Source organism: Glutamicibacter soli, assembly GCF_003309065.1.
Classification (GTDB): domain Bacteria; phylum Actinomycetota; class Actinomycetes; order Actinomycetales; family Micrococcaceae; genus Glutamicibacter; species Glutamicibacter soli.
Genome location: NZ_POAF01000003.1, coordinates 168,773 through 563,821, shown reverse-complemented (window position 1 = coordinate 563,821; position 395,049 = coordinate 168,773). Strand labels below are relative to the sequence as shown.

Here is a 395,049-nt window from a genome sequence, read left to right as displayed (position 1 = left end):
GCAGCATGCCTGCCACGGTGCCCGCCAGCAACGCGGCAAGCACGATGCCGATGCCCAGGTAATGCCCGGGCCGGCGCCGGATCAGCCCGGCATCGCCGACCAGTTTCTTGACGTGGAAAAAGCTTTGAGGATCACCGGGTTTCACGGTGGGAGCTGGAGATACCAGCAGAGAACTACGAGGCAAATAATGTCCTTGTTTGAAAGTGCTCGCTATGTCGTGGAGGTGTGCTACCAGACCGAGCCTGTAGTTCAAAAGTCTACTCGGCTTTACAGTGCCTTCAACGACAGCTCCAAAGTTTTCATTCTTCCTCGGGAAAGTGCTTGGTAGAAGTGGTTAGTTGCTAACCGAATCACTATCCACGGCAGGTGCTTACGCTCGTTTCTCTTTTGATGTCAGAGCATGTCCGGCCACCTGGTTCTTCGGAATCTATTCAGCGTTGAGTGCGAGGGATGCTGCAATGCGCGTGAGGGCTTCCTCATTGCTAACTTGGAGCAACTCAGCGATCATTCCGACCATTGCTTCTCCGAGTCGTGCAAGGATAGCCACGGCTTGTGCATTACCGCCTTTGAGCTCGGAAGCGATGATCAGGAATGCTTCTCGGTCTTGGCGAACGAGAGAGGTGAGTAAGGCGATGCCTAATGCTGCTTCAGGGCTGTTGCCCATGCGATATTCCTGTCAGTGAAGATGAAACCGGATGATTCTTCAGTACTTGCGGCGTAACGTCAGCGGCTACTTGAGCCTAACAGGGTATTGAGGATTGCAAATCCTCGTGTTTTCCCCGCGGCGGACCTGTGTGGTGCCTCCGTGGTGCAGTCGAATATTTGCTTTTGGGTCTAAAGTTCCAGAAGTGAGTGAATCAAAGAAGCCGCCCCCTACTAAAGACCCCTCAGGTCGCAAGTTCAATTACCGCGGAGCCACCTACGATGTGTTGCGGTTCAACCCAAACAGGAACGCTAAAACGGTCTACTACTCACCCTCCAAGCAAGTTTCAGCAACTCTGCCGATATTGGGAGCCAATGTATGTTTGGAAGCAAGAGCGACCAAACGTGCCCAGGGATTGGTTTATGTCCTTACGACAGACGACAAGGATGAGTTCTTTGGCATCTGGTGCTTCGCCGAGGACGTCATCTACCATGAATGAATCCACGCCAGCACTGCATCACTCCTGTAAGAGATCGAGACAGAGGTAGGGCATCGCTGCATTCTGAAGTTTGCAATGGAGCTGCCAGTCGTCTTGAGGCCGCCATTCGGGTCTCTCGGACCGGCTTGAGAAGAACCATGACACGAATGGCGGACCTGATCGTTCCATCAATCATTCGAGCCTTGTTTTCGCCGGTGCAAATGAACAGCTCATGAAGCCGCGGCCATGACGTGACTTCTTGCGCTCCGCTATTCAACGAAGGCCAGCTGGCAGAACTCGGCCTTGGTCCTGATATCCAAGTTCGTGACTAGCTCGGATAGCTAGTCCCGTGCCTTGGGAAGTTCGTAGTATGCATTCGAAGGGTCCTCGATCTGCACTGCTCATTGGTAGCTGAGATGGAGCGGCACTTCAAGACCGGGAGACCTGTGCTGGTTCGGTCAGGCGATGATACAGCCAACGTCGACGCCTTTTCGCTCTACTGGGCGGCCCGAGAAGACAGTGATGGGCGCAATCCCCGCGGAATGTAGGAATTGATATCCAGCAAACTTCTAGCTGCACACATAATTGGCCATATCTACCGTTCAATTCGCGGATCGCTCCGATTGGAGGGATTGCCCGGTGGGGTTAGGTTGGACTTGGAAACCCGCACATCGTGACAATTGCGCGTTGATTTCTTTTATCTGTTAGTGCTGACGTGAAGAGATCCCCGCTGCATCAGCAGCGGGGATCTCCATGTCATCACTCGCACTTTCATGAGGTACTTACGAGTCTAGGACGGGATTCTGTGCGGCAACTAGGCTGGGACTCCCTGTTTGCTAGGCGCGCGTCCCGGCGTCGGCCGGCTGGCGGGTGATGGGCCAGCCGGTGATCTGCTTGGGACGCGGCGGGGCGTAGGTGCGTACCTTGGAGGTGCTCAGCCCCATGCGGACAAGTGATTCGGCGATGGTGACCGCGGCGCGGACTCCGTCGACGATCGGCACGCCCGTGGCCGCAGCGACCTGCTCCTCCAGCTCGGCCATGCCGCCGCAGCCCAGGCAGATGACCTCGGCCTTGTCCTGCTCCACGGCGGCGCGGGATTGCTCGACGATGGCTTCCACCGCGCGCTGCGGGTCGGATTCCAGCTCCAGCACCCCCAGCCCGCTGGCGCGCACCGAGGCCAGCCGGTCGGTGAGCCCGGCCAGCTTCAGCCGGTCCTCGATCAGCGGCACCGCGCGGTCCAGGGTGGTGACCACAGAGTACTTGTGGCCCAGGAATTGGGCGGTGGACGCGGCGGCCTCGGTGATGTCCACCACCGGAACGTCCAGCAGCTCCTGCAGGCCCTCGCGCCCGTGCTCGCCGTAGCCGGCCTGGATGACCGCGTCGAAGGGCTCGGTGTAGTTCGCGACCTTGTCCATGACGGCCAGCGCGGCCAGGTAGCTTTCGAAGTTGCCCTCGCAGCTGTCGGCGCCAAAGTCAGGGGTCAGCTCCACGATTTCGGTGCCGGGGGAGGCGACCTGGCGGGCGGAGTCGCCGATGGCGTGGGTCATGGATGCGGTGGTGTTCACGTTCAGTACAAGAATGCGCATGGTCGGCTCCTAGTGCTTCGGGGTGACGGCGATGGCTTCGCCGTCCAGGTCGACGAGGTTCTGGTGGCGCTTGGCCAAGGCCAGGTAGGTCAGCGCGCCGGCGCCCGATCCCAGGAACCAGGCGAAGGCGCCGAGAACGTGCAGGGCCGGGACGAACGCGAGCAGCAACGCGATCACGGAGCTGATGGCCAGGGCGGCAATCGCGCGGAAGTTGAAGCCGCGGGTGAAGTAGTAGGTGCCGTCCGGCTCGGAGCGGTACAGGTCCATGACGTTGATGCGCGCACGGCGCACCAGCCAGTAGTCCGCCATGATGATGCCGAACAGTGGGCCGAGCAGCGCGCCCAGGCCGCCCAGGAAGTAGTTGATGATCTCGGGCGAGTTGTACAGGTTCCACGGCAGGATGGCCAGGCCGATCGCGCCGGAGATCAGCGCCGCCTTCCGGAAGTCCAGGTGCTTGGGGAACAGGTTGGTCAGCGCGTAGGTCGGGGCGACGAAGTTCGCCATCAGATTCACCGCGATGGTCAGCACCAGCAGCGCGCCGGAGGCCAGCAGCAGCAGGAAGGTGTTCGGGATCGCCTCGACCACGTCGGACGGCGAGCTGATGATGTCCCCGTTGATGGAGAACTGCGTGCCGGTCAGAACCACGACGATGGCGCCGAAGAACAGCATGTTCAGCGGGATGCCGAAGAAGTTGCCGCGCACGATTGCCTTCTTGGAGACCGCGCCGCGGGTGAAGTCGCAGAAGTTCAGCACGAAGGTGCCGTAGATGGAGACCCACAGGGCGGCGGCGCCGAACATGCCGACCCACATGTCCAGCCCGGACTTGGGGGTGCTGGTGTGCATGGAGACGTTGAATCCGGATTCGAAGAGCATCCAGATCGCCAGCGCCAGGAAGGTGACAAGGATGATCGGGCCGGCGAATGCCTCGTACTTGCGGATCATCTCCATGCCGTAGCTGACGATGACCAGCTGGATGCCCCACAGGGCCACGAAGCAGATCCAGCCCAGCGTGTTCAGGCCGAGGAAGCTGGTCTCGGTCAGGCCTGCGGCGCCGGGCGCCAGGGCGATGACCATGACGGACAGCACCTGGGAGGCCAGAAAGGTCTGGATGCCGAACCAGGCGATGGCAACAGCCCCGCGCAGCAGCGCAGGGATCTGGGCGCCGTTGATGCCGAAGGCGATGCGGCTCATGACCGGGAACGGGACGCCGGTCTTCTCGCCCATGAACCCCGAGAGGGTCAGCAGCGCGAAGAGCAGGACCGCGCCGATGCCCAGCGCGCCCAGGATCTGCCAGCCGCTCATGCCCAGGGCGAAGAGCCCGATGGCGAAGGCGTAGTTGCCCAGCGAGTGAACGTCGTTGGCCCACAGGGTGAAGATGCTGTAGGCGCTCCAGGTGCGTCCGGACCGGGTGGTCGGGGCGAGATCCTGGTTGTAGAGCGAGGGGCTGAGCTCATAGGGGTTGGCGGGATCGATTCCCGACCGGTTGTGCCCGGTTTCTGCCGCAAGGGCAGGCGAAGCTTGAGGCGTATTCTGCGCCATGATGGACATCCTTTAACAGGGGCCGCGGCCGGAAGGCGGGAAGTGCCTGGATGATGGCGGGGCGGCGGGATCTACTGGTAGGCGTGCGCGGCGGGTCTGAACGCGTGGGTTCGACGGCGGCGGGAGGGGCGCTACGGGTAGATCGGCATGCCGAAGTTCGAATAGAACTCTGCCGGCGTGCCGGAGAACGGCAGGACCGGAAGCGAAGTTTCGCCGACCGGGTTCATGCTGTGCTCCGTGCTGAAGTGATTCTGCATGGCTGCTCCTGAGTATTGAATCTGACTCCGAGATATGTGCCAATCGTGCTTGGTGAATTAACTGTATGTGATGGGTCACATTACCGCAATAAAAAATACAGATTCCGCAATGCGAGATAACTGGACGCGGGTGAAATATTTCGTTTCGCACTAGTGGGGCGCGGGGGCGCGGCGCCCTGATGCAAGAAATTCATCAGGTCGGGCTGAGGGGTGCCATCGGCCCCCTCGTGCTGCGGGCCAAATTTGGAAAAATCTCGGAGAAATTTGTTCGCCTCGTGGAAAAAAATCAGTTTTTTCGCGCGTCGGCCCGGGCGGTTCGGAGGTGCACGGAGACTTATTTAGCGCCGGCTGCCCGCGATGTTTCGCGGGGTTCCGGGTAGCGCTTGACAGTGACGCGGATCTCGCCCTACAGTTTTCATAAAGCAAAACCCAAATTCCATAAAGCGGAATCTTGGGGCACGGTCTCGAAGGGAAAAACCAGTGTCGTACACTCTGAACTGCTCGATCCTGCTCACCGAACTCCCAGTCCTGGAGCGCGCCGACGCAGCCAAGGCTGCCGGCTTCGACAGCGTCGAGTTCTGGTGGCCCTTCGCAGAGGCCGTGCCGACCGATAAGCAGGTCGACGAATTCGTTGCTTCCATCAAGAACGCCGGCGTGCAGCTGGACGGACTGAACTTCTTCGCCGGCGACATGCCTGCCGGCGACCGCGGCCTGGTCTCCTGGAAGGGACGTTGCGGCGAGTTCAAGGACAATGTGGAAGTGGTCGCCGCCATCGGCGAAGCCACCGGCTGCACCTCCTTCAACGCCCTGTACGGCAACCGCCTGGACGGCTTCACCGCGGCGGAGCAGGACGAGCTGGCAGTGAAGAACCTGCTCGCCGCCACCTCGGGAGTCGCCAAGATCGGCGGCACCGTGCTGATCGAGCCGGTCTCCGGCACCGAGGCCTACCCGCTGAAGACCGCCGCGGACGCACTCGCTGTGGTGGACGCGGTCAAGGTGGCAGGCAGCCAGAACATCGCCCTGCTGGCCGACTTCTACCACCTGGCGGTTAACGGCGACGACGTGGCAGCCGTCATCGAGGCGCACGCCAAGGACTTCGGCCACATCCAGATCGCCGACGCCCCGGGCCGCGGAGCTCCGGGCACCGGCAATCTGCCTCTGCTGGACTGGATCAGCCGCTCCCGCGAGCTGGGCTACGCGGGCAAGGTCTCCCTGGAATACAAGCAGGACGCCGCCACCGCCTTCGACTGGCTGAAGACCGCTTCCGCCAGCGCCTAAGCACCCATCGCACCACCGCAAATTTTTTGGAGTAGAAACATGTCGCAGAACGTAGCATTCATCGGCCTGGGAATCATGGGCCTGCCAATGGCGAAGAACCTGGTCAACGCCGGCTTCACCGTCACCGGCTTCAACCGCAGCCAGGGGGCCATCGACGCCCTGGTCGCCGCCGGCGGCAAGGGCGCCGGATCCGTCGCCGAGGCCGTGGAGGACGCTGACGTGGTGATCACCATGGTGCCGGACTCCCCGGACGTGGAAGCCGTTGTCTCCGGCAAGGACGGCGTCTTCGCCAACGCGAAGGCCGGCGCACTGTGGATCGACACCTCCTCGATCCGCCCTGACGTCTCGGCCAGCCTGGCCGCAGACGCCCGCGCCGCGGGTCTGCGTCCGCTGGATGCCCCGGTCTCCGGTGGCGAAGCCGGCGCGATCGGCGGCGTGCTGTCCATCATGGTCGGCGGCGAGCAGGCTGACTTCGATGCCGCCGCGGCGGTGCTGGACGCGGTGGGCAAGACCATCGTGCTGGTCGGCCCGTCGGGCTCCGGCCAGACCGTGAAGGCCGCCAACCAGCTGATCGTCGCCGCTAACATCCAGGCGCTGAGCGAGGCAGTGGTCTTCCTCGAGGCCTACGGCGTGGACGCCGACGCGGCCATCAAGGTCCTCGGCGGCGGCCTGGCCGGCTCGGCCGTGCTCGACCAGAAGGCCCAGAAGATCCTGGACCGCGAATTCGCCCCGGGTTTCCGCCTGGCCCTGCACAACAAGGACATGGGCATCGTCACCTCCGCCGCCCGCGAGGCCGGCGTGGTGCTTCCGCTCGGCGCACTCGTCGCCCAGCTGGTGACCTCCACCGTGGCCAGCGGCGACGGTGCGCTGGACCACTCGGGCCTCTTCCGCGGCGTACAGCGCCTGTCGGGCAAGGTCGAGGAAACCGTCGGCGCCTAGCCGACCGAAAAACTTCCTGCGGCGGACTCGCCGGGCACCTTCAATCCCTCGGATATCCGGCCGCGCGCCGATCCCACAGATGCTGCTGACTTGCTGCCGGTGATGACACGGCACCGCACGAGAAAACATCAGCGGCGCGCACTGAGCTCTGTTCCAGTTCAGTGCCGGATTCCGATGCTCAAGGGCGCGAAGTCATGGTGACTCATGCGCCCGGGTGTCCGCCGCAGGACACTACCTCTCCCTCTCTCCAAGACCCGCCGCCGGCGTTCCCGCTCAGTTCCGCCGGCACCGGGCACCCGAAAATTCTTAGGACGTGAAACCCATGGCAAAAATGCGCGCTGTAGACGCCATTGTGCTGATTCTGGAAAAGGAAGGCGCTACCGAGGCCTTCGGCCTGCCAGGCGCCGCCATCAACCCGCTGTACTCGGCGATGAAGCAGCATGGCGGCATCCGCCACACTCTGCACCGCCACGTCGAGGGCGCCAGCCACGCGGCTGACGGCTACTCGCGGGCCACCGGCAAGATCGGTTTGTGCCTGGGCACCTCCGGCCCTGCCGGCACCGACATGATCACCGGCCTGTACGCCGCGATCGCCGACTCCATCCCGATGCTGTGCATCACCGGACAGGCGCCGACCAGCGTGCTGCACAAGGAAGACTTCCAGGCAGTGGATATCGAGTCCATTGCCAAGCCGGTCACCAAGTACGCCTCCACCATCCTGGAGCCCGGACTGGTCCCGGGGACCTTCGCCAAGGCCTTCCAGGTCATGCGCTCCTCGCGTCCCGGCCCGGTGCTGCTGGATTTGCCGATCAACGTGCAGCTGGCGGAGATCGACTTCGACATCGACGCCTACGAGCCGCTGCCGGTTGAGAAGCCCAAGGCCACGCGCGGCCAGGCGGAGAAGATCGTCGACCTGCTGACCAGCGGCACCAAGCCGATCATCATCGCCGGCGGCGGCGTGATCAACGCCAACGCCTCCGAGAAGCTGGTCGAGCTGGCTGAAGAGCTGAACATCCCGGTGTCCCCGACGCTGATGGGCTGGGGCGCGATTCCGGACGACCACCGCCTGCAGTCGGGCATGGTCGGCATCCAGACCCACACCAAGTACGGCAACGCCACCTTCCTGGAATCCGACGTGGTCCTGGGCCTGGGCAACCGCTGGGCCAACCGCCACACCGGCGCGCTGGACACCTACCGCGCGGGACGCAAGTTCATCCACGTGGACATCGAGTCCACCCAGATCGGACGCGTGTTCTCCCCGGACCTGGGCATCACCTCGGACGCCGGCGCGGCGATCGACGCGATCCTGGAGGTCGTGCGCGAGCGCAAGGCCGCCGGATTGATCCCGGACTACTCGCAGTGGGCCGATGCGGCCACCGCGCGCAAGGGCACCGGCCACCGCAAGACCAACTTCGAGAACATCCCGATCAAGCCGCAGCGCGTGTACCAGGAGATGAACGCGGCCTTCGGCCAGGACACCACCTACGTGTCCACCATCGGCCTGAGCCAGATCGCCGGCGCGCAGATGCTGCACGTCTACGGTCCGCGCAAGTGGATCAACGCCGGACAGGCCGGCCCGCTGGGCTGGACCGGACCGGCCGCCCTGGGCGTCGTGCGCGGCAAGCCTGGCGAGCGCGTGGTCGCCCTTTCCGGAGACTACGACTTCCAGTTCATGATCGAGGAGCTGGCCGTGGGCGCGCAGTTCAAGCTGCCGTACGTGCACGTGGTCGTGAACAACTCCTACCTGGGCCTGATCCGCCAGTCGCAGCGACCGTTCGAGATGGACTACCACGTCTCGCTGGGCTTCGACAACATCAATTCCCCCGAGACCAACGGCTACGGCGTGGACCACGTCAAGGTCGCCGAGGGCCTGGGCTGCAAGGCAGTGCGCGTTCAGGACCCTGCCAAGCTGGCCGAGGGCTTCGCCCAGGCCAAGGCCCTGGCCGACGAGCACCAGGTGCCGGTGGTGGTGGAAGTGATCCTGGAAAAGGTCACCAACATCGCGATGGGCGCGCAGCTGGATGCCGTCAATGAATTCGAGGACCTGGCATTGGAGCCTGGCGATGCGCCAACCGCGTTGGTGCCGCTGGGCGGCAGTGTCACCGTGGATGCCTGAAGGCCAGTCGTCACTGCCTAGTCACCACGAAGTTTGGCGCGGGACACCGGTTCACTAAAAGGGTGTGTCCCGCGCCACAACCAATTAGACTCATTTAGAGCCTGAATCACGAAGTACAGATTTCAAACGAGTAGGAACGCCTCATGAGCATCAACGAAGCTGTTGAACACGACGCACGTTCATCCGCACAGGCCCAGTACGATCTGGTGCTGCGCGGAGAACGCATCTTGACCACCGCGGGGATTTCCGCGCGGGAAATCGGCGTGCGCGACGGCAAGATCGTCGCGATCGAACCCCTGGGCAACAACCTGCAGGGCGAACGCGTGATCGATGTTGGAGCCGATGAGGTGCTGCTCCCGGGCCTGGTCGATACCCACGTGCACGTGAACGAGCCGGGCCGCACCGAGTGGGAGGGCTTCGAGTCCGCCACCAAGGCCGCCGCCGCGGGCGGTGTCACCACCATCATCGACATGCCGCTGAACACCATCCCGCCGACGGTGAATCTGGAAGCGCTGGAGATCAAGAAGGCCGCGGCGCAGCCGAAGGCCTACGTGAACATCGGCTTCTGGGGCGGGGCGATCCCTGGCAACAAGGAGAACCTCCGCGAGCTGCACGACGCCGGCGTCTTCGGCTTCAAGTGCTTCCTGCTGCACTCGGGCGTCGACGAGTTCCCGTCGCTGACCGTCGACGAGATGGAAGAGGACATGGAGGTCCTGAAGTCCTTCGACTCGCTGATGATCGTGCACGCCGAGGACTCCAGCGCCATCGACCACGCCCCGGAAGCCCAGGGCGACCAGTACGACCGGTTCCTGAAGTCGCGCCCGCGCGGTGCGGAGAACGTGGCGATCGCCCAGGTGATCGAGCGTGCCCGCTGGACCGGGGTGCGCGCCCACGTGCTGCACCTGTCCAGCTCGGATGCGCTGGCGATGATCAAGACCGCGAAGTCGGACGGCGTGAAGATCACCGTGGAAACCTGCCCGCACTACCTGACGCTGCTGGCCGAGGAGATCCCGAACGGCGCCACCGCCTACAAGTGCTGCCCGCCGATCCGCGAGGCCTCCAATCGTGAGCTGCTGTGGAAGGGCCTGGAAGAAGGCATCATCGACTGCATCGTCTCGGACCATTCGCCCTCGACCATCGACCTGAAGGACGTGGAGAACGGCGACTTCGGCGTGGCCTGGGGCGGCGTCGCCTCGCTGCAGCTGGGCCTGCCGCTCATCTGGACCGAAGCGCAGAAGCGTGGCATCGCCCTGGAACAGGTTGTGCAGTGGATGGCGGTGAAGCCTGCCGAGCTGGCGGGCCTGAAGCACAAGGGCTCCATCGCCCTGGGCAATGACGCGGACTTCGCGCTGTTCGCCCCGGAGGACGCCTTCGTGGTCGACGTGAAGAAGCTGCACCACAAGAACCCGATCTCGCCGTACCACGGTAAGACCCTGGCCGGCGTGGTGCGCCGCTCGATCATCGCCGGCAACGACGTGGACTTCGCGACCCCCAACGGGAAGCTGATCCGCCGCGGCGAAGCCTAGAACCGCAGAGAGTCGCAACACCCCAGGATGCCGCCGGTGGCCGGCGGCATCCTGGGGTGTTTTTGCTGGAAACCGGCTGGAATTCCGGGCCGCGTTATCGCGCCCGGGCTGGCCGCACCGCTACTGTGTTGGGGAAAGGAAGGATCATACAGTGGCTGCAAAAGAGGACATTGAACACCACCGACGCACCGTGGATCGCATGTCGCGGCCGGGCGAGGCGCTGGCGCAGGACTCCGAGAACATCACGGTGTGCAATCCCGACTGGTTCTACCAGGACGGGGGCGAATCCATGAAGCCCAAGCCCGAGCGCCGCAAGCTGCACGAACGGCTGAAATCCGAATATCGCCGGAAGTGGTCGGAAGCCAAGCAGGAGCGGCGTGCTGTCATCCTGGCTGGCGCTCCGGGGGCCGGGAAGAGCACCTTGCTCAAGGAGTTGCTCGGCGAGCATCTGGAGGATTACCTGGTGCTGGACGCCGATGAATTCAAGGAGCTTCTGCTGCGCCAAGCCGTAGCCGACGGCAGCTACGAGAGCGCGATCAAGCCCGAAGAAGTCCAGCTGCGCGAAGCCGCCGGGGAAGAGTTCTTCCCGTTGGAGCTGGCGACCTTGGTGCATGAGGAATCCTCCCAGCTCTCCACCCAGTTGCGCAGCCAGTGCATTGCCGAGGGAGTGAATATCGTGGTGGACAAGGTGCTGCACTCGGCGGATGGAGCGAAGCAGCTGATGGCCGAGCTGGACGAGGCAGGCTACCGTGTCGAGATCGTGGAGGTGCGCGTGCCGTTCGAGGTCTCGCAGCAACGCATCACCCAGCGCTGGGAGGAAGCCTACGAGGCCTCGCTGCACGGCGAGGATGACTTGGGCGCCCGCTGGGTTCCCTACCAGTTTGCGCGCAAGGTCTTCGACGCCCCGGGGGACAAGTCCAAGCCCGAGATCATTGCCGAGAAACTGGCCTTCCAGTCGCCTGCGGTGCTGCGCTACCGCGCGTACCGCACTGCCGACAGCGACACGGCAGATGCTGATGACTTCGGCTCACTGGAAGTGGACATGTCCAGATCCGGTTACGGAGCGGAACTGGCAGCCACGCCGCAACCCTAGCCGCGCGCCACTCTTCCTGAGTATTTCGGCAATGCCATTGATGCGCTTCACCGGATCCTGCTTCAATGTCGGCAAAAGGACACGAGCAGTCGAAGATCTCGCGGAGGTTTGGAAATGGTCAAGTCAACCGGGGCATCTGGTCACCCGTTTGAAGGTCGCCCGGACGTGGATGAAGGAACGGCCACGGATACGCGGCGCAAGTACAAGAATGCCCCTGAACCGGAGGACGACTCGAAACCGGATTCGCCGGTCCAGCTTCACGGCAATTCGTGGAAGTACATTTTCAAGCGTTCGCTGAGCGAGTTCTCCCGCAACAAGTGCACGGACCTGGCCGCCTCACTGACCTACTTCGCGATGCTCTCCATCTTCCCCGGCCTGCTGGCTTTGGTCTCGCTGCTGGGATTGGTGGGTCAAGCCGAAACCACCACCAAGACCATGATCGATATTCTCGATCGGTTTGCCAGCGACCAAGTGGTTGAGACGCTCCGGCAACCGATTGAGCAACTGTCCGCGGCGCCGTCGGCAGGACTGGCTTTTGCCGTCGGTTTGATCGGTGCGCTGTGGAGCGCCTCGGGCTATGTGGGGGCATTTGGCCGTTCCATCAACCAGATCTACGACGTGCAAGAGGGCCGCCCGGCGTACAAGCTGAAGCCGATCATGCTGCTGGTGACCTTGGTCTTGCTCCTGTGCGCGGCGTTGCTGATCATCTTGCTCGTCGTCTCGGGACCAGTGGCCCAGACCATCGGAGATGTCGTCGGGCTCGGGGAAACCACGATCATGGTCTGGAATATCGCCAAATGGCCGGTGATTGTGCTGGCGGCGGTGCTCATGATCGCCTTGCTCTACTACGGCACGCCGAACGTGCGGCAACCAAAATTCCGCTGGATCAGCCTCGGATCGGCTATTGCACTGCTGATCCTGGCCATTGCCACCCTTGGATTCTTCTTCTACGTCGCCAACTTCTCGAACTACAACAAAACCTACGGCGCCATTGGCGGCGTAATCGTGCTCCTGTTGTGGATCTGGATCGGCAATCTGTCGTTGCTCTTCGGCGTCGTGTTCGATTCGGAAGTGGAGCGCGCCCGGCAGCTTCAGTCCGGGATTGCCGCAGAGAGCTCAATCCAGCTTCCTCCGCGGGACATCAAGGCCAGCGAGAAGCAGCTGTCCAAGGAGGAGAAGGACATCCGCGAGGGCAAGCAGCTGCGGATCGCTGCAGAGCTGGAACGCGAGGAAGACCTGGACGAGACCTCCGGTGGCTCGAAGCCGGATACCGGCACCCCCCGGGAGTGAGCGCCGATGGATCTTCCCATCACAGCGCGTGGCCGAAACCTGTCCACCGGAGTGTTCCTGGGGCTCGGAAGCATAGCGTTCCTGGACGAAGTGGTGTTCCACCAGCTGTTGCACTGGCACCACTTCTACGACAAGTCCAACAGTTCCATGGGTCTGGTATCCGACGGGCTATTCCATGCGTTCAGTTAGTTTGCTACCGTCGCGGGCTTGCTGATGGTGGTGGGGCTGATCCGAGATGCCACGTTCGCCAAGCTGACATTTGCCGCCTGCATGCTCACCGGAGCGGGATTCTTACAGCTCGGTATAGGTTAGGCGCGAGTGGTCATCCACCGCGTTGTGCAGGTAGGCGTAGCCAGGCCTCCGGTTGGCCTCGGTCCGGGTTTTGTTCCGCTTCCCGGCCGCCCGGCCCAGTGCTTGGTGGCCGCCGCCGTCGGGGATCCGCCCGAGTTTCTTGATGTCCACGTGGATCATGTCCCCGGGCGCCTTGTGCTCGTAGCGGCGGATGCACCGGCCGGTAGCCCGGTCCTGGAAGGACAGGCGGGAGCACCCGTACCGGGAGAGGACCTTGTGCACGGTGGAAGGGTGGATGCCCAGGTGGTAGCTGATGCGGGCCGGTCCCCAGCGGCGGTTCACGCGCAGGGCGATGATCCGTCGTTCGGTGCGGGTGCAGGTGCGGTGCGGGCTGGTGTGTGGCTGGCTGGAGCGGTCGTGCATGCCTGCTGCGCCGTGCTCGCGGTAGCGGGTGGCCCAGCGGTTGGCGGTGCCGGTGGAGACTTGGAAGCGTTCGGCGGCGCGGCGCAGGGACCAGCCGTCCTCGACGATGCAGCGGGCGAGTAGGGTGCGGCCTTTGGGCGTGAGGGTGGCGTTAGGATGGGACATGGAGAAGACCTCTGGGTTGTCGTGAATGTTGTCGCAAACACCACTTCACTCAGGGGTCTTCTCTTTGTCACTTTGCCGCGCCGTGTGTTCTTAACCTATGTGGGTATTACAGCTAGTTCTTGATTGATGCGGGCCCATTATTTTGGGGAACGAATATGCGGCTGGGAGAGGTAGGCTGCGGTCTTGCGCAGCACCTCGTTCTCCATTTCCAGTTCCCGGATGCGTTTGAGCGCTTGGGACATTTCTTTGCGTTCGTCAGCATCGGAGGACGGTGTCATTCCGTGGGATTGGTAACGGGCATCACGGACCCACATTTGCAGGGCTGTCTTTGAGACGCCCAGATCCGCAGCGACTTGCTTCTGGGACATTCCCGATTCGACGAGAGCAACTGCGTCCTTCTTGAAATCTTCGGTGAAGATTCTTGGCATGGTTTTTGTTCCTTCGTTTGAGCATAACCATCGCTGGGTTATGCGGTCGAAGTGTCAACTAAACCTTCAGCAGACCCGCCGTCCTGCGGCTGAACCTGATCCATGTGCACTACGGCCAGAGGATCCGGTTCCTGACGCCGTCCAACCCCAATTTCTACAGGGAATTTGAGCTGGAAGACTAGTACGATTGTCCAATGAGCGAACTGCCCGAGCTGAACCTGGAAGCCGCCGAGAAGATGTGGCGCGCGTACCTGTCCGCCCGCTCCATCGCGCCCGAGGACGCTCCGGGCTATGTGGTCGAATGCTACGGGGACAGCGCCGAGCTGGCCGAAGAGCTGCTGCATGAGGTCATGTACGGAACCAAGCGTGCCACCTCATCGCTGGCCAAGGAATACAGGCAGCACGGCGAAGCCGAACCCAAGGCGGGAGACCACTGGGTGGTATGCGACGGCTCGGGAGAACCTAGGATCATCCAGCGTGTGGTTTCTGTGCAGCGATCCAGCTTCTTCGACGTACCCGCCGAGTTCGCCGCCGCCGAAGGCGAAGGGAACCTCTCGCTGGAATATTGGCGCCGGGTGCACCGGGGGTACTGGACGCGCACCCAGGCGGAGATCGGCTGCGACTGGACGCCGGAGCAGACCACGCAGCCGGGCGAGGAGCTGCTGCTGGAGCGCGATGAAATCTGCTGGCCGCCGGAATTCGCGGATGCGCCGGGCGTATGACAACCAGTTAACACGGCAAGCCCGGCCCGGGCGCGTGCAAGGAGGTACACGCAGCCGGACCGGGCTCGCCGGGTCCGGCTAGGCAGGAGTACGGATCAGCTTCTTGTTGGAGAATTCCGCGATGCCGGCGCTGCCCAGTTCGCGCCCAAAGCCCGAGCGCTTGGTGCCGCCGAAGGGCAGATCGGCCTGGCTGCCGGCCATGCCGTTGATGACCACCATGCCAGCCTCCAGCCGGTCCGCGACGGCGTTGGCCTGGGCGGTGTCGGAGCTGAAGACGGTGGCGCCGAGGCCGTAGACGCTGCTGTTTGCCAGTTCCACGGCGTGGTCGGCGTCCCGGGCCCGCAGCAGCACGGCCACGGGGCCGAAGATCTCCTCATGGAATGCGCGCATCTGCTCGGTGACTCCCACCAGCACCATTGGCTCCAGGAATGCATCATCCGTGCGTGCGGACGCTGTGCCCACGAGCAGTTCGGCGCCCTGGGCCAGGGCGTCGTCGACAACCTCCAGGATCTCGTCCTTGGCGGAGGCCGAGTACAGCGGACCCATGAAGGTGGCCGGATCCGTGGGATCTCCGAAACTGATGTTGGAGACCGCCTGGGCGAACGAGGTGGAAAAGTCCTCGTAGGCTTCGTCCAGCACGATCAGGCGCTTGGCGGAGATGCAGGCCTGGCCCGCGTTGGCGAAGCGGCCGAGCACGGCCGCTTTGACGCTGTGCTCCAGGATGCCCGAATCCAGCACCAGTAGGGGATCGGAGCCGCCGAGTTCAAGGACCACCTTCTTCAGATGCTTTCCTGCCTGGGAGGCCACCGAGGCCCCTGCCTTTTCCGAACCAGTCAGCGAAACACCCTGAACGTGCGGCGAGGCAACCAGCGCGTCGATATCCTTCGAGGAGGCCAGCAGGTTGATGTAGGCATCGGCCGGGACGCCTGCCCCGTGGACCACGCGCTCGAAGGCGAGCGCCGACTGCGGGCAATTGCTGGCGTGCTTGAGCAGGATGGTGTTGCCCAGCAGCAGGTTCGGGATGGCGAAGCGGGCCACCTGGTAGAACGGGAAGTTCCACGGCATGACCCCGAGCACCGGGCCGATGGCGCTGGTGCGCACCACGGCGCTGTCCCCGCTGGCCGGGTCCAGGACCTCGTCGGCCAGCAGCGTCTCGGCGTTCCCGCCGTAGTAGCGGCAGATCGAGGCAACCAGCGCGATCTCCCCGCGGGCCTGGGAGATGGGTTTGCCCATTTCCGCGGTGATCAGCTTCGCGAACTCGTCGCGGCGGGACTCGAAGATCGCAGCGATGCGCAGCACCGCGTCCGCGCGTTCGGCACGGGGCACGGCCTGCCACTGGACGTAGGCCTGCGCGGAGCGCTGCGCTGCCTGTGCGATCTCATCGGCGGTGAGCAGAGGGAACTCGGCCTCGACGAGTCCTGTCATCGGGTTGGTGGAGCGGTACATGACGTGGTGATTCCTGTCGTGGGAAGGCGGTCAGATAAATGCACAATGCATTGTTTCTAAGCTAAAAAATCAGCGGGCCTCAAGGACAACGCGTCCGGAGATCTGCCGGTTTTCCAGGGCATCCAGGGTGTCGCGCACGCCGTCGGCATCCAACACTCCGGAACCCACCGCGGTGCGTGGCAGCTGTCCGGACTTCGCCAGCTCGACCAGGGCGCGCAGCTCGACAAGGTTGCCCACGAAGCTGCCGCGGATGGTCGCCATCTTCATGGCCAGCAAGGTGGTCGGGACAACCAATTCGCCGCCGAACAGGCCGACCTGGATCATGGTGCCGCCCTTGGTCAGCCAGTCGAAGCCGATGGTCGCGGTCTGCGAGTTGTTCACGAAGTCGATGATCGCTTCCGGCTTCACACCCAGTTCCTTGCGCACGGATTCCGCGGTGCTGTCCGTGGTGATCTGCAGCGTGCGGGTGGCTCCGTTTTCCGCGGCGAGGGTGAGGTTGGCCGGGTTCAGGTCCAGCGCGATCGTGTTCTTGTGGCCCAGCGCGGCGAGGATCGCGATGGCGCTCAGGCCCACGCCGCCGGCGCCGATGACCGCCACGGGGGCGTCGGCCGGCAGCGGGAGGATCTTGTTGATGGCGGAGTAGGAGGTGACTCCGGAACAGGCCAGCGTGGCCGCCCAAGCAGGGTCCAGCCCGTCGATGTCCAAGGTGTACTTCTCGTGCGGCACCAGCACGTGGTCCGCGTAGCCGCCGGGCAGCTGGACGCCGATGGAGCGCGGGGTGGCGCAGGAGTTCTCCGCGTCCCTGAGGCACTGGACGCATTCGCCGCAGCCGAGCCATGGGTAGACCAGCACGCGCTCGCCCACGGCGCGGTCGGTGACCTCCGAGCCCACCGCGATGACCTCTCCCACGACCTCGTGGCCCATAACGAGGCTGTCTCCCATGCCGCGGGAGGCCAGAGAGAGCTTTCCGCGGCTTCCGAGGTCGAAGTGCCCGTCCCGCGCATGGATGTCGGAATGGCAGACACCGCTGTGGGTGGTGCGCAGCAGGACTTCCTTCCCCGTCGGCACAGGGGTCTCGGACTCGACTTCGCGGATCGAACGGTCGGAAATGAACGCGGTAAATGACCTCAATGGAGCTCCTCGGGGCGATAGCGTGACTTGTGCCACGCAACCGACCATGCCATGAAGCCCGCAATCCTGTCCACAGTCACAGTGAAAGCCGCAAGCTATCGCCCGGCCTATCGCTGGGGCGAGACCACTTGGTCGCGGTGGCGGTCGTGGGACATGGCCTCGACCAGGCGGTCGAAGAATTCAGTGATCAGCTCCGCGGCGGCCTGGGTGTCGGGCAGGGTGGCCGCGATCCGGGTGAAAGCCTCGTCCCACAGCCGCGCATGGTGCCGGTACGGGTAGAGCGAAAGGCGTCCGCTGATGCGCGTGGACAATTGCTGCACCAGGAACTTGAGTTCGCTGTTGCCTGCCAAGGTGAAGATCTCGTCGACCATCTGGGCCACCGGGCCGCCTTCGACCGGGCGGCGCTCGGGGTGCTCGATGCCCTGGCCTACGGTCAGCATGATCGCGCGCAGCCGACTGGTGTCCTGCGTGGCGCCGTCGATGCGGGCCATGCCGAGGCTCATCAGCGCGCCGAGTGCATCCATGAGCTCCTCGGCCTGGTGCTGGGTCATGCTCATGACCCGGCGGCGCTTGTTCGGCAGCAGGTCAACAAGCCCCTCGGAGATGAGCACGGCGATGGATTCGCGCACCGGGGTGATGCTCACGCCCAGGCGGGCGGCGATCTCGGCATCCCGGATCGGGGCACCGGGGGCCAGTACGCCGCTGGCAATTTCCTTGCGCAGCTGGGTCGCCACCGCCTCGGCCCGTGTGGTGGGCGCCGTGAAATTGTTGGGTCCGGTGGTCATCGGGGCCTCCTTTCTGGGAAATTCGCCGACAGATGTTACTTAAAGCTTATGCGACGCGCTCCGCAGGGAAGCTCAGGAAAATTTTTTGCCCGGAGGGGTGGAAAGAATGCATTATGCATTCTATGCTGGTGTGACGCCTCTCACTTCACGTGTTTTTGGGGGCGCCAACCCACCAACTTTTCGACCAGAGGACGGCGAAGTGGCTCTCGACGAAGCGACGCTGCAACTGCTGCGCGTCATGTCATCCGACCCGAATGCGGTCCCGCTGACCGAGCTGGAACCGCAGCAGGCCCGGGCGGTCAGCGCTACTCGAGCCCAGCTGTTTGCGCCGGGGCCGGAACTGCCTGAAAGCCGGGACTTCAGGCTTCCGGTAGCCGGCGGCGACGGCATCCAGATGCGCATCCACGTCCCGAAGGCGCGGGCGCACTCGGTGGTCCTGTACCTCCACGGCGGGGGATGGGTCCTGGGCAGCATCGACGCCTACGATGCCATGGCCCGCCACCTCGCCGTGGACTCGGGCGCAACGGTAGTGCTTGCCGAATACCGCAAGGCCCCCGAGCACCCGTTCCCGATTCCCGTCGACGACTGCTGGGAAGCCTGGCAGTGGGTGCTGGAGAACGCGCAGCAGCTGGCAGCCCCGGACGCCAAGCTGTATCTCGCCGGGGACAGCGCCGGCGGCAACCTCGCAGCGGTCACCGCCCGCAAGGCCCGCGACAGCGGCGGGGCCAAGCCCGACGGGCAGATCCTCATCTACCCGGTGACGGACCACGACTTAGGCCGCGGGAGCTACCTCGAACCCGAGAACCAGACCCTGCTGCCGGTGGAGGCCATGGAGTACTTCTGGGGCTACTACGTGCCCGACCCGGGCGAACGCTCCCACCCGGACGCCTCGCCCATCCGCTGCGGGGATTTCTCCGGATTGGCGCCGGCGCTGGTCATCACCGCCGAGCACGACGTGCTGCGCGACGAGGGCGAGCACTACGCCAGCGAACTCTCCCGTGCAGGGGTTCCGGTCCAGCAGGTGTGCTGGCCGGGCCAGATGCACGGTTTCATCCAAATGACCGGCGTGCTGCCGGCCAGCCTGGAGGCGACAGGATACATCGCCAACTACATCAGCAACCTCAGCACGATTGAAAGCGAGTAAGACAATGCGCATGCCACATGAAGTCGACGCCCTGGTGGTCGGCGCCGGATTCTCCGGACTGTATTCAATGCACAAGCTGCGCGGGCTGGGCCTGAGCACGGTCATCCTGGAAAAGGGCGATGGCGTGGGCGGCACCTGGTACTGGAACCGCTATCCGGGCGCCCGCTGCGACGTGGAAAGCCCGTACTACTCCTACTCCTTCGACGAGGACCTGCAGCAGGACTGGGAATGGACCGAACGCTACCCGGCCCAGCCCGAGCTGCTCAAGTACATCAACCACGTCGCCGACCGCTTCGATCTGCGCAAGGACATCTTCTTCGAGACCACCGTGGTCTCCGCGGTGTTCGATGAGAGCACCGAGCGCTGGACCGTCACCAGCATCGGCCCCGACGGCGGCTCGGTGATCAGCGCGAAGTACTGCATCATGGCTACCGGCTGCCTGTCCTCCGCCCGCATGCCGGACATCCCCGGCATCAACTCCTTCACCGGGCGCCTGCTGCACACCGGCATGTGGCCGCACGAGGAGGTGGACTTCACCGGCCAGCGCGTGGGCGTGATCGGCACCGGCTCCTCCGGCATCCAGGCCATCCCGATGATCGCCAAGCAGGCGAAGAACCTGCAGGTCTTCCAGCGCACGGCCAACTTCTCGGTTCCTGCCTTCAACGGCCCGATCGACCAAGAATGGTTCGCCAAGATCAAGGCGAACTACCCCGAACTGCGCGAACGCTCCCGCCACACCGCCATGGGCATCCCGTACCAGCGCCGCAACCAGGCCGCGGTGGACATCTCCGAGGACGAGCGCCGCGCGGTCTTCGAGGAGCACTGGCCCAAGGGCGGGTTCCGCATCTCCTCCTGCTTCAACGACCTGATGCGCAACAAGGAATCCAACGACTCGCTCTCCGACTTCGTGCGCGCCAAGATCGAGCAGACCGTCACGGACCCGAAGACCGCCGAGCTGCTCAAGCCCTACGGCTACCCGATCACCGGCAAGCGCATCTGCGTGGACACCGACTACTACGCCACCTTCAATCGCGAGAACGTGCAGCTGATCGACGTGAAGAGCGACCCGATCGTGGAGATCACGCCAACCGGCGTGCGCACCGAGTCGAACTTCTACGAACTGGACGCGCTGGTGGTGGCCACCGGCTTCGACGCGATGACCGGCGCGATGCTGCGCATGGACATCCGCGGCCGCGACGGGGCCTCGCTGCGCGAGCACTGGGACGCAGGAGCGCGCACCTACCTGGGCGTGGCGATCGCCGGCTTCCCGAACCTGTTCACCATCGCCGGACCGGGCAGCCCGAGCGTGCTGAGCAACATGCTCACCTCGATCGAGCAGCACGTCGAGTGGATCACCGACCACCTGGCCTACCTGCAGGCCAAGGGCTACGAAACCTCGGAAGCCACCACCGCCTCGGAGGCCGGATGGGTTGAGCATGTGCGCGAGCTTGCCGACCAGACCCTGTTCCCGACCGCGAACTCCTGGTACCTGGGAGCCAACGTGCCGGGCAAGCCGCGGGTGTTCATGCCGTACGTGGGCGGGGTGGGAACCTACCGTGCGCACTGCGAGGGCGTCGCCGCCCGCGAATACGAGGGCTTCGCCCTGAAATAAACCGGTTGGCCGCCCGGCGGGCGCCCGCGCTCCTTGGGGGAGGGGATGCGGGCGCCCAGCCGGGGGCCGACCGCCTTCCCGTGACGATTCATGCCGCGGGACCCATGGCAGGGGCCAAGCCCCTGCCCCGCCGCGAGACTCATCGGGGAGCCGTTTTCATGAATCAGCACAACATCAACTACGCGGAGCATTCGCTGGCCACCGTTCCGCTGCCGCGCAAGCTGCGCCGCGACCGGCTGACCTCCACCATCGGGGCCACCTGCCTGACCTTCTGCGTTTCGTTCGTCATCGCCTTCGGGCTGCTGGTGCCCTCGGGCACCGCGCACTTCAACGTCAACGTCAGCGCCTACCTGATCCAGTACACGCTGCTGGCCGGGGTCAGCGGCCTGTGCTTCGCCCTGGTCGGCAAGCTGGTGCCGCGGTTCGGCATCCGCCGGCTGATCATCATCGGCGGAACCATCACCACGCTGAGCATCTTCGCGATGTCGCTGACCACCAACCTGTACCTCTTCTACGTCTTCGCCGCCGTGCACGGCGTGGGCTGGTCCGCCTGCACCCTGGTCGCCGCCACCGTGGTGGTCAACGGCTGGCATGTGCACCGGCGCAAGGGCACCGTGCTGGGCCTGGTGCTGGCCGGCAACGCCGTGGGCGGCATGGTGTGGGGCTTCGTTCTGCCGCCGGTGATCCGCTCCTTCGGCTGGAGCGGCGGCATGCAACTGCTGGCGATCATCGCCGCGGTGATGATGGTGCTGCCTGGCATCTTCCTGATCAAGAACCCGCCGCGTGCCATCAACACCGGCAACCCGGACGCGCCGGTGAAGCTCCCGACGCTGCGCAAGGCCGAGCTGGTCGGGGTCATGGCGCTGCTGACCCTTGGCACCTTCTGCATCTGCCTGGAGGGCGGCGCGATCCAGATCCTGCCCACGCTGCTGGAGCACCGCGGCATCGACACCGCCAAGGCCGGCGCGCTGGTCTCCATGTACGCCATCGGCGGCATCTTCGCCAAGCCGCTGTTCGGCTACCTCTACGACAAGATCGGCCCGCTGCGCTCGGTATGGGTGGCCTCGCTGGCCTATGTCGTGGCGTTCCCGGGGATCGCGCTGACGCAGAGCGTGGCCAGCTACTACCTGTTCATCCCGCTGATGGCGCTGGCGCTGGCCACCTTCACTGTGCTGGTGCCGCTGATTGTGGCCGACGCGGTGGGCCAGGCGCGCTTCCCGGACGCCTACGGCAAGGTCATGACCGTCGGCTCGCTGGGCTTGGCGATCGCCACCCCGCTGTGGGGGCTTGCCTTCGATATCACCGGCAGCTTCACCCCGGCGCTCTACGCCGCCGCCGTGCTGGGCGTGCTGGGTCTGGTGCTGCTGCACCTGGGCCGCACTCGCGGCCGCGCGGTCGCGCTGCGCACCACGCGGCAGGCCCAGGCCGCCATGGCCTCCGAGTCAACCGCACCCGACGCCACCGAGGCCGCCGCCGGCCGCTGAAGAGCAGGCGTCCGGAACGAAAACCAACACCGCGCAGCAGACCGAAGGGGCGCACATGCCGAAATTCGAGGGACAGACCGCACTGGTCACGGGCGCCGGCAGCGGCATCGGGCGCAGCCTGGCGCTGGCCCTGGCGCAGCAGGGCGCCAACGTGGTCGTCACCGACATCAATGAAAAGGCCGCCGCGCAAAGCGTGGAGCTGATCTCCTCCGCCGGCGGGCAGGCGCTGGCGCTCACCCAGGACGCCCGCAACGCGGACGACGCCCAGCGGGTGGTGGACGCGGCGATCGCCTGCTTCGGCGGGCTGCACCTGGCGGTGAACAACGCCGGGGTCACCTCCGCGATCGCCCCACTGGGCGGTTACCCGGTGGACGAGTGGACCCGCGCCATCGACACCAACCTGAACGGCGTCTTCTACGGGCTGCGCACCCAGCTGCCGGCCATCGCGGCCTCCGGCGGAGGCGCGGTGGTGAACATGGCCTCGGTGCTCGGCTCCGTGGCCCGGCCCAACAACGCCGCCTACGTGGCGGCAAAGCATGCGGTGGTGGGCTTGACCAAGGTCGCCGCGCTGGACTACGCCACGCAGGGCGTGCGGGTCAACGCGGTCGCCCCGGGCTACATCGACACCCCGCTGCTGGCCTCCATGGACGAGCCGGTGCGCGCGGAGCTGATCGGCCGCCATCCGATGGGCCGGCTGGGAACCAGCGACGAGGTGGTCGCCCTGGTGCTGTTCCTGCTCTCCGGCGGGGCCTCGTTCATCACCGGCAGCTGCCACCTGGTGGACGGCGGCTACACCGCGCTCTGAGCCATGCCGCGGCAGTGGCATTTCGCATCCCCCTATTAATATGTCTGCGCGGCGCGGCAACGACAGGCTGCGCCGCATCGCTAGTCGAAAGGAAAACAATGGCCAACGACGGCACCGCACCGCGCACCATGAAGGCGCTGAGGTATCTGGAACACGGGCGCCGGCCCGAACTGGTGGACATCGAGGTCCCGACGCCGGGACCCGGCCAGGTGCTGCTGAAGGTCACCGCCGCCGGCGTCTGCCACTCGGACGAGGTGGTCATGGCGATGCCCGAGGAGCAGTTCCTGGCCCGCGGCTACAGCTACCCGCTGACCCTGGGCCATGAGGGCGCCGGCATCATCGAGGCCTTCGGCCCCGGGGTGAATACCTCGTTCAGCCTCGGCGACGCGGTGGCAGTCTACGGGCCGTGGGGCTGCGGGCGCTGCCACAGCTGCAGCACCGGGGCGGAGAACTACTGCACCAACGCCGCCGCAGAGGGCATCCGCCCGCCGGGCCTGGGCGCGCAGGGGGCCATGGCCGAATACATGATCGTGGATGACGTGCGCCACCTGCTCCCGCTGGGGGACCTGGACCCGGTGCAAAACGTGTCGCTCACCGACGCGGGGCTCACCCCGTACCACGCGGTCAAGCAGTCGCTGCCCAAGCTCGTGGCCGGCAGCTGGGCCGTGGTGATCGGCGCCGGCGGGCTGGGGCATGTGGGCATCCAGCTACTCAAGGAGCTGTCCGGCGCCACCGTGATCGCGCTGGATGTCACCGAGGAAAAGCTGGAGGTGGCGCGGCACGCCGGCGCGGACTACGTGCTGCCCAGCGACGCTGACGCGGCGGGCAAGATCCGCGAGCTGACCCGGGGACTGGGCGCCAATGCGGTATTCGACTTCGTCGGCGCGCAGCCCACCATGGCGCTGTCCCAGTCGGTGGCCGCCACCGGCGCTGACGTGACCATCGTCGGGCTGGCCGGGGGAACCATGACCGTAGGCTTCGGCCTGATCGCCTTCGACGCCGCGGTGCGCATCCCCTATTGGGGCACCCGCGGGGAAATGATCGAGGTCTTCGAACTGGCCCGGGCCGGCAGGGTCGGGGTCCAGGTGCAGGAATACTCCCTGGGCCAGGCGCCGCAGGCCTACGAGGACCTGCACGCGGGCGCCGTCCGCGGCCGGGCGGTCATCGTCCCCTGATCCGCGACGAATCCTCCCAGCGCACATATTCCGGGACCCGGGCCATGCTCTGGCCCGGGTCCCGGTTTTTGCGCCGCCATCATAGGTTGGGGCAGCGGGCCTGTCGAGAAAATGCATCACGTATTAAGGCGGTTTCGGCGCCCTGCACGGCCGCGCCGCCCGGCGCGGAAACCGCGGAGTTGCGCCGATCTTCCCCCATGGATGGCAGTGCGGCAGTGGGTCCTGAGTGATAGCCGATGGCTATCGGTATGAGCAGGGAATTTGCCTACCGAAAACGTGAGCTACCTAACAGTATTGATTCCACGCGCAAATCACGCGCATCTTTCGGCAAGGCCCTCCGCCTCGGGCGGACGCATGCCGGAGACCCAGGCGAAGGCGTTGATGCGATGCTGACGCCAGATCGGGCCCGCCGCTGCGGGGTCGATCGGAGCTTCGAGGACTTCTCGGGAGCGGACCGCACCATGCGGTCCGGGCTTCCGGTGCCGACAGCGCAGTCGGACCCGGCGCACGCTCCACCGAAGCCGCGGAAGCTGCTCGGCCTGCAAGCGCCGTCCCGCGGTCCAAGGAATCGCGGCACGGCAAAACATCGCACCACCGAACTTTTGACGACGTAAAGGCATGGGGACATGAACCGCTCAGGACAGCTTGGCTCGCAAGGCAAACTCCTACTTCCGCAGAACGACATTTCACGCCGGTCAATCCTGAGGTTCGCCGGCCTCGGCGCCGCCGTACTGGGCACCGCGCCGCTGCTGGCAGCCTGCGGCGGATCCACCACCGCCGCGCCGGGCGAGGAGACTATCAAGTTCAACATCTCGACAGTTCCCGGCGACGGGTTCGTGATCGACGCGATCAACGCGCAGAACAAGGACTACGCCAAGCGCCACCTGGATGTTCCCAAGCACATCGTGCCCTCCAGCGGCGTCCAGGGGTTCCAGCTGCTGGCCGCCGGAGCGGTCGAGGGCATGGCCGCGGACACGCTGAACCTCATGGTGACGCACGCGAACAGCCAGAAGGGGCAGAAGCCGCAGCTGATCGGCTTCCGCACCATGGAAACCACCTACGGCATCGCCCGGTCCAAGAGCGGCAGCTGGCCGTCGGCGGATGCGAGCTTCGTGGAGAAGATCAAGTCCCTGAAGGGCAAGAAGGTCGGCGTGCCGGCCATCGGTTCGGGCGGCGACCTGCAGCTGAAGCTCGCGCTGGAAGAAGCCGGACTGAAGTACAGCGACGTCACCGTGCTGGCAGTGGGCCTGGGCGCCCAGGCGATCCCGAACATGAAGGCCAACCGCATCGACGCCTACGTGGGTGTGCAGTGGACCACCGCCCGCTACGTGGCGCAGGAAACCGGCGGCGAGGTGCTGGTGGACTTCGCGGAGGCCAGCTCGCCTGACGTGATCCGCAACCAGGCGGTAGTCTCCATCATCGCCAACGAGAAGACCATCGCCGAGAAGCCGCAGGCAGTGAACAACTGGCTGCTGGCCCAGAACGACGCCCACGAGTTCATGCTCAACGACAAGGCCGGAGCCGCGAAGATCCTGAACGACACCGCCCTGGGCGGCAGCGGATTGGAAATCGCCAGCGCCTACATGGACCACTACGCCGCCGACGTGGCACCGAAGCTGCAGCCGATGTTCAAGGTGCCCAAGGACGTTGTGGAGCGCATGGCCGAAGTCGGGCTGCGTTTCGGCAGCATCAAGAAGGGCGACATCACCTACGAGTCGCTGGTGCCCGAGTTCGCCCGCCGCCATTTTCCCGCAGCAGGATCGATCACGAAGGAGCAGTTGCATGAGCGTCACCTCACGTTGTCCCATGGCCGAAGGAACGGTCCCGATCATCGATGACGATCCGTTCAGCGCCGAAGTCCTGGAAGATCCGCTGCCGTTCCAAGAGCGGCTGCGCGAGGCAGGGCCGGTGGCGTTCCTCTCGCGCTACGGCGTCTACGCGATCGGCCGCTTCGCCGAGCTGTCCGATGCGTTGTGCGCGTGGCAGGACCTGAAGTCGGGGGACGGGGTGAGTATCCGCGAGCTCGACTCGCCCAAGGGGCTGCTGCAGACCGATCCGCCGTTGCATGACGCTCCGCGCGAAGTGCTGCAGGAGATCCTCTCCGCCCGGGCCCTGCGCGGCCTGCGCGAAACCTGCATGGCCCGCGTGGACACCCTGGTGGACGGCCTGCTGGCCGATAGCAGCTCCGGGGACAGCCTGGCCGTCGACGGGCATGCGCAGATCGCCGCGATGCTACCGGTGGATTTCTTCCCCGACGCGTCCGGGGTCGATGAATGCGCGAGGGACAAGTTCGTCGAGTTCGCGGACCACAACTTCAATACCGCCGGCCCCTACAACGACCTGGTCAAGGCGGGGGAGCGCAGGGCCCCGGAGCTGGCGGCGTGGCTGTACCAGAAGTGCCAGCGCGAGGAACTGAAGTCCGAGGGCTTCGGCGCGGACATCTGGGCCGCCGCGGATCGCGGGGACATTCTGCATGAGAACGCGGCGCTGCTGGGCAGCTCGCTGATCACCGCCGGGGTGGACACCACCATCTACGGAATCTCCGGGTTGCTCTACGCGCTGGCCACCAACCCCGAGCAGTGGGAGAAGCTGAAGGCCAACCCGTCCCTGGCCCGGGTTGCCTTCGACGAGGCGCTGCGCTGGGTGTCCCCGGTGCAGGCCATGTTCCGCACCGCGGCCAGGGACTTCGAGGTCGGCGGGATCACCATCCCCGAGGGCAGCAAGGTGCTCATGTGCTATCCGGCGGCCAACCGGGACCCGCGCCGCTGGGAGGACCCGGACAAGTTCGACCTGTCCCGGGACCCCTCGGGCCACCTGGCCTTCGGCATGGGGGTGCACCAGTGCGTGGGCCAGCACGCGGCCCGGCTGCAGGCGGCCTGCCTGCTGGAGAAGCTGCTGGATACCGTGGATTCCATCGAGCTGGCCGGCGAGGTCGGCTACCACCACAACAACGTGCTGCGCGGCTGGTCCTCGGTGCCGCTGCGCTTCACCCTGAAGTAGGGGAACTCAGGAAACAGGCATCACACAGCCGCGGCCGGGAGGAAAATTCTCCCGGCCGCGGCTGTGTGGTGCCACTGTGAATCGCGTGTGGCGCAATGCCCCAGCCTGATCCGGATTCCGGGACTGCTTCGCGGTGAAACCGGCCGGTCTGCAGCCAAAAGCAAACGGATCCACAGCGGCCTTTTCCGGCCGCTGTGGATCCGCCTGGCGTGCAGATTTACATCGGGCTGTAGAGCAGCGCGCCGACCACGGCGATGACCAGGATGACCAGTGTGGACAGCAGTGCCAGCACCAGCGAGCGCCCGCCGGACTTCACGATCGACTTCAGGTGCACTCCCAGGCCCAGTGCGAACATGGCGGCGGCCAGCAGGATGGTCTGCGCGGTGGAAGCCAGCGACAGGAACGACTCGGGCAGGATGCCGGTGGTGCGGATCAGCATGGCGACCAGGAACAGCGCCACGAACAGCGGGACCAGCGGCGGCTTCTTGCCGCCTTCAATGTTGTGCTTGCGGCTCATGTAGAGGGACAGCCCGGCCATGATCGGGGCGAGCATCACCACACGGGCCAGCTTCACCGTGACTGCCACGCTCAGTGCGGTGGCGCCCACGGCGCCGCCGGCGGCGACCACCTGGGCCACCTCGTGGGTGGAGGCACCGATGAGCACACCGATGTTCGTCTCGCTCAGGCCCAGCAGCGCACCCAGCGCGGGGGTCAGCGGGATCATCAGGGTGCCGAAGAGCACCACCAGGCCGATGGCGGTGGCCACCTGGTCCTGCTTGGCCCGGGTGGCGCCCTCGGCGCCGGCCACGGCGGCCGCGCCGCAGATGGAGAATCCGGCGGCAATCAGCAGGCGCTGGGGCAGCTCAATGCCCATGCGTCCGCCGATCCATACGGTAGCCAGGAAGGTGACGCCCACGCAGAGGACCACGATGACCAGCACGCCCGGGCCGAGGGCCAGGATGGCGCCCAGCGAGAGCTGGAAGCCCAGCAGCACGATGCCGGTGCGCAGCAGCTTTTTCCCGGAGAAGGTGACGCCGGGGGCGAAGACAGCCGGCACGGGCGCCAGGTTGCGCCACAGTGCGCCGAGGAGGATCGCGATCAGCAGCGCGCTCATGCCCGGCACCAGCCGGGCCGCGGCCAGCGACACGCCGCCCATTGCCAGGCACAGAATGATACCGGGAAGGAATCCGCTGACCCGTGTCATGACGGAAGGTTTCGGCTGCGCATCATCGCGTGCCGGGGCGGGAGCGGGGTCCGCCGACATATTTGTTCGCTTCGGTTCATCAAGTGCCATGTCATTGACTTTGCCATGATTCGGCTCCTGCCTGTGATGCCTATATCGCTATCACGGTCATATCGCACTCATATGGGTGCTTAAAAGCCGGTGGCGGGCGCCGAGGAACTCTCGACACCCGCCGTCTGGGCAGGGGAAATCAGCGGCGGATGGATCCGCCGTCAACCACCAGGGTCTGCCCGGAAACGAACCCGGCTCCCTCGGAGAGGAAGAAACGGGTCGGGCCCACGTAGTCCTGGACCACGGACGGGCGCTTGATGGCGCGGGTGGCGATATTCGCCTCCTCGCCCTTGGCCAGGTCGGCCGCCAGCGGCGTGATGACAAGCCCTGGGGCGATTACGTTGACGGTGATGTCCCGTGCGCCCATCTCCACGGCGAAGCTGCGCGCAAAACCGATGATGCCTGCCTTGGACGCGGCGTAGGCGGCCGAGCCGCCCGGAGCCTTGAACACGGTGCCCGAGGAATACAGCAGCACGCGGCCCGAATCCTGCACCAGATCTGCCAAGCCCTGCACGAAGTTCAGGGTGCCGTGCAGGTTCAGCATCAGCGTGCGTTCCCAATCCGCCTTGGTGGTTTCAAGGAACGGGCCGAACAGGCCCACGCCGGCGCAGTGGATCAGCGAGTGGATGCTCGTGTGGCCTGCGGCCGCCAGGGCCTCGCGGACATTTGAGGCCGCGTCGCCGGCGACATCCCCGGCGACGTAGTGCACACCCTCCAGCGGGTTCTTGGGCAGCGAACGGGAGACCGAGAAGACGTCCCAGTCCTTGCGCAGGTCCTCGACCAGCGCTTCGCCGATGCCGGAGGAACCGCCGGAAATCACCAGTGCCGGCTTGCTCATGCCTTGCCTCCTGCAACCTGTGCGGACAGGAACTCGTTGATGATCTCCCAGGTCTGCTCGGGATGGGTGATGTTCGGGCAGTGCTTGGCCTCGATGGTCTTGGCCACGCCGCCAGGCAGCAGCTCGGCCAGCTTCTGGTTCCAGCCGGATTCCAGCAGGGTGTCGTTGGCGCCCTCGAGCAGCAGCGCCGGGGTGGTGATGCCGCGCAGGTTTTCCGGGAACGGATCTGCAGGGCGCTCGGCCTTCAGCGCGTCAGGGATCGGGAAGTGCGGGGCGCGCATGCAGGTGAAGTGGCCGGGGGTGCGGGCCCAGGCGAAGCGGGCGTCGACGAGCTCCTGGCGGTCCTCGGACTCGTCACACAGGATCTCAACGATGGCTTCCATGGATTCGCGCTCTCCGTCGAAGGCGCCGATCTTGGCCATGTCCTCGGTCTTCCAAGGGCCGCCGGTGCCGTTGATGGTGGTCACGGACGCAATGCGGTCGCGGTAGGCCGGGTCGCTCAGGGCGCGCAGGCCCATGGAGCCGCCGAAGGAGTTGCCCACCAGGTGCACCGGTTCGGTGATGCCCAGCTGGTCCAGCAGCGAAAAGACGTGGCGGATGCGGAAGGCGAACGGGGAGACGTCCACGCGCACCGACTTGGCGGTGCCGCCGTAGCCCAGGAAGTCCGGGGCGATCACGCGGTAGGTCTCGGCCGCCAGCGGCAGCACCTTGCCCCAGGTGATATCGGTGGCGCCGCCCCAGGCGCCGTCGTGCATGAAGACCACGGGGGTCCCGATTTCAGGCCCGCCGGTGAAGTAGCGGGTTTCCAAGTTGGCGACCACCGCAGTGGTCTCGGTGATAGTTGCCGTGTTCGTAGGCATTGGTTCCTCCAGTGTTGTTCACGTAGGTGACGGGGGAAGGCGGCGCCGGCGCGCCGCCTTCCAGCTAGCTCAGTTCGTATTCTGCGGGGTCGACCTGCGCGGTGCGCCGGTAGTACTCGATGGCCGGCAGCGGCCACATGATGGTGGAGCGTCCCTCGGCGTTCATGTACCAGGAGTGGGTCTTGGACCAGCCCCAGGTGCGCTTGGCGCTTTCGGAGACGATCAGCTTGTCGTAGGCGTCGAACACGTCGTCGCGCAGGTTCATCGACTTGCTGCCGGTTTCGGCCAGGGTCTTGATAGCGCTGAGGATGTAGTTCGCCTGGCATTCGAGGAAGAAGACCAGGTTGCCGTGGATCACAGTGTTGGTGTTCGGGCCGTACATGCAGAAGAAGTTCGGGAAGCCCGGCAGCGCGGTGCCCAGGTAGGCGCTCGCGTCGATGCCCCACTTCTCATGCAGGTCTTGGCCGTTCAGGCCCTCGACCTTCATCGGCAGCAGGAAGTCTGCTGCCTTGAAGCCGGTGCCGAACAGGATGATGTCCGCGTCGAAGTGCTCGTCGCCGGCCCAGACGCCGGTCTCGTCGATCTTCTGCACCGCGTGGGAGACCAGCTGGACGTTCTCGCGCTTCAGGGTGGAGACCCAGGTGCCGTCGTCGCAGATGATGCGCTTGGCTGCCGGCGGGTAGTTCGGGATGATCTGCTCGCGCAGGTCCTCGCGGTCCCCGGCCTGCTCGACCAGGTACTCGGTCAGTTCCTGACGCAGCGCGTCGTTGGCTGCCGAGACCGCTCGCTCGGTGGGCGGGTAGTCCGGATCCACGGTGGCTGCCGGCAGGTTGCCGATCAGGCGGGGCAGGAAGATGGAGAAGCGGTAGAACGCGCGGTACTGGTTCAGGTGGTCCATCATCCAGCGCTCGCCGGCGGGGACTTCCTGGCGCAGCACCGGAGTCTTGCGCAGCCATGGGGCCGAACGCTGGAAGATCGTGACCTTGGAAGCGACCTTGGCGACCTCCGGGGCGAACTGCAGCGCGGAGGCGCCGGTGCCGATGACGGCCACCTTCTTGCCGGTGAAGTCCAGCTCGTGGTCCCACAGCGCCGAGTGAACCTTGGGTCCGGTGAAGCTGTCCAGTCCCGGGAGGTTCGGGATGGACGGACGGTTCAACTGGCCGACGGCGCTGATCACGATGCTGGTCTCGTGGGTGGCGACGTTGCCGTTCAGGTCCTTGGTCTCCAGGCTCCAGGTCTGGGTGTCTTCGTTGAAGACGGCCTTGGTGACCTCGACGCCGAATGCGACGTGCTCCAGCAGGCCGTTGTCGGCTGCGAAGTCGTGCAGGTAGTCGTGGATCCTGTCCTGGCGGCCGAAGTGGGTTTCCCAGTTGAGCTGGCGGAAGGAGTAGGTGTAGATGTGGCTGCGCACGTCGGTGCGGCAGCTCGGGTAGGTGTTCTCCCACCAGGTGCCGCCCACGCCGGTGTTCTTCTCGATGATGGTGAACGGGACGCCGGCCTGCTTCAGGCGCAGCGCGGCCATCAGACCGGAGAAGCCTGTGCCGATCACGGTCGCGGTCAGCTCGCTGCCCGGAGCGATGTCGTCCAGGGTCCACTGCGGTGCGCGCGGATCGCCGGTGTTGGAGGTGAAGGCGACCTTCGACAGGGTCAGCGCATCCTCGTTGACCGCGCCCATCAGCCAGTTGCTGATGGCGATGCGCACCGAATCGTCCAGGGTTTCGGCCCAAGTGTGCTGCTGCGGCAGGAACGGCTCCAGCAGGCTCAGGCACAGCTCGCGCGCCGCGGCATCGGCTTCCGGGCTCAGCCCGCTGGAAGGCAGGGTGCGCAGGTTCGGGCGCCATTCATCCTTGAGCACCGAGGTGTCGGAGGTGACGTGGGCGGTGAGCATGATCAGGGCCGGGGTCTGGGCCGAATCGATATTCGCGCGAAGATCCTCGATGTTGAGCGTTTCGGCCAGGGTGCCGGTGGTGATTTGCATGATTTCTCCGTTGAAACAGTTGTGTCGTGTCAAGTGGGGACGGGCGCGCGTCAGCCGCGGTCCCAGGAAAGGCGGTCAAGAAAGGGGCTCAGGCGTTCGGCGACGATCTCCGGGTTTTCGAAGGCCACCAGGTGGCCGCCGGTGGCGAAGTCCAGCTCGGCGCCCGGGATCGAGGCCGCGAGCGCTTCAAGGACGGCGCGCGAGGTGCTGCGGTCATCGTCCCCGCCGAGCACCAGGGTCGGAGGCGGGGTGTCCACGGCAAAGTCGCCGACCCGGGTCATCGCCTCGAAGTAGGAGCCGATGACTTCTCCGCCGGCGTTCAGGAACTGGGCGCGGGCGCGCTTGACCAGCTCGTCGGCCGGGTTGTTGGACTTCTCGCCGAACCAGCGGAACATGGTGGCGTCTTGGACAGCCTCCATGCCTCCCTCGGCGCGGACCTCCGCGCTGCGCGCCGTCGTGGCAGTGGCGGCGGCCTGGTCATAGGCGCCGCGGGTCGCCATGAGGATCTGGGCGCGGACCTTGTCCGGGTAGGATCCGGTCACTGCCTGGGCGACCATGCCGCCCAGCGAGATGCCCATGATCACGCTGTGTTCCACGTTTTCGGCTTCCCACATGGCGTTGACGTCCCGGGCGACCTGGGCCAGGGAGATCTCGGCGCCGCCAACCAGGCTTTCGCCGTGGCCGCGGAAATCAGGAGCCAGCACCGTGTACTGCTCGCCCAGCGCGGCGGCCAAGGGCTGGTACCAGGTGCCGTCCAAAGCCAGCGAGTGCAATGCGGTGAGGACACGGGGTCCGTTGCCGTAGCGGTGATAGACCACGGTGCCGCCATCGGCATCTCGGAGGATGTTTTTCGTCTGAAGCAAAATTTGTGCCGTTCGTTAGTGCAGGACCGCAGGTCCCTAGGAATTCTTGTTCTCTTCGCGCATGCGCTGCTCAGCCAGATCAACTTCGTGGCGCAGACGGTCGGACATTTCGTGGAAGTAGGCCTTGAATTCGTCGGAGTCGCGGCGCATGTCCTGGCGGCGCGGGCGCTCCAGGTCGATCTTCATGTCGACAACCATGCGGCCGGGCCGGCTTGCCATCAGGATGACACGGTCACTGAGCAGGATAGCTTCCTCCAGGTCGTGGGTCACAAAGATGACGGTGGGACGCTCGGCCTCCCACAATCCGGTGAATTCTTCCTGCTGGATGGCGCGGGTCTGCGCATCCAAGGCGGCGAAGGGCTCGTCCATGAGCAGGACCTTGGGGTTCTGCACCAAGGTGCGGGCGATGGCCACGCGCTGGCGCATGCCCTGGGAGAGGTGGAGGACATCTGATTCGGCGAACTGCTGCAGGCGCACCTTGCGCAGCCATGCTTCGGCGCGGACCTTGCGCTCCTCCTTGGGAACTCCGCGCACCTCCATGCCCAGCTCGACATTCGAGCGGACGCGGCGCCAAGGCAGCAGGGCGTCGCGGGCGAAGAGGAATGCGGCGTCGTTGCCGCCGGGGCGGATTTCCTTGCCGTCGATCAGCACTTCGCCGGCGCGCGGCTTCAGCAGGTTGCCCACCATACCCAGCGCAGTGGTCTTGCCGCAGCCCGAAGGGCCGACGATGCTGACGAACTCCGATGGCTCGATGCGCAGGTTGAAGTTGTCCAGCACACGAACTGGGGTGTCGCCATGCAGGAAGCTGTGATTCACGTTCTTGAATTCAACGGAAACACCCTGCACCTTCTTGGTTTCGGTTGTGGTTTCAGCAATCTGGCTCACGGGAACCTCACTCTTACTCTCGGTCTTGAGCGATGCGCTGTCATCGGGTCGCATTCGCTCCAAGGGCTGGGTAGTTGTCGGGACCTGCCGACATGCTCTTTGCGCTTGTCAGCGAGTTTTAGCGGTGCAATGACGACCCTGTTCACGAGAACGGAAATGCTGTGGTCTGCATCACTTGCCGGTGTAGGAATCGTTTCAACACCCGTCAAACGAGTCAAGGAAAACCGGGGCGTTCAAGCCCTATCGCGACGATAGCTGGATTCTTGTTGCCCGCGATTGAAAACGATTAGAAGCTTTCACAAACGCATCGCTTGCGGTTTCGATCACTCCGACTGGAGCCCGCAATGCCATCCCAAGACCCATCACCTGGAGGATCAACATGACCACATCTGCGACTGCCGTGGGCACCCAGAAACACGGCAAGGCCACTTTCGATTTCGAGGGCCAGGTCGTCATCATCACCGGCGCCACAGGCGGCATCGGCACCGCGCTGGCCGAGAAGTACTCTGAAGCCGGAGCAAAGCTGGTGCTGCACGGCCGCAAGGAAGAAACGTTGCAGGAGCGCGTCAAGCACATTCAAGAGCTGGGCGGCGAAGCCGTCATGGTGACCGGCAACATCAAGGAGCCGGACACCGCGCAGACGCTGGTTCGCGCTGCCTTGGAGAACTACGGCCGCATCGATGTCCTGATCAACAACGCCGGAGGCAATTTCGCCGCGCGTCTGGAGGACATGTCGGTCAACGCCTGGAATGCCACCATCGGCACCAACCTGTCAGGCGCCTTCCACGCCGCCTGCGCGGTGCTGCCGGTCTTCGAAAAGCAGGGCGGCGGCGTCATCATCAACGTCGGTTCGGGCTCGGCGAACTACGCCCACCCGATGCGCGGTGCCTACGCGGCAGCCAAGGCCGGCCTGGCCTCGCTGACCAAGACGATGGGTTGGGAATGGGCAGACCGCGGCGTGCGCGTGAACTGCGTGGAGCCAGGAGCGACGTTGACCCCGAACTCGCGCTTCGCGGACAAGAAGACCGAAGCCACCTATGGTGAATTCCTGGCCCTGGGCCGTGTGGGTCTGCCGGAGGAAGTCGCCGATGCCTGCATCTACCTGTCCACCGATGCGGCCAGCTTCATCACCGGAACTGTCCTGTCCGTCACCGGCGGCCCCCACACGTCCTCGCCGTTGGACGTGCGCTTGATCCGCAAGCCGGTCGAAGCCTAGAAATCCTTAACTCAGACGAGTCCAGAAAAGGTGTACCCATGACAACCGCAACGCAAGCAAACGGGCCGGCTGTAGGCCAGTCCGCGAATGCCTACGATGACAGCACGATCCTCATTGAGCGCCGCAAGAACCGCATCAACCGGAACCTTACCGTCTGGGCCCTGCGCATTGGCGTGCTGGCCGCGTTCGTGGTGCTGTGGTCGCTCGTCGTCAGCCAGGGGCTGATGGACGAAACCCTGATCTCCACTCCGCTGGATGTGGCGACGTCCTTCGTGACCCAGCTGGCGGATAGCACGTTCTGGGTGGATGTCATGGCGACCTTCTCGGGAGCCATGGTCGGCCTGATCGCCGGTGCCGTGCTCGGCATCCTGGCGGGCGTGGTGTTCGTCCGCGTGGATGTCCTGCACGTCGCGGCGAAGCCGTTCCTGACCCTGATGAACTCGTTGCCTCGCCCGGCGCTGGCTCCGATCTTCATCCTGTGGTTCGGGCTGGGCTTTGGACCGAAGGCGCTGGTGGCCTTCTCCGTGGTCTTCTTCGTGCTGATGACCAGCACCATGGGTGCACTGCAGGCGCTGGATCACGATATTAAGCAGCTGACCACGTCCCTGGGCATGACCAAGGCGCAGCGCTTCTTCAAGATCGAACTTCCCGCCGCGCTGCCCTCCATCATCGGCGGCCTGCGCCTGGGCGCGGTCTACTCGGTGCTTGGCGCGGTGGTCTCCGAAATGGTCGGAGCCTACACCGGCCTGGGCCAGCGACTGGTGATCGTAACCAACAACTTCCAGGTCTCCGAGACCTTCGCCATCCTGCTGGCCATGGGCCTGCTGTCCATGGCGCTGGATGCCTCGATCTCCGGAGTCCAGAAGCTTGTCACCAAGTGGACCCGCTAACCGCCCGCTGAATGCCTGAAGGCTCGGCCCCGACACCTCGTGCGTCGGGGCCGAGCCCTTTGCCGAATTTGAAGGAGAATCATGCGCAACTTGCCAGTACACCGTGCGGTGCCGGCCAACGAGGTGCCCCATGGGCAGTTGTTCCGGCTGGAGGGGCGGAGCTTCATCGTGCTCGGCGCAGCGGCCGGCGTCGGGGAGCATATCGTGCGCACCATCGTGGCCCTGGGCGGTGCGGTGTTGTGCGTGGACCGCAGCGCCGAAGCCGTCGATCTGCTGGCCGACGAGCTGGGCCAGCCTGCGCTGGCTGTGGACTTTTCGACCGAGGCGGGCATGGCGCGCGTGGCGGGTGCGGCGTCGCTGCACTTCGGCGAACTTGCCGGCTATGTGGACGTGGCCGGCCAGATGCATCCGCAACGGATTGCGGACTACGGGTTGGAGCACTGGCAACAGGATTTCGCGGTGAATCTGGGGCATGCGGTGCTGGCCGCCAAGTACCTGAACCCGCTGGTGGTCCAGGGATCCATCGTCTTCATTTCCTCGACGGTCGCCGCGCGCGGGGGATTGATGGCGCCGGGCTACGGGCCTGCGAAGGCGGCACTGGAAGTGTGGGTGAAGCAGTGGGCCAATGCGCTGGGGACCTCCGGCACCCGGGTGAACGCGGTGGCCCCGGGGCTGTTCCTATCGCCACGGGTGGAAGCGAAGGGCTATCCGGACTCGGAGTGGGAAGTCCTCGACTCCCGGCCGGCGCTGGGCCGTCTGGGCCAACCTGCGGAGATCGCCTCCGCGGTGGCGTTCCTGCTGACAAATGCCGCCGGGTACATTACCGGGAGCACGATTCCCGTGGAAGGCGGCGCACTGAGCCGGGATTCGACCGGCATCGACCAGCTGCGGATCGCGCAGGCCAAGCGTCCTGAGGATGACTGAAATATTGCGGCGGAAACTCCCGTAAAAAATGTGATCAAGGTAACGTATGTTGCCAGTGGAATCATGCATTCTGCATTTAATTTGGTTAGAGGAGTTCGGAAAATATGAGATTTGCACAACTGCGCTATCTGGAGGCAGCGTTGCGGACAGGATCCTTCAGGCAGGCGGCCAAGGAGCTGGATATCTCTCAGCCAACCATCACGAATCAGGTGCAGCGCCTCGAGGAGGACCTGGGGGTCATTCTGGTGACCCGCGGAGCTAAGGGCGTCAAGCCCACCTATGCCGCCGAGCGCATCCTGCCGCACGTCATCGCGGCGGTGCAGGCTGAACGCATGCTGCGCGAAGAAGCCAGCGCGATCAGCGGACTGAAGCTGGGCACCGTGCGACTGGGCACGGTCCCCGCCGCATCGCAGACGGTGCTGCCGCGCGTGGTGCAGCGACTGCTTTCCGAATTTCCCAACGTCCGCTTCGACGTGGAGGAAGGCCCCTCCCGCATGGTGGCGCGCGGGGTGGTCAGCGGCCAGTTCGACGTGGGCTTGGTGACCCGTTTGCCTGGCATCGATGCCACCCAGGCGGACAACACCCTGTTGCACCACATCGACCTGCTGGCTGGGCGGCTGGTGCTTTCGGTGCCAGAAGGCCATCCGATGGCTGACAAGGATGAATTCGATCCGGCAGACTTGGAGGGCGAGTCGCTGATCTTCCCCGCGGAATCCAGCATCCTCGGCTCGGCCTGGGAAAAATTGCTGGAAGGCATCGAGGCGCGGATTGTCTACAAGACCCCGAACGCCGAAGCCTCGCAGTCGCTGGTGCGTGCCGGAGTCGGCATCTGCATGGCCAACACCCTGCTGGACAGCACCGTCAGCGGCAACGGGGTTTCGCTCGTGCCGCTGCCCTACAGCTGGGCGCATGCCAAGGTCTCCGCCGTGGTGCGCAAGGACGAGGCGCGCTCCTCGGCGGTTCAGGCGCTGATCCGGCTGCTGCGCGAGTCCTCGAAGAACTACGGCACCGGCAAGAACTAGTTTTCCACGTCGCGGACCCCGGTGTCCGGCCCAGGAGGGCCGGGGCCCGGGGTCCGTGTTGCGCACTCTGCCCAGTTGCCAGAAAAAGCGCGTTTGACCAGTCGCTACTTCACCGTGATAGCGCCCTCCGATAGCGCAGGGGTATCACCGTGCCAGAGCAAATAAGCTTCCAAACCCCCTTGCGTTTCTAGAGACTTATCTCACATGCAGGGCGCGACATCAGCGCCACCCCTTTTTCTCCAGTGAGGTGCAACGTTGTCCATCGCAACCGCCCAACACAACAGCTCCGAGTTCCTCGCCAAGCTGGTCGCCCAGGCCGCGGCCCGGGAGTCGGCCATGTTCACCGAGACAGAAGGCAAGGCCTTGCTTTCCAACTTCGGCATCGACACCCCGCGGGGCGTCGCGCTTGAGCTCGGTGCGCCGGTTCCGACCGAACTGCGCGAGCCGCTGGTCGTCAAGGCAGTCTCCGCGACGCTGGTGCACAAATCCGATGCCGGCGGCGTGAAGGTCAACGTCACCGCCGCGCAGCTTCCCGAGGTCACCGAGGCCATGCGCGCTTCGCTGGCCGCCGCCGGCCACGAGCTCGAGGGCGTGCTGGTCGAGGAAATGATCCCGGCGGGCCACGAGGTCATCGTCGGCGCCGTGCGCACCCCCGGCCTGGGCTGGACCGTCATGGTCGGCCTGGGCGGCGTGCTGGTAGAGGTCTTCGAGGATGTCAGCTTCGGTCTGGCCCCGCTGACCGAGGCCCAGATCTCCGCCATGCTCGGCGAGCTCAAGGGCCTGAAGGTGCTCAACGGCGCCCGCGGCGGCCTGAAGGCCGACATCCCGGCGCTTATCGGCCTCATCGGCCGCCTGGCCGGCCCCGAGGGACTGCTCGCGCAGCTGCCCGACGAGGTGCTGGAAATCGACCTGAACCCGGTCATCGTCTCCGCGGACCGCGCGGTCGCCGTGGACGCCCGATTCGTGGTCGGCGCCCCCCAGGAAGCCCCGCGCAGCCTGGAAACCCAGCAGCCTACCGACTTCTCCGCGCTGATCCGCCCGAAGCGCATCGCGGTGCTCGGCGCCAGCGGCAAGAAGCCGAACATGGCCAACCGCTTCATCCGCAACATCACCGACGGCGGCTTCGACGGAGAGATCATCCCGGTCAACCCGACCGCCGACACCATCGAAGGCCTGCCGGCCATCAACTCCCTGGCCGAGCTCACCGAACCGGCCGACTACGCCTTCGTGGCGCTGCCCGCCTCCCGCGTGGCCAGCTCGCTGGCCGAAGGCGCCGGCAAGCTGCGCTTCGCTCAGGTCATCTCCAGCGGCTTCTCCGAGGTCGCCGAAGGCCGCGAACTGGAAGCCGAGCTGATCCGCACCGTGAAGGACGCCGGCATCCGCCTGATCGGCCCGAACTGCCTGGGCACCCACTCCTCGCCCGGACGCTACTCGTTCCTCCCGCAGGCTCCGCTGCGCCAGGGCGGGACCGCCGTGGTCTCGCAGTCCGGCGGGCTGAGCGTGGACATCCTGCGCATGGGCGCCGCCAACGGCATCGCCTTCCACTCGGTGGTTTCGGTGGGCAACAGCGCGGACATCACCGCCGGCGAGCTGCTGCGCTCCCACCTGGCCGACGACGAGGTCTCGGTCATCGGCCTGTACCTGGAGTCGCTGGGCATCGCCCGCGAGGTGCTGGACGTGCTGGCCCAGGCCCCGGTCCGCAAGCCGGTGGTCCTGCTGGCCGGCGGCCGCACCTCCGGCGGTTCCCGCGCGGCCACCAGCCACACCGGCGCCCTGGCCGGCAACCACCGCCTGTGGCCTGCCATCGCCCGCCAAGCCGGCATCACCTTGGTCGACTCGCTGGCCGACTTCACCAGCGCGCTGCACGCCCTGTCCACCCTTGACCTGTCGGTCAAGCCGCAGAACACCGAAGCCGTGCTCTTCGGCAACGGCGGCGGCGCCTCGGTGCTCGGCGCTGACGCGCTCTCCCGCCAGAAAGTGGGCACCGCACCGCTGCCCCAGGCGGTCATCGAGAAGCTCGAATCCCTGGACGTGCCGCCGGGCAACGGCTTCCACAACCCGATCGACGTCCCGGCCGGCACCCTGGCCGTAAAGAAGGGGCACATCGCGCAGGACATCCTGGGCACCGTGCTCGCCGGAGCCGAACCCGCAGTACTGATCACCCACCTGAATGTGGGCATCATCCAGCGCAACCTCGGCGCCACCCTCGGGGACGTCACCGGCAACATCATCGACTCCATCGCCGCGGCCCGCGACGCCGCGCAGACCAACACCCACCAGATCCTGGTGCTCAAGACCGACGGCAGCGTGGAGACCGAGGACATGATCTCCGGCTACGCCCAGCGCGCCCGCGCCATCGGCATCCCCGTCTTCGACGCCTTCGAAGACGCCGCGCTGGCCACCCGCGCGGTCCTGGAACAAAGCGAACACATCCACCAGCTGGCTGACGCCTCAGAAGGAAAGTAAGAACATGACACAGGAAGCAGTCAAGGAAGCAGAAGCCGCCGTGGAACTGACCCGCGAGCAGGAGCACGAAGCACGCCGCAACGCGGCTCTGGCCATGGGCGGAACCCGCAAGCTGGAGGCGCGCCGCGCCGAGGGCAAGCTCAACGCCCGCGAACGCCTGGCCCTGCTGCTGGACCCGGGAACGTTCCGCGAATCCGGCCTGTTCACCACCTCCGCCGTGGAGGCGGACCGCGACAAGACCCCGGCCGACGGCAAGATCACCGGCACCGGCGACATCGAGGGACGCCGCGCCGCGGTCTGCGCCTACGACTTCACCGTCAAGGGATCCTCCTCCTCGCCGGTCTCCAACAAGAAGATGAGCCACTTCAAGGCGCTGTCCGCGAAGAAAGGCGTGCCGCTGGTCTACCTGAACGAATCCACCGGCATCCGCATGCCCGACGCCATGGGCGGCACCGGCATGGGCAACTCGAACTCCAAGACCCGCTTCCTGCGCAAGCGCGAAGCCCCGTGGGCCGCTGCGGCCTTCGGCTACTGCTTCGGCTCGGCCGCATGGCACACCGTCTCCTCGGACTTCGCGGTCTTCCGCAAAGGCAGCGTGCTGGCGGTCTCCAGCCCGAACCTGGTCTCCCGCGCCACCGGCCAGAAGGTCGACGCCCAGGAGCTGGGCGGCTGGAAGGTCCACTCGGACATCACCGGCTACGCCGATGCAGTGGCCGACACCGACGAGGAAGCCATCGAGCTGATCCGCCGCTTCCTGTCCTACCTGCCAAGCCACAACGGCGAACTGCCGCCGACCGCGCCGATCCCTTCCGGCTCGGGGGAGAACCAGGACCGCATCAAGGATATCGTCCCGGAATCACGCACCCAGACCTACGACGTGCGCCAGGTCATCGAGGTCATCGCGGACACCGGCTCGGTCTTCCCGCTCAAGGCCCGCTACGGCAAGTCCCTGGTCACGGCCCTGGCCCGCATCGGCGGTCAGAGCGTGGGCATCATCGCCAACAACCCGAAGTTCAAGGGCGGCGCCCTGGACGGCCAGGCCTGCGACAAGGCCACCAGCTTCCTGGTGCTGTGCGACTCGTACAACATCCCGGTGGTGCACCTGGTCGACCAGCCCGGCTTCCTGATCGGCCTGGAGGCCGAGCGTAGCAAGGTCGCCGGCAAGATCATTAACTGGATGAACGCGCTGTCCCTGGTCACCGTCCCGAAGATCGCGGTCACCATGCGCAAGAACTACGGCCAGGCATTCATCAACATGGGCGGCGGCGGCACCGCCGACGCGACCGCCGGCTGGTGGAGCACCGAGGTTTCCTTCATGGATCCGACCAGCGCCGTCTCCGTGGTGCACGGCGTGGACCCGCAGGAGAACCCGGAGGAGTACGCGCAGCGCCTGGCCGAGATGAGCAAGGGCACCTCCGCCTACGACGTGGGACGCGTGTTCGGTTTCGAGCAGGTCATCGACCCGGCCGAGACCCGCGAGTTCATCCTCGGATCCCTGTCCGACCAGTTCAACGCCCGCACCGGCGGCATCAGCGAACACAACCTCAGCATGTGGCCAACCAGCTTCTAAGGAGAAACGCATGAGTCAGTATCCAGAATCAGTCCTGGTGGCCAACCGCGGCGAAATCGCCCGGCGCATCATCCGCACCGCCAACCAGCTCGGCGTGCGCACCATCGCCGTCTACCACGAGGTCGACGCGAACCTGCCGTACGTGGCGGAGGCCTCCGAGGCAGTGCAGCTGACCGGGGAGATCCCGGTGAAGTCCTATCTGGACTCCGCCCAGCTGCTGGAGGTTGCCAAGGCCGTCAACGCGGCCTCCATCCACCCGGGCTACGGCTTCCTGGCTGAGTCCGCGACCTTCGCCCGCGCCGTCCAGGCCGCGGGAGTCAAGTGGATCGGCCCGAGCGCCGAGGTCATCGAGGTCATGGGCGACAAGGTCGAATCCCGCCGCACCGTGGCAGCCGCCGGGGTCCCCATCTCGGGAGACGCCGGAGCCGCCCTGGAAACCGCCGACGAGGCGGTCGCCGCGGCGCAGGAAGTCGGCTACCCGGTCATGGTCAAGGCTTCGGCCGGCGGCGGCGGCATCGGCATGGCAGTGGCCCACGACGCCGAGCAGCTGCGCAAGGCCTTCGAGAACACCAAGTCCATGGCCGGCCGCAGCTTCGACTCGGACCGCGTGTTCATCGAGCGCTTCGTGGCCTCGGCCCGCCACGTGGAGGTCCAGGTCCTGGGCTTGGCCGACGGCACCGTGATCGCCCTGGGCGAGCGCGACTGCTCCACCCAGCGCCGCCACCAGAAGCTCATCGAGGAGTCCCCGGCTCCGCACCTGGATCCGGCGGTACGCGAACGCCTGATCCAGTGCGCCATCGATTCCGCGGCCTCCGTGGGCTACGAAAACGCCGGCACCGTGGAATTCCTGCTGGACACCGTCACCGGGGACTTCGTGTTCCTGGAGATGAACACCCGCATCCAGGTCGAGCACCCGATCACCGAGATGACCCACGGGGTGGACCTGGTGCAGCAGCAGCTGTCCATCGCCCAGACCGGCACCACCACCGAGGACTTCGCGCCGGCCCAGAACGGCCACGCCTTCGAACTGCGCATCTGCGCCGAGGACCCGAAGAAGTTCTTCCCGCGCCCGGGCCCGGTGAACACCTTCACGGTTCCGGCCGGCGAGGGAATCCGCGTGGATTCGGGCTACACCGCAGGCACCGAGGTCTCCCAGCACTTCGATTCCCTGGTGGCCAAGGTCTGCGTCTGGGGACGCGACCGCGGCGATGCCCTGCAGCGGGCCATCAACGCCCTGGATGAGCTGGAGATCGACGGCTTGATCACCAACAAGCCGTTCCTCGACGAGATCCTGCGCAGCGCCGAGTTCGACTCGGGTCACTACGACACCTCCCTGGTGGAACGTATCCAAAAACGACTTAAAGAAGAAGCCAAACTGGCAAAGAGGAGTGCATGACAATGGCCGAGAACATCGCATCGGACATGGCCGCGAACGTCTGGAAGATCCTGGTCTCCCCGGGCGACGTGGTCGAGGAAGACGACACCCTGCTGATCCTGGAAGCCATGAAGATGGAGATCCCGGTGACCGCGGACGACGCCGGAACCGTCCTGGAAGTCCTGGTCGCCGAGGGCGACTCGGTGGGTCCGGGCCAGAACCTGTTCACCTTCGAATCGGAGTAAGACATGCCAGTGGCAACCAGTGAAGAACTGCAGCTGCCGACCATGCTCAAGGCCTGGTCGGTCATGGAACTGGGCGACCCAGCCGATGCGCTGAAATTCGCTGAATACGTGGTGCCGTCCATCGGCGACGAGCAGGTGCTCGTCAAGGTCCTGGCCTCGGCCGCGAACTTCCCCGACGTGCTGATGTGCCGCGGTGAATACCAGGTCAAGCCCGACCTGCCCTTCACCCCGGGCCGCGAGGTCTGCGCCACGGTGATCGCCGCCGGCAAGAACGTCACCCGTGCCAAGGTGGGGGACCGCGTGCTGGGCCTGACCACCCTGCCCTACGGCGGGTTCGCCGACTACGCGGTGATGGACCAGAACGTGGTGCACCAGGCGCCGGATTCCCTGGACAATGCGCAGGCCGCCAGCCTGTTCATCGGCTACCAGACCGGCTGGGTGGGCCTGCACCGGCTGGCCCGCATCCAGCCCGGCGAGGTGCTGCTGGTGCATGCCGCCGCCGGCGGCGTGGGCTCGGCAGCCATCCAGTTGGGCAAGGCCGCCGGGGCCACGGTCATCGGCGTGGTGGGCGGCGAGGCCAAGGCCGACTACGCCCGCAAGCTCGGCGCGGACCTGGTCATCGACCGCCGCAAGGAGGACTTCGTGGCCGTGGTCAACGAGTTCACCGACGGCCGCGGCGCCGACGTGGTCTACGACCCGGTGGGCGGCGAGGTCTACCAGAAGTCCACCAAGTGCATCGCCTTCGAAGGACGCATCATCGTGGTCGGCTTCGCCGGCGGCGAGATCCAGAGCGCCAAGCTGAACCACGCGCTGGTGAAGAACTACGCGATCCTCGGCATCCACTGGGGCCTGTACAACAAGAAGAACCCGCAGGTCGTGGACGACTGCCATGCAGAGCTGACCAAGCTGGCCGACGCCGGGAAGATCAACCCGTTCGTCTCGGAGCGCTTCGGCATCGACGGCGTACCGGCCGGGCTGCAGCGCCTGGCCGACGGCAAAACCGTGGGGCGTGTGGTCATGGAGCACACCGCATAGCACCATCTGGGCAATGGCGCCCGGGAAAGAACCATCAGCAGTACCTTCAATGCACCGACTCGCCGTGGACTTTGCGGCCACCTTCAAGGAGTGACAATGACGTACCACCAGAACCAGCTGGCGGCAGCACCTGCCGGCGGACTGTCCCGCCGGTCCCTGCTCAAGTACTTGGGCGCCGGGTCGGCCGCGCTGGGTGCAGCTTCGCTGCTGTCCGCGTGCGGTGCCGGGGGCAATGCCTCCGCCGGAGACCTGCAGCCGTTCAACGTGGCTTCTTTCCCGGGCGACGCCTACTTCCTGGACACGCTCAACCTGGAAAACAAGGACTATGCGAACCACGGGCTGAAGGTGGACAAGCACCTGAACCCGCAGAGCGGCGTCCAGGCCTTCCAGCTGCTGACCGCCGGGGCGATTGACGGCTACGCCGCCGACACCCTGCTGCTGCTGGCGACCCACGCGAACTCCACCAAGGGCAAGCGTCCGCTGCTGCTGGGCTTCCGCATGGTCGAGACCACCTACGGCATCGTGGGCGCATCCAAGCACCAGTGGCCGTCGAAGGACGCGAGCTTCGAGGAGAAGATGGCCTCGCTGAAGGGCAAGCGCGTGGGTGTGACCAGCGTGGGCGCCGGCGGCGACCTGCAGCTGAAGCTGGCCCTGGAACTTGCCGGCATGAAGTACTCGGACGTCACCGCGCTGGCCGTCGGGCCTACCGCGCAGGCGATTCCGAACCTGAAGGCCGACCGCATCGACGCCTACGTGACGGTGCAGTGGACCGCGACCCGCTACGTGTCCCAGGAATCCGGCGGCACCGTGCTGATCGACTTCGCGGAGCCGAACGTCCCGGACATGATGCGCAACCAGGCCGTGGTGGCCATCGGCATGCGCGAGGAAATGGTCGAGAAGGATCCGGGCATCGCCCAGAAGTGGCTGGCCGCGCAGGACGATGCGAAGAACTGGATCCTGCAGAACAAGGAAGCCGCCGCCAAGATCATGAACGACACCGCGCTGGGCGGCAAGGGCATGAACATCGCTACCGAATACGTGGAGCACTACTCCAACGACATCGCCCCGAAACTGCAGCCGATGTTCAAGGCGGACCGCAAGACCGTCGAGCACATGGCCGACCTGGCCTTGCGCTTCGGCAGCGTCAAGAAGGGCGACATCACCTATGAATCCCTCGTACCCGAATTCGCAAGGGCGTGAACCAACCCATGACTTCAGCTGAGAAGACCCAGACGGCGCAGGTGTCCTCGCCGGCGGGCCTGGACCTGCCGGCCTTGAAAAGCTGGCTGGACACGAACCACCCCGGCCTGGTCGCCGGCGACCTGTCCGCCACGCTGATCACCGGCGGCAAGTCCAACCTGACCTATCTGCTGGGCGACGGGAGCAGTGAGTGGATCATCCGCCGCCCGCCGCTGGGCAACGTCATGGCCACGGCCCATGACATGCGCCGCGAATACGACATGGCGCATGCGCTGGCCGGAACCGAGGTCCCGGTCCCGCAGATGATCGCCTACTGCGCGGACAAGGAGGTGCTGGGCGCCGAGTTCTACCTGATGGAAAAGGTCAACGGCGTCCCGTACCGCTACAAGCAGGAACTGGAGCCGCTGGGCGCCCGGCGTGCCCGCGAGATCTCCATCGAGTTGGTGCGCACCCTGGTCAAGCTGCACCAGGTGGATTTCGAAGCGGTGGGCCTGGGCGGCTTCGGCCGCCCGCAGGGCTACCTGGAACGCCAGGTCAAGCGCTGGAAAACCCAGATGGAAAATTCCAAGACCCGGGAACTGCCCGGCGCGGACGAGCTCTACGAGCTGCTGGCGGCCAATGTGCCGCAGGACTCCGTGCCCGGCATCGTGCACGGCGACTTCCGCCTGGACAACGTGCTGATGGGCCCGGACGATAAGCCGGCCGCCGTCATCGACTGGGAAATGGCCACGCTGGGCGACCCGCTGCTGGACTTGGCCCTGATGCTGGTCTACCAGCGCCGCGCGAAGATCGTCGCGGACTGGGACAGCACCAACAAGGACGAACTCGATGTCACCCTGGCCGAGGGCTACCTGGACGAAGAAGAGATCATCTCGCTCTATGAACAGGAAAGCGGCCGCAAGCTCACCGGCTTCGGCTTCTACCTGGGGCTGGCCTGCTTCAAGCTGGCCGGCATCTCCGAAGGCGTGCGCTTCAGGCACCTGAACCGCCAGACGCTGGGCGAGGGATTTGAAAACGCGGGCTATGCAGTCCCGCTGCTATTGGAACTTGGACTGGACGCAATGAAGGAGTACAAGTAAATGGAATTCGCAATGGATGCACGCACCGAAGCCCTCAAGGCAGAACTTGAGGACTTCATGGAGAAGTTCGTTTACCCGAACGAGGAAGCGTACGAGGCAGAGCTGGAAGCCATGCCTGAGCCGTATGCCTTCACCCGCTCGAAGATCCTGAACGAGCTGCGCGACGAGGCCCGCCGCCGCGGCCTGTGGAACCTGTTCCTGCCCGGCGAGCGGGGCGCTGGCCTGACCAATGTGCAGTACGCGACCTTGTGCGAGATCACCGGCCGTGCCCGCACGCTGGCTCCGGCGGCGCTGAACTGCGCCGCCCCGGACACCGGCAACATGGAGCTGCTGAACGAATTCGGCACCGAAGAGCAGAAGGAGAAGTGGCTGACGCCGCTGCTGAACGGCGAGATCCGCTCCGCCTTCGCCATGACCGAACCGGCGGTGGCTTCCTCGGACGCCACCAACGTGGAGACCAGCATCCGCCGCGAGGGCGACGAGTATGTCATCAACGGCCGCAAGTGGTTCATCACCGGCGCGCTGAACCCGGATGCCGCGTTCTTCATCGTGATGGGCAAGACCGATCCGACCGAGGCACGCCACCGCCAGCAGTCGCAGATCATCGTCCCGCGCGACACCCCGGGCCTGAAGGTCCTGCGTTCAATGGACGTGATGGGCTTCAAGGACCACTACAACGGCGGCCACGGCGAGATCGAGTTCGACAACGTGCGTGTCCCGGTCTCCAACCTTATCGGCGAGGAAGGCGGCGGCTTCGGCATCGCCCAGGCCCGACTGGGTCCTGGCCGCATCCACCACTGCATGCGCGCCATCGGCATGGCCGAGCGCGCCATCGAGATGATGTGCGCCCGCGCCGACTCCCGCACCGCCTTCGGCAAGACCCTCAGCGAGCAGGGCGTGATCCGCGACTGGATCGCCGAATCCCGCGTGCGGGTCGAGCAGCTGCGGCTGATGGTGCTGAAGACCGCTTGGCTGATGGACACCGTGGGCAACAAGGGTGCCCACACCGAAATCCAGACGATCAAGATCGCCACCCCGCAGGCCATCGAGTGGATCTTCGACAAGGCCATCCAGGTGCACGGCGCCGGAGGCCTGTCCCAGGACTTCAACCTGGCGGAGGGCTTCGCCTACATCCGCACCCTGCGCTTCGCCGACGGCCCGGACGAGGTGCACAAGAACGCCCTGGCCCGCAATGAGCTCAAGCGCCAGCGTGCGCTGCGCGAGGAGAAGGTCCCGGCCAACGCCTAGGCCTCGCGGCGCCCCGAAAAGAGAGAATCTCTCCTTTCGGGGCGCCGCGCGCCGTTAACCCGGAGGATCGCATCATCAGCGATCAACGAATCTTTTCGCAGTCTGCAAGCACTGGGCTATCACCTCGATACGGCATGTGAGATTGCTTACACGCCCGCGACCCTAGGATGATCGAAACATGTCAACAAATGCCATGACCACAGGTGAGAAAGACGCGGCACAGGCCGCGCCCCACAGCGTTGCGGGCCACCCGGGGATCCAGTCCCTGAGGGTCGCCCGGAAGGAAGAACTGGCCGAGGGCGTCGTCCGCCTGCGGCTGGAGGAGCCCAACGGCTTCCGGGTCCCTGACTGGACCCCCGGCGCGCATATCGAACTGGTACTGCCCACCGCCACCCAGGGCGCCCTCTCGCGGCACTACTCGCTGTGCGGCGACCGCTGGGAGGCTTCTTCCTACGAGGTGGCGGTGCTGCGCGAACCCAATTCCAAGGGCGGCTCGCACTACATCCACGACGAGCTGGTCGAAGGCCAGATGCTCAACGTGGGCACCCCGCGCAACAACTTCTCCCTGTCCCAGGCCAAGCGCTACGAATTCATTGCCGGCGGCATCGGCATCACCCCGATCATGACCATGATCGCCGCGGCGGAGCAGCTGGGCATCGACTGGCACCTGCACTACGGCGGACGCTCCCGCGCCTCCATGGCCTTCCTGCCCGAGCTGGAAGCCTACGGCGACAAGGTGACCATCTGGCCGCAGGACGAAATGGGGCACCTGAACCTCACCTTCCTGGCCGAGACAGTGGAGCACGGGCGCGTGTACTGCTGCGGCCCGGAGCCGCTGCTGAACGCGGTGGCCGGCGCGGCTGAGGCCTGGCCTGCGGGCACCGTGCGCTTCGAGCGCTTCGTCCCGGCGCAGCTGCCGGAGCCGGTGCGCACCGAACCCTTCGAGCTGGAGCTGGCGATCTCCAAGAAGGTCGTCACCGTCGGCACGCAGCAGACAGTGCTCGGCGCCCTGAACGACGCCGGCGTGCCGGTGCTTTCCTCCTGCAACGAGGGCGTCTGCGGCACCTGCGAGGTCGGCGTGCTGCGCGGCACCCCGGAGCATCGCGACTCCCTGCTCAACGATGCCGAACGCGCCAAGAACGACCGGATGTTCGTTTGCGTATCCCGTGCAATTTCAGACCGCCTGGTCCTCGACCTCTAGGAGAACACTCTCATGACTGCAATGACCAAGTGCCCGGTGGCCGGCGGCAAGATCCCGGTGCTGGACGGCGACCCGTTTTCCCCGGAATCGCTGGAAAACCCGCTGCCGTTCCAGGAAGCCCTGCGCGAGGCAGGCCCGGTGGCCTACCTGAGCAAGTACGGCGCCTACGCCATCGGCCGCTACGAACACATGTCCCAAGCCGTCTCCAACTGGCAGGAACTGACCAGTGGCGAAGGCGTCGGGCTGCTGCCGCCGAACCGCGCCCGCGGCCTGCTGCAGATGGATCCGCCGGAGCACGATGCTCCGCGCGAGGTGCTGCAGGAAATCCTCTCCGCCCGCGTGCTGCGCTCCATGAAGGACAACTGCATGTCGCGCGCCGAAGCGCTCTTCGACGAGCTGCTGGACGAGGTCCCCGCCGGCGGCGAGGTGCTGGTGGACGGTGCGCAGCAGATCGCCGCGGTGTTCCCGGTGAACTTCTTCCCGGACGCCTCCGGCATCGACCCTGACGGGCGCGAAAAGCTGGTGCCGTACGCGGACCACATCTTCAACAGCCTGGGGCCGCGCAACGAGCTGTTCGAGAAGGGCGCCGGCCAGGCCAAGGAACTGAACGAATGGGCTACCGGGAAGTGCCAGCGCGACGCGCTGGCCCCCGAAGGCTTCGGCGCGGACATCTGGGCCGCCGCCGACCGCGGCGACATCCTGCACGAGCATGCCCCGCTGCTGACCCGTTCGCTGCTTTCAGCGGGCGTGGACACCACGGTGTACAGCATCTCCGGTCTGATGCACGCGCTGGCCACCAACCCGGACCAGTACGAAGCGCTGAAGCAGAACCCGGGTCTGGCCCGCGTTGCATTCGACGAGTCGCTGCGTGTGGTTTCCCCGGTGCAGCAGATCTTCCGTGTGGCATCTACCGAAGTGGAAATCGATGGCTTCGTGATCCCGAAGGGAAGCCGTGTGTTGCTCTCCTTCCAGTCCGCGAACCACGATCCGCGCCGTTGGGAGAACCCAAAAAAGTTTGATCTGACCCGTGACCCGTCGGGCCACCTGGCCTTCGGCATGGGCATGCACCAGTGTGTGGGACAACACGCGGCCCGCCTGCAGTCCGCCTGCCTGCTGGAAGTCATGCTCCAGCGCGTGGCCAAGGTGGAAATGGCTGCACCGGTGGAGTACTACCACAACAACGTGCTGCGCGGCTGGGGCAAGGTCCCGATGCGTTTCACGCTGGTCTAGGCGGAAGACTTAAGTAGATACAGAGAATTCCGGCGTCGTATCCCTGCCAGCCAATGGGTGGGGAACGGCGCCGGTTCTTCTTGCCGTGATGGGGACGGGAGCGACCAGGGGGCCGGACAATAGTCCGGCCCCCTGGTCGTCTGCATTCAGCCGTGGCTCGGTTGGCCTGCAACCTCGAACAGGCCCGCGGCGCCCACGCCGCCGCCCACGCACATGGACACGACAACGAACTGGGTGTCGTGGCGCTTGCCCTCCAGCACGGAAGCACTTCCGCTGATTCCAGAATCCTGTAAATTTTGCGGGCCAGATACCGCTTGATCCACCTGCGGATTTCTTTCAGCGTCTTGGCTTCCGCAACGGGTCATTGACGATAAGAAACCGACAGCGTTGCGGGGCGCGACGACGACATGGCGATCGAGCTGAACCTCGTGCTTCCGGTGTTCGTCCGGAAGTTCGCGAACCCCTACCATGCTCTGTGCTTGGCGTACTCTGCGGCGCAGTTGTGGCAGTTCGTCTGCCCGTCGAACTCGCTCGCTTGGCTGCGAAGCCGGACCGTGAAGTAGCCGGGGCAGCGTAGCGCCAAAAGAGTAGTAGGCCCTCCATCCGTCAACGGTGCTGGTTGCGCAGCCATAACCCGAGCTGCCGCGCGTTCCTGGAGGAAGGTCTCGCGTAGCGAGACAGTTCGTCTGTCCCCGCGCAGTTGTCGACAAGCTCCCCACCCGTGCATGCCACGCTGCATCGAAGGCTGCATTCTGTCGGTCCTCCGCCGGCCCATGAAGCTGACTGAAAAGACTGATTTTGGAGATGCTAGTTATGCCCGGTGGTATGCACGCTGCTGATCAACCAGCCGTCGTTGAAGCCGCTGCACTTCGGTGTCCCCGGAAGCTGCCGACATCCACTGATACTCATGGGAAAATTCGAGGTTCTTGGCCTATGCCGCGCGCCAGCGGGTCGAGAAGCCGGCTGGCCTGCCCTGGGGAACGCCGGAACAGCTCCTGAGTTTCCACTGACGTGGAGTGGCGGGCATTGGTTACACGGTGGGGCGAAATAGAACGTTGGGATGATACGTTTCTTGGCCTGCCAAGTAATAATTAATCTCATCAACACTCGCACAGAAAGAGGCACCGTGAAGAAGGAATTTACTAAACCAGCTCTAGCATTGGGAATGGCTTGCGCGCTGCTCCTCACTGGTTGCTCCGCTGCAGCAAATGAAGCTGGTGGAACTTCTTCGGAGAAGAACGCCAGCGCGTCGCCAGCCGTCAAGGAGCTGAGCGCCATCGAGAAGGTGCGCGAGGCCAACCCGGACAACATCGACCCCACATTGATCTACAAGTCGATCGGCGAGAACTCGAACGGCAAGTACGTGGTTCTGGGCGCGAACCCGAATTCCAAGTTCGCAAAGTTTGACCCCAAATTGTGGAATCAGACGGGCGACAACTGGACAGAAGCTGAGATGGCCAAGATGCAGGTGGCTGCCATTGATTTCCTTGCCGCCACCATGCTTTCGGGGCCAGGCGTCGGCGGTAACGATGCCGACCGTAGCAAGCAGGCTGACGAAACCCTCAAGAAGATGGACAAGGCTTCCTTGGCCGATGGCGGAGAGAAGGTCGTCCGCGACGTATTCAAGGGGCCGGATGCCAATAACCCGTTCCTGATCGTTACGGATCCCAAGGAGTCCAAATCGATGGGTTATCAGGTTTTCCAGGAGGCAACCTCCAGCCGGTACCTCGACGCGAAGGTTATCGTGAACCATGCCGAGTCCTATGACAAGGGGTACAAGGGGCCACTGGGCACCGCCACCGCAGACATTGCCTCCGTAGACGTGGCTGCGCTGGTGAAGAAAAAGCTGGTCAAGGACGGTGAAACCTATGCCCAGCCGGTGTACATCAACTACGACATTAGCTTCGTCAAGGACGGTAAAGACGTCAGCATCACCGGGGTCAACATTATGGGAACTGACTTCAGTGACGCTCCGACGAAGGCTGAATTCTAACCCCTCAAGCCAATCAGTAGCGTCAGCCAGCGTGGACGAAGTTACCACGACCTGTCTTGGATGCGTGACCAAGCGTGGCTTGTTGTCGTATGCCAAGGAATGGTAGATAAATACATGCTGACACGTGGAGACATGATCAAGCGCATGATCGAGTTGAGGTAACGAGACTCAGCTCGTTCGTTTTGCGGTGTAGAACAAAGTGGGCCCTCAGTGCGAGGGTCCACTTTGTATTGCTCTACCCGGTTCGCCAGAAAGCTGCCATGTTGAAGCAGCGCTCGCCCAGGTTCATCGCCATATTTCTTGACGGAATCGATTAGCCCCTGAACACCCTGAATCTGGGCATCCAACCGATCCGCCATTTCACTGAGGTCCGTACCCGCGCCCACATTTTTCCGTATGCGCTCTGCGTACCTGACTTGGCACCTGCTCACCGCCCTGCCCCACCATCACCCAGCACCGGGCCATGGAACTGATCGCCGAGCACCTGGAGCAGCTGAAAAGCACGTCAGCGTAGCCCGACACGAGAAAGGAGAAAACGCTGGAAACCTTGTGATTCCGCGGTTCCCAGCGTTTTCCCTAACGACTCTTCGGGTTAGCGTGCAACCTCGAACAGGCCCGCGGCGCCCATGCCGCCGCCCACGCACATGGACACGACAACGAACTGGGAGTCGCGGCGCTTGCCTTCCAGCAGTGCTGAACCCACGGCGCGGGCGCCGGTCATGCCGTACGGGTGGCCCAGGGCGATGGCCCCGCCGTTGGGGTTCATCTTCTCGGGGTCGATGCCCAGGAAGTCACGGCAGTAGACTGCCTGCGCGCCGAAAGCCTCATTCAGTTCCCAGACACCGATGTCCTCGATGCGCAGTCCATGCAGGCGCAGCAGCTTCGGGATCGCGGTCACCGGGCCAATGCCCATCTCTTCCGGTGCGCAGCCGGTGACTGTCATGCCGCGGTAGTAGCCCAGCGGGGCCAGCCCTAAGGACTTGGCGTACTGTTCATCCATCAGCACGTTCGCGCTGGCGCCGTCGGATAGCTGCGAAGCATTGCCGGCGGTGACGGTGGGGTTCTCGGTGAACTCGCCAGGCTGCAGCACGGTGCGCAGGCCGGCCAGGCCCTCCGCGGTGGTGCCGGCGCGGATGCCTTCATCCGTGTCGACGAGCTGCTCGAATTCGCTGACTTCACCGGTCTCCTTGTCGGTGCGCAGCGTGGTCACCTGGATCGGTGCGATTTCTTGTGCGAAGGTGCCGTCGGTGGAAGCACGCAGCGCCCGGGCCTGCGACTCCACTCCCATGGCATCCTGGCGCTCCCGGCTGACGTCGTAGCGCTCGGCGACAACTTCGGCGGTGCGCAGCATCGGCATGTAGAGCCCCGGAACGTTCTCGGACAGCCACTGGTCCTCGCGGCGGTAGGTGTTAAGCTGCTTGTTCTGCACCAACGAGATGGACTCCACGCCCCCGCCCACGGCGACCCGCATGCCGTCGTGCAGGATCTGCTTGGCGGCGGTAGCCACAGCCATCAGCCCGGAAGCGCACTGCCGGTCGATGCTCTGCCCTGCTACGGTGACCGGCAACCCGGCCCGGAGAGCGGCCTGCCGCCCGATATTCGAGCCGGTTGTTCCCTGCTGCACGGCGCAGCCCATCACCACGTCTTCCACGGTGGCAGGGTCCACCCCGGCCTTGGCCAGGGCTGCGGCAATCGCATGCCCGCCAAGCTGCTGGGCCGACGTGTTGTTGAATGCTCCGCGATAAGCCTTGCCTATCGGAGTGCGAGCGGTTGAGACTATAACTGCCTGGGTCATGCTGGCTCCTTCACGAGCGGACAGTGGGATTTATCCTTGCCAGCACAAAATCAGCGCGTGGAAAGGGCGTCCCCTCCAGCTTTCCATTCCCTGTTGATCTGGGGCTATGGGGGTGGCCCTCGACTTGGTGGGGCACCTCCCTACAACAATGCCGTGCAGCGGCGGCTGTCAAGAGGTCCGATTGCCTACTGACTGGTGCAAAGATGAGGCAACAGCGGCCAGAGGGGAGGCTCGCTAGACTCCATTCATGGACATCGAGTGCGACCCCTGGACCACGCTGCGCTCCGCCATGGGCAGGGCCGAAGACTCCCCGGCTGCCACCTATGCGCTGCTCGGGGATCCGGGCATCGGCAAAACGCACCTGCTCGGACGCCTGCACGAGCACGCCGCCGGGCAGGGATGGATCAGCCTGAGGGTGTGCGCCTACGAGCATGACCGGGACATGCCCTATGCCTTGCTGCGCACCCTGCTCGGGGTGCTGGACGGCACGGACTCCCAGCCCATGGTCCGCGCCGCGACGGACCAGCTGCACAGCTTGCTGGACGAACTGGTGTTCGCCGGTTCGGGCGAATCGGCGCCTGCGGTCAATTATCTGCCGGTGCACGTGTTCACCGGATTGCTGCGCACGCTCACCCGGTGCGCGCCCCTGCTGCTCACCGTGGACGACGCCCACCTGGCGGACGTGGAAAGCCTCATCGCGCTGAGCATGGCCGCCCGCCATCTGGCCGGCAGCCGCTTGCTGCTGATCTGTGCCTCCCGCACCCAGCCCTGGCAGCAGTCGACGGAGCTGGCCTCCACCGTGGGCAACCTGGTCAGCGCGCAGGATGGCACGATTTGCGAATTGGAACCGCAGCGCGGAACCCGGCTGGTCGAGCTGGTGGTCTCCCTGCTGGGTGCGACCCCGGAAGCCCGGCTGTGCGGCTACTTGTCCGAACGCACCCGGGGCAATGCCCTGCTGGTGCGCGAAACGCTCAATGCGCTCAAGGCCGCCGGAGCGGTGCGCCTGGAACAGGGCCACGCCTACCTGGTTGACGACGTACCGCCCATGTTCACCCGGCGTGAGGCGCTGCTGCACCAGGTGTTCGCCGAAGACGTGGACGGACGCGAACTCGCGCAGCTGATCTCCGTGTTCGGCCGAGTCGACCTGGATTACCTGCCGTTGCTTGCGCGGCTGCATGATGCACCGGAGGAACAAGTACGGCAGGCATTCGATTCGCTGGTCTCCGGCGGGGTGCTGGTTCCCGGACAGGCTGGATGGTACGAGTTCAACCACCCGCTCATTGGGGAATTGCTCTACGAGGACATCGGCCCGGCCGAGCGGCGCAGCATCCACGCAAAAATCGCCGGCTACTTCAACGGGGCTTCGACCAGCCTGCGCATGCCCCAGCCCGAAAGGGTGCGGCACCAGATCGAGGGAGCCAGCCGCGGGGACGAGCAGGCAATCGCGGCCGCGCTGCGCACCGCGGAGCAGACGCTGGGGACCTCCCCGCTGACCGCGGCCCGCTGGTACGAGCGCGCCCTGCAGATCATGCCCATTGGCCACGAGGCGCGGGCTGAGGTGTTCAGCCGGCAGGCTTCGGCCTGCTGGAAGGGCGCCCGTCCTGCGCAAGCGCTGGAGCCAGGCTTGCGTTCGCTGCAGCTGCTGGGACCCGGCAGGATGCTTGACCGCACGGTGGCCACCTTGGTCAACTGCTACAACTCCATGAGCCGGTTGGAGGAAGCCGAAACCCTGCTGGCCGAAAAAATGCCGGAGCTGCGGGACCGTGCGCCCTTCATCGCCCAGCGGGCCGCGGTGGCATCGCGCCTGGGGAATACGAAGGCCGCCCGCCGCCTGCTAGCCCAGGCCTGGGAACTGGTTGCGGAATCGGAACCGGCGAGCCAAGTCATCGCCTATACCTTCTTGTGGCAGGTGGAGTACTGCCTGGGCGATTATGCCCGGATGCTCGAAGCGCGGAAACAACTAGAAGAACTGGCAAACAGCGAATCGCTGCAGGAAGGAAGCCGCGCCAGCGCCCTGGAATCTGCCGCGCATTTGGCTGCGCTCGCCGGGGACACGCAGGCCGCGCACGCATACTGGTGCCGTTCCCAGAACCATTCCTGCAGGGCGGGATTCGCGGACCTGGGGGGACAGGCGGTGGTCGCCCAGGTGCTCGCCGACTTCGGGCAGGGACGTTGGGATGAAGCCGAACGGCTGATTGCCCGCGAGGCAGTGCAGCTTGAATTCTCGGACCTGCACAGCAACCTGTTCCGGCTGCGGTTGATCGAGGTGCAGATCCTGATGGCACGCACCGACTTCAGGCGGGCATCCGAGGTCCTGCAGCAGATCCGTCCGGAATCTGCCGGGCATGTCGAGTACGCCATCTGGCAGGCGGTCGGTGCACAGCTTGAGGTGGCCATGGCCAACCCGATCCAAGCCGTCGCAGAGCTGCACGACCTGTTGGCGAAAGCGCGGCACACCGGGTGGCATGAGGTGGCCACCCTTGCGCTGGTTGGGTTGCTTGAGGCCGCGCTGGCCGCCGAGGACCGCGGCCAGACAGAACTTCTGGCACAGCAATTGGCCGAGCATGCGCGACGCACCGGGCTGCCCCGCGATATCCAGCTTTCAGCGCTCTACCTGGCCCTGGCCGGCGTGGCCTCCGATTCGTTGTACGCACTGGCCGACACCGAGCTGTGGGAGGGGGAGTACTTCATCGCCCAGGCGCGCTGCGCACTGGGACTATGGGGAATCGATCCGCAGGAAAACCTCGCGGCCGCCAGGAAGGCTTTCGAACGGATGCGCGCCACCGTGTGGACCAAGCGGGTTGAAAACGCCGCACGCCGGCAGTCGGTGGTGCTTGAACGGCCGGCCACTGCTCGGTCATCCGCGGCGCAGACGCTGAACGACACCGAGTTGAAGCTGGTCCAGCTGTTGTGCGAGGGAATGAGCAATCGCCAGATTGCCGAGGTGCTCAGTTACAGCGCCAAGACCATCGAGTCCTACCTGACCAAGCTCTACCGCAAGAGCGGATGCGCTTCGCGGGTGGAGCTGATCGTGGCTTTCGAACGCGGGGACCTCGTGCTGGCGTAGTCTGCCCGTTACCTTGTTGATAGCTCCCTCACCCGAGGATGATGGGAGCTGTCGGCCGGCCAATCCCGGCATGGTGTCTTGCCCCTGCTTATCCAATAGTCCGGGGGGTGTTGCCACCGGGATTGGAGGGCAGCGAGGTGATTGCTAATCAGGGGCACGGCGCCAGGACCACTGGACGCCAGTCGTAACGTGGATGTAAGGCTTTGCTACCGACGGTCGGCCGACCAAATGGCGAACCATGCGCAAAGGAGCAATCCTCATGAAAACCGATGACATCCAGATCTTCCTCGGGCTCGACGTAGGGAAAACCGACCACTGGGCCTGTGCCGTCACCACCGACGGCACCACCATCTGGAACAAAACCCTGCCCAACGACGAAACCAAACTCACCAAGGTCTATCAGGATCTCAGCGCCAAAGGCACCGTCCTGGTAGTCGTGGACCAGCCAGCCACCATCGGCGCCCTCGCCGTTGCCGTGGCCCAGCACCTGGGCATCATGGTGGCCTACCTGCCCGGGCTGACCATGCGGCGCATCGCGGACATGTATCCGGGCACGGCGAAAACCGACGAAAAAGACGCGTATATTATCGCTGACGCGGCCCGCACCATGCCGCACACACTGCGCAGCATCCAGGTCTCGGACGAGGAAGAAGCCGCCCTAGGCATGCTCACCGGCTTCGACCTGGACCTCTCCCGCCAGATCACCCAGACCAGCAACCGGATCCGCGGGCCATTCACCCAGATCCACCCCCGCCTGGAGCGCGTGATTGGCCCCTGGCTGGAGCATGATGCGGTGCTCGAAGTCCTCGCCGCCTGGCCCACCCCGGCCCAGCTGAAGCATGCCGGCAAGGCCAGGATCGACGCGAAACTCACAAAGCATGGAGCCCGCCGGCACACCGCCTGGGCTGGTTCGATCCTGGATGCCGTGGATGAGCAAACGGTGGTCGTGGTCGGCACCGAAGCCGCCGGGCTGGTCATCCCGCACCTAGCCCGGCAGCTGATCGACCTGCACGCCCAGCGGGCGGACGTAGCCAAGCATCTTGAAGCCATGGTGGAGGCCCACCCTCTTTGCCCGGTCCTGACTTCCATGCCCGGGGTCGCCGTCAGGACTGCCTCGATCTTCATCGCCGAGACCTCCGGCAAGACCTTCACTAGCCCTGCCGCGTTAGCGTCTTATGCCGGGCTGGCTCCCGTCACCCGGCAGTCGGGCACCTCGATCAAGTCCGAACGCGTCAGCCACTCAGGCAACAAGCGACTGAAACGAGCGTTGTTCCTTTCGGCGTTCGCCTCTATCCGTTTCGATCCGGTTAGCCGCGCCTAATATGACCGGAAACGGGCCCAGGGAAAACGCCACAACCAGGCGCTCATCGCGTTGGCTCATCGACGGCTGACGGTCCTGTTCGCCATGATCCGGGACGGGTCGCTTTACGATGCTCCGGTGCTGGAAGTTGCTTGACAAAATACATAGGGGCACCCCCCGGGCGGGGCCGGCCGTTGTGTCTGCCCCGTCTGGAAAGCTTGCAGTTGAGAACTTGAGCGGGGCGAGTAAAACGAAATCTATTGATCACCCAAAAGAGCGAGGAGCCGCAACTTGGACGGCTCCTCGCACGAAGAGAAACTAGAGAAACCGGAAGATACTACTGAGCGATTCCTTCGAACACGCTGTCGTCAGTAAATTCCTCGATGAGACTCTTATGGTCCTGAACAGTGCAAACTCCAGCATAAATCCCAGTTTGGCGGTGTTCAGGAACAAGTACGGTGTAAGCCGCAGTTTCAGTTAACTGCGTCTGGTCATCGTAGATTACCTGCTGATCACCCTCCGTATGCGTAGGGTCGAAAATGACAATTGCCATCTTCAATCCCCTTTCCCTGAATCATCGTATTGATACTGCGTGGGTCTCCTGTGCTTCGCCTCATTATATCGCAACCAGGCCGCGATGATACAGCAAGTTGCAACAAATAGCCAAATCAGATTCCACACCCAAGGCTGCCAGAGTGTAGAGAGGGCGGCTGCCATGAGTAGCATCGTGACCGCCAAGAGAATGTTGATCAAACGTAGCCGATAATACGATCGCGCAACACCCATTGTTTCCGGCGTTCGGGCCAGCCAAGAAAAAAGCAACGCTGGTAATGCCAGTATGACTGCGGCGGTTGTGTGTTTTCGCCAGTCTTAGAGGAGAAACCAGTCGGCGCTAGTTAGTCGTATAATCGTTGCAATTATTATCAGTATTATCACAGAGAAGAGGGCCACGTCCGTGAATTTTCGGATACCGTAGGCGATGGGTCTTAGTCGAAATTGAAGTTCAGCACCACCAAATCGAGGTATGTAAATTTCATTTTGAAGATGAGCTACGCAACGCACGTTCTTGACGTCGGCCAGAACTCGATCCCTCGACTGTTTTGCATTCAGATGCCTTAAGCTAAAGTCGTAAATTTCTAGTTCTGGCGCTGAGATGACTTCGAAATGTAGGCTGCGAGAAAATCCTGGATCTTCCACGGGGAGATTGTAGCTATCGTTGTCTCGTCTAATTCCTACTGGCTCCATCGTTATCTGCAAGTCGTAGCCATATTTAATGATGCAGCGCCTGCCAGCCATTGAGTCTGGAACTTCGATTAGGACGATCCAGGATCGCTCCAGAATGTCAATCAAATCTTCGACCAGACCGATCTTCTTTTTCTCGCCTATCATGCTCGATGTTTTGAGTAGCTCAAGGACTTCTTTCGAAGTGCGTTTGTTTGTGGTCACGCCATTGTTATCCCGATTTTCAATGAAGCCTAAAATGCGATCCTGGTCAGTGGATGAAGTGGGAACGTCTACTCCGGCAATCTTGAGCGAACTCTCGAGCATGACTCGCACAAGTTTGTTGCTCGTGGTGTGGTTGAGAACTGTAAGCGGTTTTCCTGAACTGTCTGCAACCCACCAAGAAAGCATGACTCTCTTGGGTAGGAGCGCGATCGGAATGATGACATGTCCAAGTGACCCTTGGATTGTTTTGTTTTTCGGTACCGTAAGGTCAAGTGAGGTCGTAATCTTCGTCCTACCGGGAACAGTGTCATCAATTGTTTGGATTCTTCTATGTACCCATTTGTCTGAAGACATGAAGAGTGAGCGCAATACTTGGCCATCGTCATTCATTGTTCCCTCCAATGTGCATAAATAGATACCTACAAAAATACTGATTTTTGGGGAAAATGCAACGATTTCTGATTTTCCTGAAAAGCTTATTGATGAATTAGCATCAGACGGAACTTCCGCGATACTGATTCGGACTCCAGATGCGCCATCTCAAAATCTCCGGCTAGCCGACGTACCAATGTATATGTTGGATCCTGATGCATTTTCTGTGCGACAGCATGCCATGTCGGACGCCGACACCAGCTAAGGCGCCCGTTCCGGTTACGGGTGAATTATGCATCTTTCTCTTCTGAAAAAACCTGTCACTCGGTTTGTTTCTGTCAGTCAACGCAGGGATCTCATGCAGATGTGCTGATGAGCAAAATTGTGCACCTGTGAATTGAAACATCCTGAGTACAAGCCAATCTGTTAAGCAGTGGTTTCCTCGCTGGCTACCTTCGGGTAGTACAGGCGGGAAACCACCTCGGCCACGCAACCGGGCTTGAGCAGCTTGCCGTCGCGTTCCTGCTCCACGGTGACCTGCACGGTGGACTGCGCCCACAACTCCGAGCGCTCCAGCGACAGCAGCTTTACGCGCCCGCGGACCCGCGAATTCACCAGCACCGGGGCGGGGTAGCGGACCTTGTTTGATCCGTAGTTCACGCCCATTGCCACGCCGTCCACCCGGTAGGTGGAGAACATGAAGCCGGAGACCAGCGAGAGGGTCATATAACCGTGCACCAGGGTGGTGCCGAACGGGCCCTTCGCGGCCCGCTGTTCGTCGACATGGATCCATTGGTGGTCGTTAGTGACCCTGGCGAAGTCGTTGATGTCTTCCTGGGTGATGGTCCGCCATTCGGTGACACCCAGTTCTTGGCCGGCGACCTGCTCGAAATCGGAGATGCTGTCGAAGATCCTCACGCCTTCGGACCCCCGGCGACATACAGCACCTGGCCCGAAACGAACCCGGAGTTCTCGCTGGCGAAGAAGGAGACCGCATTGGCGATATCAGCCGGCTTGCCGGTGCGCTGCACCGGGATCTTGGCGGCGCTGGCGGCCACGAAGTCCTCGAAGCTTAGACCCAAGCGCTCGGCGGTGGCCGCGGTCATCTCGGTCTCGATGAATCCCGGGGCAATCGCGTTGGCAGTGACGCCGTAGCGTCCCAGCTCCAGGGCCAGGGTCTTGGTGAAGCCCTGCATGCCGGCCTTCGCCGCGGCGTAGTTGGCCTGGCCGCGGTTGCCCAGCGCGGAGGTGCTGGACAGGTTGATGATGCGACCCCACTTGGCCTGGACCATGTGCTTCTGGGCTTCCCGGGAGACCAGGAACGCGCCGCGCAGGTGCACTCCCATGACCAGGTCCCAGTCCGAGACGGACATCTTGAACAGCAGGTTGTCGCGGATGATGCCGGCGTTGTTGACCACCACGGTGGGAGCGCCGAGCTCGTCGGCCACGCGCTGCACGGCGGCGGCGACAGATTCCTCGTTGGAGACGTCCGCGCTGATGGTCAGCACGTTGTGCCCCTTGGCCTTCAGCTCTGCGCCGATGGAATCCAGGCCGGCCTGGTCCAGGTCGAAGATGGCGATGTTCATGCCGTCCTCGGCCAGCTTGCGTGCCACCTCGGCGCCGATGCCGCGGCCGCCGCCGGTGATGATTGCGGTACGTTGTGTTTCACCCATGACGGGATCCTTTCGTCGGGGCTGCCGCGAAGCCTCGGGGCAGCCCAATCCTTGAATTCTTCGTGTCGGAAATCTAGCGGTAGGTCACCATGTCGTTGGCCAGGTGCGAGTGGTCGTTGAAGCTGACCAGGGTGATGCCTTGCGGTCCGCCAACGATCTTGGTGACCCCGGTGTTGACGGTGACCCTGTTCAGCCGCAGCCACAGGTCGAAACCGCCGCCCAGCAAGTGGGCCGCGGTCCAAGCGATGGCTCCGGAGCTTGAAACCACTGCCGCGCTTTCACCCTTGCCCAGCGAAGCCATGGCATCTTTCAATGCATTTTCCACCCGCGAGGTGAACTCGTTGAAGGTCTCCACATAGTCGGAGTCGTGGTCTCCCGAGGCCCAACGGGCCGATGACTTCTCCAGCAGCCGCTGGAAGGCGCGGGTATCGGTTTTGGCCAGCGGATCCTGCTCGGGATAGGCGGCGGTGATGTTGCTGGCGCTGAACTCGTCCCATCCGGTGTGGGTCACGGGTTCTTGCTCCAGCCCGCCCTTGGCGGCCAGGCCGGAGAGGGTCTGGCGCTGGCGGAGCATCTGCCCGGCGATCAGCCGGTTCGGGGCGATGCCCCGCGCGGCGAAATGCTCGCCGAGGATGTCGGCCTGCGCCAGCCCCTTGGGGGACAAGCGGTCGTAGTCGTCGGTTCCGAAGGATGCCTGCGCATGGCGAACCAGATAAATAACACTCACGGTAGCGACGCTATGGGCAAAGCAGGATGCCTGAAACCCTTAAGCCGAAGATCGCTTGAAGTGCAGGGGATCCCCTACAAGTGTCCAGCAGGCGGCCCGGAAGCTTACTCCCGGGCCGCCTGCTGGGCAGTTGACGCACGAAGATCAGACGCGGATCGCGTCTACGATCCGCACGCGTGCCGCTACGAGGGCTGGAAGCACACCTGTCAGCGCGCCCACCGCAACTGAAACCCCCAGGCCCAGCAGGGCGGCGTTGACCGGGAAGCCAGGCATTTCGTCAAGGCCGGTGGCCAGCACCGCGTTGATCAGCTTCGGGTTGCTGACGATGGCCACCGAGATCAGCACCCCGAGCCCGCCGGCCACCGCCGTGGCGACCACGCTTTCCATCATCACGGAGAAGAACACGCGTCCGGTGGTGGCGCCGAAGCTGCGCCGGATGCCCACCTCTCGGATGCGCTGCTTCATGGTCACCATCGCCACGTTCAACAGGCTCAGCGAACCGAGCAGCAGGATGATGCCCGCGATGCCGGCGACCACCAGAGCGACCTGCTTCAGGCCTTCATCCTGACCCCACGCAAGATAGTCCTGGCGGCTGGCATCGACATAGTATCCGGGAAGCTCCGCCTGCAGCTGGCGGGCGAACTGGCTTGCCAATTCCTCGGCGCCTTCGACGGGCACCCACATGGCGTAGGTGACTTCGTTCAGCGGGGTCCCTGCGGAGAACCACCGCTCGTAGGTTTCAGGCAGCATCCACAGCTGTCCCTCCATCCCGAAGTCCTTGGTCGAGGTGGCGCCGATGACTGTCACCGAGACGCTGTCGGCCCCGTTTTTCAGCTCGATGGTCGCCGGAAGCCGGGTATCGGCAAGCCCTAGCTGGGTCATCGTGGTTTTGTCCACCACCACCGCGGGGGAGAGGTTCGCGGCGTCCTCGGCCTCCAGCCAGCGCCCGTGCTGGGCGAAGATCCGGTGCATCGGGCCGTACTCCGGGTCAACCACCTGGATCTGGGTGCCGACGGAGAGCCCTTGATGGGTGGCACGCGCACCGTAGCTGCTGCCGACCACCGAGGTGTAGTTGATCTTGAAACGCTCGGCGGTTTTTTCGAAGGCCGCGGAGATCTGGGCGGAGTTCTGCGAGGGCCCCAGGTTCTCCGGGCTCGAGACATAGGTGCTGATCATGGCCGGGCGCCCGTAGCGTTCAAGCTGCTCGGTCATCAGCTGCTGCGCCATCGCGGCGCCGGCCACCGCGGTGGTCAGCGAGGCCACCGCAATGGTGACGCCGATGAGCGAAAGCAGCACCCGCAGCCGGTGGATGCGCAGTTCCTGCCAGGCTTCGACCAGCGCGGCGACAAATCCGGTCCCCAGACGCGACAGGTTGTTCATCTCGCCACCTCCTGGACCAGCGGGTGCAGGCGCCCGCCCTCCAGGCGGAAGCGCTCGCGGGCCAGCGCCGCGACATTCGAGTCGTGGGTGATGGTGATCAGCGCGGCCCCGGATTCCACCGTGGCCTCATCCAGCAGCTGCATCACCGCAAGCCCCGTGGCGACGTCCAGCGCGCCGGTGGGTTCATCGGCCAGCACCACCCGCGGGCGGCGGACCAGGGCGCGGGCAATGGCCACGCGCTGCTGCTCGCCGCCGGAAAGGGTCTGCGGCAGCGAATCCAGCCGGGAACCCAGGCCAACGCGCTCCAGGGCTTCGCTGGCCAGCCGGCGCCGCTGCCAGAAGTCGCGGCCGCTGGAGTACATCAGCGGTGCCATCACGTTCTCCAAGGCGGTGCGGCCGGGCAACAGGTTGAACTGCTGGAAGACGAAGCCCAGGTCCCTGCCGCGGGCGGCGGCCGCGCGGCGGGAGCTGAGCCTGGCCGCGTCCGTGCCGCGCCAGGCCAAGGTGCCGGAGGTCGGACGGTCCAGCAGTCCGAGGATATTGAGCAGCGTCGACTTTCCGGTACCCGAACGGCCCACGATCGCGATGTGGTCGCCCTCGGAAACACTCAAATCGATGCCGGTGAGGATCTGCAGTTCACTGTCATCGGGCAGCAGCACGCTGCGGGTGACGTTTTCAAGCTCCAGGAGCTGTGCGCCGCTCATCAGGGGTAGAACTCCATGCCCGGCTCCGTTTCCGGCACGGGGTTGGAACCCGGCACGTAGCGCAGCACCTCAGCGCCGGACTTCACGCCGGAGACCACCTCGACGACCTTGCCGTCGGTGACTCCGAGTTCGACCTCGGTGCGGATTTCCTTGCCCTTGTCATTGAGCACCCAGATGGCGCCCTGGCCTACCAGTCCGCGCACAGCGGTGACCGGTACGGTCAGCACGTTCTCGGCCGACCCGGCATCGATGTCCATGCGCATGGACAGGCCGTCGAAGACCACCACATCCTCGGGGACGACGCAGGAGATTTCGCTGCCTGACGCGCCGCCGGGCTGTTCCTGCCCTGGTTCGGAACCCAAACCGGTGATGGTCTCCTCGTTCGCCGCCTCGGAACCCTGCTCCTGGTCGATGCTTTCCGACGCCGAATCCGCCACGGAAAGGTTCTTGCAGACGAAGGGTTCGGGGCCTCCGTCGATGGTGATCTCGGCTTCGCGGGCGCCTTCCATGAGCCGGTAGCGGTCCAGCGGGTTGATGGTTCCGACGGCCTTGAAATTCTGTGGCTGTACCTTGCCCAGGGCGGCGCCCTTGGTGACCTCGTCATTGAGCTCGATGGCGAATTTGCCGACCTTGCCGGTGGCCGTGGCGCGGACGTCATGGTAGGCCACCACGGCTTTGGCCGGCTGCTGGACTTGTTCCGCGGCGTCCGACTCGTTGTCCGCAGAGCTGGTGGTGTTCGTGGCCTCGGGCTGGGTTTCGGCGCGGATCTGGAAGATCCGGTCGCCCTTGCTCACATTGTCGCCGGGTTTGACGAAGGCCCAGTTCACCACACCGTCCACCGGGGCGTTAAGGGTTTGGGCATCATCGAGCTTGATGGTTCCGGTAATAGCCAGGGTGTTCTCCACCGTGGACTTTTCCACCGTGACGGTTTCCGCCGGCACCTCGCCGGTGGGATACAGCTGGTCATCGTTTGCCGAGCTGCTGCCGGTGAAGGCGATGCTGACGAGGCTGACGGCGATCACGGCGCCAATCAGCAGCCAGGCGATTGGCAGGACAAAGCGCCGGAAGACGCGGCGTTGGCTCATAGGGAACTTCTTTCAATTCTGCAGTGAATAGTTCAGCGTGCCATGATTCCCGGGAGTTTGCGCGTGAATTGCTCAACTTTAATCGTAGATTCTGGATTATTACCGCAGTAGTCAAAATCGAAAAGTAGCGACTTGAGACCACTCGACGTAGCGGCGGGTCTGCCCTGGAAGCCTGCAGGGCGACGGAGGGCTTGGCGCGCCGTGTTTCCGCAGGGGCCGGAGCCGCCTGGCGGCGGAATTCCGTTGCGTGGATCCCTAGGCGGCGAACGGCCCGAAGTGCAGGGGAACCCCTACATGTTCTCGACGCCCCGCGCGCCCCGGCGGCCGTTAGATTGGACTGACTTGTATTCAGTACCCTCCTAAGGAGTCGCCCATGAACGCAGCAATCCGTGACCAGGTGATGCTGAGCAGCCGGAATGACAGGGTGCTCCAGCTGAGGATCCATTCACCGGCAACCCGCAATTCCATCGGCCCGGCGTTTTTCGAGGCCGCCGGCCAAGCGCTCCGCGAGGCCCAGGGCGATCCTCAGATCGGGGCGATCGTGATCGCGGGACACGGAGATTTCTTCTCTTCGGGAGGCAACCTGCATCAGCTGGCGGCCATGGCGGGGAAGACCGAACCCGAGCGCCTGGCGCGCCTGGAAATTTTCCACGGGCTCATTCGGCAGATCCGCAGGAGCGGCAAGCCGGTGATCATGGCGGTGGAAGGCGGGGCGGCCGGAGCGGGAATGTCCCTGGCATTGTCCGGCGACCTGCTGATCGCCTCTCAGGGCGCATTCTTCACCGCCGCCTACGTCAAGGCAGGGCTGACCCCGGATGGAGGCCTGACCGCGTTGCTGTCGGAGTCGCTGCCGCGGCAACTGGTAACCCACCTCTGCCTGACCGGGGCGCGGATCACCGCCGAGCGACTCCATGAACTGGGGGTCGTCAACGAATTGAGCAATCCCGGAGAAGCGGTGGACCGGGCGATGGAGCTGGGCCGTCGATTGGCCGCGGGGCCCCCGCGGGCCACCGCAAGAATTCTGCAGTTGTGCGATTCGGCCGTCACCGCAGACCTTGATACGCAGCTGGGCTGTGAAGCGGAACTGATGGTCCAGTCGCTCGGCGACCCGGAAGCCGGCGAAGGCATCGCGCGGGTGCTGAAGCCACGCGCCGGCTGAAGCCCGGCGCCGCAGCGGCATACCCGGTTATCACTGTGATTAGCGGGCCCGCCAGCGGAAATTGCCAGTGACTCGCGTCACGGACGGCGGGGAACCGGTGCCCCGCGGTAGTCGAGGACCCAGCGGAAATCGCTTAGACCCAAGTTGGATACCGTATTGGGGGTGCCTGAGGGGCCTTGGAGTCGGACTGTCTCATTCCTCACAAGAGGTGTCAAGAGGTCGGGGTGAGCGGTCGTTATTCGAATACCGGCGGGCGTAATCCGCCAGTGTGACCGGCGCAGCCCCGTTGCTACTGTGGTGTGCATTACACGAAGTTCTTCGACGTTTAGCTGTCAATTTGCCCATACCCAACCGTGCCCCATTCCCTTCCGGAAGATCTGGGAGAGAACGCCCGTGCGGTGTAGAAGTATCACGCAAGGTTGCACAACAGCGGCGGGTGCCAGATCTCCCACCACGCTCAGCGCCGGATAAAGAAGCAGAAGAAGGAAGGCACGATGGCACGACCCGCTCTGATCTCTCCGACAATCGAAATAACCAGTGACGCCCAGCGCAAGAAGAGCTGGGGACTGGTAGTCCTGCTGCTGATTTTCTTCACCATGAACTTCGCCGACAAGGCCGCTATTGGCCTGGCCAGCGAACAGATCCGCGAAAGCATGAACCTCAGCGCCGCGCAGTACGGACTGCTCTCCAGTGCGTTCTTCTGGTTGTTCGCCGTCGGTGCGGTGGGCCTGTCTGCTGTGTTCAAGAAGATTTCCTACAACTGGGCCGCCGGCATCCTCATGTTCACCTGGATCCTGAGCATGCTGCCCGTCACGGTCCCCACCACCTTCTCGGTGCTGCTGGTCAGCCGCATGCTGCTGGGCTTCTTTGAAAGCCCCGCCCACGCGCTGGTCCAGTCGATCCTCCACGAACGCTTCCCGCCGGACAAGCGCGCCCTGGCCGGCGCCATCGTCAACTCCGGCTCCTCGCTTGGCCCGTTGCTCGCGGCCCCGGCGCTGACCTGGGTCATCCTGACCTGGGACTGGCATGCATCCTTTATCGTGCTGTGCGCGGTCAGCGTCCTGTGGCTGATCGTCTGGTTCGCCTACGCCGACAAGCTCCCATTCAAGAAGCCGACGCTTGATGCCCACGCCAAGCAGGACGCCTTCGACACGAACGCGGACATCAACGTGCCGTTCCGCTACCTGCTGATGTCCCGCAGCTTCTGGGGACTGGCCATGCTGTCCTTCTCCGGATACCTGATCAGCTCGCTGAAGGTGACCTGGCTTCCGGCCTTTCTGAGCGAAGGGCTCGGCTACTCAATGGAGACCGTGGGACTGCTGGTTCCGATCCCGTACACCATCGCCATTGTGGTGCTGCTGGTGGCCGGTTTGATCTCCGGCCGCATGCTGCGCAAGGGCTACACCTCCCGCGCCGCCCGTTCCTTCCTCACCGCAGGATTCCTGATCTTCTCCGGTGTCTGCATGATGGCGTTTTCGCAGCTGCCGGCCGGACCGCTCCAGCTGTTCGCAGTGGTCGCCGCATTCTCCATCAACTCGGTTGCCTTCACGGTGGCTTTCGCCGGGGCCTCGGACTTCCTGCCCTCGCGCCAGCGCACCGCGTTCTTCGGCTGCATCATCGCCGTGTACTCGGTAGCCGGCATGATCGCCCCGTTGGGGTTGGGCATCATTGTCGAGCTGGCGCCGACGCCGGTTGACGGATATGCCAACGGCTTCCTGCTGGTCGGCATCCTGATCTGCCTGTTCGCAGTGGCCGGCGGACTGATGCTCAATCCCGAGCGCGAGCGCCTGCGCCTGCTGGGCCTGACCGCCCACTTCGAGAAGGCCAACGCCGCAAAATAAGGCTCCACCCTCGGCCACGCGCCGCCAACCACACACCAGATGGCACCAATGCGGTGCCATCTGGTCATCGGAATTAATAAAGAAGAAAAGAAAGAGACAGTGCGATGAGTTCTGTAATCGACCACCCGGACTACTTCATGCTGGATGCGGACCTCACCGACGCGGACCGCGCCCTGCGCGACAGGGTCCGCGCTTTCGGGCAGGCCACCATTGAGCCGATCATCAACAACTACTGGGAGCGCGCGGAATTCCCGCGCGAAGTCATCCCGGGGCTGGCCAAGCTGGGCATCATCGGCACCTTCATCCAGGGCTACGACTGCCCGGGCTTCACCCGCCAGGCCGCCGGCCTGGTGGCCCGCGAAATGGGGCGCATCGACGGATCGGTCAATACCTTCCTGGGCGTCCACTCGAACCTGTGCATGGGGTCCATCTACATGCTGGGCAACGAGGAACAGCGCCAGCGCTGGCTGCCGTCCATGGCGCGCCTGGAGAAGACCGGCGCCTTCGCCCTGACCGAACCGGACCACGGCTCGGACTCCGTGTCGCTGGAAACCTCCGCCCGCCGCGAGGGCGACACCTGGGTGCTCAACGGCCACAAGCGCTGGATCGGCAACGGCCACGAAGCCGACGTCATTGTCCTCTACGCCCGCGACGAGGCGGACGGCAACGTCAAGGCCTTCATCGTCGAGCGCCAGCCGGACGGCCAGTACCCCGACGGCTACCGCCCGACCCCGATTGCCGGCAAGATGGCCAAGCGCGCCATCCTGCAGGCCGACATCATCATCGAGAACCTGCGCGTCCCGGCCGAGAACCGCTTGGAGCACTGCGAGTCCTTCGCCGGGGTGAATCGAGTGCTGAAGGCCACCCGCGGCGGCGCCTCCTGGGAGGCCGTGGGCCACGGCATGGCGGCCTTCGAGATGGCGGCCACCTACGCCCTGCAGCGCGAGCAGTTCGGCGCCCCGATCGCCAGCTACCAGCTGGTGCAGGAAAAGCTGGCCACCATGCTCTCGGACCTGACCAGCATGCAGCTGATGTGCACCCGCATGGCGCAGCTGCAGGAACGCGACGAGCTGACCGCGCCGATGGCCTCCATGATCAAGATGACCACCTCGCGCAAGGCCCTGGCGATGTGCCGCGAAGCCCGTGACATGATGGCCGGAAACGGCCTGCTGCTGGAGAACCACGTGGCCCGCCACCTGACCGACATGGAAGTGGTCTCCACCTATGAGGGCACCGATTCCATGCAGGCGCTGATCGTGGGCCGCGACATCACCGGCATCTCGGCCTTCACCCGCAAGGCGTCCGCACCGAAGCCGGTGCCAAGCCGCGTCTAACGCGAACCGCTCCCTCAAGTACAAGCGACGGCATGGCCCTCAGGACTCTGCGGGCCATGCCGTCGCTTGGCGCCGCCCGGCCCCCTAACGCCGCGCGGGGTTCGAATCCTTGGCCGGTGCCCCGGGAGCCCGGAGCGTGAGCTCCACCCGGGCGCCGCCGTGGTTGGACAGTTTCATCGTGGCGCCCAGGGCCTGCGCCTGTCCGCTGGCGATGGTCAGCCCCAACCCGATGCCGCCACCCTTGGAGACGAAGCGTTCAGGACCGGTGTCGAGGATGCTGCGCGGAAAACCCGGCCCGTGGTCCAGCACGCTGACGCTCGTGCCCCGGGTGCCGACCAGGATTGCCCCGGAGCCATGGGTCGAGGCGTTGCTGATGAGGTTTTCCAGGATGCGCTCAAGACGCCTGGGTTCCACCAGCACCGTGCTGCCGCCGGATTGCAGCTGAAGCTCGAGATGTGCGCACTGCTCGGGCCGCCGTTCGCAGATGCGCCCGATGAGTTCGGCAACGCAGGAATCAAGGTCCAGCTCTGAGAGCTGGGCGGTTTCAACGCCTGACTCCAGCCGCGAGACCTGGAGCAGGTCCTCGACGAGGTTGCGCAGCTTGGCAACCCGGTCCTGGACAAGCTGCGTGGGACGCGATTCGGGAAGCAGGCTGGCGGCGGTGACCAGCCCGGTCAACGGGGTGCGCAGCTCATGGGCGAGATCAGCGGAGAAACGCTGCTCGGCCGCGAGCTTCGCGTTCAGCTTCTGGGCCATGGCGTCCACTGCCTCGGCGAACTGGTCGACTTCGTCCTTGCCTCCGAAGGGTTTGCCGATTGCGTCTTCCACCAGCACCCGGCGCTCGCCGGAGGCGATGGCGCGCGCCGCCTGGGAGCCCTTGGACAGCCTTTGGACGAGGCGGGAAACGATGAGCGTGCCCAATGCCGAGACCAGAACCAGCGTCGCGACACCTGCCCAGAGCAGGGCGGTGTCAACGCTGTGCCGCATCTGCTGGCTGTTGGCCCAGGACACCGACAGGGACAGGATTGCCGGCTGCGTGCCCAGGCTGACCGGGGCTGCCGCGTAGATGATGTCCTGGCCGTCGAGCCTCGCGCGGTAGGTGATGTACTGGCCTGCCTTGGCGGCATCCCGGGCCTCGGCCGGCAGCTGCGGATCGTTGACCTTGGCTCCTAGGATGCTGATTCCCGTCTCATCCAGGATCCGCACCGCCTGCTTCAGCGAACTGGTTGCTTCGTCGCGCAGCCGCTGTTCCTCGGAAATCGTGATCATCTGGCGCACCAGCAGCGCCGAGATCACCAGGGTCAGCAGGACCGACAGGATGGTCATCCCGGTAATTTTCCACCGAAGGCTCATGGGGCTTCATCCTGCAGCCGGTAGCCGAAACCGCGGACGGTATCGATGCGGGATGCGCCGATCTTCCTGCGCAGCCGCTGGACATGGACATCGATGACGCGGTGGTCGGCATCCCAGGTGTAGCCCCAGACCTCGGAGAGGATATCGCTGCGCGAGACGACCACCCCCGGATCCTCGCTGAGCATCAGCAGGATCTTCAGCTCGGTGGGAGTCAGGTGGATCTCCCGCGCATCCAGCGTCACCACCAACCGGTGCGGGTCGATGTCCAGCCCCTTCGCGTCCGGCACCGGTTCTCCATGGGCAACGGTGTTGGCCTGCGGCATCGCGGTGCGCCGCAGCACCGCCCGCAACCGGGCGTCGAGCACCTGCAGGTCGAACGGCTTGGCCAGATAGTCGTCCGCCCCGGCGTCCAGCCCGGTGACCATGTCCAGGCCTTCGCCGCGGGCCGAGAGCATGATCACCGGTATGTTGCTGAAGCCGCGCATCTGGCGGCAGACCTGGGTTCCGTTCATGGTCGGCAGCATGACATCCAGCAGTACCGCGTCCACCGGGTCTTCTTTCTGCAGGCGTCGGAAGAGCTCAAGGCCTTCCAAGCCGTCCTCGGCCCCGAGGACGTGATAGCCCAGGCGCTCAAGTCCGATGCTCGTTGCCTCCCGGATGACCGCGTCGTCCTCGATCATCAGCACGCGGACGCCATCGGCCCTCACTGCTCCGTCCCCTGGTCCTCGGCCGGATCGACCGGGCTGGCGAAGGAGTCGCCTTGGATGAACTGCCCATCCTGGTAGCGGAACATGCGTACCGACCAGCCCGAGGGGCAGCACATGGGGTCATCGGGTTTGTAGACAGCTTCCTGTGCGACAAGGCTGCCTTCCTTGCCCGCGCTCAGGTACACGTCCGAGCCTCCGACGGCGAGCGCGACCTCCGGTGTGCCCTTGGCATCACGGATGGCGAAGGAAGCGAAGCTGTAGGCGTCCCCGGCGGTGCTCACGGAGTAGATCTGGAACTTTTCGCCTGCAGTTTCGTAGGCGGGCAGCGCGACCAGGCATTTGTCGCATTCGGTCAGGTACTCGCGGATGTCCGCTTCGGAGTTCTCCCGGGTGCTCACGGCGTCCAGGTCGGTGGCCAGCAGGACCTGCCTGACCTGCGCGGGAGAGAAAGGCTGTTCCCAGGCCCTTTCATCGTTGATTGATGGTGCGGAGGACTGCGCGGCAGGCGTGGTCGGGAGCGCCGGAGATTCGATCCGCAGCGGATCGTTGGTGCTGCAGGCACTGGTTCCACAACATAGCAGCAGTGCGCAGAGCATGCCGAGTGCACGCCGTAAAGCCACGGGATCCCTTTCGATTGTCTGCCGGAAGTGTGCGGAGCGCTGACCGGCACTGCCAATTATGCCCGCGGCAGTCCGTGAAAACGCCTGAAACTGCCGTCGAGCAATCTGTCGATTGTGTAACAAAACCGATGGATTGCCGATAGGTGGTCGGGAGCTGGCAGTCGGTGCGTGTTGGAAGCATCTTAACCGTGAATCATCAAGTCTCCCTCGCAGCTCCACCACCGGGTGCAGCCACGCCCGTCCGCGAAACACCGACCCGCAATTTCGCCCTGGACGGACTGCGCGGCATCGCGGTGCTTGCCGTGCTCGTTTACCATTTCTGGCCTGCGGCCTTGCCCGGAGGTTTCCTCGGAGTGGACCTGTTTTTCGTCCTGAGCGGGTACCTCATTACCGGCGGCCTGCTTCGGAGCACGGAAGTCGGACGATTCCCCGACCTGCGCGCCTTCTGGAGCCGACGAGCCAGGCGCCTGCTGCCGGCCATGGCTCTGGTGCTGGTGGTTTCAACGGCGCTGGCACTGCTGGCTGCGGGGCAGCTTCCAGCCGGGCTGCGCTGGCAGTGGGCCGGCGCGTTGACCTACACCAGCAACTGGATGCAGATTGCCCACGGCAACAGCTATTTCGCGTCGATGGAACCGGCGTATTTCCAGCACTTCTGGTCACTTGCAGTTGAGGAGCAGTTCTACCTGCTGTGGCCGCTGGTGTTGGCCGCGCTGGCGTGGCTGCTGCGAAGCCGCCGGGCCTTGATGTGCGGAATCCTGGTCCTGGCCATTGCCTCCGCGGCGAGTATGGCCTGGGGCTTCGACCCGTCCAAGGATTCAAGCGTGCTGTATTTCGGAACCTGGACGCACGGTTTCGGCTTGTTGCTCGGATCCGCGGGCGCCGCAGCCAGCGCGAGCAGAAAACCTGCGGACGCGACGGTGCCGCGCCGGAAGCTGATGTTCATCCAGCTGTCCCAGGTCCTGATGCTCCTGGCCATGCTGGGCGGATTCTTTTTCCTTCCGGACACTTCTGCCGCGGCTTATCAGGGCGGCATGGCGCTGTTCAGCCTGCTCGGAACGCTGCTGGTCCTCACGCTGACGATATCCGGGACCTCCACGCGGGCGATGCTGGGCCTGAAAGGCTTGCGCTGGTTGGGCAACCGGAGTTACGGGCTGTACCTGTGGCACTGGCCGCTGCTGCTGCTGGCTCAAACGGTATTCCCGCCCCAGGCGGCCACGGCAGCGGTGCTGTGCACAATCCCGCTGGTGATTCTGGCCGCCGAACTGTCCTGGCGGTTCGTCGAGGAGCCGATTCTGCGTTACGGTTTCAAAACCGCCGTGGCTGGCTGGTCCGGGCGCATCGCCGAGCGGGTCAAACGGGTGTGGAACGGAACGAGGGGAAGCTTCGCCTCGGTGTTGCCGCTGCTGGCCTTGGTGCTGGTCCCGGCATGCGCTGTGTCCGTGCTCCTTGCGTCTCCGGAGCAAAGCCAGCTGGAACAGCAGCTGGCCCAAGCCCAAGATGTTTTGGCGGAACAGCAAGAATCCGCCCGGGTTCCGGAATCAAACGACGCGACGCCTCCTGGCGCAATTGCCCATGAATCGACGAATGATTCGCGAAAACCTGCGCGCAGCCCACGGAACTTCACTGGAAGCGATGTCACGGCGTTGGGGGATTCGGTGATGCTCGCCTCCTCACAGCAGCTGTTGAAGAGGCTGCCGGGGATTTCTATTGATGCCTCGGTCGGAGCGCAGATCTGGGACGCGCCTGCACAATTGCGGGAGTTGAAAAGCGCTGGTAAGTTGCGCCAAGTGGTGGTGCTTGGCCTTGGAACCAATGGGGACCTGCCGGCGGGAACCCTGGACGAAGTCCGGCGGATCCTCGGACCGAAGCGCGAACTGCTGCTGGTCACGGCGTACGCTCCGCGGCAGTGGATCGGCAGCGTCAACGGCAAACTCCACGCGGCCGCCGAAGCCGATTCCAGAACCCATCTGGTCGACTGGGCCGGAACCGCGGAGGGTATTGACGACATCGCCCGGGACAAGATCCATCCCGGACCGCATGGCAGCGCCGCCTACGGAAAACTGCTCGCTCAGGCGGTAGCGAGGCTCTGAGACCGCAGTGCGCTGGCCTGTTGCGGCGTCATACGCCGCCGGGATCAGGGTGCTCGCGCGTAGGCTGGGAAATGTAGCATTCATACCCGGAATCTGCCGGGTCACGAAAGGTGAGACATGTCGATTGTTGTCATTAATGCCCTGTCGATTCCCGGCGAAGCAGGACCGGAGCTGGAAAAGCGCTTCGCTGCCCGCAAGCACTCGGTTGACCAGGAGCCTGGCTTCGAAGGCTTCCAGCTGCTGCGTCCGGTGAATGGCGAGGACCGCTACTTCGTCTACACCCAGTGGGCCACCCGCGATGACTTCGAGAACTGGCGCAACAAGCGTTCCGAAGCTGCCCACGCGCCCAACGACGGCAAGAAGCCGGTAGCCAGCGGCGCGGACCTGATGGAGTTCGAGGTCGTGGAACTGTAGGCACGGCATCCCCTGACTGCGCCCCGGCACCTGATGGTGCTGGGGCGTTTGCCGTCTCAAGTACGGGATCCTTGGCGCGGGCTGGGTTGGTTTGCATGGGAGGTGACGTGGGAACGGCCCGTGGATACCCTTGGAGCAACCGCGGGGCCGTTGCTGCTCCGCGCAGGGTGGCAGTACGGGTCGTTTGGCAAGGGAGATGCGCGTGAAGCTGATAGTTGTCGGGGCGGGGCTCGCCGGATTGCAGGCAGCCCGCGTGGCGCTCGAGCAGGGGCACGACGTCACCGTGCTTGAAGCGGCTGAGACGTTCGGTGGCCGGGTGGCCACCGACATCATTGACGGGTTCCGCTGCGACCGCGGTTTCCAGCTGCTCAACCCCAGCTATCCGGAAGCCAGACGCACTGCGTCCCTGCGAAGTTTGGATTTGCATCCTTTCGGCAAAGGGGTAGCGGTCCGCGGCGAATCCTCGCTGGAGGTTCTGGCCGATCCCTTGCACCACCCCGTACGCGCCGCGCATCTGTTCGGCGGATCCGTGGGGGCACCGGATCTGGCGGCTGCCTGGCGCTGGGTCCGCCTGGCCGGCAACTCTTCGCTGACGCTGCGCGAATCCATTGAGCGGTCAGGGTTCTCCGCCCAGTTCCGGAAGGTCGTCGAGAAATTCTTCTCCGGGGTCGTTGCCGATTCCCAGTTGCAGGTGCCAGCCGCGCTGGCCCGCACGCTCTCGTGGTACTTCGCCATTGGGCGTCCTGCGCTCCCGGCCCAGGGTATGGCGGCTCTTGCCCACCAGCTCGCCGAACCCCTGCGCGAGCGCATCCAGCTGTCTGCACCCGTGGATTCCGTTGCCGTGGATGCGGCCGGCCAGGTGCAGGTGCGCTGCGAGTCGGGTCGCGACCTCGTGGCGGACCACGTGATCATTGCCGCCGGTCCACGCCACAGCGCCAGGCTCTCCGGGCAACCGGAACCACCCACGAATTCGCTGAGCACCTGGTGGTTTGCCACGCCGCACCGTCCCTCGGAACTTCCGTTCCTGCACGTGGACGTCCGGGAGGGCGCGGCACTCGCGCATGCCGCGGTGATCTCCAATGTTGCGCCCTCCTACGCCCCGGCAGGTTGGCACCTGGTGGAGGCGACGGCCGTAGGGGACCACGGGCTGGATGACGAGGCGGCGCTGGACCAGGCCTCCGACCTGCTCGGCGAGACCCGCAGGGACTGGCGGTTGCTGGTCCGCCACGACATTTCCGACGCATTGCCGTCCCTGGCTCCGGGACAGGAACCGCTGGATACCAAGCTTCCCGGGATCACTCTGGCCGGGGACTTTGCCCAGCCATCGATCCAGGGCGCCCTGGCCAGCGGCAGGCTCGCGGCAGGAAGAGCGGTTCGCCGCTAGACCCGGAGCACAGCCTTCACTGCGCCCCGTTGGCGCGTTCCAGCTCCCCGGCAGGGAACGAAGTTTTGAGATTCCTGTGAGCGGGCAGGGGATCTGGCAAACTCTTCGGAATTCGGTCTTTTCGGGGCCCATAGACCCCGCATAATTAATATTCACATGATGTGGATCGGAGGAAGATACTCCGATCGGAAGGGAACGATGGACGCTTCAGGCGACAGTAGATGTCACAGGCCTAACCCTCTGCCCGGTAGGAATGCCGTTCAGACGCATTGCGGCAGGGGGTGTAAATAATGGAGTGGATATCGTTGCTGCTGGCCATCGTCCTGATCGCGGGATGCGGCCTGTTCGTGGCCGCAGAATTCTCCCTGATCACGGTTAACCGCAATCAGGTCAAGCAGGCCGCGGAATCCGGTGACCGCCGCGCGTCCGGCGTGCTGAAGGGCATGAGCACCCTGTCCACGCAGCTGTCCGGAGCCCAGCTTGGAATCACCCTGACCAACCTGGGTATCGGCTTTCTGGCCGAGCCGGCCATCGCCGCCCTGGTGGTGGGGCCGCTGCAGGACGCCGGGCTGGATCCGACGCTTGCGCGTTCGGTCTCCGTGGCCATCGCCCTGGTGCTGGCCACCATCCTGACCATGGTCTTCGGCGAGCTGGTTCCCAAGAACCTCGCCATCGCCAAGCCTTTCGCTACCGCCAAGGCAGTGGTGGGCTTCCAGCGCGGATTCAGCGCCGTGACCAAGCCGCTACTGGTGTTCTTCAACGGCAACGCCAACTGGATCGTGCGCCGCTTCGGTATCGAACCGCAGGAAGAGCTGGCCTCGACGCGCTCCTCCGAGGAACTGGTGGCGCTCGTGGGCCACTCGGCCCGCGAAGGCGTGCTGCCCTCGCAGACCGCGGAACTGATGCGCCGCACCGTGGCCTTCGGCAACCGCCGCGGCCACGACGCCATGACCCCGCGCTCGCGCATGGTCAGCATCGCCGCCGAGCAGAGCGTGCAGGAAGTGCTTGCGCTGGCCGCCGACACCGGCCACTCGCGATTCCCGATTCTCAGCGACGACGGCCGCCAGGTCGACGGCCTGGTGCGCATCCGCACCCTGCTGGCCGTGCCCTATGAGCGGCGGGAGACCACCGCGGTGGGCACCCTGGCCGAGGAAGCCACGCTGGTTCCCGACACCGTGGAGCTGGACGAGCTGATGGACCAGCTGCGCCGCGAGGACCTGCAGATGGCAGTGCTGATCGACGAAACCGGAGACGTCGCCGGGCTGCTGACCCTTGAGGACCTGGTGGAGGAAATCGTCGGAGAAGTGCGCGACGAGCACGACCCGGAAGACGGCACCGTGCAGGTGCTAGGCGAGAACTCGTGGATCCTCGATGCGGCATTGCGGCCGGACGAAGCCAATGAACTGGTCGGCTGCCAGATCCCGCGCGACGCTGACTACGAAACCCTGGCAGGCCTGGTGACCCTGCAGCTGGGCAAGCTCGGCGAAGTCGGAGACCAGGCGACGCTGGTGGTCCCTGGCCTCCCGGGGCAGCCCGAGAAGGAACTGCGCTTTACGGTCATTGAAATGGACGGCTCGCGGATCGCCACGGTGGAACTGACCGCGGTGGAACTGGATGAACAGGAGCAGAACCGATGAGCGATTTAACCGGAATCATCCTGACAGTCCTGCTGCTGGCCGCCAACTTCTACTTTGTCGGCGCGGAGTTCGCGCTGATCTCCGCCCGCCGCAGCATCATCGAGCCCAAGGCGCAGGCGGGCAGCCGCAGTGCCAAGATGACGCTGTGGGCCATCGAGAATGTCTCCCTGGTGATGGCCGGCGCGCAGCTGGGCATCACCGTCTGCTCCTTGGCGCTGGGCTACGTGACCAAGCCGCTGGTGAAGTACGCGGTGGCCGAGCCGTTCGAGGCAATGGGCATCCCGGTGTCGTGGATCGATCCGCTGTCCTATGCCATCGCCCTGATCCTGGTGACCTACCTGCACGTGGTGCTGGCTGAAATGGTGCCGAAGAACATGGCCCTGGCCGGACCGGAACGCATGGCGCTGATCCTCGGCCCGAGCATGGTCGTGCTGGTGAAGATCCTGCGCCCGGTGCTGTGGACCATGAACGCGCTGGGCAACCTGTTCCTGCGCTTGATGGGTGTGACCCCGAAGAACGAGGTGGCCAGCGCGTTCACCCGCAACGAGGTGGCGGACATGGTGGCCGAGTCGCGCTCCGGTGGACTGCTTGACCACCATGACGAGCAGCTGCTGATGGGCGCGCTGAACTTCGACGCGCACAGCATCGACTCGGTGGCCATCGACTTCGGCAAGGTCCGCACCCTGCCGCGCAGCAGCACGGTGGCCCAAGTGGAGCAGGCCGCCTCGCAGGGCTTCTCCCGCTTCCCGCTGATCCAGGACGGCAAGCCGGTGGGCTACGTGCACATCAAGGACGTGCTGGGACGCGGGGCCGCCGAGCGCTCCCAGACGCTGGAGCAGGCTGCGGTGCGCGCCTTGCCCGAGTTCACCGCGCAGCAGCCGGTGCGCACCGCTTTGCAGCAGATGCAGAGCAGCGGTGCTCACCTGGCGCTGGTGAAGGACGCTGGCACCGGCCAGGTCACCGGCATCGTGACCCTGGAAGACCTGCTCGCCGAGTTGGTCGGCCAGATCCGCGACCAGACCACGGTGCCGGACGCCGAAGGCTAGCAAGACGGCTCAACGGAGAATGCGCTTGGGTCCGCGTCATGACGCGGGCCCAAGCGCATTCTTGTATTCCGCGGCAGGTTGGCCGCGGCGTCCTTGAGCCTCAGCCCTTACCGTAGGGGTCTCGATCCCCGATGTGTCCTTCGGCCGTGACATCCAAGACGCGCTGCACGAAAGCCCCGTATTCGCTCATGTAGTGGGCCAGGAAGTCGGAGGTGGACTGGTCGTTGACGGTGCCGTTAGCTTCGAAGAGTCCGGGCTTGAAGGTGATGTAGCCTTCGGGGGAGTTCAGCTGCGGGGCGTCCAGGAAGCTGAGCACGCTGCGCATGTTCGACTGCATGACCGCGGTGCCGATGGCGCCCGGGGATGCGCCGATGATCCCGGTGGGCTTGCGGGCGAAGGAATTGGTGCCCCACGGGCGGGAAGCCCAGTCGATGGCGTTCTTCAGCGCGCCCGGGATGGAGCGGTTGTATTCAGGCGAAACGATGAGCAGGCCGTCGGATGCCTCGATGGCGCTCTTGAGATCCAGACCAGCCTGCGGGTAGTCCGCGTCGTAGTCGTGGTTGTACAACGGAAGGTCCTTGATGGAGATCTCGTTGAATGACAGGCACTCGGGAGCCAGCTTGATGAGCGCCTTGGACAACGTGCGGTTGATGGAGCCGGCTGCTAGTGAACCGACAATATATCCAATGTTGTAGGTAGCCATGATGCTAGCTAAACACCCGGGTCTGCATCAGTCCAGAGCGATTGGATGGCTAATTTTCGAACCGGTTCGCGGCTGGATGAACGCCGGAACCAAGGTCGCGCGTTTGGCCTATTCAGGGGGTTTCCGGGTAGGTCCCGTCGCCGAGGTCCGGATTGGCCAGAACCTGCAGAGGGTCGTTGAGGAATACCCTGCGTCCATCCAGACGCAGCCGGCGCAGTCCTTCCAAGGCCATCCGGCGGGCCACCGTGGTGAAGGAATAGACCCGGGAGATGTCCACCAGCACCGCGGTGCGCGAGGTGGAGGCGGCCATCAAATCCAGCAGTTCGGAGGCGGCGGTGAACTGCACGTTGCCCTGCAGGACAAAGATCTCGCGGGTGGCTTCCTGATGGACGTCCACCACGTCCAGCTGGCCGCTGCTGGGTGCGAACAGGTGCAGGCCCATGTCGGTGGACAGCCGCTCGAAGGCCCGGCCCGCGCGCTGGCTGTTGCCGTGGGCGTCGAGCCGTGGCGAGAACGCTCCGATGCCCACCTGGTCGGGAAGCACCCCGACCAAACCTCCGGCCACGCCGCTCTTGGCGGGGATTCCCACCCGGGTGAGCCAGTCACCGGCCCCGTCGTACATGCCAGCCACCGCCATGACCGACATGACCTGCTGGGCGATGCCCTCGCTCAGCACCCTTTCGAGGGTGCGTGGCTGCACGCCGCCGTTGGCCAGTGTTGCCGACATGAGCGACAGGTCCTCGACGGTGACCAGGATGGAGCACTGGCGGGTGTAACCGGAGACCACCTCATGCGCGTCGGTGCCGAGAATCCCGTAGCTGCGCAGCATATGGGCTGTAGCCAAGTTGCGGTCAGCCGTTTCCATTTCGGAGGCGTACACGCTCTCGTCGATGCGCAGTTCGCGTCCGGCCAACTGGGAGAACAGTTCCAGCACGCGGGCCACGCGGTCCTCGGTGCTGGCATCCTCGGCGACCAGCAGGCCGTGGGTCATGATGGCTCCGGCATTGATCATCGGGTTCTTCGGCCGGTGGGTCCCTTCTTCCAGTGACAGTTCGTTGAAGGCCTCGCCCGAGGCTTCGACCCCGACGGACCGCAGCACCCGGTCCAGGCCCCGGTCCATGATGGCCGCCGCGTAGGCGAACGGCTTGGAGATGGATTGGATGGTGAATTCTTCGAGGTGGTCCCCGGCGGAATAGGTGCTTCCGGTGGCCGTGGTGACAGAGAGGGCGAAGAGATCCGGGTTGGCCTGCGCCAGTTCGGGAATGTACTGAGCGGTGTTTCCGCTGGTGTCGTTCCGGAGGCTGTCGAGCACCTCGTCGAGGTAGTCAGGAATCGGGGTTTTCATGGATTGTTCCTCGTCGCTGTTGTTCCACGTCACTGGTGCGTTGGCGCCCTGCCGGACGATTATTGGCTCGCACTTCCAACCTAGGCGTTCGCGCGCAGGTCTGTACAGCGGGACATGACGAAGGCGTCCATCCGGCCACAACTCCGGATGGACGCCTTCAGGCATTTTCTGCTTCCCCTACCGCGCCTGGCGGTGGATCGACTTATAGCTTAAGTACGCAGCCAGGCCTTCTGGCCCGTACTCGGTGCCGAGCCCCGAATCATGGCGTCCGCCGAAGGGGGCTGCATGGTTGGAGGCGAAGAAGTTCACCCCGACGCTGCCGGTGTCCATGCGTTCGGCCACCGACAGGGCACGCTCCTCGTCCGCGCCGAAGACCAGGCCACCCAAGCCGAATTCGGTGTTGTTGGCCAGTGACACCGCCTCGTCCTCGGAGGAGTACTTCAGCACCGTGATGACCGGGCCGAAGATTTCCTCGCGCGAAATGGTCATGTCCGGGGTGACATCAGCGAAAACCGTGGGCTGGATGAAGAACCCGTCAGCTAGGTCCCCGTCCAGCTGCGCCGTGGCGCCGCCGGTGACCGCGCGGGCACCTTCGGCGTGACCTGCCTCCAAGTAGCCGAGCACCGTCTGGTACTGGCTGCGGTTGGCCGAAGGACCGAAGACCGTGGCGGGATCCAACGGGTCGCCCTGCGGCGCGGAAGCGATGGTCGCGGCCACCACGTCCACCACCTCGTCGTAGCGTTCAGCCGGGGCCAGGATGCGGGTGGAGATGTAGCAGGTCTGTCCGGTGTTGCGCATGCAGGAACGGATCAGCCTCGAACCCAACAGGTCTAGGTCCGCGTCCGGAAGCACCAGCGCGCTGGACTTGCCGCCCAGCTCCAGGGTGACCGGGCGCAGCAGCTCGCCGCAGGCCGCGGCGATCGTGCGGCCCACCGGGGTGGAGCCGGTGAACGCCACCTTGGACACCAGCGGGTGGCGCACCAGTTCGTCGCCCATCCGTCCCGGGCCGGTGACCAGGTTTGCAACGCCCGCCGGGACCCCGGCGGCGTCCAGCGCATCCATGATGATGCGGAAGGACAACGGGGTGGGGGATGCAGGCTTCATGACCACGGTGCAGCCCGCCAGCAGCGCCGGGGCCAGCTTGATAACCATCAGGTTGATCGGGAAGTTCCACGGGGCAATCAGCGCGCAGATACCCACCGGGTCGCGGCGGACCAGCGTTTCGCCGGCGCCGTTGGGGAACGGGCGCAGGTCCTCCTGCTCCAGCAGCGGTGCCAGGGATGCGAAGTAGCGGAAGATGCCGGCGGCGTTGGCGGCGGCCCCGCCGGTCTCGGAGACCGGCGAGCCGTTCTCCAGCGTATTGGTCAGCGACAGTTCACCGGCCCGGTTTTCGATCTGATGCGCGATGCGCAGCAGTAATGCCGCCCGCTCGGAGGGTGTGGTGTTCTTCCACGGGGATGAATGCAGCGCGTGGTGGGCCGAGCGGACCGCGGTGTCCACGTCCTGGCTGGTGCCGGCCGGGACCGAACCCCACACGGCGCCGGTGGCGGGGTCGGTGACCTCGATGCGTCCGGTGCCCTGCGAACGCGTCCACCCGCCGTCGATGAAGTGCGTGTCCACGTGGCGGTAGGGCAGCATCAGTTCCTCGCGCCGGGCCGCGGCTCCGGTCAGCGTGCTCATCGCAGCACCGCCGTGCGCAGCAGGGCGCGGGAGCGGGCCAGGTCCGCGGTGGCCATGTCCACCGCTGCCTGCGTGATCAGCTCCGGGATGATCTCGGTTTCCAGCCGGTCGGTGTACATGGCGGGGTTCTGGCCGAACCAGCCCGAGGCCAGCGCGATGCCGGCGTGGTCGAAGCGCCACAGCCGGTCCGCGTCGCGCATCAGCGCATCTTCCAGGGTGTAGGCGTTCGGGCGGGTGTCATGCCCGTCGATGATCTTGCAGACCTCGTCGATGAACTGCGCGTCGTAGCCCAGGGCGGGCAGCACGCGGCGGGCCACCAGGCAGCCCTCGCGTTCGTGCTCGTAGCGGATGTCAGCGGTGCGCCACTCGCCGCGGAAGCCGTCGGAGATGATCTTCTCCTGGTCCACATGCGCCCAGCCGGTGTCGTGCAGCAGCGTGGCGACCAGCACCAGGGTGCGGTCCGCTTCCGGGTGCGCGTCGCACAGCCGGCGGGCGAAGGACAGGGAGATGGGCAGGTGGATGTCGTTGCCGCGGGCGCGGGTCTCGGGGACCACCGCCGCCCACAGGGCCTCCAGCTCGCCGTCCGCGTGTACTCCCAGGGAGATGGGGCTGGTGTTGATGGTGCCGGTGGCCGGCAGCGGCCGGGCGTCGTTCAGGGTTGTCATGGTGTCCTCAGGCCTTTGCAATCAATGTCTTAGGAAATCAGTGTCTTAAGCATGGTGTCCGTGTCGGCTGCCGCGGCCGGGTCGATGTTCTTCCCCGCCGCCAGCGCCGACTTGACCGCCATGAAATCCAGCGGCGCGTTCACGCAGTCCGCCGCGATGATTTGCCCTGCGCGGTAGTACAGCACGGTGAACTTGCCCTTCTCCGGGACTTCGCGCGTGACGGTTGAGTCGAATCCCATGGACAGGCCGGCGATCTGCAGCTTCATGTCAGCTTGGTTGGACCAGAACCACGGGATGCCGGCATAGGCTTCGCGCTGGCCCATCAGGGCGTAGGCGGCGACCTTGGCGTGCTCCACCGCGTTGTTTACCGATTCCAGGCGGATCCGCTCACCTTTCGGGGCGCCGGGGACCGGGTTGGGCATGTTCGCCACGTCCCCGACCACCAGGGTGTGCCCGTCGGAGGCGATCGCCGCCTCGTCGACCACGATGCCGTTGCTGATTTCCAGGCCCAGCTGTTCGCCCAGCTGGGTGTTCGGGATGACCCCGATGCCCACCAGCACAATCTGCGCGGGGATGATTTCCCCGGATTCCAGGTGCACGGAGGAGACCGCGCCGTCCCCGGCGATGCGCGAAACCCGGGCGTTCAGGTGGATGTCCAGGCCGCGGGCGCGGTGCTGCTCAAGGAAGTAGGCGCTGGTGTCCTCGCCGACGGCGCGCCCCACCAGGCGCGGGCCGTATTCGATCACGGTGACCTTCTTGCCCATGGCCTGCAGCGAGCTGGCCGCCTCGAGGCCGATGAACCCGCCGCCGATCACCACCACGTCGGTGGCGGCCGGGGCGATGGCCTTGAGCTTGAGCGCGTCGTCGGCGTTGCGCAGGTAGACGACGCCGTCCAGATCGCTGCCCGGGACCTCGAAGCGGCGTGGACGGGCGCCAACGGTCAGCGCCAGCCGGGTGTAGGGGTACCGCGCTCCGCTGCGGCCGGTGGCGATCCCGGAGCCGTCCGGGTTGGAGTCGATGTCCTCGATGCGTTCGCCCTTGACCAGGGTGATATCGTGCTCCACCCAGTAGTCGTTGGAGCGGAAGATCAGCGACTCGCTGCCCACCTTGCCTTGCAGGAATTCCTTGGACAGCGCCGGGCGTTGATAGGGGCGGTGGTCCTCGTCCCCGAGCAGCGTGATGTGCCCGGTGTAGCCCAGGGCGCGCAGCGAGATGGCCAGCTGTACCCCGGACTGCGAGGCGCCGATGATCAGCAGCCCGGTGGCGGTGCCCGCCGCGGGGGCCGGGGCGCCGCCGGTGGAAGGTAACGTTGCGGTGTTCATGGCTAGACCTGGGTTTCCGGGGTGGCGACGTTGAGGGTCTGGCCCTCGCACATCTTGATTTGGCAGGAAAGGCGGGAATTCTCCTCGCGGTCCACGGCGGTGCCGTAGAGCATCTCGTCCTCCATCTCGCCCATCGGATCCAGCGACTCGAAGTCCTCCGGGGCCACGAACACGTGGCAGGTGGCGCAGGACAGGGAGCCGCCGCACTCGCCCACGATGCCGGTGACACCGTTGCGGACCGCTGTTTCCATGACGGAGTCGCCGACGGTGGCGTCCACGGTGCGGGTCTGGCCCTCGAAGTCGGTGAAGTTGATAGTCGCCATGATGGTTCCTCCTGAACGGTTAGGCGTAAAGCTGGGTTAGATGAACTGGCGTCCGCCGTCGACGACGAGCGTCTGACCGGTGATGAACGAGGAGTCCTCGCTGGCCAGGAACAGCGCGGCGCCCACGATGTCCTCCGGCTGGCTGGCGCGCTTGAGCGCCCCGCGGTCCACCCCGTAGCTGGAGGCGTTCTCCATGAGCCCCAGGCTGGCCTCGGTCAGCGTGAAGCCCGGGGCGATGGTGTTCACGGTGATTTCCCGGCGTCCCAGCTCCTTGGCCATGACGCGGGTCAGCGCAATGACCCCGCCCTTGGAAGCCACGTAGTGGGCCCACTGCTCGGAGCCGGAGTAGACGGTGGCGCTGGCCAGGTTGATGACCCGGGAGCCCGCTCCAAGAAAGGGGGAGACGGCGCGGGAAACCATCCACGGGCCCTTGAGGTTCACATTCATGACCTTGTCCCACTCGTCCGGGTCGATCTCCTCGAATGGGGTGCGGGTGACGGTGGCGTAGATGGCGGCGTTGTTGATCAGCACCGCGATGCTGCCGCCGGCGAACTCCGCCGCGTCCTTGGCCAGCGCGTCGGTGGATGCGGTGTCGGTGACATCCACCGTGAAGGCCGCCGCCTCGGCTCCGGCCTGGCGCACCAGGCGGACCGTTTCCTGCGTGCCGGCCGCGTCGATGTCAGCGGCGGCGATGGCGTAGCCGCGGGCCGCGAAGCCCAGGGCGAAGGCCCGTCCCAGGCCGCCGGCGGCGCCGGTGATGAGCACCGTAGGAGAGCTGTTCATGGAATGTGCCTTTCAAGTGGTGGAGAACTGTGGTGTTGCGGGTGCCGGCCGGGGATCGGGGGAAAGGAACCGGCCGGCACCCTTGCGGTTCCGGAAGCTTGGGGGAACCTCCGGAACCGGTCTGCGGCGCCCGGGGATCAGGCGTGCGAGTGGCTGTGGGCTCCCGGCCCGGTCAGGGCCGGCTGCGTGCCCAGGATTTCCACGGTGCCCTTGGTGCCGTCAACCCGCAGCAGGTCTCCGGTCTTGATGGTGGTGGAGGCGCTGCCGGTGCCGGTGACCGCCGGCAGGTCGTATTCGCGGCAGACGATGGCCGCGTGGGACATCATGCCGCCGATATCCGTGACGGTGGCCTTGATCTTGCCGAAGATCGGGCCCCAGCTCGGCGCGGTGACCGGAGCCACCAGGATTTCGCCGGGTTGCACCTGCGTGAGCTCGTCCGCGTGCATGATGACGCGGGCCGGGCCCTCGACCTGGCCGGGGGAGGCCGCCATGCCCTTGAGCGTGCTGCCGTCCTGGGTCTCGTCCGCGCCCAGCCACTGCTGCACCTGTTCGGTGGTGATGCCCCAGAGCATGCGGGTGAACGGTTCGGTGATCGACTGCGGCGGGGTGTTCAGCGCCGGGGCCGGGCGGGCGGTTTGCAGCGCGTCCACGATGCCCTTGCGGTGGGCGATCTTCTCCGGGAGCACCACCGCGCCGATCGGCGCGCCGGAGCCGACGCCACAGCTGGTGACCAGGTCGAAGAGCACGTCGCGGACCTCGTTGCGGCTCAGGTAGAGCATGTCCTCGGCCTCGGTGAACAGCCCGGCATCGCTGAGCATGCGGCCGAGCTCGCGGACCTTGCGCCAGAAGACGCCCATGGTCCAGTGCTCGATGTAGAAGTTGTGGTTCTCCACGTACGGGTAGGCGGTGGCCGCCAGCGTGCGCTTGGCGTCGAAGACCGCGGCGACCTCCGGATCCAGCAGCTCGCGGTACTCCTCCACGATGCGTTCCTTCTCCGCGATGAGCTTCTGCGTGGGGCGCAGGATCTGCGCCCCGCCGCGGGCCCGGCGGATGTAGTCCGCGATGAAGCCCAGCGGAATCTCCTGGTGCACGTTCCAGTACTTGTCATGCGCGTAGAAGCCGTTGCCGATGGTGAAGTTGAACCACGGGTCCTGGGCCTGCTCCCACTGCGCCATCCAGCGCTCGCCGCCGGCGGCTGCGGCGATGGACGCCAGGGTGGCGGCCGGGTCATCGGTGTTGGCGAAGTGCTCGTCCAAATCCAGTTCGATGGCCAGCAGCGCCAGCGCCTTGAGCTCGTCGTCCGGGCGGAAGAGCTCCATGTCCACGCCCTGCACCATGGTGGCGATGGACTGGTCCGGGATGTTCGGGAAAACTTCCTTGCAGAAGTTGAAGAAATCCAGGTAGGCGATGTAGCCCAGGTTCAGGAACTCGAAGTGGTACTGCCAGTTCTGGTAGGCCAGCTGGATCAGCCGGTCGTAGTTCTCCAGCAGGACTTCCGAGCCGTCCTTGCCCACGCCGTTCTCGATGTCCTCGAAGGGGACCTTCTCGGGCAGCGGCGCGAAGGACAGCGCCTCCATGTCCGCAATGGTGCCCTTGACCTTCACATGCCAGTTGGCCAGCTTGCTCTCCCAGTTGGCGAAGTAGTGGCCGATGCGCGCCTCGAAGTCCGGCACGCGGGCGGCGATCTGCTCCTCGGGGACCGGGATTGGGGACATGTACAGGTAGCCCAGGTGGATGCGGAAGTCGATGCCGTTGGCGTTGGGGATCATCAGGTGCCTGGCGTTGTACTGGCCCAGGCACTTCACGGCGAATTCGCCGCCGATGGTTTCGAAGGGCTTGAAGACGGTGGGCCAGTGCTGCGAATCGCAGAACCAGAACTTGGCGTCTTCCTGCTCCTTCAGTGCGTCCTGGAACACCAGGTAGTACGGGTAGATCTCTTCCCATCCTTCGGCGCCGGCGGGCACCGGCAGGTCGGATGGCTTGGGGAAGGACTTCATTGTCATGGTCGTGCACCCTTTCTCAGAAGGTTCGGCACTTTGCGAGTGGCCGAGGTGTGGGGTGGAGCGTGGAAACAGCGTGGATACGTGGGTCAGCTGACGATCTTCGACAGGGAGGCGGTGATCGAGGAGACGCCGCCGAATCCCAGCGAAGAGGCGTAGCCTCCGGCGGAGGCCTTGGGCGCCACGGGCTTGGAGGAGTGCACGGTTTCCGGGCGGGCCTGGAGCAGCAGCAGGTTCTCCCCGTCGGGCAGGTCGGCGTCGATGGCCCACTCGATGTCCTGCGGGGACTTGTAATGCTTCTCCGCCCGCTTGGCCAGCTGGGCCACGGCGGACAGCTCGTCGTTGCTCAGGCAGCGCACCGTGCGGCGCTCTTCCGGGACATCCCTTTCCACCAGGGTGTTGGTGGCCGGGTCGGGGATCATTTCGGCATGCTTGTCGCCGATGTGCTCGGTGATTACCGCGAGGGTGACCTTGTCCAGCTGGATGTTGTCCGGCGTGACGGTTCCGGAGACCACCATCTCGCCCACGCCCCAGGAGGCGTCAACGGTGATCTTGGAGCGGTCGCCGTTGGTGGGATCCAGGGTCATGGCCACGCCGGCGGTCTTGGCGTTGACCATCTTCTGCACCACCACTGCCATGCACAGCCCGTCATCCGGGATGTTGTTCTTCAGCCGGTAGAGGATGGCGCGGCTGGTGTACAACGAGGCCCAGCAGGCGCGGATGTGCTCGCCGACCGAATCGAACCCGGTCAGCCACAGGTAGGTGTCCTGCTGTCCGGCGAAGGAAGCGTCGGGCAGGTCCTCTGCGGTGGCGGAGGAACGTACGGCCAACGGAGCCTCGGAATCGAAGCGGGCCTGCAAGGCGTCGTACGCGGCCCGGGTGACCTCGCGCAGGTCGGCGGGAACCGGGCGGGAAGTGATCAGCTCGCGGATGGCGGCGCTGGCGGCGTCCACCGCGGCGATGTCCTCCGGGTCCAGGCCGTCCAGCTGGGTGTTGATGCTGTCTTCCAGTCCGGTGCCCATGAAGGCGCGGAAGGCGGCGGTGTTCACCACGAATCCGGGAGGGACCGGCATGCCGGCGGCGGTCATGGTGACCAGCGAGGCGCCCTTGCCGCCCAGGCTGTCCAAGGTGGGTTCCTTGCCGCCGTCGAAGAATTCAATGAAGTCGTTGTTGCTCATCGTTAAGCCTCAGATCGGGAAGTGGAGTCGGCATTCAGCTCGACGTTGACGAAGTCGGGAACGCGGAAGGACAGATTCTTCCGGAAGGTGATGGCGCCGCCGTCGACCAGTTCAAGGTTCGGCAGCGCGGAGGCCAGTTCCTCCAGCGCGATCTTGGCCTGGAGCTTGGCCAGCATGTTGCCCAGGCAGTAGTGGATGCCGAAGCCGAAGGACAGGTGGTCGCGGGCATTGGGCCGGGTGATGTCGAAATCCTCGCCGTTCTCGAAGCGGGATTCATCGCGATTGGCGGAGCCCATGAGCAGCAGCAGCTCGGCGCCCTGCGGGATCTGCACGCCGCCCACCTCGGTGTCCGCCAGCGCCTTGCGGCGCCAGCCCACGATGGAGCCCGAGTAGCGCAGCACCTCGTCGATGGCCTTGGGGATCTGCTTGGGGTCCGCCACGACGGCTTCCCAGGCTTCGCGGTGCTCCAGCAGCACGCGCACGCAGTTGGAGATCAGCGTGGTGGTGGTTTCATGGCCGGCGAAGAGCAGCGAGTAGAGCAGCGAGGCGATCTCGTGGTCGGTGATGTCCGCCCCGTCGCGCTGGGCAGCGACCAGGTCCGCGGTGAGGTTGTCGCCGCCGGCAGCATGGGCCTGGGCCACCTGGGCCTGGCAGCGGTTCCAGTACTCGACCAGGTTGTGCGCGTGGGGGATCTGCTCCTCGTCACTGAGGTCTCCCCAGGTCATGGCAGCGCGGGAGTCGCTCCAGCGCTTATAGGTGTCGACCATTGTCACGTCTTCGCCGATCAGGGTGAGGATGGTGATGGTCGGCAGGGAGTAGGCCAGCTCGGCCACGATATCCGCGTGGCTGGTGCCCTTGGTGGTCATGGCGGAAATGGAGTCCTTGACGTTCTGCCGGATCATCGGTTCCAGGGCCTTGAAACGGCGCGGGGTGAAAGCCTTCTGCGCCACGGCGCGGATGCGGGTGTGCTCCGGCGGGCGGCGGGCGGACAGGCCCGAATAGGTGGTGAATCCGCCCTCGGTCATGATGGCGGTGGCCTGCGGTCCGCGCTTGCGCACCGGGGCCTGGGCGTTCTCGGAGGAGAAGGTCCCCCAATCTTCGAAAACCGACTTCACGTCGTCATAGCGGGTGATGACATACAGCCCGGTGCGTTCGTCAAACATCACCGGCTGTTCGCTGCGCATCTTTGCGTAAGCGGGGAAAGGGTTCTCCATAGCGAACGGCTCATACCCGTGGTGGTCTGCCGGGGCTTCTGCTCCGAAGCCCATTGGGCATCCGCCGGATACGGCTGGGGTGCTGGTCATGGAATCTGCTCCTTGGGAAGTCGATGAGTCACGGTGTGATCCGTGCAACATTGATCGATCCCTAGTGTTGTCCATGGCACAACAGGATGGGAAGCTAACGCTTCCATCCAGTGGAAGGCTAATTTTCAGCCGTGATTAGTTCTCCCTCCCGGGCACATTCATGTCAGGCCCGGAAATGATGCCCAGCAGCGTTTCCAGCGGAATATGCGCGGTGGCTGCTTCGATGCGCTTGGAGATGCCGTAAAGCACCGGAAGGTGGCGTTCCATGTTCGCTGCATGGGAAGTGGGAATGACCAGGCCGATGGAACAGCCCAAACGGCCGGTGTGATAGACCGGAACGGCAATCGAACAGGTTCCCAGACGGACTTCTTCCCGGGTGATGGCGTACCCGTTGTGGCGTGCCCGGCTCAGCTCATTGCGCAGCTGCACGGGGTTGCTGCGGGTGTGCGGGGTCAGCGGTTCCAAGTGCTGTTCGAGGTAGGCGTCCATGACCCAGTCTTCCGAGAACGCGAGGATGGCCTTGCCCACGGCGGTGGCATGCAGGGGGAGGCGGCCGCCCACCCGGGAAGCCCGCGCGATGCGCTTGGTGCCGTAGACGCGGTCGATGTACAAGGCCATGTTGCCGTCGCGGATGGCCAGCTGGCTGGTCTCCCCGGTCAGTGAAAAGAGGTCTTGGACAAAGGGTCGAGCGGTGTCGCGCAGCTGGCGTCCGGTGTTCTGGGCGATGGCCCACAGCCGCAGTCCGAGCTGGATTCCGCCGTTGCCGGTGCGGCTGAGGATCCCCTCATCCACCAGTTCCCCGACCAACCGGTGCGTGGTGGACAGCGGAAGATCCGCGGCCTTCGAGATCTCCGTGAGGTTCAGCGCCCGGCGCGAGGTTTCGAAGGCGGAGAGTATCGCCAGGATCTTGGATGTGACGCTGCGTCCGGGCTGCGAGCTTCCTCCGGCCATGTGTTCTCCCAAATCTCGGTGTTCTTGCCAGCTGAGGACAAGGGTATCCGGTTCAAGGGCGAGCGGCGCGGCTCCGGCACAGCCGGAACTGTGACGCTGCACCTACAACCCAGGGCTGAGGTCGGGGCCAGGGGATTTACGCCGACGGGGCGAGGGCTGGAATTGGGGGAAACAGTAGGCTGGAGACAACAAGAACGGAGTCACCGCATGACAACAGCTACTTGAGGAGCAACATCTAATGTCGGCAGCAGCCACCGGAATCCGCGCATCTTTTGCCAAGAAAATGATCCTGGGCGGTGCTGCGCTGGCACTGGCGGCAGGGGCAACCGGTTGCAGCGCGGTTGAAGACTTCAACAAGTCAACCTCGGATTCCTGGGCTGTCACCTACGAGGTATCGGTCACCGGTGGGGATACCAGCAAGATCACCGACATCAAGTACCTTGAGTCGGAAAAGCGCGGCGAAGCCGGCACCGAACTTTCGCTGCCTTCGGGAAAGACGACGGCCGAGGGCAAGGGCACGGCAGTCTGGAGCCTTGAGAGCATTGTGACCGCTGAAAAGGACGCAGCTATTTCAGCGGTTCCTGGCAAGGGCTCCACCGCCACCTGCCGAATCCTGCTTGACGGCGTCAAGGAAATTGCCGCTGAAACCTCGAAGCCGGGTGAACGCGTAGACTGCGCAGTCACCACCCCAGCCTTCTCCAAGTAGCAGCCTAAGATCAGTCTGAAAGCGCCAGCCTCTGCTCGAAGAGGTTGGCGCTTTCTACTGCAACCAAGGCGCTGGCCATGAACCGCGCGGCGTCGGTGAACAGATGGTTGCTGACCCGGGACTCGACCAGCTGGAAGGCTTCGGAGCGGGTGAGGCCGAACCAATCCATCACGGTGTCCACGCCATGCGGGGTCAGGCGCCACAATTTGTCGGCGTCCTTCACTAGCGAATCTTCCAAGCTGGTGGAATCCTTGCGTGAATCATGGCCATCGATAATGTAAGTGATGCGCTCGTTGCGTTTGTTATCGAATTCCTCTGCCTGCAGCAGTTCCCGGGCGAGTTCCGCCCCCAACTTCTCGTGCTGCAGCACCAACTCCTTGTCGCCGGCTCCCGGCGCGATGGCAGACAGCACCAGCTGCGGATCCACCTGCGACCAGCCGATGTCATGAAGCAGAATGGCCGGCAACACCACCAGCGGATCCGCCTGCGGGTGGTGCTTGAGCAGCGACTGAGCGAGCGAAAGCGAATACAGGGTGTGGGCGTCATTGCTGCGCACCGCAAGATAGGTCTTGGCCTTCTCCCAGAGCCTTTCCAGCACGGGGAACTGTTCAAAGACGCCGGGTTCTGCTGGCGGAATGAATCCGCTGACGTCGTGGCCGTAGTGGTTTGCCAGGGGCTGCAGCTTGGTCATGGGGCTCATCGTGCCAGCAGAAACCGTGAGGGGGAAGAATATCCTTCCATCCAGTGGATGCCCGATGCAAGGCGTTTCAGCCGATCAGGCGGTCTGCCAACAGCCGGTAGGCGTTCAGCCGATCTTTCGGGTTGCTCACGAGCGTGTTGAGCATCAGCTCGTCGGCCCTATGGGATTCGGCCAAGGCCAGAAGCCGGGCGCAAACCTTGTCCGGAGTTCCGACGATCAGTGCTTGGCTGCGTTCCTGGGCCCGGGCTCGTTCCGGGGCGCTCCACTGGTAGCTCCCGGCGCCGGCGGTCGAGGGGATCGGACCGTCGTGCCCGAAATCCTTGCGCACCCGCCAGAGCAGCAGGGCCTCGGCCAGTTCCTGGGCCCGTTCCTCTGTTTCAGCCGTGACGAAGCGGACCGCCAGGACGGTGTGGGCAGCATGTCCGGATTGCGCGGCCGCTTCCTGATAGGCGCGGGTAGCAACCTCCCCGCCGGTAGGACGCAGGAAATGGCCATGGACGTATCCGGCGCCCAGCGTGCCGGGCAGCGGTGCGGACGAGCCGCCGGCTCCCAGCACCCACACGCCTCCAACAGGTTCGCTGTCCGGCTGCGGGTGGTTCGTGCCGAATTCCTGCACCAGCGCAGCGATCTTTGCGGCATAGTTCGGGTCTGGCAGCGCCGCCCGTCCCAAGCCGGTGTCGACCCTGTTCGGATGCACTGCCGAGAGCAGTCCCATCGTTTCGGCGACCTTTTGGGCCGGGTAGTACGGCAAGAGGATCGCACCGGTACCGACCCTGATCCTGCTTGTACGTTCAAGCGCCAGCGCAGTCATCATTTCAGGTGCGGCGCTGGCGAATGAGCGGGAATTGTGGTGCTCGGCAAACCAGATGCGGTGGTATCCCAGCGCATCGGCATCTTGGGCCAGAGCTAAGCCGCTCGTCAGCGCGGCAGGGCGATCAGGGGCATGCTCGGTGAGCGGAACTTGATCGAGGATTGAAAGTCTCATACCGCGCTGTGTCCTGCCAATTTCTTCGTTGTATTCGACAGCCGTATTAAGGGTCATTGCACGGCCGCCCGGTCCGTGGATGAGCATACCTGTGTCTCCCTGTTGCCACCGCATCCACGGCAGGGACACCACAGTCAGGCACCCGCCACCACGCCATGACAGCACCTGCAGCCCCAGTGATGATAGCTTGAAGATTAATCGAGGATACCCAAGGAACTTGGCCTTCCTCAGCTGCCGGACTATTGGAAGACAGACAGGCTGGACACGATGTCAGAGACGACAGAAATCGATATGAGCGATCTTGCCATCGCCTCGCGTGCGGTGCTCAAGCCAATTGCGCAGATTGCCGAAGCCGCAGGGATCCCGGAAGAAGCTGTCGAGTCCTACGGCAGGTACAAGGCCAAGATCGACCCATCCCATCTTCCTGCCCGCAATGCCGCGCTCGGCAAGGTGGTCCTGGTCAGCGGAATCTCCCCGACCCCGGCCGGCGAGGGAAAGTCCACCGTGGTGGTGGGACTTGGAGACGCCTTGTCCTTGGCAGGAGCCAAGACGCTTATTGCGCTGCGCGAGCCATCGCTGGGTCCGATCTTCGGCATGAAGGGCGGTGCCACCGGCGGCGGGTATTCGCAGGTGCTGCCGATGGACGAGATCAATATGCACTTCACCGGCGACTTCCATGCGATCACCAGCGCGAATAACCTGCTGATGGCGTTGATCGACAACCACCTGCACCGCGGCAACGCCCTGGGGATCGACCCTCGGAGGATCACCTTCAAGCGCGTGATCGACATGAACGACCGCGCCCTGCGCAATATCGTCATCGGCCTGGGCGGCCCGACCGAGGGCGTTCCGCGCGAGGCAGGATTCGAGATCACCGTGGCCTCGGAGGTCATGGCGGTGTTCTGCCTGGCCACTGGGCTGGAAGACCTGCGCACCCGGCTGGGACGCATGACCATCGGGTACACCTATGAGAAGAAGCCGGTGACCGTGGACGACCTGGGCGCGGCCGGCGCCATGACCATGCTGCTCAAGGATGCCATCAAGCCGAACTTGGTGCAGACCATCGGCGGCACCCCGGCGTTCATCCACGGCGGACCGTTCGCCAATATCGCCCACGGCTGCAACTCGGCCATCGCCACCAACACCGCCCGCTCGCTGGCGGACGTCGTGGTCACCGAAGCAGGGTTCGGCGCGGACCTGGGCGCGGAGAAATTCATGGACATCAAGGCCCGCTACGCCGGGTGCGAGCCATCCGCCGTGGTGATCGTGGCGACCATCCGCGCCTTGAAAATGCACGGGGGAGTAGCCAAAGACCAGCTCAAGGGCGAGAACGTGCAGGCGGTGCGCGACGGCATGGTGAACCTGGCCCGGCACGCCTCCAACGTCAGGAAGTTCGGGATCCATCCGGTCATCGCCGTCAACAAGTTCACGGACGACACCGCGGACGAGCTGGCCGTGGTCACCGAGTGGGCCGCGGAAAACAACATTGAATGTGCCCTGGCGGATGTCTGGGGCCAAGGCGGCGCCGGAGCCGGGGACCTGGCCGCGGCGGTGCTGCGCGCCATCGAAGAGCCGAGCGACTTCGCCCCGCTGTATGAGCTGGAGAAGCCGGTGGAGGAGAAGATCCTCACTGTGGTGAAGGAGATCTACGGAGGGGCGGAAGTGGACTACACTCCCGCTGCAAAGCGGGTGCTGGAACAGATCCATGCCAACGGCTGGGACAACCTGCCGGTGTGCATGGCCAAGACGCAGTACTCCTTCTCGGATGACCCAACGCTGCTGGGCGCACCCGAGGGCTTCACGCTGCTGGTGCGCGACCTTATTCCGAAGACCGGAGCCGGGTTCATCGTGGCGATCACCGGCGCGATCATGACCATGCCCGGCCTACCCAAGGTGCCCGCCGCGATGCACATGGACGTGGACGAGGACGGAAACGCGGTCGGCCTGTCCTAAACCGATGCTGGCAAAGCCCACCCTGTGCAGGGGTGGGCTGCCATCCTGCACCAGCTGGCTGTGCCGGTACAGGACCTTAGCGCCTGTTGATCGAGTGCTGAAGGCTTGCTTCCCGACTTGGCCTTCCGAAACTTCCACTCCAGCACCTTGGCATTTGTGAGGAGCTGTTCATTGAAGACACCTTGAGCAGTGGTTCGGCTGGCGCCAATAGCTAGCTAACGCGTAGAGAGTCGAACGCCATTCACGCCGTTCCCGTTTGCGGATTCCGGGCCCGACGTGCAGGCATCCAACGCTTCACGGATGGATCACTTCTCTGAAGTACCGCGGCGGCGCGCCTGTGAAGGCCGCCGCGGTTTCCATTCGCGCATTCAAGATCCAGCGGATTGGCCGAGGACTGGCCTCCGGGGCCCTTCTGATTCCCGTACACCACGCAGAATCTGCGGCAGCCTGCGACGGACTAATCGGTGGAATCGCGCTCGATAATCCCGGTACGCGGATTCACTTGAGGCCTCTGGTAGGCCAGTTCTCCGCCATTGCGCCCGCCATAAGGCCGTCCGTGATCGGCGTACTCTTCCCGGTAAAAAACCAGCCGCCAGCCTCCAAGCTCGATTCTCGCCCCGCTTCGCAGGACGTACTCTTGACCAGCATTCAACCCTGCGCTTCCCCCAACCCTATGGACTGCTTGGAGGACGTATTCGTCGAGGTCGTCCCTGACGATTCGTGCATGGACAGGTTCCAGGCCTTCTAATATCAGTCCGCTATCCTGGGCACTGCCAATAACCACGACGTCGTCAACGAGGTTGAGCACTTTCGGCGCCTTCCCATCCCACGACTCGCTGTCCTTGACGAAGATGAGCCTCGGCCTGCCGCCACGATCGGCATAATGCGTGGTGGTAGGCCGCATGCGCTGGTTCCTCTGGAAGGTGGGAAACAGCGGAAACAGGGTGCTCGGAATGCCCAGACTTCCATTCCTTCGATCCTTCTGCAGCAGCCCTTTGACGTTTTTCAACGAACCAATCCGTACGGCGTTCGATTTCATCGCGAGTCGACCAGACAAATTGGGCTTGACGTCACCGAGCGTGACGATATTCCCCTTCGGCCCATCAATCACAATCTGGATTCCAGAGCTCTTGAGGCGATGCGCAAGCTGGTCTAGGGCAGGGCGGCTGGCACCTCTAGAGACTCGGAATATTGAGTCTGAATCGGTTTGGATATGGATGGTCCGGCCTTCGGCCGTGACAGTTCCATGTACTAGTTCTGAGTCATCAGTGCCCTCGAGTGGCTGGTCGACCGTGAAATTCAGGTCAATGTCGAAGCGCATCAGGCTGCCCGTTCACTCGCGGTACTGATCTGAACCCAGTGAGTGGTCATCGCTCGTAGTGACCCTCAGGGTGCCGTTGAACTTCCATGTAGCCCGGGGTGCATCTGGACCGATGTCCCTCGGTACTTCAACCATCATGTCCACAAGTGTGTAGTTCACAGCTGCACCACGCCCGGTCAGGTAGGACCACAATTGTTGGCCGAGATCCGACCAATCGGCAATCTGCAGATCCTCCACTGGCAAATCTTTATTCGTATTAAAATTGTCCACTCTAACCACATTCCTCTGCTATCGAGAATGATCATAAAAACTGGATGAAGCTGCGGGACGCAGGTTCTGTGTGACATAGATTACCCGCTGCTTGCGCTCAGGTAAATGATTAATTCAAATCTCAAGGTTGCCGGTTCCATTGGTGTTTTTATTGCATTCCATCCAGGGCGTCGATTCTTAGATTTTGCCATATAGTCACAAGTCAAGTAGGGAAATCACGGCGCCGGTGACATGGCTCTATTCGGGTCAACTGAAGGTTGGCAGCCACTCGATGAAGTGGGGAGGGCATTTTCGGAAATTATCTTGAATAACAAGATTCACGATTTTAGGTGTTTAGTATAACTAAATTCTCGGTAAGTGAAATATTAGAAATGTGGCTATTTTTTCGATTTCTGAGGCGCGAAGATGGGCGACTCGCTTCGTGCGAGGAATGGCCACGATTCTTTGAAAACCGAGCTATCCTCCATCCCGGAGAGCTTAATTACCAGCCAAGCATCCCAACTAAAGCACCGTTGGCAAAGTTTCCATGGGGAGGAAGTGCCGTTTGTGGGCGCGCCGATTTTTAGTAACTAGGGACCGTCGAAGAATCTAGACATCTTGCTGCCAGAGCAATTATTCTGCGAACCGCGGCAGGTGCCGATATCTGTGCCTACCCGGTATAAGTGGCAAAGGAGCTGGATCGAGAACGACAACTATTGCGCGTAAATTTCTGTACATATAGATTGCTACGCAGACGGGCACGGGATGACCAAGTGCTCTTTCACCTTTCATGTAACGATCAGTTGGGATATTGAGTAATTCACCCGGGCGGATCCATACCTATAAAGTCAGGCGGTGGTGAACCGGTAAAAACCGATGCGCCACCGCCTGATGCCTGATGGTACTGGTTAAGATTTATTCATCATTTGCCTTGCCGGGCAGGTATTCCTGTTCAGGCAGGGAATCCCAAAATGACGTGTCGGCGGTATCCACCGAGCCATCGGAGATTGCCTTAATGACGCTTTCCAATGTCAGGATGGTTTGTTGGCGGAGGTAGCCATTGGATTTCTGTCCTAGGACGGATCCCGGATTAAAGTGATCGCTCATTCCCCGCATTTCAAAGAGCAGGGTTGAGATATCGTACTCAGCAGCAATTCCGTTGCGGGCGATGGTGTTGGCTGTTCCGCCGACGTACTTACCCAAATGGCCCCATCCGGTGGCATCAACATTCTGGTAGACAATGGAGCCCAAACGTTTGGACCCTTCTAGTACCTCGGGCTTCACGTCCGGAGTGGTGGGGTAGAGGATCGACCCGGAAACCAGTTTTCCATCCACTGCCGAGCGAGTGCCCTGGTGATGCAAATCGATCATGTAGTCGACGTCGTAGGTCGAGAGTACGTTGTTGTGTAGGGCTTTGATCTCAGGCTGGGTCTTCGCAACGTGGTCGCGGTTGATATCGATATTGTTCGCATTGTAGCGAGTCAAATGACGGCCGCCTGAGGCGATGTAATCGCTGAGATCAAAATTCACGTCACCCATGGCTCCGTCGGGATTGAGCATCGGAACGATGAGGATGTTAATGTTCTTCAGCGTGTTCTTCATCCGACCGGTGCCCAAATGCTTGATGACTTCCAAAGCACCTTCCGTGGTCAGCTGCTCGTTGCCGTGCTGCTGAGTCAGGAACAAAACGGTCGGATTGGCAGGATTGGAGAGGTATTTGGCTACGAACAAATCGCGGCCCTTGACCGATTGGCCGATTACCTCCAACTCCAGGGCCGGTTGCTTGGCATCCTGTTTGCGGAGCTCCGCCACCATCGAGTCATAGGTGTGCAGAATGGAAGTATTGATGGTTTCGTTGCCACCATAGTCCGGTCCGTTGCCCGTGGCTGATGCAGGCGTACCTGAGACTCCGACCAGCAATGCTGCTGCTGCGGCACCGCAGGTGAGCTTTTTGAGCAGGGGGTTGGTTGAGCCTGTGTGCTTTGTAGTCATGAAATCGCTTTCTGATTATGGCGCTGCAGATCCCCATCGCATACGTGATGTAGATCACTCAATCATGACTCCGTCATTGTGGCAACCAATGTCGCGTATGTTTCACGAATCATTCGTCTCTAGAACCCCAGGTGAGGGGGCGCAAGACCTCCTTCTAGCTGAAGAAACCTGACGGCTCGGGGCGCTATTGACTGTTGAACAGATATAGGACCGAAGCGCTCAAACATGACGTAGGGTGACTCTGATGCAAAATAGGACTCAAAATCAAAAACAGATCCGCCTGTTAATCGACAATGACACGGGAATCGATGATGCGTTGGCGCTGGCGTACCTTTGCGCCTGTGACCACGTGGACATTGTTGCGGTCACCAGCACCCCGGGCAATGTGAACGCTGACCAAGTTGCTGCCAACAATCGTGCACTGCTGACCCTCTGTGGCAATCCGGAAGTGCCGGTGCTGATCGGCGCGCGGAAGCCTTTGGAAATTCCGCTAGTCACCACGGAGGAGACCCATGGGCTCCAGGGCGTCGGTTATGCGACGTTGCCAGACGCCGGAGCGAGGGAAGGCGAAGACCGAGACGCTGTGGACTTCTGGAACGACGCTGCCCGGGCGAACCCTGGCGAACTCACGGTGCTGTTGTGCGCACCATTGACTAATTTCGCCTTGGCGCTGCGTCGAGAACCTCGCTTGCCATGGTTGCTACGCAAGGTCGTGATCATGGGTGGGGCGTTCTACTACCAAGGAAATACAACCCCAACCGCCGAATGGAATACGCATGTGGACCCGCATGCCGCGAAGGAAGTTTTTGCAGCCTACACCGCAGCGGCGGAGGCGGGGCTTCCCGAAGAACAGCTGCCGATTGTGTGTGCATTGGAAACAACCGAGCGATTTGAGATGCGACCGGGATTTGTCAATGACTTGGCCATGACCGCCGAGCTTGACGAAGAACATGTTCGGGAAACAGATCCAGAGGGTACCCGGAGTAAAGCGGAAAACCTGTTGCTCCGGTATGTCTCCGATGCTTTGCGATTCTATTTCGAGTTTCATAGAAACTACGACCAAGGCTACATCGCCCACGTTCACGATTACTTCGCAGCAGGTGTTGCCGCAGGTACGTTGGAGTATCAAACCAAGCTTGCGACGTTGGATGTGGAAACCGAGTCCACGTTACTTTTTGGAACAACGGTCGCTGACTTCCGCGGACTGTGGGGAAAACCTGCAAACGCGAAGGTGGTCACGGAAAATAATCCGGCACGGGGGTTCGACGAGTTGCGCGAGAAGCTGGCCGATTTGGCCCGCCGAATGTAAAGAGAATCTTCGAGAAGACACTTCGTGAGCTAAACTCATGAACCGGGCCAAGGTGACATAGGTCCGGTAATCGGGCGTCCAGCAGTATCTGCGGGACGCGATCCATGCACTGTATCTGAGGATTCTCTTCACCATGTCACCCAATTTGCTCCTTGCCGACGAATCGACCGGCAGCAAGCTCCGTCGTAACCTCTTGGCGGTTGCGGGCACGCTTCTGCTCATGACGACCTATACGGTCCTCGTGATTACCCAACCGACAGATCTCACCGGGGGGCTGGGCCAAGGAGTCGCACTGGCAACATTCGCGGCCTATCTGCTGTCTGCCTTGTTGCTCCTGGCTGCTGTCCTTCGGGACCTGCCAGTGTCGACATTGACCTTGATTCCCGTGGCGCTCGGTCTGAATATCCTCTTGGGGCAGTTCGTCGGCTCGGTGATGGTGCCCCTGTATCTGGACTCTATCGGCACGGTGCTGGTCGGATTCCTCGCAGGCCGTCGTGCCGGTGCGGCAACAGGAGTCTTGGGAACCCTGATCTGGTCCCTGTTCGCCCCGACAGTACTCCCGTTCGCCGCCGGAGCGGCGCTTATTGGCTTCCTTGCAGGCACGGCAGCTCGCTTCGGTGCTGTCCGACGTGTGTATCTGGCTCCCATCGCTGGTCTTGTTTCCGGTGTTCTCGTTGGAACGATTTCTGCACCGGTAGCGGCATTCGTCTTCGGTGGGACTTCTGGGGTCGGAACCGGAGCGGTAGTGGCGGCATTCCGCTCCATGGGCGACTCGCTGCTGTCCGCGGTCACCAAACAAGCGTTGATATCCGACCCAGGGGACAAGGCAATCGTTTTCCTCATTGCTGCGATGCTCGTTTACGCTCTCCCCAGCCGGATGTACCAGAGTTATGAGTTCGTGCGTCGTTATCGGGTGCTTGGCAACCTAAGCGGAGAACGAGACTAAGGGAATGGACCGATTTCAACGGCTGCATCCGTTCACCGTTCTGGCGGTGGCTGCTGCAGTAGTGACAACGACGACGGCTGCGGGACGCTGGTGGCTTAGCTGCACGGTGCTTGCTTGCGCGTTGATTGTGGCATGGAGCGTTGGCAAGAGCGTAAAACTTGTTGGCTTATCGAGTGCGATCGTGCTGCCAACTTTTGCCTCGCAGCTGATGATCCATGGGCTGGCCTCCAACGGAAAATTTGGGCTGACGCAAGTAGGCTTGCAGACAGCCGCAGAACTTGGCCTGCGAACGGCTGTGCTGGTCGTGGTCGGGTTGCTGTGCGCCTTGATCGTAGACCGCCATCAACTGGTGGCGGCGATTGATTTGTCGAAGGCGCCTGCTCAACTTGGATATCTGGTCGCTGCGACACTCCTCCTGATTCCGCAATTAGCCGATCGTCAGCGGGCCATCAGCGAAGCACAAATGCTGCGACAGGTGAAGTTTCGCCGTGGGCCACGAGGCTGGTTTCAGAAGATCCGTTTGCAGGCGGTTCCCTTGGTGCTTTCGACTTTGGAAGAATCAGCTAATCGCGCACCGCATTTAGCTGCCAGAGGCTTTCCGGCAGCTCAGAGTGTGACACGCCTTCGAGAAATTCCAGATTCCAAGGCGCAACGTGGGATTCGCCGTGTTTCAGGGCTTTGTGCGTTGCTACTGCCAGCTCTGCTGCTGGTTCCAAACTGGATGGATTTCGCATGACCAGGGAATTGAGAATGGGAAACCTGAAAATGGGGTTGGACCTAGACCTTGACCTCAAGCGTTTCAGATATGCGCGAGCAGAGACCGACGTTCTCCAAGACATCAAGATCAACATTCGTCCTGGGACCGTGACTGCTATTAGCGGTGATTCAGGATCAGGGAAATCGACGCTGGGCGCAATCTTGGGCGGAATACTGCCCCGAACCGGATTAGACCAGTTCGAAGGCGCAATAACCGTTGGCGGCAAGCACATTGCATTCTCAGAGAACGAAAGTCCTCGAATTGATCCTTCTGGCTGGGCACAGCACATTGCGTTCCTGCCTCAGGACGCCAATGACTATCTCTCAGGAATCAGGGAAACTGTTGCCGAAGAGATGGCTTTCTCGCTGGAGAATCGCGGGGTGCCACGTAAGGACATTCTGACCCGTATTCGTGCAGTCGCCGACATGCTGGATATCAAGCATCTCCTTGCACAGTATGCTGGCACCCTATCCGGTGGGCAAACACGAATCGTTGCATTGGGTGCCCTTATGGTCGATAACCCTCAGGTGCTCGTCTTGGACGAGCCGCTGGCAGGATTGGATAAGAACGCCCAAAACATGGTGTTATCCGCCATCCAGCAACTGAAATTGCTAGGCAAAGCAATCGTCGTCATAACCCGGAACTACGTCCATGGTGCGGACCTTGTTGACGAGGTCCTCAAACTGGAAGACGGCGAACTCTCACGGTTCGAGCGAAAATCTCTCCCATCGAATCAAGAATCAAATCTAGACAAGAAGCCAGCTCAACTCACTGGGAGAAATTGCTCGCGGGTTCTTCTGGAGTTTGCCGGAACAAATCTCGGCTACCAACCATCGGCACCCCAGATTGTTAGTGGATTCAACCTCAAGATCCATGCGGGCGAATGCGTGGCATTACTGGGACCCAACGGTATAGGCAAAACGACCATTCTCAAAGCTGCAGCTGGATTGCTCAAACCCACAACAGGAAAAATACGCACGAGTACTTTTCCGGGCCTATTGCTACAGAACCCTAACGACCAACTTATCGAACGAACGGTGTTCAAAGAAGTTGGCTACGGCCTTCGGCCTGGCACCGAATCCCGGCGGCAAGTAGCGGAAGTACTTGACCGGCTAGATCTGAGGGGCAAGGCAGAAATGCACCCCTACGAACTGTCCATCTCGGAACGCAAATTAGTGGCCCTTGCGAGCGTTCTTGTGCATGAACCGGAGATCTTGCTGCTGGATGAACCAACAGAAGGATTGGACGAAAACGCAATAGGGGTACTTCGAGAAATACTCGACGTGTGCACTTCCAAGGGCCATGGCGTTTTGTTTACGAGTCACGACGATTCGTTCGTTGCTCACGCAGCGAACAGGACAGTGCAGTTGAACGCCGTTGAAAACGCGAGATAGACCAGCCCAACCTTCTCTGCCCCATTCAGCATGAAGTCCAGAATCCTGCAGGAAATCATTCTGGACAGTCTGGCCGGATTTCCTCAAGATGCAGGTGAGCTCTGCTTAGCCTTGGTGGGAGTTCATCGCCTCGAACGCTGAGTTCCTGCGCGAAAGCCCGATGGTCAGTAGGATGCCAACCAGTGCGAAACCGCAGGTGATCCACAAGGTAGAGTTCCATCCACCGGTAAGCGTTGCTACGCCTGCCAGCAACATGGGGCCGGTGAAGTTGCCGATGTTGAAGATCTGCTGGATCAGGCCCATTGACGCTGGCGCGGAACCGCCGGCAGGTGCCAGGTCTACGGCTACGCGGGTCATGGCGGTGGGAATTGTTGCCCCACTGATGGAGAACAAACCGACGGCGATCATCTGGATCCACAGCAGATGTGGCGGGTAGGTGAAGACGAACGTCATGGTTGAGGTCACTGCCATCAGGACAAAACCAACCAAGAGCATGGTCCTGCCGTTGGCACCCCTGTGCAGCAGCAAGCCGCTGATGATTGCTCCGACCGCATTCAGCCCGCCGACCACTGCGGTGATCAGCCCGCCGGAGACAGGGGAGAGACCGAAACCTTCATAGATGGTGGGGAGGAATCCCACGACTGCCATCCACTGAACGGTGTAGCAGCCGAAGATCAGGCCGCTGACCCAGACGCGTCCGGACTTGGCGGTGATGCCGATGCGACGGGCGGCTTCGCGCATTCCAGCGGCGCCTGCTGGGGCATCGGGACCTACGAATTTCAGCACCAGCGGAATTGGCAGTAGCGTCAGGGCCGCCAGAATCCACCACCAGGTGCTCCATGACATGTGCTGAAGGACCAGAGCCGTGCTGAAGACTCCGAGGAACGTCGCCATGCCCATATAAGCTGCCCACCAGCCGACAGCCATGTTCAGGTTCTTCAACGGCGCGTGCAAACGAACCAGTCCTGGACCCATCACGGTTGTCATGATGACGCCGGCACCTTCGATGATGCGGGTTGCCAGAAGAACGTAGGCGTCTTGGGACGAGCCGCCGAGGGCCGAACCGAGGACGAGCAATAACAGCCCGAGCAGCAACGTCCTGCGCTGGGAAATGACTTCTGAAAGCAGCGATACCGCCAAACCACCGAGCATGCCAGCCACCTGGACCACACCGAGAAGGGTTCCAGCGAATAGCAGGGAGAATCCTAGCTGCTCCTGGATGACGGGCAAGGCCGGTGCCAGCTTCCAGATATGGAGACCGGCCACCACTCCGGAAGCCACGATGATGATTCAGGCGATATTGGTTCGCTGCTGAACTGGCTGCGACGCTGCAGACACCTGCGGCACTCCTTCTCTGTTCGGGTCCGATATCAGGTTTCACGGTGTGAGGACCTCATGGGATTGTTCCACGCTATAACCCATACGCCTACCTATGTGTCATTGAATGAGAAACTGTATTTAAGGGATAAAAGTAATCCTTCCTCGATGCCGCAGACAGACAATACGCACGAAATGCTCAGGGAGGGGCAACCGCTGAACCTGCAATCTAAGTCAATGGAAATTACTCCAGGACGCTGACTCTGTGCAGAATCTAGTCGTCTTTTTCGTTATCCGGCAGGTATTCCTACTCCGGTAGCGTTTCTCGGAATGGGGTCAGCGGTTTCCACCGAACTTTCGGAGATCGGATCGCCTTGATGAGGGACACTCTCTAGAGCCAAGATCGTTTGCGATCGCAAGTAGTCACTGGACTTCTGTCTCATCACAGCTTCGGGGTTGCTGTGATCATTCAACCCTATATCTAGAAGAATAGGGTGGAGATTTGGTTCGGTCCGGCAAGGTAGTCAGCGGCGTGGCGTTCATGGTCTACAACTCGTTGGAGGAGGTTTGGTCACGGGCATGCACGTCTTTGTTCAGCGCCTCTCCGATGGCCACTTTGGCGGTTCTCGACTCGTCGAAATGTACCCGCCGCGTTATTGGAATTTTGACGTCTTCGACGCCATCGACAAGCTGGCGCAGATCGCCGATTGTCTCCGCTGCATTTCAACAGGTGCGAAATGCCATGGAATTTGGGACAGCCGCACCTCCTCGTAGTCATACGTCGGTGGTTTTAGTGGAATTCATACTAATGTAGGGGAAAGCGTGCGGTAACGGTTGCCGCGTCTTTCGTGATTCGGGGGGACTCGGACGAAATGCAGCAGGCCATTGACACGGGAAATACTTATAGATCCACTGTTTTCCCACACCCAGGCAACGGCGCGCGCCATGCACTTAAGGAGCTTGTCTGATGTCTGGTTGGAACGAAATTCTCCGTTACTCGCGACTCTTCCTAGACCATGTCGATCTATACTCAGAAGAGCGCAATTACAAGCTTGAGTTCGCCAAAGGCGCCAAGGTCGCTCGACAACAACTGATGAATGGTCAACAACAGTGGTTCGAAACCCTGCGCCGCGAGATCTCCAAGACCAACCTCGTCAACCAGTACTTCATGATGGCGCTCATCAGAGCCTCCACTGAAAAGCCTGACGCGTTGCGCACTGCCGTTCTCGAATTCTGGGCTGATCCTGTTTCGCCGGCCAAGCTCGACAAACTGGAAAAAAATCTTAGAACACTGAATCCGGAGCGGCTTTCGGCCGGTGGAGCCATAGGTTTCGGGGCATTGCTGCTCATGGCCGTGTACCCAACTGAGTACGTTCCGTTTCGTGCGCGGCGGACGGCCGAGTTTATTCGGCTATTGGGACGAGAGCCACTCAAATCAAGTGCACCGGCCAGCGCCCGGTATGTGCAGGTACTTGACACCTTGGACGAGCTGCTCGAACATTCCCAGTCCGCTGGCTTGCCCATTCAGGATCGGCTGGACGCCCAAGGGCTCATGTGGACGCTCACCAACTCGGACCCCGATTCCACCTGGCCCCGAGAAGAAGCACAAGCCTTCCGCATCTGGCGAGGAGACAAAAATTCTTCAGGGCCAACTTATGCCCGCGGCCCTGGGAAATCACCCGCCACCGAGACTGCGGCTTGGAAGATCCTGGAACCGGGCTTGCTAGGCAGCGTTTCCCCGATTGACGGTCAAACACCAACATGGACGGAGACCGCTTCGTCCAGTCTCCTTCAGACACGTGAGAGCCAAGACGCAGCTGACGCTGGCGGCTTCCTTAATCGGCTTGAAGTCCAGTTGGCGGAGTCATCCAACGATGTTTATCTGCTCGCGGCAGAAATGACCTACTTGCAATGCATCGCACTTTCCAACATAGGGTCGGTCAAGAAGGCCGAACGGATCAACACGATCTTGAGTTGGTCCCCGGAAGGCCCCGCAGAGCTCCCGCATGACCTCAAGGAGGCACTGGAAACACCTGGCTCTTTCCACGGCGGCATGGGCTTCAACATGCATATCGCCGCACATATCGGGTGGCTGCTGCGATTCGTCAAACATATCCGGAGCCTCTCACAGACGGAGCTCGACGCTGCCTTGACAAGCCCGTGGGAGTGGATGAACCTGACGGCTGCCGTTCCGGACGATGTTCCCGCCATCCGCTATGCTATCGATTACCTCGTGTGGCCAAATTACCTCCAGCCGATCGTCGCCAAGGAAGATCGCAAGAAGATCCGTGATGCCTTCGTGCACCTTCTCGGAGGAGCACGCGGCAACACCGAGCTCGATATCGCCCAGGACCTTTACGACATCCGCCAGATCCATGACGGAGAATCGGGTCAGTACACCGAATGGTACGGCGAACCCTACAAGTCACAATGGCAAAACTTCGCAGGAACCGTACGGAAGGCGTGGCTTGTCCGACAGGCCCAGGCTGGCAACCCCATGGCTGAGACCTGGCAAGCCGAAGGGATTGTTACCCTGCCGGCTCAGACGCCGGGACAGGACATCATTGGCCAGGACTTCGAAACTGTCCTCGCCGCTGTTAAGGACGTTTACGGCCATATCAACCTGGCGGATCAGAAGGATAAGGCCAAGGAGCTGCATCGCTTCGCCAGCCAGATGGATGACGGGGATCTGGTCATCGCCCCATGGGAAGAAGTGCTGCTCGTCGGCACTATCGACAGCGAAGCCTACGTCGGAGATTTCCACGGCAACAAGCTGTGCCGCGCCGTCGACTGGCATCCGGATGCTGTTCCCAACGCGGATCTCCCGGATCCGCTTCCCCGTCTGCTTGGCGAACCCGGTGGAATCGTGGATGTCACAGAGGCCCTGCTTGCTATCGACACTTGGCGAAAACGCTCCATCACGAACAACGGGGAAAATCCCGACTCTTCGGGAGGGGGAACACTCACGCCGCGCCTCGACGTTATGCCCCAGCTGAAGAACGCTAGCGATGAGTTGGCAACAAAGCTGTATGTCGAGCGGCCCGACCTTCAGGAAATGATTGATCTTCTCCGAACCCGCCGGCAGATCGTCTTATATGGCCCACCGGGGACGGGCAAGACGTTCATTGGCAAACACCTGGCCCGCTATCTGGCTGGAACGGAGCACGCCGAGCACGTCCAAATCGTGCAATTCCACCCGTCATATTCCTACGAAGACTTCTTCGAAGGCTTCCGGCCTAGCGCACCGGCTAATGGGCAGGTCGGGTTCGAGCTCCAGCCCGGACCTCTGCGCCGGCTCGCCAAACTGGCCAGCCAGCCAGGCAATGAAGACAAGCCGTTCTTCTTGCTAATCGATGAGATGAACCGTGGAAATTTGGCCAAGGTGTTCGGCGAGCTGTACTTCCTGTTGGAGTACCGCAAAGACAGCATCCGGTTGCAGTACAGCCCGGACGAAGAGTTCACGCTGCCGCCGAATCTGTTCATCATTGGCACGATGAACACTGCAGACCGTTCCATCGCCATGGTGGACGCGGCTATCCGCCGGCGCTTTGCTTTCGTTGAATTGCATCCGCAGGATGGGATGGTCAAGGACGTCCTCGGTCGCTTCTTGGCCGCTAACGGAAGGCCAGCTTTGGCAGCGGATCTACTAGATGCCCTCAATGAGGAGCTTGGTTCGGACAAACGTGATCTGGCGGTGGGGCCGTCCTACTTCATGAAAGATGATGCATTGGATGCTCCAGGCCTGCGGCGGGTATGGAAGTACGAGTTGCTGCCCTTGCTCGAGGAGTATCATTTCGGCGAACTCGACCGAGAACAAGTCCACGAACGTTTCTCCCTGGACGCACTGCTCCTCGGCATGGATCGTTCCCTTGACGAGCTGCAATTTCTGGATGACGTGGACGCCGACTAATGCTGAAGGCGCCCACCCGCCACATCGTTCTCGATGAACTGGCGTTTGATTCCCATCCGCTGGAGCTCGATGAGGATACGCGATTGGCACTGGAAAGCACCAAGCTGGTCGTGGCACGAGGCGTTGGTCGCGGCAAGTGGAAGCTATTACCGAACGGATTCGTCGGGGCCGTCCAGATAGATGATCTGCTCGTCGAAGTGAAACCCAAAGGCAAGGTCAGCATCTCGCAGATCCTATTCCTCCTCAGCTATGCCAAGTCTCCTGGGTTCCGGCCGCAGAACGTCGAGGCGGAAGCCACGGATGACCTGTGGGCGGCATTGGGTGAGACCTTGGCGCGGCTTGGCGAACGGGCGACTTCGCGCGGCGTTCTTCAGGGATATGTGTCGAGGGATGAGGCTTTACGGACTGTGCGTGGCCGGATCCGTATGTCGGATCAGGTGACGCGCAGGCCGGGTTTGATGTTCCCGATCGAGGTGACCCATGACGAGTACACGATCGACATTCCGGAGAACCGGATCCTTCGTGCGGCGGTGCGTCGCATGTTGGCCGTGCCTAGACTCAATGCGGAAGTGCGCCGGCGGCTGCTGCACCTTGATCAGAAGTTAGCGGATGTTTCGTCGTTGGTCCGAGGTGACCGGCTTCCGCAATGGGCCCCATCGCGTTTGAACGCCGCTTACGTACCTGCGCTACGTATCGCCGAGGTGGTGCTGCAGAACATGGTGGCCGAGGCCGACGCAGGGAAATTTCACGTTGCTTCATTCGTGGTCAACATGGCCAAGGTATTCGAGGACTTCGTGACCGTGGCGCTGACCGAAGCGTTGCGGAAGTACCCGGGGCGCACCGTAGCGCAATACAAGACGTATCTGGATGAGCCTTGTTCTGATGGTGTACCGCGCGTTGTTTTGCGGCCGGATATCGTCCATTTCGTTGACGGGGAGCCGACGCTAATCTTTGATGCCAAGTACAAGGCAGCATCGGCGAGCGGACAATATCCTAACGCTGACCACTACCAAATGTTGGCCTACGCAACCGCGATTGGAAGGGCCGAAGCTTGGCTTATCTACGCCGATTCAGGAACGCCGACTCGACGTAGAGTCCGCAATTCTGAGATCTCTGTGCATGAGTACCCCATAGATCTTTCCGGAAATCCCGCTGAAATAATTACCAGAGTAGAGTCCTTGGCTGAGCGCTCATTCATAACGGTGTCCGTTGGAATTCGACTAGAAGAATGACAGCCGTCTCGTCATCGAGCGGTTGGAGTCCACGGGGTATCCAAAGTCGAATGTGGAGGACGTCCATTTGGGATATACCCCAACCCGACGGCATGAAATGAGCGAAGAATGTCGGGTTAGGATCTTGGTTTCGTTTTTGCTGACGCTTATCTTGCACGCTTTCGGAAGCTAACCGGACATGTTCCCATTGACACAAACCTGAAGTGACCAGGTCGTAATGCCTCTCGCAAAACGGCGGTATGATTCTCAGAACGGTTCGGCGATGCATTGTCTTGGACTATAGGATTAGTGAGATGAAGATACCCACTTTCCTGTCTGAGTTCGATCCCGCAGATCTGCCTGCTATAGCTAAGGAAAGCAAACCATTGGAGAACGCACCGCTGGATGCGGCGGTGCAGGCGCTTCCAGCTGAGAAGCGAATTGAGGAGGCCTACGCTCTGATACTGGATGCGGTTTACAGCTACTACTTCGCCAAGGAGCTATACGCAAAGCTGGATCGATTGATCCTCAGCAAGAGCGGACCGCTCTCCTCCGGATTGAGAATGATGCGAGACGCCGTTGTCAAAAGCGCTGTGATCGGGATAGCGAAGACTATCGACGAGACGACTGGTCGGACCCGATCTTTACCTCATTCGCTCGGGGCCCTCAAGCGAAGTCTTGAAGATTCACCGGCCGGCTCCAATGAGGCCGACGCCGCGGCGACCATCCAGCTCATCGAACATATCGTGAGCAGTACGAACCCAGACAAGGTGAAGTCCCTCCTATATGTCCGCCACATTCGGAACAAGTGGGCAGGGCACTCATCCTGGGATCTGAGTGTCGACACCTGGCCAACCGGGGATGGAAAGCTCAACTTTCCTCTTCTCGAAGACGGGCTCGTACGCATGGTAAATGCATTCGAGGAGTTTGGCATGCTCCTTAGTATGAGTCCCTATCTGCAAACACTTGAGGAAGCAGCCACACGAGATTCGGATAATCTGGACGGGACTGAGACATTCCGAGTCGCCATCTCCTGGAAGGCGGCAGTTCCGATGGCGCACACTATGCGTGACGCGGGACAAAATAGTGCCCGACAAATCCTCAGTCAACTGCAGTAAAAACAACCTCACCCGCGCCGCCGGGGTCCTCGCTGGAGGAACTTTCACCAAGGCCCGGACCGCAACGGTGTGCCGCAAGCCCATCCACGTCCCGGCACGCATCGCACACAGTGCCAGGAAAATCAGATTCCGACTACCGCTGGACTGGCCCTGGCAATCCGCATGGGAACGACTCTTCACCATCGTGCACGCCCCACCCCCAAACAAGCCTAGGAAACCCTCCGCCAGCCGTCACGAGGGGAGGGTGAGATTGGATGGGCTGTACCCTGCCAGATTCCTAGCAGAGGAAACGAGTGGATCTTCAAAAAACCCATGGGAAGGCCGTTTCCGGCGTTTTAGAGTACGACAACGCTACAGAACATCTAAATGGTGCAGTTCTTGCTGAGTACACAAGCGGTTTGGAAAGATGACCATCTCGCGGCAGCCATAGGTTGGCTTAGATTCTCTCCTGGTCTAGAGCCCCTTCTAATCCGTATGCAGCCGTCTCGGCCAATCGATCTATGATGTCAAGACATCGTCTTCGCGTTGTCGTATCGCCTTGTTTATAGAGTCTTAAGACAGTAGCGATTAGATGGGTACTCAGTAGAGCGTCGGACGTCCTGATATCTCCCAATGCCAGATCTTGTGTTTCCACGCACCGTTCGCAGGCAACGATGGTTGACGGAGGAAGGACAAAGGTTGCCCTGTCTAGCGATACAAACAAATTCTCCATATTCTTGGCGAAGGCTAGACTGCTGATGAACTCCTGGATCAGGTTTTCGGCCGCGGCTGGTTCGAGTTCGTGAGTGTGCCGAAGAGCCCGTGCTGCCGTGTCATGAACTTCGCTGTCATCGTCGTTGAGGAGAAACGCCAATACCTCTGGTGCGACTCCGGAGGAGTTCGCCAGCACTTTCGCGACACCCGCGCGGGCACCTGAATTTAGCTCAGATATGGCTCTGGGAGCGGGGTCTTCGAGAGCCCCATTGATGTACGCAACGATCCATGGATATCCGGCCCGTTTCGCTCCGGGTCCATCTGTCTGGAGCGCTCGTGCCAGGTGGGTCGAGAAAATCCGGGGTGCCCTTAGGCACGCGTGCTTCAGCAATTCAGCGGTTTCGCGGGAATCGAATATATCTAGCGTGGCGCTAGTGAACATATCATTGGCAATTTCTAAAGCCTGGTCGGGATGTGTGTTTAGTAAAGCGAGAATGGCTTCGGACGTTCGTACCCGCACGGCCATTATTGGATCGACCGATAGTTTTCGTACTAATTCCAAGATCTGACCGGAGCGCTCCGGCTGAGCGAAAATGATGCTCGCTGCGGCGTTGGCGGCCGCTCCACGGGTACAGTTCAGCCCGGCCGTGGACAAATCTCCCCCGTAATAGGGGTCTTCGCCCTCAGCACGAGTTCGCGCCTGCTCTTCTGCAGGGTCATCATCGGACGCGCAAGAAATGAGGATCTCGATGAGTTCGTCAGTAGCGTCGGCCGCAACTTCTTGAATTGCCCAGCAGATCTCGCGGCCCAGGTCTTGTCCGGCCAGTTCTCGGCCGTGGACACACAACTCTGTTAGAAGAGTAACCTGAATTTTGTCTGCGACGGCACGGATAATGGATCCCACGTGAGCCGCGTAAGTCCGGTCGTCCAAGGCCATCCCGATCCGCACGAATCGTTTTGGTTCAGCTGTTGCGCACTGGCCGAGTAAAGATGACAATTCCCGTAGGCCTCCCCGTGGGCCGTCCTCGTGCGACCATTCGACTTTGTCGCTGTCGTGAGTCCTAATCGCTTCCAACCACTGCGCATCGCTCATGTGTTTGACCGCCTCTTGGGGGACGGGGGCACCTACTGTTCCGGAAGTCACGCCCTGCGGTGCTTCTAGCGATTGGTACCCGAATTTGCGCTCGAGTTCCTGGATCCGGCGAACGACGGTGGAGCTACGGCGTTCCGGGACGATGCCCGTAAGAAGCTCAAGCTGAGCGCGTCCGAATGATTTCCATCCCCATGTGCTTCTTTCGTAGGAGGGATAGTACTCGAGGAGGATGCGACTGATGGTGACAAGTAGGTCGGAGGCGCATGTCGCGGTAGCTGCGATTAGCAGGTCACGGGTCGCCCATCGCGGTCCGGATGCATAGCCCAATTCGAGGTTTCTCTGGTCTGAGACCAGCCACCTGATGGCGTCGTCCGCTAGTGAGTATGAAGTTAGAGCACGACATGCCAGAAACCTGATTTCTTCGAAATCACTTGTCATCAGCGGATATAAGATTTTAAGCAGATCAGCAGCATTGCGATCGTTGAGGGATTGGAGAGCTGTCTCAACACCAAAGAATAGGACTCCGTCTATCCCATGCGGTTCTCCCGGCCACCGATAGCGCCAGCACGATCCAGAGCGGAACTCATCACTGGCGGCCTGATCTGCCGTGTCTTCTGATACACGGATAATGAATGGTAGTACTTCGTCAATGAACCTTTCGGGCGCGCCGGATGCGATGTTCAGGATGATTTCTTCTCCGCCAGAAGAAGAATAGCTGGGTAGATATTCACTCTCGAACGGGTTAGCGACGCCATCCTTCGAAGATAGGAAAAGCACGCGGCGAAGATACGCACCCGTCACCGTAGCAGCATCAGCAGGTGACTCCTTGGACATCGTGTAGAGGACGGACCAAAAATCACTGTTCACAGCTATTGGCCCGCGCAAACCGTCGGAGTGCCCCCCCTCTAGAATTTCTACAGCCAATGGAACGAGTTCGGGGCGCAAGGACCAACCGAGAAGGGACGAAGCTACGGAATCCCAAAACGCTGATTCACCCAAATGGGGTCGCACCAGCTGAGAAACTCTTATTGGTCTCTCTCTGGCCGCAGAAATGAATTGATTAGCAACTCTTTTAGAGCTGCTCTCGTCCGCTAGCATCCCTTCCCAGTCGCCAAGCGCATCGGCTGCATCGAACCACGTTGGCAGTGCCAAAAGCGACAACAGATGCTCAGACTTCCATGAGGTACCAAACGCGATTGCTTTGAGGGGTTCCCAATCATCTGGACTCGCTTCCAGCTGGCGTAGCAGCGTGATCGGAATGTCCAAAAGATGGGAACGAACAGAATCATCCGAAAACAAGCTAACCACTGTCTCTCGAAACTCCGTGCGGTTAGTCCGAACAAGATACTCAAGGACTTGCCTGGTCTGAGCACGTCGGAACAAAGTCTGCCCTGATTCCACCAGAAATGCTCTAAGGTCTCTTCCTTCAGCTACAAAAGACTCTGCAAACAAGTAATCAAAATATGTTTCGTGGAAAAATGAAACGGACGATTTTTCCTTGAACAGCACTCCTGCTGAGATCAATGCTTCCACCTCAGCCTGATCAGCGGAGCGCAGAATGGATGATGGGGCTGCCAAAACTTCATTCTTGCTCATATGCGAAATCAATGGTCCTGTGATGGAAATCCAATTAAGGGAGCCGACGCGAGCTCGCAAGTTACGGATAGTTTGGTCAGTGAAGCGCTCGTAGAGATCTGGCAAAGTAGCGAAGGATTTCATTCGGTTCTCTTCACCAAGTTGGCTGAAAATCGCATAGTGGAGGGGTGCTTCTAACAGTTTCAGCGTTACGGGTTGCACGGAGCGGGGATCGATTCCGGACCGCTCCAAGGCTTCGAGAACTTGTGCTGGCGTGTAGGGCCCTAGCTTCAATTCGCCTACGCGTTCCTTGTCGGCACGCAGTTGCCTCAGACGGGGATCAAATTCGAGATCAACAGTGCGGACAACAAGGACTATCCGCAGGTTGGGATTCGCCGCTGCCTCCGCAAGCACATCGCTGACTGCGTCAAAATTGTCCTGCATTCGACCGCTGTAGGTGGCAACCGCATCCAACTGATCGATGAACAGTACGGCCGGAGAACCATCGGCGACCCCCGACAAGAGCACTGCCGGGGAAGCCGCTAGATCTTCAGAATTTCCCAGCGCATTCGATGTGTGGACATGTTGCGCTGTTCTATCCATGCTCAGGACAGCGCAGAACCAACCCTCAGTGGAGAGCTTTCCGAGTATTGATTCAGTGAGTGTTGACTTTCCCGATCCGGCTGCTCCATGGAGCAGCAAAATTTGTCGACCTTCGGACTCTGCCGAAACGAGCCACTTGAATACTGCGTCGACACGTGACTGGTCGATCAAAGCCGAATTGGGTTTGAATGGTGAAAGTCGAGAACTATGCCGCTTAATTGTTCGCCCGAGAGCAACAAGAGTTCCTTGGTCTCCAACGAGATATCGCCTGGAGAAACCACGCTCGTCCAGATGCGACCACACCTCTGGGCCCGTTATTGTCTGGTGCATCCGTGTAGTCAGCCACCCGGAGAGTTCATTCATGACGATCTCCGGGTCGTCGCTAAAGAGCTGCTGATACTTGGATCGGACCAGAGGCTCTAGATCATGTTCTGTGTGCAGCTCCACGAAAGTACGCCGAAGGAGGCTCCACACAGTTTCCTCAGGAACGGACCAATACGCAACCAGGTCTCTGAAGTGAGGTATAGATTTATCAGTGAGATTCGCGTGAAACTCTCCAAGGTTTTCGGTATCGCGCGACCGCTTAACTAGGTCCGCCAGATCAGGAGCAGGAGTCGACAGTACTAGTCGCACGATATGTCCGTTTTCTAAATGCCCTAAGACTCGGGCGAGGACCCTGCGCTCCTTCAACGTTCCCATCGTCCAGTTTCTTGTGGAAGGGGAAAGCTTGACCTGCTCACAGGAGCGGACATTGTTTTCCTCGATCCAGAACTCGATTCCTTCGCCCTCATCACCGGGGGGTTCGAGACGCATCCGTGAAGCGTTTCCGCGAAGCAAAGATTCCAGTCGGTTGAGCGTCCACCATACTTCGAATTGGTTTCCAAGCTTGTCCGCAGCTCCGCCGGGTAGAGCGGTCACTTAACCAGCTCCTGGACATCATTGTTGCGGCGGCCTGGACGCAGGTTTTTGTCCTCTTCGAATGTGCATCTCTGTATAATCCGGTACACCGTACTCCGTACCACCTCGAAGAGTTCGGTGATTTCGGCGCTGGTGTGCTGGCCGCCGCGGTGGAGGGCGACGAGGTGCTTTTCCTGGGCGGGGGGGAGCTTGGGTTGCTTGCCGCGGAGCTTGCCCTTGGCCTTGGCGATCTGCATGCCTTCGCTGGTTCGGGCGCGGATGAGGTCGGATTCGAATTCGGCGACCATCGCGAGCACGTTGAAGAGGAGTTTACCGACGGGGCCGGTGGGGTCGTGGATGGATCCGCCGAGGCTGAGCTTGATGTTGCGTTTGGTGAGGTCCTCGACGATGTCCCTTGCGTCGGATAGGGAGCGGGCGAGACGGTCGAGCTTGGTGACCACGAGGGTGCCGCTGGCGCGGCACGCGGCGAGGGCCTGGCTCAGTCCGGGGCGTTCGCGGTTGCGTCCGGTAAGTCCGTGGTCGACATAGAGCAACTCATCCGGGACTCCGAGTGCCCTGAGGCCGGCTTGTTGCGAGCTGAGGTCCTGTTGGTTGGTGGAGACGCGGGCGTAGCCGACCAGGTGCGGTGACATGTCTCGAGTGTAGCGTTTCTGTCACCTAACCGAGACAGTTTATCGGGCGGGGAATACGCGAATTTGGGTTCCTTGGATTTTCAACGTATTTAACCGTCTGGTTCTTGGTGCTCCGGTGTCGCGGTGGGGGATCCTTCATAATGAACCTGACAGGGGTCCGATTGCGAAAAAACTAAATTCGAAGATGAGCGCCTGCACACAACGATTGATTCCTCAAAAATCGAGGAATACTGGACTGTCAGTCCCTCGTTGCGGGACCGCGAGCTGGTGCCTATTTCTAGTAGCCTGGCAGAATGGACACTCCCGGAGTAAAAAGCGAGTTCGACTTAGGTGAAGGAATTTTTGAGAGCTTGCTGACCAATCGGCTGGCTGAGAGGCTTCAGCCCCTTGACGGCTATAGGTCGTCGGTGGAGCCGGTCACGACCGAAAATGCACCGGGCGAACTGGCTCGTTTCCTCGGACGTGCGATCGAAGCACGCTTACATGTACTCGACGTGGATCATATGATTGCGCTGGCCAATCAGCTTCTTGCCCTCATCGGGCATGCCGAAGACGTGCTTCCTGGGCCTCAGCAGCTCATGGAGCTTCAACGCGACAATGGTGTTCGTGCTCGGCCGTTCAAACGCCCGCAAACCTCATTGAGTTCTGCAGCCTTGCTTACAAATAGTCGCGAAGATCCGCAGCTCGCCGTTGAACTGCGAGCCGAGCTTTCCTCCGCAGATCGTGTCGATCTTTTGTGCGCTTTTATCAAGTGGGAAGGACTGCGACTGCTGTCGGACTCGCTCGAGTCGCTCAAGGACCACGACATCCCGATACGTGTCATCACCACGACTTACATGGGCGCCACCCAACGTCATGCTATCGATGAATTGGTGCGTCGATTCGGTGCAGAAGTCCGCATCAACTACGAGACAAACGCGACGAGACTCCATGCCAAAGCCTGGATGTTCCACCGAAATTCGGGATTCGATACCGCCTACGTCGGAAGTTCCAATCTCAGCAGGCCGGCACTTTTGGACGGGCTCGAATGGAACGTCCGGCTCTCGGGTGTGGCAACCCCTGGACTGTTGCAAAAGTTCGCACTGACCTTCGATAGCTATTGGGAAGACGATGCCTTCGTTCCCTATGATCCCGACACGGATGCCGAACGCTTGGACGCGGCGTTGAAACTTGCCGGCGGAACGACGGCGGAACGCATGTTCGGCTCCACGGGGTTGGAAGTGACCCCGCTGTTGCATCAGAAGGAAATGCTTGAAGAGCTTGACGCGGCCCGCACCAACCGCAACGAGCATCAGAACCTGGTGGTTTCTGCGACGGGAACCGGCAAGACCGTCCTGGCAGCTCTGGACTACAAACGACTTTGCGAATCGGCAGGCAAGGAACTCACGCTCTTGTTTGTCGCACATCGCAAAGAAATTCTCGAACAATCGCTGAAAACATACCGTAAGGTCTTGGGCAAGGGATCCTTTGGTGAATTGTTTGTCGATGGGAAAAAGCCGGTTGCATGGAAACACGTATTTGCCAGTGTCCAATCACTGGCTGCACTCGGACTCGACAAGATCGACTCTCGTGCATTCGACGTCGTAGTGATCGACGAATTCCACCATGCTGAGGCTTCCTCGTACCGCAATCTCATTGAACACTTGGAACCTGTTGAGCTATTGGGGCTGACAGCGACACCCGAACGTGGTGACGGTGTCAATGTTGCGGACACTTACTTCGACGGGCGGATAGCTTCCGAGCTGCGCTTGTGGGATGCTCTGGACGCAGACCTTTTAGTTCCCTTCCACTACTTTGGAGTAGCGGATGATGTTGACCTCAGTGCGATCGAATGGAAGCGCGGCTCGTATGACCTGGATCAGCTGAGCAACATCTACACGGGCAACGACATGCGTGCATTGAAGATTATTAACGAGCTTCGCGATAAGGTGCTCAGTACTTCAACGATGCGCGCGCTGGGCTTCTGCGTCTCGGTACAACACGCGCAGTACATGGCGAAGGTGTTCAACGAGGCAGGCATTCCCTCGGTAGCGGTTTCCGGAAACTCAGGAACCGACGAACGTGAGGGAGCGTTGGCCAAGTTGCGTGCCCGCGAACTGAACTGTATCTTCGCCGTCGACCTTTTCAACGAAGGACTGGATGTGCCAGAGATCGACACAATCCTGCTTCTACGCCCAACTCAGAGCTCAACTATCTTCCTTCAGCAACTAGGCCGGGGACTACGCCGAGTCGACGACAAAGCCGTGCTTACTGTGCTGGACTTCATTGGCCAGCAACGCAGGGAGTTCCGCTTCGACGTCAAATACCGTGCCCTATTGGACGTTACGCGCAAGAAGTTGGAACGTGTCATTGACGATGGTGCACCGGGACTGCCCTCGGGGTGTCAGCTCATGCTTGATAGGGTCGCTCGCACCATCGTGCTGGATAACGTTCGCTCCCAACTCAAGCTCAATAAGCCAGCGCTGGTTCGAGAAATCAAGTCTTACGGACTGCTCGAGGTAGACGACTACCTCGAAGCATCGGGCCGGGATCTCAAAGATGTCTACCGTAAGACGGGGGATTCATGGACGGACCTAATCCGCCGAGCTGGACTGGTGTCGGGACGCTCACCGTCGGCTGAGAAGCTAGGCGCCATGGGTAGCGCTCAGCAGGAAGAAGAAAAAGAGTTGCTCAAACGGGTAACTCGTTTCCTCCACGTTGATGATTTTGAACGGGCCGAAGCGTATTCCGAACTGTTGTCGGTAGAAACTCCACGCTATGAAGATATGAGTGAACGGACGAAAATCTTTGCCAGAATGCTTTTCTTCACGTTTTGGGACAACGGCGGAGGATATACCTCTTATGACGAGGGTCTGGACCGAATCCGCGCCTATGGATATCTCGTTCAAGAACTGCGTGCGGCGTTTAAGCGTGGCGTCGCCCGGAGCCCACATGCACCGAAAGGATTGCCGATGGGATTACAGCAGATTCCAATCTACTCCCATGCAACGTATTGGCGCTCGGAGGTGCTCGCCGCACTTGAATATGGATCCTTGGAACAGGGTAAAGGTGTCAATCACCGTGAAGGTGTTGCCTGGTGTTCTCAATCGAGCACCGACGCCTTATTCGTGACGTTGAACAAGGATGAAGCGGTCCATAACCCTAATACGCTGTACAAGGACTACGCGATAAGTCCACGCCTCTTCCATTGGGAATCGCAGAATGCGACGGCACCCACCAGCCCGACGGGTAAGCGCTACTTGGACCGAAAGTCGCATGGATCGCACATTCTGCTGTTTACCCGTGTCGTTGCGGAGGAAGATGGGCGGGTGGTCCCATTCACTTGCTTGGGCAGCGTTGACTACGTCAATCATCAAGGGAGCAAGCCGATAGCCATCACCTGGAAACTACAGCGAGAAATGCCGGTCAGCGTGTTCACAGCGGCAAACGCGGTCGCACGTTGATGACCAAACTATTGCGTTAGAACCAAAACGGTGCTGTGGGGTGCGTTCATGGAACGCGCCCCACGGCACCGCGTTTTTCGACTCGTGTGTTTCCTACAGCTGTTTCACCGACGCCAGCGCGTCGTGGTGCCGCTTGGCGCGGGCACCCGGGTTCCAGATCGCGTAGATGGTGGCGGCAAGGATCGGTGTGATGAAGACGCCGAGGTTTGCGCCCCATGCGCTGCCCGACTGGACCATAGCGATGCCTACCGCTGCGGAGATGACCCAGGCGCTGACGCCTGCGGCATTGAATGCCGGGAACGTGCGGTCGGGCAGGTTCGGGCTGTCCGGCTGGAGCGAGAACTTCTTCTCGTAGCGGATGTGCACCAGGGCAATGGCGACCCAGCCGGTGACCAGCGCGCCTTGCCAGGACAGCGCCAGCAGCAAGTACTGAACCACTGGCAGCAGCATGAGCAGGTAGATGATGACTGCGCCGATGAATACCCAGGCCAGGCTCGGCAGCTTCAGCCCCAGTGCCCGGATGCCGAATTCCTTCAGGTTGGAGATACCCAGGGCGTAGTTCGCGGTGTTGATGCGGGTCTGGGAAACGAAGATGACCAGCAGGCCTAACGGGCCCATGAGCTGGACCAGTGCTCCGGCGACGCCGGTTTCGGTGGCTTCGGCACCTGGGATAGTGAAGGTCAGGTAGATGCCGATCAGGGAGTTTGCGCCGAAGGCCAGGGTGTAGAACAGCCAGCCGAAGGTGTAGCGCTGGTGGACCTTGATGTCCTTGGCGCGTCCCAGCGAGGCGAAGTCCACGGTGTACATCATCAGGATCCACACGCCCATGAAGGCTGCGCAGGTGGCCAACCAGCCGGGGCCGCCGGCGGTGAAGGGCAGGGGACCGGTGGAGTGAGTCAGCCAAGAGCTGCCGCCCGGGTGGGCAATCGACGCCCAGATGACCGCAGTGAGCAGGCCGCCCCAATAGATCGGCAGCAGCCAGCCGTTGATCTTGTCCAGCCAGCGCTGGATGCCTCCGGCAATCAGCGGCAAGGTGTAAAGCACTACGAGCGCGTACCAGAGCTGGATCGGGCCGCCGAACTGCGCCTGGAAGGCGTAGCCCAGGATGGCTCCTTCGAAGACCGCGTAGTAGATGGCGGTGGCGGCGAAGATCAGGGTGGCCAGGACCGCGCCCTTGCGGCCCAGCAGCGTGCGGGAGAACTGCGCGACGGTCAGCCCGCTGCGCAGCGCGTAGCCGGCCAGGATCCGGTTGATGGCGCCGTAGATGACAATGGTGATGGCCAGGCCGATGAGTGTATCGATGGTGCCGTAGGCCTGGGCGAGCGATGCCCCGATGTAGATGAAGAACATGGCCGATACCAGGCCGTACCAGGCCATGGACAGCGAGCCTGCGCTCATCTTTGCCGAGGCGGATTGCTCCATCTCGGGAAGATCCGTGGACGAGTTTGCTGACATAGAACTTCTCCTTTGAATATGGCGTGAGCCATCACATCCCGTAGCGAGTGCGCGGGTATGGCCTGGGCCTGATGTGGGTGGTGCAAGGAAAAACTGCCGGGGCCGCGGGGAACCAGGAATGTCCGGGCGGGCTTGCCGGGTGAAGCGTGTCCAACAAAAGCCGCAGGTGGCGGCGGGTGAAACAGGGCGGTGCGGGAAATGATCTTCGTGGGATCTTCCCCGCACCGCCCGGGCTGCACCTCACGGTGCAATGGGTGGTGCAATAGTTCGTGCTCTGCCGGGACTAGGCGTCCCAGTGGGCGGCCGAGCGGCGCTGCATCAGCTGGCGGTACTGGGTGGTGGAGTTCTCCAGCAGTTCGCCGGTGCCCCAGTGCAGGATCACGCCGTGGCGGCGGATGACATCCAGCATGTCCACGGTGCCTTCGCGGTAGCGGGCGGCCACCGCTTCGGCGTCCTCTTCCAGCCAGCCGCGGCGGCTGGCGCGGATCTGGGTGCGCAGCGCCTCGGTGTCCTCGGCCAGGATGCGGTAGTCGTCCAGTTCGGCGTCGACTTCCTCGATGACCACGCCGTAGTCGGCCGCGGCGCGGTCGATGGAGACATAGCCGTCAATGATGTCCTCCAGCACTTCCTCCGGGGTGCGCTCCAGCGGGTCGCCGAAGCCTCCGCCGCCGGCGGACGGGCGGGTGAACACGTCCCCTGGCTGGATCGGGACCGAGGAGAAGATGGAGCCCAGGAAGCGCTCGTCCTCGGTGCCCTGGTTCAGCCACACGCCGTGCGGGATGGAAGGCAGGCCGCCCTCGATGCCCCAGGTGATGGAGCGCGAACGGTCGCAGCAGTAGCTCATGACGGTGGAGTGCGCATCGGTGAGCATGCCGCCCTTTTCGATGCCCAGTCCGCCGCGGAAGCGTCCCGGTCCGGCCGAGTCGATGGCGATCTCGTGCTTGGTGGTCAGCACGGGGGACAGGCGCTCCTGGCCTTCCACCGGCTGCACCGCCAGGCCCGGGCCGAAGACCGGCGCGGTGGCGGACGAGCCGTCCTTGGAGGAGCGTCCGCCCCAGCCTCCGGCCATCCAGTCGTACCACATGAAGTAGTTCTCCTCGCTGGTGCGGGCATCGCGGCCGCCCACCAGCAGGTATTCCAGGTTGAACGCGCAGGCCATGGCGCGCTCCGGCATGATCTGGCTCCACAGCTCGAAGATGCCGTTCATGATCTTCTCGTACGGGCCGGAGCAGAAGCCGGTCACCGCGTGCGGCCAGCCGGCGTTCACCACCGAGCCCTCCTCGCCGATCTCCGCCTGCACCGCGGCGTAGAAGCCGGAGTTCAGCGGCACCTCGGGGAAGAAGGTCTTGGTTCCCGCATAGATGGCCGAGTGGCTGGTGCCGTAGCCGGAGTTCAGGAAGGTCGCCACCGCCGGGGCGGATTCGGACAGGTCGTAGTGGATGCCCGTGCCGTCCAGGGTCAGCTTGATCTTGATCGGCACCAGGCCTTCGCCCTTGCCCGGGTCCACGTCCAGGTAGTCGGTGGTCTCCCAGGTGCCGCGCGGCAGGTCCTCCAGCTGGCGCAGCACGATGCGCTCCACGTAGTCCTGGGTTTCCTGCATCGCGGTGACCACGGTGTCCTTGCCGTACTTCTCCACCAGGCGCAGGATCTCGCGCTCGCAGACCGCGGTGGCCTCCGACTGCGCGTGCAGGTCTCCCATGGCCTGTTCCGGGGCGCGGGTGTTGGAGACCAGCAGCTGCGCGACATCGTGCAGGAACACGTGCTTGGAGTAGACGCGCACCGGGGTGATGCGCAGGCCCTCGCCGAAGTGCTCGGAGGCGTTCACGTCGAAGGAACCGGGCACATTGCCGCCGATATCCGCCCAGTGGCCCTTGTTCTGGGCGAAGCCGATGATTTCCCCGCCGGAGAAGATCGGGCGGATGAAGGACACGTCGTTGAAGTGGGTGCCGCCGCGGTACGGGTCGTTGATCGCGAAGACGTCGCCGTCGTGGATGTCGGTGCCGAACTGTTCCAGCACCGCCTTGCACTGGAAGTGCAAGGTGCCCACGTGCACCGCGATGTCGCCCGAGCCCTGCATCACCGTGTTGCCCGCCGCGTCGCACAGGGCGGAGGAGAAATCGCGGGAGTAGATGACGAACGAGTAGCAGGTGCGCAGGATCTGTTCGCTCATCAGGTCCACGGAGGTGGCGAACGCGTTCTTCAGCACCTCGAAGGTGACCGGGTCCAGCGCTGGGCCGGAACTGCGGACAGCTGGGGTCTGGATAATCTGAGTCACTTTAACCCTCCGAAGAATTCTCTAGGTTGTGCAGGTGGATGCGGATGTTGCCCCAGCCGTCGATTTCGGCGGTGGTGTGCGGCGGGACCACGGTGGTGGAGTCCAGCTGGTCGATGATCGCAGGGCCTTCGAAGGTGGCGCCGGCCGGAAGCAGGCTGCGCTCGTAGACCGGGGTGTCCACCCAGCCGTCGGCGCCGAAGTACACCTCGCGGCGGGAGGCCGGTGCGCCCGGATCCGCGGTGAGCTCGGTGGCAGGCACGAAGCCCGGCTTCGGGGTCTTGCCGATGGCGCTCAGGCCCAGCTGGTAGATCTCCACCGGCTGGTCTTCCTGGCTGAAGGCGAATTCCTTCTCATGCTGCTGGTGGAAGGTCTGAACCGCCTGCTGCAGGGCGCCCGGGCCCTGGCCCATCGGCACCGCCAGCGAACGCCACTGGCCGGCGTAGCGCATGGAGATCTCGCGCTGCAGCATGGCGTCCTCGTCCGCCACGCCCTCGTGGCGCAGGCGGGCGGTGGCTTCCTTTTCCAGGGCGGCGAATTCGGCTTCCACGTCCTTCGGGTCGACCTGGTTGGCCGGGGCGTTGTACATCAGCGAGAGGTCGTGGCGGATGTCCACCAGCAGGCAGCCCAGCGCCGAGGTGACACCCGGGTTGGCGGGGACCACCACGGTCGGGATGGACAGCTCGCGGGCCACTTCCGCGCCGTGCAGGGCTCCGGCGCCGCCGAAGGCGATCAGGGCGAAGTCGCGCGGGTCGTAGCCGCGGCGGATGGAGACCAGGCGGACAGCGTCGGCCATGTTGGCGTTGGCGACCTGGACGATTGCGTGCGCCGCCTGCTCGGTGCTCATGCCCAGCGGCTTGCCGATGACCCGGTCGATGGCTTCCAGCGACAGCGAGCGGTCCAGCTCGCGGGCGCCGCCGGCCAGGGTGGTGCCCAGGCGGTTCATCGCGACGTTGGCGTCGCAGTTGGTCGGCGCCTCGCCACCGGTGTTGTAGCAGGCGGGGCCCGGGGCCGCGCCCGCGGACTGGGGTCCGTTGCGCAGCGAGCCGGCGATGTCCAGGTGGGCCAGCGAGCCGCCGCCGGCGCCGATGGTCAGCACCTCGATGGATGGGAAGACGATCGGGTGGCCGTATTCGACCTGCCATTCCTTGGTGATGCGCAGCTCGCCGCCGGAGACCAGGCAGATGTCGGTGGAGGTGCCTCCCATGTCCAGGCCCACCGCGTTCTCGAAGCCGCACTGGGCGGCGACGTGCTTGGCGGCGATGGCGCCGGCCGCGATGCCGGAGGCCGCCAGGCGGACCGGGTAGCGCTTGACCATGCGCGGGGTCATGGAGCCGCCGCCGGAGTGCAGCAGCAGCAGGTCGCCGGCGTAGCCGCCGGCCTTCAGCTCAGTGGCCAGGCGGTCCACGTAGCCGGTGACCAGCGGGGCGAGCACCGCGTTGGAGACGGTGGTGTTGAAGCGGTCATGCTCGAAGATCTCGGGCAGGATTTCCGCGGAGGCGGAGATCGCGGTGTCCGGCAGCTCCTCCTCGAGGATCTCGCGCATGCGGATCTCGTTGGCCGGGTTGGCGTAGGAGTTCAGGAAGCAGACCGCCACGGTGGTGACCCCGCGCTTGCGCAGCAGGGCTGCGAGCTGGCGGGCCTCGGTCTCATCCAGTTCGGTAATGATATTGCCGGCGTAGTCGGTGCGCTCGGTGACCTCGAAGCGGTCGCGGCGGCGGATGTACGGGCCGGAGACGTCATTGTAGGCGTCCCACAAATCGTCCTTGGTGCCGTCGCCGATTTCAATGGCGTCGCGGAAGCCGCGGGTGGTGACCATGGCGGCCTTCGGGAAGCGGCGGGTGATCAGCGCGTTGGTGGCAACGGTGGTGCCGTGCGAGAACAGCGAGACGTCGGCCAGGTTGACCTCGGCGCGGCGCACGCCGCTCATCACCGCTTCCATCGGATCATGCGGGGTGGAGGGAACCTTGGTGACGCGCATGCTCTGGGTTTCATCATCAAAGATGCAGACGTCGGTGAAGGTTCCTCCAACATCTACGGCGACTCTTAGGTTGGCCATGATCTCTCCTCGTGGTGACGCTTGGAACTTGTGGTATCCACTGTGATGTGTGACCCACATCTCTGTCATTGGTGGAATTCAAAGCTCGGCGCGCGTAGATTGTAGTTTCTACAACGGCCCCGGAGTTCCGCGGGAATCGGGGCCGGCCGGGACAAGAAAGTTGGTGCGGTGGGCGAGCGCGAGCCATTGACGGTGCAGGAATTGCTTCACGTGAGGTCACTGGGATTGCACGCGGAAGTGCTGCCGCACCCCGAAATCGAGGTCAGCGGGGCGCACACCTCCGAGATCCACGACCCCGGGCGCTGGTTCGATCCGGGGAACATCATGCTCACCACCGGGCTGCGCCTGCAGGGCGAGCAGGACCTGGAGTCGGCCGCCGCGGACCTGGCCGCCGCGCTGCGCCGGGCGCGGGTCTCCGCGTTGTGCTTCGGGCTGGGCATCTACTTCGAGTCTGTTCCCGTGGAACTCATCGAGGCCTGCCAGCGGGCGGAGGTGAACCTGCTGACCGTGGCCCGGGACGTGCCGTTCGGCCACGTGGAGAAGTACGTCAATTCGCTGGGTCCGGTGGCCGAGGACTACGGCATGAAGCGCGCCATGTGGTTGACCAACGACCTGCTCGATTCCATCGCCTCCGACCAGCCGATCGCCTCGCTGATCCAGCGCGTTGCGGCCAACTGCCGCGGCGCGGCGATGCTCTACGAGGACACCGGCAAGCTGGTCGAGTCCAGCGGCGACGGGCCGGTGCACCTGGTGCTGCAGGCCATCACCAACCACGGGGTGCACTACGAGAAGATCAGCATCGGCCGCTGGCAGGTCATGTACCGCACCATCGTGATGCGCGGGCGCGGCTACCACCTGGCCGTTGCCAGCCGGAACGAGCAGGTGCTGGGCGAGGTGGGGGACATCCTGCTGGACACCACGCAGAAAATGCTCGGCGCCATCAAGGGGCTGCAGCACCTGGACGCCTCGCGGCGCCGCCACGAGAATTCGCAGCTGCTCACCAGCCTGCAGGACGGCATCGAGGTCTCCCGCGAACTGCGCTACTGGGAGCTGCTGCAGCCTTTCGGCTTCGAGGCCTACCAGCCGGTGCGCAGCGTCGCGGCGGTGGTGCTGCATGAGGGCAGCCTGGGCCCGCGCCGGGTGGAAACCCTGCTCAGCTCCGCGCAGCGCGCCGGGGTGCCGTTGCTGTTCGCGGAAAACGGGCGCAGCAATGACATCCGCGCGGGATTCAACGCGCTGATCCCTGACACCAAGCTGGCGGTCGGGTGGCTGGCTGAGCAGCGGGAGAACCTGGCCATCGGACTGGGCGAGGCCTCCGGGTCGCTCTCGCGGATCCCGGAGCTGCTGCGCGGGGCGGAGCTCGCGGCCAAGGTGGCGCTGCGCGACACCGAGCACGAGCCGGGCACCGAAGGCCTGCTGCTGCGTGCGGATGACCTGGACCCGGCCACCTGGATGCTGGCCCGCGTGGACAGCCCGCTGGATCGGCAGCGGCTGGTGCGTTTCATCGCCCCGCTGCGCGAAGAGCCGGAGCTGGAGGAGACGCTTATCGCCTATCTGGCGCTGGACCAGGACATTTCCCGGGCGGCGGCGGCGCTGTTCGTGCACCAGAACACCGTGCGCTACCGGATCAAGAAGGCCGCCGAGCTGCTCGGCGGCAGCATGGCCGAGGTGCGCTTGGTGGCAAGCCTGTACCTGTCCTATGAGCGGCAGATTACCGAGACCCGCAATCGGCAGCGCACGGACAAGTATAAGTAAACCTGCAAGTTGGTTCCTTCCGACCGGCTCCTAATCCTTGGAGGTTATGGGCGGATTCCCTGAAGCAAGGGAAGTAATGAAGGGTTGTGAAGGTACGCCAGCGATCATTGGGCCCCTGCATGCGTAGCTTAGAGACAATTCTGGTACTAGGTCATCTGAGGGTGCGAACCATATTGCTGAAGGTAGATATTCCTGTAGGACTATCCGGCATCGCACAGGGAGCGCTGCCGCCGTGCGAGCCTTGTGACGATGGGTGAAAGTTCATGCGAACTAAAGATCCGCAGGGTCCGTCCAGACCGGGGTGTTGGACAGTTGAAGGATCACGATTAGTGCGCAAGTTAGAAGTGCTCGGAAAGCCATTTGGGTGTGGGTGCATCCCAGGGTGGCCGTCTAGCAGATCCATGCCATGGCCCTCTCCGATTTCGTGGCCCGCTACCGAAATCGGAGTTAGGGATTTCGCAGCGCCAGAAGCAGATCACCTCGGCATGCTGCCAGCTCCAGAAACCTGTTGTTCCCACCAAAGCCCGCAATTCCGCGGCCACTCGCTCGTTTTCTGGATGTCCACATCACGCGTCTACCAAGTACGCGTTGTGTTCGAGGAACTTCTTGATGTCTTTCAAAACCCCAAGGTTGGCAGTGGTCGTGCCGGTTCGAGCACCACGGCCATGGTGCGCTTTCGCCACCGTCCTTTGCCCTCGGGTCGGTGCGTTCATGGTCCTGTTTATGGGGCGGCCACTCGACGCGTTCGGGTGAGCTTGCAGGGTGTTGGCCCACATCTATCCAGTTGTCACAACTTCCAGCGAGCATTGGCAAAGGACGGCTCTACCACGACGCGGATGTGGTGGTGGAGCCGCCCTGATTTTTTGACAGGTCCCGGATTCCCCGGGACTAGGAGGAGGTTGGCACCTGTGCGGCGCGGGCATCGCGCGCACTCATCTTGCGGTGCAGGCCCCAGACGCCGCCAATGGTGACCAGCGCGATGATCGCGTAGAACCCGGCCACGCCCCACGGACCCAGCGAGCCGAGGACCGCCTGGGCGATCAGCGGGGTCGAGCCGCCGATCAGCGAAGCGCACAGGCCGTTGGCCAAGGCCACGCCGGTGAAGCGCACGTTGACCGGGAAGGCCTGGGACAGGAAGGAGGAGAGCATGGCGTAGTAGCCGGTGCCGCCGAGGATCGAGACGCCCAGCACCAGGGAGATGGCCACGGCGTTGGCGCTCATGATGGCCAGGAACAGCGGCACGATGATCAGCAGGTTCAGGAAGAGGCCCCAGAGCATGACCGGCACCCCGCCGATGCGTTCGGCGATCTTGGCCGCAATGGGCTGCCAGATGAACTGCAAGATGGCCATGGCCAGCAGGATGTTCAGGATGACCTGGCGGTTCATGCCCATGCCGCCGTTTTCCACGGACGTGGTGGTCCAGGACAGCAGGAAGGTGTTGTTGAAGAAGGCAATCGCGATGCCCAGTACCGAGGCGGCCACGCCCAACCAGACGTAGGAGGAAGCGGTCTTGAAGACCTGCACCAGCGGCACCTTGACCACTTCGTGGGCGGCGCGGGACTCGGTGAAGTCGGCGGACTCCTCGACCTTGGCGCGGATCACCAGGCCCACGATGACCAGCACCGCGGAGAAGAGGAACGGCACGCGCCAGCCCCAGGACAGGAAGGCCGCGTCATCGAGCGTACCCACTAGCAGGAACATCAGCGTGGCCATGATGGCGCCGGCGGGGGAGCCCTGCTGGACCCAGGCGCCGGCCATGCCGCGCTTCTTCTCGCTGGCGGACTCCGTGGCCATCAGCGTGGCACCGGCCCATTCGCCGCCCACCGCCAGGCCCTGCAGCGCACGCAGCACGACCAGGGCGACTGGGGCGAAGACCCCGATGGTTGCATAGCCCGGAAGCAGGCCGATCAGCGTAGTGGCGCTGCCCATGAGGAACAGGGTGGCCACCAAGACGTTCTTGCGCCCAAAACGGTCGCCCAGGTGTCCGAAGAGCACCCCGCCCAGCGGACGGGCCAGGAAGCCGACCCAGAAGGTCGCGAAGGAGGCCATGATGCCGGCGCCCGGGGCGATGTCCGGGTAGAACACCTTTCCGAAGACCAGTGCTGCGGCGGTGCCGAAAATGAAGAAGTCGTACCACTCGATGGCGGTGCCCACGAAGGCGCCGGCGGTGGCCCGGGTTTGACGCTGTTGGGGCGTCAGGGAGCGAGATGTTTTCATGCGGTTGTCCTTGGGTGATGCGCGTTCTTGTTCAAGTGAGCCGCGCCATAGATTTGCGTCACTTTCAGTATTGCCGGGCCGTGCTGTCTGCGTCTAAGACCAGATAGGAAGTGAAATCATGCCGTTTGGTTATGGATTGTCGGATTCTCGATTGCACTGGTCGCCATGTTGCTATCTTCTTAAGCATGAACATTCGCCGACTGCAGTATTTCATCGCCGTTGTCGAGCACGGTACCGTGACGGCCGCCGCGGAGGTCCTCCATATCGCCCAACCGGCCCTGAGCCGACAGCTGAAGACCCTGGAGCGCGAATTGCGCATCGAGCTTTTCCAGTCTGCGGGCAACCGGCTCGTGCTGACCAACAGCGGGAGGGCCTTCGTCCCCATGGCGCGCAAGCTGCTGGCCGAATCCCGTGACTTGGACGCGGCCGTTCAGGTTCTGCGTACGGGCCAGGTTCAGCGTCTCTCTTGCGCGGCAACGACGGCCTCTCTGCGTGGATTCTTGTCGAACTTCATTGCCGAGCTCGGGCCGGACCAGCCGACAATTGTGGCCCGGGAAACGGGGCACTTCGAGCTGGAATCGGCCCTGCTCGATGACCTCGACTTCATCATCACCCCGACTATTCCCACTGGCGATCTGGCAACCGTCATGCTGGGAGATGTGCCGATCCGCGCCCAAGTGCCAGCAGGGCACCGCTGGCTGGGGGAAAGCCGCCGAGGGATCGAACTCTCGGAGCTGGTTGACCAGCCGCTGATCCTCTCTCCGGAACACTCGGTCAGTCGCCGGATTTTTTCTGAAGCGCTCGAACGCCAAGGGCTGCGGATTGAGCGCGCAGAGGTGTGCGACGACGGGTTGGTTTCCCACGCCTTGGTCGCCTCCGGCCGCGGCATCGCGGTCAATACCGAATATCCTGCCTTCGGGGTGCGCGGAATACCCCTTTTCGAGCAACTAGGCGTGCCAGATGCCAGTCCGTTGACGCTTCACATGTACATGGCCTGGCGTCGAGGCCACTACGCGGAAGCGAAGCTTCGCGAACTGGCCTCAGGGCTGATGGAAATGGTGGGAGGGCGGCAGGAGTCCTGGGATGTTCCAGGGCGCGATGCATAACTTTTGAGCATGTTAAATAGATCTTTTATGCATTAGACAGCATGGACTTTGCGTGCGGATACTTGAGGCAGATCACTTCAAGCTCGACGCAGGAGGACCCATGTTCGACGTGCTCTACACCAACGGAACCATCCACACTCAAGACCCGCGACGTCCGATGGCAAAGGCACTGGGGGTGCATCAAGGACGCATCATCTGCCTGGATGACCAAGTGGAGACCCGCCACTTCGCGCAGGTGGTCGACCTCGGCGGCGCGTCAGTCGTTCCCGGCTTCAACGACGCCCACCTGCATCTGACCTTCATCGGGGATGCCCTGCGCCAGGTCGACCTTCGTCCGCAGGCAGTGAAGACCATGGACGAGTTGCTGGCCGCTGTGGATTCCGCGGCTCGTGAGGCCTCCGATGGTGCCTGGGTCATCGGCACTGGCTACGACCAGAACTTCCTTGGCGATGCACACCCCACCGCGCTGGCGCTGGACGCGGTCAGCCACGGCCACCCGGTCTTCCTGTGGCACGTATCACGCCACATGGCCGTGGCCAACACCCACGCCTTCGAGCTCTCCGGCTACCCGGAACGCCGCAACGTGCCGGTGCCCGACGGTGGTGCGGTGCCCAAGGATTCCGCCGGACTGGCTCTGGGCTTGCTGCAGGAAACCGCCCGCGCCTTGGTACTGGATCACATCCCGGCTAAGACAATTGAGGACGTGGCCGAGCTGGTGGCCGCCGGTTCGCAGGAAATGCTCAAGCTGGGCGTTACCTCCATCACCGAGCCCGGCGTCGGCGCCCCGGACCACATCGGGCAGAGCACCGTGGATTTGGCCGGCTACCAGCTGGCCCGCGAGCGCGGCCAGCTGGGCGTGCGCGCCACCCTGATGCCCTACCTGACCACCCTGCACCCGCTGGACACCGACAAGGTTGACGGACACACCCGTTACGGCCTGGATTTGGGCCTGCGCAGTGGCTTGGGCGACGACTTCTTGCGACTGGGCCCCACCAAGGTGCTCTCCGACGGTTCGCTGATCGGGCGCAGCGCATTCATGTGCTGCGACTACGCCATCGACGAAGGCAACCGCGGGCTGCTGCAGTTTCCCGAGGACACGCTGCGCGAAAAGCTGATCGGCGCCCACCTGGCCGGCTGGCAGCTGGCCGTGCACGCCATCGGCGACGCCGCGCTGGACGTGGTGATGGACATTGTCGCCGAGGCGCAGTCGCTGCTTCCGCGCACCGACGCCCGCCACCGCATCGAGCACGCCTCGATGGCCTCCGACGCGCAGATCGCCCGCATGGTCCAGCTGGGACTGGTCCCGGTCCCGCAGGGCCGGTTCATCCACGAGCTGGGCGACGGGGTGGCCACCGCGCTGGGAGCCGAACGCCAGCCGCTGGCCTACCGAGTGAAGTCCTTCCTGGACGCCGGCCTGGTCATCCCCGGCTCCACCGACGCCCCGGTGGTCAGCGCGGATCCGATCCTGAACATCGCCTCGCTGGTGCAGCGCACCACGCAGGGCGGTGCCCCCTTCACCGATTCAGAGAAGCTCACCGTGGCCCAGGCGGTGCATGCCTACACCGTGGGCAGCGCCTACGCGGTGCACGAGGAGCACTACAAGGGCAAGCTGGTCCCCGGACAGCTGGCAGACTTCGTAGTGCTCTCCCAGGACCTCTACGAGATCGACGCCGAGCAGATTGCCGAAACCCGCGTGCAAGCCACCGTGGTGGGCGGGGCGCTGGTTTATGGCGACCTCTAGCTCGGCCGCGGCCGCACCGGCCGCCCCGCACATCCCACCGATTCCATCCCCGCACACCGCACAGCAGCACACAGGAGCAACCCCATGAGCAACTCCCCGAGCAACCCCACCCACGCCGGACAGGCCATCGTCGACTCGCTGGCCCTCCACGGGGTCGACCGCGTCTTCACCGTCCCGGGCGAGTCCTACCTGGCCGTGCTCGACGGCCTGCACGGGGCGAACATCGAGAACGTGATCGCCCGCCAGGAAGGCGGCGCCTCCTACATGGCCGAGGCCTACGGCAAGTTCACCGGACGTCCCGGCGTGGCCATGGTCACCCGCGGCCCCGGCGCCTCCAACGCCTACGTGGGCATCCACACCGCCTGGCAGGACGGCACCCCGATGGTGCTGTTCGTGGGCCTGATCCCGGTGGCGGACCGCATGCGCGAATCCTTCCAGGAATTCGACCCCTACGCCTGGTTCGGCACCCAGACCAAGCGCGTCTTCGTGCTCGACGAGCCGAACCGCGCCTCCGATGTCGTGGCCGAGGCCTTCTTCGCCGCCTCCTCGGGGCGCCCCGGCCCGGTGGTCGTGGGCCTGCCCGAAGACGTAATCACCAAGGAATTCACCGCCGCGCTCACCGCGCCGATCCCGGTTGCCGAGGGCGCAGTGGACGCCGCGCAGCTCGAGGCGATCACCCAGGCGCTGGACGGCGCGCAGCGTCCGCTGCTGATGGTCGGCGGGCAGCGCTGGAGCGCACAGGCCGCCGCCCAGGTCACCGCCTTCGCCGAGAAGAACAACATCCCGGTGGTGCAGGACTGGCACGCCGCGGACCGCATCCCGTTCGGCTCCCCGGTCAACATGGGCTCGCTGGGCTACGGACGCTCGGCCGCCGCGGCCACCATGCTCGCCGACGCCGACGTGCTAGTAAGCATCGGTTGCGTGCTGGGTGATGTCTCCTCCGACGGCTACACCCTGCGCCAGGACCCGGACGCCGTGAACTACGTGATCAGCCCCGACACCACGCTGCGCGGACGCTCGGGCAACCTCAGCGCCCACGTGCTGGCCTCCCCGGTGGCCTTCGCCGCCGCGCTGGAAGGCATCGAGCTGGGCGCCGGTGAACGCTGGGAGGATTGGCGCGCCGCCGGCCGCGAGGCCCAGGTGAAGGTTTCCACCATCCCGGGCGACGAGCAGCTTCCGGCCACCGCCCCGGGCACCGCCCGCATGTCCGTGGTGATGCGCGAACTGATCTCGCGCCTGCCCGATGACGTGGTGAACTCCGTGGGCGCCGGCAACCACACCGCCTGGGCCCAGTGGTACATGCCGACCAACGTCTTCCCTTCGGCGCTGTCCACCCGCAACGGCTCCATGGGCTACTCCATCCCGGCCGCCGTGGTGGCCGCCAAGCAGGCCCCGGCGCGCCTGTCGGTGGCCGTGTGCGGCGACGGCGAGTTCCTGATGAACGGCCAGGAGTTCGCCACCGCGGCGCAGTTCGGCGCCCCGATCCTGGCCGTGGTCATGGACAACCGCCAGTTTGCCACGATCCGCGACCACCAGGAGCACCACTTCCCGGGCCGCGTCTCCGGCACCCAGCTGCAGAACCCTGACTTCGCCGCCTTTGCCCGTGCCTTCGGCGGGCATGGCGAATACGTTGACGACGATGCCCAGGCCGCCGAGGCCGTGCAGCGTGCGCTGGCCGCCGTGGCCGAAGGCCGCCCGGCCCTGATCCACGTGGTCACCGACCAGGCCATCGCCCTGCCCTAGCGCAGTCCGGTCCGCCGAGAACATCCCAACTTTTCCAAGGAGCACGTCAATGAGCACCTATGCAGTCACCAATCCCGCCACCGGGCGCGTGGAGGCCAGCTACGATACGGCCACCGATGCGCAGGTCGCCCAGGCCGTCGCGCAGGCCGATGCGGCCTTCCGCACCTGGTCGAAGTCCGCCATCCAGGACCGCGTGGACCTGCTGAACCGCGTCGCGGACCTGTATGCCGAACGCCGCGAGCAGCTGGCCGCGATCATCACCCGCGAGATGGGCAAGCCGATCTTCCAGTCTGGAATTGAGATCGATATCGTTGTCTCGATCTACCGCTACTACGCGGCGAACGGCCCGAAATTCCTGGAAGACGAGGAACTGGAAGTCGCCGCCGGGGGCAGGGCTGTCATCCGCAAGGAGGCGGTCGGCGCGCTGCTGGGCATCATGCCGTGGAACTTCCCGTACTACCAGGTGGCCCGCTTCGCCGCGCCGAACCTGATGAACGGCAACACCATCGTGCTCAAGCATGCCCCGCAGTGCCCGGAATCCGCGCTGGCCATGGAACAGATCTTCCTAGACGCAGGAGCCCCACAGGGCGCTTACGTCAACATCTTCGCGACCAACGAGCAGGTCGCGGACGTCATAGCCGACGCCCGCATCCAGGGTGTCTCGCTGACCGGCTCGGAGCGTGCCGGTTCCGCGGTGGCGGAGATCGCCGGACGCAACCTGAAGAAGGTGGTGCTGGAACTGGGCGGCTCGGATCCGTTCCTGGTGCTGGAAGACGCCGACGTGCCGGCCGCCGCGAAGCAGGGCCTATTCGGCCGCTTCGGCAACACAGGCCAGGCCTGCAACGCGGCCAAGCGCTTCATCGTCGACGAGTCGGTGTACTCCGAGTTCGCCGCGAACTTCGCCGACGCGGTGGCCGGGATCATCGTGGGCGACCCCACCGACCCGAACACCTTCATGGGCCCGCTGTCCTCGATTGCGGCCCGTGACGGCCTGGCCGCGCAGGTGCAGGATGCCATCGACAAAGGCGCTACGGTTCTCGCCGGCGGAGCCAAGATCGAAGGCACAGGCGCATACTACGCTCCGACTATCTTGGCCGACGTCACCCCGGACATGCGTGCGTATTCGGAAGAGCTGTTCGGCCCGGTGGCAGTGCTCTACAAGGTCTCCGGCGACGACGCCGCGGTTCAGTTGGCCAACAGCTCGGACTACGGGCTGGGCGCCTCGGTGCAGACCCAGGATCCTGCGCGTGCGCAGGCCATTGCCGCCCGCCTGGAAACCGGCATGGTTTCCATCAACGAGCCGTCCGGCACCGCCGCGGAGCTGCCCTTCGGCGGCGTGAAGCGCTCTGGAGTGGGTCGTGAGCTGGGCAAGTTCGGGATGGCCGAATTCGTGAACCACAAGCTGGTGAAATTTCCAGGCTAGCGCGCACGATCATGCGCCCGCGGTTGCCTAGAGATAGTTCCGCTCCCGCCTACTTCCCGAATTCCTTGGAAGTAGGCGGGGGTCTGCAGTAGAGAGGCATGTGGCACGTTCCCTTGCTATACATGCTCGTTGGCGTAGGCTCATATATGTCCTTTCTGAACTTGAGGTCTAGCTGGGCCACTCCTAAACTTGGTACGTTCCCGACTGTGCAGTGTTGAACGCTCCAACAGACGTGACTCTTATTGCTTCATGTCGAGGTTGCATTCAATCTCTTGACTAGTTGACTCACGCGTCACTAGTCGGCGCGCGCGAATTTAAAGGTCAACCACCCCAGAATCGCCGGGGTGCGCCTGCTCTCCGGTCAGCTTGTGCTTGACCCAGCTGGCGGCCAGGCTGACCGGCCCTCCCGGATTTTCCCAGTACTCGGCGGATTCGGAACTCACATGCAGCAGCGCGACATTCGGCGATTTGGCTCCGCCGCGGGCGAATGCCTCGACCGCAGGGTTCCAAAGTTCCTCCTTCTTGCCGACATCGCGCACGATCTCAGCGGTGCCGCGGACGGAGACCCAGCTCGTCTTGTCGGAGAACGAGATGTTGATGTTGCGATCCTTCGCCACTTCCTGGGCGATTTCGGATTCTGTCGCGATGAAGAACCAGAGGTCGCCGTCGTCGGTGACTTGAACTGCTGTCAAGGGCCGGCTGAGCAGGTTCTCTCCCGACCGGGTGGTCAGCATGCCCACCTTGATGTCCTCGATGATCTTGACGACTTTTTCTACGTCATTGGTGCTCATGTGTTCCTCCAAAAAGAAGTATTGGATTTGCTTGGGCTGTTTTAGTTGGTTGGGATGCGCTTTGAGACGAGATGCCAACTTGTGAGTTTCAGTTAAAACCCTGGCAACCCCCATGCGGCAGGAGCGGCAGGCGTAAGGTCGAACCCACGTGGAGCCAATGAACCTACAGAAATTGCCGATGAACCGCCGACCTCGCAAGCACCTGCATCTGAATCTCAACGATGACCAATTCGACGATCTCATCAGCGCCTTGGAGAGCCACCGGGATTGTCTCCGACGCTTGAGCGAGGAAGCGGCGAACGGTTTTGGCCTTGGCATCCCCTATTGGGATGGACGGGTGAATGAGATCCAAGAGCTGATCGACGCGGTCCGGCATTGTGCTCGTGGCGATGGGGCGGAATAACCCGTTGCGGGTGTTCCTCCGTCCCTGCGGGATTCCAGGCTCCCGATGACATCACTTGTATGCCTGCCCCACAGAACGTTCTTCGGCGGCCCGGCCGCTGGGCGACCGATTACTGGTCTTTGCCCAGCAGCCAAGCGCCGGAATACGTACCGTGCAAAATCCTCGTCAACTATTGAAATGCTGGGCGTAGCTCTTCACTTCGGGTGCACCGTGGAAAACGGGGACTGGGTGCGTGACCGTGCTGCATTCCCAGTACTTCGAGCGAAAAGTCACCAAGCCCTGCAACTCGGCGCGCTCGAAGAGATCCGAAATCGGGGTTGAATCTTTTTCGCATCCCACGGTCTCCAAGGCCGGATTAGGCGTAGCCACATAGAGGAATTTCAGCTCGTCCGTCCGGGGATCGAGCATTGCGACCAGAACTGAGCGGCCATGCATGCTTACTAGTCCCATCACGTCGTTGACGGATTCCGTTGACACCGTCATCACGATTGGCATGCCCTGGGCCCATCCGTACTCGGACAAGTGCTTGCGGCCTTCACGTGACCCGAGAAGTTCCGAGACTCGCTCGGCCGTTTTCGTCCTGACTATACGTCCTGGCATCTGTTTGACCTCCACCTTGTTCGTAACTGTCCGGGTGATCCCGTTGTTCTTGGAACTTCGTGCAGCTCTGGCTTGAGCTTGCGAACTGCACGAAATCCACTGCATTTACGTCACTTAAGGAGTTCTATCTTAATTGGACTTGGTTGTCTCGAAACATGAAGGAAAGTCCAGTTCGCCAGGGAGCGAGCTCAGAAATTTCCATGTCAGATTGCGTTTTAGATGAATTATTATCACCGTGGGTAGTTAAAAACGGCCTAGTCAATTAATGAAATATGGTTATATTTCAGCAAGCGACCACCTGAATTACCAAGTGCCCAGCAAAGCAAGACTTCTCGGGGAACTTTGAGGTTTTGTGTAGCCGGGGTCACTTTAGTTGCACTTGCATGTTTTGCCGCCCGGGGATTCGAGGGCATCGAATCGCGCCGTGTGCGGCTGCCTGACCCGATGTCGCCATGCAGGTCATTCCGGCAGTTGCGGAACTGCCGCGCGCGGCGGTCAATGGGGTTTCGGTGCGGGAAGGCAGTTGGCGGAACTCAGGGGCCACTCAGGAAGCGCTGGCCTGCGGCGGTCTGCGCGCACACTGGTGGCATGGAAAAACCGGAATCCGTATCCACGCAGCAGCTGACGGTCGCGCAATGGACCGAGAAGCTTTCGCAGACCACCGGAGTGCCTGGTGGGGGAGCGGGAAGCGGAGTGATGCTGTCCGTGGCAGCGGCGTTGATCTGCATGGCCGCCGGCTACAGCGAGGATGCCGAGGCTGAGGGAGAAGCGGGGCGCATTAGGCGACGAGGGCAAATCTTGCGCAACGAATCCCTCCAGCTGGCGGATGAGGACGCTGCTTGCTCTGCATCCTTCGGCGCGGCTTTCCATGCTCCGGCAGGCGCCGCCCGGTCGGCGGCGATTTGTGGTGCGGCACTGCAAGCTGCCCGGTCCTCGGCCGCCATCGGGAAGCGGGCCGCGGCGGCGGTTGACGACATCCGATGGCTGGCCGAATATGGAAACCAGGCCCTGGTTGCCGACGTGGTCGTCGCCTTGGGAGCGCTGCGGGCCTCGATCTCCGGGTGCCGTGCCAACGTCTGCTTTGATTTGTCGACGCTGCAAGCGCACCGGGACTCTGGGCGACCCGAGGGTGAAGACGCGCCTCTGCATGGCACCCTTGAACAGTTGGACCGCGCGCTGGCGAGCATCGATAAACTGTCCGCCGTCATCGACGCCCGGATCAGGGACCGCCTGTCAGGCGACTAGCCCTTGTGGCGGGCTTTCATATGGTCGTAGGCTTCAAGGGCCTGGGCTCGCGAGGATTTCAGATCCACAATGGGCTCGTGGGCCACCGGGGCGAACCGCGCCACGTAGGATCCCTGCGGATCAAATTTCTTCGCCTGAAGCTCGGGGTTGAACACCCGGAAATATGGGGCAGCATCTGCGCCGCTGCCGGCAACCCACTGCCAATTGGCGCTGTTGCTGGCCAGGTCGGCGTCCACCAGGGTGTCCCAGAACCACTGCTCGCCGACCTTCCAGTGCACTCCTAGATTCTTGACCAGCAGGCTGGCCGTCACCATGCGGACGCGGTTATGCATCCAGCCGGTTTCCCAGAGCTGCCGCATGCCCGCGTCGACCAGGCGGAAGCCTGTCTCGCCGTGCTGCCAGGCGGCAACGTGGGCCGCGGCCTGCGGATCGTCGTCCGGCCACGCCCAGTCGAAGGCGTCGAATTCGCCGCGCAGGTTCTGCGTGGGCAGTGAAGGGTGGTGGTAGAGCAAATGCCAGCAGAAATCGCGCCACGCCAGCTGGCGCCGGACCGCGGCGACGCCCTCGGACGCGCCAGGATTCGACGCTGACTGCCGGCCCAGAGCTTCCCAGGCCTGGTGCGGACTGAGGTGCCCCCAGCGCAGGGCGGGGGACAGCGCGCTGGTCCCGTCCAGGTCCGGCCGGTCATGATGCTGCGGGTAGTCGGCGGCGATGGATTCGGCGACCTCCTCCAATCTTGAGTGCGCCTCGGCTTCTCCAGGGACCCACCTTGCGGCCAGCCCACCGGACCAGTCGGGGTTGGTGGGAAGCAGGTCCCAGCTCTCCAGGTCCTCGCTGTCTGGAAGGCTGTTCACGGTTTCCTGCGGTTCAGGGACTGGCAGGACCGGGCGCAGCTCGGCATCGCGCAGCTTGTTGTAGAACGGGGTGAAGACCTTGTAGGAGTTGCCCTCCTGGGTCTGGAGTTGCCAAGGCTCGTGCAGCAATGAGCCTGCGTAGCTGTGCGCTTCGCGTCCCGCGCCGCGAAGCTTCGCCTTGGCCAGCGCATCGACCTCTCGTTCGGCTTCCGAGTATCGGCGGGTCCAATGGATGCCCTGCGCTCCGCAGTCCTCGGCCAGCGTGTTGATGATTTCCGCTGCCTGTCCGCTACGCAGAACCAGTGGAACACCCAGCTCGGCCAGTGATTCGCGGAGGCTGAGCAAAGCGTGGTGGAGCCACCAGCGCGCGGCGCCGCCAAGCGCCCGCAGTCCGGGGGATTGCTCGTCGAAGACGTAGACGGCGATGGCCGGACCTGCAGCCATGGCGGCGGTCAGCGCCGGATGGTCTGCGGTGCGCAGGTCGTCGCGGAACCAGACAAGCTGGAGCGGGGCGGTTGTGCGGGGCATGCAGTTCCTTTGGCTTGGGAATAATGCTAGCTTAGCTAACTTTTAGCCCGGCAAAAGTCCACTATGGTGCGGAGTATCAGATGGCGACTGTGTGGACGCAAAAGGATGGGTGCGGGAACCTTCGGTTCCTGCGCCCATCCTCGGCCGAATTCAGGAGGGCCGCCTGGGCCCAAGGGCTTTAGATACCCAGCTCATCACGCAGGCGGGCCACGTGGCCCTTGGCATCCACGCTGTACTCCACATGACTGATCTTCCCTTCAGGGTCCACCACTGCCGTTGAGCGCAGCGTGCCCACGAAGGTCTTGTCCCCAAAGGTCTTTTCGCCGAAAGATCCGTAGGCTTTCGCCACGGCATTGTCCGGATCGGAGAGCAGCGGGAAGTTCAAGGACTCATCCGAAGCGAACTGGCTATTGGCTTCCGGCTCGTCGGGAGAGATGCCCAAAACCGAATAACCAGCAGCGTGCAGCGAATTCAGGTTGTCGCGGAAGTCGCAGGCTTCGGTCGTGCAGCCCGGGGTTGCCGCCTTTGGGTAGAAGTAGACGATGACATTCTTGCCAGCGTAGTCGGAAAGCGAAACAACCTCGGATTCGGTGTTGCGCAGGGAGAATGCGGGGGCCTGCTGGCCCACGGCCAGGGGAGCGGAATGTTCAGCCACGATCTCAACTTTCGTATTACGGTAATTTCTTTTCATTCTAGGTGTTTCCGGTCTCCCCTGCTAGGGGGAAGCCCGAAAAGAACTCGAGCGCTTCAGCAATAGTGCACAGCACCTCAAGGGCATGTAGGGACTGCCGCACCGAGTTCGTTTTGTGGAAATTTTCAGATTGCCTGGGGGCTCCATGCCGCTGACTTACACTGAGTGGCAACGACAGAGAGGAGCCCCAGTGGAATCGACACCAGTTATGTTTTCGCGTGGCGATAGGGCTGATGCCGCAGATCAAGAGGGCACATGGTGGGCCAGCGCGCCTCATCTGCTGGATGTGGCCGCCGGGTGCAAAGGCCACGCCACCCCCATCCTGCATGCGCTGAAACAGATCGAAGGAGAGCTGCCGGTGCCGGGCAACGGCTCGACGCGGCAGTTGTGGGAATTTTTCGCCTCGGTCGCGGCCCTGGATCTCGTCGCAGCGCGCACGCTCGAACCGCATTTTGATGCCGCCGCAATACTGCACCAGGCTGACATGCCGTGGCCCCAAGCGACCACGTGGGGTGTTTTTGCCGCGGAGGCACCTGGCCAGCGGCTCGAAGCCAGCCGTTTCTCAGGGCAATGGACGCTGACTGGAATCAAGCCTTGGTGTTCCCTGGCGGGAGAATTGACTCATGCCTTGATCAGCGCGCACACCTCGCAGGGCCGGCAATTGTTCATGATCGAGCTGGGTGGGCCGGAAACGGAACTTGCCGATAGCAGCTGGGTCAGCCGGGGATTGCAAGATGTCCCGAGCGGATCGCTTCGGTGCATGGATACTCCGGCGCAACCGGTGGGGGAAGCCGGCTGGTATCTTGAACGCTCCGGCTTCGCCGTGGGAGGCGTTGGCGTCGCGGCGTGCTGGTTCGGCGGGGCCGTCGGGTTGTTCCGGCACCTGCTGGGCACGGCGCGCACGCGCGAACCAGACCAGCTGGCCTTGGCTTGGCTGGGGGAGGCCGACAGGCTCCTCGCCTCCGGGGCCGCCATGCTCGAACGCGCTGCGGAGCTTGCGGATCGAGAACAGCTCGGCCCGCGTCAAGCCGCGCAGACCAGAGGAGAAATCGCCCGGATCTGTGAACGCATGATCCACATCAGCGGCCATGCCACTGGGCCCGGGCCGTTGGCCTTGGATGAAGAGCATGCCCGCCGGGTTGCAGATCTCTCGATATACATTCGCCAGCACCATGCCACACGCGATGATGCCGCGCTGGGACGGATGCTTCTGGAGGACCGGAGTAAGGAACAAGAACCATGGTGACGTTCAGCCATCTGCAGCAAGGAACCTCTGCCCAAGCTTGGCGTGACTGCGGAATCGAGGATCTGGAGGTTCTGCCGTTGGACCAGGTCTTCGAATCAGCGCAACGGCTGCTGGTTCTCGCAGCCCACCCCGACGACGAAACGCTCGGCGCCAGCGGTTTGATGCAGGAAGCCCTGCGGCGCAACATCACCGTGGAGGTGCTCCTCTGCACCGACGGGGAAGCTTCCCATCCTGGCTCCTCGACCCACTCCGCACAGCAGCTGGCCCGCTTGCGTGCAGGGGAAGTCTCCCAAGCCATGATGCAGCTTGGCCGGGACAGCGGCACCGGCCCCGGGATCACGGTTCGCAGGCTGGGTCTTCCCGACGGACAGCTGGCCGCACATCGCGCAGAACTCCACGAAGCCCTGCTTGACCGTGCACAGGAAGCACCGTGCGTGCTGGCCAGCACCTACCGGGCAGATGCCCATACGGATCATGATGTCCTCGGACTCGTCGCCGCGGGCATCGCGCAGCAACTGTCGCTCTTCCACCTGGAGTTCCCCATTTGGTACTGGCATTGGGCCTCACCGCTCGAGGACGGCCGATGGTGGCATTGGAACAGGCTCGAACTGGATTCGGCAGCGCTGGATGCCAAGCGAAAAGCCTTATCCGCGCACCAGTCGCAAACGCAGCCCCTGTCCGACCAGCCCGGGGACGAGGCAATGCTCAGTGCCGAAGTCATGGAGCACTTCCTGCAGTCCCAGGAGATCTTCCGGCTGACCCGTTCCGGAGAGAAAGATACCGCCATGACCTCTTCGGTTTTCGAAGATCTCTATCTGGATCAACCTGATCCGTGGAACTACAGGGACAGCGGGTACGAGGAAAGGAAACGCGGAATACTGCTCAGCTCCCTGCCCCGGAAGCACTACGGCACGGTGCTGGAACTTGGGTGCTCCATTGGAATCCAAACCTCGGCATTGGCTGAACGCTGTACGTCTCTGGTGGCGATTGACTCAAGCCGAACCGCGCTGGAGCAAGCGCAGCGCGAAACCGCGCGCTTCGAGCACGTGCGATTGGAACAGCGTCTGCTTCCCGAGCAATGGCCGGAACTCGCCCATGGCACGGTCGATCTGGTCGTCATCAGCGAGATCGGCTACTTCTTGGCCGCCGACGAGCTTGAAGAACTCCTCGGCCTGTGCGAATCTGTCTTGGCCCCCGGCGGTGAACTGCTGCTCTGCCACTGGCTCCACCCCATCGAGGGATGGCCTCTGGACGGGCAGGCTGTTCACCGGATTGCCCACCGCCGGCGGTGGGACCGTCTGGTGATGCATGAAGAGCGGGACTTCTTGCTGGAAATCCTTCGCAAACCCGGGCAGTTGGATGGCTAGAAGACTGCGGACAATACTGGTTGTCATTCCCGCCCATAACGAAGAGCGGTACATCCTCGACTGCCTGGAAGCCGTGGACCGGTCGAAGTTGAACCTGCAAGCGGTTTGCCCAGGCATCGCCGTGCACACCATGGTGGTGCTGGACACCTGCACGGACAGCACTGCGCAGCGTGCCAGCGACTTCGCGGCCACACACCCGGGCTATTTTGCCCACCACGTGAACTTCGGTAATGTCGGAGCGACCCGCGCCTTCGGTATTGCCCAAGGGCTCAACCGACTGCCGGGGCCGCACGGGACATCAGAAACCTGGATTGCCTGCACCGATGCCGACACGAGGGTTCCAGAGAACTGGCTGAAGGAATTCGCCGTGGCCTATCTCGGGGGAGCTGATGCGGTGACCGGCACTGTGGAACCCGACCGGGTCGAATTGGCCCCGCAACTGTACCGGCAGTGGCGGGAACGCTACGTGCTGGCGCCCCACCATCCGCATATCCACGGGGCAAACCTCGGGGTCAGCGCCACGGCGTACTTGCAGGTCGGGGGTTTCAAGACCTTGGCAGCCCATGAGGACGTTGAGCTCGTGGCCAGACTCAGGCGTCGCGGATACCGCGTGGTCGCCACGGACCAATTGCATGCGGTCACCTCAGGCCGCTTGGAAGGGCGGCTGAAATCCGGTTTCGCGGATTATCTTTCCGCGCTCGCCGGCGAAACTGGAACCTGCGCTGACAACTCCTTGGATACCATCAGAGCCGGTTGAAGCGGCAGCGGGATTTCATTGGCTGCGAACAGAGATGATGATTTGCTTCAAGCGCTGTCTCTTCCTGCCCGAACATGGAACGCTGGATGTGGAACATCGCGCAGAAATCCGAGCGCAGCCGAACGTCAGCAAGGAGCATCATGAGCCAGTACGCAGTGACCAACCCCGCGACCGGAGTTGTCGAGGCAACCTACCCTACTGCCACCGATGAACAGATCCAAGAAGCGCTGGCCACCGCAGATGCCGCCTATGCGGACTGGTCCCGCACCACGCTGGACGAACGCGTGGCGCTGCTGGAGAAAGTCGCGGACATCTACGAGGAGCGCGCCGAGGAGCTGACCGCCATCATCACCCGTGAAATGGGCAAGCCCATCAGCCAGTCCCTGGGCGAGATCGGGCTGGTCGTTTCCATCTACCGCTATTACGCCAAGAACGGGCCGAAGTTCCTGGAAGACGAGGAACTGGAGGTCGCCAGCGGCGGCACCGCAGTAGTCCGCAAGGAAGCGGTGGGCGTGCTGCTGGGCATCATGCCGTGGAACTTCCCGTACTATCAGGTGGCCCGGCTCGCGGCTCCGAACCTGATGATCGGCAACACGATCCTGCTCAAGCACGCCCCGCAGTGCCCGGAATCGGCCCTGGCCATGGAGCAGATCTTCAAGGACGCAGGTGCCGCCCAGGGGCTGTACGTGAACATTTTCGCCACGAATGACCAGGTTGCAGACGTCATTGCCGACCGCCGCGTCCAGGGCGTCTCGCTGACCGGCTCCGAGCGTGCAGGCTCTGCGGTGGCGGAAATTGCCGGCCGCAACCTGAAGAAAGTCGTGCTGGAGCTCGGCGGCTCCGATCCCTTCGTGGTGCTTCCGGACGCGGACATCAACCGCACCGCGAAGCTCGGGATGCGGGCGCGCTTCGGCAATACCGGCCAAGCCTGCAACGCGGCCAAGCGCTTCATTGTTGATTCCTCGGTCTACGACCAGTTCGCCCAGGCCCTGACCGAGCAGGTCGCCGGCATCAAGTCCGGGGACCCCACGCAGAAGGAAACCTTCCTCGGCCCGCTGTCCTCGGCCTCTGCGCAGTCGGGGCTGGCTTCCCAGGTGGAAGACGCCATTTCCAAGGGTGCGACAGTGCTGGCTGGCGGCAAGCCGGTGGCTGGCGACGGCGCCTACTTCGAACCGACCATCCTTGCCGATGTGACCCCGGATATGCGTGCGTTCTCCGAGGAGCTGTTCGGCCCGGTGGCAGTGCTGTACAAGGTGGACGGGGAAGAAGAAGCCATCGCCTTGGCCAACAACAGCGACTACGGGCTGGGTGCGTCCGTCCACACCCAGGATCTGGAGCGTGCGCACCGCATCGCCGCGCAGCTGCAGGCGGGCATGGTTTCCATCAATGAGCCCTCCGGCTCGGCCGCAGAGCTGCCGTTCGGCGGCGTGAAGCGCTCGGGCATCGGACGCGAGCTAGGCAAGTACGGCATGGAAGAATTCATCAACCGCAAGCTCGTGAAGGTCTCCAGCCGCTGACCCGGACTGTGCATCTTAAGCGCATGGCGGCGCTCCCGGAGGGGAACGCCGCCATGAGTCTGCCGCCGCTAGTGCGAGCGGACCTTGGCTTCCAAGCCGCGCGTCCAGCGCTTGGTGACTGCCTGGATTACCGCAGCGCTGGCTCCGGAGATCACGGCAAAGGAGAGCACCTTGCCCAGCTTTTCCTGTTGTTGCTGCTCGGGGTTGGTCAGCGTGGGAGGGAGGTCGCCGGTAGTTTTCTTCCACACCGTGCTGACCAGCTTGGTTCCGACCCACCCGGCAGCCAGGGAAACCACCGTACCGAAGAGCTTGACCAGAATTTTCATTGTTCATACCTTCCGTTGACGTGCATTGCTCGTTGGATTACTTCATGAGGCTGCCGGGGTGTTCCCAGCGCACCTCAGCGGGCTCCTTGTCATCTCGCCAACCGCGCCAGACCGGATGCCGCAGCCGCCCGTCCTTTGTCAGTTCGCTGTAACGGACCTCCGCCACATATTTCGGGGTTACCCAGTGCGCATCGCGCTGGAACTGCGCCGGGATGTGCTTGACCGGTGGGGTCTTGCGCGCGATCTTCTCCAGACGTTCGCGGATCTCCTTCAACTGCAGATCCGAGAACCCCGTGCCGACCCGACCGATGAACTCCAACTCATCGCCGGCGGGGACGGCCAGCAGCAGCGAGCCGATACTTGACGCGCGGTTTCCCTGTCCCTTGGTCCATCCGATAACCAGGGCCTCCTGATCCAGCAGGTGCTTGATCTTCACCCAGCTGCCGCTGCGCCGGCCCGGTTCATAGTCGCCGGTGCATTCCTTGGCCAGCACCCCTTCCAATCCCAGCTCGAGGCTTGTCTTCAACGCGGCCTTCAAGGTGGGTCCGGTATGAGCAGGAGGTACCTTAATGTACTGTCCGTCGGAGACCGCATGTTCAAGGTATTTGCGGCGATCCACATATTGTTCACCGATCAGGTTCTCGGGCTTTCCGCCCTTGCTCCGGGGAAGCTGCAGGGCATCGAAAAGCATGAAGTTGAGCTTAATGGCCTGCGCTTGCCGGAGCCGGTTCTTGCGCCGATGCGAGATGCGCTGCTGCAACAGGGAAAAGCTCGGGCGCGCTGAACCGTCCAGGGCGACGATTTCGCCGTCCACGATCGCGCCCTCGGGTGCAAGCACCGCAAGTTCCTGTAGCTCGGGAAAATCTTCGGTCATGTCGTTGCCGTTGCGGCTGAGCAGTTTCACCTTCCCGTTCTCGACCTTGGCCAAGGCGCGGTACCCGTCCCATTTCATTTCGAAGCACCAGTCGTCGCCTTCGATGATGTCCTCCGGCACCCCGGAGCTGGCCAGCATGGGTTTGGGAACCTCGTCCAGCAGGCTGGATTCAGGGATGTCTTCCGGAACCGTCGAATCCTCGGAAGGCTGCTCCTTGGTGAGCTGCAGCAGCCAATTGTCCTGGTCTCCCATGCCGCGAGCCTGGATCAGCACGAAGCGGCGCGGAATGCCGCCGAGCCCTCCGTCTTCGCGTCCGGACAGCACCGCGATGATCTCCTTGCCATCCCGCCATTTCTCAATGGTGCATTCACCGGCATCCCAGATCGACACCTCTCCGGCGCCATACTGGCCCTTGGGAATCGTTCCTTCGAAGGTTCCGTAGTCCAAGGGGTGGTCTTCGGTCATTACAGCCAGCCGCTGGATTCCCCTCTGGAGCGGGGGCCCCTTCGGGACGGCCCAGGAGACCAGGACCCCCTCGTGTTCCAGCCTGAAATCCCAGTGCAGCCTGCGGGCATGGTGCTCTTGGATCACGAAAGACACGGGTTTTGCCGAATCCGGAGCCGCAGCCCGCGCGGTTTTCCCGACCGCGGGCGGGTGGGGCACGGGTTCTGGAGTGAGCTTTGCATCGCGCTTGGAGCGGTAGACCGCGAGCCGATCCGTGCCCTGCGCAGCCGAAGGCGCCAGGGCCGCCAAGGGATCAAGGCCGTCGGACAGCCGGTCCAATACTTCGTGGAAGTCTAGGTGCTCCAGACCGGGGGACTCGATTTCTTCCCATGTGCGAGGCGCGGCCACCATGGGACGCGAACGCCCGCGCAGCGAATACGGGCATACCGTGGTTTTCGCGGCGTTATTCTGGCTCCAATCCACCAGCACCTTGTTCTCGCGCAGGGATTTCTTCATATTTGCCACCACAAGCCGGGGGTGCTTGCGTTCCAGCGAGGCGGCGAGTTCCTTGGCCACCTCATTGACCTGGTCGGAGGTTGCCGTGCCGTCAAGACCGGCGTAAAGGTGGATTCCCTTGGATCCGGAGGTCACCGGAAAAGGCCGCAGGTCCATGCCTTCAAGGATTTCGCGGCATAGCAAAGCCACTTCGGCGCACTGGGCCAAGCCTGCGCCGGGACCGGGATCCAGATCCAGCACGAGCCGGTCGGGATGCTGTTGTTCCAGGCTCGCATTGAAACGCCATTGGGGAACGTGGATCTCCAACGCTGCGACTTGCCCGAACCATGCCAGTACTGCCGCATCGTTGGCCAGGGGATATGTATTGGAATGGGTTTTGTGCTCCAGACGGGCTGTGGGAATCCAGCTTGGGGCCGAATCCTCCAGATCCTTGCGGAAGAACACGGTTCCCGGGTTCTGTGCCGTGCCGATCCCGTCCACCCAGCGTTTTCTGGTTGCCGGGCGCCATGCCGCATGCGGCAGCAGCGCCGGGGCCACCCGCTGCAGGTAGTCGATGACTTCGCCCTTGGTCGTCCCGGTTTCCGGGTACAGCACCTTATCCAGATTGCTGACCTTCAGGGTGCGGCCATCAACGGTGACCGTTTGTTCCCTGCGAGCCATATCCACCCCTTTCCGTAGGCTTTGACCAACACTCTCCCTGCCTGTGCCCGGCAAATCCACCTTTCCTAGGGACTTTTGCGATTGGGCTGCAGGGGCACCATCGATGACCTTGAAACGGGCTGGCAAGCATGGTTTCGCTCTATGCCTGTGGCGGAAGCGGTGCTTCACTGGGCCTATGAGAGCTATATGGACTGGATCAATCGCCTTCGGGCTGGTCAATGTACCGGTGAAAGCCTACGGCGCGACCGAGGACCACGATATTTCCCTGCACCAGGTCCACTCCGCGGACGGCGGCCGGATCAAATACGAACGCCGCTGCGAGATCTGCGGCAAGAAGATCAAATACAAGGACATCGACAAGGCCTACGATGACGGCGAGCGCACCGTGGTGCTGACGGACGAAGATATGGACGCGTTGCCCGCGGAGAGAAGCCGCGAGATCGAGGTAGTGCAGTTCATCCCGGCTGACCAATTGGACCCGCTGATGCTGGAGAAAAGCTACTATCTCCAGCCCGATTCCAAATCGCCCAAAGCCTATGAGCTGCTGCGGCGGACCTTGGAGGATACCGACAAGTTGGCCGTGGTGCGTTTCGCCTTGCGCCAGAAGACCCGGCTGGGCGTGCTGCGGGTGCGGTCGAAGGCCATGGTGCTCCAGTCGATCATGTGGGCCGATGAATTGCGGGATGCCGGGTTTGCCGAACCGGAGAAGACCGCCCGGATCAGCGCGCAGGAGTTGAAGATGTCCGCCACGCTGGTGGAATCCTACAGCGGGGACTTCACGCCCGAGGACTTCAGCGACGACTACCAGATCCAGCTGCAGCAGCTGATCGATGCCAAAATCGAGCAGGGTGAAGACCTTGATACCGAAGCGACTTTCGGAGCGGCCTCCTCGCAGGATGGCGAGGAAGGTGTCCTTGATCTGATGGAAGCGCTCAAGCGCAGCATTGCAGGCAACGGCAAGTCCGCCGGCAAGGGATCTGCGGGCAAGCCATCCGGGCGTGCTTCCGGGACCAGGACACCCAAGAAATCCACGGCTTCCGCCAACAAAGCCGGGAAATCCGGGACAGCGAAAAAGAAGAAAGCCTCCTCCTCGGCGAGCAAGAAGAAGGCTTCCTCGGACGCCGAGAAGTCCGCCTGAGTCGGCTTTAGGGCTGCAGGACCACCTTGATGCAGCCGTCCTGCTTCTTCTGGAAGGTGCTGTACATCTCGGGCCCTTCGGACAGGGGCTTGGTATGCGTTACCAAGTCATCCAGGCCGATCGGATCCTTGGAGTCCTCGGTCAGCGGCAGCAGCTCATCGGTCCACGACCTCACGTTGCACTGTCCTTGGCGGATCTGGATCTGCTTGTCGAACAGCTTGACCATCGGCATCGGTGTGGCCGCACCGGCGTATACGCCGCTGATGGAGATCGTGCCTCCGCGCCGCACCGCGTCCGTGGCGGCGGTCAGCACGATATTGCGATCCATGGAGGCTGTTTGCATGACCTGCTGGGCGGCAGGATCCGGCAGCAGGCCGGTGGCTTGCTGGAGCAAGGCCGCGGTAGGGGAGCCATGCGCTTCCATCCCCACGGCATCGAGCACCGCGTCCGGGCCGCGGGAGGTCAGATCCCGCAGGGCAGTGGCTGTCTCCTTGGTGAAGTCCAGGGTCTCAATGCCATGGCGGGCAGCCATGGCGCGGCGCTCGGGGACCGGATCGATGCCGAGGACGCGATACCCCAGATGCCTGCCGATGCGTGCCGCGAGCTGGCCTACCGGGCCCAAGCCGAAGACGGCCAACGATCCTTCCTCGGGGACGTCGGCATACCGTACGCCTTGCCATGCGGTAGGCAGGATGTCGGAGAGGAACAGATAGCGGTGGTCCGGCAGGTCCGAACCCACCTTGATCGCACCATAGTCCCCGTGCGGGACCCGGAGGTATTCAGCCTGCCCGCCGGGAACCTGGCCATACAGTTCCGAGTAGCCGAGGAACGCCGCGCCTTTGCCATGGCTGCGCACCTGGGTGGTTTCGCACTGCGATTGCAGCCCACGAGTGCACATCCAGCAGTGCCCGCAGGAGATGTTGAACGGGATGACAACCCGGTCTCCGGGTTGCACGGAGGTGACTGCGGAGCCGACCTCTTGGACGATGCCCATGGTTTCATGCCCCAGGACGTCGCCTGCGTGCATGAAAGGACCTAAGAGCTCATACAAATGCAGGTCGGAACCGCAAATCGCGGTTGAGGTGACTTTGATGACGATGTCGGTCGGTTCCTGGATCCGGGGATCCGGGACCTCGCTGACCTCGACTTTCCGCTTGCCCTGCCAAGTGAGTGCCTTCATTTTCCCTCCAGTCTTCGTTGTTTCCGAGTGCGTCCCAATGCTTGGTGCGCTGATGTCAGTCCGTGTTGAACTGGGCGGTCTCTTCCTGGTCCGGATCCTGCTCCTTGGCTTTTTCCCTCCGGGAGCGCTGCTGCGATGCGGACTGCGTATCCTCCTGCTCGGGCAGCTGCTGATCCTGCGATGGTTCGTTGGCATCTTGCGAAGGCTCTGAGTGGTTCATAGATGTATTCCTTACCTGGAAATGGGGCGGGGAGCATTGCGATCCTGACCATTCCACATGCGTTGCGGGTCTTCAAGAGATTGCGCATAAGCGTTTGCTGGGAATGCCGAACCCCGGAATTCCGCGGATTTCCAGCATTTGTTGGTCCGGGAACCTGCAAGCAAGCTGGACACAGCTTGGAAGGGCTTTCGTGACTGCCTACGGTGATGCGAAAGGCCGGATTCCAAGTGATAGGGAGGGATTTTGCGTGGAAGATCATCGGGAGGCGCAGCCCAGACCTTCCAGGGTGGTTGGACTTATTGCCGACCCGGGGATCGCCCAGGGCATGGCGAACAAGGTCCACCAGAAGCTGGAGAAGAAGCTCAACAGCGACGCGGAGCGGCAGTTCAACTGGGAAATCATGATCGATCCGCTCAGCCTTCCCCTGAGCGAGTCGGGAAGCGTGATCTTGAACGAGAATGTCCCTCGATTGAGGGAGAAATACACGTGGGACTACATCATCTACCTCACCGACGCACCCCACTACGAACAGGGGCGGCCGGTGCGATCGGTGCTCAGCCCGGAACAGGGCACGGCGACGCTGAGCCTGCCCAGTCTCGGACTGGTGACCGCGGGGAGCGTTGCCCGAGCGCTTGAGGAGGTTCTGGCCGAGCTTGCCACCGGGAATCTGCCGGAGCCGTCCCCGTCTCCCCTCGGTAAAGCCCTGAGCGTGCGCGGCAGCATGCGCAGCGACGAGGACACCCCCTCGCGCATCGACAGCATCGAGGGTTTTCGCGGCCGGGTGCTGCTGACCATGGGGATGATCCGCATCAACCGGCCGTGGCGCTTGGTGCCGCAATTGTCTTCCGCGATGGCCGGCGCAGCGGCGACCGGTGCCTTCGGCGTCTTCTACACGAGCATTTGGTCGATGGCCGACTACCTGGCCAGTTCGAGGCTTGCGTTCATCACGCTCGCCAGCATCCTCATGCTTTCGCTGTGGTTGCTTTTCCATAACAGGCTGTGGGAAAAACCGCGCGGACACCGGCGCAAGGAGCGCTTGCTCATCTACAACGTAGCCACGGTGCTCACGGTGGCCTCGGCCGCAGCCGCCATGTACCTCCTGCTGTTCCTGGCGCTGCTCGTGGCGTCGCTGGTGGTTATCGACCAGGAGTTCCTCGCCTCCCAGCTGGGCCACGAGGTGTCGATGGCCGAATACCTGAACCTTGCCTGGCTCGCGGCGTCGCTCGGCACGTTGGGCGGTGCCATCGGTTCGAGCTTCGATGACGTGCAATCTGTGCAGCGAGCGACCTTCAGCCAACGCGAATACGAGCGTCGCAATCTCAGCTTGGATGACGCGGACGAGTTGTAGGACGCGCAAACAGTGCGGGTGCCAGCTCATTGGCTGGCACCCGCACCTTGTCTTCAGCCGGTATGGCCTACGGCTGGTTCTTGCCGCCGTTGACATGCACGGTGGACCCGACCACGTAGGAGGCGTCGTCGCTGGCGAGGAAAACGTACGCCGGGGCGACCTCGACCGGCTGGCCAGCGCGCCCCAGCCAGGTGTCGTGCCCGAACTCGGGCAGCGCCTCGATGGGCTGGCCGTCCGAAGGCTGCAAAGGGGTCCAGATGGGCCCGGGTGCTACTGCGTTAACCCTGATGCCGCGCGATGCGGCCTGTTCGGCCAGCGACTTCGTGAAGTTGCTGATGGCCGCCTTGGTGGCCGCGTAGTCCATGAGGTGCGCCGAGGGATCGAACGCCTGGATGGAGGTCGTGTTAATGATCGCGCCTCCCTCTCCGATCACCTGCAGCGCGGCCCGGCTGAGGGCGAACATCGCAAAGATATTCACGTCGAAGGTGGCCTCGACCTGGTCATCGCTCAATTCCTCCAGCGAGTCCACGCTGATCTGCTTGCCCGCATTGTTCACCAGGATGTCCAGGCCGCCCAGCGCGGAGGCGGCTTCGTGGACCAGCTTGTCGCGGTATTCGCGGTCGCGCAGGTCGCCGGGCAGATGATGCACTTGGACCCCGGCGTCCTCCAGAACCGAGGCAATGGTCACGGCATCGCTTTTCTCTGCCGGCAAATAAGCCAGGGCCACATCGGCGCCTTCACGGGCGAAGGCGATGGCCACGGCGGCGCCGATCCCGGAATCGCCGCCGGTGATCAGCGCGCGCTTGCCCTCCAGCCGGCCGCGACCCTGATAGCTGCGCTCGCCGTGATCGGCCTGCGGCTTCAGCTTGCTGTCCAGCCCCGGCTCGGGCTGACGCTGCTCGGGAGGACTGATGCGTTCCTTGTTCACGGGTTCAGTGTGTTCTGGCTGAGATTTCTCGGTCATGAAGATTCCTTCCAGAGTTCCAAGACACCCGGACCGGTCTAGGTCGGGCGTCGCGCGGTACAAGCCCAGTGTTCGACCAGGCGCACCGTCGATAAACCTTTGCAGAGGGTTTAGCGGTGGGAACCAGCATTTTCACGGATTCGACTCAGCAACCGCCGATGCTGGCGGGATATGTGCTAGGGGTCGAAGTCTGGGTTTTCCCGCAAAGCGGGAACCAGTTCCTTTCGGTCCTCGGCCCAGGCGGCTAGCGTGGGCTGAACAGCCGGATGCCATCCGCAACGCATCTGGGGATCGAGGCTCGGAAACGGAGGATTTTCATGGCCGAGAAATCTAGCAGTCGTATCAAGGACGAAGAACTGTACGAAGAGCTCCGCGAAGAAGGCAATTCCAAGCAGAAGTCCGCACGGATCGCCAACGCGGCAGCCAGGGATGGACGCAAGGCTGTTGGAAAGCGCGGCGGCAAGTCGGGCAGCTATGAGGACTGGAGCGTCAGCGAACTGATGGAAAAAGCCCGTGAAGTCGGTATCAATGGGCGCTCCAAGATGCGCAAGAGCGAGCTCATCGAAGCCCTGCGCAATTCATAGTCTCTCAAGGAGATCAAGATGACCCAGAAACGAAGCCGGGACGAATCGGCACGCACTACTCAACCGGACCATGAAACGGAGCCCCGGGAGCATACCGAGGACGAGCAGGTAGCCCAGCGGGGCCGGATTTCGCAGACCACCTCGACCTCGGAAAGCCACGACGAGGATGACGAACGATTCGACGCAGGGTAACTAGCAGGTATCAAGGATCAACAAGGAGGTCCCCATGTCCTACGGTCAAGCAGCACCACGAAAGAAACGGCCAGGAATCTGGCTCATGCTCATCGGCGGATTGCTAGCGGTGGGATTCGCCATCTTCGCACTTCTCGCCTCTCCCGACAGTTCACCCGGTCCCTTGTGGATCGTTGTGGGCTGGGGTGTCCTGGTTTTCCTTTACGGACTGTACCGGGCCGTGAAGGGACCCAGCAGCCTGGACCACCGGCGCGGTGGAACGGACGCCAACGGGCGCTAGCAAGGTTTTCCGCGCGAGATGCGCAATGGCCGCCTCCGGCAAGGAGGCGGCCATCTGCTGGGTGCACGGCAAGCGGTTAGGGCTCGGAAATTTCCGAGACCATCTCGCCGGTGCGGTGCTCGTCGGCGTGCCGGGCGGTGTCGGCCTGCGACAGCATTCCCACGAGCCTGTGGCCGCCGATCACGGGCAGGCGGTGAACCTGATGCTGTTGCGTAATTCGGGTTGGCTCTTCGAGGGTATCGTCCGCGCCGATGGTGATCGGCTTGCCTTGGGCATGCTACGCGACCTTGGCCTTGGACGTTTCCACGCCGCTGGCCACCGCGCCCACGACGATTCGGGCCCTTTCCCCGCTGTCTGCATTGCCGCTGGCGCTCAAGCGTTCCCAGCGACCTCAAAGGCCCGGTGGCAAGCATCCTGACAGGTCCCGATTAATCCTGTACTCACGTTGGCGCCAAGTGATAATCGGTAGAACCGAGGACGTTGCCAACCGGCGACGGCAACCGAAAGGAGCAGCACCATGGGTTTTCTAGACAAGGCCAAGGATGCCATCAGCCACGCCGCCGAGCGCATCAAGGACCCGGACAAGGACGTAGTTGAGAACAACTGGCCGGCTGGGGAAACACCCGAGGACCTGGGGATCGGAGAAGAGGCTGTCACCGATCCAGAGCTGGATCTCGATCCCATCCAGGGCACCGATCCGGAGCTGGATAACTCAACCGACGACCAATACGACAAGGACTAGGCAGCACAACTTAGCGCGCAGGCCATCGAGCGGAAGGAAGTCGAACAATGCAGAACTGCAATACTTGCGGAGCACCGGCGCAACGCCCTATCAGCGTGGACTTCGAAGGCAAGTCGGGAATCTATGACAGCTTCGAGTGCGCCATTCATGATGTGGCCGAGCGTTGCTCGCACTGCGACTGCGTGATCCTGGGCCATGCCGTATATGCGGGAGAAGCGCCGTACTGCTGCGAACACTGCTCGGGACGCAGCTGAGCCATGGACGCGACGGGATCCCTTCAAAGCCCGGCGCTGTTGCTGATCGACATGCAGGAGGGATTTTTTGAAACCGAGGACTTGGCGCAGCACCGCGCTCGGCTGGCGTCCGCGTGCAACAAGCTCGCCGCCGCGGCGCGCAAGGCCGGGCTGCCGGTCATTGCGGTGCGCACCGTGCACAAGAAAGACAAGTCCACCTGGACGTTGAAGATGCTGGAGGACGACCAGGGTTACCTTTTCGAGGGGACCGGCCAAGCGCGGATCCTTCCAGAGCTGGATCTGGCGGGAAGCATCGAGCTGATCAAGCGGCGCGACAGCGCCTTCTGGGCCACGGAGCTGCTGACGCTGCTCTTGCAGCACCGGGTTGCCTCCCTCATCCTGGCCGGGGTCTCCTCGGAAACCTGCATTGCCGCCACCGCGACCGACGCCTTCAGCGCCAATTTGCCGGTGTTTCTTGCCCGAGACGCCCTGGCTTCCACGGACCCGGACTTCGAGGATGTGACCTTGAAGTTTCTGGAGGAGCACTACCGCCAGCGGATCCTCAGCAGTGAACAACTGATAGCACAGCTTCCTGGCGGTGCCGCCGCCACGAAGAATTAAGGAGAAGGACATGACCTTGAATAATGCCGAATTCGACGATGTGCGACGCGACGAGGACGCGGATGAGCCATTCGACGGCCGCGACAGCCAGCCTGCCGCAGGTTCCTCGGACGCCCCGCAGTCGCTGGACGCCGAGGATCCGTTGCGCGGGCCGGACCGGATCCTGGATGAAAGCGACGCTGATCCCCTGCAGCTGAACCCGGAAACGCTGCTTCCCGAGCCGCTGGATGAAGATCGCGCGGTCGAGCCCGACGACGAAGCCGATGATGCAGCGGATATCGGTCTCGACGACGAGCGCCGGGTGAACCTCCCCGACCAGCGTGAGAGTCCCGACCAGCTCTGAACATTGACCTCAAGCGGCCGCGGGCCTTGCGGATGGCAATCCATCCGCAAGGCCCGCGGCTTTCCTCGACGTTCCGCGAGGCCGCCGCCCGTGGCTGCGACGCGGCCTAAGAGGGGCGCTTCGTAGACCGGGAGGTGATCCAGCGGGTTGCGAAATACAGGACCGCACCCAAGGCGAGCAACGCGAGCCCGCGTAGCCAGATCCCGCCATCCTGCTGGACGAGCAGCACAGCGCAGGAAGCCAGCGCGAGATACGGAATGATGATCGGAGCCCGGAAATGCCGGTGCTCCACGCGGTCCCGCCGCAGCACGATGACGGCAAGATTGGTGCTGGTGAACACGAAGAGCAGCAGCAGCACGACGGTCTTGGCCAAGGTCGCCAGATCACCGGTCAGCGTCAATAGCATGGCGATCGCCGTGGTTCCGATGATCGCCACCCACGGGGTGCGGCGATGCGGCAGGACGCGCCTCAGGACAGGCGGCAGCAGCCCCTGCTCCGCCATCCCGAACGCCAGCCGGCTGGACATGATCATGGTCAGCAAAGCGCCATTGGCCACCGCCACCAGGGCTACCAGGCTGAACAGCCAGCTGGGGATCCCGACCCCGGTGGCCTGCACGACATCCAGCAGGGGGCTGGAAGATCCTGCCAGCTCCTTGGGATCCATGGCGATCGAGGTGAGCACGCCAAGCGCCAAGTAGACCACTCCGGCGGTGAGCAGTGCGGCGAACAGCGCCCGGGGGTAGACTCGCGGCACGTCCACGACTTCCTCCGCGACGTTGGCGGAGACCTCGAATCCGACAAAAGAGTAGTAGGCCAACAGCGAGCCCGCGAAGATCGCGGCAACCGGCGTGGTGTCTTCGGGGAACTGGGCCAGACGTGACGCGTCCCCGTTGCCGTCGCCCAGGAATATGGCCGCCACGACGATCACCAGCAGCAATCCCGACAGTTCGATTGCCGTCATCCCGACATTCGCCCGCACCGATTCCTTGATGCCGCGTGCATTCAATAGCGCGACCAAACCCAGGAAGGCTATTGCGACAGGAATGGCGGGTGCATCGAAGAACACCGAAAGATAGTCCCCGGCAAATGCAATGCTCAAGCCCGCCGCACTGGTGACGCCGGCCGCCAGCATGGAGAAGCCCACAAGGAAGGACACCACAGGTTTTTTGAAGGCCCGCTCGGCGAAAATGGCCGCACCGCCTGCCCTGGGATATTTCGTGACCAGCTCCGCATAGGAGGTGGCCGTGAGCAGCGCCAGGATCAAGGCGACGAGCAACGGGGCCCAAATGGCTCCGCCTGCTTCCGCGGCCACCTCGCCCACCAGCGCGTACACGCCGGCTCCCAGGATGTCGCCGAGGATGAACAGGTACAGCAGGGGGCCGGTGATGCCCTTCTTCAGCTTGCTTTCGGTAGTGACGCTCATGGCTTGGCCTCCGCTTCCTTGGTGAAGAAGGAGACCTTTCCGCTGGACTCCAGGATGGCGAGCCTGATCGAGCTGTATTCCTCGATCCCCGCCTGGCGTGCCAGCATGCTCAGCTCGTCGAGGCCGATGCGTTCCCCGCTCAATGCCCGCCGGTCGATCACGCCGTCACGCACGAGCACGATGGGCCGGCCTAGGGTGAGTTTTCCGATCCTGGGCCAGCGCATATTGGCATAGGACAGGACCACTGCCAGGACGATCATGGTGAGGGCGGCCAATAGGCTCCCGGTCAACGACCGGTCCTCCATGGTGATGCCCTGCTGCACCAGGTCCCCGAGGACGACGAAAAGTATCAACTCGAACGAGCTCAGCTCGCCCAGGGTTGAACGGCCCGCGGCGCGGGTCACCAGCCACAGGACCACGAAGGCGACGGCGGCGCGAATGACAATTTCCATTAGGGAGCCCTCCAAGTGGTGAACGGAACGTGGACGGTGGAAGCACCGACTTCGACCTCGAGGTTCCCGTCGGTGCGCAAGTCCCACTGGTCAGAGGCCCTGCCGGTGATGCGAACCAGCATTTGCGTGGCCCCGGGCTGGGGAGCAACCTCGAATTCCACCGCACCGGCCGCGTCGGAACTTTGCGATTCCGGGTCCGGGAAGACCGCCAAGTCCTCGAAGAACAACAGGTAGTCCTCGGCGAGGCGCAGCTTACAGGTATCGGGCAGCGGTTCGTCGGAACTGACAAGTATTTCCAGCTCGACCTCATTGCCTGCCCGCGCCACCAACGGGTGGCGCACGTGGACTTGCACACCATCCTCGGACCGGTCGGTGCTGGATTCCACATCGAACGCTCCAAGCGCCGCGGCCGCTACGATGGCTGCGACGATGAGGATGATGATCCGGCTCACGATGCGTCGCGTGCGGTGAACAGTCTCGTCAATGACATCGTCCAACGTTGAATCAGAGACCTTGGCGTTGTGAATATTAGTCATCAAAACTCCTTGTGCCCATATTTGCCGAGATTAGCCGCGGCCGGTGCCGCTCTCCACGGAAGACCGATGTTCACAGCAGTTATCCAGTACGCCGCAACCGTCCGTTGTTTCTGGCAGTCTGCGCAGGTCCATTGAACTTCGCCCCCTCGGGTGGGAAGGTTGCCGGAGAAAGGAGAAACGCATGCCTGCACAGGACGTAATTGCCCAAGACCAGCTCAACGAATACCTCCAGGGGATGCCGCAGTGGCGCCAGATCCCCGGAGCCATTGCCGCGGTTTTCGAGACCAAGACCTCCGCGGCCGCGATCGAGCTTTTCAGCGATATCGCAAGCGCCGCAGAGATGGACAACCACCACCCCGACGTGGACTGGCGCTACAACCGCGTGTTCGTGACAACCACCTCCCATGACGCCGGCGGCCAGGTCACCACCCGCGACATTGCGCTGGCCAGCAAGATCTCCGAGCGGGCCGCGGCCCTCGGGGCCAAACCCCGCGTCGACCTGATCCGCGCAGTGGAGATTGCCATCGACACCGACAAGCCCCAGGAGATCGCGGAGCAATGGGCCGCCGGGCTTGGGTACAAGTCGCTGGAGGACGGCAGCATCGCCGATCCCCACGGTCGCGGCCCGGCGATCTGGTTCCAGAAAACCGACACTCCCAATACGAACCGGCTGCACTTGGACGTGTGGGTTCCGTATTCGGAAAGCGGTCCGGTGCTCACGAAGCTGGAAGAAGTTGGCGCCCACTCCGACGGCGATGCCGCGCCGTCCTTCACCGTCATCACCGACGCCCAGGGCAATCGCTTCTGCATCTGCACCGAGGTCGACCGCTAGCACCGAGCGAACTGCAGTCAAAGGTGGACTTGTCCACCAGAGTCGATGGCTGATCCGGTGTCCGTACCTGTGAAGGCATGGGCACCGGATCTGCTGTATCCGGCGCCGCGGCCATACTGTCGGTAGCTGCGGGTTAGGCTGGATTCCAAGTTCAAGAGCTGCGACGCAAAGTACCTGGCTGGTCGCACGGCAACCCTCCTCATCGAGCGGGGTGCCCCAGGGGAAGAACCGACCCGGACAAGAGTCCCGGGTAAGTCGGTGGGCCAGTCCGGCACAATAGGTGCTCGGCCGGCTCCCTGAGCAGGAGCGAACAACAATGCAGAACCCAGAATTCTCGATCAATCACCCAGAAGGCACCCTGCAGGAACGGCTGTGGAACAGCGTGGTCATGGACTACCCATTTTTCGGAGAACGTCCGGTCGAGCAGTCGGCTTACCGGCAGGCAACCCGCAGCGGGGAATTCGCCAGCGGCAAGCTCAGCGAGACGCCGGAACACCTGCAGAACTACATCCTCCGCTGGATCGCCGCAGGCTTCACACCTGAACTGTATTGGGCCGTCAGTTTGGGAATCAGGGAAGCAGCAGCGCACGCACGTCGGCGTTGCAAGAGTCCGGAGGACCTGCTTCGCCTCGAAGATCGGATGAGACGGCTGGGCATCTTGGCGCCCAACCCGAGGGCAGGGCAGCTCTACAAGGAACTGCAACGCGATGAGCGGGGTGGGGCGGTTCTGGTGGACCGCTGCTACCCGGCGCATGTTGTGCAGCTGGAACCGGAGGAATGGGCGGAGTTTCCGCAACGGTTGCTCTTCGGCCGGCCATCTGCCGCGCTTCAGCAGTTTATTTACGGTGACCCGCTCCATCAAGGGATCACCAACTGAATCGCCCCACGGCAGGAACGCCTTCAAGCGGCAACGATGCGGTGCGCTGGCGCAGCAGGGGGATATTCCTCCCCGGCAAGGAGGAAGGCGCGGCCTACAACCCCTTGCTGCCGCCGTCCTGTTCAGCTTCCGGATCTTGTCCAAATCCGCTGGGCGCTTCGTAGCTCCCTGCCACCCCGGGGAACCATCCGAAGGATGCGTCTTCGCTGAATTCTTCCGGCTCGTCAAGATCCGGGTCGTTGGTTCCCCCGAGGAAGTTTCGCGTGAGAGTGGCCGCATCGCCCATAAGCTCCGCGGCGGCTTCGAGCAGATGGGCGTCACCCGGAGCCTGGTTCGCGACTGCCGCGTTGAGGATGGATCGGCGAACCAATTCCCTGGTGAACGAGGCAGTCGTTCCATCGACAAGGTGCGCAAGCTGTTGCACGGTGTCGGAGCTGGGCTTCAGCTTGGCTGCATATAGTTCGAGCAGGGCAATACGTCCTTCGAGATCCGGGCGTGGAATCTCCACTGCAAGATCGATGCGCCCGGGGCGCTGCACCAAGGCGCGCTCCAGGGAATCCACGCGGTTCGTGGTCAGCAGGAAGGTGACGTCCGCGTCCGGTTCCAGGCCGTCCATGGTGTCGAGGACTTCGAAAAGCAGCGGCTGGGGGCCGTGGCTGAAGCTGCGGTCTTCGGCGATCAGGTCACAATCTTCCAGTACGACGATCGATGGCTGCAGCGCCCGCGCCATGGCGGCGGCTTGGGAGATGTAGGCCAACGAATCGCCGTTGAGCAGGATGACAGTGTGGTCTTCAGCCGCCGAGGCCAGATACCTGACGGTGTGGGTTTTCCCGGTGCCCGGCGGGCCGTAGAGCAGGACACCGCGTTTGAGATGCGCACCGAGCGCAGTCAGGACATCGCGGTGGGTTCCGACGCCGAGGACTTGTTCCTCAATGCGTTCACGCAGGCCGTCGGGCAGCACGAGCTGTTCGCGCGGGAAGGGTTCGCGCCGGTGGAAGGCGACTCCGGCGTTCGATTCCTGGTACTCGTTGCCCTTGAACGAGATGACCTGGCCCTTGAAGATGCTCGAGGTGCGCAACCCGTTGCGAAATTCCTTGAGGAATGCGTCGGTCACCTGTTCGTCGGGGGACAGGATCTCCAATGCAGCTTCGGGCTTCCCGTACTCCGGATTGGCCTTCCGGATCAAAACTGCCAGCGGGCTGGAGTGGTAATGGAAGAGGTGGATTCCCAGTGTCAGGAATCGACGCTGCTGGTCCGGGCCCACAGCAAGTGAAGCGTAGGAAGGCTCACCCACAATACCCATGTGGTTCTCCGGCATCAGCAGATCGGCCAGATCCGCATGGTACCTTTGCTGCCCGGCGATACCGACGATCTTGGCGGAGGGATCACTGCCGGCAATGCGGTCGAGAACGATATTCGCATCCGCGAGCCGGTGGGAGCCGAAAGCCTCGGTGATCAGCGGAAGCGAGCTAGGCGAAACTTTCAGATGTTTTTCCAACACGGGTGCCAGCTGAGCACCATTGGGCTTCTGGCCGAATTCTTCAGCGAGGTCCGCCAGCTTGTTGAAGGACATCATAAAGGCACGTAATTCTGCATCCATGAGCAGAGCCTAGCAGTGAAAGTCTCCTAGTGGGTACGAAAATTACAGGCAGTCAGCCAGCCGGCTCGGAGTGCTTGGCCAGAGCGGGTGCCTGCGCCTAGCGCACCGAGTCGCGGCGAATCGTGGCCCCATAGTCATCCAGAATCTTTAGGATTCGGTCGTGCTGCCAGACGCGGTTTCTGCGCAAACCAGACTTCTCTTTCAGGACCCCGCGATCGCTCAAGGTTGCGATGGCGCGATGAGCGACTGCGTCGGTAACGCTCAGGGCGTTCTTCAAGTAGCTGGCGTTGACGACGGGTTGCGCTATCAGCAGCGGTAGTACCTTGAACGCAGTCGAATTCGACCGGAGTCCATCCAGCTGCCTACGTGAATCTTCCAATGCATCTGCCAGAGCCAGCAACAGCACTTGCCCCGTTGTCGCTGCGTAGATCGAAGCATCGATGAAGATCTTGATGATTCCGTAGGCGTTTCCCTGCCGATAGGCGGTGAGTGCATCGAAATAACCGGTGGTATCCCGCAGGATGCCTGCTGAAATGGGCGCGGTCGAATGAGTGGTTACCTTGCGATGGCGGAGCATTGCGTGGGCAAGGGCCCGTCCAGTTCTGCCGTTCCCGTCGACAAAGGGATGGATGCTCTCGAAATGGGCGTGCGCGATGGCAACCTGGATGAGGGCAGGCAGGTCTTGACGGTGAATGAACGTTTCAAGATCAGCCAATGCCCCCGCGATCAGTTCATGCTGGGGCGCGATATAGCTGGCGCCACGGGGGCCGGCGGAATCTTTGCCACCGATCCATACGAGTTCTTGCCGGAATTTTCCTGCTTCTTCGACAAGGTCGTCTTGATGCCGCAACAATTCGTGATGCATGGACAAGATGCTGGTGACGTTGAGTTCTTCCGAGAGCTGTAATGCGGCTTCCATTGCGCGTACGTTGCCGATTACCGTGCGAGCATTGGATTTTTCACTTTCGTTGATTTCCCAGAGCGCAAGTTGCCGGGCGGAGGTGGAAAGCTGCTCGATCTGGCTGCTGGAGGCACTTTCCGTGCGCAAGAGAATGCTCGACATGGGTCCGAGCGCAGGGTTCTCTTGCCCCAGCAATAAGAACGCATAGGCATCGAAGAGACGCAATGCATCGTTTGCTTCCTCGAGTTCGGACATCAGGGATGATGAAAAATCGGGTGACCAGTTGGCGATCGATGGAACCACTGCCGATTGGTATTCGCCTGTCTGCCTGGAGACTTGTGCATTTGAAAAGATTTGGGGTTGTTGCGGCCGCCAGTGATGTGTTTCCGAGCCAAGCGCAGGAATCTCCACGAAGCTGTTGCTCTCTTTGGACTCCATGGTTTCGCACTTCCTAAGTGATAGTTACTGATCCACCTTACTATCACTTAACCGCTAAGTGATAGTAAGGAAATTCCTTACTATCACTTAGTTCCATGCGTTCGCGGCCGCTGGCTACTTCTTCAGCGAGACCTGGTCGATGGACCAGAATGCCGAATTGGTGCCGGTGTAGCGGAAGGAGACCTGTGCTTTCTTCGCTTTCTTCGGAACATCGATGGCGATGCTCTCCACGCCGTTGTAGTTCTTGTCGTAGGACTTCACCAATACCGGCTCGCCCCCGTCGAAGCTGACGAAGACTTCGCCGGACTGCGGGCCGTCGATCTTGTAGTTCGAAGCGAAGCTCAGGGTGGCGCTCTGGCCGCCCTTGACCTTGTACTCCGGACTGATCAGGGTGGAGTCGAACTGGCCGGGATCGTGCGCCTTGTCGTCCCACTCGTCCGAGTCGGCAACGGCGAAGACGTTGCGGTTGTGGACGCTGGTTTCGCGGCCCTGGTTCAGATCCGTGTTGGTCCAGAACTCGTCGGTGGTGAAGGACCAGCCGCGCCACTCGCGCACGCCGCCCTTGGGCATGGCAGAGTTGTCGATGGTCCAACCGCTCGGTGCGGTCGTGGTCCAGCCCTTGGTCTGGGCGCTGAGCTTGGCCTCGTCCTTGGCCTTCTTCAGGTGCGGGCGCAGGGTATCGAAGTCGTCGGCGGCGATGGAGTTGATGTTCTTGCCGTCGAGGTTCCACTCGTCCTCGACGCGCACGCCCTGGTGCTTCAGCACGGTAGGGGCGATGTCGGTGATCTTGACATCGTGGCGCTCGGTGCCGGCCTTGAACTGCTTGCCGTTGGCAATGACGAAGGTCGCGCGCTCGCGGATGCTGCTGCCTCCGTGGCCGCCGCCCGGGGTGTGGCCATGGTCGGAGGTGACCATGACGACCCAGTCTTCCTTGTGGTAGGTCTTGCGTTGCTCGATGGCTTCTAGCATCTGGCCAATCTGCTGGTCGGCGGTCTTGTGGCCGCGGGTGTAGGCGATCGAGTCGCTGCCGTTGCTGTGCCCGGCGCCGTCGATCTCGTCCAGATGCACGAAGGTGCTGTCCGGGTTGCCGTTCAACAGATAGTCCACGGCCTTGGCGGTGGTGCCTGCATCATTGCCGCCGCGCAGCTTGAGGTCCGCTCCCTTGGCGAAGACCTTGTCTGGAATCGGGGACCAGGTGCCGACCACGAGGGTCGAGCTCTGGGCGCGGGCATTCTCGATGCGGGTCAGGTAATCCGGGTACTGGTCGTAGTTCGGGTTGGAGAAGGAATTGTCCGGCACCTTGTGCTTGTCGGGCCAGACACCGGTGGCGATGCTGGACCAGCCTGCACCCGAGACGGTTGGGGCCATCGGGTTCGCGTACAGGTTCGATTCCGAAACCATGCCTTCGCTGATCAGCTTGGCCATGTTCGGGGTGTTCTTCTTGTTGATCTGCGCCATGGCGGCGCCGTCCAGGCCGATGACGAGAGTCTTCTTCTTGTTGACACCCGGCGGCAGGCCTTCGTAGACCGGGGTCGACTTCTTTGCCGCCGCCGGGGCAGGCTCCGGTGCAGGCGAAGGCGAGGCAGTGGCCGCGGTGGGAATGACAACTGCCAGGGCAAGTACCGAAGCGGTGATTGCAGCACGGACGCGCGCGGATGACTTCACTGTGATGTTCTCCAGATTTTATGAAAATGGGGATTTGACCGCCGGCATCCCGGCGAGCCAAAACCATAGTGAAGCCACTTCAAGCTCGGTGACAACGTGAAATGGGGCTTGTTCTAACAAGTTCCGTTTAAGTTAAGACCTTGTCCATTCAAGGCGCTTTGAATCTACCTGCCGTTTCCCGATTGTCCTTGTGAGCGGTGGTTAACCTTATATGAACAGGTTGCCTACCAGCAGCCTTGGAGCAGTGCTTGGAGGTAGGGGGTGCAGATGGCCAGCCATGCGGCGCCGAGCAGCGCGAAGCAGAGCGTCAGTGCGAGCGCGGGCCGAAAATTCGTCTTCCCAGCGTGCGCGCCGACTAGCTGCTGGATGCGTCCGGATCCTGCAGCGTTAAGCACTGCCACGCCTTGCCGTTCAGCTGGCATGGAGGGAGCGGAACCGCCACCCATTTTCAGCAGTGCCGAAGCCAAGGTGGCGGTGTCGACCTCACGCTGGGCGGCGTTGTCAGCGGCGATCTCCTGCAGTTCCGCAATGCTTTGAAGCGTGGCTGAAACCAGCGGGATGCGACGTACCAGCAGCGGCAATGCCTCGAGGATCTGGCTGGTGAGATGGTGCCGCTGGGACAGGTGCGCTTTTTCATGGGCAAGCACCCCGGCAAGTTCGTTCTCGTTGAGCTGATGCAACGTCTGCGTGGAGAGGACTATTCCACCCCTGCGTGCAGGAAAGGTGAAGGCCAGCGGGCGGGAATCCGGGACGACGAGCACCGTGGCTCCGGCAATGGTTCGGGGCTCTCCCTGGGCGTGTAGATCCCGAGATAACTGTTCGGTGCTGCGCTCGGTGCGGACCAAGCGCACCAAACCGATGGCGATCAAGCCAGCCAAGGCCAGCAGCGAGAAAGAAATGGTCAGCAACGCCGGCGGGGCCCAAGGCAGCTGGGCGGATGCGAACGGGTTGGTTGCCTGCAGGCAGCTAACGCAGATCTGCGAAGCTCGGTCCGAGAGGATCTGCGGGCCGGTGCCTGCCCAGACCAGCAGCTGCGCCAGTGACAGGGCGGCGGCGATCCAGAGGAATATTCCGGTTCCCAGCAGCCCGACGGCGATCCGGGGTCGGCGCCTGAACGACGGTCCGGCGGCGTGAACGAGCTTCGGTCCCCATGCGCCAAGCGCAATCAGACCGGCGGCCAGGACCAGGGCGATGACCAGCGCCGTCATGCGTCGGTCCCCGGCTGGGGCGAGTCGAGGAATCCCCGGAGCAGCTCGATTTCCTCGGCGGACATCGACTGAACGAAAAAGCGCATGGAGGCTGCACGATCCCCGCCGGTCTCCAGCGCATGGGACATCACGCTCGCCGCATGCTCTTCACGGCCTACAACGGCCCGGTAGCTCACGGATTTGCCCTGGCCACGCAGCGGCGCGACCAGTTCCTTGCGTTCAAGGTTTCCCAGCACGGTGGCGATCGTGGTGTACGCCAGGTCGCGTTCAAGGTGATTGATGATCTGCCGAATGGTGCACGAGCCTGCCTGCCACAGGACGTTCAGAACCTGGGATTCAAGTGGTCCCAGCCGCTGGGGCTCGCTAGTCATTGCGCTCCGATCCGAGAGACTTTCACGTTGTCCTGAGGGTTGACGATAGCACCCATTGATCGGTGCGACTGGCCGCCGTTTCTTTACTATGACACATAGTCGACTATGCTTCATAGTAAATTATGGCAGATGCAGGCTTCGCGGGACCTAGACATCAAGGAGAGCTCATGGAAAACCAGACTGAGGCAAAGCCGAAACGCCGGTGGGCCGGCTTGGTCCTGGCCTTGGTGGCCATCGCCGCACTGGTCTTCGTGGCCTTGAATCTGGGAAATATCAATTCCGACGGACACGCCGCACCGAATGACCAGTCGGCCGTCCAGCAGCCGGGGGAGCAGACCGGCGCAACGGAGGAGATGCCGGACCTGACCCAGTTCGAGCTGCGTGCAGCTGACGATTTGCTGGCCGCCGGACCGGTAGACGCGCCGGTGGGGATCGTGGTCTTCTCCGACTACCAGTGCAAGTTCTGCGCCAAGTGGTCGACCGAAACCCTCCCGCAGGTCCTGGACTACGCCAAGGACGGCAAGGTCCGCATCGAATGGCGCGACGTCAACATCTTCGGCGAGGATTCCGAACGGGCATCGCTGGCTTCCTACGCCGCGGCCAAACAGGGCAAGTTCTGGGAATACCACGACGAACTGTTTGCCGGAAGCGCCATCCGCAAGGGCGCGGACCTGAGCGAAAAGTCGCTGACCGAGCTCGCAACCGAACTCGGCCTGGACACGGAACAATTCGCCAAGGACCTGAAGTCGGAACAAGCCGCAACCGTGATCGAGGGCAATGCGCAGCTCGGGTTGCAGCTGGGCGTCTACTCGACCCCTGCATTCCTGATTGACGGTGAGCCGGTCATGGGTGCCCAGCCCAAGGACGTGTTCATCGACAAGATCGAGTCCGCGCTGGCTGCCCAGGACGCCAACTAATGGATATCGGCCTGCTCTCGGCGTTCCTCGGGGGGATGCTGGCGCTGCTCAGCCCATGCAGTGCGCTGTTGCTGCCGGCGTTCTTCGCTTCCACCGTCGGCAGCGGGGCGCGCCTGTATATTCACGGGCTTGTTTTCTACCTCGGCCTCGCAGGGGTGCTGGTTCCCGCAGGCCTGGGCATGGGCGCGGTGGGGCTGTTCCTCGCGACCCAACGAGATCTGATTGTCCTCATTGCCTCGCTGATGCTCATCATCATGGGTGTCCTGTACTTTTTCGGCGTTGGTTTCGACCTGGCCCGCTGGATTCCGGGCATGTCCAAGCTCCAGCAGCGGGCCAGCGGGGGCAAGGGCCTGCTGAAGACGTTGGCCTTGGGCGCCGTCGGCGGCGTCTCCGGTTTTTGCGCAGGACCGATCCTCGGGGCAATGCTCACCCTCGCCGCGGTCCAGGGCGATGCGGTTTCCGGTGGCGTGCTGCTGGCCGTTTATGGTGCGGGCATGGTGGTGCCGATGTTCATCCTGGCGCGGATCTGGAACCGGCTCGACGCGAGCGGCCGCAGCAAATTGCGCGGACGCACCGTGAAGATCTTCGGGCGTGAACTGCACGTGATCTCGATGGCCACCGGCATCCTGCTGATTGTGGTCGGGGTGGTCTTCTGGCTGACCAATGGCCTGATATCCGCTCCCCAGCTGGTGCCGCTCGAGGTGCAGGACTGGCTTCAGCAAAACAGCGCCGCGCTGTCGAGCCCGCTGGTGGATGTCGCGGCCTTGGCGGTCCTGGCCGCCGTCGTATTCTGGCTGTGGCTTCGACGCGGCAGGAGCCCTGAACGGGAGACTGCCGAGCAGGCAAATTCCGCACTCGACGAAGCCGAACGGGAAGGTCGACAGGGGTAATTCCCGTGACCCAACGCACGGCAAATTCTGGTGTGATTTTTCCCGGAATTCCGCGGGATTTCACTAATTGGTAAAAATCAATCGCAAGGATGACTTCACATGTCGATTGCGGGGGTTAGACTAGCAATCGCTCTTATTTCGCCATGCCCCTAACCCGGAGGGAGATGGCGTCATGGAGCCCGATGCTAGCGAGGACAAACCCGATGCTTCTGAAGCTCATCCTGAAACATTCAAAACCTTATTCGGCATGGATTACAGCGGTCGTAATCCTGCAGTTGGCCACCACCATGGCCACGCTTTACCTTCCAAGCCTTAACGCCAAGATCATCGACGTCGGCGTGGTCAACGCAGATATCGACTACATCTGGCGCACCGGCGGCCTGATGCTGATCGTGGCCTTGGTCCAGGTGGCCACCGCCGTGGCCGCCGTGTACTTCGGCGCCAAGACCTCGATGAGTATCGGGCGAGATATCCGCCAGGCGGTGTTCGAGAAGGTCTCCACGTTCTCCGCCCAGGACGTCAACAAGTTCGGTGCGGCAACCCTGATCACCCGCGGCACCAACGACGTCCAGCAGATCCAGATGCTGACCTTGATGGCGTTGAATTTCATGATCAATGCTCCGATCATGTCCGTGGGCGGCGTCATCATGGCGATCCGGGAAGATCCGGGGCTGTCCTGGCTGGTCTGGGTCTCGGTGCCGGTGGTGCTGATTGTCGTCGGCCTGCTGGTCATCAAGCTCATGCCGTTGTTCCGCGACATGCAGGTTCGCATCGACGGGATCAACGGCGTGCTGCGCGAGCAGATCACCGGCATCCGCGTGGTGCGCGCCTTCGTCCGCGAGAAGCATGAAACCGAACGCTACGCCGACGCCAACCAGAAGCTGACCGACCTCGGCGTGAAGGTCGGAAACCTGTTTGTGCTGATGTTCCCGGCGATCACCATGATCCTGCACCTGTCCACCGCCGCGGTGCTGTGGTTCGGCGGACACCGCTTAGACAACGGCGACGTGGAAATCGGCGCGCTGACCGCATTCCTGCAGTACCTGCTCCAGATCCTGATGGCCGTCATGATGGGTACCTTCATGGCCATGATGGTTCCTCGCGCCATGGTTTCGGCAGACCGCATCAGCGAAGTGCTGGATACCGATCCGAGCATGCGCGACGCCCAGGAACACAACACCCTGCTGCCTGAGCCGGGCACCGTCGAGTTCCGCAACGTGACCTTCGGATACCCGGGTGCCGAAGCGCCGGTGCTGTCCAACATCTCCTTCACCGCGAAGCCGGGACAGACCACCGCGATCATCGGATCCACCGGCTCCGGGAAAACCACCTTGCTGAACCTGATTCCGCGGCTCTACGACACCACCGAGGGTGAAATCCTGGTGGGCGGCATGCCGCTGAAGCAGCTGGGACGCGAGACCATCTCGCAGAACATCTCCGCGGTGCCGCAGCGCCCGTACCTGTTCTCCGGAACCATCGCCAGCAACCTGCGCTTCGGCGCGCAGGACGCCAGCGAAGACGACCTGTGGGATGCGCTGCGCGTGGCCCAGGCCGAGGACTTCGTGCTCGAACGCGAAGGCCAGCTGGAATCCGGCGTATCCCAGGGCGGAACCAACGTTTCCGGCGGCCAGCGCCAGCGCCTGTGCATCGCCCGCGCCCTGGCCGCCAAGCCGAAGACCTATCTCTTCGACGACTCGTTCTCCGCGTTGGACGTCAACACCGATGCCAAGCTGCGCGCGGCACTGGTCGAGCCGACCAAGGACGCGGCGGTCATCATCGTCGCCCAGCGCGTCTCCACGATCACCGGCGCGGACCAGATCCTGGTTCTCGACCACGGCGAGATCGTGGCGCGGGGAACCCACGAGGAACTGCTTGAATCCTCGGAAACCTATCAGGAAATCGTGACGTCCCAGCTCAGCGTGGAGGAGGTGGCCTAAATGGCGAAGAAGCAGAACAAGAGCGGATCCGCTGCCAACAGCACCGACACCATGGCGGACCTGGACGCCGAGCTGGCGGCAGTCGATGAGTTCGACGCCGCAGCCGGCTCGGACGACTGGAGCGGCGGCGCGCCGGTCCGCAAGGCGCAGCACTTCTGGCCGTCGGCCAAGCGCCTGATCGGGCTGATGTCTCCGTACAAGCTCGGCATGGTGGTCGTGTTCGCGCTGATCGCGGTGTACGTCGTGCTCTCCGTGGTTGCCCCGCGAGTACTCGGCAAGGCCATGGACGTGATCTTCGCCGGCATGATCGGCAAGAACATCCCGGCCGGGACTCCAGCTGATGTGATCATCCAGCAGCTGCGCGACTCCGGCCAAGGGACCCAGGCTGACATGCTGTCCAAGGTGGACTTCGTGCCTGGCCAAGGCATCGACTTCACCCAGCTGTCGCAGTACATCCTGATCGTGCTGTCCATGTACTTCATCGCCTCGGTCTTCTCCTGGGCCTCGGGCTGGTTGCTGAACCGCCTGGTGATGCGCGTGGTCTACAAGCTGCGCAAGGATGTGGAGGACAAGCTCAACCGGCTGCCGCTGAACTACTTCGACACCCGCCAGCGCGGCGACCTGCTTTCGCGCGTGACCAACGACGTGGACAATATCCAGAATGCGTTGCAGCAGGCGTTGAGCCAACTGGTGCAGTCTGTCATGACCGTGATCGGCATCGTGATCATGATGTTCGTGGTCTCCTGGCAGATGGCGCTGATCGCCCTGGTGGCGCTGCCGCTGTCCGCCGCGGCCGCCGGCATCATCGGCAGCCGGGCGCAGAAGTTGTTCACCGCGCAGTGGAAGAACACCGGCGCGCTGAACGGCCAGATCGAGGAGTCCTTCTCCGGCCACGAGCTGATGAAGGTCTTCGGCCGCGAGGACGACATGGTCGACCGCTTCACCGCACGCAATGAGGAGCTGTACAAGGCGAGCTTCGGCGCCCAGTTTGTCTCCGGCATGATCATGCCGGTCATGAACTTCGTGTCCTACCTGGCCTATGTCGGCATCGCTGTGGTCGGCGGCCTGCGTGTGGCTTCGGGCAGCATGAGCCTGGGCGACGCCACCGCGTTCATCCAGTACTCGCGCGAGTTCACCCAGCCGCTGGGCCAGATCGCCGGCGTGGCGAACATGCTGCAGTCCGGCGTGGCTTCGGCCGAGCGCACCTTCGAGCTGCTGGACGCCGAGGAGCAGGAGCCGGACCAGGCGTCTGCCACGCTGCCAGAACGCACCGACGGGCACGTTGCTTTCGAGAACGTGACCTTCTCCTACACCCCGGAAAAGCCGCTGATTGAGAACCTGTCCTTCGAGGCCGACCCGGGGCACACTGTCGCCATCGTGGGGCCGACGGGCGCAGGCAAGACCACGCTGGTGAACCTGGTGATGCGTTTCTACGAGCTGAACTCCGGGCGCATCCTCCTGGACGACCGCGACGTGACCGAGCTTTCCCGCGCGGACCTTCGCTCGAAGGTCGGCATGGTGCTCCAGGACGCGTGGCTGTTCGGCGGATCCATCATGGAGAATATCCGCTACGGCCGGCTGGACGCGACGGACGAGGAGGTCATCCAGGCCGCCAAGGCGACCTTCGTGGACCGCTTCGTGCGCGCGTTGCCCGACGGGTACGACACAGTGATCGACGAGGAAGGCACGAATGTCTCGGCCGGCGAGAAGCAGCTGATCACGATCGCCCGCGCGTTCGTGGCCAACCCGTCGCTGCTGATCCTGGACGAGGCAACCAGCTCCGTGGATACGCGCACCGAGCTGCTGGTGCAGCAGGCCATGGCTGCGCTGCGCAGCGACCGCACCAGCTTCGTGATCGCCCACCGCCTCTCCACGATCCGTGACGCCGACACCATCTTGGTGATGGAAGCCGGCCGCATCGTGGAGCAGGGCAACCACGAGCAACTGTTGGCGGCCAAGGGCGCGTACTACAACCTGTACCAGTCGCAGTTCGCCGGCCCGGCCGGGGACGTCGACGCCAACCCGGACGCGTTGGCGATCCCCGCCACCGGAGGAATTCCAGTGGTCGGCGCGCCGGCTCCGGAAGCCGGCCAAGGCCTGGATTCGTAGCAACCCGGCATAAATGGAAGCCGTGGTTGCGGAGGATTTTCGTCCTCCGCAACCACGGCTTCCGCTATTCCTCCGGGTGCTTGGACTCAAATCCCGGCAGGGAAAATGGTTGACATAAAAATTTTTTCGAGGGCGCGCAGTGATCAAAATTTTTGTTCACTTTTCCTCGCTCAGGGTGTTGCCTGACTCACAAACGTAAACTAGAGTCTAGTTTCAGTTATTAGCAATAGGTAATCCCGATCACATTGATTCCGGGGTTATGCAGTTCCCTGATTGGAGCACCGGACATGGCCTTATCGTTGACCGAGGAACAGATTGATCTCGCGTCGGCAGTGGTTGACTTTACCCGCCGCAGCGTAGACACGATGACCACTCGGGACGAGCACGAGAAGCTAGCCACCGGTGCCCTTCCAAGCTTCTGGACCGAAATGCTGGAGACCGGGCTGCACGCCCTGCACATCCCTGAGGAGCTCGGCGGCCAGGGCGGAACGCTGGTGGAAACCGCCATCGTCATCGAGGAATTCGGCCACCGCTATGTCTCCGGCCCTTTCCTGCCGACCATGCTGGCCAGCGCCGCCGTCACCCTGGCCGAACCGAACGGCTGCAACCAGCCAATCCTCGCGGACTTCGCCGAAGGCGCCACCGGAACCCTGGTGCTGGCCTCCGAACAGCTCAAGGTCGTGCAGATCGCCGAAGGCTGGGCCGTTGCCGGCCAGCTGCAGGTCATCGGCGCACTTGCCGCCAAGTACCTGGTGCTGGGATTCACCGTCGCGGATACCGCGCGCTACGCGGTGATCGAAGCTCAGGCCGCCGGGGTCTCCCTAGTCCCGGCCGAAGGCACCGACCTGGGCCGCGACGCAGCCACCCTGGTCCTGGACAACGTGGTCATCCCCGCTGATGCGGTGCTGGGCAACGCCACCGCCAGCAAGATCGCCGCGCTGCACGCAGGCTTCACCGGATCGGAAGCCGCCGGCATCATGCGCTGGGCCAGCCAGGTAAGCACCGAATACGCCAAGATCCGTGAACAGTTCAACACCCCGATCGGATCCTTCCAGGCCATCAAGCACAAGTGCGCCAACCTGGCGATCGCCGCCGAAATGGCCACCTCCGCCGCCTGGTCCGCCGTCGTGTCGGTCGGCCAGGACGAAGCCCAGCAGCACCTGGCCGCCGCCGGCGCGCTGGAAGCAGCGATTGTCCCATCCATTGAAGCAGTTACCGAAGCGATCACCATCCTCGGCGGCATCGGCTTCACCTGGGAGCACGACGCCCACCTGTACTGGCGCCGCGCCATCAGCCTGAACGCGCTGAACGCGCCGCTGTCCGGCGAACTGGCGGCGGCCGGCGAAGCCGCGCTGCACACCGAACGCAAGATCGAGGTGGAGCTGGACGAGCCGGACCCCGAATTTCGCACCCGCATCGCCGCCCTGCTGGACACCGCGGCAGGCCTGCGCAACGAGCACGAAGCAGGACGCTGGTACTCCCGCGGCTCGCGCCGCAGCTTCCTGGCAGAGAACGGCCTGGCCGCTCCGCACTGGCCGGCCCCCTACGGACTGGGCGCCAGCCCGGCCGAACAGGTCATCATCTCCCAGGAATACGCCCGCCGCGACATGCTGCAGCCATCCTCGGTCATCGGCGAATGGGCCATGCCCACGATCCTCGCCTACGGCTCCGAAGAGATCAAGGAGAAGTTCGCGCTGCCCACGCTGAAGGGCGAACTGATCTGGTGCCAGCTGTTCTCCGAGCCCGGAGCCGGCAGCGACCTGGCAGGCCTGTCCACCCGCGCCGTCAAGGTCGACGGCGGCTGGAAGCTGACCGGCCAGAAGGTCTGGACCTCCGGAGCCCACGAAGCCCACTGGGGCATCTGCCTGGCCCGCACCGACGCCGAGGTCGCCAAGCACAAGGGCCTGAGCTACTTCTTGGTGGACATGTCAGCTCCCGGCCTGGACGTGCGCCCGCTGCACCAGTCCAACGGAGAAGCCGAATTCAACGAGGTCTTCCTTGACGACGTGTTCGTCGCGGACGACTACCTGCTGGGGGAGCCTGGCCAGGGCTGGCGCATCACCGCCACCACCTTGCAGAACGAGCGCACCCAGATTTCCTCCGGCGTCTCGGTCGGCACCGAGGACGGGCTGCGCGAACTGATCTCCGGCGACAATTTCGTTGGAACCCGCGAGAACGCGCTGGAGGTGCTGGGCCGCGCCGCCGCGATCAGCACCGCCATCGGCGCGATGAACCTGCGCGAAACCCTGCGCCAGGTCAACGGCCTGCAGCCGGGGGCCGGCTCCTCGCTGGCCAAGGTGGCCCACGGCCGCCTGGCCCGCCAAGCCGCCGGGGACCTGCTGAAGCTTGCCGGCCCCGCGGCGCTCTTCGCCCACGCGCCGGCCGCCGCCGTCAATTCGCAGCTGACCATTCCGGCGGCGCTGATCGGCGGAGGCACCATCGAAATCCAACTCAACGTGATTGCCGAGCGGATCCTGGGGCTGCCGCGCAGCTAACCCGCCCTTGCAGTACCCAGAGCTCGACCCTCCAGTATTCCTCCGGGCCCCCAGCCCGAAATGCGCCCGCCGACGATGACGGAGCGCGCCGTGAAAGGACAACTAAGGCATGACCGCTGTGACCAATGAAATCAACACCGCAGGCCCCGTCACCCCGGGCCGTTTGCGGGAACTGCTTGAACCGCGCTCGATTGTGATCATCGGGGCGAACAGCAAGTCCACCTGGTCCCACTTCGCCCACTCGAACCTCCTGGCCGCCGGCTTCACCGGGCAGCTGTACCTGGTCAACCGCCGCGCCGAAGAATGCCACGGCCAGGCCTCCTACGCAAGCACCGCCGAGCTTCCCGAAGCCCCGGAACTTGCCATCGTGCTCACCGGCACCAACTCGCTGCCGGATATCCAGGAGCAGTGCATCGCCCGCGGCATCCGCAACCTGATCGTGCTGGCCTCCGGGCTGGGCGAGGCAGGGGCCGAAGGCCAGGCGCTGCAGCAGCAGCTGGTGGACCGCGCCCGCGAAGCCGACCAGCTGATCCTGGGCCCGAACAACCTGGGATTCATCAACGCGCATGCAAAGGTCGCGTCCTTCGCCCATATGACCGAGCTGCCGCTGGTGGCCGGCGGGGTCGGCGTGGCAAGCCAGTCCGGCGCACTGGCCATCTACCTGCTGCCGTACATGGCAAGCCGCGGGGTGGGCACCTCGATTTCCGTAACCGTGGGCAACGAAGCCATGATCTCCGCCATCGACGTCATGTCGCTGCTGGTGGATGACGAGAACACCAAGGTCATCGCCGCCTACCTGGAACAGGTCACGGACACCAAGCAGTTCCTGGACGTGGCCCGTCGCGCCCGCGAGGCCGGCAAGCCGATCGTGCTATTCAAGGCCGGCGCCTCCGAGGCCTCCGCCAAGGCCGCCGCCGCGCACACCGGCTCGCTGGCCGGGGACGACAAGATCTTCGACGCGGTCTGCAAGCAATTCGGCGTGATCCGGGTGGCGAACATCGAGGACCTGGTGGCCACCGCAGGCATCCTCGAATCCTACGGCGCGCTGCCCGGCCCGCGCTTCGGCGTGGTCACCGGCTCCGGCGCGATGTGCGCGCTGGTGGCGGACAAGGCCGAGGCCGCCGGCCTGCAGCTGCCCGCCCCCGCGGAGTCCACCGTGCGCCAGCTGCGCGAAGACGGCCTGCCTGAATTCGCCGCCGTGAACAACCCGATGGACACCACAGGCTACATTTCCGTGGACCCGTCCATCCTCACCAAGGCCGGGGACGCGTTCATCAACGACGAGAACTTCGACTTCGTGGTGCTGAACACCTCCTGGCCGAACAACCAGTTCATGGTGGACCTGGGCAAGCCGACCCAGGAGGGCCTGCACCGCCAGCTCAAGGGCTCGGCCAAGCCGGTGGTGGCCATGAGCTTCCTGCCCACCGAGGTCAACGAGTTCGCGCGCAGCTTCGCCGCCAAGCACGGTCTGCCGCACGCCTCGGACTCCTTCGACCGCGGCATCGAAGCCGCCGGGCACAGCTTCTGGTGGGGGCAGCGCACCGCGCAGCTGTCCGCCGAGCCGAAGCTGGAGGCTCCGGCCGCCATCGCCAAGCCAGAAGGCGCCGAGCACTGGACCGAAATCGAGACCGGCGACTTCCTGCGCGAACAGGGTGTGCCCTACGTGCCGGGACGTGTTGTCACCTCCGCCGCGGACGCCGTGGCTACCGCACAGGAGATCGGCTACCCGGTGGTGCTGAAGGTCGCCAGCGAGGACATCGCCCACAAGACCGAGGTCGGGGGCGTGCGCCTGATGCTCAAGGACGCCGAAGAGGTGTCCGAGGCCTATGAATTCATCGTGGACTCCGTGGCCAGGCTGGCTCCGGACGCGCAGGTCCAGGGTGTGGCGGTTTCGCCGATGCGCCCTGCCGGCAACGAGCTGCTGGTCGGCATCATCACCGACCCGCAGTGGGGCAAGATGCTGGCCGTCGGCTTCGGCGGCGTGCTGGTGGAGATCCTGAAGGATTCCGCGCTGCGCCTGCTGCCGGTCAGCCCGGCGGAGATCCGCCGCATGCTCGAATCGCTGCGCGGCATCGACCTGCTCAAGGGCTTCCGCGGCAGCGAACCCACCGACCTGGACGAGCTCGCCCAGGTGATCTTCCAGATCACCCAGGTCGCCCAGGGGCTGGGTGAGGATCTTGAAGAACTTGAAATCAATCCGCTGCGGGTTGCCGGAAACCAGATCGAGGCGCTGGACGCCCTGATCCGCTGGAAGGACCGGTAAATGAATACCGGCGATAGGCAATTCGCCCAAAACTTGGTGATACCGTGGGAATCCACGGCACACACCACTTACGAGGCACATCATGGCAGGAACCATTTCCACGGAGCAGGCAGAGCTTCCGGCCTACCAGGTCGTCAGGCGCCAGCGCATCATCGATGCGGGCAAGGACCTGCTGCGAGTGCAGGACTACGACTCGATCCAGATCCGCGACGTGGCCTCCGAAGCGAACGTCGCGCTGGGCACGCTGTACCGGTACTTCAATTCCAAGGAACACCTGTACGCGAACGTGGTCTACGACTGGGCGCTGCCCTTCGCCCAGCGGACGGTGCCAGCGGGCGCCGGGCTGAGCACCACGGAAGTGATCTCCCGCAGGCTGCGCAATGCCTTGAGCAGCTTCGAGAAGCACCCGTACTTCTACAAGGCGATCCTGCAGCTGCGCAGCAGCACCGCGGAGGACGTCGCCCCGGTCATGGCCCGGCTCGGCGAGGTGCTGGAAGCACCGATCCGCGAGGCAATGAGCGCTCTGGACGATGCGGAAGCCGCGGACATCACCGTGATGGTGTGGGCGCTGCTGCTGGACGTCGTCTCGCGGGTGATTCTGAAGGACAAGACCATGGAACAGGCCTACGGGGTGCTCGACCGCTTCGTGGCGCTGATCCAGCACCGTCTGGAGCAGGCCGAAGCCTAGGGGCCAGTCCTTTTCCTTCCCATTCCATCTCCCGTCTCGGGGGTGTCTCATGAGCGCCCACGAACTGGACCATGTGGCCTTCGCCGTGCCTTCCTGGCGCACTGCCGGGGATAGCGTGCACCGCGCGCTCGGCGCCCGCTGGGTCTCGGGATTCCACCAGGGTGCCTTCAGCCCCTGCCAGCTGGAACTGGCCGAGGGCATGCGCCTGGAACTGCTGCAGCCTCCCGCCGACGGCGGCGGTTTCGTCGCCGAGCACCTGGCCCGCAGCCACGGCGCAGCCAACCCGCACCACATCACCTTCAAGGTGGCGGACATCCATGCCTCGATGACCCTCGCCCGCGCGGCCGGGGTGCGCACCATCCTTGAAAACCTGGACAACCAGTGGTGGAAGGAGCTGTTCCTCCACCCCAAGGACACCGGACTGGGGTTCCTGGTGCAGCTGGTGCAGACCGAACTGACACTTGACGGGCAGGACGAGTTTACCGCGCCCGGCGCGGTCGACTGCCCCTGGGACGAACAGCCCCGGGCGCAGAATCCGCCGCAGCGGCTGGACTTCATCGCCGGCCGCATCCGTTCCGCGGCCCAGGCCCGGCTGGTGCTGGGCACGGTGCTCGGCGCCCAGGTGATGAACCTGGAAGACGACCCGCAGACCCTCATGTTCTCCTGGCCGCTGGGCTCCAGCCTGGTGCTCCAGGTCGACGAGCAGGCCGAACCGGGACTGCAGGCCCTGTCCTTCACCGACCCCGTGCTGCCCGCACCGATCATGGATGCCGGCCTGCTGCAGGCGCTGCGCGAATCCGGGAGCAGGTTCGAGGCCCTGGGTCTGGACATCCTCGCCGGCCAGCACGCGCCGGCCGCCTGACACACGAACTTCACCATCAAAGAATTAGCACTAAGGAGTCACCCCATGGGACTGAGAGGCGAAGCAGCCATCCTCGGCTACTGCGAACTTCCACCGCAGCGAAAGCTCACCCGCGAACCGTCGTTCAACCTGGAGCAGTGGGCCCGGCTGTCCAAGGCCGCGCTGGATGACGCCGGACTGTCCGCCACGGACGTCAACGGCGTGATCACCCCGCTGATCGGCGAGGCGGACATGTTCGTTCCATCCACCGTCACCGAATACCTGGGCATCTACGCGAACTTCGCGGAGATCGTCGATCTGGGTGGCGCGGGATCCGCGGCCGGCATCTGGCGCGCCGCGGCCGCCGTGGAGCTGGGCCTGTGCGACGCGGTGCTGGTGACCTTCCCCGGCACCCACCACTTCCCGATGGACGACCGCAAGCCGTTCGTGATGGACGACAAGATGCACTTCGGGGCTTCCTCCAACGCCTTCGGCTCCCCACAGGCCGAGTTCGAGATCCCCTACGGCAACCTGGGCCAGAACGGCCCCTACGGGCAGATCGCCAAGCGCTACGGCTACGAGTTCGGCTACGACGAGCGGGCCATGGCCAAGATCGCCGTGGACCAGCGCACCAACGCCTGTGCCACCCCGGAGGCGGTATTCCACGGCCAGCCGATCACCGTGGCCGACGTGTTGAACTCGCCGATGATCGCCGACCCGCTGCACATGCTTGAAATCGTCATGCCCTGCCAGGGCGGCGCGGCAGTGGTGGTGGGCAACGCGGATCTGGCCCGCAAGTCCAAGAACCGCCCGGTGTGGATCACCGGCTTCGGTGAACGCGTGCCCTACAAGACCCCGACCTACGCCCGCGACCTGATGACCTCGCCGATGGTGCACGCCGCCGAGCAGGCGTTCTCCATGGCAGGCATCACCCGCTCCGAGGTGGACATGGTCTCCATCTACGACTGCTACTCCATCACCGTGCTGATGAGCCTGGAAGACGCGGGCTTCGCGGAAAAGGGCAAGGGCATGGACTTCGTGACCAACCACGATCTGACCTTCCGCGGGGACTTCCCGATGAACACCGCCGGCGGGCAGCTGTCCTTCGGCCAGGCCGGTGTGGCAGGCGGCATGCACCACGTCATCGACGGGGCGCGCCAGATCATGGGCCGCGCCAACGCCGCCCAGGTGGCCGACTGCAACCGCGCGTTCGTCAGCGGCAACGGCGGCATCATGAGCGAGCAGACCGCGCTGATCCTGCAGGGCGACTAGAAAGGGAAAACCAGAAAATGACCACCTACACCCCGGAAACCCTGTCCCGGCCGCTGCCGGTTCCGACCCCGTTGACCCGCCCGTTCTGGGACGCCCTTGCCGAGCGCAAGATCCGCATCCAGTACTCGCCGTCCCTGGGGGAGTACATCTTCTACCCGCGCCCGCTGGCCCCGCGCACCCTAGCCGACGACCTTGAATGGCGCGAGATCTCCGGTGCCGGCACGCTGTACACCTACACCGTGGCCACCCGCCCGCCGGCCGCCCATTTCGCCTCGGCCGGGGAAATGATCCTGGCCATCGTCCAGTGGGACGAGGGACCGAAGTTCTCCACCGAAATCGTCAACGCCGACCCGGCGCAGCTGGAGATCGGCATGCGCGTCCGCCCGGTCTTCTGCGACCACCCCGAGGGAGACATCACCATGCTTCGCTACGAACCGGAGACCAACTCATGAGCGTCGAAACTGGCATCCAGCTGCCTGCCCCGTCCCTGCGCATCGGTGCGCAGGTGATCCTTCAGGGCGACACCACCCACGAGCACATCGACCCTGCCACCGGGAAGGTCAACGGCCTGGTGCCCATGGCCTCCACGGAACAGATCGACCAGGCCGTGCTGTCAGCCCGCGCCGCCTTCCTGGAATGGCGAGCGCTGCCCGCCAGCCAGCGCTCGCGCAAGCTGATGAAGCTCGCCGAACTCATGGAGCAGAACACCGAGCTGCTGGCCGCCGCAGGCATGGCGGACAACGGCGCCCCGCGCATCACCGCGGGGAACATGGTCGGCGCCGCAGTGGAATGGACCCGCTACTACGCAGGCTGGGCGGACAAGCTGCCGCTGGGCCGCATCACCAGCAACGGCGGGGCCGGCGGATCCTTCGGCCACACGCTGCGCCAGCCCTACGGCGTCATCGGCGCCATCATCACCTGGAACGCGCCGCTGATGTCCCTGGCCATGAAGGTCCCGGCGGCCCTGGCCGCCGGCAACACCGTGGTCATCAAGCCCAGCGAGCTGACCCCGTTCACCCCGACCGTCTTCGCGGACCTGGCCCGCGAGGCGGGGATCCCGGACGGCGTGATCAACATCGTTCCCGGCGGCCCGCAGGCCGGCGCCGCACTGGTCGAGCACCGCCTGGTCAAGAAGATCACCTTCACCGGGGGACCGGCCACCGCGCAAATCATCGCCGCCTCCTGCGCCAAGACCTTCAAGCCGATGATCCTGGAACTGGGCGGCAAGTCCGCCAACCTGGTCTTCGAAGACGCCGATCTGGACAAGGCCGCCGGCCACGCGGCATTCTTCGCCTTCGGCATGATGAGCGGCCAAGCCTGCGCGCTGCCGACCCGCCTGCTGGTGCAGGAATCGGTGTACGAGCAGTTCATCGAAAAGGTCGCGCAGGCCGCGGCGCAGTTCCCCATCGGGGATCCGGCCGGCGAATACACCATGTGCGGACCGGTCATCAACCAGGCCGCGATCGACCGCATCGACTCGATGCTCGGCGACGCGCTGGAAGAAGGTGGACGCCTGGTCACCGGCGGGCAGCGCCTGGGCGGGGATCTGGCCGAGGGCTTCTACTACCCGCCGACCATCGTGGCCGACGTGGAGCCGGATGGATCGCTGGCGCAGAACGAGGTATTCGGCCCGGTGCTGGCGGTGATTCCGTTCCGCGATGAAGCGCATGCGCTGGACATCGCGAACGGCACGGATTACGGACTTTCGGGGTACATCTGGACCTCTGATCTGGGACGCGGGCTGCGGCTGGCCGAGTCGATGGAGACCGGCGAGATCGCAGTCAACGGCGCCTTCAATGCCACGGCCGAACGCCCCTTCGGCGGCATCGGCCACTCAGGCATCGGAAACGAAGGCGGACTTGAAGGTCTGGAAGAGTTCTTCTGGACCAAGTCGGTGGGTATCGCAACCCACTAAAACAGCTGCCCGCTCGGGCAAGAACATCACCGCATGGCCTTGCCCGGGCGTCCTGTCCGGAGGGTGCCTAGGTGACCCCTCAGAGCGCCGAAACGGCGCGGTAAGGCAGGACAAAGATGTCTCAGGCTAGACCCCCAAAGCTGAGTGCGACGCGTGCATCGGCTCCGGGATTCGTGGCGGTAGTCGCGGTCTTGGTGCTGACAGAGATTGTTTCAGCGTTCGAGCTTTCAATGATGTACGTAACCCTCCCGACGCTCATGGCGGACTTCCACGTGGATGCGAATGCCGTGGCCTGGGTGGTCACCATCTACCTTCTGGTGTCCGCGTCGGCGGCGCTGCTCGGCGGACGCTTCGGCGACCTGTACGGCAGGCGCCGGGTCATGGTGGTGGTGCTAGCCCTGGCCGCCATCGGCTCGCTGATCTCCCTGGTCGGCAGCAGCCTTGAAATGATCATCCTCGGCCGCGGCATCCAAGGTGCGGCCGGTGCCGTCATGGGTCTGGCATTCGGCCTGGCCCGCGAGCACCTCGACGAGAAGCGCCTGCCCGTGGGCGTCTCCATGATCGGCGCCTCCGCGCTGATCGCCGGCGCCGGCGGCGCCCTGATTGCCGGCCTGATGATCGACTCCTTCTCCTGGCATGGAATCTTCCTATTCGCCGGCGTGCTGGCAGTGCTGGCGGTCATCGCCGTGCTCGTGGTGCTTCCGAAGGACAAGCCCCGCGAAACCACTTCCGGCCGGCTGGATATCGCCGGCGCGCTGCTGCTGCCGCTGGGTGCTTCCGGCATCCTGCTGGGCCTGTCCAACAGCGCCAAGGCCGGCTGGGCCTCGCTGGGCGGCGGCGGACTGCTGATCGCCGGTCTGGTAATCGTCGCCGTATGGGTCTGGTGGGAACTGCATTCCCAACGCCCGATCGTGAACCTGAAGATGTTCAAGAACCGCCAGATCGCCCTGGTCATGACCGCCACCTTCCTGGCTGCGGTCGGGCCTATCGGCGGCATGTCGGTGCCGAGCCAGTACGTGCTGCAGTACCCGGTGGAAATGGGCTTCGGCCTGGGCTTCTCCGCCGCGGCCGCAGGCCTGTTCAGCGGGGGCACCGCGCTGCTTGGCTACTTCTTCTCCCCGCTGGGCGGCAAGCTCGCCCAGGTGTTCAACGCGCGCTTCGTGTTCATCACCGGCCTGCTGCTGATGCTCGCCGCTGTCGCAACAATCATGTTCACCCTGGGCAACATGCTGGTCTTCCTGGTGGCCATGTCGGTCAACGCGGTGGGCATCGCCCTGACCTTCGGCGCCCTGCCGAACGTGCTGATCGAGGCGGTTCCCGAGACGCATACCTCGGAGAGCGCCGGAACCAACACCATGGTGCGCAATATCGGCCAGTCCGTGGCCACCGCCGTGGGCGCATACCTGCTGGCCCGCCACCAGGACCCGGTCACCACCGCGGTGGGGGAGCAGGGCGTCTTCGAGGCCTTCGGCTTCGTCGCGGTCTTCGGCCTCGCCGCGCTGGTGATCGCATTCATGCTCAGCCGCACCCCGAAGGTCTGGGTACCGCAGGATGCCGCCATGGTGATGCCGGTCAAGGCCGAACCGGCTGGCGACTTGATTTAGGGCAACACGCCAAAGGGCGCAGCACTCCCCGGAGCCCGCCGGGGGGGGGTGCTGCGCCCTTTGGCATGTGAACTGTCCCTGCGGACATCCTGCGCAAACTCCCCTCGAATCGTCCCTGGGCAAGAATCATTTCCAAGAAAAGCTGGCTCAGGTTCGCGTGCCCGCGCGGACAAGCCGCGGGATGCAGCAAGGAAGCATCCCGCCAGCGGCGTTACCTTCTTGCGCATTTGGATTCCTGATGTCGTGCGATTACGCCATTGCCGGGAACCCACCAGTATCACGTCCCACGGCGGAACAGCTCAAGAATTATCCAGGGCATCTCAGTGCCCCCGCGCGGAGGCACCTGCAGGTTCTGGTCGGCAAAGGGCTCCTCCCGCCCAGCGGAAGGGTACGGGATGCGTAGGAGCCCAGAGCCGCTGGGACAAACCGGGGCTTCCCCTGAACCGGGTGCACCGATATCACGACGCCTGGTTGCCGAGGCCCGGTGGACAGCGGGGAACTATGCTCCAGGAACATCGACGCCTCGGAGCCGGTGGTGAAGCAGCTGCCTGCATTCCGTGAAGCTTGAACTCCAGTGCCGCTGCTTTGCCGGATGGCAACGGATGCGGCTTCTACTATTCACTGTGGGGTCATAAGCGCGCATGCAAGCCGCGCCGGCTGTGCGCTCATGCCGGGGCATCGGCAGCCGTCGAGGGCGAGGCATGCGCCTGCACAGGTTTGTCCGCTTTTCCCGAAAAACACTCCCCGAGGCATCTTGCGTACCGCCACGAGGCCGTGTTATAAAATCTACATCGTCAGACATAGATCTGGCGGGATGTGAATTGCACCATCACCGTATGTCAGCTTCGAAAGGAATGAGTTTCGATGATGCAAACCGACGTTCTTCGTGATTTCGACCGCTTGGTCCAACGCGCTTTCAACACCCAGCTCAGCTCCGAGCCAGTCCACGCCATGCCGATGGAGGCGTGGCGGGACGAGGAGGGCTTCCACGCGGAGTTCGACCTCCCGGGCATGGATGCCCAGCAAATCGAGATGGTTGTGGAAAAAAGCATTCTCACGATTCGTGCCGAACGCGCCAAGCCGGAAGGCCGTCAATATATCGCGGGCTCCGAGCGCCTTTGGGGCCAGTTCAGCCGAGAGCTGGTGCTTGGCGACCATCTCGATCCGGCATCCATCCAAGCTCGTTACGCAGACGGTGTCCTGCGCCTTGACATCGCGGTGGCTGAGGCCGCGAAGCCGCGTCGCATCAAGATTTCAACGGCGGCAAAGGGCGAGGCTCCCAAGGAACTAGCGAGTTGACCCTAGCCACAGCAATTGGGACGAGAGCCGAGGCGAGCGGCCATCGCAGTGCCGCTGGCCTGATTCATGAACCGCTGGTTGTCGATGGCGCGTTGTTCTCGGTAATGTGCGGGCTTGGATTGGCCGCTGAGGCATGTCGAGATCAGGCACTTTCCCCACACGGGTCCATTTCGCCGCGGTAAGCTTCGAGGCTCGGTATGCGCTGCCAAGAAGCACAAGGTGCTTCGCAGTTGCGCGAAACAGCGAAGCGGAGAGATATGCAGTGGCGGCCTTATTCACGATTTCCGCTGTCGTAGCGGGAAATTTCTGGTAGGGCCTAAGTAGTTGTTCGAAGTGTGTGCCTGGCAAAGCCGTCAGGCCCACCCCGGGATGCAAGGAAGGTCTGAAATGTCAGGGTCGTTATTGAACATCCACCTCGACGATGATCAAATCGCCGAGCTGAATGCTGCGCTTTGCGCTTATCGCGATCACTTTGTTGAGCTGATTGAGTCGAATGACGGGTACGAGGGATTCCGGGCTCGGGAGAATGATGCGTTCTGGCGCGGGAAAGTCGCATCGCTCCAAGATCTCATCGACCAGATCAATCGATCGTTATACGGGATCCAACCCCATGCGCCCAGCGTATCGGAGCAGACCCTGCCCGCTCAGCAGGGGACGCCGATGCTCCTGTCGTGACTCGCTCGCGTCGCGCACCAGGGCCGGCATCCTGTGAGGGATGCCGGCCCTGGCGCTAATCGGTTTTCGTCAGGCTTGGTCCTTGTAGTCCTGGACGCTGCTCTTGGCTTCTTGCTTCAGATGCTGGGATTCGCTCACGGCCTCCGCTTTCACCCGATCCACGGACTGCTGAGCGGTGTCCTTGAGGTCATCCACTACGGCCGACACCGGCTCTTTCATGTCTTCAGCCACCTGCTTGGCCGCATCGCTAAGCTCAGTCGTCAACGGCTCGGCCTTGTCCTTCAAGCGTTGAACCATCTCTTCCTCCTGGCGGCTTCCCGGAATAAGGGACGAGGCGAGCAGCCCCGCACCGAAAGCGATGAGCCCGGCGGCCAGGGGGTTGCCGCGGGTCTGCTCTGCGACCTTCTGCGGTGCTTCATGGACTGCGTCGCTGGCATCGTGCGCTGCTTGCTGGGTTCGTTCGCTCACGTCTTCACTCCGTCCCATGACTGTTTCCTTGACCCTGCTCACCGAATCCTTGATTCTGGCGGTTTGCCGGTGTGCGATGTGGCTGGGGCTGACCTTGTCGACAATCGCATCGACATCGTTGCGCAGCTCATCGCGGGTCTGCGCGATGTCTGCTCGAAGTTCATTTGAATCCTTGCTCATCGGGTTTCCTCTTTCGGATTGAAAGCTGACGGGATCTTCTTCACTGTTTGGGCGGTCTTCGGCATGCCCTTGACCGACTTGAGCTGCTTGCGCGCCACGACCGCGAGAATCGCGGCAATGACTGCCCAGATCACCGCGACGATCACCGCGGACCAGCCATGGCCAGTCCACTGGCCGATTCCTACCCATGCGGCTACGGAGAGGAAAAGCAGGACGAAATGCGCTGCGATCCCGGCTCCGGCGTACATCCCGGCCCCCTTGCCCGCATTGCTCGCGGACTCCTTCAGCTCTGTCTTGGCCAGCTCCACTTCCTGCCGGACCAGGACCGAAACGTTCTGCGTCAGGTCGCTGAAGAGGGTTCCCAGAGTGTTTGGTTCTTCCATCCGGGGGTTATGGGGGCGGGTATCGGGGTTCTCTGGATGAGGTTCGTAGTCTGGAGCAGAATGACTCATCGGTGCCTCCTACCGGTAGTCTTCAGGGCGCGGGTTCAGCCCTGGGTATTTCTGAAGTGGATTGTCGTTCAGCTCGTCCTCGGTCGTGCCGGTGCGAAGCGCCGATGGATCGGCCTGCCCCACCGGTGGCGGCGTGACACGGGGAGCGGTCTTCAGCGGTTCGGCGTGCGGTCGCTCGGAAGGATAGCTGGTGCCCGCCGGGGCATTGGCGGTTGCCTCTGGCGACTGCCGCTGACGTTCTTTCGAGGCGCTGGCGTTGCGCGTGATTCGACCCGCCAGCAAGCCAGCGCCCAGGGCGATGCCCAAGAACGCGCCGGGGCGTTTGCGGGCGAAATCCTTGACCTCGTCCACCAGATCGCCGGGTTCGCGTTGGTCCAACCAGTCCGCGACGCGGCCACTGTGATGGGACGCCTGATCCACCAGCGTAGCCGCGGTGCCGGTGGCCTGCGATTGGTCGAGCATTGAGCGGAACTCGTTGCTGATATCTCGAAGGTTCTCGGCAACCTTGCGTTGCTGCAGCGAAGTTTGCTCGCGCAAATCCGCGCCGAGCTCTTCAAAGAGGTGGGCAGCTTGTTCCTTGGCCTGGCCAGCGACCATGGTCGCTTCCTGCTTCGCGGTGTCCATGACTTCGGCTGCCGAATGCTGGCCCTCGGCGGCAAGGTCCTTGGTCGCCTCGCCGGCCTGGGCTAGCTTGGATTCGTCCTCCCCGCCGTGGGCAGCGCCGACGCGCGATGCAGAGTCGGTTTCCACGTGCTCAGGGAGGAACTGGTCATTCATTGGAGGAACTGGCGGAGCCGGGGCCACCGGTGGCTGGGGAGGGACTCCCGTCCCGTTGGCCGGCTCGGACAGATCGGGAGACGGGCTGGTGTTGGGAAAGTTCTCGTTGCTCATGTCACGCCTTTCTCTAGGGACGTACGTGAAGTCGGATGCGCATTCCGACGTTCGGTTGCCATGGATCTATACAGAGCGACCCTGTATGCCCTTGAGCTTAGAAGTGGGTCTTCGGGCAAGGAGGCATCTTCGAGAATCAAGAGGTTTCTCTCAGGTTCGAGGGGTGTTCATTGCCAGCAATGCCAAAAGCTGGCCTATGGCTCTGCTATGGGCAGGCAGCTTCCCGTTCTTGATCTGGGCAATCCCTGAGGCAAGGACCCAAAGCAGATTTTGCGCGGGGAAGCCCTAGACGAAAATTAGAATCTAGTTATAGTCTTGGTGGAGATAAGTGACTCGCATCATAAGATTGCGGGATGGAAGGGCAAGATCATGGCAATTTTTACTGAGAATATCGGCAAGGTCACCGTAGGAGAACCCGTCACTTGGGACAGCGATGCAGCCCTGCTCTATGCGCTGAGCATCGGCGCCGGGCGTCCCGATGCAGCCGAAGGCATCGAATACACTACCGAGAATTCCTTTGGGGTCCGCCAAAAGGTCTTCCCGACCTTCCCTGTCGTCCTCGGCGGCAGTGGCGGTTCCATGGATCACCTCGGAGACTTCAAGCTGCACCAGATCCTGCACGGAGGCCAGTCGCTCGTACTGCACCGGCAACTCGCCCCGCAGGGTTCCCTCACCCCGCGCAGCTACATTAGCGCCGTCTACGACCAAGGCAAGAACGCAATCATCGAGCTGACCACCGATCTGGTGGACCCTGAAGACCAGCTGGTCGCCACGACAGTGATCTCCATGATCATCCGCGACGAAACCGGCTATGGGCCGCGACCGGAAGGAGCTGGCGGTTGGACCGATCCGGCAACCGAACCTGACGCAGTCATCACGCAGGCGACCAGCGTCGACCAGGCGCTGCTGTACCGCCTGAACGGCGACCGCAACCCCCTGCATTCCGACCCCGTGATGGCCAGCAAGGTCGGCTTCCCTCGCCCGGTGCTGCATGGCCTGTGCACCTACGGCATGGCGGCCCTTGCGCTGGTGCGCAACTCGCGGCTGCTGGCCGAACGAGGTCTGGGCTCGATCAACGCCCGCTTCGCCGCTCCGGTCTTCCCGGGGCAAATGCTGGAAACCCGCATCTGGAACACCAGCGACGGCGCCCTGTTCCAGGTGCTCGCCGACGGGAAGATCGTGCTGGACCGCGGAGTCGCCACGGCCGCGGTAGTCGCGGAAGGTTCCGTTGAGCTCAAGGACGCTGCCGTGAAGTAGCCGGCAATTGATCGACCCATGCGCCGCACCGGGCTGCCGAAAAGGCCAGCCGGGTGCGGCGAATTATTTTGCAGGCAAACGGCGACTCAGTGTCATCCCCGCGCACCGGATATGATCGGGTTTAGCGTCCACAGCTAAGGAATCAAGAACGTGAAGACTGAGCAACGCCCCATGAAGCCGTCCGGAGAGAAGCAGGGCAGCCGCGAAAAGATCCTCGATGTCGCCACCGATCTGTTTGTCGAGCACGGCTATGCAGGAACCCCGCTCAGCGCCATCGCCGCGCAACTGGATTTCACAAAGGCCGCGCTGTACTACCACTTCAAGAGCAAGGTCGATATCCTCTCCGGAATCCTCTCGCCCCTGCTGGACGCCATTGACGAGCTGCTGGAGCGGGCTCCCGAGCGCTTCCCCGACGCGCAGCAGCGCTGGGAATTCCTCTACACCTATTCGCAAGTCCTGCTCTCTCACTCGCGCGCGGTGGAAGTGCTGGCCATCAACAGCAGCAATACCTGGCTGCCGGATGAGATCAAGGAAAGGATCGAGTACCACCGCCGCCGCACCATGGAATTGGCAATGCTCCCGGACATGAGCGACGAGGACCAGGTCAAGGCCATCCTGATCATGGACATGCTGCACCGGGAGATCGTTTTCACCGATGACCGCATGGTGGTTCCGGGGATGACGCCCGAACGCCGCCGCGAGATCGTCTATGCGTTCATCCACGAGGTGCTCGACGCGACCAGCTCCGCCCACTGACTCCATGCCAGGGCTGCGTTGCGCGTCCGGGTTCCCGCTGGAATGAAACTGCCGAACCGCTGGCCGACGCGCGGACTATGAGTCCAGGGCACCGCGCTTGATCGACCAGCGGGAACCAGCGGCAGGCGTTCGTCCGAGGAGCAATACGGACCACCTTCCGAAGGCTCGAATCGACGGGTTTATTACGAGGAGAGCCCCCGTCGATTGCTTGATTTCGGCAGTTTTCTGCCACCGATCTTCCCCCGGAAAAATTTCCGGGGGATTTTTCGTCCCAGTGGCCGGGACTGCTGGATTTCCACAGGAGCCATTGGCTGCTCGCTACCGAAGCTCCGCGATGCAGCGGGGCTGAAAAATCATCATTTCTTGCTGCGGACGGCATTCTAGGCCGGTCGAGGGCGGCTTCACCGGCCCACTGCGCCACCAGGTCCTTGTGCCGTCCGGCGCCCAGCGCCGCTTGGGTCGCCTGCATCCGCTGGATCCCCCGTTGAACTGCAATAAGATTCCAATTTTTGTTCAGCCAGGATCAATTGCCACTTTGCGACGGAGCCTGGCTAACAGATTCGCGGAAGACGGTTCGGTGCCGGTGGGCTCTGGTTCGGTGGAAAGAAACGCATTTCTTCGCAGCGAGGGTCGTTGCGCCCCGCGAAGAGGGCTTTGCGAAAAGAAATATTTATCCCTGGACAATTCCTCCGGGTAGCCGAACAACGTTCAGCGCGCAAGGCGTTGACTACTTGCCGGCCGGTAAGTAATCTGAATCACATTCCACCGTTATTTTCGGTAAACGCCTAGTCAAAGACGAAAGGCAACGTAATGCATTTACGTTCTTCCACGGAGATCCAGTCTCTCCGCGAGGAGCTTCGCTCCTATTTCTCAACGCTCCTCACCGACGAGGTGCGCGCGGGCTTGAAGCAAGAAGGTGAGGCCGGGGGCCCGGTCCACTCCGCAGTGCAGCGACAGATGGGCCAGGACGGATGGCTCGGCATCGGATGGCCCGTCGAGTACGGAGGCCAAGGCCGCGGCCCAGCCGCGCAGTTCGTCTTCTACGACGAGGCCTACCGCGCCGACGCCCCGATCCCGATGATCACCATGACCACCGTGGGCCCGACCCTGATGAGCCACGGCAGCCAGGAGCAGAAGGACTACTTCCTTCCCAAGATCCTGGCCGGCGAGCTAGTCGTGTCCATCGGCTACACCGAGCCGGAGGCGGGCACCGACCTGGCCTCGCTGACCACCCGCGCGGTGCGCGACGGCGACGAGTACGTCATCAACGGCTCCAAGGTCTTCACCTCCGGCGGCGACGGCGCCGACTGGATCTGGCTGGCCGCCCGCACCGACCCGGATGCCCCGAAGCACAAGGGCATCTCGCTGATCCTGGTGCCGACCACCGACCCCGGCTTCTCCGCCACCCCGATCCACACCGTGGGCGGCTTCAGCACCACCGCCACCTACTACGACAACATCCGCGTTCCGGTCACCAACGTCGTGGGCAAGGAAAACGAAGGCTGGAAGCTGATCACCACCCAGCTGAACCACGAACGTGTGGGCCTGGCCGCCTTCAGCGGCATCTGCGAAGCCCAGCTGGACGAGGTCCGCGAATGGCTCAAGGACCAGGTCACCGCCGACGGCACCCCGCTGGGCGACGAGCCCTGGGTCCGCTCGCTGCTGGCCACCTCCACCGCCCGGCTGCGCGCCATGCGCCTGCTGAACTGGAAGCTCGTGGAGACCACCGCCCAGGGATCGCTGGATCCGGGTTCGGCTTCCGCCGCCAAGGTCTTCGCCACCGAAACCGTGATCGACGTGTACCGGTCGCTGCTGGAGATCGTGGGCGGCACCGCCACCCGCATCTCGGACGCCCCATGGAACTTCGACACCGGACGCCTGGCCCTGATGAACCTGGGCGCCCAGATCAACACCTTCGGCGGGGGAGTCGCCGAAATCCAGCGCGAAATCGTCGCCTGGACCACCCTCGGCATGGCAAGGAGCGCACGTTGAGCACCGCGAGCATTAACAACACCATCGAGGCCCCGAGCATGGAGTTCTCGCTGGACGAGGAGCAGCAGGGCCTGACCGACCTGGCCGCGCAGATCTTCTCCTCGCTGAGCACCGACGAGCTGTACACCGCCGGCGAAAAGGCCGGCGCCGCCTTCGACGAGGCCCTGTGGGGCCAGGTCGTTGAATCAGGACTGATCGACGCACTGCTGCCGATGGACGAGGAGGAGCCGGGACTGGGCATGGCCGGGCTGGCGCTTGTCGCCCGTGAACAGGGCCGCACCCTGGGCCGCATCCCGTTCATCACCACCGCAGTCGCCGCCTTGGCCATCGCCGAATTCGGCGGCCACGAGCAGCTGCTCGAAGGCATTTCCGAAGGCTCGGTGCGCATCGCCGCGCTGCAGCCGGAGGTGCGCCGCCGCGTCAACGGCACCGCCGCCGGCACCGGCTGGGTGCTGGACGGCGCCATCGAGCTGGGCTACCTGGTCCCTTCGGCCACCCACCTGATGGTGCAGTTCCACACCGCATCCGGCCAGCTGACCGCGCTCATCGAGGCTGACCGCGCAGGCATCGCGGTGGACGAGTACCGCGGCCTGTCCCGCCAGCAGCACGCCGAGCTGTCCTTCACCGGCGTGCAGATCGAGGCAGCCGACCTGATCGGCGCCGACCAGCCGGCCGGCGCGGTCTCCGCCTGGATCCGCCCGCGCCTGCTCACCGCAGCCGCCGCGCTGATCTCCGGCGTGGGAGCCGAGGCGCTGCGCCGCACCGCCGCCTACACCAACGAGCGCAAGCAGTTCGGGCGCGCCATCGCCACCAACCAGGGGGTGGCCCTGCGCGCGGCGGACGCGTTCATCGACACTGAAACCACCTGGCTGTCCACCATCGACGCCGCCTGGCAGCTGGACAACGACGGCGACGGCGCGGAAGCTGCCTTCGGCGCGTCCTGGCTGGCCCGCGAGGCCGGCTTCCGCGTGGTCCACACCACCCAGCACCTGCATGGCGGCATGGGCGCCGACCTGGACAACCACATCCACCGCTTCTTCCTGTGGATGCGCGAACTCGACGTGCTCTGGGGCACCGCAGGGCAGGTATCCGAAGAACTCGCAGCAGCAATCCTGGACGGAGACACCGCGTGAGCACGCCAGCAGCAGCGGGCAAGGCCCGCACCCACGCCGGACAGAGCGTGGCGGCAGTACTGGCGATCCTGGTGATCGCGGAGGTCGTCGCGGCCTTCGAAACCTCCATGGCGGTGCAGCTGCTGTACACGCCGGGCGAGTTCTTCACCTCCGACCTCTCCCAGCTGGTCTGGGTGGTCACCTCCTACTCGCTGGTCGCGGCGCTGGCCACCAGCTTCGTCGGACGCCTGGGTGACCAGTTCGGCCGCCGCAAGATCCTGGTCTGGGTGCTGCTGCTCTCGGCACTGGGCTCGGTCATCAGCGCGATCGCCCCGACCTTCGGCATCCTGGTTGCCGGCCGCGCCTTGCAGGGCGTGTCCGGCGCGGTGCTGCCGCTGGCCATCGGCATGGTGCGCTCCACCTTCCCGGAGCACAAGATCGGCACCGGCATCGCGGTGGTCTCCACCTCCGCGCTGATCGCCGGCGCGGGCGGCATGCTCGGCGGCGGACTGTTCCTCGACTACGCCACCTGGCACTGGATCTTCTGGACCGCGGCGATCTTCGCCTGCGTGGCCGCGGCGCTGGTGCACTTCGGCATCACCCGCGAACCGAAGTCCTCGCTGGCCTCCGCGGTGCACGTGGACTGGGCGGGCGGCCTGATGTTCGGCATCGGCATCGCCGGCGCGCTGTACGGCCTGACCCTGAGCAAGTCCCTGGGCTTCACCAACCCGCAGGTGCTGCTCTTCTTGGTCGGCGGTCTGGTGCTGCTGGCGCTGTGGGTCCGCTGGGAGCTGCGCACCCGCGAGCCGATGATCGACGTGCGGATGTTCGCCCAGCGCAAGTTCGCCCTGGGCATGCTGGCCACAGCGCTGATCGCTATCGGCCCGATCGGCACCACGAATATCCTCACCGTGACCCTGTACCGCAATCCGAACAGCATCCCGCTGGCGGACGGCAGCGTCATGGAGCTGCCGGTGGGCCTGGGGCTGAGCGCCTCCGTGACCGGCCTGCTCGGCTTCATCACCGCCGCCGCGGCGTTTGCGATCTCGCCGCTGATCGGCCGGATCTCCAGCCGCTTCGGGGCCCGCATGGGCCTGATGATCGGCTCGCTGCTGACCATCATCGGCCTGCTGATCGTGTGCATCGACCCGACCAGCATCGCGGTGGTCATCTCCGGCATGGTGGTGGTGATCTTCGGAACGGGTTTCCTCTACTCGGGAATGCCGACGGTGATCGTCGAATGCGTGCTGCCGGAACAGACCAGCACCGCCACGGGCGTCAATGCAGTGACCCGTACGGCCTTCCAGGCGGTTGCCGCCTCGGTCGTGGGCCTGTTGCTCGTGTTCTCGCCCGTTGCAGCAGGCGAGAACACGTTCGTCTCGATGACCGGCTTCCTGCTCGTCGTGGGTGTGCTCATCGCCACCTGCCTGCTGACCATCGTCGTGGTCCTTTTCATTCCAGCGACGAAGCCGGCAGGCGCGGCCAGCGGCAAGCCACAGGTCTCCAACCTCACCCTTAAGGATTGACAATGAACACCGTTCTCGAAACGAAACTTCAAACTACCAGAGATCTACTTGACCTGCGAGCCGAGGACCACCATCCCGGCCTGCTCTTCGAGGGGCGCATCTGGACCTGGGCGGAAGTCGTGGCAGAATGCAAGGTCCGCGCCCATCTGATGCTCTCGCTGCACGACGAAGGCAAGCCCTTCCACGTGGGCGTGATGCTTGAAAACGACCCCGAATACATCTTCGCCATCGGCGGCGCGGCCTACGCCGGCGCCACCGTGGTGGGCATCAACCTCACCCGCCGCGGCGAGGAGCTGGCCCGCGACATCGCGTACACCGACGTGGAGATCCTGCTGACCACCCGCGAGCTGGAAGGCTACTTCAACGGGGTGGACTCCGGGGTGCCGGCCGCGCAGACCCGCTACATCGAGAGCGCGGAGTACGCCCGCGAGCTGGATTCGCTGCGCCACCTGCCGCGCCCGGAGACGCCGGCGGCCGGGGACCCGGATACCACGCTGCTGCTGCTGTTCACCTCCGGCTCCACCGGGGACCCGAAGGCGGTCATCTGCACCACCGGGCGGCTGTTCCGCACTGCGGAATTCCAGCACATGGGCCTGGGCCGCCAAGATGTCAGCTACAACTCCATGCCGCTGTTCCACGGCAACGGCATCTTCGCCTGCTGGGCCAACCCGCTGTACACCGGCGGCACCTTCGCGCTGGCCCGCAAGTTCTCCGCCTCCGGCTTCCTGCCGGATCTGATGCGCTACAAGGCCACCTACTTCAACTACGTGGGACGCTCGCTGTCCTACGTGCTGGCCCAGCCGGAGAAGGCCGCGGAGGCCGACACCTACCTGCGCTCCTGCTTCGGCACCGAGGCCAGCGAGTTCGACCTGGCCGAGTTCCACCGCCGCTACGGCGTCTGGCCCACCGAAAGCTACGGGGCCTCCGAGGGCGGGCTGACCCTGAAGCGTTCGGACGACAGCCCGGTGGGCGCGCTGGGCACAGCCCCCGAGGGCATGGACGCCGCGGTGGTCAACCCGGACACCATGGAGCAGTGCCCGCGGGCGATCTTCTCCGAGAACGGGCGCATCCTGAACGCGGACGAGGCCATCGGCGAACTGGTGAACCTCACCGGCGCGGCCCTGTTCGAGGGCTACTACAAGAACCCGGAAGCCGTGGCCGAGCGCGTGCGCGGCACCGCGTTCCTCACCGGCGATTTGGCCTACCGCGACGAGGCGGGCTACTTCTACTTCGCCGGCCGCACCTCGGACCGGCTGCGCGTGGACAGCGAGAACTTCTCCGCCGCCCCGGTGGAGCGTGTGCTCTCCCGCTACCCGGGGGTCACCCTGGCCGCCGTCTACCCGGTGCCCGACGCCCGCACCGGCGACCAGGTCATGGCCACGCTGCAGTTCGATGACCCGCAGTCCTTCGACCCGGTCGACTTCGCGCGGTTCCTGGAGTCCCAGCCGGACTTGGGCACCAAGTGGGCCCCGCGCTTCCTCTCGGTGGTCTCCGACGTGCCGGTGACCGCCACCCAGAAGATCAACAAGCCCAGCCTGCGCCGCGAGGCCTGGCTGGTCAACGAGAACGTTTTCCACCGCCCGGGGCGGGAGATCGCCTTCGAGGTGCTGGACGAATCCGCCCTGGCGCAGCTGGAAGCCCTGTTCGAGCAGAACGGCCGCGCCCACCTGCTGCCGCTGAAGCCCGCCGAAACCACCATTAAGGAGACAGTATGAGCCAGGATCCCAATGTCCTGATCGGCGAGATGATCGCCGCCGGCAACGAGAGGATCAGCGTCGCCCGCGACGAGGTCAACCGGCCCATGATCCACCACCTGTGCGACGCGATGGAGGAAACCAACCCGATCTACCTGGATCCGGAGGCCGCCCGCGCCGCCGGCCACCCGGACGTCGTGGCCCCGCCCTCGGCGCTGCAGGTCTGGAACATGATCAACCCCTCGGACCCGGAGATCGAATCCGACGTGGACCGCGCCTACGCCCACCTGGCCGAGTGCGGCTACCCGAAGGTCGTGGCAGTGAACTGCGACCAGGAATACGACCGCTACCTGGTCCCCGGCGACCTGCTGACCGCCAGCGAGAAGGTCGAATCCTTCGTCGGCCCCAAGCAGACGGGCCTGGGCGAAGGCTACTTCATCACCACCTTGACCACCTACACCGACCAGCAGGGCGACCGCGTGGGCACCATGCGCTTCCGCACCCTGTGGTACAACCCTGAAAAGAGGAACTCGTAATGAGCGAAACGCTGACCGAGACCCCGGCCACGGCCAAGAGCCAGGCCCTGCGTCCCCGCCCGGCCATCAACCTGGACAACGCCTTCTTCTTCGAGTCCCTGAACGAGCGCGGCGAACTGAGCATCCAGCACTGCGACGACTGCAACGAGCTGCGCCACCCGCCGGTGCCGATGTGCCCCGAGTGCAACTCGCTGCACTGGTCGCCGAAGACCATGTCGGGCCGCGGCATCCTGCACAGCTACGTGGTCATGTACCACCCGATCGTCCCGCCATTCGAGCCGGGCTACATCGTGGCAGTGGTGGAGCTTGAAGAGGGCGTCCGCGTGGTCATGAACCTGGAGGGCGTGGCCCGCGAAGACGTGCGGATCGGCATGCCGCTGCACATCGCCGCAGAGCGCATGGACGCCGAGCTGGTCCTCCCGGTAGCCCGTCCGGCAGGGGGCGCCGCATGAGCACCGTCGACACCGCCGCCCGCGCCGGGCAGCTGACCGCCGAGCAGGTGCAGGCCGGGGAGGCGCTGCCCGAGCTGCGCATCCCGATCACCGCCACGCTGATCGTCACCGGGGCCATCGCCACCCGCGACTTCCAGAAGGTGCACCACGACAAGGACGTCGCCCAGGCCGCCGGCACCCCGAACGTCTTCATGAACATCCTGACCACCAATGCGCTGGTCAACCGCTACGTGGGCGAATGGGCCGGCCCGGCCGCCCGCGTGGGCCGCATCAACATCCGCCTGGGTGCCACCAACTTCCCGGGCGACGAGATGGTCTTCACCGGCACCGTGGACTCCGTGGACGGGGAAAACGTCGTGGTGAAGGTGGTCGGCACCAACTCCCTGGGCCCGCACGTGACGGGCACCGTAGACATCGTGATCCCATCGAAAGGGGAATCGGCATGAGCAACCTGCTGAATAAGGCAGTCATCGTAGGCATCGGCGCCACCGAGTTCTCCAAGAATTCCGGCCGCTCCGAGCTGCAGCTGGCCCAGGAGGCCGCCCTGGCCGCCTGCCGCGACGCCGGGGTGAACCCGCAGGACGTGGACGGCATGGTCACCTACTCCATGGACACCAACCCCGCCATCGAGGTCGCCCGCGGCCTGGGCTGCAAGGAGCTGAACTTCTTCAGCCACGTGGACTACGGGGGAGGCGCCGCCGCCGGCACCATCCTGCACGCGGCGATGGCCGTGGCCACCGGCGTGGCCAAGACCGTGGTCTGCTACCGCGCCTTCAACGAGCGCTCCGGCGCCCGCTTCGGGCAGGCGATGAGCACCGCGGGCATGGCCCCGGACGCCCGCGCCGCCGCCTACGCCTGGACCCTGCCCTTCGGCCTGATGACCCCGGCCTCCTGGGTGGGCATGTTCGCCCAGCGCTACATGCACCTGACTGGCGCCACCTCGGAGGACTTCGGCCGCGTGGCGGTGGCCGACCGCAAGCACGCGGCCACCAACCCGAAGGCCTGGTTCTACGAGAAGCCGATCACCCTGGAAGACCACCAGAACTCGCGCTGGATCGCCGATCCGCTGCACCTGCTGGACTGCTGCCAGGAATCCGACGGCGGCCAGGCGTTTGTCATCACCACCCCGGAACGCGCCAAGGACCTGCCGGGCAAGGCAGTGACCATCCGCGCCGCCGCCCAGGGCGCTGCCTACGACCAGCACACCATGGTCAGCTACTACCGCAAGGACGGCGACCGCCCGCTGCCGGAGATGGGCAACGTGGCACGCCAGCTGTGGAACGACACCGGGCTGCGCCCGGAGGACATCGACACCGCGGTGCTCTACGACCACTTCACCCCGTTCGTGCTGGCCCAGCTGGAGGAATTCGGCTTCTGCGGCCGCGGCGAGGCCAAGGACTTCATCAAGAACGGCGCCATCGAGCTGGGTGGCCGCCTGCCGATCAACACCAACGGCGGCCAGCTGGGCGAGGCCTATATCCACGGCATGAACGGCATCGCCGAGGGTGTGCGCCAGCTGCGCGGCACCGCGGTGAACCAGGTGGAAAACGCCCGCAACGTGCTGGTCACCGCCGGCACCGGCGTACCGACGAGCGCATTGATCCTGGGCAATGACTAGGCAGGTGGCCCTGCCGGACGGCGGGGAGAAGGTCCGCGCGGCCGGCGGGGAGAAGCTGCTGGAAGCCGCCGGTCAGGTGCGCGAGCTGCTGGATGCCATGGTCCGGTTGGATGTGCGCACCCCGGCCGCCCCTGAACTGGTCGAGCGCCTGGACGAGGTGCTTGAGCTGCTGCGCGTGGAAATCGCTCCGGAGAGCGCGATGGTTCCCGACCTCTTCAAGGACCGCAAGGGCGATTACATGGACCGCTCGCCGGTCTCCGGGGCGCTGAACCCGATGGCCCCGCCGGTGTCGTTGCGCATGGACGGGGAGAACGGCGTGCGCACCTCCACCCGGCTGGGCCTGCCCTACCAGGGTCCTCCGGGCCGGGTGCACGGAGGCTGGGTGGCCACGCTGCTGGACCACGTGATGGGCTTCGCCGCTGGAACCGTGGACCAGTGGATCTTCACCCGGTCGCTGACCGTGGACTACGACCACGCGGTCCCGCTGTTCGAAGAGCTGGAGTTGACCGCGTGGGTCGAGGAAATCGACGGCCGCAAGATCTGGGTCAGGGGCCAGATCGAGGCCGGCGGCAAGGTCGTGGCCCAGGCCCGCGGGCTGTGGCTGCCGCCGCGCAACCGCCCGGCGCCGCAGGACTGAGCGGCCGGGCAGGGCGGGGTGCGGGCGAAGCGGAACTTCGTCCACTCCCTGCCCTAGACAAAAACTAGAATCTAGTTATAGTATTTCAGAAACGTGACCCGCGCCACGCGAAAGCGCGGCGGCGCACGGGCAGCGCCCGCGGCCACACCGTGAACGCACCCAACCCGGCGGAGGAGCCGGGCGGTGCGGAACCGAACCAAGAAAAGAGCAAACCATGAAGATTGCAGTGCTGATCAAGCAGGTGCCGGACACCGAAGAAGGCCGCCACCTCACCTCCGACGGACGCGCAGACCGCGACGCCAGCGACCGCGTGATCGACGAGATCACCGAACGTGCGCTGGAAGCCGCGCTGAAGCAGAAGGACGCTGACAAGTCGGTGGAGATCACCGTGGTGACCATGGGTCCGGCCGCCGCCAATGAAGCGCTGCGCAAGGCACTGAGCATGGGAGCCGACAAGGCGGTGCACGTCCAGGACGACGCACTGGCCGGATCCGACGCGCTGGCCACCGCCCGGGCGCTGGCCCAGGCGCTCTCGGGCCTGCAGGCCGACCTGATCGTCGCAGGCAACGAGTCCACCGACGGCCGCGGCGGCGTGGTCCCCGCCATGGTCGCCGAACTGCTGAACCTTCCGTTCCTCGGCCCGCTGGGCACCCTGGAGATCTCCGGCGGCACCGTGCGCGGCACCCGCTCGGACGCCTCGGGCACCACCGCGCTGCGCGCTTCCATCCCGGCAGTCATCTCCGTGGCCGAGGCCATGGGCGAGGCCCGCTTCCCGAAGTTCAAGGGCATCCTGGCCGCCAAGCGCAAGCCTGTCGCCGTGCAGAGCGCCGCAGAGCTGGGCCTGGGCGCGCCGGATCACGCCGCGGGCAACCTGGTGCTGGCCTCCGCCGCCCGCCCCGCCCGCACCGCCGGCGTCAAAATCATCGACGAGGGACAGGCCGCGCAGGAACTTGCCGCGTACCTGGCCGCCGAGAAGCTGATCTAAGGAACGAATGACATGACTAACATCCTGGTACACATCGAACTGGCCGAAGACGGCACCCCGACCGCCAGCGGCGCGCACCTGCTGGCCCTGGCCTCCAAGCTGGGCACCCCGGTGGCCGTCGCCGCCGCAGCCGACTCCGCCGCCACCGCCGCCGCCATCGGCGGGCAGGGCGCCGAGCAGGTATTCATCGGCGAAACCGCCCAGGCCGCCGCCCACCCGGCAGCCAGCGCCGTCGCCGCCCTGCAGGCTGCCATCGAGGCCTACGCACCGGCCGCCGTGCTCGCTTCCAACAGCGCCGTGGCCCGCGAGGCCATCGGCCGCCTGTCGGCGCGCACCGGCAACCCGGTGGTGCTCGAAGCCGTTGAGCTTGAGCAGCGCGACGGCCGCATCGCCGCCTCGCACTCGGTCTTCGGCGGCACCTACGTCACCGAATCCACCGCGGGCGCCGGCATCCCGCTGGTCACCGTGGCCTCCAGCGGTGCCGAGCCGCTGCCTGCAGCAACCCCGCAGCTGGCCACCACCGCCATCGAGGTGGCCACCGCCGCCTCGGCTGAAATCGAATCCGTGACCCCGCTGGCCGCCGCGTCCTCCCGCCCGGAGCTGCGCGCCGCCAAGATCGTGGTCTCCGGCGGCCGCGGCCTGGCCTCGAAGGAGAACTTCTCGCTGGTCGAGGCGCTCGCCGACTCGCTGGGCGCAGGCCTTGGCGCTTCGCGCGCCGCCGTGGACTCCGGCTACATCCCGCAGAGCCACCAGGTCGGCCAGACCGGCGTCAGCGTCTCACCCGACCTCTATGTTGCAGTGGGCATCTCCGGCGCCATCCAGCACCTGGCCGGCATGCAGACCGCCAAGCGCATCGTGGCTATCAACAAGGACGAGGACGCGCCGATCTTCGACATCGCCGACTTCGGCATCGTGGGCGACCTGTTCGAGATCCTCCCGCAGCTCACGCAGCTGCTGGAGGCCAAGCAGCCAGTCACCGCCGGCTAGATCAGGGGGTCATTTCCATGTCGCTGACAACCAAGGAGGGTGCCCGCACCGCCGACAAGGCGGCGGGAAACCCGGCCCTGAAGAAGATCTGGATCGCCGTCGGCGTGGTGCTTGTCCTGGCCCTGCTGGTGCTGGCTGCCCGCTGGTGGCGCGGAACCGCGGCGGGGGAGCAGTTCCTGGCCGCCTATCCGGGGCACTCCGCGCTGCCGCAGAACGCGCCCACCGGCATCCCGGCCTGGCTGGGCTGGCAGCACTTCCTGAACGCCTTCTTCATGGTGCTGATCATCCGCTCCGGCTGGCTGATCCGCACCACCGCCCGGCCGAAGGCCTACTGGACCCGGAACAACACCGGGCTGTTCAAAACCAAAACCAAGCCCAAGAAGATCAGTCTGGAAATCTGGCTGCACCTGAGCCTGGACGTGCTGTGGATCGTCAATGGCGTGGTGTTCATCGTGCTGTTGTTCGCCACCGGCGCGTGGATGCGCATCGTGCCGACCAGCTGGGACATCTTCCCGAACGCGCTCAGCGCCGGCCTGCAGTACCTGTCGCTGGACTGGCCTGCCGAGAACGGCTGGCTGAACTACAACGCGCTGCAGGTTTTGGCCTACTTCGCGATCGTGTTCCTGGCCGCCCCGGTCTCCGCCATCACCGGGCTGCGCATGTCCCCGGCTTGGCCTGCCAAGCTGGACAAGGCATTGCCCATGGAAGCGGCCCGCAAGGTGCACTTCCCGGCCATGCTGTTCTTTGTCGGCTTCCTGGTGATGCACGTGCTGCTGGTGCTGCTCACCGGAGCGCGGGCGAACCTGAACCACATGTTCGCCGCCCGCAGCGACGACGGCTGGCTGGGCGTCATCATGTTCGTGGTGGCCGTCGCGGTCACCGCCGGAGCTTGGTTCGCCTGCAAGCCGGTGGTCATCCGGGCCCTGGCGGGAATGTCGGGCAAGATCTCCAAGTAGCTGCCCGCCCCGGGGCCGTGCGCTCGCTCGCCGGAACCGGCGCACCGCAGGATTGTGATCCCGCGGTGCGCCGGTTTTCGCATGCCCCGACGTGGTGACCCGCGGCGCGTGGTGCAATGGACAGGTGATGTTAAGGCAGTTGGAATACTTCGTGGCGCTGGCCAGGGAACAGCATTTCGCGCGGGCCGCCGAGGAATGCAATATTTCCCAGCCGGCGCTCTCCGAATCCATCAGGAAACTTGAAACCGGTCTCGGGGTGCCGCTGGTGCGACGCGGCCACGCGTTCCAGGGGCTGACCCCGGAAGGCGAGACGGTGCTGCGCTGGGCCCAACGCCTGCTGGCGGACCGCGATGCGCTGACCCAGGAGGTGGCGGCGCTGCAGTCCGGACTGACCGGCACGCTGCGCCTGGGTGTGGTGCCCGCCGCGTCCTCCACGGTGGCCCAGCTCTGTGACGCCTTCGCCCGCGCCAACCCGAAGGCCCGGGTCCATGTCCAAGGCAGCCTGCGCTCCACCGAGATCATTGCCCAGATCCGCAGCTTCGAACTCGATGCGGGGCTGGTCTATGCGGACCCGGCGGAACTCGGCGGACTGCTCGCGCTGCCGCTGTACCGCGAGGAGCACGTGCTGCTCACCAAGGAGGGCATGTTCGCCAGTGCGGGGGAGCCGACCGCCGTGGACGAGGTGCTCTCGCTGCCGCTGTGCCTGCTGGATTCCTCCATGCGCGGCCGCCAGCTGCTGGACGAGGTGCTGGCCTCCCATGGGCGCAGCGCCGAGCCGCGCATCGAGTGCGACTCGATGATCACGCTGCTGGCGCAGGTGGCCACCGGCCGCTGGGCGAGCGTGGTCCCGAAGCAGTGGCTCGCGCCCCTGGGCGAGTTGCCCGGCGTGGTCCAAACGCCCCTTGTCAGTCCGCGGATCACCAGCCAGATCAGCTTGGTCATCCCCGAGCACCAGCCGCTGCCGCTCTTATTACGCGCATTACTCTCTGCGACGGGCGACGTATATCCGTCCGTCACAAACGATTTTGACTTGGCTTGATATGTTTTTCCGATTGAACCATCAAAAATAATACTTGGACATGATCAAACTCTCGATGCAACTCTGAAAAGGCAGAACCGTTCCTTTCCGCAGGAAGCTGCGCGAACCAGAGGAGCGATCATGGCCAACTTCCAGAATGCGCCAACCGAGCAGGCCAGCGCCCCGACATCCCGAATCCCAACCCCGGCGCTGGCCGCCGCGGCGTGGCAGCGCCTGGTGCTCTCCCACAGCCCCGAGATCCGCCCCGCCCTGCGCGTGGGCTTCGGGCTGGCGATCCCCGGTGCGGCACTGATGCTCCTGGGGCACGTGGACCTCATGGTCTACGCGGTCTTCGGTTCGGTGGTCGGGATGTACGGACGCAGCCCGCACCGGCTGCAGCGCCTCAAGGACCAGGTCCTGGCTGGAACCATGATGCTATGCGCCGGAATTTCAGGCATCGTCATCGCGCCGTGGGGGCCGGACGGCTGGGCATTGGTCGCCGGGGGCATCTTCTGGGCCTGCGCCAGCTCGCTGACCACCGACCGCTACGGCCTGAAGCCCGGCGGCTCGTTTTTCCCGGTCTTCGCCTTCGGGGCGCTGGCCAGCCTCCCGGTGGGGCAATCGCCGTCCACGGCGGGGCTGGCTGCATTTGTGCTCACCGCGCTGTTCTGCATCGTTCTGGGGCAGACCGCCCGCTTCGGTGCCGCGGCCCGGGGATTTCCCGGACACGAGCCGATCGGCTGGCCCGACGCGCTGCGCCGCTCGGCCTGCTACGCCAGCGTGGTGCTGCTGGCCGGCACCTTGGCCATCGGCCTGCAACTGGAGCACCTGCAATGGGTCATGGCCGGAGCGGTGGTGCCGCTGGCGGCCGGCAACGCCCGCGGAAGGCTGCGCAGGGGTGTGCACCGCGTGGCAGGCACCGTGGCGGGGCTGGTTGTCCTGCTGGGCATCTACTATCTGCAGCTGCCGGAGCTGGCCCTGGGCGTGGTGATCATCGCGCTGATGTTCCCCGCCGAGGGCTACATGACGCGCAACTACGGGCTGGCGCTGAGCTTCTTCACCCCGCTGATAATGCTGATGCTGGAGCTCGCCGACCCGAGCGTCAACGCGGACGTGCTGTGGGAACGCGCCGCGGGGAACCTGCTGGGCGTGCTGGCAGGAATCCTCGGAGCGCTGCTCTTCGATCGCAAACCCCGCTGACGATGCCCCGGATTCGGCCTGGACGTAGCATGATTAACTATGTCAGGCGTCGAATCGGCAATCTCGCTCGCACCGGGAACGGCTTTGCGCAGGACACCAGTCAAGCCCGCGCCTCTTGGAAGATTCCACTGCCGTGAAAACAGATTTCAGATCATCTCGACGATTCGCTGTGTCAACCGCCGGCGTGCTGCTGGCCGGTTCGCTGGCCCTGGGCGGTTTGGTGCCGGCCAGCGCGGCGCAGCCGCTCCCGGCTGCCGCGCCTGCCGCGGCACCCGGAACACTGCAGGCGGCCGCCGCCAAGCGGGTGACCCAGATCAAGACCACCAGCAACCTGAACATGCGCTCCGGTTCCAGCACCGCCTCCCGCGTGATCCTGACCATCCCGAAGAACAAGACAGTAGCGGTCAAGTCCCAAGCCTCCAACGGCTGGTACCAGGTCACGTACGACAAGAAGACCGGGTGGATCTCGAATAAATACGTCAAGGTCACCAAAACCGCCGCCACCGGCGGAACGACGAGCAGTGCGAAGCGCGTGAAGCTGTGGGTCACCCCGAAATCCACGATGAACATCCGCAAGGGCGCGGGAACCGGGCATGCGGTCGTCGGCAAGCTCAGCAAGGGGCAACCGGCCTACGCAAGCTCCAAGACCGCCAACGGCTGGTACAAGATTTCCACCCAGGGCAAAACCGGATGGGTCTCCGGCGCCTACGTCACCACCTGCTCCAAGGGCTGCGCCATTGACGCAGGCCCGTACACCACCAACCGCGCTGGCCTGTCGGACCGCTACTTCACCAAGTCTTCCGGCGCAGACCTGCATGCTTCGGTCAACGGCAAGAAGCGCATCGGCGACATCCCGAAGAATTCGATCGTCTACCGGGACGCCGCATGGGAAAAGAAGGCCGGCCCGGTCTCCGGCTGGTACTACGTGCGCACCCAGGGAGCGGACGGCTGGATGCAGGCTTCGGCGCTGAAACGCAGCACCAGCGCCAAAACCAGCAACACGAGCAAGACGACCCGAAGCAAGGTGCAAAAGCAGGCCAACGGGAAGCTGCCCGAGTCGATGCTGGTGGCCCTGAGCTGGGACAAGGAAAAAACCCTCATCGCCGCCCCGGCCGCCGCGGATCTGGGCCGGCTGAATTCGGCCTTCAAGAAGAAGTTCGGGAAGAACCTGGACATCGATCTGGCCTACCGCACCCTGGACACGCAGAAATTCCTCTACCAGGAGCTCGGCTCCTACATCGCGGCCAAGCCGGGGACCTCGAACCACGGCTGGGGATTGGCCATCGATGTCCCGGAGACCTACAACTACTCGTTCAAGGGCAAGTACTACAAGTGGCTGAAGGCCAATTCGAAGAAGTACAACTGGATCCACCGGAAAAATCTGGAAGAATTCCGGTCCAACGGAAGCCGAAATCCGTACGCCGAAGCATGGCACTTCGAATACGTTGGCAAATAATTCCCATGTCATGACCGGCAACAAATCATTCTTGAGAATGAATGTCGGATCTCTTTTCAATAGAGAGATCTCCCAGTAGCCTTAGGGCACGGCTCACGCTGTCGTGGAACTCGCTTCATCTTTTGAGGAATGGAACAAGACATGTCAGATACGTCCGCGCCTACAACCGGCGCCAAGATTGCTGCCGAATTCCTGGGGACCTTCGTTCTCGTCTTCGGCGGCTGCGGCTCGGCGATTTTCGCAGCCAAGGTGATTTCCGATGAAACGGTCAATATGGGCATCGGCTTCTTGGGTGTTGCCCTGGCCTTCGGCTTGACCGTGCTGGTCATGGCGTACGCCGTGGGCCACATCTCGGGCGGCCACTTCAACCCGGCCGTCACCATGGGTACCGCCGTCGCGGGCCGCACCGCATGGAAGGACGTCCCGACCTACATCATCACCCAGATCGTCGCGGCTTCGGCCGCCGGCGCGGTGCTGTACTGGATCGCCAGCGGCAAGGACGGCTTCGACGCCGTCGAATCAGGTTTCGCCAGCAACGGCTACGGCGACCGTTCACCGGACGGATACTCCATGCTGGCCGCGCTGGTGGCCGAGATCGTGCTGACCGCCATCTTCCTGTACGTGATCCTGGGATCCACCGATCGCCGTGCTCCGAAGGGCTTCGCCCCGCTGGCCATCGGCCTGTCGCTGACCCTGATCCACCTGGTCGCCATCCCGATCACCAACACCTCGGTCAATCCGGCCCGCTCGCTGGGCGTCGCCTGGTTCGCCGGCGGCGAGGCGCTGGGCCAGGTCTGGCTGTTCATCGTGGCGCCGCTCATCGGCGCCATCATCGCCGGCGCCAGCTACAAGATGCTTGAGCCATCCGTGAAGGCCGCAACCCGCGAGGGCTTCGACCCGAAGTAAACCGGCCATAGCCCAGGCGGCCTCATGGGGCCTTGGAATATTTCACACCTGTGTGGATCTTCCAAGGCCCTTTGCCGTCTGTGACGACGGGCTTCACCAGGGCATTCAGGGTGAGGGCGCTCAGCGCGAGCCGAGGCTGGGAGCCTGCCGGCGGTGGAAAGACCTAGTTCAGCACGGCTTTCACCGGGGCGGGAATGTCCAGTGCGGCCACCAGGTCCTTGCTGTGGTGGTGCTTCGGGCTGGACAGGAAATCGTCGAGCCGTCGGTGTTCCACCAGCCGCCCCTCGTAGAACACCGCGACATTGTCGCTGACGTAGCGGATTACGCCCATGTCATGGGAGATCACTACCAAGGACAGACCCAGGCGGGTGCGCAGCCCCAGCAAGAGATCGAGAATATGGCGCTGCGCTACCGAATCCAACGCCGATGTCGATTCATCGCAGACAAGCACCTGCGGCTTGGCCAGCAATGCCCGGGCGATGGCCGCGCGTTGCAGCTGGCCGCCGGAGCACTGGCCTGGTTTTCGATCCAGTAGTTCGACCTGCAGCCCCACCTGGTCCAGCGCCGCATCTATCTCCGCCGAGGCTTGGTCGGCAGGCAGCCGGTGCACGGCAGCAAGCAAGCTCGTACGCAACGGCAGCCTCGGATCAAAGGAAGAGTAGGGCTCCTGAGCGATCAGCTGGACGGCGGCAGATTTCCCGTCGCGTTCGGGGCTCAGGATCTGCCCTTCCGTGGGTTTTTCCAAGCCTGCGAGCAATCTGGCGAAAGTGCTCTTCCCCGAGCCCGAACGCCCGACGACGCCCAGGACTTCGCCACCATGCAGGCTCACGGTGGTGGCCTGCAGCGCGGCGGGCCCCTTGGCCTTGCGTGTGTAATTCTTTCCCGCGCCCACAACTTGAAGCAGGGAACCGGCGGCAAACTCCCTTGGCGCGTGCGCGGCCGGCAACGCGGCCTCGATCAATTCACGCCGCTTGGCGTGGCTGTCCTTGGCGAAAAGCTGGGATGTCAGGCAATGGTCGACAATCGACCCATCGCTGACCACCAGCACGCGGTCGGCGATGTGCTGGATGCTGGCAATGTCGTGGGTGATCAATAGGACGCCTAGGCCGCGTTCAAGCTGCTTGCTGCGCAGCAGCTGCAGCGTTTCCGCTTTCAGAATGGAGTCCAGCGAGGAGGTCGGTTCGTCGGCGAGGATGAATTCCGGGTCGGCTGCCAGGGCGATGGCAAGCATGGCCCGCTGCGCCATTCCGCCCGAGAGCTGGTCCGGGCGCTTGCCGGCGATATCGGCGGCGGGAGAGAGCCCGACCTCTTCCAATAGGGACTGGACTTTTGCCTCGTGTTTCTTGGCCTTGCCCGGGCCGAAGACTCCCAGTGCTTCCAAGAGGTGGGAGCGAATGCTCATGCGCGGATTCAGCACCCTCTTGGGCTGTTGGAAGAGCATGCCGATGCGCCGCCCGCGCACCGTATCCATGGCCTTTCCTTCCAGCTGGTCGATGCGTTCGCCATCCAGCAGTATCTGTCCCTCGGCCTGCAGCTGCGGCGGGAGCAACCCGATAATTGCCTTGGTCAGCAACGTCTTTCCAGAGCCGGAACGGCCCACCACGGCTACCAGCTCGCCGGAGCGGATAGCCCCGGACATGGCAGTGAGCAGGGTTTTCCCGCTGCTGCGCACCGACAGATCGATGAATTCAAGTGATTCAGTCATTGGCTTCCGCCTTGGTCTCGGTGGCCAGCACGTCCTGCCCGTTCAGCGCACGGGTGATGCGGTTGCCCAACAGGGTGACGCAGAAGCTCACCAGGAAGATCGCGGCGCCGGGAGCGACCAGGCCCCAGGGAGCACGCAACGCGTGCGGCTGCGCCTCGGCCAGCATGGAGCCCCAATCCGACTGCGGGGGCTGGACACCGATGCCCAGGTAGGACAGCGAACCCAGCAGCACCAGCAACAGGCCGAAACGCAGGGCCGTCTGGGCCAGTACCGGCCCCGCCAGATAGGGCAGAACATGGTGGCGGAGAACGAACCAGCGCGAGGCGCCAGCATGCCTGGAAGCCTCGACATGGTGGGTCGACAGGGCCTGGGCCGCCATGGAACGCACCAGGCGGGCGGTAGGTGTCCATGCCACCACTCCCACGGAAAGCACCATGGTGGAAAATCCCGGCCCCATCACGGCGATGATCAGCAGCGCAATCACGATCTCCGGCAGCGCCAGCAGCAGGTCGTTGGCGCGCAGGAACAGTTCATCCAGCCAGCCTCCGCGCAGCGCGCTGAGCAGGCCGAGAACGGTGCCCGCCAGCAGCGAAAACAGCGTGGTGATGAACGCTACCGACAAGGAGAAGCGTCCGCCGTGCAGGACGCGGCTGAAGGTGTCGCGGCCCAGGGCGTCGGTGCCCAGCAGGTGCGCCCAACTGGGCTGCTGCAACCTGTCCGCCAGGGACTGGGCATCCGGGTCGTAGGGGGAAATCCACGGAGCCAGCAGGGTCATGAGCAGCACCAGCAGCAAGATGGCCGCCGGCCAGCTGACGAAGATCGAACGCAGCATTTTCCTAGCCACGGCTGGCTCCTATCCGTACCCTTGGATCTGACCGGCGGTGCAGGAGGTCGATGATGCCGGTAGCCAGCACCGCGCAGGCCACCGCTACCACCACCCCGCCTTGGGCTACCGGGATATCCGCGTCGACAATGGCGTCGAAGATCAGCCGGCCCATGCCCGGGATGGCGAAAATGACCTCGACGATGACCGAGCCGCCCAGCAGGCCGGCGAACCACACACCCACCATGGTCCACAGCGGCAGCAGCCCGTGCGGGATGACATGGCGAACCAGGGTGCGGGTGGCGCCCAACCCGCGGGCGCGGGCAGCCAGCACATGTTCGGAGTCCAGCGCCTGCAGGATGCCCGAGCGCACGGCGATGGTGAAGAAGCTGATGGGGCGCAGCGAGAGGACCAGCACCGGCAGCACCATGGAGGCGGGGGAGTCGAAGCCCGCCGAAGGCAGCCAGGACAGGCGCACGGCGAAGAGCAGCACCAGCAACGGCGCCAACGCGTATTCAGGGATGGCGATCAGGGCGTGGGTGGCCGAGGTGATCACCCGATCCGGCCATCCTTCGGCCCGCACCGCGGCGACAACTCCCAGCATGATGGAGACCAGCACCGCCACCAGCAAGGCGGTTCCGGCCAGCGAGAGGGTAACGCCGATGGCGGGCAGCACCAGGTCGGCGACCGGAGTGCCGCTGATATAGGAGATTCCCATGTCTCCGCGGAAGAAGCGGCCGAGCCAGCGGCCGAATTGCAGCAACAGCGGGTCGTAGAGCCCGAACTGCTCGGCATAGGCCTGCACGGTGGCCTCGTCCATGGCGCCGACGTCCATGCGGGCGCGCAACATGGATCGCACCGGATCCCCGGGGGAGACGAAGGGAACCAAAAAGACCGCGAAGGATGAAAGCAGGACGGCTGCGCCGAGCCCGAGGACCCGGCGCAGCGCGGTGGCGAAGTGCACCAATTTACTTGGTCTTCGCCAGGTCCTTGGTCAGCACGTATCGGGTCAGCGGGTCCTGGACGTACCCCTGAACGGTGCTGCCGAGCGCGTCGATGGCCTGCTCGTTGACCAGCCAGACATTGGCTGCGTCCGCGGCCAGGACGTCGCCTGCCTGGCGGTAGAGATCATGGCGCGTGGCCTGGTCGGTTTTCGGCAGCGCCTTCTCGATCAGTGCGTCGAAGTCCTTGTTGCAGTAGTGGCTCAGGTTGTAGCCGCCGTCGCAGGTGTAGTCGGACTGCAGGAAGCCGATGGGATCGGCAATGTCGATCATGCGGTTGCGCTGGCTGAGGATCATGTCGTAGTTGCCTGCCAGCACCTCGGGCTCCACCGAGCCGTAGGATTTCGTGACAACATTTGCCTGCAGGCCAATCTGCTTGAACTGCTCCTGGATGATGGCGCCCACCGCTGCGAACTCCGCGCGCTCGGTGATGGCGATGATTTCCAGCGGCTTGTCCTGCTGGTAGCCGGAGTCGGCCACCAGCTTCTTGGCCTCTTCGAGATTCACCTGCGGAACCTGCAGGTCCGGGTTGGCCCAGCTCTCGCTCGGAGCAAAGGGGCCGGTGGCTGGCTGCGCGGCGCCTTCGTAGACGCTGGCGGCGATGGCCGGCAGATCCAGCGCCATGGTGGCGGCCTGGCGCAGCTTCAAGTTGTCGAAAGGCGCCCGCGAGTTGTTCAGGTAGAGGGTTGCGGTGCGCGGGGAATCGGCCTTGAGCACCTTCACCGAGTTGTCGGCTTCGAGGGTGGCCAGGCTGGTGGCGGGGATGGACATGGAGATGTCTGCCTCGCCGGTCTGCACCTGGGTGGCGCGGGTAGGACCTTCGGTGATGTAGCGGATTTCGCCGCCGGCGAGCTGGACGTCACCGCCCCAGTAGTTCACGTTGCGGTCCAGGCTCAGGGACTGCCCGGCCTTTTCGGAGACCGGGATGAACGGGCCGGTGCAGTGGCCGAAGGGGTCGATGCCGTCGGCACCGTAGGCCGCAGGCGCCAGAATGCCGGCGTTCACACTGGCCATGCGGTAGGGCAGCAGCGGATCGGCGGCAGGGGTGGTGACGCGCAGGGTGTCGGCGTCAACTGCACTCACCTTGGAGATGGTCTTGGGATTGACGGCACGGGCCGGAGCGGTCGCCTTGAGCACGTGGTTCAGCGAAGCGGCAGCGGCCTTGGCGTCCAGGGCGGTGCCATCTTGGAACTTGACGTTCTGACGCAGGGTGAAATCCCAGGCGGTGTCCGAGGACTGCTTCCATGACTCGGCGAGCATCGGCTCGATATTTTGCGTGGTGGAGTCGTACTTGACCAAGGTCTCCAAGCAGCCGGCGATGGAAAGCACATAGGCGTCATCGCTTTCCAAGGCCCAGTTCGAAACCGGGGCCCGGAAATTAGCTACCACCGCGCGGGCCTCTCGGTCCACGGACGGTGCCGAAGTAGGGCTCGGGGTGGAAGCGCTGCAGGCAGTCAAGGCGAGGGCAGTAGCCGCAAATACTGCGGTTGCGCTCAGTCGTCCAAGGTTCATGGAAGTCCTTCGGCATTACGTGATGAATTAGCTTCTAATGCAATAGAGCCTTGGTAAGCGTATCCTAATCGCCTGGAATATTTGGCGGTGTGACCGCGAGCGAGGCTCCTGGGAAAACATGCTTCCATCACGGGTTCGCTCAAAAATCACATTGAGTAGGGGGGAGTTGCTATGGAATTTGGAAGTTCTGTACACCGTTGACCAAGTGTGCTGCAGTTCACGTCCTGTCTAGCGCTGTGCCCACGCCGCGGGCAATGCCGGCGGCCCGCCAGGAAGCCAGCAGCAAAGGCAGGATCAGCACCATCCACGGCAGGAAGCCTGGCACTACCAGCTGGCCCGCCTGGGTCGCCAACCATCCGATGAGGACATTTCCCAGCAGCACCGCCAGACCTCCGCAGCTGGCGAGCAATCCGAAGTAGGAACCGGTCGGCCGTTCGCCGGCAAATTGGGGAACCAGCGAGAGCGCTGTCGGATGCACGCTCATATGCCCCAACGTCAGCAAGGTGATGGCACAGAGAATCCGCAGCAACCCCGCGTCTGGTTCGAAGGCCGAGGCTGGAACAAATGCGAGCACGCCGAATCCCAAGGCGCTGAGCAAATATCCGCAGCGCAAGGTGGCCTCGGCGCCGATGCGAGCGGCAACCCATGAAACTGGAAGCTGGAGGGCCAAGGTCAGGATGGAAATCCACGCGAAGAGCACCCCCAGCCACTGGGCCGGATGATTCAGCCGTTCGAGCTCGAGCGGGATGGCGAGGTAGAGCTGATTGTAGGCCAGAAGGTCTGCCGCGTGCAGTCCGCAGAATGCCAGGAACCTCCGGTCCTTGAGGCACTGCCGCAGGCTTCCGCTGCGAGGAGGCGGCACGGGGACATAATTGGCGGATTGGTTCGGGACGTCGGTGGTTGCCGGCTTGCGCAGGGCCACGGCAAGGAAGATGCCGATGGCGACAAAAAAGGCAGATCCAAAACCGGCAACCGTCGAAAAACCCCATCCCCACAGAGCGGCACCGACCAGCGGTCCGGTGACGGCGCCTATTTCGCCGGTGATGCTCAACCAGGCAAAGAGCGTAGCGCGTTTGGCTTCGGCGGCCCGCTGCTGATCGAGTGCCTTCTGGGCATTCGCCACCAGAATATTCAGACCCGGGGAGAAAAGTGCCCCGCCGAATCCGGTGCACAAGGTCCCCAGGATGAACAGCCAGAGTATTGGGCTGCTACCCCAGAGGGAAGCCGCCAACATGAGGAAGCCCGAAGCGCGCACCGCGCAGCCAATCAAAATCATGATCCGGGCGCCGAAGCGGTCCGCGAGGCTGCCGCCGGCTAAAAAGAGGCCTTGCTGGGCAAAGGTCCTGATACCGAGAATCAGCCCTACCGCGGCAGAGGCAAGCAAGAAGTCCTTGGCCAGAACTACCGCGAGAAAGGGAACTACTGCGTAGAAACCGATATTGAAGAGTGTTTGGGTGCCAAGAAGCACCGAAACCTCGAAACGGGAGGAGCTGGTTTTCATGGACCTCGATAACAGTGATCTCTCCTGCAACGCAGGCTTCTTAGATTCTAGCCAAATGACGCGCCAAGGGTAGGGTCCTGATTCTTCGGAACTCTTCGGTGGGCACGAGCTCATTCGCACGTGCCTGCGTGGATTCCTGATGGCTCGGACGTGCCATCCGCGGCCTATCGGGATCACGGCGGCCTGCTCGAACACTGCGGATCCACAGCAGGGGCGGATAGGCTAGGAAACATGCACCAGCTGCCTGACTACCCGAACTATCCTGTTGTTCCCCGACGCAGACAGCGTGTATTCGACGCAGGGCGGTTCACCCGCGGCGATCTGTTCACCGTGCTGGCCTACATCGTGTTCTTCGTGCTCGGCGGGGCGAGCCTGATCGGGCTGATCCCCGGCTACATCGGCGCCTTCGAAACCGAGCAGCAGGCGCTCTTCGGCATCAACCTGATCCTCTACGTGTCATTCTTCGTGCTGGCGATGATCCAGTGCGGGCCGCAGTTCTTCGACTCGTTCAAGACCATGCGGTACTACCCGTGGGCCAAGTGGCTGATGCTGCCCGGAGGCTGGATCATCACCATCTTCTCCACCGCGATCGTCTCGCTGTTCGTAGGACAGATGGCCACGAGCGAGAACCAAGCGATGCTCGAAGAGATGTCCAACGCGGTGCCGCTGCCGGTCATGCTGGTGGTGACGGCGCTGTTCGGTCCGTTCGTGGAGGAATACCTGTTCAGGCATCTGCTGATCGGCAAGCTCTCGCGCAAGCTCAATGTCTGGGTCTGCGCGGTCATTTCCGTGGTGGCTTTCGCCAGCATCCACTTCGTCGGTTCCGGCATCGGGAATTGGACCGAGATCCTTCCCTACATCATGCTGGGCGTGATGATGTCGGTGGCCTATATCCTGTCCGGGAAATCAATGGCCTACTCCTACATGCTGCATGTCATCAACAACGCCATCGCGTTGCTGATGGTCTACCTGGTCTACCCGCTGCTGCCGCAGGGAATCTAGCTCTTGGTGTTCAGCGGCCACGAACCCGGCACCCCCGCCTATCGGGGCATGCTGCTGGCGCTCTTTGCCGGCGGTGTCGCCACCTTCTCCCAGCTGTACGCGGTGCAGGGGCTGCTCCCGGTTATCGCCGAGTACTTTGCGGTCTCCTCCTCGGACGCGGCGCTCACGGTCTCGGCCGCGACCCTCGGCCTTGCGCTGGCAGTCACCCCCTGGGCCATCATTTCCGACGGCATCGGGCGCCGCAGGGTCATCGCCATCGCGTTGGTGGCCTCGGTGGTCCTGGGGCTGCTCAGCTCCGCGGCTCCGAGCTTTCAGTGGCTGGTGGCCATCCGCTTCCTCGAAGGGATCGCGCTGGCCGGGGTGCCCGGCAGCGCCCTGGCCTATCTGGTGGACGAGGTCAGCGCGAAAACCGTGGCGGTGGCCAGCGGCACCTATATTTCCGGCACGACCCTCGGAGGCTTGGCCGGGCGCCTGCTGGCCGGATTCGCGGGCGAACCTGCCGGGTGGCGCTGGGGCGTCGCGGCGGTCAGCCTGATGGCTGCGCTGGCGACACTCTTCTTCCTGGCCAAGGCGCCCGCGGCCCGGGGCTTCACACCGATCCGCAACCGGAACCTGCGGTCCATCGGAGCGAAGTTCGCCCAAGCGCTGCGGGGACGGATGGTGCTGCTCTACGCGCAGGGCTTCCTGCTCATGGGCGGCTTCGTCGCCGTGTACAACTACCTGGCATTCCGGCTTGAAGCCCCGCCGTTCCTGATCCCAACCTCGCTGGCCGCCCTGGTGTTCCTGGCCTATCTCTCCGGCGCCTACACCTCGGTGGCCAGCGGGAAGCTGGTCATCAAGTTCGGCAGGAAAAACACCCTGCTGGGCAGCATCTTCACCAGCGTCCTCGGCCTGATCGCCACGCTGAGCGGGAGTCTGGTCGTGATCATCGCCGGGCTGCTGGTCTTCACCGCGGGTTTCTTCGCCGCCCATGCGGTGGCCAGCGGCTGGGTGCCGGTTCTCGCGTCGCAGGCCCGAGCGCAGGCAGCCAGCCTGTACAACCTCTTCTACTACATCGGATCCTCGCTGCTCGGCTGGCTGATCGGCATCCCATTCATGGGCCACGGCTGGCCGTTGGTTGTGCTCTGCGTCGGCGGACTGCAGCTGGCGGCAATGCTCCTGGCCTCCTTCCTGAGGCCCGCGAGATCGCGCTGACCAGCAGGAATCCATTATATTCCATGAAAAGAATATAAAATTCTTCCCGCTCAGGTCAGGTGGTCGAAGTGCCCGCCAACCCAGCGCGCGTAGCGTTCGGCTGAAAACTGGACGATGCGGTGGGCATCGCGCGGCACCACGCTGGAGAAGTTGTTGTACAGCCGGTCGAACTCCAGCTCGCCGACCTTGGCCGCCAGCCGGCGCACCACCGCGGCGGAAAGCGGGATGCGGTTGGGGTAGCTGCGCAGGAACGTCACGTTGCCATCGGCCACGGGGAAAATCGCGTCTCCCGCCAGCAGGACGCCCCGGCCTCCGGCTCCCGCCGGCCACAGGGCCACCGTGCTTCCGGGGAAGTGCCCGCCGACCTGGTGCAGCCAGACTCCAGGCAGCACTTCGAAAGGTTCGTCCCATTCGACAACTGCGTTCGAGGAATACTGGACCCACCCGGCGTCCTTGCGGGACACATAGATCGGCGGGTCGCCCAGGGCTTGGCTGTACTGCTGCTGCACCCCGTACATGTGCGGGTGGCTGGCGACGATGGCCCGCAGCGGACCGCGCTCCGAGATCCGCCGGACCGCCTCGTCGGTGATGATTCCCGGGACGTCGAAAAGCAGCGACCCCGCTGCCGTTTCCAGCAGCAGGCCACTCTGGCCGATACCCACCTCCGGCGCCGTCACCGCGGTCAGTCCCGGTTCCAGCGTGGTGAACTCCAGGTCGCGGCCCGCCGCGACGAGTTCCTCGGTGCTCACCCAGCGCTGGGTTCCGCCCGGGATGTACTGGCGTTCATCGGCGCAGATGGGGCATTGGCCGGTGGGCTTGGCACCGGGCGGGAACTCGACGGCGCATCCTGCGCATTGCCAATGCGGTGCGGAATCGCTGGAAGCAGCGGTTGCTGGATGATCTCGGATCACCGGGTTGCCTTTCGCCGGGTGCAGGGTTTGATGCTCCCCAGTATGCCCAGCGGCGGACACCAGTGGAATAGCGGTGCCGCGCCATTTGTGCGCCGGGGCGACGTCGAATGGAGATTGGGGGTGGGGCTTCGTAGAGTTGAGCAGGTGAGCTCACCTACGCCCGTTGAACCCAACCGCAGCATATCCCGCCAGATCCTGGCACTGGCAGTGCCCGCCTTGGGCGCGCTGATCGCCGAACCGCTGTTCTTGATTGCCGACTCGGCCATCGTGGGACACCTGGGTGTCGCCGAGCTGGCCGGCGCCGCGCTGGGCACCACGGTGCTGCAAACCGCGGTGGGCCTGATGATTTTCCTGGCCTATGCCACCACCCCCGCCGTGGCGCGGGCGCTCGGTGCGGGGCAGCCGGCCCGGGCCATGGCCGCGGGCCGCGACGGCATGTGGTTCGCCGTTGCGCTGGGTGTGCTGCTGACGATTGCCGGGTATCTCGGCGCCGAGGCGGTGGTCCGCGGCATGGGCGCCGAAGGGGCGACCGCGCAGTTCGCCGTCGACTACATCCGCTATTCGCTGCCCGGGCTGACCGCCATGCTGCTGGTCTTCGCGGCCACCGGCATCCTGCGCGGCATGCAGGACACCAAAACCCCGCTGGTGGTAGCCACCGCGGGGTTCGGCCTGAACATCGTGCTGAACTTCGCCCTGGTCTACGGCGCGGGCCTGTCCGTGGCCGGAGCCGCGCTGGGCACCTCGATCGCCCAGTGGATCATGGCGCTGGTGTACCTGTGGATGATCATTCCGCGGATCCGCCGGGAGAACGTATCCCTGGCCCCGAGCTGGGCCGGTTTCATCTCCACCGGGCAGGTCGGCTCCTGGCTGATGCTGCGCAACCTGACCATGCGCGCCGCGCTGCTGCTCACCGTGGTGGTGGCCACGAGCTCCGGGGAGCAGACCCTGGCCGCCCACCAGCTGGTCTTCACGGTCTTCTCCTTCCTGGCCTTCGCGCTGGACGCGCTGGCCATCGCCGCGCAGGCGATGATCGGCAAGGAGCTGGGCCGCGGGGATGCGCTGCAGGTGCGCAGGCTGACCGGGATCATGAGCCGGTGGGGGATCTACTTCGGCATCGCCACCGGGGCATTCCTGCTGGCGACCTCGTGGGTGTTCCCGATGGTCTTCACCGCCGATGAGCAGATCCGCTCCCTGACCACCGTCGGGCTGTGGGTGCTGGCACTGGCGCAGCCGCTGTGCGGGCTGGTATTCGTGCTCGACGGCGTACTGATCGGCGCGGGGGACGCCCGCTACTTGGGACTGGTCGGAGCGCTGAACCTCGCGGTCTACGCGCCGATGCTCTGGGCGGTGCATCGCTTCGCCCAGGATCCGCAAAGCGCCCTGGTCTGGATCTGGATCGCCTTCGCACTGGGCTACATGGCCTCGCGCGGGGTCACGCTGTTCGTCCGTTCGCGCGGCACCGCATGGATGCGCCTGGGCGCCTGATCCCGCGGTTTCAGATCTGGGCAGGTCCCAGCATGGCAGAGCGGATCGAAGCCAGGTGCGAGCGCATGGCCTGCGCCGCGCCGTCGGCATCGGCCCGGGCCAGCGCGGCCAGGATCGCGCGGTGCTCGGCGATTTCTTCCGACTGGGACATGTAGGGCTGCATGGCCGGCAGGACGTAGTGGGCGCGGGCTGTCTGCGCGAAGCAGGTGTCCAGCGCCGCGAGGATCCGGGAGTTGCGCGCCGCATGGCTCAGTTCGCTGTGGAAGAGCCGGGCGGCATGCATCGAGGCGATCGGGTCGCTGACCGCGAGCCGCTCCTGGTCGTCCAGGAGCCCCTGCAGGCTCTGGATCAACTGGGCGCTGTGCATCCGGGCCACCTGGCTGCACACATGCGGTTCGAGCAGCAGGCGCATTTCGAGCACTTCGTAGACGTCGTTCATCGAGATGGCGCGGACCAGATAGCCCTTCTTCGGCAGGATCTGCAGCAGTCCCTCGCTGGTCAGCTGGCGCAGCGATTCGCGCACCGGGGTCTTGGAAACGTTGAATTCCTGGGCGAGCGCGGGTTCGATGAGCATGGAGCCGGGAGCCAGGACGCCGCTGTTGATACGCTCGCGCAAGGTGACGGTCAGTCGCTCGGAGATAGAACCTGCCATGAGTCCCCATTTTTCTCGGTGCCCGCAGCGACCGGAATTTTTGTAATGTTTGGGATCCAGTTCACTTTTGATCCCGAGAACACCTTAGTCTGGATTGAAATATATTTCAGGAATCTCACAGCTGAAATCCGGACGAAGGAGACCACTTCCGTGACCACACTTCAGCACGCTGCAAGCGCCCAGACGCAGCGAAACCGCCGCAGGGCACTTTTCGCTTCGGTGTTCGGAACCGCCATCGAGTGGTACGACTATGCGCTGTACGGCGCCGCCGCCTCCGTGGTGATCGGCCCACTCTTCTTCTCCGGGGCCGGCGAATCCGCCGCGTCCATTGCGGCCTTTGCCACTTTCGCCGTGGGCTTCGTCGCCCGCCCGCTGGGCGGTGTGGTCATCGGGCACCTGGGCGACCGCTACGGGCGCCGCCCGGCGATGCTGCTGTCGATCATCCTGATGGGCGTCGCGACCGTGGGCATCGGGCTGCTGCCCACTGCGCAGACCTGGGGCGCCTGGGCCGTGGGGCTGCTGGTGTTCTTCCGCCTGGTCCAGGGATTCGGCGCGGGCGCAGAGCTGACCGGCGCCATGACGCTGGTCGCCGAATACGCCGAACCCAAGAAGCGCGGCTTCTACACCTCGTTGGTCCTCTCGACCCCTCCGCTGGGCATCGCGCTGGCCACCATCTGCTTCTTCGCGGTGTCGCTTCCCGGCGAAGAGGTGCTGCTGGGCTGGGCCTGGCGCATCCCGTTCCTGATCTCAGCCCTGCTGTTCGTGGTGGCCATCTACATCCGCAACAAGCTCGAGGAAACCCCTGAATACGCCAAGACGATGGCCGCGGCGAAGGCGAACGCCGACAGCGCCAAGCTGCCGGTGCGCGAGGTCTTCGAATCCCACACCCCGCGGGTCGTCCTCGGGTTCTTCGCCATCACCGGGCACAACGCGGTCAACTACATCATCGCGGTCTTCTCGATCAGTCTGATGGTCTCCTCCGGCATGGATCGCTCGTCGGCCCTCCTGGCAGTCACCCTCGGCTCGCTGGTCTCGGTGCTGCTGACCCCGGTGGGCGGCTGGCTGGCCGACCGCTTCGGGGCCTCCAAGGTGCTGGCGGCCGGCAACATCTCCGGTGTGCTGCTGACGTTCCCGATCTTCTGGATGTTCTCAACCGACCAGTTCGTGCTCGGCCTGCTGGCCGTGGCCGCCGGCTACGCCTTGATCATCCCGTGCACCTCCGGTGCGCAGGGCGCGTTCCTGACCGAACTCTTCCCGGTCAAGGTGCGCTTCTCCGGCATCGCCATCGCCCGTGAGCTGAACGGGGCACTGGTTGCCGGGCTCTCCCCGCTGATCGCCGCGGCGCTGCTGGAACTGGGCAACGGCTCGATCACCCTGCCCGCCACCTACCTGGCCGCCTGCTGCCTGTCTTCGGTCATCGCCATCTACCTGGGGACCCGCGCGGCCAAACGCCAGCTGTACTAGGCTGGCGCCCGCGCGCCACCATTGCCAACCACGAGTACTACCTAAGGAACAACGACATGGGAAACCTCAAGCGCCAACTGCCGGATCTGGGTGAACTGGTGAGCCTGATGAGGTTCAAGGTTCCATCCACCGACCGCCGCGCGGTCCGCCTGGCAGCGGCCGCCGACCTCTGGGACCTGCGCAAGATCGCCAAGCGCCGCACGCCCACCGCGGCCTTCGACTACGTGGATGGCGCAGCCGGCCGCGAGATCACCGCGGACCGGGCCCGCCGGGTCTTCGACTCGGTGGAACTGCTGCCGCGCATCCTGCACGGCACCGCACATTCGGACCTGTCCACCACTATCGCCGGCGGGCACTCGGCCCTGCCCTTCGGCATCGCCCCGACTGGCTTCACCCGGTTCATGCACTCCGAAGGCGAAATCGGTGGTTCGCGTGCGGCGATGAAGGCGGGGATCCCCTTCAGCCTCTCCACCATGGGCACCCGCTCCATCGAGGAGGTCGCCCACGCGGCCCCTGAGGGGCGCAAGTGGTTCCAGCTGTACCTGTGGAAGGACCGCGAGAAGTCGAAAGCGCTGGTCGAGCGCGCCGCCGCCGAAGGATTCGACACCCTGCTGGTCACCGTGGACACCCCGGTGGCGGGGCAGCGCTTCCGCGACACCCGCAACGGCATGAAGATTCCGCCGGAGCTGACCCTGAAAACCGTGCTGGATGCCTCCTACCGTCCGGAGTGGTGGTTCAACTTCCTGACCACCGATTCTCTGAAATTCGCCTCGCTGTCCGATACCTCGGCGGACTTGCCGACCATCATCAACTCGATGTTCGACTCTTCCTTGGACTTCGAGGACCTGAAGTGGATCCGCGAGCTGTGGAAAGGCAAGCTCTTCGTCAAAGGAGTGCTCACCGCCGAGGACGCCGCCAAGGCGAAAGCCGCCGGCGCGGACGGCCTGGTTGTTTCCAACCACGGCGGACGCCAGTTGGACCGGGCGCCGATCGCTTTCGAAGCCCTGAGCGAGGTGCGCGCAGAAGTCGGCGAGGAGATGGAGATCATCATGGACTCCGGCATCATGTCCGGTGCCGATATCGTGGCCAGCCTGTGCGCCGGAGCGGATTTTGTACTCATCGGACGCGCCTACCTGTACGGCCTGATGGCCGGCGGCGAACAGGGTGTCACCCGCGCCATTGAGATGCTGGCCAAGGAAGTAGAGGTCAACATGCAGTTGATGGGAGCTGCAAGCATCAAGGACCTCACCCCCGAATTGATTCGCCGGCGCACCACCGTCGGCTAGCGGGCATTGCCTCGGCGTCGCCGGCCCGCGAACCTCCCCTTGGAAGGACGGTTCGCGGGCCGGTGTGATTAAGCCCGGCCAAAGTGGCGGATAGTTCTATCGGCGGTAGAATGGAAAGCGTGCCAGCACCAAAAACCACTCAAGTTCAAGCCCAAGATGTCTTCCGCCCCGTATTGCTGCGTGGCCTGACTGCGGCGATCTACGCGCTGCTGTCCATCTTCTGGGTGGGCGCCGACGAGAAGGTCTTGTCCTACTCGACGGCGGCGTTCCTTGTGGTCACCGGCGTGTTCATGTGGCAGTACGTCACCGTGGACAGCGCTCCCGAGAAGTCGCGCGGCCCCTACGCGCTGGGCGCCGGCTTGATGCTGATGGCAGGCATCGCCACCATCTTCGCCACCACCACCATGTGGATCGGCCTCCTGGCCGCCTTCGCCTTCCTGGTCACCGGCCTGGTCGAGCTGTACGTCTTCTTCACCCTGCGCGCCCAGTTCCCGCCATTCCGCAACCAGCTGGTCACCGGCGTGGTCGGATTGATTCTGGCCGCTGCGACGATTTTTGGTTTCAACATGGACGCCCACGCAATGTTCGGCGTCATTGGCGGCGGCGCCATCGTGCTCGCCGTGTTCGTCCTGATCGCCGGTTTCGGCCATCGACATGAAATGAAAGCCCCCGAAGCCGCTGACGGCCTGGAAACCGGCGGCACCTCGAATCCCGGCACCGACGGGACCAGCTAGCCTTGACGACCTCAGCAAAAGTAGAAACGGAGTTCCCGGTGGGAAACAACCCGAAGAAGAAGCAGCCGTGGAGCCAGTCCATCAAGGGCCCGCTGAGCTTCTCTTTGATTTTGGCCCTCGTCGCCGGCGGCGTCGGCATGATCACCTCGACCGGTGGATCGCAGAACGAGATCCGACTGGATGTCGGACTGGCCTGCTTCGGCATCGCCTTTGTCGCCAGCCTGCTGGTCATTTCCGTCTTGACCATGGCGTCGAAGGAAAACGACCCGGAATTGGGCAAGGGCACCGGGGTGAATCGGTCCTCGGCCAACCCGGACAAGAAGTTTAAAAAAGACTGATAATAAACTTGACCAAGCGTCGCGACGCGCTGGGACTGTCCGTCTGAGGAAGTCCCGGCGCTTTGTCGTTTGGTGGAGCCGAGCGTGCCCCAGCGCACGTGCAGTGCACTAACTAAGGAATCAAGTGAGCAGTACCAGCAAGAGCACGTCCGAAGACGGCACCCCACTGGGGCGCCAGTTGATGCGACGCAAGTCCATTGCCGCAATGACCAGAGACGCGGCGGACAACGCAGGCATGGGTCAGCTCAAACGCACCTTTGGCGTCTTCCAGCTGGTCATGATCTCCGTGGGAGCGACCCTCGGCACCGGCATCCTGGTGATCCTGGGAGATGCGGTGCCCAAGGCCGGTCCTGCCACCTGGATCGCATTCGTGATCGCCGGGCTCACCGCACTGCTCTCGGCCGTGTCCTACGCTGAGATGGCAGGCATGGTCCCGGTCTCGGGATCCAGCTATTCCTATTCCTACGTGACGCTCGGCGAGGGCATCGCCTGGATTTGCGGCTGGTGCCTGGTGCTCGAATACGCGGTCTCCGCCGCGGCGGTCGCGGTCGGCGCCGGAGCCTACGTCAACCAGACGCTGGAGATCTTCGGCCTGTCCCTGCCCGACTACCTCTCCGCCGGTGCGGCCGATGGCGGGCTGGTCAACCTGCCAGCCCTGCTGGTTGTCGTGCTTGCGACCTTCCTGCTGGTGCGCGGCGCTCGCGAGTCGGCCCTGGCCAACACCGTCATGGTGATGATCAAGATCGCCATCCTGATCTTCTTCGTCATCGTCGCCTTCACCGCCTTCGACTCGGGAAACTTCGAACCGCTGCTGCCCATGGGCATCGCCGGCGTCAGCGGCGCCGCCTCGATGGTGTTCTTCTCCTACATCGGCTTCGACGCCGCTTCCACCGCAGGCGAGGAAGCGAAGAACCCGCAGCGCGACCTGCCGCGCGCCATCCTGATCGCCATGGCCCTGGTGACCGCCATCTACGTGCTGGTGGCCGTGGCCGCAGTGGGCGCGCGCAACTGGGAATGGTTCGGCGAATCCGAAGCCGCCCTGGTGCAGATCGTCTCCGAGATCACCGGCCGGCCGTGGCTTGCGTTCTTCTTCGCGCTCGCCTCGGTGGTCGCGATCGTCTCGGTGGTGCTGACCGTGCTCTACGGCCAGACCCGCATCCTGCTGTCCATGGCTCGCGACGGGCTGATCCCGCGCTTCTTCGGCAAGGTGTCCGCCGAAACCCGCACCCCGGTGGTCGGCACCCTGGTGACCGGTTCGGTGGTCGCGGTGACCGCGGCGCTGATTCCGCTGGGCCAGCTGGCCGAAGCGACCAGCATCGGCACACTGTTCGCCTTCGCCCTGGTGGGCGTCTCGGTCATGTACCTGCGCCGCACCCAGCCGGACGCCCCGCGCACCTTCCTGGTGCCTCTGTACCCGGTGGTTCCGTTGCTGGGCATTGCGGCCTGCCTCTACCTGATGTTCAACCTGGCCGGCATCACCTGGGTGGTCTTCGGCATCTGGATGCTCATCGGCGCGCTGATCTACCTGGCCTACGGACGCCGCCATTCGCGGCTCGGCGGACTGACCGAGGTCGACTACAAGGCGAAACACCGCCTGAAGTAACACGCAGGGGCCGCCCCCGCGCTTCGGGGCAACTGCGGCTAGGCTGTCAGGTGTCGGATACCTACGATTCCTTGCCCGGGAGGACCCCATGCATCAAGATCCAGTCAGCACCGCAGACCTCTACGACCAGCACGGGGACGACCTGCAGTCGATCTCTGTCCAGTTCCAGGATTTCGGCGGCAGGCTGTCATTCCACGGGCCGGCCCGCACCATCAAATGCCATGAGGACAACGGGCTGGTCAAGGAAACCCTGAGCTTCCCGGGCAACGGCGCGGTGCTCGTGGTGGACGGCGGAGGGTCGCTGCGTTTTGCGCTGCTGGGCGACATGATCGCCAAGAACGCCGAGGCGAACGGCTGGGCGGGCATCATCATCCACGGCGCAGTGCGCGACCGCGCCGAACTGGCCGGCCTGCAGCTGGGCATCAAGGCGATCGGGAGCAACCCGCGCAAGACCGTGAAGCGCGGCCACGGCACCGTGGACGAGACCATCAGCATCGGGGACGTGAAGATCCGCCCCGGAGCCATGGTCTACGCCGACATCGACGGAATCCTCGTCCAGCACTAGGACGTGGCCGGGCCGATCAGTGGTCGTCGTTGGCCGGGAGCCACTCGTTCTTGAACTCCTCGATGGTCATCGAATCCAGGTCCTCGCGGATCTGGACGATCAGCCGTTCGGCTTCCTCTAGGCTTGAGGTATGCAGGCTGAGCAGCACGGAATCATCCAACCGGGAATGCACAACTACCTGCGGTTCATTGGCTTCGAATTCGGCGTCGCCCAAGGTGGCGGAGGCCAGGGCCACGACCCAGCGTCCTGCGGCCCGCAACGGGCCGGTCTTGACGGCTTCCAAACGTGCCTCGAAGCCGGAGGATGCATGTGTTTCTTCGGTCATGACCTGTCCTTTCGACATGACACTCGGCGTGCCGGGTATGTCTTCATCTTAGAGTTCGGCATCGCCAAAGGCGAATAGGGATCCCCAAATTTCGAAGTTATTTGCCGACGGAAGCCTTGCGGGCGCGGTAGGCCCGCACGTGCTCCCGGTTGGCGCAGTTTCCCGCATCGCAGTACAGCTTTGAACGGTTCCGCGAGAGATCCAGCAAGGCGTTCTTGCAGTCGGTGGAAGCGCAGATGCGCAGGCGTTCCAGCCCGCCGGCGAGAATGACCTCGGCCAAGGCCATGGCGGCATTCACCGCGAAACGGTCGTAGAGCGGGCTGCTCGTGGTGGTCGCATGCAGCTTGTAGCCGCGCTTCGGGGACTTGATCAGCTGCGGCTGGGCGTTAGCGGTACGCAGGATCTGGTTGACGCGGAACACCGCATCTTCCTCGGAGGCCGTCCAGATGCTCTTGAGCTGCGAGCGCAGTTGCCGGATGGAACGCAGCTCCGCTTGGTTGTGGGCGCGGTCCGCGGTGAAATGCTGCGAGTCCAGGAATTCGTCCAGGTCCGCCACGCTGGAAAGCATGTCAACGATCTGCACCTCGGTGTTCAAGAGGTTCACGATGACCTTCAACGAGGCTTCGATATCGGGCGTAAAAGTCATAATTCAGTCCTGAACGAGCTAGCGGATTGACTGTGCTTCAAGCCTAACCGTATCGTCTGGAACATATGTCCCATCTCCGCCGGATCGACATCGAGCCGGCGGAAGTTCTTTGAAAGCACCGCACACTTGATGACTCACCCTGAGGAACCGCTGGATTCCCCTGCCCTGCGCACGGCTGCCCCGCGCGTTTCCAACTCCGCCCGCGGAGTCTGGATTGCGCTGGCGTCCTCGGCGGCGTTCGGCATTTCCGGAACTTTCGCCCGCGGGCTCTTCGAAGCTGGATGGTCGCCGGTCGCCGCGGTGACCGCGCGCATGGCGGGCGCGGCACTGGTGCTGGCGATCCCGGCCATGCTGGCCATGCGCGGCCGCTGGACCCTGCTGCGCACCAACTGGGTGTCGATCTTGCTGTTCGGCCTGTTCGGCGTGGGCGCCTGCCAGTTGTGCTACTTCCTGGCGGTGCAGCGACTGGATGTCGGCGTGGCACTGCTGCTGGAGTACCTGGCTCCGGTGCTGATCGTGCTGGTGCTGTGGGTGCGCCACAAGAAGCGCCCGTCGGTGGCCACGATTGCCGGCACCTTGCTCGCCCTGGGCGGCCTGGTGGCGGTGCTGGACCTGACCGGCACTTCGGACATCGACCCGATCGGCGTCTTGTGGGGGCTGGGCGCGGCGGTTGGGCTGACCGTGTACTTCTTCATCAGCGCCCGGGTGGATGGAGCGCTGCCGCCGATCATGCTCTCCGCCGGAGGCATGGCGATCGGCGCCCTGTCCATGGTCGCGGTGGCCGCCTTCGGCATCCTGCCCATGGAGTTCTCCACCGGCACCGGTTCATTCGCCGGCTACGAGACCCCGTGGTGGCTTGCGCTCATCGGCCTGATCCTGATCTCCACGGTCTTCTCCTACACCACCGGCGTGATGGCGGCGCGGGCGCTGGGTTCGAAGGTCGCCAGCTTCATCTCGCTGACCGAGGTGCTGTTCGCGGTGCTGTGGGCCTGGCTGCTGCTCTCCGAGCTTCCCGGCCCGGTGCAGCTGCTGGGCGGGCTGCTGATTGTCGGCGGCGTGGTGCTGGTTCGCGTCGACGAGCTGCGCAGCGCCCGGCTGTAGCCCGAACCGTCAGCGGGAGGCGTCGTCGACCGCCAGCCCCTCGAGCTTTGCGGCTTCCTCGGAAATCCGGGCGGCCAGGTCGAAGTCCCGCTTCGCGATGCCGTGGACGCTGCGCAGCGAGATCCCCACGTGGACGGACTCGTAGCGCCAGTCGACGGTCGGGTGGTGGTTGAGCTGTTCGGCGGCCAGCCCGATGACCGCGATGAATTCCAGCGCGGTGGCGGTTGTGTCGAACCGATAGCTGACAGCCAGTGTGCTTTCGCCCAGTTCCCAATCCTGCAGTTCATCCATCAATTGCCACACCTGCACGCGTGGCAACGGCCCGGTTTCCGTCATGGCGATCCTTCCGAAAACAATGTCGCTGCTCCAAGGAGCCGCGACGCCCCTTTTTCGGGTCATCGTGGCATGGGTCCACCCCGGAAGCCAACAGGTGTCAGACATTGCACAGGACGAAGCGGGTGCACCGGGATTCGGGTGCCGGAAAACCACGGCTGCTGCCGCCGTCCGGGGCCGGCGCGCCGGGCCTGACTGAGGATGAGTACAAATGAGTGACGAATATTCTCTCATGAGATCGACGGCTGGCCAATTCTGGTGTCGTTCCATGGCCAATACATCGGCCCGCTCATCGATTCTTTTCTACCGCTGGTCGCTTGGTGGCGAATAATCCGTGACTTCGGCCGATTGGGGTGTATCAGTCACGGGATGATTCTTGGCGGTGTTCCAACGCCATCACATGCTTGACTGAAAGGGACGAAGTTGTCCACAACACGTACAAATAAGGATCCGGGACAGGTGTCCCTGGCCAAGACCTTGGGCAACTGGGATGCCCTGGCCCTTGGCTTCGGTGCAATGATCGGATTCGGCTGGGTGGTCCTCACCGGCGGCTGGCTTTCGAGCGCCGGAACCCTGGGAACCATCGTCGCTGTGCTGGTCGGCGGCGGCATTATGGCCGTGGTCGGCCTGACCTACGCCGAGCTGACCGCTTCCATGCCCAAGGCCGGCGGCGAGCACAACTTCATCCTGCGTGCGCTTGGCCCGCGTCCATCCTTCATCGGCTCCTGGGCGATCACCGGCGGCTATGTCACGATCGTGGCCTTCGAAGCCGTGGCGTTCCCGCGCACCGTTGAATACATCTTCCCCGGCATGAGCCAGATCCCGCTGTGGACCATTGCAGGTTTCGAGGTCCACTTGACCTGGGCGCTGGTCGGCGTCCTGGCCGGCATCCTGATCACCTGGATCAACATCCGCGGCGTGAAGCAGGCCGGCGTGGTCCAGACCTTCACCGTGATCTTCCTGCTGGCCATCGGCCTGCTGATGATCTTCGGCTCGGTCACCGGCGGCGAAACCGCCAACATGGAGCCATGGTTCACCCCGGGCATGAAGGGCTTCTTCACGGTGCTGATGGCCGTGCCGTTCCTGTTCATCGGCTTCGACGTGATCCCGCAGTCCGCTGAAGAGGTCAAGATCCCTTCGCGGCAGATCGGCAAGCTCGTGGTCATTGCTGTCATCATGGCGACCCTGTGGTACGTCATGGTGGTGCTGACCACCGCCTCGGCGATGCCGGCCGCGGATCTGGCGAACGCCAACATCGCCACCGCCGACGCCTTCGGCGCGCTGTTCAACTCGGATTTGATGGCCAAGATCCTGATCGCCGGCGGCATCGCGGGCATCCTGACCTCCTGGAACTCCCTGCTGCTGGGCGCGTCCCGTCTCGTGTTCTCGCTGGCCCGCTCCGGCATGCTGCCCGACTGGTTCGCCCGCCTACACCCGAAGTACAAGACCCCGCACAATGCGCTGCTGTTCATCGGCGGCATCTCGCTGGTTGCCCCGTTCTTCGGCGAACGCATGCTGGGCTGGCTGGTGGACTCGGGTGCCCCGAGCATCATCATCGCCTACTTCCTGGTGTCCGTGACCTTCCTGCTGCTGCGCCGCCGGGAACCGCAGATGGACCGCCCGCTGCGCGTGGGCGGCGAAGGCCGCTTTGGCGAGGTCATCGGCTGGGCCTCGGTGCTGCTGACCTTCGGCCTGTTCAGCCTCTACATGCCCGGCATGCCGGCGCAGCTGACCTGGCAGCCGTGGCTGATCTTCGCGATCTGGTGGGCCATGGGCGCGCTGTTCTTCTTCAAGGTCCCCGGCGGCATCCCCGCTGGTGTCGACGCCGAAGAAAAGGTGCTCGAAGTCGTCAGGGCACGACGCAAGAAGTAGCGTTTGTCTGGCACTGCGTGCAGGGCGCGTCCGTTCGCGGACGCGCCCTGCACGTATTTCATGCGCAGTTCCCGGCGCTCGGGTGTGCGCGGCTCCTAGCGCTTGACCTCGTAGCACAGACGCATGACCCCGCCGCTGAGCTCCTGGGCGCAGAGCAGTTCCAGATTGGTGCGGGCGAGGCCCGGGGCGAAGTAGGGGGTCCCGCCGCCCAACACTATCGGGAACAGGTTGATCCGGTATTCGTCGATCAGTCCCAGCCGCGCCGCCTGGGCGGCCAGGTCCGCCCCGCCGATGGCGATCTCCGTGTCGCCTCCCTGCGCCTTCAGCGACTGGATCTCCTCGCCCAGGGACCTGGTGGCCAGCCGGGCGTTGCCCTGCACTTCATTCAGCGTGCGGGAGAACACGACCTTGGGCAGAGGGTTCCACAGTGCGATCCAGTCCAGATCCAGCTTTGTGCTTTCCGGGTTATCCGCGGCGGTCTCCCAGTACAGCATGACCTCGTAGAGCTTGCGCCCCATGAGCTGGACACCGAGATTCTTCGCCTCGTCGATGGAGGCCTGGTAGATGTCGTCACCCGGAACGCTCCAGTCGATTCCGCCATCCGGACCGGTGATGAATCCGTCCATGGACATGGACATTGAATAGGTAACCTTGCGCATTGCCGCCGCCTCTTTCGAAGTTGCTTCCACGGTACGCACCGCTGGGCGCGCTGGAAAGGGCCTGCAGCGCACTGCCAGCATGGGACCCGTCCTGCGCTGGAAGCCAACCCGCGTGCGCTGCAGGCCAATCCCTAAATCCCGAATCCGTAGCAGACTAGGTTCGATATGTGTGACACGGCCAACACCTGGAGCCGACATCGGCGCTGGCCTGCACGGGAGAAAAGGGGAATTGTGGAGAACAAAACCGTCATTGTCGTAGGCGCAGGTTCGGCCGGATCGGTGGTCGCGCGCCGGCTCGTGGACGCCGGAGCCAGCGTCACCCTGTTCGAGGCAGGCAACGAGGACACCAACCCCGCCATCCACGACCTCTCGCGCATGGGGGAGCTGTGGCACAGCGAGGACGACTGGGACTACTACACCGCGCCCATGAACGGCACCGCCAGCAAGCCGATGCACCTGCCGCGCGGCAAGGTCATGGGTGGCTCGCATGCGCTGAACGCCACCATCTGGGTGCGCTGCGCCCCGCAGGACTTCGACCACTGGGCCAGCGTCAGCAGCCCCGACTGGGCCTGGGAGAACGTCCTGCCGGTTTACAAGGACATCGAGAACTTCTCCGGAGGCGCCAGCGAGCTGCGCGGCGGCGCGGGCCTGCTGCCCGTAGTCGACAAGTACCCGCTGGACGAGATCCACCAGTCGATCATCGAGGCCGCAGTGCAATCCGGCGTCGAGCACAACCAGGACTACAACGGCCAATCCCTGGAAGGCGTCTCCCAGGAGCAGGTGAACATCGTCGACGGCGAACGCATCAACACTTGGAAGGCCTACCTGAAGCCGGTGCGCGACAAGCTGCGGATCATCACCGGCGCACAGGTTCACTCGCTGCTGGTCGAGGACGGCGCGGCGGTGGGCGTGCGCTACCGCAGCGGCGGGCAGCTGCACGAGCTGCGCGCGGACGAGGTGGTGCTCAGCGCCGGCGCGCTGGGCTCCCCGCAGATCCTGTTGCGTTCGGGCATCGGCCCCTCGGCGGAGTTGGAGGCCGCCGGCGTCGCTCCGCTGCTGGATGCCCCGCAGGTCGGCAAGAACCTGCACGACCACCTGCTGGCCCCGGTGATCGGGCAGACCACTGCCAAGGACATCCCGGCGCCGCGCACCGGCATCTCGGTGTCGCAGACCCACCTGTTCGCCAAGTCGCGGGAGGATCTGGACGTGCCCGACACCCAGCCGATCTTCTTCTCCGTGCCGATGTACTCGCCGGGCATGGAACCGGTTCAAGGCACGGCATTCACCCTGCACTCGGGCATCATTGCCCCTCACAGCCGCGGCGAGCTGACGCTGTCCGGGCCGTCGCTGGACGACCCGGTGCGCATCGACCTCAACGCGCTGGATGACCGGCGGGACATGGACGCGTTCCTGTTCTCCATCAAGCAGTGCCGCGACATCATGGCGCAGCCGGCGCTGGCTGGGGACTGGGGAGCGGTGGAGGTCTATCCGGGCGCCGAAGTGCAGGACGACGCGGCGCTGGAGGACTACATCCGCAACAACGTGGTGACCTACCACCACCAGGTGGGAACCTGCCGTATGGGCGTCGACGCGCAGGCGGTGGTGGATCCGCGGCTGAAGCTCAACGGGCTGAAGGGCCTGCGGGTCATCGACGCGTCCATTATGCCGCGCATCACCACCGGCAACACCAACGCCCCGGCGGTGCTGATCGGTGAGCTCGGCGCGAAGTTCCTGCTGGAAGACCTGGCCGCGAGCCGGTAGCCGCCGGCCTGTTCTCCCGTGCTGACGCCAAGGGCCTCTCCCGTGCTGACGCCAAGGGCCTCGCACCGTCATCCCGTGACGTTGCGAGGCCCTCGATGGTTGCCCAAAGGCGCTAGCTGTCGATGCTTTCCTTGGCCTTCTCGGCCTGGGCTGCGCCGGCTGACACGGTGCTGCGGTAGGCGGCCGCCTCGCGGCGCTCGTGGGCGACCTTGCCGGCGTGGGCCAGGCGCAGCGCCTCGTGCTTCGGATCGCGGCGGACCCCCAGGTAGCCGATGCCCAGCCCGATGAACCAGAGCGGGGTGGCGATCAGCGCGACCAGCGTGTCGGCCTGGGTGGTCAACGCCCACAGGATGAAGACGAAGAATGCCAGCACGACGTACGGCATGAACCGTCCGCCGGGCATCTTGAAGGCGCTGGCGTCATGCAGCTGCGGGCGGCGGGCCCGGTAAGCCAGGTAGCTGAGCAGGATGATCGACCAGACGAACATGAAGCAGAGGGCTGAAATGGTGGTCACCAGCGTGAACACCGCCATCACCGAGTCGCCGCTGTAGAGCAGCGCGACGCCTGCCAGCAGGAACATGCATGAGAACATCAGCGCGTTGCGCGGCACCTTGCGGGAGGAGAGCCGCTCGAACTTCTTCGGGGCGTCGCCTTCCAATGCCAGGCCGCGCAGCATGCGCGAGGTCGAGTAGATGCCCGAGTTGGCGCTGGAGGTGGCGGAGGTGAGCACCACGAAGTTGATGATGCCCGCGGCGCCGGCCAGCCCGGCCAGGGTAAACATGCCGACGAACGGGGATTCCTCGGTGGAGAACAGCGTCCACGGCTCGACCATCATCAACACCAGCAGCGCGCCGACGTAGAAGAACAGGATGCGCAGCGGGATCGAGTTGATCGCCTTGGGCAGGGTCTTCTCCGGGTCCTTGGTCTCGGCCGCGGTGGTGCCGACCAGTTCGATGCCCACGAAGGCGAACACGGCGATCTGGAAGCCGGCCACGAAGCCCATGGCGCCGTTCGGGAACATGCCGCCATGTGCCCAGAGGTTGGAGAAGGAGGAGCTGACGCCGTTGTGCTGGAAGCCTGTGATGACCATGGCCAGACCCACCACGATCAGCGCGCCGATGGCGATGATCTTGACCAGGGCGAACCAGAATTCGGTTTCACCGAAGGCCTTCACGGTGCTCAGGTTCAGCACCAGCAGCAGGGCGATGCAGGCCAGGCCCGGGATCCACAGGGGCAGGTCGCCCCACCAGAAGGCGACGTAGTGCGCGATGGCCACGACATCCGCGATGCCGGTGACAACCCAGCAGAACCAGTAAGTCCAGCCGGTGAAGAAGGCGGCCCAGGGGCCGAGCAGGTCGCCGGCGAAGTCGGCGAAGGTCTTGTAGTTGAGGTTGCTCAGCAGCAGCTCGCCCATGGCGCGCATGACGAAGAAGAGCATGAAGCCGATGATCATGTACACGAAGATGACCGAGGGGCCGGCGACGGCGATGGTCTTGCCGGAGCCCATGAACAGGCCGGTGCCGATGGCGCCGCCGATTGCGATGAGCTGGATATGGCGATTGGAGAGTCCGCGTTCGAGCTTGGGGGCAGAGCTGGTTGAGCTCATTCAGGCGCCTTCCGGGAGTGGGGGATCCCGCACCCGACGCAATCCGGGACAAGCCGGTGGGCCTGTCCGCGGACAGCGCTACCTTCGAACACGCGCATCGTGGTGTTCTCCTGTTTTCGGCCGCATAAGGCTCAAGCGCTCAAAGCAAGTGCCTGCCGCGACCACGGGGGAGCATCATGGGCGTGCCCGCGAGTGCGGCACTGTTCTGATGTTCCTCCCCAATCTGTTTGCGTACCTGAGAGTTTTCACTTCGCGCCGAATACTGGGCGAAGCCTGCTCCTTCGGTGAGCGCGACCTTCATCGCGCTACTTTCCAGATGTGCCTGTTCGTGGCGGTACGGGGGCCTGAGAGTTTCCCGGGGAGGAATTGCTCCTACGGCGCCCGCCCTTGGTTCAGGACGGGGCTCTCCCGCCACGCATCAATGGCTGTTTGGTGACTGCCATCACAGTATGCCTTGGAAACGTGAAGCGATGCAAATTGAATCTGCCGGAAAATCGTCTTAAAGCCTCAAAAGGTCCTTTCGAAAATCCTTATTGACAAGTGCGTTTCAATTCCGTCTTGTGGCTTAAAGTTTGAAACGGCGCAACGCTTAATATGAGACCCCAGGTTCCCGCCCCTGGGTCGCGTTCGGGGAGGCAATCTGTCCCGCTATGAAATCATTTCATTGTGAAATGATATTCTCGGTGGGTGAATGAACAGAAACCGCCCCAATTCCAATGGAACTCCTTGAGTTATCTGGCGACCCGGGTTGGGCGCGTGGGTACCACGGCGCTCGGTGCGCTCATGGACGCCGAGGGGCTGACGCGCCACCACTTCACGATCATCAGCGCACTGGAAGAGTCCGGCGCGATGTACCAGAACGACCTGGCCGACCGGGCCAATATCAACCGCGGCCATATGGTCGCCTACCTCGACCGGCTGGAAGCGCACGGTACGCTGCAGCGCACCGTGGACCCGGCGGACCGCCGCCGCCGGCTCATCGAGCTGACCGCTGAAGGGCGTCGTTTTGCGGACCGTGCCGTCGAAGCGGCCCGCGAAGGCGAGGAGAAGATCTACAGCGTGCTGGATGCGGCCCAGCGCGACCAGCTGCGCGGCCTGCTGCAGCTGGTAGTCGCCAGCGAGGAGGAAGCTCGCCCGTGATTGCCCACGCACAACAGATCTGGAAGCACAGCGTTGCCGTCGCCCCGCGCATGCCGGCGTTGCGGCCCGCGGCCCGGGCCACGTTCTGCCTGGCGGTGCCGCTGCTCATCCTCGCCAGCCTGGGACGGATGGATTGGGCGATGTATGCAGGGTTCGGCGCCTTCTGCGCAGTCTTCGGCCGCTACGACAACTACGCGGTCCGCTTCTGGCAGCAGCTCAGCTGCGGCGCGGTGCAGGTAGCATCCATGCTGCTGGGCACGCTGTTCTCCTTTCTCCAGACGCCGTTCATCGTCGATGCACTTGTCTTGGCCGTGATCGCCTTCGGCTCCAATCTGGTGTCGCGCGGGGTGCGCTGGCTTCCGCCGGGACCGATCTTCGCGGTGTTCGCCGGCGGTGCCTGCCTCTCGGTTCCGGCAAGCGGCGAAAGCTTCATCGGGGTGCTGCTGGTCGGTGCGGGCACCGCATTGTTCAGCCTGCTGGTCATGCTCGGGCTGTCGGCCCGACGCGGCCGACTGGCGGCCGCGCTGAAGGCGGAACCCACCTGGGCGCCGACCGAGAAATCGGTCCATGAATCCGTGCGCATGGGCATCGCCGTCTTGTTGGCCGGTGTCGTGGCCTATCTTCTTGGGGGAGACCACTGGTACTGGGCGAGCCTTGGCGCAATTTCCGGGGTGATGGGGGCAACCGTCCACAGCCGGGTTGCCCGGGCCCTGCAACGCTGCGTCGGAACCTGCATCGGCGTACTGCTGACCTGGGCGGTGTTCGTCTTCGAACCCAATCTCTGGGTGCTGCTTGCGGTGGCGCTGGTCGGCCAGTTCTGCATCGAGGTCGTCATCCTGCGCAATTACGCGGTGGGCATGGTCTTCATGACCATGGTCGCGCTGCTCATGGTACACCTCGCCAGCCCCGAGGATCCCATGGTGCTGCTGGTTGACCGGGTCACCATGACGGTGCTCGGGGCGGCCACCGGTGCGGCGCTGAGCGTGGCGATCGGCATCGTCGTGGGTCAGCAGAAGCACGTCGAGCAAAAGCAGAACTAAGACCGCGTGGGAGAAGCCATTCCAATTGGCGCCCCAAAAACGAGTTTAAGGGCGCCAATATTCGTCGCCGAGCATGATCTACTGAGACTGCCCGGTTGCAGAGACAAGGAGCGCATCCGCTGGAACGAATTGGCCTTGTACAACGCGATGAAGTACTTCGGCGAGAAGATCTAGTCCAGCTAGCATGTCCTTGTCGTGTGTCAGCTCGCGTTCATTGTGGCTGATACCCTCCACGCTGGGGACGAACAACATGATGGTTGGGACAATGTCTTTCATATTCGTTGAGTCGTGCCCGGCCAGTGTCCGGACTACCCCATGCCGGAGGCCTAGGGATTGCGCTGCGTCGGCAGCCAGCTTGAGTCCCGCCTGATCGTAGGCTTTTGCAGCCCAGACATGCTCAGCACCCCGTTCGATGCTGACATTTGCCAGCTTTTCGATTCGCTTCACACGGGAGCGCAGATCCGCATCCGCTGCGGCTAGTACGTCAGCATCGGTAGATCGAAGATCCACCAGAAGATTTACACGACTAGCTACAACCACGGGCGAGTTGGGGTACACGGAGAATTCGCCGCAGGAGGTGATTACCATGTGTTCATCGGTGGAATGTTCCAAAGCGACCTCTCGCGCAGCGACGACGAGCGCGCTGGCACCAAGCAAGGCATCTTGTCGGTCTGCAATGATGGTAGCTCCGGTATGCGCTTGCTCCCCGTGAACTATGAATTCGTACTTGTTTGCACCCCAGGTCGATTCGACCAGCCCTATGTCTAGCCCCTGGTCTTCCATAGAGCGTCCTTGCTCAATGTGGATCTCTACGTATGCAGCCACCTCGATCTCAAAATCACCTATGGTTCCAATTGATTCGAGAGCTTCGCGAACACTCACACCGTGAGGATCAGTTGTTGCCAGAACCTGCGGGGCTGGAAGCTTACCCGTAAAAACTGCGCTACCCATCATGGATGGCTTGAAACGACAGCCTTCTTCGTTAAACCAGTTGACGACAACAATATTGAATTTCGCTGATTCGTTGTCTTGTATGGTTTCACGCACGCGTAATGCAGCGTGGGCCCCTGCCAAAACGCCATACGCGCCGTCGAAACGCCCTGCCAATGGCTGTGAATCAAGGTGCGATCCCACAGCGATCCATGGAGCTCCTGGAGATAGTTCCAGTAGGGAAAACTGGTTGCCCACGTTGTCATAGTGGACGGAGAACCCGTGGCCCTCCACTAGCCCACGGAACCAGTTTCGATTTTGTCCGTCTGCCGTCGTAGCTGCCTGTCGGTCAACGCCACCACCAGGTGTGGCACCGTTGCGGCTCATTGAAGCGAAGTCTGCCAAGAACGATTCGTGATGGATTTTCATCTTCTCTCCTGAATTTTAATCTATTGACCTGCACCCTGTGGGTCTACACATGGGCGGGAATTTCTGACTTGGTGAAGCTTGATCGGCCTCCGACGTAAGTCCCGAGTACCTCAATGGCTGCGATTTCGTCAGCCTCCAGCGGCGATTCCGAGAGCACGACAAAGTCGGCCAGCTTGCCTCGGGAAAGCGATCCTCGATCCTCGAACTGTCCAGTACCTTTTGCAGCATTGACGGTATACAGGCGCAAGGCCTCCAGAGGCGAGAGACATTCGTCGGATCCTCCGAGGACCCGTCCCTTGTCGGTTCGCCGCGTCACTGCGGAATCAATTGCTCGAAGCACGTTGTTATCTGCAACAGGAAGGTCTGAACTGCCGGCAACCAGTACACCAGCGTCCAACAACGACTGGCCGCGATATAGCCAATTCTCGCGATCCGGTCCGACTAATGCTGCGAACTGGTCGCCCAGCGGCCCGATGAATGATGCCTGCGGTGTCACTACGATTCCGTGGCTAGCTACAGCAGAGACTTGATCGGGCCTAGCAATGCCGAAATGTTCGATGCGATTCGGCAATGCGTTAAGGCCATAGCGTTCCTGTAGCTCCGCAATGATTTCTATGCCCAGATCGATGGCCGCATCGCCAATTGCATGAAGCGCTACAGGCCAGCCGGCCCGGTACGCCGCGGAAACGCTTTCTCGGTATTCCTCGGGAGTGTTCAACAGGTATCCAGTGTTATGCGAATGCCCGCAGTAGTCCTCTGTCACCGCAGCCGTAGCACCAAGCAGAGAACCATCCATGAATACTTTCACTGGACCGAAGGAGACGAATTCATTTCCGAATCCGGCTAAGACGCCTAGGTCCAGCCCTCGTCCACGCCCTGTGCCATGTGCGTCCGAGACATGAGAATCCTGCTCACGCAGAGCATCCAGCGCGGGCATCAGCTGTGCGCGGGCATGAAGACGCTTTTCTGCTAGTGCTTGTTGATACGCGGTGACCTCAATAGGAGAATGACCAATCCAACCTCCTCCAACACCCGCTTCGGTAAATGAAGTAATTCCGCAGGCCGCATATCGGGAGGTTGCTTCATCAATAGCCGCCGTCAGCTGTTCGATCGAATAGGGCAGGACCAAGCGCTGCACCAACGATTGTGCTGATTCCTCCACCACACCGGTGAACTGTCCAGAGGCATCCCGGACGATGGCACCACCGATAGGATTTTGGAAATCGGATTCAAAAGCACCTGCGAGTTTCAAAGTGGCACTATTGGTTATAGACGCATGTCCGGAAACATGTCGCAAGTACATTGGTCGGTCGCCCGTGATCTCGTCTAAGCGGCGGAGGTCGGGAAACTGACCGTCATGGTCTTTCTGATTGAAACCAGTGCCGTTGAGCCAGACACCTGGCTGATCCTTTAACTCGTGCATCTGCGCTTCTAATAGGGCATAAAGCTCCTCCAAACCACGAGCTCCGGACAGGTCCACGGCGGATAACCCCAAGCCCCACCATGCGGTGTGGCAATGGGCATCAATGAATCCTGGAGTAATGACGGCGGAACCAAAATCAATGGTTTGCGTGGCTGAGAGGCCCTGAATCTGCTCGTCGAATCCTAGAATGCGTCCAGCGAAGATACCCATGCATTGTGCTGTAGGACGGTCCTCATCCATGGTTAGGATGGTCTTGGCTCGCACCAGAAGATCGAGCATCATGCCGAGACCTCCTGGCTGTGCGCAACGGTTCCTGGCCCCATAGTTTCGGGATCAGTTTTCAAGTGCAACAATGCAGGACCACCATGGGCCAACGCGCGGCGCAAAGCTGGAGCGAAATCCTCTGTTTGATCCACGTACTCACCATGTCCGGAAAATGCCTCGATCCACCGTGCGAAGTTCGGGTTCACCATGTCTGTTCCAGACGGCCGGCCTGGGTAGTGAAGTTTTTGATGTTGCACAATCGTTCCGTAGATCCCATTGTCGACAACGATGACTATTGGCGAAGCGCCTTGGGCAAAAGCGACAGCAAGCTCCTGAGCATTCATGAAGAAATCTCCATCCCCGCAGATCGCCACCACCTGGCGTCCTGGATTGCTGATGCTAGCGGCTACCGCCGCCGGTACTGCCAAGCCCATTGCCCCGTTGCGGGGTCCAACCAAAGTTCCTGGACCGTGGTGGCTGAGATACCGATGGCCCCAAAGAGTCGCGTTTCCTGCACCATAAGAAATGATCCGGTTGCTGTCTAAAACCTCTTCAAGGGTCTCGAATGCTGCCGCCAAATCAACACCAACTCCACCATCGCGGCCAGGCCTGGTGAAGGCCACCTGTTCCGCACGAAGCCTTTGCATCCACGTAGCTTCGCGTTTTCCGCGGACGGAATCGGAAGAGGGCAGGGCCGAGATGAAAGATATAGGCGAAACTCCTACATGTATGTCTAGACGACCTGCATGCCCTTCCAATGAAGCATCCGGAGTCACGACAATTGTCGGGGTATTCATCGCGGCGGTGTAGCCCTCAGATAGAACATCGGTTCGGCTGCATCCCAAGAAAACTAACAGGTCGGCTTCGCCAAGTGCCACAGCTGCATGGTCAGACCTGCCGTACCCGAGCCAGCCGGCGTAAGCTTCGCAGTCGTGATCGACTGCATCGTAGGCTCGCCAATCAGCAAACAACGGGATCCTGGCGGCCACAGCGAACTCACCTAGTATCGCAGAGGAGTTCGTATCCCAACCGTCACCACCGACGACGATGGCAGGCCGGTCTGCGTCTGCAATCAAGCTCGTGATGATGGAAAGCGACTCGGAATCAGGTGCCGCGGTCGGCAGGGGTTGTGGTGTTGGCACCGGAGACGATGTGAGTCGAACCAGTACATCTTCTGGAAGACCCACGACTACCGGTCCTGGCCGTCCAGACGATGCCAGCCGCAGGGCTCTGGCTACGACTTGGCCAGCCTGATTCTCATCGTCCAACTGGTAGACGGCTTTGGAAGTAGTGGAAAACCAACCTTCCAGGCTGAATTCTTGGAATGCACCACGACCTCGGTCAGACAACGGAACCAAGCCTACGAACAAGACAAGAGCCGTGGCATCTTGCCAAGCCGTGTGAACTGCGATCATCGCATTCGCGGCTCCGGGGCCACGGGTTACCATGGCGATTCCTGGAGTACTACTTAGCCTTCCTTCGGCCAAAGCCATGAATCCGGCTCCGCCTTCGTGACGGGTGACTACCGTATTGATAGGCGAGTCATGCAATCCGTCCAATACGTCTAGGTAGCTTTCGCCGGGAACTGCGAATACGCGTTCCACTCCATGTGCTTCGAGAGTTTTTACGATCAGATGTCCGGCAGACATAGTCATGGTTCGGTTGGTCCTTTGTGGTGAAAAAATCAGATCAGCGATGAAACTAGTGCTTGAAGCCGGGGAGGCTGACGCTCATCCTAGGGGCCAGAATGCCAGCTACTGCGGTGAACAATGACAAGAAGACCAACATGGCTGCTGCGGGCCACCAGTGATTCGCTGCGGAAGCGACCAATGCGGTGGCAACCAGCGGGATAAAACCGGAAATCATTCCGGCAGCGTTCTGAGCAAATCCGACTCCGGTGTAGCGAGTTGCCGCAGGGAATAATCCGGTAAGCACAGTGCCGGAGGCCGCGTAAGGCAAAGACAGGGTGCACACAGCCAGAGACATACCGAGAATTACGACTACAGGGTCTCCGGATTCAACGAGCAGGAATGCTGGCCATGCGACTGCTGCAGATAGCAGGCCACCGTAGGTAATCACCTTTGACGCTCCGAAGCGCTCGCCAAGACGGCCACCGAGAATCAATGTTGGAATCTCCAGGACCGCTGCAACGATCCCACCAAGTAGCATCAGTGAGGGCTCGTAATTAAGTACGTTTACTCCGTACCAAACCATGAATGCGGTCACCAGGTAGAAGCCACCTACACCGAGTAGACCTGCCGCCATGCCGATGATGATGTGCTTCCACGACTGGATCAGCGTAGTGCGGATCGGAGTTTTCTCGGTTTCTCCGTTTTCTACCAGCTCCTTGAAAACCGGTGATTCATCCAAGCGGCTTCGAATGTAAAGAGCGATCAGAAGCATTGGAATTGCTGCAAGGAACGGTACGCGCCAGCCCCAGGCATCGAAGCTTTCCTGCGAAACGAACACGGTCATCAAGAAGAATCCACCTGATGAAAGGATAGTGCCGATAGGGGAGCCGATCTGTGGCAGCGCAGCGTAGCGAGCCCGTCGATGCAGTGGCGCATTTTCTACGACAATCGTCATCGCACCGGACCATTCACCACCCACGAAGAGCCCCTGAGCTACACGGAGAAGTACTAGAAGAATTGGTGCCGCGATACCGATGGCTGCGTAAGTTGGCAACATTCCGATGAGTCCTGTGATCAGACCGATGCCGACGATGGTGATCATCAATGTCTTGCGTCGGCCGATCTTGTCGCCCATGACTCCGAAGATCATGCCACCGACAGGGCGGGCGACTAAGCCCACGCCAAATGTCGCGAAGGCAGCCATGGCGGCAGCTGTCGCATTCTGGCTATCAAAATACTGGACATTGAATACAAGCGCAGCGGCAGCACTGAAAAGGAAGAAATCGTACCATTCCATGGCGGTGCCGATGAGTGCGCCGATTGCTACCTTGTTTGCTTCCTTATCGGAAAGCTGATGGGTAGCACCGGCTTCTTGGGTTGCGGTGTGTGTCATGGGAAACATCATCCTGATCGGAAAGGGATGAGCCGGTTATGCGTAAGGCTCATTCGGTTGTCATGATGTAGTCCATCTTTTCAATAAAGCGGAGTTTGGTGACCAACGATTTGCAACGCGTTCCAGATCACAAACAGTGCAAAAGCACATAAAATGTACGAGTTGGCTGAAAAACTGGATAGGAACCTAATGAATTCTCAGGATGTTGATTCACGCCGTTGGAATGAGTTGCTGGATCAACTAGATACGTTGGAACTCACTGACAAGTTCTTGAAACGTCTGGAATCGATTCCCATTTATGCTGAGTCGCCACTTCCAAACAGTGAAATTAGGCGCACTGGCCAGGCATCATTCGAAGCGTTGATTCTTGCTATGAGAACAGATGATGATGACCCGGGCTATCTTCGCGAGCGAGACGCAATTGCTTTGGAAGTTGGGGTTTCTAGAGCGAGAGCGCAAGTTCCCGTCGAAGCCTTGATGACTGCGATACGTTTGGACTTCTCGATAATCTGGCAGGCGATTGCCGAAATTGCTGAGCCTGGGGACGCTCAACTTATCGTGCAACGCACGGCTCGAGTCTGGGAAGTCGTGGATGGGTATGCCGGCGCGACGGAAAGTATCTACGTCGAAGAGCTGGCGCGCGTTCAAGCCGAAACCGCAGGTTTGCGCCAAAGCCACCTCGCGACCTTATTCAGCGGGCGCAATTTGACCCCGGCTGCTCTAGAAGGAATTTCCGTTGTTCTTGGGCACCGTCCAGACACTGAATTCGTGGTGGCAGTAGCCCTTTGGGAACATATACCTTCCCTGAGGCTCATCTTGGCCAATTTTCACGAAGCTACCGGAGTGGTTACGTTTGCGACTGCTGATGCCTTAGTCGTTTTTTATCCACTGGACGCTTCGCCTGGTTCTAATTTTCACAAGCTCACCGTTCGGCTCGGAAATCTCAACTGCGGCTTGCTCGCCGAAGGATGCACATTGGAGCATGTGCCACATAGTGCTGATGTCGCAACTATTCTGGCGGAGCTTCTGGTTGACGGGGAACAAGGTGCCATGACATGGGCACGAGGGTGGGCTCGCATGGCTAGGCGAGAAATGAGCAAGGTGGGTGCTCCTGGCATTGAAGAAGTTGATCGGGCCTTGAGTACCTGTGCGGCTGCGGAACAGCGTCGGTTACGAGAGGCTGTGCAGTCCTACATGCGGACCGGTAGCATAGCGCGATCTGCCGATGAACTTTATTGTCACCGAAATACCTTGATGAACAGATTAAAGCGGTTCGCGCAGTTGACTGGTGTAGATCCAACGATCCCGGTACAGGCCGCTAGATTGGTTGTCGGTTGGTCGTAATCGAGATCGCCTAGTTTGTGGAATGAAAATTGGCCGCCGGGTGGGAATTCAGTTCATGGATTCCCACCCGGCGGCTTGGTGCTTTGGGCTACTTCTTGCCGAAGTTGCGCAGCCGCAGCGAGTTCAGCACCACCAGCACCGAGCTGGCGGCCATGGCCGCGCCGGCGATCATCGGGTTCAGCAGGCCCAGCGCCGCGATCGGGATGCCCGCGGTGTTGTAGGCGAAGGCCCAGAACAGGTTCATCTTGATCGTGGACAGCGTCTTCTCCGACAGCGCGATGGCCTGGGCGACCTGATGCAGGTCGTTGCCCATCAGAGTAATGTCCGCAGCCTCGATGGCCACATCCGTGCCCGAGCCCATGGCGATGCCCAGGTCCGCCTGTGCCAGAGCCGGGGCGTCGTTGACGCCGTCGCCCACCATGGCCACGACCTTGCCTTCGGCCTGCAGGCCGGAGATCGCCTTGACCTTGTCCGCCGGGAAGACCCCGGCGAAGACGTCCTCGGGCTTGATGCCCACCTGCGCGGCCACCTTGGCCGCCACGGACTTGTTGTCCCCGGTCAGCAGCACCACGCGCAGCCCGCGCTGCTGCAGCTCGGAGATCGCCTTGGTGCTAGTCTCCTTGACCTTGTCGGCCACGGAGATCACTGCTTGGAACTGGTGGTCCACCGAGACCAGGATGGCGGTGGCTCCGGCCTGCTCGGCCTCCGCCAGCATGTCCAGCGCTGCCTGGTCCAGTTCGGTGCCCTGGGACTGCAGCCAGCTGTAGCGTCCCACAACCACGGTGCGGCCGTCGATCACGCCCTTCACGCCGCCGCCGGGATCGGAATCGAAGTCCGACACCTGGGCCAGCGGGCCGAGCTGCGCGGCCGCGGCGGCGATGGCCTGGGCAATCGGGTGCTCGGAATGGTGCTCCACGGCGCCGGCCAGGGCCAGTGCCTCATCCGGGTGCACGCCGTGGACGGCACGGGTGCCGACGTGGGTCATCACGCCGGTAGTGACGGTGCCGGTCTTGTCCAGCACGATGGTGTCCAGCTTGCGGGTGTCCTCCAGGACCTGCGGTCCGCGGATCAGGATGCCCAGCTGGGCGCCGCGGCCGGTGCCGACCAGCAGTCCGATCGGGGTGGCCAAGCCCAGGGCGCACGGGCAGGCGATGACCAGAACTGCCACCGAGGCGGTGAACGCCGCGTAGCTGTCGCCGGTGGCCAACCACCAGACCAGGAAGGTGAGCACCGCGATACCCAGCACGATCGGCACGAAGACCGCGGAAATGCGGTCTGCCAGCCGGGCGATCGGGGCCTTGCCTGACTGCGCCTCTGAGACCAGACGGCCCATCTGGGCCAAGGTGGTGTCGGCGCCCACGCGGGTGGCGCGGATGACCAGGCGGCCGGAGGTGTTCAGCGTGGCTCCGGTGACCTCGTCGCCTTCGGCCACCTTCTGCGGCACGGATTCACCGGTGAGCAGCGAGGTGTCGATGGCGCTGGCCCCGTCGACCACCACGCCGTCAGTGGCGATCTTCTCGCCGGGACGGACCACGAACTGGTCTCCCACCTGCACCTGGTCGGCCGGGATCTTCACCTCGGCGCCGTCGCGCAGCACGACGGCTTCCTTGGCGCCGAGATTCAGCAGGGATTTGAGCGCATCGCTGGCCGAGGACTTGGCCCGGTGCTCAAGGTAGCGTCCGAGCAGCAGCAGCGTGGCGACCACGCCGGCGGTCTCGAAGTACAGCGCATGCTCGCTCATCTTCATGCCCACATGGGCGGTCATCATCGGATCGAGGATCAGCTGGATAGCGGAGAACAGGTAGGCGGCCAGCACGCCCAGGGACACCAGGGTGTCCATGGTGGAGGCCAGATGCCGGGCGTTGACGGCGGCGGCCTTGTGGAACGGCCAAGCGCCGTAGAGCACGACAGGGGTGGCCAGCGCGAACGTGACCCAGCCCCAGTGCGGGAACTGCGCTGCGGGGATCATGGAGATGACGAACAGCGGGATCGTGAAGATCGCGGAGACGACCAGGCGGCGCAGCAGGTGGTTGGGGACCAAGTGCTCGTGCCCTCCGCCGGAGCCTTCGTCGTGCCCCGAATGCTCCGGGGTGTTCCCGGGGGAGCGGGGCTCCGGGTGCAGCGGGGCCTTGAGATTCGCCGAGTAGCCGGCGGCCTTGACGGTTTCGATCAGCGTCTCGTCGGTGACCTCGGCCGGGACCTGGACCTTGGCGCTTTCCAGCGGAAGGTTGACCACGGCGCTCACGCCGGGCAGCTTGCCGAGCTTGCGTTCCACGCGGTTCACGCAGGACGCGCAGGTCATGCCCTGGATCTCAAGGTCGACAGTGCGCAGGTCCAGGGGAGAGGGGGTGTCGGTTTCGGAAGTCATGGGGGTAACCCTGTACTTTCCTGCCCGAGATCGGGCAATTACGCGTTGATTGCCTCGACGGTGTATCCGGCTTCGTCGATGGCGTTCTTGATGGTCTCTTCGCTCAAGGCCGCAGAGGAGCTGACGGTGGCGGTGGAGATGCCCGTGGCGTTCAGGATGACTTCGACGTCGTTGACGCCGTCGATCTCCTTGAGCTCCTCGGTCACCGATGCCACGCAGTGGCCGCAGGTCATGCCAGAAATCTGGATCTCGGTGCGGGCGATGGCCGGCGCGGCGTCCGGGCGGGGCACGATCTGCAGCAGGTCGTTGCCGTTCTCGGCCTTGTTGGAGGAGCGTCCGCAGTTGCAGTTGTGGCTCATGATCTTGCTCTCTTTCGGGTATCCGGGGACAGCGCCCCGGGAATGGGAAAAATCCATTGAACTAGCGCACCAGGCGGGCGATGGCCGCGGAAGCCTCGGTCACCTTGTCGTTGACGTAGCTTTCATCGCCGGTCTCGATGGAGGTCTTGGCGGCGTCCACCACGCAGTGGCCGATGTGGTCCTCGACCAATTGCACACTGACCTTGTGCAATGCGGCATTGATGGCGGAAACCTGGGTGAGGATGTCGATGCAGTACTTGTCCTCGTCGATCATCTTCGCCACGCCGCGCACCTGTCCCTCGATGCGCTTCAAGCGCCGGGCCAGGGCATCCTTGTCCGCGTGGTAACCGTGGTGCTGGGCGTCTGCAGCAGGGGCTGGTGTCGTGTTCATATTTAGATAATACCCCTCAGGGGTATGAAGTCAAATACCCTCCAGGGGTATGATTGGTCACGTAATTCCCAGCTTGGTCGCGATAGGATTTCATTCGTGAGCCACAACGAACTTCACGTGCGTCCTATTTCCAGCACCGAACACTCATCCTTCCTCGCTACCGCCCAAGACGTCAGCTTCCTGCAGCGTCCCGAATGGGCGCGCGTCAAGGGCGGCTGGCGCGGCGAATCGCTGGGCTGGTTCGACAACGACTCGCTGGTCGGCACTGCGCTGGTGCTTCACCGCAGCGCGCCGGTCATCAAGAAGACCCTCGCCTATGTACCGGACGGGCCGGTCATCGACTTCGAAGCCTACGGGGCCGACGCGGTGCTGAAGCCGCTGGCCGCCTACCTGAAGAACCGCGGCTCCTTCCAGCTGAAGATGGGCCCGGGACGTGCGGTGCGCACCTGGGGCGCCGCCGCCGTGCGCAAGAACCTGGGCAAGGAAGGCTTCGCCCAGCTCTCCGACCTCGATGTGCAGTCGCAGTCCGACAGTGCGCTCGCGCTGAACGACGCGCTGGGCGCCCTGGGCTTCACCAAGGAAGACGTCGGCCTGGACTTCGCCGCCGGCCAGCCCGAGTACGTGGCCCGCGTGGCCCTGCAGGATGCCGAGGGCAACCAGCTGGACACCGAGAAGGTCATGGCTTCCTATTCCTCCACAACCCGCAACGAAACCCGCAAGGCGCTGAAGAGCACCCTGCAGGTCGAGGTGGGCGAGTGCAAGGACATGGCGCGATTCCATGCCCTGTACAACCACACCGCCGACCGCCAGGATTTCACCGGCCGCCCGCTGAGCTACTTCGAGAAGATGCACACCGTGCTCAACGAGGCAGTTCCCGGCTCCTGCACCCTGTACATCGCCAGCAACGAGGGCGTGGACCTGGCAGCGTCCATCATGATCCGCTCCTCCAACCTGGCCTGGTACCTCTACGGCGCCTCGTCCTCCGAGCAGCGCAAGCTCTTCGCGCCGAAGGCCATCATGCACCATATGATCAGCGACTCCATCGAGGCCGGTTGCCGCTACCTGGACCAGGGCGGCGTGAGCGCAACCCTGGACAAGGACCACCACCTTTCGGGGCTGACCAAGTTCAAGACCAACACCGGCTGCGATATCGTGCAGACCAACGGCGAATGGGACCTGGCGCTGAACAAGCCGTTGGCGTGGGCCTTTGAAAAGTACATGAACTGGCGCAAGAAGTAGGAACCGCAACCCCCATGGAAATTGATCCAACCCAGCGCTTCGTCCCGGTGATCCTGGGCGGAGACATCGGCACCTACACGCTCGCCCGCGAATTCTACGAGGCCTACCAGGTCCGCTCCGTGGTGCTGCCGGCCGCCGGCAACGGCGTCATCGAGCACTCGGTGGCCATCGACCTGCGCCCCATCGGCTCCATGGCCGACGAAGGACGCGTCGTGGAGGCGCTGCTGGAACTCGCCGCGGAGCTGAAGGCCTCCGGGGACCGGCCGCTGATGCTCTTCGGCTCGCTGGATTTCCACATCATGCTCATCGCCAAGCACCGTGCGGCGCTCGAAGAGCACTACGTGATCCCGTACCCGGAACTCGAGGTCATCGAGGCCGCGGCGCTGAAGGAGAACTTCTACGCGCTCGCCGACCGGCTGGGCATCGCCCACCCGCGCACCGCCGTGTACCGCCCGGGAGCCGACCTCGAAGCCCTCGCCGGCAATTTCACCTTCCCGCTGATCGGCAAACCGTCCAGCTCGGGAGACTGGATCGCCGCGAAGTTCGAGGGCAAGCAGAAGATCCACACGATCCAGGACTTCGCGCAGCTGGCCGAGCTGGTGTCCAAGATCGATGCCAGCGGCTACACCTCGGGCTACATCCTGCAGGAATACGTACCCGGCGGCGACGACGTGATGCGCCTGTGCACCTACTTCGCCACGAAGGAGGGCAAGGTCATTTTCGCCGGCTACGGCGAGGTGGTCATCGAGGAGCACGCGCCGTTGGTGTTGGGCAACTCCGCCGCCATCGTCACCGGCCGCAATGATGCGATGGCCGCCGACGGGGCGCGCATGCTGGAGGAACTGGGCTGGCGCGGCATTGCCATGATCGACGCCAAGTACGACCACCGCGACGGGCAGATCAAGTTCTTCGAGATCAATCCGCGCCTGGGCCGCAACCACTTCTACCTCACCGCCGCCGGGGTGAACCCCGCCCGCTTCTACGTCACCGAATTCCTGGGCGCCGAGTTCGACTCGGCCAGCGTGGAAACCACCGCAGTGGTGGAAACCGAGGCGGGAGTGCTGCAACTGAGTCGCGAGCACCTGTTCACCGTGCTGCCGCACCACCTGCTGCGCCGCTTCCTGGACAGCGGTACCGGACGCAAGGCGGCCGTGCTGCTGAAATCCGGCAAGGTCTCCAACCCGCTGAAGTTCGCCCCGGAAAAGCACCCGCGCCGCCGGGTCTACCTGGTGCTAAATGCGGTCAACCACTACGTGAAGTACAAGAAGTTCCCTCCGCGCAGCATCTAGGGTGCCCGGCTGCCGGGGCGTTCGCCCGATCCGCTGGACTCCCCGGGCTTCGACCAGCCCTCGGCGGCCTGCACCCAGGGGCCCAGATCGACCCGTGCCCCGTCGAGGATATCCAAGGACGTCGGACGTTCCTGATGCATCGGGGTCAAGACCACTGGTTCCAGGTTTGGCAGTGCGGCCACGCTCAGGTCGGTGGTCTCATCGGGATCCTGGCTGGTGGACATGGCTTTCCAATTCAGGGTGGAGATGGCGTATTCCCCGGAAGGAACCACGATCCGCTCCGCGCTCACATGGGTTTCCGGGCGGGTGACCGCATCATCCTGCACGTCGCCGTCGGCATTCAGGAACGTGATCTGCGCATAGCCCTGCAGGGAGCAGGCGCTTGCGGAAACATTGTGCGCGTAGAGAGACAGGAATCGTGAACCGAGCGCCGCATCCGGGCTGCTCAACGAGAGCTTGAGGTCGTCCTGGGTGCAGGTCGGGGCGTTCGCATCGCCAGGCCAGGCCGTGACGCCCTCGGGCAGCACCGGCGGCTTGGCCATGAGATGATCGGGCAGCTCCCGGCCGATCCAGCCGTCGAAGATCGTTCCGACGTCCGGGCTGGACAGGGTATAGGCTGTCGGCTCCGACAGGGGTTCATGCGCGTCGAGCCACCGCTTGATGTCGGCCGTCTGCTCGGAGTCGTCCGCAGCGCTCGAATACACGGACAACGAGCCCGAACCGAAAATGGCGTTCGCAACGTTCGGCTGCTGCGCGGCTTCGACTGCCAGTTGCACCTGCTCCAGCTTGAATTCCCCGTTGGGGGTGTAGCGAATCGAGCCGTCGGGGAGTTCAAGCGTGGGTTCGTAGTCCAGCCTCCGCGCGAGCTGCGCCAATTCAAGCAGTGCTTCGGTGTTCGGGGCGGACACCGATCCGTTGCCCACTTGCGTTGCTCCTTGCTGCCAGAAGCTGAAAGCCTGCGCCGTCTCTTGCCTCGGACGGTCTCCCAGCATCAACTGCAGCGGGTAGGTTTCCATGCCGGGAACCTGGGATTCCTGCGGGATACCGGCTACGATGCTGACTGCATGCTGGAGTTCGACATTGCCAACCACGACGGCCTGGGCCTGTTCGGCAGCGCGGGCCGCAAGTTCTGCCGCCTGCTGTGGGCTGAGCGTTTCAGGCAGGCGGAACGTCCACAGGACCAGCACCGGCCCCGAGCCGTTGGCGGCGGACGACCCCGCATCGTAATCCACCTCGGTGTCCAGGACATTGTCCAGCTCACCGATCTCGCCCAGCGCGGTGCACACCGGTTCGGGTGCGTCGCAGCGATCCCACGGGTCCCACAGCGCCACTGCCGCCGCCGTGACGGCAAGAGCTGCCAGCACGGCGATCAGCAATCTGCGTTTCATAAGGCTCAAGCTACCAAACGCCGTTCACGGCCCGCGGCCACCATGCCGCAAGCGAGTAAAGTCGGGGGTGGATGAGAAGACGTACGACGAAGGAGAATCACATGACTTTGAAAGAGCGCCTGCACGAGGACAGCATCACCCACCTGAAGGCGGGCAACGAGATGGAGAAAACCACGCTGCGCAATATCATCAGCACCATCGGGACCCGTGAGAAGTCCGGGAAGAACCCCACCGAGCTGAGCGACCAGGACGTGGAGAACTTGCTGCGCAAGGAGGTCGCCAACCGCGAGGAAACCGCCGCGCTCGCCGCCAAGGACGGGCGCGCAGATTTGGCCGAACGGGAACTGGCCGAGGCGGCTTTCATCTCCACCTACCTGCCGAAGATGCTCGACGAGACCGAAGCCCAGGGCATTGTGGACCGGATCATGGCCGAGCTCGCGGCCGACCACGAGCTGACCATGAAGGACATGGGCAACGCCATGAAGCTGGTCGGTGCCGAGATCGCCGGCCGCTTCGACGGCAAGGCCGTTTCGCAGATGGTGCGCGCGAAACTCGGCTAGCCAACGGCGTTGCCTGTGGGCGGCGCGGGGACCAAGCGGCGCCGGATAGGCCGGGAGCGCCCGGCCCGATAGTCTGTGCCTACTATGTCTGATTTTTCCCCGCCCCGCCTTGCGCTGCCCAAAGGATTCGGCGTCCTGCTGGTCCTGGCCATCATCTTGGCGTCGATCAACTTGCGCCCTGCAGTCACCTCGCTCGGGACGCTGCTGGATCCGGCCATCGAGGACCTGCAGATGAACGGGTTCATCGCAGGCATGATCACCGGAGTCCCTCCGCTGTGCTTCGCGCTGCTGGGACCGCTGGCCCCGCGCCTGACAGGCAAGCGCGGGCCGGAACTGGTCGTGATCGCCGCCATGGGCGCCATCCTCGCCGGAATCCTGCTTCGGTCGGCCGCGCCGGAAACCTGGACATTCCTCCTGTGCACCGCGTTGGCGCTGGCCGGAATCGCGGTGGGCAACATCCTGATGCCGGTGCTGGTCAAGCGGTGGTTCCCGCACAAGATCGGCGTGGTCACCGGGGCATACACCACGGCGGTGGCGCTGGGCGCCTCGGCTGTGGCAGGAGTGGCCGTCCCGGTCAATGACATGCTCGGCGGCCACTGGCGCATCGGTTTGGCGGTGTGGGCGCTACCCGCGCTGCTGGCCCTGGCGGTCTGGCTTGTTGTCTACCTCGGCTTGCGCTCCCAGATCGCCGCGCAGCATGGCGAATTCGGACGGAACCATGTCCAGGCCGCAACCATAGGCCCCATGTACAAAAATCCGACGGCCTGGTGGGTTGCCTTGTTCTTCGCCGGGCAGTCCTCGGTCGCCTATATCTTCATGGGTTGGGCTCCGAAGATCTTCGCCGATTTGGGCATGGATCCCATCGAAGCCGGTGCGCTGCTGGCGATCCTGCTAGGCGTGGGTGTCCCGTTGTCATTTGTGATGCCAGCGCTGGCCGCGCGGTTCACCCACCAAGGGCCGTTGGTGATCATCAACGGCGTGGCCGGGCTGATCGCGGTGGCCGGCATGCTCACTTTCCCGCTGGAAGGCGCCTATCTCTGGGTGATCCTGTTGGGCATCTGCGGATCGAATTTCCCGCTCGCCCTGACCATGATCGGGCTGAAAGCCCACAGCGCCGCCGGGGTAGCGAAGCTTTCGGCCTTCGGACAGTCGGCCGGCTACTTGATCGCGTTCCCCGGTCCGTTCGCCGTCGGGGCGCTGTATGAGGTCACCGGGTCATGGACCTCCCCCATCTGGCTTATCGCGGCGTTGATCGTGTTCCAGACCTACACCGGAATCATGGCCGGGCGCCCGCGCTATATCGAAGACCAGCAGCGCACGCAGGTGCGTTGATACCAATTTGCCGTTGGCATCTCGTGCAACGCGTTTAGCGGCCCATGAAACGGTTGCACCCAAGCAAACGAGTGCGAGCTGCTTGGCGTACCTCCAGCTCGCTGTCAGCCTAGCCCGAACGGGTAGCGTCGACCATGCCTAGAAAATCTAGGCAGAAATCTATATAGTTTTTTTATGGCCACCATGAGTATTACAGACGCATCCCGTGCGGGAATTTCGGCATTGGTAACCGCTGCTGAAGAAGGCAAAGATACGTCTTTGTCACGCCACGGAAAGGTTGTGGCTGAAATCGTGTCAGCTAGGGAGATCGCGCAATTACGCCGTGATCGCGAAAACCTTCGGGATGCTGCTCTGGTAATGGCGCGCTTCGCAACAGATAGTGGGGTGCGTACCGATCTGGATCAAGCCATGGAGTTCTTCAACTTGAATCGTGCGGAGCTCGAAGCGGAGAACGCTCGCGAAGCCGATCCTGAGAATTCGTGAATCAGCCCGGGGAACGGTTGTGCATCGTCCGGTTGACCGAAGACGCGGTAGCTGACCTCTATCGACTGCATAGGAAAGATCCCAGGATCGTACGCGCCGTTTTCAAGAAGATGCTCCTATTGGAAAAGTCACCCGATGCGGGGGAGCCCTTGCTTGGTGCCCTGATTGGTTTTCGTAAACTCGTCGTGGGAGACAGGGACTGGAGAATTGTTTGGCGCGTCACCGAAGATGCGTCCGGCGTACCAGTGCTCGATATTTCTGAAGTGTGGGCAGTCGGTGTCCGCTCGGACGGAGAAGTGCATGACGAGCTGACCCGGCGGGTCGCACGCATGGGCGATGATCCTCGGGTTCAGCCACTCAAAGACGTCATTGTTCAAATGGGCAGACTCTATGAATCGATCGAAGCTACGCCCGAACCCCAGCAAGGAACTGGTCTCCCGGAATGGATGGAAACCGCATTGAAGGAACAGTTGCATCTTTCGAAGCAAGCCATCTCGCTACTTACCGAACATCAAGCGCAGCAAAAGCTGATGGAGTACTGGTCCCAGAATCGAGGCAACTAGCCAGCGTGTCGAACATGGTGCTCAAGAATTCCAGTTGCTGTTGGCTAACGGACCGGGAGCCCGGACCCGTCTGAGATCGGCGGGCAAGCAATTTGACGGCCTCGCAAGCGGAATGAGCGGATCCACGATTTAGCCGGCAATGGCATCCGGAGCCTCATTGGACCCGTCCACGTGTTTGCCGATTCCCAAGTCCGCCCGTCGCCCGGCCGCTTGCCCGGCGAGCACGGCTCCCATGCTGCCCCTGCTCGCCCGGTTTCTGGAAGCGCGCAGGTACGGGTAGTTGTCGCTGACAAACTCGTCGACCTGGTGTTTGCGGTCCACCAAGACCAAGTCGGTTCCCGTTCCGGCTTGGGCGCTTTCCTCCTGGTAGAGCCCCTGGATCCTCATGGCGACCTGCACGTAGAAGCTGCGCTGGAATTCCCGCCGCTCGATCTGCTTTGCCGAATCGGTCCACAGCGCTGACTGGAATTTCCCCTCGGTATCCCACCAATGGGTCATGGCAAGGGTTGCCTGGATGACCAGCGACGAAAAGAGCGTCTTTACGGTTGCCACATCGGATTCGTGGCCGATGATGTAGAGCCTGCATGAATTCGAGTAGTTGGTCTGGAGGAGCGTGACGGTGCGGAACGCTCGCCCAACTTGCGACAGGCCGTCGCGCTGTCCCAGCCGATAGACGCCGTGCATCTCGAAGTGTTCCTCGATGATGGCTTCCTGCTTCTTGCCCTGGTGCGCGGATTGCGCATCGAGTTCCGCCCTGCCGATGCCGTAGCGCACCATCAGCCGCTCGGCATGTTCCTGGAAGGCCTGGGCCTCGTGCGGGTAGCTGGTGTTTTCGGCCTTGTTCAGCAGGAGCGTGATGCGCTCCTTCAGGCGCTGGAGCTTGTGTTCTGAATTCTTCATGATGCTTTCCTTGGCGGTGGCGAGCAGGCTTCGGATGAAGCCGGCGGGGCGTTCTTAGGCCCAGTGTGGCACGACGGAGGAAAGTCGGCTGACAGGGATGTGGATAACTACTTTGTACCAGTTGAAACGGACATAAATCGGCTCTAGCCGGTTTGCGGAACCGCGCGTAGAGTGAAGGCACCCAACTGGTCCTGTGGTTTTTGGTTCAGGGACCCCAAGTGAACTCCGAGAGGTTGTCATGGGAGATTTTCGGACATACACCATGGAAGAACGCGCCACCTACCTTGCTCCGCCCTGCGAACGCTGCGGGCAGCACCGCCATGTGGTCTGGGAAAAGGTCGAAGGCACCAACGGCTACAAGCCGCGCGATGCCGGTTGCTCCAACGAAGCCTGCACCGCCTAGCTCGAGGAGCTGCGGCAACGGCAAGAGCCGGGAAAACTGTTCACGCAGTTTTCCCGGCTCTTGCCGTCTGAGCGGAATCGTCCTAGATCCGCAGGCCCAGCGTGGAGGAGATGCGCACGGAGGCTTCGGCGAGCACCGAGGCGATATGCTGTTCGTCCAGATCGCGCGGGGGATAGATGACCGCGATGGCGGCCGGCTTGCCCTGTGGCAGCAACAGCGGCACGGCGATCGATGTCAGTCCCGGGATCACTTCGTCGTGGCTGAATTCGAAGTCCTTGGCGGGGTATTGCTCGGGATGGAGCTGGGAACGGATGACGCGTCCCGGAGCCCCGTTGTCGATGGGGTGCCGGGTGCCCGGGCGCTGGGCCACGGTGGCATCGGCCAGCCGGGGTTCGGCGGTGCTCAGTGTGACGGCGGCTTCGCCGTCGAAAACCACCAGCAGGGCGGTCATCTGCAGCTGGTCCGACACCGTGGCTAGATGCGGGGCGGCGGCGGCTTGCAGGGACTTGGCGACGTTGCGGGCCAGGGCGCCCAGCCGGGCGCCGAGTTCCAGGTCTCCGGAGGGCATACGCTCGACGAACCCGTACTGCTCGAAGGTCTTCACTAAGCGGTAGGCCATCGATCGGTGGATGCCCAGTGCCTCGGCGAGTTCGGGAACGCTGAGCGGCCGCGTGGATTCACCGATCAGGGTCAGTGCTTCCAGCCCGCGTCCCAGGGTCTGGGATCCGCCTTCAATGCTGCCCTTGGAGGTTTTGGTCATTGAACAATCTTTTCATTGCGGGCGTGGAGCACCGCATTTTCACGTATCGGAAGTGACGCAGGTCGACAACGCTTGTGACCTACGTCTTGAAGACAGCGTACTTGAAAGCTACTCTTGTATCTATAGTTACAACCGTGTCGCAAATATAGAGACAAAGATGTTTGTGTGACACCTCGAGGAGCCAAATAATGCAGATTCACCACAGGGGCTACGTCTCCGGAGATCCACGCGTCAAGCCTGCCGAGGGCTATGGCATTGACCGTTCCATGGAAATCCCTGATGAGATGGATGTGCTGATTGTCGGCACCGGCCCGGCCGCCGCAGTGGTCACCGCGCAGCTGTCCCGCTTCCCAAGCATCAACGCCCGCGCCATCGAGCTGCGTCCGGGCCGTCTGGACGTCGGCCAGGCTGACGGCATCCAGGCTCGTTCGGTGGAGACCTTCCAAGCCTTCGGTTTCGCCAACGAGGTTGTCGAGGAGGCCTACCGCAACGTTGAAATGTGCTTCTGGACCCCCGATCCGGAGAATCCAGCCAACATCAAGCGCCACTCCCGCGCGGCCGATGACTCCACCGGCATGAGCGAATTCCCGCACATCTACGTGAACCAGTCGCGCATCCTGGACTACTTCCTGCGTGACGCCGAGCGCGCCCCGGGCAAGATCGTCCCGGACTACGGAGTCGAGTTCCTCGACTGCGACATCGACCCGGAAGCCGAGTACCCGGTCACCGCGCGCATCAAGTACTGCGCCGGCGAGCGTTCCGGCGAGGAGCGCACCGTCAAGGCCAAGTACCTGGTCGGCGGCGACGGTGCCCGCAGCTCCGTGCGCCGCTCCCTGGGCCACAAGCTGCACGGCGACGCCTCGATGCACGCCTGGGGCGTCATGGACGTCATGGTCAACACCGACTTCCCGGACATCCAGGTCAAGTGCTCCATCCAGTCCCACGACGCGGGCAACATCCTGCTCATCCCTCGCGAGGGCGGCTACCTGGTGCGCTTCTACGTGGACCTGGGCGAACTGACTGCCGAGGACGCCGGCGCCATCCGCAAAACCCCGGTGGAAGAGATCGTTGCGACCGCAAACCGCATCATCCACCCGTACACCATGGACGTGAAGAACGTCGCCTGGTTCTCCGTGTACGAGGTGGCCCACCGCATCACCGACGGCTTCGACGACGTCTCCGAGGACGAGCGCGGCTCCCGCACCCCGCACGCCTTCATCATGGGCGACGCCTGCCACACCCACTCGGCCAAGGCCGGCCAGGGCATGAACGTTTCCATCCAGGACGGCTTCAACCTCGGTTGGAAGTTGGCCGCGGTGCTCGAAGGCCGCGCCCCGGAATCCCTGCTGGATTCCTACGCCGAAGAGCGCAAGGTCATCGCCCAGAACCTGATCGACTTCGACAAGGAATGGTCCACCCTGATGGCCAAGTCCGTGGACGACTGGGAAGATCCGGACGAGCTGGAGAAGTACTACACCAAGACCATGGAGTTCCCCGCCGGCTTCATGACCCAGTACACCAAATCCTCCATCACCACCGGCACCGAGCACCAGGCGCTGGCCGCGGGCTTCCCGGTGGGCAAGCGCTTCAAATCCGCCGAGGTCATCCGCCGCTCGGATAACCGCTGGCGCCACCTGGGCCACCTGCACGAGGCGGACGGCCGCTGGCGCGTCTACGCCTTTGCCGACCAGGCCGCCCCGGCGCTGGAAGGCACCGCCATGGCTGACTTCGCCGCCTGGTGGAGCCAGGATGAAGCCTCGCCGCGCAACCTGTACACCCCGGCCGGGGGCGATGAGGATGCTGTCTTCGACCTCAAGGCGGTCTACCAGCAGGACTACACCGAGGTGGAGCTGCACGACGTGCCCAAGGCGTTCCAGCCGGTCAAGGTTCCCTTCGGCCTGCACGACATCAACCAGGTGTTCTGCGCCGGCCACGGCCGCGACATCTTCCGCGACCGCGAGATTAGCACCGACGGCGCCATCGTGGTGGTCCGCCCGGACCAGTACGTGGCAGGCATCTTCCCGCTGACCGCCCGCGCGGAGATCGCTGACTTCTTCGCCGGGAACATGGTTCCGGTCAAGAACAGCATCAAGGCCTAGCCTGGCCGTTTGAACACAGATCGGCGGCAGCCGGCGGTCCCTCGGGGCCGCCGGTTGCCGCCGTGTTGCGTGCGGGAGCCTGTTCCGGGGGGTGGGTTTGGTAGCGTCGGGGCATGAGCGGATTTCTCGACTACCAACCGGTGCGGCGCGTGGCCGAGCATTCGCTGGCTCCGATGCCGCGCGGGGCCTGGCCTGCCACCATCCCTGCCGTGGAGCAGCTGCTCGACGACGGCCTTGAGCTGGCGCCGCTGACGGTGCTGGTGGGGGAGAACGGCTCGGGGAAGTCCACCATCGTGGAAGCCATCGCCGCCGCCTACGGGCTGAATGCGGAGGGCGGCACCACCAACGCACGCCACCAGACCCAGCCCACCGAATCGCAGCTCTCCGAGCACCTGCAGCTGGTGCGCAGCGCCGGGGCCTCGCGGGCGGGGGTGTTCCTGCGCGCCGAAACCATGCACGGGCACTTCGCCTACCTGGATTCCATCGGCTCCGGAGGACTGCACAACTTCCAGAGCCACGGCGAATCCTTCATTGAATTCTTCACCGACCGCTCCCGGGTCAACGGCTTGTGGATCTTCGACGAAGCGGAGTCGGCCCTGTCCTTCAACGGCTGCCTGATGCTGCTCTCGCACATCAGCGACCTGCTCCGAGCAGGATCCCAGGTCATCATGTCCACCCACTCGCCGATCCTCGCCTCCCTGCCCCAGGCAAGGCTCTACGAGATCGGCGAGTGGGGGCTGCGCGAAAGCACCTATGACGACCTGGAGATGGTGCGGAACTGGCGGTCGTTCCTCGATGCTCCGGGCCGCTACCTGCGGCACTTCGAGAACTGAGTCAGTCGGAAGCCGCCTCAACCGACGCGGCTGCCCCGGCCAGGACCAGGTCTTCCCAGGCCATGCCCGAGCTCTTGAAGACCACCGGTCCGTTGCCGCGCAGCAGCTCGGGCTCCCGGACCGCGCGGGCCATCGTCAGCAGCTGCTGCGCAGACAGCTCGCCCTCGGCGATGGCCATGACGACGTCCCCGCATTCGCGCAGCGCGGTGGCGATATCCTCGACCACCACGGTGGAGCGTCCCAGCAGGGCCTCGGGCAGCTCTCGGGCGTCCGGCTCGTGGGATCCCACGGCCACCACCACGGCGCAGGGGTTGATCAGCTGCGCATCGAACAGCGGCTGGCGGGCGGTGGTGGTGCAGATGACCAGCCCGGCTGCTGCGGTGGCTTCTTCAGCCCTGGCGCTGCCGGCTGCTGCCACCTCAATGTCCTCCAAGTGCGCGTAGTTCTGCGTCGACCGCACCACGGCGGTCACCGACTCGATCTCCCGGCGGCCTTCCAGTACCGCGCGCAGGGTCAACAGGTGGGACATGCCCTGCTGCCCTGCGCCGTAGAGCACCACGCGCAGCGGGCCTTCGCGCTCAAGCAGGGCATCCTGGATGGCGGCCAGCGAACTGCGGCGGTGCGCACATCGGTCAGCGCCACCCCGTCGATCAGCTGGCGCGGGGTCAGCGTTTCGGAGTCGAAGAGGATGTAGGTTCCCTGGATGCGCGGCAGGTTGCGCGCCGGATTGCCCGGGGCGACGGACAGCACCTTGATGCCGGCGATGTCTCCGGCTTCCGAGGGCATGAGCAGGAACTCGCCGGAGCTCAACTTGCTGCTGATCCGCTGGTGGTCTGCGGCGGGGTCGAAGCCCGCGCGCAGGGTGTCGCGCAGCGCGCGCACGGCGCGGACCGGGCTGACGCGGTCGTAGAATTCCTGGGCGGTGAGAAACGGGATCGACTGGCTCATCGCAGCATGAATCCCGGAGTCAGTTCATCGCGCGGGTCCACGATGAAGGTATGCTCGCCGGTCTGGTAGGCGGTGCCGGTGACCTGCGGGATGACGGCGGAATCCCCGTCGACCTGCTGGTGCTCCAGGACCACGGCCTGGAACTGCGATCCGACAATCGAGCCATGCTGCAGCAGCTGGCCTTTGGTCAGGAAGCCGCGGTTGGTGAGCGTGGCGACGCGGGCGCGGGTTCCCGACCCGCAGGGGGAGCGGTCCACCTCCCCGTCGGCGAAGACCGTGGCGTTGCGCTGGATCACCTCGCCCCCGGTCGAGAGGTCCTCGAACACGATGGTCCCGTAGATGCCGCTGAGCCGTGCATCGCTCGGGTGCTGTGCGTGCGCTGAATCGTTCAGGGCCCACTTGATTTCGCGGCCGATCGCGATGATCTCGCCATAGTTTTCGGGCGTGACGCTCAGGCCGACCGAAGCCGCATCAAGCTGCGCGTAGATGGCCCCGCTGAAGCTGACGTCCACGGCGACTTCTCCGCGTGCGGTCTGCACGGCGACGTCCTTGGAAATGACGTAGCTGGCCACGTTGATGAAGTCCGCGTGAGTGACCGCGCCGTCTGCATCGGTGTGGACGCGGGAGATGACCCGACCGGACGGCACGTCGATGACCACATCGGTCACGCCGGAAGGATCCGGCTGCACGATGCCGTGTTCCAAAGCCCAGACCCCCAGTGCGATGGTGCCGTGGCCGCAGGCGGTGGAGAACCCGTCCTTGTGCCAGAAGAGCACGCCGAAGTGCGCCCCGTCGTCGTTCGGGGCGGTGACGAAGCCGCCGTACATGTCTGCATGCCCGCGCGGCTCGAAGCACAGGATCTGGCGGATCCGCTCCACCTGGGGTGAATTCATGGCGAAGACCCGTTTGGAGGGAACATCTGGACCTTCAAGGGCCACGGGCAGATCGGTCACGATGCGGAACGGCTCGCCCGCGGTGTGGTAGTCAATGCTTGTGTACTTTTCGGTTGGCATTCAGGCGCTCCGTCGGGGTCTGGATGAAATGGAATCGTGCGTGATCTCTGATTCCAGTACAGGAAGACCAGTGCTATATAATATATTACTTATCCTGTGGCGTCGCGGGGTGCGGCCAATCCCTTGACAGGGTGGGCGGCATCGCTGAAACAATTCGCAGATTCGGGAACCATCCATGCTTCCCCTAAGGTTAAAGAGGTAGACGAAGGGATGGCACGTGGCCAAGAAACAATCAATTTGGGCTCGAATTTTCGGTATCGGCAAGGCGAACGCTAACGCGGCAATCGACGCGCTGGAAGACCCCAAGAAGATGCTGGACCAGACCGTCCGCGACTACACGAACAACATTGCCGAAGCTGAGCAGGCGGTGGCCCAGACCATCGGCAACCTGCGCATGGCCGAGGAAGACCTGGCCAAGGCGCAGAACGAAGTGAAAGAGTGGGGTTCCAAGGCCCTGGCCGCCTCGAACAAGGCCGAGGAATTCGCCGCCGCAGGCGATGCCACCAACCAGCAGAAGTTCAACCAGCTGGCTACTGTAGCGATCCAACGCCAGATGGCCGCGGAGAAGAAGGCCGGTGCGCTGGCTTCCACCGTGGGAACCCAGAGCGAGGTCGTTGACAAGCTCAAGGCTGGCCTGAACACCATGCAGACCAAGCGCCAGGAGCTGGTTTCCAAGCGCGACGAGCTGGTGGCCCGCGCCCGCAACGCCAAGACCCAGAACCAGATGATGGACACCATCAAGGCTCTGGATATCAACGACCCGAGCAGCGAGATCAGCCGCTTCGAGCAGAAGATCCGCCAGGACGAAGCGAAAGTCCGCGGTGCGGCCGAGCTCGCGGCGTCCTCCCTGGATTCCCAGTTCGCGCAGCTCGAGGATCTGGGTGCCGCCACTGAATTCGACGCGCGCTTGGCCGCGATGAAGACTGCCAATGCCCCGGCCGCCGAGATCCTGGAAGAAGCGGACGGCACGGCGCAGCTGGAGGCCTCCGCCCCTGAAATGTCGGAAATCGAGGCGCGGCTGGCTGCCATGAAGAAGAACCAGGCCTAAAACCTCACCGAACGCACGAAAACCCGGGCAACGGGTCTGCATATCGTGCGGGGTGTCCCGGCGGACGCAGGCAATGATGCTCGGTGGTTCAATCGTTTCGAAGGGAAATCGAGAAGCAGGGCTCCACGGTGCGCGCCGTTGGAGGTGACGGTCGCCGTGCCCGAGCGCTGATTTCGCCGAATATCCCGCGTGCTGCTCGCAAACGTGGGTTTGCCGCATTCAGAGTGCCCGGCATTAAGGATGAGTCGCTGGAATTCGATTGGGCCATGGTTGAACAGATCCGTCCGCAGATCGACCAGCCGGATCCAGCGTGGCCGAGCGTCTTCGCGGGTATTGCCATCCCCACGCTTGCTATCGGAGGCGGGCCGCAAAGCTTCGTCCCCTCCGAACACGTTGAACAACTCGGCCGCATCATGCCTGACTGCCCTGTGGGATCCCTGGACACCGGACATCTGGTGCATGCCACCGACCCGGAAGGGTTCGTACGGCTCGTCCGCGTGCATCTCGACCACGTTTAACGCTGCAAGGGACCCGCAAAGGGAGTGCACCGGCTTCTGCCGGCGCACTCCCTGGCTGCTTCTTTTTTCTATTCGCCGCTGGCTTCAGTTCCCGGGGTCAGCACCGCGGAGCCAGCCGATACTTCCACGCTGATCTGATGCTTGGAGCTGCTGGAATTATCCAGGTTGTTCTCCAAGGATCCCGCTGACGCATCCGACACCACGTGGTAGCTGGTGTCCGGGACAACCAAGTCCATCCAGCCGGCGCTGACCCGGGCATTGACGGAGCTTGGCGCGGTCCCGTCGAGCTCGGCCGACATGCGCCCGGCCGAAACTTCCAGGGTCGCGGTGTCCACGTCGCTGAGCACCAGGCCGGCGAATCCTGCACCGAGCTTTGCATCCACTGTATGCGCCGATCCCAGCATATTCAGTTCGCCTGCGCTGACGTCCAGCCCGAGATCGTTGAAGTTGCCGTTGGCCCGGAATTCGCCGGCTCCGAGCTCGAACTTCGCATCCAGGGTCCCGTTGTTCAGTTCTTCCGGCAGCGTCAGCTTGATCTCATTGTCGGCCTTGGTGCAGCCGAAGAAGCAGAAGTCGTTCCAGCCCGCCGGTGGGCGGACTTGCAACGTCGATCCCGACCGGTTCAGCGCCCAAGCGCTTCCCGAGGTGCTGCGGACCTCCAGCACCGCTTCGGTCGTGTCGGTGAACTGCAGCTCGAAGCTGCCGGAGTTCGCCTGGATATCCAGCGCCGTAATGCCTTTGGCATCAGCGGTCTGCACGACGTGGCTGCTGTTCAGCGTGGCCATCGCGCTGCGTGCCGCACCGATTCCGACGGTCAGCAGCGCCAGCACGCCGATCACGGCCAGGATGATGTTCAGCGCCGTGGCGGACCCCCGCGGCGCGGGTTCCTGCGGGGGCAGGGGGTTCAGGGTCTGGGTGCTCATGGGTTCGTCCTGTCTGTGCGGTTGGTGCCCAGGGTTTCGATGTGGGCCAGGGCGGCCAGCACACGCCGGTTGCCCATTCCGTCGGCTTCCAGTCCGAGCTTCTGGAAGATGGAGGTGATGTATTTTTCGACGCTGGCCTCGGAGAGGAACAGCAGCGCGGCGATGGCCTGGTTGGACTTGCCCTCGGCCAAGGCTGCGAGCACGGTGCGTTCACGGTCGGTCAGCTGCTGCATTTTTGAATCATGGTTTCGCCGGGTCAACAGCTGTGCCACCACTTCCTGGTCCAGTACGGTGCCGCCGGAGGCGATCTGCTCCAGGGAGGCGATGAAGTCCGCGACATCCGCCACCCGGTCCTTGAGCAGGTAGCCCAGGGCGCCGGACTGCGTGGCGATCAGATCCGAGGCGTAACGCTCCTCCACGTATTGGGAAAGCACCAGCAGCGGGAGGTTGGGGTAGCGGCCGCGGACTGCCAGCGCCGCCCGGATGCCCTCGTCCGTGTAGGTGGGCGGAAGCCTGACGTCCAGGATGCAGATCTGCGGGAAGTTCTCCGGTTCCGCAGTCTGAAGGAAGCCCATGAGTCCGGTGGTGTCCGGCAGGTCGGCCACGACCTCGTGGCCCGAGTGGGCCAGCAGGCGGACCAGGCCCTCGCGCAACAGGACCGAGTCTTCGCAGATCAAGACGCGCATGGCACGTTCACCTCCAGCGCGGTGGGACCGCCCTGCGGGCTGTCCAGCGTAATGGTTCCCCCTGCCGCGACCACGCGGTTCGAGATGCCGTCCAGTCCGCCGCCCGGGATGATGCGGGCGCCGCCGGTGCCGTTGTCCTCGATGCGGGCCCACAGCATCGGCTGCTCCTGTCCGATGGCGCGTTCGCGCACCGTGACCCGGCAGTTCGAGGCCCGCGAGTGCTTGGCCGCGTTGGTCAACGCTTCGGCGATGGCGAAATACACCGCCGCCTCCGCATGCCGGGCGTAACGCCCGGTGAGCTGGACATCGAGCTGTACAGAGATGTGCGAGCGTCCGGCGATGGCGGACAGCGCCGCGTCCAGCCCGCGGTCATCGAGCACCGAGGCGTAGATGCCCCGGGTCAGTTGCCGCAGCTCGGTGATGGCCGACTTGGTGGAGGCATGCGCCTCGGCCACCAGGGCCTTGGCCTGCTCGGGGTTGCTGTCGATCTGCTGGTGCGCCAGGCCGAGGGTCATGGCCACGGAGACCAAGCGGGGCTGGACCCCGTCGTGCAGGTCGCGTTCGATGCGGGTGCGCTCAAGCTCCGCGGCGCGCATCGCGCCTTCGCGCTGCACCGCGGTGGTGCGCACGCGTTCGGTCAGTTCGGTTTCCCGAGCGGTGGATCCGATGATTCCCACGGTGACCGCGCGGTGCATGAAGATCATGGCCACGGCCAGCGCCGCGCCGAGCAACGCGACGACCAGCATCCAGGGAGCCTGGCCGGCGGGGATATCCATGCCGAAGGGACCGGGGACGATTTCAGCCTGGGTCAGCGGGGCGAAAGCGGTGACGCACAGTCGGATCATCCATTCCAATCCACTGAGCATGGTGGCGCCGGCGAAGCATGAAATCACGAAGCTACCGAAGGCCGCCCACATCCGGCCACTGGCCAGATTGTGTCCCAGCGAGCGGACATAGGCTCCGAATCCGGGGTGCTGGCGGGGGCGCCAAACCAGCGGCTCGACCCGGAGGTCGTAGAGGTCGGAAACCCGACGAATCTCGAACCGTGCCAGGCCGAAGAGCGCGTAGAGCAAACCTGTCAGCACAAGGAGCCCGAAGCCGAGCAGGAACGTCAGCCCAACGCCCGCGGCAAACCAGGCAATGACCAGCGGGAGGACAACCACGCCGAGGGTTCCGAGGGCTGCCAGATGCAACAGCGTCAAGCCAAGTCGCAACGGGGGACGAGCAGGAAGCACGCCCGATTGGGTCTGCAGTGTTGAAGTCATGACTCAATCCTATTGAGCAGGGTTTTGCTGCAACACCGAGGGAACCGGAGAACATTGGTAGGGAAAACCCGAATGCGTGCCCGCCGAAGATGACAGACTGATGCCATGCACAATCTGGTGGCAGCAGTATTCGTTGAACCGGTGGCCCCCGACCAGTACTTCCGGCGCGAGGACTGGCCGCTGCACATCACCCTGCTGCGTTTCGACCTGCCCGAGGCTCCAGGAGTCCTGGACCGCTTTGCCGAACAGCTGTCGGAGGCCGCCCGTCCCGCGCTGGGCGTCGGGCTGGAAGTCGCCGGACAGGCCTGGTTCGGCCGCCAGGAGAACCTGCTGGTGTCGCTGGTGGAGCCCGATCCGGCCCTGCAGCTGCTGCACGAGCGGCTGTGCGAAATCGTGCTGGAAAACCGGGGGCGCATTGCCTCGGTCCGCTTCACCGGCCCGGGCTATCGTCCGCACATCACCCATCACCACGGGCGCAGCCGCGCGCAAGGGGATGCCGTTGCGCTGGAACGGATCGCTCTGGTGGACATGGCCCCGGGCGCAGACCACGCGTGGCGCCAGGTGCTGCATCTGGTGCAGCAGAACAGCTGAGCAGGGCACGGTAGGCGCCCCCGCACCGTTCCTGCGTACTTCGCGGCGGGGAATTAATCTGGTGTTAGCGCCGGCTCCACCAACCGGCCAACCGCCGAACCTAGATTGGCTCCCATGGGCAGGTTATTTGTTGCGGTGGGCGACTCATTCACCGAAGGGGTAGGGGACTGGGAACCCCGGCTGCCCAACGGGGTTCGCGGCTGGGCGGACCGCGTGGCCAAACAGCTGTCCAAGGCGGACCCCAGCTGGCGATACGCCAACCTGGCCATTCGAAGCCGGCGGCTGGACCGGATCATTAACGAGCAGATCGACGCCGCCATCGCGTTGAAGCCGGACGTCATCAGCTTCTACGCCGGCGGCAACGACATCCTGGAACTGCGGCAGGACATGGACCGCTTTCTCGACCGCTACGAAGCGGCGGTGGACCGCCTGGCCTCATCCGGGGCGCAGATCCTGCTGTTCACCGGATTCGATATCCCGGTGCATCCTGCGTTGGTCCCGTTCAAGCACCGGAACTGGAAGTTCAACGACAGGGTCCGGCAGCTGGCCCGCAAGCATCCGGATACCGTGACCTTGGTCGACTACTGGGCCTGGGACATCTACCACGACCAGCGCATGTGGGACATCGACAAGCTGCACATGAACCGTGCGGGGCACCGCTACATGGCCATCAGGATCCTGGAGATCCTCGGATCCCAGCACCAGCTCGAATTCCAACCGCTGGAAGACATAAGGCGTTTGAGCCCGGTCCAGCTTCTCCAGCGGGACATCGAATGGATACGCCAGTGGGTGCTGCCGATGTTCGGCAGACGGCTGCGTGGAATCACCTTGGGCGACAGCCTCGAACCGCGCTGGGAAACACCGATCTATCCGGCGAAGGGCATGAAAAAACAGTTCCGCAGACGCCAACGGGCGGCTGCGGAACTGCTGCACGGCGATGCCGAAGGGTCTGTGCGCTGACTAGGTTCCCGGATTCTCCATGGCTTCGGGGCTCATCCACGCGATTTCCCAGACATGGCCATCGGGATCCTGCACCGCGGCCTGGTACATCCCGGGGAACGGCTCATCTGCGGGCCGGTAGATGGCCCCGCCGCCGGCCTGAGCATTGGCGACGAACTCATCGACTTCTTCGCGGGTATCCGCCGACAACGCGTTGAGGCATTCGCGATGGCCCGGGCCTAAGGCAGGCTTGTCCTCGCCCACCAGGAAGCTCGAAAAGAACTCTTCTTGCAGCACCATCACCAGAATGTTCTCTGCGATGATCCATGAGGTGGCATTCTCGTCCGAGAAGGTGTCGTTCTTGGTGAAGCCCAAGGCTGCGTAGAACTTGTCGGCCCGCGTCAGGTCCGAGGTTGGAAGGTTGACGAATATCATCCGGCTCATGGGAGTCTCTCTTCGATATTGGATGGGATCAAGGCAATTCCGTCACAGTACTCTTCCGCATGACAGGCCCATGTGCAATGGTTTTGGCGAATTTCCCGGGCGAGCGGGAAACCATGAATTTGGCATGTCGATCCCGGTCCTCAAAGTGGCCAGGCACGAGACTGGGATCATGTGGAAAACCAGCATCTCACCAGGGGCGGCGTTGGTTGTTGCCGCGCTCTTCGCCAGCATCGGAATCTGGCGTGCGCTCGATGCACAGCCTTGGCAGGGCGGAGTAATGTTTGCGTTGGCGGCGGTCTGGATGGCGGTAGCCATGCGCCAAGCCCGGAAAACGGATCGTTAGCCGGTTCCCGGGCGACAATTCGGGCAATGGAAAACGCCGCGGCCCCGGCGCTGGTGGAGCGCGGAAGCCACGGCGGATTCGTGGACCAACAACCTGGAAATGGCTGCGGGTATCGTGCGGAAACCTAGATGAGAGCCTTGGTGATTTCCAGCGGGATACGATCGCGGGTGTAGGTGATCTGGTCGTAGCCGTGGGGTTCGGGCTTGCCGTCCGAGCCCATGTTCACGAACACCAGCTTTTCGATGGTCAGGATCGATTCCTGGGTGAAGATGTTGCGGACCTCTGCACGCAGGGTGATCGAGGTGCGTCCGAAATCGATGGCGGTCAGGCCCATCTCGATCAGGTCGCCTTCCTTGGCGGAAGCGATGAAGTTGATTTCAGACATGAACTTGGTGACCACGTGCTTGTTGCCGAGCTGGATGATCGAGTAGATCGCCGCTTCCTCGTCGATCCAGCGCAGCAGGCTGCCGCCGAAGAGCGTGCCGTTTGCGTTCAAGTCTTCTGGGCGAACCCACTTGCGCGTATGAAAAGTAATACCCTTAGCCATACTCAAAATGCTAGGTCAGGTCGGGGGCTGTTCGCTGTAAGTTGCTGCACAATGTAGGTGAAAACACACGCATTTGCGGCGTGCGGCAAGACGATGGAGACGCGGACCACCTGGGGGAAACGCCGCGGGCGTCATGCCGGGAATGCCAAAGTACGTCGAACGCGCCGGCTGGAGGTCTTCAGGGTGCCGCGTGCCAACAACCTGAGCTGTTGATAGTCTCTGAACGAAGCCAGAATTCGATTTCTTCGACGAAGAGCAAGGTGATCATGACCTATACCTCGGACGGGAATGAGAGCATTCCTACCGATTTTGATGACGTTGTCCAGCAGGTATCCACCGGTACTCTCGCCCATCAACGCATCGACGAGCTGCTGCTCGAAGCACATGAACGTTATTCGGACGTTGACGAGGGCCTGCTCGCCCACTACATACCAGTCCTGGGGCAGGTCGAGCCGGAAACCTTCGCCATTTCCATGTCGCACGTCGGCGGCACCGTGCACGGGGTGGGCGATTGCCACCACCAATTCTCCATCCAGTCCATCTCCAAGATGTTCGTTTACGCCCTGGTGCTGCAAGAGCACGGGCACGAAGTTGTCCATGAGAAGATCGGCGTCAACAATACCGGCATGCCATTCAATTCGGTGATGGCGGTCGAGCTGAACAACGGGCACCCGATGAATCCGATGGTGAACGCCGGGGCCATCGCGACGACCGAAATGATCGCAGGCAAGAGCGCCGCCAAGAAATGGGAGAACGTGCGCGAAGGGCTTTCGGCTTTTGCAGGCCGCCCGCTGACGCTGGACGACGAAGTGTACGAATCCGAATCCGAGGCAAACGAACGCAACAAGGCGCTGGGGCGGCTGCTCAAGAGCTACGGTCAGCTGGACGGAGACCCGAACAACGCGGTGGACATCTACACCAAGCAGTGTTCGCTGAACGTCACGGCGCACGATTTGGCGGTCATGGGTGCGACCCTGGCCGACGGCGGCATCAACCCCGTGACCGGCCAGCAGGTGGTCAGCGCGGATGTCTGCCGTGACACCTTGGCCACCGTCGCCACCAACGGGCTGTATGAGCGTTCCGGGGACTGGCTGTTCGAGATCGGTATCCCCGCCAAGTCCGGGGTTTCGGGAGGCATTGTCGCGGTGGCTCCGGGCAAGGGCGCCATCGGCGCGTTTTCGCCGCGCCTCGACATGGCGGGCAACTCCGTCCGCGGCCAGCTGGCCATCGGCCACCTTTCCCGTGCGCTGGGTCTGAACCTCTTCGCCTCGGCGCCTGACTCCGCCAGGTAGCCGCCACGATTCCGCATGGCTGATCGGCCATGTACCCTGGCCGGTCGGCCAGTCTTTTTTGTCGACCCGCAGCCCGTGCTTGGCCAACTGGAAAAACGACTGGCGTAATCTTTTGCGGCATCCATCGGCATTCCCATACGGGCTAGTCAAGGTGGCTTTATATGCCTGTTTGGGAGTTCTCGAAATAGCCGGTTGGCGAACGGGTGGGCTGTCGATGCCATGGTGCTTTGGGTGGTGACCGAGTGCATGTTGTGCCCGTGTGGGAATCCGGATTCACTCGAAAGTAAGTGCGCGGGGAGCGCTCGGAAATTTTGAGGATTTGAATCATGAAGAAGACAACCAAGGCGACCATTGCCGCAGCCGCCGCCGGCGTCCTGCTGGTGACCGGAGCGGGAACCGCCGCGCTGTGGCAACAGACCGAAACCGTCGACGCGGGAACCGTGGAAACCGGCCACCTGACGCTCACCGTGGACGACAACGGCGTCTGGACCGACATCAGCGACGGCGGAGCAGGCGTGCCGTTCGATCCGACCACCGAGCAAATCGTTCCCGGCGACGTAGTGGCCTACACGCAGACCGTGCGGATTGACGCTAAGGGCAAGAACATCGAAGGCGCGCTGTCGGTGGGCACGCTTCAGGCGCTGCCGCCGGAGCTACAGGACGAAATCGATCTCGGCCTTGAAATCGATGCCACGGCCGAAGGCCTGACCCAGGCCGGCAACGTGATTTCCTTTGCGGAGCAGGGTGTATACCAGGTGCCGGTTAAAATCACCGTGACCTTCCCAGCCGGAACTGCTGCATCCACGCCAACCGACACCATGGACAAGCCAATCGATCTGGACGCACTGACGCTGACGCTGGACCAGGTTCGCAGCTAGAGGTTGGTGGACTCACGAACCGGCATGCCGAAATCCCTGAAGTTCGCAGCGGCGGCGGCCGTGGTGCTGGTGCTGGGACTCAGCACCCAGACCACGGTCGCTGCTTGGCGTGCCGAAGGGCAGATCGATGCCGGGCAAGTCCGGACCGGTTCGCTGAGCCTGCTGGCGGGCAACGGCAGCTCGGCGGCGAAGGACTACGTCTTCGCCGAGCTTAATTCCCAGAATCTGCTGCCGGGGTCATTCGTGCAGGCTCCGTTGACCATCTCCAACGCCGGAACGACGCCGCTGGTTTACGGGCTGGCGGGAATCACCACGGGAACCGCATCGGGCAGCGCCAAGGACCAGGCGCTGGCGGATGCAGGAACCATCAGCATCTATGCGGCAGTGCCGCCTGCAAGCTGCACGGGAACGCAGCAGATCAGCGGACAGCTGCTCTATTCGGGCCCGCTTAACGCGAGCGCGGCCTTCGCCAGCCCGCGCGAGCTTTCGGCCGCAGGAACCCCGTCGGCCTCCGAAGCGCTGTGCGTCAGGCTCAGCCTTCCGGCCGGCACCTCGCAGGCCGCGGCCGGAGGCAGGATGGCGCCCACCCTCAGCTTCACGGGACAGCAGAAATGACGGTGCTGACGCGGGCGCAACGGCGTCGGGAAGAACAGAAAACCGGGCCGTTCTGGTGGGCCGGCCAGGTCTTGTCCTGGCTGGCGCTCTTCATCGTGCTCTGCCTGCTTGCCGTCATGGTGGTCATTCCCCGGCTCGGCGGGGCCACCGCCTACACCGTGCTGACCGGATCCATGCGGCCGGACTTCCCTCCGGGCCGGCTGGTCGTGGTCAAACCGGTTCCGGTTGAAGCCATCGAGGTGGGAGACGTGCTCACCTACCAGCTTGAATCCGGGGAACCCGGCGTGGTGACCCATCGCGTTGTCTCGGTGGCCTCGTCGCTTTCCGGCGAGCGGCAGTTCGTGCTGCGCGGGGACGCCAACAACACCGACGATGCGCCGATCGTCGCGGAACAGGTGCGCGGCAAGCTCTGGTATTCGCTGCCATGGCTCGGCTACCTGAATTCAGCGCTCAGCGCTTCGCAGCGGACCTGGCTGACTTGGCTGGCCATCGGGGGACTGCTGTCCTATTCGCTGGTGATGTTCACCGGGGCATGGCGGGAGCACCGCGGGAAGAAGGCGTCATGAAGTTCGCGGCGCCAACCAGGGCCATGCTGTCAGTGGTGCTCGCGGGCAGCCTGCTGGGCGCGGGGACCCCCGGAGCGCACGGGGACGGAGATGACCCGCGGGGCCTGAGCTACAGCGTGGACGGCGGCGAATTCCGGGAAAGCCCGGGCGAACTGTTCGGCGGAGAAATCCGGCTCGTTCCCGGAGACCGGCTGACCGGAGAGCTCTCCATCCGCAATGACCGGCCCCATCCCATCGAAGTCACGGTAAAACCAGTGGTTTCGGCCCCCGCCGCCGGGCTGAAGTTTGCGGTGGCGGGAAACCCCACGATGCGGCTGGATCCGCAGCAGCGCGCAAACTTCGCCTTGGAGGCAAGCCTGCCGGTTTCTGCCGGAAATTCCTCGCAGGACCGGGAGCGGTCGCTGAGCCTGGACATCAGCGCGATCGAGGTCGCCGGCGGGATCCCGCAGGAACCCGAATCGCCGGAGGCCCCGCAGCCGCCGGGCAGTCCCCATTCTCCTGACGTGGAAGGGGATCGTCCGCCGGACGAGCTGGGATCCACCGGCTTCAGCGGCTGGGCGATCCCGCTGGCGCTAGGCATGGCCGGGGCCGGCGCAACGCTATATCTACGTTCGAAGCAACATGGCGCCCAGGCGCAGGCACCCCAAGGAGCATCTCAATGAGCAGACGATCGGTACAGGTCAAGGCGATCCTGTCGGTGGGAATCCTGGTAGGCCTCGGCTCGGTGTCCACCTTGGCGGCCTGGACCGGAACCGCCACGGCGACCACCAGCATCACCGCCGCAAAGGTATCGCTCGGGGTCGGAGCAACGGCCTCCAGCGCGACCTCCGAAAGCTACACCGTGCCGGTCTCCTCGGTGAACTGGTACCCGGGAGCCAGCGCCGCAGCGGTAGTTGTCGTGAAGAACACCAGCACGGTCGAGCTGCCGTATTCCATCAGGGGCAGCATCACCGACAGCGGCGGCGTCGAATTGGGCAAGGCCATGCAGGTACAGGTGAAGACCGGCTCCACGGTCAGCGGCACCGCACCGAGCGCGACTTGTTCCGGCACAGCGGCCATCGTAGATAAGAAAGCTGGATCAGCTTTCGGCGGGTCAGTTGAAGTATCGACACTGGCCGCAGGCGCTTCGGAAACACTCTGCGTGCAGTACTCGCTGCCCGTGACCGCGGCCAACAACCTGCAAGGCGCCACCACGAAGCTGGACCTGGTCTTCACCGGAACGGTGGGGTCATAAGGTGGGAAACCAGGAACGGATCAAATCCGATGCACGCAACGGCAACCCGCTCCAGCGCCTTGCGCTGAATGCCGGGGCGATCCTCGGATCCTTGTGCCTGCTCATGACGCTTGCGGCTGTGCTGTTTGGGGTGAAACCGCTGGTTTTTGCCAGTGGCTCGATGGGACCCGGCATCCCCACCGGATCGTTGGGACTGGCTGTTCCCACCCCGATTGTGGAAGTTGCCATAGGCGACGTGGTTTCGGTGGTCACCAGCAACGAAGTTCGGGTGACGCACCGGGTAGCCGACAAGACCGAAGCAGGCCTGATCCTCAAGGGGGATGCCAATCCCGTCGCGGACCTGCAACCGTATGCGGTGGACAGCGCCGACAAGCTTCTGGTCAGCTTTCCGGGCTTGGGGTACCTGGTGACGTGGCTGTCCCAGCCATGGGCGTATTTCCTAGGCGGGTTGTTGTGCGCCTACCTGCTCTATCTCGCATTCTCGCGTAGCCCGCAGCCAGCAGTTGGTGAATCCGTCCCGAGAAGTTCTACCCAGAAACGCAATTCGGAGACTGATGCCGATGCTTGTGCAGGATCCCCTGGGCGGGGGGACTTGCCTCGTGCTGGCATATCCCGCCTTTTGTGCATGGTGCTTGTTCTTTCGACGGCGGTCGCTTCGTTGCAACTTCGCCCTGCGGTCGAATCGACGCAGGCTGCTTTCACTTCCACGGCGAAAGCAGGGGGTACGTTGCACGGCGCCGTTATGCAACCGGCCAAGAATCTTTCATGCAAAGATAAATCTTCGCTATCCGGTAACAATGTCATCAACTTCGCATGGCAAGCTCCAGCAGCCCAGGGTTCGAAATTAACGGGATACAAGGTATCTGTCCAAATCAACGACAGTGAAGAGAAATTCTCCGACCCCCTGCCTGTGTCTACCACCACATACTCTGTCGATATTTCCCCTTCGGGCGGGTTGCTGTCGCTCCTGATAGACCTTCTGGGCAACCTCTTTGGGTCGAAATTTGACGTGAACTTCCGCGTGTATGCGATGTATGACAACGGATGGACCGCCGCTCCCATCGTCCATTCGAAAGCGAAGGGCTCTATCGGATTACTTGGAGTGGTCAGATCGCTGCACTGCTCGTGAGTACTATCGAGCACGATGCAACGATCCGTGCCGGCAGGCTAACTGGAACGAATATTGCCTAAGCCGAGGAGAATCAGCTCAAGTCCCTTGTGAAAGGTCAGTCGCGCTCGCTGTTCCAGCTGGAGACCGGCGTCCAGCGCCTCCTTGAATTCATGCCCCGAAGAATCATTAGCTTCCCAGACAATTTCCGGCGCAGCCGCATCAAGCGCCGAGCCGAGCACGAATGAATCGATGATGGTGATCGCGTGCAATCGGTCCGCCGGCGGGAACCCCGCCTGCGCGAGAGTTTGCGCCAACGCATCGTAGACCCGCAAGGTGGTGCGGTCCCGCACGGTATGGCTGGTCAGCAACGGGATCAGCCGCGGGTGTTTTGAATACGATTCCCAGTAGGACGTGGCGATTTGCCTTACGGTTTCCTGCCAGTCCCCGGAATCGCCGTCCGGCAGGCTGATCGCCGACATGGCGCGGCCGCGCATCAGCTCGATGATCTCGTCCTTGCCCGCCACATGGTTGTAGAGCGAGGATGCCGTCACGGACAGCGCCTTGGCCAGTTGCGGGAGCGTGAACTCGCCGTGCTTGTCGATCAGTTTCAACGCCGCGGCGGCAATCGCGTCCGGGCTGAGCTTGGGCTTGGAGGGACGTGCCATGGCATCCACTGCCTTCCTGTCGGGGCCTTCCACCCGAGCATATCCGAATTAAACGAAAATCATTCGTTTACCTCTTGCGTGTGACGCGGGGCACTGCTTATCCTGTAAACGAATCACATTCGTTTTAGCGATGGAGCATAGCCATGAAAGAAATACTCGCTCTCACCCCGCCGGCCTCTCCGGCCCGCGTGGACGCCGCCGAGCGCGGGGAACTGACGGTCGCGCTGGTCCAGCACCACTGGCACGAAGACCCGCAGGCACTGCGCGACGAACTGGAAGACGGCATCCGCCGCGCGGCCTCCCGAGGGGCCAAGATCGTGTACCTGCCGGAGCTGACGCTGAGCAAGTACCCGGCCTTCGTGGTGCCGAACCCGGACGCTGCCGACGAGTCCGCCGAGGACCTGGAGAGCGGGCCGACCGTCGCCTTCGCCCGCGACATGGCCGCGCGCTACTCCATTCATGTGCACATTTCGCTGTTCCGCAAGGCCCCGGCCGAGGACGGCCTGGGACTGAACACCGCCGTGGTCGTGTCGCCGCAAGGCGAAATCGTCGCGCTGACCAACAAACTGCACATTCCGCGCACCGCCGGATACTACGAGGACAAGTACTTCCGCGAAGGCCCGAGCGAGGATCCCTACCCGGTGCACCGCCTCGAGGAGCTGAATGGCCTGGCCATGGGCTTGCCCACCTGCTGGGACGAATGGTTCAGCGAGCCGCCGCGCATCTACTCGCTGGCCGGCGCGGACCTGGTGGCCTACCCGACGGCTATCGGCTCCGAACCGGACCACCCGGACTTCGACACCGAACCGCTGTGGCGCCAGACCATCATCGGCAACGGCATCGCCAACGGGCTGTTCATGGTGGTCCCCAACCGCTGGGGCGACGAAGGCGCACTGACCTTCTACGGTTCCTCCTTCATCTCGGATCCGTATGGCCGCATCCTGGCGCGCGCTCCGCGCGACGAATCCGCCGTCCTGGTGGCAACCCTGGATTTGGACGCCCGCCGCGACTGGCTGACGCTCTTCCCGTTCCTGCGCACCCGCCGCCCGGAAACCTACGGCGCGCTGACCGAAGCCCGTGCCGAGTCCGGTCTGGGAGAGATGGGGAGCTCCCATGTCTGAGTTCCTCATGCCCGCGGAAACCGATCCGCACGAACGCATCTACATGGCCTTCCCCTCCGGCGGCTACACCCTGGGCGACACCGCCGAGGAGGCCGAAGCCGCGCGCAGCACCTGGGCCGCGGTGGCCAAGGCCGTCGCCCGCTTCACCCCGGTGACCATGGTCGTGGACCCGCAGGCCGAATCGGACGCCCGCCGCCACCTGGGCGAGGAGGTCAGCTACGCGCTGCGCGAGCTGGACGACGCCTGGATGCGGGACATCGGGCCGACCTTCGTGCGCGACGCCTCCGGCGAACTGGCCGCCATCGACTGGAACTTCAACGGCTGGGGTGCCCAGTCCTGGGCCTCCTGGGGCAAGGACTCGAAGATCGCCGCCCAGGTCGCGCAGCTGGAGCAGACTGCCCGGGTGCAGTCCTCGATCACCAACGAGGGTGGCGGAATCCACGTGGACGGCGAGGGCACCATGCTCGCCACCCGCAGCGTCCAGCTGGACCCGGGACGCAACCCGGAAGCCAGCGCCGCGGACATCGAGGCCGAGTTCGCCAAGCAGCTCGGCGCGCAGAAGGTCATCTGGCTGGAGCGCGGGCTGACCCGGGACAACGAGGAGTTCGGCACCCGCGGCCACGTGGACATCGTCGCCTGCTTCGCAGAACCCGGTGTGGTGCTCTACCACGACCAGCAAGACCCGGCCCATCCGGACCATGCGATTTCCGCCGAGGTGCGCAGCCTCCTGGAGGCGGCCACCGACGCCAAGGGTCGCAAGCTGCGCCTGGTCCCCGTCCCGGCGCCCAAGACGCTGAAGGACGAGGAAGGCTGGGTGGACTACTCCTACATCAACCACCTGGTCACCAACGGGGGAGTCATCGCCTGCTGCTTCAACGATGAAAACGATGCGCAGGCCGCGCGGATCCTCGCCCAGGCCTACCCGGGCCGCGAGGTCGTCGCGGTGGACGCCACCGAGCTGTATGCCCGCGGCGGAGGAATCCACTGCATCACCCAGCAGGTTCCGAAGCGATAGAACACCCCGCCCGGTAAAGGATCCAGTGCGATGAAAGACAAGACGAAACCCAGCCGGCTGAGCACCAGCCCGGTCACCGAAACAGGCAAGGGCCTGACTGCAGGCCAGATCGGCCTGTTCACGGCCATCGTGATCGGCGTATCCACCATTGCGCCCAGCTACGTGGTGGCCAGCACGCTCGGCCCCACCGCCGAAGCGGTGGGCACGCACCTGCCGGCCATCTTCATCGTCGGGTTCATCCCGATGTTCCTGGTGGCCCTGGGCTACCGCGAGCTGAACCGGGCCATGCCGGACAACGGCACCACCTTCACCTGGGTGTGGAAGGCCTTCGGGCCGCGTGCCGGGTGGATGGGCGGCTGGGGAATGCTCGCGGCGAACATCATCGTGCTCTCCAACCTGGCCGGGGTGGCGGTGGACTTCTTCTACCTCTTCCTCGCCCAGGCCACCGGGCAGGAACAGCTGGCCGAGCTGGCGTCCAACCCGTGGATCAACGTGGCCACCTGCTTGGTGTTCATGCTGGGCGCCACCTGGATCTCGGTGCGCGGGCTGCACGCCGCCTCGCTGGTGCAGTACCTGCTGGTCGGCTTCCAGGTGGTGGTGCTGCTTTGGTTCACCATCGCGGCCCTGGACAAGGCGGCCCCGGCGGTGCAGTTCTCCGCCGAGTGGTTCAACCCGCTGGGCATCGATTCCTTCTCCGCCATGGCGGTGGGACTGAGCCTGTCCATTTTCGCCTTCTGGGGCTGGGACGTCTGCCTGTCCATGAACGAGGAAACCAAGAACGGCGAGCGCACCTCCGGTCTGGCCGCCGGGTTCACCGCGGTGATCGTGCTGGCCGTGTACCTGCTGACCTCCGTGGCGGCCACGGTGTTCGCCGGGGTGGGGGATTCAGGTCTGGGCCTGGCGAATCCGGAGAACATCGGCAACGTGTTCGCGGCCCTGGCCGGCCCGGTCATGGGGCCGGCAGCCATCCTGCTGTCGCTGGCGACCCTGGCGTCCTGCGCGGCTTCGCTGCAGTCCACCATGATTTCCCCGGCCCGCTCGATGCTGGCCATGGGGCACCACGGGGCGCTGCCGCAGGCGTTCACCCGGATCCACCCGAAGTTCGGCACTCCTGCCTTCTCCACCATCGTGGCGGCGGTGGTCTCCACCGGCTTCTACGCGATGATGCGTTTTGTCTCCACCAACGTCTTGAACGACACCATCCTGGCGCTGGGCATGATGATCTGCTTCTACTACGGGGTCACTGCATTCGCCTGCGTCTGGTTCTTCCGCCACACGCTTCTCGCCTCGGCGCGCAACTTCCTCATCCGCGGGCTGGCTCCGCTGCTGGGCGGGCTGGCGCTGGTGGCGGTGTTCCTGCAGACCACCGTGGACTCGCTGGACCCGGAGTACGGTTCCGGGACGCACGTGGCGGGCATGGGCCTGGTGTTCGTGGTCGGGGTGGGAATCCTGGTGCTCGGCGCGGTGTTCCTGATCGGGGCCCGCAAGCGCCGTGCGGCGTTCTACGAATCCCGTCCGGAAACCAGGTACGTGAAGCAGGAAACTTCCTAGCTCCCGCAGCGCGCAGCCCGGCCCTTCCGCAGGGCCGGGCTGCGCGTGCGCTGGGGCTAGGACACTCCGGCCCGGCTCCGGCGTTCGAGGAACACCGGGATGTCGATTAGACGGCTGGCCGCGAACCGCGGGATCGTTCCGGCCGCCCCGGTGGCCAGCTGGGCCAGGTGCTCGCCGATGGCGGGCACGAACTTGAAGCCGTGGCCGCTGAACCCTGCGCCCACGGTGACCGGCCCCAGCCGGTCGAGGATGAAATGCTCGTCCTCCGTGTTGGCGTAGGTGCAGGACACCGGCTCGAAGCTGTCAGGATCGGTGCCCGGAAGCCAGCGGCGGGCATAGGCCTGCAGGGCGTCGAGCTGCTCGGCGACCGGCCGGTGCGGGCGGCGGTCCGGATCGATGACTTCGCCCGATCCGTGCCAGCCGACCTTGATGCCCTCGCCCGGGGTGTGCATGCCGTACACCGGAGCGAAAATCCTCAGGCCGTCGTGGTCTCCCGGGGCGAGGGTGTGGTTGAAGCCGGGCCAGTGGGCGGATTCCCCGCGCCGGGCGAAGTGCACCGGGTGCTCCTCGGTGACGTGCAGGCGCGGCAGCTCGAAGCCCGGTCCCAGCAGCGTGCGGGTCCACGCACCAGCGGTGAGGATGACATGGCGTGCGGACAGCGTGCCGGTGCGCCGGCCGTCATCCACGTGGATCTTGACCAGCTCATCCGAGACGACCTCCAGCTGGAGCGCCCGGTGCCGGTGGCGGATCTCGGCTCCGGCGGCGGCTGCCAGCCGCTGCAGGGTGGCCACGGCCAGGTCGGCATTCAGCTGCCCGTCGCTGGGAATATGCAAAGCCTGCGTCTGGAACCTCATGCCGGCAAAGCGCTCGCCGGCCTCGGCTGCGTCCAGCAGTTCGCTTTGGATGCCGGCGGCCGTAAGCGTCCTGTGGATCGCCTGCTGGCCGGGTTCGTCGCCGTGATTGACCAGCCCGGTCCGGTTCAGCAGCTTGACCTTGCCGGCCTGCGAAAGGTCTTCCCACAGTTGGTTCGCGCGGCGCAGGAGCCCGACATAGGCAGGATCCGCGTAGGCGGGGTTGAAGTTGCGTGTGCTGCCGTGGGACGCGCCCTCATGGTGTCCGCGGGCGAAACGCTCCAGCAACAGGACCTGGTGTCCCTGGCCGGCAAGGGAGAAAGCGGCGGCCGAGCCCATGGCTCCGCCCCCGATGACCAGGAAATCGACGTCGGTGCTCATCTCTTCAGCCTAGGCCCGGTGACTCGCCGGGCCGACGCCGGGGTCGTAATATTGCGGGTCGGACGGCGCCGTTACCGGATTGGTGCGGAGGCCGGGAATGGTTCAAGTCAGGCCTTGTTGACGTGTATCGTCGAATACAGAGGTCGAGTGTGCATTTTCGGGGACTGGTCTTCCCGCACCTTCCCAAGAACGCCGCGCCTCGGCAAACCATGACAAGCAACCAGGAGCGGAGTCCGCGTGGAGCAAACAGTGCAACTCGGTGCGTTGATCGGCTTGGCGGCAGCGGTGTTCGCAGGGGCATCCACGCAACGCATCTCCGGTATGGGTTTTGCGCTGGTAGCCTCTCCATTCCTGGTCTTGGTGCTCGGGCCGTTCGAAGGCATCATGCTGGTGAACTTCCTTGGAGCGTGCAGCAGCTTGCTGATCTTCGCCCAGGTCTTCCGGCAGGTCGAATACAAGAAGATCGCGCTGCTGCTGGTGCCCGCGGTGATCATGACCTTCCCCGGTGCGTGGGTGGCCACGCTGCTCGGCGGTCCTTGGCTGACCATCGGCATCTCGATCATGGTGATCCTCGCGCTGGGCGCCAGCTTCCTGGTCCGCAATCTGCCGGCCGCGCAAAGCAAGGGGCTGGCCATCGGCGCCGGCGCCATCTCCGGATTCATGTCGGTCACCGCCGGCGTCTCCGGCCCGGCCATCGCCGGCTACGCGGTGGCCAGCCGCTGGCCGCAGGCGAAATTCGCGATTTCCGTGCAGCTCTACTTCCTGGTCCTTGCGGTGTCCTCGCTGGTCGCCAAGGGCGGCATGCCGCAGCTTGACTGGATCCAGTGGACCGCCTGCCTGGTGGCCATGGTGCTGGGTATCGTGCTGGGCAATTTCCTGGCGCCGAAGATCCCGGCGAAAGTCAGCCGTGCCTTCGTGGTGCTAGTCGCGCTTGCCGGAGCGGTCGGCCTGCTGGTCAACGGCATCACGGAACTGGTCTAACGGCCTGCCCGGCACTGCCTGAATTGTTCATGGAACAATGGATGTCGTGCCTCTCCACTTCCCCGAACCGACGAATCCCAAGCGCGTGACCGAACTCGAAATCGAGCGGAACGCGCTGTGGTCGGGACTGTTCTGCGCGCTGTTCGGGATGGCCACGGCCTTGATCATCTTCGCCGGCGAGCGCCCCGCGCTGTTCGGCGGACTGTCGGTGGGTTCCGTGGCTTCGGTGACCGGCGGCGTCTCGGCGGGGCTGTCCAGCGCCTATGCGTTCCGGAGCCTGCTGCGCCAGCGTGAACCGTGGCTGCGCCGCATCCCGGCCTGGCGCCAGTATGTTGCCGCCCTCGGCCTGGTACTGGTCCACGTGGCCAGCACCGTGATGATGATCCTGGTGGCCACGCACCTGTTCCAGCAAGCGTTCATCGGCCTGCGCCTCGATGTGCTGGCCGGGTCGCTGGCCGTCAGCGGCATCACCGGGCTGAGCGCCTATTTGGCGCTGGTGGCTACGGCGCGCACCAGCGCCGAGAACCTGTCGGTGGTCCTGGGCATCTACATGGCCGCCGGAGTGCTGATCAGCATGCTGCTGGCCGAGGACCAAGGCTGGTGGCAGGGGATGTTCTCCCGGCTGGGGACCTCGCAATCCGGTATGGGCTCCTTCTGGACGTTCAACACGACCATGATCATCTCCGGACTGGTGCTGATCTCGTTCACCGAGTTCCTGACCAGGGACCTGGACGTGCTGTCGCGGACCTACCGCTGCCGTCCGAACCTTGAACGCTACCCGCTGATTCGCAAGCTGCGCCCGCGCCCCCGGGTGGTGGGCTGGTGCCTGGTCGCGGTGTCCGTGGGAATCATCGGCGTGGGCAGCGTCCCGATGAACCTGTCCCTTGGGGTGCATTCGGCGTTCGTCCAGCTGGCCTCCGCCGCCATGATCATCCTGCTGCTGGGAACGATGGTCCTGCTGCCGGGGTATCCGGCGGTCTTCCACATGATGTCCCTCTCTGCCGTGGGTGCGCTGTGGGTGGCGTTCCTGCTCTGGGATTCCTGGTCCTACTACAACCTGACCGGTTTCGAGCTGTCGGCCGTGGCGATCCTTTTCACGTGGATCTCCGTGTTCATCCGCACCACCGCGGCGATGATCCGCGATCGGCAGCAGCCGCGCAGCACGCATGGCCCGGGCACACGCAGCGTCCACCGCGATCCGGCGCCAAGGACTGAAAAGCCTGCCGTCTGAAATGTGCCGCGCTGCTCGGCCGGTAGCCGCGCATGGGCCCGGTTCGTAGTGCCCCGTTCCGGGCAGTGTTCCTGCACTTGCCTGACATGCATCCTTGACGTTTCCTTGGAATTATCCAGCGGCGAGACCGGCGGACAACATTTTCTGTAGCGTAATGGGTGTCGTTTCAACCGAATAACTGAGGAGGGCAAGATGGGTCTCGGAGACAAGATTCAGAACAAGTCAGAAGAAGTTGTTGGCAAGGCCAAGGAAGCCACGGGCAAGGCGACGAACGACAGGTCGTTGCAGGCCGAAGGCGTCAAGGATCAGGCTGCCGCGAATGCCAAGCAGGCTGGCGAAAAGGCCAAGGACGCGTTCAAGGACGCAACCGACAACAAGTAGAAGTCGATCACGCCAGTGGCCCCGTCGTTGCGACGGGGCCACTGGCGTGTCCAAGGGCCGCTCCTCCAGTTTCGTGCAAGCCATTGTCCGTACGGCCTAATCTTGCTCCCGCGGGTCCATTCGGGCCAGTTGCAGTCGCACGGGACCACAGACATTGTGCGCATCGACGTCATGCCCTTTCTGGGTCACCCGAATCGCGCCGTCTGCGGCCAGGGAAGCGGCCACCTGCCGGACGCGTTCCATCCGGGACCGCCAGCGTTCGCCACCCCCGCCGACGATGCGTGCGACATCGCTGGGACAGATCGAGGACCCCTGCCTCTTGCGCAGCAGGGTGAAGATCGCCGCCCGGATGCGTTCATCCAGCTTGTCCTCGCGGGCTTCTTCCCACCACGGCTGTCCGCGCTCGCCCAGAGCCAGCTTCGCCTCGTGGACCCTGGCGCGGGCTTCTTCGTCCCCGCGTCCTATCTCACGGCGGGCATTCATCAGTTCGTCGACGAGCTCCTGTCGGAGCTTCGGCGGGATCCCGGGATCGCTCGCACGCCACTTCCGGCCGGAAATGACCAGATATCTGCCGTCTTCCGTTCGCTCCACTGCGTCTTCATTGCTCATGGTTGCCTTTATTCCGCCTCACTCATAACTTGTTCCCATGCCGCCTGCGGCGCATGCATGACGGGGTTTCAGGGTAGGACATTTCACGCTGCCGTTGCGAGGGGTTCCAGACGGCTGCCAGCCGTCGTGGCACGCGACGACGAGTGGAGAGCTGGCACGTGCACCCGCGGCGCTGGCGGCCGATCCTGGTTTCCTGGCAGTTGCGTGCGATGGTTTACACCGGTCGCGCGCAGGTCCTAGGCTCGGGTCATGCCAGTGATCATCAGAACGATCCAGACCGCCGTACCTTCGACAGTCTTGAAGCAGGACGACGTCAGGGACGTCTTCGCCGCACAGCCCGACCTCAGCCGATTGGGACAGCGGCTGGTGGCGACCTCCTTCAACTCCGCGGACATCGACACCCGCTACAGCTGCGTTTCGGAATTCAACACCGAGCTGCCCGAACCGGCTGAACCGATGTTCTATGACCGTTCTTCCGGCCTGCTCAAGTCGCCGAGCACCGCCGAGCGGAACCGGGTCTACGTGGAGCACGCAGGCGAACTGTTCATCGAGGCCGCGCGGAAGGCGCTGGATGCCTGCCCGGGGCTCGAACCTGCGGATGTCACCCACGTGATCACGGTGTCCTGCACCGGCTTCTACAACCCCGGCCCGGACTACCAGATCGTGCGCAGTCTCGGGCTGAATCCCTCGACCGTCCGCCACCATCTGGGATTCATGGGCTGCTATGCAGCATTCCCGGCGCTGCGCGCGGCCCGGGATTTCTGCCTGGCCGACGAGAACGCCACCGTGCTGGTGGTCTGCGTGGAGCTGTGCACGTTGCACGTGCACAGCTCCAACGACCCGGACACCATCATGGGCTCGGCCATCTTCGCCGATGGCGCCGCCGCCGCGGTGGTGGCCCGGGGCGGCGAGGGGCTGCAGATCGACGACCTGAAGACCACGCTGACCCCGGTGGGCGAGGAATCGATGGCCTGGAACATCGGGGACCACGGGTTCGAAATGGTGCTGGGAACCTACGTCCCGCACATCATCGACGACCACATCACCGACGCGCTCACGCCGCTGCTGGACGCCGACGCGGAGGGACCGCTGGAGATCGGGCAGATCACCCACTGGGGCATCCACCCGGGAGGCCGCGCCATCCTGGACCGGATCCAGAACCGGCTGCAGCTCTCCGAAACGCAGCTGCACCCGGCCCGCCGGATCCTCAAGGACTACGGCAACATGTCCAGCTCCACCGTGCTGTTCGTGCTCAAGGAAATCCTCGAAGCCGGCAGCACCGGCGCCGGAGAACGCATCTGCGCCATGGCCTTCGGCCCCGGGCTCACGGTGGAAACCGGCCTGTTCACGGTGGCGACGGTTTCCGGAACCAGCTGATGCGGCGGCGTCCCGACGAGCTGGAGGCCATGGACCATCCGGACTGCGACCCCGTGCTGCTGAACCGGACCTACGCCCAGTTCCCGCTGGTAAACAGGGCGGTCGGCGGATGGAAGGGGATCTACGCGCAGCAGATCGCCCCGCTGCTGGCCTCCGGCGAACCGGCCCGCCTGCTGGACATCGGCTGCGGCGGGGGAGACATCGCCCTGCAGCTGGCCCGCTGGGCACTGCGCGACGGCTACGAGCTGGGCGTGCTGGGCATCGACCCGGATGAGCGGGCCATCGCCTTCGCCCGGCAGGCCGCGGCGAAAAGCGTCCTGCCGGCCGGGAAGATCGAATTCTTGCGCTGCACCAGCGCGGACCTGGTGCGCGGCGGAGAGGTCTTCGACGTGGTCATCTCCAATCATCTGTTGCACCACCTGGACGATGCCCAGCTGCGCGGGATCCTGGCCGACACCGAAGCCCTGGCCACCGGGCTGGGGCTGCACGCGGACATCCGGCGCTCCCGAATCGCTTCGCTGCTGTTCGGCGCGGCGACGCTGCCACTGGCAAGGACCTCGCTGATCCGCCGCGACGGGCTGGCCTCCATCCGCCGCAGCTACACCCCGGTGGAACTTGTCCGCCGCGTGCCTGCCGGATGGCAGGTGCATACCGCCAAGCCGTTCAGAAACCTGCTGGCCTACCGGCCGGCCTGGTCATGACCGCAAGGGCAAAGGGGGCGAAAATCATGGATGGCGCGGCGATCATCGGCGGCGGGCCGGTGGGGCTGGGCCTGGCGGTGCTCCTGGCCCAGCAGGGGTGGACCGTGCGGGTCTTCGAGCGCCGCCGCGGAATCTCCGCGCACTCCCGGGCCATCGGCCTGCACCCTCCGGCCCAGCAGGTGCTGGCCCGCGCCGGGCTGGCGGCGCAGCTCGCAGAGCAGGGCACCGCAATCCGCCGGGGAGTGGGCATCAGCAACGGCCGGCAGATCGCCGAGCTGGACTTCTCCTCGCTGCCCGGCCCCTACCCGTACGTGCTGGCGCTGCCGGAACACCAGACCATGACGCTGCTGCGGGACCGGCTGCGCGAACTGGACCCGCAGGCCCTGGCCGAAGGCCATGAATTCCATGGCATCGAGGGACAGTCGCGCGAATCCATCCGCTTCACCGTGGCCGGGCCCGGGGGAGTGCAGACCCGGGAAGCCTCCTGGCTGATCGGCGCCGACGGGGTGCAGTCGTCGGTGCGCGCCGAGCTCGGAGCGGGGTTTCGCGGCAGGCAGCTGCCGGACCGCTACCTCATGGGCGACTTCCCCGAATCCACCGGCTGGTCGCAGACCGCCGCGCTGTTCATCGAGTCGCAGGGCATCGTCGAGTCCTTCCCGCTGCCGCAAGGCCTGCGCCGCTGGGTGGCCAGACTCGGACGCGGGCAGTCGGTGGACACGGACCTGCCGACGCTGATCCGCGCACGCACCGGCCACCGGGTGGACGCCCAAGCCTGCACCATGCGCAGCAGCTTCGCCACCGCCAACCGCAGGGCAACCAGCATGGTGCAAGGCCGGGCGGTGCTGCTGGGCGATGCCGCGCACCAGATCAGCCCCATCGGCGGGCAGGGCATGTGCCTGGGCCTGATCGGTGCGGCGCAGCTCGCGGAGCTGTTGGCCTCCGGCGCCGGCCCGGAGGACGGGCAGCTGCAGCAGTTCCAGGCGCGGCAGCTGAAAGCCGCCCGGCAGGCTGGCCTGAAAGCGCACCTGAACATGGCGCTGGGCCGGCCGGTGGCGCCGTGGCTGCTGCCGGCGCGCAACCTGCTGTTCAGCGCCGCGGCGGGGAACCGCACGGTGCGCGATACGGTGGCCCGCAGCTTCACCATGACCTGAATGCCGCGCGTGCCCAAACTCACCGCCTGCACCCAGCTGATACGTGAAACAATGGATGGTGATGACTTCGAGCAACCCCACCACACTTTCCGCTGACGAGCGCAAGGCCCTGCGCCAGGAGCAGGCCGCCGCCCAGCGTGCCCAGCAGCTGCGTATCTCCACCTCCCGCGCCCAGGCCGAAGGCCGTGCGCAGGTCATTCCGACCGCCGAGGGATGGAAGCAGGAGATGGGCGCCGACGGCCGCCCCGAACTGCAGTTCGCCACCAAGCGCCGCGTCTCCCAGCCGCCGACCCACCTGGCTGACCTCACCCTGGCCGAGCGCCAGGAGAAGCTGAAGGAACTGGGGCTGCCGGCATTCCGCGCCAAGCAGCTCTCGGTGCACTACTTCCAGCACTACACCACCGACCCTGCCAAGATGAGCGACCTGCCCAAGGACCGCCGCGAGGAACTGGTCGACGCGATGTTCCCGAAGCTGCTGACCGAGGTCAAGCGGCTGACCACCGACGACGGCAAGACCATCAAGTTCCTGTGGCGCCTGTTCGACGGCTCGCTGGTCGAGTCCGTGCTGATGCGCTACCCGAACCGCATCACCCTGTGCATCTCCTCGCAGTGCGGCTGCGGCATGAACTGCCCGTTCTGCGCCACCGGCCAGGCAGGCCTGACCCGCAACATGTCCACCGCAGAGATCCTGGACCAGATCGTCCAGGCCAACCGCGTCATCGCCGAAGGCGGACTGGGCGGCCAGAAGCACCCCGACGAGCGCGTGGGCAACATCGTGTTCATGGGCATGGGCGAACCGCTGGCCAACTACAAGCGCGTCATGAACGCCGTGCACCGCATGGTCGCCGAAGCCCCGGAGGGCCTGGGCATGAGCGCTCGCGGCATCACCGTCTCCACCGTCGGCCTGGTTCCTGCCATCCGCAAGCTGGCCAACGAGGACGTGCCGGTCACCTTCGCGCTATCGCTGCACGCACCGGATGACGAGCTGCGCGACGAGCTGATCCCGGTGAACTCGCGCTGGAAGGTCGACGAGGCGCTGGATGCCGCCTACGACTACTACGTGAAGACCGGACGCCGCGTCTCCATCGAGTACGCGCTGATCAAGGACATGAACGACCACGAGTGGCGCGCCGAAATGCTGGCGAAGAAGCTCAACGCCCGCGGCCGCGGCTGGGTGCACGTGAACCCGATCCCGCTGAACCCGGTGCCGGGCTCCATCTGGACCCGCAGCGAGCCGGACATCACCTCGAAGTTCGTGCGCCGCCTGGACGAGCTGGGTGTGCCGACCACCCTGCGCGATACCCGCGGCAAGGAAATCGACGGCGCCTGCGGCCAGCTGGCCGCCGACGGCGACAAGTAGCCACCGCTACCCCGGGCAGAGAAGCCTATACTTTGGCTAAGACCTAAGTAGAGGGAGGACTGCTCATGAGCACGATTCGGCTTCCGAGGATTGCCGTCTCCCGGGACCTGGCCAAGGACCTGGTCTGGGCCGACGAGGTGAAAGCCGACGAGCCGGTGGTGCTCGACGGGCGCTGGATGGTCGTGAACAACGAGGACTTCGCCAGCCAGCTCGCCACCGAGCTGCGCAACCGGAACATCGTGCACTTCGAGGTGCTCGGTGGCAGCCCCGAATGGCAGGACGCCATTCGGGCCGCCGGGGCCACCCATGACGTGCAGATCAACGTGCAGTCGCTGGACTAGGCGTCGATCCAGCGGATGTTCTTCCCCGAGCGCTCCAGCACGGTGTCCCAGAGCTTCTGCTCCTCATAACCCTGCTGCCTGCCCGAGTTGTTGAAGAACAACTCCGCGTACGTCTCCCAGCGGGCGTACTCTTCCCGCAGTTCGTTGTTGTCGATGCGGCTGGCCGCGGTGCGGAATTCTCCCTGCAACGCGGCCTGGGCCAGCGCCGGAAAGGGATCGGGACCTCCGGAGCCCGACTGCAGGTGGTCCAGATGCGCCGTCCATTTGCTGCGAAGCTCCAAGGCCACATCCTGGACCGCGATCAGCGCACGCAGCTGCGCGGTGTTCCGGCGTTCGGTGCGCTGCGCCCTGCGGTTGCCCAGCACCGTCACCCAGGTGATGGCCAGACCCGTGAGCAGGCCGAGAATCGCGGTGGTCCACGGGGTCAGGCTCAGCGAGGAAATGTTCTCGCGCATGAAATCGCATAGCTGGACCAGGTCCTTGGAATCCAGTTGCCCGCACGTTTGAATCTGCATCACGCCACCTCGCCGCCGCCTATCCAGATCATGCCGGTATTCTATGCGCGAATCCAGCAGGCCAGTAGGGCAACGGGCAAGCATCCTGATGGGTTGCTATCGAATGCGGCAGTCTCGCCGCCGCCGTCACGTAACCTGCAGCTTTTGTTGCTACATCGCAATATATTGTCCTGAAGGGCACGAACAGGGACTTGAGGGTCTTGTCCCATAGTCGGTGGCTGAGCGCCCGAAGCGAACTAGGAGGTTGCAAGCGCCGGGCGGTATGGTTCAGATATGGCTGTCTCAGATCCTCTTTTCCTTGATAAATCCAATCCGGAGTTGTGGAACTCTATTGGGAAGTTCGCCAATCAGCTGACCAAGTCCTACCAGGACGCAGGCATCAGCGACCGGCTGGCCGAACTGGTGAACCTGCGGGTCTCGCAGATCAACGGCTGCGCCTACTGCCTTGACCTCCATGCCCGCAAGGCCATCGACGCAGGGGAGACGATGCAGCGTATCAACTTGCTGTCCACGTGGAACGAATGCGGCGGACTGTTCGACGAGGAAGAGTGCGCGGCGCTGGCCATCGCCGAAGCAACAACCAACCTGCCCACCCCCGAGGAACGCATTGCAGCTGTGGCCTCGGCCCGTCTGGTGTTCTCCGATGAGCAGGTGGCGGCCATCCAGTGGATCGCCGTGGCGATGAACGCGTTCAATCGCATCTCGGTGCTCTCCCGGCATCCGGTCAAGGAACGCACCCTGGCTGAAGGCGCAAAGTAGTGAAGGTGTCGAAGCGCGGAGAAGTCCCGCCGTTCGAAGTCATGCAGATCGTCGAGGAAGTCGCGCACCTGCGTGCCGCCGGCCGCGACGTGATCTCATTGTGCGTCGGGGAACCCGGTGGGGGAGCGCCCGCCGCGGTCAATGAGCTCGCCGCGCAGCTGCATGCGCAGAACGCGGATTTCGGCTACACCCCGACCGCCGGGCTGGCCGAGACCCGCGAGGCCTTGGCCGCGCACTACCTGGCCCGCTACGGCGTCCAGATCCCGGCGCGGAACTTCGTCATGACCACCGGATCCTCCGGGGCGTTCCAGCTGGCCTTCCTCGCGGCCTTCGACGCCGGGGACGTGGTGGCTCTGGCCCGTCCAGGCTATCCTGCCTACGCCAACATCCTCGGAGCCTTGGGCCTGCAGGTGGTGGACCTCCCCACCGGGGAAGCCGAACGTTTCCAGCCGACCGTGCAGCTGCTGGAGCAGGCCCTGGCCGAGCACGGAAGGCTCGACGGCCTGGTCATCGCCTCGCCGAACAACCCGACCGGCACCATGTTCAGCGCCGAGGAACTCGAAGAGCTGTGCAGCTGGTGCGACGCCCATGGCGTGCGGCTGGTCAGCGACGAGATCTACCATGGCATCGAATTCGTCCCGGAGCGCAAGGGGCGCACCTCCTGGGAGTTCTCCCGCTCCTCGATCGTGGTTTCATCCTTCTCCAAGTACTGGGGCATGACAGGGTGGCGCCTGGGCTGGATGATCGTCCCCGACGACATGTTGGCCGCGGTGGACGCCCTGGCCTCGAACCTCGCCTTGTGCGCGCCGGCTCCGGCCCAGCGTGCGGTCATCGCCGCCTTCGAGCCGTCGAGCCTTGCCGAGGCGGAGCAGCGGGTCGCCGAGTTCGCGAAGACCCGCGACCTGGTGCTGGCCAACTACAGAAAGCTGGGCATCGAGCAGGCAGCGCCGGCCGACGGCGCGTTCTATCTCTACGGGCGGCTCAGCGAGCGTGTGCTCGACCGCTTCGGCACCGCCGGAGAGTACTGCCGGCAGGTGCTGGAACATGCACAGGTGGCGCTGACCCCGGGCGGCGACTTCGACCCGTTCGAGGGGCACCTGTTCATCAGGCTGTCGTTCGCCGCCGGTTACGAACGGGTGGCCGAGGCGCTGGAGCGGGTGGAAGCGTTTTTGCGCCAGACGCTGTCCGGGGTATAGGACTCGTGGATCGGTGGTGAGAAACTTGGGTGATCTGCACCGCCGGTTCCGCACGAACCTTGTGGTCAATTTCGATGTTGAGCTTCTTGAAACCAACCATCCTGCGACAGTCGTGACGCCAAGCGGCCGATGACATATTAGGCGCTTTCAGGACCGCCGCGTCCTGATCCGCCTGCCTTTGGGCATCCACTATGGCGATGCGTGTGCACGACGTCGGAGTTCGGGCCGGGGAACGCCTGCTGTTCCACATAATGCGGGCCGTATTCTCCCTTATCAGGATGGGTAGATCTTGTTGTGTCCGGTGTGGCAAAACCCCGGAAACGTGCACACTCCGATAGCTGAAATCTGCGCCTTTCGAGCTGCTTGATGAGGCTTGGTGGTGCGTTTTTGGGTGCATTTTTACTATGGGTTGAGCATGCATTCCAGAGTACAATCGAATCATGAAAGCAGCAGTGTCACCTGATCAGCGTCCGGGACTTCGCGCGTACGAGGATTCCGTCGGTCTTCCGTTTCATGAGCTCATTTCGCAGTTGCGGGAGATATTGGGTGTGCGCCTGGTTGCCTATATCGGTGGGGTGAAGTCCTCCAGATCGGTATCGACTTGGGCAGATGGCTCATCCGTTCCCGGCGAAGTCGACCAAGAACGACTTCGTCATGCTTTTCATGCCGCGGCACTTCTGCGGGATCGCTACGACGCTATAACTGTGCAGTCCTGGTTCAAGGGGATGAATCCCGGCTTGAATGATGACGCACCCGCCCAGGTCCTGCGCGAGTCTGACCCGATAGTTGGTTCTCGGGACGTGATCGTCGCCGCTAAATCATTCGCTTACGGCCGATGATGAATCCCGAACATGGAAACAGCGTGGACCTTGAAATAGAGTGCCCAGATGAACCCCTCCATGTTTGGCGCGTCGGATTCTCACCGGAACTTTGGGCTTGGACGCCTTGGCCGTTCGCCGGTGACGACGGACTTTTCAGTGGACGTTGGGATGACCAGCTTGGCGAGTTTCGTACCATCTACACTGCCGAAAGCCTTCTTGGATGCTTCCTCGAGCTGCTTGCCCACTTCCGTCCCAGTCCCGAGCTGGTCGCCGGGCTTGACCAGATTATCGACGACGACGGCAGCATTGGCAGCTACCCCGAAGCTCCCCAATGCGCCATTGGCTACTCATGGTTGGAAGACCGGCGGTACGGTTCTGCACGCCAAAGCGGCAAATACTGCTACGTCACCCACTCACGCAGTATTGCCGCGTTGAGCATCCACTACCCCTTCGACCGACATGATATTTCCCTCGCCGACGTCGATACTGCCCTGTTGAAGGACGCCCGAGACCGCGTGCTCACTAGATCCATCGCCAGATGGCTTTACGACCTGCACGAAGAGACAGCGGGCGAGCCTGTCGTCGATGGTGTGAGGTTTAATTCCCGCCACGGTGATGAGATCCGTGTCTGGACAGTGTTCGAACGTGCCGATGACTTGGCTGTCAGTCCTCGGATCCAACCTGTGATGGAGCCTCTCCCATGCCGCCCGACCTTCCCGAGCTGCAAGAGGCATTTGCCCGCTTTGGTCTGCAATGGCATGAAGGCTGATTGCCCAGAACGTGCGCACGGCACCACGCGTCCAGCAAAAGGAACGGTGTGCCGTGGCGGCTTCGGTGAATCGGAAAGGCCAATAAGCCGAATCCCTGATTCAAGCTTCTGAGTCATTGCGCATGATCCCAGATTCGTTCCTGCAGGTTCGAACTCCTTAGGACTGGAACTCGCGGTATGCGAAGAAGCGGGCACGGAATGATCCGTGCCCGCCTCTCTTCACGCATGGTCAATACGGTTTCGTAATGATTCAACTGGCCAGCGGACCGCCGACCTCGTCCACCATGGCGAAGAGCCTGCGCAGCACCGCTGGGTCGTTGATCCCGTCGTGCTCGTGCTCATTGGTGACCCAGGCCTGCAGGCCGCCGACCTTTTTCGCGGTGTCCAGCGACAGGCCGGCATCCACATACATGTCGTCGTAGTAGACGGCGGCGGCCATCGGAACCTGGTTCGCCGCGATCTTCTGAAGGTCGTAGATCTTCCGGTGGGTGCCGCGCGCTGCCAGCACCTCGACGGCCGGGATATACGGGCGCAGCAGCCGGGTCTCCTCGAAAGTCCAGCGGAACATCATTTCGCCGGTGAACAGCAAGGTGGGCGCATCCGTGGCGAAATCCGCGTGCTGCTCCAGCTCCGCCTGGGCGGCGAACGCGCTGGGGCCGTTGGCCCCGTTGCCGTAGATGTCCTCCTGCAGCACCGCGAACAACGGGTTCCCGGCAAAGCTGGTGCGCGCCTGGACCTCCTGCAGCAGGCAGTCGCTGAGCTGGGTGCCGTCGCCGGATTGCTCCAGCAGCCAGTGCAGGCGTTCGAAGCCCGGACCCATGCCGAAGTCGATGCCCAGCGACTGCAGCCGGCGGACCGTGAAGCGGTCGCCGTCGGGCAGCAGCAACTCGCGTTCGGCCAGCGTGCGGGCCAGATTGGCGGCACGGGCGCGGTCCTGCGGGTACATGCGGTAGAACTGCTCGTTCTTGGCACGCACCCGGTGGATGGTGCGGGCGTAGACCCCGGCGGCGCTCGGCTCAAGGCTCGGCAGCCCGCCGGTGATGAAGCAGGCGGTCAGCGCGTCGTCGAAGTAGCTCAGGTAGCTCAGGGTCAGGAACCCGCCGTAGCTCTGGCCCAGCGTGGCCCATTTGCGGCCTTGGTAGCCGCGGCGGCGGATCGCCTCAGCATCGGCCACGATGGAGTCCGCGCGGAAGTTCTCCAGGTACGCCGCGCCGCTGTCGCCGTCCGGGAATCCGGAGATCACCTGGGCGGTGACCGGGGTGGACCGGCCGGTGCCGCGCTGGTCCATGAGGATCACGCGGTAGCGTTCAAGCGCCGTATCCAACCGGTCGGAACCGCCCACCGGGCGCGGTCCCTGCCCGCCGGGCCCGCCCTGCAGGTAGACCATCAGCGGCAGCTGCTGCCCGTCCAGGTGCGCACGCACCATTTCGCGGTAGAACAACTCGATGGCGGGGCCGCCCGGATTGTTCCAGTCCAGCGGCACCTGAAGCACGTAGTCGCGGAAGCGGCGGCCGCCGGCCACGTAGGTCTCCAGCAGCCGCGGGGCCGCATCCAGGTTCTGCACGGCCTGTGCCAGCGCGGTCATTTGGCGCCCTCCAGCAGTCCCAGCGAATCGAAGACCGGGGCTCCGGCCTGGATGACGGTGCGGCCCTTGGCCTCGGACACCAGGAAGTCCACATCCTGGCGCGGATCGCCGTCAAGCACCAGCAGGTCCGCGGTCTTGCCGGCGGCCAGCGAGCCGATGGACTCGTTGCCGATCAGCTGCGCATTCACGCTGGTGGCCGAGCGCAGCAGGTCTTCCACTGAACAAGCCGCGGCCTGCAGGGCCAGCCCGTTGAGCTGCTCGTCGCCCAGCTCGCCCATCAAATCGCTGCCGAAGCCGACCTTGACCCCTGCATCCAGCGCATGGCGCACCGCCTGCTGCCCGCGCTGTAGCGCGATCCGGTTCTTCTCCTGGGACACCGCGGCCAGGCCCAGTTCCTCGCCGCGCGCATCCATGGCGGCATAGGCGGCCAGGGTGGGGACCAGGAAGGCGTCGTGCTGCGCCATGAGCTTGGCGGTGTCGGCATCCAGCAGGTTGCCGTGCTCGATGCTGCGCACCCCGTTTTCCACCGAGTGGCGGATCGCCGGCACCGAGTAGGCGTGCGCGCAGACATAGGAGCCGCGGCGGGCCGCCTCGGAGGTGATGATGCGGATTTCCTCGGGGGAGTATTGCGGGATTTCCAGCGGGTCGGTCAGCGAGATGACCCCGCCGCTGGTCATGATCTTGATGGCGTGTGCCCCGGTGCGGAAGGCATTGCGCACTGCCACGCGCAGGTTGTCGGGCCCGTCGACAATTTGGCACATGTGCCCGTGGCTGAAGCAGGTGTCCAGGTGCGCCTCGCGCGGGTCGCCGTGCCCGCCGGTCTGGCTGAAGGCGGGGCCGGTGAAGTAGTAGCGCGGCGAGTCGAACAGCTTCTCCTCGATGGCGCGGGCCAGGCCCAAGTCGCCGCCGGCTACGTCGCGCACGGTGGTGAAGCCGCGGCGCAGCGCGGCTGCCAGGCGGTGGGAGCCGGCCAGCGCGGAGTAGGAGAGCGGGCCCAGCTCGTTGCCCAGGCCCTGCAGGGCCACGGCGTAGGCGTGGAAGTGCGCGTCGATCAGCCCGGGCAGCACGGTGCGCCCGGCGGCGTCGACCAGGATTCCCTCGTGCTGGGCGCCCACAGCGGTGATGGTCCCGTCGACCAGGGTGATGTTCGCCGGCTCGTCCAGGAAGCGTTCGCCGTCGAAAACCGTGGCGTTGCACAGGGTCAGGGTGCTCATGCGCGCACCGCCAGGTTCATCGCCTGGGCCATCCACTGCTCCAGGCCGGTGGCGTCCAGCGGCAGTTCGCCGGAGAGGTTCTCGTAGCCGGTGGCGGTGATCAGCAGGTCGTCCTCGATGCGTACGCCCAGGCCGCGCAGCTCCGGCGGGACCATGGCGTCGTGGGCGTGGAAGTAGAGGCCAGGTTCCACGGTCAGCACCATGTTTTCCTCCAACAGCGCGCCCTGGTAGTCCTCGTAGTGCGAGTGCGAGCAGTCATGCACGTCCAGGCCCAGGTGGTGGCCCACACCGCACACCAGCCAACGGCGGTGCTGCTGGCCGATGGGGGACAGCGCCTCGTCCACCGAGACCGGCAGCAGGTCCCAGTCGTGCAGGCCCTTGGCGATTTCCTCCATGCAGGCGAAGTGGAAGTCGCTGTACGGCTTGCCCGGAGCCAGCGCGGCCAGTCCGGCGCGGTGGGACTTCTCCACCAGGTCGTGGACCTGGCGCTGGGCGTCGGTGAAGGCTCCGGCCACCGGGAAGGTGCGGGTGACATCTGCGGTGTAGCAGGAGCGTTCCTCCACACCCATGTCCAGCAGCAGCAGCTGGTCTTCGCGCACCGGGCCGTCGCAGCGGGTCCAGTGCAGGGTGGGCGCGTGGATGCCGGCGCCGATGATGGTGGCGTAGCCCGGGCCGTTGCCGTAGGTGCGGGCGGCGCGGTCGAAGGTGCCCTGCAGCCAGCGCTCGCCGCCGGAGGTGATGGCCTGCGGGATCTCGGCCAGCACCTGGCGGAAACCGTCAATGGTGTGGTCCACCGAAGCGCGCAGCTCGGCGATTTCCCACGCGTCCTTGACCATGCGCAGCTGGGAGAGGACCCGCTTCAAGGCGGGGGAATCCTGGGCGTTCAGCTTGTCCAGCTCGCTGGAGTCCACGGCGCCGGCGGCCTGGAACCGGCCCGCACGCACGGCGGACTCGAGTTCCTGGATCGGGCGAACCGGGATGCCCAACGCGCGCTGCCAGTCAAGCGGCTTGTGGCTAGGGCCGACCCAGAGTTCGCCGTGGATGGCATTGGAAAAGAAGTCAGCGGTGCCCGGCGCGTAGGGGACTGGCAGGAACAGTTCGAAGTCATGTCCGTCGCTGGTCGGGTGGCCCAGCAGCACGGCGGTCTCGATCTGGGCATTGACCAGGTACATGAAATCGGAGTGGGCGCGGAACTCGTGGAAGTTGTCGTTGGCCCGCACCGGTGCGTGGCCGGCGAACACCATGATGCCCTGGCCGGCGAAGGCCGCCGAGAGGTTCTCGCGGTGGTTGGCTGCGGCCTGCGACGCCGCGGCATCGACAGGGGCAGGCAATTGGGGTGATTCCCAGCCCTTGGCCATGAAGTCCACGAAGGGCTGGCTGTTCGCCAGCCGGGGAATGACATTCTCCCCGCTGCTTGGTACCGGCATTGACTTGGGGAGTTTCTCACTCATCGACGTGGTGCTCCTGTGAAACGAGAACTGTTGGGATGGCAGGGCTTAGCGCCCCGGTCATTCAAGCTTTTCACGGATCCGCCGCGCCTACGACATAAAACGGTGTCGTAAAACCGACACGTCGTTAATCAGTCTCTGCTGATTCAGTCTGCGGATTCGCGGTCCACGATCAGGTGCCTGGCGCTGATGGCGCCGAGCTGGAACCTGCTGGCTGCGCCGAATCCGCGCTGCAGGGTCTGGATTTTGCGCTGCACCGTGCGCACGCTGACTCCCAGCGCACGGGCCACCGACTCGTCCTTCTGCCCGGCGGCCAGCAGTCGCAGGATCTGGATCTCGTCATCCTCCAGCAGCGTTCCGGACTCGAACTTCCGGTTGCTGACCTGCAGGGCGGTTTCCCAGACCTTGGTGAATGAATCGTTGATGAAATCTGCCAGCACCGGGGAGGTGAGCTGCACGGCCAGATGCGATGCGGCGGAGGCTTCCGAAGTGTGGATGATGAACTCCTCGCGGTCGCGGATCAGCAGCCGCGTCGAGACATTCGTGGAGACCCGGGCTTCCTCGCCTTGGCGGACCGAGTTCAGCATGGCCCGGGTGAGGTCTCCGCGCTCGAATACCGAGGGGTCGTAGACCACCCGGAAGCGCACCCCGCGGGCCAGCGCGGCTGGCTGGGACTTCGATTGGGACTCCGCATGCGCGGGTCTGCCGCCTCGGTCCAGCGCATCGATCGAATGCACCGCCCGGTCCTGGAAGTCGTTGAAGGTGTCTACCAGATCCTGGCGCGAGTAGATCAGTCGCATGGACAGGCCGTCCCGATGCACGTGGGCTCCGTCCGTCGGTACCCCGCTGCGGCGCATGCCGTCGGCCAGTGCGGCCAGCTGCTGCGAAATCGAGGTGAGCGTATCGGCATCCATGCGTGTACGACCTTAGTGATGTGTGACGGGGTGCAGTCCGTGCCCCGGACAAGGCAGCACGGGGACAGTTGAATCATGGCACATTTCATTGGACAGGATCCCGGATGCCGATGGGCGTTAGCAGTTCTCCACAGTTCGCCAGGCAGTTGCGAAGCCTTGCGGATCGTGACTGACAGTGGGAGCAGGCAGCCGCAACGGGCCGCCGGAACTGCATCCCAGAGTTGAGGAGAAAACCATGCCGTCACTGCCGGATCCCGTCGACCGTGAATGCCTGCCGTGCTATCTATATCGAGTCGCAGGCGCCGAACCTTGTGCCGCGAACCTGCGCGCGCTGATGCACTACCGCGATTATTCGGCCCCGCGGGCTACCGCCCTGGAGCGGAAGATCAAGCTGCTGGGCGGCTTCTGCGACTGCGAGGTGCTGCTGAACGTTTTCCGGCCCATTACCGATGAGGCTGCGCGCGCGGTGGACGAGGGCCTGGACATGGTCTGCAAAGGAACACGCCGCGGCAGCATTCAACCCTGCGAACAGTGGATGATGCGCCGCGGCGTGCAGTGGGGCGGAGGCCAGTTCCGCTCCCGGAGTGCTTAGATTATCTAGTCTTCCAAGCTCCCGTTGGAAGTGGATTTGTTCTTCTTCCCGGACATGAAAGCCTTCAGCAGTTCCACGCCGATCGGAATCACGGAGATGAAAACAATCAGGATGAAGATGAGGTCGATGTTCTCTTCGATCCAGCTGAACTGTCCGAGCCAGAAGCCCAGCAAGGTGACGCCGACACCCCACAACAGAGCGCCAATCAGATTGTAGAAGACGAAGGTCTTGTGGTTCATCTTGGCAACACCGGCGATCACCGGAACGAAGGTGCGGACCACGGGAACGAAGCGGGCCAGGATGACCGCGCGGCCGCCGAAACGCTCGAAGAAGCTGTGGGCGTGCTCGACATTCTTCTGCGAGAAGAAGCGTGAATCCGGCTTCTTGAAAATCGCGGGACCGGTCTTTTTCCCGATCATGTAACCGGTTTGGTCGCCTGCGAAGGCGCAGACGAAAATGCACAGGGCAAACAGCCACAGCGGGACATGGATGGTGCCGGTGGCGATGAGCATGCCCACGGTGAAGAGCATTGAGTCGCCGGGCAGGAAGAAACCGACCAGCAGGCCGGTTTCCGCGAAAACGATGCCGCAAACGATCAGGACGACCCATGGCGCCAAAGCCGGGTCGTTAAGGAAGACCGCGGGATTCAGCCAGTCTGGCAGGAAAGCCGCACCCATGGTGGGCGACCCAAGTTCGGTCACTATCGAAAGAAATGAAGAATGATCTAGCACGAGAAAAGCCTACGGGATTTCGCTGTGAGTTTGCCCGTGCATAGATGCAGATCACTGCGGTAAATCGATGGGGGAATGGCATTTTGGCCGGGCTGACCGGTAAAGACTTCGATGCCGGGATCTTGCTGTACTGTGCGGGCGCGGTGACGAATGAACCCGCCGGAGTAGCCAAGCTCACATCCGCTGACGCGTCCCCGAAACGACAGTTGAAATGCGGCAACTAAATTCTCGCTGCCGACCCATGACAACGGTCATGTTCAAGTCATGACATTCTGCTCTTCGCCGGCGGGCCTTTTCCGCGAAAAATTGAACTATGGAAACGCTGAACCGAACCGAAGCAGTATCGCTGACGGGTCTGCGCAAGACATTCACGACACCACGCACCAAGGTCGAAGCCGTGCGCGGAGTCGACCTGAGCATCCAAGCCGGCCAAATCGTTGCCCTGCTCGGCCCTAACGGCGCAGGCAAGACCACCACCGTGGACATGATCCTGGGTCTGACCCAGCCGAGTTCCGGCTCGGTCGAGGTCCTGGGCCTAAGCCCGCACCGGGCAGTGACCTCCGGCAGGGTTTCGGCGGTGCTCCAGACCGGAGGGCTGTTGCGCGACATGACCGTTCGCGAAACCATCACGGTGATTGCCACCATGCACGGGCAGGCCGGCCGTGTTACGCAAGTCATGGACCGTACCGGGCTGACCGCCATCGCCAAGCGGAGGGTCGGAAAGTGCTCCGGCGGCGAGCAGCAGCGCATCAAATTCGCGTTGGCCCTGCTCCCGGACCCCGACGTGCTGATCCTCGACGAGCCCACCGCCGGCATGGATGTGATGGCCCGCCGCGACTTCTGGGAAAACATGCGCTCGGAGGCATCCAGCGGACGCACCATCATTTTTGCCACCCACTATCTGGAAGAAGCGCAGAACTTCGCTGAGCGCACCGTGCTGATGAGCCACGGGCGCATCGTGGCGGACGGGGCGACCGAGGAACTGCGCAAGCTGATTTCCGGACGCACCGTCAGCGCCACGCTGCCCACCGAGCAGGCGATCTCCCAGGCGGAAGCCTTCGACGCCTCGGTGAGCATTGCCGAACGCAATGGACAGCGCATCTCCTTCAAATGCGCCGATTCCGACCGCTTCGCCCAAACCCTGTTGACCGATCTGGGCGCCTGGGACCTTGAAATCTCTGCGCCAAGCCTGGAAGACGCATTCATCCAACTGACCGAGGACGCCCAATGATTGCCACCTATATCCGCGTTGAATTCGCCCGGCACTTCCGCGACGGCTACAACCTGGTCTTCGCGCTGCTGCTGCCGGCAGCCATGTACTTCCTGTTCGGCAACATCCCCAGCTACACGGATGCCGAGGTCGGCAGCGGCAACGTCAAGTTCTACCTGATGGTTTCCATGGCAGCCTACGGCGCGGCCGTCAGCACCGTGGCCATTGCCGGCACGGTGGCCACCGAAACCATGCAGGGCTGGGGCCGGCAGATCGCCTTGACCCGGATGACACCGGCTTCCTTCGTCACCAGCAAGATGATTGTCGCGGCCACGGTGGCGGCAGCCTCGGCGGCGCTGGTCTTCGCCCTGGGCGCAGGTACCGGAGCGCGGGTCACCGACGGCTGGATGTGGGTGGTCAGCTACTTGATCATCCTGGCCGGAGCGATGATCTTCGCCTGCTACGGCATCGGCGTGGGCATGCTGTTCAAGTCGGAATCCGCGCTGGGGCTGGCCTCGGGCCTGATGGTGTTCTTCGCCTTCTTCGGCAACGTGTTCATGCCTCTGGAAGGCGGCATGCTCGACGCAGCCCGTTTCACCCCGATGTTCGGCTATGTGGCCTTAGCCCGCTACCCGATGCTGCACTCAATTCCCGCAGGAGGCGACATGGCGCCGGATCCATTGTGGATTCCAGTGACTAGTGTGGTTGCATGGGCAATCATCTTCGCGCTCTTCGCGGTCTTCGCAACCCGGAAGGCCAAGGCGCGCCAGTGAATAATTCAGGGAGCAATCCCACGGCAATGAGCCAGGCCGGCTGCGAAGTCGACGAAGGCACTGCCTTCTGGGACAAGTGGGGCTGGCTGGTTGCCGGGGTCTGGATCATCTTCCTGATCTTCCCGATCCTGGACCTGCTGTTGGAAGACTATTCGCTGCCCACCAGGATCATCGGACTGATCCTGGTGGTCGTCTTCGCGGTGGTCTACCTCAGGGCCTACGCGGAATTCAGCAGGGTGGTCGGCGAGGGCGGAACCAGGCACCCGCGGGCCTATGCCTACTTCGCCATCCTGTGGGTCATCGTGCTGGCGGGGCTGCCGGTCATCGGGCTGACAGTCATGGGAATCTTCCCGTTCCTGACCTCCTACTCCGCCTTCCTGCTCACCAAGCGCTACACGATCGCCACCTATGTCGCCGTCGCCGTGCTGTGTTTCGTCCTGCCGATCATCTACGGGGAATTCATCGACCTGCTGTTCCTGATCGGCCTGAACCTGGTGCTGATGGTCGTGTACGCCATCACGGTCGCCGCGATCACCCGCTCGGTGGTCTCGGAACAGATCCGCGCCGACTACCTGGTGGTGGCGGAACAGGAACGCATGGCCCGCGACGTGCACGACGGCATCGGCCATTCGCTGACCGCGCTGAACCTCAAGGCCCAGCTGGCGTTGCGGCTCATGGACGCCGGCAGCTACAAGGAAGCCCGCCGGGAGCTTGAGCAGCTCAGCGACCTGGCAGTCACCGCGCTGGATTCGGTCCGCACCACGGTGCACGGGCTCAACCGGCAGAACCTTGAGGCCGAATTGCAGGAACTGCACCAGGCCTGCACGGATAACGGCCTGGAATTCACGGTGCTGGGCACGGTGGAGGACGTCCCCGTGGCCTGGCGGTCGCACATTGCGTGGATCCTGCGCGAGGCGGTCACCAACGTGCTGCGCCACGCCCACGCCGGATCCGTCGCGGTGCGGCTGGGCGCCGCAGGGGTCAGCGTGGACGACGACGGCGACGGCATCCAGGGCGGTGAGAGCGGCCACGGCATCCGCGGCATGCAGGAACGCGCCCGGCTGTTCGGCGCCAGTTGTACAGTGGGAGCATCCAGGCTGGGAGGAACCAGCCTGCAGGTGGCATTCGGCGCGGGAAACGGGGACACATGATCAAGGTGCTGATCGCGGACGACCAGCACCTGGTGCGCGGCGCACTGGCCGCCCTGCTCAATCTTGAGGACGACATCCAGGTGGTCGCCGAATGCGCCGACGGCGACGAAGTCGCGCAGGCGCTGGATGACAGCGGGGCGCAGGTCGTGCTGCTGGACGTGCAGATGCCCCGGTTGGACGGGCTGCGCACCGCGCAGCTGTTGCGCGACAGCCATCCCGAGGTCAAGATCCTGATCGTGACCACCTTCGACCGCCCCGGATACTTCCGCCAGGCCTTCGAAGCCGGGGCCAGCGGATTCCTGGTCAAGGATTCCCCGCCGGCGGAACTGGTCGCCGCCATCCGCCGGGTGCATTCGGGCGGGAAGGTCGTCGACCCGCAGCGCGCCATGCTCAGCGTGGAAACCCGCTCCAACCCGCTGACCGAGAGGGAACGGGAAATCCTCGCGCTGGCCGCCGGCGGGGGACCTGTGTCGCAGATCGCCGCCTCCCTGCACCTGTCGGCCGGAACGGTGCGCAACCACCTGTCCAACGCCATCGGCAAAACCAATACCTCGAACCGGATCGAGGCGGCCCGCACCGCGCGGGAAATGGGCTGGATCTAGCGGGTGGCGAAGTGGGTGATGACCCCGATCATCCACACCGAGGACGCCAGCAGCACGCAGCCCAGCTCGATCACGATGCCCAGCCCCATGGCCTTCAGCGCCGCCCAGGATGAGGTTAGGGCACCGGAGGTTTCGCCGCGGCGGAGCGCCTCGCCGATGAACAAGCCCACCGCGAAGCCCACGAACAAGCCGACCACCGGGATCAGGAAGGCCCCTGCGATCGCGCCGATCAGGGCCGTGAGGATGGACCCCTTCGGGATTGCGTGTTGCTTGAGCTTGCGGCCGGTGAGCACCGCTGATGCGGACCAGCCGAGGAACGCGATGGCGATGCCCAACCCCGCGGCCCACCAGGAAGCGCCGCTGCCCAGCAGCCAGCCCCAGGCCAGCAGCGTTCCGATGGCCAGCAGTGATCCCGGAAGAATCGGGAAGATGGTTCCCAGCGCTGAAACCACCAGCAGCAGGCCGGCAAGAATCGTGTAAAGAATTTGTAGATCCACATGCCTAGTGTGGCACGGTGAGCAAGACGGCAGCGCAGACCGGAAAACAGGAGGTCCTCATGTCCGGGGAAAACAAGGCACGGGTCGGCGTGCAGATCCAGGGTTCCACCGCCGTGGTGCTGCTGGAAAACGAGCGCCAGTTCAACGCCCTGACCAAGGACATGTGCCTGCAGCTGCTGGGCGCCTTCGCCGTGCTGTCCGCGGATCCGGCGGTGTCCGCGATCGTGATCCGCGGCGCCGGCGGGAACTTCTGCGCCGGGATCGCCATCGACCAGATGGACCAGGTGCTCTTCGACAAGGACGCCGACGGGCAGCTGCTGAACCACTTCGATCTGGTGGACCGGGCGATCACCGGCTGCCCCAAGACCACGATCGCGGTGGTGGAGGGCAACTGCTTCGGCGGGGCCTGGCAATTGGCTTCGGCCTGCGAGATCCAGCTGGCGGCCGATGACGTGAAGCTGGCGATCACCCCGGCGAAGATCGGGCTGGTGTTCCCGCGTCCGGGCATCGAGCGGCTGGTGCGCACGGTGGGCGAAAGCCGGGCCAAGTACCTGCTGTATTCCGGAGCCCGCATCCCGGCGGCCGAAGCGCTGGACTGGGGCATGTTCACCCGGATGCACCCGGCCGCGCAGCTGGACGGGGAAGTCGAATCGCTGCTGCAGGCGCTGCAGGGCAACTCCCCGTACTCCATCGCGCGGACCCGCGAGGCCATCGCCGCCCATGGGCAGGAGCCGGCGGCAGCTGACTACGAATCCTGGTGGGCGCGGCTCTGGGAAGAGAACGGGGAGAATCCCGAGCTCGCCGAGGGGCGGCGGGCGTTCCTCGAGCGCCGCGCGCCGCGCTACGGCGATGCCTAGGAGGGCTGCCCTGACTGTTCGGCGTACTGCGCCACCAGCTCGCGCTTGAGGATCTTCCCGCTGGGGCCCAGCGGGAATTCCTGCACGATCTCGATGTGGCGCGGGAACTTGTAGGCCGCCATCTGCTCGCTGGCCCAGGCTCCGATGGACTCGGCGTCCAAGGTGGAGCCTGCTTCCAGTGTGATGGCCGCGGCGATCTCCTGGCCGTGGGTTTCGTGCGGCACGCCGTACACCGCGGCGTTGGAGATCTCCGGATGGCTGATGAGCACCTCCTCGACCTCGCGCGGGTAGACGTTGTAGCCGTTGCGCAGGATCATGTCCTTGGTCCGGTCCAGGATGCGCAGGTAGTCGTCCTCGTCCTTGGTGCCCAAATCCCCGGTGCGGAACCAGCCGTCGACCATCGCCTCGGCCGTGGCCTCGGGACGGTTCAGGTAGCCGGCGAACAGGTTGTGCCCGCGGACCACCAGCTCGCCGATCTCCCCGCGCGGCAGCAGCCTGATTTCGTCCAGATGCGCCGGGTCGGCAATCTCCACCTCGACGCCCCACACCGGGGTGCCGATGGTTCCCGGCCGCGGTTTGCGTCCCACATGGTTGAAGCAGGCCACCGGCGAGGTCTCGGTCAGGCCGTAGCCCTCGTAGATGGGCGCGCTGAAACGCTCTTCGAAGGCGGTGAGCACCGACACCGGCAGCGAGGCTCCGCCCGAGACGCCGAAGCGCAGGCGGGATGGCTTGCCCTCGCGCTGCTTGCCCGCCTCCAGCATGGCGACGTACATCGTGGGTACTCCGAAGAACAGGTCGATGTCTTCATCCAGCACCAGGTCCAGCGCGCCGACGGCGGTGAACTTGGGCAGCAGCATGATTTCCGCGCCGATGCGCAGCCCGGTGTTCAGCACCGTGGTCTGCCCGAAGGTGTGGAACAGCGGCAAGCCGCCGAAGACCTTGTCGCCGCGGCGCATGTCGATGGTGTCCAGCAGCAGGGTGTTCGCCTGCTCCAGTAGCGCAACGTGGGTGCCCAGCGCGCCCTTGGGCTTGCCGGTGGTGCCGGAGGTGTAGAGGATCGTGGCGATGTCCTCGGGACGGCGCGGCAAGTAGGTGTCGATGGGGGTGGCCGCCGCGGCGAGGTCCTCCAGACGGATGCTTCCCAGCTCTTCAGGAGCCAGCACGCTGATCGTCTCGACGCCGCTGAGCTCTGCGCCAGCGGCGCCCTCGCCCAGCAGCGGAGCCGCGCACACCAGCAGGCGTGCTCCGGAATCCTCCAGCACATAGGCGATCTCGTGGCGTTTAAGCAGCGCGTGGATCGGCACGACAACCGCGCCGAGTGCCAGCACCGCGTAGTAGACGCGGGCGAAGTCCGTGACGTTCGGAATCAGCACCGCGACCCGGTCGCCTTCGCCGATGCCGCGCTCCCGCAAAGCCCCTGCGTAGGCGCGGGTTTCGTCCCAGAGCTGCCGGTAGCTGGTGCTCTGCCCGTTGACGGTGATCGCGTTCAACTCGCCATGGCGGGCGGCGCCCTCGGCGGGGATTGCTGCAACGGACATGGTGGCGTTTGGCGAGGAAGAAAGCATGGAAAGGCTCCCGGAGATCAGCGCGAAATGCGAGTGTGTGCTGTGTCACAACCTAACATAATGGAACTGGAAACCGGGAGCAGGTACCCGGTGCCAAGCTTCTGGAGCCTGAAAGTCATATCGTTGCCGCGAGGCGGCCCGAAGCCTAGACTCGCCCTAGCAACTGGATCATGTTTGAAATGGGGAAATGATGCAGGAACTTGGGCAGCCCGGCGCGGAACCGTGCCGGGTAGATTTACTGACCGGTGATATGAAACGAAGCGTCGACTTCTATGGGCGGCTTTTCGGATGGAAAACGAGCGGCGGGAATTCCGGCACGGAAGACTCGATCGACATGTACTTGGGGGACGAACTCGTAGCCGGATTCCTGAACAACGATTCAGGCTCCGAATGCAGCGATGCATGGGTCACCTACCTGAATGTGGCAGACGCCCACGCGGCCAGCTACTCGGCCGGGATGTACGGCGGCTGCGTTTTCCTGCAGCCGCTGGAAATCCAGGGGCAGGGCACCTTGGCCATGATTGGCGACCCCACCGGTATCGGTGTGGGGCTCTGGCAGTCCTCCACTGTCAGGGGGCTGACCAAGGCCTCCGGGCGACACGGGACCCGGATCTGGAATGAATTGCACACCACCAAATTCGAGAAGGTCACCCACTTCTACCGCGATGCGCTGGAATGGGATCTGCTCAGCTTGTCTGACACCGACGAGTTCCGGTACCAGAGCTACGGGCAGGGGCCGAACGCCAAAGCGGGCATCTTCGACATTTCCGGCCAACCGGATCCGAAGCCCGGGTGGCGGACCTACTTCGCGGTGACGGATACGGACAAGGCGCTCGCGCTAGCGAAGAATCTGGGGGCGAAAGTCCTCAAGCAGGCGCAGGATTCGCCCTTCGGGAGGATGGCGGTGCTCGCCGATCCCACCGGGGCGGAGTTCTCCATCATCCAAACCGTACCGGCCTGAGTTATCCGGAACGCTTCCAGGTGTACGGGGTTGTGGTCGTCACCTTGACCATGCCCTGGCGCTCCAGGATCGGGCGGGAGTACTCGGTGGAATCGCTGTGCGCAAAAATGTGCCCGGCGGCCCTCGCCGACCGGGCGCGGGCGTCGGTCAACGCCCGGTAGATTCCGCGGCCTCGGTAGGCGGGGAGCACGCCGCCGCCCCACAGGCCGACCACCTCCGTGCCGGCTACGGGCTCCAGCCTGCCGGCACCGACCATGCGGGCCCCGGCCCAGGCCACCCACAGCTCGAGGCCGTTGGCGAGGTCCATGCGCGCGGCCAGCTCCCGGGCCAGGCCCGGGGAAGGCGGCTGGCCGAATGCCTCGGCGGACATGGCGCACATCTGCTCAACCTCCAAGGGGGTGCTGATTCGGCGGACCTGCACACCCTGCGGAGCAGGAAGGCCGCTGATCAGGTGTTCAAGCCGGCCGAGCATCACTGATTCCGGCTGTCCGGCGCTGAATCCGCAGGACAGCAGGGCCTCGTGCAGTCCCGGGGCGTGGTCGTGGCCGCGGGTCTTGAACTCCACCTCGGTGATTCCGGAGCGCGCCGTGAAATACTCCAGCGCCGGGCCAACCAACGCGGACAGCGGTGCCGGTTCGCCGCCGGTGAACCGCGGCGAGGTGATGAAGCCCTGGCCGCCGGGGAAGACCGCCAGATACAGCGGACCCAGCCGGCCAACCCGGAGGGCGCCCTGCATCTCCGCGTCGGTGCGCAGCTGCGAATCGTAGATATCCAAGAGCCTGCCGGCGGGGTTGGTCATGTGAAAATTCTAGGGTCAACCGGCCCGGCGCGCGGCGCTTTGCCCTGAGCCGCGGGTCGGTGGCACACTCGGACGAGGCAGCCAAAGAACAAACAGGGAGCACCATGGGACGCAAGATCATCCGGCGCCGCGTCATCCGAGCCATGTCGGATGGGACCACCCGGGTGCGCGAGGAGAAGCTGGCCGGCGAAGAGCCGCTGGAAATCCGCTTCGGGCACACCTCCTTCACGACCTCGATGCGCACCCCCGGGGACGACTTCGACCTCGTGGCAGGGTTCCTGTTGGCAGAGGGAATCGTCACCAAGTCCGAGCACCTGGTGGCGATGCGCTACTGCCTGGGCACCGACGAGGACGGAAACCAGACATATAACGTCATAGAGGTGCAGCTGGGTTTCGGCGCCGTACCCCCTCAGCTGAGCGCCGCGCGCAACGTGGTGACCAGTTCGGCCTGCGGCATCTGCGGCACCAACTCGATCGACGAGGTGCGCAAGAAGTCCACCTTCGAGCTGCGCGAGGACTGCGGCCATGTGGACCTGGACGTGTTGTTGTCCATGCCGGACACGCTGCGCGAATCGCAGAAGCTGTTCTCCTCCACCGGCGGCGTGCACGCGGCAGGCCTGTTCTCCACCCGCGGGGATCTGCTGATTCTGCGTGAGGATGTGGGCCGCCACAACGCGGTGGACAAGGTAATCGGGGCGGCCCTGCGCGAAGGTCGCATGCCGCTGTCCGACACCGTGCTGCAGGTCTCCGGCCGCGCCTCCTTCGAGCTGGTGCAGAAGGCGGCCATGGCCGGCATCCCCGTGCTCAGCGCGGTGAGCGCGCCCTCCTCCCTGGCCGTGGACCTGGCCCAGGATGCGGGGCTGACGCTGGCCGCCTTCTCGCGCGGGCACAGCGTAAATCTTTATACGCATGCGCATCGCGTCCTGAACGCGTAGCGTGGTAGGTGTGTGGCTGGCGCCACAGCATTTCGGCAGGCATCAGACGGAGGATTGACATGCATCGCCCGGCTCCCAAGGAAGACATCAACGAGGACGACCTGAAGGTCACCGAGCCCGAACACGCGGCCGCGGGACTCAAGGCCGTCATGGTGTCCATGGAACGCGGCTTCTCCGAAGCCGGCCCTTCGCGGACCCTGCGTTCCATGCTGCGCATCAACCAGCGCGGCGGCTTCGACTGCCCGGGCTGCGCCTGGCCCGAATCGATTACCGGCGCCCGCAAGCCCGCGGAATTCTGCGAGAACGGCGCCAAGGCGATCGCCGAGGAGGCCAGCGCCCGCACGGTGACCCCCGAGTGGTTCGCCCAGCACCCGATCTCCGTGCTGCAGGACAAAACCGAGTACTGGCTCGGCTCCCAGGGCCGCATCACCAACCCGATGATCATCCACGCGGGGGAGACCCACTACCGCCCGATCAGCTGGCCCGAAGCGTTCTCCACGATCGCCGAGCACGTCAACGCCACCACCCCGGACCGCTGCGTGTTCTACACCTCCGGGCGCACGGCGAACGAAACCGCGTTCATGTACCAGCTGCTGGCCCGCTCGCTGGGCACCAACAACCTGCCTGATTGCTCCAACATGTGCCACGAATCCTCGGGCACCGCGCTGAACCCGACCATCGGCATCGGCAAGGGCACCGTCTCGCTGGAGGACTTCGAGCATGCCGAGGCGATCTTCGTGGTCGGCCAGAACCCCGGCACCAACCACCCGCGCATGCTCTCCGCGCTGGCCGACGCCCGCAAGCGCGGGGCGCGCATCGTGGCGGTCAACCCGCTGCCTGAAGCAGGATTCTTCGGATTCAAGGATCCGCAGACGGTCAAGGGCATGCTGGGCAAGGCGGAGCCGATCTGCACCGACTTCCTGCAGATCAAGGTCGGCGGCGACCTGGCCCTGTTCCAGGCCTTCGGCCACCTGCTGCTGCAGTTCGAGGGCGAGAACCCGGGCTCCGTGGTGGACCACGAGTTCATCGCCTCGGTGACCGACGGGTTCGAGGCCTACCAGCAGGCCCGCTCCGCCATCGACTGGGACGCCACCGAAAAGGCCACCGGGCTGACCCGCGCCGAAATCACGGATGTCGCCCGGCTGCTGGCCAAGTCCAAGGCGACCATCATCTGCTGGGCGCTGGGCCTGACCCAGCAGCCGCACTCGGTGCCGACGCTGAAGGAAATCATCAACCTGCTGCTGCTCCAGGGCAACTTCGGCAAACCCGGCGCCGGCGCCTGCCCGGTGCGCGGCCACTCCAACGTGCAGGGCGACCGCACCATGGGCATCTGGGAGAAGCCAACCGAGAAGCTGCTGGCCTCGCTGGATGAGGAATTCGGCATCGAGGCGCCACGCGAGCACGGCTACGACTCCACCGAGGCGCTGCACGCCTTCGAGAAGGACGAGATCGATGTGTTCGTCTCCATGGGCGGCAACTTCGCGCTGGCCAACTCGGAGACCGAAGCGCTGGAAGCCGGCATGCAGCGCGCCAAGCTGACCGTGCACATCTCCACCAAACCCAACCGCTCGCACGTGGTGCACGGGCAGACCTCGCTGATCCTGCCCACCCTGGGCCGCACCGACAAGGACGACAAGCACCCCGGCGGCGCCCAGTTCCTGTCGGTGGAGGACTCCATGTCGGTCATCCACTCCACCCAGGGCCGGCTGAACCCGGTGTCCGACCACCTGCTCTCCGAGCCGGTGATCGTCGCGCGCATGGCCCAGGCCATCCTGGGCGACGACCATGCGGTGGACTGGCGTGCGATGGCCGAGGACTACGACGTGGTCCGCGACCACATCTCCCGGGTGCTGCCCGGCTTCGAGGACTTCAACCGCCGGGTGCGCGAGAAAAACGGGTTCGTGCTGCCCAACCCGCCGCGCGATTCGCGCTCCTTCGCCACCGACATCGGCAAGGGCCGCTTCACGGTCTCCGAATTCGAGGCGCTCGAAGCCCCGGAAGGCCACCTGATCCTGCAGACCATGCGCTCGCACGACCAGTACAACACCACGTTCTACGGGCTGGATGACCGCTACCGCGGGATCAAGGACGGGCGCCGCGTCATCCTGATCCATCCCGAGGACCTCCAGGAAGCCGGTTTCAAGGACCGCGACCTGGTGGATGTCATTTCCACCTTCCGCGGGACCGAACGCCGGGCGAACCGCTTCCGGCTGGTGTCCTACCCGACGGCCAAGGGCTGCGTCGCCGCCTACTTCCCGGAGGCCAACGCGCTGGTGCACCGCGATCTGGTGGCCCGCGAGTCAAACACCCCGGGGTTCAAGGCCATGATGGTGCGCTTTGTGGAGCACACCGAGGATCCGGGCCCGACACTGGACAGCTGAGCGCTAAACAAGGGCCCACGGACGGGATTCGAACTGAATTCCGTCCGTGGGCTGTGCTCGTTCCCGCGGAAAACGGGCCGCGCGGGCAGGGGCTGGATGATGCAAAGTGCATCACGTCAAGCGCTTGCCCCCGGAAGAGGCTGTATTGTTGCGACACAATATAAGGTGTCCGGCTCCCGGGTCAGAGGAGCCGCTACAGTCCATCGATGAGGATCTTCCTATGAGCGCGGCCCACAGCAACGCAGCCACCAGCACCCGACCCGAAGACGAACGCCTGCCCCCGGGGCGCACCATCGCCTACGGTTTCCAGCACGTCTTGACCATGTACGGCGGAATTATCGCGCCGCCGCTGGTGATGGGCGGAGCCGCTGGCATGGACACCGCGCAAATCGGCGTGCTCGTGGCCAGCTGCCTGTTCATCGGAGGCCTGGCAACGATCCTGCAGACCCTGGGCATCCCGTTCTTCGGCGCCCAGCTGCCGCTGGTGCAGGGCACCTCCTTCTCCGGCGTGGCCACCATGATCGCCATCCTCAACGGCGGCGGAGGCATGCCTGCGGTATTCGGTGCGGTGCTGGCGGCCGGCGCCATCGGCATCGTCATCGCCCCGTTCTTCGCCAAGCTGCTCAGGTTCTTCCCGCCGGTGGTCACCGGCGTGGTCATCACCATCATCGGCATGTCGCTGTTCCCGGTCACCGCCGACTGGGCCATGGGCGGCGCCACCGCGGGCGAGGACTACGGGTCGCTGAAGAACATCGCGCTGGCCGCCATCACTCTGGTGATCCTGCTGGCCCTGTCGAAGTCCGGAGTCCCGGCGCTCTCGCGCCTGTCGATCCTGCTGTCCATCGTGCTGGGCACCGTCGTGGCCGCCTTCATGGGGCTGGCCGATTTCTCCACCGTGCTGGACGGGGACATCTTCGCGTTCCCGACGCCTTTCGCCTTCGGCCTGCCGGTTTTCGAACTCGGCGCGATCATCTCCATGATGATCGTGATCCTGGTGACCTACACCGAAACCACCGCCGACATGCTCGCGGTTGCCGAGGTCACCGGCTCCAAGGTCGATGCCAAGCGCATCGCCAACGGCCTGCGCGCCGACATGCTTTCCTCCACCGTCGCCCCGGTGTTCAACACCTTCACCCAGTCCGCCTTCGCGCAGAACGTGGGCCTGGTGGCGATCACCGGCGTCAAGAGCCGCTTCGTGGTGGCCGCCGGCGGCGGCATCCTGGTGATCCTGGGCCTGCTGCCGGTGCTCGGGCGCGTCGTGGCTTCCATCCCGACCCCGGTGCTCGGCGGCGCCGGCATCGTGCTGTTCGGGTCCGTGGCGGCAGCCGGCATCCGCACCCTGGCCAAGGCCAAGGACGACAACATGAACATGCTGATCATCGCGACTTCGCTGGCCTTCGGCTGCATCCCGATGGTCAAGCCCGACTTCTACGAGCACTTCCCGACCTGGGTCGGCACCATCTTCCAGTCAAGCATTTCCTCGGCCACCATCATGGCTGTGCTGCTGAACATCATCTTCAACGAACTGACCTGGCGCAAGAAGGAGGATTCGGGCCGCACCGTCTACAAGTACCAGCTGACCGGCTTGCAGGACGGCGACCGGCTGATCGGCGGCAAGCTCTATGACAGCAAGGGCCTGGAAATCAAGGTGATCTCCGAGGAGCAGGGCGAAGCGGGCGACAGGCCCATGCCGCTCTGATTCGGTGAGAATTCTGCAGAACGCGTGAACCGCATCCGGTTCGCGCGTTCTTTTTTCCGTGGCTATACGGCGGAATCCCGCGCAGTGCGAAGCACTCTATGCGCCCGGGTGTGAGCTGGAGCACACTAAGTGTGGTAGTTTCAATAATTGAATGAAGTTCGATGCAACAACCACGGGAGGCGCGTCATGGGCGGGTCCTTGGCTTGGGGGAAGGGCCAGATCGCCCACGGGTGTTAACCGCGGGCCGCGGCTGCATGGTGCTCAGTTCCGCTCCGGGCGGGAATTTCTCCCGCCCCGAGGCTGAGTCCGCCAGCTCCCGGCCGAGCATGCACAAATCGTTCAACTTCTTTCACTATGCGCCCGCGCAGGGCGCAGGAGGTGAGGCGCTGTGGCTTCGGAAGCTGCGGGAACGCCCGGGTGCACCGTCACCGTCAACCAGCAAGCCCGCGAATTCACCGGGCCGCCGCATACCAACGCCTTGGACTTCTTGCGCGGGCTCGGGCTGACCTCGTGCAAGGAAGGCTGCGCCGAAGGCGAATGCGGCGCCTGCGCCATCCTGGTGGCGCGTCCCGACGGAGAGCGCCCGCGCTGGATCGCGGTGAATGCGTGCCTGCTGCCGGCCGCCGCCTTGGACGGCCAGCACGTGCTGACCGCCGAGGGGCTGGGCACCGTTCGAGAGCCGCACCCGGTGCAACGCGAAATGGCCGAGCGCGGCGGATCCCAATGCGGCTACTGCACCCCCGGGTTCATCTGCGCCATGGCCGCTGAATACTACCGCCCGGAACGCGCCGAGGAGCAGGTCGCCGAGGCCCCGGGCCACCATGCCGGAGGGCCCAACGGCTTCGACCTGCATGCGCTGTCGGGAAACCTGTGCCGCTGCACCGGCTACCGGCCCATCAGGGATGCCGCCTTCGCGCTCGGGATGCCAGAACCCGAGGACCAGCTGGCCCAAGCGCCGGCGACGGCCCCCGCGGCCACCGACTACGGCAGGGCGGATACCCCGGCAGGAGATCCCGGACGCTACCGCCGGCCCGCCACGCTGGCCGAAGCGCTGCGGATCCTGGCCGAAGAACCGGGAACCCGGGTGGTGGCCGGGGCGACCGACTGGGGCGTCGAGGTGAACATGAAGTTCGCGCGGGCCCAGTCGGTGCTGGCCATCGACCGGCTTCAGGAGCTGCGCCGGGTGGTGCAGACCGATGACTGCCTGGAACTGGGGGCCGCCTGCACGCTGAGCGAACTTGAGCGCGTGCTGGCCGGGAGGGTTCCGCTGTTGTCGCTGCTCTGGGCGAACTTCGCCTCCCGGCTGATCCGCAACTCGGCGACGCTCGGAGGGAATCTCGGCACCGGTTCGCCCATCGGGGATTCGCCACCGGTTTTGCTGGCCCTGGACGCGCAGCTGGTGCTGGCCTGCAGTGCCGGGGAGCGCGTGGTGCCGCTGGATGAATACTTCACCGGCTACCGGCAGACCGTGCGCCGGCCCGAGGAACTGATCACCGCGGTCCGCATCCCGCTGCCGCTGGCTGGGCTGGTGTCCTTCCAGAAGGTCGCCAAGCGCCGCTTCGACGATATTTCAAGCACCGCCGTCGCGCTGGCCTTCGAGGTCGACGCCGGGCTGATCTCCCGCGCGCGGATCGGGCTGGGCGGGGTGGCGGCGATCCCGCTGCGGGCTACCGCCGCCGAACAGGCACTGGTCGGACAGGCCTGGAGCGAGGAAACCATGAGGGGTGCCGGCGGGATCCTGGCCGCCGAGGGGACGCCCCTGGACGACCACCGCGCCAGCGCCGCCTACCGGCAGGCGATGCTGGGCTCCGCGCTTGAGCGGTTCTTCGCGCAGCAGGACAGCGGAACGGGGGCAGGAGCATGAGCATCCAGCACAACCAGCGCCCGCAGGGTTCAGTGGTGGGGCGGGCCATCCCGCATGAATCGGCCTACGCCCATGTCACCGGCCAAGCGCACTATACCGAAGACCTGGCAGGGGCCCTGACCGGGGTGCTGCACGCCTATCCCGTGCAGTCGACGCACGCCCATGCCAAGCTGCTGAGGCTCGACACCTCCGCCGCGCTGCAGGTTCCGGGAGTGCGGCTGGTGCTGACCGCCCAGGACATCCCCGGGGTCAATGACCAGGGCGCGAAGCACGACGAGCCGATGCTCCCGGTGGACGAGGTCATGTTCCACGGCCAGCCGGTGGCCTGGGTGCTGGGCGAGGACCTGGAAGCTGCCAAGGCCGGGGCCGCCGCGGTGGAGGTGGACTATGAGCCGCTGGACGCGCTGGTGACCCTGGGCGAGGCCATCGCCGCCAACAGCTTCCACGGCATCCAGCCGGTGATCGACAAGGGCGAGGCAGCCGCGGGCCTGGCCGCCGCGCCCCACGTGTTCTCCGGGGAATTCGAATTCGCCGGCCAGGAGCACTTCTACCTGGAAACCCAGAGCTCGCTGGCGCAGGTCGAATCCGATGGGCAGATCATGGTGCATGCATCCACCCAGCACCCCAGCGAAACCCAGGACATCGTAGCCCACGTGCTGGGGGTCGACGCCCACCGGGTGACCGTGCAGGCGCTGCGCATGGGCGGGGCGTTCGGCGGCAAGGAAATGCAACCGCACGGTTATGCAGCGGTCGCCGCCCTCGGAGCGGTGCTCACCGGCAGGCCGGTGCGGGTGCGGCTTGAACGAGCCCGGGATCTGACCATGACGGGCAAGCGCCACGGCTTCCACGCCTCCTGGAAGATCGGTTTCGACGAGCATGGGAAGATTGTGGCCCTGGCCGCGCAGCTGACCAGCGACGGCGGGTGGAGCCTGGATCTCTCCGAGCCGGTGCTGACCCGCGCCATGTGCCACATCGACAACGCCTACTGGATCCCCAACATCCAGGTGCGCGGCCGGGTGGCCAAATGCCACAAGACCTCGCAGACCGCCTTCCGCGGCTTCGGCGGGCCGCAGGGCATGCTGGTGATCGAGAACATCCTGGGTGAGGTGGCCCCGAAGCTGGGGCTCAGCGCGCAGGAGCTGCGCCGCCGCAACCTCTACGTCCAGGGGCAGGACACCCCGTACTACCAGCCGGTGCGCCATGCCGAACGGCTGCACCGGGTCTGGGACCAGGTGCTTGACTCCGCGCAGTTCGAGGTTCGGCAGCGGGATATCGAGGCCTTCAATGCCGCGCACCCGCACGCAAAACGCGCCCTGGCCATCACCCCGGTGAAGTTCGGTATCTCCTTCAACTTCACCGCCTTCAATCAGGCCGGCGCCCTGGTGCTGGTCTACAAGGACGGGTCGGTACTGGTCACCCACGGCGGCACGGAAATGGGCCAAGGGGTGCACACCAAGGTGCTGCAGGTGGCCGCCACGGCTCTGGGCCTGCCGCTGTCCTTCCTGCGCCTGGCTCCGACCCGGACGGACAAGGTGCCCAACACTTCAGCCACTGCGGCGAGCACCGGCAGCGACCTGAACGGCGCCGCCGTGAAGGACGCCTGCGAGCAGATCCTGGCCAGGCTGTCCGTGCTGGCCGCCGGGGAACTGGAGGCCGAAGCTTCGGAGGTGGTCTTCGCCGACGGGGCGGCCCATGCCCGCGGGCGGTCCGTGGACTGGAAAACACTGGTGTCCAAGGCCTACTTCAGCAGGATCCAGCTCTCGGCCGCGGGATACTACAGCACGCCGGGACTGCACTGGGATCTGTCAGCCATGCGCGGGGAGCCGTTCAAGTACTTCGCCTACGGGGCGGCCGTCTCGGAGGTGCAGGTCAGCCGTTTCGACGGGTCCTACCAGCTGCGCCGCGTGGACATCGTGCACGACGTGGGTGATTCGCTTTCGCCGCTGGTGGACCGCGGTCAGATCGAGGGCGGTTTCATCCAGGGCGTCGGCTGGCTCACCTTGGAGGACCTGCGCTGGGAAACCAAGGGTCCGCATCGCGGCCGGCTGGCCACCGCCAGCGCCAGCACCTACAAGCTGCCCAGCTTCTCCGAGATGCCGCCGGTGTTCAACGTCGAGTTCCTGGACGACGCGCACGAGGACGGCGTGGTCTACGGCTCCAAGGCGGTCGGCGAGCCGCCGTTGATGCTGGCCTTCAGCGTGCGCGAGGCGCTGCGCCAAGCGGTTGCCGCCTTCGGCCCGGCCGGGCACAGCGTGAAGCTGGCGTCCCCGGCCACCCCGGAAGCGGTGTTCTGGGCGGTGCAGGACGCCCGGGAGGCCCGGGAAGGCACCGGCCATGTGGATTGAGGAGCTGGCCCGGCTGCGCGCGCAGCGCACCGCGGCGGTGCTGGCCACCGTGGTGTCGGTGCGCGGCCACGCCCCGCGGGAAGCCGGGGCCAAATTCGTGGTCACCGACCGCGAGCTGCTGGGCACCATCGGCGGCGGGAACATGGAGATGCTGGTGGCCGCCCGCGCCAGGCAGATGCTCGCCTCCTCGGCAAGGTCGCCGGAACAGCTGGTGCTGCGGCTGAACGACAAGGCCGAGGCGGACTTCGGCAGGCAGTGCTGCGGGGGAGAAGCGGTGGTGCTGCTCGAACCGGTGCCGGCGCGGCCGGTCATCGCCGTTTTCGGCATCGGCCATGTGGGCCTGGAACTGGCGCACATCCTGGCCCGCCACGACGTGGAACTGGTGCTCTGCGACGCGCGCGCCGAGCAGCTCGCGCAGCTGGATGCGCTGGCGGCCTCTGCCCCGCCGGCGATGATCCGCCGGCAGCACGCGGTGCTCGGCGAACAGGTCATGGCCGAGCTGCCCGACGGGTCGCTGGTGCTGATCATGACCCACGACCACGCGGAGGACTTCCACCTGTGCGACGCGGCGCTGCGCCGCCCGGGCCTTGGCTATGTGGGGCTGATCGGCTCGGCCGCCAAATATGCGCGCTTCACCATGAAGCTGGCCGATTCCGGCCACGAGCGGCAGGATATCGCGCGGATCACCTGCCCCATCGGGCTGCCGGGCATTCCCGGCAAGCAGCCCGCGGCCATCGCGGTGTCCGTGGCCGCGGACCTGCTGGCCCGGCTTGCCCTAGATGCCGCGCCCCGGAGTCAGGATGTTCTTCCGATCTAGCGCGTACTTGATCATCTGCTGGGTGTGCAAGGTGGCCTCGTCCAGCTGCCAGGGCAGCTCGGCCTGCTTGACCAGGCCGATGCCGTGCTCGCCGCTGATGGTTCCGCCCAGCTTGAGGGCCAGCCTGGTGATGTCGCCGATGACGACCTCCGCGGCGGCGTAGCCCTCCGGGGTGTCCTCGGCCTCGACCGTCGGGTGCAGGTTGCCGTCGCCTGCATGGGCCACCACGGAGATGGTGCGCCCGTGGGCTTCGGCGATCCGCTCGATGCCGTGGAACACCTCCGCCAGTTCCCCGACGGGCACCGCGACGTCGCAGGAGACCCGCAGCCCCTGGGCGTTCAACGCGGGATTGGCCAGGCGGCGGGCTTCCAGCAGGCTGTCGCCCTGCGCAATCACCACCTGCGCGGCGCCGTAGCCGCGGCACAGTTCTGCGGTGTCGTTGGCGGCCTGTTCCGCCTGCAGCCCGGTGAACTGGCCGATCAGCAGGGCACAGCCGTCCGAGGGCAGCCCGGAGGGCTTGTAGGCCTCGATGATCTGCACGCTGCGGGCATCGAGCAGCTCCAGCACCTCGGGGGTCTGCGCGCCGTTCACGATCGCCGTCACCGCGCGCCCGGCGTCCTCGATGGAGGTGAAGCTGGCGCGGAAGGTGCGCGGGGTGCCCGGGGCGATCGCCTTGAGCCTGACCGTGGCGGCGGTGATGACCCCCAGGGTCCCCTCCGATCCGACGAACAGGCTGGTCAGGTCCAGGCCCACGACGTTCTTCAGGGTGCGGGCGCCGGTGTGCAGGATGCTGCCGTCGGCCAGCACCACTTCCAGGGCCGCCACCGAGTCGCGGGTGACCCCGTGGCTGATGCAGCGCAGCCCGCCGGCGTTCGTGGCGATGTTCCCGCCGATGCTGGAGATCTCGGCGCTGGCCGGATCCGGGGCGAAGAACAGCCCGAGCTCCGCGGCCGCCCGGTTCAGCTCCGCGTTGATGACGCCGGCTTGGACCTCTGCCAGCCGGTTGACCGGGTCGATCCGCACGATCTTGTTCATCCGCTCCAGCGACACCACCAGCCCGCCGGCATAGGCCAGCGCCCCGCCGCTCAGACCGGTTCCGGTGCCGCGCACCGAGACCTTCACCCCGTACCGGTTGGCCCAGCGCAGCGCGGCGGAGACCTCCTGCGTGGATTCGGGGAACACCGCAGCCAGCGCGGGGCCCTGGGGCTCGTAGCGCGACTCGTCCCGCGAAACGCGGTCCAGCTCGGAGCCTCCGGCTATGAACCGGTCGCCGAAGAGGTCCTGGAGTTCATTGGTCGCAGGGGCGGTCGGGGTGCTTGCGTGCATGGGGTCCTTCGATCTGGTGCGAGTGAGTGAGCTACGCAACTTACTTTATATTATAAAATCTGCGGGTCAAGGAAACGGGCCGATCCCCGCCGGTGCGATAGTCTTCAGGGGCGGGAGCAAATATCTTCCGCGATACTCGAGGCCAGCGGCGCGACGACGGAAGCGGGGGATGGTGCCTACTTCGGAGCCACGGCGGCGCGGTGCGCAAAGTAAGGCGGACACCGCATACGCCCACATCAAGGAGCAGATCGAGCGGGGAGCTTTCGAGCCCTACCAGCGGGTGCTGGCAGCTCCCATCGCGGCCGAGCTCGGGGTGAGCGGGGTGCCGGTGCGCGAAGCCATCCAGCGCCTGGCCGCCGAGGGGCTGCTGCAGATCGTGCACAACGTCGGGGCCCGCGTCGCGGTCATCGACGACCATGCCTACCGGGCAGGCATGGAAGCGCTCGCCGTCCTCGACGGCACTGCCACGTCGCTGGCCGCCGGCCAGCTGGGCGCGGCCGACATCGAGCGGGCCGAAGATATCAACGGCAGCATCCTGTCAATGCTCGATGACTTCGATCCCGCACTCTTCGAGGAGCTCAACACGCAATTCCACGAGGTGCTGTATTCGGCCTGCCCCAACGAGAGGATCCTGGAACTGGCCCGGTCCGAATGGAAGAAGTTCTCCAGCATCCGCGGGCCCGGCGCCGCCGTGGACCGGGACCGCGCGCGCGAATCCGTTGAAGAGCACGGGGAACTGCTGGATCTCATCCGGGGCTCGGCGCCCAGCGCGCAGATCGAGCAGGCCGCCCGCCGGCATGTGCTGAAATCCCTCGAAGCCAGGACCGGGCACCGCAGCCGGCTGCTGTAGCACTGCACGGTGGGAGCGCCGGCGGGTGCCCCCGGCCGGCACCCGGTCGCGGACTAGACTCGGATTATGGAACATCGTGAACTAGGAAGAACACAGCGCAGCGTCTCCGTGATCGGGCTGGGCACCTGGCAGCTCGGCGCCGACTGGGGCTCGGTGGACGAGAACGACGCGCTGGCCGTGCTGGACGCCGCCCACGCAGGGGGTGTGGACTTCTTCGACACCGCCGACGTCTACGGGGACGGACGCAGCGAGCAGCTGATCGGCCGCTGGCTCAAGGCCAACCCGGAGGCGGGCGTCACCGTCGCCACCAAGATGGGCCGCCGTGTGGAGCAGGTACCCGAGGCCTACACGCTTGAAGCCTTCCGCGCCTGGAACGACCGCTCGCGCGAGAACCTCGGAATGGACACCCTAGACCTGGTGCAGCTGCACTGCCCGCCCACCGCCGTCTACTCCAACGACGCCGTCTACGATGCGCTGGACACCCTGGTCGCCGAGGGGCGCATCGCCAATTACGGCGTGTCGGTGGAAACCGTGGACGAAGCGCTGACCGCCATCGCGCGGCCGAACGTGGCCACGGTGCAAATCATCGTCAACGCCTTCCGGCACAAGCCCATCGAGCAGGTGCTGCCCGCCGCGCGCGAGGCCGGCGTGGGCGTCATCGCCCGCGTCCCGCTGGCCAGCGGCCTGCTGGCCAACCGCTACACCGAGGACACCCGGTTCGCGGCCGACGACCACCGGAACTTCAACCGCGACGGGTCAGCCTTCGACGTGGGCGAGACCTTCTCCGGGGTCGACTACGCCACCGGGCTGCAGGCCGCACGGGAATTCGCGGAACTGGCCGCCGCCGAGGCGCCCGGCGCCTCCAGCGCCCAGGTCGCCCTGGCCTGGCTGGCCGCGCAGGACGGGATCAGCACCGTCATCCCCGGAGCCCGCTCCACGGCGCAGGCACTGGCCAACGCCGCCGCAGGGTCGTTGCGGATCTCCGGGGAATTCTCCGCTTCCGTGCGCGATCTCTACGACCGGAAGCTGCGCGCCCAGATCCACCCGCGCTGGTGAAGGCTCAGGCGATGCGGTAGCCGCGCTTGATGACCGTGGTGATCAGCTGCGGATCGGGCAGGTTCTTGCGCAGCCGGCTGAGCGTCATGTCCAGCGCATGGCGTGAAGGCAGGGTGCTCAGCGAGGTGGCCAGCTCATCGCGGGAGACCACATTGCCGCCGGCCTGGAGCAGGCAGCGCAGGATCTCGGCGTGCAGCGGGGTGAGCGTGCAGTCCTCGTCATTCAGCGACAGCGTACGCCCGCGCAGCTGGCACAGGCCGCGGGAGGTATCCACGCTCAGCGTGCCCTGGTCGGCCAGGGCGGTGGCCAGCTGCAGCACCATGGCGCCCATGCGGTGGCGCTGCGGAACCAGCGGGCTGCGCACCCCGGCCTGGATCAGGGGTTCGGCGGTCACCGGCCCCACCGTCGCGGCCAGCACGCGTTCGTTGAATGAGCGGATCAGCGTGGGCAGCATGCCGCGGGAGGCCGCGGCGGTCAGCAAGGAGTGCACGCTGGGGGCGCTGGTGAAGGTCACCGCGTCGAAGCGGCCGGCGCAGATGCCGTCCAGCAGGGTGAGGATGTGCGGGGCGCCGCTGCTCTCCAGCCAGCGGTAGGGTTCGATCTTCAGCACGTGCGCGGCGCCGAGCGCCCTGATGTCGCGGGCCAGCGGGCGGTCGTTGTCCGCGTGCATCTGCACCGCCACGCTGGCCCCCTGCACCTCGCCGTGCAGCAGCTGCAGCAGCGCTTCGCTGGTTCCTGCCGCGGCGCTTCCAGCCACCGGCAGGCCCAGCGCCCGCACCGCGCCGAGCGCCTTGGCCCCGCGGGTGAAGATCCGGCAGGTCTCCAGCGCCCGTCCCAGCTGGTCGCCCAGGCCGGCGGCCTCCGCCGTGTCGAACCAGCGGCGCAGCCCGTAGGCGGTGGTCACCACCAGCACTGAGGGGCGTTCGGCGATGACCCTGCGTGTTTGGCCGAGCAGGAACTGCTCGTCCTCCAGCGGAGCGAGCCGCAGCAGCGGGGTGTGGGCGGTTTCGGCCCCGCGGCGTTCCAGGGCCTCGATGAGTTCGTTGGAGCGCCGGTCACTGGTCACCGCGATGCGGAATCCTGCCAGCTGCTGCGCGCCGTTCATGCGGTGGCTCCCAGGCTCAGCGGCGGCATCGCGTCCAGGGCCAGCGGCAGCGCCGCGACCTGTCCGATGACGATCACCGCGGGGTTCGCGCAGCCGGCCGCCCGGGACGCCGCGGCCAGCGTGGACAAGGTGGCGTGGGTGGTGCGCTGGGTGCCGGTGGTTCCCGACTCGATGACGGCGCAGGGCGTGTCGGCCGCCAGCCCGCAGCGGCGCAGCCCCGCCGCGGTATGCTCCAGGGTTCCCATGCCCATCAGCACCACGATGGTTCCGCCCAGGCCTGCCAGCTGGCGCAGCTGGTGCTCCTCCAGGGGATCATGGCCCGAGATCACGGTGAAGGCGCGGGTGACCCCGCGAGCGGTGACCGGGATGCCGGCCGCGGCCGGCACCGTGATGCAGGAGGACAGCCCGGGAACCACCTCGACCGGGATCCCGGCGGCGCTGGCGGTGCGCAGTTCCTCGAATCCGCGGCCGAACACGTAGGGATCCCCGCCCTTGAGCCGCACCACGTGGCGGCCGCGCAGCGCCTCCTGCAGCATCAGGTCCTCAATGCGCTCCTGGGCGACCTTGTGGTGCCCGGGCCGCTTGCCCACGTCGACGACGCGGGCCTGCGGCGCGAGGCGGTCCAGGAATTCACCGGGCGCCAGCCGGTCGCAGAAAACCACGTCCGCGCTGGCCAGCGCGGCGGCCGCGCGCAGCGTCAGCAGGTCCAGGGCGCCGGGTCCTCCGCCGACCAGGGTGATGCGGCCGCCCATTGCGCCGGGGTCCAGCTCGACCACCGGAATGCCTTGGGCCACAGCCTGTTGGCGCAGCGCGGCGAATTTCAGGGACTGCCCGGAACACAGGGCCAGGATGTCTGCCTGTCCCAGCAGTGCCGCGGCCCCCAACGGCGTGCTGGCCTGCAGCAGGGTGTCGACGAACTGCGCCTGCAGGTACCGCGCGGCGCGGGCGGAGGTTCCCGGAGCCGCCGCCAGCAGGACCGTGCAGCCGCCCAGCTCGATGTGCGCCCCGATCATTTTTCACTCTCCCGGGCCAACAGGGCGGTGCGGCCCTCGGCGTGGAGGCACACGGTGCCCAGAGTTGCTGCAAGACTGCGTGGATGATTCTGTGACATGGGGATACGCTCCAGGGTGCTCGCTGTTTCGGCTTGATTCACATGCTATCCAGGTCTTTTTGCCTGGAAATTTCGCAATTGTTTCACCGGCAATAACTTGTCGATTCATTCGTTTCTCAGTTGGCTGCCGGGCGCACGGGGATGCTCGCGCCCAGGTCCACCGGGTGGCGCTGGCCGCGTTCGCTGGCGTATTCCAGCTCGGTGTCGGAGATCTGGGGTGCGTTCACGAAGGAACGGAAGCGCTTGAGCTTCTGGGGATCGGCCAGCGTGGCCGCCCATTCGTCCTGGTAGCTGGAGACATGGCGTTCCATAGCCTGCTCGAGCTCCGCTCCCAGCCCGAGCGAGTCCTCGACCACCACGCTGTGCACGGTGTCCATGCCGCCGGGCAGTTCCTGGATCCAGTGGGCGGTGCGCTGCAGGCGTTCGGCGCTGCGGATGTAGTACATCAGGAATCGGTCGATGTACCGCAGCAGCGTGCGGTCATCCACCCCGCCGGCCAGCAGCTGGGCGTGGGCCGGGTTGGCTCCGCCGTTGCCGCCCACGTACAGGTTCCACCCTTCCGCGGTGGCGATGACTCCGACGTCCTTGGCACGGGCCTCCGCGCATTCGCGGGCGCAGCCGGAGACACCCATCTTGAACTTGTGCGGGGCGCGCAGCCCGCGGTAGCGCAGCTCGATGTCGATGCCCATGCCCACCGAGTCCAGCATGCCGTAGCGGCACCAGGTGGAGCCGACGCAGGTTTTCACGTTGCGCAGGGACTTGCCGTAGGCCTGGCCGGATTCGAACCCGGCGTCGACCAGCTCGCGCCAGATCTGAGGCAGCTGCTCCAGCCGGGCGCCGAACATGTCGATGCGCAGCCCGCCGGTCAGCTTGGTGTACAGCCCGTATTTCTGCGCCACCCGGGCAATGACGCCCAGCTTTTCAGGGGTGATTTCGCCGCCGGGGATGCGCGGAACCACCGAGTAGGTGCCGTCCTTTTGCATGTTGGCCATGACGCGGTCGTTGGTGTCCTGCGCCCCGGCCAGCCCGGCGTCCATCGGGTGCACGTTGGTCTGGCTGGCCAGGATGGAGGCGATGGTCGGCTTGCAGATGTCGCAGCCGGTGCCGGTGCCGAAGCGTGCCATGATCTGCGGGTAGGTGCCCAGCCCGGCCACGCGCACGGCCTCGAAGAGCTGCGGGCGGGAGAGGCTGAAGTGCTCGCACAGGGCCGTGGAGACTTCCATGCCGTTCTTCGCCATTTCCGTTTCCAGCAGCTTCTTGAGCATCGGCACGCAGGAACCGCACTGGGTGCCAGCCATGGTGCAGGACTTCAGCCCGGACACCGTGGAGGCCGGGCCGCAGCCGGCGCAGGCCCCGCCCACCGCGCCGCGGATCGACCCGGCGTCCACGTTGTTGCAGGAGCACACCACCGCGTCATCGGGCAGCTCGGTATCCGGTGCCGGCCCGCCGGCGGCGCTGAGATAGGCGCCGGGCTCTGCCGGAAGCTCCCTGCCCAGCAGCGGCCGCAGCGACTGGTAGGGGCTCGCGTCGCCCACGAAGATGCCGCCGAGCAGGGTGGAGGCATCCTCGGAGACCACCAGTTTCTGGTAAAGCCCGCGGGCGGCATCCGCGTAGACCACCTCCAGCGAGCCCTCGGTGCGGGCGAAGGCGTCGCCGAAGGAGGCGACGTCCACCCCGGAGAGCTTGAGCTTGGTGGCGGTGTCGAATCCGCTGAATTCCCCCTCGCCGCCGGTCAGCCGGTCAGCGGCGACCTCCGCCATCGTGTTGGCCGGGGCGACCAGCCCGACGCACAGACCGCCGAAATTGGCGACCTCGCCGATGGCCCAGACATGCTCCACCTCGGTGGCGCAGCTTCCGTCGATGACGATGCCGCCGCGTGGGCCGAGGCTGAAGTGCGCGCCGCCGTCGGTCTGGGTTTCGTTGTGGGTGCGGGCCAGTTCGTCGCGCGGGCGCACGCCGATGGACACGATCACCATGTCAGCCGCGATGACCTTGCCGTCTGCCATGTGCACGCCGGTCACCTGCCCGTTCTCGGAGAGGATCTTTTCCGGGTACACCCCGCCGTGCACCGTGAGGTCCTTCTGGGCGATCAGGCGCCCCAGCGCCTGTCCGGCGCCCTGGTCCAGCTGGGTTCCCATGAGCCAGTGCCCGCCGTCGATGATCAGCGCTTGCGCGCCCAGGGCCTGCACCCCGGCTGCGGCTTCCAGCCCCAGCAGGCCCCCGCCGATGGTGGCAACCACCGGGGTGCGTCCCAGCGTGGCGGCCAGGGTGCGCACCTGCTTGGCGATGCCCCGCACGTCCTCCAGAGTGCGGTAGACATAGGTCAGTTCGGCGCCGGGGATCGGCAGGGTTGCGGCGTTGGAGCCGGTGGCCAGCACCAGCTCGTCGTAGCCGAATTCGCGCCCGTCCTCGGTGCGCACCACGCGGGCGGCGCTGTCCAAGGCCACCGCGCGGGCCCCGGTTTCAAGGGTGAGGTGCTCCTGCTCCCATAGTTCCGCCTCGCCCAGGGTCAGGTCCACGCCGGGATCCGTCAGCGCCTTGGACAGGGCCACCCTGTCGTAGGGCAGGTGGGCCTCTTCGGTGAGCACTGTCAGTCGGGTGCCTGCCGGCCGGCGGGTGGCCATGGCTTCGGCAAAGCGGTGCGCGGCCGGACCGCCGCCGATCACGAGGATGTGTCGCTGTTCGCTGGAGGTATTCATGATGCCCTTTCGCTGGCGGACCCACGGGGTGTGGAGCGTCTGGCACCAGCCTAGGAAACGGATTTTGCCCCGCAGTTACCCCGGTGTTTCACCGGGCGCAATTTTCTCCAGCAGCCGCGCCCTACGGCGGTGAGGGATTTGAAACATGTTCGTAGCACAGTTCCGCCGCGGGGCTGTGAATCGGGCTTTACCGACCGGCAACGGGGTGGGACGGCGGCTGAAACATTGCGCTTTTAGGCTCGAAGCATCGGAACACCAGCGAAAGGACCCACCGATGACCACGCAACTGATTGACGCACCGGCCGCACTGTCCGAACTCTGCTTCGCAGACGACCTGGAAACGGGCTGGGGCGAAGCCGCCTGGCTGGAAGGTAAGCAGATCGCCGTATACCGCACGGAGCACTCCGGCTTCTACGCCAGCTCCCACCGCTGCCCTTCCACCGGGGCCAAGGTCATGGCCCGCGGCATCCTGGGGGATGCCACCGTGGACGGCCACCGCGTGGCCACCATCGCCTGCCCGCTGCACAAGGAGATCTACCGCTTGGACACCGGAGATTGCCTGAGCGCGCAGGGCACCGCGCTGCAGGTGTTCGGGGTGCAGGAACTCGACGGTCGGCTATGGATCGAGGCTTCGAAATGAGCAGGCACGCTGACATCAAGGGCGAGGACGTGGCTGACCTTGAACACAGCGCATGGTTCGGCTGGTACGAGGTGAACACGGATCCACTGGCCAGCAGCCCCAGATGACCAGTCACGCTCCAACAAGTCCAGCTTCAAGTCAATACGCAGATCGACGCAACACAGCACACGCCGCTAGGAAAACCTGGCGGCGTGTGCTGGCTTAATGTGCTGGTTCAATGACCGGGCCGGGCTTCGGCGGGAACCGGCAGGCTCCCGCCGCCGGGCTAGATCTGGGCCGGGAGCCTGAGCATTTCCTCGATACGCTCCTTGCAGCCGCCGCAGCCGGTGCCGGCACGGCAGTTCGCGCCCACCTCTTGGACGGTGGAACAACCAGCCTGGACCGCCTGGGCCACCTGGCCGTAGGTGGCGCCCGAGCAGCGGCACAACTGGTCGTCGGCCCCGGCGGGTGCCTGCGCATCCTCGAATGGCGCATCCAGCCGCAACAACAGTGAAGGGTCAACCGGCAGCGCGCTGCCGCGCTCAAAACCCAAGGCCAGCTCGGCCCCGGTGCGCGGCAGGCCCAGGGTCAGGAAACCGGTGGGTACGCCGTGGCGCGCCACGATCTTCAGATAGCGTCCGGAGGCTGGATCCGCATACACGGTGACCTGCTGTGCGGGGTCGTCGAAGAATCCGGCCTGCACCGTGCCGGCAGCAGTGAGTTCCAGCCCCTGCCCCTTGAGCATCAGGATCTCGCCGCCCTGGGCCTGGGGACCTTGCATGCACCCCAGGTCCGGGGCGGGAGCGGAAGGGTGCGGCGCCGGATGGCTGAGCAGGTAGTCCGCCAGCCAACCGGCCTGCGCCCAGCCCGGGGCAAGCAATCCCGCGGGACGACGCCCGGCCACCTCGGCGCAGTCGCCCACGGCGAAGAGGCGCCCGCTGGAATCCGCCATCAGCTGCTCGTTAACCGCGATCCCGCTCCCGACGGCCAAGCCGCAGCCTTCGGCCAGTTCGGTGCGGGGACGCACCCCGGTGGACACCAGCAGGGCATCGGCATGCAGCAGCCCGTGGGTTTCGGTGGCCAGCGCATGGAAGCGTCCGTTCTGCTTTTGCACGCCGGTGGCGCGCACCCCGGAGAACACCTGAACCCCGGCTGCTTCCAGCTGCCGGATGAGCAGGGTGCCGCCGTCGGCATCCACCACGCGTCCCAGCGGCGCCGGGCCGTGGTGCACCAGCACCGGCCGGTACCCGGCGGATGCCATGGCCAGCGCCGCCTCCAAACCCAGGATGCCACCGCCGAGCACCAGCACCCTTCCATCTTCTCGAAGCACCGATTGCAGCTGCAGCGCATCATCTAGGGTGCGCAATACCAGCACGCCGGAAGGCAGCTCGGTGTCCGCATGCGGGTCGAAATTCAGCCCGGCCAGCGAGGGGATCACCGGGCGGGCGCCGGTGGCGAAGACCAGCCGGTCGTAGGGGACCGGGCCGTCGGCGGTGTGCACCACGCGCCGGGCCCGGTCCACCCCGGTGGCGGCCGTGCCCAGCCGCAAGTCCACACCCGCCGCGCGCAGCCGGGGTTCGTCGGCCATGCCCAGGTGCTCGGGCTTGGCAGCCCCGATGGCGACTTCGGCCAGCAGCACGCGGTTGTAGGCGGCGCGCTCTTCCGCGCCCAGCACCGTCAGATCAAGTTCCTTCGACCTGACCGCGGGCAGCAGGCCCTCGACCAGGCTTGAGGCCACGGGCCCGAAGCCGATGACTACCAGTCGTTCACTCATCTCGCTCCGATCGGGACAGCAGCACCGACGCGTGCTTGAACTCGGGCATTGAACTGTCCGGGTCCACCGCGTCGCCGGTGAGCAGGTTGGCGTTCTGGGTTTCGGGGAAGTGGAAGGGCAGGAACACGGTGTCCAGCCGGATTCCCGCATCCAGGCGGGCCCTCGCCTCGACGCGTCCGTGCGTGTTTTCCAGCAGCACGTCCTGCCCGTCGCTGATGCCGCGGGCCAGCGCGGTGTCCGGATGGATCACCGCTAGGGCGGCCGGCGCGGCCCGGTGCAGCTCGGCCACCCGGCGGGTCTGCGCCCCGGATTGGTAGTGTTCCAGCAGCCGCCCGGTGACCAGCGAAATGCTCCCGGGCTTCCTGCCGGCGTGAACGCCGGCAGCCGGTTGCGGGTAGACCGGTTCCAGCCGCGCCTTGCCGTCGGGGTGGGCGAAGCGCTGAAGGAACAGCCGCGGGGTGCCCGAGCGTTCGCCGGGCAGCTGGCTGATCGGTGTGCCGGCGGGACAGGGCCAATAGACCGCCGCACCCGCATCGAGGCTGTTGTAGTCCACCCCAGAGTAGTCGGCGATGCCTCCGGCCGAGGCCCGGCCCAGTTCCGCGAAGACCTCCCGCGGGTCCGCGCTGAAGGAGGCCGGGGCCTGCAGCCGGTCGGCCAGTTCGGCCAGCAGCCACAGCTCGCTGCGCGCCCCGGCCGGGGCGGCCAAGGCGGCGCGGCGGCGCAGCACCCTGCCCTCCAGGTTCGTCATGGTGCCTTCTTCCTCGGCCCACTGCAGCACCGGCAGCACCAGGTCCGCCTGCGCGGCGGTCTCCGAGAGGAAGAAGTCGGACACGACCAGGTAGTCCAGCCGGCGCAGCGCCGCGGCGGTGCGGTTGGCATTGGGGGAGGAGATGACCGGGTTGGAGCCATGCATCAGCAGCATCCGGGCCCCGCCAGGTTCTCCCAGGGTTGCCAGCAGCTGCGCCGCCGGGATGCCCGGCCCGGGGATGATGTCAGGATCCACGCCCCAGACGCCCGCCACATGCCTGCGTGCCGCCGGGTCGGTGATCTTGCGGTAGCCGGGCAGCTGGTCGGCCTTCTGCCCATGTTCGCGCCCGCCCTGCCCGTTGCCCTGTCCGGTGATGGTGCCAAAACCCCCGGCCAGGGTTCCTGGCAATCCCAGCAGCAGGGCCAGATTGATCGCAGCGGACACCGTGGCGGTGCCGTTGGCATGCTGTTCCACCCCGCGCCCGGTGAGGATGTACACGGGTTTGCCGCCGGCATGGGCTGCTTGGGCCGCGGAAGCCAGAGCGCGCGCGGTCTGCCGGATCACGCTGGCCGGGACTCCGGTGAGCGACTGCACCCGTTCGGGCCACCAGGCCGCTAGCGAAGTACGCAGCGGGTCCAGCCCGGAAACGCGGGCTGCCAGGTAGCCGGTATCGGCCAGGTCCTCGGCCAGCAGCACGTGGGCCAGGCCGAGCAGCAGCTGCAGGTCCGTGCCGGGCGCCGGCTGCACATGGATGTCCGCCAATTCCGCCGTGGCCGAGCAGCGCGGGTCGGAGACAATCAGCCCGCCGTTCTCCCGCGCGGATTCCAGATGCCTGACGAAGGGCGGCATGGTGTCAGCGACATTGGATCCGAGCAGCAGGATGGTGCCTGCCCGGTCCAGGTCCGCCAGCGGAAAGGGCAGCCCGCGGTCCAGTCCGAAAGCCTTGTTGCCGGCTGCCGCGGCCGAGGACATGCAGAATCGCCCGTTGTAGTCGATGCGCGAGGTGCCCAGTGCCAGCCGCGCGAACTTGCCCAGCTGGTAGGCCTTTTCATTGGTCAGCGAGCCGGAGCCGAATACCGCCACCGCGTCCTTCCCGTGGGCCTTCTGCACAGTGCGCACCTGGTGCACCACCAGTTCCAGCGCCCGCTCCCAGCTCACCGGGCGCAGCACGCCGTCGGCCCCGCGTTCCAGCGGGGAATGCAGTCGTTCGGGGTGGTCCAGCAGCTGCGCGGCGCTGTATCCCTTGCGGCACAGCGCCCCGCCGTTGGTTTCGAAGTTCCGTCCGCTCAAGCCCACCGGCGTGGTGCCTGCATCAAGGGTGATCCCGCACTGCAGCGCGCAGTAGGGGCAGTGCGTCGCGACCGCCATCTCAGGCCTTCCCCGCGAAACCCGAACCGCGGCGTACGTAGCAGAACCAGGTCGCCGCCAGCAGCAGCACGTAGAGTCCCACAAACACTCCGAAGGCTGGCACGTAGGAACCCAGCTTCGACAGGGACAAGCCCAGCACCTGCGGAATCAGGAATCCGCCGTAGGCGCCGATGGCCGAAACCAGGCCCAGGGCCGCGGCGGCGCTGCGCGCCTGCTCGGCTCGGGTACGGCCGCTGCGACGTCCCGAGAGGGCGAAGACTGCCGGGATCATGCGGTAGGTGGAGCCGTTGCCGAGGCCTGCCGCGGTGAACAGGGCGAGGAACAATCCCAGGAAGACCGGGAAGTCCACCTGTCCCAGGCTCAGCATCAGCGCGAGAGTCAGCGCGGCCATTACCGCGAAGGCTGCCAGGGTGATGCGGGCCCCGCCGAAGCGGTCGGCCAGCTGTCCTCCGTAGGGTCGTGCCAGCGACCCGACCAGCGGTCCGAGGAAGGCCAGGGAAACGACTGCGGTGCCCAATTGAAGCGAGGAGTACTCGGTGAAGGTATCGGCCAGCAGTTTGGGGAATACCGCGCAGAAACCGATGAACGAGCCGAAGGTGCCGATGTAGAGCCCGGCGATGATCCACAGGTGCTTCTCGCGCAGGCAGGCCAGCGCACCGCGCACGTCGCTGCGGGCGTTGGAGAGATTGTGCATGTACTTGGCCGCGCCGGCCGCTGCGGCCAGGATCAGCGGGATCCAGATCAGGCCGGCCATGGGAAGCTGCAGTGTTCCCGCAGCGAAGATCGTGATTGCGATCGGTACCAGCAGCTGGGCGATGGCCGCACCCAGGTTGCCTCCGGCCGCGTTAAGCCCGAGCGCCCAGCCTTTCTGGGCCGCGGGATAGAAGTAGGTGATGTTGGCCATCGAGGAGGCGAAGTTGCCGCCGCCGAAACCCGAAAGCCCGGCCAGGGTCAGCATGATCCAGAAAGGCGTCTCGGGGTTCGCCGTGGCCAGCGCCAGTCCGGTGACCGGGATCAGGAGCAGCAGCGCGGAGATGATGGTCCAGTTCCGCCCGCCGAAGCGGGCGACCATAAACGTGTACGGGATGCGCAGGGTGGCACCTACCAGGCTGGGCATGGAGATCAGCCAGAATAGCTGGCTCGTGCTGTAATCGAATCCGGCGGCCGGCAGGTACACGGCGAGGATCGCGCACAATTGCCAGACAGCGAAGCCGAGGAATTCCGCGAAGATCGACCAGCGCAGGTTTATCCCGGCCGTGCGCCGGCCCACGGACTGCCAGAAGTCAGGATTCTCCGCGTCCCAGTTGTGGACCCAACGACCCCGGGTGATTTCCAGCTGGTCAACGGCGGGACGTAGTTGGCGGGATTGCGTGCTCATGCGACTCGATGCCTTTCACTTGTGGATGCTGTTGAGCATTCCAGAGCGAGGTTTCAGCGGCATGCGTTTGTTGTTGCCTCGGTGGCAATTCGGGGTCACTTCTCCAAGGCCGTGGCGAGAGGGGCCGGTAACCTGTTGGAAACGAGAGCGGACTGAACGTTCCACAGGGGAAGTTGAAGGATCCGGACCGTAGGCTTGATGCATGTGGGAATCGGATATCTCAAAATATCGGGATGTGTATGAGGCCGAGTTGGCGCTGCTTTCCTCTGAGGTGCGACATGACAGCCAGCTGACAGAGTCCTACCTCGCACCCGACTTCGCCGAGATCGGCAGGTCAGGTCGTCGGTGGGTGCGCAAGGACCTCGTGGCCGCGCTGCAGTCGGAGCCTGCGGGCATTTTGCCGCAGACTTCTGAATGGCTTTTCAACCCCGTAGGTCCCGGACTGGTGCTGGTGACCTATCGGATTCAGAAGCACGCGACGGCCAGCAGGCATTCCTCGTTATGGGAGCTGGAGGGGCCCGTACTGAGATATCACCAGGGCACTCCCATCGCCAAGGAATGATCCAGTTGATTCATTGGAGTCCAAGCATTGCGTAATTGTCCGTTAACGGTGCCGCTGTTCCACCGCGTCCATTAACGAAGCTGGTCCCGTCACCATAGGGTGACGGGACCAAGCCGGAAAGGTAAAACGACTACTTCTTCAGGTGATCCACCAGCTGGGAAGCAATGCCGTTGTAGGTGCCAGGGGTCAGCGACTGCAGGCGCTGCTCGGCTTCGGCCGACAGGCCCAGCTCTCCGACGAATTCCTTCAGGCGGGTCGCGTCCACGCGATGGCCGCGGGTCAGGTCCTTCAGGCGCTCGTACGGGTTGTCCATGCCCTCGACACCGGCGATGGCCTCGGCACGCATGACCATCTGGATGGCCTCGGCGAGGACCTCCCAGTTGTGGTCCAAGTCGTCGGCCAGCACTGCCTCGGCAACGTCCAGGCGGTCAAGGCCCTTGGCGACGTTGGAGATGGCCAGCACCGAGTGGCCGATAGCCGAACCGATGTTGCGCTGCGAGGAGGAATCGGTCAGGTCGCGCTGCCAGCGGCTGGTGACCAGGGTTGCGCCCAGGGTGTCCAGCAGGCCGTTGGAGATTTCCAGGTTCGCTTCGGCGTTCTCGAAGCGGATCGGGTTGACCTTGTGCGGCATGGTCGAGGAGCCGGTGGCACCGGCCACCGGGATCTGCGCGAAGTAGCCGATGGAGATGTAGCTCCACACGTCGGTGCACAGGTTGTGCAGGATGCGGTTGAAGCGGGCGATGTCCGCGTACACCTCTGCTTGCCAGTCGTGCGACTCGATCTGGGTGGTCAGCGGGTTCCAGGTCAGTCCCAGGTGCTCGACGAAGCCCTGGGAGATCTGCTGCCAGTCGGCGTTTGGAACCGAAGCGTAGTGGGCGGCGTAGGTGCCGGTGGCGCCGTTGATCTTGCCCAGGTACTCGGTCTTCTCGACGCGGTCCAGCTGGCGGGTCAGGCGCCATGCAAGCACGGCCAGTTCCTTGCCCAGGGTGGTCGGGGTGGCTGGCTGGCCGTGGGTGCGCGAGAGCATCGGCACGTCGCGGGACTCCTCGGCCATCTTGGTCAGCTGCGCGACCAGGTCGCGGGCTGCCGGCAGCCAGACCTGCTGCACGCCACCCTGCACGCCCAGCGCGTAGGACAGGTTGTTGATGTCTTCAGAGGTGCAGCCGAAGTGGACCAGCGGCTTGAGCTGGGCAATGCCGATGCCTTCAAGGCGATTGGCGATGTAGTACTCGACGGCCTTCACGTCGTGGACGGTCACTGCCTCGATCTCGGCCAGTTCCTGCACGGAATCGGCGTTGAAGTCGGTGACGATCTTTCGCAGCGCAGCCTTCTGCTCAGCGGTGAGCGGCGAGGTGCCCGGAAGCACGGAGTTGTCGGTCAGGTGGATCAGCCATTCAACTTCAACGTGAATGCGATCGCGGTTCAAAGCCGCCTCGGACAGGTAGTCCACCAGCGGGGCGACGGCCGCGCGGTAGCGTCCGTCGAGGGCGGTCAACGCCAGGGGTTCATTAGCAAGGGAAGTGCGCGCAATCTCAACCATGCTCTTATTCTTTCATCCCTTGGCACCGCGGCATACTTTTTACGCTCGGGCCTAATCCACATTCCGCGGGCCAGCGCCTGCCCGGGACGGCGGATACGGGCATCCTGAAGGCTCACGGGCCTGCCGTGCAGAGGACGGCCCACGAGGCGGGAGTAGCGCGATGATGTTTCAGGCAACGCTGGATTCGGTGGCATTCCAGCTTTCCGATGCCAAGGACACCACCCGGTTCGCTATTGGCCAGTTGTCCCAGATCAGCGGGCTGACTTGGAGATCTGAAGCGGGCAGGGCTTTCGCTGCGCAGGTGGGGGAGCTGAGCGGACGGCTCCAGGTGCTGGCCGGGGTGCTGGTGGATGCCGAGGCCTATCTGGCAGTGGCCACGAACGAAATCCATGCGTTGGAAGCCCAGATCAACGAGCAGCGGATGGCGTCCTGAGCATGGGATATGACGTCAATTACAACGCCGTGGATTACGCGGATTCCCGAGCCATCTGCGTCGATGTCTATACCCGGCTGCAGCAGATGGAATTGAGCCTGCTGCGCGCCGCGCAGCAGGCTGCGCAGTGCCAGGACGACGTCAACCTCCAATGCAGCATCGCGGGAGTGGCGGCCCGTGGCTACAATCTTGCGCTGCTCGCGGAGCACCTGCGCAACGGCTACCTGCATGCGACCGAGGCAGTTATCGCCGGGCGGCGCCTGGATGAACGGGTGCGTGCGGCCATCGAGAATTACGAGTCAGCAGAGCAAGTGACGGAGAAAATGCTGCTCGCGGCGAATTGGCTGCATGTCGTGACGAGATTTCTCCAAGAGACATCGGGCAACGGCAACAGGCCACCGACGCAGCAGATGGAAACCATGCTGCAATTGTTGATGCTCGCCAACCCGTGGAATATCTTGCGGCCCGAAGCCGGCATGGATGCACTGGTCACCGAAACCACCAAGCAGCTGGGCGAAGCGATCGGCACCATGGACCCCGACGGCCGGCTGGAACTGACAGGGGAGCAGCCGCCCGAGCAACTGCAGGCCAATGGAAATCTGGACGACTACGCCACCTTGCACCGTTTGCTATACGACGGCGGGGCCGAGGAACAGGGCAAATTCGTCATCGCGCAGCTTGATTCGAAGACCTTTGTTCTGGTGCTGCCGGGAACCCAGGACGGTTTCGGGGGAGCCAATCCCTTCGACTCGATGGGCATCGTCGACGGATTCGGCCGCGATTCGGAAAACTTTGCCGAACCGATTGCCCGGGCTTTGGAATACTCGGGGGCGGGACCCGGTGACGAGGTGATTCTCACCGGCTACTCCCAGGGCGGCATCCATGTTGCCAACCTGTTGAAGAACAAGTTGATGCGCAAGAAATTCACCATGACCCGTGCGCTGACCTTGGGCTCGCCGATTGGCGGCATTCCGGTGCCATCAGAAGTGAGAACCTTGTCGGTGGAAGATTCCAAGGACATGGTTCCCGGAACCGATGGACGGCAGAACCGAACCTCGCCCAGACAAATGACGGTGACCTTTGACGGGCCGCGCAAGGACGTCGAGGACGCCCTGCCCCAGGGTGGCGTTTTCGGGCCTCCGCATTCCCTGCCGAACTACGAAGACCACCTGCGTGAACTTCAACGAAATGCAGCTCCAGACGTGCGCAAGCAATTGGAAGCATTCATGCTGCCTCCCGGTCCGTTGACGTTCCGCCGATTCAAGCTGGAACGGAAATCCCTTCCAAAACAAAAACCGCGCGGCCAGGAGCCGCGCGGCAGTGGGAAACAGCGCAAGCCGCTGGACCACGAGATCGCCCCGCCGCACTAAATGGCGGGACGACGGACGGGTGCTACCGGCGGTCGCTGCTGACGAACAATCCGAGCACCGCGGAGACGATGGAGATGATGATGGTGCCCGCGATCGCGTCCCACCAGAAGTGGTCGATGATCAGCTCCGCCGGGATGAACCGGGTGAGCCAGCCGGTCAGCGCAAGCATCAGCGCATTCACGACGATGGTGAACAACCCCAAGGTCAGGCAGGTGATGGGAAGCGACAGCAGGCTGACGATCGGGCGGACCAGCGCGTTGACCAAACCGAAGATCAGGCCGACCACCAGGTATGACACCACGAGGCCCAAGGTGTCATCGCCAACGGCGTCGATATGGATTCCGGGCACAATCCAGACGGCAACTGCTAGTGCCAGCGCATTTACGATGACTCGAATCAGGAAACTCATGATAAAACCTTCGCACATAAAGCTGGGTCGTAGATGAAAACTAAATCACCTTTCCGCACTTCCGGGGCTACGCTGGGATTTATGACTGAGAATTCTGTGCCCCAAGACCAGGTGCAGCCGCGATCGATCGTTGCCCGCCTGCCCAAGTACGCCGCCGGAAAACCGCCGGTACAGATTCAGGGGCTGAGCTCCTTCAAACTCTCCTCCAACGAGATTCCCTTCGGCCCGCTGCCGCAGGTGCGCCAGGCGGTCCTCGACCAGGATGCGCTGAACCGTTATCCGGACCCGCTGAGCACCAAGCTGCGCGAGGCATTGGCGGACTACCTCGACGTCCCGGCCGATGACATCGTCACCGGCGCGGGCTCGCTCGGTGCGCTGGTCCAGATCCTGAACACCTTCGCCGGGCAGAACGAGGACGGCATCCAGGACGAGGTCATTTTCGCCTGGCGTTCCTTCGAGGCCTATCCGATCCTCGTGCAGACTGCCGGCGCGCTTCCCGTGCCGGTTCCGGTGCTTGCTGACGGGCGGCATGACCTTGAAGCCATGATCGAGGCCATTAACGAGAACACCTCGGTGATCCTGCTGTGCACTCCTAACAATCCGACCGGCCCGATCCTCACGCAGGCCGAGGTTGACGACTTCATTTCCCGGGTGCCGCGCAATGTGCTGATCGTGCTGGACGAGGCCTACATCGAGTTCGTGCGCGATCCGCAGTCCGTGGATGGGGTGAAGACCTACAAGGCCAACCAGAACGTGGTCCTGCTGCGCACCTTCTCCAAGGCCCATGGCCTGGCGAACCTGCGTGTGGGCTACTCGGTGGCCCATCCGGAAATCACCAACAACCTGCGGGTCATCGCAACCCCGTTTGCGGTCTCCTCGGTGGCCCAGGACGCGGCGATCGCCTCGCTGAAACATATCGATGCGGTGTACGAACGGGTGGATTCACTCGTCGCTGAGCGCGAACGCGTGGTGGCTGCGCTGGTGGAGCAGGGATGGAAGTTCCCGGCCACGCAGGCGAACTTCGTCTGGCTGCCACTGGGCGAGAAGACCACGCAGTTCGTTGAACGTGCTGAAGCCAGGGCATTGTCGGTGCGCGGCTTCGCTCACGAAGGCGTGCGCATCTCGATTGCGGAGCCGGAAGCCAACGACCGCTTCATCGGGCTTTGTGCAGAGTCTCTCGATTTGGCGCAGAGCTGAGCGGCGCTGTTTTCTCGCGTTTTTACAGGCAAACGCTATAGGCTTGGAAATTAGACAAGCCGCTATATGTCCCATGCGGAATGTATTCCGTGTGGGGCATATTTATGACCGGAGGAAGATTTATGACGCCTGCTGCGACCGAGGTCGGGCCGAAGGATCCGGTGCAGATCCTGACCCCCGACGGCCAGCGCCTGCCCCACGAGATCTATGACGCCTATTTGGGCGACGTGGACGAGGACATGCTGCGCGGCTTCTACCGCGACATGGCGTTGACCCGCCGGTTCGACCAGGAGGCGACCGCCCTTCAACGCCAGGGCCAGCTGTGCCTCTGGGTTCCGCTGCGCGGCCAGGAAGCGGCGCAGATCGGTTCGGGACGCGCTACCCGCCCCAGCGACTACATCTTCCCGACCTACCGCGAACACGGCGTCGCGCTGACCCGCAACGTCTCCTTCTCCGAGATGTTGCGTCTGTTCCGCGGCATCTCCGGCGGCGGATGGGACCCGCGGGAAAACAACTTCCACATGTACACCATGGTGCTCGCAGCCCAGCTGCCGCACGCGGCCGGCTACGGCATGGCGCTGAGCATGGAGCAGCGCGGCTGGGACGAGGAAAAGCTCGCCGCCGAGGGCAACGCGGTGGTCGCCTACTTCGGCGATGGCTCGTCCACCGAGGGCGAGACCCACGAGTCGATGGTCTTCGCCAACTCCTTCAACGCCCCGGTGGTCTACTTCTGCCAGAACAACCAGTGGGCCATCTCGGTGCCTTTCGAGGTCCAGTCCAAGGTGCCGCTGGTCGAGCGTGCCGCAGGCTACGGCATGCCTGGCATCCGCGTGGACGGCAACGACGTGCTGGCAGTGCTGGCAGTGACCCGCTGGGCGCTGGAACACGCCCGCAGCGGCAAGGGCCCGGTGTTCATCGAAGCTGACACCTACCGGCTGGGTGCGCACACCACGGCGGACGATCCCACCAAGTACCGCATGACCGAGGAAGAAGCCGCCTGGGCGCCGCTCGATCCGCTGATCCGCCTGGAGACCTACCTGCGCGAGAACAACATCGTGGACGACGCCTTCTTCGAGCAGCTGGCCAAGGACGCGGACCAGATGGCCGCCACCGTCCGCGAGGACGCCATGGCTTTCCCGGTGCCGCCGCTGGCCAAGTCCTTCGAGCAGGTGTACGCCGAGGCGCACCCGCTGATCCAGGAAGAACTGGCCTGGCACCTGCAGTACGAAGCAGGATTCGCAGATTCGGGAGAGAACGCATGAGCACCATGACACTGGCCAAGGCCATCACCTCCGGCCTGGACAAGGTGCTGGAGTCCAACGACAAGGCGCTGCTGATGGGCGAGGACATCGGCAAGCTCGGCGGCGTGTACCGCGTGACCGACGGACTGCAAGACAAATACGGCGCGCACCGCGTGATCGACTCGCCGCTGGGCGAGGCCGGCATCGTGGGCAGCGCGGTGGGCATGGCCCTGCGCGGCTTCTGCCCGCTGGTGGAGATCCAGTTCGACGGCTTCGTGTTCCCGGCCTACAGCCAGATCACCACGCAGCTTGCCAAGATGCATGCCCGTTCCGAGGGCCGGCTGACCGTCCCGGTGGTCATCCGCATCCCGTACGGCGGCGGCATCGGCTCCATCGAGCACCACTCCGAATCACCCGAAGCCCTGTTCGCGCACACCGCGGGCCTGCGCATCATCACGCCGTCCAACGCGAACGACGCCTACTGGATGATCCAGCAGGCGGCGGCGTGCCAGGACCCGGTGATCTACTTCGAACCCAAGCGCCGCTACTGGCTCAAGGGCGAGGTGGACACCGAGACCCCGGCCCTTGACGCGTTCAAGGCGCAGGTGGTGCGCAGCGGCGACGACGCCACCATCGTGGCCTACGGCCCGCTGGTGCCGGTGGCGCTGGCCGCGGCGGAGGCCGCCCGCGAGGAGGGCCGCTCCATCGAGGTCATCGACCTGCGCTCGCTCTCGCCGATCGACTTCGACACCATCACCGAGTCCGTGCAGAAGACCGGCCGGCTGATTGTCACCCATGAAGCGCCGACCTTCGGCGGGCTGGGCGGGGAGATCGCCGCGCGCATCTCCGAACGCGCCTTCCTGTCCCTGGAGGCCCCGGTGCTGCGCGTGGGCGGATTCCACATGCCGTACCCGATCTCCAAGGTCGAATCGCAGTACCTGCCAGACATCGACAAGCTGCTCGAAGCGCTCGACCGTTCCTTCGCCTACTAGGAGCCGAACATGACCGTCTTTAACCTGCCCGATGTGGGCGAAGGCCTGACCGAAGCCGACATCGCCTCGTGGAAGGTCGCCGTGGGCGACACCGTCGAGGTCAACCAGGTCTTCGTGGAAATCGAAACCGCCAAGTCCCTGGTGGAGCTGCCCAGCCCGTTCGCCGGGGTGGTCACCGCCCTGCACGCCGCCGAGGGCGAGACCGTGCTGGTGGACAACCCGCTGATCACCATCGACCAGGAGGGCAACAAGCCGGCCCCGACCGGCACCCCGGAACCGGCCGAGGCGCTGGCCACCGCGGCGCCCGTGGCCAGCGAGGAGCCCGGCCCGCTGGTGGGCTCGGGCCCGACCGCAGACTCCTCGGTGCGCCGCGAGCGCACCAACCGCCCGGCGCCCTCCGCTCCGCCGGCGGCGGCCCGTCCGGCCGTGCGCGCCTCGGCTATTGCCGACACCATCTCCCGCCGCGCCGCCTCGCTGGGAAGCGCGGTGACCCGCGAGGTCGACCGCGCCAAGCCTGCCATGGCAAGCTTCGTCGACCGCGTGCTCGCCAAGCCGCCGGTCCGCCGCCTGGCCAAGGAGCTGGGCATCGACATCAACGATGTCGTGGGCACCGGAACCCAGGGCGAAATCACCCGCGAGGACGTCAACAGCTACCAAGCCCAGCGCGAGGCCGAGCACGCGGCGGCGCCGACCTACTGGGCCCATGGCCAGCTGGCCGACGCCCGCGTGGACCGCACCGCGGTGCGCGGCGTGCGCAAGGCCACCGCCAAGGCCATGGTGGACTCCGCCTTCACCGCCCCGCACGTGTCGATCTTCGTGGACGTGGATGCAAGCCGCACGATGGAGTACGTGGCCCGCCTGAAGAAGTCCCGCGACTTCGAGGGCATCAAGGTCTCCCCGCTGCTGGTGCTGGCCCGCGCCGTGATCTGGGCCGCGGCCCGCAACCCGAGCGTGAACGCCAGCTGGGTGGAAACCCCGCAGGGCGCCGAGATCCACCAGAAGCGCTTCATGAACCTGGGCATCGCGGCCGCCACCCCGCGCGGCCTGCTGGTACCGAACATCAAGGACGCCCAGAACCTGAACATGAAGGAACTGGCGGTCGCGTTGAACGACCTGGCCACCACCGCCCGTGCCGGCAAGACCTCCCCGGAGGACATGCGCGGCGGCACCCTGTCGATCACCAACATCGGTGCGCTGGGCATCGACACCGGCACCCCGATCATCAACCCGGGAGAGGTCGCGATCGTCGCCTTCGGCACGATCCGCCAGAAGCCGTGGGTTGTGGACGGGGAGGTCGTCCCGCGCTGGATCACCACGCTGGGCGGATCCTTCGACCACCGCGTGGTGGACGGGGACCTGTCGGCCCGCTTCATGGCCGACGTCGCCTCGATCCTGCAGGAACCTGCGATGCTGCTGGACTAGTTCCCGACCCGCAGCCAAGGCCCCTTTGAATCCTCTTGATTCAAAGGGGCCTTGGCAGTTAAGAAAAGCAGCTGTTGATACAATCGTTGGATTATGACTTATCTGCTTTCGACTGCCCGGCGAACCGCGACGGCCCTGCTGGTGCTTCTTCTGCTGGTGCTCGGGGGATTTCTTGCGGCGCCCGCGATGGCGGACGAACAGATTTACGAGCCGATCTACCCGGTGGGCCCCAGCGACGCACCGTCGAAAGGCCAAGACGAAGACAAGGGCAAAGGCACGATCCGCGTCCCGGACCTGGTCGCCGAAGAAGGGGACTTCCACCTGGCGGTCATCGACTCGGTACAGTCCCAGATCGACAACCAGAAAGTCCTGGACGCGGTCCGCGAGACCATGGGCCAGACCAACGCCAACATCGTGGTGGGTGTCGATGCCGCCGACAATGCGATGGAAGGCGGGGCAGCCCAGTTCATCCGTGCCTTGACCCTGTTCGGTCCCACCTCTTACCTGCTCCTGCACGACGACTGGCCAGACAGCACCGACACCAAGGGCTACATCCAAGACGGCTGGATTGTCATTGGCCTGATGCTTCCGGACAAGGATGGCCAAGGCGCTCAGATCGCGATCGACAAGGCTTGGAACGTGACCGGGGACCGTTCGGCGGCCCTGTCCAACAGCGTTGCCGCGCTGCGGCCGATGATGGACAAGGAAGACTACACCCAGGCAGTTATCGAATCGGTGCGCATCACCACCGAGGAATTGAAAGCGCCCAAGAACACCCTCGGCGCGTTGCTGCCGGCCAGTTCAGAGGGCAAGCGGACTGTGCTTTTCGTGGTCCTGGGTGTGCTGGGCGCATCGCTCACCACCTACGTTGTTTTCCGCGGCGTCCGCAAGCGCCAGCGTCAGTCAACCACGGAGCGCAGCGCACGCGCAGCACAGCTGGCCCAGCAGCTGCCGCAACAACTGCGCGACCTTGAATCCTGCAAGCTGCCAGCCCTCAGCGCGGATGCCGGGGGCGTCATCCAGCAGCGCGCCGAACTGCTGGAACGGGCCATCGCACCGCTCGCGAAGGCAGGGCAGGAAGCGGTGCACCGGGTCTCGGCGGCAACTGCAGTCAGCCGCGCGGAACTTGAACGGCTGGAAGTGATCAGCCGGTGCCAGAAAGAACTGGTGTCGGCATGCACCGCGCTCAACGGGCTGCTCGGCAACTCGAATCCAAGCCGCCAGCGCTGGGGCTCGATTATCTCCGCGCACCGGCAGCTGCTGGATGAATGCGCGCAGTTCCTCGACCGCGTGGACGTCGCGCCACTGAAGGCCGCCTCGAGCGTGCGTGCGCATTTGGTGACCGATACGGACGCCCTGGATGAAGCCCAGCAGTGGCTGGATAAGCCGATGTCCGGAAGAGCAGAGCCGGTTGACATGCTGGAACGGCTCTGGGAACTGCGGCTCGCGCTGGCTTCGGATCTGGATCAGCTGCTGGAACAGGCAACGAGAAAGCGGATCAAGGTCCCGCACGAGCTTGCCGTCCACCGCGCCGACCGTCCAGAGGGCGGCACACGGAGGCTTGATGACCTGGCCACCCTGGAACAGGCGTCGCGGCAGGTGCAGCGCTGGATGGATGACCACCCGGGGGACAAGGCATGAGCCGGTTCACGGCCTTCGACTCGAGCGGGCGCAAGCTGCGCCGTCCGCACTCGCTGGCGCTGATCCCGGCAGTGCTCATGGCCTTGGCCACCACAGTGATTGCCGGGATGGGTCTGTCCACCTACGTCGCGTACGGGCAGGAGAACACTCCCCAGCACGAGGTGAAGATCGTGGTGGAAGGCACACACGACTGGAACATCAGCCAGGAAACCGTGGATGCCGCCGCCGGAGGTCCGATCCTCGCGCACCGACCGCTCACCTTGACCGTTACGGATCGATTCCTGACCGGCGACGAGCTGCTGCGCGGCATGGTCCCGGATCATGACATCCTGCTCAGCACCCAGCTGGAGAACCTCGAAACCGACGACCACAAGATCCAGCAGCGTTTCGAAGGCACCGCGGTACGCGCGGACCTGCTGGAGGGACGGGACCGCAAGGCGTACGACGAAACAGATATCCGTTTCGAGATCGACAATGCGTTCCGTGACAATCTGGGTTTGGGCCACGGACCGAAATCCGTTGTGGCCGCCGCCCAGCGCGCGGCAGTGGTGCTCTACGACCCGCCCAACACCAACCCGGTTTTCTGGATCTCGCTGATCGCCCTGGCCGCCACGGCGACCACGGTTTTCCTGCTGATGGCCCTGCGCTACAACCTGCGATGGGAAGCAAAACACCGCCGTCTCGTCGCGGCGCAGCGCAAGCTGGCCCGCGTCGTGCTGGACCTCGAAGCGCTCGAAGCGACCTTCTACGCGGCGCCGGAGACCGAGCGCCCACAGGGCTTCCGGAAATCCTGGCTCCAGCTGCAGAAACTGTCTCTGGACTTGGCCAGGTCCGAAAGTTCGCTGACCGAGCTGGTCTATTCGCGCAAAACCGCCTTCAGGGCGCAAACCGCGCAGCAACTCGCCGAATTCGAGGTGTCCGCCCGCAAGCTGACCAGCTTGTCCGACGCGTTGATGGGCGCAGGCTCCGTGCACGCGCGCCTGGTCGGGACCGGGACGACCTTCGACCGGCTCAGCGCGCCGATCAACGATGCCATGACGACGCTGCTGATCCGCTTGGAGCAGGCACCCGGCCGAATGGTCGCCAACGGCGACATCGAACAGCTGCGTTCGGCCCTCGGACAGCTGCTGGACGCAGCCGCCGGGGATCCGAAGAACCTGCAGGCCGTCGAAAAGTGGCAGCGGGCCGAGCAGCATCTGGTCGAGCTTTTGACCAAGCAGAAAAAGAAGATCTCCCGGTACCCGCACGGCAAGGTCGCCGCACCAGCTGGCGCGCCCCAGGAATACCGGGAGCTGAAAACCTCGCTGGGACTGGACGCCTCGACCGGCAGGGACGGCTACGCGAACGCGGCCTACCTGGATGCGCTGGCGAAATCCATCACCGGTGAAACCCTTGAGTCAGACCGGAAGACGACGGCAAAGCAGCGCACTGAATCGGCCTACCGGCCTAGTGGGCCGCGGCTGGCCGTGATGCTCACCGCCCTGCTGCTGGTCGGCATGATTCCGGCCGGCATCACTGCCGCAAACGTGGTTGAGGACCCGTTACCCGACAGGGAAGGCACCGGCCGCGGTGCGCAGCTGGAGATCGACGACCCCAGCGGAGAGCTGTCCGATACCGAAATCATCCGCTACATGGACACCGATTTCCCGGTGCCGACCAGCATGGTGATCGCCGTCCGCGACGCCGAAGCCTACCTGGACCTGAGGACTGATCCTCCCGGATCTGAATACCGCTCGGCAGAGCCCCTGAGCCTGCTGACGTCCCTGTACCGCATCAAGCAGGAATTTCCAGAACTGCTCGACCCGATGACGAAGGAATTGAAGGACGGCAAGGCCATCATCCCGGTGTTCTCCACGGACGAAGGGACAACCATCGCCCCCGGCCTGATCAGCCCGGAAATCAGCACGGGTCAATACACCCTCGGCGGCACTTCGAACTGGGAGCACGGGAGCATCCACGAAAGCACGTATCCGGATATCACCATCGCCAACGTGGTGGACGACTACGCCGAAGGCATCCAACTTAACGGCTTCGAAGAAGATACCTCGATCAGCTTCGGGGGACTGTTCTGGCTGCTGACCATGTTGTTCTTCTTCACCGTGGTGAACATCGTCCTGGTCATCCGGTTCCTGCTCACCGCCACGTCAAGTCTGGGACGTTTCGGGCGCGGGACCGCCTCGTTGCGCTCGGCCAAGAAGAAATTGGCGCGCCTACTCCTGGGACTGGACGAATCCCAGATCAACGCCGTGGCGGTTCTTGGGTCAAGCGGCAGCAACGGCCGCGCCGACGATGCAGGCCAGAGGCTCTTTGAACGTGCTCTGGCCATGGCGCTGCGGGAAGAACGGGAACTGGACGCCACGCCGTTGAACGAACGACTGCGCCGTGAGTTCAGCGCCCGCGTTGAGCACCTGGACCACCTGGCTGATGTCTTGGCCGAGCGCGACGCAGATGTCGCTCGCCGTGCCCAGAGATTGATCGAGGCCACACGCGGAGCCGGTGGAGATACTCCTGGCGGGGTGAAGTTGCCGGGACTGCACCCGATGAAAGCCTAGCGAGGGATGACAAGTCCGACTGGGCGTGAAAGCTTTGCGGATGCCTCAGTCCTGTCCTCTGGTTTTGGGGCTTGAACCATGAAATTGAGCCGAAAATCGCACGATCCTGCCCATTGCTCCATGCAAAATCCGGGAGGAGAATTACCCACACCCAAGTTCCGATGCGATCTGTCCGAAGGAGCGCGCGCATCATGAACAATCCACTAATCTCAATAGCCAATCTCAGATCGCTGGGTGCTTCCCTCAGCGGAACCCTTGTCACGGCAGCAGACCACGAGTACGATGATGCCCGCGCCCTGTGGAACGCCATGATCGACCGCCGGCCAGAGCTGATTATCAGGGCCGGAGAGCTCACAGACATTCCGCTCGCCCTTGACTTCGCCCGAAGCCATCACCTGCCGCTCGCCGTTCGCGGAGGCGGGCACAACGTGGCAGGGCACGGCACCGTTGACCGGGGCCTCGTCCTCGACTTGCGTGCTTGCAACAAAATAATGGTCAATCCGTCTCTGCGACAGGTGAGCACCGGCCCGGGAACCCTCCTTGGCGAACTCGACCAAGCCACGAGCGCCCACGGACTTGCCGTTCCCGTCGGGGTGATCTCGCGGACAGGAATCGCAGGACTTTGCCTGGGCGGAGGATTCGGCTGGCTAACCAGAGCCCATGGCCTGACCGTCGACAACCTCATTGCCGCGGAGATGTACACGCCGAGCGGCGAAAAAGTCCGTGCCGATGCCCGGGAAAATCCCGAGCTGCTGTGGGGCCTGCGCGGCGGGGGCGGCAACTTCGGGATCGTGGCCGACTTTACCTTCTCCGCGCATACGCTTCCGGAAACGGTGCTGGCCGGAAACCTGATCTACCGGGCAGCGCATTGGCGTGGAGCATTACATGCACTGCGGGACTGGGCCGCGAACCTGCCTGATGCAATGACGGTCATTGCGACAGCTCTGGTCCCGCCGGAGGAATGGGAACTGGGCACTGACACGATCCTCGCGGTCGGCTTCGTCTGGGCCGATCCGGATCATGCCGCCGGAAGCGCATGCGTGGAGCGGTTTACGGAACTTGCACCGCCGGATGTCCAGGATGTCGCGGCAATCTCCTGGCCTGAATGGCAATCATCCATGGATGACGTCTTTCCCAAGGGCGTTCGCGCCTATTGGAAGAACACCGGTTTTGATTCCCTCGACGACGACACCATCGCACTGCTGGTAGACAAGGCCACTCAGCTCACATGGCCGGGCACGGCCTTTGATCTGCATGTCATGGGCGGGGCCATGGGACGGGTAGCGGAGGAAGCCACCGCGTTTCCCGACCGCTCCTCGGCCTTCTGGATCAACATCTATGGATTTTGGAAGGAGCAGGCTCAAGACGCACACCATCGGGAATTCATCCGCGGATTCCATCGGGACATGAGTGCAGTGGCCGAAGGCGGCGAATACCTCAACTTCTCCAGCACCGATGCCCCGACGACCGGCGGCTTCGACGCCTTGGCAGTGTATGGGGAGCAAAAGTATGCTCGGCTGGCGGCACTGAAGCGGCGCTATGATCCGCACAATGAGCTGCGCCTGAACCACAACATCAAGGTCACGGGTTGACCCCAGCCCGTGGCGCATCACGGGAAGCCGGCTCAAGATGCCCCACTGTCCGGGCACGGCCCGGGGCGTTGACACGCGCCAGCCGTGCCGGGGGGGGTACCAGCGCCTTGAAGGCCGTCGCGGGCAGCGTCTGCCCCGGGTATTTGTTGAAGATGGAAGTCACTAACGGATAAGCAGACTTTGCTCGATCAGAACACGTCCGTGAAAGATGCGAAGAGCACCCGCTGAGCTGGAAGCTATCATAGGTTCAAATACAAAATAACCTTTGACAAGGGTCGAGTCGTTAGGCTCTGCCCGCGCTTAGAGTCAGGATCCACGGATGGAAGATACGCCAAAAGCGGTGCACAGCGAAGCCTACATTCTGGTTCCACACACCGTGGAGGACCTCGATGATTTCGTGGAGAACCCCGACAAGTATCTGGTGGACATGTACGAGGCACCAGAACGCGCTGCCGACATTTGGCGCAATCGGCTCAAGCGAAACCCCTATGGCGGAGAAGGATTGCTCCAGGTGGCCTACTATGGAATCGACCTGATTTCAGCGTCCCTCTGGGATAACGTTGCAAGCCTGTGGATGGATCTGGTCGAAGTCATCGATTCGTTCCTTCAAACGGGCGAGGGCGAAGGACTATTCCCCGGTTCTCCAGTGCCGATTCACTTGCGTTCAAAAGGCCGTTCGACACTGTTCACCGTAGATGAGCAGACGAACGTGGTGGATCCGAAGGATTTCATCCCGGGGATGCTGGATGAAGCCCAGCGCTACTTCGAATGGATTCAGGAGAATATCGGCACTGACGAGTCCGGTGACCTTGGGGCAATCAACGAAGTTCGCGACTTGTTCGTTGAATGGTCTGCTCGTCACTAGACGCCTCGTGCATTAGAAAGCTGCAAGCGGCGCACTCGGCTGGTCCTTGGTTCCAACAACAGCAGTACCGGATCGGTGTGTCATGGACGGCACCTGCGTCAGTGGTGGCGCTGTTTATCGTGCCCATCAACGGGGAAACCCACCAGCCCTTTGGCTCACGCCGGGCGCTGGTGGGTTTCAATACCGCCATCAAGAAGCTGGGCTATCCCAGCAGCTCAGGCAGTTCGCCCGGCTCCTGTCCCAGCACGTTCTCGGCCAGGAATCCGGTGACCACCTGGTACCAGATCTTCGCGTGTTGCGGGGCGAGCACCCAGTGGTTCTCGTCCGGGAAGTACAAGAAACGGTGGGCGGTGGTACCGTCCGCCTGCTGCGGCAGACCCGAGGAAGACAGCAGCTCGTACCACAGGCGCAGTCCTTCGCCGATCGGCACCCGGTAGTCCTTGTCGCCGTGAATGACCAGCATCGGGGTGACGATCTTGTCCACCGAATGATGCGGCGAATTCGCCTCGATCATCTCCGGGCTCATCTCGCGGGTCCAGTAGAACGAGGCGTCGGTGGTCTTCCCGAAGCCGTCCAGTGCCCAGAGGCTGGCGTGGGTGACGATCGCCTTGAAGCGGTCGGTATGACCTGCCACCCAGTTGGCCATGTAGCCGCCGAAGGATCCGCCCATGGCCGCAGTGCGGGTTTCGTCGATGTCGGCGCGCGCCTCGGCCGCGTCGGTGATCGCCATCAGGTCCGTGTACGGCGCCTGGCCCCAGTTGCCCCAGCCGCGCTGGATGAAGTCCTGGCCGTAGCCGGTGGACAGGGCAGGATCCGGCAGCAGCACCGCGTAGCCCTGCGCGACCAGCAGCCAAGGGTTCCAGCGCCAGCTCCACGCATTCCAGGAGTTCAGCGGTCCGCCGTGGATCCACAGCAGCAACGGAGCCTTGTTCTGGGCGCTGGCGCCTTCGGGCAGCGCCAGCCAGGCGCGGACCGTTGCCCCGTCGACCTCGGTGCTGACCTCTTCCAGGGTGCCCGGCAGCTGCGGACGCGGTGCGGGGGAGGGCAGCTCGGTGACCTGGACGTAATCGCCGGCTTCCAGGTCGCCGATGTGGGTCAGGTCCAGTGCGACCGGCTCGGCAGGGTGCTCATAGCTTGCGCGCAGCGCATAGGCGGCACGGGAATCCGGGCTCACCAGCACGTTGGTGAAGGCGCCGGAGTCGGTGAGCCGGGTGACGCGGTCGTTTTCCAGACGCAGGTGGAAGACCGGGCCGTGCCCGTCCTCGTCGGCAACCAGCAGCAGCGACATGCTGTTGGGGACCCACACGATCTCCGTCGCCCAGCGGTCCCAGCCCACGGCGATCTGGTAGGACTCGCCGCTGGCCAGGTGCATGACGAACAGCTCGCAGGCCGGAGCGGAATCAGGAGTCGAGCGGCGCCAGCGCGCGTAGGCGAGCTTGGCTGAATTCGGGCTGATCTTGCCCATGGAGTATTCGTAGGTCTCGTCGGGGGCCAACAGCATTTCCCGGGCGCCGGTATGCATGTCGATGCGCATCAGGCCGACGGCCTGGTCGCCGCGGCCTTCCGGGACAATCCATTCGGTGATCAGGAAGTCGCCATTGGGCGCGACATCAGAGGCTGCCTCCACGAGGCTGGCGCCGATCCCGGGTGTCAGGTCGGCCAGCTCGCTGTGCTCTTGCCCGGCAGGCAGGCTGGTTGCGTACAGGTGCGGGGTGGCCGGACCCAGGTCGTGGTCCCAGTAGCGCACCGGGTAGCCGGTGTGCAGGATGGCGGAGACCTTCTTCTCCTTGCGGGCCGCGCGCAGCTTGGCCTCGTGCTCCAAGCCGGTGGCCCGGCTGAGCGCCGAGGAACGCACCAGCACGGTCTGCGGAGACTTGGCGCAGGTGGCCAGCGATTCGACCCCCGCCGGATGGGTGATGACCGAGCGGGCTTCGCCGCCGGCGGCCGGCAGCAGCCAGCCTTCGGCCACGGCGTCGTCCTTGGAAGAGCGCTTGGCGGTGAACAGCAGGTCGCCGTCTGCGGTGAAGACGGGGCTCGACTCCCCGTGCTCCGAGTAGGTCAGCCGGCGGGCCGGGTTCTTGCCGGCCGGATCGATTTCCCACAGCGCGTTGGTGTATTTGGTGGCGTCCTCGCTCAGGGTGCTCAGAGTGGTGACCAGCCGACGCCCGTCGGGGGAGAGCGCCATGCCGCTGATCCGCGGCATGGCGACGTAGGAGTCCAATTCCTGAAATGGATGCTTAGAGTGTTTCACCTCACACATCATGCCACTATCTATGCCCTTTGCACTACTGGAAACCCAGATCATGTCGGAGGCCAACTACCCTTGATCGGCGCGGCCGATGCGCAGGGACGACCGATGGCCCGGGAAGAATCCCGGGCCATCGGTGGTGGAACAGCTGCGAAGCGGCTAGACCTTTTCGGACTGCGCCTCGGCGTTCAGCCGGGCGGAAGCCAGCTGGTTGATGCGGCCGCGGCACAGGTACCAGCCGCCGATCAGTATCGGAATGATGACAACCAGCGAAGCGATGGTCCAGGTGCCCACGGGGTTGTCGAAGGCCATCATGACCAGCACCGCGGCAAGGAACGCCAGCGTCACCCAGCCGGAGACCGGAGCGAATGGCATGCGGAAGCTCGGGCGCTGCATTTCGCCGGCGCGGACCTTTTTCACCAGCGCCATTTGGCACAGCACGATCATGCCCCAGGAAGCGATGATGCCGACGGCGGCGAAGTTCAGCACGATCTCGAATGCCGCGGCCGGAACCACAGCGTTCAGCACCACGCCCAGCACTGCCACCGCAGCGGTGATCACGATGCCGCCGTACGGGACGCCGGAACGGTTCATGCGTCCGGCGAAGCGCGGAGCCGAGCCGTTCAGAGACATCGAGCGCATGATGCGGCCGGTGGAATACAGGCCGGCATTCAGCGAGGACAAAGCCGCGGTGAGCACCACCAGGTTCATCACCACGTCCATGCCCTTCACCCCGATGGAGCCGAAGAACGTCACGAACGGCGACTCCCCGGCCGAGTAGGCGGTGTACGGCAGCAGCAGCGAGAGCAGCACCAGAGAACCGACGTAGAACACTGCGATGCGGATGATCACGGTGTTGATCGCCTTGGGCATGACCTTCTCCGGGTTGGCGGTTTCGCCGGCCGCGGTGCCGATCAGCTCGATGGACGCGTAGGAGAAAACCACACCCTGCATCAGCACCAGCACCGGCAGCAGCCCGTTGGGCAGCAGCCCGCCGTTCTCGGAGATGATCGAGAAGCCGACCTCGTGGCCGTCGACCGGGGTGCCGAAGAAGACGAAGTAGCAGCCGATGACCAGGAAGGAGACCAGCGCGACCACCTTGATCAGGGCAAACCAGAACTCCATCTCGCCGAAGACCTTGACCGAGATCAGGTTCATGGTCAGCACCAGAGCCAGGGCGGCCAGCGCCCACAGCCACTGCGGGACCGAACCGATCCATTCCACGTACTTGCCGAAGAACGCCATGTACAGCGCGACGGCGGTGATGTCCACGATGGCGGTCATGACCCAGTTCAGCCAGTACAGCCAGCCGGTGGCGAAGGCCGCCTTCTCGCCGTAGAACTCGCGGGCGTAGGACACAAACGATCCGGTGGACGGCCGGTGCATGACCAGCTCGCCCAGCGCACGCAGGATCAGGAAGGCGAAGAAGCCGCAGACCGCGTAGCTGATGACGATGCCGGGACCGGCCTGGGCCAGGCGCCCTCCGGCGCCCATGAACAGGCCGGTGCCGATGGCGCCGCCAATGGCGATCATCTGCATCTGCCGTGGGGACAAGCCCTTGTGGTAGTCGGAGTCGCCGGCAGTCAGCGCCGCCTCGGGGGTGGTTTTCTCCATAGGGTTCCTTTTTAGTCGGAGAGGTTGGCCAAACGCTCTGGGGAGAGCAGCTCGTTCAGATCTTCGGCGGACAGCAGGCCGCGTTCAAGCACCAGCTCGGCCACGCCGCGGCCGGTGTGCAGCGCCTCCATGGCGATGGCGGTGGATGCGGAGTAGCCCAGGCGCGGGTTCAGCGCGGTGACCAGGCCGATGGAGTTCTCCACCTCGCGGCGCAGCGCGTCCTCGTCCACGGTGATGCCGTCGATGCAGCGGGTGGCCAGGGTCAGGCAGCCGTTGGTCAGGTGCTTGAGCGACAGGCCGATCGAATGCGCGATCACCGGTTCGAAGGCGTTCAGCTGCAGCTGGCCGCCCTCGGCCGCCATGGTCACGGTCAAATCGTGGCCCACCACCTGGTAGGCGATCTGGTTCACGACCTCCGGGATCACCGGGTTGACCTTACCGGGCATGATCGAGGAGCCGGACTGCACAGCCGGCAGGTGCAGGTCGTTCAGGCCCGCGCGCGGACCGGAGGAGAGCAGGCGCAGATCGTTGCAGATCTTGGAGATCTTCAGCGCCACGCGCTTGAGCACGCCTGACAGGTGCACGAAGGCTCCCACGTCGCTGGTGGCCTCGATCAAATCCGGGCTGGTGGTCAGCGGCAGGCCGGTCAGCTCGCGCAGGTGGCGGCACGCGGCCTCGGCATAGCCGGCCGGGGCGTTCAGCCCGGTGCCGATCGCGGTGGCGCCCAGATTGATCTCGGTAACCAGCGACAGCGATTCGGCCAGGCGGGCCCGGTCCTCGCCCAGGGTGACGGCCCAGCCGCCGAACTCCTGGCCCACGGTCATCGGCACCGCGTCCTGCAGCTGGGTGCGGCCCATCTTGACCACGGTGCGGAATTCCTCGGCCTTGGCCAGGCAGGAATCCTGCAGCACCTTCATGGCTTCCAGCAGCGGCTGGGTGGCGAAGTGGGTGGCGATATTAACAGCAGTCGGGTACGCGTCATTGGTCGACTGCGAGAGGTTCACGTGGTCGTTCGGGTGCAGGTACTGGTACTCGCCCTTGGCGTGGCCCATGATTTCCAGCGCCAGGTTGGCGATGACCTCGTTGGCGTTCATGTTGGTGCTGGTGCCGGCGCCGCCCTGGATCGGGTCGATGATGAACTGCTCGTGCAGCTCGCCGGCCACGATGCGCTCGCAGGCGGCGTCGATGGCCGCGGCGCGCTCGGCGTCCAGCAGCCCCAGCTCGTGGTTCGCGCGGGCCGCTGCCTGCTTCACGCGCGCCAGTGCGCGGATCAGGTACGGGTTGCCGGAGAGCTGGGTCCCGGTGATGTCGAAGTTGTGCTTGGCGCGCAGGGTGTGCACGCCCCAATAGGCCTCGGCTGGGATGTCGAGGTCGCCGATCAGATCATGCTCTACGCGGGTGGCGGCGAGCTGAGACTGGATCATGGGGATATTTCTCCTGTGATGGATGGGTGTTTCTAGAGTGCGGCCAGGCGGCCGACGGGCTTTCCCCCGCCCAGGGCGGGGCTTGAAAGCAGATCTTCGGGCACGCGAACGTGCGCTGCGAGCAGGGCCGCGGTAACCGGCATGCGGGCGCGGTCGCCGCCGTCGGCGATCTTCACTGCCAGCGCGGTGCCGTCGGGCAGGGCGACGGCCTGGATGCCCTCGAACCCGTCCTTGGCGATGGCGCCGGGAACCGCGCGCATCAGCGCGGTGACGTCGCGGCCCTCGCCGGCCACCAGCTCCGGGTAGGCGCGCATGGCGGCGGCGACGCGGCCCTCCGGGGTACCCTGCGCGGCGGAGGCGAGCCGGGCGAAGCCGCGGGCCAGCGCCGGCAGTGAGAGCAGGTAGACCGGGGTGCCGCAGCCGTCGGTGCTCTGCCCGGCGATGTCCTCGCCGGTGAGCTCCTCGACGGTTTCGCGCAGCAGCTGCAGCAGCGGGTGGCCTTCGCAGAGGTAGCTTTTCAGATCCCAGCCCTTGAGCTTGCACAGCGCCAGCAGCGCCGCGTGCTTGCCGGAGCAGTTCTGCGCCAGCTGGGTGGCGGAGCCGCCGGCGGCCAGCCAAGCGGCCTGCTCGGCGGTGCCGTAGGGCAAGTCGGTGGAGTTGCCCAGGGCCTGGAGGGACAGCCCGGCCGCTTCGAGGGTGGAGCGGGCGACGTCCTGGTGGCGCTGCGAGCCCGAGTGGCTGGCGGCAGCCAGGGCGATCTGCTCGTCGCTCAACTCCAGGCCGGCACGCAGCAGGCCCACGGCGAACAGCGGCTTGAGCGCCGAGCGCGGATAGTACAGCGCCTGGGTGTCGCCGCGGCTTTCAAGCACCGAGCCGTCGGGGCCCAGCACCACGGCCGAGCCGTAGTGGATGGATTCGATGGCGTCCCCGCGGGTGGCAGCTACCAGGGGGACGTGCTGCGGCAGGCCGTGGGCGGCCAGCGCCTGCAGGTCCGGCAGTTGGGTTTCGATGCGGGTCACTTGCTGCTCCTGACGATGGTGGTGATGGCATGGTGCACGGCGCTGAGGTGTCCGTTCATGGCTTGCGCGGCGGCGTCCGGATCCTGGTCGGCGATGGCCTGGACGATGAGGCGGTGCTCCTCGTTGGACGGGCCGGTGCGGCCGGCAACCAGGTTGACGGTCTCGGACTGGCGCGACATGGCTTCGCGGATGTCGCTGACGATTTTGGTGAACACCGAGTTGTCGCTGGCCAAGGCGATGGCGGCGTGGAACGCCGCGTCCAGCTCGACCCAGGCTGCCGGATCGTCTTCGTGCTCCATCTGGTCCAGCAGCCCGCTCAGCCGTTCGAGGTCTTCGGCGGTGCGCCGGCTGGCGGCCAGGGACGCGGCGGGGATCTCGATGTGCGGGCGGGCCTCATGCAGGTCGTCCGAGGAGAAGGTGCCCAGCTTGAGCTCGCGGGTGGGGCGGTGGGAGATCACGAAGGTGCCGCGCCCGGTCTCCGTGCGGGTGAGTCCCAGGGTGGCGCAGGACCGCAGGGCTTCGCGGATGACCGATCGGCTCACGCCGTAGTCCGCGGCGAGGCTCGCCTCGGATCCCAGCTTGGTGCCGAGCGGGATTTCCTGGGCTTCGATGGCCGCGCGCAGGGAGAGGAAAACTGCTTCCGCAGCGGAGCGGCGTTCAATGGGTTGCTGTCCGGGTGTCCAGCTGTCTGACAGGTTCACGAGTACGAGTCTTGCAGTGTAGAGCTCGTGAGTCAAGGAGCCGCTCTTGGCGGGCTGCTGAATACCCGAGGGGCGATGTTGCGCTTGGGGGACTGCAGCATCGCCGACGTGGATCGGTGCTTGGGGGACACCGGTCCTCGTCCCTCACGTTCGAGGCGCTCGGGCATCTACAGCTTAGTATCTTCGAGCAACTTTTGGGATACCCGTACGGGTGTTCTATCCGGAGGAAACGGGTCCACAGCCCTGACTTGCGTTTTGTCCGATGAGCATTGATGGACATCACACCGCACGTCGAAGACCGGTGTTGCAATGCCGTGACCATAAGCTAAGTGCTCCGTACCGCGTTCCGGACAGACGCCGGTGAGGATCTTCGCGCCGCGGAGAGAGCTGGGCAAATCAAACGAAGGGCGAGACAAGTGAAGCACTCTCGCTGGGGACCGCGCCTGAGGACTTCCTGACCGCTTCTTGTGCCACCCGTGCTGGCAGAGCAGTGTTGGCTGTGAACACCTAGAGGAAAGGAAAAGCCGATGGCTGATTTGTCCAGTAAAAAGGTTCTCGTTCTGGTCTCCAATCGTGGCGCTGAGCAAGACGAATTGACCAGTCCGGTCGAATCGCTTCGGTCTGCCGGAGCAAACGTCAAGGTCGCTGCTCCCAGGAAGGAGAAGATCCAAACCTTGGTGGGAGATTGGGACCAGGGCAAGATTCTCGAAGCTGACATGGCTTTGGAGACCGTGGACGAGCAGGAATTCGACCTGCTGCTGATCCCTGGGGGAACGCTCAATGCGGATAATCTGCGTCTTGACGACGAGGCGCAGCGCATTGTCCAGTCCTTCGCCGCCACCGGACGGCCGGTGGCTTCGATCTGCCACGGTCCGTGGCTGCTTGTGGAAACCGGGCTTGTCCGGGACAAGACGTTGACTTCGTATAAGTCAATTAAGACAGACGTGGTCAACGCTGGCGGACAGTGGGTGGACGAGGAAGTTTTCCGGTGCTCGGCGCAAAATTTCGTTCTCATCACTTCGCGCAACCCTGGAGATCTGGAAGCGTTCAATGCCGCGATCATCGAGGAGCTCGGTGCTTAATCGGCCCTGGACAACTAACGCGAGCAAGGTATAGAAATCCCGAAGGAGCTTTTCAATGAAGAACAACAAGTTCGACAAACAAAGCGAAACAGAGAAGGACGCCGCGGGTGGGGCATCAAGTCAGGAAAAGGCGGCTTCCTCTAACCCCGACCCTCTGGAACAGACAATCACTGGCTTGGAACCGGGTGGCGGAGTGCCGCCCGGAGAAACACCGCCGGCAGAAGGATCGATGAGCGGGGACCAAGGGCACGAAGAGTAGACACTTCGGGGACTGCGACCTTCCAGCAGCTTCGGACACCTCACGGTCCGGTTGCCGGGAGAAAACGCTTCCCCGAACGCAGGGGTGTTTCTCCTGCGGAAGTCCGTTGTGTCTCTGAGTGGCAGTGACGATGCAGACTTCGAGATTGCAGACTGCGCCTCTGGGCAAGTCAAGACTTGCCCCGAGGCGCAGTCTGCCAAGGGATGCGTTCGAGCTCTCCAGACCAGATGCGATTCTGGGCAGTGCCGGTTCAAGGGCTTTCGATTGCTTCCTTCGACTTGGCGATCGCAAACCCCCAGGCATCAGACGCAGTCGTCTTCGGCGGCAAGGATATCTCCTGAGGATTGGTACGGATGTCGAGCAGATACGGTCCATCGCTGGCAAGCGCTGCATCAATGGAAGCCGCGATGTCTTCGGGCTTCGTGACCAGCTGGGAATTAATGCCCATTGCATGTGCGACTTGGGAGAGATCGGGATTGTCCAGCTCCGTGCCGAATTCCTCGAGACCGCCCTGTTCCTGCTCAAGCTTGACCATTCCCAGACGGCCGTTGTTGTAGACGATGAACTTCACCGGGAGCTTGTAGGTCACGGCTGTCCGCAGATCTCCGAGCAGCATCATCAGTCCGCCGTCGCCGCAGTTGGCGATGACCTGCCGCGAACGATCCAACGCCTGCGCCCCTAGAGCTTGAGGCATGGCGTTGGCCATGGAGCCCAAATTGAAGGACCCAAGCAGGCGCCGTTCGCCCCGCATCTCTATGAACTGCGACAACCAAACCGTTGACATTCCCGTGTCGACGGTGAATATCGCGTCGCGGGCTGCTTTCTGGTCCAGCTGGGCAGCGACTGCTTCCGGACGAATGAACTCCTCCGGGTTCTCCACCAGGCTACGGACTTTTCCCACCAGACCGCGGTCGCGATCCGGGTCGGTGATCCTGCCCTGGCGTTCCAACCAGCGCTCGTATTGCTTGCGGATCGATGCCAGATGCTTGTCCGCGCGTCCGGCTGGTAGTTTCGGCAACAGTTGTTTCAAGGACGGCTCGACATGCCCGACCAGCGCGTGCGAAACCTGGGTGCGACGGCCAATGTGCTCGGCACGCATATCCAGCTGGATGACCGTCTTCCCGCTGGGGTACCAGTCCCTGTACGGAAAATCGGTTCCGATCATGAATACTACATCTGCTTCGTCCAATGCAGCGGCCGCTGCGGGGTTGCCGATCAGGCCGGTCTGCCCTACCTGATAGTTGTTCCCCGATTCCAAGCTTTCCTTGGCCTTGAGCGTCAGCACCATGGGAGCTTGCAAGCGTTCGGCAAGTTCGAGGATCTCGGCGCGTGCTTCGCGCGCACCCATCCCGACCAGCAAGGTGACTTTCTGGGCATCCTGCAATACCTGGGCGGCCTCATCAATCTGTCGCAGCGGCGCAGCGGCTTGCGCCGCCTGCGGGGTGAACTTGGCCGGGCGGACGTTCTTTTCGAGCTTCATGCCGCCCACGTTCCCCGGCACGGTCAGCACGGCCACACCGCGGTTCGAGATGGCGGCGTTGACAGCCTGTTCCAGAAGCTGCGGCATTTGGTCGGCCGAGGTGACTGTCTGCGCGAAAACCGCTACGTCGCTGAATAGAAGATCGTTGTTGACCTCTTGGAAGAAACTGCTGCCAATTTCCGAGGTAGGCACTTGGCCGCAAATGGCCAAGACCGGGGCATGGGACTTCTTGGCATCATAGAGACCGTTGAGCAGATGGATCGATCCCGGGCCCACCGTTCCCATGCACAGCCCAAGACGCCCTGTCAGCTGGGCTTGCGCACCGGCTGCAAACGCAGCGGCTTCCTCGTGTCGTACGCCAACCCACTCCATGGAAGGTTCTTCACGGATTGCGTCGGTCAGCGGGTTAAGAGCATCGCCGACAACACCCCAGGCGTGGGTGACACCGTATTCCGCGAGGGACTCGACAATAGCTTTACTGACTGTCTTCATGTCTTTCCTTTCCGCAACAAGGACAACGTGGACAATGGATAGCCGCAGTCTTGGACAGATTCGGAAAACTCCGATTCTTGTCTGCTTCCCGACGGACCGAAGACCTCTCTTCCAGGGAAGCTGTGCTTTATCCACCAATTTCATCGTGGCACAACGATCCGCGGGTCGCAGGTGCGTTCAGCCTTTCCACATACTGGCCGGGCGAAAGCTGCGGAAGGTACAAAAAAGCCTGCCGCCGATGGCGACAGGCTTTCTGATTTAGGCGTCGATTATGGAATGGTGATGACCTGGCCGGCGTAGGCCAGACCGCCGCCGAAGGCGAACAACAGGGCCTTGGACCCCGAAGGCAGCGGCTCGTCCGAAGCCATCAGCTTGGACAGCGCCAGCGGCACCGAAGCGGCCGAGGTGTTGCCGGAGTAGACGATGTCGGTGGCTACGCGGGCATTCGGCGCACCGATCTTCTCGGCCAGCGGCTCGATGATCCGCAAGTTGGCCTGGTGCAGGATGATTCCGTCGATTTCCTCGGGCTGCAGTCCGGCGCGCTCGATGATCTGCGAGGCGATCTTCGGCAGCTGGGTCACGGTCCAGCGGTAGACGCTCTGGCCGTTCTGCGCGAACTTCATGTCGTTCTCGGCTTCGATGCGCACGGCATCCGACAGCGAAGGCACCGAACCCCATACCGCAGGGGAAATCGCATTCTCCTCGGAAGCTGTCACGACAAACGCGCCGGCGCCGTCGGCGGTCAGCACGCAGGTGGTGCGGTCGGTGAAGTCGGTGTAATCGGTCAGCATTTCCGCGCCGATGACCAGGACGTTGGTCGCGGTGCCTGCGGCGATGGCACCCTGGGCCAGACCCACAGCGTGCGTGAAGCCCGAGCAGGCAGCATTGATGTCCATCGTGGCTGGACCCTGGTTCATCTCAAGGGCGTTGGCGACGCGGGCGGCCATGTTCGGCGAACGGTCGGTCGCGGTGCACGTCGCCAGCACGATCATGTCGATGTCCTGGGCGGTGATGCCCTCGGCATTGTCCAGCGCCATTTTGGCGGCCTTGACGGCCATGGAATCGACGGTCTCGACTCCGGTGCCCCAACGGCGTTCCTCGATGCCTACGCGGCGCACAATCCATTCGTCGCTGGTCTCCACGAGCTTTTCCAGCTCGGTGTTTGGCACGATGCGCTCTGGCTGGAAGTGGCCAAAAGCGACGACTTTGCTGCCGGTCATGGATGTTGCTCCTTGGTGGATTAAATGCTGCCTCCATTAAGGTTAGTCGTTTTGCACGCTACTTGCCGTTCACATGCTCAAGATGGCATATATTTTGGGAAAATTCGCGGGAAATCGGCGCTTCTCGTTCGTTATACGAGAATCCAAGCATTCCGGGCCTCTTCATATGTCGTCGACGTGGAGTTCACCCGGATGTCGGCGGCGGCCGTTGCAATGGAGGGAAAGCAGTACGGAGGGAGGGGAGAAAAATGGATCAACTGACAATTGTGCACCTGAGCGACACCCATCTCACCGGGAATGCCCGGCTGCTGTACGGGACAATCGATCCGTGGCGCCGGCTGGCCCGGGCACTGGGCGCCGCGGAGCAGCTGAAACCCGACGCGCTGGTGCTGACCGGGGACGTGGCCGACCGCGGGGCCGCGATCCACTCGGATGCGGCCAGGATCCTGGCCGAGGCGCAGTACCTGCTGGGCTGCCCGATCATCACGATTCCCGGGAACCACGATCCCGCCGGATCGATCGGCCCGCTGTTCAACACCACGAGGTTGTCCACCGGACCGCATCCGGCCAATACCGTGCACGACATCGACGGGCTGCGCATCATCGGACTGGACAGCGGCGGATTCCAGCAGGCCCAAGGCCGGATCGATGCCTCCCAGCGGGCCTGGCTCGATCGGCTGCTGTCCGTCGCCGCACCCAAGGGAACGGTTGTGCTGCTCCACCATCCGCCACTGGAATCCTTCTCCGCCGCCCTGGCCGGGCGCGGGCTGGAGAATCCCGAAGCATTGGCAGCACTGGTCGCGGGAAGCGACGTGCGCGCGATCCTGTGCGGGCACTACCACCAGAGTGGAGCCAGCCAGCTGCTGAACACCCCGGTGTTCATGGCGCCGGCAACCTCCTACAACATGAACCCCTTCGCCCCGACGGAGGTCGTCCAGGAGGACTGCGCTTGGTTCTCGGTGCTGCGCATCAGCGCCCAATGCGTGGTGTCGGTGCCTGCGTCCACCGAGCAGATGCGCCCGTCGCAGGAACGAACCGAAACCTATCTCGCCCTGCGGGGCCGCTGAACCTACGACAAACCGCGTTGCCCCGAAAGCGCCCACGAAGGAAGAACAATGACTGCAACAACGATCGTCTTGATCCGCCATGGCCAAACCGAATGGAACCGCGCGCAGCGGCTGCACGGCCGCAGCGACTTGCCGTTGAATGCCACCGGCATCGCCCAGGCCCACTCGCTGGCGGCCGAATTGTCCTGCGATGGTCCGTGGGATGCCGTCTATTCGTCGCCGTTGTTCCGGGCCTGCCAAAGCGCGCAGATCCTGGCCGATGCGCTGGGGATCGCCAAGGTCCAGGAGAACCCGGAACTGATGGAACGCGACTTCGGCGAGTCCGAGGGCCGCCTGGTGAAGGGCCTGGATGATGAACAGCGCCGCCTGCTCATGGAGGTGGGCGAACCCGAGGACCATCTGGTGCAGCGCGGGGTGAACGTCCTGTTCAAGATTTCAGTGCAGCATCCGCAGCAGCGGGTGCTGGTGGTCAGCCACGGAGCCTGGATCGGCTCGGTGCTGACCGCGCTGAGCGGTGAAGCGCATCCGCCGCTGGCCAATGCGCAGATGATCGAGCTCGATCCTGCGCTGTTGGGCAACTTTGTCGCGCGAGAGCCGTTGTGGCACTAGCTGCCGGACTCAACGGGTTCGGGTTCTCGAACTCGGTTCGGATCGTTCTTTGCCGCTCTGCATGAATGCTCTGCAGGCTTTGCTATCGTGCTGGCTGGCTTTGTTTCAAGAGTTCCACCAAGCGTTCGGTGTCCCTGTCGGTCCACTGGCCAGAGGGAAGGATCTGCGCCCATGCTCGGACCGGCACCTGCCCGAATTCGTGTCCCTGGCCATCGGGTATCCCGGAGGCCACCTGGTCCAGCAATAGCTGGAGACCGGTCACCACGGGAATCCAAACCATTGCCGATGGAATATTCCCCGGCCGCTGGCCGGCACGCAGCCAGTCCGGCTTGGAAATGAAGACTTCGACATCTCCCCAGCTGATGGGGTCGTTGGAATGCTGGAGATAGCCGATCCGGCTCTCGCCCCACGTGCCAGAACCCGGCCAGTGGACCCCGTCGGCGGAGAACCTGACAATGTCCCCGTTTTCGTAGACAGGGAGGACCGCGGGGCTGCCCGGATCGCGTTCATCGGTGAAGCGCTGCCAGAGCCGGTTGCCGGCGGCTGGGCCGACAAAGAGCGCACCATCGGTGCGCGTCGCGAAATCCTGAGCGCCGCTGAAGGCAGCCTCCGCACCGAAGGACCCCAGCGATTCCCCGCTGACCACCAGTTTTGGGCGTTCCTTGGTCGGCAGCTGCACCCAGTGCCGATACACGGCGTCGAACAGCAGGCGTCCGGCGTCTTGTGCCCGTGAGGAGTCCATGAGGAATGACATCCAGCTGGGAAGGTAGGAATACTGCATGCTGACCGTCGCTGTATCGCCGCCCCACATGTACTCCAGCGCCTGGATCTGGTTCTCGTTCACCCAGCCGCGTCCCGTGCCGGTGGCCACGTTGAGCACCGCGCGGTTGAATGCGCCGGTGCGTCGCAGCTCCTCAACCGCCAGCGCGGCCTGGGCCGCGAGCTCCGTGTTGCCGTCCTTTCCGGCCCCGGCATAGACACGGATGGGCTGTTTGGCATCCTTGCCGGAGAACGCCGCCACCGACGAGCTGTTGGGGGTGTTGGAAATGAATAGGCGCCCTTGGCGTCCCAAATCGGCCCAGCTGACCGAAGACCCGGGCCCCGCAGACAGTTCGGGATTATGGGGCGGTTGCAGGTCGGTGAGGAATTCGTCATTGATCGACAGGAACAGGTTGTCCAACGATCCGGCGACGCGCTGCACCACTGCCCGGTTGCCGACCATCGCCAACCCCAGCACCATGGCCGCCACGACGATGACCGCCGCGACGCGCCGTGGCAATACCTTGTCCACGATTTCAATGAGTGCCAGGGAAATCTTGCGAACGAATCGGCAGATGATCAGCAGCAGCGCCAGGAGAACCACACCCACCAGCACGACGTACACCAGCGACCACGCAGATTGGTGCGGCATCGCCAACTGCTCTCGCTGGTCGTTCTGCCAGAGTTGGTAGAACACCAGCCCGGCGGCCGACAGCACCACGCCGAGCACTGCGGCGGCCTTCCCTGCGGTACGCGGGGCAGGATTCGCTTGCGGCGCTTCGGAATGAATCTCCGGCGACGAGGCATCCTGCTGCCCAGCGGCCCGGGGTTCCTGCGACGCGCTCTTCGAAGAGACCAAGAGCCACCGGATCAGCGCTCCTGCCGCATATCCCAGCAGCGCGGCCAGGGCGCAGAGCACTCCCTGGAATACCGCGGTGCGCGGCAGCATGGACGGGGTTAGCGAAAGCAGCGCCAGTGCCAGCGCGCCCAACGCAGGGATCCAGTGCATGCGCCAGGGTTTGAGAACCGCCAGCCGCTCGGCCATGTGGTGCCTCCGTAGGTCCGGGCCGGCCTGCGGTGTTGCCGTCCAGCTCCTGGAATTGAAGTCTAGGGGGCTTCGGCGTATTTCGTGCGAGTATGACTTGTGATGCACGAAATCCGGCGGACGGGTCTCATCTCCCGCCGCCGGCATTCGTTGATTTTTAGGGGCTACAGCGAGCGCAGCAGCACCGCGGTGCCCTGGCCGCCGCCGCCGCAGATGCCCACGGCACCCAGCGAACCGGCCGGCAATTCCTGCAGCTGGCGTGCCAGGGTGCCCACGATGCGGGCGCCGGAGGCGCCGATCGGGTGGCCCAGTGCAATCGCGCCGCCGTGCGGGTTCACGATCTCGGGGTCGATGCCCAGCGCCGCGGTGGACTGCACCGCTACGGCCGCGAAGGCCTCGTTGATTTCCACGACCTTCAAGTCCTCGGCCTTTTCGCCGGCACGCTGCAGCGCGGCGCGGATGGCGTTCGACGGCTGCTCGTGCAGCGTGCGGTCAGGTCCGGCGACAAACGCGTGGGAAACGATCTCCGCCATCGGGGTCAGGCCCAGGCGCTCGACTGCGGCGTCGCTGGCCAGCACCACGGCCGCGGCGCCGTCGGTGATCTGCGAGGAGTTCCCGGCGGTGATGGTGCCATCCTTGGCGAAGGCCGGGCGCAGCCCGCCCAGGGACTCGATGGTGGTGGACTCGCGCACGCCGTCGTCCTCGGAATACACGGTGTCGCCCTTGCGGGTGGAGATGGTGAACGGAGCGATCTCCCCGGCCAGGAACTCGCGGGAGGCGGCGGCACGCTGATGCGATGCGGCGGCCACGGCGTCCTGGGACTCGCGGGTCATGGACAGCTTGGCATTGTGCTCCTCGGTGGAGGCGCCCATGGAGCGCTGCTCGGCGGCATCGGTCAAGCCGTCGTACTCCAGGGTGTCGATCAGCTCGATCGCGCCGTACTTGGTGCCGGCGCGGGCGCGCTGCACGTGCGGGGCCAGCGACATGGACTCCTGGCCGATGGCCAGCACCACGTCCACCTCGCCGCTGGCAATCAGGCGCTCGCCGGCCACCACGGCCTCGGCGCCGGAGAGGCACACCGCGTTGACCGCGATGGCCGGGACGTTCAGCGGGACGCCGGCTCCGACGGCGGACTGGCGGGCCGGGTTCTGGCCGGCACCGCCCTGCAGCACCTGGCCTGCGACGACGCGCTGGACCTCGGCGGGGTCAACGCCTGCACGCTCCAGCGCGGCCTTGGCGGCATGGGCGCCCAGCGCGGTTCCCGGCACGGAGGCCAGGGCTCCGTTGAACTTCATGAACGGGGTGCGGGCGTAGCCTACGATCTTGACGGTCATTCTTACTGGTCCTCCTGGATGTCCACGGCGAAGTTCGCCGCGGTGATTTCTTGAATGCTTGCTGCACTCTCGCCCGGGGCGCAGGCCCGCAGGATGAGTGCCCCGTCTTCGATGTCGAAGACGGCGCGGTCGGTGATGATGCGGTTGACGACCCCGACGCCGGTCAGCGGCAGGTCGCATTTTTCAACGATTTTGCTGGTGCCGTCCTTGGCCACGTGGTCGGTGAGCACGATGACGCGCGGGGTGCCGGCCACCAGGTCCATGGCTCCGCCCATGCCCTTCACGAGCTTGCCGGGGATGGTCCAGTTGGCCAGGTCGCCGTTGGCGGCGACCTGCAGCGCGCCGAGGATGGCGGTGGCCACGTGCCCGCCGCGGATCATCCCGAAGCTGGTGGCCGAGTCGAAGAAGCTGCCGCCGGGCAGGATGGTCACGGTCTGCTTGCCGGCATTGATCAGGTCTGCGTCTTCTTCTCCCTCGTAGGGGAACGGCCCCATGCCCAGCAGCCCGTTCTCGCTTTGCAGCTTGACCGAGACGCCCTCGGGCAGGTGGTTGGCCACCATGGTCGGAATGCCGATGCCCAAGTTCACGTACTGGCCGTCGGTCAGCTCGCTGGCGGCGATGGCCGCCATTTCGTCGCGGGTCCACATGGCTAGCCCTCCTGCCTGCTGCGCACGGTGCGCTGTTCGATGTCCTTGGTGCTGTCGGCTTGGACGAGCGTCTGCACGAAGATGCCCGGGGTTTCCACCAGCGACGGGTCGAGGAAGTCTTCGCGGATATGCTCGGCTTCGGCGAAGGTGTGGCGGCCGGACATGGCCGCCAGCGGATTGAAGTTCTTGGAGGTCATGCGGTAGCGCAGGTTGCCTTCGGCATCCGCCTCGTAGGCCTTGACCAAGGCGATGTCAGCGAAGATGCCGCGTTCAAGGATGGCCGGCTTGCCGTTGAACTCCATGACTTCCTTGCCCTCGGCCACCGGGGTGCCGACGCCGGTGGGGGTGAAGAAGGCCGGGATGCCCACGCCGCCGGCGCGCAGTCGTTCGGCCAGTGTGCCCTGGGGGCAGAATTCGACCTCCAGATCCCCGTCGAGGAACTGCTGGGCGAAGAGCTTGTTCTCCCCGACGTAGGAGGCGAGGACCTTGGAGACCTGCTTGTTCTCCAGCAAAAGGCCAAGGCCCTTGCCGTCGACTCCCATGTTGTTGGAGACGATGGTCAGGTTCGTCGCGCCCGAGTCCCGCAGCGCCTTGATGAGCCGGGTGGGATTCCCGCTCAGGCCAAAGCCTCCCACGGCGATGGTCATGCCGTCCTTGACGACTTCGGCCAGTGCGGCTGCCGCGTCGTCGCGATACTTCGTTGTCATCGATTCCTCCATGCCGTCCACGATGTGGAGTGCAGTTCTGATTACCTCCAAACCTACGTAGTCGCAGGTAGGCATTCAATAGGCGGTGCCGCATTGGAGCGGTATTGCTCAAATGATGGGGGATCATGGACACTGCGTTCATAATATGGACGAATATTGCCGCAGATTAAACCACGTCGAATTCGTTGCCCTCCGGATCCTGCACGGCGATCGCGTAATGGCCCATGGACGGCTCGTCGTGGATGCCCAGGATGGCCGCTCCGCGGGAGGCCAAGCGCTCGGCGGTGGCACGCACACGCTCGACGCGGGTCTCCAGCGGAACACCCCGTCCACCGCCGACTTTCAGGTCGAAGTGCCAGCGGTTCTACATGGTTTTCGACTCGGGAACCTGCTACAACCAGATGCGAGGCCCTCGGCCGGTGGGATCGATGATGGATTCGGGGAGGTCGCCAGAGCCGGGCGGCAGTTCCTCGTCCGCCACTCCCAGGTCCTGCCAGTAGGCGCGCCAGCTGGCGTGGCCGGCCGGCGGAGGTTCTTGCACGTAGCCCAGCGCCTCGGCCCAGAACTCCACCATGAGCTGCGGGTGCGCGCAGTCGATGGTTAGCTGCATGGTCATCTCCGGTGTCGAATCCATGCCAGCAGTATGGCAGAGACGCGCTGCGAGGACGCCGGACTGGCGGCTGCCATCCAGATGCTGGTGCACCGTCACAAGTTCCGGCCGTGGACGCCAATCGTCCATAATGTGGGCATGAGTACAACACCTTCCGGGGCGCAGGTTGTCGGACGCCTGGCAGCCGTATTGCGCACCGTGAGCACCTCCATGCCCCAGGGCATCACGACCACGGAGGCCGCGCGGCAGGCGGGGCTGCCGAGACCCACCGTGCACCGGCTGCTGACCGCATTGGTGGCCGAAGGCTTCTGCGACCACGACAACGCCACCGGACATTGGCTGCTGGGCCCGGAGCTCTATCTGATGGGTGAGGTGGCCGCCGAACGCTACGACATCAGCGAACTGGCCCGGGTGCATGTCGCGGCGCTCGCGGAAGCGACCGGCGAGAGCGCGTTCCTCTCCGCCCGGCGCGGGGATGAGACGGTCTGCCTGCTGCGCCAGGACGGAGCTTTTCCCATCCGCTCCTTCGTCCTCTACGAGGGGCGGCGCTTCCCGCTGGGTGTTGCCTCGGCGGGGATCGCGATCCTCGCGTTCCTGGCCGAATCCACGGTGGAGAACTACCTGCAGTCCCACGACCTGGTGCCCGAATACGGGCAGGCCCATTCGGCCGAGGCGCTGCGAGCCAAGGTCGCCGAAACCAGGACGCTGGGATATTCGGTGAACCCGGGGCTGATCGTCGAGGGCAGCTGGGGCATGGGAGCGGCGGTCTTCGACGCCACGGGCCAGCCAGCCTGGGCGCTGAGCCTGACCGGCATCCAGAGCCGATTCGAGGAGGCCCGCCGCAAGGAGCTGGGGCAGCTGCTGCTGCACCACGCGCATGAACTGTCGACGCAGTTGCGCCGCAGCCCCGGAGCGATCACCCGGTAGCCGGACAGGCGGCATCGCCGGGGCCGGTTGGAAGCCAGCTGACCCCGGCGATGCTTCTTGGCTGTGATAACTGGTTAGAGCACTTCGCGGCGTGCGATGCGGGTGACCGTTTTCACCAGCATCAGGACCAGCAGGATCACACCCACATACCCGTTGATCACATAGACCACGTTGACCATCTGGGAGAACGGAATCAGCAGGCCAATGAAAGTGCCCAGTGCGGCCAGGCCGATGGTCAGGTACTTGAAGCCTGGGGTCTTATCGGGGAAAAAGCGCGAAGATACCGTCCACAGCAGCGGTACCGCTGTGGTGTAGATGCCGGCAAGGATGATTACCGAAATGCCGGAGGCAACCCACGGGGCGATGTCATTGGCCAAAACCAGCATGGGAATTTCGGCTCCCGTCAAGCGTTCGATGTTGGCCAGCAGACCCAGCGCAATGATGACGCACGCAATGGAGAATGCGGCAGCACCCAGTGCTCCGCCGGAAGCTGCCTCCTTCTTGCTGCGCGCGGTCTTGCCCAGCGCGGTGAGGAAGGCTGCGAGCCAGAGCATGCAGAATCCGACATAGGACAGTCCGGCCATAAACCAGTTGCTTGACGCTCGGGTCAGGTCAAGGGAATCGGCAATGGCGTTGCCGGAAGCGATGCCGCCGGGATTGTTGACGATTCCGACGATGCCCAGGGTGATGGCGATGACCACGATCAGCGGACCGATCTTGCCAATGACGTCGACCAAGCTCTTGAGCCCGAACCAGACGCTGATTCCTACTGCCAGTGCCAGAGCGAGTCCGCCGATGTACTTGGAGATCCCGAAATGTTCCTCGAACACTGCGCCGGCTCCAGCCACCATGACGGTAAAGCTGAGGAAAACGAAGAGGATGGAGAAGAAGTCGAAGAAAGTACCGAGGTAGCGCCCGCAGTAGTAGTGGAAGATGTGTGATGGTTTGTCGAATTTCTTCGCGTTGCCCACGACAAAGAACTCAACTGCAACGTATGTCATCAGCACCAGCACCAGCGCGCCGGTGCCGAAGACGCCCCAGAAGCCGTAGGAACTGAAATATTGGATGATTTCTTGACCCGTCGCGAAGCCCGATCCGATCAAAAATGCGAGGATGGCTCCCGCGTAGGTCAGTACCCGTAGGACACTGGTTTTCTCGCCGGTGGCCAAGTGTGCCCTAGTGGCAGTTTTGTCTGTCATCTTGCCGCGACTCCCTTGCATATCAGTTTTCTAGGACTGATTGATAGTTAATGCACTATTGATATATCAGTAATGCAAATCACGTTAGGCTCATCGATGTGATCTAGTCAACAAGTTGACGGTACATTTCTGGCCGCATAGGCGTACTGATCGCAGTCATGAGTTGCCGGACGGGATCTGACGGGCTGAATATTAGCGCGGGAGAGTGAGCTTCATGCCCCGCGTAGGTGGAACACTGGACTGTCTGGCTGCCTGTGTGATCTTCCGGCTGCATTTGTGGAACAGACTTGTGACTTCCTGCGGTAGTCTGTGCTCCGGACGTGTTCGCGGCGAAGACGTCGGCTCGAGCTCTGGAAGGTATTTGTGGGCAATATTCCGTCAGGCATCAACACGCCTGAGATCTTGGTGGACGTGGAAAAACTGGAGCGGAATATCGCCCGGGTGGCCCAGCGGGTATCCAGCCAGGGGCTGAAGCTGCGCCCCCACGCCAAGACCCACAAGATGCTGGAGGTCGCCGACCGCCAGCTCACCGCGGGGGCCGCGGGCCTGACCGTCGCCACCGTCGGCGAGGCGCTGAACTTCGCCTTGCACGGGGTGCCGAAGCTGTTCATCGCTTACCCCCTGTGGATCAACGAATCCCAGGCCGAGCGCATCCTTGAACTGATGAAGCGGGCCAAGCTGAGCATCGGCACCGACTCGGTCGCCGCCGTGCAGCAGATGGCGAAAATGCTGGGGGAGAAGGCGCCCAAGGTCAAGCTCATGATCGAGATCGACAGCGGCCACCACCGCAGCGGCGTCGCCCCGGCTCAGGCCGTGGAGATCGCCGACGCCGCCCGCGACGCCGGACTGCGCGTGCATGGCGTGTTCACCTTCCCCGGCCACAGCTACGCCCCGAACGCCATCGACGAGGCAGTCAACCAGGAGCACAAGGCGCTCGCCGAGGCAGCCTGCCTGCTGCGCAAGGCCGGGCACCAGGTCAAGCGGATCAGCGGAGGCTCCACTCCCACCGCAGAACTGAGCGACAACTCGGTGCTGACCGAGGTCCGCCCCGGGGTCTACGTCTTCGGCGACGCCCAGCAGTTCGAGCTGGGGCGCACCGGATGGAACGACATCGCGCTGAGCGTGGCCTCCACCGTCATCAGCCGCCACGAGGGCTCCGCGGACATCCCGCGGCGCATCGTGGTGGACGCCGGCAGCAAGGTTCTCGGCTCGGACCGCCCGGCCTGGGCCAGCGGCTACGGCCGGGTCATGGAATGCCCCGAAGCCTCGATCACCGCGCTGTCCGAACACCATGCAACCATCGACTGGCCCGAGGAACGGGAACTGCCCGGCTACGGCGAGCAGCTGCGCATTATCCCGAACCACGTCTGCGTGGCGGTGAACCTGGTGGACTCCGTGCTGGCGATCCACCCGGATGGCGCCGTCGAGCGCTGGGACGTCAACGCCCGCGGGCTGAACTACTAAGGGCCCAAGGCTGACGGCTTATGGCCAGCGGCTCAGGGCGCCGGCTCCAGCTGCTGGGTGGCGTGCGGGTCCCATAGCTGCGCCTTGGACAGCGCCTGCGGGAGCTCGTGGCCGCAGGCCTCGTCGAGCAGGTCGGGGTCGCCGACCACCACCAGCAGGCTGCGGGCGCGGGAGAAGCCGACGTAGAGCATCTCCGCGGCGCGGCCCATGTCCTTGAAGCCGTTCACGCACAGGATCACCACGCTGCGCTCCAGGCCCTTGAAGCCGAGCACGTGCCCGTAGAACTCGCCTTCGCGGCGGTGGAACTCGGGCCAGTACTCGCTGTCCACGGTGCCGTCCTCGAAATGCCCCTGGTGGACGGGGTGGCGTTTGTTCGTGGTCAGCAGCGCGATCTGGTTGTTCGCCCAGCCCTCGTCAAGCAGCGCGTCCACGCAGTCCGAGGCGGTGTCGATGCTGTCCTCGGTGCTGCTAGCCACGAAGCGCACCGGGATCCCGTCGCCGCCGCGCAGCTTGCTGGCCTGGTCGATGAATCCCTTGAAGGTCTGCGCGATGCTGCGCGTGTTGCGCAGGTTGTCGTCGACATGGATGGGAACCAGCGCGGCGGCCGGGCCGAAGCTTTCGCCCACTGCCTCGCCGTCCCAGCGGCGGTAGACATCCTGCCGGCTGTCCATGAAGGCGTAGACCCGGCCGCCGGTGGGATCCACAGTGCAGGAAAGCAACGCCTCCCACCAGTCCGGGGCGAAGTCCTGGGCTTCGTCCACGATCACCGCATCCAGCTTCAGCCCGGCGTCCAGCCCCGGGCCGATCTCGCGCAGCATCGCGGGCATGGCCACGTCGAAGTATTCCTGTCCGCTGCCGTCGGGCACCCCCAGGCTGCGCGCGTATTCGTGGAATTCGCCGGTGTGCACCGGTTTGTTCTGCCGCCAAGTGCCGACCTCGGATTTCAGGTAGTGGCCCAAGCCCTTGTTGTAGCAGAACAGGCCAACCCGCAGCCCCTGCTTGGACAGCTCGCGCGCCTTGGCCAGGGCCATCCAGGTCTTGCCGCTGCCGGCGCCGCCGATGAAGCGCACCCGCGGCAGCGAGCGGGTGGCCGAGAGCAGGATCTGTTGGCGGGCGGTCAGGGTCTCCTGGACCTGCTCGTTGCCCAGCGCCTGGGCGTAGTCGACTTCGGCCTGGTCCCCGCCCAGCGGGCCGGTGGAGGAGGTCAGGTGCTTGACCATGCGTTCGGCGAAGTCCAGGGTCAGCCCGGCCAGGCCTCCGCCCTGGTTCTCGATGGCGCTGCGCACGTGCTGGGCGATCTGCGGCATCTGGCCGCGGTCGATGATCAGCTCGCGGGGGAATCCCACCGAGGTGTAGTCAGCAGGCCACGGGGTGTAGGGCAGGACTACGATGTGCGCCATGCGGCTGGTGACGCGGGTGCCCATCAGCGGGTAGAGCACCTCCTTCAAGGCGTGGGCGGAGCTTTGCACCTGCGCCATGGGGCTCTGCTTGAGCCGGTGTTTTCCCTTGGCATCCGACTGGTACCAGCAGCCCTCCGAGCTGGAGACCAGGCCGCCCTTGACCTCGATGGCGGCGATGCCCACCTCGGGCCAGAGCACCAGCAGGTCGATCTCGTGCTCGGCGCTGCCATCGCGCAGCTGCACCGAGTGGAAGAGCAGGGCATCCTCGGGCAGCGCGTCGCGCAGCGCCTCGAACACCGCCTTCTCCGCTCCGCCCTTGTCCGTGAACTCCGGATCCTGCGGATAACACCGTGCCATTGATTCCCCCGTGTGATGTTCTACGGCGCGAAGACGGCCGTCCTACGGGAAGTTTAGGCAGATCAGTGGAGATTTGTCATTCAGATGTCGCCGCGGCGGGCTCCGGGTCCGCTTCGGGTTCCGGCAGCGGCAGCAGCGTGATGGCCACCCAGCCGATCCCGACCCCGATAAGCACCGCCAGGATCGGCGCGCCGGTGACGAAGAGGATGATGATCAGGAACGCCGCGACCGGCTTGCCCCAGCCTGCGACCACAGCGGCCGCCATGCCCGTCCCCGTGGCCCGCAGCAACGCTATGAAGCTAGGCGAGGTCGATGACGGTTGGGTGGTTCCGGCCAACGCAATCGATGGGCTGCATTCCTCGGAGAAGGCGCTGCTGATGGCCATTGATCGCGACGGTGTGGTGCTTGCGGCTGTCCGGGCTATGGCAAGCCAAACGATTCATTCACCATCGAGTCGGCGTGGGGCCGGACGGCGAGACCACCTGCAAAGCCGCCTCCGCGAACCTGCCGGCCTACCCGTACGCCTTGGAAGCGATGACCAAACTTATCGAAGAGCAGAGCATGAAGCGCGAGGAAATCGCCGTCACCACCGGGCCGATGGGAAACGAATTCGCGGTGATCTCAGGCACCTGCAGCGGCGGCCGAATAGATTGGGCTGAAGACCAAGACCAACACCGCCACCCCCGGGGCGCCTTACCCGCGCTGATCTCCGACCCGGGTGCCCGCAAGGGAAGCAATCTGTTCTACACCAGCTGGTACGTGTCGAGTGGGAACCCGATGGGGACGTTCTCGATCCTGCGCACCGATAACCTCTCGAACTACGGCAACCGGTCGGTCCCTGAATTAGATGGCATCGTCAACAAGCCGCTGGGCGCGATGGATTCTTGGAGCGTTTCATTAGGGCAGTAGAAGCGCAGAAAACCACCTACGCGCACATTCCCTGGCTGCCGTGGTAGTCGTCGCCAAGCAGCATCGGGCACCGATAGGAAATGGATTAGCAACAGCCTCCGGATCCGCACGAATCCGGCAGGCTGCTACCTTCAATGCGAGTCGGATTGCGGGTCACTGCCAGTAGCGGACGATGATAGAGGGCCCGACTTCGCGTTGAACGTCTTTGGCCAGTCGATGGCCGGTCTGTGTCCACCGCCGAACGTCGAATCCCATGCGCCAGCCGTGATCCCAATGCATGTGCTCCTGGAATTGGGTATTCCACTGCGAAAGCCGGGCGCAGAGGGTGTCGGACAGGCCGTAGTCCTCCGGGACCTGCATGCCGCATTCCCACAGCGGCCATTCGGCACCGTAATCGCAAAAGATCCGGAGGAGCCTTTGGTCCTCGCAGGGTATTTGGTTACTCATCTCCAAAGCCTACGCTGGCCGACCGTGACTAGGAGTGACAGAATGCTCCCGGTCAGGGGGATGCTGAGGCAAGATGCTTGGCGCTCTCGAGGATCACCCTTGCGCCGGCCACGCCCTGACCGAAAAGCAGCGCGAGGCCATCGGCTGGGATATGCTGCACAAGCTGCCCGAGTTGACCGTCCTGGAAATGGCCAAGAAGAAGCCGCTGCCGTTCCCTCCGGAACCGGCGGCTTGGCTAGGGGTTAAGATGATGACTTCGGCCATGGCGCGCGCTGATCGCCGCGAAGGCAAGCGGGGACTGCTCCTGCGAACCATGGATGCTATTGGAATGGGATTTGATTCATGAGCGAAAACACCACCGTCTTCGAGATCGGGGCGAACACCCGCAGCGTCGACGCACTGTCCGTTGAACTGGCCCACGAGCCGGTGCCTGCGGAGCAGTCGCTGGCCGGGGACCCGACCACCGCCGCCGAATCGCTGGGCGAGATCTTCGGCGCCGAGTTCGGCCTGTGGGAGATGAGCGCCGGCACGATGAGCGATGTCGAGGCCGAGGAATTGTTCATTGTGCTGTCGGGCACCGCGAGCGTCACGATCCATCCGGTCAATGGCTTCGAGGAGCAGACCGTGAACCTGGTTCCGGGCAGCATCTGCCACCTGCGCGAGGGCATGAACACCACCTGGGTGCTTGAGGCACCGCTGCGCAAGATGTACCTGGCGAAGTAACCTCCGGCAGACCCGCAGCAGGCGGTGAAATGAACAAAAATTTTGTTCATTTCACCGCCTGCTGCTTTTTCGGCATTCCCAAACGCGGCCGACGGATCTAGCCTGAAATCCCTGCCGGCGTTGAGGAGCGGGAAAATGTCAGTGAACAAGGAAACGGTCCAAAAATACATCGACGGATTCAACAAGAACGACCATACCCAGATCCTGGCCTGTCTGACCGAGGACATCGTCTGGACCGTCTTCGGGCATTTCCGCCTCACCGGCAAACAAGCCGATGATGCCGCCATAGAGAACGAGGACTTCACCGGATATCCGCTGCTGCGCATCGTGCGCATGGCCGAGGAGGACGACACAGTCATGGCGGAGATCCACGGTGAAACCCACCGAGCCAATGGAGAGCAGTTGCGCATGACCATGGGAGAGGTCTTCGTCATGCGCTAGGGGCTGATCTGCGAGCGCCGTGCGTTCGTGATCAACCTTGAGGAGAACGACTACAAATGGCTCTTGAAATGCTGTGCAGGAGTAGGACGCGCACTTCATTCGCTGCGGACTACTGCGGACAATGAGATGCCCGGGCCGTCGGAGGAGACAACAGCCCGGTCAGACTCATGAGGTGCTCTAGGCGTTAGCCGCCACCACCTGCGGCCACCATGAAGGCTGGGTCCACAAATCAAGCTCGGCTTCCAGTGCGAAGCCCAGGGCGAAGACCATGACTTATTCTAGGTGCGTCCCCCGATCTGCACGCCGGTGGACACTTCTTCGGGCATGACACCGGAATTGCGCAGGGCGTTTGCCGCCGCACGGGTATCCGCCCAGATTGATGGTCGGCTCGACCTCGACGGTGCGCTGCACCACGGCATCCAGCAGTTCAACAGGAGACAGTTCCTTGATGCGGAAGGGCTCGGCGGCCATGGCTGCGGTCAGATGGTGCAGTCGAATTCGCGGGGAAAAGCGGAGAATCAAGTCCTTTCTGCCTGAGGCTAGGCTCCCATCGACTTCCAGGACAGCGATATTGTCAATCCTGTTGAGTTGTTGCTGAAACATGCCGAGGGTGGGGCGACCAAAAAGTGCCCCACCACGGCAGTTGGGGGTCTACGATGGTGGGGCACATGCGGGGAAGATCAGGCGCGGGGCTTGCGCTCCCGACGTTCCTGGAGCAGCGCCTGGCGCAGCTCGGTATCGGCAGCGACGTCCGCTGCCGTGCCGGCCAGCGCCACCGCGGCGTCAAGCACCGCCTGGTCGGCGCCGGCCGAGCAGGTCTCCGCGGCGAACGCGGCGGTGTGCGGCATGCCGACCGCGTCCAGCACGGCAATCACCGGGTGGATCGCCGGCAGGTACTGGGACACGTTGCCCATGTCGGTGGAGCCTCCGCCGGTGCTGCCTGCCGGAAGCTGCAGCAGGTTCCTGCCGGTGGCACGAAGGGAGTTGTTCCAGCGGGAAAGGATGCGCTCGTCCTGCAGCACCGGAAGGTAGGCGGGGCAGGACTGCTCCCAGTCCATCTCGCAGCCGCTGGCCAGCGCCGCGCCGTGGCAGGCGCGCAGCACCTTGTCCTTGACCTCCTGCTGCAGCGCGGCGTCGTGGGCGCGGACCTCGATCTCCAGGCTGGCCTGCGCCTGGATCACGTTGGTCACGGCCTTGGTGGGTAGTACCACTGCGTTGATGCGGATGCCGTCGGGCAGCTGCTGGCGCAGCAGGCCGATGGCCACCTGGGCGATGGTCGCGGCATTGGAGGCGTTAACCCCGTGCGAGGGTGCGGCCGCTGCATGGGAGGCGGTGCCGGTGAAGTGGACCTTGAAGCGGTCGCAGCCCTGCGAGGAGGTGCCGGTGCAGTCGATGTCCATGCCCGGGGTCGGGTGCACCATGATGGCGAAGTCCACGTCGTCGAAGGCCCCGGCGCGCAGCATCAGTTCCTTGCCGCCGCCGTCTTCCTCGGCCGGGGTGCCCAGCAGCACCACACGCAGGTCCAGCTCCTCGGCCACCTGCGCCAGCGCCAGCGCGGCTCCGACGGCGCCGGAGGCGATGATGTTGTGCCCGCAGGCGTGCCCGATGCCAGGCAGCGCATCGTATTCCGCGCAGATGCCCACCGTCAGCGAACCGCTGCCGAATTCAGCACGCAGGCTGGTCTCCAGATCGAAGCCGCCGAGCTGCACATTGAAGCCAGCCTGTTCCAGCGGGGCAGCGACGCGGGCCACGGAGCGGTGTTCGTTGAACGCGATTTCCGGGTCGGCATGCAGGGCCGCGGACAGGCCCAGCAGGGTTTGGCTGTGTGTTGCCACGGCCTGCTGCAGGCGCTGTGCGGTGGATGAAGCGGGGGCCAGTTCCATGGGTTATTCTCCTTCGGCCGCTGCGGCCGCTACGGGGGTCGACTCCGCCGGGGCGCCAGCGGGCGTGGGGGTGTCGCGGAAGCGCAGGGCCAGCAGGGCCACTCCCAGGGACAGCACGGCGCAGATGATCCAGACGGCCACGTAGGTGCTGTCGGCCGACACCGTGCTCGAGGTGCCGTCCACCGTGACGGTCACCAGTGCCGAGGACATCACCAGGGCGAACACGGCGCCGGAGACCGAGCCGGAGGCGGTGCGGGTGGTGTTGTACAGCGCGGAGGCGATAGCCACCGAATCAGCCGGGGACTTGCGCACCACGATGGCCGGCAGCAGGCCGAGGATCAGGCCGTTGCCGAAGGCGCCGATGGCCATGGACACCATGAAGGCCGTGGCGTTGTCCGCCATCAGGATCATGCCGCCGAAGGACAATGCGGAAAGCACCGAGCCGGCGATGATCGCGGCACGCGCACCGATCTTCGAGCCGATGCGGTCGGCTTGGGTGGTGCCGATGAACGTCATCAGCGCCAGCACCAGGAACAGCAGGCCGATGGCCGAGCTGCCCAGCCCCAGGCCGAAACCGTAGGTGTTCGGGTCGGTCATGATGAACAGCGACCCGGCGGTCTGCGAACCGAACATCTGGGCGCCGAAGAACGCCGCGGCGACAATCGGCAGGCCGATGCCGGTGCCGGTGAGCACCTTCAGGTCGATCAGCGGGTAGGCCACGCGGCCTTCCACGCGCACCCAGAGCACCAGCAAGACCAGGCCGCCGATAATGGTGCCCCACGTGGCGGCCGAATCCCAGCCCCAGGTCGCGGCGTTGGAAATGCCCAACAGGGCGGACAGCAGGCCCGCGGTCAGCAGCACGGCGCCGGCCCAGTCGATCGTTCCGGCCGTGCGGGTGCTGGACTCGGGAACCAGCCAGGCCACCACCGGGATGCACAACACCAGGAACAGCGCCGGCGCCAGCAGCACCAGGGTCAAGTCGTCAAAAGCGGACAGCAGTACGCCGGAGAACATGGCGCCCAGCGCGCCGCCCAGGGTCAAAGCGCCCACGAGCTTGCCGATGCTGCGCCCGGCCGACCCCTCGTCGCGGCTGCGCACAATCGCGAATTCCAGCGGGAGGAAGGCGCCCAGCGGGGCCTGCAGCGCGCGGCCAACCAGCAGCCAGGTGAAGCTCGGAGCAAAAGCCACCAGCAACGAACCGGCCGCGACCAGGCAGACCGTGATCAGCAGCATCTTCTTGTGCCCGTACAGGTCCCCGAGCTTGCCGATGATGGGCACGAACGCAACAGTCATCAGCAAGTAGATGACCATGACCCAGTTCAGGGCCGCGGCTTCCACACCGAAATCCGAGCCGATACGGGAGAGCAGGGGAGGGAACCAGCCTTGCAGCAGGCCGGAACCGAATTCCATGACGATCAGGAAGCCGACGGCTCCGCCGGCCACCTTCCTGGTGGTGCGAGTTGTTGATGACATCTGATGATCCGATACTTCAATGAAGGCAGCGAGTTGTTCGAGCCGAGATAAAGCTATAAATACCTGCCGAGTTTCTAAGCACTATGCTTGAAAGTAGACGATATAGGAGTCATGTTGCAGGATTATTCGGTTGATGCCCTCGATCTGCGGATTATTAACGCCCTGCAAATCCGCCCGCGAGCCCCGTGGACCCAGCTTGCCCCGATCCTCGGCGCGGATGCCGCGACGCTGAACCGGCGCTGGCAGCAGCTGGCCGACCATGGCCTCGCCTGGATCACCACCTTCGACTGGAACGCCTGGGAAGCGGCGGCGCTGGTGGAGATCAACTGCCACTCCGGAGCCAACACCCAGGTCGCGCTCGCGCTGGCCGAATCCCCGGAAGCCATCGCGGTCGACCTGACCGCCGGCGGTCGCGACATCGTGGCAACCGTCGCGGCGCGTGATTCGCACGCGCTGGGAAAGTACCTGCTCGACGAGCTGCCCAAGGTACCCTCCGTGGCCTCGGTGCGCAGCCACCCCATCGCCCGCACCCTCATCGACGGAAGATCATGGCGGGTGCGCGCACTGGACGCCCACGAAAGCGCGCGCATTGCGGGCCTTCCGCTGCCTGCCACCAGCCGTTCCGCGACCCGCAACCCGGAGCTCGAACGGGCAATGCTGGCCCTGCTGAATCGGGACGGCCGAGCCAGCGCCACCAGGATCGCCTCCGAACTGGACCAGAACCCGCGGCATATCCGTGAGCTGCTGGCCTTGATGCAACGCAGCGGATCGCTTATCCAACGCACGGATTTGGCCAGGTCACGCTCGGGATGGCCGGTCAGCGCCTGGCATTTCATGCGCGTCCCGGCCACCAAGCTGGAGGGAATCGCCGGCAGGCTGGAAAACCTCCCTGAGGTCCGTCTGGTGTCCCACACCGTGGGGCCGCACGATGTGATCATGGACGTCTGGCTCAAGGACCTGGGCCAAGTGCAGCGGCTGGAGCAGGCCCTGGAAATCCGCCTGTCCGGTTTGGCCATCAGCGACCGGTCGGTGGTGCTGCGCACCGTCAAGCAGATGGGCCAGATTCTCGATGACCAGGGCCGCTCGATGGGGCGCAGTCGTCTTTAGCGCGGGACCTCGGGCAGCTGCAGATCGCTCAGGGCTCCGTGCGCAGCACCCGCAGCAGGCAGCGTTCGGCAGGATCCAGGTGATGGCGGGTCTTCAGCTGCCGGTACGAACGGCGCAGCCGGTCCAGCCGCTCGGGTTCCTCGCACAACAGCAGGACCCTTGGATCGACATAGGACTCCCGGGCGATCGTCGGCGTATTGCCGAGCTTCGCGGCCGCTGTTTCCACCGCGTGCTTGGCCAGCTGCTCCGGTGCCTGGGCATCGGCGCCCGGGACCTCGAGCAGCGCCTGCAGTGCGCAGCTCGTGCCGCCCCAGGTCCTGAAGTCCTTGGCCGTGAAAGGCCCGTCCATGGCCTGGCGCAGGTAGCTGTTCACCCGATCGGCATCCATGCGGTGCGCATGGTTGTTCTCATCGAGAAATCGGAAGAGCTCGTGGCCTGGCATGTTCTTCAATTCCTCGAGGATGCGCATCAACTTGGGATTGCTCACGCGAATGGACTGGGGCTGCCCCGATTTTCCGGTGAACTCCAGCTTCAAGGATGCGCGGGCCGGCTTGACGTGCTTGCGGCGCAGGGTCGTGGCTCCGAAGGAGACGCCTGCACCGGAGCGGGCCGGCGTTCCGACCCGCAGCAGATGCTCGTCGATGAGCGCGATGACCGCCGCCGCAACCTTCTGCTCGTTGGCCGAACGCCGACGGAGGTCCTTGCGCACTTGGGCGCGCAGTTGCGGCAGGGCGGTACCGAACTCCAGCATCCGGGCGAATTTCGCTTCGTCTTGACGAGCCCTGAACACCGGGTTGTAGATCGACTGGGTGCGTCCTGCCGCATCCACACCGACGGCCTGCACCTTGGCCCGCGTGCTGCGTGCAATCCGCACCTGCTTCCACGCCGGTGGAATGGCCAATCCCTTGATGCGGTCCAGCTCCTGCTGGTCCGTAATCCTCTGCGAGTCCAGCTCGTAGTAGAAGCCGCGGCCTGCACCCTTGCGGATGATCGGGAGCCGATCCTTGCGTGTCATGCGCCCCGTCCTCAATGTTGTTCCTGCACTTGGCACTACCCTAGGAAAATCACGAATGCCGGCGGTACGCGGCTCGGCGAATTCCAAGGCGGGACGGGGACTGCGTCCGCTGCCGAAGTTTCCGGCGGATGCGGGACAAGGCATGATGGGAGCATGGAGAATTTATCCGCACCTGCCTGGACCGCCAACTACCAGCCCGGCGTTCCCGCCGAAATCAAGCTGCCCACCGAATCTCTGAGCCACATGTTCGAACGCTCGGTGCTCGAAGCCGGGTCCAGCCCTGCCACCGAGTTCTTCGGCCGGCGGATGAGCTACAAGGAACTCGGAGAGCAGGTCCAGCGGGCCGCCGAAGGGCTGCGGAATCTCGGCGTGCGCGCCGGGGACCGGGTGGCGCTGATCCTGCCCAACTGCCCGCAGCACGTCATCGCATTCTATGCGGTGCTCCGCCTGGGAGCCGTGGTGGTCGAACACAACCCGCTGTACACCTCCCGCGAACTGCGCCACCAGTTCGAGGACCACCAGGCGCGCGTGGTCATCGCCTGGGACAAGGTGGTCGAGCATGTCCAGGAATTCCCGAAGGACATCCAGATCGACGCAATCGTTGCGGTGAACCTGCTGGAGGCCTTCCCTGCCGTCAAGCGCCTGGCGCTGCACCTTCCGGTGAAGAAGCTGCGCGACACCAGGAACTCGCTGACCACCCGCACCCGCGGCACCCTCGCCTTCAAGGAGCTGCTCAAGGCCTCGCCGCTGGATTCGGCGCATCCGTACCCGAAGGTCCAGGACCTCGCGGTCATCCAGTACACCTCGGGCACCACCGGGCGTCCCAAGGGCGCCATGCTCACCCACTTCAACCTGTACTCTAACGCCCTGCAGGGCGAAGCCTGGATGCACGGGGCGCAGGAGCGCAAGGAAATCCTCTATGCGATCCTGCCGATGTTCCATGCCTTCGGGATGACCCTGTACCTGACCTTCGGCATCAAGAAGCAGGGCCTGCTGGTGCTCTTCCCGAAGTTCGACCCGGACATGATCCTGGACGCGTGGAAGAAGTCCCCGGCCAGCGTGTACTGCGCGGTGCCGCCGATCTACGAGCGCACCGCTCTGGCCGCCAAGGAGCGCGGCATGTCCTTGGCCAGCGCCAAGTACTGCATTTCCGGCGCGATGAACCTCCCGGACCACGTGGTGGAGCTGTGGGAATCGATGTCCGGGGGCCTGCTGGTCGAGGGCTACGGAATGACCGAGTCCTCGCCGGTGGCCATGGGCAACCCGTTCCATCCAAGCCGCCATGCCGGCACCATCGGGGTGCCGTTCCCTTCCACCTTGATGAAGGTTGTCGACGTGGACGACCCGAGCCGCGAAGTGGCGCAGGGCGAGCCTGGCGAGCTGCTGATCAAGGGGCCGCAGGTCTTCCGGGGCTACTGGAACAACCCGGAGGAAACCGCGAAAACCCTGACGGCGGACGGCTGGCTGCACACCGGCGACGTGGTCGCGGTGGACGAGGCGGGCTTCGCCACAATGGTGGACCGCGCCAAGGAACTGATCATCACCGGCGGTTTCAACGTGTCGCCGACCGAGGTTGAAATCGCGCTGCGCCAGCATGCGGACGTCGCCGACGCCGCCGCCTTCGGAAAGCCGCTGGCCCGCGGTGGCGAGATGGTGGTTGCCGCCGTCCAGCTGGAAGAGGGCGCGGCCCTGGACGAGGACGCGCTGCGCGAGCACTGCCGCGAGCTGCTGGCCGCCTACAAGGTTCCCAAGCGCATCCTCGCCATCGACGAGATGCCACGCTCGATGCTGGGCAAGATCCTGCGCAAGCAGGTCAAGGACGGTCTGGTCGATTCCATCTGAGGCAGGCCCATCGAGGGGATAGCCAAGAGCAGCAACCCTGCGGTCCTGCTGCGCTATCCCTCCAGCAGCCGCAGGCTGGTTTGGCAGCTCAGCGCTTACGGATCTTGACCTTGAAGTATTCTTCGGCCCACTGCTCGCTCTCCAGCTGGCTGTCATCGCCATCCAGCCAGCTGTGGATCAGCTGGACCAGCCGTTGTGCCGATATTACGGTGCACACGCGATGCAGGCCGGGTCGGGAGTAGTTCCACCACTCGAAGGTGAATTCCTGACCGGACTCCCAGTAGGTTTGCACGAATTCCGGGTGCTGCACTCCCGGCCGGGGCTTGGCAATGGTCAGGAACGGGGTTCGCAGGTGGGGCAATCGATTGATCCAATAGCCCAAGTGCTCGGCGGTGATGCTGTCCCAGCGGTACGAGGAAGAACTGATGTCCAACCCTCGATAGATCGTCGTTCCATCAGCGCTGGTGGAGGTGTGCATGGTTGTTTCGATCCGAGCTGTGGGGGAAGGGTATTCAGCAGATGAGGCTTTCCGGAGCAATGTGCGCAACGAATTCAGCATGTGGAATATGGCTCCTTGTCAGCTCGCTGAGCTGTTCTTCGATGTCGTCAATCCAGTCTCGGTGGATTTCGGGGGTGTATCCGGGCTCGGAATGGGCATGCACGCTAAGCTGTGGCGCGGTGCCCTGCATCCAGACTCCCACATGGTCATCCAGGTCGGAACGCTGCACCAAATCGATCAGGCGTCTTGCGACGTCCAGCTGTTCCTGATCTGTGCGCAGGGCCGTGACGCAGAATTTGATTGCGATTGAATCGTTCATCGTTCGATCTCCTTTCCTGATTGGCCGAAGCCAAGCAGCTAGAACTCATGTCTCTCCTATGGCTAGCTCCACATGCCGCCGCGCAAGTGGGCGGCCGGAAACCCGCTAGCGAAGCCGCGGCATTGCCGAGAGCAGTGACTTGGTGTACTCATGCTGAGGGTCCCCGAAGATCTGCGCGGTATCTGCCTGCTCCACGATCCGCCCCCGGGTCATCACCGCGACCCGGTCGCTCATGTGCTCGATGACCGACAGGTCGTGGGAAATGAACAGGTAGCTGGTTCCCGTTTCCTGCTGGATGCGGTCCAGCAGGTCAAGCACCGTCGCCTGGATCGACACGTCCAGGGCGGATACCGGCTCGTCGAGCACCAGCACCGCGGGTTTGGGAGCCAACGCCCGGGCGATGGCCAGGCGCTGGCGCTGGCCGCCGGACAACTCGCGCGGGTTGCGCGAGGCGAGCGCGGGATCAAGTTCCACCTGCTCCAGCAGCTGCTCCACCCCATCGCGGTATCCGCCGTCCGCGCGCTTGGACTTGCCCTCGCTCAGGGCATCGGTAAGCAGCTGGCCTGCCGTGTAGCGGGGGTCGAAGGAGCCCAGCGGGTTCTGGTAGATCGCGCCCATGGCACGGCGCAGCTCCCGGCGCTCGGATTCCTTGCCCGGGGCGAAGTCTCGGCCCAGCAGCTGGACCTGCCCGGAGTCGGGTTTTTGCAGTCCCAGCACGATGCGTGCGGTGGTGGTTTTCCCGGACCCGGATTCTCCCACGATGCCCAGCGTGGTGCCGCGGGGCAGCTCGAAGGACACCGAGTCCACGGCCTGGTGGCTGCCGAAGGACTTACCCAGATTGTGCGCGCGCAACGCCAGCGTCGGGTCCTCGGCATTGACGGCAGCGGCCGCGGGCGCGGCGTGAGCCGAGGAAGCGGAGAGCGGGACAAAGCGCGGGATTCCAGAGGGAACCGCCCGCAGCAGCGTGCGCGTGTACTCGTGCTGCGGATCTTCCAGCACCCGGGCGGCGGTCCCGTGCTCCACGATCTTCCCGCGGCGCATCACCGCGATCTCATCGGCAAGGTGAGCGACCTGGGCCAGGTCGTGGCTGATCATCAGCACCGCGCGGCCCTGTTCCTTCAGCTCGCGCAGCTGCTCCAGCACCAGGGCGGCCAGTTTCGAATCCAGCGCGGTGGTCGCCTCATCGGCAATGACCACCTGCGGGTTGCCGATCAGCGCCTGGGCGATCAGCGCGCGTTGGCGCATGCCGCCGGACAGTTCGGTGGAACGCTGCCGCGCGCGCAGTTCGGGATCCGGCATATGCACCCGCTGAAGGATCTCGATGACCCTGGCGTGGCGCTCGGCGCGGGAGTTCGAGCCGTGGACCTTCAACGCGTCGCCGATTTCCCGGCCCACCGGGCGCAACGGGTCCAGCGCCGTCAGCGCGTCCTGCAGGATCATGGACACCGCGTTGCCGCGAATGCCCTGCCATTCCCGGTCGCGCAGCGCCAGGCCGTCGTGGCCGCAGATCCGCAGCGTCTTGGCGGTGACGGTTCCGCCGGACAGCCCCAGCAGGCTGCGCGCGGTCACTGACTTGCCCGACCCGGACTCGCCGACCAGCGCCAGGGCGCGTCCCGCGGACAGGGTGAAGGAGACGTCCTGCACCGCAACGTCGGCGCCGAAGCTGACCGAGAGGTTGGAGACCGTGAGCAGCGGTGCGGGCTCCTGCCGGGAAGGGTGGGACTCGGTGCTCATATGGTTCTGGCCTTTCCGCCCAGGGCTCGGCCGATCAGGGTGGCGCCGGCGGCCACTACCACGATGGCCAGACCCGGGAACAAGCTCATCCACCACGCCAGGTGCAGGTAGGTGCGCCCCGCCGAGAGCATCGCGCCCCATTCGGGTGCCGGCGGGGGAGTTCCCAGCCCCAGGAAGGACAACGCCGCGGCCCAGATGACGGCCTGGCCGATACCCAGGGTGACCAGGGCGAGCAGCGGCTTGAGTGCGTTGGGCACCAGGTGGTTGCGGATCTTCAGCCAGGTGCCGCGGCCCAGCACGGTGGCAGCTTCGAGCATTTCGGAATTCTTCAGCGTACGGATCTGGCTGCGCACCAGCCGCGCGTAGCCCGGTGCGGTGGACAAGCCCACCGCAATGATGGCAGGTCCCACGCCGGGGCCGGTGAACGCGATGATCAGCAGCGCCAGCAGCAGCGAGGGGATGGAGTACAGTGCTTCGAGCACCCGCAGGATGATGCCGTCCAGCCAGCGCGGCGCCATGGCGGCCAGGGTGCCCAGTACGATGGCCAGACCCATGCCCACGGCGGTGGCGGCCAGACCGATGAACAGCGAGTCTCCGGCGCCGTGGATGACGCGGGTGTAGATGTCCCGCCCGGATTCGTCGGTGCCGAACACGTGCTCGGAGCCCGGAGCCTGGAATGCCTGCGCCGGGTTGATGGCCAGCGGGTCGCCTGGAGCGATCAGCTGCGGGGCCAAGGCGGTCAGCGCCCAGAACGCGATGAACAGCCAGGCGAGGATCTTTGACAGCCGGCTCATGAGGCGGCTCCCGCCGGGTCGATGGCGCGCTCCACTGCTTCGGTGAGTGCCATGACCAGGATGTAGACCAGCGCGGAAAACAGCGCCAGGCCGGTGACCATGGGGATGTCGCGGGCCAGCACCGCGGAGAGCAGCGAGCGTCCCAGCCCGGGGCGGGCGAAGATCACCTCGACCACCACCGCGCCGGACAGCAGGGAGGAAAACGCCCATCCTGTCAGGTTCAGCGCCGGCAGCGAGGCATGGCGCAGGCCGTGGCGCCAGAAGACCGCCAGCCGGCTTTCGCCGCGGGCCCGGGCCGCCAGCGCGAACTGGCTGGACATCGCAGTGGCCAGGGAGTCGCGCATCAGCTGGGTGAGGAATCCGGCCAGCGGCAGCGCCAGGGTCAGCACCGGCAGCACCAGTCCGGCGCCGGTGCCGTTGTCCACCGCAGGCAGCCAGCCCAGGGCGGAGGAGAAAACCATGATCAGCACCGCGCCGAGCCAGAAGTGCGGGACGGCGGCTGCTACGATCTCCACCATGCTGCCAAGCCAGGCGCCGAAGCGGTTGGCCCGCATGGCCAGCGCGGCGAAGAGCAGCGCCAGCAGCCAGGCGGCTGCCAGCGCCAGCAGGGCCAGGGTGATGGTCTTGGGCAGCACCTCGGCCATCACCTCGGTCACCGGGCGTTTGAGTGCGTAGGAGGTGCCGAAGTCCAGCTGGGCCAGCTTGCCCAGGAACATCAGGTACTGCACGGGCACCGGCTGGTCCAGGCCGAACTCGGCGCGGGCGGCGGCCAGCGCCTCGGCCGAGGCCTGGGAGCCGGGCCCGCCCATGATGGCTTCGGCCGGGTCGCCGGGGATCAGGCGGATGCCGATGAAGATGGCGGTGGCCACCAGCCACAGCACCACCAGCGCCCCGCCGATCTTCCGGACGGCCCAGCCGAGTGTTCCCATTCGCGTGCTACTCGGCCAGGAACACGTCGGTGTAGACCGGGGAGGACACCGAAGTGGTGGCTCCCATGTTCTTGACCTGCGCACCGTACAGGAAGTGGTTCTGCTGGTCGTACAGCGGCAGCACGTAGTAGCCTTCCAGCACCATCTTCTGCGCCTGGGCGTAGAGGTCCGCGCGCTGCGCCTCGTCGTTGGTCTGCTCGGCGTCGGTCAGCAGCTTGTCCAGTGCAGGGTTCTTGACCTGGGCGTTGTTGGCGAAGTAGCCGGAGGGGGCCGGGACGGTGGAGTCGGAGTGGTAGAGGATGCGCAGCACGGACGGGCCGACCTTGGTGTACGGGGCGGAGACCAGGTCGTAGTTGTGCTCGGCCAGCGCGCCGTACCAGCTGGACAGGTCCAGCAGCTGAATCTTCACTTCGAAGCCCACGGCCTTCGCCGAAGCCTGGAACTGCTCGAAGAGCGACTGCTCGGCCGGGACCGACTGGTTGGTGGATACCGGGAAGACCACTGACAGGCGCTTGCCGTCCTTGGAGCGGTAGCCGGCCGAGTCGCGCTCGGTCCAGCCTGCCTCGTCGAGCAGGGAATTGGCCTTGGCCGGATCCGTGGTGAACAGCGATTGATCGGAGATGCCCAGTGGTTCCACGCTGGAGAGCAGCGAGTAGCTGCGCTTGGCGGTGTCGAAGAACAGCGAGGTGATGCCGGCGTTGACGTCCACCGAGCGGATGAACGCCTCGCGCACCTTGGCATCGTTGAACGGGGCCTTGGAGCTGTTCAGCTCGATGCGGTTGGAGGCGCCCGGACGCGGGGCGTCCAGATGGCCCAGCGGGCCGCCCTGCGCGGCGGTGGCGATGGTGTCAGGCTGGGCGTTGTCGATCACGTCGACCTCGCCGGAGGCCAGCGCCGCGTAGCGGGTGGCGGCTTCGGGGATGAAGCGCCAGGTGATGCCGTCTAGGTAGGCGGTGGGCTGCGTGCGGGAAGCATCGGCCACCGGCGGCACGTAGTCCTCGTTGCGCACCAGGTTCACCGCCTGCTGGTGCTCCCAGGATTCGACCTTGAACGGTCCGGTGCCCACCGGGGAGGCGCAGTTGGTGGCCTGGTCGCGCTCCAGCGCGGTGGGGGATTGGATGGCGGTCCACGGCATGGACAGCGATTCGAGCAGCGCGTTGTCCGGGGCGGAGAGCTTCAGCTCGGCGGTGCGCTCGTCGACGACCTTGATCTGGTCCACCTTGCCCACGGCCAGGTAGCCGGTGGAGGAGGCGGTGTCCGGGTCCTGCAGGTGCTCGATATTGGCCTTGATGGCCTCGGCGGTCAGCTTGGTGCCGTCGGTGAAGCTGATGCCCTCGCGCAGGGTGATGGTGCGGGTCAGCCCGTCCTCGGAGACCTCGGTGGATTCGGCCAGCCATGGGATGATCTTGCCTTCGGAGTCCTTGGTGAACAGGGACTCCAAGTATTGGCTGGCCACCAGGGCCTGCGGGTAGTTTCCGCCGACGTGAGGGTCCAGGCAGCTTGGCTCCGCGTCGCCGGAGGCGTAGACCAGGGTGCCGCCGGCCACCGGGGTGGCGTCCTGGGTGGACTCGGTTCCCGCTGTGGAGGAGCATCCGGCCAGGACGATCGATGCGATGCCGAGGGCCGCGGCGCTGGAGAGCAGGCGGCGGGCGCGCTGGTTTCTTTGCATGGGCTGAAACTTACCTCATTAAGTGGATGGGAGATGACCATCTACCACCCTAGCCACCCGGGCCTATCGGCGACACTTCTGGTGACGGGTGAACCGGCCAATGCGATCCAGTTCACACCCCGGGGCGGCAGGCGGTCGCGGCCGCGAACTACTTTTCGCTGGCCACGGTCATGCGGCGGTTAGCATGCGCCGGGGTCTCGATCTCGTCCAAGATCGCCACGGCGAAGTCCTGAGTGGAGACGAAGTCGCCGGCCGGCGAATCGGTGCCCAGGGTGTAGCTGCCGGTGCGGGAGCCCGGGGCGATAACCGGTGCCGGGGCGGCCACGGTCCAGGTGATGCCGGAGACCGAGGTGAACATGTCGTAGACCTCCGCGCAGGTCAGGGCCTCGGCCTTGTACTCTTCCGGGAAGCCGTCGGTGTCGACCAGACGCACGCCGTCGACCTCGGTCGCGCCGGCGCCGCCGACCACGATCAGCCGGGCGTCGGTCAGGGTCTCGGTGATTTCCTCGAAGGCGTCCAGGTAGTCCTGGTGGTCCCCGCCGGTGCGCGATGGCGGCACGGCAATGACGATGACGTCGTTTTCCTTGCCCAGCTGGCGGTAGGTCGAGGTGTTGCCAAGGTCGGCGGCCACGGCGGTGGCTCCGTCAACTTCCTTGCCCGAGCGGGTGACCGCGGTGAGCTCGTGGCCGCGGGTGGCGGCCTCGGCGATGATCTGGCTGCCGACCATGCCGGTGGCTCCGTAGACTGCGATCTTCATGGAGAGTCCTTTCGTTGCTGGTGAATTCAGCTCAATGGTATCTTTTAGATACTGGCTACTACAACGAAACTAGGTTTCCCCATGGAAAGCGACCGGGATTTCAACGTGTTCGTGCAGGGCTGCCCCTCGCGTGAAATCATGCAGCGACTGGGCGACAAGTGGACTCCGCTGGTGCTGCTCGCGCTCGCCGGAGGGCCGCAACGTTTCTCCGCGTTACGCCAACGCATCGGTTCGGTGACCCCCAAGGTGCTGACCAGCACGCTGCGCACCCTCGAGCGCGACGGCCTGCTGCTGCGCACCGTCACCGCCCAGGTGCCGGTGCGCGTGGACTACGAACTCAGTGACCTGGGCCGCAGCCTGCTGGGTCCCATGGAGACCATCCGGCTCTGGTCGCAGGAACATGTGCCCAGCGTCCTGCGCGCCCGCGAGGAGTTCGACCGCACCCGGGACGATGCCACCCTGTAGCCCAGGATCGCCGCAATTTCGGACCCACAGCCCACTTCATAAGTAAAACTATGGTTCTTGGTAGATAAAAACAGTTTTACGAATGTAACCGTCCTCACGATGATTGAAAGAGTCATCAGTCAGAACGTGAAAGGGCAAATCCCGTGTCCGAACATCTCTCCCCCCGCGTTGTCACCCTGGGGACCGCCGGCGGACCGCGCTGGTGGACCGGTGAGAACGCCGGACGCCGCTCGGGCATCGCCACCGCGGTGGTCGTCGGCTCCGCGGTATACCTGGTCGACGCAGGAACCGGCGTGGGCAACCAACTGATGAAGGCGGGGTTCACCCCCGGGGACCTGCGCGGCATCTTCCTCACCCACCTGCACTCGGACCACACCATCGACCTGGCGTCGCTGGCGATCTTCGGCCTGTTCACCATGGCCCGCGGCAAGCAGCCGGTGCGGATCATCGGCCCAGGCGACCGCGGCGAGCTTCCACCGGTCTCGCCGCGCGCCGTCGTGGCCCCGCAGCCGCTGTTCCCGGCAAACCCCACCCCCGGCACCGCGTCGATGTTCTTCGCGCTGATGCAGGCCTATGCCACGGACCTGAACGACCGCGTGATCGATGCCCTGCGTCCCTCGCCGCTGGACTACTTCCAGGCCAGCGACATCAAGATCCCTGCCGCCGGGGGATACCACCCGAACCAGAACCCGACCCCGCAGGACTTCGAGCCCTTCGAGATCTACCGGGACGAGCTGGTCACGGTGACCGCCACGCTGGTCGAGCACCCGCCGATCGCTCCGGCTTTCGCCTTCCGCTTCGACACGGCCGAAGGCTCGGTGACCATCTCCGGGGACACCGCGCCCTGCGAGAACCTGGTGCGGCTGGCCCGCGGCACCGACCTGCTGCTGCACGAAGCCATCGACTTCGACTGGGTCGAGCGCGCCTACGGCTCGCTGGGCACCGAGGAGGCCGAGGCCTCCATGGACCACCACCGCCGGTCCCACACCTCGGCGCTGCAGGCGATCGACATCGCCGAACGCGCCGGCGCGGCCACCCTCGCGCTGCACCACCTGGTTCCCGGAACCACCCCGGATTCGGTCTGGCATGCACACGCCGGCCAGTTCTCCGGCAGATTCCTCATCCCCAATGATCTGGACGTCATCTCCTTCGCCCGCAAGACCTCTGAAATGGCAGTAGCATGAGTAACACTGTGAAGCACGAGCAAGACCCGGGCCTGCGAGTTCCCAGCCTTTCGTCGCCTGAAATGCGGCGCATCCTGGCTTCGAGCTTTTTGGGCAGCGCCATCGAATTCTACGATTTCATCTTGTATGCCACCGCGGCGTCGCTGGTGTTCAACAAGATCTTCTTCACCAACCTCACCCCGGGCGTCGCGATCTTCGCCTCCTTCGCCACGCTGGCCGTGGGCTACCTGGCCCGCCCGCTGGGCGGCATCGTGTTCGGCCACTTCGGCGACAAGATCGGCCGCAAGGGCGTGCTGATCACCTCGATGGCCATGATGGGCGGCGCTTCGACCCTCATCGGCCTGCTTCCTCCCACCGCGCAGGTGGGCATGCTCGCCCCCATCGCGCTGATCATCCTTCGTGTGGTGCAAGGCCTGGCGGTCGGCGGCGAATGGGGCGGAGCGATGCTCATGGCCCTGGAGCACGCGCCGAAGGAGCGCCGCGGCTTCGCGGCGAGCTTCGCCAACATGGGCGGCCCGGCCGGCGCGGTCCTGGCCACCCTGGCAGTCTCCGCGGTCTCGCTGCTGCCCAACGAGCAGTTCCTGGCCTGGGGCTGGCGCATTCCGTTCATCCTGAGCATCGCGCTGGTCGGCATCGGCCTGGTCATCCGCCTGAAGGTCACTGAGTCCCCGCTGTTCCTGTCCCTGGAGCAGAAGGCCGAGGAGCGCAAGACCCCGATCCGCGAAGTGCTCACCCGCTACCCGAAGTCCGTCGTCCGCGGCACCTTGGTGGGCATGAGCTCCTACACCGTGCAGGGCCTGATGACCGTCTGGGCCATCTCCTTCGTGGTCGACGACCTGGGCATGGACCGCACCAGCGTGCTGAACATCAAGGCGATTGGCGCCGCGCTGACCGTGGTGGGCATCTGGTTCGCCGCCCGCTACTCGGACAAGTACGGCCGCCGCCCGGTCATGATGGTCGGCATCCTGGCCGGTGCGCTGCTGGCCCTGCCGATCATGTTCATGCTGGAACTGGGGCAGCTGTGGATCTTCGCCATTGCCCTGTTCATCGCCAACGGCATTATCCAGGCCAGCATCTTCGGACCCTTCGGCGCATTCACCGCCGAGCTGTTCCCGACCCGCATCCGCTACACCGGAGCCTCGCTGGTCTACCAGCTCTCCTCCACCGTGGGCGCCGGCTTCACCCCGATGATCGTTGCGGGCCTGGTGCTGGTCGCCGGAGGCAACCTGTGGCTGGTCGGCGTGGTCTGGGCCGCGACATTCATCATCGCCGCGCTGGCCATGCGTGGCATGAAGGAAGGCAAGGACGCCGACCTGGAAGCGCAGGACATCTAGGGGCGCGGCGCCCCGTCAAGGGACATCGCCGCCAGCACCCCGAATCAGCCGGGTCGTTCAGGAATTCTCCTGGGCGGCCCGGCTGTCGCGTTCGGCGCCGACCTGTTCGCAGAAATCCAGGAATGCCCGAAGCCGCAGGCTGGGGCGCTTGGTCGCGGTGTAGGCCACGCAGATGTCGCTGTAGCCCACCGGTCCGTCGATCTCCAGCATCGCCAGCGGCAGCCCGTCGTAGCTCACGTTCACCGGCGGGCGCTGCACCAGCACGGTGTAGCCCAGCCCGCGGGCCACCATGCCGCGCACCGCCTCGAAGCTCTGCGAGCTCCAGCGGATCTTCGGATCCAAGCCAGATAAACGCAGGTTCACCAGCTGGTTGTCGCGCACCGTAGGCAGATCCAGGGAGACGAAGTCGTCCTCGGCCAGTTCGGCCAGCTTCACCGAACCGCGCTCGGCGAAGCGATGCGAGGCGGCGACCAGCACGTAGGGGCGCCCGGACATCACCACCCGGTGCTCCACGTCCTCCAGCAGGTGCCGGGTGTGGGTCAGCACGACATCCAGGTGTCCCTGCAGCATGCGTTGCTGCAGCTGCGCGGCATCGCCCTCGATGATCTTCACCTGCAACCCCGGGTTCGGTGCGGTGAACCGCTCGCAGATCACCGGGACCCAGAAGGCGGCCAGCGAGGAATAGCAGCCGATGACCAGCGGGCCGGCGAGCGCCGACTGGCGCTCCATGATCTGGCCTTGGATCTCCTCGGCATGGCGCACCAGCGAGCGGGCATCGTGGAGGAACTCGGTGCCCACCGCGGTGAGCACCACGCCGCGGGCCCGGCTGCGCACCAGCAGCTGGCTGCCGACCACGCGTTCAAGTTCCGCCATGGACTGGCTCATCGCGGCCTGGGAGATGTGGCAGGCCACGGCCGCCGCGGACAGCGAGCCGGCCTCGGCGACCGCGACGAAGTACTGCAGCTGGCGCAGCGTGTAGTTGACCATCTCAGAGCCCCGCCGCCACCAGCACGATGGCGCTGCCGCCCAGGGCGAGCATCGCGCCGGTCATCACCAGCACCGCCACCACGTCCGCGTGGATGCGTTCGTTCTTCACGCCGTGGGCCATCCTCGAATAGCGGCGGCGCTGCGAGAGGTAGATGCCGCCGGCGGCGCAGACCGCGATGCCCACCAGGACCAGCACCCCGGTGCCGTAGTGCGGAGCCCAGCGCAGGAACACGCCGCTGACCACGAGGAATGACACCAGCGTGCGCGCCCAGGCCATGACGGTGCGTTCGGGCTGCAGGCCCGGGTCGGTGACCGGGAAATCCTGTTTCATTCCGCTACTTTCCCACCAGGACCATGGCGAGCGCGGCAATGGCCCCGGCAATCGCGCCCAGGCTGAGCAGCGGCACGATGGCGGGCAGCGGCAGCGGCTTCCCGGTGCGCATGCTGCGTTCGACCCGGACCCAGCGCACGCCGGCGCCCAGGGCGATGAGCATGCCCACCCCGATGACGAAAAACGCCAGCACGGTGCGCACCGGCCCCGGGAACGCCCCGACGGTGAACGCCTCCAGGGCGATGCCTCCGGCCAGGAATGCCAGCGAGGTGCGGATCCAGGCCAGAAAGGTGCGTTCGTTGGCCAGCGTGAACCGCGGATCGGGCTCGCTGCCTTCGGGCAACAGCGTCCGGGCGAGTTTGCTGCGGTCATTCTGGGTCATGGGCATCCTTGCGCGCGGCGGCCTCCGACCGGAAAACGCCGGTGCTGGCCGCGGAAAATCTTCAGATCCGACCCCGTGCCGACACTGGCCGCCGCGGGGTTTACTGCTCTTCCAAGACTACGTCCAAAACCCCTTCGAAATCATGTTTGCGACGGCTTGCCGGGCCGTGGAATTCCGCGGAATTCCCGTGTGTTCGGCGGTGCGCGAAACCGTGGGCGCCAGCCCGCGCCGAGGACCCGAATCGGTGTAGTGTGAGTCACATATGTAGCGGTCGGGCGTCCACACCGATGACGCCTGCTTGAGTCAGGAGCCAAACATGCTCGAACTTACTGAAGACCAGAAGGCGCTCGCGGAAATGGTCCGCGATTTCGCCACCACCCGGATCGCCCCGAATGCACTGGACTGGGATGAGCGCCAGCATTTCCCCGTCGACGTGCTGGCCGAAGCAGGCCAGCTGGGCATGGGCGGAATCTACGCCGGCGAGGAGTTCGGCGGTTCGGCGCTGACCCGCAGCGACGCGATCCTGGTGTTCGAGGAACTGGCCAAGGCCTGCCCGACGATTTCAGCGTACATTTCCATCCACAACATGGTGGTGTGGATGATCGACAGTTTTGGAACCACCGAGCAGCGCGCCCACTGGTTGCCCGAGATGACCACCATGCAGAACCTTGGCTCCTATTGCCTGACCGAACCCGGGATCGGTTCGGACGCCGCGGCGCTGACCACCCGCGCGCGCCGGGACGGGGATGAGTACGTGCTCAGCGGGGTCAAACAGTTCATTTCAGGAGCCGGCACCTCGGCGCTCTACATCGTCATGGCGCGCACCGAGGACACCGGCTCGCGCGGCATCAGCGCCTTCCTGGTTCCGGGGGACAGCGCAGGGCTGAGCTTCGGCCCGAACGAGAAGAAGATGGGCTGGAAGGCGCAGCCCACCCGGCAGGTCATCATGGACGGCGTGCGCATCCCGGCCGGCAACCTGCTCGGCGCCGAAGGCCAGGGATTCTCCATGGCCATGCAGGCGCTGAACGGCGGACGGCTGAATATCGCTGCCTGTTCGCTGGGCGGCGGGCAGCATGCACTGGAGCAGTCCGCGGCATACCTCAAGGAACGCCAGGCTTTCGGCGGGCCGCTGACCCGCCAGGAGGCGCTGGTCTTCAAGCTGGCCGAGATGGACATGGGGCTGGAAGCCGCCAGGTCGCTGCTGCGCAGGGCCGCCGCCGCGCTGGACGCGAAGGCGCCTGACCGGGTCAGGCTGTGCGCCATGGCCAAGAAGGTCGCCACGGATGCAGGTTTCGAGGCCGCGAACAGCGCCATCCAGCTGCACGGCGGCTACGGCTACCTCAGCGACTACGGTCTGGAGAAGATCGTCCGCGACCTGCGGGTGCACCAGATCCTGGAAGGCACCAACGAGATCATGTCGCTGATCGTGGGCCGCGGCCTGGTCGACAAGTAGCTGCCGGGCGCCCGCGGCTCAGTCGTGCCGCGGGCGCAGCTCGACATCGAGAACCGGGGTGGAGGTATTGGTGTCCTTCCCGGTGGGATGCACCGGGATGATCTCCCGGTCGAAACTCCGCAACGCAGCGATGGACCCCAGCTCCATGGCATCCAGCAAGGTGCGCTGGGTGGGGCGCATCATCTTGATTTCCTTGCGCTCCAGCGCCGCGAACAGCGCTTCGGGATGGATCCAATTGGAGATCGCCGCTTCGGAGGTCTGGTGGCGTGGTTCCTGGTCCTCGCGCAGCACCGCGATGAAGAAGTAGGTATCGAAGCGCTTGGGATAGCCCACCGGGGTGACCCAGTTCGCCCAGGGAAGCAGCTGTTCGGGATCCAGCAGCAGACCGGTTTCCTCGAATACCTCGCGGCGGGCGGCCGCCAGCATTTCCCCGGCGTGGAAGGAGGCCTGCTGCTCACCCTCGTCCCAGACGGTGGAGTGCTTCCAGCGCTGAGCCTGTTCGGCGAGCAGCCGCGCATCGAGGGCTCCGCTGCGCACCAGCTGAGCGTCCTGCGCGTCGACCCGGCCTCCGGGGTAGACGACCATACCCGCGGCAAAGTCCATGGTGCTGACCCGGTGCTGGATGAACACCTCGAACCCGGTGTCCGCTGCGCGTAGCAACAGCACGCTGGCGGCGCGTCGGATGGGAACTTCTACGGCCGGATCTAAAATGGGCTTCGTCGTCATGAACCCCAGTATGTCCTGTATTTGCCGTGCTGAGCCAACGGTATGCACGTTCAGGCGTCATCGAGCCCGGCTATCGCTGCAGGATTCCTTGCCACTACGCTGCTGCTTGCATAGAGTGTGACGCACGCCGGGGCCTCTGCGTTCCCGGCGTACCTCGGGGCCTCGGTGGCCTGACGTCTGCTGAAAGAAGGAACTCGCGTGAAGGGTCCGCAGCTCTATGTCCTTTTCCCCGGTACGGCGCGGGAAGCCTTGAATTTCTATGCAGGGGTGTTCGGCGGCGAGCTGGCCCTGTACTCCTATGCGGAGTTCAACCGGAGCGACGGGCCGCCCACGGCGATCGCCCATGGAATGCTCAGCGGGAACGTGACGCTGGGTGCGGCCGATGCGGCGCCGGACGAGAACCCGGTGCAGATCCAGGGCGCCATGCTCTCCTTGCTGGGCGCTGCGGAACCACCCGTGCTGCACGGGTGGTTCGAGGCGCTGGCCGAGGGAGGCCGGGTCCTCGACCCGCTGGCCGCCAAGCCCTGGGGCGCCTGCGACGGCCAGGTCCTCGACCGCTTCGGCCTGACATGGCTGATCGGCTACGAACAACCATCCCAGTGAGCGGCGGGACTACTGCGGCGGGAAGGCGAGGGTTCCGAGCACCGAAACAACCGTGATGACTATCGTGGCCAGCAGTCCCAGCAGCAACGACTTGCCGCCGGTTTTCACGATACTGCGCAGGTGGACTCCGAGCCCCAAAGCGAACATGGCTGACGAGAGCAGCAGGGTCTGCAGCATCTGGCCTGCGTCAAGGGCCCAGACGGGAACAATTCCGCTGGTGCGCAGCAGCATCGCCGCGATGAATCCGAGCACGAACAGCGGCACCAGCGGCGGGTTCTTGCCGCCGGTTACCGCGTGGCGGCGGCGCATGAACATGCCCACGCCGGCGATGATCGGCGCCAGAAGCACCACGCGGGCGAGCTTGACGGTCACCGCCACCTCGAGGGCGGCCGCTCCCACCGACCCGCCGGCCGCCACGACGTGCGCGACCTCGTGGGTCGAAGCGCCCACCAGCATGCCGATGCTGCGCTCATCCATTTGCAGCAGCGCGCCGAGCGCAGGCATGGCAGGGATCATGAGGGTTCCGAAGAGCACCACCAGTCCGACGGCCGTGGCGACTTCGCTCTGCTTGGCCCGCACCACGTTCTCTGCCCCAGCCACCGCGGCCGCGCCGCAGATGGAGAACCCGGCGGCGATCAGCAGCCGTTGCGGCAGATCCATGCCCAGCCGGGAGCCGATCCACAAGGTGGCGAAGAAGGTCACTCCGACGGAGAGGAAAACCACCAGCAGCACCCCGGGGCCCAGCCCCAGGATGGTACCCAGGGACAGCTGCAGACCGAGCAGGACGATGCCCAGGCGCAGCAGCTTTTTGCCGGAGACGGCGATGCCTGGTTCCAGGGCCGTGGGAACCGGAACGATGTTTCGCCACAGCGCGCCGAGCACGATGGCCAGCAGCAGTGCGCTGACTCCGTCGAGGAATCGGCTGATGACCATGCACAGGGCCCCGGCCAACAGGCAGACCGCCAGTCCGGGGAACAGGGTGCGCAGCGTTGCGCGGGTTGATGTCGGGGAAGATGTCTGTGTCTGGTCTGTCGATTGCATGTTTTCAGTCTTCTCCCGTCACGGTTTCGGCGGTATTCGTCCCGTGGCTATTGGAGGCATATGCTCTTGATATGGATCAAGACCCGTCATCACTGAACAGCATTGCGCACTGGATCCAGTTCTCCTCGCTTTCCCTGCTGGTCGGCATCGCCGACCACGGCAGCCTCAGCGCCGGAGCCCGGGCAGCCGGCATCGCCCAACCGAATGCCTCGCGCGCCTTGAAAACCCTCGAACGCCGGCTCGGATACCAGCTGGTGGATCGCAAGACCACGGGGTCGACTCTGACTCCGGAAGGCGTGCTCACCGTCCAGTGGGCGCGCGAAGTGCTCGAATGCCTGCAGACCTTCGCCGCCGGCGCGCGGTCCCTGGCAGACCCGGGCCAGAGCGAGCTGGATTTCGGGGCCAGCATGACCGTGGCGGAGTACCTGGCGCCCAGCTGGATCGGGGCGCTGCACCGCAAGATGCCGT

Annotated in this window: 351 protein-coding genes, 6 pseudogenes and 3 riboswitches (1 of these 360 running past the window's edge); of the genes and pseudogenes, 203 read left to right on the top strand and 154 right to left on the bottom strand. The window is 64.2% G+C overall.

Annotated elements, in window-relative coordinates; translation table 11 throughout:
* Positions 1 to 184: pseudogene (locus C1H84_RS17985) on the bottom strand (acyl-CoA desaturase); the annotation flags it as partial.
* A gap of 243 nt (positions 185 to 427) precedes the next feature.
* The gene (locus tag C1H84_RS17980; RefSeq protein WP_146955994.1) at positions 428 to 664 is read right to left on the bottom strand and encodes a hypothetical protein; all 237 of its coding nucleotides are present in this window, start codon (positions 662 to 664) and stop codon (positions 428 to 430) included.
* Between the two features lie 184 nt (positions 665 to 848).
* Between C1H84_RS17980 and C1H84_RS17975 the strand changes: the two genes are divergently transcribed.
* Complete coding sequence (locus C1H84_RS17975; protein ID WP_146955992.1) at positions 849 to 1,142, top strand: hypothetical protein; 294 nt, start codon at positions 849 to 851, stop codon at positions 1,140 to 1,142.
* 815 nt (positions 1,143 to 1,957) lie between these two features.
* On the opposite strand, the gene C1H84_RS09130 is transcribed toward C1H84_RS17975, so the two are convergent.
* The 3 genes from C1H84_RS09130 to C1H84_RS18630 form a co-directional block, all read right to left on the bottom strand.
* Positions 1,958 to 2,707 (bottom strand): aspartate/glutamate racemase family protein, encoded by a 750-nt coding sequence (locus tag C1H84_RS09130; RefSeq protein ID WP_047120352.1) that lies wholly within the window; start codon positions 2,705 to 2,707, stop codon positions 1,958 to 1,960.
* A 9-nt stretch (positions 2,708 to 2,716) separates the two neighbouring features.
* Positions 2,717 to 4,246: an NCS1 family nucleobase:cation symporter-1 gene (locus C1H84_RS09125; protein WP_113607219.1), complete on the bottom strand. Its 1,530-nt coding sequence runs from the start codon at positions 4,244 to 4,246 to the stop codon at positions 2,717 to 2,719.
* Between the two features lie 131 nt (positions 4,247 to 4,377).
* Positions 4,378 to 4,503 (bottom strand): hypothetical protein, encoded by a 126-nt coding sequence (locus tag C1H84_RS18630; protein ID WP_272926293.1) that lies wholly within the window; start codon positions 4,501 to 4,503, stop codon positions 4,378 to 4,380.
* A 480-nt stretch (positions 4,504 to 4,983) separates the two neighbouring features.
* Between C1H84_RS18630 and C1H84_RS09120 the strand changes: the two genes are divergently transcribed.
* The 7 genes from C1H84_RS09120 to C1H84_RS09090 all read left to right on the top strand — a co-directional run bounded on the left by C1H84_RS09120 (position 4,984) and on the right by C1H84_RS09090 (position 12,934).
* Positions 4,984 to 5,781 (top strand): hydroxypyruvate isomerase family protein, encoded by a 798-nt coding sequence (locus C1H84_RS09120; RefSeq protein ID WP_113607218.1) that lies wholly within the window; start codon positions 4,984 to 4,986, stop codon positions 5,779 to 5,781.
* 39 nt (positions 5,782 to 5,820) lie between these two features.
* Positions 5,821 to 6,720: a 2-hydroxy-3-oxopropionate reductase gene (locus tag C1H84_RS09115; protein ID WP_113607217.1), complete on the top strand. Its 900-nt coding sequence runs from the start codon at positions 5,821 to 5,823 to the stop codon at positions 6,718 to 6,720.
* Positions 6,721 to 7,042: 322 nt separating this feature from the next.
* A complete protein-coding gene (gene gcl, locus C1H84_RS09110; protein WP_113607216.1) occupies positions 7,043 to 8,836 on the top strand; it encodes a glyoxylate carboligase in 1,794 nt (597 codons plus the stop codon).
* A 143-nt stretch (positions 8,837 to 8,979) separates the two neighbouring features.
* Complete coding sequence (allB, locus tag C1H84_RS09105; RefSeq protein WP_113607215.1) at positions 8,980 to 10,362, top strand: allantoinase AllB; 1,383 nt, start codon at positions 8,980 to 8,982, stop codon at positions 10,360 to 10,362.
* Positions 10,363 to 10,513: 151 nt separating this feature from the next.
* Positions 10,514 to 11,455 carry a zeta toxin family protein gene (locus C1H84_RS09100; RefSeq protein ID WP_113607214.1) on the top strand — a complete coding sequence of 314 codons (942 nt, stop codon included), beginning with the start codon at positions 10,514 to 10,516 and terminating at the stop codon, positions 11,453 to 11,455.
* A 165-nt stretch (positions 11,456 to 11,620) separates the two neighbouring features.
* Positions 11,621 to 12,745, top strand: coding sequence for a YihY/virulence factor BrkB family protein (locus tag C1H84_RS09095; protein WP_244910864.1), 1,125 nt, complete (start codon positions 11,621 to 11,623; stop codon positions 12,743 to 12,745).
* 6 nt (positions 12,746 to 12,751) lie between these two features.
* On the top strand, positions 12,752 to 12,934 hold the full coding sequence (locus tag C1H84_RS09090; protein ID WP_113607212.1) for a DUF2243 domain-containing protein: 183 nt from the start codon (positions 12,752 to 12,754) through the stop codon (positions 12,932 to 12,934).
* A gap of 105 nt (positions 12,935 to 13,039) precedes the next feature.
* Here C1H84_RS09090 and C1H84_RS09085 read toward each other — a convergent pair.
* Together C1H84_RS09085 and C1H84_RS09080 are read right to left on the bottom strand one after the other, a co-directional pair.
* Positions 13,040 to 13,624: pseudogene (locus C1H84_RS09085) on the bottom strand (helix-turn-helix domain-containing protein); the annotation flags it as partial.
* A gap of 140 nt (positions 13,625 to 13,764) precedes the next feature.
* A pseudogene (locus tag C1H84_RS09080) lies at positions 13,765 to 14,052 on the bottom strand (transposase); the annotation flags it as partial.
* Between the two features lie 194 nt (positions 14,053 to 14,246).
* Between C1H84_RS09080 and C1H84_RS09075 the strand changes: the two are divergent.
* A complete protein-coding gene (locus C1H84_RS09075; RefSeq protein WP_113607211.1) occupies positions 14,247 to 14,774 on the top strand; it encodes an ASCH domain-containing protein in 528 nt (175 codons plus the stop codon).
* 78 nt (positions 14,775 to 14,852) lie between these two features.
* Here the strand turns inward: C1H84_RS09075 and C1H84_RS09070 are convergent, their stop codons facing one another.
* The 3 genes from C1H84_RS09070 to C1H84_RS09060 form a co-directional block, all read right to left on the bottom strand.
* Positions 14,853 to 16,220 carry an NAD-dependent succinate-semialdehyde dehydrogenase gene (locus C1H84_RS09070; protein WP_113607210.1) on the bottom strand — a complete coding sequence of 456 codons (1,368 nt, stop codon included), beginning with the start codon at positions 16,218 to 16,220 and terminating at the stop codon, positions 14,853 to 14,855.
* Positions 16,221 to 16,289: 69 nt separating this feature from the next.
* Positions 16,290 to 17,351 carry an alcohol dehydrogenase gene (locus C1H84_RS09065; protein ID WP_244910863.1) on the bottom strand — a complete coding sequence of 354 codons (1,062 nt, stop codon included), beginning with the start codon at positions 17,349 to 17,351 and terminating at the stop codon, positions 16,290 to 16,292.
* Between the two features lie 107 nt (positions 17,352 to 17,458).
* Positions 17,459 to 18,136, bottom strand: a complete 678-nt coding sequence (locus C1H84_RS09060; protein ID WP_113607208.1) for a GntR family transcriptional regulator — start codon at positions 18,134 to 18,136, stop codon at positions 17,459 to 17,461.
* A 199-nt stretch (positions 18,137 to 18,335) separates the two neighbouring features.
* On the opposite strand from C1H84_RS09060, the gene C1H84_RS09055 reads away from it, so the two are divergent.
* From C1H84_RS09055 to C1H84_RS09025, 7 genes are all read left to right on the top strand, one after another.
* On the top strand, positions 18,336 to 19,280 hold the full coding sequence (locus C1H84_RS09055; RefSeq protein WP_220124896.1) for an alpha/beta hydrolase: 945 nt from the start codon (positions 18,336 to 18,338) through the stop codon (positions 19,278 to 19,280).
* A gap of 10 nt (positions 19,281 to 19,290) precedes the next feature.
* Positions 19,291 to 20,892, top strand: coding sequence for a flavin-containing monooxygenase (locus tag C1H84_RS09050; RefSeq protein WP_280524254.1), 1,602 nt, complete (start codon positions 19,291 to 19,293; stop codon positions 20,890 to 20,892).
* A 158-nt stretch (positions 20,893 to 21,050) separates the two neighbouring features.
* The gene (locus C1H84_RS09045; protein ID WP_181728089.1) at positions 21,051 to 22,376 is read left to right on the top strand and encodes an MFS transporter; all 1,326 of its coding nucleotides are present in this window, start codon (positions 21,051 to 21,053) and stop codon (positions 22,374 to 22,376) included.
* 55 nt (positions 22,377 to 22,431) lie between these two features.
* The gene (locus tag C1H84_RS09040) at positions 22,432 to 23,181 is read left to right on the top strand and encodes an SDR family NAD(P)-dependent oxidoreductase (RefSeq protein ID WP_113607205.1); all 750 of its coding nucleotides are present in this window, start codon (positions 22,432 to 22,434) and stop codon (positions 23,179 to 23,181) included.
* A 128-nt stretch (positions 23,182 to 23,309) separates the two neighbouring features.
* Complete coding sequence (locus C1H84_RS09035) at positions 23,310 to 24,356, top strand: NAD(P)-dependent alcohol dehydrogenase (protein ID WP_113607244.1); 1,047 nt, start codon at positions 23,310 to 23,312, stop codon at positions 24,354 to 24,356.
* A 626-nt stretch (positions 24,357 to 24,982) separates the two neighbouring features.
* A complete protein-coding gene (locus C1H84_RS09030; protein WP_113607204.1) occupies positions 24,983 to 26,194 on the top strand; it encodes an ABC transporter substrate-binding protein in 1,212 nt (403 codons plus the stop codon).
* Positions 26,139 to 27,356 (top strand): cytochrome P450, encoded by a 1,218-nt coding sequence (locus C1H84_RS09025; RefSeq protein ID WP_113607203.1) that lies wholly within the window; start codon positions 26,139 to 26,141, stop codon positions 27,354 to 27,356. Before C1H84_RS09030 ends, C1H84_RS09025 begins: the two co-directional genes overlap by 56 nt.
* A gap of 217 nt (positions 27,357 to 27,573) precedes the next feature.
* Here the strand turns inward: C1H84_RS09025 and C1H84_RS09020 are convergent, their stop codons facing one another.
* The 6 genes from C1H84_RS09020 to C1H84_RS08995 form a co-directional block, all read right to left on the bottom strand.
* Complete coding sequence (locus C1H84_RS09020) at positions 27,574 to 28,560, bottom strand: YeiH family protein (RefSeq protein ID WP_244910862.1); 987 nt, start codon at positions 28,558 to 28,560, stop codon at positions 27,574 to 27,576.
* A 229-nt stretch (positions 28,561 to 28,789) separates the two neighbouring features.
* Positions 28,790 to 29,488: an SDR family NAD(P)-dependent oxidoreductase gene (locus C1H84_RS09015; protein WP_113607201.1), complete on the bottom strand. Its 699-nt coding sequence runs from the start codon at positions 29,486 to 29,488 to the stop codon at positions 28,790 to 28,792.
* Positions 29,485 to 30,348 (bottom strand): alpha/beta fold hydrolase, encoded by an 864-nt coding sequence (locus C1H84_RS09010; RefSeq protein ID WP_113607200.1) that lies wholly within the window; start codon positions 30,346 to 30,348, stop codon positions 29,485 to 29,487. Before C1H84_RS09010 ends, C1H84_RS09015 begins: the two co-directional genes overlap by 4 nt.
* A gap of 64 nt (positions 30,349 to 30,412) precedes the next feature.
* Positions 30,413 to 32,326, bottom strand: a complete 1,914-nt coding sequence (locus C1H84_RS09005) for a flavin-containing monooxygenase (RefSeq protein ID WP_113607199.1) — start codon at positions 32,324 to 32,326, stop codon at positions 30,413 to 30,415.
* A 50-nt stretch (positions 32,327 to 32,376) separates the two neighbouring features.
* Entirely contained in the window at positions 32,377 to 33,189 is an 813-nt protein-coding gene (locus C1H84_RS09000) for an alpha/beta fold hydrolase (protein WP_181728088.1), read from the bottom strand.
* 36 nt (positions 33,190 to 33,225) lie between these two features.
* Positions 33,226 to 34,074 carry an ABC transporter ATP-binding protein gene (locus tag C1H84_RS08995; protein WP_220124895.1) on the bottom strand — a complete coding sequence of 283 codons (849 nt, stop codon included), beginning with the start codon at positions 34,072 to 34,074 and terminating at the stop codon, positions 33,226 to 33,228.
* Between the two features lie 379 nt (positions 34,075 to 34,453).
* Between C1H84_RS08995 and C1H84_RS08990 the strand changes: the two genes are divergently transcribed.
* From C1H84_RS08990 to C1H84_RS08915, 15 genes are all read left to right on the top strand, one after another.
* Positions 34,454 to 35,290: an SDR family NAD(P)-dependent oxidoreductase gene (locus C1H84_RS08990; protein ID WP_113607196.1), complete on the top strand. Its 837-nt coding sequence runs from the start codon at positions 34,454 to 34,456 to the stop codon at positions 35,288 to 35,290.
* 38 nt (positions 35,291 to 35,328) lie between these two features.
* Entirely contained in the window at positions 35,329 to 36,180 is an 852-nt protein-coding gene (locus tag C1H84_RS08985) for an ABC transporter permease (protein ID WP_113607195.1), read from the top strand.
* Between the two features lie 81 nt (positions 36,181 to 36,261).
* Entirely contained in the window at positions 36,262 to 37,104 is an 843-nt protein-coding gene (locus C1H84_RS08980) for an SDR family NAD(P)-dependent oxidoreductase (RefSeq protein WP_113607194.1), read from the top strand.
* Positions 37,105 to 37,208: 104 nt separating this feature from the next.
* Complete coding sequence (locus tag C1H84_RS08975; RefSeq protein WP_113607193.1) at positions 37,209 to 38,126, top strand: LysR family transcriptional regulator; 918 nt, start codon at positions 37,209 to 37,211, stop codon at positions 38,124 to 38,126.
* A gap of 255 nt (positions 38,127 to 38,381) precedes the next feature.
* Positions 38,382 to 40,592: an acetate--CoA ligase family protein gene (locus C1H84_RS08970; protein WP_113607192.1), complete on the top strand. Its 2,211-nt coding sequence runs from the start codon at positions 38,382 to 38,384 to the stop codon at positions 40,590 to 40,592.
* 4 nt (positions 40,593 to 40,596) lie between these two features.
* On the top strand, positions 40,597 to 42,162 hold the full coding sequence (locus C1H84_RS08965; RefSeq protein ID WP_113607191.1) for an acyl-CoA carboxylase subunit beta: 1,566 nt from the start codon (positions 40,597 to 40,599) through the stop codon (positions 42,160 to 42,162).
* 10 nt (positions 42,163 to 42,172) lie between these two features.
* On the top strand, positions 42,173 to 43,558 hold the full coding sequence (locus C1H84_RS08960; RefSeq protein WP_113607190.1) for an acetyl-CoA carboxylase biotin carboxylase subunit: 1,386 nt from the start codon (positions 42,173 to 42,175) through the stop codon (positions 43,556 to 43,558).
* Between the two features lie 2 nt (positions 43,559 to 43,560).
* A complete protein-coding gene (locus C1H84_RS08955) occupies positions 43,561 to 43,782 on the top strand; it encodes a biotin/lipoyl-binding carrier protein (protein ID WP_113607189.1) in 222 nt (73 codons plus the stop codon).
* A 3-nt stretch (positions 43,783 to 43,785) separates the two neighbouring features.
* A complete protein-coding gene (locus C1H84_RS08950) occupies positions 43,786 to 44,817 on the top strand; it encodes an NADPH:quinone oxidoreductase family protein (RefSeq protein ID WP_220124894.1) in 1,032 nt (343 codons plus the stop codon).
* Between the two features lie 96 nt (positions 44,818 to 44,913).
* A complete protein-coding gene (locus tag C1H84_RS08945; RefSeq protein ID WP_113607188.1) occupies positions 44,914 to 46,017 on the top strand; it encodes an ABC transporter substrate-binding protein in 1,104 nt (367 codons plus the stop codon).
* Positions 46,018 to 46,025: 8 nt separating this feature from the next.
* Positions 46,026 to 47,096, top strand: a complete 1,071-nt coding sequence (locus C1H84_RS08940) for a phosphotransferase family protein (protein WP_113607187.1) — start codon at positions 46,026 to 46,028, stop codon at positions 47,094 to 47,096.
* Positions 47,097 to 48,344, top strand: coding sequence for an acyl-CoA dehydrogenase family protein (locus tag C1H84_RS08935; RefSeq protein WP_113607186.1), 1,248 nt, complete (start codon positions 47,097 to 47,099; stop codon positions 48,342 to 48,344).
* Positions 48,345 to 48,522: 178 nt separating this feature from the next.
* Positions 48,523 to 49,545 (top strand): PDR/VanB family oxidoreductase, encoded by a 1,023-nt coding sequence (locus C1H84_RS08930; RefSeq protein WP_244910860.1) that lies wholly within the window; start codon positions 48,523 to 48,525, stop codon positions 49,543 to 49,545.
* A 12-nt stretch (positions 49,546 to 49,557) separates the two neighbouring features.
* Positions 49,558 to 50,775 carry a cytochrome P450 gene (locus C1H84_RS08925; RefSeq protein ID WP_220124893.1) on the top strand — a complete coding sequence of 406 codons (1,218 nt, stop codon included), beginning with the start codon at positions 49,558 to 49,560 and terminating at the stop codon, positions 50,773 to 50,775.
* 1,126 nt (positions 50,776 to 51,901) lie between these two features.
* Complete coding sequence (locus tag C1H84_RS08915) at positions 51,902 to 52,768, top strand: hypothetical protein (protein WP_146955987.1); 867 nt, start codon at positions 51,902 to 51,904, stop codon at positions 52,766 to 52,768.
* Positions 52,769 to 53,360: 592 nt separating this feature from the next.
* On the opposite strand, the gene C1H84_RS08910 is transcribed toward C1H84_RS08915, so the two are convergent.
* A complete protein-coding gene (locus C1H84_RS08910; protein WP_113607181.1) occupies positions 53,361 to 54,563 on the bottom strand; it encodes an acetyl-CoA C-acyltransferase in 1,203 nt (400 codons plus the stop codon).
* A 247-nt stretch (positions 54,564 to 54,810) separates the two neighbouring features.
* Between C1H84_RS08910 and C1H84_RS08905 the strand changes: the two genes are divergently transcribed.
* Entirely contained in the window at positions 54,811 to 57,630 is a 2,820-nt protein-coding gene (locus tag C1H84_RS08905; protein ID WP_113607180.1) for a helix-turn-helix transcriptional regulator, read from the top strand.
* Positions 57,631 to 57,889: 259 nt separating this feature from the next.
* Positions 57,890 to 59,086: pseudogene (locus tag C1H84_RS08900) on the top strand (IS110 family RNA-guided transposase).
* A gap of 181 nt (positions 59,087 to 59,267) precedes the next feature.
* Here C1H84_RS08900 and C1H84_RS08895 read toward each other — a convergent pair.
* The 8 genes from C1H84_RS08895 to C1H84_RS08860 all read right to left on the bottom strand — a co-directional run bounded on the left by C1H84_RS08895 (position 59,268) and on the right by C1H84_RS08860 (position 66,317).
* On the bottom strand, positions 59,268 to 59,483 hold the full coding sequence (locus C1H84_RS08895) for a hypothetical protein (RefSeq protein ID WP_146955985.1): 216 nt from the start codon (positions 59,481 to 59,483) through the stop codon (positions 59,268 to 59,270).
* 317 nt (positions 59,484 to 59,800) lie between these two features.
* Positions 59,801 to 60,766, bottom strand: a complete 966-nt coding sequence (locus C1H84_RS08890; RefSeq protein ID WP_146955983.1) for a hypothetical protein — start codon at positions 60,764 to 60,766, stop codon at positions 59,801 to 59,803.
* Between the two features lie 408 nt (positions 60,767 to 61,174).
* Complete coding sequence (locus C1H84_RS08885) at positions 61,175 to 61,666, bottom strand: MaoC family dehydratase (RefSeq protein ID WP_113607177.1); 492 nt, start codon at positions 61,664 to 61,666, stop codon at positions 61,175 to 61,177.
* Complete coding sequence (gene fabG / locus C1H84_RS08880) at positions 61,663 to 62,421, bottom strand: 3-oxoacyl-ACP reductase FabG (RefSeq protein ID WP_113607176.1); 759 nt, start codon at positions 62,419 to 62,421, stop codon at positions 61,663 to 61,665. The genes C1H84_RS08885 and fabG overlap by 4 nt, the downstream gene beginning before the upstream one ends.
* Positions 62,422 to 62,494: 73 nt before the next feature.
* Positions 62,495 to 63,148 (bottom strand): histidine phosphatase family protein, encoded by a 654-nt coding sequence (locus C1H84_RS08875; protein WP_113607175.1) that lies wholly within the window; start codon positions 63,146 to 63,148, stop codon positions 62,495 to 62,497.
* Positions 63,149 to 63,292: 144 nt separating this feature from the next.
* Positions 63,293 to 64,528, bottom strand: a complete 1,236-nt coding sequence (locus C1H84_RS08870; RefSeq protein ID WP_113607174.1) for an ABC transporter permease — start codon at positions 64,526 to 64,528, stop codon at positions 63,293 to 63,295.
* Positions 64,525 to 65,232, bottom strand: a complete 708-nt coding sequence (locus tag C1H84_RS08865) for an ABC transporter ATP-binding protein (protein ID WP_113607173.1) — start codon at positions 65,230 to 65,232, stop codon at positions 64,525 to 64,527. The genes C1H84_RS08870 and C1H84_RS08865 overlap by 4 nt, the downstream gene beginning before the upstream one ends.
* A complete protein-coding gene (locus C1H84_RS08860; RefSeq protein ID WP_113607172.1) occupies positions 65,232 to 66,317 on the bottom strand; it encodes an efflux RND transporter periplasmic adaptor subunit in 1,086 nt (361 codons plus the stop codon). The genes C1H84_RS08865 and C1H84_RS08860 overlap by 1 nt, the downstream gene beginning before the upstream one ends.
* A 373-nt stretch (positions 66,318 to 66,690) precedes the next feature.
* Between C1H84_RS08860 and C1H84_RS08855 the strand changes: the two genes are divergently transcribed.
* The 3 genes from C1H84_RS08855 to C1H84_RS08845 all read left to right on the top strand — a co-directional run bounded on the left by C1H84_RS08855 (position 66,691) and on the right by C1H84_RS08845 (position 70,651).
* Positions 66,691 to 67,476, top strand: a complete 786-nt coding sequence (locus C1H84_RS08855; RefSeq protein WP_220124892.1) for an oxepin-CoA hydrolase, alternative type — start codon at positions 66,691 to 66,693, stop codon at positions 67,474 to 67,476.
* Positions 67,477 to 67,970: 494 nt separating this feature from the next.
* Positions 67,971 to 69,317 (top strand): MFS transporter, encoded by a 1,347-nt coding sequence (locus tag C1H84_RS08850; protein WP_113607171.1) that lies wholly within the window; start codon positions 67,971 to 67,973, stop codon positions 69,315 to 69,317.
* A 104-nt stretch (positions 69,318 to 69,421) separates the two neighbouring features.
* Entirely contained in the window at positions 69,422 to 70,651 is a 1,230-nt protein-coding gene (locus tag C1H84_RS08845; RefSeq protein ID WP_113607170.1) for an acyl-CoA dehydrogenase family protein, read from the top strand.
* A gap of 84 nt (positions 70,652 to 70,735) precedes the next feature.
* Here C1H84_RS08845 and C1H84_RS08840 read toward each other — a convergent pair whose 3' ends face one another.
* From C1H84_RS08840 to C1H84_RS08830, 3 genes are read right to left on the bottom strand one after another with little or no spacing between them, the layout of a single operon-like run.
* Positions 70,736 to 72,004, bottom strand: a complete 1,269-nt coding sequence (locus C1H84_RS08840; protein WP_113607169.1) for an ATP-binding protein — start codon at positions 72,002 to 72,004, stop codon at positions 70,736 to 70,738.
* The gene (locus tag C1H84_RS08835) at positions 72,001 to 72,711 is read right to left on the bottom strand and encodes a response regulator transcription factor (RefSeq protein WP_244910859.1); all 711 of its coding nucleotides are present in this window, start codon (positions 72,709 to 72,711) and stop codon (positions 72,001 to 72,003) included. Before C1H84_RS08835 ends, C1H84_RS08840 begins: the two co-directional genes overlap by 4 nt.
* On the bottom strand, positions 72,708 to 73,331 hold the full coding sequence (locus C1H84_RS08830) for a hypothetical protein (protein ID WP_146955981.1): 624 nt from the start codon (positions 73,329 to 73,331) through the stop codon (positions 72,708 to 72,710). The genes C1H84_RS08835 and C1H84_RS08830 overlap by 4 nt, the downstream gene beginning before the upstream one ends.
* Before the next feature lie 188 nt (positions 73,332 to 73,519).
* Between C1H84_RS08830 and C1H84_RS08825 the strand changes: the two genes are divergently transcribed.
* The 5 genes from C1H84_RS08825 to C1H84_RS08805 all read left to right on the top strand — a co-directional run bounded on the left by C1H84_RS08825 (position 73,520) and on the right by C1H84_RS08805 (position 79,902).
* Positions 73,520 to 75,421, top strand: coding sequence for an acyltransferase family protein (locus C1H84_RS08825; protein ID WP_181728086.1), 1,902 nt, complete (start codon positions 73,520 to 73,522; stop codon positions 75,419 to 75,421).
* Between the two features lie 117 nt (positions 75,422 to 75,538).
* Positions 75,539 to 75,835, top strand: coding sequence for an antibiotic biosynthesis monooxygenase family protein (locus C1H84_RS08820; RefSeq protein ID WP_053799012.1), 297 nt, complete (start codon positions 75,539 to 75,541; stop codon positions 75,833 to 75,835).
* A gap of 202 nt (positions 75,836 to 76,037) precedes the next feature.
* Positions 76,038 to 77,219, top strand: a complete 1,182-nt coding sequence (locus C1H84_RS08815; protein WP_181728085.1) for an NAD(P)/FAD-dependent oxidoreductase — start codon at positions 76,038 to 76,040, stop codon at positions 77,217 to 77,219.
* A 290-nt stretch (positions 77,220 to 77,509) separates the two neighbouring features.
* Positions 77,510 to 78,856: a hemolysin family protein gene (locus tag C1H84_RS08810; protein WP_053799010.1), complete on the top strand. Its 1,347-nt coding sequence runs from the start codon at positions 77,510 to 77,512 to the stop codon at positions 78,854 to 78,856.
* Entirely contained in the window at positions 78,853 to 79,902 is a 1,050-nt protein-coding gene (locus C1H84_RS08805) for a hemolysin family protein (RefSeq protein ID WP_113607166.1), read from the top strand. Before C1H84_RS08810 ends, C1H84_RS08805 begins: the two co-directional genes overlap by 4 nt.
* 100 nt (positions 79,903 to 80,002) lie before the next feature.
* On the opposite strand, the gene C1H84_RS08800 is transcribed toward C1H84_RS08805, so the two are convergent.
* From C1H84_RS08800 to C1H84_RS08750, 11 genes are all read right to left on the bottom strand, one after another.
* The gene (locus C1H84_RS08800; RefSeq protein WP_113607165.1) at positions 80,003 to 80,605 is read right to left on the bottom strand and encodes an NADPH-dependent FMN reductase; all 603 of its coding nucleotides are present in this window, start codon (positions 80,603 to 80,605) and stop codon (positions 80,003 to 80,005) included.
* A gap of 112 nt (positions 80,606 to 80,717) precedes the next feature.
* Entirely contained in the window at positions 80,718 to 81,950 is a 1,233-nt protein-coding gene (locus tag C1H84_RS08795) for a glutaminase (RefSeq protein ID WP_113607164.1), read from the bottom strand.
* A gap of 177 nt (positions 81,951 to 82,127) precedes the next feature.
* Positions 82,128 to 83,630, bottom strand: a complete 1,503-nt coding sequence (locus C1H84_RS08790) for an aldehyde dehydrogenase family protein (protein ID WP_113607163.1) — start codon at positions 83,628 to 83,630, stop codon at positions 82,128 to 82,130.
* Positions 83,627 to 84,295, bottom strand: a complete 669-nt coding sequence (locus C1H84_RS08785) for an HD domain-containing protein (protein ID WP_113607162.1) — start codon at positions 84,293 to 84,295, stop codon at positions 83,627 to 83,629. The genes C1H84_RS08790 and C1H84_RS08785 overlap by 4 nt, the downstream gene beginning before the upstream one ends.
* Positions 84,296 to 84,324: 29 nt before the next feature.
* Positions 84,325 to 85,617 (bottom strand): NAD(P)/FAD-dependent oxidoreductase, encoded by a 1,293-nt coding sequence (locus C1H84_RS08780; protein WP_113607161.1) that lies wholly within the window; start codon positions 85,615 to 85,617, stop codon positions 84,325 to 84,327.
* Between the two features lie 2 nt (positions 85,618 to 85,619).
* Positions 85,620 to 85,940: a 2Fe-2S iron-sulfur cluster-binding protein gene (locus C1H84_RS08775; protein WP_113607160.1), complete on the bottom strand. Its 321-nt coding sequence runs from the start codon at positions 85,938 to 85,940 to the stop codon at positions 85,620 to 85,622.
* Between the two features lie 36 nt (positions 85,941 to 85,976).
* Positions 85,977 to 86,723, bottom strand: a complete 747-nt coding sequence (locus tag C1H84_RS08770; protein ID WP_113607159.1) for an SDR family NAD(P)-dependent oxidoreductase — start codon at positions 86,721 to 86,723, stop codon at positions 85,977 to 85,979.
* A 137-nt stretch (positions 86,724 to 86,860) separates the two neighbouring features.
* Complete coding sequence (locus C1H84_RS08765; RefSeq protein ID WP_113607158.1) at positions 86,861 to 88,726, bottom strand: PEP-utilizing enzyme; 1,866 nt, start codon at positions 88,724 to 88,726, stop codon at positions 86,861 to 86,863.
* Between the two features lie 86 nt (positions 88,727 to 88,812).
* Positions 88,813 to 89,901: a PEP/pyruvate-binding domain-containing protein gene (locus C1H84_RS08760; protein WP_113607157.1), complete on the bottom strand. Its 1,089-nt coding sequence runs from the start codon at positions 89,899 to 89,901 to the stop codon at positions 88,813 to 88,815.
* 2 nt (positions 89,902 to 89,903) lie between these two features.
* Positions 89,904 to 91,205: a cytochrome P450 gene (locus C1H84_RS08755; RefSeq protein ID WP_113607156.1), complete on the bottom strand. Its 1,302-nt coding sequence runs from the start codon at positions 91,203 to 91,205 to the stop codon at positions 89,904 to 89,906.
* Positions 91,206 to 91,340: 135 nt separating this feature from the next.
* Positions 91,341 to 92,156, bottom strand: coding sequence for an IclR family transcriptional regulator (locus C1H84_RS08750; protein ID WP_113607155.1), 816 nt, complete (start codon positions 92,154 to 92,156; stop codon positions 91,341 to 91,343).
* A gap of 238 nt (positions 92,157 to 92,394) precedes the next feature.
* Here C1H84_RS08750 and C1H84_RS08745 point away from each other — a divergent pair, with 238 nt between their 5' ends.
* Positions 92,395 to 92,862 carry a hypothetical protein gene (locus C1H84_RS08745; protein ID WP_113607154.1) on the top strand — a complete coding sequence of 156 codons (468 nt, stop codon included), beginning with the start codon at positions 92,395 to 92,397 and terminating at the stop codon, positions 92,860 to 92,862.
* Positions 92,863 to 92,872: 10 nt separating this feature from the next.
* Here the strand turns inward: C1H84_RS08745 and C1H84_RS08740 are convergent, their stop codons facing one another.
* The gene (locus C1H84_RS08740; protein WP_113607240.1) at positions 92,873 to 93,553 is read right to left on the bottom strand and encodes an HD domain-containing protein; all 681 of its coding nucleotides are present in this window, start codon (positions 93,551 to 93,553) and stop codon (positions 92,873 to 92,875) included.
* A 76-nt stretch (positions 93,554 to 93,629) separates the two neighbouring features.
* On the bottom strand, positions 93,630 to 94,547 hold the full coding sequence (locus tag C1H84_RS08735) for an LLM class flavin-dependent oxidoreductase (RefSeq protein ID WP_113607153.1): 918 nt from the start codon (positions 94,545 to 94,547) through the stop codon (positions 93,630 to 93,632).
* Positions 94,548 to 94,814: 267 nt separating this feature from the next.
* On the opposite strand from C1H84_RS08735, the gene C1H84_RS08730 reads away from it, so the two are divergent.
* Complete coding sequence (locus C1H84_RS08730) at positions 94,815 to 96,500, top strand: formate--tetrahydrofolate ligase (protein WP_113607152.1); 1,686 nt, start codon at positions 94,815 to 94,817, stop codon at positions 96,498 to 96,500.
* A gap of 457 nt (positions 96,501 to 96,957) precedes the next feature.
* Here C1H84_RS08730 and C1H84_RS18515 read toward each other — a convergent pair whose 3' ends face one another.
* From C1H84_RS18515 to C1H84_RS08715, 3 genes are all read right to left on the bottom strand, one after another.
* Positions 96,958 to 97,821, bottom strand: coding sequence for an FHA domain-containing protein (locus C1H84_RS18515; RefSeq protein ID WP_244910858.1), 864 nt, complete (start codon positions 97,819 to 97,821; stop codon positions 96,958 to 96,960).
* A gap of 12 nt (positions 97,822 to 97,833) precedes the next feature.
* Positions 97,834 to 98,091 carry a hypothetical protein gene (locus C1H84_RS08720; protein WP_047120321.1) on the bottom strand — a complete coding sequence of 86 codons (258 nt, stop codon included), beginning with the start codon at positions 98,089 to 98,091 and terminating at the stop codon, positions 97,834 to 97,836.
* A gap of 894 nt (positions 98,092 to 98,985) precedes the next feature.
* Positions 98,986 to 100,062 (bottom strand): M14 family zinc carboxypeptidase, encoded by a 1,077-nt coding sequence (locus tag C1H84_RS08715; RefSeq protein ID WP_113607151.1) that lies wholly within the window; start codon positions 100,060 to 100,062, stop codon positions 98,986 to 98,988.
* A gap of 244 nt (positions 100,063 to 100,306) precedes the next feature.
* Between C1H84_RS08715 and C1H84_RS08710 the strand changes: the two genes are divergently transcribed.
* The 4 genes from C1H84_RS08710 to C1H84_RS08695 all read left to right on the top strand — a co-directional run bounded on the left by C1H84_RS08710 (position 100,307) and on the right by C1H84_RS08695 (position 104,468).
* Positions 100,307 to 101,371 (top strand): nucleoside hydrolase, encoded by a 1,065-nt coding sequence (locus tag C1H84_RS08710; RefSeq protein WP_113607150.1) that lies wholly within the window; start codon positions 100,307 to 100,309, stop codon positions 101,369 to 101,371.
* A gap of 133 nt (positions 101,372 to 101,504) precedes the next feature.
* Complete coding sequence (locus tag C1H84_RS08705; RefSeq protein WP_113607149.1) at positions 101,505 to 102,317, top strand: ECF transporter S component; 813 nt, start codon at positions 101,505 to 101,507, stop codon at positions 102,315 to 102,317.
* Positions 102,318 to 102,321: 4 nt separating this feature from the next.
* Positions 102,322 to 103,053, top strand: a complete 732-nt coding sequence (locus C1H84_RS08700) for an energy-coupling factor transporter transmembrane component T family protein (RefSeq protein WP_113607148.1) — start codon at positions 102,322 to 102,324, stop codon at positions 103,051 to 103,053.
* Entirely contained in the window at positions 103,050 to 104,468 is a 1,419-nt protein-coding gene (locus C1H84_RS08695; protein ID WP_113607147.1) for an ABC transporter ATP-binding protein, read from the top strand. Before C1H84_RS08700 ends, C1H84_RS08695 begins: the two co-directional genes overlap by 4 nt.
* A 105-nt stretch (positions 104,469 to 104,573) precedes the next feature.
* Here the strand turns inward: C1H84_RS08695 and C1H84_RS08690 are convergent, their stop codons facing one another.
* On the bottom strand, positions 104,574 to 105,749 hold the full coding sequence (locus C1H84_RS08690) for an MFS transporter (protein WP_244910857.1): 1,176 nt from the start codon (positions 105,747 to 105,749) through the stop codon (positions 104,574 to 104,576).
* Between the two features lie 615 nt (positions 105,750 to 106,364).
* On the opposite strand from C1H84_RS08690, the gene C1H84_RS08685 reads away from it, so the two are divergent.
* From C1H84_RS08685 to C1H84_RS18705, 5 genes and pseudogenes are all read left to right on the top strand, one after another.
* Positions 106,365 to 106,559 carry a hypothetical protein gene (locus tag C1H84_RS08685; RefSeq protein ID WP_146955979.1) on the top strand — a complete coding sequence of 65 codons (195 nt, stop codon included), beginning with the start codon at positions 106,365 to 106,367 and terminating at the stop codon, positions 106,557 to 106,559.
* Between the two features lie 193 nt (positions 106,560 to 106,752).
* Positions 106,753 to 109,695, top strand: a complete 2,943-nt coding sequence (locus C1H84_RS08680) for an AAA family ATPase (RefSeq protein ID WP_113607145.1) — start codon at positions 106,753 to 106,755, stop codon at positions 109,693 to 109,695.
* Positions 109,695 to 110,927 (top strand): McrC family protein, encoded by a 1,233-nt coding sequence (locus C1H84_RS08675; protein ID WP_113607144.1) that lies wholly within the window; start codon positions 109,695 to 109,697, stop codon positions 110,925 to 110,927. Before C1H84_RS08680 ends, C1H84_RS08675 begins: the two co-directional genes overlap by 1 nt.
* Before the next feature lie 293 nt (positions 110,928 to 111,220).
* Positions 111,221 to 112,024, top strand: coding sequence for a hypothetical protein (locus C1H84_RS08670; protein WP_113607143.1), 804 nt, complete (start codon positions 111,221 to 111,223; stop codon positions 112,022 to 112,024).
* 4 nt (positions 112,025 to 112,028) lie between these two features.
* A pseudogene (locus C1H84_RS18705) lies at positions 112,029 to 112,226 on the top strand (IS1380 family transposase); the annotation flags it as partial.
* A 234-nt stretch (positions 112,227 to 112,460) separates the two neighbouring features.
* On the opposite strand, the gene C1H84_RS08665 reads toward C1H84_RS18705, so the two are convergent.
* Positions 112,461 to 116,906, bottom strand: coding sequence for an nSTAND1 domain-containing NTPase (locus C1H84_RS08665; RefSeq protein WP_146955977.1), 4,446 nt, complete (start codon positions 116,904 to 116,906; stop codon positions 112,461 to 112,463).
* The gene (locus C1H84_RS08660; RefSeq protein WP_113607141.1) at positions 116,903 to 117,538 is read right to left on the bottom strand and encodes a recombinase family protein; all 636 of its coding nucleotides are present in this window, start codon (positions 117,536 to 117,538) and stop codon (positions 116,903 to 116,905) included. The genes C1H84_RS08665 and C1H84_RS08660 overlap by 4 nt, the downstream gene beginning before the upstream one ends.
* A gap of 293 nt (positions 117,539 to 117,831) precedes the next feature.
* Between C1H84_RS08660 and C1H84_RS08655 the strand changes: the two genes are divergently transcribed.
* Entirely contained in the window at positions 117,832 to 120,981 is a 3,150-nt protein-coding gene (locus C1H84_RS08655) for a DEAD/DEAH box helicase (RefSeq protein WP_113607140.1), read from the top strand.
* A gap of 93 nt (positions 120,982 to 121,074) precedes the next feature.
* Here the strand turns inward: C1H84_RS08655 and C1H84_RS08650 are convergent, their stop codons facing one another.
* The 3 genes from C1H84_RS08650 to C1H84_RS08640 all read right to left on the bottom strand — a co-directional run bounded on the left by C1H84_RS08650 (position 121,075) and on the right by C1H84_RS08640 (position 126,767).
* Positions 121,075 to 122,436, bottom strand: a complete 1,362-nt coding sequence (locus C1H84_RS08650) for a purine-cytosine permease family protein (protein WP_181728083.1) — start codon at positions 122,434 to 122,436, stop codon at positions 121,075 to 121,077.
* Between the two features lie 283 nt (positions 122,437 to 122,719).
* A complete protein-coding gene (locus C1H84_RS08645) occupies positions 122,720 to 124,711 on the bottom strand; it encodes a hydantoinase B/oxoprolinase family protein (protein ID WP_113607139.1) in 1,992 nt (663 codons plus the stop codon).
* 1 nt (position 124,712) lies between these two features.
* Positions 124,713 to 126,767 carry a hydantoinase/oxoprolinase family protein gene (locus tag C1H84_RS08640; protein WP_047120312.1) on the bottom strand — a complete coding sequence of 685 codons (2,055 nt, stop codon included), beginning with the start codon at positions 126,765 to 126,767 and terminating at the stop codon, positions 124,713 to 124,715.
* A 210-nt stretch (positions 126,768 to 126,977) separates the two neighbouring features.
* Between C1H84_RS08640 and C1H84_RS08635 the strand changes: the two genes are divergently transcribed.
* Positions 126,978 to 128,522 (top strand): helix-turn-helix domain-containing protein, encoded by a 1,545-nt coding sequence (locus C1H84_RS08635; protein WP_244910856.1) that lies wholly within the window; start codon positions 126,978 to 126,980, stop codon positions 128,520 to 128,522.
* Positions 128,523 to 129,410: 888 nt separating this feature from the next.
* On the opposite strand, the gene C1H84_RS08625 is transcribed toward C1H84_RS08635, so the two are convergent.
* The gene (locus C1H84_RS08625; RefSeq protein ID WP_047120309.1) at positions 129,411 to 130,739 is read right to left on the bottom strand and encodes an MFS transporter; all 1,329 of its coding nucleotides are present in this window, start codon (positions 130,737 to 130,739) and stop codon (positions 129,411 to 129,413) included.
* A 185-nt stretch (positions 130,740 to 130,924) separates the two neighbouring features.
* Here C1H84_RS08625 and C1H84_RS08620 point away from each other — a divergent pair, with 185 nt between their 5' ends.
* The 4 genes from C1H84_RS08620 to C1H84_RS08605 all read left to right on the top strand — a co-directional run bounded on the left by C1H84_RS08620 (position 130,925) and on the right by C1H84_RS08605 (position 136,752).
* The gene (locus C1H84_RS08620; protein WP_160309106.1) at positions 130,925 to 131,845 is read left to right on the top strand and encodes a LysR family transcriptional regulator; all 921 of its coding nucleotides are present in this window, start codon (positions 130,925 to 130,927) and stop codon (positions 131,843 to 131,845) included.
* A 100-nt stretch (positions 131,846 to 131,945) separates the two neighbouring features.
* A complete protein-coding gene (locus tag C1H84_RS08615) occupies positions 131,946 to 133,586 on the top strand; it encodes an amidohydrolase (protein ID WP_113607138.1) in 1,641 nt (546 codons plus the stop codon).
* Positions 133,587 to 133,670: 84 nt separating this feature from the next.
* A complete protein-coding gene (locus C1H84_RS08610) occupies positions 133,671 to 135,329 on the top strand; it encodes a thiamine pyrophosphate-dependent enzyme (RefSeq protein ID WP_047120306.1) in 1,659 nt (552 codons plus the stop codon).
* A 49-nt stretch (positions 135,330 to 135,378) separates the two neighbouring features.
* Positions 135,379 to 136,752: an NAD-dependent succinate-semialdehyde dehydrogenase gene (locus C1H84_RS08605; RefSeq protein WP_113607137.1), complete on the top strand. Its 1,374-nt coding sequence runs from the start codon at positions 135,379 to 135,381 to the stop codon at positions 136,750 to 136,752.
* Positions 136,753 to 137,066: 314 nt separating this feature from the next.
* On the opposite strand, the gene C1H84_RS08600 is transcribed toward C1H84_RS08605, so the two are convergent.
* Positions 137,067 to 137,543, bottom strand: a complete 477-nt coding sequence (locus tag C1H84_RS08600) for a pyridoxamine 5'-phosphate oxidase family protein (RefSeq protein WP_113607136.1) — start codon at positions 137,541 to 137,543, stop codon at positions 137,067 to 137,069.
* Between the two features lie 157 nt (positions 137,544 to 137,700).
* Here C1H84_RS08600 and C1H84_RS17970 point away from each other — a divergent pair, with 157 nt between their 5' ends.
* Positions 137,701 to 137,946 (top strand): hypothetical protein, encoded by a 246-nt coding sequence (locus tag C1H84_RS17970; RefSeq protein ID WP_146955976.1) that lies wholly within the window; start codon positions 137,701 to 137,703, stop codon positions 137,944 to 137,946.
* Positions 137,947 to 138,111: 165 nt separating this feature from the next.
* On the opposite strand, the gene C1H84_RS08590 is transcribed toward C1H84_RS17970, so the two are convergent.
* A complete protein-coding gene (locus C1H84_RS08590; protein ID WP_231735887.1) occupies positions 138,112 to 138,441 on the bottom strand; it encodes a hypothetical protein in 330 nt (109 codons plus the stop codon).
* A 693-nt stretch (positions 138,442 to 139,134) separates the two neighbouring features.
* Here C1H84_RS08590 and C1H84_RS08585 point away from each other — a divergent pair.
* A complete protein-coding gene (locus tag C1H84_RS08585) occupies positions 139,135 to 139,791 on the top strand; it encodes a cyclodeaminase/cyclohydrolase family protein (RefSeq protein WP_113607237.1) in 657 nt (218 codons plus the stop codon).
* Here C1H84_RS08585 and C1H84_RS08580 read toward each other — a convergent pair.
* Together C1H84_RS08580 and bcp are read right to left on the bottom strand one after the other, a co-directional pair.
* Positions 139,788 to 141,173, bottom strand: a complete 1,386-nt coding sequence (locus tag C1H84_RS08580; RefSeq protein WP_047120301.1) for a cryptochrome/photolyase family protein — start codon at positions 141,171 to 141,173, stop codon at positions 139,788 to 139,790. The genes C1H84_RS08585 and C1H84_RS08580 overlap by 4 nt on opposite strands.
* Positions 141,174 to 141,351: 178 nt before the next feature.
* A complete protein-coding gene (gene bcp, locus C1H84_RS08575) occupies positions 141,352 to 141,864 on the bottom strand; it encodes a thioredoxin-dependent thiol peroxidase (RefSeq protein ID WP_082124010.1) in 513 nt (170 codons plus the stop codon).
* Between the two features lie 190 nt (positions 141,865 to 142,054).
* On the opposite strand from bcp, the gene C1H84_RS08570 reads away from it, so the two are divergent.
* The 4 genes from C1H84_RS08570 to C1H84_RS08555 all read left to right on the top strand — a co-directional run bounded on the left by C1H84_RS08570 (position 142,055) and on the right by C1H84_RS08555 (position 146,751).
* On the top strand, positions 142,055 to 143,110 hold the full coding sequence (locus C1H84_RS08570) for an acyl-CoA/acyl-ACP dehydrogenase (RefSeq protein ID WP_146955974.1): 1,056 nt from the start codon (positions 142,055 to 142,057) through the stop codon (positions 143,108 to 143,110).
* Positions 143,104 to 144,477 (top strand): PIG-L family deacetylase, encoded by a 1,374-nt coding sequence (locus C1H84_RS08565; RefSeq protein ID WP_047120298.1) that lies wholly within the window; start codon positions 143,104 to 143,106, stop codon positions 144,475 to 144,477. The genes C1H84_RS08570 and C1H84_RS08565 overlap by 7 nt, the downstream gene beginning before the upstream one ends.
* Positions 144,470 to 145,234: a glycosyltransferase family 2 protein gene (locus tag C1H84_RS08560; RefSeq protein WP_181728082.1), complete on the top strand. Its 765-nt coding sequence runs from the start codon at positions 144,470 to 144,472 to the stop codon at positions 145,232 to 145,234. Before C1H84_RS08565 ends, C1H84_RS08560 begins: the two co-directional genes overlap by 8 nt.
* 140 nt (positions 145,235 to 145,374) lie before the next feature.
* Positions 145,375 to 146,751, top strand: coding sequence for an NAD-dependent succinate-semialdehyde dehydrogenase (locus C1H84_RS08555; protein WP_113607133.1), 1,377 nt, complete (start codon positions 145,375 to 145,377; stop codon positions 146,749 to 146,751).
* Positions 146,752 to 146,819: 68 nt separating this feature from the next.
* Here C1H84_RS08555 and C1H84_RS08550 read toward each other — a convergent pair whose 3' ends face one another.
* Positions 146,820 to 147,077 carry a DUF4235 domain-containing protein gene (locus C1H84_RS08550; RefSeq protein ID WP_047120295.1) on the bottom strand — a complete coding sequence of 86 codons (258 nt, stop codon included), beginning with the start codon at positions 147,075 to 147,077 and terminating at the stop codon, positions 146,820 to 146,822.
* 37 nt (positions 147,078 to 147,114) lie between these two features.
* Complete coding sequence (locus tag C1H84_RS08545; RefSeq protein WP_047120294.1) at positions 147,115 to 149,571, bottom strand: ATP-dependent DNA ligase; 2,457 nt, start codon at positions 149,569 to 149,571, stop codon at positions 147,115 to 147,117.
* Positions 149,572 to 149,746: 175 nt separating this feature from the next.
* Between C1H84_RS08545 and ku the strand changes: the two genes are divergently transcribed.
* Complete coding sequence (gene ku / locus C1H84_RS08540) at positions 149,747 to 150,709, top strand: non-homologous end joining protein Ku (RefSeq protein WP_047120293.1); 963 nt, start codon at positions 149,747 to 149,749, stop codon at positions 150,707 to 150,709.
* 7 nt (positions 150,710 to 150,716) lie between these two features.
* Here ku and C1H84_RS08535 read toward each other — a convergent pair whose 3' ends face one another.
* The gene (locus tag C1H84_RS08535; protein ID WP_047120292.1) at positions 150,717 to 151,889 is read right to left on the bottom strand and encodes a zinc-dependent alcohol dehydrogenase; all 1,173 of its coding nucleotides are present in this window, start codon (positions 151,887 to 151,889) and stop codon (positions 150,717 to 150,719) included.
* Between the two features lie 55 nt (positions 151,890 to 151,944).
* On the bottom strand, positions 151,945 to 152,109 hold the full coding sequence (locus tag C1H84_RS18250; protein ID WP_157359271.1) for a hypothetical protein: 165 nt from the start codon (positions 152,107 to 152,109) through the stop codon (positions 151,945 to 151,947).
* Positions 152,110 to 152,434: 325 nt separating this feature from the next.
* Between C1H84_RS18250 and C1H84_RS08530 the strand changes: the two genes are divergently transcribed.
* Positions 152,435 to 153,457: a hypothetical protein gene (locus C1H84_RS08530; RefSeq protein ID WP_244910855.1), complete on the top strand. Its 1,023-nt coding sequence runs from the start codon at positions 152,435 to 152,437 to the stop codon at positions 153,455 to 153,457.
* 67 nt (positions 153,458 to 153,524) lie between these two features.
* Here the strand turns inward: C1H84_RS08530 and C1H84_RS08525 are convergent, their stop codons facing one another.
* Positions 153,525 to 154,421 carry an SDR family oxidoreductase gene (locus C1H84_RS08525; protein WP_047120291.1) on the bottom strand — a complete coding sequence of 299 codons (897 nt, stop codon included), beginning with the start codon at positions 154,419 to 154,421 and terminating at the stop codon, positions 153,525 to 153,527.
* Positions 154,422 to 154,738: 317 nt separating this feature from the next.
* On the opposite strand from C1H84_RS08525, the gene C1H84_RS08520 reads away from it, so the two are divergent.
* The 6 genes from C1H84_RS08520 (at position 154,739) to C1H84_RS08490 (ending at position 157,416) form a co-directional block, all read left to right on the top strand.
* Positions 154,739 to 155,005 carry a Rho termination factor N-terminal domain-containing protein gene (locus tag C1H84_RS08520; protein WP_047120290.1) on the top strand — a complete coding sequence of 89 codons (267 nt, stop codon included), beginning with the start codon at positions 154,739 to 154,741 and terminating at the stop codon, positions 155,003 to 155,005.
* An 18-nt stretch (positions 155,006 to 155,023) separates the two neighbouring features.
* The gene (locus C1H84_RS18245) at positions 155,024 to 155,197 is read left to right on the top strand and encodes a hypothetical protein (RefSeq protein WP_181728081.1); all 174 of its coding nucleotides are present in this window, start codon (positions 155,024 to 155,026) and stop codon (positions 155,195 to 155,197) included.
* A gap of 305 nt (positions 155,198 to 155,502) precedes the next feature.
* Positions 155,503 to 155,895 carry a hypothetical protein gene (locus C1H84_RS18700; protein WP_425323563.1) on the top strand — a complete coding sequence of 131 codons (393 nt, stop codon included), beginning with the start codon at positions 155,503 to 155,505 and terminating at the stop codon, positions 155,893 to 155,895.
* Positions 155,896 to 155,994: 99 nt separating this feature from the next.
* The gene (locus C1H84_RS08505; RefSeq protein WP_047120287.1) at positions 155,995 to 156,219 is read left to right on the top strand and encodes a hypothetical protein; all 225 of its coding nucleotides are present in this window, start codon (positions 155,995 to 155,997) and stop codon (positions 156,217 to 156,219) included.
* A 257-nt stretch (positions 156,220 to 156,476) separates the two neighbouring features.
* Positions 156,477 to 157,073, top strand: a complete 597-nt coding sequence (locus C1H84_RS08495) for a cysteine hydrolase family protein (protein ID WP_113607130.1) — start codon at positions 156,477 to 156,479, stop codon at positions 157,071 to 157,073.
* A 10-nt stretch (positions 157,074 to 157,083) separates the two neighbouring features.
* On the top strand, positions 157,084 to 157,416 hold the full coding sequence (locus C1H84_RS08490) for a hypothetical protein (protein ID WP_053798956.1): 333 nt from the start codon (positions 157,084 to 157,086) through the stop codon (positions 157,414 to 157,416).
* A gap of 106 nt (positions 157,417 to 157,522) precedes the next feature.
* Here C1H84_RS08490 and C1H84_RS08485 read toward each other — a convergent pair whose 3' ends face one another.
* Genes C1H84_RS08485 through C1H84_RS08475 form a run of 3 tightly spaced genes read right to left on the bottom strand, consistent with a single transcriptional unit; the run spans position 157,523 to position 159,827 of the window.
* On the bottom strand, positions 157,523 to 158,839 hold the full coding sequence (locus tag C1H84_RS08485) for an APC family permease (RefSeq protein WP_113607129.1): 1,317 nt from the start codon (positions 158,837 to 158,839) through the stop codon (positions 157,523 to 157,525).
* Positions 158,836 to 159,291 carry a DUF421 domain-containing protein gene (locus tag C1H84_RS08480; RefSeq protein WP_113607128.1) on the bottom strand — a complete coding sequence of 152 codons (456 nt, stop codon included), beginning with the start codon at positions 159,289 to 159,291 and terminating at the stop codon, positions 158,836 to 158,838. The genes C1H84_RS08485 and C1H84_RS08480 overlap by 4 nt, the downstream gene beginning before the upstream one ends.
* Positions 159,291 to 159,827 carry a hypothetical protein gene (locus C1H84_RS08475; protein WP_113607127.1) on the bottom strand — a complete coding sequence of 179 codons (537 nt, stop codon included), beginning with the start codon at positions 159,825 to 159,827 and terminating at the stop codon, positions 159,291 to 159,293. Before C1H84_RS08475 ends, C1H84_RS08480 begins: the two co-directional genes overlap by 1 nt.
* Before the next feature lie 181 nt (positions 159,828 to 160,008).
* Here C1H84_RS08475 and C1H84_RS08470 point away from each other — a divergent pair, with 181 nt between their 5' ends.
* Together C1H84_RS08470 and C1H84_RS08465 are read left to right on the top strand one after the other, a co-directional pair.
* Positions 160,009 to 160,659: a 4a-hydroxytetrahydrobiopterin dehydratase gene (locus tag C1H84_RS08470; RefSeq protein ID WP_113607126.1), complete on the top strand. Its 651-nt coding sequence runs from the start codon at positions 160,009 to 160,011 to the stop codon at positions 160,657 to 160,659.
* 149 nt (positions 160,660 to 160,808) lie between these two features.
* Positions 160,809 to 160,922: riboswitch (SAM riboswitch) on the top strand.
* A gap of 53 nt (positions 160,923 to 160,975) precedes the next feature.
* Positions 160,976 to 161,536 carry a hypothetical protein gene (locus tag C1H84_RS08465; protein ID WP_113607125.1) on the top strand — a complete coding sequence of 187 codons (561 nt, stop codon included), beginning with the start codon at positions 160,976 to 160,978 and terminating at the stop codon, positions 161,534 to 161,536.
* 94 nt (positions 161,537 to 161,630) lie between these two features.
* On the opposite strand, the gene C1H84_RS08460 is transcribed toward C1H84_RS08465, so the two are convergent.
* From C1H84_RS08460 to C1H84_RS08440, 5 genes are all read right to left on the bottom strand, one after another.
* Positions 161,631 to 163,136, bottom strand: a complete 1,506-nt coding sequence (locus tag C1H84_RS08460) for an AAA family ATPase (RefSeq protein WP_113607124.1) — start codon at positions 163,134 to 163,136, stop codon at positions 161,631 to 161,633.
* 97 nt (positions 163,137 to 163,233) lie between these two features.
* Complete coding sequence (locus tag C1H84_RS08455; RefSeq protein WP_113607123.1) at positions 163,234 to 164,475, bottom strand: Fic family protein; 1,242 nt, start codon at positions 164,473 to 164,475, stop codon at positions 163,234 to 163,236.
* Between the two features lie 114 nt (positions 164,476 to 164,589).
* Positions 164,590 to 166,140 (bottom strand): alkaline phosphatase family protein, encoded by a 1,551-nt coding sequence (locus tag C1H84_RS08450; RefSeq protein ID WP_244910854.1) that lies wholly within the window; start codon positions 166,138 to 166,140, stop codon positions 164,590 to 164,592.
* 224 nt (positions 166,141 to 166,364) lie between these two features.
* A complete protein-coding gene (locus tag C1H84_RS08445) occupies positions 166,365 to 167,348 on the bottom strand; it encodes a M56 family metallopeptidase (RefSeq protein ID WP_113607121.1) in 984 nt (327 codons plus the stop codon).
* Positions 167,345 to 167,719 (bottom strand): BlaI/MecI/CopY family transcriptional regulator, encoded by a 375-nt coding sequence (locus C1H84_RS08440; protein ID WP_047120277.1) that lies wholly within the window; start codon positions 167,717 to 167,719, stop codon positions 167,345 to 167,347. The genes C1H84_RS08445 and C1H84_RS08440 overlap by 4 nt, the downstream gene beginning before the upstream one ends.
* A 167-nt stretch (positions 167,720 to 167,886) precedes the next feature.
* Here C1H84_RS08440 and C1H84_RS08435 point away from each other — a divergent pair, with 167 nt between their 5' ends.
* The 14 genes from C1H84_RS08435 to C1H84_RS08370 all read left to right on the top strand — a co-directional run bounded on the left by C1H84_RS08435 (position 167,887) and on the right by C1H84_RS08370 (position 186,624).
* Positions 167,887 to 168,636 (top strand): DsbA family protein, encoded by a 750-nt coding sequence (locus tag C1H84_RS08435; protein WP_113607120.1) that lies wholly within the window; start codon positions 167,887 to 167,889, stop codon positions 168,634 to 168,636.
* The gene (locus C1H84_RS08430; protein ID WP_113607119.1) at positions 168,636 to 169,526 is read left to right on the top strand and encodes a cytochrome c biogenesis CcdA family protein; all 891 of its coding nucleotides are present in this window, start codon (positions 168,636 to 168,638) and stop codon (positions 169,524 to 169,526) included. The genes C1H84_RS08435 and C1H84_RS08430 overlap by 1 nt, the downstream gene beginning before the upstream one ends.
* Before the next feature lie 203 nt (positions 169,527 to 169,729).
* On the top strand, positions 169,730 to 171,463 hold the full coding sequence (locus C1H84_RS08425; RefSeq protein ID WP_113607118.1) for an ABC transporter ATP-binding protein: 1,734 nt from the start codon (positions 169,730 to 169,732) through the stop codon (positions 171,461 to 171,463).
* Positions 171,464 to 173,572: an ABC transporter ATP-binding protein gene (locus tag C1H84_RS08420; RefSeq protein ID WP_047120273.1), complete on the top strand. Its 2,109-nt coding sequence runs from the start codon at positions 171,464 to 171,466 to the stop codon at positions 173,570 to 173,572.
* A 287-nt stretch (positions 173,573 to 173,859) separates the two neighbouring features.
* Entirely contained in the window at positions 173,860 to 176,067 is a 2,208-nt protein-coding gene (locus tag C1H84_RS08415) for an acyl-CoA dehydrogenase family protein (protein WP_113607117.1), read from the top strand.
* 109 nt (positions 176,068 to 176,176) lie between these two features.
* Positions 176,177 to 178,330, top strand: coding sequence for an acetate--CoA ligase family protein (locus C1H84_RS08410; protein WP_113607116.1), 2,154 nt, complete (start codon positions 176,177 to 176,179; stop codon positions 178,328 to 178,330).
* Between the two features lie 82 nt (positions 178,331 to 178,412).
* Entirely contained in the window at positions 178,413 to 179,018 is a 606-nt protein-coding gene (locus C1H84_RS08405) for a TetR/AcrR family transcriptional regulator (protein ID WP_113607115.1), read from the top strand.
* 49 nt (positions 179,019 to 179,067) lie between these two features.
* Positions 179,068 to 179,880, top strand: coding sequence for a VOC family protein (locus C1H84_RS08400; RefSeq protein ID WP_113607114.1), 813 nt, complete (start codon positions 179,068 to 179,070; stop codon positions 179,878 to 179,880).
* Positions 179,881 to 179,925: 45 nt separating this feature from the next.
* On the top strand, positions 179,926 to 181,131 hold the full coding sequence (locus C1H84_RS08395; RefSeq protein ID WP_113607113.1) for a thiolase family protein: 1,206 nt from the start codon (positions 179,926 to 179,928) through the stop codon (positions 181,129 to 181,131).
* Positions 181,132 to 181,148: 17 nt separating this feature from the next.
* Entirely contained in the window at positions 181,149 to 181,583 is a 435-nt protein-coding gene (locus tag C1H84_RS08390; RefSeq protein WP_047120267.1) for a Zn-ribbon domain-containing OB-fold protein, read from the top strand.
* The gene (locus C1H84_RS08385) at positions 181,580 to 183,046 is read left to right on the top strand and encodes an aldehyde dehydrogenase family protein (protein ID WP_113607112.1); all 1,467 of its coding nucleotides are present in this window, start codon (positions 181,580 to 181,582) and stop codon (positions 183,044 to 183,046) included. Before C1H84_RS08390 ends, C1H84_RS08385 begins: the two co-directional genes overlap by 4 nt.
* 116 nt (positions 183,047 to 183,162) lie before the next feature.
* Positions 183,163 to 184,650: an MFS transporter gene (locus C1H84_RS08380; RefSeq protein ID WP_113607111.1), complete on the top strand. Its 1,488-nt coding sequence runs from the start codon at positions 183,163 to 183,165 to the stop codon at positions 184,648 to 184,650.
* Between the two features lie 864 nt (positions 184,651 to 185,514).
* Positions 185,515 to 185,949, top strand: coding sequence for an Hsp20/alpha crystallin family protein (locus C1H84_RS08375; RefSeq protein WP_113607110.1), 435 nt, complete (start codon positions 185,515 to 185,517; stop codon positions 185,947 to 185,949).
* 387 nt (positions 185,950 to 186,336) lie between these two features.
* Positions 186,337 to 186,624, top strand: coding sequence for a hypothetical protein (locus tag C1H84_RS08370; protein WP_047120262.1), 288 nt, complete (start codon positions 186,337 to 186,339; stop codon positions 186,622 to 186,624).
* 69 nt (positions 186,625 to 186,693) lie between these two features.
* On the opposite strand, the gene C1H84_RS08365 is transcribed toward C1H84_RS08370, so the two are convergent.
* Genes C1H84_RS08365 through C1H84_RS08355 form a run of 3 tightly spaced genes read right to left on the bottom strand, consistent with a single transcriptional unit; the run spans position 186,694 to position 188,615 of the window.
* Positions 186,694 to 187,272 (bottom strand): DUF3618 domain-containing protein, encoded by a 579-nt coding sequence (locus C1H84_RS08365; RefSeq protein ID WP_113607109.1) that lies wholly within the window; start codon positions 187,270 to 187,272, stop codon positions 186,694 to 186,696.
* Positions 187,269 to 187,724 (bottom strand): phage holin family protein, encoded by a 456-nt coding sequence (locus tag C1H84_RS08360; protein ID WP_424572709.1) that lies wholly within the window; start codon positions 187,722 to 187,724, stop codon positions 187,269 to 187,271. Before C1H84_RS08360 ends, C1H84_RS08365 begins: the two co-directional genes overlap by 4 nt.
* A 9-nt stretch (positions 187,725 to 187,733) precedes the next feature.
* On the bottom strand, positions 187,734 to 188,615 hold the full coding sequence (locus C1H84_RS08355) for a hypothetical protein (protein WP_146955972.1): 882 nt from the start codon (positions 188,613 to 188,615) through the stop codon (positions 187,734 to 187,736).
* A 369-nt stretch (positions 188,616 to 188,984) separates the two neighbouring features.
* Between C1H84_RS08355 and C1H84_RS08350 the strand changes: the two genes are divergently transcribed.
* The 18 genes from C1H84_RS08350 to aqpZ all read left to right on the top strand — a co-directional run bounded on the left by C1H84_RS08350 (position 188,985) and on the right by aqpZ (position 207,703).
* Entirely contained in the window at positions 188,985 to 189,872 is an 888-nt protein-coding gene (locus C1H84_RS08350; protein ID WP_113607107.1) for a MaoC family dehydratase, read from the top strand.
* A 150-nt stretch (positions 189,873 to 190,022) separates the two neighbouring features.
* The gene (locus C1H84_RS08345; protein ID WP_146955970.1) at positions 190,023 to 190,628 is read left to right on the top strand and encodes a TetR/AcrR family transcriptional regulator; all 606 of its coding nucleotides are present in this window, start codon (positions 190,023 to 190,025) and stop codon (positions 190,626 to 190,628) included.
* An 810-nt stretch (positions 190,629 to 191,438) separates the two neighbouring features.
* Positions 191,439 to 192,620 (top strand): acyl-CoA dehydrogenase family protein, encoded by a 1,182-nt coding sequence (locus C1H84_RS08340; protein ID WP_113607106.1) that lies wholly within the window; start codon positions 191,439 to 191,441, stop codon positions 192,618 to 192,620.
* Positions 192,617 to 193,753 (top strand): acyl-CoA dehydrogenase family protein, encoded by a 1,137-nt coding sequence (locus tag C1H84_RS08335; RefSeq protein ID WP_113607105.1) that lies wholly within the window; start codon positions 192,617 to 192,619, stop codon positions 193,751 to 193,753. Before C1H84_RS08340 ends, C1H84_RS08335 begins: the two co-directional genes overlap by 4 nt.
* Entirely contained in the window at positions 193,750 to 195,258 is a 1,509-nt protein-coding gene (locus C1H84_RS08330; protein WP_053798927.1) for an MFS transporter, read from the top strand. The genes C1H84_RS08335 and C1H84_RS08330 overlap by 4 nt, the downstream gene beginning before the upstream one ends.
* 2 nt (positions 195,259 to 195,260) lie before the next feature.
* Complete coding sequence (locus C1H84_RS08325) at positions 195,261 to 196,973, top strand: AMP-binding protein (RefSeq protein WP_113607104.1); 1,713 nt, start codon at positions 195,261 to 195,263, stop codon at positions 196,971 to 196,973.
* Complete coding sequence (locus C1H84_RS08320) at positions 196,970 to 197,488, top strand: FAS1-like dehydratase domain-containing protein (RefSeq protein ID WP_052772517.1); 519 nt, start codon at positions 196,970 to 196,972, stop codon at positions 197,486 to 197,488. The genes C1H84_RS08325 and C1H84_RS08320 overlap by 4 nt, the downstream gene beginning before the upstream one ends.
* A complete protein-coding gene (locus C1H84_RS08315; protein WP_053798924.1) occupies positions 197,488 to 197,940 on the top strand; it encodes a Zn-ribbon domain-containing OB-fold protein in 453 nt (150 codons plus the stop codon). Before C1H84_RS08320 ends, C1H84_RS08315 begins: the two co-directional genes overlap by 1 nt.
* Positions 197,937 to 198,386 (top strand): MaoC family dehydratase, encoded by a 450-nt coding sequence (locus C1H84_RS08310; RefSeq protein WP_146955968.1) that lies wholly within the window; start codon positions 197,937 to 197,939, stop codon positions 198,384 to 198,386. The genes C1H84_RS08315 and C1H84_RS08310 overlap by 4 nt, the downstream gene beginning before the upstream one ends.
* Complete coding sequence (locus C1H84_RS08305) at positions 198,383 to 199,558, top strand: lipid-transfer protein (protein ID WP_053798923.1); 1,176 nt, start codon at positions 198,383 to 198,385, stop codon at positions 199,556 to 199,558. Before C1H84_RS08310 ends, C1H84_RS08305 begins: the two co-directional genes overlap by 4 nt.
* The gene (locus C1H84_RS08300; RefSeq protein WP_113607103.1) at positions 199,551 to 200,195 is read left to right on the top strand and encodes a PaaI family thioesterase; all 645 of its coding nucleotides are present in this window, start codon (positions 199,551 to 199,553) and stop codon (positions 200,193 to 200,195) included. Before C1H84_RS08305 ends, C1H84_RS08300 begins: the two co-directional genes overlap by 8 nt.
* Positions 200,196 to 200,409: 214 nt before the next feature.
* Positions 200,410 to 201,180, top strand: coding sequence for an electron transfer flavoprotein subunit beta/FixA family protein (locus tag C1H84_RS18240; protein ID WP_047120255.1), 771 nt, complete (start codon positions 200,410 to 200,412; stop codon positions 201,178 to 201,180).
* 12 nt (positions 201,181 to 201,192) lie between these two features.
* Positions 201,193 to 202,167, top strand: coding sequence for an electron transfer flavoprotein subunit alpha/FixB family protein (locus tag C1H84_RS18235; RefSeq protein WP_181728079.1), 975 nt, complete (start codon positions 201,193 to 201,195; stop codon positions 202,165 to 202,167).
* 17 nt (positions 202,168 to 202,184) lie between these two features.
* A complete protein-coding gene (locus C1H84_RS08290) occupies positions 202,185 to 203,123 on the top strand; it encodes a cytochrome b/b6 domain-containing protein (RefSeq protein WP_053798919.1) in 939 nt (312 codons plus the stop codon).
* A 127-nt stretch (positions 203,124 to 203,250) separates the two neighbouring features.
* Positions 203,251 to 204,162: a LysR family transcriptional regulator gene (locus tag C1H84_RS08285; protein WP_047120252.1), complete on the top strand. Its 912-nt coding sequence runs from the start codon at positions 203,251 to 203,253 to the stop codon at positions 204,160 to 204,162.
* Positions 204,163 to 204,282: 120 nt separating this feature from the next.
* The gene (locus C1H84_RS08280; RefSeq protein ID WP_053798917.1) at positions 204,283 to 205,341 is read left to right on the top strand and encodes an FUSC family protein; all 1,059 of its coding nucleotides are present in this window, start codon (positions 204,283 to 204,285) and stop codon (positions 205,339 to 205,341) included.
* A 169-nt stretch (positions 205,342 to 205,510) separates the two neighbouring features.
* Complete coding sequence (locus C1H84_RS08275; protein ID WP_113607102.1) at positions 205,511 to 206,797, top strand: SH3 domain-containing protein; 1,287 nt, start codon at positions 205,511 to 205,513, stop codon at positions 206,795 to 206,797.
* A 141-nt stretch (positions 206,798 to 206,938) separates the two neighbouring features.
* Entirely contained in the window at positions 206,939 to 207,703 is a 765-nt protein-coding gene (gene aqpZ, locus C1H84_RS08270; protein WP_113607101.1) for an aquaporin Z, read from the top strand.
* 163 nt (positions 207,704 to 207,866) lie between these two features.
* Here the strand turns inward: aqpZ and C1H84_RS08265 are convergent, their stop codons facing one another.
* The 5 genes from C1H84_RS08265 to C1H84_RS08245 all read right to left on the bottom strand — a co-directional run bounded on the left by C1H84_RS08265 (position 207,867) and on the right by C1H84_RS08245 (position 214,245).
* Positions 207,867 to 209,408, bottom strand: a complete 1,542-nt coding sequence (locus C1H84_RS08265) for an ABC transporter ATP-binding protein (protein ID WP_113607100.1) — start codon at positions 209,406 to 209,408, stop codon at positions 207,867 to 207,869.
* Entirely contained in the window at positions 209,401 to 210,252 is an 852-nt protein-coding gene (locus C1H84_RS08260) for an ABC transporter permease (protein WP_244910853.1), read from the bottom strand. Before C1H84_RS08260 ends, C1H84_RS08265 begins: the two co-directional genes overlap by 8 nt.
* Positions 210,245 to 211,195: an ABC transporter permease gene (locus tag C1H84_RS08255; protein WP_231736047.1), complete on the bottom strand. Its 951-nt coding sequence runs from the start codon at positions 211,193 to 211,195 to the stop codon at positions 210,245 to 210,247. The genes C1H84_RS08260 and C1H84_RS08255 overlap by 8 nt, the downstream gene beginning before the upstream one ends.
* Positions 211,196 to 211,199: 4 nt before the next feature.
* Entirely contained in the window at positions 211,200 to 212,582 is a 1,383-nt protein-coding gene (locus C1H84_RS08250) for an ABC transporter substrate-binding protein (protein WP_244910852.1), read from the bottom strand.
* 379 nt (positions 212,583 to 212,961) lie between these two features.
* Positions 212,962 to 214,245, bottom strand: coding sequence for an MFS transporter (locus C1H84_RS08245; protein ID WP_181728077.1), 1,284 nt, complete (start codon positions 214,243 to 214,245; stop codon positions 212,962 to 212,964).
* A 231-nt stretch (positions 214,246 to 214,476) separates the two neighbouring features.
* Between C1H84_RS08245 and C1H84_RS08240 the strand changes: the two genes are divergently transcribed.
* Both C1H84_RS08240 and C1H84_RS08235 read left to right on the top strand, forming a co-directional pair.
* Positions 214,477 to 215,247: a CPBP family intramembrane glutamic endopeptidase gene (locus tag C1H84_RS08240; RefSeq protein ID WP_047120245.1), complete on the top strand. Its 771-nt coding sequence runs from the start codon at positions 214,477 to 214,479 to the stop codon at positions 215,245 to 215,247.
* 6 nt (positions 215,248 to 215,253) lie between these two features.
* The gene (locus tag C1H84_RS08235; protein ID WP_244910868.1) at positions 215,254 to 216,441 is read left to right on the top strand and encodes an MFS transporter; all 1,188 of its coding nucleotides are present in this window, start codon (positions 215,254 to 215,256) and stop codon (positions 216,439 to 216,441) included.
* A 50-nt stretch (positions 216,442 to 216,491) separates the two neighbouring features.
* Here the strand turns inward: C1H84_RS08235 and C1H84_RS08230 are convergent, their stop codons facing one another.
* On the bottom strand, positions 216,492 to 217,352 hold the full coding sequence (locus C1H84_RS08230) for an MBL fold metallo-hydrolase (RefSeq protein ID WP_244910851.1): 861 nt from the start codon (positions 217,350 to 217,352) through the stop codon (positions 216,492 to 216,494).
* A 144-nt stretch (positions 217,353 to 217,496) separates the two neighbouring features.
* On the opposite strand from C1H84_RS08230, the gene C1H84_RS08225 reads away from it, so the two are divergent.
* Entirely contained in the window at positions 217,497 to 218,837 is a 1,341-nt protein-coding gene (locus C1H84_RS08225) for an MATE family efflux transporter (protein WP_244910850.1), read from the top strand.
* Positions 218,838 to 218,847: 10 nt separating this feature from the next.
* Here the strand turns inward: C1H84_RS08225 and C1H84_RS08220 are convergent, their stop codons facing one another.
* Entirely contained in the window at positions 218,848 to 219,489 is a 642-nt protein-coding gene (locus tag C1H84_RS08220; RefSeq protein ID WP_047120242.1) for a GntR family transcriptional regulator, read from the bottom strand.
* Positions 219,490 to 219,639: 150 nt separating this feature from the next.
* Between C1H84_RS08220 and C1H84_RS08215 the strand changes: the two genes are divergently transcribed.
* The 6 genes from C1H84_RS08215 to rraA all read left to right on the top strand — a co-directional run bounded on the left by C1H84_RS08215 (position 219,640) and on the right by rraA (position 225,479).
* Complete coding sequence (locus C1H84_RS08215; protein ID WP_244910849.1) at positions 219,640 to 220,953, top strand: MFS transporter; 1,314 nt, start codon at positions 219,640 to 219,642, stop codon at positions 220,951 to 220,953.
* A gap of 56 nt (positions 220,954 to 221,009) precedes the next feature.
* Positions 221,010 to 222,239 carry an alpha-hydroxy acid oxidase gene (locus tag C1H84_RS08210; RefSeq protein WP_113607093.1) on the top strand — a complete coding sequence of 410 codons (1,230 nt, stop codon included), beginning with the start codon at positions 221,010 to 221,012 and terminating at the stop codon, positions 222,237 to 222,239.
* A gap of 119 nt (positions 222,240 to 222,358) precedes the next feature.
* Positions 222,359 to 222,973, top strand: coding sequence for an HdeD family acid-resistance protein (locus C1H84_RS08205; protein ID WP_181728076.1), 615 nt, complete (start codon positions 222,359 to 222,361; stop codon positions 222,971 to 222,973).
* A gap of 38 nt (positions 222,974 to 223,011) precedes the next feature.
* Positions 223,012 to 223,311 (top strand): hypothetical protein, encoded by a 300-nt coding sequence (locus tag C1H84_RS08200; RefSeq protein ID WP_047120238.1) that lies wholly within the window; start codon positions 223,012 to 223,014, stop codon positions 223,309 to 223,311.
* Positions 223,312 to 223,492: 181 nt separating this feature from the next.
* Positions 223,493 to 224,914 (top strand): amino acid permease, encoded by a 1,422-nt coding sequence (locus C1H84_RS08195; RefSeq protein WP_113607235.1) that lies wholly within the window; start codon positions 223,493 to 223,495, stop codon positions 224,912 to 224,914.
* Between the two features lie 88 nt (positions 224,915 to 225,002).
* Entirely contained in the window at positions 225,003 to 225,479 is a 477-nt protein-coding gene (gene rraA / locus C1H84_RS08190) for a ribonuclease E activity regulator RraA (protein ID WP_113607091.1), read from the top strand.
* Between the two features lie 16 nt (positions 225,480 to 225,495).
* Here the strand turns inward: rraA and C1H84_RS08185 are convergent, their stop codons facing one another.
* A complete protein-coding gene (locus C1H84_RS08185) occupies positions 225,496 to 225,804 on the bottom strand; it encodes a hypothetical protein (protein ID WP_146955966.1) in 309 nt (102 codons plus the stop codon).
* A 97-nt stretch (positions 225,805 to 225,901) separates the two neighbouring features.
* On the bottom strand, positions 225,902 to 226,450 hold the full coding sequence (locus tag C1H84_RS08180; RefSeq protein WP_047120235.1) for a CGNR zinc finger domain-containing protein: 549 nt from the start codon (positions 226,448 to 226,450) through the stop codon (positions 225,902 to 225,904).
* A 129-nt stretch (positions 226,451 to 226,579) separates the two neighbouring features.
* On the opposite strand from C1H84_RS08180, the gene C1H84_RS08175 reads away from it, so the two are divergent.
* Entirely contained in the window at positions 226,580 to 227,551 is a 972-nt protein-coding gene (locus tag C1H84_RS08175) for an EamA family transporter (protein WP_052772512.1), read from the top strand.
* Between the two features lie 9 nt (positions 227,552 to 227,560).
* On the opposite strand, the gene C1H84_RS18230 is transcribed toward C1H84_RS08175, so the two are convergent.
* Entirely contained in the window at positions 227,561 to 227,887 is a 327-nt protein-coding gene (locus C1H84_RS18230; RefSeq protein WP_052772511.1) for a 4a-hydroxytetrahydrobiopterin dehydratase, read from the bottom strand.
* A 420-nt stretch (positions 227,888 to 228,307) separates the two neighbouring features.
* Between C1H84_RS18230 and C1H84_RS08165 the strand changes: the two genes are divergently transcribed.
* Positions 228,308 to 229,756: an APC family permease gene (locus C1H84_RS08165; RefSeq protein WP_047120234.1), complete on the top strand. Its 1,449-nt coding sequence runs from the start codon at positions 228,308 to 228,310 to the stop codon at positions 229,754 to 229,756.
* A 95-nt stretch (positions 229,757 to 229,851) separates the two neighbouring features.
* Here the strand turns inward: C1H84_RS08165 and C1H84_RS08160 are convergent, their stop codons facing one another.
* Positions 229,852 to 230,415, bottom strand: coding sequence for a dihydrofolate reductase family protein (locus tag C1H84_RS08160; RefSeq protein ID WP_113607090.1), 564 nt, complete (start codon positions 230,413 to 230,415; stop codon positions 229,852 to 229,854).
* A gap of 231 nt (positions 230,416 to 230,646) precedes the next feature.
* Here C1H84_RS08160 and C1H84_RS08155 point away from each other — a divergent pair, with 231 nt between their 5' ends.
* Positions 230,647 to 232,176 carry a GMC family oxidoreductase gene (locus tag C1H84_RS08155; RefSeq protein ID WP_244910848.1) on the top strand — a complete coding sequence of 510 codons (1,530 nt, stop codon included), beginning with the start codon at positions 230,647 to 230,649 and terminating at the stop codon, positions 232,174 to 232,176.
* Positions 232,177 to 232,288: 112 nt separating this feature from the next.
* Here C1H84_RS08155 and cycA read toward each other — a convergent pair whose 3' ends face one another.
* Positions 232,289 to 233,782 (bottom strand): D-serine/D-alanine/glycine transporter, encoded by a 1,494-nt coding sequence (cycA, locus tag C1H84_RS08150; protein ID WP_113607088.1) that lies wholly within the window; start codon positions 233,780 to 233,782, stop codon positions 232,289 to 232,291.
* Between the two features lie 213 nt (positions 233,783 to 233,995).
* Positions 233,996 to 234,104: riboswitch (glycine riboswitch) on the bottom strand.
* A riboswitch (glycine riboswitch) is annotated at positions 234,105 to 234,203 on the bottom strand. It lies immediately after the preceding riboswitch.
* Positions 234,204 to 234,469: 266 nt separating this feature from the next.
* Between cycA and C1H84_RS08145 the strand changes: the two genes are divergently transcribed.
* Both C1H84_RS08145 and C1H84_RS08140 read left to right on the top strand, forming a co-directional pair.
* Positions 234,470 to 234,922 carry a MarR family winged helix-turn-helix transcriptional regulator gene (locus tag C1H84_RS08145; RefSeq protein ID WP_047120230.1) on the top strand — a complete coding sequence of 151 codons (453 nt, stop codon included), beginning with the start codon at positions 234,470 to 234,472 and terminating at the stop codon, positions 234,920 to 234,922.
* On the top strand, positions 234,919 to 235,962 hold the full coding sequence (locus C1H84_RS08140; RefSeq protein WP_113607087.1) for an FUSC family protein: 1,044 nt from the start codon (positions 234,919 to 234,921) through the stop codon (positions 235,960 to 235,962). The genes C1H84_RS08145 and C1H84_RS08140 overlap by 4 nt, the downstream gene beginning before the upstream one ends.
* Positions 235,963 to 236,040: 78 nt before the next feature.
* Here C1H84_RS08140 and C1H84_RS08135 read toward each other — a convergent pair whose 3' ends face one another.
* From C1H84_RS08135 to C1H84_RS08120, 4 genes are read right to left on the bottom strand one after another with little or no spacing between them, the layout of a single operon-like run.
* The gene (locus tag C1H84_RS08135; protein ID WP_113607086.1) at positions 236,041 to 237,321 is read right to left on the bottom strand and encodes a M20 family metallo-hydrolase; all 1,281 of its coding nucleotides are present in this window, start codon (positions 237,319 to 237,321) and stop codon (positions 236,041 to 236,043) included.
* Between the two features lie 43 nt (positions 237,322 to 237,364).
* Positions 237,365 to 239,026 carry an amidohydrolase gene (locus C1H84_RS08130; protein ID WP_113607085.1) on the bottom strand — a complete coding sequence of 554 codons (1,662 nt, stop codon included), beginning with the start codon at positions 239,024 to 239,026 and terminating at the stop codon, positions 237,365 to 237,367.
* Positions 239,023 to 240,663, bottom strand: coding sequence for a thiamine pyrophosphate-dependent enzyme (locus tag C1H84_RS08125; RefSeq protein WP_113607084.1), 1,641 nt, complete (start codon positions 240,661 to 240,663; stop codon positions 239,023 to 239,025). The genes C1H84_RS08130 and C1H84_RS08125 overlap by 4 nt, the downstream gene beginning before the upstream one ends.
* 46 nt (positions 240,664 to 240,709) lie before the next feature.
* Entirely contained in the window at positions 240,710 to 242,032 is a 1,323-nt protein-coding gene (locus tag C1H84_RS08120; RefSeq protein ID WP_374189840.1) for an MFS transporter, read from the bottom strand.
* Between the two features lie 162 nt (positions 242,033 to 242,194).
* Here C1H84_RS08120 and C1H84_RS08115 point away from each other — a divergent pair, with 162 nt between their 5' ends.
* A complete protein-coding gene (locus C1H84_RS08115; protein WP_181728075.1) occupies positions 242,195 to 243,376 on the top strand; it encodes an RsbRD N-terminal domain-containing protein in 1,182 nt (393 codons plus the stop codon).
* An 88-nt stretch (positions 243,377 to 243,464) separates the two neighbouring features.
* On the opposite strand, the gene C1H84_RS08110 is transcribed toward C1H84_RS08115, so the two are convergent.
* From C1H84_RS08110 to C1H84_RS08100, 3 genes are all read right to left on the bottom strand, one after another.
* A complete protein-coding gene (locus C1H84_RS08110; RefSeq protein ID WP_047120228.1) occupies positions 243,465 to 245,744 on the bottom strand; it encodes a heavy metal translocating P-type ATPase in 2,280 nt (759 codons plus the stop codon).
* Positions 245,745 to 245,782: 38 nt separating this feature from the next.
* On the bottom strand, positions 245,783 to 246,103 hold the full coding sequence (locus C1H84_RS08105) for a heavy-metal-associated domain-containing protein (protein ID WP_113607081.1): 321 nt from the start codon (positions 246,101 to 246,103) through the stop codon (positions 245,783 to 245,785).
* A gap of 61 nt (positions 246,104 to 246,164) precedes the next feature.
* On the bottom strand, positions 246,165 to 246,494 hold the full coding sequence (locus C1H84_RS08100) for a metal-sensitive transcriptional regulator (RefSeq protein ID WP_047120226.1): 330 nt from the start codon (positions 246,492 to 246,494) through the stop codon (positions 246,165 to 246,167).
* Positions 246,495 to 246,590: 96 nt separating this feature from the next.
* On the opposite strand from C1H84_RS08100, the gene C1H84_RS08095 reads away from it, so the two are divergent.
* Together C1H84_RS08095 and C1H84_RS08090 are read left to right on the top strand one after the other, a co-directional pair.
* Positions 246,591 to 247,733, top strand: a complete 1,143-nt coding sequence (locus tag C1H84_RS08095; RefSeq protein WP_047120225.1) for a lipid II:glycine glycyltransferase FemX — start codon at positions 246,591 to 246,593, stop codon at positions 247,731 to 247,733.
* 14 nt (positions 247,734 to 247,747) lie between these two features.
* Positions 247,748 to 249,022 carry a carboxylate--amine ligase gene (locus C1H84_RS08090; RefSeq protein ID WP_113607080.1) on the top strand — a complete coding sequence of 425 codons (1,275 nt, stop codon included), beginning with the start codon at positions 247,748 to 247,750 and terminating at the stop codon, positions 249,020 to 249,022.
* Here C1H84_RS08090 and C1H84_RS08085 read toward each other — a convergent pair.
* Positions 249,019 to 250,410: a DUF4232 domain-containing protein gene (locus tag C1H84_RS08085; RefSeq protein ID WP_113607079.1), complete on the bottom strand. Its 1,392-nt coding sequence runs from the start codon at positions 250,408 to 250,410 to the stop codon at positions 249,019 to 249,021. The genes C1H84_RS08090 and C1H84_RS08085 overlap by 4 nt on opposite strands.
* 101 nt (positions 250,411 to 250,511) lie before the next feature.
* Here C1H84_RS08085 and C1H84_RS08080 point away from each other — a divergent pair, with 101 nt between their 5' ends.
* The 4 genes from C1H84_RS08080 to C1H84_RS08065 all read left to right on the top strand — a co-directional run bounded on the left by C1H84_RS08080 (position 250,512) and on the right by C1H84_RS08065 (position 253,348).
* Positions 250,512 to 250,970: a GatB/YqeY domain-containing protein gene (locus tag C1H84_RS08080; RefSeq protein ID WP_113607078.1), complete on the top strand. Its 459-nt coding sequence runs from the start codon at positions 250,512 to 250,514 to the stop codon at positions 250,968 to 250,970.
* Between the two features lie 84 nt (positions 250,971 to 251,054).
* Positions 251,055 to 252,302: a CynX/NimT family MFS transporter gene (locus C1H84_RS08075; RefSeq protein WP_244910847.1), complete on the top strand. Its 1,248-nt coding sequence runs from the start codon at positions 251,055 to 251,057 to the stop codon at positions 252,300 to 252,302.
* A 174-nt stretch (positions 252,303 to 252,476) separates the two neighbouring features.
* Positions 252,477 to 252,785, top strand: coding sequence for a type II toxin-antitoxin system Phd/YefM family antitoxin (locus tag C1H84_RS08070; protein WP_181728093.1), 309 nt, complete (start codon positions 252,477 to 252,479; stop codon positions 252,783 to 252,785).
* A gap of 32 nt (positions 252,786 to 252,817) precedes the next feature.
* Positions 252,818 to 253,348, top strand: coding sequence for a type II toxin-antitoxin system RelE family toxin (locus C1H84_RS08065; RefSeq protein ID WP_113607233.1), 531 nt, complete (start codon positions 252,818 to 252,820; stop codon positions 253,346 to 253,348).
* 129 nt (positions 253,349 to 253,477) lie between these two features.
* On the opposite strand, the gene C1H84_RS08060 is transcribed toward C1H84_RS08065, so the two are convergent.
* Complete coding sequence (locus tag C1H84_RS08060) at positions 253,478 to 254,248, bottom strand: DUF2786 domain-containing protein (protein WP_113607076.1); 771 nt, start codon at positions 254,246 to 254,248, stop codon at positions 253,478 to 253,480.
* A gap of 262 nt (positions 254,249 to 254,510) precedes the next feature.
* Here C1H84_RS08060 and C1H84_RS18225 point away from each other — a divergent pair, with 262 nt between their 5' ends.
* Positions 254,511 to 254,651, top strand: coding sequence for a hypothetical protein (locus C1H84_RS18225; RefSeq protein ID WP_181728092.1), 141 nt, complete (start codon positions 254,511 to 254,513; stop codon positions 254,649 to 254,651).
* Between the two features lie 82 nt (positions 254,652 to 254,733).
* On the opposite strand, the gene C1H84_RS08055 is transcribed toward C1H84_RS18225, so the two are convergent.
* Positions 254,734 to 255,411, bottom strand: coding sequence for an IclR family transcriptional regulator (locus C1H84_RS08055; RefSeq protein ID WP_047120217.1), 678 nt, complete (start codon positions 255,409 to 255,411; stop codon positions 254,734 to 254,736).
* A gap of 188 nt (positions 255,412 to 255,599) precedes the next feature.
* Here C1H84_RS08055 and C1H84_RS08050 point away from each other — a divergent pair, with 188 nt between their 5' ends.
* Positions 255,600 to 257,510, top strand: coding sequence for an FAD-dependent monooxygenase (locus C1H84_RS08050; protein ID WP_047120216.1), 1,911 nt, complete (start codon positions 255,600 to 255,602; stop codon positions 257,508 to 257,510).
* Positions 257,511 to 257,623: 113 nt separating this feature from the next.
* Positions 257,624 to 258,343 (top strand): AAA family ATPase, encoded by a 720-nt coding sequence (locus C1H84_RS08045; protein ID WP_113607075.1) that lies wholly within the window; start codon positions 257,624 to 257,626, stop codon positions 258,341 to 258,343.
* A gap of 1 nt (position 258,344) precedes the next feature.
* On the opposite strand, the gene C1H84_RS08040 is transcribed toward C1H84_RS08045, so the two are convergent.
* The 3 genes from C1H84_RS08040 to C1H84_RS08035 are packed head-to-tail and all read right to left on the bottom strand — an operon-like array spanning position 258,345 to position 260,304.
* Entirely contained in the window at positions 258,345 to 258,908 is a 564-nt protein-coding gene (locus C1H84_RS08040) for a hypothetical protein (protein ID WP_280524258.1), read from the bottom strand.
* Entirely contained in the window at positions 258,857 to 259,291 is a 435-nt protein-coding gene (locus C1H84_RS18625) for a hypothetical protein (protein ID WP_280524253.1), read from the bottom strand. Before C1H84_RS18625 ends, C1H84_RS08040 begins: the two co-directional genes overlap by 52 nt.
* Positions 259,288 to 260,304, bottom strand: a complete 1,017-nt coding sequence (locus tag C1H84_RS08035; RefSeq protein WP_047120214.1) for a proline racemase family protein — start codon at positions 260,302 to 260,304, stop codon at positions 259,288 to 259,290. Before C1H84_RS08035 ends, C1H84_RS18625 begins: the two co-directional genes overlap by 4 nt.
* A gap of 217 nt (positions 260,305 to 260,521) precedes the next feature.
* Between C1H84_RS08035 and C1H84_RS08030 the strand changes: the two genes are divergently transcribed.
* The gene (locus C1H84_RS08030) at positions 260,522 to 261,352 is read left to right on the top strand and encodes a PspA/IM30 family protein (RefSeq protein WP_113607074.1); all 831 of its coding nucleotides are present in this window, start codon (positions 260,522 to 260,524) and stop codon (positions 261,350 to 261,352) included.
* Positions 261,353 to 261,618: 266 nt separating this feature from the next.
* On the top strand, positions 261,619 to 261,870 hold the full coding sequence (locus C1H84_RS17965) for an alpha/beta fold hydrolase (protein WP_052772506.1): 252 nt from the start codon (positions 261,619 to 261,621) through the stop codon (positions 261,868 to 261,870).
* 68 nt (positions 261,871 to 261,938) lie between these two features.
* On the opposite strand, the gene C1H84_RS08020 is transcribed toward C1H84_RS17965, so the two are convergent.
* The 3 genes from C1H84_RS08020 to C1H84_RS08010 are packed head-to-tail and all read right to left on the bottom strand — an operon-like array spanning position 261,939 to position 264,744.
* On the bottom strand, positions 261,939 to 262,793 hold the full coding sequence (locus C1H84_RS08020; protein WP_113607072.1) for a hypothetical protein: 855 nt from the start codon (positions 262,791 to 262,793) through the stop codon (positions 261,939 to 261,941).
* Complete coding sequence (locus tag C1H84_RS08015; RefSeq protein ID WP_047120212.1) at positions 262,790 to 263,479, bottom strand: response regulator transcription factor; 690 nt, start codon at positions 263,477 to 263,479, stop codon at positions 262,790 to 262,792. Before C1H84_RS08015 ends, C1H84_RS08020 begins: the two co-directional genes overlap by 4 nt.
* Positions 263,467 to 264,744, bottom strand: a complete 1,278-nt coding sequence (locus C1H84_RS08010) for a sensor histidine kinase (protein WP_113607071.1) — start codon at positions 264,742 to 264,744, stop codon at positions 263,467 to 263,469. Before C1H84_RS08010 ends, C1H84_RS08015 begins: the two co-directional genes overlap by 13 nt.
* Positions 264,745 to 264,849: 105 nt before the next feature.
* Between C1H84_RS08010 and C1H84_RS08005 the strand changes: the two genes are divergently transcribed.
* Positions 264,850 to 265,335: a 2'-5' RNA ligase family protein gene (locus tag C1H84_RS08005; RefSeq protein WP_113607070.1), complete on the top strand. Its 486-nt coding sequence runs from the start codon at positions 264,850 to 264,852 to the stop codon at positions 265,333 to 265,335.
* Positions 265,336 to 265,449: 114 nt separating this feature from the next.
* Positions 265,450 to 266,295, top strand: a complete 846-nt coding sequence (locus C1H84_RS08000) for an SGNH/GDSL hydrolase family protein (protein ID WP_113607069.1) — start codon at positions 265,450 to 265,452, stop codon at positions 266,293 to 266,295.
* Here C1H84_RS08000 and C1H84_RS07995 read toward each other — a convergent pair whose 3' ends face one another.
* Positions 266,296 to 266,718, bottom strand: coding sequence for a VOC family protein (locus C1H84_RS07995; protein ID WP_047120208.1), 423 nt, complete (start codon positions 266,716 to 266,718; stop codon positions 266,296 to 266,298).
* A gap of 169 nt (positions 266,719 to 266,887) precedes the next feature.
* Here C1H84_RS07995 and C1H84_RS18220 point away from each other — a divergent pair, with 169 nt between their 5' ends.
* Entirely contained in the window at positions 266,888 to 267,061 is a 174-nt protein-coding gene (locus C1H84_RS18220; protein ID WP_157359274.1) for a hypothetical protein, read from the top strand.
* A gap of 124 nt (positions 267,062 to 267,185) precedes the next feature.
* On the opposite strand, the gene C1H84_RS07985 is transcribed toward C1H84_RS18220, so the two are convergent.
* A complete protein-coding gene (locus C1H84_RS07985) occupies positions 267,186 to 267,608 on the bottom strand; it encodes an acyl-CoA thioesterase (protein ID WP_082123998.1) in 423 nt (140 codons plus the stop codon).
* Positions 267,609 to 267,874: 266 nt separating this feature from the next.
* Between C1H84_RS07985 and glsA the strand changes: the two genes are divergently transcribed.
* The 7 genes from glsA to C1H84_RS07950 all read left to right on the top strand — a co-directional run bounded on the left by glsA (position 267,875) and on the right by C1H84_RS07950 (position 273,322).
* A complete protein-coding gene (glsA, locus tag C1H84_RS07980) occupies positions 267,875 to 268,900 on the top strand; it encodes a glutaminase A (protein WP_047120938.1) in 1,026 nt (341 codons plus the stop codon).
* A gap of 326 nt (positions 268,901 to 269,226) precedes the next feature.
* The gene (locus C1H84_RS07975) at positions 269,227 to 269,778 is read left to right on the top strand and encodes an alternate-type signal peptide domain-containing protein (protein ID WP_052772504.1); all 552 of its coding nucleotides are present in this window, start codon (positions 269,227 to 269,229) and stop codon (positions 269,776 to 269,778) included.
* Between the two features lie 6 nt (positions 269,779 to 269,784).
* Complete coding sequence (locus C1H84_RS07970) at positions 269,785 to 270,393, top strand: hypothetical protein (protein WP_146955964.1); 609 nt, start codon at positions 269,785 to 269,787, stop codon at positions 270,391 to 270,393.
* Positions 270,390 to 270,959 (top strand): signal peptidase I, encoded by a 570-nt coding sequence (locus C1H84_RS07965; protein ID WP_047120206.1) that lies wholly within the window; start codon positions 270,390 to 270,392, stop codon positions 270,957 to 270,959. The genes C1H84_RS07970 and C1H84_RS07965 overlap by 4 nt, the downstream gene beginning before the upstream one ends.
* The gene (locus tag C1H84_RS07960) at positions 270,956 to 271,621 is read left to right on the top strand and encodes a hypothetical protein (protein ID WP_113607068.1); all 666 of its coding nucleotides are present in this window, start codon (positions 270,956 to 270,958) and stop codon (positions 271,619 to 271,621) included. Before C1H84_RS07965 ends, C1H84_RS07960 begins: the two co-directional genes overlap by 4 nt.
* Entirely contained in the window at positions 271,618 to 272,193 is a 576-nt protein-coding gene (locus C1H84_RS07955; protein ID WP_113607067.1) for a SipW-dependent-type signal peptide-containing protein, read from the top strand. Before C1H84_RS07960 ends, C1H84_RS07955 begins: the two co-directional genes overlap by 4 nt.
* Before the next feature lies 1 nt (position 272,194).
* Positions 272,195 to 273,322 carry a signal peptidase I gene (locus C1H84_RS07950; protein WP_113607066.1) on the top strand — a complete coding sequence of 376 codons (1,128 nt, stop codon included), beginning with the start codon at positions 272,195 to 272,197 and terminating at the stop codon, positions 273,320 to 273,322.
* A 38-nt stretch (positions 273,323 to 273,360) separates the two neighbouring features.
* Here the strand turns inward: C1H84_RS07950 and C1H84_RS07945 are convergent, their stop codons facing one another.
* Positions 273,361 to 273,969 (bottom strand): TetR/AcrR family transcriptional regulator, encoded by a 609-nt coding sequence (locus C1H84_RS07945; RefSeq protein WP_146955962.1) that lies wholly within the window; start codon positions 273,967 to 273,969, stop codon positions 273,361 to 273,363.
* A 143-nt stretch (positions 273,970 to 274,112) separates the two neighbouring features.
* Between C1H84_RS07945 and C1H84_RS07940 the strand changes: the two genes are divergently transcribed.
* From C1H84_RS07940 to C1H84_RS07930, 3 genes are read left to right on the top strand one after another with little or no spacing between them, the layout of a single operon-like run.
* Entirely contained in the window at positions 274,113 to 275,090 is a 978-nt protein-coding gene (locus tag C1H84_RS07940; RefSeq protein WP_047120202.1) for a nitrilase-related carbon-nitrogen hydrolase, read from the top strand.
* On the top strand, positions 275,083 to 276,105 hold the full coding sequence (locus tag C1H84_RS07935; RefSeq protein ID WP_047120201.1) for an agmatine deiminase family protein: 1,023 nt from the start codon (positions 275,083 to 275,085) through the stop codon (positions 276,103 to 276,105). Before C1H84_RS07940 ends, C1H84_RS07935 begins: the two co-directional genes overlap by 8 nt.
* A 30-nt stretch (positions 276,106 to 276,135) precedes the next feature.
* Positions 276,136 to 277,656, top strand: coding sequence for an APC family permease (locus C1H84_RS07930; RefSeq protein ID WP_113607064.1), 1,521 nt, complete (start codon positions 276,136 to 276,138; stop codon positions 277,654 to 277,656).
* Between the two features lie 56 nt (positions 277,657 to 277,712).
* Here C1H84_RS07930 and C1H84_RS07925 read toward each other — a convergent pair whose 3' ends face one another.
* Positions 277,713 to 278,888 (bottom strand): FAD-dependent oxidoreductase, encoded by a 1,176-nt coding sequence (locus C1H84_RS07925; protein WP_113607063.1) that lies wholly within the window; start codon positions 278,886 to 278,888, stop codon positions 277,713 to 277,715.
* A gap of 237 nt (positions 278,889 to 279,125) precedes the next feature.
* On the opposite strand from C1H84_RS07925, the gene C1H84_RS07920 reads away from it, so the two are divergent.
* The 3 genes from C1H84_RS07920 to C1H84_RS07910 all read left to right on the top strand — a co-directional run bounded on the left by C1H84_RS07920 (position 279,126) and on the right by C1H84_RS07910 (position 281,481).
* Positions 279,126 to 279,869 (top strand): sulfite exporter TauE/SafE family protein, encoded by a 744-nt coding sequence (locus tag C1H84_RS07920; protein WP_082123997.1) that lies wholly within the window; start codon positions 279,126 to 279,128, stop codon positions 279,867 to 279,869.
* A gap of 46 nt (positions 279,870 to 279,915) precedes the next feature.
* On the top strand, positions 279,916 to 281,100 hold the full coding sequence (locus C1H84_RS07915) for a hypothetical protein (RefSeq protein WP_146955960.1): 1,185 nt from the start codon (positions 279,916 to 279,918) through the stop codon (positions 281,098 to 281,100).
* 192 nt (positions 281,101 to 281,292) lie between these two features.
* Positions 281,293 to 281,481 carry a CsbD family protein gene (locus C1H84_RS07910; protein WP_047120197.1) on the top strand — a complete coding sequence of 63 codons (189 nt, stop codon included), beginning with the start codon at positions 281,293 to 281,295 and terminating at the stop codon, positions 281,479 to 281,481.
* Positions 281,482 to 281,577: 96 nt separating this feature from the next.
* Here the strand turns inward: C1H84_RS07910 and C1H84_RS07905 are convergent, their stop codons facing one another.
* Complete coding sequence (locus C1H84_RS07905; protein ID WP_113607062.1) at positions 281,578 to 282,090, bottom strand: DUF3253 domain-containing protein; 513 nt, start codon at positions 282,088 to 282,090, stop codon at positions 281,578 to 281,580.
* Between the two features lie 249 nt (positions 282,091 to 282,339).
* On the opposite strand from C1H84_RS07905, the gene C1H84_RS07900 reads away from it, so the two are divergent.
* The 5 genes from C1H84_RS07900 to C1H84_RS07880 all read left to right on the top strand — a co-directional run bounded on the left by C1H84_RS07900 (position 282,340) and on the right by C1H84_RS07880 (position 287,020).
* The gene (locus C1H84_RS07900) at positions 282,340 to 283,467 is read left to right on the top strand and encodes a type III polyketide synthase (RefSeq protein ID WP_113607061.1); all 1,128 of its coding nucleotides are present in this window, start codon (positions 282,340 to 282,342) and stop codon (positions 283,465 to 283,467) included.
* A complete protein-coding gene (locus C1H84_RS07895) occupies positions 283,467 to 284,168 on the top strand; it encodes a methyltransferase domain-containing protein (RefSeq protein ID WP_113607060.1) in 702 nt (233 codons plus the stop codon). Before C1H84_RS07900 ends, C1H84_RS07895 begins: the two co-directional genes overlap by 1 nt.
* A 26-nt stretch (positions 284,169 to 284,194) precedes the next feature.
* Positions 284,195 to 285,319 carry an FAD-dependent oxidoreductase gene (locus C1H84_RS07890; RefSeq protein ID WP_181728074.1) on the top strand — a complete coding sequence of 375 codons (1,125 nt, stop codon included), beginning with the start codon at positions 284,195 to 284,197 and terminating at the stop codon, positions 285,317 to 285,319.
* Between the two features lie 61 nt (positions 285,320 to 285,380).
* A complete protein-coding gene (rlmN, locus tag C1H84_RS07885; RefSeq protein ID WP_231735894.1) occupies positions 285,381 to 286,679 on the top strand; it encodes a dual-specificity RNA methyltransferase RlmN in 1,299 nt (432 codons plus the stop codon).
* 65 nt (positions 286,680 to 286,744) lie between these two features.
* Positions 286,745 to 287,020: a hypothetical protein gene (locus C1H84_RS07880; RefSeq protein ID WP_047120192.1), complete on the top strand. Its 276-nt coding sequence runs from the start codon at positions 286,745 to 286,747 to the stop codon at positions 287,018 to 287,020.
* On the opposite strand, the gene C1H84_RS07875 is transcribed toward C1H84_RS07880, so the two are convergent.
* A complete protein-coding gene (locus tag C1H84_RS07875; RefSeq protein ID WP_113607057.1) occupies positions 287,017 to 287,535 on the bottom strand; it encodes a hypothetical protein in 519 nt (172 codons plus the stop codon). The two genes, C1H84_RS07880 and C1H84_RS07875, sit on opposite strands and share 4 nt — an antisense overlap.
* A gap of 318 nt (positions 287,536 to 287,853) precedes the next feature.
* On the opposite strand from C1H84_RS07875, the gene C1H84_RS07870 reads away from it, so the two are divergent.
* From C1H84_RS07870 to C1H84_RS07855, 4 genes are all read left to right on the top strand, one after another.
* The gene (locus tag C1H84_RS07870) at positions 287,854 to 288,294 is read left to right on the top strand and encodes a carboxymuconolactone decarboxylase family protein (RefSeq protein ID WP_244910846.1); all 441 of its coding nucleotides are present in this window, start codon (positions 287,854 to 287,856) and stop codon (positions 288,292 to 288,294) included.
* The gene (locus C1H84_RS07865; RefSeq protein ID WP_047120189.1) at positions 288,294 to 289,490 is read left to right on the top strand and encodes a pyridoxal phosphate-dependent aminotransferase; all 1,197 of its coding nucleotides are present in this window, start codon (positions 288,294 to 288,296) and stop codon (positions 289,488 to 289,490) included. Before C1H84_RS07870 ends, C1H84_RS07865 begins: the two co-directional genes overlap by 1 nt.
* Before the next feature lie 440 nt (positions 289,491 to 289,930).
* Positions 289,931 to 290,329, top strand: a complete 399-nt coding sequence (locus tag C1H84_RS07860) for a hypothetical protein (protein ID WP_082344847.1) — start codon at positions 289,931 to 289,933, stop codon at positions 290,327 to 290,329.
* Between the two features lie 23 nt (positions 290,330 to 290,352).
* On the top strand, positions 290,353 to 291,192 hold the full coding sequence (locus C1H84_RS07855; protein WP_220124891.1) for an RES family NAD+ phosphorylase: 840 nt from the start codon (positions 290,353 to 290,355) through the stop codon (positions 291,190 to 291,192).
* Positions 291,193 to 291,330: 138 nt separating this feature from the next.
* Here the strand turns inward: C1H84_RS07855 and C1H84_RS07850 are convergent, their stop codons facing one another.
* The 4 genes from C1H84_RS07850 to C1H84_RS07835 all read right to left on the bottom strand — a co-directional run bounded on the left by C1H84_RS07850 (position 291,331) and on the right by C1H84_RS07835 (position 296,241).
* Positions 291,331 to 292,665 carry an alpha/beta fold hydrolase gene (locus tag C1H84_RS07850; protein ID WP_113607055.1) on the bottom strand — a complete coding sequence of 445 codons (1,335 nt, stop codon included), beginning with the start codon at positions 292,663 to 292,665 and terminating at the stop codon, positions 291,331 to 291,333.
* Positions 292,662 to 293,879, bottom strand: coding sequence for a metal-dependent hydrolase family protein (locus C1H84_RS07845; RefSeq protein ID WP_113607054.1), 1,218 nt, complete (start codon positions 293,877 to 293,879; stop codon positions 292,662 to 292,664). The genes C1H84_RS07850 and C1H84_RS07845 overlap by 4 nt, the downstream gene beginning before the upstream one ends.
* Positions 293,876 to 295,330 (bottom strand): aminopeptidase P family protein, encoded by a 1,455-nt coding sequence (locus tag C1H84_RS07840; protein ID WP_244910845.1) that lies wholly within the window; start codon positions 295,328 to 295,330, stop codon positions 293,876 to 293,878. Before C1H84_RS07840 ends, C1H84_RS07845 begins: the two co-directional genes overlap by 4 nt.
* Before the next feature lie 143 nt (positions 295,331 to 295,473).
* Positions 295,474 to 296,241, bottom strand: coding sequence for a helix-turn-helix transcriptional regulator (locus C1H84_RS07835; protein ID WP_113607052.1), 768 nt, complete (start codon positions 296,239 to 296,241; stop codon positions 295,474 to 295,476).
* Positions 296,242 to 296,476: 235 nt separating this feature from the next.
* Here C1H84_RS07835 and C1H84_RS07830 point away from each other — a divergent pair, with 235 nt between their 5' ends.
* The gene (locus C1H84_RS07830) at positions 296,477 to 296,833 is read left to right on the top strand and encodes a DUF2695 domain-containing protein (RefSeq protein ID WP_082344844.1); all 357 of its coding nucleotides are present in this window, start codon (positions 296,477 to 296,479) and stop codon (positions 296,831 to 296,833) included.
* 5 nt (positions 296,834 to 296,838) lie between these two features.
* On the opposite strand, the gene C1H84_RS07825 is transcribed toward C1H84_RS07830, so the two are convergent.
* A complete protein-coding gene (locus C1H84_RS07825) occupies positions 296,839 to 297,510 on the bottom strand; it encodes a DedA family protein (RefSeq protein ID WP_113607051.1) in 672 nt (223 codons plus the stop codon).
* Between the two features lie 367 nt (positions 297,511 to 297,877).
* Here C1H84_RS07825 and C1H84_RS07820 point away from each other — a divergent pair, with 367 nt between their 5' ends.
* From C1H84_RS07820 to C1H84_RS07805, 4 genes are read left to right on the top strand one after another with little or no spacing between them, the layout of a single operon-like run.
* Positions 297,878 to 298,795: an ABC transporter ATP-binding protein gene (locus C1H84_RS07820; protein ID WP_113607050.1), complete on the top strand. Its 918-nt coding sequence runs from the start codon at positions 297,878 to 297,880 to the stop codon at positions 298,793 to 298,795.
* Positions 298,792 to 299,547: an ABC transporter permease gene (locus C1H84_RS07815; protein ID WP_113607049.1), complete on the top strand. Its 756-nt coding sequence runs from the start codon at positions 298,792 to 298,794 to the stop codon at positions 299,545 to 299,547. The genes C1H84_RS07820 and C1H84_RS07815 overlap by 4 nt, the downstream gene beginning before the upstream one ends.
* Positions 299,544 to 300,698: a sensor histidine kinase gene (locus C1H84_RS07810; protein ID WP_181728073.1), complete on the top strand. Its 1,155-nt coding sequence runs from the start codon at positions 299,544 to 299,546 to the stop codon at positions 300,696 to 300,698. The genes C1H84_RS07815 and C1H84_RS07810 overlap by 4 nt, the downstream gene beginning before the upstream one ends.
* Entirely contained in the window at positions 300,695 to 301,300 is a 606-nt protein-coding gene (locus tag C1H84_RS07805) for a response regulator transcription factor (protein ID WP_113607047.1), read from the top strand. The genes C1H84_RS07810 and C1H84_RS07805 overlap by 4 nt, the downstream gene beginning before the upstream one ends.
* Here C1H84_RS07805 and C1H84_RS07800 read toward each other — a convergent pair.
* Positions 301,297 to 301,797, bottom strand: coding sequence for a DUF456 domain-containing protein (locus C1H84_RS07800; RefSeq protein ID WP_113607046.1), 501 nt, complete (start codon positions 301,795 to 301,797; stop codon positions 301,297 to 301,299). The genes C1H84_RS07805 and C1H84_RS07800 overlap by 4 nt on opposite strands.
* A gap of 17 nt (positions 301,798 to 301,814) precedes the next feature.
* Here C1H84_RS07800 and C1H84_RS07795 point away from each other — a divergent pair, with 17 nt between their 5' ends.
* Positions 301,815 to 302,654, top strand: a complete 840-nt coding sequence (locus C1H84_RS07795; protein WP_146955958.1) for an enoyl-CoA hydratase/isomerase family protein — start codon at positions 301,815 to 301,817, stop codon at positions 302,652 to 302,654.
* On the opposite strand, the gene C1H84_RS07790 is transcribed toward C1H84_RS07795, so the two are convergent.
* Complete coding sequence (locus tag C1H84_RS07790; protein ID WP_244910844.1) at positions 302,651 to 304,192, bottom strand: long-chain-fatty-acid--CoA ligase; 1,542 nt, start codon at positions 304,190 to 304,192, stop codon at positions 302,651 to 302,653. The two genes, C1H84_RS07795 and C1H84_RS07790, sit on opposite strands and share 4 nt — an antisense overlap.
* 214 nt (positions 304,193 to 304,406) lie before the next feature.
* Here C1H84_RS07790 and C1H84_RS07785 point away from each other — a divergent pair, with 214 nt between their 5' ends.
* Positions 304,407 to 305,180: a VOC family protein gene (locus C1H84_RS07785; protein WP_047120177.1), complete on the top strand. Its 774-nt coding sequence runs from the start codon at positions 304,407 to 304,409 to the stop codon at positions 305,178 to 305,180.
* A gap of 1 nt (position 305,181) precedes the next feature.
* Here C1H84_RS07785 and C1H84_RS07780 read toward each other — a convergent pair whose 3' ends face one another.
* Positions 305,182 to 305,979: a GNAT family N-acetyltransferase gene (locus C1H84_RS07780; RefSeq protein ID WP_113607043.1), complete on the bottom strand. Its 798-nt coding sequence runs from the start codon at positions 305,977 to 305,979 to the stop codon at positions 305,182 to 305,184.
* Between the two features lie 104 nt (positions 305,980 to 306,083).
* Between C1H84_RS07780 and fdhD the strand changes: the two genes are divergently transcribed.
* The 6 genes from fdhD (at position 306,084) to xdhC (ending at position 316,020) form a co-directional block, all read left to right on the top strand.
* The gene (gene fdhD, locus C1H84_RS07775; RefSeq protein ID WP_113607042.1) at positions 306,084 to 306,914 is read left to right on the top strand and encodes a formate dehydrogenase accessory sulfurtransferase FdhD; all 831 of its coding nucleotides are present in this window, start codon (positions 306,084 to 306,086) and stop codon (positions 306,912 to 306,914) included.
* Between the two features lie 59 nt (positions 306,915 to 306,973).
* Positions 306,974 to 309,295 (top strand): FdhF/YdeP family oxidoreductase, encoded by a 2,322-nt coding sequence (locus tag C1H84_RS07770; protein WP_113607041.1) that lies wholly within the window; start codon positions 306,974 to 306,976, stop codon positions 309,293 to 309,295.
* 220 nt (positions 309,296 to 309,515) lie between these two features.
* On the top strand, positions 309,516 to 310,994 hold the full coding sequence (locus C1H84_RS07765) for a nucleobase:cation symporter-2 family protein (RefSeq protein ID WP_113607040.1): 1,479 nt from the start codon (positions 309,516 to 309,518) through the stop codon (positions 310,992 to 310,994).
* A 388-nt stretch (positions 310,995 to 311,382) separates the two neighbouring features.
* Positions 311,383 to 312,858 carry a xanthine dehydrogenase small subunit gene (locus C1H84_RS07760; RefSeq protein WP_113607039.1) on the top strand — a complete coding sequence of 492 codons (1,476 nt, stop codon included), beginning with the start codon at positions 311,383 to 311,385 and terminating at the stop codon, positions 312,856 to 312,858.
* Positions 312,855 to 315,203, top strand: coding sequence for a xanthine dehydrogenase molybdopterin binding subunit (gene xdhB, locus C1H84_RS07755; protein WP_047120171.1), 2,349 nt, complete (start codon positions 312,855 to 312,857; stop codon positions 315,201 to 315,203). Before C1H84_RS07760 ends, xdhB begins: the two co-directional genes overlap by 4 nt.
* Positions 315,193 to 316,020, top strand: a complete 828-nt coding sequence (xdhC, locus tag C1H84_RS07750; protein WP_047120170.1) for a xanthine dehydrogenase accessory protein XdhC — start codon at positions 315,193 to 315,195, stop codon at positions 316,018 to 316,020. Before xdhB ends, xdhC begins: the two co-directional genes overlap by 11 nt.
* Here the strand turns inward: xdhC and C1H84_RS07745 are convergent.
* A complete protein-coding gene (locus C1H84_RS07745) occupies positions 315,979 to 317,346 on the bottom strand; it encodes an FAD-binding oxidoreductase (RefSeq protein ID WP_052772496.1) in 1,368 nt (455 codons plus the stop codon). The genes xdhC and C1H84_RS07745 overlap by 42 nt on opposite strands.
* 169 nt (positions 317,347 to 317,515) lie before the next feature.
* Between C1H84_RS07745 and C1H84_RS07740 the strand changes: the two genes are divergently transcribed.
* Together C1H84_RS07740 and C1H84_RS07735 are read left to right on the top strand one after the other, a co-directional pair.
* Positions 317,516 to 318,196, top strand: coding sequence for a GntR family transcriptional regulator (locus tag C1H84_RS07740; protein ID WP_181728072.1), 681 nt, complete (start codon positions 317,516 to 317,518; stop codon positions 318,194 to 318,196).
* Positions 318,197 to 318,262: 66 nt separating this feature from the next.
* The gene (locus tag C1H84_RS07735) at positions 318,263 to 319,252 is read left to right on the top strand and encodes an aldo/keto reductase (protein WP_113607037.1); all 990 of its coding nucleotides are present in this window, start codon (positions 318,263 to 318,265) and stop codon (positions 319,250 to 319,252) included.
* A 4-nt stretch (positions 319,253 to 319,256) separates the two neighbouring features.
* Here C1H84_RS07735 and C1H84_RS07730 read toward each other — a convergent pair whose 3' ends face one another.
* From C1H84_RS07730 to nirB, 3 genes are all read right to left on the bottom strand, one after another.
* On the bottom strand, positions 319,257 to 320,357 hold the full coding sequence (locus tag C1H84_RS07730) for a uroporphyrinogen-III synthase (protein WP_047120167.1): 1,101 nt from the start codon (positions 320,355 to 320,357) through the stop codon (positions 319,257 to 319,259).
* Positions 320,354 to 321,370 carry a uroporphyrinogen-III C-methyltransferase gene (gene cobA, locus C1H84_RS07725; RefSeq protein WP_113607036.1) on the bottom strand — a complete coding sequence of 339 codons (1,017 nt, stop codon included), beginning with the start codon at positions 321,368 to 321,370 and terminating at the stop codon, positions 320,354 to 320,356. The genes C1H84_RS07730 and cobA overlap by 4 nt, the downstream gene beginning before the upstream one ends.
* Positions 321,371 to 321,584: 214 nt before the next feature.
* Positions 321,585 to 324,167: a nitrite reductase large subunit NirB gene (gene nirB, locus C1H84_RS07720; protein ID WP_113607035.1), complete on the bottom strand. Its 2,583-nt coding sequence runs from the start codon at positions 324,165 to 324,167 to the stop codon at positions 321,585 to 321,587.
* A gap of 274 nt (positions 324,168 to 324,441) precedes the next feature.
* Between nirB and nirD the strand changes: the two genes are divergently transcribed.
* Positions 324,442 to 324,807 (top strand): nitrite reductase small subunit NirD, encoded by a 366-nt coding sequence (gene nirD / locus C1H84_RS07715; RefSeq protein WP_113607034.1) that lies wholly within the window; start codon positions 324,442 to 324,444, stop codon positions 324,805 to 324,807.
* Between the two features lie 265 nt (positions 324,808 to 325,072).
* Here the strand turns inward: nirD and C1H84_RS07710 are convergent, their stop codons facing one another.
* From C1H84_RS07710 to C1H84_RS07700, 3 genes are read right to left on the bottom strand one after another with little or no spacing between them, the layout of a single operon-like run.
* A complete protein-coding gene (locus tag C1H84_RS07710) occupies positions 325,073 to 326,560 on the bottom strand; it encodes an FAD-dependent oxidoreductase (RefSeq protein WP_113607033.1) in 1,488 nt (495 codons plus the stop codon).
* Positions 326,553 to 328,676 (bottom strand): molybdopterin oxidoreductase family protein, encoded by a 2,124-nt coding sequence (locus C1H84_RS07705; protein ID WP_113607032.1) that lies wholly within the window; start codon positions 328,674 to 328,676, stop codon positions 326,553 to 326,555. The genes C1H84_RS07710 and C1H84_RS07705 overlap by 8 nt, the downstream gene beginning before the upstream one ends.
* A 1-nt stretch (position 328,677) precedes the next feature.
* Complete coding sequence (locus tag C1H84_RS07700; RefSeq protein ID WP_113607031.1) at positions 328,678 to 330,054, bottom strand: MFS transporter; 1,377 nt, start codon at positions 330,052 to 330,054, stop codon at positions 328,678 to 328,680.
* Positions 330,055 to 330,256: 202 nt separating this feature from the next.
* Here C1H84_RS07700 and C1H84_RS07695 point away from each other — a divergent pair, with 202 nt between their 5' ends.
* Positions 330,257 to 330,616 carry a nuclear transport factor 2 family protein gene (locus C1H84_RS07695; RefSeq protein WP_052772495.1) on the top strand — a complete coding sequence of 120 codons (360 nt, stop codon included), beginning with the start codon at positions 330,257 to 330,259 and terminating at the stop codon, positions 330,614 to 330,616.
* A 130-nt stretch (positions 330,617 to 330,746) separates the two neighbouring features.
* On the opposite strand, the gene purB is transcribed toward C1H84_RS07695, so the two are convergent.
* Positions 330,747 to 332,156: an adenylosuccinate lyase gene (gene purB, locus C1H84_RS07690; protein WP_047120160.1), complete on the bottom strand. Its 1,410-nt coding sequence runs from the start codon at positions 332,154 to 332,156 to the stop codon at positions 330,747 to 330,749.
* A 160-nt stretch (positions 332,157 to 332,316) separates the two neighbouring features.
* On the opposite strand from purB, the gene C1H84_RS07685 reads away from it, so the two are divergent.
* Together C1H84_RS07685 and C1H84_RS07680 are read left to right on the top strand one after the other, a co-directional pair.
* Positions 332,317 to 332,589, top strand: coding sequence for a hypothetical protein (locus C1H84_RS07685; RefSeq protein ID WP_047120159.1), 273 nt, complete (start codon positions 332,317 to 332,319; stop codon positions 332,587 to 332,589).
* A gap of 92 nt (positions 332,590 to 332,681) precedes the next feature.
* Complete coding sequence (locus C1H84_RS07680) at positions 332,682 to 333,959, top strand: hypothetical protein (protein WP_146955956.1); 1,278 nt, start codon at positions 332,682 to 332,684, stop codon at positions 333,957 to 333,959.
* A 22-nt stretch (positions 333,960 to 333,981) separates the two neighbouring features.
* Here the strand turns inward: C1H84_RS07680 and C1H84_RS07675 are convergent, their stop codons facing one another.
* Positions 333,982 to 334,368 carry a phage holin family protein gene (locus C1H84_RS07675; RefSeq protein ID WP_053798837.1) on the bottom strand — a complete coding sequence of 129 codons (387 nt, stop codon included), beginning with the start codon at positions 334,366 to 334,368 and terminating at the stop codon, positions 333,982 to 333,984.
* An 81-nt stretch (positions 334,369 to 334,449) separates the two neighbouring features.
* Here C1H84_RS07675 and C1H84_RS07670 point away from each other — a divergent pair, with 81 nt between their 5' ends.
* The 8 genes from C1H84_RS07670 (at position 334,450) to C1H84_RS07635 (ending at position 345,870) form a co-directional block, all read left to right on the top strand.
* Positions 334,450 to 335,565, top strand: coding sequence for a histidinol-phosphate transaminase (locus C1H84_RS07670; protein WP_113607029.1), 1,116 nt, complete (start codon positions 334,450 to 334,452; stop codon positions 335,563 to 335,565).
* Between the two features lie 122 nt (positions 335,566 to 335,687).
* The gene (locus C1H84_RS07665; RefSeq protein WP_113607028.1) at positions 335,688 to 336,827 is read left to right on the top strand and encodes a thiamine pyrophosphate-dependent dehydrogenase E1 component subunit alpha; all 1,140 of its coding nucleotides are present in this window, start codon (positions 335,688 to 335,690) and stop codon (positions 336,825 to 336,827) included.
* Positions 336,824 to 337,798, top strand: coding sequence for an alpha-ketoacid dehydrogenase subunit beta (locus C1H84_RS07660; protein ID WP_053798835.1), 975 nt, complete (start codon positions 336,824 to 336,826; stop codon positions 337,796 to 337,798). The genes C1H84_RS07665 and C1H84_RS07660 overlap by 4 nt, the downstream gene beginning before the upstream one ends.
* Before the next feature lie 9 nt (positions 337,799 to 337,807).
* Positions 337,808 to 339,220 carry a dihydrolipoamide acetyltransferase family protein gene (locus C1H84_RS07655; RefSeq protein WP_113607027.1) on the top strand — a complete coding sequence of 471 codons (1,413 nt, stop codon included), beginning with the start codon at positions 337,808 to 337,810 and terminating at the stop codon, positions 339,218 to 339,220.
* A 93-nt stretch (positions 339,221 to 339,313) separates the two neighbouring features.
* Entirely contained in the window at positions 339,314 to 340,861 is a 1,548-nt protein-coding gene (locus C1H84_RS07650) for a hypothetical protein (protein WP_113607026.1), read from the top strand.
* The gene (locus tag C1H84_RS07645; protein ID WP_113607025.1) at positions 340,858 to 343,413 is read left to right on the top strand and encodes a DUF5129 domain-containing protein; all 2,556 of its coding nucleotides are present in this window, start codon (positions 340,858 to 340,860) and stop codon (positions 343,411 to 343,413) included. Before C1H84_RS07650 ends, C1H84_RS07645 begins: the two co-directional genes overlap by 4 nt.
* A gap of 191 nt (positions 343,414 to 343,604) precedes the next feature.
* A complete protein-coding gene (locus C1H84_RS07640) occupies positions 343,605 to 345,005 on the top strand; it encodes an FAD-binding oxidoreductase (RefSeq protein WP_113607024.1) in 1,401 nt (466 codons plus the stop codon).
* A gap of 319 nt (positions 345,006 to 345,324) precedes the next feature.
* The gene (locus C1H84_RS07635; RefSeq protein WP_113607023.1) at positions 345,325 to 345,870 is read left to right on the top strand and encodes a hypothetical protein; all 546 of its coding nucleotides are present in this window, start codon (positions 345,325 to 345,327) and stop codon (positions 345,868 to 345,870) included.
* Positions 345,871 to 346,072: 202 nt separating this feature from the next.
* On the opposite strand, the gene C1H84_RS07630 is transcribed toward C1H84_RS07635, so the two are convergent.
* From C1H84_RS07630 to C1H84_RS07610, 5 genes are all read right to left on the bottom strand, one after another.
* On the bottom strand, positions 346,073 to 348,091 hold the full coding sequence (locus C1H84_RS07630) for a S9 family peptidase (protein WP_342352850.1): 2,019 nt from the start codon (positions 348,089 to 348,091) through the stop codon (positions 346,073 to 346,075).
* Positions 348,092 to 348,277: 186 nt separating this feature from the next.
* Positions 348,278 to 349,732 (bottom strand): amino acid permease, encoded by a 1,455-nt coding sequence (locus C1H84_RS07625; protein WP_113607021.1) that lies wholly within the window; start codon positions 349,730 to 349,732, stop codon positions 348,278 to 348,280.
* Between the two features lie 11 nt (positions 349,733 to 349,743).
* The gene (locus C1H84_RS07620; RefSeq protein WP_047120151.1) at positions 349,744 to 351,156 is read right to left on the bottom strand and encodes an aspartate ammonia-lyase; all 1,413 of its coding nucleotides are present in this window, start codon (positions 351,154 to 351,156) and stop codon (positions 349,744 to 349,746) included.
* A 32-nt stretch (positions 351,157 to 351,188) separates the two neighbouring features.
* On the bottom strand, positions 351,189 to 352,175 hold the full coding sequence (locus C1H84_RS07615; protein WP_244910843.1) for an asparaginase: 987 nt from the start codon (positions 352,173 to 352,175) through the stop codon (positions 351,189 to 351,191).
* Positions 352,172 to 352,876, bottom strand: coding sequence for a FadR/GntR family transcriptional regulator (locus C1H84_RS07610; protein ID WP_113607020.1), 705 nt, complete (start codon positions 352,874 to 352,876; stop codon positions 352,172 to 352,174). The genes C1H84_RS07615 and C1H84_RS07610 overlap by 4 nt, the downstream gene beginning before the upstream one ends.
* 527 nt (positions 352,877 to 353,403) lie before the next feature.
* Between C1H84_RS07610 and C1H84_RS07605 the strand changes: the two genes are divergently transcribed.
* On the top strand, positions 353,404 to 353,958 hold the full coding sequence (locus C1H84_RS07605) for a type 1 glutamine amidotransferase domain-containing protein (RefSeq protein ID WP_047120149.1): 555 nt from the start codon (positions 353,404 to 353,406) through the stop codon (positions 353,956 to 353,958).
* 55 nt (positions 353,959 to 354,013) lie between these two features.
* A complete protein-coding gene (locus C1H84_RS07600) occupies positions 354,014 to 354,217 on the top strand; it encodes a DUF6480 family protein (protein ID WP_113607019.1) in 204 nt (67 codons plus the stop codon).
* 250 nt (positions 354,218 to 354,467) lie between these two features.
* On the opposite strand, the gene C1H84_RS07595 is transcribed toward C1H84_RS07600, so the two are convergent.
* Both C1H84_RS07595 and C1H84_RS07590 read right to left on the bottom strand, forming a co-directional pair.
* Complete coding sequence (locus C1H84_RS07595; RefSeq protein ID WP_113607018.1) at positions 354,468 to 356,189, bottom strand: thiamine pyrophosphate-dependent enzyme; 1,722 nt, start codon at positions 356,187 to 356,189, stop codon at positions 354,468 to 354,470.
* A 269-nt stretch (positions 356,190 to 356,458) separates the two neighbouring features.
* A complete protein-coding gene (locus C1H84_RS07590) occupies positions 356,459 to 357,409 on the bottom strand; it encodes a beta-ketoacyl-ACP synthase III (RefSeq protein WP_047120146.1) in 951 nt (316 codons plus the stop codon).
* 248 nt (positions 357,410 to 357,657) lie between these two features.
* Between C1H84_RS07590 and C1H84_RS07585 the strand changes: the two genes are divergently transcribed.
* Both C1H84_RS07585 and C1H84_RS07580 read left to right on the top strand, forming a co-directional pair.
* Positions 357,658 to 358,476, top strand: a complete 819-nt coding sequence (locus tag C1H84_RS07585) for a metallophosphoesterase family protein (RefSeq protein WP_113607017.1) — start codon at positions 357,658 to 357,660, stop codon at positions 358,474 to 358,476.
* A gap of 48 nt (positions 358,477 to 358,524) precedes the next feature.
* Positions 358,525 to 359,085 (top strand): histidine phosphatase family protein, encoded by a 561-nt coding sequence (locus tag C1H84_RS07580; RefSeq protein ID WP_113607016.1) that lies wholly within the window; start codon positions 358,525 to 358,527, stop codon positions 359,083 to 359,085.
* An 82-nt stretch (positions 359,086 to 359,167) separates the two neighbouring features.
* On the opposite strand, the gene C1H84_RS07575 is transcribed toward C1H84_RS07580, so the two are convergent.
* The 6 genes and pseudogenes from C1H84_RS07575 to C1H84_RS18390 form a co-directional block, all read right to left on the bottom strand.
* Complete coding sequence (locus tag C1H84_RS07575; RefSeq protein ID WP_181728071.1) at positions 359,168 to 360,889, bottom strand: alpha/beta-hydrolase family protein; 1,722 nt, start codon at positions 360,887 to 360,889, stop codon at positions 359,168 to 359,170.
* A gap of 164 nt (positions 360,890 to 361,053) precedes the next feature.
* Positions 361,054 to 362,223: an acetyl-CoA C-acyltransferase gene (locus tag C1H84_RS07570; RefSeq protein ID WP_113607014.1), complete on the bottom strand. Its 1,170-nt coding sequence runs from the start codon at positions 362,221 to 362,223 to the stop codon at positions 361,054 to 361,056.
* Between the two features lie 2 nt (positions 362,224 to 362,225).
* Entirely contained in the window at positions 362,226 to 362,870 is a 645-nt protein-coding gene (locus C1H84_RS07565) for a CoA transferase subunit B (protein WP_113607013.1), read from the bottom strand.
* Between the two features lie 2 nt (positions 362,871 to 362,872).
* Positions 362,873 to 363,577, bottom strand: coding sequence for a CoA transferase subunit A (locus C1H84_RS07560; RefSeq protein WP_047120141.1), 705 nt, complete (start codon positions 363,575 to 363,577; stop codon positions 362,873 to 362,875).
* Between the two features lie 166 nt (positions 363,578 to 363,743).
* Positions 363,744 to 363,929, bottom strand: a pseudogene (locus C1H84_RS18395) (VOC family protein); the annotation flags it as partial.
* 39 nt (positions 363,930 to 363,968) lie between these two features.
* Entirely contained in the window at positions 363,969 to 364,211 is a 243-nt protein-coding gene (locus C1H84_RS18390; RefSeq protein WP_220124890.1) for a VOC family protein, read from the bottom strand.
* 114 nt (positions 364,212 to 364,325) lie between these two features.
* On the opposite strand from C1H84_RS18390, the gene C1H84_RS07550 reads away from it, so the two are divergent.
* A complete protein-coding gene (locus C1H84_RS07550; protein WP_113607231.1) occupies positions 364,326 to 365,114 on the top strand; it encodes an IclR family transcriptional regulator in 789 nt (262 codons plus the stop codon).
* A gap of 74 nt (positions 365,115 to 365,188) precedes the next feature.
* Here C1H84_RS07550 and C1H84_RS07545 read toward each other — a convergent pair whose 3' ends face one another.
* Positions 365,189 to 366,313 carry a YkvI family membrane protein gene (locus tag C1H84_RS07545; protein WP_113607012.1) on the bottom strand — a complete coding sequence of 375 codons (1,125 nt, stop codon included), beginning with the start codon at positions 366,311 to 366,313 and terminating at the stop codon, positions 365,189 to 365,191.
* 363 nt (positions 366,314 to 366,676) lie between these two features.
* Between C1H84_RS07545 and C1H84_RS07540 the strand changes: the two genes are divergently transcribed.
* On the top strand, positions 366,677 to 367,777 hold the full coding sequence (locus tag C1H84_RS07540; RefSeq protein ID WP_047120138.1) for an alanine racemase: 1,101 nt from the start codon (positions 366,677 to 366,679) through the stop codon (positions 367,775 to 367,777).
* A 32-nt stretch (positions 367,778 to 367,809) separates the two neighbouring features.
* Here C1H84_RS07540 and C1H84_RS07535 read toward each other — a convergent pair whose 3' ends face one another.
* Entirely contained in the window at positions 367,810 to 369,534 is a 1,725-nt protein-coding gene (locus tag C1H84_RS07535) for a nuclease-related domain-containing DEAD/DEAH box helicase (RefSeq protein ID WP_113607011.1), read from the bottom strand.
* 76 nt (positions 369,535 to 369,610) lie between these two features.
* Positions 369,611 to 369,919: a hypothetical protein gene (locus tag C1H84_RS17960; RefSeq protein WP_146955954.1), complete on the bottom strand. Its 309-nt coding sequence runs from the start codon at positions 369,917 to 369,919 to the stop codon at positions 369,611 to 369,613.
* Between C1H84_RS17960 and C1H84_RS07530 the strand changes: the two genes are divergently transcribed.
* Positions 369,919 to 370,443, top strand: a complete 525-nt coding sequence (locus C1H84_RS07530; protein WP_146955952.1) for a hypothetical protein — start codon at positions 369,919 to 369,921, stop codon at positions 370,441 to 370,443. The two genes, C1H84_RS17960 and C1H84_RS07530, sit on opposite strands and share 1 nt — an antisense overlap.
* Before the next feature lie 153 nt (positions 370,444 to 370,596).
* On the opposite strand, the gene C1H84_RS07525 is transcribed toward C1H84_RS07530, so the two are convergent.
* A complete protein-coding gene (locus C1H84_RS07525) occupies positions 370,597 to 370,890 on the bottom strand; it encodes a hypothetical protein (RefSeq protein WP_047120134.1) in 294 nt (97 codons plus the stop codon).
* A 73-nt stretch (positions 370,891 to 370,963) separates the two neighbouring features.
* Between C1H84_RS07525 and C1H84_RS07520 the strand changes: the two genes are divergently transcribed.
* The 4 genes from C1H84_RS07520 to C1H84_RS07505 all read left to right on the top strand — a co-directional run bounded on the left by C1H84_RS07520 (position 370,964) and on the right by C1H84_RS07505 (position 372,591).
* On the top strand, positions 370,964 to 371,236 hold the full coding sequence (locus C1H84_RS07520) for a hypothetical protein (protein ID WP_053798819.1): 273 nt from the start codon (positions 370,964 to 370,966) through the stop codon (positions 371,234 to 371,236).
* Positions 371,233 to 371,613 (top strand): cupin domain-containing protein, encoded by a 381-nt coding sequence (locus C1H84_RS07515; protein WP_047120132.1) that lies wholly within the window; start codon positions 371,233 to 371,235, stop codon positions 371,611 to 371,613. The genes C1H84_RS07520 and C1H84_RS07515 overlap by 4 nt, the downstream gene beginning before the upstream one ends.
* 135 nt (positions 371,614 to 371,748) lie before the next feature.
* Positions 371,749 to 372,054: a nuclear transport factor 2 family protein gene (locus C1H84_RS07510; RefSeq protein ID WP_113607009.1), complete on the top strand. Its 306-nt coding sequence runs from the start codon at positions 371,749 to 371,751 to the stop codon at positions 372,052 to 372,054.
* A gap of 324 nt (positions 372,055 to 372,378) precedes the next feature.
* Positions 372,379 to 372,591: a hypothetical protein gene (locus tag C1H84_RS07505; protein ID WP_113607008.1), complete on the top strand. Its 213-nt coding sequence runs from the start codon at positions 372,379 to 372,381 to the stop codon at positions 372,589 to 372,591.
* Positions 372,592 to 372,734: 143 nt separating this feature from the next.
* Here C1H84_RS07505 and C1H84_RS07500 read toward each other — a convergent pair whose 3' ends face one another.
* On the bottom strand, positions 372,735 to 373,937 hold the full coding sequence (locus tag C1H84_RS07500) for an amidohydrolase (protein WP_113607007.1): 1,203 nt from the start codon (positions 373,935 to 373,937) through the stop codon (positions 372,735 to 372,737).
* Between the two features lie 3 nt (positions 373,938 to 373,940).
* Positions 373,941 to 375,410 (bottom strand): MFS transporter, encoded by a 1,470-nt coding sequence (locus C1H84_RS07495; RefSeq protein WP_113607006.1) that lies wholly within the window; start codon positions 375,408 to 375,410, stop codon positions 373,941 to 373,943.
* 111 nt (positions 375,411 to 375,521) lie between these two features.
* On the opposite strand from C1H84_RS07495, the gene C1H84_RS07490 reads away from it, so the two are divergent.
* Positions 375,522 to 376,517: an Lrp/AsnC family transcriptional regulator gene (locus C1H84_RS07490; protein WP_113607005.1), complete on the top strand. Its 996-nt coding sequence runs from the start codon at positions 375,522 to 375,524 to the stop codon at positions 376,515 to 376,517.
* Positions 376,518 to 376,545: 28 nt separating this feature from the next.
* Here C1H84_RS07490 and C1H84_RS07485 read toward each other — a convergent pair whose 3' ends face one another.
* Entirely contained in the window at positions 376,546 to 377,532 is a 987-nt protein-coding gene (locus C1H84_RS07485) for a DNA topoisomerase IB (RefSeq protein WP_181728070.1), read from the bottom strand.
* Positions 377,533 to 377,685: 153 nt separating this feature from the next.
* Here C1H84_RS07485 and C1H84_RS07480 point away from each other — a divergent pair, with 153 nt between their 5' ends.
* Entirely contained in the window at positions 377,686 to 379,374 is a 1,689-nt protein-coding gene (locus C1H84_RS07480) for a long-chain-fatty-acid--CoA ligase (RefSeq protein ID WP_113607003.1), read from the top strand.
* 88 nt (positions 379,375 to 379,462) lie between these two features.
* Here the strand turns inward: C1H84_RS07480 and C1H84_RS07475 are convergent, their stop codons facing one another.
* From C1H84_RS07475 to C1H84_RS07445, 7 genes are all read right to left on the bottom strand, one after another.
* On the bottom strand, positions 379,463 to 379,933 hold the full coding sequence (locus tag C1H84_RS07475; RefSeq protein WP_146955950.1) for a hypothetical protein: 471 nt from the start codon (positions 379,931 to 379,933) through the stop codon (positions 379,463 to 379,465).
* Positions 379,887 to 380,192: a hypothetical protein gene (locus C1H84_RS07470; protein WP_047120125.1), complete on the bottom strand. Its 306-nt coding sequence runs from the start codon at positions 380,190 to 380,192 to the stop codon at positions 379,887 to 379,889. Before C1H84_RS07470 ends, C1H84_RS07475 begins: the two co-directional genes overlap by 47 nt.
* 105 nt (positions 380,193 to 380,297) lie before the next feature.
* Positions 380,298 to 381,926: a dipeptide ABC transporter ATP-binding protein gene (locus C1H84_RS07465; RefSeq protein WP_113607001.1), complete on the bottom strand. Its 1,629-nt coding sequence runs from the start codon at positions 381,924 to 381,926 to the stop codon at positions 380,298 to 380,300.
* Positions 381,923 to 382,720 (bottom strand): ABC transporter permease, encoded by a 798-nt coding sequence (locus C1H84_RS07460; RefSeq protein ID WP_113607000.1) that lies wholly within the window; start codon positions 382,718 to 382,720, stop codon positions 381,923 to 381,925. The genes C1H84_RS07465 and C1H84_RS07460 overlap by 4 nt, the downstream gene beginning before the upstream one ends.
* On the bottom strand, positions 382,717 to 383,649 hold the full coding sequence (locus tag C1H84_RS07455; RefSeq protein ID WP_053798808.1) for an ABC transporter permease: 933 nt from the start codon (positions 383,647 to 383,649) through the stop codon (positions 382,717 to 382,719). The genes C1H84_RS07460 and C1H84_RS07455 overlap by 4 nt, the downstream gene beginning before the upstream one ends.
* A gap of 7 nt (positions 383,650 to 383,656) precedes the next feature.
* Positions 383,657 to 385,318, bottom strand: coding sequence for an ABC transporter substrate-binding protein (locus C1H84_RS07450; RefSeq protein ID WP_113606999.1), 1,662 nt, complete (start codon positions 385,316 to 385,318; stop codon positions 383,657 to 383,659).
* 148 nt (positions 385,319 to 385,466) lie between these two features.
* Positions 385,467 to 386,075, bottom strand: coding sequence for an NAD(P)-dependent oxidoreductase (locus C1H84_RS07445; protein WP_047120120.1), 609 nt, complete (start codon positions 386,073 to 386,075; stop codon positions 385,467 to 385,469).
* Positions 386,076 to 386,156: 81 nt separating this feature from the next.
* On the opposite strand from C1H84_RS07445, the gene C1H84_RS07440 reads away from it, so the two are divergent.
* The 3 genes from C1H84_RS07440 to C1H84_RS07430 all read left to right on the top strand — a co-directional run bounded on the left by C1H84_RS07440 (position 386,157) and on the right by C1H84_RS07430 (position 389,058).
* Complete coding sequence (locus C1H84_RS07440) at positions 386,157 to 386,540, top strand: winged helix-turn-helix transcriptional regulator (RefSeq protein ID WP_047120119.1); 384 nt, start codon at positions 386,157 to 386,159, stop codon at positions 386,538 to 386,540.
* A 143-nt stretch (positions 386,541 to 386,683) separates the two neighbouring features.
* On the top strand, positions 386,684 to 387,724 hold the full coding sequence (locus tag C1H84_RS07435; RefSeq protein ID WP_053798804.1) for an MBL fold metallo-hydrolase: 1,041 nt from the start codon (positions 386,684 to 386,686) through the stop codon (positions 387,722 to 387,724).
* A complete protein-coding gene (locus C1H84_RS07430; RefSeq protein WP_113606998.1) occupies positions 387,721 to 389,058 on the top strand; it encodes an MFS transporter in 1,338 nt (445 codons plus the stop codon). Before C1H84_RS07435 ends, C1H84_RS07430 begins: the two co-directional genes overlap by 4 nt.
* A 57-nt stretch (positions 389,059 to 389,115) precedes the next feature.
* Here the strand turns inward: C1H84_RS07430 and C1H84_RS07425 are convergent, their stop codons facing one another.
* Genes C1H84_RS07425 through C1H84_RS07415 form a run of 3 tightly spaced genes read right to left on the bottom strand, consistent with a single transcriptional unit; the run spans position 389,116 to position 390,758 of the window.
* Positions 389,116 to 390,045: a LysR substrate-binding domain-containing protein gene (locus tag C1H84_RS07425; RefSeq protein ID WP_113606997.1), complete on the bottom strand. Its 930-nt coding sequence runs from the start codon at positions 390,043 to 390,045 to the stop codon at positions 389,116 to 389,118.
* Between the two features lies 1 nt (position 390,046).
* Positions 390,047 to 390,376 (bottom strand): DUF202 domain-containing protein, encoded by a 330-nt coding sequence (locus C1H84_RS07420; protein ID WP_047120115.1) that lies wholly within the window; start codon positions 390,374 to 390,376, stop codon positions 390,047 to 390,049.
* 4 nt (positions 390,377 to 390,380) lie between these two features.
* A complete protein-coding gene (locus C1H84_RS07415; protein ID WP_113606996.1) occupies positions 390,381 to 390,758 on the bottom strand; it encodes a YidH family protein in 378 nt (125 codons plus the stop codon).
* A gap of 316 nt (positions 390,759 to 391,074) precedes the next feature.
* Between C1H84_RS07415 and C1H84_RS07410 the strand changes: the two genes are divergently transcribed.
* On the top strand, positions 391,075 to 392,211 hold the full coding sequence (locus C1H84_RS07410; protein ID WP_047120113.1) for an acyl-CoA dehydrogenase family protein: 1,137 nt from the start codon (positions 391,075 to 391,077) through the stop codon (positions 392,209 to 392,211).
* 18 nt (positions 392,212 to 392,229) lie between these two features.
* Here the strand turns inward: C1H84_RS07410 and C1H84_RS07405 are convergent, their stop codons facing one another.
* Entirely contained in the window at positions 392,230 to 392,937 is a 708-nt protein-coding gene (locus tag C1H84_RS07405) for an NUDIX hydrolase (RefSeq protein WP_047120112.1), read from the bottom strand.
* Positions 392,938 to 393,135: 198 nt separating this feature from the next.
* Here C1H84_RS07405 and C1H84_RS07400 point away from each other — a divergent pair, with 198 nt between their 5' ends.
* On the top strand, positions 393,136 to 393,540 hold the full coding sequence (locus C1H84_RS07400) for a VOC family protein (RefSeq protein ID WP_047120111.1): 405 nt from the start codon (positions 393,136 to 393,138) through the stop codon (positions 393,538 to 393,540).
* 9 nt (positions 393,541 to 393,549) lie between these two features.
* Here C1H84_RS07400 and C1H84_RS07395 read toward each other — a convergent pair whose 3' ends face one another.
* Complete coding sequence (locus C1H84_RS07395) at positions 393,550 to 394,581, bottom strand: YeiH family protein (RefSeq protein ID WP_113606995.1); 1,032 nt, start codon at positions 394,579 to 394,581, stop codon at positions 393,550 to 393,552.
* Positions 394,582 to 394,652: 71 nt separating this feature from the next.
* On the opposite strand from C1H84_RS07395, the gene C1H84_RS07390 reads away from it, so the two are divergent.
* Positions 394,653 to 395,049: the start of a LysR substrate-binding domain-containing protein gene (locus tag C1H84_RS07390; protein WP_113606994.1), read on the top strand. It continues 527 nt past the right edge of the window; 397 of the gene's 924 nt are visible here — the first part of the coding sequence; its start codon is at positions 394,653 to 394,655; the stop codon falls past the right edge of the window.

Bases quoted from the DNA above. Each gene is read 5' to 3' on its own strand.
- C1H84_RS17980 (WP_146955994.1), bottom strand. From the start codon at position 664: ATGGGCAACAGCCCTGAAGCAGCATTAGGCATCGCCTTACTCACCTCT.
- C1H84_RS09130 (WP_047120352.1), bottom strand. From the start codon at position 2,707: ATGCGCATTCTTGTACTGAACGTGAACACCACCGCATCCATGACCCAC.
- C1H84_RS09125 (WP_113607219.1), bottom strand. From the start codon at position 4,246: ATGGCGCAGAATACGCCTCAAGCTTCGCCTGCCCTTGCGGCAGAAACC.
- C1H84_RS18630 (WP_272926293.1), bottom strand. From the start codon at position 4,503: ATGCAGAATCACTTCAGCACGGAGCACAGCATGAACCCGGTCGGCGAA.
- C1H84_RS09115 (WP_113607217.1), top strand. From the start codon at position 5,821: ATGTCGCAGAACGTAGCATTCATCGGCCTGGGAATCATGGGCCTGCCA.
- gcl (WP_113607216.1), top strand. From the start codon at position 7,043: ATGGCAAAAATGCGCGCTGTAGACGCCATTGTGCTGATTCTGGAAAAG.
- allB (WP_113607215.1), top strand. From the start codon at position 8,980: ATGAGCATCAACGAAGCTGTTGAACACGACGCACGTTCATCCGCACAG.
- C1H84_RS09090 (WP_113607212.1), top strand. From the start codon at position 12,752: ATGGATCTTCCCATCACAGCGCGTGGCCGAAACCTGTCCACCGGAGTG.
- C1H84_RS09075 (WP_113607211.1), top strand. From the start codon at position 14,247: ATGAGCGAACTGCCCGAGCTGAACCTGGAAGCCGCCGAGAAGATGTGG.
- C1H84_RS09070 (WP_113607210.1), bottom strand. From the start codon at position 16,220: ATGTACCGCTCCACCAACCCGATGACAGGACTCGTCGAGGCCGAGTTC.
- C1H84_RS09060 (WP_113607208.1), bottom strand. From the start codon at position 18,136: ATGACCACCGGACCCAACAATTTCACGGCGCCCACCACACGGGCCGAG.
- C1H84_RS09050 (WP_280524254.1), top strand. From the start codon at position 19,291: ATGCCACATGAAGTCGACGCCCTGGTGGTCGGCGCCGGATTCTCCGGA.
- C1H84_RS09045 (WP_181728089.1), top strand. From the start codon at position 21,051: ATGAATCAGCACAACATCAACTACGCGGAGCATTCGCTGGCCACCGTT.
- C1H84_RS09040 (WP_113607205.1), top strand. From the start codon at position 22,432: ATGCCGAAATTCGAGGGACAGACCGCACTGGTCACGGGCGCCGGCAGC.
- C1H84_RS09035 (WP_113607244.1), top strand. From the start codon at position 23,310: ATGAAGGCGCTGAGGTATCTGGAACACGGGCGCCGGCCCGAACTGGTG.
- C1H84_RS09030 (WP_113607204.1), top strand. From the start codon at position 24,983: ATGAACCGCTCAGGACAGCTTGGCTCGCAAGGCAAACTCCTACTTCCG.
- C1H84_RS09025 (WP_113607203.1), top strand. From the start codon at position 26,139: ATGAGCGTCACCTCACGTTGTCCCATGGCCGAAGGAACGGTCCCGATC.
- C1H84_RS09020 (WP_244910862.1), bottom strand. From the start codon at position 28,560: ATGACACGGGTCAGCGGATTCCTTCCCGGTATCATTCTGTGCCTGGCA.
- C1H84_RS09015 (WP_113607201.1), bottom strand. From the start codon at position 29,488: ATGAGCAAGCCGGCACTGGTGATTTCCGGCGGTTCCTCCGGCATCGGC.
- C1H84_RS09010 (WP_113607200.1), bottom strand. From the start codon at position 30,348: ATGCCTACGAACACGGCAACTATCACCGAGACCACTGCGGTGGTCGCC.
- C1H84_RS09005 (WP_113607199.1), bottom strand. From the start codon at position 32,326: ATGCAAATCACCACCGGCACCCTGGCCGAAACGCTCAACATCGAGGAT.
- C1H84_RS08990 (WP_113607196.1), top strand. From the start codon at position 34,454: ATGACCACATCTGCGACTGCCGTGGGCACCCAGAAACACGGCAAGGCC.
- C1H84_RS08985 (WP_113607195.1), top strand. From the start codon at position 35,329: ATGACAACCGCAACGCAAGCAAACGGGCCGGCTGTAGGCCAGTCCGCG.
- C1H84_RS08980 (WP_113607194.1), top strand. From the start codon at position 36,262: ATGCGCAACTTGCCAGTACACCGTGCGGTGCCGGCCAACGAGGTGCCC.
- C1H84_RS08975 (WP_113607193.1), top strand. From the start codon at position 37,209: ATGAGATTTGCACAACTGCGCTATCTGGAGGCAGCGTTGCGGACAGGA.
- C1H84_RS08965 (WP_113607191.1), top strand. From the start codon at position 40,597: ATGACACAGGAAGCAGTCAAGGAAGCAGAAGCCGCCGTGGAACTGACC.
- C1H84_RS08960 (WP_113607190.1), top strand. From the start codon at position 42,173: ATGAGTCAGTATCCAGAATCAGTCCTGGTGGCCAACCGCGGCGAAATC.
- C1H84_RS08955 (WP_113607189.1), top strand. From the start codon at position 43,561: ATGGCCGAGAACATCGCATCGGACATGGCCGCGAACGTCTGGAAGATC.
- C1H84_RS08950 (WP_220124894.1), top strand. From the start codon at position 43,786: ATGCCAGTGGCAACCAGTGAAGAACTGCAGCTGCCGACCATGCTCAAG.
- C1H84_RS08945 (WP_113607188.1), top strand. From the start codon at position 44,914: ATGACGTACCACCAGAACCAGCTGGCGGCAGCACCTGCCGGCGGACTG.
- C1H84_RS08940 (WP_113607187.1), top strand. From the start codon at position 46,026: ATGACTTCAGCTGAGAAGACCCAGACGGCGCAGGTGTCCTCGCCGGCG.
- C1H84_RS08935 (WP_113607186.1), top strand. From the start codon at position 47,097: ATGGAATTCGCAATGGATGCACGCACCGAAGCCCTCAAGGCAGAACTT.
- C1H84_RS08930 (WP_244910860.1), top strand. From the start codon at position 48,523: ATGTCAACAAATGCCATGACCACAGGTGAGAAAGACGCGGCACAGGCC.
- C1H84_RS08925 (WP_220124893.1), top strand. From the start codon at position 49,558: ATGACTGCAATGACCAAGTGCCCGGTGGCCGGCGGCAAGATCCCGGTG.
- C1H84_RS08910 (WP_113607181.1), bottom strand. From the start codon at position 54,563: ATGACCCAGGCAGTTATAGTCTCAACCGCTCGCACTCCGATAGGCAAG.
- C1H84_RS08905 (WP_113607180.1), top strand. From the start codon at position 54,811: ATGGACATCGAGTGCGACCCCTGGACCACGCTGCGCTCCGCCATGGGC.
- C1H84_RS08895 (WP_146955985.1), bottom strand. From the start codon at position 59,483: ATGGCAATTGTCATTTTCGACCCTACGCATACGGAGGGTGATCAGCAG.
- C1H84_RS08890 (WP_146955983.1), bottom strand. From the start codon at position 60,766: ATGAATGACGATGGCCAAGTATTGCGCTCACTCTTCATGTCTTCAGAC.
- fabG (WP_113607176.1), bottom strand. From the start codon at position 62,421: ATGGGTGAAACACAACGTACCGCAATCATCACCGGCGGCGGCCGCGGC.
- C1H84_RS08870 (WP_113607174.1), bottom strand. From the start codon at position 64,528: ATGAACAACCTGTCGCGTCTGGGGACCGGATTTGTCGCCGCGCTGGTC.
- C1H84_RS08865 (WP_113607173.1), bottom strand. From the start codon at position 65,232: ATGAGCGGCGCACAGCTCCTGGAGCTTGAAAACGTCACCCGCAGCGTG.
- C1H84_RS08860 (WP_113607172.1), bottom strand. From the start codon at position 66,317: ATGAGCCAACGCCGCGTCTTCCGGCGCTTTGTCCTGCCAATCGCCTGG.
- C1H84_RS08855 (WP_220124892.1), top strand. From the start codon at position 66,691: ATGAACGCAGCAATCCGTGACCAGGTGATGCTGAGCAGCCGGAATGAC.
- C1H84_RS08850 (WP_113607171.1), top strand. From the start codon at position 67,971: ATGGCACGACCCGCTCTGATCTCTCCGACAATCGAAATAACCAGTGAC.
- C1H84_RS08845 (WP_113607170.1), top strand. From the start codon at position 69,422: ATGAGTTCTGTAATCGACCACCCGGACTACTTCATGCTGGATGCGGAC.
- C1H84_RS08840 (WP_113607169.1), bottom strand. From the start codon at position 72,004: ATGAGCCTTCGGTGGAAAATTACCGGGATGACCATCCTGTCGGTCCTG.
- C1H84_RS08820 (WP_053799012.1), top strand. From the start codon at position 75,539: ATGTCGATTGTTGTCATTAATGCCCTGTCGATTCCCGGCGAAGCAGGA.
- C1H84_RS08810 (WP_053799010.1), top strand. From the start codon at position 77,510: ATGGAGTGGATATCGTTGCTGCTGGCCATCGTCCTGATCGCGGGATGC.
- C1H84_RS08805 (WP_113607166.1), top strand. From the start codon at position 78,853: ATGAGCGATTTAACCGGAATCATCCTGACAGTCCTGCTGCTGGCCGCC.
- C1H84_RS08800 (WP_113607165.1), bottom strand. From the start codon at position 80,605: ATGGCTACCTACAACATTGGATATATTGTCGGTTCACTAGCAGCCGGC.
- C1H84_RS08795 (WP_113607164.1), bottom strand. From the start codon at position 81,950: ATGAAAACCCCGATTCCTGACTACCTCGACGAGGTGCTCGACAGCCTC.
- C1H84_RS08790 (WP_113607163.1), bottom strand. From the start codon at position 83,630: ATGAGCACGCTGACCGGAGCCGCGGCCCGGCGCGAGGAACTGATGCTG.
- C1H84_RS08785 (WP_113607162.1), bottom strand. From the start codon at position 84,295: ATGACAACCCTGAACGACGCCCGGCCGCTGCCGGCCACCGGCACCATC.
- C1H84_RS08780 (WP_113607161.1), bottom strand. From the start codon at position 85,617: ATGAACACCGCAACGTTACCTTCCACCGGCGGCGCCCCGGCCCCCGCG.
- C1H84_RS08775 (WP_113607160.1), bottom strand. From the start codon at position 85,940: ATGGCGACTATCAACTTCACCGACTTCGAGGGCCAGACCCGCACCGTG.
- C1H84_RS08770 (WP_113607159.1), bottom strand. From the start codon at position 86,723: ATGAACAGCTCTCCTACGGTGCTCATCACCGGCGCCGCCGGCGGCCTG.
- C1H84_RS08765 (WP_113607158.1), bottom strand. From the start codon at position 88,726: ATGACAATGAAGTCCTTCCCCAAGCCATCCGACCTGCCGGTGCCCGCC.
- C1H84_RS08760 (WP_113607157.1), bottom strand. From the start codon at position 89,901: ATGAGCAACAACGACTTCATTGAATTCTTCGACGGCGGCAAGGAACCC.
- C1H84_RS08755 (WP_113607156.1), bottom strand. From the start codon at position 91,205: ATGACCAGCACCCCAGCCGTATCCGGCGGATGCCCAATGGGCTTCGGA.
- C1H84_RS08750 (WP_113607155.1), bottom strand. From the start codon at position 92,156: ATGGCCGGAGGAAGCTCGCAGCCCGGACGCAGCGTCACATCCAAGATC.
- C1H84_RS08745 (WP_113607154.1), top strand. From the start codon at position 92,395: ATGTCGGCAGCAGCCACCGGAATCCGCGCATCTTTTGCCAAGAAAATG.
- C1H84_RS08740 (WP_113607240.1), bottom strand. From the start codon at position 93,553: ATGACCAAGCTGCAGCCCCTGGCAAACCACTACGGCCACGACGTCAGC.
- C1H84_RS08735 (WP_113607153.1), bottom strand. From the start codon at position 94,547: ATGAGACTTTCAATCCTCGATCAAGTTCCGCTCACCGAGCATGCCCCT.
- C1H84_RS08730 (WP_113607152.1), top strand. From the start codon at position 94,815: ATGTCAGAGACGACAGAAATCGATATGAGCGATCTTGCCATCGCCTCG.
- C1H84_RS18515 (WP_244910858.1), bottom strand. From the start codon at position 97,821: ATGCGCTTCGACATTGACCTGAATTTCACGGTCGACCAGCCACTCGAG.
- C1H84_RS08715 (WP_113607151.1), bottom strand. From the start codon at position 100,062: ATGACTACAAAGCACACAGGCTCAACCAACCCCCTGCTCAAAAAGCTC.
- C1H84_RS08710 (WP_113607150.1), top strand. From the start codon at position 100,307: ATGCAAAATAGGACTCAAAATCAAAAACAGATCCGCCTGTTAATCGAC.
- C1H84_RS08705 (WP_113607149.1), top strand. From the start codon at position 101,505: ATGTCACCCAATTTGCTCCTTGCCGACGAATCGACCGGCAGCAAGCTC.
- C1H84_RS08700 (WP_113607148.1), top strand. From the start codon at position 102,322: ATGGACCGATTTCAACGGCTGCATCCGTTCACCGTTCTGGCGGTGGCT.
- C1H84_RS08695 (WP_113607147.1), top strand. From the start codon at position 103,050: ATGACCAGGGAATTGAGAATGGGAAACCTGAAAATGGGGTTGGACCTA.
- C1H84_RS08685 (WP_146955979.1), top strand. From the start codon at position 106,365: ATGCACGTCTTTGTTCAGCGCCTCTCCGATGGCCACTTTGGCGGTTCT.
- C1H84_RS08680 (WP_113607145.1), top strand. From the start codon at position 106,753: ATGTCTGGTTGGAACGAAATTCTCCGTTACTCGCGACTCTTCCTAGAC.
- C1H84_RS08675 (WP_113607144.1), top strand. From the start codon at position 109,695: ATGCTGAAGGCGCCCACCCGCCACATCGTTCTCGATGAACTGGCGTTT.
- C1H84_RS08670 (WP_113607143.1), top strand. From the start codon at position 111,221: ATGAAGATACCCACTTTCCTGTCTGAGTTCGATCCCGCAGATCTGCCT.
- C1H84_RS08660 (WP_113607141.1), bottom strand. From the start codon at position 117,538: ATGTCACCGCACCTGGTCGGCTACGCCCGCGTCTCCACCAACCAACAG.
- C1H84_RS08655 (WP_113607140.1), top strand. From the start codon at position 117,832: ATGGACACTCCCGGAGTAAAAAGCGAGTTCGACTTAGGTGAAGGAATT.
- C1H84_RS08650 (WP_181728083.1), bottom strand. From the start codon at position 122,436: ATGTCAGCAAACTCGTCCACGGATCTTCCCGAGATGGAGCAATCCGCC.
- C1H84_RS08640 (WP_047120312.1), bottom strand. From the start codon at position 126,767: ATGGCCAACCTAAGAGTCGCCGTAGATGTTGGAGGAACCTTCACCGAC.
- C1H84_RS08625 (WP_047120309.1), bottom strand. From the start codon at position 130,739: ATGAAAACATCTCGCTCCCTGACGCCCCAACAGCGTCAAACCCGGGCC.
- C1H84_RS08620 (WP_160309106.1), top strand. From the start codon at position 130,925: ATGAACATTCGCCGACTGCAGTATTTCATCGCCGTTGTCGAGCACGGT.
- C1H84_RS08615 (WP_113607138.1), top strand. From the start codon at position 131,946: ATGTTCGACGTGCTCTACACCAACGGAACCATCCACACTCAAGACCCG.
- C1H84_RS08610 (WP_047120306.1), top strand. From the start codon at position 133,671: ATGAGCAACTCCCCGAGCAACCCCACCCACGCCGGACAGGCCATCGTC.
- C1H84_RS08605 (WP_113607137.1), top strand. From the start codon at position 135,379: ATGAGCACCTATGCAGTCACCAATCCCGCCACCGGGCGCGTGGAGGCC.
- C1H84_RS08600 (WP_113607136.1), bottom strand. From the start codon at position 137,543: ATGAGCACCAATGACGTAGAAAAAGTCGTCAAGATCATCGAGGACATC.
- C1H84_RS17970 (WP_146955976.1), top strand. From the start codon at position 137,701: ATGAACCTACAGAAATTGCCGATGAACCGCCGACCTCGCAAGCACCTG.
- C1H84_RS08590 (WP_231735887.1), bottom strand. From the start codon at position 138,441: ATGCCAATCGTGATGACGGTGTCAACGGAATCCGTCAACGACGTGATG.
- C1H84_RS08585 (WP_113607237.1), top strand. From the start codon at position 139,135: ATGGAAAAACCGGAATCCGTATCCACGCAGCAGCTGACGGTCGCGCAA.
- C1H84_RS08580 (WP_047120301.1), bottom strand. From the start codon at position 141,173: ATGCCCCGCACAACCGCCCCGCTCCAGCTTGTCTGGTTCCGCGACGAC.
- bcp (WP_082124010.1), bottom strand. From the start codon at position 141,864: ATGAAAAGAAATTACCGTAATACGAAAGTTGAGATCGTGGCTGAACAT.
- C1H84_RS08565 (WP_047120298.1), top strand. From the start codon at position 143,104: ATGGTGACGTTCAGCCATCTGCAGCAAGGAACCTCTGCCCAAGCTTGG.
- C1H84_RS08560 (WP_181728082.1), top strand. From the start codon at position 144,470: ATGGCTAGAAGACTGCGGACAATACTGGTTGTCATTCCCGCCCATAAC.
- C1H84_RS08555 (WP_113607133.1), top strand. From the start codon at position 145,375: ATGAGCCAGTACGCAGTGACCAACCCCGCGACCGGAGTTGTCGAGGCA.
- C1H84_RS08550 (WP_047120295.1), bottom strand. From the start codon at position 147,077: ATGAAAATTCTGGTCAAGCTCTTCGGTACGGTGGTTTCCCTGGCTGCC.
- C1H84_RS08545 (WP_047120294.1), bottom strand. From the start codon at position 149,571: ATGGCTCGCAGGGAACAAACGGTCACCGTTGATGGCCGCACCCTGAAG.
- ku (WP_047120293.1), top strand. From the start codon at position 149,747: ATGAGAGCTATATGGACTGGATCAATCGCCTTCGGGCTGGTCAATGTA.
- C1H84_RS08535 (WP_047120292.1), bottom strand. From the start codon at position 151,889: ATGAAGGCACTCACTTGGCAGGGCAAGCGGAAAGTCGAGGTCAGCGAG.
- C1H84_RS18250 (WP_157359271.1), bottom strand. From the start codon at position 152,109: ATGAACCACTCAGAGCCTTCGCAAGATGCCAACGAACCATCGCAGGAT.
- C1H84_RS08530 (WP_244910855.1), top strand. From the start codon at position 152,435: ATGGCGAACAAGGTCCACCAGAAGCTGGAGAAGAAGCTCAACAGCGAC.
- C1H84_RS08525 (WP_047120291.1), bottom strand. From the start codon at position 154,421: ATGACCGAGAAATCTCAGCCAGAACACACTGAACCCGTGAACAAGGAA.
- C1H84_RS08520 (WP_047120290.1), top strand. From the start codon at position 154,739: ATGGCCGAGAAATCTAGCAGTCGTATCAAGGACGAAGAACTGTACGAA.
- C1H84_RS18245 (WP_181728081.1), top strand. From the start codon at position 155,024: ATGACCCAGAAACGAAGCCGGGACGAATCGGCACGCACTACTCAACCG.
- C1H84_RS18700 (WP_425323563.1), top strand. From the start codon at position 155,503: ATGGCCGCCTCCGGCAAGGAGGCGGCCATCTGCTGGGTGCACGGCAAG.
- C1H84_RS08505 (WP_047120287.1), top strand. From the start codon at position 155,995: ATGGGTTTTCTAGACAAGGCCAAGGATGCCATCAGCCACGCCGCCGAG.
- C1H84_RS08495 (WP_113607130.1), top strand. From the start codon at position 156,477: ATGGACGCGACGGGATCCCTTCAAAGCCCGGCGCTGTTGCTGATCGAC.
- C1H84_RS08490 (WP_053798956.1), top strand. From the start codon at position 157,084: ATGACCTTGAATAATGCCGAATTCGACGATGTGCGACGCGACGAGGAC.
- C1H84_RS08485 (WP_113607129.1), bottom strand. From the start codon at position 158,839: ATGAGCGTCACTACCGAAAGCAAGCTGAAGAAGGGCATCACCGGCCCC.
- C1H84_RS08480 (WP_113607128.1), bottom strand. From the start codon at position 159,291: ATGGAAATTGTCATTCGCGCCGCCGTCGCCTTCGTGGTCCTGTGGCTG.
- C1H84_RS08475 (WP_113607127.1), bottom strand. From the start codon at position 159,827: ATGACTAATATTCACAACGCCAAGGTCTCTGATTCAACGTTGGACGAT.
- C1H84_RS08470 (WP_113607126.1), top strand. From the start codon at position 160,009: ATGCCTGCACAGGACGTAATTGCCCAAGACCAGCTCAACGAATACCTC.
- C1H84_RS08465 (WP_113607125.1), top strand. From the start codon at position 160,976: ATGCAGAACCCAGAATTCTCGATCAATCACCCAGAAGGCACCCTGCAG.
- C1H84_RS08460 (WP_113607124.1), bottom strand. From the start codon at position 163,136: ATGGATGCAGAATTACGTGCCTTTATGATGTCCTTCAACAAGCTGGCG.
- C1H84_RS08455 (WP_113607123.1), bottom strand. From the start codon at position 164,475: ATGGAGTCCAAAGAGAGCAACAGCTTCGTGGAGATTCCTGCGCTTGGC.
- C1H84_RS08445 (WP_113607121.1), bottom strand. From the start codon at position 167,348: ATGACGGCGCTGGTCATCGCCCTGGTCCTGGCCGCCGGTCTGATTGCG.
- C1H84_RS08440 (WP_047120277.1), bottom strand. From the start codon at position 167,719: ATGACTAGCGAGCCCCAGCGGCTGGGACCACTTGAATCCCAGGTTCTG.
- C1H84_RS08435 (WP_113607120.1), top strand. From the start codon at position 167,887: ATGGAAAACCAGACTGAGGCAAAGCCGAAACGCCGGTGGGCCGGCTTG.
- C1H84_RS08430 (WP_113607119.1), top strand. From the start codon at position 168,636: ATGGATATCGGCCTGCTCTCGGCGTTCCTCGGGGGGATGCTGGCGCTG.
- C1H84_RS08425 (WP_113607118.1), top strand. From the start codon at position 169,730: ATGCTTCTGAAGCTCATCCTGAAACATTCAAAACCTTATTCGGCATGG.
- C1H84_RS08420 (WP_047120273.1), top strand. From the start codon at position 171,464: ATGGCGAAGAAGCAGAACAAGAGCGGATCCGCTGCCAACAGCACCGAC.
- C1H84_RS08415 (WP_113607117.1), top strand. From the start codon at position 173,860: ATGGCCTTATCGTTGACCGAGGAACAGATTGATCTCGCGTCGGCAGTG.
- C1H84_RS08410 (WP_113607116.1), top strand. From the start codon at position 176,177: ATGACCGCTGTGACCAATGAAATCAACACCGCAGGCCCCGTCACCCCG.
- C1H84_RS08405 (WP_113607115.1), top strand. From the start codon at position 178,413: ATGGCAGGAACCATTTCCACGGAGCAGGCAGAGCTTCCGGCCTACCAG.
- C1H84_RS08400 (WP_113607114.1), top strand. From the start codon at position 179,068: ATGAGCGCCCACGAACTGGACCATGTGGCCTTCGCCGTGCCTTCCTGG.
- C1H84_RS08395 (WP_113607113.1), top strand. From the start codon at position 179,926: ATGGGACTGAGAGGCGAAGCAGCCATCCTCGGCTACTGCGAACTTCCA.
- C1H84_RS08390 (WP_047120267.1), top strand. From the start codon at position 181,149: ATGACCACCTACACCCCGGAAACCCTGTCCCGGCCGCTGCCGGTTCCG.
- C1H84_RS08385 (WP_113607112.1), top strand. From the start codon at position 181,580: ATGAGCGTCGAAACTGGCATCCAGCTGCCTGCCCCGTCCCTGCGCATC.
- C1H84_RS08380 (WP_113607111.1), top strand. From the start codon at position 183,163: ATGTCTCAGGCTAGACCCCCAAAGCTGAGTGCGACGCGTGCATCGGCT.
- C1H84_RS08375 (WP_113607110.1), top strand. From the start codon at position 185,515: ATGATGCAAACCGACGTTCTTCGTGATTTCGACCGCTTGGTCCAACGC.
- C1H84_RS08370 (WP_047120262.1), top strand. From the start codon at position 186,337: ATGTCAGGGTCGTTATTGAACATCCACCTCGACGATGATCAAATCGCC.
- C1H84_RS08365 (WP_113607109.1), bottom strand. From the start codon at position 187,272: ATGAGCAAGGATTCAAATGAACTTCGAGCAGACATCGCGCAGACCCGC.
- C1H84_RS08360 (WP_424572709.1), bottom strand. From the start codon at position 187,724: ATGAGTCATTCTGCTCCAGACTACGAACCTCATCCAGAGAACCCCGAT.
- C1H84_RS08355 (WP_146955972.1), bottom strand. From the start codon at position 188,615: ATGAGCAACGAGAACTTTCCCAACACCAGCCCGTCTCCCGATCTGTCC.
- C1H84_RS08350 (WP_113607107.1), top strand. From the start codon at position 188,985: ATGGCAATTTTTACTGAGAATATCGGCAAGGTCACCGTAGGAGAACCC.
- C1H84_RS08340 (WP_113607106.1), top strand. From the start codon at position 191,439: ATGCATTTACGTTCTTCCACGGAGATCCAGTCTCTCCGCGAGGAGCTT.
- C1H84_RS08325 (WP_113607104.1), top strand. From the start codon at position 195,261: ATGAACACCGTTCTCGAAACGAAACTTCAAACTACCAGAGATCTACTT.
- C1H84_RS08320 (WP_052772517.1), top strand. From the start codon at position 196,970: ATGAGCCAGGATCCCAATGTCCTGATCGGCGAGATGATCGCCGCCGGC.
- C1H84_RS08315 (WP_053798924.1), top strand. From the start codon at position 197,488: ATGAGCGAAACGCTGACCGAGACCCCGGCCACGGCCAAGAGCCAGGCC.
- C1H84_RS08310 (WP_146955968.1), top strand. From the start codon at position 197,937: ATGAGCACCGTCGACACCGCCGCCCGCGCCGGGCAGCTGACCGCCGAG.
- C1H84_RS08305 (WP_053798923.1), top strand. From the start codon at position 198,383: ATGAGCAACCTGCTGAATAAGGCAGTCATCGTAGGCATCGGCGCCACC.
- C1H84_RS08300 (WP_113607103.1), top strand. From the start codon at position 199,551: ATGACTAGGCAGGTGGCCCTGCCGGACGGCGGGGAGAAGGTCCGCGCG.
- C1H84_RS18240 (WP_047120255.1), top strand. From the start codon at position 200,410: ATGAAGATTGCAGTGCTGATCAAGCAGGTGCCGGACACCGAAGAAGGC.
- C1H84_RS18235 (WP_181728079.1), top strand. From the start codon at position 201,193: ATGACTAACATCCTGGTACACATCGAACTGGCCGAAGACGGCACCCCG.
- C1H84_RS08290 (WP_053798919.1), top strand. From the start codon at position 202,185: ATGTCGCTGACAACCAAGGAGGGTGCCCGCACCGCCGACAAGGCGGCG.
- C1H84_RS08285 (WP_047120252.1), top strand. From the start codon at position 203,251: ATGTTAAGGCAGTTGGAATACTTCGTGGCGCTGGCCAGGGAACAGCAT.
- C1H84_RS08280 (WP_053798917.1), top strand. From the start codon at position 204,283: ATGGCCAACTTCCAGAATGCGCCAACCGAGCAGGCCAGCGCCCCGACA.
- aqpZ (WP_113607101.1), top strand. From the start codon at position 206,939: ATGTCAGATACGTCCGCGCCTACAACCGGCGCCAAGATTGCTGCCGAA.
- C1H84_RS08265 (WP_113607100.1), bottom strand. From the start codon at position 209,408: ATGACTGAATCACTTGAATTCATCGATCTGTCGGTGCGCAGCAGCGGG.
- C1H84_RS08245 (WP_181728077.1), bottom strand. From the start codon at position 214,245: ATGAAAACCAGCTCCTCCCGTTTCGAGGTTTCGGTGCTTCTTGGCACC.
- C1H84_RS08240 (WP_047120245.1), top strand. From the start codon at position 214,477: ATGCACCAGCTGCCTGACTACCCGAACTATCCTGTTGTTCCCCGACGC.
- C1H84_RS08220 (WP_047120242.1), bottom strand. From the start codon at position 219,489: ATGGCAGGTTCTATCTCCGAGCGACTGACCGTCACCTTGCGCGAGCGT.
- C1H84_RS08210 (WP_113607093.1), top strand. From the start codon at position 221,010: ATGGGAAACCTCAAGCGCCAACTGCCGGATCTGGGTGAACTGGTGAGC.
- C1H84_RS08195 (WP_113607235.1), top strand. From the start codon at position 223,493: ATGCGACGCAAGTCCATTGCCGCAATGACCAGAGACGCGGCGGACAAC.
- rraA (WP_113607091.1), top strand. From the start codon at position 225,003: ATGCATCAAGATCCAGTCAGCACCGCAGACCTCTACGACCAGCACGGG.
- C1H84_RS08185 (WP_146955966.1), bottom strand. From the start codon at position 225,804: ATGACCGAAGAAACACATGCATCCTCCGGCTTCGAGGCACGTTTGGAA.
- C1H84_RS08180 (WP_047120235.1), bottom strand. From the start codon at position 226,450: ATGACTTTTACGCCCGATATCGAAGCCTCGTTGAAGGTCATCGTGAAC.
- C1H84_RS08175 (WP_052772512.1), top strand. From the start codon at position 226,580: ATGACTCACCCTGAGGAACCGCTGGATTCCCCTGCCCTGCGCACGGCT.
- C1H84_RS18230 (WP_052772511.1), bottom strand. From the start codon at position 227,887: ATGACGGAAACCGGGCCGTTGCCACGCGTGCAGGTGTGGCAATTGATG.
- C1H84_RS08160 (WP_113607090.1), bottom strand. From the start codon at position 230,415: ATGCGCAAGGTTACCTATTCAATGTCCATGTCCATGGACGGATTCATC.
- cycA (WP_113607088.1), bottom strand. From the start codon at position 233,782: ATGAGCTCAACCAGCTCTGCCCCCAAGCTCGAACGCGGACTCTCCAAT.
- C1H84_RS08135 (WP_113607086.1), bottom strand. From the start codon at position 237,321: ATGAAAATCCATCACGAATCGTTCTTGGCAGACTTCGCTTCAATGAGC.
- C1H84_RS08130 (WP_113607085.1), bottom strand. From the start codon at position 239,026: ATGATGCTCGATCTTCTGGTGCGAGCCAAGACCATCCTAACCATGGAT.
- C1H84_RS08125 (WP_113607084.1), bottom strand. From the start codon at position 240,663: ATGACTATGTCTGCCGGACATCTGATCGTAAAAACTCTCGAAGCACAT.
- C1H84_RS08120 (WP_374189840.1), bottom strand. From the start codon at position 242,032: ATGACACACACCGCAACCCAAGAAGCCGGTGCTACCCATCAGCTTTCC.
- C1H84_RS08110 (WP_047120228.1), bottom strand. From the start codon at position 245,744: ATGACTTCCGAAACCGACACCCCCTCTCCCCTGGACCTGCGCACTGTC.
- C1H84_RS08105 (WP_113607081.1), bottom strand. From the start codon at position 246,103: ATGAGCCACAACTGCAACTGCGGACGCTCCTCCAACAAGGCCGAGAAC.
- C1H84_RS08100 (WP_047120226.1), bottom strand. From the start codon at position 246,494: ATGAACACGACACCAGCCCCTGCTGCAGACGCCCAGCACCACGGTTAC.
- C1H84_RS08090 (WP_113607080.1), top strand. From the start codon at position 247,748: ATGGAAATTGATCCAACCCAGCGCTTCGTCCCGGTGATCCTGGGCGGA.
- C1H84_RS08085 (WP_113607079.1), bottom strand. From the start codon at position 250,410: ATGAAACGCAGATTGCTGATCGCCGTGCTGGCAGCTCTTGCCGTCACG.
- C1H84_RS08080 (WP_113607078.1), top strand. From the start codon at position 250,512: ATGACTTTGAAAGAGCGCCTGCACGAGGACAGCATCACCCACCTGAAG.
- C1H84_RS08075 (WP_244910847.1), top strand. From the start codon at position 251,055: ATGTCTGATTTTTCCCCGCCCCGCCTTGCGCTGCCCAAAGGATTCGGC.
- C1H84_RS08070 (WP_181728093.1), top strand. From the start codon at position 252,477: ATGGCCACCATGAGTATTACAGACGCATCCCGTGCGGGAATTTCGGCA.
- C1H84_RS08060 (WP_113607076.1), bottom strand. From the start codon at position 254,248: ATGAAGAATTCAGAACACAAGCTCCAGCGCCTGAAGGAGCGCATCACG.
- C1H84_RS18225 (WP_181728092.1), top strand. From the start codon at position 254,511: ATGGAAGAACGCGCCACCTACCTTGCTCCGCCCTGCGAACGCTGCGGG.
- C1H84_RS08055 (WP_047120217.1), bottom strand. From the start codon at position 255,411: ATGACCAAAACCTCCAAGGGCAGCATTGAAGGCGGATCCCAGACCCTG.
- C1H84_RS08050 (WP_047120216.1), top strand. From the start codon at position 255,600: ATGCAGATTCACCACAGGGGCTACGTCTCCGGAGATCCACGCGTCAAG.
- C1H84_RS08045 (WP_113607075.1), top strand. From the start codon at position 257,624: ATGAGCGGATTTCTCGACTACCAACCGGTGCGGCGCGTGGCCGAGCAT.
- C1H84_RS18625 (WP_280524253.1), bottom strand. From the start codon at position 259,291: ATGAGCCAGTCGATCCCGTTTCTCACCGCCCAGGAATTCTACGACCGC.
- C1H84_RS08035 (WP_047120214.1), bottom strand. From the start codon at position 260,304: ATGCCAACCGAAAAGTACACAAGCATTGACTACCACACCGCGGGCGAG.
- C1H84_RS17965 (WP_052772506.1), top strand. From the start codon at position 261,619: ATGGTTGAACAGATCCGTCCGCAGATCGACCAGCCGGATCCAGCGTGG.
- C1H84_RS08020 (WP_113607072.1), bottom strand. From the start codon at position 262,793: ATGAGCACCCAGACCCTGAACCCCCTGCCCCCGCAGGAACCCGCGCCG.
- C1H84_RS08015 (WP_047120212.1), bottom strand. From the start codon at position 263,479: ATGCGCGTCTTGATCTGCGAAGACTCGGTCCTGTTGCGCGAGGGCCTG.
- C1H84_RS08010 (WP_113607071.1), bottom strand. From the start codon at position 264,744: ATGACTTCAACACTGCAGACCCAATCGGGCGTGCTTCCTGCTCGTCCC.
- C1H84_RS08005 (WP_113607070.1), top strand. From the start codon at position 264,850: ATGCACAATCTGGTGGCAGCAGTATTCGTTGAACCGGTGGCCCCCGAC.
- C1H84_RS08000 (WP_113607069.1), top strand. From the start codon at position 265,450: ATGGGCAGGTTATTTGTTGCGGTGGGCGACTCATTCACCGAAGGGGTA.
- C1H84_RS07995 (WP_047120208.1), bottom strand. From the start codon at position 266,718: ATGAGCCGGATGATATTCGTCAACCTTCCAACCTCGGACCTGACGCGG.
- C1H84_RS18220 (WP_157359274.1), top strand. From the start codon at position 266,888: ATGTGGAAAACCAGCATCTCACCAGGGGCGGCGTTGGTTGTTGCCGCG.
- C1H84_RS07985 (WP_082123998.1), bottom strand. From the start codon at position 267,608: ATGGCTAAGGGTATTACTTTTCATACGCGCAAGTGGGTTCGCCCAGAA.
- glsA (WP_047120938.1), top strand. From the start codon at position 267,875: ATGACCTATACCTCGGACGGGAATGAGAGCATTCCTACCGATTTTGAT.
- C1H84_RS07975 (WP_052772504.1), top strand. From the start codon at position 269,227: ATGAAGAAGACAACCAAGGCGACCATTGCCGCAGCCGCCGCCGGCGTC.
- C1H84_RS07965 (WP_047120206.1), top strand. From the start codon at position 270,390: ATGACGGTGCTGACGCGGGCGCAACGGCGTCGGGAAGAACAGAAAACC.
- C1H84_RS07960 (WP_113607068.1), top strand. From the start codon at position 270,956: ATGAAGTTCGCGGCGCCAACCAGGGCCATGCTGTCAGTGGTGCTCGCG.
- C1H84_RS07955 (WP_113607067.1), top strand. From the start codon at position 271,618: ATGAGCAGACGATCGGTACAGGTCAAGGCGATCCTGTCGGTGGGAATC.
- C1H84_RS07945 (WP_146955962.1), bottom strand. From the start codon at position 273,969: ATGGCACGTCCCTCCAAGCCCAAGCTCAGCCCGGACGCGATTGCCGCC.
- C1H84_RS07940 (WP_047120202.1), top strand. From the start codon at position 274,113: ATGAAAGAAATACTCGCTCTCACCCCGCCGGCCTCTCCGGCCCGCGTG.
- C1H84_RS07935 (WP_047120201.1), top strand. From the start codon at position 275,083: ATGTCTGAGTTCCTCATGCCCGCGGAAACCGATCCGCACGAACGCATC.
- C1H84_RS07930 (WP_113607064.1), top strand. From the start codon at position 276,136: ATGAAAGACAAGACGAAACCCAGCCGGCTGAGCACCAGCCCGGTCACC.
- C1H84_RS07925 (WP_113607063.1), bottom strand. From the start codon at position 278,888: ATGAGCACCGACGTCGATTTCCTGGTCATCGGGGGCGGAGCCATGGGC.
- C1H84_RS07910 (WP_047120197.1), top strand. From the start codon at position 281,293: ATGGGTCTCGGAGACAAGATTCAGAACAAGTCAGAAGAAGTTGTTGGC.
- C1H84_RS07905 (WP_113607062.1), bottom strand. From the start codon at position 282,090: ATGAGCAATGAAGACGCAGTGGAGCGAACGGAAGACGGCAGATATCTG.
- C1H84_RS07900 (WP_113607061.1), top strand. From the start codon at position 282,340: ATGCCAGTGATCATCAGAACGATCCAGACCGCCGTACCTTCGACAGTC.
- C1H84_RS07895 (WP_113607060.1), top strand. From the start codon at position 283,467: ATGCGGCGGCGTCCCGACGAGCTGGAGGCCATGGACCATCCGGACTGC.
- C1H84_RS07890 (WP_181728074.1), top strand. From the start codon at position 284,195: ATGGATGGCGCGGCGATCATCGGCGGCGGGCCGGTGGGGCTGGGCCTG.
- rlmN (WP_231735894.1), top strand. From the start codon at position 285,381: ATGACTTCGAGCAACCCCACCACACTTTCCGCTGACGAGCGCAAGGCC.
- C1H84_RS07880 (WP_047120192.1), top strand. From the start codon at position 286,745: ATGAGCACGATTCGGCTTCCGAGGATTGCCGTCTCCCGGGACCTGGCC.
- C1H84_RS07875 (WP_113607057.1), bottom strand. From the start codon at position 287,535: ATGCAGATTCAAACGTGCGGGCAACTGGATTCCAAGGACCTGGTCCAG.
- C1H84_RS07860 (WP_082344847.1), top strand. From the start codon at position 289,931: ATGAAAGCAGCAGTGTCACCTGATCAGCGTCCGGGACTTCGCGCGTAC.
- C1H84_RS07850 (WP_113607055.1), bottom strand. From the start codon at position 292,665: ATGACCGCGCTGGCACAGGCCGTGCAGAACCTGGATGCGGCCCCGCGG.
- C1H84_RS07845 (WP_113607054.1), bottom strand. From the start codon at position 293,879: ATGAGCACCCTGACCCTGTGCAACGCCACGGTTTTCGACGGCGAACGC.
- C1H84_RS07840 (WP_244910845.1), bottom strand. From the start codon at position 295,330: ATGAGTGAGAAACTCCCCAAGTCAATGCCGGTACCAAGCAGCGGGGAG.
- C1H84_RS07835 (WP_113607052.1), bottom strand. From the start codon at position 296,241: ATGGATGCCGATACGCTCACCTCGATTTCGCAGCAGCTGGCCGCACTG.
- C1H84_RS07830 (WP_082344844.1), top strand. From the start codon at position 296,477: ATGCCGTCACTGCCGGATCCCGTCGACCGTGAATGCCTGCCGTGCTAT.
- C1H84_RS07825 (WP_113607051.1), bottom strand. From the start codon at position 297,510: ATGGGTGCGGCTTTCCTGCCAGACTGGCTGAATCCCGCGGTCTTCCTT.
- C1H84_RS07820 (WP_113607050.1), top strand. From the start codon at position 297,878: ATGGAAACGCTGAACCGAACCGAAGCAGTATCGCTGACGGGTCTGCGC.
- C1H84_RS07815 (WP_113607049.1), top strand. From the start codon at position 298,792: ATGATTGCCACCTATATCCGCGTTGAATTCGCCCGGCACTTCCGCGAC.
- C1H84_RS07805 (WP_113607047.1), top strand. From the start codon at position 300,695: ATGATCAAGGTGCTGATCGCGGACGACCAGCACCTGGTGCGCGGCGCA.
- C1H84_RS07790 (WP_244910844.1), bottom strand. From the start codon at position 304,192: ATGTCCGTTGCAGCAATCCCCGCCGAGGGCGCCGCCCGCCATGGCGAG.
- C1H84_RS07785 (WP_047120177.1), top strand. From the start codon at position 304,407: ATGATGCAGGAACTTGGGCAGCCCGGCGCGGAACCGTGCCGGGTAGAT.
- C1H84_RS07780 (WP_113607043.1), bottom strand. From the start codon at position 305,979: ATGACCAACCCCGCCGGCAGGCTCTTGGATATCTACGATTCGCAGCTG.
- fdhD (WP_113607042.1), top strand. From the start codon at position 306,084: ATGGGACGCAAGATCATCCGGCGCCGCGTCATCCGAGCCATGTCGGAT.
- C1H84_RS07770 (WP_113607041.1), top strand. From the start codon at position 306,974: ATGCATCGCCCGGCTCCCAAGGAAGACATCAACGAGGACGACCTGAAG.
- C1H84_RS07765 (WP_113607040.1), top strand. From the start codon at position 309,516: ATGAGCGCGGCCCACAGCAACGCAGCCACCAGCACCCGACCCGAAGAC.
- xdhB (WP_047120171.1), top strand. From the start codon at position 312,855: ATGAGCATCCAGCACAACCAGCGCCCGCAGGGTTCAGTGGTGGGGCGG.
- xdhC (WP_047120170.1), top strand. From the start codon at position 315,193: ATGTGGATTGAGGAGCTGGCCCGGCTGCGCGCGCAGCGCACCGCGGCG.
- C1H84_RS07745 (WP_052772496.1), bottom strand. From the start codon at position 317,346: ATGCACGCAAGCACCCCGACCGCCCCTGCGACCAATGAACTCCAGGAC.
- C1H84_RS07740 (WP_181728072.1), top strand. From the start codon at position 317,516: ATGGTGCCTACTTCGGAGCCACGGCGGCGCGGTGCGCAAAGTAAGGCG.
- C1H84_RS07735 (WP_113607037.1), top strand. From the start codon at position 318,263: ATGGAACATCGTGAACTAGGAAGAACACAGCGCAGCGTCTCCGTGATC.
- C1H84_RS07730 (WP_047120167.1), bottom strand. From the start codon at position 320,357: ATGAACGGCGCGCAGCAGCTGGCAGGATTCCGCATCGCGGTGACCAGT.
- cobA (WP_113607036.1), bottom strand. From the start codon at position 321,370: ATGATCGGGGCGCACATCGAGCTGGGCGGCTGCACGGTCCTGCTGGCG.
- nirB (WP_113607035.1), bottom strand. From the start codon at position 324,167: ATGAATACCTCCAGCGAACAGCGACACATCCTCGTGATCGGCGGCGGT.
- nirD (WP_113607034.1), top strand. From the start codon at position 324,442: ATGACCACGCAACTGATTGACGCACCGGCCGCACTGTCCGAACTCTGC.
- C1H84_RS07710 (WP_113607033.1), bottom strand. From the start codon at position 326,560: ATGAGTGAACGACTGGTAGTCATCGGCTTCGGGCCCGTGGCCTCAAGC.
- C1H84_RS07705 (WP_113607032.1), bottom strand. From the start codon at position 328,676: ATGGCGGTCGCGACGCACTGCCCCTACTGCGCGCTGCAGTGCGGGATC.
- C1H84_RS07700 (WP_113607031.1), bottom strand. From the start codon at position 330,054: ATGAGCACGCAATCCCGCCAACTACGTCCCGCCGTTGACCAGCTGGAA.
- C1H84_RS07695 (WP_052772495.1), top strand. From the start codon at position 330,257: ATGTGGGAATCGGATATCTCAAAATATCGGGATGTGTATGAGGCCGAG.
- purB (WP_047120160.1), bottom strand. From the start codon at position 332,156: ATGGTTGAGATTGCGCGCACTTCCCTTGCTAATGAACCCCTGGCGTTG.
- C1H84_RS07685 (WP_047120159.1), top strand. From the start codon at position 332,317: ATGATGTTTCAGGCAACGCTGGATTCGGTGGCATTCCAGCTTTCCGAT.
- C1H84_RS07675 (WP_053798837.1), bottom strand. From the start codon at position 334,368: ATGAGTTTCCTGATTCGAGTCATCGTAAATGCGCTGGCACTAGCAGTT.
- C1H84_RS07670 (WP_113607029.1), top strand. From the start codon at position 334,450: ATGACTGAGAATTCTGTGCCCCAAGACCAGGTGCAGCCGCGATCGATC.
- C1H84_RS07665 (WP_113607028.1), top strand. From the start codon at position 335,688: ATGACGCCTGCTGCGACCGAGGTCGGGCCGAAGGATCCGGTGCAGATC.
- C1H84_RS07660 (WP_053798835.1), top strand. From the start codon at position 336,824: ATGAGCACCATGACACTGGCCAAGGCCATCACCTCCGGCCTGGACAAG.
- C1H84_RS07655 (WP_113607027.1), top strand. From the start codon at position 337,808: ATGACCGTCTTTAACCTGCCCGATGTGGGCGAAGGCCTGACCGAAGCC.
- C1H84_RS07650 (WP_113607026.1), top strand. From the start codon at position 339,314: ATGACTTATCTGCTTTCGACTGCCCGGCGAACCGCGACGGCCCTGCTG.
- C1H84_RS07645 (WP_113607025.1), top strand. From the start codon at position 340,858: ATGAGCCGGTTCACGGCCTTCGACTCGAGCGGGCGCAAGCTGCGCCGT.
- C1H84_RS07640 (WP_113607024.1), top strand. From the start codon at position 343,605: ATGAACAATCCACTAATCTCAATAGCCAATCTCAGATCGCTGGGTGCT.
- C1H84_RS07635 (WP_113607023.1), top strand. From the start codon at position 345,325: ATGGAAGATACGCCAAAAGCGGTGCACAGCGAAGCCTACATTCTGGTT.
- C1H84_RS07625 (WP_113607021.1), bottom strand. From the start codon at position 349,732: ATGGAGAAAACCACCCCCGAGGCGGCGCTGACTGCCGGCGACTCCGAC.
- C1H84_RS07620 (WP_047120151.1), bottom strand. From the start codon at position 351,156: ATGATCCAGTCTCAGCTCGCCGCCACCCGCGTAGAGCATGATCTGATC.
- C1H84_RS07605 (WP_047120149.1), top strand. From the start codon at position 353,404: ATGGCTGATTTGTCCAGTAAAAAGGTTCTCGTTCTGGTCTCCAATCGT.
- C1H84_RS07600 (WP_113607019.1), top strand. From the start codon at position 354,014: ATGAAGAACAACAAGTTCGACAAACAAAGCGAAACAGAGAAGGACGCC.
- C1H84_RS07595 (WP_113607018.1), bottom strand. From the start codon at position 356,189: ATGAAGACAGTCAGTAAAGCTATTGTCGAGTCCCTCGCGGAATACGGT.
- C1H84_RS07590 (WP_047120146.1), bottom strand. From the start codon at position 357,409: ATGACCGGCAGCAAAGTCGTCGCTTTTGGCCACTTCCAGCCAGAGCGC.
- C1H84_RS07585 (WP_113607017.1), top strand. From the start codon at position 357,658: ATGGATCAACTGACAATTGTGCACCTGAGCGACACCCATCTCACCGGG.
- C1H84_RS07580 (WP_113607016.1), top strand. From the start codon at position 358,525: ATGACTGCAACAACGATCGTCTTGATCCGCCATGGCCAAACCGAATGG.
- C1H84_RS07575 (WP_181728071.1), bottom strand. From the start codon at position 360,889: ATGGCCGAGCGGCTGGCGGTTCTCAAACCCTGGCGCATGCACTGGATC.
- C1H84_RS07570 (WP_113607014.1), bottom strand. From the start codon at position 362,223: ATGACCGTCAAGATCGTAGGCTACGCCCGCACCCCGTTCATGAAGTTC.
- C1H84_RS07565 (WP_113607013.1), bottom strand. From the start codon at position 362,870: ATGTGGACCCGCGACGAAATGGCGGCCATCGCCGCCAGCGAGCTGACC.
- C1H84_RS07560 (WP_047120141.1), bottom strand. From the start codon at position 363,577: ATGACAACGAAGTATCGCGACGACGCGGCAGCCGCACTGGCCGAAGTC.
- C1H84_RS18390 (WP_220124890.1), bottom strand. From the start codon at position 364,211: ATGGATTCGACACCGGAGATGACCATGCAGCTAACCATCGACTGCGCG.
- C1H84_RS07550 (WP_113607231.1), top strand. From the start codon at position 364,326: ATGAGTACAACACCTTCCGGGGCGCAGGTTGTCGGACGCCTGGCAGCC.
- C1H84_RS07545 (WP_113607012.1), bottom strand. From the start codon at position 366,313: ATGACAGACAAAACTGCCACTAGGGCACACTTGGCCACCGGCGAGAAA.
- C1H84_RS07535 (WP_113607011.1), bottom strand. From the start codon at position 369,534: ATGGCACGGTGTTATCCGCAGGATCCGGAGTTCACGGACAAGGGCGGA.
- C1H84_RS17960 (WP_146955954.1), bottom strand. From the start codon at position 369,919: ATGGCCATCAGCAGCGCCTTCTCCGAGGAATGCAGCCCATCGATTGCG.
- C1H84_RS07525 (WP_047120134.1), bottom strand. From the start codon at position 370,890: ATGAGTAACCAAATACCCTGCGAGGACCAAAGGCTCCTCCGGATCTTT.
- C1H84_RS07520 (WP_053798819.1), top strand. From the start codon at position 370,964: ATGCTTGGCGCTCTCGAGGATCACCCTTGCGCCGGCCACGCCCTGACC.
- C1H84_RS07515 (WP_047120132.1), top strand. From the start codon at position 371,233: ATGAGCGAAAACACCACCGTCTTCGAGATCGGGGCGAACACCCGCAGC.
- C1H84_RS07510 (WP_113607009.1), top strand. From the start codon at position 371,749: ATGTCAGTGAACAAGGAAACGGTCCAAAAATACATCGACGGATTCAAC.
- C1H84_RS07505 (WP_113607008.1), top strand. From the start codon at position 372,379: ATGACACCGGAATTGCGCAGGGCGTTTGCCGCCGCACGGGTATCCGCC.
- C1H84_RS07500 (WP_113607007.1), bottom strand. From the start codon at position 373,937: ATGGAACTGGCCCCCGCTTCATCCACCGCACAGCGCCTGCAGCAGGCC.
- C1H84_RS07495 (WP_113607006.1), bottom strand. From the start codon at position 375,410: ATGTCATCAACAACTCGCACCACCAGGAAGGTGGCCGGCGGAGCCGTC.
- C1H84_RS07490 (WP_113607005.1), top strand. From the start codon at position 375,522: ATGTTGCAGGATTATTCGGTTGATGCCCTCGATCTGCGGATTATTAAC.
- C1H84_RS07485 (WP_181728070.1), bottom strand. From the start codon at position 377,532: ATGACACGCAAGGATCGGCTCCCGATCATCCGCAAGGGTGCAGGCCGC.
- C1H84_RS07480 (WP_113607003.1), top strand. From the start codon at position 377,686: ATGGAGAATTTATCCGCACCTGCCTGGACCGCCAACTACCAGCCCGGC.
- C1H84_RS07475 (WP_146955950.1), bottom strand. From the start codon at position 379,933: ATGCTGAATTCGTTGCGCACATTGCTCCGGAAAGCCTCATCTGCTGAA.
- C1H84_RS07470 (WP_047120125.1), bottom strand. From the start codon at position 380,192: ATGAACGATTCAATCGCAATCAAATTCTGCGTCACGGCCCTGCGCACA.
- C1H84_RS07465 (WP_113607001.1), bottom strand. From the start codon at position 381,926: ATGAGCACCGAGTCCCACCCTTCCCGGCAGGAGCCCGCACCGCTGCTC.
- C1H84_RS07460 (WP_113607000.1), bottom strand. From the start codon at position 382,720: ATGAGCCGGCTGTCAAAGATCCTCGCCTGGCTGTTCATCGCGTTCTGG.
- C1H84_RS07455 (WP_053798808.1), bottom strand. From the start codon at position 383,649: ATGGGAACACTCGGCTGGGCCGTCCGGAAGATCGGCGGGGCGCTGGTG.
- C1H84_RS07450 (WP_113606999.1), bottom strand. From the start codon at position 385,318: ATGCAAAGAAACCAGCGCGCCCGCCGCCTGCTCTCCAGCGCCGCGGCC.
- C1H84_RS07445 (WP_047120120.1), bottom strand. From the start codon at position 386,075: ATGAAGATCGCAGTCTACGGAGCCACCGGCATGGTCGGCAGCCAGATC.
- C1H84_RS07440 (WP_047120119.1), top strand. From the start codon at position 386,157: ATGGAAAGCGACCGGGATTTCAACGTGTTCGTGCAGGGCTGCCCCTCG.
- C1H84_RS07430 (WP_113606998.1), top strand. From the start codon at position 387,721: ATGAGTAACACTGTGAAGCACGAGCAAGACCCGGGCCTGCGAGTTCCC.
- C1H84_RS07425 (WP_113606997.1), bottom strand. From the start codon at position 390,045: ATGGTCAACTACACGCTGCGCCAGCTGCAGTACTTCGTCGCGGTCGCC.
- C1H84_RS07420 (WP_047120115.1), bottom strand. From the start codon at position 390,376: ATGAAACAGGATTTCCCGGTCACCGACCCGGGCCTGCAGCCCGAACGC.
- C1H84_RS07415 (WP_113606996.1), bottom strand. From the start codon at position 390,758: ATGACCCAGAATGACCGCAGCAAACTCGCCCGGACGCTGTTGCCCGAA.
- C1H84_RS07410 (WP_047120113.1), top strand. From the start codon at position 391,075: ATGCTCGAACTTACTGAAGACCAGAAGGCGCTCGCGGAAATGGTCCGC.
- C1H84_RS07405 (WP_047120112.1), bottom strand. From the start codon at position 392,937: ATGACGACGAAGCCCATTTTAGATCCGGCCGTAGAAGTTCCCATCCGA.
- C1H84_RS07395 (WP_113606995.1), bottom strand. From the start codon at position 394,581: ATGCAATCGACAGACCAGACACAGACATCTTCCCCGACATCAACCCGC.